Below are 451,307 nucleotides of genomic sequence, written 5' to 3'. Positions count from 1 at the left end.
ATCTTCGCCCATTGGGCGTCAGTCAAAACGAATCGGTCCATCCCAAGCTTGAATCACAACCAAGCCCCGATGAGAATCCTGAATCCCAACAGACCCTAGGTGTCGCGGCGCCTCGCGTCGCGAAGCTAGGCATCTGTTCCGGCGCTTCCGCCGCTGAAAGTACAACGGCCTCTGCGAAATTGGTTCGCAGAGGCCGTTGTCGTTTTCGTGGCAGTACCCTGCCGATCAGTTTCCGGCCGGATACGCCGCTGGGGCGACATGCGCCCTGTTCAGGAGGATGCCGAGCTCGTCGAGTTCCTGCACCGGCACGTCGATGGTCTCCCCTGCCGGGATGTCGAGACGGTATCCGACGTAGCGCCTGGCCACGATCGCATCGAAGCCGAGGCGGTCGCGAAGTTTCTTGCGCAGCTTGCTGACGTGGCTCTCGATCACGCTCTCGTCGAAGGTCGCCTCGAAGATGCCGTAGACCGCGTTGAAGATCTGCGTCTTGGTGACCCACTTGCCGTGGTTGCTGACCATATATTCGAGGATGCGCAGTTCGCGTCGGGGCAGGGTGAGGGCGTGGCCCGCGATCTCGGGGTCACGTCCGTTGAAAAAGACCTGGATCCTGGTCTCGCAGGGCCTCGGCAGTTCCCCGACCCGGCGGCGCGCGATCGCGGCCGTTCGAGCGAGGATCTCGCGGAGATGAATCGGCACGTGCACGACGTCATCGACGCCCGATTCGAACAGCTCCAGCGTGTTCTTGAGCATCTTCTGTCCGCTCATGGCGATGATGGGAGCCGAGGAGCGCCTGCGCATCGCCCGCGGCAGGCTTCCGCGAGCGTCGCAATCCCCGAGGAGGAAGGCGTCCACCGCAGCCAGATCCGATTCACTCGCAGATTGCAGCCAGTCCCAGAATTCTCCGGAGGAGAAGCCGATCGACGATACACCTTCGCGAACGAGCCCTCCGACATAGCTGTTCGTGACGCTCTCGCGATCATCAACGATAATATACATCAGTCTTTCGCCCCTGTTTCGCACTTGCTGCGGCCGGTTCGTTGTTGTGATGCCCGGCTCGGCAGCGGTGCTGTTTGACGACATTCCTTCCCGCGAACCGTTATTATGGTTTCATATTCGCGGGCAGCCCTACGCATTCAGTGCCTGCGTCTCGCAGGCCTGCTACTTCGACTCGATACTGAACGCTTACCGCGTGAGGCCCGGCGGGTGTCTTACGGATCACCTCGCGGAGCGGATTGAGAAAGCGACCTAGAACAGTTGCGCCAAGTGCTTATCGCGTCCGAACGCTACTGTACTGTGTCGTTCTCCTCGCTAACTGGCGAGAATCACTTGAGTAGGACCGTAACAATTGCCGATTCCCGATCAAGCGTGCGCAACAAAGCGGTTGCTACGCGTGCTTGATACTGTTGCTTTGTTTCGAGTTGTTTCTTTGTATGTACAATCGCATCAGTTGATTTGGAATTAAAACTAGTTTTGCACTTTGGCAGTTCTAAAGTTCCGCATCCCCGTATGAATACAGCCTTTTCGGGCGGTGCCGCGGTTCATGCAAATGGGGAGGTTTTCAACCCGGGATTGACTCTCGTCGCCCTGTTTCCACATGCGACAATTCGACTCATGTATGGCAAGGCGACTCCAGCTTGGCGAAATCTTGACGGAGGTGTGTCTTTCGAGTCGCACTCTCGCCACGTGTATGACGCGTTTGACTCAGTTGCGTCGCTTCGCGCGCGATGAAAAGATTTCGATGCGCACGTTTCAGGCAAGCTTCGGCACATAACGTCACCGTTCGATAGGTCGAACCGAACGGAGCATTCTCACATGTTGTCCGATGGACAAGCTCGCCCCAACGCGACCGCCAATGTTTCCGCAGCGGCGAAGCCGGCTGCGGAGGCGCGCGATGCCGGGGACAATGCGACGGGAGCCGCCAAGCCTGCTGCGACCACCAGGCGTGTGTCGGCAGCGGCGAGTGATGAAACTCTGGCGAAAGAGGCGCTCGAGGGTCTGAAGCGTATTCGCGCCAAGGCGCGGCTCGACAAAATGGCGATACACAAGCCTGCGCCGATCGTGATCAAGCCGGCCGTGATCGTGGCCAAGCCGCCGCCGCCGCGTCCGACATGGGTCGCGCCGCTCGCGACATTGGCAGTCGCTGCGATGGTGGTGGTCTGCGCCTGCACTGGCGCGATCGTCTATCTCACCACGCAGCCCGCCCAGAGCAACGTCGCGGCCAGTACGGAGATCAGGAATCTGCGTGAGACGGTGGCGCAATTGCGCAAGCAGATGTCGGGCGTGTCCGACAATCTCGACGGCCTGCGCACGGCGGTCGATCAATCGAGCAAGGCGACCAATGACCGTTTCGGCCGTTTTGGCGAGAACCTGGATCGCATCGAGCGGGTGAGCTCGTCCTCGACGGTGAAGCTCGATAAGCTTGCCCAGGCGCAGGCCCAGGCTCCGACGCCCGTTGCCTCACAAACACAGCCAATGCCGATGATGGCTTCGGTCCCGGCGCCCGAGGTCACGGGATCGGTGTCTCCGTCCGAGCGCATGTCGGCGCCGCGCAAGACCATCAAGGGCTGGTCGGTCCGCCAGGCCTATGAAGGGATTGCGATCCTGCAAGGCCCGAACGGCGTCGTCGAGGCCGTGCTGGGACAGCAGGTGCCGGGCCTTGGCCGTATCGAGGAGATCAAAAACGAGAACGGACGTCTGGTGGTGGAGTCCAGCGGGGGCGTCATCTATTCGTCACGCAAGGCAACGCCCTGATCGAGGGCCGCCTTCTATTGGCGGTGGTGCTCGAAGCTGGTGCATAGCAGGTCGACCTCCGCCTCCGCGATCGGCGCGCGAAACAGGCGGCAGCTGAACTCGGCCGCCGTCTTGCTGTCCGTGGTGCGATCTTCGCGCAGGAAGATGCAGCGCTTGCAGACGTCGGTATGGTGCCGCTGTTCGGCCGCATCGGCCTGATCGAGCACATGCCGGAGCGTGTCGCGAAAGCGAGTCTTGGCATCGTCGTCGAGAATGGCAATCGGCTCGAGCAGAACGCTGATGGGGTCGCGCACGAGAAATTTCTTGCCCTGCTGCGTCACGCTCAGCAACACAGAGCGCTTGTCCGTGGCGGAGCGCTTGCGCTCGATGTAGCCCAGCCGCTCGAGCTCGCCGATGACGAAAGAGGCGGTGCCGCGCGTGGTGCCAACGTAACTCGCGAGCGCCGAGGGCGTCCGGGAAAACCGGTTGGCGCGGGAGAGGAAACGCAGCGCCATCCATTCGCGGTCGCGCAGGCCATGCTTGGCGCCTTCGAACCACAGGATACGGGCCATCTGTCCCAATAATTCGATCGCTTCGCGAGCCAAATGCATTTCAATTCCAGGTCGGATAAATCTTTATTCAATTGAGCTTCTGGTAGCGCAATCCGGGTGGCTGATAATGAAGCTCCCGAGAGAGACGGAACTTCCGGCGGTGGAACTAGAGCGTCACGAAGAAAGTTCGAGTAAATCGCCCGGCTCAACTGTTCTGAAAATTTCAGTCAAATAACTGCGATTCGCCTGCAGAATCCCGATAGCGTACGACGGGGAGCAACATGATTTGCCCTTGCGACCACAGCAGAGCCCATTTGTTGCGGCGACGCGGTTCGAATTGCGCGAGCAGGCAGTTGCGCTGCAACTCGTGGCGGCGAAAGTGGAGGCGAGAGAACCACCGTTTTCGGTTAATGGATGTTGCGTCGCAATGCAGGCAGGCGGTTAAGTCCCAAATACGATCGAGCCCGGGAATGCCAGAGTATCGTCTGTGATCGAGCAAGCGAAGCCGTTCAACGTCAAGCGCGCAGCATTGGCCGCCACCGTCGGCAACATGCTCGAATTCTACGACTTCATCACCTACAGCTTCTTCGCCATCCAGATCGGGAAGCGAGTACGGCAGCCTGATGTTGTCGCTGGCGACCTTCGGCGCCGGCTTCGTGACGCGGCCGATCGGCGGAATCGTGCTCGGGATCTATTCCGACCGCATCGGCCGGCGCCCCGCCATGCTGCTGAGCTTCGCGCTCATGGGGCTATCCATCCTGACCATCGCGCTCACGCCGTCCTATCAAGCGATCGGTCTTGCCGCGCCCATCATCGTGATCGCGGCGCGTATGACGCAAGGCTTTGCCCTCGGCGGCGAGGTTGGGCCGACCACCGCCTATCTGATCGAGATTGCCCCGCCCGAGCATCGGGCGCTGGTGGTGGCATGGCAGCCGGCGAGCCAGGAGATCGCCGCGACCGCGGGCGCGCTCGTCGGCGTCATCCTGAGCCGGACGATGGCGCCGGAAATGCTCGACGCCTATGGCTGGCGGGTGGCGTTTCTGATCGGGGCGGTCTGCATACCGTTCGGGTTCTGGATGCGCCGAACGCTGCCCGAGACGATCCCGCAGGCCAAAGCCGGTGCCCGCACCGTCGAACACGTCAGTCATCTTTCGCAGGCGAGGCGCCACCTTGGCATCATCGGACTTGCGCTGATGATCCTGGCAAGCGGCACCATCTCGACCTACGTCACCCAGTACATGACGACCTATGCGCAGAACACGTTGCATGTGTCGTCCACACTGGCTTTCGCCGTGTCGCTGGTCAGCAACGGCATTCAGTTTGTCGGCGCACTGGTCGGGGGCTGGCTGGCAGATCGTCTTGGTCGCAAGCCGGTGATGATCTGGCCGCAGCTCGCAACGCTGCTGCTGACTTACCCGACCTTCCTGTGGATCGTCCATGCGCCGGGCGCGTTGTCGCTCCTGGCCGGTTTCGGTGTCTTGTCCGTCATCGGGTCGCTGCCATTCACTGCGTTCTACGCGACCTTCGTCGAGGCGCTGCCCCAGAACATTCGCGGTGGCGTGTTCGCGACCGTCTATGCGGTCGCGATCGCCAGCTTCGGCGGCACGGCGCAGCTCGTGGTCACCTGGCTCCTCCACCTCACCGGCAATCCGCTGGCGCCGGCCTGGTACCTGCTGCTTGCGGCAATCGTTGGACTTGTTGCGATGAGTCTGATGCCCGAGACTGCCCCGGGGAAGCAGCGTCGGGGCAAGGCCTGAAAGCGGCGTGCTCGCAGGCTGGTGATTTGCGTTTCGCCGGCAATTATCGGCGAATGCATCGCCTTGGGGATCAGGGCCAGGCATCAGGAAGGGATGAACCGATGAGCATTGAAACCACCATGACATCCGACGTCGTCGGGCTGACCAAGGCCGCCCCGGTCTCGCGGCGCGGATTCATGAGCGCCACCGCGGCGGTTGCCGCCGGCTACACGCTTGCGGCCGGGCCCGTGCGCGCCGAGGCGATCACGACAGACACCAGCGGTCTCCAGGCCGGCGACGCCAAGATCAAGGTCGGCTCCGAAGAGATGCCTGCCTATTTCGCCCGCCCGGCCGGCAACACCAAGGCGCCGGTGATCATCGTGGCCATGGAGATCTTCGGCCTGCACGAATACATCAAGGACGTGACGCGGCGCCTCGCCAAGCTCGGCGCGTTCGCAGTCGCGCCTGACTATTACTTCCGCAAGGGTACCGATCTGACCAAGATCGCCGAGATCAAGGACCTGCTGCCGATCGTCAATGCCAAGCCGGACGCGGAACTGCTGTCCGATCTCGATGCGACGGTGGCGTGGGCGGGATCGCAAGGCGGCGACACCGCGAAGCTCGGTATCATCGGCTTTTGCCGCGGTGGACGCACCGTCTGGGAATATGCCGCCCACAACGGCACGCTCAAGGCTGGCGTCGCCTTCTACGGTCCGCCGGTCGATGCTCCCAATCCGCTGTGGCCGAAAAGCCCGATGCAGCTGGCGCCCGAGATGAAGGCGCCGGTGCTCGGCCTGTATGGTGGCGCCGATACCGGCATTCCCGTCACCCAGGTCGAGCAGATGAAGGCTGCGCTCGAGCAGAACAAGAAGACGGCCGAATTCAAGATCTATCCGGAAGCGCCGCACGGCTTCCATGCCGACTACCGCGGCAGCTACCGCAAGGACGCCGCGGAAGATGCCTGGAAGCGGGCGCAGGCCTGGTTCAAGAAATACGGCGTTCTGAGCTGACGTCGCAGCATGATCCGGAAAAGCGTGTAGCGGTTTTCCGGCAAGATCATGCTCAAACAATTCAAGAGGGCGATCCAATCGTCCGCCCTCTTTCCAATGCGGCGTGCCGATCTCATTTCACCATGGCGCCATAGACGATGTCCTGGACCTGCTCGCGATAAAATTTCCGCAGCTCGCCCGGCGCCGCCGTTCCGACAACCACGACGAGACGCTCCTTGGGGTCGCAGAAGAACTGTGTCCCGTACGCGCCATTCCACGTGAACTCGCCGGGATTGCCGGGGACCGACGACAATCCTTCGCCGGTGCGGACAGCGACCGCGAGGCCAAATCCGAAGCCGGCGCGGTGCGGCTCGATGTTCGCCACGTTGTTCTTGATCTCGGGGCCGAGATGATTGGTCGTCATGTGATGCACGGTCTTGGGACCGAGGACGCGCTGGCCGTCGAGCTCGCCGCCGTTGAGCAGCATCTGCCCGAAGCGGATGTAGTCGCCGACGGTTGCGAACGAGCAGGCGCCGCCGCAGTCGAATTTTGTCGGCGTGTCCAAAAGCTTGATGGCTTGCGGCTTGCCGGTCAGCGGATCGTTGGCGAACGGGCGGGCGAGGCGAGGGCGCTGTGCGTCGGTCGGATGGAAGGTCGCGTCCTTCATGCCGAGCGGTTGCCAGACATTGGCGGCGAGATAGTCGCCGAGCTTCTGCTCGCTCACCTTCTCGACCACAGCACCAAGTACGTCGATCGAAAAACCGTATTCGAACTCGGTCGAGGGTTGATGCGCCAGCGGCAGCTTTGTGATGCGATCGATGAACGCCTGGGTGTCGCCTTCGATCGCCGGCGCGGTGCCTTCAGGATATTGTCGCGCAAGCGTGCTTGAGCTGTCCGGGCGGCCGCCATACATCAGGCCGGACGTGTGCCGGTAGAGATCGTGAATGAAGATCGGCGATGCCTGCGGTTCGAGCTTCAATGAACCGTCGGCCTGCTGAACGCCGACCTTCATGTCGGCAAAGCCGGGATAATAGTCGGACAGCTTGGCCTGGAGCGGCAGCTTGCCCTGCTCCATCAATGTCAGGCCCGCGACTGCCGCCATCGGCTTGGTCATCGATGCCAGCGCGAAGATCGCGTCAATAGGCATCGGCGTGCCTTTGTCCGGATCCAGCATGCCATAGGCCTTGTAGTGCACAAGCTTGCCGTCACGGGCGATCGCGACGACCGCGCCGGGGACGCGCTTGGCGGCGATCTCACGCGCGAAGAAATTGTCGAGCCGCGCAAGGCCTTGTTTCGAGAAGCCGGCGTCGTCGGGACTGGCTTCGGGCAGCGGCGCGGCGCGCGCTGCACCAAGCGTGATGACGGCAGCCGCCGCGACCATGGCGATCGTCTTCATTGTATCCTCCCAAGCGCGGGCTCGTTATGCAGTGGCCCGCTGAGTGGTTAGATCACGACCGCACCGGCGCGAAGTCAAGCGCGGGCAGGGCATGTCTGGGACGCCGGGAATGCCGGAACCCTATCGTCCCTCTCCCGCGCGCCATAACGCATCCAGAGCGTGGCGGTAGGTCGGATAAGCAAGTGTGACGCCGAGCTCGCGCTTCAATTTCGCGTTGGAGACACGGGCGCTGCTGGCATAGAAGCTGCGCGCTATCGGCGACATCCCGGCGGTCTCGAAGGCCTCTTCGGGCGGCGGCGCAACGTTCATCAGCTTCGCCGCATGGGCGATCACGTCCTGCGGCGGCGCCGGCTCGTCGTCGCAGACGTTCCAGGTGCCGCCGCTCGGGTGATGAACCGCGGCCGTGATCGTGCTTGCGATGTCGTCGACATGGATGCGGTTGAACAATTGTCCCGGCTTGATGATGCGCCGGGCCGTTCCAGCGCGCAGCGTCACCAGCGCGTTACGGCCGGGGCCGTAGATGCCCGCAAGCCGCAGGATCGCGGCGTTGCCGCGCGTTATGTCCGTCCAGGCCCGCTCGGCAGCGACCCGCATACGGGTGCGGTCGAGGATGGCCTGCGGCGGTGTGCTCTCGTCGACCCATCCGCCGCCGTGATCGCCATACACGCCGATGGTCGAGAGATAGATGACTTTGCGCCGGCCCGCCGCCAGCACGTCGCCGAACGCGGCGATGGCGGGATCGCCGGCGCTGCCGGGCGGGATCGAGACGAGAAGGACGTCGGCGTCGCCGATACGTTCGACCGTCTCGCGCGCGGGGCTGCCGCCGGAAAAGGCATGCATCTCGATGCCGGCGGGGTCATCTCGCTTCGCGGGATCGCGCACGGTGGCGGCGATATGTGAGAAGGTGCCGCCAAACCTGCGGACGAAATGCCCAGCGCTGTAGCCAAGGCCAAGGATGAAGAGCCGCATGTGTCCGCCGTGCTGGTTCGTTCGCGCCGTTGCGCGTGTCTCCGCTCATAAGGGATTTTTGGGTCCGGCAAAAGATATTGCAATTTTACTCGCACGCTGCCTCGGGCGACGCTCACTTGTCACAGCGGCAGGAGGGACGGATCGATCATGCAGGCAGAAGCGCCCGCCATAGCGCCATGTGACGCCGCTGAGCTGATCCGGCGCGCCGCAGCGCTGATCTTCGATATCGACGGCACCTTGGCCGAAACCGAGGAACTGCATCGGCAGGCCTTCAATTATGCCTTCGTTCGCCACGGTCTCGACTGGCAGTGGGACCGGGCCGTCTACAAGGACCTGCTGCGGGTCACCGGTGGCAAGGAGCGCATTCGCGTCTTCCATGGACGGCTGAAGATTGCTGCGCCATTGTCGGACGCGAACATCGCGGAACTCCACCGCATCAAGACCGCGCATTACGCCGAACTGGTCGAGACCGGCTGCTGCCCCTTACGGCCCGGCGTGACCGGTCTCCTCATTGCTGCCAAGGCGCGCGGCCAGCGGCTCGCGATCGCGACCACGACGTCCCACGGCAACATCGATGCGCTGCTGTCGCGGGCGCTGGGGACGCGCTGGTCCGCGGATTTTGAGGCGATCGTGGCCGGGGATGATGTGGAGCACAAGAAACCTGCGCCGGACGTCTATTTCGAAATCCTGGCGCGGCTGAAGCTCAAGGCGTCCGACTGCGTCGCGATCGAGGATTCCGCCAACGGCCTGATCGCGGCCTCGCGGGCGAAGATTCCCGTGCTCATCACCCGCAGCATGTTCTTCCGGGACGACGATTTCAGCGCGGCGCGGGTCGTGCTGGATGATTTGTCGGAGCTCGGATGAGGCCGCAGAACAAAAAAACTGAAAAACAACCCCATGCACAGTAGAAAGTGCCTGCGGGCCGGCCGCGTTCAGTGGACGCGGTGGCTCGTTCTATCATCCTCAGCCTGCTCGACAATCTGCGCGATGGGGCTCGACTGATGATGCACCAGCCGCCATCCGTCGCCGACGCGCCGAAAATGGTTGGCAGCAGCCAAAGCGGTGCCGTCAACGATCTCGATACAGAGCACGCGCGCGCTGTCGCCGTCGACGATGGCCTGCGGTTCGGCGCAAACGATCTGCGGCCGCTGCGGATTTTGCAGGATATCGCGCCAGCTTCCGATCACCGTGGCACGCCCGATAATCGCCGGCCAGCCGGGATGGATGCAGGAAATGGCGTCGTCATCTGCCCACATCTGTTCCATACCGTCGAAGTCGCCGGTTGAAAAGGCGGCGTAAAAGGCCGCGTTGGCGGCGATGATCTTGCTGTCCTTTGCCATGCCTCTCGGGTGGGGCAATGACAGGCAAAAATCAAGCGCGACTTCCGTCGGCTTTCTGTTCGATCTGGACCGCAGTGCAGCATGCCTGCTTTGTGGTCACGCGGAGAGGTGCGTCTCCACCGCCCGCCGCGCGCCATCCTCAAAGAGACGGCCGAGCGCCGCGGTCACGGCCTCGCGCAGGCGCGGCTCGGCACCCAGCGGCCCGAACACTTTTCCGACGCCGAGCAGTGCGGGCGCCAATCGCTCGGCGACGGGACCTGCCTCGCGCGCCAAGCCAGCGAACTCGGCGGCGAGCGGATCGCGCACGTCGATGGCGCGGCCCTGCTCGTCGAGGCCGGTGACGTAGCGCATCCAGCCGGCCACCGCGAGCGCATGCGTCGCGACCGGTAAATTCTTAAGCAGGCGATCCTGCATCGCGCCAAGCAGCCGCTGCGGCAGCTTTTGCGAGCCATCCATCGCGATCTGCCAGGTACGATGATGCAGCGCCGGATTTGCGAAGCGCTTGAGCAGCGAGGCGCGATAGGCGGCCAGATCGGCACCGGCAGGCATTGTCAGCGTCACCGCGGCCTCCTCCATCACCTGCGCGGCAAGACGCGCGAAATGCGGATCCAGCATGGTGTCGGCGATGGTCTCGTAGCCGGCGAGATAGCCGAGATAGGCGAGCGCGGAATGGCTGGCGTTGAGCAGCCGCAGCTTCATCAACTCGAACGGCTTGACATCAGTGACGAACTCGACGCCCGCGGCGGCAAGGTCAGGCCGGCCCGCCGTGAAGCGATCTTCGACCACCCATTGCGTGAACGGCTCGGTCATGACGGGCCGGGCGTCGCGCAAGCCGAGCGCGGATGAAACCGTATCGCGGTCGCTATCCGTCGTCTCCGGCACGATGCGGTCGACCATGGTCGAGGGGAAGGCCGCTGTATCCGTAATCCACTTGCCGAGGTCCTTCGAGCGCAGCGCTGCGAACTGCGTCACGATCCGCTGCACGGTGTGGCCATTGGCGGCGAGGTTGTCGCAGCTCAGCACGGTGAAGGGCGGGGCACCCAGTGCTCGCCGCCGCGCCAGTGCCGCAACGATGAAGCCGGGCGCCGAACGCGGCGCGTCGAAACTGTTGAGATCGTGCACGACATCAGGATGCCGCTCGTCGAGATCGCCGGTCTGCGGCGTGTGGCAATAGCCCTTTTCGGTGACGGTGAGGGAGACGATACGAATGGCGGGATCGGCCATCCGCTCGATCAGCCGCGCCGGGCTCTCGCGCGCGACCACGCTGTCGAGCAGCGCGCCGATCACCCGGTGCTGGGTGCCTTCGGCCGCACGGACCGCAACCGCATAGAGATGGTCCTGCGGGGCGAGGGCGTCGCGCGTGTCAGGGCTGCGCAGGCTCGCGCCGACGATGCCCCACGACGCGGCGCCGGCGGCAAGGCAATCGTCGATGAATACGGCCTGATGGGCACGATGAAAGGCGCCGAGGCCGAGATGCACGATGCCGGGCGTGACCCGCGAACGGTCATAGGCCGGGCGGCGGATGCCAGGTGGCAGCCGGTCGAGATTGGCGCGGCCAAGGCGCGTTGAACCAAGGCGCATGGACGTGTCTCCCCTTGCTTTGCCGCTGCTTGACATGGCGTCTGTCCTCGGTCAATGCTGCGGTCAATTGGTAAGACCAATTTTCCAAAATTGGCGGGCTGACGGGATCAACCCGGTTCGGCCCTTTCAGGGAGGGCCAGCGTGCCGCTGGAAGCTGTGGAGGCGAGACGGCTTTATCGCCAGGTCGCCGATCAATTGCGAAGCCTGATCGACAGCGGTGAATACGCGGTCGGCAGCCGCTTGCCGACCGAGCGCGAGCTCGCCGAGCAGCTCAAGATCTCGCGGCCGACCGTGCGCGAAGCCCTGATCGCGCTCGAGGTCGAAGGCCGCCTCCGCATCCGTGTCGGCTCCGGCATCTACGTGATCGAGCCCGCCGCCGTTGCGGCGCCCGCGCCTGCTTCCGTCATCGAGGGCCCGTTCGAGCTGCTGCGCGCCCGCGAATTCCTGGAGAGCGCCATCGCCGAAGAAGCCGCGCGCGTGGCGACGAAGGGCGACATTGCCCGCATCGATGCGTCCCTTGTCGCGATGGAAAATGTAGAGCACCCCGGCGAAGCCTCGATGGTCCACGACCGCGCCTTCCACGTCGCGATCGCCGGAAGCCTCGGCAATGCCGTCCTCGTGCGCGTGGTCGGCGAGCTGTTCGACCAACGCCTCAATCCCTATTTCGCGCAGCTTGCGCATTATTTCGAGAGCCCCGGCACCTGGCGCACTGCGCTCGACGAGCATCACGCGGTGCGCGATGCGATCGCGGCGCATGATCCCGGGGCCGCGCGCGATGCGATGCGCGATCATCTTGCGCGATCCCAGGAGCGCTTTGCGCAGAACTTTGGCGCCGAGAACGCGGCAGGAGCGTCGTCCGGGCGCGCGGCGCAATCGACGGCAAAGCCGTCAAAACCGGAACATGCGCCGAAGAAGAAACGGGCTGCGAGCAGCAGCGCGCGGCGGCGATGAGATTGAGCGGTCCGCATCCAGGTCGGGGCGGGCGGACAAGAAGCAGACTTAGAAGATGGAGGAAAAATCAGTGTTGAAAAAGATGACAACGGTGCTGGCGGTCTCGGCCGCGGCCATGTTTGCTACGACCAATGCCGGCATGGCGCAGACCAAGCTCAAATGGGCGCATGTCTATGAGACGTCGGAGCCGTTCCATACCGCCTCGGTCTGGGCTGCGCAGGAGATCGGAAAGCGCACCAACGGGCGTTATGCGATCGACGTCTATCCGGCGTCGCAGCTCGGCAAGGAAGCCGACATCAACCAGGGCCTCTCGCTCGGCTCGGTCGACATCATCATTTCCGGATCGAGCTTCGCGGCCAAGAGCTTTCCGCCGATTGGCGTGACCTACTATCCTTACACCTTCCGCGACGCCGACCATCTGCTCGCCTACACCAAGAGCGACATCTTCAAGGAGCTCACCAAGGGCTATGAGGACAAGAGCGGCCACCACATCATCGCGGTGACCTATTACGGAGTGCGCCAGACTTCGTCGAACAAGCCGATCAAGACCTGTGCCGACCTCAAGGGCCTGAAGATGCGCGTGCCCGACGTTCCGGCCTATCTGGCGATGCCGCGCGCCTGTGGCGCCAACACTGCGCCGATCGCGTTCGCGGAAGTCTATCTCGCGCTCCAGAACGGCACGGTCGAGGCCCAGGAGAACCCGCTGACCACAATCGAGGCCAAGAAGTTCTACGAGGTGCAGAAGCACATCGTGCTGACCGGCCACATCGTCGATCACCTCAACACGGTAGTGGCCGGCGCGCTCTGGAAGAAGCTCAGCGACGAGGACAGGAAGATCTTCACGGACGTGGCGCAGGAAGCCGCCGCCAAGGCGACCGAGGAGATCAAGCAGAACGAAGCCAAGCTGGTCGCCTTCTTCAAGGAGAAGGGCCTGACCGTGACCGACGTCGACAAGAAAGAGTTCCGCGACACCGTGCTGAAGAACGTCGCGTTCGAGACCTTCGGCTATCGCAAGGCCGACTGGGAGCGGATCCAGGACGTGAAATAACAATAGGTCGTCATTCCGGGCGCGCGCTTCGCGAGGCCCGGAATGACGCTCGGTACTTTTGAGGAGTAACCCCATGTCCACAGTCGAAACGCACCGGCAGATCACCGGGGACGAGATCGCCCACACCTTCGAGGAGGAGGCGGCACCCAAGGTCGATCTCGGCGTCTACGCTTTCGAGGACTGGGTCGCGCTGGCGATCTTCTGGGTGATGGCGCTCGCGGTCTTCCTCCAGTTCTTCACCCGCTACGTGCTCAACGACAGCTACGCCTGGACCGAGGAGATTGCGACCTACTGCCTGATCGGCGTGGTCTTCATCGGCTCCTCGATGTGCGTGCGGCTGTCGCGGCACATCCAGGTCGATCTCGTCTACCGCTATTTGCCGCACCTCGTGGCGCGCGCGCTGTCGACGGTGATCGACCTGATTCGGATCGCTTTCTTCGGCTACGCCATCAAGCTGGTCTGGGTCTACATCCAGATCATCGGCGACGAGTCCATGACCACGATCAATTTTCCCAAGGACTACGTCTACTACGCGGTGCTGCTCGGCTTCGTGCTGATGTTCGTGCGGTCGTTGCAGGTCGCAGTGCAGCATCTGCGACAGGGCTATTCGATCCTCGAACGTCCCGGCGCCTACGACGGTTTTGAAGGGTAGTTCCATGTTGCTGTTGCTTGGAGGCTTTCTCATCCTGATGCTGCTCGGCGTTCCCGTGGCGATCGCCATGGCCGCGTCGTCGCTGCTCTACATCCTGGTCAGCGGCGTGACGCCCGACGTCACGCTGGCGCAGCGCATGATCGCCGGCGTCGAGAGCTTTCCGCTGCTGGCCGTGCCGTTCTTTATCCTGGCCGGCAATCTCATGAACATCGCCGGCGTCACCGGGCGCATCTACAAGTTCGCCGTCGCGCTGGTCGGCTGGATGCGCGGCGGTCTCGGCCACGTCAACATCATCGGCTCGGTGATCTTCTCCGGCATGTCCGGCACCGCGATCGCGGATGCCGCCGGCCTCGGCACCATCGAGATCAAGGCGATGAAGGACCACGGCTATTCCACGGAATTCTCCGTCGGCGTCACCGCGGCCTCGGCGACGCTCGGGCCCATCATCCCGCCGTCGCTGCCGTTCGTGATCTACGGCATGATGGCGAATGTCTCGATCGGCGCGCTGTTTCTGGGAGGCGTCATTCCAGGCGTCGTCCTGACGCTGCTGATGATGGCCACCGTCACCTATTTCGCGCACAAGAACAAATGGGGCAGCGATACGCCGTTCTCCTGGCCGCAATTGGGATCGGCGGGGCTCGAGATCGTCGTCGTACTGAGCTTTCCGATGGCTGTCTGGCTGCTGACAGTCGCCGGTCTCTCCACCAATTGGGCGGTTGGGCTTGGCCTGGTCGTGCTGCTCGCGATCGACTGGTACTTCGACTTCTCGGCGGTGATGGCGCTGATGGCGCCGGTGATCCTGATCGGTGGCATGACGCTCGGCTGGTTCACGCCGACGGAAGCCGCGGTCGCCGCCGTGATCTGGTCGCTGTTTCTCGGCCTGGTGCGCTACCGCACCATGACGATGAAGACGGTCGCGAAAGCGACCTTCGACACCATCGAGACCACGGCGTCGGTGCTGTTCATCGTCACGGCAGCCTCGATCTTCGCCTGGTTACTCACGGTGTCGCAGGCGGCCCAGATGCTGTCGGACTGGATGCTCAGCATTACCCACAACAAATGGGTGTTCCTGGCACTCGCCAACGTCCTGATCCTGTTCGTCGGTTGCTTCATCGACACCACGGCAGCGATCACCATTTTGGTGCCGATCCTGCTGCCGATCGTGCTCAAGCTCGGCATCGACCCGATCCATTTCGGTCTGATCATGACGTTGAACCTGATGATCGGCCTGCTGCATCCGCCGCTCGGCATGGTCCTCTTCGTGCTCGCCCGCGTGGCAAAGCTCTCGGTCGAGCGCACGACGATTGCGATCCTGCCATGGCTGGTGCCGCTGATGGTTGCGCTGATCGCAATCACCTACATTCCTGAATTGACCCTCTGGCTGCCGAAATACATGGGACTTTCCAAATGACATCCACTTCTCTCGCCGCAACCCTGTTCGGTCCCGAAGATCTGCGCATGATCGAGCATCCGCTCGACAAGCTCGCTGATGGCATGGTGCGCATCCGCTTCGGCGCCGGCGGCATCTGTGGCTCGGACATGCATTATTTCCGTCATGCCCGGACCGGCGATTTCGTGGTGAAGTCGCCGCTGGTGCTCGGCCACGAGATCTCCGGCGAGGTCGTGGAGATCTCGGGCGCCGCGGCGAACCTGAAGGCCGGCGACCGCGTCGCCATCAACCCGTCGCGCTGGTGCGGCCATTGCGTCGCTTGCCGCGAAGGCCGGCAGAACCTTTGCGAAAATATCTACTTCATGGGCTCGGCCTCGAAGACGCCGCACATGCAGGGCGGTTTTGCCGATTACTTCGATGCGATCCCGGCGCAATGCGTGAAGATCCCCGATCACGTGTCCTATCAGGCCGCGGCGCTGGCCGAGCCGCTCGCGGTCTGCCTGCACGCGGTCGCGCGTGCCGGCAACATCGAAGGCAAGCGCGGCATCATCTTCGGTGCCGGCCCGATCGGGCTTCTGACCATGCTCGCCGCGCGCCGCGCCGGCATGACCGATATCACGGTTGCCGACATCGCGCCGGCGCCGCTCGCCTTTGCAAGCCGCCTCGGCGCCTCTCACGTCGAAAACGTCGCGGGCGGTGAGGAAGGCCTGAAGGCACAAGCCGCGTCGCGTCTCTACGATGTCGCCTTCGAGGTCTCGGGCACGGCTGCTGGCCTCGCCAGCGCGATCGGCATCGTCAGGCGCGGCGGCATTGTCGTGCAGATCGGCAACCTTCCGGGCGGCCAGATTCCAGCGCCGGCCAATGCGGTGATGGCGAAGGAGATCGACCTGCGCGGCTCGTTCCGCTTCGGGCTCGAGTTCATGACCGCGGTGGAACTGATTTCTGCCGGCAGCGTCGACGTGCTGTCACTGGTCACCGCCGAGCGGCCGCTATCTACCGCGCCGGAGGCGCTGCGGCTGGCGCTCGACCGCTCGCAGAGCGTCAAGGTCGTACTGACCGCGAATTGATCGGAGAAAAGGGCATGATGCTAGAGGGATGGCGCTGGTACGGGCCCGATGATCCCGTCTCGCTGGATGACGTCAGGCAGGCCGGCGCGACCGATATCGTCTCGGCGCTGCATCAGGTGCCGATCGGCGAGGCCTGGACACTCAAGGCGGTCGAGGAGCGCAAGAACTTCATCGAGCGCGGCCAGCCGAGCCGCTCGCAACTGAGCTGGTCGGTGGTGGAATCGATTCCAATCCCCGACGACGTCAAGCGTCTTGGCGCCAAGGCGACGCACTCGATCGAGACGTGGATCGCGAGCCTGGAGGCGGTAGCCGCCGCCGGTATCAAGATCATCTGCTACAATTTCATGCCGGTGGTCGACTGGTGCCGCACCGATCTCGAATGGGAGCTGCCGAACGGCGCCCAGGCCATGCGCTTTGACCAGGACCGCTTTGCCGCGTTCGAGCTGCACATCCTCAAGCGTCCCGCGGCGTTTCAGGAATACTCACCCGAGCAGCAGGCCCGCGCGAAAAAGCTGTTCGACCAGATGAGCCAGGCCGACATCGACTATCTCGTCATGGTGATCGCCAGCGCGTTGCCGGGGTCGACCACCGAGCCGATGACGATCCCGCAATTCCGCGATCGACTCGAAACATATCGCGACATCACGCCGAAAATCCTGCGGCAACATCTTGCCGAATTTTTGGGCCGCGTCACGCCCGTCGCCGAGCAGCTCGGGGTCTCGTTGACACTGCATCCCGACGATCCGCCGCGCCCGCTGTTCGGCCTGCCGCGCATTGCCTCGTCCGCCGATGACTATCAGGCGCTGTTCGATGCCGTTCCGTCCAAGGCCAACGGCATCTGCCTGTGCACGGGTTCGCTCGGCGTGCGCGCCGAGAACAACCTCCCCGCAATGGCCGAGCGCTTCGGCCCGCGCGTCGCATTTGCACATCTGCGCGCGACCAAGCGCGAGGCCGATGGCCTGTCGTTCTACGAGTCCGATCACCTCGACGGCGATGTCGACATGATCGCGGTGCTGAAGGCGCTCCTGAAGGAGAACGCGCGGCGTTCGCCCGACAAGAGAATCGTGTTCCGGCCTGACCACGGCCACCGCATGCTCGACGATCTCGCGGCCACCAAGCGCACCAATCCCGGCTACACCGCGATCGGCCGCCTCCGCGGCCTCGCCGAGCTCCGCGGCGCGATCCGCGCGATCGAGCATCAATAGCAGGCAGCTGCGCCGAGCTTCGGATCGAGCCGGCCGATCATTGGCGCGGCGCTCGATCATGGCCGCCGCGTCCTCGCGAATGGGCGGATGTGCAAAGACCAGGGGCGGGCATGACGCCTGCGCAGGGTGCGAAAAGCCATTCGATCTTGCGCGCCCTGCCGGCCTGTCCTACGCCAGCTCTGAACAAGATTTTCGCGAAGCCATGAAGCGCATCGCCAAAGCCTCGAGGGAGCCGTCATGACCATTCGCAACACCCGCACCGGGGGCCAGATCCTGATCGATCAGCTGGTCGCGCAAGGCGTCGAGCGCGTCACCTGCGTGCCGGGCGAGAGCTACCTCGCGGCGCTCGATGCGCTGCATGACAGCCCGATCGACGTCATGATCTGCCGCGCCGAGGGCGGCGCCGCGATGATGGCGGAGGCCTACGGCAAGCTCACGGGCCGCCCCGGAATCTGCTTCGTCACCCGCGGCCCCGGCGCCACCAACGCCAGCCACGGCGTCCATATCGCGATGCAGGATTCGACGCCGATGATCCTGTTCGTCGGCCAGGTCGACACCGGCATGCGCGAGCGCGAGGCGTTCCAGGAGCTCGACTACAAGGCTGTGTTCGGCACCATGGCAAAATGGGCGGTCGAGATCGATCGTCCCGACCGCATTCCGGAGCTGGTCGCGCGCGCCTTCCGCGTCGCCATGCAGGGCCGTCCCGGTCCCGTCGTTATCTCGCTGCCCGAGAACATGCTGACCGAGACCGCGGCCGTTGCGGACGCGATGCGTATCGAGCCGGCGGTGAGCTGGCCCGCGCCTTCTGATATCGAGCGCGTTGGCGCCATGCTTGCCAGCGCCAAGGCGCCGCTCGTCATTCTCGGCGGTTCGCGCTGGACAGACGAGGCGACCAAGAGCATCGCGCGGTTTGCCGAGCGGTTCGACTTGCCGGTCGCGACCTCGTTCCGCCGAGCGTCGCTGATCGACGCGGACCATTCGCACTATGCCGGCGACCTTGGCATTGGGCCGAGCCCGGGGCTGAAGGCGCGCATCGACGGCGCCGATGTCATTCTGCTCATCGGCGGCCGCATGTCGGAAATGCCGTCCTCGTCCTACACACTGTTCGATATTCCGACCCCGCAACAGAAGCTGATCCACGTGCATCCGGGCTCGGAAGAGCTCGGCCGCGTCTATCAGCCGGAGCTGGCGATCCAGGCGACGCCCGCCGCGTTCGCCGAAGCGGTCGAGACGCTAAAGCCCGCCGGGGCGCTCGCATGGAAGGGTGAAGCGGCCAAGGCGCATGCCGATTATCTGGCCTGGACCGACAAAGCGCGCGAGCTGCCCGGCACGTTCCAGTACGGCCAGGTCATGACCTGGCTACGCGACCGACTGCCGAAGGACGCGATCGTCTGCAACGGCGCCGGCAACTATGCTGGCTGGATCCACCGCCATCACCGCTTCCACAGCTTTGCGGCCCAGCTTGCGCCGACCTCAGGCTCGATGGGCTATGGGGTGCCGGCGGCGGTGCTCGCCAAGCGGCAATATCCAGATCGCACCGTGATCGCCTTCGCGGGCGACGGCTGCTTCCTGATGAACGGCCAGGAGTTCGCGACCGCCGTGCAATACGACGCGCCGCTCGTCGTCATCGTCGTCGACAATTCGCAATACGGCACCATCCGCATGCACCAGGAGCGCGACTATCCCGGCCGCATAGTCGGCACCCAGCTGAAGAACCCGGATTTTGCGATGTACGCAAAAGCGTTCGGCGGCCATGGCGAGCGCGTCGAGCGTACCGAAGAGTTCGCGCCGGCCTTCGAGCGTGCGCTCGCCTCGGGCAAGCCGTCGATCCTCCACTGCATCATCGATCCGCGCGCGATGTCGGTCGGCAAGGACTTTGCCCCTGCGGTGAAGGCTTAAGCCATGTCCAAGGGCCGCCACGTCGCCATCATCGGTGCCGGCGCGGTCGGCGTGATCAGCGCCATCGAAGCGCTGCGCGAGGGACATCGCGTCACGCTGATCGACGCAGGCGCGCCCGGTGGCGAACAGGCGGCGAGCTATGGCAACGCCGGCTGGCTCTCCTCGCATTCGGTGATCCCGCCGGCCGAGCCCGGCGTCTGGAAGAAGGTGCCGTTCTATCTGATGGACCCGCTCGGGCCGCTCGCGATCCGCTGGTCTTACTTGCCGAAGGCGTTGCCTTGGCTGATTAGATATCTGCTCTCGGGCTGGACCGAGGCACGCGTCGAGAAGACGGCCTTTGCGCTACGCGACCTCCTGAAGGACGCGCCGCTGTTGCACAGGAAGCTCGCGGAGGAGGCGGGCGTTCCTGAGCTGGTCGAACGCAACGGCGTGATGCATGTGTTTCCGTCACGCGGGAACTTCGACAACGATCTCGGCTGGCGCCTGCGCGGAAAAGTCGGCGTCGAATGGATGGAGCTTAACGCCGACGAGATTCGTCAGCGCGAGCCGGATCTGCATCCGCGCTACACCTTCGGCGTGGTGGTGGAAGAGGCCGGGCGCTGCCGCGATCCCGGTGCCTATGTCGCAGCCCTCGCGCAACATGCGCTGGCAAGTGGCGCGCAGCTTGTGCGGGCCAAGGCGACGGGGCTCAAGCTTTCCGGCAACAAGCTCGTTGCAGTGATCACCGAGACCGGCGAGATTCCCTGCGATGCCGCGGTGATTGCCGCCGGCGCGCATTCGAAGCGGCTCACCGCATCCATTGGTGATCCGCTGCCGCTGGAGACCGAGCGCGGCTATCACGTCATGATCGAGAATCCGGAATCGGGCCCGCGCAGCTCGATGATGGCATCGGATGCGAAGATGGTAGTGAACTGGACCGACAAGGGTTTGCGCGCCGCCGGCACGGTCGAGATCGCCGGCCTCGAGGCCGAACCGAACTGGAAGCGCGCCGAGATCCTGCGCGACAACCTCCTCGGCATGTTCCCGAAACTGCCGACGGACATTCCGTCTTCCCGTATCAAGACCTGGTTTGGCCATCGGCCGAGCATGCCGGACGGACGTCCCTGCATCGGCTACGCGCGCGCCTCGCGCGACATCGTCTATGCCTTCGGCCACGGCCATATCGGCCTGGTCGGTTCGGCCCGCACCGGCCGTCTCGTCGCCCAGCTTCTGAGCGGCAAGCCGCCGGAGATTCCGCTCGCACCGTTCGCACCTGATCGTTTTCTCTGAGATCGCACCATGACCACTTCAGCCAACTCGTCCTCCCGTATCACCCGTGGCGGCAAGGCCATCTACGGCGCGCCGCTCGGCATCTTGATGCTGGAGGCACGCTTTCCTCGCATTCCCGGCGACATGGGCAACGGCACCACCTGGCCTTTCCCCGTGCTCTATCGCGTGGTGAGCGGCGCTTCGCCGGAGAAGGTGGTGCTGAAAGGCGCCGCCGGTTTGCTGCCTGATTTCATCGATGCGGCGAAGGATCTGGTGCGGCTCGGGGCCGAAGCCATCACCACCAATTGCGGCTTCCTCTCGCTGTTCCAGAAGGAGATCGCAGCCGCGGCCGGCGTTCCCGTCGCGACCTCGTCACTGATGCAGGTGCCGTGGGTGCAGGCGACCTTGCCGCCGGGCAAGCGCGTCGGTCTCGTCACGGTCTCCGGCTCGACCTTGACGCCGGCCCATCTCGAAGGCGCCGGCGTGCCGCTCGACACGCCGCTGGTGGGGACCGAGCACGGCAAGGAATTCTTCCGCGTTCTGATCAAGGCCGAGAAGGACGACATGGACATCGCGCAGGCGGAGCGCGACGTGGTCGAGGCCGGTAGGGAGCTGGTCGCCAAGAATCCGGATGTCGGCGCCATCGTGCTCGAATGCACCAACATGCCGCCCTACGCGGCCGCGCTTCAGGCCGAGGTCGGACTGCCCGTCTATGATATCTATTCCATGATTACGTGGTTTCATGCCGGACTGCGGCCGCGCCGGTTTGGCTAGAGGTCGAGAAGCTGCCTATCGACCGTATCACCTCCGCGATCAAGGAAGGCTAAGCGCAGATCATCCCGCTTTTGCTGCAGCTATACAATCCCTCGATATCTGGTTGTGCCAGACGGTCTGAGCCTCCCTATCAGAACATCGCTAGCATGCTTCCGAAATTCAAGGAGACACGCGGTGCACAGCCCTCAGACCAATCTCGAAACGCGCGCCGGCGATGACTGGCCGTCCGAGCTCTACCGCATCCTGAAAGCCGCCGACGTGCGGCAGATGTCCTATGTGCCCGATGCCGGCCACAGCCAGCTCATCCGCCTGTTCTCAGCCGACTGCGACGTCACCACCAACGTGCTGACGACGGAGGAAGAGGGCATCGCCATTGCCGCGGGCGCCTGGCTCGGCGGGCAGCGCAGCGTGCTGCTGATGCAGTCGAGCGGGGTCGGCAATTGCATCAACATGCTGTCGTTGTCGGCGATCGGACGCTTTCCACTGCTGATGCTGGTGACGATGCGCGGCGAATGGGCCGAGTTCAATCCCTGGCAGGTGCCAATGAGCCGGGCGACGCAGCCCTCGCTGGAGGCGATCGGCCTGAAGGTGATGCGTTCGGAGACGCCGGAGGATCTGGTCGAGACGGTCGAATCGGCCGCAGCGCTCGCCTACCAATCCGATCAGCAGGTCGCAGTCCTGATCGGGCAACGTCTGATCGGCAAGAAGAAGTGGTGATGCCAATGCAAGCTCAACTCGACCGCCGTGCCGCCGTGGCCGCACTCCTGAAGAATCGCAAGGACACGCTGGTCGTCTCCGGCCTGGGCTCGCCGACCTACGACCTTCATTCGGTCGGCGACCACAACGGCAATTTTTATCTCTGGGGCGCCATGGGCGGCGCCGCGCTGATCGGGCTTGGCCTCGCTCAGGCCCAGCCGGCAATGCGCGTGCTGGCCCTCACTGGCGATGGCGAGCAGCTCATGGGCCTCGGCGGTCTCGCCACCATCGGCGTCGCGCGCCCGCGCAATCTCGACATCGTCGTGATCGACAACCAGCATTTTGGCGAGACCGGAATGCAGGCGAGCCACACCGGGCGCGGGGTCGATCTCACCGCCATCGCTACGGCCTGCGGCTTTGTTGCGACCGGGACGGTGCGGACGCTCGAGGAAGTGGAGCGTCTCACGCGGCAGATCGCCGAGCCGGCTGATGGTCCGCGGCTTTTTGTCATCAAGGTTCTGGCCGAAAATCCGCCACGATCGCTGCCCTCGCGCGATGCCGTCTTTATCAAGAACCGGTTCCGTGCTCATCTGGGTTTCGCGGCTGCGTAAGCCGGGTCTCACCCGGCAACAGCTTGCCTCAAGCAGCTATTCTGGAGTGAGACCATGAAACTAACCGGCAAGGTCGCCGCCATCACCGGCGCGGCGCGCGGCATCGGCAAGGCTTGCGCGAAACGATTCCTGGACGACGGCGTCAAAATCGTCATCTCGGATGTCGATGCCGATGGCCTTGCCGCGACGGCTGCCGAACTGGGGCGGCCGGACGCCTTGCGCACCATCGTCGGCAACGTTGCCAGGCGCGCTGACGTCGACAAGCTCGTGGCCACCGCCGTGAAGGAGTTCGGCCGGCTGGACGTCATGGTCAACAACGCCGGCGTTGCCCGCAACCAGGACATTCTGGAGATATCCGAACAGGATTTCGACGACGTCATCGCCATCAACTTGAAGGGGGCGTTCTTCGGGGTCCAGGCGGCGGCCAAGCAGATGATCGCGCAAGGCGGCGGCGGGGTGATCATCAACATGTCTTCGGTCAACGCACTGCTGGCGATCCCGACGCTCGCGACCTACGCCATCTCCAAGGGCGGCATGAAGCAGCTAACGAGTGTCGCCGCCGTCGCGCTTGCCCCGCACAACATCCGCGTCGTCGCGGTCGGACCGGGTACGATTCTGACCGACATGGTGGCGTCCGCCATCTACACATCCGAAGATGCCCGCAAGACCGTGCTGTCGCGCACGCCGGCGGGCCGCGGCGGCGAGCCGGGCGAGGTGGCTTCCGTCGTGGCGTTCCTGGCGAGCGACGATGCGTCCTACATCACTGGGCAGACCATCTACCCAGACGGCGGCCGGCTGATCCTGAACTATACGGTGCCGGTGAAGTAGATCACTCCGCCGCAACCGTCATCCCGTGGCCCAGCCGTTTCGAAATGCTGCCGGCACAGTCGCGCAAGGCATGGGCGGTCGGGCTGTCCCAGCGCGCATCAAAAGTGCCTTCCGGTCCCATTGCAGTGATGACCAGGGCGACGTGGCCGGAATGATCGAATACGGGCGCGGAGAATGCGTTGACGCCGGGCAGGGGATCGCCGAGCGCGCGGGCGAGGCCGTGCTTGCGGACCTCTGTGAGCATCTCAGTGACCTTCGCGCCTTTCACCGCGCGCTTCGGATTATATCCGACGCCGTGGCGATCGAGGCCGCTTTCGAGTGCGGCGTTGATTGTCTTCTCCGGCAGGAAGGCCGCAAAGGCCCGCCCTGTAGCGGTCTCCAGCAGCGCCATCACCGAGCCGGCCCGCATCACGATGTGCACGGGCTGGCCAGGCTCTTCGAGCTGCACCACGGTCGGGCCGTGCGTGCCCCAGACCGCCAGCGAGACCGCGTGCCCAATATGACTTGCGAGCGCCGCGATCTTCGGCCTCGCGATGCGTACGCCGGACAGGCGGCGCAGGCTGATCAGGCCGAGCTCCAGCGCCAGTGCGCCGATCTCGTAGCGGCCAGTGGTCTCGTCCTGCTCGATCAGCCCGATGCGGGAGAAGCTGGCCAGATAAGGATGCGCCTTGGCCGGCGTCATACCGGCCTCGCGCGCGAGATCGCGCAGCATCATCGGCTCACCGCATCTCGCCAGCGCGCGGAGCAATTCTCCGCCGACCTCGATCGACTGGATGCCGCGGCTTTCTCTCTTCATGCGCCTCCTGGCGTGTGGCTTACGCCGCGTCGCGCTTGGTGGCGCGGTCGGCGAGATGACGGCCGGCAATGTAGCCGAAGGTCAGCGCCGGCCCAAGCGTAATGCCGGCACCGGGATAATTGCCGCCCATGATGCTCGCCATGTCGTTGCCAGCGGCATAGAGCCCGGGAATCACCCGTCCCTCCGCATCGAGCGCTCGCGCGTTCTCGTCAGTGACGATGCCGGCATAGGTGCCGAGATCGCCGACCACCATCTTGATCGCGTAGAACGGGCCGTTCTCGATCGGCGCGACGCAGGGGTTCGGGCCGTGCAGCGCATCGCCCTGGTAGCGGTTATAGGCCTTTGATCCCTTGCCGAAGGCCGCGTCATGACCTAGTGGTGCGGTCGCATTGAACTGCTTGACGGTCTCGGTGAACGCGGTGGCATCAATACCCGCTTTTGCCGCAAGCGCCTCCAGCGTCTCGCCGCGCAAGAGATAACCCGTGTTGAGGTGATGTCCTGTTGGCATCGGGAACGGCGGCACGCAGCCGAGGCCGTATTTGCGCAGGGTCGGGTGATCGCAGACGAGGTACGCCGCGATCTCCTCGCCGGGCTTCGCCGCCTTGACCATGGCCTGGACGAAGTCGTGATAGGAATTGCCCTCGTTGGCAAAGCGCTTGCCGTCGCGCATCACCGCGATCACGCCGGGTTTTGCGCGGTCGATGAAATGCGGCATCACGCCGTTTGAACCGTCCTTGCGCTTGGTGACCGAGACCGGGACCCAGGCTGCCGCGTTCGGCAGGCGGTCCTCGACATGCCCGCCGGCGCTTTCCGCAAGGCGCAGGCCGTCGCCGGTGTTGCCGGTCGGTCCCGGCGAAAAATGCTCGTTGCCGGTCGGCGCGTGCGGAAACATCTTCTTGCGCCGTTCCACATCGTGCGGGAAACCGCCGCAGGCGAGCACGACGCCTTGTCTGGCACGAATGCGGACGTCGCGTCCCTCGCGGGCGACAATGGCGCCGGTGACAGTGCCGTTCTCGACCGTCAGCTCACGCACTGGCGAGGACAGCCACATCGGAATCTTTAGGTCTTGCGCGGATTTTGCCAGGCGCCCGGCGAGCGCATTGCCGTTGGTCAGGGTCATGCCGCGGCCGTAGCGCAGCACGTCCATCAAATGGCGCGACAGGCGCTTTGCGACATAGACGGCCGAGGTCAGCGACTTCGTCGCGCGCATGAAATGGACGATGTCCTTGCCGGATCCGAGCATCATGCCGAATACGGTCAGCTCCGGCAGGGGCATGCCGAGGGTCTTGATCTGGTCGCCGAGCTCGCGGCCGTCGAACGGGCGCGCCACCATCGAACGGCCACCCTGGGTGCCTCCGGGCGCCTCGGCGTGGTAGTCCGGGAATACCAGCGGCATGTCGAAGCGGAGTGCGGTCTTGCTGGTGAAGAAACCGACCGCCTCGGGCCCGGCGCTCAGGAATGCATCGACGCGCGCGGCGTCATAATTGTTGCCGGCTTCGTGCCGCAGATAGGTGCGGGCCTGCTCCGGCGTCTCCTCGATGCCGTAAGCCTTCGCCAGCGACGTGCCGGGAATCCACAACCAACCGCCGGAGCGGGCGGTGGTGCCGCCGAAGCGTGGCTCCTTCTCGACGATCAGGACGTCGAGGCCGCGACAGCGCGCGGTGATCGCGGCCGACATCCCGGATGCGCCAGATCCGGCCACGAGCACATCGCACTCGTAAGTCTCAATTGCGTTGCGCTCGTTGCCGGTCATGCGGGCCTCACTTCTTGAGCAGCGGACATTTGGATTCGGAGACCGGGCGGAAGGCGTCCTCGCCCTTCACCGTCTTGATGATCTCCAGGTAATCCCACGGTTCCTTGGACTGCTCGGGTGTTTTCACCTTGGCGAGATACATGTCGCGAATGACGCGGCCGTCCTCGCGCAAGCGTCCGCCATGAACGAATGTATCCTCGATTGGCAGTTCGCGCATCTTGGCCATCGCCTTTGCGGGGTCATCGGTGCCGGCAGCCTTGATGGCCTTGAGATAATGCAACACCGAGCCGTAGACGCCGGTCTGGATCATGGTCGGCATCACCTTGGTGCGCTCGTAGAATTTCCGCGACCATGCGCGGGTCGCCTCGTCCATGTTCCAATACGACGCCGTGGTCATGTAGGTGCCCTGCGCGGATTTGAGGCCGATCGCATGCACGTCGGTGTCGAACATCAAGAGGCCGACCAGCTTCTGGCCGCCCTGGACCAGGCCGAACTCGCCGGACTGCTTGATGGCGTTGTCGGTGTCCTGGCCGGCATTGGCGAAGGCCACCACATCGGCCTTCGAGCTTTGCGCCTGCAGCGCGAAGGAGGAGAAGTCCGCCGTGTTGGTCGGGTGCTTCACGCCGCCCAAAACCTTGCCGCCCATCTCGTTGATGAAGCGCGTGGCGTCCTTCTCGAGCTGTTGGCCAAAGGCGTAGTCCGCGGTGATGAAGTACCAGGATTTTCCGCCTTCCTTGATCACCGCGGAGGCCGTCACCTTGGACAGCGCATAGGTGTCATAGGTGAAGTGCACGGTGTTCGGGCTGCACAGCTCGTCGGTCAGCGAGCTCGCGCCGGGGCCGGAGAGCAGCGCGATCTTGTTGCGCTCGCGCACCATGTTGTGCACGGCGATCGCGATGCCGGAATTGGGGATGTCGACGACGGCATCGACCTTGCCGTTGTCGAACCAGCCGCGCACGATCTGCACGCCGACGTCGGTCTTCATCTGATGGTCGGCGCTGATGATCTCGATCGGCTTGCCGAGCACGGTGGGCCCGAATTCCTCCACCGCCATCTTCGCGGCTTCGACCGAGCCAGGCCCGCTGTTGTCGCGGCCCCAGCTCGATAGATCCGTGAGCACGCCGATCCGCACCGCGTCGTCGGAGACTTGCGCGGTCGCGACGGTGGTCATGGCAGCCGAAGACATGGCCGCGAGCATGGCGCAGGCCAAAAACCCTCTCATCGTCATTCCCTCTCTTTTATGGGCCGCTTGGCGCGGCTGGTTGTTCTGGAGTTAATTAGATAATGACGAACCAATTTGTCAATGACGAATAGCGGTCCTGGGGTGGGTTCCGCTGTCCCGCGGACGGCGCCGCCAAAGTGAGCGCGCAACTGCTCCCACACCCGTCATTGCGAGCGGAGCGAAGCAATCCAGAATCCTTCCGCGGGGGCACTCTGCATTGCTTCGTCGCAAGGGCTCCTCGCAATGACGGGTGTTGAAGCAGCGACGCGCAAAATTTCGCACCGTAATCCCCGGGCAAGCCAACACGCCCGCAGGTTGCAACCGCCATTATGATTGGCCATGATGCCGCCCGGGAATTTTGGGGCGCATGGCATGACGGCAGCATCGGGGGTCTCCGCGGCGGCGGAGAAATCGACGACGGCGCATGTGGTGTGGGCGAGCGCGCTCGGCACCGCGATCGAGTGGTACGACTTCCTGATCTACGGCACGGCCGCCGCCCTCGTGTTCAACAAGTTGTTCTTCCCGAGCTTCGATCCCTTCGTCGGCACGCTGGCGGCGTTCTCGACCTATGCGGTCGGCTTTGTGGCGCGGCCGATCGGCGGCGCGATCATCGGGCATTATGGCGACCGGCTCGGCCGCAAGAAGATGTTGGTCGCGACCATGATCGCGATGGGGCTCGGCACGTTCCTGATCGGCTGCCTGCCGACCTACAGCCAGATCGGCGTCTGGGCGCCGATCTTCCTCGTCATCTTGCGCTTCATCCAGGGCATCGGGCTCGGTGGCGAGTGGAGCGGCGCGGTGGTCATGGTGGCCGAGCACGCCGGCAATCGCCGCGGTTTCTATGGCAGTCTGGTGCAGATCGGTTTTCCCGTCGGCGTCGCCGCCTCCACCGGCATTTTTGGTCTGATGACGAAACTGCCCGAAGCCGATTTCCTCAGTTGGGGCTGGCGCGTGCCGTTCCTGATCAGCATCCTGCTCGTCGGGGTCGGCTTCATCGTGCGGCTGAAACTCGCGGAGACGCCGCACTTCAAGGAGGTGGTCGAGCGCAAGGAGGTGCTGGCACAGCCGGTGATGGAAGTCCTGCGCCGCGACTGGCGTAGTTTCCTGCTCGCGATCGGCATCACCGTCTCTGAAGTCGGGCTCGCTTATCTCCTCACCGTCTTCACCGTGGTCTATGCCACGACGCAGCTCGGCCTGCCGCGGCAGGTGATCCTGGATGCGGTGGTCTATGCCGCGCTGGTCGAGCTCGCGACGCTGCCGCTCGCCGGCTGGTTGTCCGACATCTTCGGCCGCAAGGCACTGTATCTCGCCGGCGGCGCGTTCACGGTGGCGCTGGCGTTTCCGTTGTTCTGGTTCCTCGACACCAGGGAGCCGGCGCTGATCACGCTCGCGCTCGTCGTCACGATGACCCTGACGCATGCGCTGCTGTTCGGGCCGAAGGCCGCCTTCATGCCGGAGCTGTTCCGCACCCAGGTGCGCTACAGCGGTGCGTCGCTGGGGGCCAACGTCGCGGCCGCGCTCAGTGGCGGCTTCTCGCCGCTGATTGCGACGGCACTGCTCGCATGGGCCGGCTCGTACTGGGCGGTGTCAGTCTACATCATCGGGCTCTCGATCATCACGATCATCGCAACGCTGATGGCGCCGGAGACCGCGCGGAGCTCGCTGAGATCCTGAGGGCGGCTAACGGCAGGCAGGATTCGCGACTGCTGGAAATACCAGGAAGGTGATGGTCGCTGGCGCAAGCCGGATCGTGCCCGCCGATGCTGCGCGCGGCTCAAGCCGGGGTAGCTCGTCATCGGCATTCAGCGCGAGCGACTTGCCGTTCAGCTGCACGGTCGCGTCTTGCAGCCGCTTCGCATGCAACGTGTAACGCTCGGCGGGATGTGACAGCGTCAGGGTGGATGATGCATGCCGCGACGCGTTGATCGCGAGCACGGACACCGCGCCCCGCATGGCCGGGTGGCAATGCGCATAGAGATGGAGATCTGGCGCGGCGACGGAGCTCGTGTCGAGTACGACCGTTCCCATCAGCCGGTGCCAGAGCAGCGCAGCCCAGTAGTTCGGCCGCGGACGGAACGTCCCTTCGTCGAGCAGGCCGTAGTCGCTGGCGGCCAGCGTGTTGTGCATCACGACCTGGACGCCAGCTCTTGCCAGCCGTCCGAGCTGGTCGAGATAGCGGAATGCGTCGCGAAAAGTCTTGTCCCAGCGATTGCCTCCGCAGGCTGCATCCGCGGTCTCCGTCAGCCAGATCGGTTTGCCCGGCTCGAATATGTCGCGCAGCGCGCTGTAGATCGCGAGACTCGCGTCGGTGCGCGCCAGCCATTGCTCCGAAAGCGCCTGCGCCGGATCGTCACTGCCGCCGCAGCGCGGCGAGAGCGTGTTGTAGTGATGATAGGAGAAGCGATCGAGACCGGGGCCAGATGCGGCGAGCAGGTCGCGCGTGGCGATTCCGGACCCGGATGGCGACGGCGCATCGCCGATTGAACCCGGACCGACGATCAGCGTCTCAGGCGCCGCCCGTTGCATCCATTCGCGAAAAATCCTGAAGTCGCGGCCATAAGCCTTCGCATCATATCGAGGCGGCGCGCCGTTCGTCGCGGCGAGGTTTGGTTCGTTCATGAATTCCACCGCCGCGATGTGGCCGCCCAGCGAACGCGTCGTGTCGATCAGGTGCTCCGCCTGATCGGTCTTCCACGCGCCATCCGCATCGCGGCTGCCCGGACTGATCGCAAAGGAGGTGACAATCTGCGCATCAACCGCGCGGGCGAAGTCGATAACGCCACGCCATGGCGCGCGGCTGAGCACGGTGTTGAAGCCGGCAGGCGGTGCCGCCGGCGCGTCGTCGCCGTCCGCGAAATAGGTTGCATTCGCCCAGGTGCCGCTCACGCGCAGATAGGCCGGCGCCAAGGCGGCGGCGAGCTTGCGGAGACGCCGGTTGGCAAGATCGATTGGCGGCCTGTCGCTGTAGCCATCACGCTGCATCTGATGTTGCGCATAAGGTCTCCAAAAGCGACCGCCGGTCACCTCGACCATCTCGACATTGTAGGATTGAAAGCGCGCGTCGATGATGTCGATCACCGTCATGCGCGACGGTGCGATCACAGGCTCGCTTGCACTTGCCGCGCGACTTATCGCAGCGACGAGCAATGCGGCGCCGATCACGCGCGCGATGCGCAGGCGGCTGTGTCGCTCCATTGCCGGCCTTGTATACACGTCCTGACGCCTTCTTATGCTAGGCGAGCCATTAACCGCTTTTATGCGGCGAATTTTTACTTCCAATTTTACTTCGCAACATCCCGCCCATAGCCTCGCCCGCAATTGATCAGATCCGCAGCCGGTCAATGGCGATCGGTGCGCAGCAGTCATTGTAGCCAACGAGGGTTGCCATGCTTGACGGGACGAAGTGACATCCGCTGCCAATCCGGCGGGGGCGAACGACAAATCGACAAAAAAGCTGAGCCGGCGCACGCTGTTGAAGGGGGCGGGCGCAGCCGCAGGAGCGGACGCGATCCGCGGCTTCCCGACCGATGCGCCAGCGCAGGTTTGCACGCTCCAGCGTATCAATGGCGTAATCGCGATAGAGGCGCTCCTAGTGGGCGGCGGATTGCTCGCCGGTCATCCAGACCAACTGCTCGCGCCGCACCACCTGGCCGCCGGTGTGGACGGCTGGGTGAGGCCCCGCCGCCGCACGCGACCTGTTCTCATCAATTAGAGGACGTGCCAGTCCAGTGTTGCTGGCATACTGAATATTGATTATCAGGTGGGCCGGCGCGCATGATGCGCCCAACGAACATAAAAAGGGAGCACAAAACATGAAAGAGATCTCAGCAACGCGACGAGAGCTGCTCGCAATTGCCGCGGTGGCAAGTGCTGCTTCAATCGCGGAAGTTGCGCCGGCTGCGGCGCAGGCCGGGCAAAGGCCGATCTTTCCGGTGCCGATGGTCACCATCCCGATCGTCGGCGAGACCAGCGTGTTCCAGGTCCGCCGCATCTACTGCATCGGGCGTAACTATGCGGCGCACGCGATCGAGCGGGGTTCGGATCCGAGCCGCGAGCCGCCGTTCTTCTTCCAGAAACCGACCGACGCGATCCAGAACGTCGCGATCGGCGAGGTCGCGGATCATCCCTATCCGTCGCTGACCAAGAACTATCATCACGAGGTCGAGCTGGTCGCTGCGCTGAAATCCGGCGGCAGCAACATTCCGGCCGAGAAGGCGCTCGATCATGTCTATGGCTACGCGCTCGGCCTCGACATGACCCGGCGCGATCTCCAGAACGGCATGGCCGCGGAGAAGAAGCCCTGGGAGATCGGCAAGAGCTTTGACCACGCTGCGGTGATCGGCCCGATCCATCCGGCCAGCAAGACCGGCCATTTCGAGAAGGGCGCCATTTCACTGGCGATCAACGGGACGGTGAAGCAGAGCTCGGATCTCAGCAAGATGATCTGGAGTGTCGCCGAGCAGATCGCAAAGCTATCGGAAGCGTTCGAGCTCAAGGCCGGCGACATCATCTATTCCGGCACGCCGGAGAATGTCGGCCCCGTGGTGAAGGGCGACGTGCTGCTGTGCAAGCTCGACGGCTTGCCGGACATGTCGATCAAGATCGCCTGACTGATCCAGCCCGGGTCGGGAGTGCAATATGTTGGGTTATGCCGTAGTCGTCATGTTGGGGTTGGCCTTCGCTGTCACCGGCGCTGTAACGGGGAATGCTGAAGGCGCGAGCGACATCGCGCCGACGGGAGCGTTGCGCGTGGCGGTGGCCGTCGGCCCCGCCGCGTCGGCGTTCTGGACGACGCGTGATCCCGCAGACGGAAAGCCGCGCGGCGTCACCGTAGAACTCGCCAAGGCTGCCGCCGACAAGTTGCACGTTCCTCTGCATCTGGTCGAATACCAGAGCTCCGACGAGATCGCCGCCGCCAGCAGCAAGGACGTCTGGGATCTCTCCTTCATGCCGGCCGACGTCAAGCGCGAGCAGTTCGTGGATCAGGGCCCAGCTTACGTCGCCCTATATGAGCGGCTATCTCATTCGCGCCGGTTCGGACATCCGCGCCGTTGCGGATGTTGATCGTGCGGGAATGCGGGTCGGTTGCATCGAGGGGACCTCGACGTCGCGGACGGTCGAGAAGTCGCTGAAGCAGGCGAAGCTGACGAAGTTCGTGAAGCCGGAACAGGCGGCCGAATTAATCGGCAAGGGGGAGCTGGATGCCCTCGCGATGGGTATGGGGGCGTTGGAAGACCTCTCGCGTAAGCTGCCGGGAACGAAGGTGCTGGACGAGGTGATCCAGTCGACCGGCGTGGTCGTGGTCGTGCCCAAGGGCAAGGCGGTGGCGAAGGCCTGGGCCGCGCATTTCCTGGATGAGGCCAAGTCGGATGGCACGGTGCGCCGCGCGCTCGACGGCAACGGATTTACCAGCGACAAGGTCGCGCCGTAGTTGCCGATCTGCCTCCGCTGGGACCACAATCTGAAGGCAGAGGCCTTTGAATTGCCGGAGTTCCATCGGCGATTGCCCTGTGTTGGGCAACGAACAAACCTCGTGCAGCCATATTTAAGTATGAGTCACTCCCGTGAGGGAGGCGCTCCGATGAACAAAGCTCTGATCACTGCCGTCGTGATGCTGGCTAGCGTGCCTGCAAGCGCCGCCGCGCAGGAGCGCGCTGGTGCTGCGGCGTTGGGAGCCGTGTCAGGCGCCGTCGTGCTGGGTCCGATCGGTGCCGTCGCGGGCGCGGTGGTCGGTTATACCGCCGGACCTGCAATCGCCCGGTCCTGGGGCGTGAGAGGTTCACGCTCGGCGAGACATCGGCAACCGCCGCGTCGCGAGGCGTACCGCGCGGCGGCGACCGGGGGTCCGCCGCGCACACGCGAGTCGATGGATGCCAATGGCCAGATGAGAGCTGCCAGCAATCCGCCGGTTCAAGCCGCGCCTGCGGTGCAGCCTGTTCAAGCTGCTCCTGTGGTGCCCGCGCAGACCACGACGCCGCCGGTTCAAGGATTCGACTGAGGTCAGCTTACGCCGCCGCCTTCGGCCGCAGCCGATCGACGGTCCGTGCGATCAGCGCCGCGACTTCCCCGACCTTCGGCCCGATCCGGAACTCAGGGCCGGCGACGACGACCGAGAGTCTGCGATCGCTGATCGGCAGCGGGATCGCGGCGCCCGCGAGGTCGCGGCTATAGTCGGCGAAGCTCTGGCAGTAACCGCGCGCGATCGAATTGCGCAGCTCGGTCTCGACCGCGTCTATGCTGATCGGCGTTGACGGACCGTACTGCTTGAATTCGATCTTGCGATAGACGGAGTCGCGCTCCTCCGGCGAATATTGCAGAAGCAGGGCGCGGCCGCTGGCGGTGGCGTGAATCGGCACGCGGTGGCCGATGGTCGCGAAATAGCGGATCGCGGCCTGGGACTCGACGACGTCAATGAACACGGCCATCACGCCGGCCGGCGCCACGATGGAGGCGGTCTCGCCGGTCTCGGCCGAGAGGTCGGCGATCAGCGTATGTGTCCACGGCGGCAGCGGCTCGACCTCGGAGATCATCCGCGCCATCGCCAGCCAGCGCGGCGTCGGGTAGAAGCCGGCCCGCGGCCGCGGTTCGTAGAGATAGCCTTTCCCCGACAGCGTCGCGAGCAGGTTGAAAGTCGACGAGCGCGGCCAGCCGAAATGATCGGCGATCTCGGCAAGCGTCGCCGGCTTCCTCGTTTGCGCGAAGAACTCCATGATCTCCAGGACGTTTGCGGCTTGGCGAACGATCATGGTGAGGCTTGCATCCTGATCTAGGGCTGGCCGAGGATTTTCTTCGCGGCGCGAAGATGCGGCTTGTCGATCATCTGGCCGTCGAGACGCAGAGTACCGGAGTTCGGATTGTTCGCGAATGCCGCGATCACCTTCTCTGCCCAATTACGCTCGGCCTCGGTCGGCTCGAACGCCGCGTTGACGACGTCGACATGCTTTGGATGGATCAGCGCCTTCGCCGAAAAACCGTCGCGCCGCGCGGCGCGCGTTTCCTGCTCGAGTCCTGCCAGATTGTCGATGTCGGTATAGACGGTGTCGATCGGCGCGACTTCGGCCGCCGCCGCCGCCATCAGACAGAGATCGCGTGCCAGACGATAAGGGCTGTGGAACACGCCACCTGACGCCTTTTCAGTAGCGCCGAGCGAAGCGGAGAGATCTTCCGCGCCCCACATCAAGCCGGCAAGGCGCGCGGAGCAGCCCTTGTAGCTGCCCAGCCCGAAGATCGAGCCGGCGGTTTCGGTCGCGACGCAGACGATGCGCGTCGTGCCGACCGCGATGCCGGCCGCAGCCTCCAAGGCTTCGAGCCAGGTTGCGACCTGGCGCACGTCGTCGCCGCCTTGCGATTTCGGCAGCACGATGCCGTCGGGCTTGCCTGGCATCACCGCGGCGAGGTCGGCGAGCGTCATGCCGGTGTCGAGCGCGTTGACGCGGACATAGAGTTGATGCGGCTTGCTGCGGCCCTTCAGCATTGCCAGCGTCAACCCGCGCGCTTCCGGCTTCTTGTCGGTGACGACAGAGTCCTCGAGATCGATGATCAACGCGTCGGCGCTGCCTTCGCTGGCCTTCTCGAATTTTCGCAGGGAGTCGCCCGGCACGAACAGCATCGAACGCATCAGACCGGCCTCTTGTGCATCATCGCCATGCGGCGGCATTTACCGACGATCTCGTCGTTCTGGTTCAAGGCGTGGTGCTCGAACTCGACGATGCCCGCCTTGGGGCGCGATTTGGATTCCCGCAACGAAAGCACCTTTGTCGTCGCCCGCAAAGTGTCGCCATGGAAGACCGGCTTTGGAAAAGTGACGTCGGTCATGCCGAGATTGGCGACGGTGGTGCCCATGGTCGTATCATAGACCGTCATGCCGATCATGATGCCGAGGGTGTAAAGGCTGTTGAAAATGCGCTGGCCGAACTCGGTCTGGGCCGAAAAATGCGCGTCGATGTGCAGCGGCTGCGGGTTGAGCGTCAGCAGGCTGAACATGGTGTTGTCCATCTCCGTGACGGTCCGGCTCAGGGGATGCCTGAACTCCTGGCCCACGGAAAAATCCTCGAAATAGAGTCCGGCCATCGTGGTTTCCTCCCTGTGTCTCGATTTTTGCCGGCGCCCGCTGCTTATGGCGGCGCCGCCAGGTGAACGGCTTTCTGCTCTGCAAGCTGCTCGATCTCGTCCGCCGTGAAGCCGGCTTCGGCCAGGATGTCGCGGCCGTGCTGGCCGAGTGTCGGCGCGGGGCCGGCGGGCTCGGGCTGGGTCACGCTCCAGGTCGAGGGCACGCGCATCTGGCGGATGCGGCCTTCCACGGGGTGATCTACAGTCTGGAAGAAGTCGATCGCATTGAGATGCGGATCGTCCAAAATCGTCTCCAGCGTGTGCATCGGCATCACCGGAATGTCGGCGCGCTCCAGCAGCTCGCGCCATTCCGCGGTGGTGCGCGTGACGAAGATGTGGCCGATCTCCTCGTAGATATCGTCAATATGATTCGTGCGCGCAGCGTGGTTGGCAAAACGCGGCTGATCGAGGAAATGCGGTTGCCCGATCGCCTCGAAGAAGTTGCGCCAGTGCTTGTCGTTGTAGATGAGGACGCAGAGATAGCCGTCGCTGGTCTTGTAGGGTTTTCGATAGCGCGAGAGCAGGCGGGCGTAGCCGCCGTGGTCGAGCGGCGGATCGTAGGTCAGTCCGCCCAGATGATCGACCAGCACGAACTCCGTCATGGACTCGAACATCGGCACGTCGATGCGTTGGCCGATGCCGGTGCGCTGCTGGTGCATCAGTCCGCCCATGATGGCATTGACCATCATCAGTCCGACGATGCGGTCGGCGATGGTGACGGGAACGTAACGCGGCGTGCCGTCGCCGGCGGCCGCGAGAAGTGTCGGAATGGTGGCCGCGCCCTGAATGAGATCGTCATAGGCGGGCTTGGCGGCATAGGGGCCGGACTGGCCGTAGCCGAACGCGCCGACATAGACGAGGGAAGGGTTGATCTCGCGAAGCGTCTCGTAGTCGAGGCCGAGCCGCGTCATCGCCTGCGGGCGCACACTATAGACCAGCGCGTTGGCACGCTTCGCCAGTCGCAGCAGTGTGGCGCGCCCTTCCTTCTTCTTGAGGTCGAGGACGATGCTGCGCTTGCCGCGGTTGGCGTTGAGAAACATCCCGCCCATGCCGGGTGTGCGGCCGGGACCGATCTGGCGAACGATGTCGCCCTCGGGGCTCTCGACCTTGATGATTTCAGCGCCCATGTCCGCCAGCACTTGGGTGCCATAGGGGCCCATCAGCACGGAAGTCAGGTCGAGAATAGTGAAGCCGGCGAGCGGTCCCATAGGGCCTCGTTCATTGCATTCATATACGTGGAGTTAGAATTCATAAATCTCCGGTGTCAATTCGAAGAACTCTCGGCTCGGCGCATAGCCCCATGCACTATTCATATGCTTGACATATAAATTCACCTATATGTATTTTTATCTCAAGCAAGAACTGGAGCGGGGCCAAGTGGTCGGCAGCGAGATGCTGCCGCCGCCGGCATGGGGATGCGTCAAGGAGAACGAGATGAAGAAGATTTTGCCCTGGGCTGCCGCAGCGCTCGCGCTCTCGCTGCCGGTCTCGACGCGACAGGCGCAGGCGCTGGAGCTGAAGGTCGCCGACTCCTTCCCCGCGGGGCACTATCTCGTCCGCCTGATGCTCAAGCCGTGGATGGACGACGTCACCAAGCGCACCAATGGCGCGGTGACCTTCACCTATTATCCGAACCAGCAGATCGGCAAGGCCGCGGACATGCTGCGGCTCACCCAGTCGGGCGTGGTCGACATCGGCTACATCGGGCCGTCTTATGTCTCCGACAAGATGCCGCTATCGGAAGTTGCGCAATTGCCAGGCGCGTTCGAAACCGCCTGCCAGGGTACGCTCGCCTACTGGAAGACCGCGCGCGAAGGCGTGTTGGCCAAGCAGGAATATGCGCCCAACAAGATCAAGCTGCTGTTCGAGGTGGTGCTGCCGCCCTACCAGGTGTGGACCGCCAAGCAAAAGGTCGAGACGACCAAGGACATGGGTGGCCTGAAGCTGCGTACCACCGGCGGTGCGCAAGACCTGACCTTGCGCGCGCTCGGCGCGGTGCCGGTGCGCATGGCTGCACCCGATGCCTATGAATCGCTGTCGCGCGGCACAATGGACGGCCTGCTGTTCCCGATGGAGAGCGTCGTTGCCTATGGGCTCGACAAGCTGGTCAAGCACGCAACGGAAGGCGTCAGCTTCGGCAGCTTCATCGTCGCCTATTCGATCAATCAGTCGGTTTGGGACAAGCTTCCGGACGACGTGAAGAAGGCGATGAACGACGCGTCGGAGGCGATCGAGCCTGTGGCCTGCGCCCACGTCGACAAGGAAACGGAGACGACCAAGAAGCACCTTCAGGGCCAGGGCGTCACTTTCGAGCCGCTGCCGGAGGCGACGCGCACCGAGATGAAGGACAAGCTGAAGGGCGTCGGCCAGGAATGGGCGGCTGGGCTCGACAGCCGTGGCAAGCAGGCGTCCGCCGCGCTGAAGGAGTTCGAAGGCCTGCTCGCCGCCGGCGGCGCCAAATAAGGCGCGAAGTAAGGCGCGAAGTCATCCGACAGGGAAGAAGGAGACGCGAGAGGTGATCAAGCGGGCGGGATATGTGCTCGGCGTGCTGGAACGCGCGCTGACGGTGATCGCGGTGGTGTTCCTATTCGTGATCATGCTGCTTGTCGTAACCGACGTGTTCATGCGCTACGCGCTGAACCGTCCGTTCTCCTTCACCTACGATCTGATCGGGCTTTATCTGCTCGCCGGCGTGTTCTTCTTCACGGTCTCGGACGCTCTGCGCGAGCACGCCCATGTCGGCGTCGATATCCTGCTGTCGCGCTTCTCGCCGGCGGGACGGCGGCTCTCGGAGATCATCACCGCGCTTGTGGGCCTGTTCGTCTTCGTCCTGATCTGCAAGGTCGGTCTCGAGCGTGCGATGGAAAATTACGAGCAGCATGACGTGCTGGCTGGCGCGATTGCCTGGCCGACCTGGATCTCGGCGGCGCTGGTGCCGCTCGGCTGCGGCGTGCTGGTGCTGCGATTGCTGCTCCAGCTCGTCGGCAATCTGCTGAGCCTCGTCAACGGCCGTGACCTCTATCCGCTGCCGCCGGTGACCGGCGTTGGCGAAGCACGATCCTTTGAGTAACGGCAGGCATTCATGACACCCTTCATCGTTCTCGCCCTGCTGTTCGGCCTGCTCGCACTCGGCACGCCCGTCGGCTTCGCGATGGCCTTTTCCGGTTCGGTCGGCCTCGTGATGGTCGGCGGCTGGAGCACACTGTTCGGCATCTTGCAAACCGCGCCGCTCTCGACCGTCTCCTCCTACGAGCTGATCACCATCCCGATGTTCCTGCTGATGGCGGACCTCGTGCTGCTGTCGGGTGTCGCGGACGATTTATTCAAAACGGCCTCGGCCTGGGTCGGCCGCATCCCCGGCGGGCTCGGCATGGCCACCGCGCTGGCCGGCGCCGGTTTTGGCGCGATCTGCGGCACATCGACGGCCTCGGCCGCAACCTTGTCCTCGACCAGCCTGCCGGCGATGATCCGCCAGGGCTATGAGCCGAAGATGGCCGCAGGCGTGGTCGCGATATCAGGCACGCTGTCGATGCTGCTGCCGACCAGCGTCGCACTCGTCATCTTCGGTCTCCTTGCCGAGGTAAATATCGGCAAGCTGCTCGTCAGCGGCATCATCCCCGCGATCCTCGTCACCATCACCATCATGGCCACGATCTACTTCCTGGTCTGGCAGGATCCATCGCGGGCGCCGCCCGCCAAGTCGGTGCCGTGGCGCGAAAAATTCGCGCTGCTGTGGCAGGTCTCGCCAATGGTGGTGCTGTTCTCGATTGTCACAGGCACGATCTATCTCGGCGTCGCCACGCCGACGGAGGCCTCCGCGTTCGGTGCGTTCGGCGCCTTCCTGCTCGCGATCGTCAAGGGCAAGATCACACCGTCGTCGCTTTACGCGACGCTGCTGCGTGCCTGCCATGGCACCTGCATGATCATCATGATCCTGGTCGGTGCGTCGATCTTCGGCTACTTTTTCACTCTCACCCACGTGACCCAGGACCTCGTCGCCTGGGTCGGCTCGCTGCCGGCCTCGCGCTGGGTCATCATCACGCTGATCCTGTGCGGCTACATCGTGCTCGGATCCTTCATGGACCAGATCGCGATCCTGGTGCTGACCGTGCCGATCGTGCTGCCGCTGATCAAGACGCTCGGCTTCGATCCGATCTGGTTCGGCGTCATCAAGATCGTCACCGCCGAGGTCGGCATGATCACGCCCCCGGTCGGGCTCAACTGTTTCATCGTCGCCCGCTATGCCAAGCGGCCGGTCGCGGAGGTGTTCCACGGTACCTTCCCGCATTTCATTGCGCACCTGATTGTCATTGCGATCCTGGTGGCGTTTCCGTCTATCATCCTCTGGCTGCCCTCGCAGATGGGGCGCTAGAACTAACGAGCCTCCACAAGGAGACCAACATGGATTTCGCGCTCACCGATCAGCAAGAGGCCATCCGCGGCGCCATCGCAAAGATCTGCGAAGGCTTTCCCGATGCGTACTGGCTGAAGAAAGACCATGACGGCGGCTTTCCGCACGACTTCCACAAGGCGCTGGCCGACGCCGGCTGGCTCGGCATCTGCGTGCCGGAAGCCTATGGCGGCTCCGGGCTCGGCATCACCGAAGCCGCGATCATGATGCGCGCGATCGCGGAATCCGGCGCAGGGATGTCCGGCGCATCTGCGGTGCACATCAACGTCTTCGGCCTCAATCCCGTGGTCGTGTTCGGCACCGAGGAGCAGCGCAAGCGCATGCTGCCGCCGATGGTCGAAGGCCGCGAGAAGGCGTGCTTCGCCGTCACCGAGCCCAACACCGGCCTCAACACCACGCAGCTCAAGACCCGCGCCGTCGCCAAGAACGACCGTTACATCGTCAATGGCCAGAAGGTGTGGATCTCGACCGCGCAGGTCGCGCACAAGATCCTGCTGCTGGCGCGCACCACTCCGCTGGAGGAAGTGCGCTCGCCGACGCATGGCCTCAGCCTGTTCTATACGGACTTCGATCGCAACAAGATCAAGGTCCACGAGATCGAGAAGATGGGCCGCAAGATCGTCGATTCCAACGAGCTGTTCTTCGAGGATTTCGAGATTCCGATGGAGGATCGCATTGGCGAAGAAGGCAAAGGCTTCCAGTACATCCTCGAAGGCATGAACCCCGAGCGCATCCTGATCGCGGCGGAAGCGGTCGGCCTCGGCAAGGTCGCGCTGTCGCGCGCCACCGAATACGCCAAGACCCGCGTTGTGTTCAACCGGCCTATCGGCAAGAACCAGGGCATCCAGCATCCGCTGGCCATAAACTGGGTCGAGCTCGAGGCGGCGTGGCTGATGGTGATGTCGGCGGCGTGGCAATACGACAAGGGCATGCCCTGCGGCGGCGCCGCCAATGCCGCGAAATACATTGCGGGTGAGGCCGGATACCATGCCTGCGAGCAGGCGGTGATGACCCATGGCGGCTTCGGCTATGCCAAGGAGTTCCACGTCGAGCGGTACTTGCGCGAAGTTCTGATCCCGCGCATCGCGCCGGTCAGCCCGCAGCTCGCGCTCAGTTTTATCGCGGAAAAGGTGCTTGGACTGGCCAAGTCATACTAGGCTTTCCCGCGGACTTTTCGGCAGGGCCGCCAATGAACCTCGCTCACCATCTCCTGCGTGCCGCCAAAGCCGATGCGTCCGCGCCGGCGCTGCTCAAAGGGTTGACGCCGGTTGCCGATTACGGCCGGCTCGCCGCGACGGTGGCGTCGCTGGCGGCATCGCTGCAGCAGCGCTTTGGTTTGGCCAAGGGCGATCGCGTTGCGCTGCTGATGAAGAACGTGCCCGATTACGTCGCCTGTCTCTATGCCTGCTGGCATGCCGGGCTGGTTGCCGTTCCCATCAACGCAAAGCTGCATCCGCGCGAGGTCGCGTTCATTCTCGACAACTCGGGTGCGGCGGTCGTCTTCGTGACCGAGGACATGGCGAGCGTTGCCTCCGAAGCGTCGGCGCTTGTTGCGGCCAAGCCGCGCATCGTCGAGATCGGCTCGGCCGAGCATCGTGGTCTCGAAAAGACTGACGGCATTGCCATCGCCGATGTCGTGAGCACAGATCCCGCCTGGATCTTCTACACCAGCGGCACCACCGGGCGTCCGAAGGGCGCGGTGTTGAGCCACCGCAATCTGCTTGCGATGGCGCTGAACTATCGCGCCGAGATCAATCCGGTCGTGCCGGGCGAAGCACTGCTGCACGCCGCGCCGATGTCGCACGGTTCAGGCCTCTACATGGTGCCGCACGTGCTCGGCATGGGGGCGCAGATCATTCCCGAGAGCGGTCGCTTCGAGCCGGACGAGATCCTTGAGCTGACGGCAAAGCGCGACGGCATCTCCTTCTTTGCCGCGCCGACCATGGTGCGGCGCCTGACCGTCGCGGCGGAAGCAGCTGGCGCGACCGCGCGGGGGCTGAAGACGATCATCTATGGCGGCGGCCCGATGTATGTCGCCGATTGCAAGGCCGCGCTCAACGTGTTCGGACCAAAGCTTGCGCAGATCTACGGTCAGGGCGAAACGCCGATGACCATCACGTACCTGCCGAAGTCGATGCATGTCGATGCTGGGCATCCGCGTCATGCCGAGCGCCTGGCGTCGGCTGGCATCGCGCAGGGCGTCGTACAGGTGCGCACCGTGAATGAGGCGGGCGGCGACGTTGCACCGGGCGAGGTCGGCGAGATCATCGTGCGCGGCGATACTGTCATGTCGGGCTACTGGCAAAATTCCGAGGCGACCGCGAACACACTGCGCGACGGTTGGCTCTATACCGGCGACATGGGGGCCTTCGACACCGACGGCTTCCTCACGCTGAAGGACCGCTCCAAGGACGTCATCATCTCCGGCGGCACCAACATCTATCCGCGCGAGGTCGAGGAGGTCCTGTTGCGGCATGAGGCCGTCGCCGAAGTCTCTGTGATCGGCCGTCCCCATCCGGAATGGGGCGAGGAGGTGGTGGCCGTCGTCGTTCCCGTCGCGGATAGGGCGGTCACGCGGGACGAGCTCGACCAGATGTGCAATGCCTGGATCGCGCGCTTCAAGCGGCCGAAGCACTATTATCTCACCGGCGAGCTACCGAAGAACAGCTACGGCAAGATCGTGAAGACGGAATTGCGCACGCTGCTCGGCGAGTCCTCCGCGCGCCTCAAACCGATGGATTGAGGTGGCGATGCTCGAGCCCGCGTCGCCGATCGACTTTTCCGGCCTGGTCCGTGAGGGTGATCTCGTCGTGTGCGGGCAGGCGACTGCGGAGCCGGTCACGCTGACAGAAGTGCTGATGGCACAGGCGGAACATCTTCCACCGTTTCGCATGATGGTCGGACCGGTGTTCTCGGAGACGTTTCCCGCAGGCCCCGCGCCCAACGTGTCGTTCCTGAGCTATGGCGTGATCGGCAATGCCCGGCGGCTCGCTAAGGCCGGACGGCTCGATCTGATTCCGAGCAACTACAGCGCGTTCTGCGCCGACTTCGCCGCGCGCCGCCACAAGGCCGATGTCGTTCTGGTGCAGCTTGCGGAGTCCAAGGGGCGGCTCAGCGCCAGTCTCTCCAACGACTATGTCATCGATGCCGCGCGCGGTGCGCGCCTGGTCATCGCCGAGATCAACCCGGATGCGCCTTTTACGTTCGGAGCGGAGTGGCCTGAGGACGTGACGATCCATGTGCGCGTCCCGGCCCGCTGTGCGCCAGTCGAGCTGGCGTCGCCGCCGCTGGACGATGTTTCGCGGCGCATTGCGGCGCATGCGGCGGGGCTGATCGACGATGGCAGCACGCTGCAGTTCGGCGTCGGTCGAATTCCGGACGCAATTCTCTCCTCGCTCTCGCATGTACGCAATCTCGGAATCCATTCCGGCCTGATCAACGACGCCGTCGTCGATCTGATCGAACGCGGTGCGGTGACGAATGCGGAGAAGGGTATCGATGCCGGGATCACGGTTACCAACCAGGTGATCGGGACGCAGCGGCTCTATCGCTTCGTGCACGAGAACAACGCTGTTTCGGTGCGGCCGACGTCATACACACACGGCCAGGACGTGCTGGCCCGCATCAACCGGCTGGTCGCGATCAACTCGGCGCTCCAGGTCGGGCTCGATGGCAGCGTCAATTCCGAGACGCTGAATGGCGTTGCGATCGGTGCGATCGGCGGGCAGCTCGATTTCGTGCGCGGCGCCAATGCCTCACCTCGGGGAAGGGCGATCATCGCGCTGCCGGCGACGGCTTCGGATGGCACGAGCCGGATCGTCGCCCATGTCGAGACAGTGACGACCCCCCGCGCCGATGTCGATGCCATCATCACCGAATGGGGCGTTGCCGAGCTGCGCGGCTGCGGCCTTGCCGAGCGTGCGCGCCGCATGATCGCGATCGCGGCGCCCGGGCACCGCGACGCGCTATCGGCGCAGCTTCGTCGATGAAGCGAAGCCCGTAGACGCTATTCGGCAGCGATCCGATCCATCGCCATGGCCCGAAGCCGGGCGCGCTGGATCTTGATGCCGTTCGCGCTGTCGGTGACGGGGAAGGCCTCCACGATATAGATCCGCGCCGGGACCTTGTAGCCGGCGAGCCGCTCGCGCAGGCGCGTGATCAACGCTTCCTGCCGCGGCGGCTCGTGGTGGGGTTCTTGGGCTGGGATCACGAAGGCAACGCAGCGCGCCTGTCCCTTCAGATCGACCGCGACGACCTGGGCGTCGGCAACGCCGGGGCACGATTTGAGCTCGTCCTCGATCTCGCCGGGCGCGACAAGGAAGCCGCCGAGCCGCATGGCGTCGCCCGCGCGGGTTTCGTAGACGAAGGAGCCGTCGGCGCGCAGCCGGCCGATATCGCCGGTGCGGAAGAAGCCGTCCGCGGTGATGGCGTCGCGTGTCGCCTCGGGATTGTTGTAGTAACCGAGGAAGCGCGACGGCGCGCTGATCTCGATCTCGCCGGAGACACCTTGAGCCGCGGGCTCGCCGGTCTCGGTGTCGCGCACGCGCACCCTCGTGTCGGGTGATATCGGCCAGCCGCCGCCCTCGATGCGATCAGCAAAGCCATCACTGGAGTGTGCGATTGAGAACAGCGCCTGCAGCTCGCTCGAGCCGTAGAGGCCGAACAGGGGCATGCCGCGGGCCTCGGCGTCCGCGGCGAGCTCGCGCCAGCCGGGCTGGAACGCGGCGAAGCCGCAGACCTCGAGATGCGGAAACGGACGCGGTGCATCGGTGAGGGCGAGGATGCGGCGGAACATCTCGTCCGAGCCGAATGCGTGCGTGATACCGCATTCGCCGAGAATCCTCAGCGCCGGCGCCGCCTCGAAGGCGTCGAGCACATGGACGGTCGCGCCCGCTGCGACGATGCCGAGCAGGCTTGTCATGCCAAAGGTGCCGCAGAGCGGCAGCATGGCCAGCAACGAATGGCGCTGCGGCGAGAGCTTTAGCGCCGTGGCAATGGAGACGGCGTGGCTCGCCAGCGTCCGCTGCGAATGCGCGACGAGTTTTGGTCCTTTGGTCGTGCCTGACGTCGTGTAGAGCAGAACCGGCAGATCGAAATCATCCTGAGCCGGCGGGGCAGACGGATAGGATCTGTCGAAGGCATCGAAGCGCACGCACGGCCAGTGTGCGGGAATCGCATCCGCGCCGACCACCGCGATCTCTCGTAGCGCAGGCACTTCGTCCCTGGCGACGTCGGCGAGGATGGCGGCAAAGTCGATCGCGCGGAATTCGGCTTCGACTACCATCAGCCTGGCGCCGGACAGCTTCAGGAGATGGGCGACCTCGGCGCTGCGGTAGCGCGTATTGACGGCGGCGATGATGGCACCGAGGCGGGCGACGGCGAACAGCAGCGCGATCCATTCGATCCGGTTGACCAGCCAGACCGCGACGACGTCGCCCTTGCCGATACCGTGCGCGGCAAGCCAGGCGGCGGTCTGCTCGATCTTTTCTGAGAACTCCGCGCGCAGGAGCGGCGTGCCGTCGAACACGAAGGCCGGATCGGCGGCGGCCTCGGTTCCGATCAGGGATTGCAGCGAAAAATCATTGGCGTTCATGGCAACCGGACTAACCCGATCGCGCAAAGCTGTCTACTTGGTGCCGAACATCCGGTCGCCGGCGTCGCCCAGGCCCGGCACAATGTAGCCGTGGTCGTTGAGCCGCTCGTCGATCGCGGCGGTCCAGACCGGCACGTCGGGATGCTCGCTCTGGAACTGCGCGATGCCTTCGGGCGCGGCCAGAAGGCAGACGAAGCGGATGTCGCGGGCGCCACGCGCCTTGAGCAGGGAGGCGCCGGCGCAGGCCGAGTTGCCGGTCGCCAGCATCGGATCCATCAGGATCACGGTGCGGTCCGACAGATCCTGCGGCGCCTTGAAGTAATATTCCACGGCCTGCAACGTCTCGGGGTCGCGGTAGAGCCCGATATGGGCGATGCGCGCCGAGGGCATCAGCGCCAGCATGCCGTCGAGGAAGCCGACGCCCGCGCGCAGGATCGGAGCCAGCGTGAGCTTCTTGCCGGCGATCTTGGGCGCCTGCATCGGCGCGATCGGCGTCTCGATCGCGACCAGCTCCAGCGGCAGGTCGCGCGTCACCTCGTAGCCGAGCAGCATCCCAATCTCGTTCAGGATCTCGCGAAAGCTCTTGGTCGAGCGGTCCTTCTCCCGCATCAGGGAGAGCTTGTGCTGGACCAGGGGATGGGCGACGACATTGACGTTGCTGATGCTCATGAAATCGCTCTACACGGTTCCGTGAAATTGCGCCAGATCGGACGAGCGTTTTTGGCGGGATACGCAGCCTCAAGCAAGGATCGCCACCGCCGTTCGCGCCCGGTTGCTTGCCTCGCAGGCAACCATAGTCAATTCCCGCTCGATTGCCGTACGCGTGGCGACGAGAGGCTAGATCCCAAGCCCCCGCGCCACGAGCGTGATCACGATCGTCAGGATCGCGCCCCAGACCAGGCTCAGCGTCATGGTCAGGATCGTCGTGGCGACCACCTGCTCGAGATTTCCCTTGAGGAGCTGCATGCTAGCCGTCCGAAGTCGGGGCTGCGGTGAGACGCATGCCGAGGAGCAGCAGTCCTATCAGGGCGATCAGCATGATGATCTTGAGCTCGATCATGTCTGTCGCCTTGCGGCGACGAGCGCCGCGAGCCGCTTGGCCCCTCCAGCAATCGTGCGGCCAGCACGATCAGCGGATTGCCGCGGTTCTCGATGTCGAGCTCAAAAATCCCGGTGGGAAACACCAGCGCGCACCTTGCCGGTTTGCTCTGCCGGTTGGCGAAATCGACCGCCGAACTCTTTAACAGGAACAGGCCGCCGATGCGCCCGTTCGCTTCCCGGACAACCCAGAGGCCGGCCGCGTTGCGCCCGATGAAGAACGCGGGAATGGAGGCGCTGACGACATCGGGATCGAGCGACTTGAGCAACACTGGCGTCTGCCGGGCCTCGGGCGCGCGAGGGGCAGCTTGAAGCGCGATTGCCGCCATCGCGGCCTCCTCACACATCTGCAAGGTCATGATGGTCTGCCATTCTGGTCAGGCGTGCAGGTGCCAGACATGGATCGCTGTCTTCAACGCGATGAGCGCGGTGAGCACGCTGCCCATCGAGAGCACGCCCAGCGCGCGTAATGCCAGGCGCTTGAGCTGGGCCTTGCGTGCCATCGAGATCCGTACCGGGCGTTCGACCTTCCCAAAGTGCCGGTCAAAGCCATGTGTCAGCATCGACATGTTGGAAGTCCTTATGCGTGGTGCGGCGATACGGCCGCTCCGACCCTGGCTCGTATGATGGATGTCGAAGCATAGGAATGCGAGACGACTGTCCGTGCAGCGATATAGGAACGTCATAAGTGCCGTGCCTACGCTCCGACGCTATCGTTCAGCTCCTCGTCGGCGATCGCGGCGATTGCTCGGGCGACCTCCGCTCGCGCAACGTCGTTCAGCGGCATGATCGGCAGCCTAGTATCCGGCCGCATCAGATCGAGGATGCTCAAGGCGCATTTCAGCGCCGCCGGGCTCTCCCGAGAGAGACAGGCGATAAGCGGGATGAGGCGCTTGTGCAGGTAGCGCGCCGATTGCAGGCGGCCCTGCCTCGCCTGTGAGAAGATCGTCCGGCAGAGATCCGGGGCGACATTGGCAATCTCCGAGATCGCGCCATCGCCGCCGCTCGCGATGAAGCTGAAGACGGTGGTATCGTCGCCGGACAGCAGGCGAAAGCTGGCCGGCAGGAGCCGACCCAAGCGCATCGGGCGACTGATATCGCCGCTGCCGTCGCGTAAGCCGGCGAATTGCCGGGATTCCGCGAGACGCACGATGGTCTCGTCCGCCAGCGGACGCAGCGTGCGCGAGGGAACATCGTGCAGGATCATCGGCAAACCGGTCGAACCGGCAATGGCGCGAAAATGCGCGAGCATCCCCTCCTGCATCGGCTTGTTATAGGCGGGCACGGCCGACATGATGGCATCGGCACCCGCAGCCTCCGCGCGCCGCGCGAGTTCGATGGCGTGGCCGGTCGCATTCGACATCGCGCCGGCGATAATTCGCGCGCGACCGCGGACGACGTCGACAGCAGTGCGAATGACGAGCTCCTGCTCGGCGGGCGAGAGCGTTGGCGCCTCGCCGACCGTCTCGCAGATCACCAGAGCGGGGACGCCAGCCGCAACCTGGCGCTCGCAGAGCGCGGCGAACGCCTCGAGATCGATGGCGTCAGCCGCGTCGAACGGGGTCGGTACGTCCGGAATGATGCCGGTGAACCAAGCTGAGGGAGGGATGAACATGGCTTTTCGCTCGAAGGCGCCGGCTCAGGCGGCGTGCCGCGAGATACTGCTGTTGCCGCTCTTGCCCATGTCGAGTTCGATCTCGCGTGGCAGCTCGACGATGGTCTCGGGATGCTGTCCGTTTTCGAATAGCGCATATTTGATGGCCTGCGCGCGGCTGACGAACAGGCCGCCATAGAGGCCGTTCTGCTCCTGCGCGATCCAATGGCCGCGACTGTTCCTGCCAATGAAGACGATGGTGGAAGGCGCTGCACGAGGGAGGTTCGATGAGTTTCACTTCGATATTCCTTCTGATCGCTACAGGTGGCGGCAGCATCGACCGCGCCTGCAGACTCAATATCTTTCCTTGCGAATATGATTTCGAGGGAGGCCACGCGACGATCTCATAGGAAGGTCGGAAAGGCGTGAGCCCGCCGAACCCGTCAGGCCGCTCTAGCCGAAATTGTCACAGACGACAGGTTCGTAAAGCGAATCCAGCGGCGCACGAACAGAAGGAACGCTGGGCCGTGACATCTCCGCGGCCAATGCCTGGGCCTCGATGAAGGCCGACAGCAGGGCCAACGAAAGATCCGCGTGGCGCGCTTCGACCGCGGCATCCAGCCAGTCCGGCAGCTCGCGCTCGCGCGAGAGCGCGCAGTGCCACTCGCCCTCGTCGTAGGCGATGCGGCGGACCTGCCACGTCGGCAGCTCGAGCTCCATCAGTGCCAGTGCGGCATCGGCCCAGGCTTCTGCGTCGAGCAGTCGCATGACGCGCGCGGTGCGGCCGTTTTGTCCAAGCGAGGGGAAGTGCCGACAGGCGTGGTCGATGATCTCGAGCATCAACGGTCGCGTCATTGCGCGCGCATCGCGCAGGCGTTCGCTGAACGAAGGTGGATCGTAATGTCGGAGTGCGGCGGTCATGTTCAGGCCTCCTGGAATTGGTGTCGGTCAGTCGGCCGGCATGCCCAAGATGGCTGGAAGCACGTTTGAAAACGAGATGAGGAGCGGGCGAGAGATATAAGCATTTCATAAGTGTGCGTATGCCTCCGGGTAAGAGGCAAAAGACAGCGCTCATTCTCGACTGTCATCTCCACCGAAGGTGAAGGCTTATAGAAACCGGCATTTTGAAAAGACCTTCCCCACAGTCTGCCTTAAGGATCGGTAGCGATGGTGACGGTGGATCGCGTCGCTGCGCCACCTGCCCGGAAAGACCGCCTGGAATGCGTTGTCAGTGTCGCATGGCCGCTGGCGAAGACGTGCCGGCCTTTATGAGATTCCTATAACTTCGCCATAGGCTTCATCTCGAAAATCTATGTACGCGGTGGCACTTCAGCACGGTGAAAGTCCCGGCCGGGCGCAGACACCCGTTGCATTCGCGCGGAGCAAGCAGCCTGCCGGCATCCAGAGATTGATTACGCCGGATATCGTCTAGCAATAAGGAGTATCGCCATGATGGACATTCTGATGCTGGGGCTGGGCTTCGCCTTCTTCGCCCTCGCGATCGGTTACACCTACGCCTGCGAACAGCTGTGAGGGAGCGGACCATGATTTTCGATTATGCGCTCGCCGGCACCGTCTCGTTTGGCCTCCTGATCTACCTCACTTACGCGCTGCTTCGGCCTGAACGGTTCTGACCGTACTGCTTCTCCTCGAATTGCTGCTGGCGGACGCCGTGCTCGTCGCCTGCCTGCTCTCGGTGCTCCTGCCGCTTATGCGCCGGGCACCAAGCCTGAAGGGTTGATTTCCATGACTATGATCGGTTGGCTCCAGATCATTCTCTTCTGCGTCATTATCGTCGCGCTCGCAAAGCCGCTCGGCTGGTACATGACGCGCGTGTTCAATGGCGAGCGGACGTTCCTGTCGCCGGTGCTGCGCCCCATCGAGGCCGGCATCTACTGGTTCTCCGGCGTGGACGAGAAGCGCGAGCAGCATTGGCTGACTTACACGGTCGCCATATTGCTGTTCCACGTCGGCGGATTCCTCATCATCTACGGCGTGATGCGGCTTCAGGCCGTGCTGCCGTTCAATCCGGCTGGTCAGGGGGCGGTGGCCGAGGATCTGTCCTTCAACACCGCAATCTCGTTCATCACCAACACCAACTGGCAGAATTACGGCGGCGAAAGCACGCTGTCCTATCTCGTGCAGATGCTCGGCCTGACGCACCAGAACTTCCTGTCGGCGGCAACCGGCATCGCGCTGGCGGTGGCTTTGATCCGCGGCTTCTCGCGCGCCTCGGCGCGCACTGTCGGCAATTTCTGGGTCGACGTTACCCGCACGGCACTCTACGTGCTGCTGCCGATCTGCATCGTCTACACGCTGTTCCTCGTCTCGCAGGGCATGCCGCAGACGCTCGGTGACTATGTCGAGGCGACCACGCTCGAAGGTGCCAAGCAGACCATCGCGGTGGGCCCGGTCGCCTCCCAGGTCGCGATCAAGATGCTGGGCACCAATGGCGGTGGCTTCTTCAATGCCAATGCCGCGCATCCCTTCGAGAATCCGACCGCGCTGTCGAACTTCGTGCAGATGCTCTCGATCTTCGCGCTTGGCGCCGCGCTCACCAACGTGTTCGGCCGCATGGTCGGCAACCAGCGCCAGGGCTGGGCGATTCTCGCCGTGATGGGCGTGCTGTTCGTCGGCGGCGTCGCCGTCACCTATTGGGCGGAAGCCAGCGGCACCTCGGCCTTTCATGCGCTCGGTCTCACCGGCGGCAATATGGAAGGCAAGGAGGTCCGCTTCGGCATCGTCGCGTCCTCGCTTTTCGCCGTGATCACGACGGCGGCGTCCTGCGGGGCGGTCAACGCGATGCATGACAGCTTCACCGCGCTCGGCGGCATGATTCCGCTGATCAACATGCAGCTCGGCGAGATCATCGTCGGCGGCGTCGGCGCTGGCCTTTACGGCATGCTGCTGTTTGTCGTGCTCGCGATCTTCGTGGCGGGCCTGATGGTCGGCCGCACGCCGGAATATGTCGGCAAGAAGGTCGAGGCGCGTGAGGTCAAGATGGCGATGCTCGCGATCCTGGTGCTGCCGCTGATGTATCTCGGCTGGACCGCGGTCGGCGTGGTCTATCCGGCGGCGGTCGCCTCGATGGCGAATGCCGGACCGCACGGCTTCACCGAAGTGCTCTACGCCTTCACCTCGGCGACCGGCAACAACGGCTCGGCCTTCGCGGGCCTCACCGGCAACACGTTATTCTACAACCTTACGCTAGCAAGCGCGATGTTCGTCGGCCGCTTCTTCATGATCGTCCCTGCGATGGCGATTGCGGGCTCACTGGCCGCCAAGAAATCGATCGCGCCGTCGGCGGGCACATTCCCGACCACGGGCGGCCTGTTTGTCGGGCTTGTCGTCGGCGTGATCCTGATCATTGGCGGCCTGACCTTCTTCCCGGCCCTCGCGCTCGGCCCGATCGTCGAGCATCTGGCGATGAACGCCGGTAACCTGTTCTGATTGTTGGAGCGACCTCCATGGATACGATGAAACTGCATAAGCGCGCGTCAATGTCGGCGATGCTCGACCCGAACATCGTGGTGCCCGCGATTGGCGCCTCTTTCACCAAGCTCGATCCGCGGCTGATGGTGAAGAACCCGGTGATGTTCGTGGTCGAGGTCGTGGCCGCGCTCACCACGGCGATCTTTCTGCGCGATGTCCTTACGGGAGGTGCGGGCCTGGGCTTTACCTTCCAGATCATCCTTTGGCTCTGGTTCACGGTGCTGTTCGCCAATTTCGCCGAAGCGGTTGCCGAAGGCCGCGGCAAGGCACAGGCCGAATCGCTGCGCAAGACACGCACCGAGAGCCAGGCCAAGCTCCTGGGTGGTGCCGGCCGGGCCTTCAATCTCGTGCCGGGCACGAGATTGAAGGTCGATGACATCGTGCTGGTCGAGGCCGGCGATACCATTCCCTCCGATGGCGAGGTGATCGAGGGCGTCGCCTCCGTCAACGAGGCCGCGATCACCGGCGAATCCGCGCCTGTCATCCGCGAATCCGGCGGCGACCGGTCGGCGGTGACCGGCGGCACGCAGGTGCTGTCCGACTGGATCCGCGTGCGGATCACGGCAGCGCAGGGGTCGACCTTCATCGACCGCATGATCAAGCTGGTCGAGGGTGCCGAGCGGCAGAAGACGCCAAACGAGATCGCGCTCAACATCCTGCTGGCCGGCCTCACCATCATCTTCGTGTTCGCCACCGTCACCATTCCGAGCTATGCGGCCTATGCCGGCGGCTCGATCTCGGTGATTGTGCTGGTCGCGCTGTTCGTGACCCTGATCCCGACCACGATCGGTGCGCTGTTGTCGGCAATCGGCATCGCCGGGATGGATCGCCTGGTCCGCTTCAACGTGCTGGCGATGTCCGGCCGCGCGGTCGAGGCGGCCGGCGATGTCGACACGCTGTTGCTGGACAAGACCGGCACCATCACGCTCGGCAACCGCCAGGCGACCTCCTTCCGCCCGGTGCGCGGCGTGACCGAGCAGGAGCTCGCGGACGCGGCCCAGCTCGCATCGCTCGCCGACGAGACCCCGGAAGGCCGTTCGATCGTCGTGCTGGCCAAGGAGAAACACGGCATCCGCGGCCGCGACATGGCCGAGCTGGGCGCCACCTTCATCCCGTTCACGGCGCAGACCCGCATGAGCGGCGTGGATGCCGGCGGCTCATCGGTGCGCAAGGGCGCGGTCGATGCCATGCTCAACTATGTCGGTGGCGGCGCGCCGCTGGCGGTTGCTTCAGGCAACACGGCCCGTGCTATCCAGCCTGCGGTGCTTTCCGATATCGGCCGAGAGGTGCAGACGATTGCGGACGAGATCTCCAAGGCCGGTGGTACGCCGCTGGCGGTTGCCAGGGACGGCAAGCTGCTCGGCGTCATCCAGCTCAAGGACATCGTCAAGGGTGGCATCCGCGAGCGCTTTGCCGAGCTGCGCCGCATGGGCATTCGCACCGTCATGATCACCGGCGACAATCCGATGACGGCCGCGGCAATCGCGGCGGAAGCCGGCGTCGATGATTTCCTGGCGCAGGCAACCCCCGAGGACAAGCTCAAGCTGATCCGCGACGAGCAGGCCAAGGGCAAGCTGGTGGCCATGTGCGGCGATGGCACCAACGACGCGCCGGCCCTCGCGCAGGCCGACGTCGGTGTCGCCATGAACACCGGCACCCAGGCCGCGCGAGAGGCCGGCAACATGGTCGACCTCGATTCCAACCCAACCAAGCTGATCGAGGTGGTCGAGATTGGCAAGCAGTTGCTGATGACACGAGGCGCGCTGACGACATTCTCGATCGCCAACGACGTCGCCAAGTATTTCGCGATCATCCCGGCGATGTTTTTGGCGTTCTACCCGCAGCTTAACGTGCTCAACGTCATGAACCTGTCGAGTCCACAGAGCGCCATCCTGTCGGCAATCATCTTCAACGCGTTGATCATCGTTGCGCTGATCCCGTTGGCGTTGAAGGGCGTTGCCTACCGTGCGGTCGGTGCCGGCGCGCTGCTACGGCGCAACCTGTTGATCTACGGGCTCGGCGGCATCGTCATTCCGTTCATCGGCATCAAGGCGATCGACCTCGTCGTCACCGCCTTGCATTTGGCATAACCCCGTCATTGCGAGGAGCGAAGCGACGAAGCAATCCAGACTGCCTCTGCGGAAAGACTCTGGATTGCTTCGCTTCGCTCGCAATGACGGAAGAAATAGGAGAAACACATGCTCAGAGAAATGCGCCCCGCCATCGTCCTCCTGCTGGTGCTCACCGTCATCACGGGCCTGGCCTATCCGCTCGCAATGACGGCTATTGCCGGCGCGCTCTTCCCCGCACGGGCGCAGGGCAGCCTGATCGAGAAGGACGGCAAGGTCGTTGGCTCCGCCCTGATCGGGCAGGAGTTCAAGGACGGCAAGTACTTCCACGGCCGTCCCTCGGCGACGTTGGCGCCAGACCCGAATGATTCGACCAAGACGGTGCCGGCGCCCTACAACGCGGCCAATTCGGGCGGATCCAATCTCGGTCCGACCAGCAAGGCGTTGGCGGACCGGCTGAAGGAAGACGTGGACAAGCTCAGGGGCGAGAATTCCAACGCCGCGGTACCGGTGGACCTGGTGACCACTTCGGCCAGCGGTCTCGACCCGGACATCTCGCCGGAGGCGGCACAATTCCAGGTACCGCGCGTCGCCAAGGCCCGAAATATGCCGGAGGACACGTTGAAGCAGCTGGTGGCCTCCGCCACCCAAGGTCGTTTGCTCGGCCTGCTTGGCGAACCCCGCGTTAACGTATTGGCGTTGAACCTCGCGCTCGATCGCGTGGCCGCGAAGTAGCGGTCTAGGCTCGTGGCATCAGGGTGATTATACTGGCACCATGGTCCGAGAGCGCCGCGATCCCGAACAACGTCCGTCGCCCGAGGCGCTGCTGGAAGCAGCGCGCAGGGAGGAGAGTGCGAGCGGCAAGCTGAAGATCTTCGTCGGCGCCGCTCCCGGCGTCGGAAAGACCTATGAGATGCTGCAAAGCGCACATGCCAGGCGCAAGGCTGGCATCGATGTCGTGGTCGGCTTCGTCGAGACCCATGGCCGCGTCGAGACCGAGGCGCTGGTGCGTGGACTGGAGGTGATCCCGCGCAAGAAGCTCGACTATCGCGGCCAGATGGTCGAGGAGATGGACCTCGATGCCGTGATCGCGCGCCGGCCGAAAATCGCGCTGGTCGACGAACTCGCCCACACCAACGGTCCCCTTTGCCGCCATCCCAAGCGCTATCTCGACGTCGAGGAGTTGCTGTCACACGGCATCGACGTCTATACCGCCGTCAACATCCAGCACATCGAGAGCCTGAACGACGTCGTTGCCCAGATCACCCATGTGCGGGTGCGCGAGACAGTGCCGGATTCCATATTCGACCGCGCCGACGCGATCGAGCTGATCGATCTCACGCCCGACGATTTGATCCAGCGCCTGAAGGAAGGCAAAGTCTATGTTCCCAAGCAGGCGGAGCGGGCGCTGGAGCATTATTTCTCGCCGGGCAACCTCACCGCGCTGCGCGAGCTCGCTTTGCGGCGCACGGCCGAACGGGTCGACGAGCAACTTCTCAGTCACATGCAGGCGAATGCGATCTCGGGCCCCTGGGCCGCCAGCGAGCGCATCCTCGTCTGCGTCAGCGAAGATCCGCGCGCGGCTGGCCTCGTGCGTTACACCAAACGGCTCGCCGACCGGCTGCACGCGCCGTTCACCGCGGTTTCGATCGAGACGCGGCGGTCCCTGCAATTGTCGGATGAGCAGCGCGATCGGCTGGCCGACACGCTCCGGCTCGCGGAATCGCTCGGTGGCGAGGCGCTGACGATTCCAGGCGTCGGCCGCCGCCTCGCGGACGACGTCGTCAACTTCGCGCAGGGCAACAACGTCACCCAGATCGTGATCGGCAAGTCGACGCGCTCGCGCTGGTTCGAGATGACGCGCGGCTCCGTCGTGCATGATCTGGTGCGCCGGTCCGGCAATATCAGCGTTCACGTTATTCCCGGCGACGAGCTCGCGAGCGAGCCGGCGCCGAAGACGGCGGTGCAGACGGCAGCGCGATCAGACCCGTTCGATGCCCGGCCCTATCTGAAGGCACTCGGGATCACCGCGCTTGGTCTTGCTGCCGCCGTCGCCATCAAGCCGTATGTCGGTATCGAAAACGTTGACCTGATGTTCCTCAGCGCCGTGGTGACCGTTGCCGTGCGCCACGGATTGTGGCCGTCGTTGCTTGCGAGTGTCGCGGCGTCGCTTTCCTACAATTTCTTCTTTCTGCCGCCGGTCTATACCTTCACGATCACCGATCCGACCAATGTCGCGGCGTTCTTCTTCTTCATGCTGATTGCGTTCGTGGTGTCGAATGTCGCCGGGCGGGTCCGCACCCAGGCTGACACCGCGATCGGCCGCATCAGGACCACCGAGCAGCTCTACGCTTTCAGCCGCAAGCTCGCCGGCACCGGCACGCTCGACGACGTGCTGTGGACGACCGCCTACCAAATCGCGCTGATGCTGAAAGTCCGCGTGGTGCTGCTGCTGCCGGAGGAAGGCCTGCTCACAGTGAAATCAGGCTATCCGCCCGAGGATGATCTCGATCAGGCTGACCTGGCCGCCGCCAACTGGGCCTGCAGCAACGACCGCCCCGCAGGCCGCGGCTCGGACACGTTGCCGGGCGCAAAACGGCTGTTCCTGCCGATGCGCACCGGGCGCGGCCCGATCGGCGTCATCGGCATCGACAACGACCGCACCGGCCCGTTGCTGACCCCGGACCAGCGCCGCCTGCTCGATGCGCTGGTCGACCAGGGTGCGCTGGCGATCGAGCGCGTGCTGCTGGTTGAGGACGTCGATCGCGTCAAGCGCACCGTCGAATCCGAGCGGTTGCGTTCTGCATTGTTGACCTCGATCTCGCATGATTTGAAGACGCCGCTCGCATCCGTGCTAGGTGCGGCCTCGACCATGCGCGATCTCGCCAGCGCGCTCTCCGACACCGAGAAGCGCGACCTGCTTGCCACGGTGATCGACGAATCCGAACGGCTCAACCGCTTCATTGCCAATCTGCTCGACATGACCAAGCTTGAATCCGGCGCCATCGTGCCCAACACCGCGTTGCACGATCTCGGCGAGATCGTCGGCAGCGCGCTGCGGCGTGCAGCCAAGATCCTCACCGCCCACAAGGTCGAACTGGTGTTGGCCGCAGATCTTCCTATGCTCCAGCTCGATGCGGTGCTGTTCGAGCAGGTGCTGTTCAACCTGCTCGACAACGCCGCCAAATATTCACCGCCCGACACGACGGTCTCGATCCGCAGCCGACGCGACAGCGATCACGTGGTGCTCCAGATTGCCGACGAGGGCGACGGCATTCCGCCCGAGGAGCTCGAGAGCGTCTTCGACAAGTTCTATCGCGCACAGAAGGGGGATCGTGTCCGTCCCGGCACCGGGCTCGGGCTCGCCATCTCCCGCGGCTTCGTCGAAGCGATGCGGGGCACGATCTCGGCCGCGAATCGCAACGACCGGAACGGCGCGGTTCTGACCATCCGTCTGCCCATTCCGGCCCAGACCCAGGCATTGGACACCGCCGCATGAGCGCTGCCCCGATCAAGGTGCTGGTCATCGACGACGAGCCGCCGATCCGCAAGTTGCTGCGGATGGGACTCTCGACGCAAGGCTATGAAATCCTGGAGGCGTCGAACGGCAAGATGGCGTTGGAAAAGCTTGTCGAAGAACCCGCGCTGATCATTCTTGATCTTGGCCTGCCCGACATCCAGGGCCATGAGCTGCTGCGCACCATCCGGGCCCGCAATGAAGCTGTGCCGATCGTGGTGCTGTCGAGCCGCGGCGACGAGGCCGGCAAGGTACAGGCGCTCGATCTCGGCGCCGACGATTACCTGACCAAACCGTTCGGTATGGACGAACTCCTGGCACGTCTGCGCGCCGCGCTGCGGCACCAGCTTCAGGTCCAGGGCGAGCGCCCGGTGTTCCGCACTGCTGACCTCTCCGTCGATCTGGTGCGCCGCATCGTCAAGGTCGGCGAGCGGGACGTCAAACTGTCGCCGAAAGAATACGATCTCCTGCGCGTGCTGGTGCAGCATGCCGGCAAGGTGCTGACCCATCGCTTCCTGCTTAGGGAGCTCTGGGACGAACTGACGGATGCGCAATACCTGCGCGTCTATGTCCGCCAGCTCCGCCAGAAGATCGAGGCCGATCCTGAACGGCCGCAATATGTGCTGACGGAGACCGGGATCGGGTATCGGCTAAGGGCGGGGGATTAGCTGCTTGCGGCAGCCACGACGGAGATTGTGGCGCGAGCCTCCATCAGCATCGTCATTGCGAGCGCAGCGAAGCAATCCAGACTGTCTCTCGGGAAAGGTTCTGGATTGCTTCGCTACGCTCGCAATGACGGAGTAAATCAACCCGCCTTGCGACGCCCCGCCGCGGCCCTTTGCGTCTTCTTCGCGCCACGTTGCCGTCCCCTCGTGCGGCGGGCATGAGACTTTCCCGACGTCTTCTTCCCGCCGCGTCCCTTCAAGCTCTGCTTCAGCGCATCCATCAGGTTGACGACGTTGCTCGGCTTCTCCTCAGGCTCCGGCAGTTCGATTGTCTTGCCGCTGGCCTTGCGCCTCACCAGTGCCTTTAGCGCGTTCTCGTATTCGTCCTTGAACTTGCTGGGGTCGAAATGGGCCGTCTTGGTCTGGAGGATATGGCCGGCGAGCTCCACCATGTCCTTGGTGATCTTCGGGCTCTTGATGTCGTCGAAGAACTGGCCCTCGTCGCGCAGCTCGTACGGGAAGCGCAGGGTGGTGCCGAGCAGGCCCTTGCCAAGCGGCTCGATCGCGATGATATGCTCGCGATTGGTGAGCACGATCTTGGCGAGCGCCACGCGGTCCTGGTCCTTCATGGCATCGCGGATCACGGCAAAGGCGTCGATCGCAGCCTTTCCGTCGGGCGCGACATAATAGGGATGGTTGAGATAGCGCTGGTCGATCTCGTCGCTCGGCACGAAGCTTTCGATGTCGATGGTGTGGTTGCTCCCGATCTGGACCGCTTCGAGCTCCTCCGGCTCGATCTCGACATATTTGCCCTTGCGTAGCTCGTAGCCGCGTCCTTTCTGATCGCTCTCGACGACGTCGCCGGTCTCGGCGTCGATCATCTGCTGCTTCAATCGGTTGCCGGTCTCGCGGTTGATCATGTGAAACCGCGTCTTCTCGGCCGCGGTGGTCGCCGGATAAAGCACAACGGGGCAACTGACCAGCGAGAGCTTCAACGTTCCCTTCCAATAGGCGCGCGGGGCCATTCCGTTCTCCAGCGTCTTCGAGTCATTTTGGAACCCCAACCGTCCCGTGGGGTTTTGGTTCCGGGTGGGTTGTGGGCCGTGATAGGCTTTCACGCCAAAAGAGAATCCGGGATCAGTCGTGCTGCAAAAGCTCTCTAAGTATCGACAGAAACGTGATTTCGAGAAGACACCGGAGCCGTCGGGCAAAACGGCAGCGGTGCCCTCGAAGCAGCGACGCTTCGTGATCCAGAAGCACGATGCGACGCGACTGCACTACGATCTACGGCTCGAGTTCGACGGCGTCTTCAAGTCCTGGGCGGTGACGAAAGGGCCCTCGCTCGACCCGCACGACAAGAGGCTGGCCGTCGAGGTCGAGGACCACCCGCTCGACTATGGTGACTTCGAGGGCACGATCCCGGAGGGCCAGTATGGCGGCGGCACGGTCATGCTGTGGGACCGCGGTACCTGGGAATCCGAGGATCCCGAACGCGGGTTCAAGAAGGGCGACCTCAAGTTCACGTTGCATGGCGAGAAGCTGCACGGCAGCTGGGTGCTGGTGCGCATGCGCAACGACCGCACCGGCGGGAAGCGCACCAATTGGCTCCTGATCAAGCACCGCGACGAACATGTCCGTGAGGGCGCAGACAACGACATTCTCGAGGAGGACAAGTCGGTCGCCTCCGGCCGCGCGATGGATCAGATCGCCGGAGGCAAGGGACGCGCGCCAAGACCGTTCATGCTGGCGAAGGGCGCCAATGCCAAGGCCGACGCGGTCTGGCAGTCCAATCGGGTCGAAGAAGCGAAAGGGCGCACGGTCAAGCCGGCGCCGCGCGCGGCGTTGAAGACCGGCACGGCAAAGAAGAAAGCCGCGACCGCGAAGAAGGCGGCGGAGATACCGGATTTCGTGGCGCCGCAGCTCTGCACGTCGGTCGAGCGCCCGCCGGGTGGCGATGGCTGGTGTCACGAGATCAAGTTCGACGGCTACCGCGTGCAGCTTCGGGTCGAAGGCGGCGAGGCGACGTTGAAGACGCGCAAGGGCCTCGACTGGACCGGAAAATTCGCAAGTATTGCGAAGGAAGCAAGCGCGCTGCCGGACGTGATGATCGACGGCGAGATCGTCGCGCTCGACCATAATGGTGCGCCGAACTTCTCCTCGCTCCAGGCAGCACTATCGGACGGCAAGACCGAAGATCTCATCTTCTTCGCCTTCGATCTCCTGTTCACCGAGGGACTCGATTATCGCCGCCTGCCGCTCGGTGAACGGAAAGACCTCCTCAAGGAACTGCTGGAAGCACGCAAGAAGAAATCAAGCCAGATTCGTTATGTCGAGCATTTCGAAAGCGGCGGCGATGCGGTGCTGCAATCGGCCTGCAAGCTCGAGCTCGAAGGCGTGGTGTCGAAGAAGCTCGATGCGCCTTACCGTTCGGGGCGGACAGAAAGCTGGACCAAGGCCAAATGCCGCGCCGGCCATGAGGTCGTGATCGGCGGCTGGAAGACCACCAACGGCAAATTCCGCTCGCTGATGGCCGGCGTGCACCGAGGTGATCATCTCGCCTTCGTCGGCATGGTCGGCACCGGCTTCGGCGCCGACAAGGTCAAGCGCATCATGCCGTCGTTGAAGGCCATGGAGGCCAAGCAAAGCCCCTTCGGCGGCAAGAATGCGCCGAAAAAGACGGGCGAGGTGCACTGGCTGAAGCCGGAGCTCGTGGCCGAAATCGAGTTCGCCGGCTTCACCGCCGACGGCAATATCCGCCAGGCCGCCTTCAAGGGTCTGCGGCAGGACAAGCCGGCGGAGGAGGTCGAAGCCGAAACGCCCGCCGATACCGAGCTTGCCGAGCCTTCCACCAGGTCACGGGGCAGACCCAGGCCTGCCGCCCGGCGGAAGGCAAGCGGCGGTGCCGAAGTGATGGGCGTCGTGCTCTCCAAGCCGGACAAGGAGTTGTGGCCGGACGGCGGCGACGGCAAGGGCGTGACGAAACTCGATCTCGCGCGCTATTTCGAGGCGATCGGTTCCTGGATGATCGAGCATATCAAGGGCCGTCCCTGCTCAATCGTGCGTGCGCCTGATGGCATTGGCGGTGAGAAGTTCTTCCAGCGCCACGCCATGCAGGGCACCTCGAACCTGATCGAACTCGCCAAGGTTTCAGGCGATCGCAAGCCCTATCTGCAGATCGATCGTGTCGAGGGGCTCGCGGCCGTGGCGCAGATCGGTGGCGTCGAGCTGCATCCCTGGAATTGTGCGCCAGGTTCTTATGACACGCCGGGCCGGCTGGTGTTCGATCTCGATCCGGCGCCGGATGTTGATTTTCCCGAGGTCGTCGATGCGGCCAAGGAGATGCGGCAGCGCCTCACCGATGTCGGCATGGAGAGTTTTTGCAAAACCACCGGCGGCAAAGGCCTGCATGTGGTCGTGCCGCTGCTCCACGGCGCACGGGACAAGGTGAGCTGGAAGGAGGCAAAGGCGTTCGCGCAAGGGGTCTGCCAATGGATGGCGGGTGACGAGCCCGAGCGCTATCTGCTCAACATGTCGAAGAAGCTGCGCGACGGGAAGATTTTTCTGGACTATCTGCGCAACGATCGGATGTCGACGGCGGTGGCGCCGCTCTCCCCCCGCGCACGAGATGGTGCAACCGTGTCGATGCCCGTCACGTGGGCGCAGGTAAAGAGCGATCTCGATCCGAAGCGCTACACGGTGCGGACGGTACCCGGATTGCTGACGCGATCAAAGGCGTGGGATGGCTACGATGCTGCAGCCGCGTCGATCAAGGCGGCGATCAAGAAGCTCGCGGGGAAAGTGAAGTAGGGTGGGGTAGCCGAAGGCGTAGCCCACCCTACTTCGTTCAGCATTCACGGAAGCAATGGTGGGTTACGCCTTCGGCTAACCCACCCCGCAAGAGCGGCTAAATCCGTCCCAGCAATAGCAAGATCAGCAGGATGACGATGACAAGTCCGAGGCCGCCGCCGCCATAATAGCCGGTGCCGTAAAACGGACCGCCGCCGATGCCGCTGAAGCCGCCGAGCAGGGCGATAACCAAAATGATCAGAATGATCGTACCGATAGACATGCGAATCTCCTCCAGCCCTTCTTGAAAGGGTCGTTTGCAACCTGTCCCGTTGTGCGAGGGCAACTTGCCGCAGGTTTTAAAGTTCCCCCGATGAAACAGTGGTTGCACGGCCAGCTTGCATGGAACCTTTGACCCACCGGCCGGCATGACTATGTGAGGATCAGTCACTTACAGGGCAGGGCCATGTCAGCACCGCTTGTCGTCTCCATTCCGCACCGTCTCGGCCGCGAGGAGGCGGTGCGCCGGCTCAAGACCGGGCTCGGCCGCGCCGCGGCCAGCATTCCGGTGATGCAGGTCGAGGAGGAGCGCTGGAGCGGCGACAGCATGAATTTTCGCATCCGAGCGCTGGGGCAGATCGCGAGCGGCCAGGTCGATGTCGCCGACGATCACGTCAAGGTGCAGGTGGTGCTGCCCTGGCTGTTGCAGCGCTTTGCCGAGATGGCGCAGGCCACGATCCGCAAGCGCGGCCAGCTGCTGCTGGGCAAAGACGAAAAAAGCTAGCGTTCACGCGCGGGCGCGCGGTCGCATCGGCCTCGCCGCACCCGCGGCGCGGGCCGAGATGACAGAAGCGGGAAAATTGCCAAGCGCCTGCGCGAGCAGCAGATCGTTGCCCGCGAGACCCGGCACGTGGTAGCCCGTGACGTCGATGGCAGCGTCGAACCCATCGAGCATCGGCCATTCGCGTCCTGCTTGCGTGAAGGGTGCGAACTGGCGCCCGACCACGACGATCGCCGCGGCGCGGCCGTGGCGGCGGGCAAAGGCCACGACATGGTCGGCGTGCGCGCCCCGAACCTGAAGCGGCTGGTAATCGCCTCGCGCGAAGACGTCAGGGAGTTCGTTGCGCAGCTTGAGGAGGTGCCGCGTCCAGGCCAGCTTGAGCTGGCCATCCGGCCAGCTCTTGATCAGATGATTCCAGTCCGGATTGTCCAGCATGCCAAGCGCCGCGTGCCGCGCGGAAAAATCCACCGGACGTCGGTTGTCGGGATCGACCAGCGACAGGTCCCAAAATTCGGTACCCTGGTAGAAGTCCGGGACGCCGGGCAAGGTCGCCTTGAGCGTGAGCTGGCTCAGCGCGTTCAGCGCGCCGAGCAGCGCGACGCGGCGCGCCAGGGTTTGCAGCGCCTCCAGGAATTCGCCAGACAGCGCCGGATCGAGGATCTTCGCGATGAAGCTCTTGACGCCGTTCTCATACGCCTCATGCGGGTTGAGCCAGCTCGTCTCCTCCTTGCCCTCGCGCGCGGCCTTGAGCGCATAGGCCTGGATACGCTCGACGAAACCGGCGTCGGCCGGCTCCCGGAGTGACCAGGCGCCGAGCAGGGTCTGGTAGAGCATGTATTCGAACGTCGCCGACGGGGCCCGCAGATTGCCGTCGAGCGCAATGTGCGGTGCGTTCAGGACTTTCCAGCGTGCCACGGCGCTGGTCCATTCGCCGGGAATCTCACTCAGGGCCGCGATCCGCGCTCGGGCGTCCTCGCCACGTTTGGTGTCATGCGTGGCGGTCGCCGTCATCCCTTGCGGCCATTCTCTGGCGCGAGCCTGCATGGTCTCGTGGAAAGCGGGAATGGTGAGACCCTTGCTCGCGGGATCGCCGCCGACCTCGTTCAGGGCGAGCAGCCGGTGGAATTGATAGAACGCGGTGTCCTCCAGCGACTTTGCCATCATCGGCCCGGTGAACTGCTGCACCTTCAGCGCAAAGCGGCGCACCCGCGGGGCGCTGTGCGGGGGACGGCCAGGCTTGAGCAGGTCCATGGTGAGCGCGTCGCGCAGGAAGTCGAAGATGCCGTCGTCCGCAGCGAACCATTCCCGGCGAGCGTGCTCAATGGTGTCGTCGATCAGCTTGCGATCGTTCGCCGTCGGCGCACTTGTCATCAGGTAGGTGCGGTACACCGGGAAATGCAGCACATAGAGCTCGAGCGCCTGCCGCAGGCTGTCGGCGGAAAAGTCGCGGGTCGAGTAGTGCCCATTGGCGATGCGCGCAAGCAGGCGCGTCAGAACCGTGAATTCGCTGGTCAGCAGCGTCTCCAGCACGCGCCTTTTGGCGTCCTTGACGTAAGGCGCGAGCCGCGGCGGCCGGTTGCTGATCTGGCGCCAGGTTTCGTCCAGGGCCTCAAGCCCCCTGGCGTCGACCAAAACGTGAGTGATGGCGTTCATCCACTCATAGCCGGTGGTGCCCTGGATGCCGGCGAGATGCGGCAGACGCTCGTGCTCGCACAGGATCTTCTCGATCACCATATAGAACGGCTTCGTGGTGCCCTGCGCGTCGCGCACCAGCCGGCGCAGCCGCTGACAGTATTGCGCGGGGTCGCGCAGGCCGTCGATGTGATCGAGGCGGATGCCCTGCAGTCTGCCCTCGGCAATGAGTTGCTTCACCAGTCGGTGCGTGGCGGCGAACGTGCCGGGGTCCTCGACGCGCAGGCCGGCGAGCCCGTTAACGTCGAAGAAGCGGCGATAGTTGATGTCGCTGGAGGCAAGCCGCCAGTGCCCGAGCTTGTAGTGCTGACGTTCCAGCAGGTGATGCAGCGCCAGCGTCTGCGCGGGGCGGTCCTTGGCGGCACGATAGGCGCCGAGACCGCGCGCGACGAGGTCGGCGCTGCCTGCGATCTCCTTGAGCTCCGCCTTGAAACCGGGCGCTTCCTTGCGGTTGGGGCGGCGCAGTCCCGTGTAGCGTGCCGCCAGCGACAGCAGGCGCTTGCCGGCCTCGGCCTCGGCGGCGTCCGCCTCCTTCACGATCATCCGCAGCATTTCGCCATAGCGCTCCGGCGCGATCGGCAGGCGGTGCTCGAAATACCAGGCCGAGAAGCTGCCTTCTTCGGAATCGTAGCGCAGCTCGATCTCGCCGCGCTCCAGTGCCTCGCCATAGGAGGCGCCGAGGATCGGCAGCAGCACGCCGTCGCGGGCGCGGTAGGGCAGCAGATCCCAGTCGATGTCGAAGGAAACTGCGTGCGGCGAAGTCTGGCCCCATTCCAGCACGTCCAGCCACCAGGGATTGTCGGCAAAGTGGACGCCGACATGGTTCGGCACGAAATCGATGATGAGGCCTAGGTCGTTCTGCGTCAGCGCCTCGCTCAGTCGCGCGAATCCGGCCTCGCCGCCGAGCTCCGGATTAAGCTGGCTGTGATCGACGGTGTCATAGCCGTGCGTCGAGCCCTTGCGGGCTTTCATCACCGGCGAGGTGTAGAGATGCGTAATTCCCAGCGCCTTTAGATAGGGTACCACCGCGGCGGCCTTGTCGAAGTCGAAATCCGCGGTGAGCTGAAGCCGGTAGGTTGCGAGAGGAATGGCTGGAGGCATCTCAACCTCCGAGACGCCAGACCACCGACCAAGGCGGAAGCTTGTCGCCGGCCGCGCCGCCCCAGATCGGGGTGCCCGCACTGCCGTTGGAGTATGCGATGTGTTTGTCGGACAGATTGGCGACCAGACGCAACGTCGCGCCATCTCCCATGCGCCAATGTGCGGTGAGCAGGCCGCTATCGGCTACGGCGGCATCACCGAAGCGCGCATCTTTCAGTCGTGGCGCGATCTCTTTGTGACGAAGCGCGAGCAGCTCCCGCACCAGCGCGAGACGTGCGTCCTGTTCCGGCGTGTGGCCGGTCCAGTCAAGCACGGCCGCTTGCAGCGTTGCCGGATCGAGCGGGTCGGGCACCTCGTCGCCGTATTTTTCGTAAGCCCAGGCGTACTCCTGCTTGCGCCCCGCGCGCACGGCATCGGCAAGGCTGCCCTGGAAATCGCAGAAGAACGGGAAGGGCGCGGTGCAGCCCCACTCCTCGCCCTGAAACAGCATCGGCACCATCGGCGCGAGCAAGGTCACGGCGAGTGCGGCTTCGATCTGCCTGGGCGATGCCAGGCTCTCGAGTCGCTCGCCCAGCGGCCTGTTGCCGATCTGGTCATGGTTTTGCAGGAAGTTGACGAAGGTCGCCGGCGGCAGCTCGCCGCTTTTTTCGCCGCGCGGCTTCTTGCCCCAGAATTCCGAGATTTCGCCCTGATAGACGAAGCCGGATGCAAGCGCGCGTGCGAGATCGAGGCGCGGCGTTTGATAGTCCGCGTAATAGCCGGCGAGCTCACCAGTCAGCATCACGTGCCAGACGTGGTGGTAGTCGTCGTTCCACTGTCCGCGATATTTGCCGTTCGGGGGCTCCTGCGCGGCGTCGAGCAGGCTCGCGCGGTTATCGCCGTTCTCCAGCACGACATGGATGTGCCGTCCCGTTGCCTTGGCAAGCTCGCCTGCGGCGATGCTGAGGTCTTGCAGCATCGATTGCTCGCCGGGGGGGGCCATGATGTGATTGGCGGCATCGAGCCTCAGGCCGTCGAAGCGGTAGTCGGTGAGCCATGACAGTGCGTTCTCGACGGCGAAAGCGCGAACCTGCGGCACGCGATAATCGATCGCACTGCCCCATGGCGTGTGCGCATCGGTGAAGAAGGCCGGCGCATAGCGGCCGAGGTAATTCCCCTCGGGACCGAAATGATTGTAGACGACGTCGAGTAATACCATCAGCCCGCGCAGATGTGCTTGGTCGATCAGCGTCTTCAAATCATCGGGGCGGCCATAGGCGCTGTCGGGTGCGTACCACAGCACGCCGTCATAACCCCAGCCGCGGCGGCCGGCGAAATCGGCCAGCGGCATCAGCTCGACCGCGGTGATCCCGGTTGCGACGAGATGATCGAGCTTGTCGATCATGGCACGATAGGTGCCTTCAGCAGTGAAGGTGCCGACATGCGTCTCGATCAGCACAGTCTCCTCCCAGGGGCGGCCGCGCCAATCGCGCGCGCGCCAGGCGAAGGCATCGTGATCGATCACTTCGCTCGGGCCGAACACGTCTTCGGGCTGGAATGCAGACGCCGGATCGGGCACGTCGATCTCGTCGTCGATCCTGAATTTGTAGGTGCTGCCAACGGCCAGGCCGACAATGTCGGCGACATACCAGCCATCCTGCCGGCGCTGCATCGCGTGTCGTCCGTCGAGCAGGAGATCGACACGGCGCGCGGCGGGCGCCCACAGCCGGAACGACACGCTGTCCTTGGTCAGCCTCGCCCCGAAGGATGGCCTCATAGCGCCCCCGCGAAAGCGAGCACGGAGCGCGGCGGCGCCTTGCTGGCGCTCCCGGGCTGGAAGTCGATCGTGTTCAGCTTGGCCTCGGTCGTGTTCAGGATCTGCTGCCAGCTCTTGTATTCGGTCATTTTTGGCAATTTGAATGCGATCTCTTCGGGGGCGGCGTTCAGTACGATAAAGATCGCGGCGCTGCGCGGTTCCATCGGCCCCATCACATAGGAAAGAAACCGCCCTTCCGGGAATTTCCAGTCGCTTTCCGTCATTTCGTCGCCGGCGGGCGTCAGCCACAGCGCGCCGTAGGAGATGCCGTCTTTAGGGCGGCCGTCGAGCCAGCGATGGCTACGAAGCTGCGAGAACCGGCGGCGGATATCGGCGAGTTCGGCGACGAAATCGACCATGCCGTCGCCGTCCTTGCCGAGATTGTCCCAGCCGACCCAGCCGACCTCGTTGTCCTGGCAATAGGCGTTGTTGTTGCCCGATTGCGAATTGCCGACCTCGTCGCCGGCGAGGATCAGCGGAATGCCCTGCGCCAGCATCAGGCAGGCCAGCACGTTCTTGCGAAGCTGCCGGCGCAAGCTGAGGATTTGGGGATCGTCGGTCGGGCCCTCGACACCGCAATTGTTGCTATGGTTGTCGTTGGAGCCGTCGCGGTTGTCCTCGCCATTGGCCTCGTTGTGCTTCTCATTGTAGCTGAAGAGATCGGCAAGCGTGAAACCGTCATGGACGGTGATGTGGTTGATGCTGGCGCGCGGCCGCCGTCCGTCGTGGTTGAACAAGTCGGAGGACGCCGTCATGCGGCTGGAGATGTCGCCGATCAGGCTGCCTTCGCCGCTCCAGTAGCGGCGCATGGCGCTGCGGTAACGGTCGTTCCACTCCGACCATTGCGAGGGAAATGCACCGACCTGGTAGCCGCCGAGGCCGAGATCCCAGGGTTCGGCGACGAGCTTGACGCTCGCCAGCACCGGATCCTGCCGGATCGCGGTGAGGAACGAGCTGCCGCGATCATAACCGTTCGGCCCGCGCGCCAGCGTGGTGGCGAGGTCGAAACGGAAGCCGTCGACGTGGCAGACCTCGACCCAGTAGCGCAGCGAATCCATCACCATCTGCAGCACGCGCGGGTGGGTGAGGTTGACCGACGAGCCGCAGCCGGTGAAATCGTCGTAATAGCGCGGGTTTTCGCGGTTCAGCCAGTAATAGGAGGCGTTGTCGATGCCGCGATAGCACAGCGTCGGGCCGAGGTGATTGCCCTCGGCAGTGTGGTTGTAGACGACGTCGAGCATCACCTCGATGCCGGCATCGTGCAGGCGTGCAATCGTGGTGCGAAATGAGTCGAGCGCGTTGTCCTGAGCATAGCGCGCCTCGGGCGCGAAAAAGGACAGCGTGTTGTAGCCCCAGTAATTGGCTAGCTTCTTCTCCACCAGGATGCGGTCGTCGATGAACGCGTGGATCGGCAGGAGCTCGACCGTGGTGACGCCGAGCTTCTTCAGATGCTCGATCATCGCCGGCGACGACAGCCCGCCATAGGTGCCGCGCAAATTCGGCGGCACGTCGTTGCGCTTCTGCGTCAGGCCCTTGATGTGAGCCTCGTAGATGATGGTATCTTCCCAGGGGATGTTGGGCCGGATCTCGCGGCGGCCCCAGTTGAAGGTCTCGTCGACCACGACGCCCTTCGGCATGCCGCGCGCGTTGTCGCGCCGGTCGAAGGAGAGATCTTCACGCGGGCTTCCGGTGCGATAGGCGAAATGCGCGTCACTCCAGACCAGCCGCCCGGAAAGCCGCTTGGCATAGGGGTCGAGCAGCAGCTTGTTGGCGTTGAAGCGATGCCCCTGCTCGGGCTCGTAGGGGCCATGCACGCGGTAGCCGTAGAGCTGGCCGGGCGAAACGTCGTTGAGATAGCCGTGCCAGACGTCCTCGGTGCGCTCCGGCAGCTCGATGCGCTCGAGTTCGCGGCGGCCTTGCGTGTCGAACAGGCACAGCTCGACCTTCTGCGCGTTGGCGGAGAACAGCGCGAAATTGGTGCCGCGTCCGTCCCAGCTTGCGCCGAGGCGTGCGGGCGATCCAGCAGTCAGGCGCATCGTTCAGCTTTCCGGAACGAGGAAGATCCCGGCGAGCGGCGGAATGGTGAGGCGGAGCTCGCCATCGACAGCATGGACTTCGCCGATGTTGCCGACATTACTGCCGCCGTAGTGGGCGGAGTCCGAGTTGAACACTTCCTTCCACTTGCCGCCGAAGGGCGCGCGAACGCGGTAGTTGCGATAGACGTTGGGTGAGAAGTTGACGATCACCATGCACCGGGCGTGCTCGTCAAATCCCTTGCGCAGCCAAGCGAACACGTTGCGGTTGGCGTCGTCGGTGATCAGCCATTCGAAACCGGCCGGCTCGCAGTCCATCTGGTGCAGAGCGGGCACCGCGCGATAGAGCCGGTTGAGGTCGCGGATCAGCGCCTGGATGCCGGAATGAGTCTTGTGCTCGAGCAAGTGCCAGTCGAGCGATTGGTCGTGATTCCATTCGCGGCTTTGCGCGATCTCGGCACCCATGAACAGCAGCTTCTTGCCGGGATGGCCGAACATGAAGCTGTAATAGGCGCGCAGATTCGCAAAGCGCTGCCATTCGTCGCCGGGCATGCGGCCCAGGATCGAGCGCTTGCCGTGCACGACCTCGTCATGCGACAGCGGCAGGACGAAGTTTTCCGAGAAGGCATAGTGCAGGCCGAACAGAATGTCGCCGTGATGATGCTTGCGGTGGATCGGATCCTTGCTGATGTAGTTCAGCGTGTCGTGCATCCAACCCATGTTCCACTTGTAGCCGAAGCCGAGCCCGCCGAATTCGACCGGGCGCGAGACCTGCGGCCATGCGGTGGACTCTTCGGCGGCCGTGGTCGCCTGCGGGAAACGCGCGAACAGCTCGGTGTTGAAGCGGCGCAGGAACGCGATCGCCTCGATGTTCTCCCGGCCGCCATGCTGATTCGGAATCCACGCGCCGGGCGGGCGGCTGTAGTCGAGGTAGAGCATGGATGCGACCGCATCAACGCGCAAGCCATCGATAGCGTAACGCTCGAGCCAGAACAGCGCGTTCGACACCAGGAAGTTCGTCACTTCGGTGCGGCCGTAATTGTAGATCAGCGTGCCCCAATCGAGGTGACGGCCCTGGAGCGGATTGGCGTGCTCGTACAGCGCTGTGCCGTCAAAACTGCCGAGCCCGTGCGGATCGTCCGGGAAGTGCCCAGGCACCCAGTCGAGCAGCACGCCGACGCCCTCGCGGTGGCAGGCATCGACCAGTGCGGCAAAATCCTCCGGCGTGCCGAAGCGGCTGGTCGGCGCATACAGGCCGGTCGGCTGGTAGCCCCATGAGCCGTCGAAAGGATGCTCGCTGACGGGGAGAAATTCGAGATGAGTGAAGCCCATGTCACGGGCGTAGGCCGGCAGCTGCTCGGCCAGCTCCCGATAGGTCAGCCATTCATCTCCGTTCTTGCGCCGCCACGAGCCGAGATGGACCTCGTAGATCGACATCGGCGCCGACAATGCGTTGATGCCGTCGGGTGCTGGTCGCGGCCGCGGCAGATGCGCCTCGTCGAACACGATGGAAGCCGTCTTCGGCCGCACCTCGCTTGCAAACGCCATCGGATCGGACTTCAGCGGGAGTAGATGGCCATGGGGTCCGATAATTTCGAACTTGTAGTGGTCGCCGGCCTTGGCGTGCGGGATGAATAACTCCCAATAACCTGCGCCGCGCACCCGCATCGGATGGCGCCGCCCGTCCCAGAAATTGAAATCGCCGACCACGGAGACGCGCCGTGCATTCGGCGCCAGCACTACGAAGCCGATGCCATCGATATCTTCGAGCCGCATCGGATGCGCGCCGAGCTTGTCGTAAAGGCGCTGGTGGGTGCCTTCGCCGAGCAGATAGAGATCGAAATCGGACAGGATCGGCGGAAAGCGGTAGGCGTCCTCGAATTCGACGACGCTGTCGCCGAATTTGACGCGGAGCTGGTAGTGCTTCGAGCCATTCGGCAGGCTGCCGATGAACAGGCCGGCATCGTGGACGCGGTCGAGCCGGGCCACCTCGCCATGCTCGCTGACCGCCTCGACATTGGAGGCTTCGGGGAGAAACGCGCGCACGACACTCTTGCCGCCCTCGGGATGCAGCCCGAGATAGTGGAAGGGGTCGGAGTGGCGGCCCTCGATGATCGCATAGGCCTCGGCAGGGAGTTTAGGCATGGGCTTCGCTCTCGGTGCTGGACAGAATGCGAAGCAGTCCGGACAGCGGCGCATGGAGCCCCTCAGGCCGGTGGGACAGCTCGTACTCTACTTCGTCGAACGCTTGATCAAGCAGGAAAAAACTTAACAGGCCTGCCGCGGATTGCCGATCCACTGGCCACAGCCGCCGATCCGTCGTGGCCTCGCGGTAGGCGTTGAGGAACGTCGCAGTGGCGCGCTCGCGCCATTCGCCGAGCGCGGCCGTAAGCCGGCCCTGCTCGTCGGAGGCGCCCGTGAGCGCGCGGTTGAGCGCCGCGTTAACCGAAAGATCAATCGAGCGGATCAGGCCGGCGACGTCGCGCGCGGCAGGCAGCTTGCGCCGCTTGTCGGCCAGCGGCAAACGCGGATCTCCGTCGAAGTCGATGATGAAGATATCGTCCTTTACGATCAGCGTTTGCCCGAGGCGGAAGTCGCCATGATGACGGATGTTCAACCCGCCGATCTCGGAAGGCAATAGCGCATTCAGCCGGCCGGACAGGGACGCACGCATCGCCACGAGCTGATCGATCAGCGGCCGGTCCGCCTCTCGCAGGCCGCCGCGAGTGTCGGCCAGCCGCTCGAGAACGCGCTCGGCCCGTCTCGTCAGGTCGGATGTCCAGCGCTCGACGTGTGCGGAGCGGATCAGCTCCGGCGCGAGATCGTCGGGCTTTGCGGCCGCCAGAGCCACATGCAGCTCGGCGAGCCGCCGGCCGATCTGCGCTATGAAGTGCAGATATGGCGCTTGCTCCTGGGTCTCGCGGAGCATCTCGCCCGGTGGCAGCACCCTTTGCTCGTCGATATAGCGGTCGAGATAGCCCGCGGTGACGGCCCAGCCATCGCCCTGGTTCTCGACATAGGCGTGCAGCACGCCTACCGCGCTGCGACTATCGCCTTCGACCAGTTCGACGTTGCCGAGCAGTGCCGGCGTATTGGCAAAGCGGGCGATTTCGGTGAGGTAGGAGCCGATCTCGATCTCGGGATTGATGCCGCTTTCAAGCCGGCGATAGATCTTGGCGACATACTGGTTGTCGACCAGCGCGGTGCTGTTCGACTGCTCGACCGTGCGGATGCGTTCGGGCTCCTTGATGGTGTAGTCGGCAAACCTGCTGGTCGCCTTGAACTCCAGCCGCAGATTGTTCTCTTCCACCACCAGGTTCTGCGACAGATTGCGCAGGAACAGACCGATGAAGATCTGCTCTGTCGCGACGTCGAGCAGCGTGCCTTCGCGGGCACCCTGGCGCACGGCGGCGAGCGCCTTCGGGTTGAAGCGTTCGCGATCGAAGCGCACCCACTCAATCTGCATCGGTATGACGTAGCGGGTGGTCACATCGTGTCGGGTCGCTTCGAAGAACGCGATCCAGGGCCTGTTGTCGCCGATGTCGCAGAACGGCACCGCCGATGTCAGCGTGGGCTTAATGTGCTTGGGATTGTTTTCTGGATACCACCGCGTCCGTGACAGGAAGCCCGGCAGCACATCGCGCTCGAACATTCCGCGTTCGCGTGCCAGAGAGACCCAGGTCGAATTGACAGGTACCACCAGCGTTTCGAATTCCGGCACCGCGCGCGGCGTCACCGGCTCGGACTTGTCGCGCTCGGTGAGCTGGAACCAGTAGAAGCCATAGGGCCCCAGCGTGACCATGTAGGGCAGTTCGCCGATCGCCGGAAAACGCGTGCGGCCGAGCATCTCCTGCGGGATGCGGTCCTTCCACGGCGACAGATCGAGCTCGGTTGCCTGCGCGGCGCGCGAGAGGTTCGCGACGCAGAGGATCACCTCGTCGCGGTACTGCCGGACATAGGCCAGCACAGCGCGGTTGGTCGGGCGGATGAAGGTCATGGTCCCGCGGCCGAAGGCGAGCGTGGACTTGCGCACCGAGATCAACCGTTTGGTGGCGTTGAGCTGCGACGAAAGGCTGCGCGACTGCGCTTCCACGTTCACGGACTCATAGCCATAGACGGGATCCATGATCGGCGGCGCGTAAAGGCGGGCCGGATCAGCGCGTGAGAAGCCGCCATTGCGGTCCGGGCTCCACTGCATCGGCGTGCGCACGCCGTTGCGGTCGCCGAGATAGATGTTGTCGCCCATCCCGATCTCGTCGCCGTAATAGATGATCGGCGTACCAGGGAAGGACAACAGCAGCGAGTTCATCAGCTCGATCTTGCGCCGGTCGTTGTCCATCAGCGGCGCAAGGCGCCGGCGGATGCCGACATTGATGCGGGCGCGCGGATCATTGGCGTAGGTCGACCACAGATAATCGCGTTCGACGTCGGTGACCATTTCCAGCGTCAGCTCGTCATGGTTTCGCAGGAACAGCGCCCACTGGCAGCTTGAGGGAATGTCCGGCGTCTGTCGCAGTATGTCTGTGATCGGAAAGCGGTCTTCTTGCGCGATCGCCATGTAGATGCGCGGCATCAGCGGGAAGTGGTAGGCCATGTGGCATTCGTCGCCACGTCCGAAATATTCCTGCACGTCCTCCGGCCATTGATTGGCCTCGGCCAGCAGCAACTTGCCCTTGGAATAGGCGTCCAATTCCTTGCGCAGGCGCTTGATGATTGAATGCGTCTCGGGAAGGTTCTCGTTCGAGGTGCCCTCGCGCTCGCAGAGATAAGGGATGGCATCGAGCCGGAAGCCATCGACGCCGGCATCGAGCCAGCGCTTCATCACCTGGATGAGCGCGCTGACGACGCGCGGATTGTCGAAATTGAGATCCGGCTGGTGCGAGAAGAAGCGGTGCCAGTAGAACGCGCCGGCCTCGGGATCCCAGGTCCAGTTGGATTTCTCGGTATCGGTGAAAATGATCCGCGTACCCTGGTATTTCTGATCGGTGTCGCTCCAGACATACCAATTGCGGGCGCTCGAGCCTGCCGGGCTGCGGCGCGCACGCTTGAACCAATTGTGCTGGTCCGAGGTGTGGTTGACGACGAGTTCGGTAATGACGCGCAAGCCGCGCTTCTGCGCCTCCTGGATGAAGCGCTTGAAATCTTTCATCGTCCCGAAATCGGGATTGATCGAGCCGTAGTCGCCAATGTCGTAGCCGTCGTCGCGGCCGGGCGAGGGATAGAACGGCAGCAGCCAGAGCGCGGTGACGCCGAGCTCCTGGAGATAGGGCAGCTTCTCGGTCAGCCCGGCGAAGTCGCCGATGCCGTCATTGTTGCTGTCGGCAAACGCCTTGACGTGAAGCTGGTAGATAACGGCGTCCTTGTACCAGAGCTCATCCACGATCCCGGCAGCCTCGGCTTTCTTGGTGTCGACGGAAGACAATACGTTCATGGCGTGCGCCTTTACGCCAGGCAGCGGAACAGCAGCGCCGGATCGCGGTCGGGATCGATACGCAACTTGATCCCGCCCCATTCGATGCGGGACTGTTCGCCGGTGAGGAGATTTTCGAGTCCGGTGACATGGCGGCGCTCGCCGCCGACATCGATGGCGAGGTCGCCGAGCGGCAACCAGAACTCGCGTGCATTGCGCGAGAGCGCGATCGCGGCAATGACGGTATTGGCGGGATCGGTGGCCTCCTTGGCAAAAGCAATCGTGTCGCCGTCCTCAATGCCGAGGAAGCGCAGGTTCGCCGTCTGCTGAAGGGCTACGTTTTCGTTGCGGATACGATTTAGCTCCGTGATGTACGGTTTAATGTTGCCGGGCTTGTCCCAGTCGCGCTGCCTGATCTGGTATTTCTCGGAGTCGAGATATTCCTCGCGGCCGGGGATCGCGTCGTGCTCCAGCAATTCGAACCCGCTGTAGACGCCGTAACTGCCGGACAATGTCGCGGCCAGCGCGACGCGCGATTTGAACGCCCAGGTCTCGCCGCCCTGGAGATGATATGGCAGCAGGTCGGGCGTGCTCACGAACAGGTTCGGCCGATAGAAGTCACGTTCGGGATAGCGCGTCAGCTCGCCGAGATATTGCTCCAGCTCCCAATTCGCCGTGCGCCACGGGAAATAGCTGAAGGACTGCGCAAAGCCGAGCTTGGCGAGGCCCTTCATCAGCTTCGGTCGCGCGAACGTCTTGGAGAACAGGATCACCTCGGGGTGCCGGCGGCGGATATCGCGGATCAGCCACTCCCAGAAAGCAAGCGGCGCGGTGTCGTGATTGTCGATGGCAAAGATGGTGACACCGTGGTCGATCCAGAACAGCATGGCGTCGCGAAACGCGTTCCACAGTCCGGCCCGATCGACGGACGTGAAATCGGGGATGACGATATCGGAATAGGGCCCCTCAGCCGTCCGCACCGAGCGGTCCGGCCGCCATTTGAACCATTCCGGATGTTGCGTCAGCCAGGGATGGTCCGGCGAGCATTGCACGGCGAAGTCGAGCGCGAGCTCGAGGCCGTATTCCAGGCAGGTCGCGACCAGCGCGCGGAAATCCTCGATCGTGCCGAGCTCCGGATGCAGCGCATCGTGCCCCCCCTCGATGGTGCCGATCGCATAAGGTGAGCCGGGATCGCCTTCGGTCGCTACCGGCGCGTTGTTGCGGCCCTTGCGGCGGGTGCGGCCAATGGGGTGGATCGGAGTGAAATAGAGCACGTCGAAGCCCATCGCCGCGATGTCGGGCACCCGCGCGATGCAGTCGCGGAGCGTGCCGTGCCGGCCTGGAATTTGGCTCTGGCTGCGCGGCATCATCTGATACCAGGCGCCAAAGCGCGCCTTGTCGCGGTCGATGATGAGCGGGAAGGGCGCCGAGCGGGTGAGGTCGGGCCGCGATTGGCTCTCGGCCATGGCTTCGCCGAGTTCAGTTGCCAGCAGCGGGGCAACGTCGCCGGTCTGAAGATAGTCCTCGCATTGCCTGACGATGACAGCCGCGGCGTCCTGCCGCGCGCCATGCGCCTTGGTCAGAAGGCCGGCGCCCTCGATCGCATCGAGGCTGACATCGGCACCAGAGCGCTGCTTGCGCGCAACCCCGTGCGACCACGTCGCGAACTCGTCGGTCCAGGCTTCGATCGCATAGACATATTTGCCAGGCTCAACCGGTGTGAACGCGCCGGACCAGCGGTCATTGCCGTGAGGGATCATCGGCTCGCTCCGCCATTCGCGGTCCTGCTCTTGCCGCCAGATCAGCGCTGCGCCGATCACGGCGTCGCCGTCGCGGTAGATGTCGGCCCAGACCTCGACCGGTTCGCGCGCGATCCGCTTCACGGGGAAGCGGCCGCCATCGATCAAGGGATAGACGTCTTCGATGAGGAAAGCGCTGCCGGCTGCGGCACTCTCGACAGTTTGAATTGTCTTGTTCACGGTGATGCCATTGACAAGAAAGCAGGAGCCCGTTTCCCTTGTCGGGAACCTACGCTTGATACCTATATAGAAAGCCGGTTGGGTGTCATTAGTTCCCTCGGGAACGGCTAGCGCGGTTTGTGAGTTAAGCCTGACTAACGTCTTCCACTGCCTCGTTAAAATCAATACCCCCGGCCAAAATCTGGCCTGCCAACTGCGTGCCGAATGGATCTTTTAGCTCAAGCCCAGATCAAGGGCGTTCAGTCCGAATTCGTCGATGCCCTCGGAAAGCTGCGGATCACCGATCCCGTGGCCCTCAAATCCATCCTCGACGCCCTGCCGGAGAAGCGGGTCTATCGCTTCGTTAGCGGACCCGTGGTGGTGCGCGCCTTGGGCCATCCGCGCACCGAATTGGTGACGATCGGTGCACCGCCGCTCAAATGGACGATGACCGGCAATGGCAATTTGATCGCGCAAGGCGAGGCGCGCGAGCCCGTGATTGCATGGCCCGCCGGTCTGCCGCTCGGCTATCACCGTCTGACGCTGACCGATGCCGAAGGCGTGAGCGAAGAGGTGCCGATGATCGTGGCGCCCGAGCGGGCCTTTGGTGGCGATTTCGACCGCGGCTGGCTGCTTGCTGTGCAACTCTACAGCGTCCGCTCCGACCGCAATTGGGGCATCGGTGATTTCACTGATCTTGCCGATCTCGTCCGGCTCGCCAAGCAGTTGGGGGCCGACGGGGTCGGGCTTAATCCTCTGCATGTGTTGTTCGACGACCATCCGGCCGATTGCAGCCCCTATTCGCCGAACAGCCGGCTGTTTCTCAATCCGCTCTATATCGATGTCGAGGCCATCCCGGAATTTTCCGGCGATCTCGTCCCCGACGCGGCCGCGACCGCCGCGCGGCTCCGTGAAGGCGATCGTGTGCCCTATGCGGCCATGGCGGCCTTGAAGTGGTTGGCCTTGCGCGCGGCCTTCGACAGCTTTCTGAAAAGCGCCAGCGGTGTCCGCCGCAACCAGTTCGACGCCTTCCGCGCGGCGCGCGCGCCGCTGTTGTCCCGTTTTGCCTGCTTCGAGGTGCTACGCCATCGCTTCACGGCGCCGTGGTGGGAATGGCCGGTGGAATGGCAGCAGCCGGACGAGGCGAAATGCGCCCGACTGCGCAACGGCCCCGACAAGCACGACGTCGAGTTCGTTGAATTCGTCCAATGGACCGCCGATAGCCAGTTGCATGCCGCCAAGGAACTAGCCGGCCAACTTGGCATGCGCGTGGGCCTCTATCTCGACGTCGCCGTCGGCGTGCAGTCCAACGGCTTCGATGCCTGGAACGAGCAGATGGCGATCTCGCGCCATCTCGCGGTCGGTGCGCCGCCTGACGTGCTCAACACCGTCGGCCAGGACTGGGGCCTTGCCGGCTTCAATGCCGGTGGCCTGGAGGCTCAGTCCTTCGTGCCGTTCGCCGACATGCTGGCCGCTTCGATGCGGCATGCCGGGGCCATCCGCCTCGATCACGTGCTGGGGCTGAAGCGGCTTTATCTGGTGCCGCGCGGTTTCAAGCCGGATAATGGCGCCTATGTGCAGATGCCGTTCGAGGCGCTGCTTGGCGCCGTGGTGCGTGAAAGCGCGGCGAACAAATGCATCGTGATCGGCGAGGACCTCGGCACCGTGCCGGAAGGATTCCGCGAGACCATGCAGGATTTCGGCATCTGGTCCTATCTCGTCATGATGTTCGAGCGCGACGATGCCGGCCATTTCCGCAACACCGATCACTACCGGCCCAACGCGCTGGTCACGCTGAACACGCATGATCTGTGCACCTATGCCGGCTGGCGCTCCTTCAGCGATCTCAGGATGAAGCTCTCGCTCGGGCTCGAACCCGGCGAGGACGAGAAGGCGCGCTGGGATGCGCTCGGCAAGCTCGACGACATCCTGCGCCAGAACGGCATCAACGCCAACGACCTTTATTCGGTGCTCGCCTTCCTGTCGCGCACGCCGTCGCGGCTGCTCGCAGTGTCGCTGGAGGACCTGCTCGGCGTGATCGATCAGCCCAACATTCCCGGCACGATCGACGAGCATCCGAACTGGCGCCAGCGCCTGCCGGTTGCGCTCGACAAGATCGCCTCGAAGGTCGATCTCGCAGCTTTGAAGGCCGCGACACGGGAACGCTCGTTGCCCGGCGGGCGTTGATTGCTGAGGATTTCCGAAACGCCGTTTTCGAGGCTCGCACGACATTGTCTCAGAGGATCGAGGACTATGCGCTGATCGGCGACTGCGAGACCGCGGCGCTGGTCGGGCGCAACGGTTCGATCGACTGGCTGTGCTGGCCGGCCTTCGATTCCGACGCCTGCTTCGCTGCGATCCTCGGCACGCACAAGAACGGCCGCTGGTTGATCGCACCGGACGAGGACGTCACCGCGACGTCGCGCCGCTATCTCGGCGACACCCTCATCCTCGAGACGCGCTTCGAGACGAAGAGCGGCACCGTTGCGCTGATCGACTTCATGCCGCTGCGCGGCAAGGCCTCCGACATCGTGCGGCTGGTCCGCGGCGTCAGCGGCACGGTGAAGATGCGGATGGAGCTCGTGATCCGCTTCGGCTTCGGTGTCGACATTCCCTGGGTGCGGCGGATTGACCATTCGCTGCTTGCGGTCGCCGGCCAGGACATGACGGTGCTCCGTACGCCGGCAAAGACCCGCGGCGAGGATATGACAACCGTGTCCGACTTCGAGGTAAAAGCCGGCGAGACCGTGCCGTTCGTGCTGACCTACGGTCCCTCGCATCTCGAACCGCCCGCGCCGATCGATCCGGAGGTCGCGCTCCAGGAGACCGAAAAATTCTGGCAGGACTGGTGCAGCAAATGCATCCGCGACGGCGACTATCACGATCTCATTATGCGCTCGCTGATCACGCTGAAGGCGCTGACCTTTGGCCCGACCGGCGGCATCGTCGCCGCGCCCACCACCTCGTTGCCGGAGAAGCTCGGCGGCAGCAGGAACTGGGATTACCGTTTCTGCTGGCTGCGCGATGCCACCTTCACCCTGCTGGCGCTGATGAACTCCGGCTATACCGAGGAAGCGTTGGCCTGGCACAATTGGCTGTTGCGCGCGGCGGCAGGCTCGCCGGCGAACATGCAGATCATGTACGGCATCTGGGGCCAGCGGCGGCTGCTGGAATGGGAGGCGGGCTGGCTGGACGGCTATGAGGGCGCGCGGCCGGTGCGGGTCGGCAATGCCGCCCATGCGCAGCTTCAGCTCGACGTCTATGGCGAGCTGATCGACGCCTTTCATCAGTCACGCATGGCCAAGCTCAAGCTCGACGACGAAACGACCTGGGCGCTGGAATGCAACGTGCTCAATCATCTCGCCGAGGTCTGGGACCAGCCCGACCACGGCATCTGGGAGCGGCGCGGCGAGCCCAGGCACTACGTCTTCTCGAAGGTGATGACCTGGGTCGCCTTCGATCGCGGCATCAAGAGTGCCGAGACTTTTGGCTTCAAGGCGCCGCTTCTGCATTGGCGCGCGTTGCGCGATGCCATCCATCGCGACGTCTGCAACAAGGGATTTGACGCGGAGGAAAACGCCTTCGTCGAATCCTACGGTTCGAAACTGCTCGATGCCAGCGTGCTGCTGTTGCCGGCCGTCGGCTTCCTGCCGCCATCGGACCCGCGCATCCGTGGCACCATGGGGGCTGTCGAGAACCACATGATGCGCGACGGTTTCGTGCTGCGGCACGACCCGCGCGAAGTGCCTGCGGGACAGCCGCCGCTCGAAGGCGCGTTCCTCGCCTGTAGCCTGTGGCTCGCCGACGCCCATGTGCTGGCGGGCGATCTCGACAAGGCGCAGATCTTGTTCGACCGCGTGGTCGGTATCGCGAACGACGTCGGGCTATTGGCCGAGGAATATGATTCAGGCGCCCGGCGCCAGACCGGCAACTTCCCGCAGGCACTGACCCATATCGCGCTGATCAACACCGCGCACAATCTGTCCGCGGCGAGGCAAGGGAGCGAGAAGCCGGCGGTGCAGCGGTCGAAGCAGTGACTTAAGCGACCCCGTTCCGCTTCAGGATCATCTCCATCGCCTCCGCAAAACCGTCCTGCTCGTTGGACGCGGTGACGTGGGTGGCATGGTCCTTGACGCTGTCGGTCGCGTTGCCCATGGCGATCGAGACACCGCTGACGCGAAACATCGCGAGATCGTTCTGCATGTCGCCTATGGTGGCGACGGCGTCCGTTGAAATGCCGAGGCGCTCGGCCATGGCTTGCACGAATGTGCCCTTGTCGAAGCCGGGCGGGGTGATGTCGAGATAATATGTTTGCGAGCGCACTGCGGTCGCCTCGCTGCCGAGCGCCTTCTGCATCGCCTTCTCGCAAGCTTCTAGGCCGGCTGCATCGGCGCTGGCTCCGACGATCTTGCAGGCGCTCGCAAGGTAGGGCGAGAAGTCCGTCACGATGGTCGGGTCAGAGCGGATGGTGTGCTGCTCATGCGCGACGTATTTACCGCTGGGGTTGTCGATCAGCCATTTGTCGGTGGTGAACAACCAGATGTCGGCGCCGAAGTCGCGGAGGATTTTTAAGCTTCGCTCGGCCGCGCCGGCCGGGATGAGATGCTGCTCGACCGGCTTCATCTCGGGATCGACGATCGATGAGCCGTTGAACGGGCCGACCGGCAGCCAGAGCGCCAGCGGCTCGATCAGGAAGCGCATGCCGATCGCGGGGCGGCTCGACGTTATCGTGAAACCGATGCCGGCCTGGTGCAGCCGCTGCACCACGGACCTCGCGCGCTCCGTCAGCGTCTTGTCCTTGGTCAGCAGCGTGCCGTCGACGTCGGAGACCACGAGTGAGATTTTCGTCATGGCAGGACCTTGGGGGTTTTGGCCTCAGCGCTTCGCGACGCCCAGTTTCAGCTGCCGTACAACCCCGTCCACGATCGCTTCGACGGATTCGTCGATCGAGACGGTGATGACGTGCTCGCCCGCCTCCGGCGGTTCCAGCGTGCTGAACTGGCTCGTCAGCAGCCCGGGCGGCATGAAGTGCCCCTTGCGTTGCGCGAGACGAGCGGCGATCAGCTCCTTCGTGCCCCTGAGGAAGACAAAGCGCACGTCGTCGCGTCCACGCAGGAGCACGTCACGATAGGTGTGCTTCAGCGCCGAGCAGGCGATGATGATTTGCTCGCCTTTGTCGCAGACCCGCGCGATCTCGTCGGCGATGGCGTTGAGCCAGGGCCAGCGGTCCTCGTCGGTGAGAGGATGGCCAGCCCGCATCTTCTCGACATTGCTGGCGGGGTGAAAGCTGTCGCCGTCCTCGAAGCGCCAGCCGAGGCGCTCGCCGAGCGCGTTTGCAACCGTGCTCTTGCCCGAGCCCGACACGCCCATCACGATCAATGCACAAGGTGCTTCAACGCCCGCCACGAATTCCCTCCGGTAGCGCGGCCTGGTCGACCAGCCAGACGGTCTCACCATTCGAGCGCGCGCGTACAGCCGGCAGAGTCTCGCCATTGAGGAGGCGCGTCAAGATCGGCTGCTTGTCGTGCCCCGCAATCTCGAACAGCATTTCGCGGCAGGATGCCAGCGCGGGCAGGGTGAGGGATACCCGCGGCACGAAAGGCGCGACATTGGCCTTAGGGACCCCGACGACCCAGCGCATGGTCTCCTCGATCGCGGGGTAGCCCGGAAAGAGCGAAGCCGTATGGCCGTCCGGGCCCGCACCCATCAAAACCATGTCGAACAGCGGCCGTGCCGGATCGAGGCTTTCCGCGCCGTAGAAAGACTGCAGCTCGCGCGCATAAGCCGCGGCGCTCTGATCAGGGTTGTCAGCCGCCGTCGGGATCGGGTGAATATGGCCGGGGGGCGCATTGCGATCGAGAAAGGTCGCGCGCGCGATCGCCATGTTGTTGAGGGGATCGCTTTCGGGCACGAAGCGCTCGTCACCGATGAACCAGTGCACGCGCTCCCATGGGATCTTGCCGCGCCAGGCATCGCTGCCAAGCAGCTGATAGAGCTTCGTTGGGCTGGAGCCGCCGGTGAGACAGATCGCGATCCGCCCGGGATTGGCATCGATCCGCGCCATCACCCGCTCGGCCGCGGTCTGCGCCAGCGCCTCGGCGTCCGCCTCGACGATCAGCTTCGGCTGTCCGGCCGCTGCCATCACGAAAACTTCCGCCAGGTTCGGCCGTCGCGACGGAGCAACTCGTCAGCGCAGGCGGGGCCGTCGCTGCCGGCTTGATAGGTCTCGATGCCGTTCGTGCCTGCGTTCTTCCAGGCGTCCAGGAACGGCTGCACCGCTTGCCACCCAGCCTCGATTCCGTCGGCGCGCTGGAACAGGATGTTGTCGCCGATCATGCAGTCGTAGATCAACGTCTCGTAGCCGGTACTGGGATCGGCCCGGAAATAGTCGCCATAGCGAAACTTCATCTCGACGCCGTCGATGGTGATGCTAGGGCCCGGGATCTTGGCGTTGAACTGGAGCTCGATGGTTTCGGTCGGCGCGATGCCGATGGTGAGGAAGTTTTGCGAGAGCCGGTCGACCGCCGTGCCTGAGAACATGGACAGCGGCGCCTGCTTGAACTTGATCGCGACCTCGGTGCGCTTGTGGCCCAGCGCCTTGCCGGTGCGCAAGTAGAACGGCACGCCGGCCCAGCGCCAATTGTCGATCATCAGCTTCAGCGCGACAAAAGTCTCGGTGGTGCTGCCGCGCTTGACGTCCTCGGTCTTGCGATAGTCCGGGATCTCATCGTCGCCGATGCGCCCCGAGAGATATTGCGCGCGCACCGAGCTCTTCAGCGCTTCCTCCTCGCTCGGCTGCTGGATCGAGGTCAAAACCTCGGCCTTTTCCGAGCGCACGGAATGCGCGTCGAAACGGGCCGGCGGCTCCATCGCCACCAGCGACATCAGCTGAAACAGGTGGTTCGGCACCATGTCGCGGAGCGCACCGGTGGCGTCATAAAAGCCGCCGCGATGGCCGACGCCGAGCTTCTCCTCCACCGTGATCTGGATGTGGTCGATATGGTTGCGATTCCAGATCGGTTCGAACATGCCGTTGGCAAAGCGCAGTACCAGGATGTTCTGCACCGTCTCCTTGCCGAGATAGTGATCGATCCGGTAGATCTGGTGCTCCTGCATGATCTTCAGCAACTCGGCGTTCAGCGCGCGCGCGGAGGCGAGGTCGGTGCCGAACGGCTTTTCGACCACCAGTCGCCGCCAGGTGCCGTTCTCCTTCATCATGCCGGTGCGGCCGAGCTCGCGCGCGGTCGGCGCGAACGCGGCGGGCGGGGTCGCCAGGTAGAACAAGCGGTTGCCGCCGGTGTCTTGCGCGCATTCGAGCGCATCGAGATGTTCGCGCAAGCGATCGAAGGATGGCGGGTCTTTTGGATCCGCTTCGACGAAGCTGACGCGCTCCAGGAGTTTCTTGGCGACGACGTCGTCCACGGAGCGGGTCGCAAACTCACGCAGGCCTTTCATCAGGCTGTCGCGGAGCTCGTCGTCCGACATGGCGTTGCGGCCGACGCCGACGACGCAGAACTTCTCCGGCAACATATGTTCGGCAGCAAGATTGTAAAGTGACGGCATCACGAGGCGGTGAGTGAGATCACCGGTGACGCCAAAAATGACGAAGGCGCAATTCTCCGGCTTGCGCTTTGGCTGCTGGTCTTTTGTCACGAATTACTAGCCTTCGCTTTGTGGACTTCTTCTGACTTGGACTTCTTATTTGGACTTCGGCTCCTTGTGGCCGCCAAAGCCCGCGCGCATCGCGGAGAGAATCTTCTCGGCGAAAGTGTGTTGCTGCCGCGAACGGAAACGTGTGTAGAGCGCGGCCGTCAAAACTTCGGCCGGCACGGCCTCGTCGATCGCCGCGTTCACGGTCCAGCGTCCTTCGCCGGAATCTTCGACGAAGCCGGAATATTCCGTCAGCGCCGGGCTGTCGGCGAGTGCCGTCGAGGTGAGGTCGAGCAGCCAGGACGGAATCACGGAGCCGCGCCGCCACACTTCGGCGATATCGGCGAGATCGAAATCGTAACGATGATCCGCCGGCAACGCCTCGATGCTGGCGTTCTTGAGGATGTCAAAACCTTCGGCATAGGCCTGCATCAGTCCGTATTCGATGCCGTTGTGGATCATCTTGACGAAATGCCCGGCGCCGACCGGGCCGGCATGGATGTAGCCCTGCTCGATGCGGGAATCGCGCCCCTCGCGTCCCTCCGTGCGCGGAATGTCGCCGGCGCCGGGCGCGAGCGCGGCGAAGATCGGATCGAGCCGGTCGACCACCTGTTTCTCACCGCCGATCATCATGCAATAGCCGCGGTCGAGGCCCCAGACGCCGCCGGAGGTGCCGACGTCGACATAGTGGATGCCGCGCGTCTTCAGCGCCTTGCCGCGGCGGACGTCGTCCTGCCAGAAGGTGTTGCCGCCGTCGATGATGACGTCGCCTTCCTGCATCACGCCCGCGATCGTGCCGATCGTGGTCTCGGTGATGTGGCCGGCTGGCAGCATCACCCAGGCCGTACGCGGCCGCTCGAGTTTCGAGATGAACTCCTCCAGCGTCGCGGAGCCAATCGCGCCGTCTGCGGCGAGGCCGGCGACGGCCTTGGCGTCCTTGTCGTAAACCACGGTCGAATGGCCGTGGCGCATCAGCCGGCGAACGATGTTGCCGCCCATCCGGCCGAGACCGATCATGCCGAGTTGCATCTGAGAGATTCCTTTAATTGAGTGCGTCGTTAAGCGCCGCGTTGAGCGCAGCGAGGCCTCTCTTGAGCCCGCCCTTCAGGTGGACCCGCAGCGCGCGCCGGCCGCGCTCGGTGAGCACGTCGAAGTCGCCGCGCGCCTGTGCTGCCTTGATGATTCCGAAGCTTGCCTTCTGGCCCGGCACGGGCAAGTCCTTGGCGTCGTCGGCAGTGATCTGGAGGAATACGCCGCTATCGGGCCCGCCCTTGTAGGCTTGCCCGGTCGAGTGCAGGAAGCGCGGTCCAAACTCGGCGCAGGTTGCGACGTGCCGCTTCTCGCGCACTTCGAGCCGCATGGTTTGCAGTGCCTCGATCGTCGCCTTGTCGCGCGCGATGTAGCCGAGCAGGGCGACATAATCGCCATGATTGGAGCGCGACAGATGCGCCTTCAGCCATGAGGTCAGGTCGCCGTTGGCGCCGGCAGCGCGCAACGCCGTGGCGTTGGTCTCGTCGGTGTAAAGATCGGCTTCATCCGTGCTGACCACCGGCTGCTCCGCCGGCAGCGCCCCGGTTTTCTCGAACGACGCGGTGAGCTCGCGGGTCTTGATCTTGGCCGCTTCCACGTCCGGCTGATCGAACGGATTGATGCCGAGGATGCTGCCCGCCACCGCCGTTGCCATCTCGAAGCGGAAGAACTCCTGGCCGAGATGGTCGATCGACTTCATCACGATGCGCACCACGGGATGGCCGGCCGCTTCGACCGCGGCAAGCTTCGAGTCATGGGCGGCGTCCGCCTCGCCCTCGATACGGATATCGATGAAGAGCCGGTCATTGCCATAGACTGCGGGTTCGCCCAGCGGCTCGCCGTCGATCGGGATCAGGCCCTTGCCGTCCTTGCCGGTCGATTCCGCGATCAGCTGTTCGGCCCAGGCGCCGAAATCGGCGATCTTCTTGGACGACAGGATCGTCACCTTGTCGCGGCCTTCGAGCGCTGCGAGGCCCATGGCAAGGCCGAGTTGCACGCCGGGGTTCTCAGCTGGCGGCACGTCCGGTCCGCAGGAGCGGGCCATCGCAAGCGCGTGCTTGACGAAGGTCTTGATATCGACGCCCGCAGTTGCCGCCGGCACCAGGCCGAACGGCGAGAGCACCGAATAACGTCCGCCGATGGAGGGCTCGCCGTGGAAGATGCGGGCATAGTTCAGCTTCTTCGCCGCCGTCTCCAGCGACGAGCCGGGATCGGTCACCGCGATGAAGCGGAAGCCGGTCTTGGCCTTCGGGCCGAGGGCCTGCGCGACGCGCTCATGGAAATAATCCTTCATCGCGTTAGGCTCGGTGGTGCCGCCGGATTTGCTGGAGACGATGAACACGGTGTTGGCGATGTCGATCCTGGCCTCCATCGCCCGCACCTGCGCCGGATCGGTGGAATCCAGCACGTGCAGCTTCGGGAAGCCGGACTTCCGCGCGAACGTCTCGGCCAGTACCTCGGGGCCAAGGCTCGAACCGCCCATGCCGAGCACGACAGCGTCCGAGAACTTCTGGCCCTTCACGCGGTTTGCGTAGTCCTCATAATTGGCGACGTCGGCTTTGGCGGCGCTGTCGAGCCAGCCGAGCCACTTGTCCTCGTCGCTTCCGGTCCAGACCGATTTGTCGCGCTGCCACAGCCTGCGGATCTTGGCAGAGGCCCGCCATTCCTCGGTGCTCTTGGCCACGGCCTTGCCGAGACCGTCGCCGAGCGAGAGAAGCTGGCGGTCGATCGCGGGCCCGAGCACGGTGGCGCGCTTGTGGGCGACCGCGCCATAGAGCTTGTCGGCGGCATCGGCAAACTGCTTGACGCCGTCCTTGACGAGCTCTTCGGTGACGGCATCGAGCGAGACGCCGGAGCGCTCCAGCTCTTCCAGCACGCGGCGGGCGTCGTCGACATTCTCTTCAAGGCTGTCGCGCGGCGTGCCGTGGTCGCGGAACGCATCCAGTGTTGCCGGCGGCATGGTGTTGATGGTGTTGGGGCCGATCAGCTCCTCGACATAGAGGATATCGCTGTAGTCCTTGTTCTTGGTGCCGGTCGAGGCCCAGAGCATGCGCTGCGGCTTGGCGCCCTTGGCGGCGAGCTTGTCCCAGCGGGGACCCGAGAACAGGCGCTTGTAATCCTGGTAGGCGACCTTGGCATTGGCGATCGCGACCTTGCCCTTCAGCGCGGCGAGCCGTTCTTTTTCGCTGGGGTCGTTGGCGCGGGCGATCTTTTCGTCGAGCTGCTTGTCGACCACCGAATCGATGCGGCTGACGAAGAAGCTCGCCACGCTCGCCACGTGCGAGGGGTCGCTGCCACCTGCGACGTATTTCTCCAGGCCGGCGAGATAGGCCTCGGCGACTTGCAGATAGACGTCCCTGGAGAACAGCAGCGTGATGTTGATGCTGATGCCGTCGCCGATGAGCGTTTCGATCGCGGGCAGGCCCTCCGGCGTCGCCGGCACCTTCACCATCAGGTTCTTGCGGTTGACGTCCTTCCAGAGCCGCCGCGCCTCGGCGACCGTGCTGCCTGTGTCCATCGCAAGATAGGGCGAGACCTCCAGGCTGACATATCCGTCGTCTCCCCTGAGGCGGTCATAGACCGGGCGCAGCACATCGGCGGCGTTCTGGATGTCCTCGACCGCGACAGCCTCGAACAGGTCGGTGACCGATCGATCGCCGCGCTTCAACGCCCTGCCGATCTGCGCGTCGTACTCGTCCGAGCTGCCGATCGCCTTCTCGAAGATCGATGGATTGGAGGTGACGCCCTTGACGCCGTCGGTGTCGATCAGCCGCTTCAGGTCGCCCTTGGCGATGAAGCCACGGGCCAGGAAGTCCAGCCAGACGGCTTGTCCGTGCTTTTCCAGTTCTTTGACGGGATTCATGCTGCTTATTTATCTCCAAGCCTGCGGGCGAGGGGTTTCCGCGCCGGTCCTGACGCGCTATCCTCTAGCTTACATGCTTCCTTGAGGGAACCATTCAAGGGTATGGACGTCATACCCTCCAGTGTAACTCCGTCGCCATCATGGCGATCCGGGTGAAGGAGCCGAGTTACGTAAAAAGTCGTTGGCCGCGAGGAATCGGCCGGGGGCTCGTTGCGTAGCGTTAGCTGCCTAACCTCGTCGCTAGTGGCTGCGCGGAGTACGATCGGCGGATTCCGGTCCGCCTGATGCATTGTGGCTCGGTCGCGAATGGCCATGCTGGGGGAAAGCATGCACGCAGATCATGCAGATCATGATGGCCTGGCGCCCGCTGTCGCTGACAGCCCGCAATCCGTCACGCGGGCCGGATGCATCGACGCCTCCAACGATCTCGAAATCAGTCTATGCAAGACCCAACTACGGCTGCTGGTCGCGGCGGGTTTCGCCGTGACACTGCTCAGCGCCGGCCTGGCCTTAGCTTGGTGGGGCGGCATGAGCGACTACGATACCGCGATGGGCTATGCGGGCGTCGCGCTGTTCGGTCCGATCACCTGCTGGCTGATCTGGGTGCTCCCCGCCGAACGGGGGCCGGTGGTGATCGTCACCCCCTACGGCATCCGCGATCTCCGCATCGGCAATGAATTTCTGCTGTGGGACTCGATCGCGGAGATTTCGGCTGAAGAACGCCGTGGGCGCAAGATGATCGTGCTGACGCCGACGCCGGCCTTGCAGCGGCAGCTCTGCACCATCCGCGGCTTGGCCCGTTGTGCTCAGAACGGTCGGATTGTCATTCGGTCGGAGGGTTTGGCGACCGATTTTGATACACTGCTGAGGGCTTGCCGCGACTGTCACGCTGCCAGTAGTCCGCGCACTGCATTGCAGCAGGAAGATGAACGCGGCACCCAAGGCTTCGCCGTACAAGCGTCATAAGATCGCCGCTCGCGGATCGCTATGGTGCCGGGCAGGATAGGCTCATCCCCGGTAACGCCCGGATGTTGCGACCGAGTGACATTTTCTGGAAATAGGCCAATATAGATAGAGATTCGCACAAATTACGGGCAGGTGCCTGTTCGTAACCCAACGAGTGCCTACGTTGTGCGTTGCGTCGAGTCGACACCAGGGTGTCCAATGATCGTCATGTGCTCACGCTGATTCGATCCGGCCTGAGGAACGGTCCGGTAACTGCTTTCGTTTCAGCTTGTAGCGGAACTCACGCGGAGAGGGATCATGTACAACGATTCTCTATTCAACGCTTTCGCTAAGTCGTTCGAGGCGAGAAGCCAGCACGACATGTCGATGGCGGAATATCTGGAATCGTGTCGAAGCGATCCCATGAAATACGCGAACGCGGCCGAACGATTACTCGCGGCGATCGGCGAGCCCCAGACGATTGACACGGCCAAGGACCCACGCCTCGGCCGTATTTTTTTGAACCGCACGATCCGCACCTATCCGGCCTTCGCCGGTTTTTATGGCATGGAAGAAACCATCGAGCGCATCGTCGGTTTCTTCCGTCACGCAGCGCAGGGCCTCGAAGAGCGCAAGCAGATCCTCTATCTGCTCGGTCCGGTCGGCGGCGGCAAATCCTCGCTTGCCGAGCGGCTGAAGTCGCTAATGGAAGTGCATCCGATCTACGTGCTCAAGGCCGGCGACGAGTTGAGCCCGGTGTTCGAAAGCCCGCTCAGCCTGTTCGATCCGGATCAGCTCGGCCCGATGCTGGAAGAGAAATACGGCATTCCGCGCCGCCGTCTCACCGGCCTGATGAGCCCGTGGTGCTACAAGCGGCTCGAAGCCTTCGGCGGTGACATTTCCCAGTTTCGGGTCGCCAAGATCCAGCCGTCGCGGCTGCGCCAGATCGCGGTCGCCAAGACCGAGCCCGGTGACGAGAACAACCAGGACATCTCCTCGCTGGTCGGCAAGGTCGATATCCGCAAGCTCGAGACTTACGCGCAGAACGATCCCGATGCCTACAGCTATTCGGGCGGCCTCAACCGCGCCAACCAGGGCATCCTCGAATTCGTCGAAATGTTCAAGGCGCCGATCAAGATGCTGCACCCGCTGCTGACGGCAACGCAGGAAGGCAACTATATCGGCACGGAGAATATCGGCGCGATTCCGTTCACCGGCGTCATCCTCGCCCACTCCAACGAAGCCGAGTGGTCGAGCTTCAAGGCCAACAAGAACAACGAGGCCTTCATCGACCGCATCTGCGTGATCAAGGTGCCTTATTGCCTGCGGATCACCGAAGAGCAGAAGATCTACGAGAAGCTGATCCAGGGCTCCGAGCTCGCGGCCGCGCCGTGCGCCCCTTCGACGCTGGAGACGATGGCCCGGTTCTCGGTGATGTCGCGTCTGCGCAAGCACGAAAATTCCACGGTGTTCGCCAAGATGCGGGTTTACGACGGCGAGAGCCTGAAGGAATCCGATCCGAAGGCGCGCAGCGTCCAGGAATATCGCGATGCCGCCGGCGTCGACGAGGGTATGGACGGTGTCTCCACGCGCTTCGCTTTCAAGATCCTGGCTGCCACCTTCAACCATGATCCGCAGGAAGTCGCCGCCGACGCCGTGCATCTGATGTACGCGCTGGAGCAGTCGATCAAACGCGAGCAGCTGCCCGAGGAAGTCGAGAAGCGCTACCTCGAATTCATCAAGGCGGATCTCGCACCGCGCTATGCCGAGTTCATCGGCAACGAGATCCAGAAGGCCTATCTCGAATCCTACTCGGATTACGGCCAGAACCTGTTCGACCGTTACGTCGACTACGCCGATGCCTGGATCGAGGACCAGGATTTCAAGGATGCCGACACCGGCCAGCTGCTTGATCGCGAACTGTTGAACCAGGAATTGACCAAAATCGAGAAGCCGGCGGGCATCGCCAATCCGAAGGATTTCCGCAACGAGGTGGTCAAATTCTCGTTACGGTCGCGCGCCCAGAACGGTGGCAAGAATCCGACCTGGATCTCCTATGAGAAGATTCGCGATGTGATCGAAAAGCGGATATTCTCTCAGGTCGAGGACCTGCTTCCGGTCATCTCTTTCGGGTCGAAGAAGGACGGCGAGACGGAAAAGAAGCACGGCGAGTTCGTCGCACGCATGGTGGAGCGCGGCTACACCGAGCGTCAGGTTCGCCGGCTCGTCGAATGGTACATGCGCGTGAAGCAGGCCGGTTGAGGCGGATGGAAAAGTGCCCATTCACATTATTGACAGGCGTCTGAATCCAGGCGGCAAGAGTCTTGAGAACCGGCAGCGGTTCTTGCGTCGGGCCAAATCCCTGGTGCAGGGCGCCGTCAAGAAGACCTCGCAGGAACGCGACATCAAGGATGTCCTGGAGGGTGGTGAAGTCACGATACCGCTCGACGGCATGCACGAGCCGCGCTTCCGCCGCGAAGGCGGAATACGCGACATGGTGCTGCCCGGAAACAAGAAGTTCATCGAGGGTGACTATCTCCAGCGGTCCGGCCAGGGCAGCGCCAAGGATTCCGGTCCCGGCGAGGGCGACGGCGAAGACGCCTTCCGCTTCGTCCTGAGCCGCGACGAGTTCGTCGATCTCTTCCTCGACGACCTCGAACTGCCGGATCTCGCCAAGCGCAAGGTCGCGCAGACCGAGAGCGAGGGCATCCAGCGCGCCGGCTACACCACGTCGGGCTCGCCCGCCAACATCTCGGTGAGCCGGACTGTGCGGCGCGCACTGGCGCGCCGTATCGCGCTCAAGCGTCCCAGCAAGGAGGAGATCGAACAGCTGGAAGCCGCGATCGCGGCATGCACCGACGACGATGAGCGTTTGGTGTTGCTCGCCCAGCTCGAAAAGCTGAAGGCGAAAACGAAGCGCATTCCCTTCATCGATCCGCTCGACATCCGTTATCGCCGCTTCGAGACGGTGCCCAAGCCGGTGGCGCAAGCCGTGATGTTCTGCCTGATGGACGTCTCGGGCTCGATGTCCGAGCACATGAAGGATCTCGCCAAGCGGTTCTACATGCTGCTCTACGTGTTCCTGAAGCGCCGCTACAAGCATGTCGAGATCGTCTTCATTCGCCACACCGACCGCGCCGAGGAAGTGGACGAGCAGACCTTCTTCTACGGTCCGGCCTCCGGCGGCACGCTGGTTTCCAGCGCGCTCCAGGCGATGCACGAGATCGTGCGCGAGCGCTTCAATCCGTCGGACTGGAATATCTACGCCGCACAAGCCTCCGACGGCGACAATTCCTATTCCGACGGCGAGCTCACGGGCATGTTGTTGACCGACAAGATCCTGCCGATCTGCCAGTTCTTCGCCTATCTCGAGGTCGGGGAATCAGGCGGCAGCGCCTTCGATCTCTCCGACTCCTCGCTCTGGACCCTCTACGAGCGCCTGCGCAACAGCGGCGAACCGCTCTCGATGCGCAAGGTCAGCGAGCGCAGCGAGATTTTTCCGGTGTTCCACGATTTGTTCCAGCGCCGCGAAACTGCCCAGGAGAAGACCGCTCCATGACGGAACGCTTGTTCGAAGGCGCCGATTGGGATTTTCACATCTTGCAGCGCATCACCGATGCCTGCGAAGAGGTGGCGACCAAGGATCTCGGGCTCGACGTCTATCCGAACCAGATCGAGGTGATCACCGCCGAGCAGATGCTGGATGCCTACTCGTCGGTCGGCATGCCCCTGTTCTACAAGCATTGGTCGTTCGGCAAGCAGTTCGCGTATCACGAGGCGTCCTATCGCAAGGGACTGATGGGGCTCGCCTATGAAATCGTGATCAACTCCTCGCCCTGCATCTCCTATCTGATGGAGGAGAACACGGCGACGATGCAGACGCTGGTGATTGCCCACGCCGCCTTCGGCCACAACCACTTCTTCAAGAACAATTATCTGTTCAAGCAGTGGACCGACGCCGACGGTATTCTGGACTACCTCGACTTCGCCAAGAAGTATGTGATGAGCTGCGAGGAGCGCTACGGTCGCGTCGAGGTCGAGCGCACTTTGGATGCCGCGCATGCGCTGATGTCGCACGGCATCGACCGCTATCCCGGCAAGAAGAAGCTGGATTTGCGCGAGGAAGAGAAGCGTGCCGGCCGTCGCCGCCAGCACGAAGAGGAGGTCTTCAACGATCTCTGGCGCACGGTGCCCAAGGGGGCGTCGAAGACCCGGTCAGCCATCTCCCTCGAACGGCGCCGCAAGCTGCTCGGCCTGCCGCAGGAAAACCTGCTGTATTTCCTGGAGAAAAGCGCGCCGCGCCTGGCGCCATGGCAGCGCGAGCTGTTGCGCATCGTCCGCCACATCGCGCAATATTTCTATCCGCAGAGCCAGACCAAGGTGATGAACGAGGGGACGGCGACCTACGTCCACTATCGCATCATGACCAAGCTGCATCAGCAGGGCCGCATCAGCGACGGCAATTTCCTCGAATTCCTGCAGTCACACACCAACGTCGTGTTCCAGCCTGAATTCGACGACCAGCGCTTCTCCGGCTTTAACCCCTACGCGCTCGGCTTCGCAATGATGCAGGACATCGAGCGCATCGTCACAAATCCCGCGGACGAGGATCGTGAGTGGTTCCCCGACATCGCCGGCAAGAACGACGTGATGGGCGTGCTGCGCGACGTCTGGGCGAACTACCGCGATGAAAGCTTCATCGCCCAATTCCTGAGCCCGAAGCTGATGCGGCACCTCCGCATGTTCCATCTGCACGATGACCCCGAGGAGCGAGCGGGCATCCGGGTCGATGCCATCCACGACGATCGCGGCTTCCGCCGTGTTCGGCGCGAATTGGCGCGGCAGCATGATGTCGGCTACATCGACGCCAATATCGAAGTGGTCGACGTCGATCTCTCCGGCGATCGCCGCCTGATCCTGCATCACCACGTCATCAAGGGCTCGCAGCTCAACGAGACCGATGCCAAGCGGGTGCTCCAGCACCTCGCCGATCTCTGGACCTATGACGTCGCGCTGATCGAGGTCGACGGCAACGACAAGGTCTTGCGCGAATATGTCGTGAGCCCGCGCCCGATTCCGGTGGCGGCCTGACGTCGCCGTCTACGGAGAACGCTTCTTGGCCGGCTTCTTCTTGGCATTGCTCGTGTTCAGGGCCGCCGCCGCGCGGATCAGCGCCTTCAACGCCTTCTCGTTGATTTTCGCGCCTTCGTGGAAATCGATCGCGCGCCGCACATTGCCCTCGAGGCTGGAATTGAACAGCCCGGCCGGGTCGTCCAGTGCCGCGCCCTTGGCAAACGTCATCTTCAAGACGGCCTTGTAGGTCTCCCCCGTGCAGATGATGCCGTCGTGCTCCCAGACGGGCACGCCGCGCCATTTCCACTCCTCGACAATGTCAGGATCGGCCTCCTTGATCAGGCCGCGGATGCGCTTGAGCATCTCGCCGCGCCAGTCGCCGAGCTCCTTGATCCTGCTGTCGATCAGCTTGGAAGGCGAAGGCCCATTTGCTTCCTTCGCGCTGCCTGTCGTAGCGGTCACGGCCTTTTTCATGATCTCGCCTCGCGTCGCGCGTCGTCGCGCTTGCCGAGATAGGGCAGCGCGAACAAATATAACCCGGTGATAAGCATCGGAATCAGCGGGACGAGCGCCATGAAGCCGATCCAGGCGGCCTCGACCCGCTGGATCATGGCGACGATGTTCGCGACGACGGCGAGCGTGAAAGCGATCGACAGCCAGCGATGGATTTGCCGAATCCACATGCTTGAGCTCATTGGGATCTCCTTTGGGAATGATCTGAAGAGACGCCGGCTGGCTAGTCAGCCCGCGCCAGCACCTCGTCCAGCTTGGCGAAAAACTGCTTCCAGCCGGCATGCGCGCCGCCAAAAGCCTGCTTCTGCGTCGGGCTGAAGCCGGCTTGCTCGACGCGCAGTTGCGTGCCGGCGCCCGTCGGTGTCAGCGTGAAGGTCACGACGCTCTTGAGATCGAACGCCGCGTCGTCATGCGAGAAATTCCAGGTGTAGGCGAGCGTCTTCTGCGGCTCGATGGTGAGGACCTCGCAGTCCAGCACGCCGCCCCACTCGCCGCGAAGGTTGAAGCGGTGGCCGACGGTCGGCTTGAAGTCGTTCTTCATCAGCCACTCCTCGATCAGATGCGGCTGCGTCAGCGCACGCCAGATCCGCTCTGCCGGAAAGGCAAATTCGCGCTCGATGACGACAGAACGCATCTCGGTAGCGGCTTCGGTCATTGGTCCATCCTCTTCAGGAGATCGTCGAGTGCGTCCAGCCGGTTTTGCCAGAACCCGGCCATCTGGCCGGTCCAGTCGATCAGCGGATTGAGTGCGCCGGGCAGCGCGCTGTAATGCGTTTGCCGTCCTTGATGCCGGTCGCGCACCAGCCCGGCCTGCTTCAGCGCGCCAAGATGTTTTGAGACCGCCGGCTGGGAAACGCCTGATACCGCCGTCAGTGCCCCGACTGTCTGTTCCCCTTCGCGGCACAGCCGCTCGAAGATCGCCCGCCGGGTCGGATCGGCAAGCGTCCTGAACAGAAGGTCGTGAGCGACGGACATGAGATTCATAACCTGTAAGTTATGGATTAGTTCATAACCATGGGGTTATGATATGTCAAGCGCGATGAAGGGGCGGTCGGATTTCAGTACTTGCCGCGGGCACCGGTGCACCTCTCCCGCTTGCGGGAGAGGTCGGCGCGCAGCGCCGGGTGAGGGTTTTCTCCTCTTGGGGGTTCTCTTGGGAAGTCTCGATTGCGAGACATCCTCACCCCGCCTCTCACGCGCAAGCGGGGGAGGGAGCTCACCTTTTCGCGGTAACCTGCTTACGGCCGCAGATAGAGATAACCCTGCGACTGAAGCTCGGCCAGGCGGACCACGCCGCCTTTTTCCGCGCTGACGAAGCCCGGCAAGAGATCCGTAAGCGTGACGTTCTGCGCCTTCATCGTGTTGCCGCACGCGGCGAGCTCGACGCCGTCCTTGGAGAAATCGCTGACGCGCTTGCTGATGTCAGGGTTGGCCTGCGCCCCGTGAAACGCCTTCAGCGCCGGTCCATGGATCACCAGCGCGATCGTGACCTGATCAGGACCGCCGACGCCGTCGATGTGGTTCTGGATGTTGCCGAGCACGAAATTGACCTTCTCCGCGTCGCTGAGGTGATAGACCACCTTCAGCTTGCTGCCCGTGCTCGCTTCGGTGGCGGCTTGTGCACGCGAGGCGCCAAGCGCCGCGCCCACCGCCGAGACGGCGCTCCATAGGATGTTCCGGCGGTTCATGACGATCTCCCTCGATTGCGCCTGAGATATATCATTTGTGGCGGAGCGCGGCGACTTCCTTGCGATCGGTCACGAGCGAGGCGCACTCTCGGGCGTCAGTGCGGTTGAGGCGGAAGATCCCGTCGTCGGCACCGGCGACCAGCGATTGCTCGGCGTCGTCATCCGGCTTGTTGTTCTGCCAGACCCTGACCCGCACCAGCCGCACGACGGCCGATTTATCGTCCTTCGACAGCGCAACCCCGATGCTGCCGCCCTCGCAGTCGACGCCGCAGCCGAGGCGGACATCGTTCCCGTCCTTCACAAACGCAACATGGCTACAGGAGCCGCCGGAATTGAAATCGCCGCTACGATGGCGATATTTGAAGCCGAGCCGGAAGGAATTGTGCAGCTGCTTGTCCTCGCTGTCGAATTCCGCGGAGACCAGCAGCTTCATCAAGGCGACTTTCTGCTTGGGATGCCGCGCCAGGTGTTCGGCATCGTAGCGGCGGACGAAGCAGGCATAAGCCTTGTTGCCGGGGCGTGCCTGCGTACATCCGCGCGTTGAAGGTCTCGGCCTCGGTCTTGCCCGCCTCGCGGATGTCTTCGGCCTCCTCGGCCCGGGCGGCGCCGATGAACGTGGCAAAAATGACGGCAGCAAAAAGGGAAAACTTCATGATGGCCTCGAACGCCGCAGCTGAGCTGTAAGCTGTAGACGCGGCCCGGGTGCGACGCGTTCAACGTCGCGTGTCCCTGACATGATCATCGCTGGGGCGGAGCGAGCTGATAGTTCCATGCAGGGCGTTAGTCGTCGCGGGGATCGTGAAGGTTCAATCGAGGTGACGCTGTCGCCTTTCGGAACTCGATGCCTGCGATTCCTTCGACGTTGCCCCGCTTCATCGATGTGATAGCCTTCACAGACAGACGCGTTTGGAAGTCGTAAGCTGGGACTGCCTTTGTAGTTGGTGGAGTCCCCCCGCGATGGGCGAAATTCGCAACTTCAGATCCGGGAATGACGAGCCGCCTTCACACGGCCCCATGCCTCGTCGTCTCGCCGCGATCATCGTCGGTGATATCGCTTCCTACAGTCGCCTGATGCAGGCCGACGAGGAAGGCACGCACGTCCGCGTCAAACGGATCGAACGGGATCTCATCCAGCCCAGCATCGTCGAGCACCACGGATCACTGGTGAAGACGACGGGCGACGGCTTCATCGCGATTTTCGACAGTCCCGTCGAGGCTGTTCGATGCAGCATCGTCATTCAGCAGAACCTCATCGGCCGCAATGCATCGCTCGCGAAAGATACCCGGATCGAATACCGGATTGGCGTCAATCTGGGTGATGTCATTGTGGAGCCGGACGATGTCTACGGCGATGGCGTCAACATCGCGACACGCATCGAAGGCATTGCGGAGCCTGGTCAGGTCTACATCTCGGGCGCGATCTACGAGCAGATCAAGCACAAGGTGGTGTGCGGCTATGAGTCGCTCGGGGACCGTAAGGTCAAGAACATCACGGATCCCGTGCGCATCTATCGCGTGCTGCCGGACGCAAATGCGGTCGGCACGACGCGAGGCCGGCGCGAGAATACCCTCATCTTTCTCTTGAGCATCACGCTGCTGGTCATTGCCGCCGGCGTGCTCTGGTATCTGCTGACGCAGCCGACCAGGACGAACGAGCAGGCGGTCACGCCGGCCGTCTCTCCCACCGTGTCCCCGATCCCGCAGCCTCCGCCGCGCGAAGCGGCGAGCCCGACACCGCAACCGTCGCCCTCGTTGGCGTCATCACCTTCGCCGTCCGCCCCGGCGCCCGATCAGTCGGCAACGCCGGTGCGAGAACCCGAATTGATCGCCATTCGCGGCGGCAGCTTCGCGATGGGAAGCAATGATGATCCGACCGAACGACCTGTGCATCAAGTCACGATCAAACCCTTCTCGATCGGAAAATATCCGGTGACCGTGCAGGAATGGAACGAATGCGCGGCTGCGAAGGCATGCGGCTTCACCGCCATCGGCAAGGATGATGCGCCGGTCACCAATGTGAGCTGGTCAGACGCACAACAATATGCGGCCTACCTCGTGCGGTCGACGAAGAAGCCCTATCGGCTTCCGACCGAAGCCGAATGGGAATATGCCGCGCGCGGCGGAACGCAGACAAAATATTGGTGGGGCGACAAGCTTCAGCAAGGGCTGGCCGGTTGCAAGGATTGTGGTGACCTCGCGGCCGAGCAGCCCGCGAAGGTCGGTAGCTTCAAGCCGAATCCGTTCGGACTGCACGACATGGGCGGCGGCGTCGATCAATGGGTCGAGGACTGCTGGCACAAAACCTATCAGGGGGCGCCCGGTGACGGCTCGGCATGGAGGAGCGGGGACTGCGGCGCTCATGTCCTGCGCTCTGGCTCCTGGAAGAACGATTCGAGATATGTGCGGCCATCTAACCGCGATGGCTACGACACCAATGTCCGTTATCCGACGCACGGATTCCGCGTCGCGCTCAGTCCTTAAGTGCTGGAGTAGGTTTGATGCAAATCCTTCGCTGCGTCGCGCTCTCGGCGGCGCTTGCATTGCTTCCGGGTGTCGCTTGTCCGCAAGGCAAGACCGCCCCCAAGGACGCAAAACTCTATTTCATCACCCCGCATGACGGACAGAAGGTGCGCGGCGGATTTCTGGTTCGGTTCGGCTTGCGGAACATGGGCGTGACGCATGCCGGCGACGACTACCAGAACGCCGGCCATCATCATTTGCTGATAGACGTCAACGACCCCGTCGATCCCAAGGAGCCGATCTTGCAGGACAAGTCGCATCTGCATTTCGGGGCAGGGCAGACCGAAACTCTTCTCGACCTCCCGCCCGGAACGCACACACTTCAACTCGTGCTCGGCGATGCCAAGCACTATCCGTTCGAGCCGCCCGTCGTGTCGGACAAGATCACGGTGCGCGTCAGGCCGTTGCCTCAGCGCGGCAAATGATCACCGGAGGCTGGCGTTGAACTTGTCCAGCATCGCCGAGCCCGGGCACAGCGTGTCCGCTTCCAGCGTGTTGAGCGGCGTCTCCACCGTGTTGAGATGCTCGTGCAGATCTTCCGCGTCGGGATCGACGTAGAGCAGGCCGGTGACGATCTGGCCCTTGGCGGCGTGCTTCTGGAGGAAGGTCTGGGCACCGAGCCGGTCATGCGGATCGTAGTCGGCGTCGATCTTGCGCAATGCGATCTTGCTGCCATCATGCTGTTCGACCATTTGCACCGTGCCTGGTGCGTAATCCACCGCGATGGGGTCGCGGCCGACCAGCACATCGAGCCGGTTCACCGCGTCATTGTGCTCGCGGACATAGTCGAAGCTCTTGGTCGAGCCGGCGTGGTTGTTGAAGGCGATGCAGGGGCTGATGACGTCGATGAACGACGCGCCCTTGTGGCCGATCGCCGCCGCGATCAGCGGCACGAGCTGGGACTTGTCGCCGGAGAACGAGCGCGCGACGAAGGTCGCGCCCAGTTGTAGCGCGATCGCGACGAGGTCGATGGCGTTGTCGGTGTTGGTGGCGCCCTTCTTGGATTTCGAGCCGCGGTCGGCGGTCGCGGAGAATTGGCCCTTGGTCAGGCCATAGACGCCGTTGTTCTCGACGATATAGGTCATGTTGACGCCACGCCGGATCGAATGCGCGAACTGGCCGAAGCCGATCGACGCAGAGTCGCCGTCGCCGGAGACGCCGAGATAGATCAAATCGCGGTTGGCGAGGTTGGCGCCGGTCAAGACCGACGGCATGCGGCCATGCACGGTGTTGAAGCCGTGTGAATTGCCGAGGAAGTAGTCCGGCGTCTTCGAGGAGCAGCCGATACCCGAGATTTTTGCCACCCGGTGCGGCTCGATCGAAAGCTCGTAGCAGGCCTCGATGATCGACGCCGTGATCGAGTCATGGCCGCAGCCGGCGCACAGGGTCGAGATCTTGCCTTCGTAGTCGCGATGGGTGTAGCCGAGCTCGTTCTTCTTGAGGCCCGGATGATGGAATTTCGGCTTTGCAATGTAGGTCATGACACGGCCTTGCGGAGCGGGGTCACCTTGAGGTGATCCTGGTGGTCGCCAATGGCTTTTGCGATGAAGCGGGCGGTGATCGGCGAACCGTCGTAATGCACGATCGGCACGAGCCGCACCGGGTCGATGCCGTTCTCGTTGACGATGAGCTGGCGCAGCTGGCTGTCGCGGTTCTGCTCGACCACGTAGACGAAATCGTGTTCGGCGAGGAAGCTCGCCACGCTCGAGTGGAACGGGAAGGCGCGGATGCGCAGGCGGTCGAGCTGATGCCCGCGCGTTTCCAGCAATCCGATCGCCTCGTCCATCGCCGGCGTGGTCGAGCCGAAATAGATCACGCCGTATTTGGTCGGCCGTTCCGCATTGGCCTGCAGCGGCCGCGGCACCAGATCCTGCGCGGTCTCGAACTTGCGCATGAGACGCTGCATGTTGTCGGCGTAGACCGAGCCTTCCTCGGAGTACCGCGCATAGCGATCACGCGAAGTGCCGCGGGTAAAGTAGGAGCCCTTGGTCGGATGCGTGCCGGGATAGGTGCGGTAGGGGATGCCGTCGCCGTCGACGTCGAGATAGCGGCCGAAGTCACGGCCTTCGTCCAGCATCTCCGCGGTCATGACCTTGCCGCGGTCATATTGCTTGGCGTCGTCCCACTTCAGGGGACGGCAGAGCCGGTGGTTCATGCCGATATCGAGGTCGAGCATCAGGAAGATGGTGGTCTGGAGCCGCTCGGCGAGATCGAAAGCGGCGGCTGCAAATTCGAACGCTTCAGCCGGATCTTCCGGGAACAGCAGCACATGCTTGGTGTCGCCATGCGAAGCATAGGCGCAGGCGATGATGTCGCATTGCTGGGTGCGGGTCGGCATGCCGGTCGAGGGACCGGCGCGCTGGATGTTCATGATCACGGCCGGGATTTCGGCGAAGTATGAAAGGCCGATGAACTCCGTCATCAGCGAGATGCCGGGGCCGGAGGTCGCGGTGAATGCGCGCGCGCCGTTCCAGGAGGCGCCGATCACGATACCGATCGAAGCCAGCTCGTCCTCGCCCTGCACGATCGCGTATTTCGCCTTGCCCGTATCAGGATCGTGCCGGTACTTCTTGCAGTGAGCGGTAAAAGCCTCCGCCACGGACGAGGACGGCGTGATCGGATACCAGGCGCACACGGTGGCGCCGCCATAGACGGCGCCGAGCGCGGCGGCGCTGTTGCCCTCGATGAAGATGCGGTCGCCGACCTTGTCGGACTTCTTCACCCGCAGCCCGGTCGGGCATTTCAGGTTCTGCAGCGCCCAGTCGCGGCCGAGATGCAGCGCGTGGACGTTGGAGGAGAGCAGTTTCTCCTTGCCCTTGTACTGCTCGCCGATCAGCTGCTCGATCAGTTTCGGATCCATGTCGAGTAGCGCCGAGAGCGCGCCGAGATAGATGATGTTCTTGAACAGCTGGCGTTGGCGTGGATCGGTGTAAGTCGAGTTGGTGATGGCGGTCAGCGGGACGCCGATCACGGTGATGTCGTCGCGGAATTTCGTCGACGGCATCGGCTTGGTGGAATCGTAGAACAGATAGCCGCCGGGCTCGATGCCCGCGACGTCCTTGTCCCAGGTCTGCGGGTTCATCGCCACCATCATGTCGACACCGCCGCGGGCCCCGAGATGGCCGTGTTCGGTCACCCGCACCTCGTACCAGGTCGGCAGGCCCTGGATGTTGGAGGGGAAGATGTTGCGTGGGCTCACCGGAACGCCGTGACGCAGGATTGCGCGCGCGAACATTTCGTTGGCGCTGGCCGAGCCCGATCCGTTGACGTTGGCGAAGCGGACGACGAAGTCGTTTACGCTGCTGATCGGCTTTTTGTCGGACATGCTGAACCTGCGTGAGTCATTTCGATCAAATATTTCTGCATGTCCCAGGCTCCGGTGGGACAACGCTCGGCGCACAGCCCGCAATGCAGGCAGACGTCCTCGTCCTTGACCATCACGCGCCCGGTCTTGAGGTCACTGGACACATAGAGGTCCTGGTCCGGATGCGGCGAGGGTGCTTTCAGGCGCTGACGGAGATCGCCTTCCTCGCCGTTGTCGGTGAAGGTGATGCAGTCCATCGGGCAGATGTCGACGCAGGCATCGCACTCGATGCAGAGCGAGGTCGAGAACACGGTCTGCACGTCGCAGTTCAGGCAGCGCTCGGCTTCGCCCAGCGCGAGCTTGACGTCGTAGCCGAGCTCGACCTCGGTGCGAATGTCCTTCAGCGCGATAACCTTGTCGCGATGCGGCACCTTGAAGCGTTTGTCGTTGGAGATGTCGTTGTCATAGCTCCATTCGTGGATGCCCATCTTCTGCGAGGAGATGTGCACATCCGGTAGCGGTCGCTCGGTGATGTCTTCGCCCGAGAGCATCTTGTGGATCGACAGCGCGGCGTCGTGGCCCTGCGCCACGGCCCAGATGATGTTCTTCGGCCCGAACGCGGCGTCGCCGCCGAAGAATACTTTTGGGTTGGTGGATACGAACGTCTTCGGATCGACCTTGGGCATGTGCCATTTATCGAACTCGATGCCGCAGTCCTGCTCGATCCAGGGGAAGGCGTTCTCCTGACCGACCGCGACCAGCACGTCGTCGCATTCGATGGTCTGGTCCGGCTCGCCGGAGGGCACGAGGTTACGGCGGCCCTTGGCGTCGTATTCGGCCTTCACTTTCTGGAAGGTGATGCCGGTGAGCTTGCCGTTGTCGTGGACGAAGGCGATGGGGACGAGGAAGTTGAGGATCGGGATGTCCTCGTGGAGCGCGTCTTCCTTCTCCCAGGGCGAGGCCTTCATCTCCTCGAAGCCGGAGCGCACGACGACCTTCACCTCTTCGCCGCCGAGGCGGCGCGCGGTCCGGCAGCAATCCATCGCGGTGTTGCCGCCGCCGAGCACGATGACGCGCTTGCCGATCTTGTCGGTATGACCGAACGAGACCGAGGACAGCCAATCGATGCCGATATGGACGTTGGCGGCTGCTTCCTTGCGTCCGGGGATGTCGAGCTCGCGTCCGCGCGGTGCGCCGGAGCCGACGAAGATCGCGTCATATTTCTCCGCGAGCAGCGCCTTCATGCTCTCGATGCGATGGCCGCCTTTGAAGTCGACGCCGAGATTGAGGATGTAGCCGGTCTCCTCGTCGATGACCGAATTGGGCAGGCGGAACTTCGGGATCTGCGAGCGCATCATCCCGCCCGCCTGGGGGTCACCGTCGAACACGGTGCAGTGATAGCCGAGCGGCGCCAGGTCACGCGCGACCGTCAGCGAGGCGGGGCCACCGCCGACGAATGCAACACGCTTGCCGTTTTTCGCCGAAGGCCGCGGCAGGCGCTGCGTGATATCGTCCTTGAAGTCGGCGGCGACCCGCTTGAGGCGGCAGATCGCGACCGGCGTTTCCTCGACGCGTCCGCGGCGGCACGCCGGCTCGCATGGACGGTCGCAGGTGCGTCCCAGAATTCCGGGGAACACGTTCGATTTCCAATTGATCATGTAGGCGTCGCTGTAGCGGCCTTGGGCGATCAGTCGGATGTATTCGGGGACGGGGGTGTGTGCAGGACAGGCCCATTGGCAATCGACCACTTTGTGAAAGTAGTCGGGGGCCGCGATATCGGTCGGTTTCATTCCTACCCTGTCCGCGCAGGCTCAAAGACCCCCGCGGCCTTTTCTTGAGCTTGGCGAACGCTAACTCGCTTCGATCTGGTTTCTGAATGACGTCATTGGGTTAGCTTATTAGAACCCTTCCGAAGTACAACGGCAAATTTTCGCGCTTCCCCTCTTTCATGGGAGCTCCGCGCGCAAAGCATTAACGGCCGCGCGGGTATGCGGCGGTGCAGCATGTTGCGATGCGTCCGATTGCTTAATTGTGAGCGATGTCGCTCTTCGCGAGATCCCACATGAGGCTGTAGGTGCCGACCGACACAGGAGGCGGGAATGGCGCCGCGGCCGGGCCGGTGAAGCGCTCGGCGATCAAGGCCGAGACCGCGCTGACATGCGTGCCGTCGACCAGCACGAACCAGTCGCGCGCGCCTTCGTTGCGTACCGCCGGAATGTCCGCGGTCGCGCCCGACAATTCGGGTTCGCTCTCGAGCAGATGCATGGAGATGACGCCCTCGCGCTGTTGCGGCGCCAGCTTTTCTTGCAGCGCGTCACGCCATGCCCCGGCATTCTCAGGCGTCGGCCGCAGCCGCACCACGCCGAGCGCAGCCCCGCGCCCGGTACCGTTGCTGATGGTGATACGCGCGACAACGCGGAGCATGTCCTTGAAATGCGCCATGTTCCGCCGCGACCATTCGGTCTGATTGGCGAGCCGCGCCCGGTAGGCGGGGCTGTCGAGCACGTCGAGCGTTTCGGTCGAATACAAAGAGAGATATTTGGGATTGGCGGCGTGAGCGACATAGCGCCGCGCCTCGATGAATCCCTCGATCGCGACGCGCTCTTCCAGATGCTCGCGATCGTACCAGCGGTTGAAATCGGCTTCGTGTGCCGCGTCGATGTTCATCGACGTCAGCAGCATGCCTGTTCCGGCGAGCGGCATTTTCTTGTTGTCCTTCCCATCCACACCCTCATGGTGAGGAGCCACGAAGTGGCGTCTCGAACCATGAAGGCCCGGCTTTCGCATCTCGGGGCCTGCATCCTTCGAGACGCGCTCCTTCGAAGCGCTCCTCAGGATGAGGAGATAGATCTATCGCGCGGCCTTCGAGGCGAGATCCGCGATCGACTTCATGACCGCGTCCCGCACGCCGGCATCATAGAGCGAATGTCCGGCTTCTTCCACGATGCGAATCTCGGAACCCGGCCACACTTTCGCGAGCGCCTGAGATGTCTCAGGAGGGCACAGCAGATCGTAGCGTCCCTGGACGATGATGCCCGGAATGCCATCGAGCTGACCGGCGTTCCGCAACAACTGGTTCTCGGACATGAAGCTGTCCTGGACGAAATAATGCGCCTCCATGAATGGCGTCGCAGGCAATGTGCGCCACACATTTAGCGAGGCCAGGTCGATCCGCGTCTTTGCCGCCTTGTGCTCGGACAACGCGCGCTCGGTATCATGCCACGCGCGCGATGCTGGGCCGTGCACAGCGGGATCGGCATCGAGGATGCGGCGCCAATAGGCGTCGACCGGCCGGTCGCGCTCCCCGACCGGCAGGACGCTCAGGAAGTCCGCGTAGAGCGCGGGATAGAACTGGGACAGGCGCGAGGTGAAGGCCGTCTCCACTTCCGCTCGCGTACCCAAAAACGTCGCGCGCAGCGCGATGCCGGAGACGCGCTCGGGATGCGCCTGCGCATACGCCAGCGCCAGCGTCGCACCCCAGGAGCCGCCGACCACCATCCAGCGGTCGCAGCCGAAATTTTCGCGGATTTTTTCCATGTCCGCGATCAGGTGCGCCGTGGTGTTGTGCTCGCGCGATCCCTTCGGCCGGCTGCGGCCGCAGCCGCGTTGGTCGAACAGCACGGCATGAAAACGGTCGGGATCGAACAGCCGGCGATGGTCGGGCTGGCAGCCGCTGCCGGGGCCGCCATGCAGATAGACCGCAGGGATTCCGTCAGTGCGGCCGGTGCTCTCGACATAGAGCTCGTGGCCGTCGCCGACGTCGAGCATTTCGGAGGACAGCGGCGCAAAGGGATCGGTACGTTTAGCGGATGCGGCCGCGTCGGCGTCAGGCACCATTCTCGGATTCCAGAGTGCCGCCGGCGAAATTGCGATAGAGGAAGCGGTTGGTTTCGCCCTCAGCTTCGCGCTCGGCCTGCTTGAAGATGGTCTCGTGCAGCGGCGACAGCGCGCAGGCCGGATCGGTGTTCGCGGCGTCGCCGGTCAGCGCAAAAGCCTGGCAGCGGCAGCCGCCGAAATCGATCTCGCGGAATTCGCACGACTTGCACGGCTCCTTCATCCAGCCGGTGCCGCGATAGCGGTTGAAGGCATCCGAGTTCTGCCAGATCCAGGCGATCGAATGGTTGGAGCGCACCGATTCGAAGTCGAGCCCGGTGATGCTCTCGGCGGCGTGGCAGGGCAGCACCTTGCCGGCCGGGGAGATGTTGAAGAATTGCCGGCCCCAGCCGCCCATGCACTTCTTCGGCCGCAGCGCGTAATAGTCGGGCACGACGTAGTCGATCGTCAGCCGGCCCTTGAGCCGCTCGCGCGCTTCCTCGACGATACGGGTGCACTCGTCGAGCTGCGCCACCGTCGGCATCAGCGCGGCGCGGTTCTTCAGCGCCCAGCCGTAATATTGCACGTTGGCGACCTCGAGCCGGTCGGCGTCGAGATCGATCGACATCTGGATGATATCAGGAAGCTGATGCAGGTTCTGCCGATGCATCACCGCATTTACGGTGAGCGGCAGGTCGAGCTCGCGCGTCCATTTTGCCACTTCGAGCTTCTTGTGGTGCCCGCCTCTGTAGCCGCCGACGCGATCGGCGAGGGCTTCTTCAACGCCCTGGAAGCTGATCTGTACATGGCAGAGCCCGGCATCGGCCAGCTCGCTTAGCCGCTCGCGTGTCAGCAGCACGGCGGAGGTGATGAGGTTGGTGTAGAGGCCGACGTCGCTGGCATGCTTGACCAGCTCGACGAGGTCTTTGCGCGCGGTCGGCTCGCCGCCGGAGAAATGCACCTGAAGCACGCCGATCTCGGCGAGCTCGCTCAGGACTTTCTTCCATTCCTCGGTAGTCAGCTCCTTGCCCGAGCGGTCGAGCTCGACCGGGTTGGAGCAATAGGGGCATTGCAGCGGGCAGCGATGCGTGATCTCGAGCAGCACAGCGAGCGGAATGCCGAATGTTTCCGCCGTCGAGCGCTGCTTTTCGAGCACCGCGAGGCTGTCGCTGGCGTCAGCCGGGATGGTGGGATTACCGAGCACATCGCTCATGACGTCTTCTCCCGGGCCTCCGTGAGAAAGCCCTTGTCGGCGAGATCCTGCAGCATGGCGATCACGTCGGTGAGGATCGCGTCGCGCGGCGCGGCGTATTTCGCGGCCAGCTGGTCGGAGATGTCGCCGACATTGCGCTCGCCGTTGCAGAGCTGCAAGACCTCGACCGCGATCTCGTCGGGCGCCAGCACGCGCTCGGGCGCCAGGATCACCCAGACTTTTCGCGTTTCGTCATACTTCAGCTTGGCGTGCCGCGGCAGAATCGGCCGGCTCGTCTCGCTGACGCTGATGTTACGCGGCCCGGCCATCGGTTGTTCCCTCAGCTCGCCTTTTGGTGTTCGTGGGGCACGAACGCGCCCGGCGGAATGTGGCCCTCGACATAGGCGTGTTGGAGCGCGTCGAGCTGCACCCATAGCACGTTGGTCTTGAAGATCAGCGCGTTGCAGACCAAGGCACGCTCTTCCGGCGTCCTCGCATGGGCCTTGACATAGTCGAGCGCGAAGCCGGCGTCCCGCGGTGCCTGCGCCAACCGCCGCTTGAAATAGCTCATGGTGTCAGGATTGACGAAGTCGTAGTGCTCCAGCATGCCGGAGATGCGCTCCTCGTGCAGGTTCGGCGCAAACAATTCGGTGAGCGAGGAGGCGATCGCCTCCAGCGGGCTCTTTTCGCGGCAGTAGTGGACATAGGCTTCGACCGCAAAACGCGTCGCCGGCAGGATGCCTTCGGTCGACTCCACATAGGTCGTGTCGAGCCCGAGGCCGTCGGTCAGCTTGAGCCAGCGCTCGATGCCGCCCTCAGAGCCGATATCGCCGTCATGGTCCTCGATGCGGTGGCGCCATTCCAGCCGGGTGGCGCGGTCGCGGAAGCGCGAGATCACCACCGCGTCCTTGATCGGGATCGTGCTCTGGTAATAGTACCGGTTGAGCGCCCAGGCCTGCACCTGGCCCTTGTTCAGCTTGCCGCCGTGCAGCAGCTTATGGAACGGATGCAGGCTGTGATAGCGCGTCGCCCCGATATGGCGCAACGTCGCCTCCAGCTCCTCGGCGGAGTTGAGCTTGATGTCCTTGCCGATCGAGAGCGAGGTCATTCCAATCAGTGACGCGGCATTCACAGCACGATCTCCGTTCCGTCAGCGGGTATCTGCCAGCCCGCCGCTTCAGCGGCCTTGCGCTCGGGTGATGCGGGCAGCAGCGCCGGATTCGAGTTATTGATATGCAGAAATATCTTCCTGTCGAGTGTGAGATCGGCGAGCCGCGCAATGGCGCCGTCGTCGCCGGACATCGCGACATGGCCCATGCTCTTGCCGGTCTTATGGCCAAGCCCGGCCCTGATCATCTCGTCGTCCTGCCACACCGTGCCGTCGAAGAACACCAAAGCGGCGCCGTCGATCTCGGCCTTGAGCGCGTCGGTGACCTCGGCGCAGGCGGCGATGAAGTAGAAGCACTTGCCGGTCGATTTGTCGGTGATCTTCAATCCCAGCGTATCGCCGTCGCCGCTCTCGCCGCCCGGATGCGCCTTGCCTTCCAGATACCAGGCCGATTTGCCAGATACCGCGAAGGGCAGCAGCTCTAGTCCTGAGCGCGTCCCGTCCGGCAGCCGCGGCTCGAACGGCTCATCGATGTCGATCGGCTGGCGCCGCACGTTCTTTTCGTTCAGCACGTTGAAGATGCTGTTGGCCTTCAGGATCGCCAGCACCCTCTCATGCGCATAGATCGTGAAAGGCGAGCCCTCGCGCATCGACAGCAGGCCTGCCACCGCGTCCACTTCGCTGTTGGTCAGGATCACGCCTGCGATCGGGGTGTGGCGCAGCGCGCCTGCCTTCGGATGCAGCTGCGGCGTGGCATTCAATTGCTGGCGGAGGTCGGGGGAGGCGTTGATCAGGAACCAGTGCTCGCCGTCGCCGCTGAAGGCGACCGAGGCCTGGGTTCTCTGGAGCTCCTGGCCGTTTTCACGGGCCGCCCGGCAGCCCTCGCAGCCGCAATTCCACTGCGGCACTCCGCCGCCGGCTGCGGCGCCCAGGACGACGACGCGAAGCATGATCCGTCTCCTGGAAGGAACGCTGCGAGGTGGATCTCAGGCCAACACAGTTTCCGTCGTTCGGAAACCTGCCGTGACCGAGAGACCCACCTGCGCTGAACGCAGATCGCCAGCCGCTTACTTGCGGGTGGCGCTCACATACATGTTGATTTCCATGCCACAGGGCACTTCGACGATCTTCGGTGCTTTCCAGGCCATTTCGGCTCTCCATTTCGCGAATTCGGACGTATCCGCCCAGCCCTTAAGTTAGTGCGGGCGGAAAAGTTCGCTAGTGAAATCTTCCCGATAAAGCCATGTTGCGGCGCGAAATATCGGGGTTGGAACACCGCTTTTGATGAGGCAGTCTTGCGCCAAGGGGCATTCGGCCGCGAGCGCTGTCCTGATAAAGCAGTTGTGAGTGCAGTGCAGCTTTCAATCCGGTACAGGCGACCCAATTGGATCTCGGTGATGCCCAAATATTTCTTCAACACCCGCATCGGCAACGAACTGATCGTGGATCCCGAAGGGGAGGTCCTGCGCAATCCCGATCGCGCCTGGGAGGTCGCCCGCCAAATGATCCTTGAGGTCCTGAAATCGGAAGGCACCCAGCCGGCCCTGATGGAAGCTGTCATCGAGGTCACTGACGTCGAAGGCGAGATCGTGCTCGAATTCCCCTTCACCGAGGCGCTCCTCGACATGCCCGACCAGTCCGCCACGCGGCATTGAGCCCCCAGCTCTCTCCCCGTCACAGCAATGACGGAGGCATCCCTGCGAAATCTGCATGACTTTGCCGCGTTCCCGGGGCTAAAAGGGCCCGGTTATACGGAGCAAGCCATGCAAGATCTCTGGCGCCTGTCCGCCGCCGACCTCGTCACCCTCGTCAAAGCCAAAAAGGTTTCCGCCAGGGAAGCCGCCAAGGCCGGCCTCGCCCGGCTCGATGCCGTCAACCCCATCCTCAATGCCGTGATCGATCATCGGCCGGAGGACGTGCTCAGGCAGGCTGATGCCGTCGATGCCGCCATTGCCAGGGGGGAAGACCCCGGCGTGCTGGCCGGCGTGCCCGTCACCATCAAGGCCAATGTCGACCAGGAGGGCTTTGCCACCACCAACGGCCTGAAACTCCAGCGCGACCTGATCGCGCGCGAGGACAACCCGGTGGTCGCCAATTTCCGCAAAGCGGGCGCCATTCTCCTTGGGCGGACCAATTGCCCGGCCTTCTCCTATCGCTGGTTCACCACCAATCTGGTCCATGGCGACACCAAGAACCCGCGCGACGCCTCGCTGACGCCGGGCGGCTCGTCCGGCGGCGCCGGTTCGGCGGTCGCGGCCGGCATCGGCCATATCGCCCACGGCACCGACATTGCCGGCTCGATCCGCTATCCCGCCTATGCCTGCGGCGTGCACGGCCTGCGCCCGACCCTGGGCCGCATTCCCGCCTTCAACCCGGCGCTGCCCGAGCGTCCGATCGGGCCGCAGATCATGGCTGTGTCGGGACCACTGGCGCGCACCGTCAACGATCTCAGAATTTCGCTCGCCGCGATGTCGGCCCGCGACATCCGCGACCCCTGGTTTGTGCCAGCGCCGCTGGAAGGTCCCGCGCGGCCGAAGCGCGCCGCGCTCTGCCTCAACCCTGACGGGCTTGCGACCGCTCCCGAGGTGAAGGCGGCCGTCATCGATTCCGGCAAGCGGCTGGAACGCGCCGGCTGGACCGTCGAAATGATCGAGAACACCCCGCCGATGCGCGAAGCGGTGGAGTGGCAGACAAAACTCTGGCTCGGCGACGGCTACGAGGCGCAGCTCGAGATGGCCGAGCGTGAGGGCGACCCCGGCGCGCTGGCGTGCCTCCGCGGCAACCGCGCCAAGGTCACGCCGATGGACCAGGCGAACTACGCCAAGGCGTTGACCCGCCGCGCCGCGCTGACCCGCGAGTGGATGCTGTTCTTCGAGACATATGCCGTGCTGCTGACCCCGGTGTCGGGCGAGCTGCCGTTCCCGGATCATCTCGACCGCAAGGACGACGAGTCCTTCAATCGCGTCTGGGAAGCGCAACTGCCGCAGATCGCGATTCCCTTCATGGGATTGCCGGGCCTCGCGGTCTCCACCGGTCTCGTCGGCAAGGCGCCGGTCGGCGTGCACATCGTGTCCGGCCGTTATCGCGAGGATCTTTGTCTGCTTGCAGGCGAGGCGATCGAGGCGGGCGGCGTGCCGCCGTCGCCGATCGACCCCGTGGGTTAGCGATGTCTGCGATCTACGACTTCAAGGCCAATTCGCTTGCGGGCGATGAAGTCGCCCTGAAACGTTTCGAAGGGCAGGTGCTCCTGATCGTCAACACTGCGAGCAAATGCGGCTTCACGCCGCAATATCGCGGGCTGGAGGATATTCATCGCGAGCTCTCGCCGCGCGGTTTTTCGGTGCTCGGCTTTCCCTGCAACCAGTTCGGCGCGCAGGAGCCGGGGCCGGCGAGTGAGATCCAGGCGTTCTGCTCGTCTCATTACGGCGTCACCTTCCCGCTGTTCGAGAAGATCGACGTCAACGGTGCCCATGCGCATCCCTTGTATGAGTACCTGAAACGCCAGCAATCCGGACTGTTGGGCGCCTCCATCAAATGGAATTTCACAAAATTCCTGGTTGATCGCGCCGGCAAGGTGGTTTCGCGCTATGCGCCGACCGCGCGGCCCGAAGGATTGCGGCAGCAAATCGAGACCCTGTTATGAGCGAGACAATCATGAGCGACGAATTTCCGGACCGCCTCTCGGTCAATCCGAACAGCCCCCATTACAACGCGGACATCCTGGCGCGCGACGTCGGCATCCGCTTCAAGGGCGTCGAGAAGACCAATGTCGAGGAATACTGCATCAGCGAAGGCTGGGTCCGCGTCACCGCAGGGAACGCCAAGGACCGCCACGGCAACCCGCTGACCATCAAGGTGCACGGCCCGGTCGAGCCGTATTTCAGGGATAAGAAATAGAACTCGCCGTGCTCTCTCCACTCGTCATTGCGAGCGAAGCGAAGCAATCCAGAATCTTTCCGCAGTGACAACCTGGATTGCTTCGTCGCTTCGCTCCTCGCAATGACGAAAGTAAAAGGTCCCCCATGTCCGTCCGCATCGTCGACGTTCGCGAGATCACAAAACCAATCTCTTCGCCGATCCGCAACGCCTATATCGATTTCACCAAGATGACGACGAGCCTGGTTGCCGTCGTCACCGACGTGGTGCGCGACGGCAAGCGCGTCGTCGGCTACGGCTTCAATTCCAACGGCCGCTACGGGCAGGGCGGCCTGATCCGCGAGCGTTTTGCCTCGCGCATCCTGGAGGCCGATCAGAAGTCGCTGCTGAATGCGGCCGGCGACAATCTCGACCCCGACAAGGTCTGGGCCGCGATGATGACCAACGAGAAGCCGGGTGGCCATGGCGAACGCTCGGTCGCGGTCGGCACTATCGACATGGCTGTGTGGGATGCGGTGGCGAAGATCGCGGGCCAACCGTTGTTCCGCCTGCTGGCCGAACGTCATGGCGTCATAGCCAATCCGCGCGTGTTCGTCTACGCCGCCGGCGGCTACTACTATCCCGGCAAGGACCTCTCGATGCTGCGCGGTGAGATGCGCGGCTATCTCGATCGCGGCTACAACGTCGTGAAGATGAAGATCGGCGGCGCGGGAATCGAGGACGATCGCACGCGTATCGAGGCGGTATTGAAGGAAATCGGCAAGGACGCGCAGCTTGCGGTGGACGCCAACGGCCGCTTCGATCTAGAGACCGGGATCGCCTACGCCAAGATGCTGCGCGATTATCCGCTGTTCTGGTACGAGGAGGTCGGCGATCCCCTCGACTACGCACTGCAGGCTGCGCTCGCCGAATTCTATCCGGGGCCGATGGCAACGGGCGAAAACCTGTTCAGCCACCAGGACGCCCGCAATCTGATCCGCTACGGCGGCATGCGGCCCGATCGCGACTGGCTGCAATTCGACTGCGCGCTGTCCTACGGCCTGTGCGAATACCAGCGCACGCTGGAAGTCCTGAAGACCCACGGCTGGTCGCCAAGCCGCTGCATCCCCCATGGCGGCCACCAGATGTCGCTCAACATCGCAGCCGGCTTAGGCCTCGGCGGCAACGAGAGCTATCCCGACCTGTTCCAGCCCTATGGCGGCTTCCCCGACGGCGTCCGCGTCGAGAACGGCCACATCACCATGCCCGACCTGCCGGGCATCGGCTTCGAAGGCAAGTCGGACCTCTACAAGGAAATGAAGGCGCTGGCGGAATAGGCCGCGCTGGGGCCGCACACTCCGTCATTGCGAGATGTAGCCTCTGCTCCGTCATTGCGAGCGTAGCGAAGCAATCCAGAATCTTTCCGCGGCTGGCAGTCTGGATTGCTTCGTCGCAAGAGCTCCTTGCAATCACGGTGGAGGGGGCTCTACGATTCATCCTCTTCATCGCAAGCGTCGCTCGCGATCATCTATAGGTTGTGTTATCGTGAATGCTCTCGTAACAGAGCACGATCATGAAGCAGCCCTGCGTGTACATGTTCGCCAATCGCCGTAATGGAACGATATACATCGGCGTCACATCCAATCCGCCGCGCCGCGCGTTCGAACATCGCGAGGGCTCGGTGAAGGGGGTCTCCTCGAGATACGGCTGCAAGCTCCTCGTCTGGTACGAGTTGCACGGAACAATGATCGACGCGATTGCACGCGAGAAGCAAATCAAGGGCGGCAGCCGGGCAAAGAAGCTCGCGCTGATCGAGAGCGTCAATCCAGAGTGGATGGACTTGTACGACACGTTGATCTGACCGCCGAGTGAGCAGCGGTTGTCAGTCGCATGCCGTCGCGCCACACTCCGTCATTGCGAGCGCAGCGAAGCAATCCAGAGTCTTTCCGCGGAAAGACTCTGGATTGCTTCGTCGCAAGGGCTTCTCGCAATGACGGTGGAGGGAGCTGGCTCGTTCGGGGGCGCCTAGGCTCGCAGCGGGCGAAGGGCTCGAGTTGGGCAAGGTGTCGCCACATTCTCCGTCATTGCGAGCGTAGCGAAGCAATCCAGAATCTTTCCGCGGCTGGCAGCCTGGGTTGCTTCGTCGCAAGAGCTCCTCGCGATGATGGCGCTGCGCTGGCCATGACGATATGGCGCGAGCCGTCGCTGCCTACGACAGCCGCATATCCAGCAGCCTTCGTCCTTCGCCCCTCAGCAGCTTCTTCACCGCGCTCGAAGCCACGACCACGCCGTCATTGGCGTAGGCTTCGTGGTTCTTCTCGATGTCGTCGAGGCGGTAGAGGTAGTTGACCATCACGCCGGCCGACTCCCGCACGCCCTTCGGCGAGAGATCGCCGAGCCAGTTGATGCGCTCGAGGCGGGCGCCGTTGCCGAGATGGAAGCGCGCGACAGAGTCGATCAGCTTGCTCTTCGGCGTGCGCGCCTTGAGGAAGTAATACGCCGCGAGCGGTTCGATCACGCCACGCAGCAGCGTTGTCGTCTCGGGGTTCTCGAACCATTTGGAATCGTCGAGACGCTTCAGCACTTCGCGGTCCTCGTCCGACAGCGGCAAATCCTTGTCCTGCTTCACCCATGGCATGAAGCCCGGCACCGGCGACAGCGTCACGAAATTGTCGAGCTTCGGCGTTTCCCGGCGCAGCTCCTCCACCACCTGCTTGATCAGGAAGCTGCCGAAGGAGATGCCGCCGAGACCGCGCTGGGTGTTGGAAATCGAGTAGAACACGGCGGTGCGCGCGCGCTCGATCGGGACGGATGGGCGATCGACCGCGAGCAGCGGCGCGATCGCGCCGGGGATGGTCTCGGTCAGCGCGACCTCGACGAAGATCAGCGGCTCGTCGACCATTGCGGGATGGAAGAAGGCGTAGCAGCGGCGGTCGACCGGATCGATGCGGCGGCGCAGATCGTCCCAGTCGCTGATCTCGTGTACGGCTTCGTAACGAATGATCTTTTCGAGGATGTTGGCCGGGGTCGACCAGTCGATCCTGCGCAGCACGAGAAACCCCCTGTTGAACCACGAAGAGAGAAGATGCGAGACGTCGCGATCGAGCGCGGCGAGATCGGTGTGCCCGTTCATCATGCCGAGCAGATCGGCGCGCATGTTGACGAGATCGCCGGTGCCGCCGGGCGCGCGGTTGAGGCGGCGGATCAGCTCCTGCCGGCGCGGCTCGGAGGCGAAGTGAAGGGCGCTGGCATCCTCGTCGGCCGGCTTGGCACGCCATGTCTCGATCGCCTTGGACAGGCGTTCCCGATCCGGGCCGAAATCACGCACCAGTGCTTCGAAGAAGGTGCGGCGTCCCGTCTCATCCAACTCCTGGTAGGTGTCGAGCACCTCACGCGCCATGGCAGTGCCCGAAGCTTCGCCCCGGCCCGACAGCAGCGCACCGCAGAGCTCGATCAGCCCGTCGGCATCCTGCGTGGTGTCAGCAGAATCCCCGCGACGAAGCAGCGTGCGGCCACGCTCGGAGATGGTGGTGAGCAGGTCGGAGAAGAAGGCGTTGGCCATCTGAGCTTTCGTGTCAGGTTTGTGCGGTGCGGGAAGCTTACACCGGATTTAGGTGGAAGCCGATCACAATCAAGCGGAAGGAATGAGGCATGCTTGTCATGCCTTTCCCGCAAATTCCGTCGGCGTTCGCCCCGTCACCTGGCGGAACGCCGCCGAAAACGCCGGCACGCTGGCATAGCCGAGCTGGGTCGCGAGCTGCTTCACCGACATTCCGGCATCCGTCGACAGAAGCTGGATCGCTGCCGCAATTCTTGCGCGCTGGCACCAGCTCTTGAAGCTCAATTGCGTCTCTGTCGAAAACAACCGCGACAGCGTACGCGCGGAGGTTCCGACCTCGCGCGCGAGCGTGTCGATGTCGTGCAGGCCGGTCGGATCGTCGAGCACGATCATGGCCGCGCGCCGGCAGCGCGGCTCGTGCGGAAGCGGCACGAAGGTCGCGGAATCCTCGGCCTGGACCAATTCCAGCATCACCAGGCGAACCAGCAGATCGGTCCGCTCCTCGGTATTGCGGACGTCGAACAGCGCGAGGATCGCCTGATTCAGCAGCGGCGACACCCGCACCACGAATTCCTTGGTCAGTCCCTCATGGCGCCGCTCGCGCTTCAGCCAGGACAGGTCGAAATACAGCGTGCGCATCTCGATGTCGGCGAGTAGGTCGATGGCGTGCTCGAGCCTCGCGGGGACCCAGACCGCGCGGTCCGGCGGCACCAGCCAGCGCCCCCCGGGCGTCGTCACCTGCATGGTGCCCTTGGCCGCATAGATCAGCTGCGCCTCGCGGTGCATATGCGGATCGATCCGCATGCCCTTGGGATAGTCGCGCGCAACCAGGTGCACCCCGGCGGTCGAGCGGTGGTTGCCCCGGACCTCCCGGAGGATTGGCGTTTCGACGACAGTCATTGGCAGCATCCCGTAATGCGCCTGACATATAACTCATTTCGGAGCAGGAGAGGATTCCCATGAACAGCCCCAGCCGGGTGATCAGTTTCGTCAACGCCGGCCATTTCATCGACCATTATGCGATGCTGATCTTCGCCGCCGCCGTGATCATCATGGGACCGGCGCTCGGCATGGCGTATTCGGAACTCCTGCCCTACGCGACGCCGGGCTTCGTCGCCTTCGGTGCGGGCTCGCTGCTCACCGGCTGGCTCGGCGACCGCTGGAGCCGCCGCCACATGATGCTGATCTTCTTCGTCGGCATCGGTCTTTCCATGATCTCGGTCGGCTTCGTGCAGACCCCGGCGCAGCTCGGCGCGGCGCTGTTCACCATCGGCATTTTCGCCTCGATCTATCATCCTGTCGGTACCGCGATGATCGTGTCTTACGCGGACAAGCTCGGCCGCGAAATGGGATTGAATGGCGTCTGGGGCAATCTCGGCGTTGCCTCGTCGGCGCTGGTCACCGGCGTGATCGGCCAATATTTCGGCTGGCGTTTGGCCTTCATCGTCCCGGGCGTCGTGACGATCATGATCGGCATCGCGTTTGCGATGATGGTCGTGCACGAGGACCGCAAGGGCTCGAAGCAGGCCGCGGCGCAGGCGCGCGTCGCCAAGCAGGACATGTGGCGCGTGATCCTGTCGCTGCTGATCGTGGTGATCGCAATCTCCACCACGTTCAATGCCGTCACCGTCGCGCTGCCAAAACTGTTTGCGGAGCGGCTTGCCGATCTCACCAAAAGCCCGGCGTTGCTTGGCGTCATCGCCGCCTGCGTCTACGTGTTCGGCGCGATGACGCAGTACACGATCGGCCGGCTGCTCGACCGCTATTCGCTGAAGACGGTGGCGCTGCCGCTGTCCTTCATGCTGGCGCCGTTCCTGTATCTGGCCGCGAGCCTGTCCAATCTGCCGCTGATCCTGGTCTCGATCGGCATCGTCATGGGCGCGTTCGGGCAGGTCACGGTCAATGACGCCATGGTCGGCAAGTACACCAGCGAGGAATGGCGTTCGCGCGCCTATGCCGTGCGCTATTTCATCGGCTTCACCGCAGCCGGCGCCTCCGTCGGTCTGGTTGCGTGGCTCTACGAGCAGGGCGGCTTCGTCACCATGCTGCACGCCTTCGCCGCGCTCTGCCTGCTCGCGATCGCAGCGGCGATCATCCTGCCGCGCGAAATCAGGACGCCGCAGGCGGTGTGAGGGGGAACGCTCTCGTGTCCCGGACAAGCTGCAACGCGCGAGCGTTGCGGCGCAGAGCCGGGACCCAGAGGCTGCGAATTCCCATGTGGCATGGGCCCCGGCTCTGCGGCGCACCGCCGGAGTGGCGCTGCGCCGCGTCCGGGGCACGAGTGCGGCGTAAGGCCGGGACTCTCTCGTCATTGCGAGGAGCCCTTGCGACGAAGCAATCCAGAATCCTTCCGCGGAGGGACCCTGGATTGCTTCGCTTCGCCGCTTCGCTCGCAATGAAGGGGATGAGGAGGCAGCCCGCGCATGCCACCCGATGATGCCATTGTGCCGGTGTTTTGCCCGACGGAGCAAGTGGTTTCGGCAAAGACGAAATTTCTTCAGCCTTTTCAGCCCCATCTCTACTGTGCATGGGGTTGTTTTCGCGTTTTTTGTTGTTGCCCCCCAACTCGCCGCAAGCGACGGGAACCCGCTCCGCCTCCCGCGGGTTCTATCCCCGTCCGGCACCTTGCCGGGGCAAATGAAGGGGGAAGACACCTGCATGCATTGGAGCCTGCTCCGACCGGTCGGCCTTGTCCCCGCGGCTCTTGTCCTCACCACCATTGCGGCCGCTGCCGAGGGCGGCAAATCGGCCGGTCCGTCCGAATTCCTGCTGGTTACGCAGATCGTGCTCTTGATCGCGGTCGGCCGCGGTCTCGGCGAGACCATGCAGCGCATCGGCCAGCCCTCGGTGATCGGCGAATTGCTCGCCGGCATCCTGCTCGGCCCGTCGCTGTTCGGCTGGATCTGGCCTGACGCGCAGCACGCGATCTTCCCCAAAACGCCCGAGCAGAAAGCAATGATCGACGGCATCGCTCAGTTCGGGATCCTCCTGCTGCTACTGCTGACCGGCATGGAGACCGACCTCAAGCTGGTCAGGAAGGTCGGCAAGGCCGCGATCGCGATCTCGATCGCCGGCATCCTCGTGCCCTTCGCCTGCGGTTTTGCGCTCGGCGAGTTCCTGCCCGATGCATTGCTGCCGAACCCGCAAGCCCGCCTGGTTGCGTCGCTGTTCATGGGCACGGCGCTATCGATCTCCTCGGTGAAAATCGTCGCCGTGGTCGTGCGCGAAATGAATTTCATGCGCCGCAATGTCGGCCAGATCATCGTCGCGACCGCCGTCATCGACGACACCATCGGCTGGATCATCATCGCAGTGATCTTCAGCCTCGCCTCGCACGGCACGCTGGATATCGCCTCGGTGGCGAAAGCCGTGCTGGGCACGCTGGCCTTCCTCGCCATCAGCTTCACCATCGGCCGCCGCCTCGTGTTCCAGCTGATCCGCTGGGCCAACGACAATCTCGTCAGCACCGCGCCTGTCGTCACGGTGATCCTGCTGCTGATGAGCGTGATGGCGCTGATCACGCATCTGATCGGCGTCCACACGGTGCTCGGCGCCTTCGTCGCCGGCATTCTGGTCGGAGAGTCCCCGATCCTGACGAGGCAGATCGACGAGCGCCTGCGCGGATTGATATCGAGCTTCTTCATGCCGGTATTCTTCGGCCTGGCCGGCTTGAGCGCCGACCTCACGGTGCTGCGCGATCCCAATCTCCTGATGCTGACCGGGCTGCTGGTCGTGATCGCCAGTGTCGGCAAGTTCGGCGGCGCCTTCGTCGGCGGCACCTTGGGCGGGCTGAACACAAGGGAGTCGCTGGCGCTCGCGAGCGGGATGAACGCGCGCGGCTCGACCGAGGTGATCATCGCCACCATCGGTCTTTCGATCGGCGTGCTCAGCCAGAACCTGTTCACGATGATCGTCACGATGGCGATCGTGACCACGATGGCGATGCCGCCGATGCTGCGCGCGGCGCTGGCAAAGCTGCCGATGAACAAGGAGGAGCAAGAGCGCCTGGAGCGGGAAGAGTTCGAGAAGCGCGGCTTCGTCGCCAATCTCGAACGTCCGTTGCTGGCAGTGGACGAAAGCGTCAATGCCACCTTCGCCGCCCACATTGCCGGCCTGATCGCCGGGATGCGTGGCCTGCCGATCACCGTGCTGCACATCGGCAAGCGCGCCAAGGAGCGGGAGAAGGGGAGCGGCGAGGAAGAAAGCCCCGAAGTGGTGGTGAAGAAGGCCGCCGAGACCGTGTCGGCGCATGGCGATGGCGATGCCGGCAACGTCGACGTTACGACGCGTGTCCGCAAGTCGGGGCTCGGCGAGGCAATCGGAGATGAGGCAAAGAAGGGCTTCGATCTTCTGGTCATCGGCGTCGACAAGGTCACTGCCGCCAAGAATCGCTTCGATCGCGAAGTTGAGGACATCGCAGCGAAGTTCGAAGGACCGCTCGCAATCCTGGCGGCGAAGGGAAAGCACCTGAAGCAGCCGATGCCCGACGCGCTCAATATCCTCGTTCCGGTCTCCGGCAGCGGCGTCTCCAAGCGCGGTGCCGAGGTCGCGGTGGCGTTGACCCAGGCGGCGGGATCAGGCTCGCTCCGCGTGATCTATGTCGCGACGACGCGCGACAAGGGCGCGCAGCGCGGCGCCTCTCGTGGTCTGAGTCAGGAGGCCGGCATCCTGAAGGACGCCAGCGATCTCGCTGCCCGTTATGAGGTCGACATCACCACGACCTTGCGCGTGAACCGAGCGCCGGAGGCGGCGATCCTGCGCGAGATCGAGACCACCGATGTCGATCTCGTGGTGATGGGCGTCGACCGCATCCAAGGCGACCATCTCTCCTTCGGCGGCGTCGCCGACGCCGTGCTCAGGCAGGCGAAGGTCTCGGTGCTGCTGGTGTCAAGCGGCGAGGCGCGGCAGACCTCCACCGAGAAAGCCTAGGACCTCACCTCGGTCGCCGCCGCAGCCTTCGGCGCCTTCTTCGACGCGCGCCAGTTCTCGAAGCGTTGCACCACCACGAAGAAGGCCGGCACGAACAGCACCGCAAGGCATGTCGAGGCCAGCATGCCCGAGAACACCGTGATGCCGATCGACTTGCGCGCGCTGGCGCCGGCGCCGGTCGCGATCACCAGCGGCACGACGCCGAGGATGAAGGCGAACGACGTCATCAGGATCGGTCGAAAGCGGGCGCGCGCAGCTTCGATGGCGGATTCCAGCACCGGCTTGCCGTCGCGGCCGTGCAGCTCCAGCCCGACCTCGACGATCAGGATGGCGTTCTTGGCCGACAGCGCGATCAGGAGGATCAGGCCGATCTGGCAGTAGAGGTTGTTGTCGATCTTCAGGCCATTGAGGATCAGCATGGGCCCGATCAGCGACAGAGGCACCGCGAGGATCACCGAGATCGGCGCGTACCAGCTCTCGTATTGGCCGGCGAGGACGAGATAGACCAGCAGCATGGCGAGCCCGAACACCCAGTAGATCTGGTTGGAGACAGCCTTCTCCTGATAGGACATCGCGGTCCATTCGTAACCGGTGCCCGGCGGCAGCGTCTTGTCCGCGATCTCCTCCATCAGCTTCAGCGACTGGCCCGAGGAGTAGCCCTGCGCCGGCAGGCCGATGACGGTCGAGGAGGGATAGAGATTGTAGAGGCTGATCAGCGAGGGGCCGGTGGCCGGCGTGATCGTGGCGACGGTGCCGATCGGGATCATGTCGCCGTTCGAGTTGCGCACCTGCAGGTTGGCGATGTCGCGCTCGGTGACGCGGAACGCGGGATCGGCCTGCGTATAGACCTGGAACACGCGGCCGAACTTGTTGAACTGGTTGACATAGGACGAGCCGAGATAGGTCGACAGCGCCGCGAACACCTGGTCCGTCGTGACGTGCAGCGTCTGGGTCTTGATGCGGTCGATCTCGACGTTGAATTGCGGCACCGAGGAGCGGAACGACGACTGGACGCGCTGCAGCGCGCTCTGGCTCTGGCCGTTACTGACCATCGCGCTCGTGATGGCCTGGAGCTTGCCGAAATCGCTGTTGCCGTCGCGCAGCTCGACTTGCATCGAGAAGCCGGCCGCGTTGCCGATGCCCTGGATCGGCGGCGGCGGCAGCACCAGCGTGCGCGCCTCCATGATGACCGCGAGCTTGTCGTTCAGTCCGTAGACCAGCGAGCGCAGATCCTCGCCCGGTCCTTTGCGCGCGTCCCAGTCCTTCAGGATGATGTAGGCGACGCCGGCGTTGGCAAGGCTGGCGCTGTTGTCGAGCGCGGAGATGCCGGCGATGGTGATGACCTGCTGGACTCCAGGCGTGTCCTTGATCAGCTCGGCCGCTCTGTCGAGCACCTTCTGGGTTCGCTCCAGCGCAGCGCCGTCGGGCAGTTGCACGGCGGCGATCAGATAGCCCTGGTCCTCGATCGGCAGGAAGCCGGTCGGCACCCGGGACAGGCCGTAGCCGCCGATTCCGATCAGCACCAGCGCGAATGCGACCGAGACCGTGGCGTGCCCGCACAGGAAGCTGATCAGCCTTGTGTAGCCCCGCTCGACGCGGTCATAGACATTGTTGAAGCCGCGATAGAAGAAGTTGCGCTTCTCCGGCGGCACCGTCGGCCGCAGCCAGAGCGCACACTGCGTCGGCTTCAGCGTCGCCGCGTTGATGGCGGACAAAAGCGCCGTTGCCGCGATCACCAGTGCGAATTGCGAATAGATGCGGCCCGTGAGGCCCGCGAGGAACGAGGCCGGCAAGAACACCGAGATCAGCACCAGGGTGATGCCGACGATCGGCGCGAACAGCTGGTCCATCGCCTTGATCGCGGCGTCGTGGCCGTTCATGCCCTGCTCGATGTTGTGCGCCGCGCCTTCCACCACGACGATGGCGTCGTCGACGACGATACCGATCGCAAGCACGATCGCGAACAAGGTCGACATGTTGATGGTGAAGCCGAGCGCCGCCATCGCGGCGAACGCGCCGATGATGGTGACAGGCACCGTGGTCGCCGGCACCAGCATCGCGCGCCAGTCCTGCAGGAACACCAGGATCACGACCAGCACCAGGAGGCCGGCCTCGATCAGCGTCATGTAGACCTCGTGCACCGAGGCCTGCACGAATTTGGTGGTGTCGAACGGCGTGTCGTACTTCATGCCCTGCGGGAAAGCCTTGGCGAGCTCCGCCATCTTCTTTTCGACCGCCTGCTCGACCTGGAGCGCGTTGGCGCCGGGCGACTGGAACACGCCGATGCCGGTGGCCGGCTGCTTGTTCAGCGAGAAGATCTGGCTGTAGGTCTGCGCGCCCAATTCGACCGAGCCGACGTCGCGCACCCGGGTGACGTCGCCGCTGCTGCCTGATTTGACGATGATGTTCTCGAACTCGGTGGTGTCGTCGAGCCTGCCGTTGACGTTGAGCGTGTACTGGAACGCCTGTCCCGGTGGCGTCGGCGGCGCGCCGACCTGGCCGGCCGAGACCTGCTGGCTCTGCTGCTGGATCGCCTGGATGACGTCCTGCGGCACCAGGCCACGGACTTGCAGCTTGTTCGGATCGAGCCACACCCGCATCGAATACTGGCCGGCGCCGAACACGGTGACGTTGCCGACACCGGGCAGGCGCGAGAGCTCGTCGCGGAGATTGATGGTGGCGTAGTTGCTCAGATAGAGGCTGTCGAAGGTCTTGTCCGGCGAGGTCAGCGTCACGAACAGCAGGATCGACGTCGATCGCTTCTGCACGGTGACGCCCTGGTTCTGCACCGACTGGGGCAGTTGCGACAGCGCGCTGGAGACCCGGTTCTGCACCAGCACTTGCGCGAAGTTGAGGTCGGTGCCGATCTTGAACGTCACCGTCAGCGTATAGGTGCCATCGGAGCCGCTGTAGGACTGCATGTAGAGCATGTCCTCGACGCCGTTGACCTGCTGCTCGATCGGCAGCGCCACGGTGTCGATCACGGTCTTGGCGCTGGCGCCTGGATAGCGCGTGGTGACCTGCACCGTCGGGGGCACCACATCGGGATATTGCGCGATCGCGAGATTGAACAGCGCGACGCCGCCGATCAGGATCATCAGCAGCGCGATGACGTTCGAGAGGACTGGCCGCTCGATGAAGAATTTTGAGATCATGGCTGGCGGCCCCTCACTTGGCGGATCTTACTTGGCGGACGCCTGCGGCTGCTCGATCTTCGTCATTTGCGGGTCGATCTTCTGGCCCGGGATCACGCGCAATAGCCCCGCGATCACCACGCGGTCATCAGGCTTCAAGCCGCTTTCGATCACGCGCAGGCCGTTATCGACGGGACCGATCTGCACCTTGCGTTGCTCGACGATGTTGTCGCCGCTGACGACGAGGAGATAGCGGCCGCCCTGGTCGCTGCCGAGCGCGGTATCGGGAACGAGCAGGGCGTCCTTCTCCTGGGTGAAGGGCACGCGAACGCGCACGAAATAGCCGGGCAGCAGCACCCGCTTGTCGTTGGGCACGAGACCGCGCACCGCGAGCGTGCCGGTCGACTGGTTGATGGTCGGCGCGACGTAGTCGAGCTTGCCCTCGTGCGGATAGCCGGCCTCGGTTTGCAAGCCGACGTGAATTGGAAATTGCTTCATGTCGGCGGCGGTCAGCCCCCGGCGGGCGGCCTCGGCACGGATGCGCAACACGTCCTGCTCGTTGACGGTGAAGTTCACATAGATCGGGTCCATCGCCACGATGGAGGCGAGTTGGGTCGGGGAGGAAACCCCGACGAGCTCGCCGATCGAGACCATATGCGCGCTGACGACGCCGTCGAACGGTGCGCTCACCTTCGTGTAGCCGTAGTTGACTTCGGCGAGGCGGGTGTTGGCCTGGGCCTGCTGGAGGTTGGCCTGCGCGTTGTCGCGGTTCGAGGTCGAGTTGTCCAACGTCGCTTGCGAGACCGCTTGCCGCTGCACCAGATCGCTCTGTCGCTTGTAGTCGGCTTCCGCCTGCCGGAGCGACGCCTGCGCGCCGGCCTCGGCCGCCTGCGCCTGATCGAGCTTGACCTTGTAGGTCTCGGGCTCGATCGTGAACAACTGGGTGCCCTGTTTGACGAAGGTGCCGTCCTGGTAGTCTATCGATTGCAGGAATCCCTGCACCCGCGCGACGAGATCGACATTCTTGATCGGCGCGGTGTTGCCGGTGGCCTCGACATAGCGCGTGACCGCGCGCTGCACGGGCGCGGCGACGTCCACCTTGGGCGGCGGCGGCGCGACGAACGTATTCTTGTCCTCGCAGCCGGTGAGCGCGGCCATGGCCATCGCCGCGGCCAGGGCCCGCCCGGCATATCTCCACGCTCCGTTGCGCCGTGAGGGATTCGCGCAGGTCATTCGGTGGCCCCCGGTTACTGTCTGTCGGGGCGAGAGGCTACCAACAAATGCCCGGCCGTGAAACACCATAGCCATGGCAGTCATCAGGTGGCAGTCATCAGGTGGCAGTCATGGGCCTTGCACCGCAAACCGCGCTGTGACCTTCGGCAGTTTTGCCATGACAAACCGCTTTTCATCGCCCGCACGATCGACCAGAATTATGTCAATGGCCGAACGGTGGCGCGCGAGGCGGTCGGGAACAACAAGAGAAGAAGAAAAGGCCAGGAGATCATGACATGCCCACGTCTCTTCAGTCGGCCCTTGCCGGCCTCGTTCTGGCAGCGGCGGTTGCCATGCCCGCGCTAGCCGATGGTCTGAAGGACGACATCGCACCGAGCGGCAAGCTCCGCGTCGCAATCGCGATCAGCCCGGCGGGCGGCGCGTTCTGGTCCACCAAGACCGAAGCCGGCTATGCAGGCGTGCCGGTCGATCTCGGCAAGGAGATGGCCGCCCAGCTCGGCGTGCCCGTCGAATATGTCGTGCACCAGAATTCCGGCCAGATCACCGATGCGGCGTCGAAAGGCACTCTTGAAAAAGGTGCTTGGGACGTCACCTGGTTACCCAAAGACCCCGAGCGTGAGACCAGGATGATGTTCGGTCCGATCTACGAGGTCGCCGACGCCACCTACATCGTCAAGGCAGGGTCAAGCGTCACCAATTTCGCCACGCTCGACCAGGTGGGCATCAAGGTTGCGGCCGTCAACGCCACGACCACCATGCGTGGCACGGTCGCGCATCTGAAGAACGCGAAAGTCACGGGCTACCAGACCTATGACGAGATCTTCCGCCTCCTCAGCAGCGGCGAGATCGACGCCTTCGCGTTGTCGCGCGACCAGCTCAACAAGATGGCGCAGAAGATTCCGGGTACGCGAGTGCTGGACGAGACCTTCAAGAAAACGGTCACGGCCGTCGCCGTGCCGCTCGGTCACAGCCAGGCTCTGGCGTTCGTGACCAGGTTCATGACGGAAGCGACGACGAACGGCACACTTCGCAAGGCCTATGACAATAACGGCCTGAGGGACTCGCCGATCCGCACCGAGTAGGGCGTGCGGAGCAGGCCAGCGCGGTCGGACATGAACAGCTACGAGGACCGCCGAACGTGCTCGGCCTGCATGGCTCGAGACGCCCGCTTCGGTGGGCTCCTCATCATGAGGGTCTAGTATCGCGCGGTAAAGCGCGATCTCATCCTGAGGGCCTGCCGTAGGCGGGCGTCTCGAAGGATGGACCGCAGGCGAGCTATCCGCCACGCTCGTTTTATATGTATTCGCCCTGCTAACGCGGCTTGATCTCCGCGTATTTCGCCATCGCCTTCTCGAATTTCCGCTTGAACAGCCACATCGCGCCAAGGATTTCCCGGAAGCTTGCCGAGGTTCGCGCCCGGTCGGCCTGTCCAAAAGCAAAAATACTGTTGTTGCGCAGGTGCTTCATGATCGTCGGACTGGACACCCTGTAGTTCAGGAGATCGCCGGACTTGAGCGCCGACCGAGTCGGCGTGGGAACGATCTGGATCAGCTCGAACAGCTTCATCTGGTCAATCGGGTCGGGCAGGGTCTTCACGATTCCCGGGATATCCCGAAAAACATCCGCATGTGCGTTCATCAGGCCGTCGCGCACGTTGGTCCAGTGATTGAAGCGATGATCGGTGCCGCGGGCGCGCGCCTCTTCCTTGTCGTCGCGCGCGCTCAGCTCGGGATCGCTTGCGGCGATCTCTGCCTTGATGGCTTGCCATTTCCTGCGGCCGTTGCGGTCCTCGGACGGGCCGGTCTGGAAGCTGCCCATATAGGTGTTGGAGCGCCCGTTGCGGACGTTCTGCTTGCCGTTGGTCTCGGCAAAGAACAGCCCGAGGCTGATCCGGCCCGCTACTTCGGCGTGAATCGGCGCCAGCCCCTTGGCCCGCGCGATCGCGGCGGCGAGATCGACCACGTCCTTGAACGGCGTGGCCGAGTTCTGCGCGCCGGCCGGCGGCGCTTCCATGATGTCGAACAGCTTTGAATATTCGTCGATCAGCGGTTCGATATCGGCGTCGAAATAGGCCGGCGGTATTTCGAACTTGTTGGGCCGACCGATCCGCGACGGCAAGGCGTCGGTGAGATCCTTGTAAGCACTGATGACGGCGACCCGCGCAAGATAGATGGCTTGGCCGGGCAGGTTCGGCAGCGGTTCCTTTGCGTCGATCTGGCGGCGGCGCTCGGCCAGAATCGCCTTGAAATCGCCGAGCGCACGCTCGTAGGTCGCAGCCGCCTCCGATTGTCTTGCCGTGAGCGTTTGCGCCTGGCTCGGGACGAACGTCGTAAGGGCCAGCCCAAGCGCCGCGATGATTGCGAGGAGTTGACGTCGTGCAGGCATGGCCGGTTCCCCAACGATTCGTCTGTCGGGGGATCGTAGCCTAGTCATTGGCTTCGGGCGGCAGGAAGTCGACCTCGTGCAGCGCCGAGATGCGCACGACCTCGGCCGGGTCGGTCAGGTCATGGAGCTGGTTGAACAGCGCCTCCAGCTTCTGCATCGGCGAGACCCAGAACAACGCGCGGGCCGGTTTGTCGGATTTGTTGAAATAGCCGTGCGGGATGCCGCGCGGCAGGCGCACGAGGTCGCCGGCATGGGCCTTCACCCATTTGCCGTCGAGCTTGAGGTCGAGCGTGCCTTCCTGCACCAGGATGAATTCGTCCTGGGTCGGGTGGATGTGCACCGGCACGAATTGGCCCGGCTCGCTGTTGGTCTCGAACGCGAAGGTGGACTCGGTGACGGCCTTCGGGAAATAGACCTGGCCCAGAATGTTCCAGGTCTTGCCGCCATAGCCCGTGCCGTTCGCGGTGATGCCTTTTTCGAGTGACGTCATGGCTCGTCTCCAATGGATATGTCTGGGATGAGTTTTGCGCAGCTATCGCGCGCTGTCCATCCATTCCGCTGCACTAGCGCCCGTCGCGTTCAGCCGCCTGCTTGCGCAGAAAGCCTTCGACATCGGCCTGCACCGAATAGGGCGTCGGGATCGGATCGCCAGCCGTGTCGACGGCGGTGTCGAGGGAGCGGCGCAGCATGCGCGCGAGCTCGGCCTTGCGGTAGGGCTTTGTCAGAAGCGGCGCGCCCATGGTGGCGCGTCCCTGCGCATGCAGCGAGTCGTAGGCATAGCCCGACGTGAACAGCACCCGCAGCGAGGGGCGCGCTGCCACCATCTCGTCGGCGAGCTCTCGTCCATTCAAGCTGCCGGCCATCACGATGTCGGTGAAGAGCAGATCGAATGGCGTGCCTTCGGCTGCGATGGCGAGCGCCTCGGCCGCATTGGCGGCGGGGATGACCTTGTAGCCGAGGCTTTCGAGCTGGACCGTGACATATTGGCGGACGTCGCGGTCGTCCTCGACGCAAAGGATGGTCTCAGTCCCGCCCACGACCTTGCGCTCGTCATAGCCGGCCGGGCGAAGCGTGCTCGCCTCCGCCTTCGGCAGGTAGATCGTGAAAATCGTGCCGCGTCCTTGTTCGGACGAGACCTTGATGCCGCCGCCGGATTGCTTGACGAAACCGAACACCATGCTGAGCCCGAGCCCCGTGCCCTTGCCGACATCCTTGGTCGAGAAGAAGGGATCGAAGATCCGCTCCAGAATGGCCTGCGGAATGCCGGTGCCGGTGTCGGCGATCTCGATCTCGACATAGTCGCCGGCATAGCCGGCCCCGACCGCCACGGCCTCACGGACGCCGAACACGACGTTGCGCGTCGTCAGCGTCAGTCGGCCGCCATCCAGCATCGCGTCGCGGGCGTTGATCGCGAGATTGAGCAGCGCCGAGCTCAATTGGCCGCGATCGACCAGGGCGAGCCAGATCTTGCCGTCAAGCCGGGTTATGATCTCGATCTTTCTGTCGAAGGTTGCCAGCAGCAGCCTTGCGAGCTCTTCAAGCAATTCGTTGACGTCGATCTCGGCCGGCTTGAGCGCCTGCTTGCGGGCAAAAGACAACAGGCTCGACGTCAGCGCGGCACCGCGGTCGGCGGCGTCGCTGATCAGCTTGGTGATGGTCGCGAGCGGCGGATTGTCCTTCACGGCGTCGGCGAGGATCTCGATCGTGCCCGTGATCACGGTGAGCATGTTGTTGAACTCGTGCGCGATGCCGCCGGTGAGCTGGCCGACCGCCTCCATCTTCTGGGCCTGGATCAGCTGCTCCTCGGCGGCACGCTTCTGGGTGACGTCCTTGACGAAATTGTTGATGAGGGTGCGTCCCCCGAGCTGGAGCGCCGTGCTGGACGCCTCGATCAGGATCTCGTCGCCGTTCCGGTGCAGCAGGGTCGCTTCGAACCGGATGCCGATCGGCGCATCCGACAGTTCCGGCAGGAGCCGCATCATGCGTTGCCTGAAGCCGTCGCGCAGCGGCTCGGCGACGAGGAGGTTGACGACGTCCGTGCCGAGCGCCTCCTTGCGCGTCCAACCGGTCAAGGCTTCGGCCTGAATGCTCCACTCCAGGACGATACCGTTCGCATCGGTTTGAACGAAGGCATCGAGCGCGGTCTTGATGACGGCCTGGGTAATTTGCGCGCTGGCCTGCGCCTGCTCGGCCAGTCGTGCGGCAATGCGCTTGTCCTGCAACGTCACGATCATGCGCGTGCAGAGCCGCGCGTTCAGCGCCGCAACGAGACCGCTTGCGAGCAGGGCGATGAGCTGGACCGTGCCGAACCCGGTTCCGGTCACGGCATAGGAGGCGAGGAGGGCCGCCGCAGTCACGACGACCTGCGCGACCATCGCGAGCGTCAGAAGCCCCCTGAATTTCATGGTCTCACACCAACGCGTCGGTCGCGGACCCTCGCGTCCACCCTGTCAATGAGTCCGGCTCCACGTGAGCTACAGATTCCGCGCGGCGGCGTCGAGGAGCAATTTGCGGTGGTGCCGGGCGGCGGCGCTTCAACCTGCCGGAGAATCGGTCTGGCGCAGCGTCGTCACCCAGATCACGCGCGCGGTCTGCTGGGTCGGGTTGTCGAACATGTGCGGCACGATGCTCGGAAAGCGAAAGCTGTCACCGGCTTCGAGCAGATGGGCCTGGTTGTCGAGCCACAGCCGCAGGCTGCCCGAGAGGATATAGCCCGCCTTCTCGCCGGTATGCTGCAGGAAGTCGGTGCCGGACGAGGCGCCGGGATTGAGCGTGAGCTCATAGAGTTCGAGCTGGCCTTTGTCTGCCGGCGTCAGCGCTTCCTTGACGACGCCGCTAGCGGTGAGCCGCAGCAGGCGCCGGCTGTTCTTGCGCACGATGTAGCGTTGCACGTCGGCGGGATCGGTGGTTTCGAAGAAATAGGAGATCGGGACGTCGAGCGCGATGCTGAGCAGGCGCAGCGTGCGTATCGACGGCATGGCGCGCGCGCGCTCGAGCTGGCTGATCATGCCGTTGGAGAGGCCGGTCTTGTTGGCAACGTCCTGGATCGACAGCCCGGCGCGCTGACGCAGCAGCCGCACGGTCTCGCCGAGGCGCTGGTCGATCGCATCGTCGGCCTCGAGCGCCGGGGCGTCCTTCGGACCGTTCGTGTCCCCGCGACCATCCATGTCGCTCTCCCATGCATTGCCTCGCCGCCCAAAATGGTCCGGCGCTGTGAAAAGGTCGCGCATCCTAGCAATGTGATTGACAGCTGTATTTAGTCGTGATGAACTTTTGATAGAAAAATTTAGAAGCACTAAAGCCCACTCCTGTCCCTTTGCCGGGGTCTTGGGGGCGCGGGGAACGGTGCCGCGTGCGAAAAACGGAGAGTGGTCATGGCGGACGACACCGGGAAGTTCGGCGTTGGAGCACTGCATCTCGGCATTCCGAATCGCCGTCAGCTCTTTCAGCTCGGCGCGGGCGCCGCGGCGGGATGGACGCTTTCAGGCCATGCATTTGCGCAGACCGAACGCCCGACCAATCCGCCGGACAAGCCGCGCGGACAGGTGATCGCGGCGCTGTCGCAGGAGCCAACGGTCTTTCATCCCCTGATGCCGGGCATCGAGGTCGATCAGGGCATCTGGTGGCAGGTGTTCTCGCCGCTCTGGTTCATCGATCCCGACGGCAAGTTCGTTCCCGACCTCGCCCGCGAAGTCCCGACCATCGAGAATGGCGGCCTGTCGGCCGACGGCCTGACCTGGAAGATCAAGCTGCGCAGCGACGTGAAGTGGCATGACGGCACGCCGTTCACGGCCGAGGACGTAAAATTCTCGATCGAGCTGATCAACAATCCCGACTTCCGCGCCCGCAGCCGCGTCGGCCATAACCTCGTGAAGGACATCAAGGTCGTCGCGCCCGACGAGATCCACTGGCGGATGGACACGGCCTATTCGCCTTATATGTCGATCCTGGGGGCGCTGACCTTCATCGTGCCCAAGCACATCCTGGAGAAGCTGACGGATCCGAACGCCTCGCCGTTCCACAATGCGCCCGTCGGCACCGGGCCGTTCCGCTGGGGCGAGCGCGTGCCGGGCGACCACATCCTCTTGAATGCCCATGCCGGCTACCACGGCAAGGGACCCTACGTTGAGCGCGTGGTGTTCAAGTACATTCCGGACCTTACCGTCCTCTACACCCAGTTCCGCACCGGCCAGGTCGATTACACCGGCCTGCAAGGCATTTTGCCGAACTTCGTGCAGGAGGCGAAGACGCTGAAGGGACGCAAGATCTTCGTCTCCTCGACGTCCTCGGTCGAGCACATCGCGCCCAATCTGGATTTCGGTCCCTTCACCGACCGCACTGTACGCGAGGCGCTATATCTCGCGATCAACAAGCAGGCGATCATCGATGCGCTGAATTACGGCCTGCCGACGCAGACCGAGAGTTTCGTGCCGCAGCAGGCCTGGTCGTTCCAGCAGGGGCTGCCGCAGCACAAATATGATCCCGCCAAAGCCAACGCGCTGCTCGATGCTGCGGGTTGGGTTCGCGGCTCCGGCGGCGTGCGCGAGAAGGGCGGCGTCAAGCTCGAATTCACCAATTCGACGACGTCAGGCAATGCCGTGCGCGAGCAGACCCAGCAGCTCCTGATCCAGGACTGGCGTGCGATCGGCGCCGCGATGCGCGTCAACAACATGCCGGCTGCGGTGATCTGGGGCGACTTCTGGCAGCAGTCGAAGTTCAACTCGGTGATCGTGGGGGTGAACTTCATGCTGGGCAGCGACCCCGATGTGACGCCGCGCTTCGGCTCCGGCGCCATTCCCGCCAAAGGCGGCCGCGGCTACAACACCTATCAGTACCAGAGTCCGGAAGCGGATCGGCTTCTCGCCGAAGGCGCCAGGCAGTTCGATCTGGCGCAACGCAAGACGACCTATGGCGAGCTGCAAAAGCTCATCCGCAACGATCTCGCCATCCTGCCGCTGTTCCAGGGTTTCATCGCGGAAGGCGTGAAGGAAGGGCTCCAGGGTTTCCGCCCCAACATCAACATGTCGATCAACTGCTGGAACATCCGCGAGTGGTATTGGGCCTGATGCATCCGATCCGCGGGATCGCCTGAGATGGCCCGTTACGTCGCCAATCGCCTGGCGCAGGCGATCATGCTGCTGGTGATTGTCTCAGCGATCGGCTTCGCCATCCTGCATCTGGCGCCCGGCGGCCCGCTCTCGCAATTTGCGGCCTCTGCGCAGATGACGCAGGAGGATCTCGATCGCGTCACCAGCCAGCTCGGGCTCGATCGTCCGCTTCCGATCCAGTATCTCGACTGGTTCGGTCGTATGCTGAAAGGCGACTGGGGTCGCTCCTACCGCGACGGCGAGGCCGTGCTGTCGGTGATCTCCTCGCATCTCGGTGCCACCATGGAGCTGATGGCGACGGCGACGATCATCGCGGTCTTGCTTGGCTGCTGGATCGGCGTGCTTGGCGCGCTCCGCCGCTACTCGCTGTTTGATACGCTCGCAACCGTCGGCGCCATGATTGCGCTGTCGATCCCGACCTTCTGGTTCGGCCTCGTCACCATCTACGTGTTCTCGGTGAAGCTCGGCTGGCTGCCGTCCGGCAATCGCGAGACCGTCGGCGACGGCTCCTTCCTCGACCTGCTGCATCATCTGATTGCGCCGGCGCTGGTACTGGCGCTGGTCGAGACCGCGATGTGGGGCCGCTTCATGCGCTCCTCGATGTTAGAGGTGATCAACCAGGACTACATCCGCACCGCGCGTGCGAAAGGCATGCCGGAATGGCGTATCCTCACCGTTCACGCCCTGCGCAACGCGCTGCTGCCGATGATCACGGTGGCCGGCCTCCAGTTTCCGACGCTGCTCGGTGGCGCGCTGGTCGCCGAGACCGTATTCACCTGGCCGGGCATGGGTCGGCTGTTCCTCGATTCCATCGGCTATCGCGACTATCCCGTGGTAATGGGCATCCTGATGTTCTCGGCGACGATGGTGCTGATCGGCTCGCTGCTCGCCGACATCTTTTATGCCGTCGTCGATCCGCGCATCCGGGTGGGCTAGACGATGGCGACTGCAGCCCTCTCCACCGTCCAGCTCGCACCCGGCCAGGCCGCGTGGCGGCGATTCCGCCGGCATCGCCTCGCGCTCGCGGGCGCGGTGATCATTCTGATTCTCATCCTCGGCTCGGCATTCGGCCCGTATCTGCTACCGTTCGACGACACCTATATCGACATCATGAAGCGGTTCGCGCCGCCGTTTTCGGGCGCGCACATCCTCGGCACGGACGAGCTCGGCCGTGACGTGCTGGCGCGGCTGATGATGGGCGGGCGCGTGTCGCTTTCGATCGGCATCGTCGCGATGGTGATTGCGATGGCGGTCGGCATCGTGGTCGGCGCCTTTGCCGGCTTCTATGGCGGCGTGGTCGGCGCGGTACTGATGCGGCTCGTCGACGCGGTATTATGCTTTCCGACGATCTTCCTGCTGCTTGCGCTTGCGGCGCTCACCGAGCCGGGCCTTGTCACCACCACCGTGCTGATTGCGGCGACCGCCTGGATGGCCGTCGCCCGCGTCGTGGAGGCCCAGGTGCGTTCGCTGCGCGAGCGTGAGTTTGCGGTCGCGGCTCTCGCCTTCGGCTCGTCGAACATGCGCATCATGTTCCGCGAGCTTGTGCCGAATGCGATGGCGCCGATCATGGTGGCGGCGACGTTGAACGTCGCCAAGGCGATCCTGCTCGAATCCTATGTCAGCTATCTCGGTTACGGCATCCAGCCGCCGGCCGCGAGCTGGGGCAACATGCTCAACAACGCGCAGATCTATCTCACCAGCGCGCCCTGGCTCGCGATCGCGCCGGGCCTCGCGATCACGCTGGCCGTGACGAGCTTCAACTTCCTCGGCGACGGCCTGCGCGACGCGCTCGATCCGCGAATGAACATCCCATGACGAGCAAGATCTCGATCGAATTGAAGTCCAGGCTGATATTAAGGAGTGTCTCATGTCCCCGCCGCTCACCCGCATAAACAGCGACGAGCGCCTGCCGGCGCAGGCGGACGTCGTCGTCATCGGCGGCGGCGTCATCGGCGTCTCCGCGGCCTATCATCTAGCGAAGAAGGGCCTCTCAGTCGCCTTAGTCGAGAAGGGACATGTCGGCGGTGAGCAGTCGAGCCGCAATTGGGGCTGGTGCCGCCAGCAGGGTCGCGCGCGTGAAGAAATTCCTCTTGCCCGCGAGGCGCTGCGCCTGTGGGAAGACATGCAGAACGATGCCGGCGTCGATGCCGGCTTCCGCCGCACCGGCGTGCTGTTCCTGACCAAGAGCAAGGATGAGCTCGCCAGCTGGGAGCGATGGGCCGCAACGGCGCGCGAGATGCAGGTGCACTCGACGGTCCTGACGCCGGCCGAGGTCGCCGAGCGCCTGCCCGGTAATTCCGAGAAATGGGTCGGCGGCCTGCACACGCCGAGCGACGGGCGCGCCGAGCCGTCGATGGCTGTGCCCGCGCTCGCGACCGCCGCGCGAAAACACGGCGTCACCCTCCATCAGGGCTGCGCCGCGCGCGGACTGGAAACGCAGGGTGGACGGGTGAGCGCCGTCGTCACCGAGAAGGGCACCGTTCGTACGCAATCGGTACTGCTGTCCGGAGGGGCGTGGTCATCGCTGTTCTGCCGGCGCCACGGCATCGAGCTGCCGATCGGCCTCGTCAACGCCACCGCATGCCGGACTACGCCGGGACCGGAGATCACCTCCGGTGCGCTCGGCACCGATCTCTACTGCATCCGCCGCCGCCTTGACGGCGGTTTCACCTTGGCGCTGCGCAACCGCGGCACGGTTGAACTGTCGCCCGACCTGTTCCGCTATGCGCTGACCTTCTGGCCGACCTACCTGCACCGCAAGAACGGGTTGAAACTGTCGCTCGGCAAGTCGTTCTTCGATCAACTCATGCGCGGCACGGACTGGAGCCTGGACAAGCCGTCGCCGTTCGAGACCGAGCGTGTCCGTGATCCCGCGCCCGACATGTCGCTGGTCAATGCGGCGCTGGCTTCGCTGATCAAGTCGAATCCGGAATTGAAGGACATCGAGATCGCGGAAGCCTGGGGCGGCACGATCGACTGTACGCCGGATACCATCCCGGTGATTTCGCCGGTCGACGCCTTGCCGGGCTTCTTCCTTGCCACCGGTTTCTCCGGCCATGGCTTCGGCATCGGCCCCGCGGCGGGCAAGCTGGCCGCCGACATCGTGACGGGCGCGACGCCGCTGGTCGATCCTGCGGCGTACAGCCACAAGCGCCTGATCGACGGCCGGCGGCTCGCGCCGGTCAGCCCGTTTTGAGAGTTTTGGCCGCATGACGGTTCTCTACAAGGCCAACATGGTTCGCGGCGAGGAGTGGGCGCGCTTCTTCGCCCAGCGCGCGCCTGATGTGCCGTTCCGGCTCTGGCCCGACATCGGCGATCCCGCTGACGTCCGCTATCTCGTGGCGTGGGTGCCGCCGGATGACATCGCGACGACTTTCCCTAATGTCGAGCTCGTCTTCTCGGTCGGTGCGGGCGTGGACCAGTTCGACGCGTCAAAAATTCCGCCGCACATTCCGTTGGTGCGCATGCTGGAGCCCGGCATCGCCGAAACCATGGTCGAATATGTCACCATGGCTGTGCTCGCCCTGCATCGCAATCTCCTGGACTTCATCGCCCAGCAGAAGGAGCAGGTCTGGCGCGAGATCCGGATCACACCGGCCAGGCGTCGTCGTGTCGGCGTGATGGGCCTCGGCCAGCTTGGCCAGGCGGTGCTCGAGCGCCTCAAGACGTTCGACTTTCCGCTTCTCGGCTGGAACCGCTCACCGCGCGAGATCGAGGGCGTGACCTGCTATGCGGGCGGGGATGCGCTGCCGGATTTCCTTGCGCAGGCCGACATTCTCGTCTGCCTGCTGCCTTTGACCGACGAGACCCGCGGCATCCTGAACGCAGATATGTTCGCGCGCCTGCCGCGCGGCGCGTCCCTCGTCAATGTCGGGCGTGGCCCGCATCTGGTCGAAACCGATTTTCTCGCAGCGCTCGACAGCGGCGCGTTGTCCGGCGCCGTCCTTGATGTCGCCGAGCCGGAGCCGCTGCCTGTGGGTCATCCGTTCTGGAGCCACCCGCGCATTCTGCTGACGCCGCACAATGCCAGCATGACGACGCCTGATACGGCCGTCGATTTCGTGCTCGACGTGATCGCACGTCACCGCCGCGGCGAGGATTTGCCGGGGCGTGTCGACCGTAGTCGTGGCTATTAGGACATCGGCATGAGCATGGGCGCAAGCATACCCGACCACGTCGCTGCCGCCGCGCATGCGCCGGTGCTGTCGGTCTCAGGCCTCACCACGTCCTTCCTGCGCGAGCGGCAATGGAGTCCGGTCGTCCGCAATGTGTCGTTCGATGTCTCTCCCAAGGAGACCGTGGCTATCGTCGGTGAGTCCGGTTCCGGCAAGAGCGTCACCGCGCTCTCGATCATGCGGCTCATTCCGAAGGAGAGCGGCTGCGTCGAAGGCAGCGTCCGGCTTGCCGGTCGCGATCTGCTGACGCTGCCCGAAGCGAGTATGAAGGACGTGCGTGGCAACGAAATCGCCATGATCTTCCAGGAGCCGATGACGAGCCTCAATCCGGTGCTCACCATCGGCTTCCAGATTGCGGAAGCACTGATCCAGCACCGCGGCCTGTCGCGCGCGGCGGCGGAGGCCGAGACCATCCGCTTGCTCGACCGTGTTCGCATCCCCGCGGCAAAATCGCGCTTCCACGAGCATCCGCATCGCTTCTCCGGTGGTATGCGCCAGCGCGTGATGATCGCGATGGCGCTGGCCTGCAAGCCGAAACTCCTGATCGCCGACGAGCCGACCACTGCGCTCGACGTCACCATTCAGGCGCAGATCCTGGAGCTGTTGAAGGAGCTCCAGAACGAGGAGGGGATGTCGATCCTCTTCATCACCCACGACATGGGCGTGGTCGCCGAGATCGCGGACCGCACCGTGGTGATGTATGGCGGCCAGGCGGTGGAGACCGACGCGACCTCGCGCATCTTCGCAGCCCCCTCGCACCCCTATACAAGGGCACTGCTCGCCGCTGTGCCGCGCCTCGGCTCGATGGATGGACGCGTGCGGCCGATGCGGTTTCCGATCGTCGACAAGGTGACAGGGACCTCGGATGATCCGGCGGAGACACCCGATACGGTCTCGACCGCCGAGCGCCCGCTGCTCGAAGTCGCCAACCTCACCACGCGCTTTCCGATCCGTTCGGGCCTGTTCGGCAAAGTCTCGGGCCGCGTCCATGCGGTCGAGAACATTTCCTTCACCTTGCGCGCCGGCGAGACGCTGGCACTGGTCGGCGAATCCGGCTGCGGGAAGTCGACGACGGGCCGTTCCATCCTCAAGCTGACGGAGCCGGACAGCGGCACCGTTCTGATCGACGGGCAGGATGTGCTGGCCATGAATGCCCGCACCTTGCGCGACTTCCGCAAGCAGATGCAGATCGTGTTTCAGGATCCGTTCGCGAGCCTCAATCCGCGCATGTCGGTGGGAACGGCGATCGCGGCTCCCTTGCTCGCCAACGGGCTCGCCACGGCGTCGCAGGCGCGCGAGAAGGTCGCCGATTTGCTCGTGCGCGTCGGCCTCACCGCCGACATGGCCGCACGTTTTCCGCACGAATTCTCCGGCGGCCAGCGCCAGCGCATCTGCATCGCACGCGCGCTTGCGCTCGGACCGAAGCTGATCGTCGCGGACGAGGCGGTCTCGGCGCTCGACGTTTCGGTCAAGGCGCAGGTCGTCAATCTGATGCTCGACCTTCAGGCCAGCATGGGGCTTGCTTATCTCTTCATTTCCCACGACATCGCGGTGGTCGAGCGCATGAGTCACCGCGTCGCGGTGATGTATCTCGGCGAGATCGTCGAGACTGGCCCGCGCGCGGCATTGTTCGGCAATCCGCAGCACCCCTATACGAAGAAGCTGATGGCGGCCGTGCCGGTGCCCGATCCAGCGCGCCGCGGCACCCGGCGCGAGGCCTCGAACGACGAGATCAGAAGCCCCGTGCGCGCGCCCGACTACCAGCCGCCGGTTCGGCAATATCGCGAAGTGTCTCCGGGTCACGTCGTGCAGGTCTGGGGCGAGGAGTGGTCCGCCTGAGGCGCGCAGGCGCGCTGCGTTTCCGGTGACGCGGCCTAACCTCATGAGTTGACGTGCACGAAACAGCAAGGGCGGATAGATTTGACGTCGGCGAAATGCGGGGACAGCTTGCGAGTTGACCGCGCCGTTCAGCTCCTGCTTGCGCGCTCCCGGGTGTCGCGACGATGCAGAGGCGTCCTCCGGAAATTGTGACCGGATGGAGCGACAGGAAACCACGGTATGTGAACCGTCTCACATTCCATCACTCTCTTTTTGAGGTATCACTCCCACAAGAAATTGCCGCACCCGGAGCTAAATGACAGACACGGGTGAGATGCAATGCCTGCGAAGCGGCGAGCTCGCAGCTTTGGATTGGCTCTCGTCTTGCTCATGAGCAAGCCAGCCCCATCACTCAGCACAGATCTTTCAGAAATTGGAATCCACGGAATCGCAAAGCACGTCCACGAGGCCGCCTCTATTCGAGGTCGGCCGGTAGGCCGCTACTTACCTGAGAGGGAGACTCCAATGAAGATTAGCAATGCAGTTTCCAGCGCATTATCCGTAACGAAGCAAACCGGCAATCTCCGGATCGCTCGTTCCAGTCTGATCAAATCGGCCCATCTTATTGAAAGAATTGGGCTCGCAGCCGTTGGGGCCTCTTGCGGCCTCTACGTGGGTGCGACCCTGTTGCGTCAGAAAGACGGACTGTTTGAAAGCGGCTGGATCGTGCTGCTAACGATGCTGTACGGAGCTCTTAGCTATTATGTCGGAATTGATTTGTTTCGCAGTGCCGCTCGGAGGTCGATTTCGAGCATCTCGGACGAATGGAACGGTTTCGAGGCGGCTGAGGTCATGAGTGCGGCCGGAACGTTCGGCGCCGCGATTGCAGCAACTCTGTCCGTCAGCATCCTTGTCCTTGATCAAACCTTGCCCAATGGCCTGATAGGCTTTGTTGCCGGCTGTTGGGTGGTTGGTTCTTCGCTTCAAGTTGCGGCGGGGACGATGGCTCGCAACTACGAAGCGTCCATGGACAAGGAATGAACAATACTGTGCTCACGGAAAAACGTCTGCTTGGCGTCGTGACGTGGGCACAGGCCGCAGTGTTGGTTTCGGCTTCAGGTCCGAAAGTGAGTAGCTGACGGCTGACAACTCATCGCAACCTCTATCGCCCAACGCTGCGTGCTGACGATTTTTGGTAGCGCAGCCGCTCGCATTGGGCAATGTCTCTGCTTGGAAGCGGTACCGGTACTGAGCAACCTAAATGATCGCGCAACAAACAAGACGTGCCATCATGATGGTGTTGGGATATTGTCCCCGCGCCGTGGTCCAAAATTCTGCTAACCGCCTACTACACGATCGGTGGAGCCAATGCAGATTGCGGAGTGGCTCGAGAAGCTGGGGCTTGGGCAATACGCAGAGCGTCTTGTCCAAAATGGGATTGACATCGACGTCCTTCCCGAACTGATGGACGAGGACTTCGATAAGCTCGGAGTCCTGCTCGGCCATCGCCGCAAAATGCTGCGTGCTATTGCCGACCTCGATCCAGCCGCGTTGATCGCATCGCCGGCTCGTCCTCATGACGCCGAGCGGCGCCATCTCACCGTCATGTTTTGCGATCTGGTCGGCTCGACTGCGCTCTCGGCGCGTCTCGATCCCGAGGATATGTGGGAGGTGATCCGGGCCTACCGCGCGGCCTGCGCGAGAGTCATTGCCGCTTATGACGGCAGGATAGCCAGGTTCGTTGGCGACGGAATACTCGTCTATTTCGGCTATCCTCGCGCCCACGAGGATGACGCGGAGCGCGCAGTGCGAGCCGGGCTCGACACTATAGCCGCGATTCGGCAGCTCAAAACAGGCGCTGACGAACGGGTTGAAATGCGGATCGCAATTGCGACCGGGCTTGTGGTGGTCGGCGACCTCATCAGTGGAGATGCGTCAGAGGAGCACGCAACCGTCGGCGATACACCAAACCTCGCTGCTCGGCTCCAGAGCCTGGCGGAGCCGGGGGCGGTCGTCGTTGCTTCGTCGACGCGCCGGCTGCTTGGTGATCTCTTCGCTTTTCGCAATCTCGGCCGCCGTGAAGTCAAGGGAATCGCCGAACCCATCGCAGTCTGGGCGGTGGAGGGAGCGACCGCATCCGAGAGTCGCTTCGAGGCGGTCCGCGCGGCGCGCTCGATCGGCTTTGTTGGCCGCAAGGACGAGATCGAATTCATTCTCTCGCGCCAGCGCCGGGCATGGCAGGGGCAGGGCCAGATGGTATTGATTTCTGGCGAAGCGGGCATCGGCAAGTCGCGCATTGTCGCAACGCTGTCCGAAAGCCCCTCGTTGGGTGCGCACCGCCGGGTGCGATATCAGTGTTCGCCTTACCACACCAACAGTGCGCTTCATCCCTTTGTCGCGCAGCTCGAGCGCGCCGCCGGCATCCGCTCGCACGATACGTGCGGGCAAAAGCTCGACAAGCTCGAAGCAATGCTGGCGCTTGGAACACAGCAGGTCGCCCGAGCGACACCGCTCATTGCGGCTCTCCTTTCGATTCCAACCGGAGACCATTGTTCGCCGCTCGGTTTGAGCCCGGCGCAGCAGCGGCGACAGACATTTGCCGCCCTTCTCGATCAGCTCGAGGGGTTGGCGCGAGAGCAACCCCTGCTGATTATCTGCGAGGATATGCATTGGGCCGATGCCACGACACTTGAACTGTTCGATCTCGCGGTCGATCGGATCAGGGGACTGCCGATACTCGTGCTCATGACATCCCGGCCGGAGTTCGAGCCCTCATGGTCGGGCCTTGCCAACGTCAGTCTATTGCGGCTCGACCGGCTCGACCGGCAGGACTCGCGCGCGCTGGTCGAACAGGTGGCCGTGGGTCGCCAGCTGCCACGCGAGATGATGAAGCAGATCATCGACAAGACGGATGGCATCCCGCTATTCGTCGAGGAATTGACCAAGATGGTGCTCGAGTCCGGGCTGCTCGTCGAAGATGCCGGGCGCTATCGCCTCAATAGTCCGCTCCCGCCGCTCGCTATTCCCGCGACGCTGCAAGATTCGCTGATGGCGCGGCTCGACCGGCTCGCTCCAGTCAAGGAGGTGGCGCAGATAGGCGCCGCCATCGGCCGCGACTTCTCATACGCGCTGCTGAAATATGTGGCGGGACGCGATGATCTGACGCTGAGTGCTGCGCTAGGGCAACTCGAAGAGGCCGAACTGCTGGTGCGTCGCGGGGTTCCGCCCGAAGCAAACTATAGTTTCAAGCACGCTCTCGTTCAGGAAACGGCCTACGAGAGCCTGCTCAAGAGCAAACGGCACGTGCTGCACACCCGCATCGGCGACGTACTGCGCGAAAAGTTTCCGGTCGTCGCTGAGACCGAGCCGGAAGTTCTGGCACACCACTTCACTGAGGCGGGGTTGAGCGAGGTCGCCCACGAGTGGTGGCGCAAGGCGGGACAGCAGGCGCTGAAGCGTTCGGCCTATTCCGAGGCGATCGCACATCTCGGCAAGGCGATTGCCACCGCCGGTGAGTTGCCTGATGAGCCTCGCGGGATGATGAGCAGGCTCCATCTTCAAATCGCCTATGGTCGCGCACTACGGGGCAGCCTCGGGCACAGCGCTCCCGAAACGGTAGCCGCATGGACGTGCGCTCGGCAGTTCGTAGCCGACATCAATGATCCAGTTGAACTTGCGCCAGTCCATTCGGGACTCTTCAATGCCTGCCTGACACACGGCGAACTCGCTCCGATGCGGGAGCTGGCGGATGCCATCGGGAGCGCCGCTGACCGACGACCGGACTCCCCGGTGGCCGCCGTCGTAGCCCACTGGACGGGCGGGGTTACCTGCTGGTTCGGGGGTGACTACTTGAACGCGAGAGTGCATCTTGAGCAGGCGCTGGATATCTATGGTGCCGAGCCGGATCCCGCGACGTTCAGGGCTTCGGCGCTGGATCTTCCGTTCGTGATTATGAGATTTCTTGCCCTGGTGCTCTGGCCGCTTGGCGGGATCGCTCGCGCGCGCCGGCTCGCCGCCGAAGCGGTGAGTGCTTCAGGAGAAAAACGGGCTCTTTCCCAGGCCAATGCGCTTGTTCATCGCGCTGTGTTTGACGGACTATGCGGGGGCATGTTGCAGCAAACAGAGACGATCCTGGCGCTCGGTCTCGCTCGGGACCACACGATGCCGCTGTATGTGGCCGCCGGCACCTACCTGAATGGCCTGGCCAAGTGGCGCGCCGACGACCGAACGACCGGATTGACGGAAATGCGCCGCGGCTGGACCTTGCTGCACGAGAATGACTGCTATCTCTGTGAACCGTTTTGGGGGATGCATGTCGCCATGGCGGCCGCAGAGTCGGGTCAACTCGAAAACGGGCTGGAAATCTTGAGCGAATTGATCGCATGGGCGGGCCAATCCGGTCAGCATTGGCTTGATGCCGAGCTGCATCGCGTCTACGGCGAACTGTTGTCGCGCCATGACCCTGACGAATGCAGTGCCGAAAATGCCCTCAAGCGAGCGCTGGAAATCGCACGACACCAACAGGCGAAGACTTTCGAGTTGCGCAGCGCCCTTGGTCTCGCACGCCTGCTCAAGAGAAGGGGCCGAGCGGGCGCGGTATCCGAGGTGCTCGCTCCCGTCCTTGCTGAATTCGATGCGGAGCGAAATCTTCCCGAAGTCGAAGAAGCGAAAGAGCTGCTCAAGCAAGAGCGTTAGCCACGTGCTCTCTAGCCGGTCGTTTGGGGGCAGAGGCGTCTCGATATGCCGCCAGCATCTTCGAACCTCAATGCGCAATTGCACATTGAGATTTGCAACGTGACGTGCAGGCCAGGGAACGGCGCTTCACGAGTTGACGTGCACGAAATCCCGCAGCAGCGGAGAGATCTCGTTGTTCCAGCGCTTGCCCGAGAACACGCCGTAATGTCCGACACCGTGGTGGACGCGGCGATAGGCGCGCACGCCGGTGCAAAGGTCTTGTGCCGCGAGCGTCTGGCCGCCGGTTCGGCAATATCGCGAAGTGTCGCCGGGTCACGTCGTCCAGGTCTGGGGCGAGGAGTGGTCCGCCTGAGGCGCGCAGGCGCGCTGCGAATGCTTTCGAGAACGCACGACGAAATCGTGCGGTGAGTCGCAGAACAGATTAACTGTGTTGTCCTTCGCGATGCCGGGCCTGTGACATCACGCTGAAATCACAATGAAATCATCGCGGCGCGATCCGGCGCGACAGCCTGCGGCAAAAGCTTCGTGTTATGCGCTGCGGCTGGACCGTTGGCCGGCGATCTCCGATAATGCGCAAATATCGGGAAGGCCGACGAAGAAGTGCCTTTACGGATAGGTTTATTGAAATGACACAAGCGGGCGTCTACGGACGGAGGCTCGGACAGGGCCTTCACTCGAAGCAAGCACCAGTGCTGATCACGCGTTCGCTGCATAGCGCCGCGCTCGCGGTCACTGAAGTCCGCAACGACGATCCGACACCGGGTATTTCCGGCTCCCTGGCGGCGGAAGATGCCTATCTTGTCAGCCTGAAATTCCGCGACTATCCGGGTTGCGAATGCTGGGAGCAGGGCCGCTGTGTCACCAAGGCGGATGTTCGCGCAGGCGCGACCTATCTGTACGACCTCAAGCGCGACCCGCGCTATGTGATCGACAAGCCGTTTCACTCGCTCTTCTTCTATTTGCCGCGCTCGGCGCTCAACGGCGTTGCCAGGCAGTCGGGCGGGCCGCGCGTTGGCGAGCTCAGCTACGAGCCAGGTGTCGGTCATGACGACGAGGTCATTCGACATGTCGGCGCCTCGTTGCAGCACGGACTGCGTCGACCCGACGAGACCAACCAGCTTTTCGTAGATCACATGATGCTCGCGCTCACCGCTCACGTCGCTCAGACCTATGGTGGGCTGAAGCCAGCCGCAGAACCGAGCCGCGGCGGTCTCGCGCCATGGCAGATGAAGCGTGCGTGTGACCGGCTCGACTCCGATCTCTCAGGCAAGATCGCGCTGCAGCAGATCGCGACCGATCTCGGCCTTTCAGTCAGCCACTTCTCACGCGCATTCCGGATCTCCACCGGCCTGCCGCCGCATCAATGGCTGCTCCAGCAGCGCGTGAAGGCGGCCAAGCAACTGATGACGGTCCGCGACCTGCCGTTATCCGAGATTGCCATCTCGGCCGGATTTGCCAATCAGAGCCATTTCACGCGGGTGTTCTCGTCGATGGTCGGCGTCAGTCCGGGCGCGTGGCGTCGCGAAACGGATGGCGGACGAGAAAAGATCTAATCAGCGCCGCTTCGCCAGCGAATTGTTGTAGGCCGCGCGGCGCGCCGCGAAAATCTCGTCCGGCGGATGGCCGATGCCGTCGGCGAGATTGGCCGGATCGAAGATGGACCGGTCGCAGGCATCGTTGGCTTCCAGACCGGTGATGACGATCGTCCCCAGCCGCACCTCCTCCCGGTTGTCCTCGTCCGGCCATCGCAGGGTGACGTCCATGACGGGATCGCCGGGACGGTCCAGCAGGGCCATCACGTTGAGACGAACGTCGCCGGCTGCGATCCTCCGCGCGAGATCCTCGTGCAGGAAGTCGGCGGATTTCGCTCCGGCTTCGTCCTCGCTCAGCGTGATATCGCGGCCGACAGGCGCGAGCTTGAACTTGATGAAGCGGGTCTCACCTTTCGCGCTGGTCGCGGGAAAGGCGTGCACGCCCCAATAGGTCGTGCCGGCAAAGCTGCCGGGCAGCCGGCGCGCGGCGATGTAATTGGCCTGATTCAGCGTCTCAGGATTGGCCGCGGAGTAGGCCTTGACCTTCGCCATGTCGGGCTTGCCGTCCGCGCCCGGAATGCGCGCCTTGAGGAAGGTGAGCATCTGGTCCAGCGTCCGTGCAAAATGCACAGGCGCGCTTTCCACCAAAATGTCCGAGCGATGGGCGTCGTCGCCAAGCCTGAAGCTGAAGCCGCGCAGCACGAAATTGCTGGTGTCGGCTACGTCAGGATTGCCGCCGCCGACGGAGAAGCGCGCCAGCACGCGCGAGGGCTTTGTGAAGCTCAGCGATCGCGTGATCTCTGCCGCGCGCTCGGACGGGGTATAGGTGCCGCGCACGCATCGACCCTTGGCGAAGCTCGCGCGCACCTTCGGCGGATTGCCTGCGACCGCCTTCAGCGCGTCGACGATCGCGGCCGGCGTGGCGGCTGGGGTTGGCAATTCGGACATGGCAAGGCCTCCGGCTGAAGCGGCATGTCCGTGTTTTAGGGCTGGTGCAGCGCCGGCGTCTTTCCCAATGCCGCGCTGCTTTGTCCGATCCTGCTGAAGGAATTTGGTGCGCCTTCAGGAATTCACGTGCACGAAATCCCGCAGCAGCGGATAGATCTCGTTGTTCCAGCGCTTGCCCGAGAACACGCCGTAATGGCCGACGCCGGCCTGCATGTGGTGGACGCGGCGATAGGCGCGCACGCCGGTGCAGAGGTCTTGCGCCGCGAGTGTCTGGCCGATCGAGCAGATATCGTCCTTCTCGCCCTCGACCGTCATCAGCCCCATCCGGCTGACGGCCTTGGTGTTCACCGGACGTCCCCGATGCATCAGCTTGCCCTGCGGCAGCAGATGTTCCTGGAATACGTCGCGCACGGTCTCGATGTAGAACTCGGCGGGCAGGTCCATCACGGCGAAATATTCGTCGTAGAAGGTCTTGATGCTGGCCGCCTTGTCCTTCTCGCCCTTGGCGATGTGGTTGGCCAGGTCCATGTGCTGCTTGATGTGGCGCTCGAGATTCATCGAGACGAAGGCGGTGAGCTGCACGAAGCCGGGATAGACTTTCCGAAGCGCGCCGCGGCACTGCATCGGCACGTAGTTGATCAGGTTCTGCTCGAACCATTCGATCGGCTTGCTCTTGGCGAACTCGTTGACCCTGGTCGGCTGGATGCGTGTGTCGATCGGCCCCGCCATCAGTGTCAGCGTCGCCGGCCGCGAGGGATGGTTGCCCTCGCACATGATCGCGGCGGCCGCGAGCGCCGAGACCGAGGGCTGGCAGATCGCCACCATATGCGGGCGCGGGCCGAGCTGGCCGAGGAAATCGATGAGGTGGTCGGTGTAGTCGTCGAGCCCGAAGCGACCCTCGCTGCGTGAAATGTCGCGTGGATTGTGCCAATCGGTGATGTAGACGTCGTGGTCCTGAAGCAGCGTCTTCACGGTACCGCGCAGCAGCGTCGCGAAATGGCCGGACATCGGCGCCACCAGCAGCATGCGCGGCTGCTCGGGCGCGCCATCCTTCTTGAAGTGGAGCAGCGAGCCGAACGGCGTCGCGTAGGCGACCTCCTCGGTGATGCCGACCTCGCGGTTGCCCACCATGACGCTGTCGATGCCGTAAGCGGGGCGGTGATAGGTGAGGGTGGAGCGCGAGATCAGCTCCAGCGCGGCCGACAGTCGGCCGACGACCTGATCCGACAAGCCCTGCGGCACCAGATTGAGGAATTGGAGTGCGGACGAAGCGCCCGACCGCCACGGCGCCGTCAGGTCCATATGGTTCTGAAAGGCCTGATAATACATCGACATCATACTGAAACGCCCACCTGTCCCGTGCTGCTATGCAATATCGAAGCCAAACCGGAGATGGGCCGACCTCCAGATTGGCACGTCGCTTGCTGCTTTATTCGCGGGAAGCGAGCATTCCCCGCAGGCCGGGCGGATGCAGGTCAAAGGCGTGAGGGAAGGCCATATGGCGAAGGCGAAACTGACCATCAGCAGCAAGAACTACTCGTCCTGGTCGCTGCGTGGCTGGCTGCTGACGAAATTTTCCGGGCTCGATTTCGAGGAGATCGCCACCGCGCCCGACGACGCGTCGGCACGCGCGGAGATCCTGCTGCTGTCGTCATCGATCCTGGTGCCGTGCCTGCGGCACGACGGCGCCGTGGTCTGGGACACGCTGGCGATCGCCGAATATCTCAACGAGGCGATGCCGGATGCCGGCCTGCTGCCGGCTGACAGCGTCCAGCGCGCACATTGCCGCTCGATCTGCGGCGAAATCCACTCCGGCTTCACCACGCTGCGCGCCTCGCTGCCGGTTAATCTGAAGGGACATTTCCCTGGCTTCAAGATCTGGTCGCGGGCGCAGGCCGACATCGATCGCGTCTGGGCGATCTGGCGCGACTGCCTGGAGAGATCGGGCGGCCCCTTCCTGTTCGGCGAGAAGCGCACCATGGCGGATGCGATGTACGCCCCGGTGGTGACGCGCTTCGTCACCTATGACGTCAAGCTCGAACCGCTTCTGAACGCCTATGCCGATACCATCATGGCCATGCCCGAGATGAGGGAATGGATGGCAGCGGCAAGGGACGAGCCGGCCGAGATCGAGGAGCTCGAGGTCGAATATTAGCCAGGCCTGGTGCCGCCCTGCCTGTTTTGGGGGCGCGGCCTGAACCGCCGCACGCGGCAGTCATGGCATTGAAGTCATTGAAGCCGTTAACTTTTGGCGTCCGTGGCCGGCTCGGGCCTGCTCACGCGCTGCACAGATATTGTATACGCGTGCGAACTGGTTGCGACATCTAGCCGTGAACAGGCGCGTACAGCGCCCCACGGCTGATTCGGACGTGATTCGTTCGGGCCGCGTTCCGAAGGTTAAGCCGGGACGCGGCCCCGTTGCATTTTGAGACAGAATTCGATGCTCAGGCCACGCCCGAGTGCTTCAAGCGCGGCACGCGCCAGCCGATGACGGTTGCTTCGACCGCGACGCCGGCGGTGTGGTTCTGCCAGCGTCCCTCCACATAGCGGCAAGCGAACGGCAGTTGATACGTCCCGCTATGGTCCTCGCACAGCACTTCGACTGCAAGGCCAGGCGGCGGTTCTCCGGAGCCGTCGAATTCTGCAAGTCGTCTGTCGCGCGTTGCCATTCCAAAAATCTCCCCTAAACAAAGCCGCGGAAGAAGTGCCCATTTCCCCCCGCGTGCAGATCATCGCTCCCCGTCCGAGGGAACAGCTACAAGCTCAACGCGAGAATGCGGTGCGAGTGTGGTAGCCTTATGCGGCGGCGCGCAAAAAGCGCACATTGCCGTGATTGATTTGACGAGGAACCAGCATGCATCTTCGGAGTGCCGGCGTCTGTTTCGCGATGTTACTGCTCGCCGCGCTGGCGAATGCGTCGGTTCGCGCGCAGGACGTGCCCGGCATCGAGATCTGCACCGTCGAGAAGACCATGGAGCGCCGCACCAGCTGCCTCCAGAGCAACGTCGACTTTCTCCAGAAGACGATCACCAGGCTAAACCTCGATCACCAGCAGAAGCTGGACGCCGCCGCTCGCCAGATCGATGCGTTGAAGACGACGGTTGCCGGCTTGCAGAAGACGTTCGGCGATCTCCAGGCCGCGCAGGCGAAGATCGCGGAGGATGTGAAGAAGAAGCAGGACGCGCCGCCTGCGAAGGATGCGAAGTGATCCGTCCGTGTCCCGGACGCGTCGCGGCGTGTAGCGCTGCGACGCAGAGCCGGGACCATGAAGCAGTAGCGCGCAACGCTGGCATACCATCCGGCTTGCTTGGCAAGCCGCGGTGACTTTGTCATAACCGCAGGCAAATCTTGCGTGTGGGGCCCGTGCCGGACATCCCGTGCAAGTCATAACAAGCAATCGGGAGGGTCCCCACATGTCCAACGTCCGCGTTCTCGCCACCGACCTCGAATTTCCCGAAGGGCCGGTCGTGATGCCGGACGGCTCGGTGGTGCTGGTGGAGATCCGCGGTCAGCGCCTGACCCGCGTTTATCCCGACGGCCGCAAGGAGATCGTCGCGAAGATTCCGGGCGGCCCGAACGGCGCGGCGCTCGGCCCCGACGGCAAGGTCTACATCTGCAACAATGGCGGCTTCTCCTGGATCCCGACCCGCAACATGATCATGCCCGGCCCGCAGCCGGACGATTATCTCGGCGGCTCGATCCAGCGCGTCGATCTCCAATCGGGCAAGATCGAAACCGTCGTCACCAAGTGCGGCGAGCACGATCTGCGCGGTCCGAACGATCTGGTGTTCGACAAGCACGGCGGCCTCTGGTTCTCCGATCTCGGCAAGCGCCGCGCGCGCGAGATGGACGTCGGCGGCATGTATTATCTCAAGCCCGGCATGAAGGAGATCGTCGAAATCGTTCATGGCGTATTGCCGGCCAACGGCATCGGCCTGTCGCCGGACGAGAACACCGTCTACATCGCGGAGACGCCGACGGGCCGGCTCTGGGCCTACGAGCTCTCCGCGCCCGGCGCGCTGAAGCCGCGCGACGTGATCTATCGCGGCGAGCGCGGAAAACCGATCTGCGGCCTCGGCGGCTACCAGATGTTCGACTCGCTGGCGGTCGAAGCGAACGGCAATGTCTGCGTCGCCACCCTCGTCTCCGGCTGCATCTCGGTGATCGCGCCCGATGGCACCTTGGTCGAGCAGGTGCCGACCGGCGACCGCGTCACCACCAACATCGCCTTCGGCGGCCCCGAGCTGAAGACCGCGTACATCACACTCTCGGGCAAGGGCGAGCTGATCGCCATGGACTGGCCGCGCGGCGGTTTGCCGTTGAATTTCTTGAACAAGTGAGCCAAGCCGTTATTGCGAGCGAAGCGAAGCAATCAAGTAGACCCTCACCCTGAGGAGCGCGCCCTTAGCGCGCGTCTCGAAGGGCGAGGTCACCAGCGGGGCCTTCATCCTTCGAGACGCGCGAAGACGCGCTCCTCAGGACGAGGAGCAGGCACTCTGGATTGCTTCGCTTCGCTCGCAACGACAACAGAGAGAGACCTGCAATGCCCTGGCCTGATCCCATCACCCTGCGCGGACAGCATGCCCGACTCGAGCCGCTGTCGCATCAGCACCGCGAGGGGCTGATCGAGGCCGTGAAGGATGGCGAGCTCTCCACCATCTGGTACACCGCGATTCCGACGCCGGACAACATGGGCAAGGAAATCGACCGCCGGCTCGGTCTTCAGGCCACGGGCTCGATGCTCCCCTTCACCGTGTTCGATGGCAGCGGCAAGATCGTGGGCATGACGACCTACATGAACATCGATGCCGCCAACCGCCGCGTCGAGATCGGCTCGACCTGGTATGGCAAGAGCGCACAGCGCGGCCCGCTCAACACGCAGTGCAAGCTGCTGCTGCTCACCCACGCCTTCGAAACCCTGGACTGCATCGCGGTGGAATTCCGCACGCATTTCTTCAATCACCAGAGCCGCGGCGCCATCGAACGTCTGGGCGCTAAGCAGGACGGCATCCTGCGCAGCCACCAGGTCGCGCCCAACGGCACGCTGCGCGACACCGTCGTCTACAGCATCACAGCGGCCGAATGGCCGACGGTGCGGACGCATTTGAATTATCAACTCAACGACAAGCCGCGCTGAGCGGCGGCCGAGGCACCATGGATAGATTTGACTACGTGATCATCGGCGCGGGCTCGGCGGGTTGCGTGCTCACCAGCCGGCTGAGCGAAGATCCGAACGTGAGCGTCTGCGTGCTGGAGGCCGGACCCAGCGACTGGCATCCCTACATCCATCTGCCGGCGGGCTTCATCAAGACCTTCCACATGAAGAGCATAAACTGGGCCTACCAGCAGGAGGTCGGGCCCTGGACCGGCGGTCGCAGCATCTATGCGCCGCGCGGCAAGACGCTCGGCGGTTCGTCCTCGATCAACGGCCACATCTACAACCGCGGCCAGCGCATGGATTTCGACACCTGGGCGCAGATGGGCAATCGCGGCTGGGGCTATGCCGATGTGCTGCCTTACTTCCGGCGGCTGGAGAAGCGGGTCGGCGAGGGCGAGGACATTTACCGCGGCCGCGACGGCAATCTCACCGTCACCACGATGAACTGGCGCGATCCGCTCTGCGAAGCCTTCATGGAAGGCGCGGTCTCGCTCGGCATCCCCCGCAACCCCGATTACAACGGCAAGACCCAGGAAGGCGTCTCCTATTGTCAGCGCACCATCGACAAGGGCTTGCGCGTCTCCGGCTCGACCGCGTTTCTCAAGCCCGCGATGAAGCGGCCGAACGTGCATGTCCACACCCACGCGCACGCGACCGAGATCATCTTCGAGGGCAAGCGCGCCGTCGGCGTGCGCTACATGAAGGGCGGCTCAGGCGGCACGCCGGTGGAGGTGCGCGCCAACAAGGAAGTGATCCTCTCCGGCGGCACCTATAATTCGCCGCAGCTCTTGCAGCTCTCCGGCATCGGCTCGCCCGACCTGTTGCAGACCCACGGCATCCAGGTGCGTCACGCGCTGCCGGTCGGTGAGGGCCTGCAGGATCATTATGCGCCGCGCACCGTGGCGCGTGTCAAAGACATCAGGACCATCAACGAGCTTCGCCGCGGCTTCTCGCTGTGGATCGAGGCACTGAAATGGGCGACCGCGCGCAAAGGCCTGCTCTCGCTGTCGCCGACCATGGTCTATTGCTTCTGGCATTCCGGCGAGAGCGCCGACTCGTCCGACCTTCAGCTCACCTTCACGCCGGCGAGCTACAAGGAAGGCGTGCAGGGTCAGCTCGAGGACGAGCCCGGCATGACGGTGGCCTCCTGGCAGCAGCGCCCCGAGAGCCGCGGCTATGTCCGCATCCGCTCCAGCGATCCCTTTGCGCCGCCGATCATCCAGACCAACTATCTCGACGCCGAGCTCGATCGCCGCGTCATCGTCGGCGGCATGAAGCTCGCGCGCAACCTACTGAAGTCCGCGCCGCTGTCGCCTTATTACGCCTACGAGGATTTCCCCGGTCCTGACATCAACACCGACGACGAGTTCCTGGCCGCCGCCACCGAACGCGGCACTACCACCTTCCATCCCGGCTGCACCTGCCGCATGGGCCCGGCCGATTCGACCTGGGCCGTGGTCGACGACCAGCTCCGCGTCCACGGGCTGGAGGGCCTGCGCGTGATCGACGCCTCCGTCATGCCGCGCATGATCTCGGCAAACCTCAACGCCTCCACGATGATGATCGCCGATCGCGCCTCGGACCTGATCCGCGGCAAGCAGCCGATGGAAGCCGCGCGCGTGCCGGATGCGGCGGTGGCGTGAGGGTGCGTCTTCGTAGGATCGGTCGCTTAGCTCTATCGATCCTACGGCTTCTTATTTGTTCAGGATCTTTCCAATCTTCTCGATCTTCGGCAAATTGTCCAAAATCCAGCTTAATTCGGCTGCGTTCTTGATAACCGGCATGAAGTTCGAGATTACACTGAGCGCAATCATTATGATTGCGCCGGCTCCAAGACGAACAAGCGCTGGACGCGCTTTGCTAGCCGAGTCTTGGGTCAGGCGTTTGGCCTGTTCATAAGCATAAGCGATAGCGGCAATGCACACGTTTTCCACGCCTCTAACGCCAGCGTAAATTGCCTGCTTTCTGTCCTCAGGCGAGGCCGACAAAATATCTCGGACCATCTGGAAGGACTGCGGAATTCTTTTGTCCACGTTTTCGGGATTTTCGAATAGGATTTTTTCCACTTGTGCAAGCGCGTCGTCGATCTTTGCGTCGATCGATTCCCGCGACGGATACGACTGCGCGTTCTGAAGAAATTCGACCCAGTCTTTATATTGAGCCGCAAAGTAAGCTGAATGCGTTAGCGTCGATGATATTTGGACGCTCAGAACGTCTGAAAGCTCGCTTTCAATCTTGCCCGTGATGTTTGAAATCAGTTTGACGTGGAGGCCGAATGAAATTGCTCCGGAATCATCCTTGAAATCAATTAGTGTCTGCAGGCGCGAAAATGCCTCAACATATTTCCTATCGACATTCGAGCCTCGGAGGGTTGATTCCAGCTCCGACAGTTCTTTGCGAAGGTATGCACGGGTTTGGGCAATCGCCTCCTTTTGCAAGAAGGGATGAAGCGCATGGCCAGAATCCAGAACTATCCGTTCGTTTTCAACCTTCGTGTATATGGGAGAGGACTTCTGCTCAGGGAGACTAAGTGGTTCAAGCTCTATGTCTTGAACCGTAGAAGCTGCCTCTAACAGCTTCTGAAGAGTCAGGGTGTCCTTGTAAAGCTCCGTCAATGCTCGCCCATATTCGCGCCTGAGTACGGTTAAGATGCCCCTCTTATGATTTGGGAAGAGCGATCGAATGTATGCAACGAATTCGGTAAGTGCATTCGCGAGCTCCCGACGGTCAACTTCAGAAGCCGGGTTGTTACTCGCCATGTCAATCGCCGAGACAAGATACATCTTTGTTGCTTGCTTAAATCGTTCATCTCGAAAGAGAGGCTTTGCACCGACTCGCTGGTCCTGCGACACCATCATCCCCAAGATTGGGTATACAGCTCCTACCAACGATTTAATTTGTCGTTCTAGGCCAGTGCCGCCTTCGTTCATTAGTTGGCCTCGTCGATTCAAATGTGATCTTATTCAGGAGTGCATCGATGTTCGCGAAACCCGGGCGACATCGATGGGCTTGCGCTAAGAAGACTAAATAATTGAAACTGCGCGCTGTTCAGAGCTTTCGACGCTCACGGGAAAATTCGCTGTCACGACCTAGTTGCTCGGCGTAGCAACGAAAGTACGACTATCGCGGGTCCTATTTTATATTGCAACCCCGGCGAAGACCTTGGAGGTCGATCGCTTTGGGAGGTAAAATGTGGTCCGTCGGGCAAAACACCCCGCCACCCGTCAACCCCTCTCCTCGAAAATATTCCACTTTACCGAAATTCGGAATTGCGGCATAAGTCGAAACAGCCCGGCCCGACGAAGAGGGGCGGTTCGCGAGTCGTTCGAAACGCGGGCCGGGTTGCGGTGGACGCGGCAGCGTCGTGTACGAGAGGTCAAGGGCAGGGCGGATTGCTCTCCGTGAGCCCGAGGCTTCGTGCGGACGAGCGACGCTGTGTGCGTACGGCAAAACCGTGTGGTCCTGGCCGTCGTTGCTACGGTCAAGCCTTTGCGGATGCGGCATTCGCGTCAACCGGCGCGGTGTCCGCGACTTTCGTGAAGACGAGGGAGGCCAACAGGAACTCGGCTCCCGGGAGAGCACGGCATAAGCCGTAAAGCCACTGCGCAGGGAAGGCCGTGTGTTGGGCTTCACCTGTATGCCGCTGTGCAATTCCTTTTGCGCTACCCGCGCACAGCGGACCGTGGGTGCCAGCCGGCACCCGGTCTTCCCTGCGCCCTTTTTGATGAGGGCGATGGAGAGAGCATAGCTCGGGCGAAATGCGCCGCGAGGATGCGGGCGTGTGTCTGCGCGCGTGAGACGAGGTGCGGAGAGCGTAGGATGGGTAGAGCGCAGCGAAACCCATCGCCTCCGTCACTACGGGAAAAGCTTGATGGGTTTCGCTGCTCTACCCACCCTACAGTTTGTCTTTGTTCTACACTTCCCGTCGGCTTAGGAACGCCAGCCGCTCGAACAGATGCACGTCCTGCTCGTTCTTGAGCAGCGCGCCGTGCAGCGGTGGGATCAGCTTGCGCGGGTCGCGCTCGCGTAACTGCTCGACGCTCATGTCTTCGTTCAGCAGCAGCTTGAGCCAGTCGAGCAGCTCCGAGGTCGACGGCTTCTTCTTCAGGCCGGGCACTTCGCGGACCTCGAAGAAGATGCGCAGGGCTTCCTCGACCAGGCGCTTCTTGATGCCGGGGAAGTGGACGTCGACGATCCGGGTCATGGTGTCGGCGTCGGGGAACTTGATGTAGTGGAAGAAGCAGCGGCGCAGGAAGGCGTCCGGCAGCTCCTTCTCGTTGTTGGAGGTGATCATCATGATCGGGCGCTGCTTGGCCTTGATCGTCTCGCCGGTCTCGTAGACATGGAATTCCATGCGGTCGAGCTCGAGCAGGAGGTCGTTCGGGAATTCGATGTCGGCCTTGTCGATCTCGTCGATCAGGAGCACGGGGCGCTGCTCGGCGGTGAAGGCGTCCCACAGCTTGCCACGCTTAATGTAGTTCTTGATGTCGGACACCTTGCTATCACCGAGCTGGCTGTCGCGCAGGCGCGACACCGCGTCGTACTCGTAGAGGCCCTGCTGCGCCTTGGTGGTGGACTTGATGTGCCAGGTCAGAAGCGGGGCGTTCAGCGCCTTCGCCACTTCCTCGGCCAAAACGGTTTTCCCGGTGCCGGGCTCGCCCTTGATGAGCAGCGGGCGCTCCAGCACGATCGAGGCATTGACCGCGACCTTGAGATCGTCGGTCGCAACATAGTCCTTGGTGCCGGTAAATTTCATCGCGCGTCCTTGTTGATCGTCGTCCCAGGCGTTGCCCTGGTCGCGACATGGGAACGGCCGCGCGTGGCGGCCGTTCCTGGTTCGGTCAGGCTTTCAGACCCGTTTTATCAGCGAAAGGATGACGAGCACAATCACCGCGCCGATCGTGGCATCGACGATGGCGCCGACCGTGCCCGTTGCGAGCTGGATGTGCAGCTGAGGCAGAATCCAGCTGGCCACGAGCGCGCCGATGATGCCGACGACGATGTTGCCGATCAACCCAAATCCCGCCCCATGGACAATCTTGCCGGCAAGCCAGCCGGCGATCGCGCCAATGATGAGCGCTGCGAGAATTCCCATTGCAAACGTCCCAAAAACAACCCCGTGAGGCCGCCAATTCTAGAGCAAAAAGCCTCCCGGTCCAGCGCAGAGCAGTGGCCTCCGCCCCTTGACGTTCGCCCCCCGACGGGCAATCTGTCACCCATGTTCCTGCAATTCTTCACTTCTCTGCGCGATGCGCAGGTCCCCGTGACGCTGCGCGAATACCTCACGCTGGTGGAGGCGCTCGACGCTGACCTCGCGGATTACTCGGTCGAGAATTTCTACTATCTGTCGCGCACCTCGCTGGTGAAGGACGAGCGCAATCTCGACAAGTTCGACCGCGTCTTCGGCACGGTGTTCAAGGGGCTGGAAAGCCTGCTCGATGCCATGGAAGGCGCCGAGATCCCCGAGGAGTGGCTGAAGAAGCTCGCCGAGAAATACCTGACGGACGAAGAGAAGAAGCAGATCGAGGCCATGGGCTGGGACAAGCTCATGGAGACCCTGAAGAAGCGCCTCGAGGAGCAGAAGGGCCGTCATCAGGGCGGCTCGAAGTGGATCGGCACCGCCGGCACCTCGCCGTTCGGCGCCCATGGCTACAATCCCGAAGGCGTTCGCATCGGCCAGGAAAAGAACCGCAACAACCGCGCCGTGAAGGTGTGGGACAAACGCGAGTTCAGGGATCTCGATGGCAACGTCGAGCTCGGCATTCGCAACATCAAGGTGGCGCTGCGCCGTCTGCGCAAGTTCGCGCGCACTGGCGCGCCCGACGAACTCGATCTCGACACCACCATCCGCGAGACCGCCAATCACGGCTATCTCGACGTCCACATGCGGCCCGAGCGGCGCAACGCGGTGAAGCTGCTGGTGTTCTTCGACATCGGCGGCTCGATGGACGCGCATATCGAGCAGGTCGAGGAGCTGTTCTCGGCGGCGAAGAGCGAGTTCAAGCACATGGAGTATTTCTACTTCCACAACTGCCTCTATGAAGGCGTGTGGAAGCAGAACAAGCGCCGCTTCACCGACCGCACGCCGACCTGGGACGTGCTGCACAAATATCCGCACGACTACAAGATCGTGTTCGTCGGCGACGCCTCGATGTCGCCTTACGAGATCATGGTGCCAGGCGGCTCGGTCGAGCACGTCAACGAGGAGCCCGGCTCGGTCTGGCTCGACCGCATCATCCATACCTATCCGCATTCGGTATGGCTGAACCCGGTACAGCAGAAGCACTGGGACTATTCGGAATCCACCACCATCATCAAACGCATCTTCGCCAATCGCATGTACCCGATCACGATCGAGGGGCTCGAGGGTGCGATGAAGGAATTGACGCATTAGCTCGCGCTCCACGGAATGACAACAAGAGGGAGAACCACATGCCCCAGACCATCACCCGCGGCATCAAGGCGCTGATCGACGAGGCCAATGCGGAGATCGAGACGCTCAACGCCAAGGATGCCATCGAGATCTCCAAAAACGGCGACGTCGTCATCGTCGACATCCGCGATCCCCGCGAGATCGAGCGTGACGGCCGCATCCCCGGCGCGTTCGCCTGCACCCGCGGCATGCTCGAATTCTGGATCGATCCGCAGAGCCCGTACGCCAAGCCGGTGTTCCAGGAGGACAAGAAGTTTGTGTTCCACTGCGCCGGCGGCTTGCGCTCCGCGCTCGCGGCAAAGACCGCGCAAGACATGGGCCTGAAGCCCGTCGCCCACATCGCCGGCGGCTACGCCGCCTGGCGCGACGCCGGCGGCCCGGTGGAGCAGTGGGAGCCGAAGAAGAAGGGGTGAGGAGTGAGGGGTGTTGCGCTGTTGCTCCAATCTCCGGCGTCATTCCCCGCGAAAGCGGGGAATCCAGTACGCCGCGGCCTCTCCGCTCAATCACAACCGCCTCTGGAATACTGGATCGCCCGGTCGAGCCGGGCGATGACAGTGGAGTTTGACGCGCACTGCTTCAACTTCGCCAGTGCTGCGCACGCTCCGGAATGACAAGGAAGAAATCGCATGACCACCCCCACCGATCCTCTCGTCTCCACCGAATGGCTCGCCACCCACATCAACGATGCCGGCGTCAAGGTGATCGACGCCAGCTTCAAGCTGCCGGGCGTGCTGCCATTGCCGAAGGACGATTATCTCGCAGCCCATCTGCCGGGCGCGGTGTTCTTCGACGTCGATGCGGTATCGGACCATTCCAACCCGCTGCCGCACATGTATCCGAGCGCCGAGCAGTTCGGCCGCGACGTCGGCAATCTCGGCATCTCCAATGCCGACACCATCGTGATCTACGATGCCGGCGGCTGGGTCGCCGCGCCGCGCGCGTGGTGGATGTTCCTGGCTTTCGGCCACAACGATGTGCGTATCCTCAATGGCGGCCTGAAGAAGTGGCGCGCCGAGGGACGTGCGACCGAGACCGGCGAAGTGAAGCCGAAGCCTGCGACGTTCAAGGCGAGCTATGATTCAAAACGCGTGCGCAGCATGCAGCAACTGGTCGCCAACATCGAAAGCCGTGCCGAGCAGGTGATCGACGCGCGCGCCGCCGACCGTTTCGAGGGCCGGGCGCCCGAGCCGCGCGCGGGCATCCGCTCCGGTCACATCCCCGGCGCACGCAACGTGCCTTACAATCAGCTGTTCGACGCCGCGACCGGCACGATGAAGCCGCTCGACGATCTCCGCGCCGCCTTCGCGAACGCCGGCGTCAAGCTCGATGCGCCGATCGTGACGAGCTGCGGCTCCGGCGTCTCTGCCGGCGTGCTGACGCTGGCGCTCTATCGCCTCGGCATCACCGACACCGCGCTCTACGACGGCTCATGGTCGGAATGGGGCCAGGAAAAAGGCCCGCCGATCGCGACCGGGCCGGCGTAACCCTACTGACGTGCGCGCGCGGTCGTCGTCGCGGCGAGTGTGGGTTGCGGCTGCCCAAACGGATCGAGTTGCTGAACCGGCGGCGGCGGACGCCGGACAATGCGGCGGCGCTTCTTCACGCGATGCGCCCGCGGCTTGGTCGCCTTGCTCTCCGGCGAACCGCTGTCGGCCTTAGAGTCGGCCTTGGTCTTCGCCGGCGGATCCTTCCAGGCCGTGGTCGCCGGGTCGTTCAATGCGGCGAACTTCGCGCTCGCCATGTCGAACGTGGACGAAGCCGGGGCTCCGCTGGGGGCGGCAGGTGCTGGTTTGCTCGTGAGAGCGATCGAAACGGCCTTGGTCTCGGCGATGGATGCGCTGGCGTCGGCCGGAGTCAGCGTGTTGCTTGAGGCCGGCGCCGCGGCGTCCATCGTCCTCTCGGCCCTGGTCTCGGCCTCGACTTTGGCCGGCTCGGCCGGGACGTCGGCCGGAGGTGCAGCGACCTGCGGCTGACCGTCGGTCTCGGTTGTCACCACGACGACCGGCTCGGGCTCGCTCATCGGCAGCGCGATGGTCGGGACTTGATCGCGCAGCGACGCTGTCGGATCGGTGGCTGCTTCCGGCTCGGCGCGCAGTACCGCGAGCACCGGCTGGGCCGGCTCGGGAGCTTGCGCAAACACCTTCTCCTGCGGGCCGTTCCGCCAGGAGGGGTTGCTGACATACTGCTCGTGGGTCGCCCGCAGCAGCGCGGCGGCGCCTAGGCCGAACACCAGGATGGAGGCTGACAGCAGGATCGCGGCAAACAGGAAGCGAAAGCCGGGAAGCATCGAGGGATTGCGAATTTCCGCCCCGGCGGCGAATTGGCCAGGGCCCATGAGCCATCTGAACGCGGTGACGGTACTGCTTGCCGCGTTCGCCACGCGGGGATCGAAGCTCAAAGCGGAGGCGAATCAGGCTGATTCGAACATACCGCAACGATTCCGGGTCGTTCCGTAAAAAACGGAGCCGGCGACTCCGGTGATCTCAAGCGTGAGTTGATTTTCGTCCCATGATGCAATGGGGCAACGGTAGTCTTGCGGATCACAAATCAGCAAATCAGGCACGAATCAACCTGTAATGTCTTGAATGTGCCGCTATCTTCCGTCATCTGGCCGTTAACGGTCCGGACGGGGCCCGGGGACTATACAAGAGCGATGATGATCAAACATATTCTGACGATATGCGCTGCCGCGACAGTCGCTGCGGCGGGAACCTCGCTCGCACAGGCTCAGAGCTATCCGGTCCAGCAGGCGCCGAGCTATGGCGCGCCGGCCGAATATCGGCCGGGCGACCGCGCACCGAATTTCGACGCGCTGGACGATGAAGACGACGCGATGCCGCAGGCGGCGCTGCCGCCGCCCGGCCCGGACCCGCGCTACGGCAGTCCGACCGGCGCTCCCCCGGTTTATTCGGCGGCCCCGCCGCAGGGTCCGGTGATGTCGCCGGATGATCCCCGTTATGGTCGTCCCGCGGGCGCGCCCGTCTACTCGGCCGCGCCGCCGCAGGGTCCCGTGACGTCGCCCGACGACCCCCGCTACGGCCGCCCCGCCGGGCCGCCCGCGGTGATCTATGCGGATCGTCCTGCTCAGGCGCCCGGCAGTGACGGCTTGCGTCCGCCCGAGGCGATCGGTGGTCCCGCCGCGACCGGAACGGTCCAGGCCGGGCAGCCGCCTGTTGGCGCCGATGGCCGGCCGATGGCGATCGCCTCGCTACCGCCCGAGGAGCAGCCCGACGCCGCTCCGGCGCAGTTGCCGCCGAACCTGCGTCGCCAGGAGGTTTCGCTGGCGACCAAGGAGCCGGCTGGAACGCTCATCGTCGATACCCCGAATACCTACCTCTACTATGTGCTCGGCAACGGCCGTGCGGTCCGTTACGGCGTCCGCGTCGGCCGCGACGGCTTCACATGGACCGGCGTGCAGAAGATCACCCGCAAGGCCGAATGGCCGGATTGGCATCCGCCGACGGAAATGATCGAGCGCCAGCCCTATCTGCCGCGCTTCATGGCTGGCGGCCCCGGCAATCCGCTCGGTGCCCGCGCGATGTATCTCGGTTCGACCGTCTACCGCATCCACGGCACCAACCAGCCCTCGACGATCGGCAAGTTCGTGTCCTCCGGCTGCATCGGCATGCTGAACGAGGACGTCTCCGACCTGTTCGATCGCGTCAAGGTCGGCACCCGTGTGGTCGTGATGCCGGGTGGTCCGCCGCCGGGAACTGCGACCGCATCCGCCGCGCCCGTGCCCGGTGCTGCCGGGCCCGCTCCGATGGCCGCGCAGGCCGGTCCGGTCCCGGGCACCCAGCCGACCGTGGTGCCGCCGCTGCCCGCACCAGTCACCGTGCGCTGAACCGGCCTCGCAAGAATTGATCTGATTACGGCGCGTGAATTTCGGTCACGCGCCGTAATCATTTGACGCATGCGCGCATCTCTCGCTTGCGCATGCCTTACTTACGCATGCCTTGCTTGCGCATGCCTTGCTTGAACGGCTCAGCACCTCGATTACGTCCGGGAGGATTGCAACGAATTGAGGAGCACAGGATGCGCATCTTTGTTGCGGGGGCGACCGGCGCGGTCGGTCGGTATCTTGTTCCATTGCTGGTCGCAGCAGGTCATTCCGTGATTGGCACGACACGGAATGCGGCAAAAGCAGATTTTGTGCGTCGATTGGGTACGGAGCCGGTCGTCGCCGACGGCCTCGATGCCGACAGCATGCGCGCCGCGGTGATCGCGGCGAAGCCCGACGCCGTCATCCACCAGATGACAGATCTCGCGGCCGCCACGGACCTCCGGCACTTCGATCGGGCTTTCGCGCGAACCAACGAGCTCCGCACCCGCGGAACCGACATTCTTCTCAACGCCGCACGCGAGGCCGGCGCCAAGCGCTTCATCGCGCAAAGCTTCTGCGGCTGGACCTTCAGTCGCGCCGGGGGAACGGTGAAGACCGAGATCGATGAACTCGACCCGCATCCCCCGCAAGAGCTGCGACGCACCCTTGAGGCAATCCGGTATCTGGAGCGAAGCGTCACCGCTTCAACGAAGCCGGGGGGCATCGTGCTGCGCTATGGATTCTTCTATGGACCTGGCACCGGCACGCTCTCGCCAGCGATGATCGACCAGCTGCGCCACCGGCGTGTGCCGGTGATCGGCGATGGCGGCGGCACGTGGTCGTTCATTCACACCGAAGATGCCGCCTCTGCCACGCTTGCCGCGATTGAAGGCGGACGCGTTGGCGGCATCTACAACATCGTCGACGATCATCCGGCGCAGGTGAGGGATTGGTTGCCCGCGCTGGCCGAGCTGCTTGGTGCCAAGCCGCCGCGTCACATTCCCGCCTGGCTCGGGCGCCTGCTTGCGGGCGAGCATATGGTTGCGATGATGACAGAGGTGCGCGGAGCATCCAACGGCAGGGCAAAGCGCGAGCTCGGCTGGCTGCCGGCGCATGCCTCCTGGCGCGACGGCTTTGCCGATGCGGCAAGGCAGCCCACCAGCCACCGCGCGGCAGCCTGAGGCTTCAGGCCAGCTTCCGCGGCAGCTCGCTGCCCTTGGTGAAGGCGTCGATCGCCTCGACCATCTGGCCGTAGTGGATGCGCAAGCCGTCCTCGGTGGCGTAGCCGAGATGCGGCGTCAGCACGAGATTGTCGAGCTTGCGGAACGGATGGTCCGTCGGCAGCGGCTCGACCGAAAACACGTCGATGCCGGCGCCTGCAATCCGCTTCTGCTGCAACGCCTCGAGCAGCGCCTGCTCGTCCACGATCGGCCCGCGCGCGGTGTTGACGAGGAAGGCCGTGGGCTTCATCCGCGCAAGATCGGCAGCTCCGACCAGCCCGCGCGAACGCTCGCTCAGCACCACATGGATGGTGATGATATCGGCCTTGGCGAACAGCTCTTCCTTGGTGGCGTAGCCGACGCCGGCGTCCTTGCACTTCTCCGGCGTGAGGTTCGAGCTCCAGGCGATCACGTTCATGCCGAACGCTTTCGCGATGCCCGCCATCTTGCTGCCGAGCTTGCCGAGCCCGATGACGCCGAGCGTCAGCCCCTCGATCTCGACGCCGGCAAAGGTCTGCCAGGGCTCGCCCGCATGCATGCGCGCGTTCTCGCGGCCGATGCCGCGGGTCAGTTCCAGGATCAGGCCCATGGTCAAGGGTGCGGTCGGATCGCGCGAATATTGCGTGCCGCCGATCGTAACGCCACCCGCCTTCGCGGCCTCCATGTCGATCGAGGCGTTGCGCATGCCTGATGTCAGCAGCAGCTTCAGCTTCGGCAAGCTCTCGAACAAGCTCTTCGGAAACGCCGTGCGCTCGCGCATGGCGCAGACGATCTCGAAATCGGCGAGCGCGCTGGCCGCAGCCTGTTCGGAAGCGAAGGGATGGCTGAAAACGGTGACGTCGACGCGGTCGGACAGCCTTTGCCAGTCGGCGACATCGAGGGAGAGGTTGAAATAGTCGTCGAGAATTGCACAGCGCAACCGCGTCATCAGCGTTCATCCATGGGTGAGGTGGAACCGGACCATGGTTGCGCGCAATCACGACCGTGCGCAAGCCGTTCGCGTCTTCAAAAATCCGATAGGTGATTAAGGCTCAGAGCTCGCGGGGCTTGAGCCGGAACGGCGCATTCATGCCGTGTTTGGCCCGCCAGGCGGGGCCGGGGCCGCGCATGTAATGCAGTTCGGGCCTGTAGGGGTTGAAAGCGGTGGCGAAGAAACGTTTCCAGAAGCCCTTGATCTCCGAGACGAACACGGACGCGTTCCCGGAGTCTACCGGAACGGGAAGAGAATTGGTCTCGATCACGGCCATGACGCTGTCTCGCTGTGCTCCCGTTCATTTCTGAGCGGGTGGCGCTGTTTCCGCGCGAAACCGAGCTTTGGCCTGATTTATTAAAAGATGGTTTCAATTGTCCGGATCCAGGTCCGGATGGTGTCCGACCCGTATTGATCCGTGGTGAACGGAGGGAAAACATTGCCCTTTGAGGGCGGGATCGCTACATCGGCGGCAAGCAAATTTCCTCAAATCGAAGGTTTTCGGGACCGATGGCGCGCCAGTTCATCTACTTTATGCAGGGCCTGACCAAGAGCTACCCGACCCGCAAGGTGCTCGATAACATCCATTTGTCGTTCTACCCGGACGCCAAGATCGGCGTCCTCGGTGTCAACGGCTCGGGCAAGTCGACGCTGCTCAAGATCATGGCCGGCCTCGACAAGGAGTACAACGGCGAGGCCTGGGTCGCCCAGGGCGCCCGCGTCGGCTATCTCGAACAGGAGCCGCATCTCGATCCGACACTCAGCGTGCGCGAGAACGTCATGCTGGGCGTCGCCAAGCAGAAGGCCATCCTCGATCGCTACAATGAGCTGGCGATGAATTATTCCGAGGAGACCGCGGACGAGATGACCAAGCTGCAGGACGAGATCGAGGCCCAGGGCCTCTGGGATCTCGACAGCAAGGTCGACCAGGCCATGGACGCGCTGCGCTGCCCGCCCGACGATGCCGAGGTCTCGAAACTCTCCGGCGGCGAGCGCCGCCGCGTCGCGCTGTGCAAGCTGCTGCTCGACCAGCCCGAACTCCTGCTGCTCGACGAACCGACCAACCATCTCGACGCAGAATCCGTGTCGTGGCTGGAAGGGCATTTGCGCAACTATCCCGGCGCGATCCTGATCGTCACCCATGACCGCTACTTCCTCGACAACGTCACGAGTTGGATCCTCGAGCTCGATCGCGGCAAGGGCATCCCCTACGAGGGCAATTACTCGTCCTGGCTGCAGCAGAAGCAGAAGCGGCTCGAGCAGGAGGGCCGCGAGGACGCTGCGCATCAGAAGACGCTGGCCCGCGAGCAGGAATGGATCGCGTCCTCGCCGAAAGCCCGCCAGGCCAAATCCAAGGCGCGCTATCAGCGCTATGACGAACTGCTGAAACAGGCGAGCGAAAAGCAGACCCAGACCGCGCAGATCACGATTCCTGTGGCCGAGCGACTCGGTCAGAACGTGGTCGACTTCGAAGGGCTCAGCAAAGGTTTCGGCGATCGCATGCTGATCGACGATCTCACTTTCAAGCTGCCGCCCGGCGGTATCGTCGGCGTGATCGGCGCCAACGGCGCCGGCAAGACTACGCTGTTCAGGATGATCACCAAGCAGGAGGAGCCGGACAAGGGCACCATCACGGTCGGCGAGAGCGTTCATCTCGGTTACGTCGACCAGTCCCGCGACGCGCTCGATGGCAGCAAGAACGTGTGGGAGGAGATCTCCGGCGGCAATGAACTGATCCTGCTCGGCAAGAGGGAAGTCAATTCACGCGGCTATTGCTCTTCGTTTAACTTCAAGGGCGCCGATCAGCAGAAGAAGGTCGGCGCGCTCTCAGGCGGTGAACGCAACCGCGTGCATCTTGCGAAAATGCTGAAGTCCGGCTCGAACGTGCTGCTGCTCGACGAACCGACCAACGATCTCGACGTCGACACGCTGCGCGCGCTCGAAGAAGCCCTGGAGGATTTCGCCGGCTGCGCCGTCATCATCAGCCATGATCGCTGGTTCCTCGACCGCATCGCGACCCACATCCTGGCCTTCGAAGGCGACAGTCACGTCGAATGGTTCGAGGGCAACTTCCAGGATTACGAAAAGGACAAGATGCGCCGGCTCGGCCAGGACAGCATCATCCCGCATCGCGTGAAGTACAAGAAGCTGACGCGGTGATTTCGGTATGATGCGGCGGGCGCTCATAGCTGCGGTGATCACCATCACCTGTAGCCTGCCGGCCGCCCGCGCCGCCGACGCCGCCTTCACGCAGTTCATCGCCTCGCTCTGGCCGGAAGCGCAGGCCGCCGGCGTGTCGCGCGCGACGTTCGAGCGAGAGACGCGCGGGCTCGAACCTGACTACAAGCTGCCCGATCTGATCCTGCCGGGACGGCCCGCAACGGGGGCGCCGTCGCAGGCCGAGTTCGTGCAGGTGCCGGCCGACTACGTCAGGGAAGCCTCGATCGCGCGGCTCGCGGGCGAGGGGCAGCTTCTGCTGCAAAAATATCGGCCGGCGCTGACCGAGATCGAGAAAAACTCCGGCGTGCCCGCCACCGTTATGCTGGCAATCTGGGGCCGCGAGACCGACTATGGCCGCTACACGCTGCCTTACGATCTCGTGCGCGTGCTGGCGACGCAGGCCTATGTCGGCCGCCGCAAGGACACCTATCGCAACGAGTTCATGCTCTCGCTGAAAATCCTCGGCGACGGCGTTGTGACACGCAAGGACATGCGCTCGTCCTGGGCCGGCGCCACGGGCCTCACGCAATTCCTGCCGTCCGAATATTACAAGCACGGCGTCGATTTCGACCGTGACGGCCGCATCGACATCTGGCACTCGGTGCCGGATGCGCTCGCATCCGCCGCGCAGCAGCTTGTCAACAAGGGTTGGCAGAGCGGCGTGCGCTGGGCTTACGAAGTGCAGGCGCCTGCCAAGGTCGATTGCACCAGCGGCGTGCCCGAGGTGACGAAGCCGATCGGCCAGTGGCTGCGCGAAGGCTTTGTGCCGGTGCGGGGACAAAAGCTCAGTGCCGCCGAGCAGACACAGCCGGCCTCGCTGCTGCAACCGGAAGGCATCTACGGCCCGTCCTTCCTGACCACGAAGAACTACTTCGTCATCAAGGAATACAATTTCTCCGATCTCTACGTGCTGTTCGTCGGCCATCTCAGCGACCGCATGACGAGCCCGCAGCCGTTCGCGACGCCGTGGTCGGCCTCGAAGCAATTGCGTACCAAGGACGTCGAGACCATGCAGCGCGGGCTGACGCGCGTCGGGCTCTACAAGGACAAGATCGACGGCAAGGCCGGCATGCAGACGCGCGCCGCGCTTGGTGCCTATCAAAAGTCCGCCGGCCTCAAGGTCGATTGCTGGCCGAGCGAAGAGGTGCTGCGCTCGATCCAGGCGGCGCGATAGCGGGTCTCGGTCCTCTGGCTCAAAGAAAAAGCCCGGCCGAGATGCTCGGCCGGGCTTTGATCGCGGCGCTTATGAGCGCCATGCGATCAGATCAGTAGCAAACGCGAACCGGGCGGACGGCCCAGCCGTAGCCGTCCCAATAACGCTGACGCTGCCAGTAGCAGGGCGGGGGCGGCGGGCCGGGCTCGGCCACGTATACCGGACCGCCATAGGCCGGACGGCTCGACGCGATGGCACCGCCGACGATGGCGCCGCCGATCAGGCCAGCTGCGATGCCGACGCCGACGCCGTCACGGGCCTGAGCCGACGGAGTGGCAGTCACCAGCGAACCGGCGATCGTCGCAACCGCGAGGGCGGCAACTAAAGTCTTCTTCATGCTCTTGGCTCTCCTGAGAGATGGACGCACCTTGTTAGGAGCGTCCGGGGTTCAAAGGTTCACGCAGACTCTGATGGAATTGGCCTTGCAGCTAGGAAGCGCGCAAATGGTCAATCCGCGGTAAACGCACACGGAGCTGTGACGAGAAAAAGCGGTCTTTTTCAGGCCCCGAGATGAACGGCGCATCCGGAATGAACGGCTTGGCGCGACTCAGCCACAGACTCTGACGCGGCGGGCGCGCCACGCATAACCGTCCCAGAAGCGCTGCTTCTGCCAGACGCAGCCGTTGCCGTAATAGTCGTCGGCGACATAGCCGGGACCCGGCGCGTAATAGCGGGGCGGGTAGTAACCGGGGCCGTAGCCCGGACCATATCCGTAACCCGGACCAGGTCCGTAATTATACGGGGAGGCCAATGCGCCGCCAACAATGGCGCCGCCGATGATTCCGGCTGCCACGCCCGCAGCAACGCCGCGCTGCGCATGGGCGGGTGTACCGGCCGTCAGGGCCAGGGTGGCGACGGCAGCAATTGCCAGGAGCGACTTCTTCATTGGCTTGGACCTTTCGAACAAACACGCGGGAACTCTTTGGGGCAAGGTTCCATACTTCGTTTGAATGATCAATGAACGGCACCCTCGCCGGGGCCGACGGGATTGCGGAGACGGAGGCGGCGGCGATGGTGGTGGAGGGGCGAGGGCGACTAGGTCTGCCGCGAAATTGATCCAGCGCAACGCCCTATTTTAGAGCCGTTCTAGGCTGTTCCGGGCCAGTTTGGAATAGCTTCAAATACCGCTTTTTCCTTTTGCATCCGGACGGCCTCTTAAATATCGATGATGGCGCATCACCGAAGGGCCTGCTGCTTCCATGATCGTTTGTTCCTGTAACGTGCTAAGCGATGACGACATCCGCGCCGCCGTCGCCGAGTCCGACGACGCCATGCGCCATGCCAAGCAGGTTTATGGGTGTCTCGGCTGTAGCGCCGAATGCGGCCGCTGCGCGCGGACGATCAAGACCATCATCGACGAAGCGCTCGGCCCGTGTGCCAAGTCCTGCTGCTCCGGCTGCCCCCACAACCACACCGTGGCCGCCAACGACGAGACGGCCGGGCCCGCCCAGTTTGCCCTCGCGGCCTGCTGAAAACTTCCGCAACCTCGGCTGAGCTTTATCCCGGCTGCGTCCCCGTAGCCGGTTGCCCCCGTCCTTAAACTCATTTAGAAGCATTCTAAATTCGGTGCAGAGCCGATTTGGACGCAAGATCTGGAGTGCATCATGCAGGGCGACGCAAAAGTTATCGACTATCTCAACAAGGCACTGCGTCACGAGCTGACTGCGATCAACCAGTACTGGCTCCACTATCGCTTCCTCGACAATTGGGGGCTGCGGGACATGGCCAAGGTCTGGCGCAAGGAGTCCATCGAGGAGATGGAGCACGCCGACAAGCTCACCGAGCGCATCCTGTTCTTCGACGGCTTTCCGAACATGCAGGTGCTCGATCCCTTGCGCATCGGCCAGAACGTCAAGGAGATCATCGATTGCGATCTCGCCGCCGAGATGAGCGCGCGCGCGCTCTATCAGGAAGCGGCAACCTATTGCCACAGCGTCAAGGACTACGTCACGCGTGACCTGTTCGAGAAGCTGATGAGCGACGAGGAGCACCACATCGACTTCCTCGAGACCCAGCTAGATTTGATCGGCCGCATCGGCCTCGAACTCTACACCCAGAAGCACGTCGGCGGGCTCGAGGGCGAGGGGCATTAGTCTGGGGCGTTAGCGCTGCCACAAAATTTCATGTCGGCCTGGTTCGCAATTGCGCGCCAGGCCGGGGCGACAGTTTAGGACGCCAACTACAACTGCGTCTTGTAGAGCTCTTCCACGATCTCCTGACTCTGCGGCTCACCAAGGCCGGTCTGCTCATGGACCACCTCGACGATGCTCGGCATCACCGAGCGCGGCACCTTCTCGGATGACCACAGCTTCGAGCGCATCAGTGCCTTGCCGCAGTGGAAATAGACTTCGCCGACGGCGACGTTCAGCACCGCGCGCGGCGGCTTGCCGAATTCCACCATCGAGGCGAGCAGGTCCGGATCGGCGGACAGTGTGCCGCGGCCGCCGACGCGCAGCGTCTCGTCGATGCCGGGGACGAAGAACAACAGATGCACGAAGCCCGAGCCCTCGACGACGTTCCGAAAACTGTCGATGCGGTTGTTGCCGGAGCGATCAGGCATCAGCAGCTGGTTGGGGCCGGCGACGTGGACGAAGCCAACGCCGCCGCCGCGTGGTGAGGCATCGACGCTGCCGTCCACGCCCGATGTCGCGAGCACGCAGAACGGCGACATCTCGATGAATTTCTTCGCGTGCGTATCGATCGCGGGGCGCGCTTTCGCGATCACGCGCGGGCTCGGCTGGGCATAGATGGTGGCGAGGTCTTCGGCGCAAAGATCAGTCAACGGCGTGCCTCCGCTTCAGCTTCGCGTCAAACTATCTGATTGGACCATTTCCAGCCAATGAAATTCGGGTCTGCCGTCTGCTACACCGCATCCGCCGGCACGAAGCAGCTGATGATGATGGCGCGCTCGGGCACCTGCATCCATTGTCCCTCGATCGGCACCCAATAGGCGCCGCTGCGCACGTCGTAGTCGGTACGATGGCCGTCGGAGACGTCGCAGCAGGGCACGCCGTTCGGTGCAATCACGCTCTTGAACCAGGCGCGGATGTCGGGCGGGACGCGCGATTGTCCCGCGCGCCAATTCGTATCGTTGACCCGATTAAGCCCGAGCTGTCAGCGCATTGCATGCTCAAATAATGCGCGGCGTCAATGGTTGTTGATGCGATGCAAAATCAGCGGCGCACCGATTCAGTCGTTTGCTGCGGCACAGCTTGCAGCAATTGCTGGATTTGCTCGCTGTAGAATTTTGCGTTGCCCGTGGTGCCGTGGCCGCGCGTCTCGGTGCTCCCTGGAATCAGGTAGAGACGCCCATTCTTGACCCGCTTCATCGCAGCGTCCGTGATGCCGGTCTCGGGCGGGTTGCGCTCGTCGTCGGCAGAATTGATCAGCAGCAGCGAGGCCTCGATCTGTTCCAGCTTCTCGCCGGCATTGTAGTCATGCGAGGACTCCCACTGGTAGAGGAAGTCGTTGGCATCTGCCGCGATCGGCATGGCCAGCCGATCGTCGACGATCTTGTCGGCCTTGGCTGCCGTCGGCGCTTGCGATTGATAGGCCAGCGTGCCGCCAATGCTCGCGATGCCGTAGGCGGCGATCGCGTATTTCATCATGCGCGGCTGGCCGGTATAGTTGCCGCCATTGTAGTCGGGATCGCTGCGGATGGTGTCGAGCATGATCCGCCGCATCATCCAGTTGCGCGACGCCATCTCGGTCGGCTGCGAGGCCATCGGCACCAACGCGTCCATCACCTTCGGATATTTCTCGCCCCACATCCAGGTCTGCATGCCGCCCATCGAATTACCGATGACGAGCCGCAGGTGCTTGACCCCGAGCCCTTCCGTCACCAGCCGATACTGCGCCTCGACCATGTCGTCGTAATCGTATTTCGGAAAGCTCGTCTTCATCTCGTCGGACGGTTTTGACGATTTGCCATGGCCGATATTGTCGGGGATGATGATGTAATATTTGGAGGCATCGAGTGGCTGCCCCGCGCCGAACAGCTCACCGGCGAAGGCGGGCGACAGCATGCTCGCGCCCGAGCCGCCGGTGCCGTGCAGCACCAGCACCGGCTGGCCCGAGGGCTCGCCGACGGTGGTGTAGTGCAGCTTCAGCTCCGGCATGGTCTCGCCGGTGTGGAATTTGAAATCCCTGGCGATCCAGTTGCCCTGCTTCGGCGCCGGATAATCGGCCGCCAATGCGGATGTCGAGATGGCCGACAACGAGACGAACAACAGGATGGCTGACAGCGCCGTGCAAGAAGCTTTCATGTCGATTTCCCCATGCGGCTCATGGTCGGCGACCGCGTTGCGGCGGAACTTAGCAGAACTGTCCGGAAGGATGTAGGATTTCGCTTTCGTCGATCGTCTTCAAGGGAAGCATCAGGAGAGACTGCATGTGCCGCAACATCAAGACGCTGTTCAATTTCGAGCCGCCGGCGACGGAGGATGAGATCCACGCCAGTGCGATCCAGTTCGTGCGAAAACTGTCCGGCTTCAATAAGCCGTCGCAGGCCAATGAGGCGGCCTTCGACCGCGCCGTGGCGGAGGTATCGGAGGTCGCGCGAAAACTCCTGACGTCGCTGCACACTCATGCGCCGGCGCGCGATCGGGAAGTCGAGGCGGAAAAGGCGAAGGAACGCTCGCGGCTGCGTTTCGGTTAGGCGGCCTCGAACGTCATTCCGTGATCTGCCTCACGGTGAAAGCGGATTCAACGCGCGATGATATTCGCCGGGCTTTTGACACCTCGGAGCACGACCATGAGCCGCCCCCTTCTTCCGCTGAAAGCAGGTGCCATCGTTTTCACGCTGCTGTGGACCGCGTGGATGACTTGGTGGAGCGGCTCGTCCTCGAGCGCGAGCATCGTAGTCCTCGCCTTCTGCGGCGCAGCAGTCGGCTATCTCTGGTACCGCGCGATGCGCTGGCAGTTCAAGCGCATGGGCATGCTGCCGCGACGCGAGAACGGGACGAAATAGATTCGTCTGTCAGTCCTTGTGGCCGTGCTTCTTCTTTTTCTTCTTCTTCCTGTGATCATCGCCTTCGCTGCCGTCGTCCCCGTCATCGAGGGGCACGTCGTCGACCTCCTGCACGGCGGCCTCCAGCGCCTCGCGCTCGGCAGCTTCATGCTCGCGCTGGCGGCGGCGTTCGTCCCAGGCGTCGAAAAGCTGATCGAGCCACGGCAACACTTGTTCGATCGACGGCAATTGGCCCGGAGGCCCGGCTTCACCACGCGGGCCCTGCGGGCCGGCAGGACCTTGTGGGCCAGCTGATCGCTGCGCTCCGGCTGCCCCGCGCGCGCCGGCTTCGCCCTGCTTGCCTTGCGGGCCGGGCTTGCCCAGCGGTCCGGCCTTTCCGATCGGGCCCGGCTTGCCCTCTGGCCCGGGCTTGCCGCGCGTGCCGTCCCGTCCCCGCTTGCCTGGATGACCCTGTGGTCCCGGCCGTCCCGGCTCGCCCTGACGTCCGCGCGGTCCCTGCCGTTTTTGTTCGTCTGCCACGCCACTGCTCCCTCTGCGGAAGCCAGCTACTTAGCGGCCTTTGACGGCAGCGGCAATTCCGCCCGGCATTGCGCAGGGTTTGATCAACATCAATCGGCTGCACGTCACGCGCTAGTCGTGATAGGCAGGGACCTCGATGCCGGAGGCGGCATAGATCCTGATCTTGTTGCGCAACGTGCGCACCGACAGGCCAAGCACGCGCGACGCGCGCGTCCGGTTGCCGTCGCAGCGCGCGAGTGTCTGGAGCACGAGCTCACGCTCGACCTCGTCGACGGTCGCGCCGATCAGCAGCGGAACGATCTGGTTCGGGGCAAGGAATTGCGCGCCCGGTTCGGACGTAGCGACATGAACAGTGGCCATCAAAACACCTCCCGATCGACGCCCGCTTCCATCTTTGGAAGCGGATCGAGAACCAACGACCCCCAAGCCGTAGATCTACGGTGGGCGGGTTTGGTTAATGAAAGGTTAACCGCGGGCGATCGCACCAATTGACCTCAGGATTGCCGCGAAGGCGCCGCGATTGGCGCGAGATGCATCGTGATGCGGGCCTATCTCGCCCCGCTCACACCTTCCGGTATCCGCCGTCCACCATCACGATCGTTCCCGTCACGTAGGCCGACATATCCGACGCGAGGAAGATCGCGGGGCCTACGATGTCCTCGGGCTTGCCGGTGCGCGCCAGCGGGGTGTGATCGACGAAGGCCTGCACCAGCGCCGGATTCGTCGCGCGCACATTGGCGTTGATGTTGGTCTCGATGAAGCCCGGCCCGATCGCATTGACGCTCACGCCCTCCTTGCCGAGCTCGACCGCGAGCGCCTTGGTGAAGCCGAGCACGCCGTGCTTCGAGGTGGTGTAGGCCGCCGAACTCGGCGTGCGCAGATGCACGAAGGACTGGATCGAGCCGATATTGACGATGCGACCCTTAGCTGCGCGCAACGGGCTGAGGAACGCCTGCGTCATGTTGAAGACGCCGTTGAGGTTGAGCGAGATGATGTCGTTCCAGTCCTTCGCCACTGTCTCCGGCTCCGCGGTGAAGGCGTTGCGGCGGGTGATGCCGGCATTGTTGACGAGGATCGAGACCTGCCCAACCTTGTCGGCGACCTGCTTGGCGAGCGCAAAACAGTCGTCGCGTTTGGTCACGTCGAGCGCAAAGCTCTCGGACTTGCCGCCGGCCTTGCGGATTCCCTCGGCGGCTGCCGCGACCGTGTCGGCGTTGACGTCGAGCAGCACGATCCGCGCGCCTTCGCGTGCGTAGCCTTCCGCGATTGCCCGGCCAATGCCGGAACCGGCGCCCGTGACGACGGCGATATGGTTAGCGAGCAATGCCATGACAATTTCCTCCCGATTTCGCTTCTAAGTTTCATGAAAGGCTAACCCGAAATTAAGGGGTCGGAAACGGCGGCCTTGGCATACTGATCTTCATTGCTAAACGTTGCGCGCATGATGGAACGGCTTGAATCCTGGAAACTGGCACTCGAACGCCTGCGGTCGTCGCAAGGCGCCGATTGGGCCGAGGCGGGCCGGCTCGTCGCCGAGATCGTGCGGATGAGCACCGATACCATGCTGCGGCTGGCGGCCGAGCAGGCGCTTCCGGTGCTGCGCCAGGCCGTAGACAATGACGATCACAGCGTCACGCTGGCGGCCCAGCGCCGCATCGGCGTGGTCCTCGAGGTCGTTCATGATCTCACCGCGCCGCGCTTCGGCCGCCGCAACGCCATGCCGAAAAAACTGTCCAGCGAGGATCGCGCCCGCAAGGTGCTCGGCCTGCCGCTCGCCGTGCAGCTCACCTGCGAGGACATCAACCAGGCCTATCGCCGCGCGGCCAAGGGCATGCACCCCGACCAGGGCGGCAGCGCCGAAGCCTTCATCGACCTCGCCGCCGCGCGCGATGTCCTGATCCATCCCCGCGCGTACAAGGACGTGTGAGAGCTCAGCTCTTGTTCACGCAACTCCGATAGGGCGCGGCTTCGCCCGCTACGATCGGGCAGAGCTCGATCGGGCTGAGTGGCGCAAACGCGCCTGCCAGCGGTCGTCGTTCACCGGCGGCTCGTCGCTTTCGGGGCCGCGCTCGGCCCACTGGATGGTGTAATAGTCGGTCGTGCCCTTGAGCGTGACCAGGAGTGCGGTTTCGCTGTGCCGGGTCGGGCCGCTGTCGACGCGGCCGCAGCCGATCACGGCGACGAAACCTTCGAAGCGGCCGAACGTGGTGGTGCCGAGCGGCCTTGCCGCAAAGCTGTCGGGGCAGGCGGATTTGAAACTGCTTGCGATCGACCCCGCGAATTTCTCCGGCGATGAACCTGGAGTGAGCGTCATACCCTTCTCGCCTGTCACGGTGATCATCTCGGTCCAGCGTTCCGGCGTCTCGCCCTTCAGCACCGCCTCGCGGATGTAGTGGCCGCCCGCGGTGTTCTCGAACACCGCGGAAAAATTCGACGGCATCGCGAAGCTGACCAGCTGGCCGAAGATTGGCGAGATCACGCGAAAGGATTGCGGGGCCTGCGCGTACGCCGTTGCAGCGAGCAGGAACGATGCGGCGAGAATCGTTGCTGTCGCCGGTGCGCGCATCGATTGGCTCCAAAGCCACGAGGTGAAAAAACGAGCGGGCAAGGATGCTAGCATCGCATCCTTGCAGGGGAGGGGTGGTGCGAGACACGCTTTTTGGGGCGCGTCCCGGACAAGATGTGAGTAGTTCCGCCAGGAGGCCAGGTTCAAAGCGCGTGCGCGGAAAATGCGTGACCTCGGCCGAAAACCAGCGGCGCGTCCAAAAGGAAAAGGGCGGACCGCTTGCGCAATCCGCCCTCAAAATATGATCTGTCGCGTAAGGCCTAGAGCGTGCAGCGGCGCTCGGCGCGCAGCTTGATCTGCAGGTCCGAGGCGGCCGTGAAGGTCGGGAGCGGCTTGCTGACGACCTTGTAGGTCGAGACACCCCACTGGAACGGCTTGTACTTGAGGTCCTCGTTCCAGACCTGGCAGATGCCGGTGTTGTCCCAGCGGATCACGTAATAGCCGACCGCGGCAGAGGCCGGCACGGCGAACACGGAGGTGGCGATGCCGGCAACGGCACAGAGGGCGAGAACGCGACGCATGAAATATCTCCTGATGGGAACGTGAGAAGGAAACTGGTGCGGCAAATCTGCGCGGCTGGCAAGCGGGGCGGCGACCGTTCACGGATATGTCAGCCGTTCGTCGGCTGTTCGGTCGACCCTTATTCCTTGACTGTCGCTTGATTACCCCTTGGCCAGCGACGCCACCGCCTCGATCTCGATCAGCATCTTCGGATCGGGCAGCGCCTGGACCACGCAGGTGGTGCGGGCGGGGTAGGGTGGTGGGCCGAAGGCGCCGGCGTAGAGCGCGTTCATGGCGGCGACGTCGGAGGCGCGGGTCAGGAGCACGTTGACCTTGACGAGATCGCGGACGCCGGCGCCGGCCTCCTCCAGCACGCGCTTGATGTTGACGACGACGTTGGCGAACTGCGCCTCGAAGGCGTCGGGCAGCGCGCCGCCGGCGTCGAAGCCGGGAATGCCGGAGACGAACAGGAGATCACCGGCGCGCGTGGCAAAGGACAGCGGCGGCGCCTTGACGTGCGGCGGGGGTGCGAAATGCTGGATCGGCATGGATCACCTCGGATGGACGGCTGGAGGCGGTAAGCGTAGCGGCAGGTCGGGCCCGCTCCAACAAAAAACGCGAAAACAACCCCATGCACAGTAGGCATCAAGCAGAAATCGTTGATCTTTTTTGTTTTCGGGAAAAGCAAAATATTCATTTGCTCCGTCGGGCAAAACAGGGGCAGAATGGCATCATGGCAGTGGTGCCTGGTCGCGCCAAACTCCGCCGTCATGCCCCGGCTCGACCGGGGCATCCAGTACGCCGCGGCGTCTCGGTATCCCACCGCGATCTCTGGAATACTGGATCGTCCGGTCAAGCCGGACGATGACAGTTGAGCGTGTGCTACAGACCGCGATTCACGCCCACCCCATCATGTTGCCGCCGCGATGCATCGGATACATTCGCCGCGTCTGATTCGATTCCCTCTTTGAAAAATAGCCCCCGGAGACACCCATGAAGATCGCATCCGCCTTCCGCGCCGCGCTGCTCGGCATTGCCGCGCTTGCCGGCCTCTCGACCTCGGCGCTGGCCGACGGCGGCACCGTGGTGCTGACGATCTACAAGGCGGGCTGGATCATCGGCGGGTCCGGCGGCTCGGGCGTGCTGAGCTTCCGCGGCCGCTCCTATTCGCTCTCGACCGGCGGGCTCGATTACGGCCTGGTCTTCGGCGGCTCCAAAACCGTGCTGCGCGGCCGCGTCTCCAACATCAACCGGCCCTCCGACATCGCCGGCGTCTACGGCGCCGCCGGTGCCGGCATCGCAGTGGGCCGCGGCGCGCGTGCGATCGTGCTGTCCAACCAGAAGGGCGCCGTGCTCGAGCTGTCCGGCACACAGGTAGGCCTGATGGCGAATGCGGATCTGAGCGGGCTCGCGATCACGATGCGGTAGGGCATGTAGAGGGGGCAAAGGCGCGCAAGCACCGTGCCCCTCATTGCGGTGTTAGACCCTCATGGTGAGGAGGCGCGTAGCGCCGTCTCGAACCATGCGGGCCCGTCTCGCCCGCGGCCATCCTTCGAGACGATCGCTTCGCGATCTCCTCAGGATGAGGTCTGTGGTTGCGGCGTTACCGCCGCATGAATCCGCCCGCAATGCGCGACGAGGTTTTCATGCGCATCGACGAACGCCTTCAGCGGTGTCGCGATCGGGAAGTAATAGATGTTGGCGATGAAGCCGTAGATGCCGGCATCGACGCTGGTCGGCGCCTGGCCGTGCACGAAGCCGGTCGCCGGCACGATCTCGGCCAGCACCTGCAGATCGGCGAGCCCCCGCGCGTAAGCCTGCTCGGGCGTATAGCGGCCGATGCCCTGGAAATGATAGCGCTGCGAATTATACGCCTTCGCCTTCTCGAATCCTGTCGCGTCGATCTGCTTGTGCTGCGCGATGAAGGCGTCGCGAAACGCCGGATAATAGCGCTCGTCCTTCCAGCGCGAATACGACATCACCCAGTAGAGATCGTCGAGCATGCGCGTGACGAGATGATTGGTCCGCCTCTGCTCCGCAGTTAGCGCTGCATCGATGGTGAGGCGGTACTTCGCGATCGCGTGCGCGATGATGGTCTCGCTGTCGCCGATCGTCTCGCCGTCATCCACGATATAGGGCAGCTGCCCGCGCGGCGCGGCGGAGGCGTCGAACACGTGCTCATGCACGAACGGCACGCCCGCGAGCCTCAGGAAGGCATAGACCTTGAGGCCGTAGCCGTTATTGTCGGCGACGCCGAACAGGTCTGGATAGGAATAGAGGGTCAGCATGGGATGCTCCTCGAGCTGAAGTCGTATCGCCGCAGTGACGGGCTTGCAACAGTCCCGCGCTTTGTGCGCCGCCTCCTTCGGCGGACGATGGCATCGTCGCCGGTTTGTCCCCGACAACGCCGCCACGGATCGCTATACTCCGGATCCTGCTGGCCTCGGCAAGATGGGGATCCCTATGGCGAGAGACTTGGAAGGCAAGGTTGCGGCCGTGACCGGCGCTGCGTCGGGCATCGGATTGGCCAGCACCGAGGCGATGTTGGCCGCGGGCGCGCGCGTGGTGATGGTCGACCGCGACGAGGCCGCGCTGAAGGCGCTCGGCGACAAGCATGGCGACGCAGTGATCCCGCTGCTGGTCGACCTGCTGGACCCAAAGGATTGCGCAACGCTGCTGCCGCGCGTTCTGGAGAAGGCCGGCCAGCTCGACATCCTGCATGCGAATGCCGGCACCTATGTCGGCGGCGATCTGGTCGATGCCGACACCATGGCGATCGACCGGATGCTGAACCTGAATGTCAACGTCGTGATGAAGAACGTGCACGACGTGCTGCCGCACATGATCGCGCGCCGGACCGGCGACATCATCGTCACGAGTTCGCTGGCGGCGCATTTTCCGACGCCATGGGAGCCGGTCTATGCGTGCGTCGTCCAAATGGGCGATCAACTGCTTTGTCCAGACGGTGCGGCGCCAGGTCTTCAAGCACGGCATCCGCGTCGGCTCGATCTCGCCCGGTCCGGTCGTCAGCGCCCTGCTCGCGGACTGGCCGCCGGAGAAGCTGAAGGAAGCCAGGGAATCGGGAAGCCTGCTGAAAGCCAGCGAAGTGGCTGACGTCGTGATGTTCATGTTGACGCGGCCGCGCGGCATGACAATTCGTGACGTGGTGATGCTGCCGACCAATTTCGATCTCTAGGGTGCTAACCGCCCCTACGAACCCTTCGATGCGGCGATGAAAACCGCCAACTGGGCGTCGAAAGCGCGCCTGAAGGCCGGCCGCGTTTCGCCGCGGGCGACATAGGCGGCGATATCTGGATATTCGTCCAGCAGGCCCGATGCGTTCAACCGGCGCAGCACGGTCACCATCATGAGATCTCCGGCGCTGAACGCGCCGTCGAGCCAATCGGCATCGCCGAGGCGACGGGACAATTCGCCGAGCCTGATACGAACGCGATCCTGCAGCATAGGCAGGCGCTCCTCGTACCAGCTCTTGTCGCGCTCGAACAGCATGGCCATCCCGAGATCGACGATCGGCGGCTCCAGCGTGCTCAGCGCGGCAAACATCCACGCGATCGCGCGCGCCCGGGCGTTGGCGTCGTCAGGCAGCAGCCCGGCATGGCGCTCGGCGACATGGAGCACGATCGCGCCGGACTCGAAGAGCGTGAGATCGCCGTCCTCATAGGTCGGGATCTGTCCGAACGGATGCAGCGCGCGATGCGCCGGCGCCTTCATGTCCCTGAACGAAACCAGACGGACGTCGTAAGGCTGGCCGACCTCCTCGAGCGCCCAGCGCACGCGCATGTCGCGCGCCTGTCCCCTGCCGCGATCGGGCGAGCTTTCGAAGGCGGTGATGATGGGGGGCATTTGGCGGGCTCCGGGGTGGTGTCGCGTTGTGTCCAGAGGACGATTGGCGGGGACGGTTTCCGACAGACTATCTGGATTTCCTGGGGCGTATGCGAAGCCAGATCCTCATGGTGAGGAGGCGCGCAGCGCCGTCTCCGGACGATGCTTCGCATCGCTCGGAGAACCATGCAGGGTCGCATCTCGCCCGCGGCGATCCTTCGAGACGCCTGCTTCGCAGGCTCCTCAGGATGAGGTCGGCGGGTGTGAGTGATGCGGTAGCAGCCGACCCGGCCGCGGCGGTCGTACACCTTTCGTCATTGCGAGCGGAGCGAAGCAATCCAGAGCCTGTTCGCGGCGGCAGTCTGGATTGCTTCGCTTCGTTCGCAATGACGGTTGCGGTCATACTGCGATCATTTGAACGAGCCAGCACGTGCCGGGGGGCATTGCGGATTCCGGATTGCCCAATAGGATACGCGAAACTGCTCACGAGGATTGCGAGATGGCAATCAACAAGGACAAGATCGACGACGCCGCGCTGGCCCTGCTCTATCTGACCCTGCACGGTCAGTATCGGGCATGGAAGGGATTCGATTGGGATGTGCTCGACCGTCTTCATGAAAAGGGCATGATTGACGATCCCGTCGGCAAGGTGAAGTCGGTGGTGTTCACGCCTGAGGGACTTGAACGCGCGAAGACACTGTTCAAGGAGTTATTCGAGGAGTAATGCCGTGTCGCCGCGCATGCTGGACAATTTCGAATGGCCCAAGCCCGATGGAGCGCCGGACGAGGCCATTTTTCGCAACGTCCGCAATCATGGCTGCCATATCGTCGGCATTCCGGACGCCAATCCGCCGTTTGCATTTTCAATCGGCCTCTTTCTGAACTACGGCCACCCCGAGCTGATCATCTTCGGCCAGCGCTCGGAGAACGCGCAGGCGATCATCAATCTTGTTCGCGATCGCGTGGCGGAGGGGCACACATTCGTCGACGGCGATATCTGCGGTGATCTTCTGGAGAACGATTACAAGCTCGGCTTCTGGCAAGTGCCGTTCAAGGCTTACCCCGAATATCTCGGCACGGCGGTCTGGTTCTACTCCAACTCCCGGCTCGCATTCCCCTGCCTCCAGATCATCTGGCAGGACGTCAATCGACACTTCCCCTGGGAGGCGGAATGCAGAGCAGATGTCAAAGAGGATCAGCCGTTGTTGAAGAAGACGGTTTCTTGACGTCTCGCGCTACGCTCCTGAGGCGCAAGCGGCACCCCTCATGGTGAGGAGGCGCGCAGCGCCGTCTCGAACCATGCAGGCCCGCATCTCGCCCGCGGCGATCCTTCGAGACGCCTGCTTCGCAGGCTCCTCAGGATGAGGTCGGTGGGTGTTGAGCGTCCGGCAAACCGAGCCACGCCGCAAGCTCGCGCCACGGCTCCAGCGTCCAGTGACCGGACGCTGCACCCGACGGTGAGGCGAGCACGAATATCTCCGGCAAGCTCCCGTCGGCTTGCTGCCGTCCAAGTGAGATTACGCTCGACGACCTGCCATAAAACAAGCTCGCAGCCTTCTTGCTCGTGAACGCAATCGTCCTCGGCCGATACTTTTCGATCTTGGCCCTGAATCCCGGCACGTCGATCGACGCGGCCTCGATCTGGTGATCCATCCCGGCGCCAGACTTGGAGAGATCGGTGAAGCCGATCCCGAGGTCAAGCAGCGCCGCGAACTCGCCCGGCTGATAGCGCCGCGGCGTGATCCCGGCCTCATGAATCGCGCGCCAGAAGCGGTTGCCAGGATGGGCGTAGTAGTGCCCGAGGCCGGCCGACCGCGTGCTGGCGGCGGTGCCGACGAAGACGAGGCGGAGGTTTTCGCGAAGTTGGTCGGGGAGGCGGTACAGGGTGTGCTCGGGCACGTCAGACATCCAGGCAGTAGCCCGAATGAGCGCTCCGGGCTCTTTCAGTCTATCGATCCATTCGCCGCTTTGGCCATGGAAAGCACCTTTCTGCTCTCAAGGTTATGAGGCGTCCGTTGTGGTTTCAAGTATCGTGCCGGTCCCACCCAAATTCTCAAGCTGCACACCTAGATGGATGCCATCAGAAATGAAGCCGAGCTCTCGCCCGGCTTCGTTTCCGATGGATGCCCGAGCAAGCCCGGGCATGACGAGCGCAGAGCTCACAACACCCGATTGCTCTCCTTCACCTTCTCCGCATCCAGATACAAGTTCTCGCCCATCTCCTTGAACTTCGCGCTCATCTTGGCCATGCCGTCCTCGGCGGTCCCGCTCATCGACATCCCCACACCGTTCGGATCGTTCAGCGTCGCCGCATAATCCCGCACGTCCTGGGTGATCTTCATCGAGCAGAATTTTGGGCCGCACATCGAGCAGAAATGCGCGACCTTGTGGGCTTCCTTCGGCAGGGTCTCGTCGTGGAAGTTTTTCGCGGTCTCGGGGTCGAGGCCGAGGTTGAACTGGTCGCTCCAGCGGAAGTCGAAACGGGCGCGGGAGAGGGCGTCGTCGCGCAGCTGTGCGGCCGGGTGGCCCTTGGCGAGATCGGACGCGTGGGCGGCGATCTTGTAGGTGATGACGCCGACCTTGACGTCGTTACGGTCGGGCAGGCCGAGATGCTCCTTCGGCGTGACGTAGCAGAGCATGGCGCAGCCGAACCAGCCGATCATGGCCGCACCGATGCCCGAGGTGATGTGGTCGTAGCCCGGCGCGATGTCGGTGGTCAGGGGCCCGAGGGTGTAGAACGGCGCTTCGCCGCACTCCTTGAGCTGCTTGTCCATGTTGATCTTGATCTTGTGCATCGGCACGTGGCCGGGGCCTTCAATCATGACCTGGCAACCCTTGTCCCACGCGATCTTGGTCAGCTCGCCGAGCGTCTCCAGTTCGGCGAACTGCGCGCGGTCGTTGGCATCGGCGATCGAGCCGGGACGCAGGCCGTCGCCGAGCGAGAACGAGACGTCATACTTGCGCATGAGGTCGCAGATCTCGTCGAAATGGGTGTAGAGGAAGCTTTCCTTGTGATGCGCCAGGCACCACTTCGCCATGATCGAGCCGCCGCGCGACACGATGCCGGTGACGCGGTTGGCGGTGAGGTGGATGTACTGCAGGCGCACGCCGGCGTGGATGGTGAAATAGTCGACGCCCTGCTCGCACTGCTCGATCAGCGTGTCCTTGTAGAGCTCCCAGGTTAGCTTGACCGGATCGCCGTCGCACTTCTCCAGCGCCTGATAAATCGGAACGGTGCCGATCGGCACCGGGGCGTTGCGCAAGATCCATTCGCGGGTGGTGTGGATGTTGCGGCCCGTGGAGAGGTCCATCACGGTGTCGGCGCCCCAGCGGATCGCCCACACCATCTTCTCGACCTCTTCCTCGACCGACGAAGTCACTGCCGAGTTGCCGATATTGGCGTTGATCTTGGTCAGGAAGTTGCGGCCGATGATCATCGGCTCGAGCTCGCTGTGGTTGATGTTGCAGGGAATGATGGCGCGGCCGCGCGCGATCTCGCTGCGGACGAACTCCGGCGTGATGAAGGCGGGGACCTCTGCGCCGAAGCTCTCGCCGTCGGCAAGCGCTGCCTCGGCGCGCCCGAGCTGCTCCTTGCGGCCGAGATTTTCACGCGCCGCGACGTAGATCATCTCCTTGGTGATGATGCCGGCGCGGGCGAATTCGAGCTGCGTGATCATGTTGCCGTCGAGGCCGCGCAGCGGCTGGTGATAGGCGGAGAAGGCACGCGCGGCCTTGTCGGTGGAGACGCTGCCATTGTCCTCCGGCTTGATCTGCCGGCCCTGATATTCCTCGACGCCGCCGCGCTCCAGCACCCAGGCCTTGCGGCCGCGCGCGAGACCGGCGTTGACGTCGATGGTCACGCTTGGGTCGGTGTAGGGGCCCGAGGTGTCGTAGACCGGCAGGTTCGGCTCGCCGGCGCCCTCAGAGAGGATGATCTCGCGCAAGGGCACGCGGATATCAGGCGCGGCATCGGGCGAGGCGAAGATTTTTCGCGACGAGGGCAGCGGGCCGGTGGTGACGGCGGGGATGGTTTTTTCAGGGTTGGAGCGGATGTTCATGGGATCCTCCTTTGAATATGATTTTGCGTCGTCGCGTGCTGTTCGTCATCCTGAGGTGCGAGCACCTGCGAGCCTCGAAGGATGGAGCCGGGCCGTCGCCCTTCGAGGGCCGCTGAAGAAGCGGCCACCTCCAGCGACAACGGCTCCGCCGTTGCGCAGGGGTGACGGGGAAAAGTCTGAGCGAGGCTCATCACGCCGCCTCCGCGGACAGGCCGAGCCATTGCCGCACCCGCGCATCGGGGTCGGCATTTTGCGTCACGTCGCTGACGACGGCGATGGAATCCGCGCCTGTCGCAAAGATCTCTGCGGCATGCTCGAACTTGATGCCGCCGATCGCGACCAGCGGGATGGGGCCGATGCGCTTCTTCCACTCCGTGATCTTTGGAATGCCCTGCGGTTCGAAGCGCATCGACTTCAGCGTGGTGAAGAAGATCGGGCCCAGCGCGACATAATCGGGTTTGGCGGCGAGCGCGATCTCAAGCTCCGCCTCGTCATGGGTGGAGACGCCGAGCGACAGGCCGGCCTCGCGGACGGATTTGAGGTCGGCGTCCGCAAGATCCTCCTGGCCGAGATGCAGGTATTTTGCACCAGCGACGATCGCCGCGCGCCAGTAATCGTTCACGACCAGCTTGGCTTGCGTGCCGTTCGTGATCGCCAGCGCGTCGGTGACGATTTGCAGCGACTGCGAATCGTCGAGATCTTTCGCGCGCAGCTGGATGGTGCCGACGCCGAGCTTGGTCAGGCGCTCGACCCAGGCGAGGCTGTCGACGACGGGATAGAACGGATCAGGATACGGCATGCCAGAACGGGGTCCCAACGACAGGGGTGGAGGGGGAGGCGAAATCGCGGGCGTTCATCAGCCCGGCTTCGTATGCAGTGCGGCCGGCCTCGACGCCGAGGCGGAAGGCGTTGGCCATGGCGACGGGATCGGCGGCTTTTGCGATGGCGGTGTTGAGCAGCACGGCGTCGTAGCCGAGCTCGAGCGCCTCGGCCGCGTGCGACGGCGCGCCGATGCCGGCGTCGACCACCAGCGTGATATCGGGCAGCCGCTCGCGCATCAGTTTTAGCGCATCGCGGTTGGTGATGCCTTTTGCGCTGCCGATCGGCGCGGCCCACGGCATCACCACCTTGCAGCCGGCATCGACCAGCCGGTTCGCGACCGAAAGATCCTCGGTGCAATAGGGGAACACCTCAAAGCCGTCCTTGATCAGGATGGTGGCGGCCTCGACCAGGCCGACGACGTCGGGCTGCAGCGTATCGTTGTCGGCGATCACTTCGAGCTTGATCCAGGACGTCGCAAACAATTCGCGCGCGAGCCTTGCCGTCGTCACCGCTTCGCGCACGCTGCGGCAGCCGGCGGTGTTCGGCAGCACTGTCACGTCGAGCTCGCGGATCAGCTTCCAGAACGCATCGCCGCTCTTGCCGCCGGCGGATTCGCGCCGCAGCGACACCGTGACGATGTCCGAGCCGGAGGCGCGGATCGCCGACTGCATGATCGCAGGCGAAGGATAGAGCGCGCTGCCGATCAGCAGGCGGGAGGCGAAAATTTTGCCGTAGAAGGTCACCATGTGGGAGGTGTCTCCTCGATTGACCCTGTCATCCCCGCGAAGGCGGGGATCCAGTACGCCGCGGCCGCGCGGCTGGAACCGAGACGTCGCGGCGTACTGGATCGCCCGATCAAGCCGGGCGATGACAGCGGAGTGTTTAGCGAGCGCATCCCCATTATCCTCCCTGCCGGGGCGTGATGATCTCGATCTCGTCGCCGGCTTTAAGATGGGTCTCGGCCCAGCGGCTTTTCGGCACGACGTCGTAGTTCAGCGCGATCGCGAAATGGGTGCCCTCGTAGTCGAGCTCGCTCAGCAGCGCGTCGACGCTGGCCGAGTTTATCTCGCGATGTTCGCCGTTAACGATCACAAGCATTGGACGATCACGCACATTGCATCACCTCATTGTCGATCTGGCCGCGCTCGATATAGGCGAGCGTCAGTTCGGCCAGAACAGGTGCGATCAGGAAGCCGTGGCGGTAGAGCCCGTTCACACTGATCTTGCCGCCGCGAATGCCGATCCGCGGCAGATTGTCGGGGAAAGCCGGACGAAGGCCGGAACCGAATTCGACGATGCGGGCCTCGCCGAAGGCGGGATGCACGGCATAGGCCGCGCCGAGCAACTCCAGCGCCGAGCGCACGCTGACGCCGGTGTCCTCGGCCTCGATCGAGGTCGCGCCCAGCATGAACAGATTGTCCTCGCGCGGGATCACGTAGAGCGGCCAGCGCGGATGGATCAGCCGCACCGGGCGCGCAAGCTGCACCTCGTCCGTCTCGATCAGGATCATCTCGCCCTTGACGCCGCGCAAGTCAGGCTGATCGTCGCGTGCAGAAAGGCCGCGGCAGTCGATCACGATGCCGTCGAGATCCCCGGCGGAAACGTCGCTGTCGAACTTGATGGTGCCGCCGGCGGCGCGGATGCGCTCGTGCAGCTTCGGCAGCACGCGGCGCGGCTCGACATGGCCTTCGGTCGGAAAGAACAGCGCGCCGCGGAAGCGGCCTTCGAGCGACGGCTCGAGCTGGGCAAGACTGGCGGCATCGAGCCGGCGATGGCCCTCGGTCATCCGGGCAAAGCGCTCAAAATCGTTGCGCTCGCGCGGATGGGCGACGACCAGCGAGCCGTTGAAGGGGGTGTCAGGCAGCTCGCGCCGCCAGATGGCGAGCGAGCGCAGGCCGAGCCTGGAGATGATCGGCTCGGAAACTTCCGCCTCGCAATAAGGCGCGAGCATGCCGCCGGCCCAATGGCTGGTGGCATCGGTCATTTCGGCGTCACCGCGCTCGTGCAAGGTGACCGCGTGGCCGGCCTGCGCGAACAACAAGGCCTGCCAGGCGCCCGCAATGCCTGCGCCGATGATGGATATCGAAGAATCCGGTCGTTTGGTCGTCTGCAACATCCCTGTCCCTTCGCCGGCATGACCCGGATCAGGTTCAAAGGGTCACCGCGGTCCTGGGCCGGTTGGCCCATTTAGCGGTATCTCAGCTCCTCCTCGGAGCACCCCTCGGAACGGCTCTAATGTATGCCAGTGACGGGCTGTGTCAACGCGTTTGGCGGGAACTCCTCGTGCTCCGAACGCGGCGCAGCACGCAGTGATGCGCTGCTGAGCCGGGGCCCATTGCTGTGGGAGTAGGCTGGGTCCCGGCTCTGCGCAGCAGCGTTGCACGCTGCAGCGCGTCCGGGAGACGGAGAGCTACCTGGGCGCCTGCGCCCGGGCGTTGCCGACGCGCTGGGCGAGCTTTCGGTGCGGCACGGTGCCGAACATCGGCTGCGGATTGCCGTTCGGCTCGAGCCAAGGGTCGCCCGTATTGGCGACCTGGCCGACCTCCTGCCGCTGCCGCTTTGCGACATAGTAATAGCCGCCCGCGAAATAACGCACGGCTCGGGCGTGATCGCCATTGGCGGCGTGATAGGCGCCGGCGAGGTATTTGACGGCATAGGTGAGGTTGGTGTTGGGATCGCGCAGGCCTGCGGCATCGCCGGTGTAGCCGACACCGCGGGCGGTCGCGAGCTTGATCTGCATCAGCCCGATGGTGCCGCCATGACCGACCAGGCCGGGCTGATAGCGGCTCTCGCGCATGATCACGCGGTGCACCAGCGCTTCCGGCACGCCGTTGGCGCGCGCATGGGCCGCGACCATCTCGGCGTACTCCGCTTCGCCCGCGAATGCGGCCTGCGGCAACGTCAGTCCGGCCGCGAGAAGCGCGGCAATACGTAAAATTTTCATCAGATGTCCCCCGAGGTCCTTGGGTAACCTGCACTGGAACCGTTAGGACTCTTGAACGCGGCGATGATGTGGCGAAACGCCGCCGATTACGATTTTGCAGCGCAGAGCCGTCATTCCGACGCAAGACCGGCATAGGGGTTGTCAGGCAGACGAAGCCGCCATTCGCGACAGCGGGCCTGTCTATTCGCGTGCGGGCGCGAAAGCGAGTATGAGAGCGGCGCAAATCGGGAGAGGTGCCATGACAAAAGCAAACATGGTGAAGGCACACATCGGAGACATCCCCAGACATAATCCCTGTGCCCAATGCGGCACGCCGATCCCGCAACCGGACTGGATCGAGGCGGGCGAGGGGCGCATCTCATATCTCTGGAATTGCAGCGCCTGCGGCTATCGTTTCGAGGCGATGGCAATCTTTGACGAGATGGAAGTCGAGCACCCGCCGCTCGCGGCGTAAGGTTACGCGGCCAGCCGCGGCTGTTGCCACACCGGCAATTGCATCCGCACGATCAGCCCGTGCGGTTCGCGGTCATGCAGCGACAGCTCGCCGCCATGGGCGACCGCGATCGCCCGGGCGATCGACAGGCCGAGCCCGAAGCCGGTGGAATCGTCCATGGTGCGCGCATCGTCGCCGCGCACGAACGGCTCCAGCATCTCCTGCTTGCGCGCGTCCGAAATGCCGGGACCGTCGTCCTCGACGTCGATGACGAGTATGGTGCCCGATATGTCGAGGCGGATCGTCACTTCGGCGCCGAAGCGCACGGCGTTCTCGACGAGATTGGTGACGCCGCGATGCAGATCATCGGGCCGCGCCGCGGCGGTCGCAGATAGCGGGCCGTCATAGTGCACGACATGGCCCATGTCGCCGAACTGGTCGGCGATGAGCTGCAGCGTGCTCGCGATGTCGACCAGCGTCACCGCCTCGACCTTGCGGTCGTTGCGCAGGAGCGACAGCACGGATTCCAGCATCGAGCGCATCTGGTCGAGATCGATCAGCATGCGCTTGCGGTTGCCTTCGTCCTCGATGAACTCGGCGCGCAGGCGCAGCCGCGTGATCGGTGTGCGCAAATCGTGGCTGATCGCCGCGAGCATCTTGGTGCGGTCCGACATCAGCCGCGCGATCCGCTCGTGCATGCGGTTCAGCGCGCGCGCGACCGAGCGGATCTCCTCCGGGCCGCGCTCGGGCAGGGGGGCGGCCGCGCCGTCGAGGCTGAAGCTTTCGGCCGCCTTTGCAAACGATGACAGCGGCGCGGCGAGCGCATGGGCGGCCCATACGCCAAGCAGCGTCACGCTGATCACGGCAGATAGCAGCGTCGAAATCCAGGGATTGCCCCAGAACCAGCCCGGCCGTCCCCGCTCAATATGGCCGGCGATGGTTGTGCCGTCAGGCAGCTGGATGCCGATCCGGGACGAGCCGCCGTTCGGAGCCAGCGTGACGATCTTGTAGCCCTCACCGAGATGGCGGCGCATGCCGTGCAAATGCGGGCCTTCGCTGTCGCCGCTGGGCGTCACGGAGCCGGGCGCGATCGCTTCGACCCGCAGATCCGGAAAGGCGCGCGCGATGTCGGCGAGAAGGCGCGGCCGCTCGCTCGCGTCGGCCGCGGACAGCAGCAGCGCGGCATTCGCCAGTTCATGCTCGCTGTCCGGCGGCGCCACCGCGCGGTCCGGCCGCGTAATCAGAAAACCCGCCGTGATGATGAGATGAAGCGCGACGATCGACACCACGACGAGCGCGGCGATCTGGCCGCTGATGCTCCTGAGATGGAAAAATCCCAAAAGCCGCATGTCAGATGCTCAAGGCTGCCGCGACCGCTTCTGTTCTTGCCGTTTCAGTGTTTACCGCTTCAGGTCTTACCGCTTCAGTTCTTGGCGTGAACAGATAGCCGCCGGAGCGCACCGTCTTGATGATGGTCGGATCGGCCGGGTTGGGCTCGATCTTGCGGCGAATGCGGCTGACCAGCACGTCGATCGAGCGTTCGAACGAGCCGGCGTTGCGCCCCTGCGTGAGGTCGAGCAGACTGTCGCGCGACAGCACGCGACCGGGCCGCTCGCAGAACGTCCGCAGCAGATCGAACTCGGCGCTGGTCACCGCGACGCGCGCGCCTTCGGGATTGCGCAGCTCGCGCAAGCGCAGATCGATCCGCCAGCCCTCGAAGGCGAGCGTGCTGGCGCCTTCGATCGAGCTTGCGGCTTGTGCGGACGCCTGGCGGCGCAGCACCGCGTTGATGCGGGCGAGCAGCTCACGCGGGTTGAACGGCTTCGCCAGATAGTCGTCCGCGCCCATCTCGAGGCCGACGATGCGGTCGATGTCCTCGCCGCGTGCGGTCAGCATGATGATCGGCGTCTGCGCCTCCGCGCGCACCTTGCGGCACAGGCTGAGGCCGTCCTCGCCGGGCAGCATGACGTCGAGGATGATGAGGTCGACGCGGTGATCGGCCATGGCGCGCGACATCTCGCGGCCGTCGCTCACGGCGGTGACGTTGCAGGCGTTGTTGCGCAGGTATTTCGCAATCAACGTCCGGGTTTCGCGGTCGTCTTCGACGACCAGGATGTTGGGATTGGGAATGGCCATGCGCTTTGTTTGTCCAAGATTCGGGCCAAAAGGCGAAGATTTTTGTTTCAGTTTGTTTCCACGGCCTTTGCCGCAACACCACGACATCACCCGGCAGTGGAGCGGCAAGGTCTCGTTAAGACCGTTAACCATACCGTGGCGGAGTCACTCAAGAAACCCCGCAAAAAGCCCGGAGCCATCATGACCTCGATTTCGGCGGCCTCCGCCGGTACCCACCAGTCTGCCCTGCAAAAGCTGCAGCAAGAACTGCAATCTGAAGTTTCCGCCGGCGCGGTCTCGTCGTCGGATCAGCCGGCGCTCTCGACGGCGCTGACCGACATCGACACAGCGCTCCAGCAGAGCCGATCGAGCGACCAGTCGAGCGGCACGCGTCCCTCCAAGGACGAGATGAAGTCGAAGATCGACGACCTCATCTCGAACGAGGTGTCGAACGGGACGCTGACCTCGGACCAGGCCGACGAGCTGAAGAACGTGTTTCAGTCCGCCTTCGCCAATGGCCCCGGCGGTGCCGGCGGTCCCGGTGGTGCGGGAGGGCCGCCGCCCGGTCCGCCGCCGGATGACAGCTCTTCGGAGTCGTCGTCGGCGGACTCGACCAGCAGCACGTCGACCACCTCCACCGCGGCCGATATCCTCAAGCAGTTCCTCGAGGCGCTGCAGCAGTCGCAATCGTCGTCGAGTTCGTCTTACGGCACCAATGGCAGCACGACGAGTTCGCCGAGCAGTTCGGATTTTTCTGCGCTGCTGATCGACTACAAGAGCTGACCTGAGCGACGCAGGTCGGCGCGTTCTTCGCCGCGATTGTGCTACATCCCAGGGCGCAAGATCGTCGGTGGGAACCGCGCAACGTTCCTGTGCGACGCAGGAATTTTCGTCGCAACGCAGCGCAATTGCGCAACGAAATTGCCGTAGCTCAGGAACTGCTGGTGATCATATTTGTTCTCTCCGCACAAGTTTCTGCTGAAGGAGAGGACACCATGTTGATGAAATCGATCGCCGCCGGCCTTGCCGGCACGGCACTGTTTGCGACCGTTGCATTTGCGCAAAACCCGACTACCACCGACAAGTCGCCAACCGCGGCAAGCACCGCGACGACGACAAGTACGACGGCGTCGGGTGAGTGGCGCGCATCGAAGATGGCGGGTCTGAAGATCTACAACGACGCCAACGAGAACATCGGGTCGATCAATGACCTGCTGATGGACAAAGGCGGAGCGATCAAGACCGCCGTGATCGGCGTCGGCGGCTTTCTCGGCGTGGGCGAGCATCTCGTCGCCGTTCCGTACGAGAAGCTGAAATTCGTCAATGAGGCGGTGGCCTATTCCGGCGCCGGTACGGCTCCGGGCGGACCCGGCACGATGAGCAAGTCGACCACCACCACGGGCGCTGCGACCGGCACCGACAAGACTGCGACGGCGTCGTCAGGCTCGAAGTGGTATCCGGACCACGCAGTGTTCAATGCGAGCAAGGACGATCTGAAGAAGATGCCCGAGTTCAAGTACTCGGAGTAATGGGCTTCTGAACGCCTAAACGAAGCGCGCCCGGTTTTCACCGGGCGCGCTGTCGTGTCTTTTTGCGCCATTGCGAGCTGTTGACCCTCATCCTGAGGAGCGCGCTTTTTGCGCGCGTCTCGAAGGGCGAGGCCACCGGCCGGGCCTTCATCCTCCGAGACGCACGAAGACGCGCTCCTTCAGGATGAGGAATTGACGCCGGCCGGTTAGCTGTCCCTAGTTCCCCTTCACCAGCGGACAGCCGCCCTTGTCGAGCGGGCGGAAGGCTTCGTCGCCGGGCACGGTGGCGATCAGCTTGTAGAGGTCCCACTCGCCCTTGGACTCCTCGGGCTTCTTGACCTCGAACAGATACATATCGTGGACCATGCGGCCGTCGATGCGGATCTTGCCGTTCTTGGCGAAGAAGTCATTGACCGGCGTGGCACGCATCTGTTCCATCACCTTCGGCGCCTCGTCGGTCTTGATGGCCTCGATCGCCTTCAGATAATGCATGGTCGCCGAATAGAGGCCGGCCTGGATCATGGTCGGCATGTGACCGACCTTCTCGTTGAAGCGCTTCGAGAAGGCGCGCGTCTCCTCGTTTGTGTCCCAGTAGAACGCGTCGGTGATGATCAGGCCTTGCGTCGACTTGATGCCGAGCGAATGAACGTCGGTGATCTCCATGAGCAAGGCGATCATCTTCTGGCCGCCCTGCGTCAGGCCGAACTCGGCCGCCTGTTTCAACGCATTGGTGGTGTCGCCGCCGGCATTGGCCAGCGCGACCACCTTGGCCTTGGAGGCCTGGGCCTGGAGCAGGAAGGAGGAGAAGTCCGACGAGTTGAGCGGGTGGCGGACCTCGCCGAGCACCTTGCCGCCGCTCTCCTTGACCACGTTGGCGGCGTCGCGTTGCAGCGCCATGCCGAAAGCGTAGTCGGCGGTGACGAAGAACCAGGTGTCCTCGCCGCGCTTCACCATCGCCTTGCCGGCGACGTTCGACAGCGCATAGGTGTCGTAGGTCCAGTGCACGGTGTTGGGCGAGCAGGCGACGCCCGTGATATCGGACGAGCCGCCGCCGGAATTGATGTGGATCTTGTTCTTCTCGCGCGTCAGCGCCGAGATCGGCAGCGCCACCGAGGACGTCGGCACATCGAAGATCGCGTCGACCTTGTCGTTGTCGTACCAGTTGCGGGCGATGTTGACGCCGACATCAGGCTTGTTCTGGTGATCGGCGGCGACCACCTGCACGGGCTTGCCGGCGACCTTGGCGCCATAATCGGCGACCGCCATCTCGACGGCGGCAAGCGAGCCCTTGCCGGTCGCGTCCGCATAGAGGCTCGACATGTCCGTGAGCACGCCGATCTTGACGACATCGTCGGAAATCTGCGCTTGCGCCGCGCCGCAGGTCGCGGCGATGGCGAAGCCGGCCGCGACGGCGGCGATGAGTTTCTGCATGTAGTTTTCTCCCTCAGTCTTGTTGTTTGGGCTTTGTTGCGGGGATTGTTCTACCGACAAACCGTCGCGGGGGCAAAGCCAGGGATGTGTGAGGAGGGTTGAGAAAAAGTAGGGGGCTGCGGTGTTTACCTTCTCCCACAAGGGGGCAGGAAGAAGAACGCCGCCGGTCAGGCGCTGCTGCCCTTGAGCCGCTCGTTGCGTCGGCGCAAGCCTTCCAGTGTGGCGAGGAGGATGACCGATACCGTCGTCAGAATCACCGCCGCTGCCGTGATGGTCGGGCTGATGTTCTCGCGGATGCCGCTGAACATCTCGCGCGGCAGGGTGCGCTGCTCGGGACCGGCCATGAACAGCACGATCACCACCTCATCGAAGCTGGTCGCGAATGCGAACAACGCCCCCGACGCCAGGCCGGGCAGGATCAGCGGCAGGATCACGCGGCGGAACGCGTAAAGCGGCGAGGCGCCAAGCGAGGCGGCGGCGCGCGCCAAATTGGTGTCGAAGCTTTGCAGCGTCGCGCCGACCGTGATCACCACGAAGGGCGTCGCCAGCGCGGTGTGGGCCAGGATCAGGCCGAGATAAGTACCGGTCAGTCCGATCGGTGCGAAGAAGAAATACAGGCCGACCGCGGTGATGACACCGGGCACGACGACCGGCGACAACACGAACGCCAGCACGAGCGGTTTGAACCGGCTGTTCCACTGCGCCAGGCCCAGCGCGGCCAGCGTGCCAAGCGCCATGGACAGCAGGGTCGAGGCGACACCGATGATCATGCTGTTCTTCAGCGAATTCATCCAACGCGGCGAATTGATGAAGTCGTCATACCAGCGCAAGGAGAGGCCCGGCAGCGGATAGGTCAGGTAGGAACCCGAGCTGAAGGACAGCGGCATGATCGCCAGGATCGGCGCGATCAGGAAGATGAACACCAGCGTGGAGATCACGATGGTCGTGGTCCACGCGATGCGCTGGCCGGGCGTGCGGAGGGAGGGACTATTGCTCAATTCTTCATCCCTCCCGTGACCTGCTGGCCCTGCACCAGCTTTCCGTAGACGAGAGCGAGCAGAACAGTGGCGAGCAGCAGAACCGCACCCAACGCCGAAGCAAGGCCCCAATTGGCGGTCTCGGTCGTGTAGAGCGCGATGAAGTAGCTGATCATTTGATCGGCGGCGCCCCCGACGAGTGCCGGCGTGATGTAGTAGCCGAGCGCCAGGATGAAGACGAGCAGGCTTCCCGCGCCGATGCCGGGCAGGGTTTGAGGCAGATAGATCCGCAGGAAGGCTGTGGCCGGTGGCGCACCGAGCGAGGCGGCGGCACGCATGTAAGCAGGCGAGATCGCCTTCATGCTGCTGTACAGCGGCAGGATCATGAACGGCAAGAGAACGTGGGTCATTGCCACGCAGACACCGAAGCGGTTGTAGATCAGGCGCAACGGCGCGTCGATGATGCCAAGCCAGAGCAGGCCGTCGTTCACGACGCCTTTGCTCTGCAACAAGACGATCCAGGCACAGGTGCGAACCAGAAGCGACGTCCAGAACGGCAGCAGGACGAAGATCATCAGCAGATTGGACCGGCCCGGCGGCAGCGTCGCCAACAGGTAGGCGACCGGGAAGCCAAGGATCAGGCAAAGCGCCGTGACGCTAAGGCTGATGATGAAGGTGCGGGCGAAAACGTTGCGGTAGATGGCCTGATCCGGTGGGGCGGCGACGATCGCGCCGTCCACGTTCCGCGTCAGGTCGAGGGCCGACAGAAGGTAGAAGCCGGTCGTCGGGCCACTGGCGTCCTTGATCGTCGTCCAGGTGGTGCGTTCGCGCCAGGCCGGGTTGATCTTGCCCAGCGCCTCCCTGGCCGTTCCGGGCTCCGGCTCCGCCTTCAGATTGCGTGCTGTGCTGGTCAGGATCGTGCGGAAGCCGTTCAGTGCGTAGTTGAGCCGCTTGGCCGCAATGGCGATGGTGCCGGAGGCGCGCGCCGCCAGGATGTCGTTCGCCAATGCCGCGTAGGCCTTTTCGTCCGGCAGGTCCTTGCCGTCCCAGTTGGCGAGAGCAGCGACCGTTTGAGGCAGAACCCGGCGCACCTCCCTGTCATCGACCGAGCGCCACAGCATGCCGGCGATCGGGCCCGCGAAGGTGAAGAGCAGAAACAGCAGAAGCGGCAGAATCAGTGCCAACGCCCTGATCTGGCGCGCGCGCTCCGCCCGCTTCAGGCGGCGCTTGAGCGGCACCGTGGCCAACGCATCGGCGCCGGTTGAGGAGGCTGACGTCACCGGGAGCCCCACTGTGACCGGACATCTCTCGCCATTTTGGCTGTGGCAATGGCGTGTGGCCTTTCGGAGCAACCTGAGCAAGCGCCTCGTCCTTCGAGACGACCGCTTCGCGGTCTCCTCGGGATGAGGCTCTCTGAAGTCGCTGCCGCGCACTCCGTCCTCATCCTGAGGAGCCCGCCTAAGGCGGGCGTCTCGAAGGATGGCCGCGACGAAACTGCTTTCAATGCGCGCCGCACGCCGGTGCTGTCGCGGCCTATTTCGCTGCCCATTTGTTGAAGCGCTCGGTCAGGCGGTCGATGTTCTCGAGCCAGAAGGCAACGTTGATCTCGACCGCGTTCTTGATGTTGTCCGGCGCCGTCGGCAGGTCCTTCAGAACGGCGGGCGCGAGCAGAGCGGCGGCGTCCTTGTTCGAGGTGCCGTAAGCAATGTTCTCCGACAGTTTTGACTGGTTCTCCGCCTTGCCGGCGAAGTCCAGGAACTTGTAGGCCGCGTCCTTGTTCGGGCTGCCCTTCAGGATGACCCAACTGTCGAGGGTGAAAAGCGCTCCGTCCCACACCATGCCGAAATTCTTCTTGTCGTTCTTGTTCGCGGTGTCGATGCGGCCATTGTAGACTGAGGTCATCGCCACCTCGCCGGAGGCGAGCAATTGCGGCGGCTGGGCCCCGGCCTTCCACCAGACGATGTCGTTCTTGATGGTATCCAGTTTCTTGAACGCACGCTCGACGCCATCGTCGGTCGCCAGCACCTTGTAGACGTCCTTCGGTGCGACGCCGTCGGCGATGAGCGCGATCTCCAGCGTGGTCTTCGGACCCTGACGCAAGCCGCGCTTGCCTGGAATCTTCTTGGTGTCGAAGAAGTCGGCCCAGCCTTTGGGGGCCTCCTTCAGCTTGTCCCTGTCGTAGCCGAGAACGAAATCGTAGAGGATGGCGCCGACACCGCAGGGATTGACCGACGGCGGGATATAGGCGGCCTCGCCGCCGATTCTGGAATAGTCCATCTTCTCGAACAGGCCTTCCTCGCAGCCGACCGCGAGTTCGTCGCTCTCGACCTGGACGAGGTCCCAGGTCGCGGCGCCACCCTGTACCTTGGCGCGCAACACGCCGACGCCGCCGTCCCAGGACTCGTCGTTCATCGGAACACCCGCTGCCTTCTTGAACGGCTCGAAATAGACCTTCTTCTGGGCATCCTGATACGCGCCGCCCCACGAAACGACGGTGAGGTCACGCGCCTGCGCGGCCGTTGCCAGCGCAGCGCTGGCGCTGAGCGCCGCGGCGAAACCCAGAGCAATCTTGCGCTTCAGCATGGTCTTGTTCCTTCTTCATGAGAGTTGCGTTGAGGTTGATCGATGCCGGTCCACTTGGAGCTGCAGGGTTGTCAGACGGGATCGAGGGCCAGGCAGTCCTCGGGGCGGAAGGTGACGAACACGCTTTCGCCAGGTCTTAAGTTGTCACGCGCCCCCGGTTGAAGCTTGACCATGAACTCGCGGTTGCCGGCGACATCGAGCACGGCCAGCGCGTGGTCGCCGAGATATATCGTGTTCTGCACCTTGGCGGGCAGCCGGTTCGGCCCCTCGCTGGAGGTGCCATCCGAGACAATGGCGATTCGCTCCGGCCGCACCGACAGGGAGGTCGATGCGCCAGCGCCTGATACATTGATCGCCCGTGCGGTCACGACGCCGCCACCAGCAAGCGCGACGCGGCAATATTCCTTTTCGATTGTCTCGACAGTGCCGGCCAGCACATTGTTCTCGCCGATGAAATGGGCGACGAAGCTGTTCACCGGATGCTCATACAGCGCGTCGGGCCTGTCGATCTGCTGCACAATGCCGTCGTTGAACACGGCGATGCGGTCCGACATTGTGAGCGCTTCGCTCTGATCGTGGGTGACGTAGACGACGGTGATGCCCATGGTCTCGTGCAGTTGCTTGATCTCCAGTTGCATCTGCTCCCGCAGGCGCTTGTCCAGGGCGCCCAGCGGCTCGTCCATCAGCACGAGTTGCGGATTGAAAACCAGCGCCCGGGCGAGCGCCACACGCTGCTGCTGACCGCCGGACAGCTGCCCGGGCCGGCGCTGCGCCAGGGTTTCCATCTTGATCATGCGCAACGCCGCCTTTACGCGCTCCTGCGCTTCCGCCTTGTTCGTGTTGCGGACAGATAGCGGAAAGGCGATATTCTCCGCGATCGTCAGGTGCGGAAACAAGGCATAGTTCTGGAACACCATGCCGATGTCGCGCTTATGTGGCGGCACGTTCTTGATCGGCCGGTCCGCGAGGTAGATCTCGCCATGGGTCGGAACCTCGAAGCCAGCCAGCATCATCAGCGTGGTCGTCTTGCCCGAGCCCGACGGGCCGAGCAGGGTGATGAACTCGCCCTTTCTGATGTCGAGATCGAGGTTCTTCACCACGAGGAACTCGCCATCATAGGTCTTCTGAATGCCGGAAAAGCGCACCAGCGCCGGCGCGGGCGTGACCATGCCGGCTTCCATGTGTCCTCGCGGTGTCCTCTACAGTGCCGTCGGCACCTCGTTCGAGGTTGCGAAGAACAGCTTAGCATTCTCCGACGAGAATGCCAGCGGCGCAAGCGACCAAGTCGCGGGCGACACCCGTGAGTGAAGGTTCACTACATCCCCGACAGTTTCGTTACGGACACATTCAGCGTGCCGCCGGCTTCCGCGATGATGCGCAGCGTCTTGGAATCGAAGGCGATGTCGGCGAGGGTCAGGCTGTCGATCTTCGCGTCGACCTTGACGCCGTCCTCGCTCTTCTGGAAGTCCGCAATCACGGCCGCGACCTTCTCGCGCGCATTGGCGGCGATCGGCTTCAGATCAATCGTCGCCTTCTGCACCAGCGCCTGTTGCATCTGCGGCACCACCGCGCGCGCCGCGGCCCCCAGCAGACCGAAGGCCGCCTCGGACTCCACCGCGAGCTGGATGTCGGCGAGCCGCAGCGTCTGCTGTGCCTGGTCGAGCATCGGCCGGCCCCAAATGTGCACGGTCGCTTCGGCGCCGAGACCGAGCCAGCTCTTCTTCTCCTTGGCGCGTACCAGCAGCGAGATCAGCAGGCGCTCGCCCGACGGGATCACGTTGACGCTCTTGACGGTGACGTCCACCGGGCCGGAGCCGTCCTCGGGATAAGTGTGGCCGACCATCTGCGCCGCGACCAGCTTGTTGATCTCGGTGAAGGGCACGTCGATGGGAACACCGATGTTCACGCCGGTGCCGGTCGGCGGCACGATCGAGATCTTGTCGGGGAACGGGCAGTCGGGCTTGGTCGGGGTAGCGGTGACGCGCGTCTCAAGCTCGAGGCCCATCAGCAGGGTCACGGCCTGCGCGTCGACGCGCGGCTGCGCCGCGATGGCGCGGATCGGCTTCATCTCCAGCCAGAGCGACGGCAGCGCGGCCGAGGAGCCCGAGCCTTGCAGCGCGATCGAGCGGCAGGCCTTGGCCCATTGCACTTTCGCGTTCTCCCGCAGCGAAGGATCGTTGCGGATGTGCTCGGAGACGATGTTGATCTGCTCGCCGACATTCTTGTCGATCAGCGGCTTCACCTGCGCCGGTACGTTGACCTTGGCGCCCGCGACGTTGAGGTTGGTGTCGCCGAGATTGACCTGGGCACCGAGATTGGGCTCGAGGTGCCAGTTGGCCGCGAGCTTCGGTCGCGAGGTGACGACCACGTTGCCCTTGATTTCGGCGCTGGCGTTCAGATTCTTGATGTTGACCGCGCCGATCCGTTTCGCTGCGTCACCGCCGAGCACGCTGCCGAGTGCTTCGCCGAGCGCGCCGGTCGCCTTCGACGACAGCGAGCCCGTCACGTTCAGTTTGCCGTTGAGCGGCGTCGAGATTGTCAGCACGTCCTTGTCGCCGGCAGCCGACATCGGTCCGCGCACGGCGGACCAGCCGATGTCGGCGTCCTGCAGGATCTGTGAGATCGGGTTCTCGGCCTTGCCGGCGAAATTGCGCGGCGCGGCCTTCTCGGCCTGCTCGCGGATCGCCGACAGCGCGATGGCGACCGGCGCCACCACGATTGAGCTCTTCGCGACCGGCGGCAGCGGCGGCAATTGCGCGACCGGTGGCGCGGAATTTGTCGCCCGCGGCGACAGCCAGTCCATCGCCTTCAGGCTGACGAAAAACGACGCCGCGAGCACCACGACGGCGATCAGGACAGTCTTCAAGTTCAGCGTTAGTCGCATCAATCCCCCAGGCCGCCCGGGGCAGAAGTCTACAGGGCAGGCGAGGAGGGCGCTAGAGCGCACCGATGGGGTGGAATTGGGGCGAACAGGTTAACGGCCGCGATGCGTCGTTGCCGAGCATTCGTTAGTGCGCACCTAGCTGCGCTTGGGACGGCGAACCGCTCTCACATTGCCGCGACTGCCGCCGCCGCAGAAGAAGCGGTCGCCGCCGTCGGACTCCAGTCCTGACACCATGGTCCCGGCGGGCAGGTCGAGCTGCTCCAGCACCTTGCCGGTCTCGAGGTCGATCCGTCTAATGTCGCTGTCCTCGCCTTCCCAGGTGCCGTGCCAGAATTCGCCGTCCACCCAGGTCACCCCGGTGACGAAGCGCTTGCTTTCGATGGTGCGGAGAACCTTTCCAGTCTGGGGATCCACCTGATGGATCTTGCGTTCCCGATATTGCCCGACCCAGAGCGAGCCCTCGGCCCAGGCCAATCCGGAATCGCCACCGCCGCCAGGTGCCGGGATGGTGGCGAGCACCTTGCCGGTCGCAGCGTCAATCTTCTGGATGCGGTCCTCGGCGATCTGGAACAGGTGCCGGCCGTCGAACGCCGTTCCCGCATGCGCGGCGACATCGATGGAGCGGGCGATCTTGCCATTGGCCGGATCGACCGCGTTCAACCTGTCGCCGGACGCGAACCACACATGGGCGCCGTCATAGGTGACGCCGTGCACGGCATCGACGCCCGCAAAGGGCCCGTATTCCCTGACGATCTCGGCGGCTGAACGCTTCATGTTGCTCGGTCCCTGTGGTGTGACCCCACCTTACGTCTTCAGGAGCGGTCCGGGGAGTAACAAGCCTGTCGGGAAACCCGGGACGGGCGGCGTCATCCAGCGCCGCGCGCGGCCGTGTCCGAAAGACTGCACCTTGTTCGACCGCGCCAGCTCTTCGAGGGCACGCTGCACGGTGCGCGCGCTCGTTCCCAGCGCCAGCGCGAGGGCCGAACTCGCCCAGGGCTCGCCGTCGGAGAGGAAGGCGAGCACAGTGGCGTGCTTTTCTTCGACCGGCCGTGCCAACACCAGAACTTGCCGCGTCTTGCGCGGTGTCAGCGCAAAACCGTGCCTGGTCGCGCTGACATCGGCGAGCGGCTTGAGCTTGGTGCGGAGCCGCCCGATTTCGACGCGAAGCCGGGCGCGATGCGATTCGTCGACGTGCCTCGCCTGAAAAGCTGCTGTGATCAAAGCCTCCCGCGAGACATCCGCGGGCCAGGCCTGCGCCAGGACGCGGGCGAGCGCGAACAGCACCGGCCGCCTTCCGAGCGGCACGACGATGCCGCGCCTGCGAACCGCGTGATGGAACATATCCACCACGAGCGCCTCTGATGTCGCGAGGTCCTCGACCTCCTCGGGCAGCAATGGCCGTTCGTGCCCGCGCGTGATCAGGCGCGCTGCGGGCGTGTCGAGCACGAAGGTCGTGATCTCGACCTCGGCCGCAAGCGCGGGAATGCCGGCCTGCCGTGCTGCGCGCACCGCGCGACCGAGCGCCACGCGCGCGTCTTTCGTTCTGAGCCGCCTGAGGGCGATGCCGGCGATCACAAGCTCGCGGACGACCTGCGAAGCCGGGGGGAGCGGCGTGGTCTTGATCTCCGCCAGCGTGCGTTCGGCCTCCTCGAGGCGCCCGACGAGAAGAAGACGGCGCGCCTCGATGTGGCCCGCATGGGCGGCGTTGGCGAGGTCACCGTGGCTTGCGAGCGTCGCCCGCGCGGCCGCGAGCGTCTTCGCCGGCCAGTTCAGGTCGCGCGAGACGAGCGCGATCTCGGCTTCCGCGACCACGCATCTTGCGCGCGCGACCGCCTCTTTCGGCCCGAAGGCGCGTGCGGCACTCCGCAGCAGCGTCTTCGCCTTCGCGAGATCGCCGAGCTGCGCCATCGCGATGCCGCGCAGCGCCAGCGAAGGTGCATCGTTGCGCAGCGCAACGCGGTTCAAGGCGCCGAGCGGATCGCCGGCTTCGAGCGCGCGCGCCGCGGCCGTGATCAGCGACTCCATTCGAATCCCGCCACACTTGTTACTCCCACTCCGCAACTGTCCGGTGCGAGAAATCGTTGACGGCCGACAATGTGCGGAAACAGGAGAGCCATGATGACATCATCAGAAAACGCAGGAACTAACAGACAGGCTGCCATGCAAACACCGCCGGTGGTGTCGCCGCAGGACTGGGAGGCCGCCCGTCAGCAACTGCTCGTGAAGGAAAAGGCGCATACCCGTGCCCGCGACGCCTTGGCCGCCGAACGCCGGCGCATGCCGTGGATGGAAGTCACCAATACCTATGCGTTCGAGGGGCCCGGCGGCAAGGTCAGTCTGCCCGACCTTTTCCAGGGCCGGCGGCAGCTGATCGTCTACCGCGCCTTCTTCGAACCTGGCGTGTTCGGCTGGCCCGATCATGCCTGCCGCGGCTGCTCCATGGTGGCCGACCAGGTCGCCCATGTCGCGCATCTGAACGCCCGCGACACCACGCTGGTGTTCGCCTCGCGCGCGCCGCAGGCCGATATCGCACGGCTGAAGAAGCGGATGGGCTGGACCATGCCATGGGTCACCATCACCGACAGTTTCGATGCCGATTTCGGCGTGGACGAATGGCACGGCACGAACGTGTTCTACCGCGACGGCGACCGCATCTTCCGCACCTACTTCGTCAAGAGCCGTGGCGACGAGCAGATGGGCGGCACCTGGAACTATCTCGACATCACGCCGCTGGGACGGCAGGAGGTCTGGGAGGATTCGCCGAAGGGCTATCCCCAGACGCCGACCTACAAATGGTGGAACTGGCACGACAGCTACACCGAAGGTGCGGCGCCCGACAAGAAATGGGTCGAGATCTCGGCCGCCGGCGAGAAGGCTTTTCGCGAGGAGGCCGCAGGCGAAAGGAAATGACCCATCCCGTCAGCGCGGTCCCCAGTGCAAGCCGCGACGGCATCGCGGCCGCGCGTCACCTTGCGAGATGGCTGGGGCTGGCGGCCACGCCCACCTTCGCGATCATGGCCGTGCTGACGGCCGTGCTCGGCGGCGGCCCGGCGGACATGCTGTGCGCCGCCGGACACGAATCTTTGCTGGGCGGGATGGTGCCGATGTATCTGCTGATGAGCGCGTTTCATTCGGCGGCATGGCTGAGGCTGATCTCGGGTGGGCCGATAGGCGCTGTCTCACATCGTGCCCGCCTCGTCCTTCGAGACGCCGCTGGCGCGGCTCCTCAGGATGAGGCTCAACTACTATCCTGCGGGCCGCACGCTCCGATCCTCATCCTGAGGAGCCCGCCGCAGGCGGGCGTCTCGAAGGATGATGAGATCCGCGCTTCGCTAGCTCATGCAGCTCGGAAAAATCGCCGCGCATGAAGGCTTCCTTCTTGGTGCGGCTCCATTTCTTGAGTTTGCGCTCGCACTCGATCGCGTCGGTGATCCTGTCGAACCATCGGGAGGAGGCCAGCGTCACCGGTCTGCGTGACTTCGTATAGCCGCCGAATGTGCCGGCGTTGTGCTGCGCGATTCTGATCTCAAGCTCAGTGCGCGTCGTTCCGATGTAGTAGCTGCCATCGGCACATGCGAGAATGTAGAGGTACGCGCCATCGGTCATCGTGCCCGCCTCGTCCTTCGAGACGCGCGCAAGAGCGCGCTCCTCAGGATGAGGCTAACTGGCATCCGTGACATGGTGCAAGGGACAAGTGGTGGTTGACCCGGCTGAGCCGCAAGTACAGTCCTCATCCTGAGGGCACGCCGCAGGCGGGCGTCTCGAAGGATGGCCGCGATCACCGACGCCCAACGAAAACGGCCTGGCATTGTTGGCGTTGTTATTGCGACCCCGCCGCCTGCAAATAACCAACCACCTTCGCCGCTTCCTCCGCCGAGACGCCGCCATAAGGCTGCATCTTGTTGCCGGACACGACCTCGTCCGGCTTGACCATGAAGCGGGTGAGTTTGTCCTGGTCCCAGACGAAGCCGGCTTCTTTCATCGACGGAGAATAGTTGTAGTTCGGCAGCGAGCCGGCCTTGCGTCCGACGATTTTATTGAGGTTGGGACCCAGACGATTGTCGCCCTCTTTCACCGAGTGGCAGGTGCGGCAGGAATTGTTGAAGGCCTGCCGGGCTACGTCGTCGCTGGCCGGCTGCTGTGCCAGCGAGGCGGGCGCGGTCAGCAGCAGCGTCAATGCGCCGGCGCCGCTCATCGTGCGCAGCCATGTGCCCGGCGTCGTTTGCGGGCGTGATTGCATTTGCGCCTCCATCGGGGAATCGCGCCGCAGCACGCGCGCGCATCGGGATGCCGAGGGCAAACGAAAGCGGCCCCGGTGGGTTCCGGGGCCGTTTGCGTCACAATGTCCTGCCGCTTACCGTGTCGCGGCTCCGAGGTCCGCGCGGCGTTCCGTCATCGGCAGCACGATCACCTTGGTGCCGACATTGACGCGGGAGTAAAGATCCGCGACGTCGTCATTGGTCAGGCGGATGCAGCCGGAGGAGACGTGCTTGCCGATGGTCTCGGGCGCGTTGGTGCCGTGGATGCGGTAGATGGTGCCGCCGAGATACATGGCGCGGGCGCCGAGCGGATTGCCGGGGCCGCCGGCCATGTGGCGCGGTAGATAGGGCTGGCGGGCGATCATCTCCGGCGGCGGGGTCCAATCCGGCCACTCGGCCTTCTTGGTCACCGACTGGGTGCCGGACCAGGTGAAGCCGTCACGGCCGACGCCGATGCCGTAGCGCATCGCCTGCCCGTTGCCGAGCACGAGATAGAGATAGGTGTTGGGCGTATCGATGATGATGGTGCCCGGCGCCTCACGCGTCGCATAGGAGACCGTCTGGCGACGGAACCGCGCCGGCGTTTCGACAGCGTCCTGATCTTCGGACGGCGCGGCCCGATAGGGCGTGGCTTGATAAGGCTGGTATGGCTGCGGCGCTACGATCGTCGGCAGCGGCTGGAAGAAGGGGAAGAGCTGCACGGGCGCGGCCTTGGCCGGGCCGGCGAACGCGATCGCGGTCACAGCCACCGCGCCAAAAGCAGCGGCGCGCGAATAAGTCTTCAACATGTCCAGATTGATCATTGGTCGCCCCTGTTTGCGCGGTGTTCTTGGTCACCCCGGCACCGTTTCGGTGCTCTGTTGCCTAGATCACTAACGGCAAGAAGTTTCGGGACGTTTGCGCGGAAAACCGAAAACGGTTTCATGGTGGAAAGGATTGTTTCATGACGGTTTCGTGGCTGCGCGGACCCGTTAACGAACAAAACAACGGGCCGACATTTCTATGACGTCACACGCCTGAAATATCCGTGGTTGATGGTCCTAAGCCGAGAATCATCAAACTCTCGGGATTTCCCCATGCGGGTATTAATCGCGACTGACGCCTGGCATCCGCAGGTTAACGGTGTGGTCCGGACGCTGACCTCGCTGGCTGGTGCCGCCAAGGCGCTGGGTGTCGAGATCGACTTCCTCACGCCGGACGGCTTTCGATCGTGGCCGTTGCCGACCTATCCGGGGCTGCGCATTGCCCTGCCGAGCGGCAAGGAGATCGCGCGGCGGATCGAGCAGGCGGCGCCGGAAGCCCTGCACATCGCGACCGAAGGGCCGATCGGCTGGGCGGCGCGAGCCTATTGCCGCCGCAACCGGCTCGCCTTCACCACCTCCTACACCACGCGTTTTCCGGAATATGTCTCGGTGCGGACCGGCATCCCCGCCGCCGTCGGCTATGCCGTGCTGCGCCACTTCCACGATGCCGCCGCCATGACCATGGTGGCGACGCCCTCGCTGCGGCAGGAGCTCTCCGAGCGCGGCTTCAAGCGGCTCGGCTTCTGGACACGCGGCGTCAACACCGAGCTGTTTCATCCTGACTCGCCGGCAAAGCTCGATTTGCCCGGACCGATCTTCATGACGATGGGCCGCGTGGCGGTGGAGAAGAATCTCGAGGTTTTCCTCTCGCTCGACCTGCCCGGCACCAAGGTCGTCGTCGGCGACGGCCCGCAGAAGGCCGCACTTGAAAAGAAGTACCCCGATGTCGTCTTCCTCGGCGAGAAGAAGGGCGCCGATCTCAGCGCGCATCTTGCCGCCGCCGACGTGTTCGTGTTTCCGAGCCTGACCGATACGTTCGGCGTGGTGCAGCTCGAAGCGCTCGCCTGCGGCACGCCGGTTGCGGCGTTTCCGGTGACGGGTCCGAAGGATGTCATCGCCGATCATCCGATCGGCGCGATCGATCACGATCTGCGTACCGCGTGCCTGCGCGCGCTCACCATGTCGCGCGAGACCTGTCGTCATTTCGCGCTGGAGCGTTCCTGGGAAAACAGCGCGCGCCAGTTCGTCGGCAACCTCACTTCACTTCGGCCCAGCCGTGCCTTGCGGGCCTCGCCGGTCATGGCGCGGCGGCCGGTGCGCGGCTGATCTCAACCGTTCGACCACAGCGAGAACCCATCGATGGCTAAGATCATGAACCTTGACGGCACCCAGCAGCTCGACCTCACCCGTGGCACGGTCGAGCAGGCGTATGACCGCTGGGCGCCGGTCTACGACCTCGTGTTCGGAGGCGTGTTCGCCAAGGGTCGGCAGGCCGCGATCGCGGCCACCAACAAGATCGGCGGCCGCGTGCTCGAGGTCGGCGTCGGCACCGGAATCTCGCTGCCGCTCTACGCGCCGCATCTGCGCATCTTCGGCACCGACATTTCGGAAGCGATGCTCGACAAGGCGCGCCAGCGCGTCACCGAGGGCAAGCTGGGGAACGTCGAGGGCCTCGCGGTGATGGATGCCGAGAAGCTCGAATTCCCCGACAATTCCTTCGACGTCGTGATGGCCCAGTATGTCGTCACGGCCGTGCCGAATCCGGAAGTCGCGCTGGACGAATTCGCGCGCGTGCTGCGTCCGGGCGGCGAGCTGATCATCCTCACCCGCGTCAGCGCCGATACCGGCATGCGCCGCTTCATCGAGCAGAAGCTCCAGCCGGTGGTGCGTCCGCTCGGCTTCCGCACCGCCGAATTCGCCTGGTCGCGCTACGCCAAGTGGCTGGCCGGTGCCGACGGCATCGAGCTTGCCGAGCGCCGCCTGATTCCGCCGCTCGGTCATTTCTCGCTGGTGCGCTTCCGCAAGAGCGACGTCGCCAAGGCGGCTTGACTGCCGCTCCTTATGGTGAGGAGGCGCGCAAGCGCCGTCTCGAACCATGAAGGCCCACGCTGCTGCACTCGGGCCTTCATCCTTCGAGACGCGCGTTCCGCGCTCCTCAGGATGAGGGGAGAAAGTAACCGTGCGTCATCGCGCCGCTGCACATCGTCACATGACAAAATGATGATGTCACACGGCCTACACCGAATCCCTGTAAATCCTGAACCCGAAAGCATTTTGGGGGAGAGCATGATCAAGAATTATCTCGAGCAGCTGCGGATCCAGCGCTGGGACGACCATCGCTACTATCACCACAGCCGCATCAATCAGAGCCTGCACTTCGTCAGCGCGCTGAGCTTTCTGTTCGCCTATGTCTGGCTGTTCGTCGACCCCATGATCTCCGCGCTGGTCGGCTGGCTGGTGTCGATGACCTCGCGCCAGGCCGGTCACTTCTTCTTCGAGCCGCATGGCTACGACCAGCTCAACCAGGCGACGCACGAGCACAAGGAAGAGATCAAGGTCGGCTACAACCTTCGGCGCAAGGTGGTGCTGATGTCGATCTGGGCGCTGTCGCCGGCGGTGTTGTTGGTCGATCCCACGCTGTTCGGCCTGTTCACGCCCTGGGCGGGCGCGACCGACTTCATGCGGCAGGTGGCCAAGATCTGGCTCGTGGTCGGCGGCGGCGGTCTCATGTTCCGCACGGTGCACCTGTTCTTCATCCGCGACGTCGAGACCGGCCTCGTCTGGATGACCAAGATCCTGACCGACCCCTTCCACGATTTGATGCTCTACCGCAACGCGCCACTGGCGCTGCTGCGCGGCGAGTTGATGGACCCCGGCCTGCATCTCAACCCCGAGCACACGCTGGGCCTGATCGGCGAGTCCACGCTCGAAGAGCACCACGCCTGAGCACGCCGCGCAGATCCAGCATTCCGATGTCTGATGGTTGCGTCATGCCCGGGCTTGTCCCGGGCATCCACGTCTGGGGGGAGGCGACAGCGGTGTTTGCGTCGGCCTCAGCGCCCGAGGCGCTTGGCCAGCATCTCTTTCAGGATCTGTCGCTTGATGCTTTTGTTGGTGAGCACACCATCGTGCCACCAGAAGCCATCGGCTTTCATCTTTTCGGCGGCGCGGACGAAGCGCTCGGCGACTTCGGTGAAGTCGGCGTCGGTGTAGTTCAGGCTGAAGATCAGCCGTCCGGTGCCGACCCAGCTCAAGGACAGGCCTTCCGCGCGCAGGTAGTATTGCAGCATCCAATTGTAGCGGGACGGCGTGGTGTACTTCACCGTCCAGATCGACGAGAAGTTTGCGAACCGCACCGGAAGGTCAGCATCGGTCATCGTCCGGTTGAGCTTTTGCGCGCGGCCGTTCCAGGTCTCTTCCAATCCGTCATAGACGGCGCGGAAGTTCGGGCTGGCGAGCCGGCTCAGAAACTCGTCCATCGCCGTCATGACGTAGGGGTGCGAGTTGAAGGTGCCGCGGGCGAAGCAGACGTCGGCGGGACGATCGTCACGGAAGCGGCGCATCAATTCCTTCCTGCCGCAGACCACGCCGATCGGCAGGCCGCCGGCAAGGCTCTTGCCGTAGGTCACCATGTCGGCACGCACGCCGAAATACTCCTGGGCGCCGCCTGCGGCGAGACGGAAACCGACGAAGACCTCGTCGAGGATCAGAACGATGCCGCGTTCGGTGCAGACCTCGCGCAGCTTCTTCAGCCATTCGGTGTAGGCGGCGCGATCGAAACTGCCGCCGCGGGACGAGTCCACCAGCGCGGAATCGCCGGGCGCGCTGGCATTCGGATGCAGCCCCTGCAGCGGGTTGACCAGCACGCAAGCGATATCTTTTCGCGTACGCAGCACGTGCAGCGTCTTCTCCGACATCTCGGCGAGAGTGTAGGTCTCTTGCGCGGTGATCGGATTGCCGACGCCGGGCTGCACATCGCCCCACCAGCCGTGATAGGCGCCGGCGAAACGGACCAGATGCGTGCGCCTGGTGTGGTAGCGCGCAAGCCGCACCGCCTGCATCACGGCTTCGGTGCCGGACATGTGGAAGGAGACTTCGTCGAGGCCCGAGATCCGGCACAGCCGCGCCACGTTCTCGAGGATGACGGGATGGTAGGGGCCGAGCACCGGTCCGAGCGCCTGCGCGCGCTTCTCGGAGCCCTCGATGCACTCCTTGTAGAAGTCGTTGCCGAAGATGTTGACGCCGTAGGACCCGGTGAGGTCGTAGGAGGTGTTGCCGTCGACATCCGTGACGGTGACGCCGCGCGAGGACTCGGCGAAGGTCGAGGTGCCCAAATGCTCGCGGACGAGGCGCGAGAACTGGAACGGCACGCGGTAGGTCTCGGTGAAGTGCAGGTCGGAGATTTTCCCTGCCGCTTCCTTCGTCATCGCGCGGCCCTTGGGGTAGCGCTCCGCGTAGAGGGCGGCGAGACGGAAGAAGGCGTCCTTGCGCTGCGTTGCGACGTTCGCCGGCGCGCCATCGCAGGCGAAGTACGCATCGCCTTCGAACTCGTAGAACGGGACCAGCTTCGCCACCCGGCGCGACATCTTGGAATGCCCGGAGAGCGAGCGATGCTTGGCGCGGGACAGCTCCAGGCGCGCTTTAAGCTTCGGGAAGGCGGCGGCAGCGGACGCTGCGGCGGCCACGGACAAAGAGAGAATCGGGAGTGTCGTTTCCATGACAACAAGCGCTAATACTGCGAGCTGACAGATTCATGACAGTCAAAGCCCTCATCGCTTCATTCACCCAGCAGGAAGACCTCAACTTCCTGTTGACCAACCGCATCCCCCGCGCGGCCCTGACCCGCTTCATGGGCTGGTTCTCCAAGATCGAGAATCCGCTCATTCGGGACGGCTCGATCGCGCTGTGGAAGCTGTTTTCAGACCTCGATCTGTCGGAGGCGCGAAAAACCCATTTCAGGAGTCTGCACGATTGCTTCACCCGGGAGCTGAAGCCAGGTCTGCGGCCGTTCGATCCGGACCCGGCGGTGGTCGCCAGCCCGTCGGACGGCATCGTCGGTGCTCATGGCCGGATCGCCGACACCGAGCTGTTTCAGGTCAAGGGCGCGCCTTACTCGCTGCTCGATTTGCTCGGCGATTCCGCGCTGGTCGACCAGCACCGCAACGGCTCCTTCGTCACGCTGCGGCTGACCTCGAGCATGTATCACCGCTTCCACGCGCCTTGTGACGCATATATCGAGCGCGTCACGCTGATCCATGGCGACGTCTGGAACGTCAACCCGATCGCGCTCAAGCGCGTCGAGCGCCTGTTCTGCAAGAACGAGCGCGCGGTGATCCGCACGCATTTGCCAACCGGCGAAGCCGTGACGCTGGTGCCGGTCGCCGCGATCCTGGTCGCAAGCATCCGTTTGCACTTCCTCGACATGGTGCTGAATGCGCAGACCAGGGGGCTGGTCAATTTTCCCTGCGACGTCAATGTGAGCAAGGGCGAGGAGCTCGGCTGGTTCGAACACGGTTCGACCATCATCATGCTCGCGCCCGGCGATTTCACGTTCTGCGACGGCATCGCCGAAGGCACGCGCATCCGGGCGGGTCAAGCGCTGCTGAGAAAAAACTAGCCTTCAATCCGCCGCGTCGGCCGCCTATATCGCTCGTGGGGACGTTTCTACGACTACGGATTTGGTGATGGCACGGGCGCCGGTCATGGCGGCGGGGGGTATTGTGCTGCGGCGTGGTGCGACGCCGCTGATTGCCGTCGTGCGCCAGCGCAAGCGCAACGAATGGGTTCTGCCCAAGGGCAAGCTCGACGACGGCGAGACGCCGAAGCAAGCCGCGCACCGCGAAGTGCTGGAAGAGACCGGCCACGACGTCGCTATCCGCGAGTTTTTGGGCACGCTCGTCTACCAGTCCGGTGGTCGCTCCAAGGTCGTGCATTTCTGGCGCATGGAGGTCGAGGGCGGTCCCGTCCGCAAGCTGATGAGCGACATCAAGGCGGTCGACTGGCTGACGCTGGAAGACGCGCTTGCGCGCCTGTCGCGCGAATATGAGCGCGCGTTCCTGGTACAAGTCGGCCCGATCGCACTTGCATCGGCCGGGCTTGCGCCGGCCGATGCGGAGCCGACGCCGCCGCTTGCAAACGGCGATGTCGACGCCGCGATGCAGACCCGGACACCGGTAGAAGCCGCCTCCAGCGACGAACTGCGCCATGGCCTGTTGCAGAAGATACGAGCGTGGTTGCGCGGTGAGGCGTGAGTTATCTTCGTGCCGCGCTTGCGGGCGCGTAAGCATCCGCGGGCTGATACGGTTGGGGAGAGCGCACCAGCTCTCTCCAAATCGTCATTGCGAGCGCAGCGAAGCAATCCAGAATCTTTCCGCGGAGGCACTCTGGATTGCTTCGCTGCGCTCGCAATGACGGAGAGGAGGGAGGCTGATTGCGCTCGACGTCAATCCTCATGGTGAGGAGCGCGCATCGCGCGCGTCTCGAACCACGAGGCCCAACTGTGGCCTCGCCCTTCGAGACGCTTGCTTCGCAAGCACCTCAGGGTGAGGGGCGGCACAATCACCGCCGCTCCTTCTCCTTCGGAGCGGGCGCCGGTTTGCGTGGCGCTCCGGGTCGTTGTGCGCCCGGCAGGCGTTGCTGGAATCCGCCCGGGCGCTGCAGGCCTGGCTGTTGACCGCCGGGCGGCTGCCCCGGCTGCATGCCGGTGCGTGGCAGTTGCAGCTGCTGGCCGGGCTGCTGCTGTGTCCCGCCCGGCGGCGGCGCGACTCCTCCGGGCTGAGCTTGAATTTGTCCACCGCGCTGCGGCTGGGTTTGCGGCGCGCCGTTAGGCTGCGTGCCTTGCCCGCTGCGTGGCGCACCTACCGGACGTCCCGCGCCTTGCTTCTGGCCTTGCTGTTGCTGACCCTGACCCGCGCGCGGCGTGCCCGGCTGCACGGCGCCGCCTTGGCCTTGCCCTTGGCCCTGCCGCTGCGGCGGCTGGGCGCCTTGACGGTTCGGTGCGCCCGGCTGCTGCTGGCCTGGACGGTTGTTCTGACCGGGCTGGCCGTTCGGCCGCTGCGGCTGTTGTCCGGGCGCTGTGTTCGGTCGCAATTGCTGCTGTTGCGGCGGCTGGAACGGACGCGGGATGCGCGGGCTCGCGGTCGGATTGGCGCGGCGGAAGTCGCGCTGCTCGATGACGATCTGCCGGCCCGTGGTCTGCGCCAGATGCACCTGGCTGACGAAGCCGCGGTCGCGCGCGATCTGCTGTGGCGCGATCGTGATCGGCACCGCGGCAAAGCGCATGACGCCAGCAGCGGCGGCACCCGGCCGGATCGCAAAACCGCTCGATCCTTGCGTCAGTGCGCCGAGCCGCGTCCCGCTCGTGCGGTCGTCGACATCGATGTGTCCGACCCGGCCGTCGGCGTCGGGATAGAGCTTGATGTTGACATTGTTGGCGTTGTTCGCGGCCGCGCCTTCCGGCACGTCGATGACGCCGGTGGTGCCGCGGATGCCGAGCGTCGCCGTCGGCGTCGTGATCTTCATGTCGCCGGTCTTTGCCACCGCCGCAGCGACGAACGCCACCGTGCCCTTGGCGATGTCGAAGAGGCCTGCGTTCTGCTTGCCGCCGTCCTCATAGACGTAAGTGTCGATGGTGATCTTGGCGCTGGCCGACAGATTGAATGTGGTCGCGTCGTTGAAGGTGATGCCGAGCGAGGAGCTGGACGAAGTCTGCACGACGTCGTTGAGATAGATGTCGTCTCGCACCCGCAGCGGGTAGGAATTCCTGTCGCGGATCACGGTCGCGATGCCTGTCACCGTCGCGACGTTGCCGATCGGCTCGACGGCGGCGGACTGCGCATCCGTCGCGGGAGCGGGTGAAGCTGAGGGCGTCGGAGAGGGGGCGGGCGTCGGTTGTGCTTGCGGCTGCGCCTGCGCAAGCTCGATCGCATCGGATGCGAACGCAACACTCGCACCGGCCGGTGGCGACGCCAGCAGCACGAGCGCGAACACGAGGCGGCGCCAAGCCACGATAAAAGTCACGAAGAGGTCCCGGTGAGAAACGCGAGGCGAGATCGACCGATATCAGCCAGATACAGCTGAACGGCGGATGAATGTCTATCGCACGGGAGCGGTGAACGTTCAAATGCAACTCTTTCCCCTCATGGTGAGGAGCGCGCTCGTCTCGAACCATGCCGGCCCGGCTCTCGATCCCGGGCCTCGCCCTTCGAGACGCCTGCTTCGCAGGCTCCTCAGGGTGAGGGGATAAAGTGAAGCTGTCGCGCGAGATCCCGGGTCGATGCTTTGCATCGCCCGGGACGACGATAGTATGGGACGACGGTGGTGCGTCAGCTCACGCGCTTCCAGGTCTGGCCGCCGCAGAACATGCCGCCGAAGGCGCAACCCTGCACGCGCATTGCATTCGGGCCCTTCATCGCGATGGTCGAATCGTAGTTCTTGCCGGAGTCGGGGTCGTGGATGCGGCCGCTCCACTTCGCGCCCTCGGGCTTCATGTTGATCAGGATGCGCTCGTTGGTCTTCGCGGCGTAGCCGCAGAGATTGGCGCCGCACTGTTCGACGCGGACATTGCCCTTGTTCTCTTCGGTGGCCCAGACGCCGATCGGCGTGTTGGCGGCCAGCGCAGGCGCGCCGGCAACCGGAGCCGGCGCAACCGCGACCGGCGCGGGGGCGGCAGCGGGAGCAGGAGTCGCAACGGGCGCAGTCTGCGTCGTGGTGTCGTAGCCCGCGGCCGGGCCAGCGGCAACCGTCGTGGCCGGAGCCGCGATAGCGGGCGCTGCCGGCGCGGTCGACTGCACCGGGGCCTGTTGCTGCACTGGAGCCGGCGCGGGCTGCGCGGTCGTGGCCGGAGCCGGCGTGGTGTCGATGTCATCGTCCTTGGAGCCAAAGTCTTTGGAGCCAAGGCCCTTGAGATTGATGTTGCTCAGCTTGATCGGCTTCTCCGACAGGCCCGGTGCGACGATGGTCACGCAGTTGAGCGAGGCGCAGTTGCGCGGCGTCTCGATGCGGATGTGCTGGCCTTCGATCTGGAACGAGAGCGAATTGCCGGCATGCGCGGCGGCGGTCGAAGCGAGGAAGAGGGCAGTGGCGGCGATGGTGAGCTTGTTCATGACAACCTCCGAAAAATGTGTGGTCCCGATAGGACTGAAGTCACCCGTGGATGAAGCGTGGTTCGACCCTACGCCGGGCCGATCGAGCGTTCTGTGATAGACGTCACAACGGCTCGCCGCCGCTGGGTGAGGCAGCGCACATTCAGCCGCGATTCCATCTGCGTAACGTCTCGAGACACAGAGGCAGGCGCCGATGATGCGGCTTGTGACTTCGCTTGGCACATTGATCGCGCTGATGGCGCTCACTGAAGCGTCGACCAGGGGCGAGAGCGTGCTCGTCAACATGAAACCGAAAACGCACGACGTCTGGACCGGCAACATCTACAGCCGCTCCAGCGGCAGCACCTATTATGCGGCGATGACGCTGAAGAGCTCCGGCAAGCTCCACGTCGAAGCCTGCGCGCTCGGCCACTTCTGGTGTTCCGGAAACGACCGGAGGCGAGCCGAAGAGCAGCCGGAGAAATTGATCACAATGTCGCGGCAGTGGAGCGCGCGGTCGTAAGGGAAGCGTTCGATACCGCCGATTGAAGCCGCTAGATCATGCCGAGCACGATGGCGCCGACGAAGGCGATGGCGAGGTAGGCGGTGATAACGCTCAGTCTCCCGGCGAACGTCATGAGGTCGCTCCCGCTGTCGCGCCGCCCTGCGCGAGAGCGTCATGGTTAACAGAGAGTCTCTTTCCGAAAAAGCCAGCCTTGCTGTCGCTCGTCACCGGCAGGCGCGCCTGCGAGCGCGGGCCGGCATGGTTAAAGAAGACTGAAATCAACACGTTGAAGAGTCTTTAAGTAAATTCACCGAACGTGCGTGCATGACGCGCGGAGTTCGTTTGTATCTCGTCGGCTCCATCGTCCTTGTTTCGCTAGCGGGTTGCGGACGCGGCTTCTTCCAGGCCGAACGTGAACCGTGGCGGGCCGAGGCCGAAGCCGCATGCCTGAAATCAGGCGCGGTGAAAGAGGGGCCGGATCTCGTCCGCATCGACCCGATCTCCGGGCCGGGGATGTGCGGCGCGGAGTTTCCGCTCAAGGTCGCCGCCCTCGGCGAAGGCTCGAGCAGCTACGGCTTTGCCGATGAGGAACTGCGTCCGCCCGGGAGCGTCGGCAACCAGCCGCGCTGGCCGGTGACGCAGCCGCGATCGAATTACCCGCAAGGCCAGAACTATCCGCAACGCTCAAACTATCCCGAGAGCGCGGTGCGGCAGCCTTCCGGCTATGGCGCCTCGCCTGGTCCAATGCCTCTGAATGCACCCGGCGTGGCGCAGCAGGAGGACGAGATCGACCTGCCGCCCGAGGGCACCGATGCATCGGGCGCCGCGCGCTACATGAATGCACCAAGCTATCCGGCGCGGCCGGCGCCGTATTCGCAGGCGCCCGCGCAGCAGCCGCTGCCGCGTCTTGGTCCGGCGCAGGGCAATCCCGTCACCGCCGTGGGCCCCGTCGCCGTGAAGCCGACCGCGACGCTGGCCTGTCCGATCGTCTCCGAGCTCGACCGTTGGCTTGCAGATACCGTGCAGCCCTCGGCAATGCGCTGGTTTGGCGCTCGCGTCGCCGAGATCAAGCAGATCTCCGCCTATTCCTGCCGCGGCATGAACGGCAATTCGCACGCCCACATTTCCGAGCACGCGTTCGGCAATGCGCTCGACATCGCAGCGTTCGTGCTCGCCGACGGCCGCCGCGTCACCGTGAAGGATGGTTGGCGCGGCATACCGGAAGAGCAGGGATTTTTGCGTGACGTGCAGTCCGGCGCGTGCGCGCATTTCACCACGGTGTTGGCGCCGGGATCGAACGTCTATCACTACGATCACATCCATGTCGATCTGATGCGCCGTGCCAGCCGTCGCCTGATCTGCCAGCCCGCCGCCGTCTCCGGCGAAGAGGTTGCCGCGCAAGCGGGCCGGCGCAATCCTTATGCGAATGCGCGCGATCCCTCCGTGACCGGCTCGCTCGGTGCGCGCAAGAGCGCCGCGCACAAGCGCGAAGAAGACGAGTATGCGGACGACTAGAAATGTCCGCTGATATCGTCCGCTATCTCACCCACCCGCAAGTGCAAATCGATCCCGACGTGCCGGTCCCGCAATGGGGCCTCAGCCCGGTCGGCCGAACACGCACCGAATCGCTGGCGCAGGCGAGCTGGCTCGCCAGCACCACGCAGATCGTCTCCAGCGGCGAGCGCAAGGCGATCGAGACCGCCGAGATCATTGCAGGCCCGCTCCGCCGGCGGCGGTCATTGTTTCGCGTTCGCGCGCAACGGGCGCCGAGTCCTGCACGCGTGGCGCCGCATGGAATATCTGGACCGGCCGGCCTCGCGCTGAGCCCTGCCTGTTCAGCCGACGCCGTGTCTTCGGCAGAGCGCATCTCGGGCGCAAAAATTTGCGCACTCGCAATTCTTGTCTAAATCGTTGAAATCAAAACGACAATTGTGTCGTGGCGGGCTTTGCCGGAAGTTGGCACAATCGCTGCAATGGGGAGGCTGCCACGAAACGGCGCTGCCGGCGCCGTGAGCCAGCGGACCCCGTCATGCAGATGCCTGTCGCCCCTCCTTACTCGGATATCGAACGGCGCGTGCTGTCGCACATCACGGAGGAGCGCTGGCTTGAACTCGCATCCGAACTGATCCGCACCGGCCAGCCCCGTTCCGGCAATCCGCTGGATCCCGATTTGCCGCCTGCCGAGGAAGAGGCGATCTCGATGCTGGTCGCGGGCAAGCTCGAAGCGCTCGGCATGGAGGTCACCAAGCACAGCGCGCAGCCGCACCGGCCGAACGTGCTCGGCGTGCTCAAGGGACGGGCCGGCGCGCCCTCGCTCATTCTCAACGATCACCTCGACACCTATCCGGTCGTCGAGCCCGAGAAATGGCACATGACGGATTTCGATCCGTTCAAAGCGACGCGCCACGGCGATCTGCTTTATGCACGCGGCACGTCCGACACGCGCGGGAACCTCGCAGCATCGCTGCTCGCAGTGCAGGCCCTGATCGAAGCGGGTGTGAAGTTCGATGGCACCTTGATGTGCTGCTACACCGTCGATGAGGAGCGGAACGGCACCGAGGGCTCCATCTACATGCTGAACAAGGTCGGCCTTGCCGCCGACTACGAGATCACCGCCGAGCCGACAGCGTGGGGTGACGTCAACAAGGACTGGGGCATGAACCTGTCGGTGGCCAATTCCGGCCACTGCCTGATCGAGCTCACCGTTCACGGGATCAAGTCGCACATCTGGCGGCCGGACATCAGCGTCAACGCCATCATGGAAGCGGCAAGGCTGTTGCCGAAGTTGAAGGACATGGCGTTCACGCATGTGCCGAGCAAGTTCATGGGCCATACGCCGCCCTGCTGCGCCGTGGTGCGCATTCGGGCCGGCCTGCCTGGCGAGATGCAGTTCTCGCCGGATGCCTGCACCATTACGCTCGCCGTGGTCGGCATCGTGCCCGGCGTGACGCTGTCGAGCGTGATCTCGGACATCGAGCGTCTCGGACGGGACACTTTTGCGGGCGTGAACGACGTCAAGGTGGGGGTGCGCCAGGTGCCTGGATCGCTGTTCGTCAACGCGACCGAACCGGTGCCGGTCGAGGAGGAGCCCTGCCGCTCCTTGCGCACGGTTTACCGGCGTCTGATGGGCCGCGAGCTCGGGGTCAACCGCAAGAATGCCTTCAACGACACGATCCGCTTCCGCGAAGCCGGCATCAATGCGGTGACGTTCGGTCCCGGAGAAGACGGCTGGGCCGTCGACAACGAGAGCATCTCGATCACCAAGTCGGTGATGGCGACGCGGATCTACGCGCTGACCATCATGCAGATCCTGGGAGTGCGGACATGAGCGTCGAGGCGAGCCCCATGGCCATTCCGATCTCGGCGGATCGCACGCGACGCGGCAGCCTGCGGCTGCGGCTTCCGAAGGTCTCTCGATCGGTGCTGCTCTCGACGCTTACCGTCGCAGTGCTGCTGGCTGGCTGGGCCATCGTCACGGAGAGGGGCTGGGCCAACGAGCTGTTCCTGCCGAAGCCGCAGGCGGTTTGGGCCGCGTTCGTCAAGTCGATGACGAAGGGATATCAGGGCGCGACACTGCTTCAGCATCTCGGCGCAAGCCTCTATCGTATCCTCACGGCCTTCACGCTGGCCTGCCTGATCGGCATTCCGCTCGGCGTCATCATGGGCGTGTCGCGCAACGCACGCGCGCTGCTCAATCCGTTGATCGAGTTCTACCGGCCACTGCCGCCGCTCGGCCTGTATACGCTGCTGGTGATGTGGCTCGGCATCGGTGAGAGCTCGAAGCTGTCGCTGCTGTTTCTTGCCGGCTTGCCGGGCATCGTCATCTCGACGATCCAGGCCGTGACCAGCGTGGACCCCGTCTATGTGCGCGCCGCACAGTCGCTCGGTGCGACCCGGCGCCACCTGCTCTTTCACGTCTGCCTGCCGGCGGCGGGACCGCTGATTCTCGCCGGCATGCGCATCTCGCTCGGATTTACCTACACCGTTCTCGTCGCCGCCGAAATCGTCGCGGCATCCGCCGGCATCGGCTGGATGATCTGGGACGCCGCAAAATTCCTGCTCTCCGACATCGTGATCATGGGGCTGATCGTGCTCGGTCTCACCGGCGTCGTGCTCGACCTCATTATGCGCGGCATCGCGAAACTGCTGATGCCGTGGGCCTGAATCCAACCTGATCGAAGGGGAGATCGACATGATCAAGAGACTGATTGCGACGCTCGCAGTTGCCACGTTGGCGCTCACGGCCGCGGTACGCGCCGAGGACAAGCCGGCGAAGGTGACCGTCGGCTATTTGAACCTCGTGAACGCGCAGCTGGTCACCAAGCATCTTGGCCTGCTCGCCAAGGAGATGCCGGGCGTCGACATCAAGTACGTCAAGATCGGCGGCGGCGGCGACATGCTGCGCGCGATCGCCGGCAACGACGTCGACTTCGGCGGTCTCGGCAACCCGCCAACCGCGATCGGCGCGACGCGCGCCCTGCCGATCAAGGGCATCCTGGTGATCAACATGCTCGACTACGTCGAGTCGATGGTGGTTCGCACCGACAAGAACATCACCTCGCTCAAGGACCTCAAGGGCAAGACGGTGGCGGCGCCGTTCGGCTCCACGACACACTACCTCCTGCTCCAGGCGCTCAAGGACGAGGGTGTCGATCCCGCCTCGATGAAGATCTTGGACCTCGCGCCGTCGGACATCGCGGCGGCCTGGCTTCGCGGCGACATCGACGCTGCCTGGTTCTGGGAGCCGAATCTCGGCAAGGCCGTGAAGAATGGCGGCAAGATCCTCGTCACCTCGGGCGACATGGCCAAGCGCGGTTACCCGACCTGGGACATCGGCGTCGTCATGAACGCGTTCGCGGAGAAGTACCCGTCCTACGTCGATAAGTTCATCAGGGCCGAATGCGAAGGCATCGAATTCTGGCTGAAGAACCCGGAAAAGACCGCGGAGATCATCGCGGAAGAGCTTTCGCTGCCCATCGAGGACGCGCAGCGAATGATGGAGGGCACCGGGATGGTTCCCTGCAACAGGCAGCTCACGGAGGAGTATCTCGGCACATCCGCGAAAAAGGGCAAGTTCGTCGACACGCTGGCCTCGACCGCCGACTTCCTGGTGAAGCAGGAGCGCCTGCCGAAGCTGCTGCCGCGCGCCGACTTCGAAGCCTTCATCCAGCCCGCATATCTGGAGAAGGTGATCGGCCGCTAAGGTCGGTGCCGGCGGGCTTGTCTCGCCGGCGCATTGCCAATTCCTGCAAGCACGTGACCGACATGAATCTCGCACCTCGCCACCTCCGTGCCGCCTATCGCAGCGGTGAGCTCAAGCCGTCCGATGTCGCCGCGCATGTGCTTTCGCGCCTCGACGACGCCGACCAGAGCGGCGTCTGGATCTCGACGGCAAATCCCGAAAGCGTCATGGCAAAGGCGCGCGCGCTCGATGCTCGCATAGGCGAGATCGGCCAACTGCCGCTCTACGGCCTCGTGTTCTCGGTCAAGGATTGTATCGATGTGGCCGGCGAGCAGACCACCTCGGCCTGCCCGGAATTCGCCTACACCGCGAAAGACACGAGCCCGGTTGTCGCCGACGCCATCGCCGCCGGCGCGATCTATCTCGGCAAAACCAACATGGATCAGTTCGCGACCGGCCTGGTCGGCGTGCGCTCGCCCTATGGCATCGCCCGCAACCCGCATCACCCCGACTACATCCCGGGCGGCTCCAGCTCGGGCGCCGCGGTATCGGTCGCGACAGGCACCTCGTCCTTTGCCTTCGGCACCGATACCGGCGGATCGGGCAGGGTCCCGGCGTCCTATTGTGGCGTTACCGGCTTCAAGCCGGCGCCCGGCGCCTTCAGTCAGCGCGGCATGGTCTATGCGTGCCGAAGTTTTGATACTATTTCGCTCTACACGCGCGATCCCCGCGATGGCCACGACGTCTATCGCGTGTTGGCGCGGCGCGATGCCGAGGACTGCTTTTCACCGGTAGATTTCGCCGGATGGACGGAGCAGGCATCCCCAGCGCGGCCGCTCAACATCGCAACGCCGCGTCCGGATCAGCTCAGGTTCTTCGGCAATTCGGAGACGGAGGCGCTGTTCGGCGATGGGCTCCGCAAGCTGCGGCGGCTCGATCTGTCGGTCGCGTCGATCGATTTCTCGCCGTTCATTTCGGTCAACGACCTGATGTTTTTCGGACCTTTCCTCGCCGAGCGGGACGTCTCGGTCGGCGATTCCTCGACGCCAACCCGGACGCGGGCGTGAAGATCGTGCGCGACCTCGTCATCGGCAGCCGGAAGTTTACGGCGGCCGACGCCTATCGTGCGCTCTACAAGGTCAAGGAGGTCCAGCGATCGCTGCGCGATTTCTGGCAAGATCACGACGCGCTGGTCGTGCCCACGGTCGGCACCGTGCTGAGCATCGACGACGTCGCGCGCGATCCGCTGATGGCCAACTTCAACAACGGCTATTATACAAATTACGCCAACCCGCTGGGCCTCACCGCCATCGCCGTTCCGAACGCCGTCACCGCAGCAGGCGTGCCCTATGGCGTCACGTTTCTGGCGCCGGCCGGCCGGGAGCGCCTGCTCACCGATCTGGCTTGCGCGTTCATGGAGGCGGCAGCCGAACCTCAACATCTGCGCCGCGTTGCAATCGGAGCGGAGACCTCCTAGCCTTCGAGCCGTCACTCGAAGGGAGACCGATCGTGGAGCGCAGCGATGCGCATGAGGTGGCCGATCCAGGTGAGCCGCGCGCTGAGCTGCCACGGCCCGGGACCGGACGTTATGTGCTGAAGGCGTTGGACAAGCCCGATCTGGACCTGGTGATGCGAACCGGCAGGCTCGCGACCTACCAGAACCGCGAATATCTGCTGCGGGAGGGCGAGCCCGCGAATGGCATCCACATCATCCTGAACGGGATCGTCGAAAGCACCCATGCCGGCACGCAAGGGCGCGAACTGATGCTGTCGACCTGGGAGGCAGGTGACTTCGTCGGCGCGCCCTATATCCTCGGCGATCATCGCCACAGCTGGTCAGCCCGCGCGCTTGGGCGGGTCGAAGCACTGCATCTCGACCAGGATGCGGTCCGCCGGTTGATCGCGCAGTCGCCGTCATTCGCAGTCGCGCTGATCGAGTGCCTCGGCTTCAAGGGCGAGACCTATTCGATGCTGGCGCAGACGCTGGCGGGACAGAAGGCGGCGGAACGGTTGGTCCTGCTCCTGGTCAAGCTGTGCGAGAACGCGGCCCAGGATGAGAGCGGCTCGATCTCGCTCGGCCGCATCACGCAGGCCAATCTGGCGCGCATGATCGGCGCAACGCGCCAGTCGATCAGCCTGATCCTCAGCCGCCTCCAGGACGACGGCATCATCTCGACCGGCGCGACCAAGATGGTCGTCAACGATCTGGCCGCGCTGAGGAGGCAGGTTACCGACTAGGCGTGTACTCATAAAGGTCAGCTTACCGACGCAAACGGAAGTCTCCCGCCTTGAGCATGATGGGCGGTGTGTGACCCGAACCGCACGTCCATTCAACATCACCGCAACAACTTGTAAGGGCCGTGAACCTAGTCAGCAACCCTGACCAACGCAAAGCCACAAAACTCTGGTAGGTTCAAGCATCCGGGCGTTTGGCCCCTGCGGGGAGGCAATGGTGACAGACTCAGAAGTCTCCAGTGACCGACCGAATAAACCGGCATCCGATAGTGACCCACTGAACAAAACGCCATCTGATGACGAGCCTCCGGACCAACCGGTATCGACTCGCAACTTTAAGGGTCGCTTCCGAGTGCGAATGCAATTGATCGGCGGGGCGCTCGCTTCGATCGCGGCTATCGGTGCGATCGCGGGTGGCCTCGTCGGCTATTGGACTGTGTGGAAGACGCTTCGTACCGACGTGTTTCCGGACAAGCAACAGACGCAGAGGGAGGCTATGGCCCGGCCCGACATTGCTCCCCGCTTGTCACTTGTCATTCTGCCGTTCGCAAACGTTAGCAACGATCTGGAGCAGGACTATTTCGCCGACGGCATCACAACCGACCTAACGACCGACCTCGCGCAAATGCCCGGCGCGTTCGTTATCGGACGCGGAACGGCGTTTACATACAAGAACAAGCAGATCGACTTCAGAACGCTCGGCAAGGACCTTGGCATCCGCTGGGCGGTCCAGGGCGCGGTGCGGCGCAACGGGGATCAGGTTCGGGTCAACGTATCACTTACGGATATCGCGAGCGGTCGGGACGTCTGGTCCGATCGTTTCGACGGCGATCGTACGAACCTCGCCGCCTTGCAGGACCAGATCACAGCGCGGCTCGCTCGCTCGCTTAACATTGAACTGATCCAGGCGGAAAGCCGTCGCAGCGAAGTAGACCGATCGAGAAATCCAGACGCTACGGACTTCACGATGCGCGGCTGGGCAAAGCTCTATGGGCCGCAGTCGAAGATCCAAAATGGTCAGGCAAAGGACCTATTCGATGACGCGCTGCGCCTCGATCCGGACAACGTCGAAGCCATGATTGGCAAAGCGCGGTGTCTAGCGGCTGGTGTGAACAACCGATGGTCTACATCCGTTGTCGAAGACAAAAAGCAAGCGATCGGCCTGATCGACAGAGTTCTGTCCAAAAGCTCGGCAAGCGCGAGTGCTCATACGACCAAGGGAACCATTCTTCTATTTGGACGTCCTGAGGAGGCATTGGCTGAATACGATACGGCGCTCGAAATTGATCCAAATAATCCAGCTGCCTACGCTGCTAAAGCAATTGCACTCGTCGCCTCCGGGCGCGCGCGCGAAGCCTTCTCGCCGGTCCAGTTGGCTCTCCGTCTCAGTCCCAGAGATCCTTTTGCTTTCCAATGGCGCTTCTGGCTCTGTCATGCACACTTGCACCTGCACCAATATGGAGAAGCGATCGAGGAATGCGGGCGCTCGGTCAATCTGAACAACTCGCACATGTACGCTTATGTAGATCTGACTTCGGCTTATGGAGCCACGGGGCAATTGGAACAGGCACAGCGGAGCTTGACTGAATTGAACAAGCTGCGACCAGACTTCACGATCCATTGGTACCGTGATCTTGTGTACTCAATGTCAACCAACCCGCAGTTTCGCCGCGAGATCGACGACATTCTCGATGGGCTGAGGAAGGGAGGGGTCCGTGAGTAATAAGAAGCAAGGCTATTCGCTTGCTGACGTCGACGGCCTCTTACATCTCGAATGTCACCTATTGGCCCCATCTGCGACCTCGGAGGCCATCCGCTCTTCGGCCGGTGTTGGCGTTAAACCGGACATCAGGCGGCCGGCCGCTCAATGAGTGCACGCCTACCGCCCGGTGCCGTAGAAAATCATTTTCAGGCCGACTTCGACCGTGCTGGGACCAAGCCCATGCAGTGCTGCACCTCGGCCGGGACATTGTAGGTCCGCATGATGTGGCGGCTGTCGCGCAAGCCGGATGCCTCACGCTGCACCACGAACATCCAGAGCGCGTGGCCGGCTTCCATCACCAGCTTGCGCCTGGCCGGTTGCATCGAGGCCGGCACCTCGGGGAGGGCATGGGCGGCGTCGAACTCGCGCAAGCGCGCTAGCGCCTGTTCGAGCGTGTGGCCCATCCGTCCAAGCGCGGAGGCCTGTTCCTGAACGATCTCGTAATGGAGGATATCGACCGGCGGCCGAAGATCACGGGACATGGGACCCAATATAGGACCGCCGGAACGGCCTGCAACGCATGCCCAGCTTGGCGCTACTTCGCCCGATAAGCCGCCAGGAACATCCGCGTCGCGCTGTCGACGACTTCGGTCATGCGCTCTTCCGACGGTGCGGGTGCGGCCTGGAAGACGAAGGGCAGGAAGAGCGAGGCCTTGCACAGCTCCATGAACTGCGACGCCGCAAGGTCGCAATCGTCGATATCGAGATCGCCAGTGACGACATGGGCTTTGAGATAGTCGGAGAGGCGATTGATGGTCTTGTCCAGCACCCGCGCATAATAGCGGCGGCCGACATCGGGCATGCGTTCGGCGATCGCCATCACGGTGCGGATTGCGGACCCGCCGCCGGGCCGGCACAGCAGATGGATGTAGGCCTGGCCGAAATCCTTCAGCGTGGTCTCGGCGTCGCGGGCGGGATCGAAATTGAACACGACCTGGCCGTGCTGCAGCGCCTCCTGCTCGAGGATGGCTTCGAACAGCGCGGATTTGTCGGCGAAGTAGACGTAAAGCGTGCCCTTGGAGACCTGCGCCGCGCGGGCGATCTCGCCCATGCTGGCACCGTCGAAACCGAGATCCATGAACACCTTACGCGCCCCGTCCAGGATCTGGCGCCGCTTGGAGCTGTCCTCTTCTTGGACGACGTGTAGTTGTTCGCGGCCGGTTACAACCATTGGTTTAGGGTCTCGGAAGGTTTTTGGATCGGTCCAGGGCCATGAAACCGAAATAAAGGATTCGGGCCAGTAGCGTCTGCCCGGGAATATTATCTATATTGACCGAACCGTTCGGTCAATGGTATTTGAGATGGGCGAGAGGGAACCGGCCGCACGGCGGCCGTCCCTCATCGCGCTTTTGGGGAAGCCTTTATGGCCGTATTGAGAGACCAGTCTGCGCGCGTTCTTCGCCAGGACACGGTGGAGACGCCGGCGCCCGCGGGCGGTGACGCCGCCACCGAGACGTCCGCAGTTCTCGCCGAGCAGTTGCGCTCTCATGTGACCGAGGAAACCAAGCGCCGCACCAGCGATGCGCCGGAGAAACCCGTGACCGACAAGCCGGCCGCAGCCCCAGAGGCGACCGCTGCCGCCGCCGCTCCGAAGTCGGGCAAGCGCAAATTCGTGATGATGGGAGTAGGCCTGGTGCTGGCGCTCGCGGCCGCGAGCTATGCCGGCTATTACACGCTGGTCGGGCGCTTCTACGTTGCCACTGACGACGCCTATGTCCGCGCCAACAACACCATGCTGGGCGCGCGCGTTGCCGGTCACATCTCCTCGATCCTTGCTGGCGACAACGCCACGGTGCGTGCCGGCGACATCGTCTTCCGCATCGACGACGGCGACTACAAGATCGCAGTCGACGCCGCCGCGACCAGGATCGCGACCCAGCAGGCCACCATCGATCGCATCGGCCGCCAGGTTGCGGCGCTCGACAGCCAAGTCGCGCAGGCCAAGGCGCAGTTCGTGTCCGCCGAAGCCGGCCTCAAGCGCGCCGACCTTGATTACGAGCGCCAGCAGGCTCTGAACAGCAAGGGCTTTGCCTCACGCGCCACCTTCGAAACTTCGGAAGCCGGACGTGACCAGGGCGCCGCCGCGGTCAAGGCCGCGCAGGCCGCCTATGACGTCGCGGTCAGCAATGTCGACGTCGCCAAGGCGCAGCAAGCCGAAGCGCAGGCGCAACTCGCCGAGCTCAAGACCACGCTCGCCAAGGCCGAGCGTGATCTCAGCTTCACTGCGGTGCGCGCGCCGGTCGACGGCACGTTCTCGAATCGCCTCGTCAGTGCCGGCGACTTCGTCGCGGTCGGCCAGCGGCTCGGCAACGTCGTGCCGCTCGACAACGTCTATATCGACGCCAATTTCAAGGAAACCCAGCTCAAGCGCATCCGTCCCGGCCAGCCGGTGACGATCAAGGTCGATGCCTACGGCATGCGCAAGTTCTCCGGCGTCGTCGACAGCATCGCGGCGGGTTCGGGCTCGGTGTTCACGCTGCTCCCGCCTGACAACGCCACCGGCAACTTCACCAAGATCGTGCAGCGCGTGCCGGTCCGAATCCGCGTGCCGAAATCGGTGGCGAGGCAAAACCTGCTCCGCGCCGGCATGTCGGTCTATGCGACCGTCGACACCAACAAGGGCGCGGTCGACGCCGACAGCGAAATCGATCTCGACGATCCCACCACGGTCCATCCGCAGTAGCGCGCCGGCGCTTCGAGGTCAGGCCATGGCGAACGCCACCACCGCTTCACCTGCCATGATGGCGGACCCCGCTTCGGAGCGCATCGCGCCGAAGCGGCTGTTCGCTTTCATCATCATGGTGTTCGGGATGTTCATGTCGATCCTGGACATCCAGATCGTCTCGGCGTCCCTGAGCGAGATCCAGGCCGGCCTGTCGGCAAGCTCCAGTGAGGTCTCCTGGGTCCAGACCGCCTATCTGATCGCCGAAGTGATCGCGATCCCGCTGTCGGGATTTTTGTCGCGCGCCTTCGGCACGCGGCTGTTGTTCGCGATTTCTGCCGCCGGCTTCACCGCTTCGAGTCTGCTCTGCGGCTTCGCCACCACCATCGAGGAGATGATCCTCTGGCGCGCGCTCCAGGGCTTTCTGGGCGCCGGCATGATCCCGACCGTGTTCGCCTCGGCTTACACTGTCTTCCCGCGCTCCAAATTCCACATCGTCGGTCCCATCATCGGCTTGGTCGCGACGTTGGCCCCGACCATTGGGCCGACCGTCGGCGGCTACATCACCGACCTGATGTCGTGGAACTGGCTGTTCTTCATCAACATCGTGCCCGGCATCGGCATCACCCTGGGCGTGCTGGCGCTGGTCGATTTCGACGAGCCGCATTTCGAATTGCTCGACCGCTTCGACTGGTGGGGCCTGCTGTTCATGGCCGGCTTCCTCGGCACGCTGGAATACGTGCTGGAGGAAGGCCCGCAATACGAATGGCTGCAGGACCCCTCGGTCGCGATCTGCGCCTGGATCTGCGGTATCTCGGCGATCGCCTTCTTCTGGCGCGTGTTCACGGCGGCCGAGCCGATCGTCAATCTGCGTACGTTCTCGAACCGCAATTTCGCAATCGGCTGCGTACTTCAGTTCTGCATCGGCATCGGCCTCTACGGCCTGACCTATATCTATCCGCGCTATCTTGCCGAGGTGCGCGGCTACAGCGCGCTGATGATCGGCGAGACCATGTTCGTCTCGGGCATCACCATGTTCCTGGTCGCGCCGCTGGTCGGCCGTCTCATGGCGAAGTACGACATGCGGTACATGATCGCGTTCGGCCTCGTCGTGTTCGCGATCGGCTCCTACCAGATGACCTGGATCACGCGCGACTACGATTTCTACGAGCTTCTCGTGCCGCAGATCCTGCGCGGCATCGGCATGATGTTCGCGATGGTGCCGACCAACAACATCGCGCTCGGCACGCTGGCGCCGGACCGGGTGAAGAATGCCTCGGGCCTGTTCAACCTGATGCGCAACCTCGGCGGCGCGGTCGGGCTTGCGGTCATCAATACCGTGCTCAACGACCGCACGGACCTGCACATCACCCGCCTGCAGGAGCGCGTGACCTGGGGCAATGCCACCGCGACCGAAACCCTGACCATGTTCATGCAGAAGTTTCAGGGGCTCGGCGACTCCACGCTGATGGCGATGAAGCAGCTCAGCCAGATCGTGCATCGCCAGGCCGTGGTGATGAGCTTCGGCGATGCTTTCTTCATCCTGACGCTGTTCTATCTCGGCCTCACCCTCACGGTCACGCTGCTGAAGAGGCCTGCCTCGCCGTTCGGCGCTAGCGGCGACGCGCACTAATTTGCAACACTCGTGCGTGATCTCGCGCGAGCCCCGTTGCAAATCACCAATGGCACATCTATAAAGCGCACCTCATTCAATCGAACCGGGAGGATTTGCATGATTTCGTCGCATTCGCAGATCGTACGCCCGCGCTCGATGATGTTCTGGCTCGGTATGTGCTCGGCCTTCTAGAGGCCTCTTCCGCCAGCTTCGATTGGGCTTCCAGTTCCGATCGCTCCGCTCCCCAAGTCAAAGCCAAGTTCAAGTGACGCCGTCTCGGCCCTCGCGGCCGGCCTGCGTCCATCAATGGAGCCGGCCTGCGCCAAAAGCGGCCGGATGATGCCATGGCCGCTCTGTCAAAAAAGCCCGCAGCGATACGCGTCGTGCTGCCCTTCGTGTTCCGGCACTGGCTGAAGCAGCCGGGGCGTACGCTTGTCGTCGTTGGCAGCCTGCTGGGCGCGACCGCCGCCGACTTGTTCATGCCGGTATTCTCGGGGCACCTGATCGATGCCCTGACGCGCGGTCCGTCGGATTCCGATGCGCGTCACGCGGCGCTGGTCGCGTTCGGCGCCATCGTGGCGCTCGGCGCGGCCTCGATGGTGCTGCGGCTCGCAGGACTGCAGGTGATCGTGCCGTTCACGCTGAAGATCATGTCCGAGGTCGCGCAGGACGCGTTCATGCGCGTGCAGCGCTTCTCGACCGACTGGCACGCCAACTCGTTCGCGGGCTCGACCGTGCGCAAGATCACGCGCGGCATGTGGGCGCTCGACCTGTTGAACGACACCGTCCTGCTGGCGCTGCTGCCCTCGCTGGTCGTGCTGATCGGGTCGATGGTCCTGCTCGGCGTGCACTGGGCCTCGCTCGGCGGGGTGATCGCGCTCGGCGCGCTGGTCTATGTCACGATGACGGTGCTGTTCTCGACGCGCTACATCGCGCCGGCCGCGCGCGTCTCCAACGCCTGGGACACCAAGGTCGGCGGCACGCTGGCGGATGCGCTGACCTGCAACGCCGTGGTGAAATCCTTCGGCGCGGAAGCGCGCGAGGATGCGCGGCTCGCCCGCGTCATCAACCGCTGGCGCGTACGCGTGCGGCGGACCTGGCTTCGCTACAACACCACCGCCGTGGCGCAGCTCTCGCTGCTGCTGGTCTTGCGCGCCTCCGTGATCGGCGGCGCGGTGCTGCTGTGGATGTCCGGGCATGCCTCGCCCGGCGACGTCACCTATGTGCTGACGAGCTACTACGTCATCCACGCCTATTTGCGCGACGTCGGAATGCACATCAACAACCTCCAGCGCTCGGTCAACGACATGGAGGAGCTGGTGGCGATCCACGACGAGCCGATCGGGATTGCGGATGCGACGGACGCGCGGCCGATTGCGATCGAGAGCGGCGAGATCGTGTTCGACGGCGTCACGTTCCACTATGGCGGCCATCGCGCGCCGCTGTACGACGGACTGTCGGTCACGATCCGCGCCGGCGAACGCGTCGGTCTCGTCGGCCGCTCCGGCTCCGGCAAGACCACCTTCGTCAAGCTGGTGCAGCGGCTCTACGACATCACCGGTGGTCGCGTGCTGATCGACGGGCAGGACATCGCGCTGGCCATGCAGCAAGCGCTGCGCAGCCAGATCGCGATCGTGCAGCAGGACCCGATCCTGTTTCACCGCTCGCTCGCCGAGAACATCGCCTATGGCCGGCCCGGGGCCAGCGTGGAGGCGATCGAGCAGGCGGCGAGGCTGGCGAATGCGCACGACTTCATCCTGCGCCTGCCGAAGGGCTACGGCACGCTTGTCGGCGAGCGCGGCGTCAAACTCTCGGGCGGCGAGCGGCAGCGCGTGGCGCTGGCGCGCGCCTTCCTGGCGGACGCGCCGGTGCTGATCCTGGACGAGGCGACATCGAGCCTCGATTCAGAATCGGAGGCGCTGATCCAGCAAGCGATGGAGCGGCTGATGAGGGGCCGGACTTCGATCGTGATCGCGCACCGGCTGTCGACGGTGCGGAGCATGGATCGGATCCTGGTGTTCGACCGCGGCGAGATCGTCGAGCAAGGCACGCATGCCAAGCTCGCGGCCAAGCCAGACGGCATTTATCGCGGACTGTTGAGCGCCAGGTGGTGGAGCTCGGACATCTCGCAGCAGCGGAATGAATGACGCGCGGCCGGCGGACGAAGATCCGGAGGCCGCGTCGTCAAAGGTGGGATGACATGAAAGACCTGACCAACGGCTCCGTCGCGAAGCACATCCTGGCCATGGCACCGCCGATCATGGTGGGCATGATCACGATCATGCTCTGCCAGCTGGTCGATCTGTACTTCGTCTCGGGCTTGGGCGATGCCGCGGTTGCGGGCGTGGCGGCGGCCGGCAATGCCGGCTTTCTCGTCAACGCGCTGATGCAGGTGCTCGGCGTCGGCTCGGTGGCGCTGATCGCGCATGCGGTGGGTCGCAAGGATCGGCCCGATGCCAATTTGATCTTCAACCAGGCGATCGTGCTGTCGGTGCTGTTCGGCTTGTTGACCCTGGTCGCGGGCGCCGCGCTGTCGCGCGCCTACATGCGTTCGGTTGCCGCGGATCAAGCCACGATCGAGGCGGGGACCACGTACCTGTTGTGGTTCATGCCGGCGCTCGCGCTGCAGTTCGCGACCCAGGTGATGGGATCCGCGCTGCGGGCCACCGGCATCGTACGTCCCGCCATGTTGGTGCAGGCGCTTGCGGTGGTCATCAATATCGCGCTGGCGCCGGTCCTTATTTTGGGCTGGGGCACGGGCCATGCGCTCGGCGTTGCCGGGGCGGGGCTGGCGAGTTCGATCGCGGTGTTGATCGGCGTCGTGATGCTGCTTGCGTATTTCCGCAAGGTCGAGCGCTATGTCGCCTTCAATCCGGCGCAGTGGCGTCCGCAGGCGCACCATCTGAAGCGCATTCTCAACGTCGGTCTGCCCGCCGGTGGCGAGTTCGCGATGATGTTCATCCTCATGGCGGTGGTCTATTTCGTGCTGCGCGATTTCGGCGCGGCAGCGCAGGCGGGTTTCGGGATCGGACAACGTGTGCTGGGCCTGATCCAGATGCCGGCGCTTGCGATCGCGCTCGCCGCCGGGCCGATCGCCGGCCAGAACATGGGCGCCGGAAAAGGCGAGCGCGTGCGCGAAACCTTTGTCAAGGCGGCGCTGATCACCAGTGCCGTGATGATCGGCTTCATGTGCCTTGCTCAGTCGAAGCCGCAGCTCCTGCTCGCCGGCTTCTCGAACGATCGCGAAACCATGGAGGTCGCTTTCCTGTTCCTGCGGATCATCTCGCTCAACATGGTGGCGCAGGGCCTGATCTTCACCTGCTCGAGCATGTTCCAGGGCCTCGGCAATACCAAGCCTGTGTTGTGGAGCTCGGCAACGCGCGTGTTCACCTATTCGCTGCCTGCGATCTGGCTGTCGACGCGGCCGGGCTTTCGGATGGAGTACGTCTGGTACCTGTCGATCGCGGCAACCACGTTGCAGGCGGCCCTGAGCTTGTGGCTGCTACGCCGCGAATTCGGGAAGCGCCTGGTGGTGCACGAGGCGGCTCCAGAGCAGGCTGCACCCGAATCCGTGCCGTCTCCTGCACGTGCGCCCGCGTAGCGATCGCTTGTCCCCGCCCCACGGCTCCGGCTAATTTGCCGCGCCGTGGGGATACGGCTGCAAGGAGCCAAATGACCGACTCGCATCTGTTCGATTTCGCAGAGGGCTGGATCTACGTGCTCGGCGTCGGCATTGCCGGCGGCATGGCGCTGGCCGCGAAGAAAATGCGAATTTAGTGCGTGCCAAAACTGTTCCAGACGAGGCCGAGGCCCGACAGGAACAACAGACCGAGCACGACATCGCCAAAATGCTTGTCGCTCAATGCGTGATAGACGCGCGCGCCGGCCCATGCGCCGATCAGCGTGCCCGGAAATGCGACCACCGCGAGCCAGACGACCTTGAACTCAACAAGGCCCGAGGCCGTCTGCAACACCAAAGCGGTGGCGAGCACCGTGAAATTGAACAGCTGGAAGATGCCGCGCCGCTCGTGCTTGTTCCAGCCGCGGATGTTGGCCCACAGGATTGGCAGCGGGCCCGACAATCCGGCCAGACCGCCAAGAATGCCGCCGGCAAAGCCGATCGCGCCGTCGGCGATCCGACCGCCGAAGGCAATGGCGAGCGGCTTCTTGTTGAGGTACAGCGCGCTCGAGAAGATCAGCAGCAGCACGCCGACGCTCAGCTTGAACACTTTTGGATCGGCGGAGGCGACCAGCATGGTGCCCAGCGGCACGCCGATCAGTCCTCCGATCAGGAACGGCCAGACCAGCGAGAGATCAAAACTCTTCCACATCGACGGCAGTGTCGAGCTCTGCGCGATCACCGAACAGATCAGCACCAGGGGCACCGCGAGCGACGGCGGCAGCACGTAGAGCCAGATGCCGAGCGCCATCAGCGCCGTGCCGAATCCGGCAAGGCCCGAGACGAAGCCTCCGGCTAGTGCGCCGAACAGCAGCAGCGCGTAGGTGAGCGTGTCCAACAGATTATCCCTGTTATCTGAGCGATCCCGAACTGTTGATCGCCATCGCTCGCATAGCACAGCTGCGGCTATGCCGGTCAATTTCAAAACTGCACGCAAGCGTGATCCCCGACGGCGGACGTTCGCGAAAGACAGGCCTACATGATGCTCGTACCGCAACCTGGGGGCCCGCCCGACGCCATCATGCGGTTCGATTGGCCGGTCACCCGAACGAGAATATGGAGAAGGACGATGACCCGCACGAAGATTGCCGTTGCAGCCGCGCTATTGTCGGCGGCGGCTTTGATGCCGACAATGGCGCAGGCGCAGTTTTCCGAGCCTGCGGCCTATCAGGCTGCCCATCCGGACCGCGATGTTCTGAATGGCGGCCAGCTCACGCCCGCCGCGCGCGGGGCCCGCGAGACCGTTGCGCCAAGCGAGGCCTATGCGGCCTATCCGTCTCCCGTCGCGCCGGCTGTTCGCTCCCACCATCGCCGCCAGCATCGATAAGTATTGCTAGACGATCTGTCTGGTGTCGGCGGGCCTGTGCAGCGCGCCGACCAGGATGCGCAGCGCTTCGGTCAATTCGGCTCTGTTGCGCGCTGCGCCAAGCGAGACGCGTGCCGCGTGTGGCGCGGTCCCGTCGACGGTGAAGGCCTCGCCGGCGACGATGGCGAGACCATTTCGCAACAGATGCGCCGCGACGTCGGGGCGGCCCTCCGGCAGCCGCAGCCATAGATGATGAGCTGCAGGCTTGGCCAGAAATTGAAAACCCTTCAGTGTCCGTTGCGCAAGCTGCTGGCGTCCGATCGCCTCGCTGCGAATGGCGGTGATGATGCGATCGGCGATGCCGGTCTCGATCCAATGCGTCACCAGGGCGACCATAAGTGGCGCCGGCATCTGCACGGTCGCCTGCAAATGGTTGCGCATCTCCTGCTGGGAGCTCTCGTCGGGCGTCACCAGATAGGCCACCCGTAGCGCCGGCGCGATGCACTTTGACAGCGTGGTCGCCAGATATGTCCGCTCAGGAATGAGATTGGCGATCGGCAATGCGGAGCGGTCGAGCAGCCCGTAGGCGTCATCCTCGATCAGCATCGTATCGGCATCGCTGATGATCCTTGCGATGGCGCTGCGGCGCTCGGGGAGAAGCGTCGCGGTGGTTGGGTTGTGCAGCGTCGGGATGAGATAGACCGCTTTCGGCTTATGCGTGCGACACGCTTTCGCGAGCGCGTCAGGCAGGACGCCGCCGTCATCCATGGCGACGCCGACGAGCTTGACGCCGAGCCGCGCCGCGGCGGCCTTGATGCCGGGGAAGGTGAGGGCCTCCGTCAGCACCACGTCGCCGGGCCTGGCGAGATGGGCGAGCAGGTTGAACAGGATCGTCTGCGTACCGGGAAAGATCACAAGCTTGTCGGCATGCGCGTGCGGAACGCGTGCGCGCATCCAGCGCGTTGCGACCGCGCGCTCATGGGCGCTGCCGCCGGGCGGCTGGTAGTTGAGATGCGCGGTCAGGCCCGATTGCGCGCGGATGGCCTCGAGCCCTGCGATGATTCGCTCGTCCAGCTGCGCTTCGAGCGGATGCGGCGGCACGTTCATCGAGAGGTCGATCGCGACGGGATGCGGCAGATCGACCGCGCGGCGCGCGCTGGTCTCGGACACGAACGAACCCTGGCCGACCCGGGCTTCCATGATGCCGCGGCGGCGTGCCTCGGTATAGGCGCGCGTCACCGTGGTGAGGTCAATGCCGAGCGCTTTTGCGAGGGCGCGCTGCGTCGGGAGTTGCTGCCCGCGTACGAGGCGGCCCGCGGCGATGTCGGCCTCCATGGTATCGACGATGCGTTGATAACGCGGGCCATTCAGCTCCGAGATTGTAGGAGTCCAATCCATGCAATTTGAGCCCATATCCTTTGAATGTATGGATACAAGATAGTATTGTATGGATCAGCGAAAAGGAAGAGGTGCTGTCATGGCAACCGGCTCAATCTCTCTCACGAAAGCGATGTGGCGCGGTTTCGTGGGCAAATGCCCGAATTGCGGCGAAGGGCATGCGTTCGGCCATTTCCTGAAAGTGGCTGACGCCTGCGACCATTGCGGCGAGGACCTGTTTCACCAGCGCGCCGATGATTTTCCGGCCTATCTCGTGATGGTCGTCGTCGGCCATCTCGTGGTCCCGGCGATCCTCGCGGTCGAGACCGCCTATGCGCCGGCAGTCTGGTTGCAACTGGCGGTGTGGCTGCCGGTGACGCTGTTCGCTTCGCTCGCGCTGCTGCAACCGACCAAGGGCGCCATCGTCGGGCTGCAGTGGCAGATCGGCATGCACGGTTTTGAGCCAGGCAAGCTGCGGCGCGAGGCCGGTCAGCTTGCACCCGTCTTCGTGAAAGCCGATCCGCGCGCGGCCTGGGGGCCGTAGCGTTTACATCGCGCGACTGGCCGCTACACCGAACGTCATGGCGCCAGAGGCGCTGATGGCGGTGTTGCAAGAGATCGTCGGATAACGAGCCCCAAAATGGTGAGGGGCCCGATGCGGTCAGCATCGAACCCCTCGTCACTTCTTGGTAGACACGTTTTCTTCTGCTCGAAAACGCTTTAGAATATCAGCCGGCCTGTAAGCCGGGTTCTGTAAGGCATCGTCCGCTTGCGCGAACGATACGTGACGGCCATTCCTCTGGGACCATGTTTGCACATGGCCTCGAGCAACCTACCCGGACGGCGGGCCTGACATCGCCCCGCGGGTTATCGCTTTCGCGAACAGTCCGCTACGCCGTCCCTATTCGGTTTTGCTCCCGGTGGGGTTTACCATGCCGGCGCCGTTGCCGGAGCCGCGGTGCGCTCTTACCGCACCTTTTCACCCTTACCCGCCTATGCAGCTTGCGCTGCTTCGGCGTGGCGAGCCTTGCGGGCTTGTCACGCCATAGCCCTGTTAGGGGAGAAGGCGGGCGGTTCGTTCTCTGTGGCACTTTCCCTGGGGTCGCCCCCGCCGGACGTTATCCGGCACCGTATGTCAAGGGAGCCCGGACTTTCCTCTCCGGCGGCCTTTCGGCACTTGCCGGAGCGGCCGTCCGGCCGACTGACGGCTTACGCATGGAGCATTTGCGACGGTTCCGTCAAGCCGATATCGCCGCGCACGCGACCTTCAGATAATTTATCCTGAACATGTCGTTTGGTGCGTGCCCCGTTCGACTGGATGTCGGTGATCCCCCGAACACACAGGAGTGAAGCGATGCAGTATCTGCTGATGATCTACCAGAACGAGGTCGAATACGCGAAGAACGACGCTGCCACGGCCCAGAAGATGATGAGCGAATACCAGGCCTTCACGCAAGGCATCATCCAGAGCGGCAATTTCAAGGCCGGCGACCGGTTGCAGCCGACCACGACCGCGACGACGGTCCGCGTGCGCGACGGCAAGACGCTGACGACCGACGGCCCGTTTGCCGAAACGCGCGAGCAACTCGGCGGCTATTATCTCGTGGAGGCCAAGGATCTCGATACTGCGATCGAGATCGCGTCCCGGATTCCGTCGGCGCGCATCGGTTCGATCGAGGTGCGGCCGATCTGGGTCTACGACAAGTGATGGCGCAGCCGCGCATCGGCGCATGACACTGTCCGAGATCGACAAAATCTTCCGCGACGAGGCGGGGCGGGCGCTGGCCACGCTGATCCGCCTCGTCGGCGATTTCGATCTCGCCGAGGATGCGCTCCAGGACGCTTTCGCGGTTGCGCTGGAGCACTGGCCGGCGGGCGAGCTTCCCGACAACCCGCGCGCCTGGCTGGTCAACGTCGCCAAGCACAAGGTGATCGACCGGATTCGCCGGCAGGCCGTCTTCCGCGGCAAGCAGCAGGCACTTGTGCACGAGCTCGAGCTGAACGCGCAGGCGACCGACGAGCCGTCGGCGATGCTCGACGACGACATGCTGCGGCTGATCTTCACCTGCTGCCATCCCGCGTTCGCGCCCGAGGTCCAGGTAGCGCTGACGCTGCGCACCGTCTGCGGGCTCTCCACCGCGCAGGTGGCGCGCGCCTTCCTTGTCGGTGAGGAGGCGATGGCGCAGCGTCTCGTCCGCGCCAAGCAGAAGATCAGGCTCGCCGGCATTCCCTATGAGGTGCCCGAGCGCGACACGCTGGTGCCGCGGCTCGACGGTGTACTCGCCGTGATCTATCTCGTGTTCACCGAAGGCTATGTGGCGACGTCGGGTGCGGATTTGATGCGGCCCGATCTCGCGGCCGAGGCTATCAGGCTCGGCCGTTTGCTCGACCGTCTGCTACCCGATCGGACCGGCATCAAGGGCCTGCTGGCGCTGATGCTGCTGCACGATGCGCGCCGCGCCGGACGTGAGACCGCCGCCGGCGATATCGTGCTGCTGGAAGAGCAGGACCGCTCGCGGTGGAACCGTGCACAGATCGAGGAGGGCCTGCGTATGGTGGACGACGCGCTAGGCGTGCCCGGCCGGCCGCAGCCCTATGCAGTACAAGCCGCGATCGCCGCACTGCATGCGCGTGCGCCAAGCTATGAGCAGACCGACTGGCCTCAGATTGCCGGGCTCTACGAGGTCCTGCTGCGTATCAACCCGTCGCCGGTGGTTGAACTGAATCACGCGGCGGCGGTGTCGATGGTCGACGGGCCGGCACGCGCGCTCGATCTGGTGGATGCGATCGCCGCCCGCGGCGGGCTCGATGGCTACGAACTGTTGCCGGCGGTGCGGGCGGATCTGTTGCGGCGGCTCGGCCGGAAGGAGGAGGCGATGGAGGCGTATGCTACGGCGACGGAGGCGACGCAGCTCGAGCCGCTGCGACGGCTCTACGCGCGAAGAGTGAGGGAGATGGAGTAGTTGTTGCCTCATACTCCGTCATTGCGAGGAGCACTTGCGACGAAGCAATCCAGACTGCTTCCGCGGAGGCAGTCTGGATTGCTTCGCTTCGCTCGCAATGACGGGGTGTGTGGCAGTCGCCCTCACTTCGTCGCGATGGTCGTTGCCTCCTGAGGGAGACTCCCCAACAGCGCCTGCAAGGTCGACAGGGTGGAGTGATCCGTGACTCCATCCAGCCGCGCCGGCCGGAAGTGCCGCTGAAACGCGGTGACGACTTCCATCGTCCCGGCGTCGTATTTGCCGGTCAGGGGAACGCCGTAGCCGTATCTGGCGAGCGCCTGCTGCAGGCTCAACACCTCGTCGCTGATGGTGCCGAGCATGAGGCTCTCGCCGCGCACGACCGGCGCGGGCGTGACCCAGTGGCCGACGCCTGAATTGGCCAGCGAATGCCACGGAAATTTTTCGCCGGGATCCTTCTTGCGCGCGGGCGCGACGTCGGAATGGCCGAGCACCCGGTGCGCGGGCACCTTGCGGCGGAGCATGATGCCGCGGCACAGCGCGATCACGGCGGCGATCTGGCGCAGCGGGTATTCCGGATAGCCCCAATCGTGGCCGCGATTGACGATCTCGATCCCGATCGAGCAGGAGTTGATGTCATCCTGGCCGCCCCAGGACGAAACGCCGGCATGCCAGGCGCGCCTGGCCTCCGGCACACATTGCACGATACGGCCGTCTTCCAGCACGACGTAGTGCGCCGACACCTCGGTGCCCGCGGAGCAGAGCCGCGCCAATGCACCTTCGACGTCGGGCATGCCGGTGTAGTGCAGCACGATCATATCGGGCTGCCGGCCCTTGTTGCGGCCGCCATGGTTCGGTGAGGGGATGATGTCGGAGACGATCGAGGAATCCGGCTCGAACGTCCGCATGTTCGCCGCGGCCTTGGGAACCGGGAGAACGCGTTGACGCTTCGAATCAGATCCAGACGGCGTGGACGAACCGGACGACATAAACAGCTCGAGACAGACAGAGAGTGGGCCAAGCCCTTCTCTTTACTATTTCTTTACCCTCCACCGTGCGCAATCGGGAGACGGGGTTAACGGGTGCATTTTGGCGCATGTGTGTGGATGCAGCATCACCGTCGCGTCAGCTTTTCGACTTGTCACGAGCCGATCAACGCTTTCTTAACGCTAAGGGCCGTTACTGAGAGATGAAGAGCCGACCCGGGTCCGGAGGCGGCCAAAGCGTATTTTGGCTTGAAATCCCATGGCTGCCCGACAAATTCCGCTGGGAACACTGGGTTGGCGGCTCAGGGTCACCGGGCTCGGTAACCATGCTGGACGGGGGTCGGGTCGTGGAACCGCCGCGACGCGGAATCATACGAGGCGTTATGAGCTTGTTCGTCCCCGATCTCGCATGGACGTCCGGCGGGGCGCTCGGCAGGCTTGGCGCATGAACTCGGCTCCGCACATCCCCGTTCTTGGCCGCGAGGCTGTCGACCACCTCGCCCCGCGCGAAGGCGGCCTTTATGTCGACGCGACCTTCGGTGCCGGCGGCTACAGCCGCGCGATTCTCGACGTGCCGGGAAGCCGCCTGATCGCGATCGACCGCGACCGCACCGCAATCGCAGGCGGCGCCGAGCTGGTCGAACGCTCCGCGGGCCGGCTGACGCTCGTTGAAGATCGCTTCTCCAACCTCGCCGAGGTCTGCGCGGCTCAAGGCGTCGATGGCGTCGACGGCGTCGTGATGGACGTCGGGGTATCCTCGATGCAGCTCGACCAGGCCGGCCGCGGCTTCTCCTTCCGTCTCGACGGTCCGCTCGACATGCGGATGGGGCAGGCGGGACCGACCGCAGCCGACGTCGTGGCGCGTGCCTCCGAAGGCGATCTCGCCGACATCATTTACCTCCTCGGCGAAGAGCGGCATTCGCGCCGCGTTGCCCGCGCCATCGTCGCGGACCGGCAGGAGACGCCGTTCACGACCACGCGCGCGCTCGCCGATCTCGTCGGCAGGGTGGTTCGTTCCAAGCCCGGCGATATTCACCCGGCGACGCGGACGTTCCAGGCCCTGCGCATCTTCGTCAACGAAGAGCTCGAAGAGCTTCAGACCGCGCTTGCCGCGGCGGAGCGTGTGCTCAAGCCCGGCGGCCGCCTCGTGGTCGTCTCGTTCCATTCGCTGGAAGACCGCATCGTCAAGAATTTTCTCGCCGAGCGTAGCAAGACCGGTGGCGGCTCACGGCATCTGCCGGAAGTGTCGCAGGCTGTGCCCAGCTTCCAGCTCTTGACACGGCGGCCGGTGATCGCAGGCGAAGACGAGGTCGCGCAGAACCCGCGCGCGCGGTCTGCAAAACTGCGCGCCGCCGAGCGCACCTCGGCGCCTGCGCATGACGATGGCGAGCAATCGCCCTGGCCAAAACTCTCCGACGTCATGAGGGGCGGCTAGCGCATGCGCTTCATCCACCTCCTCGTCATCGGCGCGCTGGTCTTTGCGGCGGCCTATGTCTACCGGATCAAGATGGACTCCACGGCGCGCACCGAAAAGGTGCTGCGGCTGCATGCCGAAATTCGCGAGCAGCGCGACGCCATCGCGGCGCTCCGCTCCGAATGGGCCAAGCTCGACGCGCCCCTGCGCCTGCAAGGCCTGTCGGACCGGCATCTGCAGCTCAAGCCGGTCAACGGCACGCAGTACGATTCACTGAAGAACCTGCCCGAGCGTCCGCCGCGGATGTTCAGGCCGGGCGAGCCGGATCCGATCGGCGCCATGCTCAACACCATCGAAGCCGCGAGCGATCCCGACACGGTGACGGGTTCCGTGCCTCAGCCCGAGGACAAGCAATGAGTGCTGTGACCCCGGCCAAACCTGCAGCAAAGCCGACTGAGCCCTGGCGGCAGCGGCTGATCCGCAGCCTGCTTTATGGGCGCAACGTCGATCGCGCCGCGAAGGCACGCGCGCGCGTCGGCCTGGCGATGCTCGCCTTCGTCGCGGTCTACGCCCTCATCGGCGGCCGGCTCGTGATGTTCGCGATCGGCGCCGACGCTCACGGCGCGCGCCGCGCCGCGGCGCAGGAGGTGGTCGCGACCGCGCGGCCCGACATCATCGATCGCAACGGCGCGATCCTCGCGACCGACGTCAAAGCGTCGAGCCTGTTCGGCGAGCCGCGCCGCATCATCGACAAGGATGAGGCGATCGAGCTCCTGACCGCCACCGTGCCCGATCTCGACGAGGTCGAGGTTCGCGAGCGCCTGTCGTCGCGCAAGGGCTTCGTCTGGCTCAAGCGCGAGATCACGGCGAAGCAGCAGCAGGACATCCACAAGCTCGGCATTCCCGGCATCGGTTTCCTGCGCGAGAACAAGCGCGTCTATCCGACCGGCAACGAGGTCGCCCACCTCATCGGTCTCGTCAACATCGACAACCAGGGCATCGCCGGCATGGAGAAGTGGCTCGACAATCAAGGGCTGGCCGATCTCCACCGCGCAGGTTTTGCCACCGACCGGCTGCAAAAGCCGATCGAGCTCTCGGTCGATCTGCGCGTCGAGCACGCCCTGCGCGACGAGCTCCTGAAGGCCAAGGAGAAGTACCACACCAAGGCCGCCTCCGGCATCGTCTCCAACGTCAAGACCGGCGAGATCGTGGCGATGGTCTCCCTTCCGGACTTCGATCCCAACAATCCGAAGGAAGCGCACGACCCCGACCGCATCAATCGCCTGACCACCGGCGTCTACGAGATGGGCTCGACCTTCAAGGCGTTCACGCTGGCGATGGCGCTCGATTCCGGCAAGATCAATTTGAACTCGATGTGGGATGCACGGGGAAACCTGCACTACGGCAAGTTCACCATCCATGACAGCCATTCGCTCGGACGTTTCATCAACACCAAGGAAGTGTTCACGTTCTCGTCCAACATCGGTGCCGCGCGGATCGCGCTCGGCCAGGGCGTCGAGGCGCACAAGGCGTTCCTCGCCAAGATGGGCCAGTTGACCCGGCTGCGCACCGAGCTGCCGGAGAGCGCGGCTCCGCTGATACCGCGCCGCTGGGGCGAGCTGAACACGGTCACCATCGCGTTCGGCCAGGGCATGTCGGTGGCGCCACTGCAGGCGGTGATGGGCATCAACGCGCTGGTGAACGGCGGCTATTTGATTCCGCCGACCTTCATGAAGCGCACGGAGTCCGAAGCGGCGGCGATGGCGAAACGCGTGATCAAGCAGGACACCAGCGACAAGATGCGGTTCCTGATGCGGCTCAATGCCGAAATCGGCACCGCCAAGACCGCCGACGTCAAGGGTTACTATGTCGGCGGCAAGACCGGCACGTCCGAAAAGGTCATCAACGGCCGCTATGCCAAGAAGCGCGTGCTCAACTCCTTCACCGCGATCATGCCCTGCGACGATCCGAAATATCAGATCCTGATCATGCTCGACGAGCCGCAGGCGATTCCTGAAACGAAGGGTTTCATCACCTCCGGTTGGAACGCGGTGCCGACCGGCGGCAAGGTGATCGAGCGGATCGCGCCGCTTCTGGGCATCGAGCCGCGGTTCGACCTGCCGCCGTCCGAGCGCCTTATTCTTGCAGCATCCAGGACAACCCAGTAATCAACCGGGTGGGCCGTTGCCGCCGCTGAGTCGGGATTTCTCTGAAGATTCGGCGCTCCGGTGCGGCATGTCGACTGGAAGACCATGAAGCTGCGCGACCTCCTAGGTCAGGATGTTCTGGGCAATGATGCCGCACTCGAGCCCGCTGTCGCGGCGCTCGATGTGAACGGCGTTGCCCTCGACAGCCGCGTGGTCAAGCCGGGCGATCTCTTCTTCGCACTTGCGGGCAGCAAGACCGACGGTGCGCGCTTCATCGATGCCGCGATTGCCGCAGGTGCGGTGGCGGTCGTCGGCGACCATGCGCCGGCGGCCAGCAAGGTGCCGTTCGTCGCGGTCGCCAATCCGCGCCGCGCGCTGGCGCTGGCCGCGGCAAGATTCTTCCCCGCGCAGCCCGCGACCATCGCCGCGGTGACCGGCACCAGCGGCAAGACCTCGGTCGCGGCGTTCACGCGCCAGATCTGGGAACGGCTCGGGCACGCCTCCGCCAGCATCGGCACCATCGGCCTCGTTTCACCCAAGCGCACCGTCTACGGCTCGCTGACGACGCCCGATCCCATCGCGCTGCACCGGCAGCTCGACGAGATCGCGCGCGAGGCGGTCACGCATCTCGCCTTCGAGGCGTCCTCGCACGGGCTCGATCAGTATCGCCTCGACGGCGTGCGCGTTTCCGCCGGCGGCTTCACCAATCTCTCGCGCGACCACATGGATTATCATCCGACTGTCGCGCATTACCTCGCGGCCAAGCTGCGCCTGTTCCGCGAGCTGGTTCAGCCTGGAGGCGCGGCTGTGATTTCGGCCGATCATGATTGCTCGGCGGAGGCGATCGACGCGGCAAAGTCGCGCGGCTTGCGCGTGATGGCGGTCGGTCGCAACGGCGACGGGGCAGGCGAGGGCATTCGTCTCGCCGGTGCCGAAGTCGAAGGGTTTTCGCAAATGCTCGCGCTCGAGCATCGCGGCAGTCGCTATGCGATCCGGCTGCCGCTGGTCGGCGAATTCCAGATCGAGAACGCGCTGGTGTCGGCCGGCCTTGCCATCGGCACCGGCAGCGACGCCGCAAATGTGTTTGCAAGCCTGGAGCATCTCGAAGGCGCCAAGGGTCGGTTGGAGCGCGTCGGCGAACGCAATGGCGCGCCGATCTTTGTCGATTACGCGCACAAGCCCGATGCGCTGGCGAAGGCGCTGCAGGCGTTGCGTCCCTACGCCAGGCGCAGGCTGATCGTCGTGTTCGGCGCCGGCGGCGACCGCGATGCCGGCAAGCGTCCGATCATGGGCGAGATCGCGGCTGACAACGCGGACGGAATCATCGTCACCGACGACAATCCGCGCAGCGAGAAGCCGGAGGCCATCCGCGCCGAGATCCTCGCGGCCGCCAAGGGCGCGCGCGAAATCGGCGACCGCGCCGCGGCGATCCGCATTGCGATCGAGGAATTGGAAGAGGGCGATGCGCTGCTCATCGCCGGCAAGGGACACGAGACCGGGCAGATCGTCGGCGGAGAGATTTTGCCCTTCAGTGATCACGAGGCGGTCGCCGCCGCATTAGCGTCGAGGATTCCATGAGCGCGCCAATATGGACGGTGGCTGAAGTGGCACATGCGCTGGGCGCTGCCGGATCATTCCCGGACACGCCGATCGATGTCGTCACCCAGGACAGCCGGCTGGTGAAACCGGGCAGCCTGTTCGTCGCGCTGAGTGGCACGCCGAGTGGCGGCTTCATCTCGGCCTTCGCCAGCGCGCGTGATGGTTGGGAGTTCGCGGACAAGGCGGAAGCTTCCGGCGCGGTCGCGATGATCGTGCCGTACCAGATCGCCGGCATCCGCATTCCCCAGATCGTCGTCAAGGACACGCTGATCGACGGTCTCTGGGGTCTTGCGCGTGCCGCACGCGCACGCTTCAAAGGGCCGGTGATCGGGCTCACCGGCAGCGCCGGCAAGACCAGCACCAAGGAGTTTCTGGCCGCCTATCCCGGCGCCTATGCCAGCCCGGCGAGCTTCAACAATTTCTGGGGCGTGCCGCTGACGCTGTGCAATGCGCGGCCCGATGCCAGTCTCTGGGTCGTCGAGATGGGCATGAACCAGACCGGCGAGATCGCGCGGCTCAGCGAACTGACGCGGCCGACGGTTGCGCTCGTCGTCAACGTCCAGCCGGTGCATCTCGAGAAGCTCGGCTCGCTCGAAGCCATCCGCCGCGAGAAGGTGTCGATCGCCCTCGGTCTGTCCTCGGACGGCGTGCTGGTGCTGCCCGCCGGGATCAAGGCGCCGGACTGGAAGGGCAAGGTCGCACGCTTCGGCGAGAAAGCCGAAGTGCACGAGGTCGCGCACGCGCCGCATGGCGACAGCTGGCAGGTCGTGGCCGCGCTCGGCAAGAAGGAGATCGCCTTCAGCCTGACGCCGGGCGCGCCGCACCGCGTGCAAAATGCGCTGGCCGCGCTTGCTTCGATTCGTGCGGCGAACCTCGATGCGGCGACGCTTGCGACCAAGCTCGACCGCGTCGGCATCATGACCGGCCGCGGCGTCGAGCAGGCGGTCGGCGGCGTCACCGTGATCGACGACAGTTTCAACGGCAACCCGGCCAGCGTTGCTGCTGCGCTGCAAAGCCTCCAGGCGCGCAACATGACAAGCGGCCGCCGCATTGCGGTGCTCGGCGACATGCTGGAACTGGGCGACGGCGCGCCGGGCTATCACACCGACCTCGCCAAGCATCTCGACGGCATCGACGGCGTCTATTGCGTCGGGCCCTTGATGCGTCACCTCTTCGAGGTGCTCCCCGCCGGCAAGGGTCTCGGCTGGCACGACGATCCCGTCACGCTGAAGCCGGGCGAGGTCGCAAATCTGCTGAGGGCAGGCGATGTCGTGGTTGTCAAGGGGAGCAAGAAGATGTTCTGGGTCAACAAGTTTGTGCCGGGCCTAGTGGCCGCCTTGCAGGCAAAGGCGTAAACTGCTTGGAAGGCGCTGCTCCCGAATCCCACCCTTTGCGGCGCGAAACCGTCCGTTTTCTTGAGAGGTCGCCCGACCCCATGATGAAGACCAGCGAATGCGCGTGAGGCACGTCGAGTCCAATACCAAGAACACGGCCATAACCACGGCCAAAAACGCGTGCGAAAAGCGCCATAGGACCGTCTGAATGTTTTACTGGCTGATCGAGCTCTCCAACACATTTCCGGGCTTCGGTGCCGTTCGCACCTTCCTGAACGTCTTCCGCTACATCACCTTCCGCACCGGCGGCGCGGTCGTCACCGGCGCGCTGTTCGTGTTCCTGTTCGGGCCCTGGATCATCGACCATCTGCGCCTCCGCCAGGGCAAGGGCCAGCCGATCCGGGCCGATGGCCCGCAATCGCATCTCGCCAAGAAAGGCACGCCCACCATGGGCGGGCTGATGATCCTGTCCGGCCTCACGGTCGGCACCGTGTTGTGGGCCAATCCGCTCAACCCCTACGTCTGGATCGTGCTGGCAGTGACGCTCGGCTTCGGCTTCGTCGGATTCTATGACGATTATCTCAAGGTGACCAAGCAGACCACGACGGGCTTCGGCAGCAAGCTTCGCCTGCTGATCGAGGCGGCCATCGCGCTGGTCGCCTGCTATGCGCTGGTGCGGCTGAACCGCGATCCCGCGTCGACCGCGCTGACGATTCCTTTCCTGAAGGACACCGTGCTGCATTTCGGCTGGTTCTTCATCGTGTTCGGTGCCTTCGTCATCGTCGGCGCCGGTAACGCGGTGAACCTCACCGACGGTCTCGACGGCCTTGCCATCGTGCCTGTGATGATCGCGACCGCGAGCTTTGCGATGATCGCCTATCTCGCCGGCAACGCGGTGTTCGCCGATTATCTCCAGATCAAATATGTCGCCGGTACCGGCGAACTCGCGGTGCTCTGCGGCGCGCTGCTGGGCGCCGGCCTCGGCTTCCTCTGGTTCAACGCGCCGCCGGCCTCGATCTTCATGGGCGACACCGGCTCGCTTGCGCTCGGCGGCATGCTGGGTGCGATCGCGGTGGCGGTGAAGCACGAGATCGTGCTCGCGGTGATCGGCGGCCTGTTCGTGCTGGAGGCGGTCTCCGTCATCGTGCAGGTGGTGTCGTTCAAGATGACCGGAAAACGCATCTTCCGGATGGCGCCGATCCATCACCATTTCGAGCAGCTCGGCTGGACCGAGCCGCAGATCGTGATCCGCTTCTGGATCATCTCGGTGATGCTGGCGCTGGCGGGCTTGTCGACCTTGAAGCTGCGGTGACCGGTCGATGATCCCCGTGACGTCCTTTGCCGGCAAGACGGTCGCAGTGTTCGGCCTCGGCGGCTCGGGGCTCGCGTCCTGTCACGCGTTGAAAGCGGGCGGCGCCGAGGTGATCGCCGCCGACGACAGTGCCGAGAACGTCGCCAAGGCCGCGCAGGCGGGCTTCATCACGGCTGATTTGCGAAACGTCTCCTGGGCGAATTTCGCGGCGCTGGTGCTCGCGCCCGGCGTGCCGCTGACACATCCGGTGCCGCATTGGAGCGTGCTGAAGGCGCGCGAGGTGGGCGTCGAGGTGATCGGCGACATCGAGCTGTTCTGCCGCGAGCGGCGGCGGCACGCGCCGGACGCGCCGTTCGTCGCCATCACCGGCACCAACGGCAAGTCGACCACCACGGCGCTGATCGCGCACCTGACGAAAGTTGCCGGCTACGACACCCAGATGGGCGGCAATATCGGCACGGCGATCCTGTCGCTTGAGCCGCCGCGCATGGGCCGCGTCCACGTCATCGAGATGTCGTCCTACCAGATCGACCTCACGCCCTCGCTCGATTCCTCCATCGGCATTTTGCTCAATGTCAGCGAGGACCATATCGACCGTCACGGCACCATCGCGCATTACGCCGCGGTGAAGGAACGCCTCGTTGCTGGTGTGCAGGGCGGCGGCACCGCGATCGTCGGTGTCGACGACGGGTTTTGCCGCGACATCGCCGACCGGCTCGATCGCGCAGGCAAGAAGGTGGAGCGCATTTCCGTCAAGAACCCGTTGGCGAGCGGCATCCATGTCGAGCACGGCACCATCGTGCGCAATTCGGGCGGCGCCCGCAGCGAGGTTGCCAGACTTGGTGGCATCGGCTCGCTGCGCGGCCTGCACAATGCGCAGAACGCGGCGTGTGCTGCCGCAGCCGCGCTCGCGATGGGCATCAGCCTCGATGTGCTTCAGAACGGCCTGCGCAGCTTTCCCGGCTTGGCACATCGCATGGAGCAGGTCGGCCGCCGCGGCAACGTGCTGTTCGTCAACGACTCCAAGGGCACCAACGCGGACGCCACCGCACATGCGCTGTCGTCCTTCGGCGATATCTTCTGGATCGCCGGCGGCAAGCCGAAGGCGGGCGGCATCACTGGGCTCACCGGCTACTTCCCGCGCATCCGCAAGGCCTATCTGATCGGCGAGGCCGCACCGGAGTTTTCCGGCACGCTCGGCACGCAAGTGGCGCACGAGATCAGCCAGACTCTCGACGTCGCAGTCGAGCATGCCGCGCGCGATGCGGAGATGTCGGGCATCACTGACGCGGTCGTCCTGCTGTCACCCGCCTGCGCGTCCTTCGATCAGTACCGCAACTTCGAAATCCGCGGCACCAGGTTCCGCGAATTGGTGCAGGCGCTGCCGGGTGTGAAGCCGGTGGTGTAGGAGCTCCCGTGTCCCGGACGCGGTGCGACACGAAGTGACGCTCCGCAGAGCCGGGGCCGAGAAGCCGCAATAGACCCCGGCTCTGCAGCGCACCGCCATAGCGTGTCGAAGACGCGCGTAAACGCGCTTATGGCGCTGCGTAGCGTCCGGGGCACGTGACTCTCCACAAGTTCATCGATCTCATTAACCCCCCGTAAACCAACCTCGGCGACCAATGGACCGACCTCTGTCCGAAAGCGGCCGCCATGCTCTCCCGTGAAGAACGCACCCCCTTTTCCGAGTGGTGGTGGACCGTCGACAAGCCGCTGATGGGCGCCATCCTGGCGCTGATGCTGACCGGCGTGATCCTGTCGCTGGCGGCGAGCCCGCCGGTTGCGACCCGCATCGGGCTCGATCCCTTCCACTTCTTCAGCCGTCACGTGCTGTTCCTGGTGCCGTCCTGCATCGTGCTGCTCGGGGTCTCCTTCCTGTCGCCGCGCGCGATCCGCCGCAGCGCGCTGATCATCTTCACCGTCAGCATCATCCTGATCGTGCTGACGCTCGCGATCGGCCCTGAGGTCAAGGGCTCGCGGCGCTGGATCACGCTGCTCGGCGTCAATATCCAGGCCTCTGAAGTTGCCAAGCCATCCTTCGTCGTCATCGCGGCCTGGCTGTTCGCGGAATCGACCAAGCGCCCGGAAATGCCGGCGACCTCGATGGCGCTGGTGCTGCTCTTGATGCTGGTGTCGCTCCTGGTGATGGAGCCGGACTTCGGCCAGACCATGCTGATCCTGATGGTGTGGGGCTCGCTGTTCTTCATCGCGGGCATGCGGATGATCTGGGTGTTCGGCCTTGCCGGGCTCGGAGCGGCCGGACTGTTCAGTGCCTACCTGTTCGTCCCCCACGTCGCCGGCCGCATCAAGCGCTTCATGAATCCGGCCTCCGGCGACACCTTCCAGGTCGATACCGCGATGGAAGCCTTCTACAACGGCGGCTGGTTCGGGCTCGGACCGGGCGAGGGCATCGCCAAGCGCAGCCTGCCGGACAGCCACACAGACTTCGTGTTCGCGGTCGCCGCCGAAGAGTTCGGCATCATCCTGTGCCTCGCCATGCTGGCGCTGTTCGCCTTCGTCGTCATCCGCACGTTGTCGCGCGCCTATGCCAACGAGGACATGTTCTCGCGCTTTGCGGCCTCGGGTCTTGCGATCCTGTTCGGCGTGCAGGCGGCGATTAACATGTCGGTCAACCTCCAGCTCATCCCCGCCAAGGGCATGACGCTGCCGTTCATCTCCTATGGCGGCTCCTCGATCGTGTCGCTGGCCTATGGCGTCGGCATGATGCTGGCGCTGACGCGGCTGCGCTCGCGCACGGAGGTCGAGGCAAGCGGCCACGCCGAGGCGATGCGCAGCTACGCGTGACCCTCACCCTGAGGAGCCGCGCTACGCGCGGCGTCTCGAAGGGCGAGGCCACCGGCCGGGCCTGCATCCTTCGAGACGCGCGAAGATGCGCTCCTCAGGATGAGGATCAGGCAGTCTGGCCGGCTCGCTCGCAATAACGAGGGAGACACTGTAAAACTCCCCCACCATGGACAAATCCCCCCTGATTCTTCTCGCCGCGGGCGGCACCGGCGGCCATCTGTTTCCGGCCGAGGCGCTCGGCGTCGAATTGATCCGGCGCGGCTTCCGTGTCCGCCTCGTTACCGACGAGCGCGCGCTGCGCTACAGCGGGCTGTTCACCAAGGACATGATCGACGTCGTATCGAGCGAGACCGCGCGCGGCCGCAATCCGCTGCAGCTCGCCTATGCCGGCCTGACGCTCGCCGCCGGCACGCTGTCCGCCTACGGCCTGATCAAGCGATTGAAGCCGGTCGCCGTCGTCGGCTTCGGCGGCTATCCGACGCTCCCACCGCTGGTCGCGGCAAAATTCGCCGGCGTGCCCGGCATCATCCATGACGCCAATGCGGTGCTCGGCCGCGCCAACCGGTTCCTGTCGAGCCGCGTCCGCGCCATCGCGACGTCGTTGCCCGGCGTACTCGACCGCGATCGGGCGCTATCCGGCAAGACCACGACCGTCGGAACGCCGATGCGACCGGCAATCCTCGCCGCAGCCGACGTGCCATATGCTGCGCCTGAAGTGAACGGCCCGCTGCGCCTGCTCGTCGTCGGCGGCAGCCAGGGTGCACGCATCATGGCCGACATCGTGCCTGGCGCGATCGAGCGCCTCGAGCCTGCGTTGTGGAGCCGGCTCGTTCTCACCCAGCAGGTGCGCGACGAGGACATGGCGCGCGTGCGCGCGGTCTACGACAAGCTCAAGATCAATACCGAGCTTGCGCCGTTCTTCACAGATCTGCCGGCAAGGCTCGCCTCCAACCATCTGGTGGTGTCGCGCTCCGGTGCCGGCACCGTGGCCGAACTCGCCGCGATCGGGCGGCCCTCGATCCTCGTGCCGCTGCCCGGCGCAATCGACCAGGACCAGTTCGCCAATGCCGGCGTGCTGGCCAAGGTCGATGGCGCGATCCGCATCCTGCAGACCGAGTTTTCCTCCGATCGCCTCGCCGCCGAGATCTCCGCCTTTGCCGCCGAGCCCGCGCGTCTTGCCGCCATGGCCGAGGCCGCCCGCAGCGCCGGCCGGCTCGACGCGGCCGAGCGGCTGGCGGATCTTGTGGTCAAAGTTGCGGGAATCTGACGCGAAAAAGCCCTTGTCTTCGCCTTCTAAAGCGGGGCATCCAGTAGGAAAGGCCCGCGGCTGATTTGGCCGTGACCATCGCCAGAGCCGCTCTTGCAGGGCGGCAAGGTCAGGGAACAACGCATGAGACTGCCGCGCGAGATCGGACCCATCCACTTCGTCGGGATCGGCGGGATCGGCATGAGCGGCATCGCCGAAGTGCTGCTCAATCTCGGCTATTTCGTGCAGGGCTCGGACGCGTCCGACAATTACAATCTCGACCGTCTGCGCAAGAACGGCGCGAAGGTCTCGGTCGGCCACAAGACGGAGAACGTCGACGGCGCCGAGGTCGTCGTGGTCTCCACCGCGATCAAGCGCGACAATCCGGAACTGATGGCGGCGCGCGAACGGCGCATCCCCGTGGTGCGCCGCGCCGAGATGCTGGCCGAGCTGATGCGGCTGAAGAGCTGTGTCGCCATCGCCGGCACCCACGGCAAGACCACGACGACCACGATGGTCGCGACGCTGCTCGACGCCGGAGGCCTCGATCCCACCGTGATCAACGGCGGCATCATCAACGCCTACGGCTCCAACGCGCGTCTCGGTGCGGGCGACTGGATGGTGGTCGAAGCCGACGAGAGCGACGGCACATTCCTGAAGCTGCCGACCGAGGTCGCGATCGTCACCAATGTCGATCCCGAGCATCTCGATCACTTCAAGACCTTCGAGGCCGTGCAGGACGCGTTCCGAAACTTCGTCGAGAACCTGCCGTTCTACGGCTTTGCCGTGATGTGCATCGACCATCCCGTGGTGCAAACCCTGGTCGGCAAGATCGAGGACCGCCGCATCATCACCTATGGCGAGAATCCGCAGGCCGACGTGCGTTTCCTCGATCTGACCCCGATGGGCGGCGGATCGAAGTTCAAGGTCGCGTTCCGCGATCGCAAGACCGGCCGCGTGCACGAGATCGCCGATCTCATGCTGCCGATGCCGGGACGCCACAACGCCTCCAACGCGACGGCCGCGATTGCGGTCGCGCGCGAGCTCGGCGTGTCGGACGAGGCGATCCGCAAGGCGATCGCCGGCTTCGGCGGCGTCAAGCGCCGCTTCACCAAGACCGGCGAGTGGAACGGCGTCACCGTGATCGACGATTACGGCCATCATCCGGTCGAGATCGCCGCGGTGCTGAAGGCCGCGCGGGAGTCCACCAACGGCAAGGTCGTCGCCGTGGTGCAGCCGCATCGCTACACCCGCCTGGAGTCGCTGTTCGAGGAATTCTGCACCTGCTTCAATGATGCGGATGCGGTGATCGTCGCCGAGGTCTATGCCGCAGGCGAGACGCCGATCGAAGGCATCGACCGCGACCATTTCGTCTCAGGCCTTCGTGCGCACGGCCACCGCGAGGTGATTCCGCTGCCGGCGGCGCCGGAGCTTGCGGGCATCATCAAGGCAATCGCAAAGCCGGGCGATCTCGTCGTGTGCCTGGGCGCCGGCAACATCACGCAATGGGCGTATGCGCTTCCCGGCGAATTGAAGGCGCTGGGGTAGGGCAGTGAGCTTTCCCGACATCACCCCCACTCTCAAAGCCGCGATGCCGAAACTTCGCGGCCGGCTGCTCGCGAACCAGTCGCTCGCCGAGCTCACCTGGTTTCGCGTCGGCGGTCCCGCGCAGGTGCTGTTCACGCCGGCGGACGAGGACGATCTCGCTTATTTCCTCGCTCATCTCGCAAGCGACATTCCCGTCTACGTCGTCGGCGTCGGCTCCAACCTGATCGTGCGCGACGGCGGCATAGCGGGCGTGGTGATCCGGCTGACGCCGCGCGCCTTTGGCGAGGCGAGCGCGAGTGGCGATGTCGTCACAGCTGGAGCCGCCGCGCTCGACAAGCGCGTGGCGGAAGTCGCCGCTTCCGCCAATATCGGCGGGCTCGAATTCTACTTCGGCATTCCCGGCACGATCGGCGGGGCGCTGCGCATGAATGCGGGCGCCAATGGCGGTGAGACCAAGGACGTGTTGATCGAGGCGCGAGGCGTCGGGCGCGACGGCACGAAGCACGTCTTCTCCAATGCCGACATGAAGTTCGTCTACCGCAACAGCGGCGTCGATCCCTCCATCATCTTCACCTCCGGGGGTTTCCGCGGCGAGATCAGGGATGCCGAGGCGATCCGCGCGCGCATGGCGGAGGTGCAGTCCCATCGCGAGACCGCGCAACCGATCCGCGAAAAGACCGGCGGTTCGACCTTCAAGAATCCGCAAGGCCATTCCGCCTGGAAGCTGGTCGATGCCGCCGGCTGCCGCGGTTTGCGCGTCGGCGGGGCTAAGGTCTCCGAGATGCACTGCAATTTCCTGATCAACACGGGTGACGCCACCGCGCACGACATCGAGACGCTGGGCGAGACCGTGCGTGAACGGGTGAAGGCAAATTCCGGAATTGAGCTACACTGGGAAATCAAGCGGATCGGAATTCCCGGCTAATTTGGACAAGCGACGAGAGAACATGCGCATCACCATCCTCTTCGGCGGCTCCAACCGCGAACGTCTGGTTTCGGTCGCGTCAGCCCAGGCGCTGCATCAGGCGCTGCCCGAGGCCGATCTCTGGTGGTGGGACGTCGAGGACAAGGTGCATGTCGTGCAGTCCAAGCAGCTGCTCGTACATGCCCGCCCGTTCGAGGACGAGTTCAAGCCGGGTACATCAGGCATTCCGCTGGCGCAGGCGCTCGACCAGGCCAAGGCCGAAGGTCGCGTGCTGGTGCTCGGCCTGCATGGCGGGCGTGCCGAGAACGGCGAATTGCAGGTGATGTGCGAGGCGCGCGGCGTGGCCTTCACCGGCTCGGGCTCGGCCTCCTCGCATCTTGCCTTCGACAAGATCGCGGCCAAGCATTTCGCCGCGCTCGGCGGCGTGACGCCGCCGGCTAACGTTGCGCTGGACGAGATCGACGAGGCGTTCGCCGAATACGGCCGGCTGATCGCAAAGCCCGCGAAGGATGGCTCGAGCTACGGCCTGATCTTCGTCAACGCCAAGCAGGATCTCGTCGCCGTCCGCAACGCGGCGAAGCACGAAGAATACGTGATCGAACCCTACATCGCCGGCGTCGAGGCGACCTGCGGCGTGCTGGAGCGGCCGGACGGGTCGATCATCGCGCTGCCGCCGATCGAGATCATTCCGGGCGAGGGTAGCTTCGACTACGCCGCGAAATATCTCTTGAAGTCGACCCAGGAGATCTGCCCCGGCCGCTTCACGGCGGAGATCACCGCCGCATTGAAGCAGCAGTCGATGCTGGCGCACCGGGCGATGTCCTGTACCGGCTATTCCCGTTCGGACTTCATCGTCTCGGACAAGGGCCTGGTCTATCTCGAAACCAATACGCTGCCGGGCCTGACCAAGTCATCGCTCTATCCCAAGGCGCTGAAGGCCGAGGGCATCGAATTCGTCGACTTCCTGCGCGGTCTGGTCGAACTCGCCGTGCCCGGTGTGCGAAAATAATTAGGATTGGTTAACGGCCGAAGTGGCGAAACGGTCGGTTTTGGAACCCAAAACCGGTAAAATGCCGGACATTGCGGCATAAATGCCTCACCGGCCTGGGCAAAAAGCTCTCGTCGTTAACGAACTTTACCTTTTGTTTACCAGGACGTCCGAAGGTTAACGCTGGCGGCGCATATGACGCTTTGGCTGCCGGCGCGTGGACCGTTGCGGGTGTTGTCACCTCCAGCGAACGCTCTGAAGGGGAGAGGTTTTCTTCTGCTGAAGACCAGCACCCGGCCCGGCAAGTCCGAGACGTCATATTCGCCAGGACCCGCGCGATGTCGCGGGCAAACTGTTGACGAGCTCGTGCAATGGATGGAGCAGGAAGCCTCACTCGGTCGCTTTTCAGATCGCTGAGGCCCCAAGCTGACCTGAAGGCGGCCGCTATCGGAGCGGTCGTGCTTCTGCGCGAGTGGGTGCAGGACAAGCGCGAGGAAAGACTTCACGGCGCCCGCGCGGCCGCCAGGGACAAGACCAAGGCCAAAGCCGTCGTCGAGCGCGAGCCGCCGCCGCGCGTGGTCGCGCTGGTCGAGCGCTTTATGCCGCGCCGGGTCGGGATCAGCATGACGGTGCTGCTCCTGATCGGAAGCTGCGGCTTCGGTATCGTCAAGGGCGGCCATCTCCAGGATTTCATCACCGCGGTCAACGACACCCGCAACGCGCTGGCCAATTCCGCGGGCTTCCGCATCACCTCCGTCGTGATCAACGGCCGCAAGCAGCTCAGCCAGGATGAGATTCTGGCGATCGGCGGCGTCAGCGGCCGCTCATCGCTGCTGTTCCTCGACGCCGACGCCGTGCGCGACAAGCTCAAGGGCAATCCCTGGATCGCGGATGCGACCGTGCTGAAGCTCTATCCGGGCCAGCTCATGATCGAGCTCACCGAGCGCAAGGCGTTCGCGCTGTGGCAGGAGGCCGGCCGGCTTTCCGTCATCGCCGATGACGGCGCCGTGCTCGAGGCCTATGTCTCGCGCCGGTTCCTGTCGCTGCCGCTCGTGGTCGGCAAGGGCGCCGATACGCAGGCCCGCGATTTCCTCGCGCTGCTGGCGCGCTATCCGCAAGTCAATTCGATCACCAAGGCCGCGATCTTCGTCGGCGAGCGGCGCTGGAACCTGAGGCTCAAGGATGGCCTCGATATCCGGCTGCCCGAGCAGGACGTCGGCAACGCGCTTGCGATGCTGTCCAGGCTCGACAAGGAGGACAGGCTGTTCTCCCGCGACATCGTCGCCGTCGACCTGCGCCTGTCCGATCGGCTCGTGGTGCAGCTGTCCGAGGACGCCGCCAAAGCGCGCGAAGATTTGTTCAAGGACAAGAAGAAGAAAAAGACCGGGGACGCCGCATGACCGGTCTTGATCGCACCCAGACGCCGAAGACACGCCCGATGTCGCACAAGCGCAGCGGCCTCGTCGCCTGCCTCGACATCGGCACCAGCAAGATCGCCTGCATGATCGCGCGGCTGAGGCCGTCGGCGCCGAGCGAAGCCCTGCGCGATCGGACCCATGCGGTGGAACTGATCGGTTACAGCCAGATCCAGTCGCGCGGCATGAAGGCCGGCGCGGTGGTCGATCTAGGCGAATGCGAGCAGGCGGTGCGCCAGGCCGTCGGGCTTGCGGAGAAAATGGCCAAGGTGCGGGTCGAGTCCGTGTTGCTGTCGGTCTCCGGCGGCCGGCTCTCCGGCCAACTGGTCGAAGCTGCGGCCGACATCCGCGGTGGCGCCGTGACGCCGGCCGATGTCAGCCGTGTCACCTCCACCGGCATGCGCCACGCCACCGGCGAAGGCCGCACGGTGCTGCATGCGCTGCCGGTCGGCTACACGCTCGACGGCGTCAAAGGCATCCGCGATCCCCGCGGCATGGTCGCGCATCAGTTCGGCGTCGACATGAACGTCGTCACCTGCGACGCCACCGTGGCGCGCAACCTGATGCTGGCGGTCGAACGCTGCCACATCAATGTCGAAGCCATGGCGGCGAGCCCCTATGTGGCCGGCCTGTCGGTGCTGACCGACGACGAGGCCGATCTGGGCGCGGCCGTCGTCGAGATGGGCGCAGGCACGACAACGATCGCGGTCTATTCCGGCGGCCGGTTCGTGCATGCCGCGGGTTTTGCGGTCGGTGGGCAACATATCACGATGGATCTGGCGCGCGGACTCTCCGCGACCATTGCCGATGCCGAGCGAATCAAGACGTTATACGGGACCGTCATCACCGGCGGATCGGATTCGCGTGAGCTGATGTCTGTACCGACAGCCGGTGACGAACAGGATCTGCCGCAGATCGTCTCCCGCGCTACCATCGCCAATATCGTCAAGCACCGTGCCGAGGAAGTCTTCGAAATGGTTCGGGACAAGCTGAAGGATTCGCCCTTCGCCTCCGAGCCCAACGGCCGCGTCGTGCTCTCCGGCGGGGCCTCGCAGCTCACTGGCCTCGTCGAACTGGGAACGCAGATTCTCGGCCGGCCCGTGCGGGTCGGACGTCCGCTCGGTTTCGGCCGGCTGCCCAACGAGGCGAAGAACGCCGCGTTCGCGGTGCCCGCCGGACTTCTCGTCTACCCGCAATATGTTCACCAGGAACATGTCGAACCGCGGCATACGCGGCAGCAGGTCAAGACAGGGACGGGCGGCTATTTTGGAAAGGTCGGACGATGGCTACGCGAGGGCTTCTGATGAACCGGTTCCGCAATCTTCGAATTTCACCAACTCCCGCGGCCGTCGGCCGGGGCGAACCCACGCGCGCGTGATCGAGAGGCAAACATGACCATCAGCATCAATGCTCCTGATATTCACGAACTGAAGCCCCGCATCACCGTGTTCGGCGTCGGCGGCGCCGGTGGTAACGCCGTCAACAACATGATCACGGCGGGCCTTCAGGGCGTCGACTTCGTCGTCGCCAACACCGACGCGCAGGCGCTGACGATGTCGAAGGCGCAGCGCATCGTGCAGATGGGCACGGCGGCGACGCAAGGATTGGGCGCAGGCTCGCAGCCGGTCGTCGGCGCGGCCGCGGCCGAAGAGGTGATGGACGAACTCCGCGACCATCTCTCGGGCGCCAACATGGTGTTCGTCACCGCCGGCATGGGCGGCGGCACCGGCACCGGTGCGGCTCCCGTGATCGCCAAGATCGCCCGCGAGATGGGCATCCTTACCGTCGGCGTCGTGACCAAGCCCTTCCACTTCGAGGGCGGCCGCCGCATGCGCACTGCGGAAGCGGGCATCAACGAGCTGCACAAGGTCGTCGATACGCTCCTGATCATCCCGAACCAGAACCTGTTCCGGGTCGCCAACGAGAAGACCACCTTCGCCGACGCCTTCGCGATGGCCGACCAGGTGCTCTATTCCGGCGTTGCCTGCATCACCGATCTGATGGTCAAGGAAGGCCTGATCAACCTCGACTTCGCCGACGTGAGAGCGGTGATGAAGGAAATGGGCAAGGCGATGATGGGCACGGGCGAAGCCTCCGGCGACAAGCGCGCGCTGACCGCCGCTGAAGCCGCGATCGCCAACCCGCTGATCGACGATAGCTCGATGAAGGGCGCCAAGGGCCTCCTCATCTCCATCACTGGCGGCAAGGATCTCACCCTGTTCGAGGTCGACGAAGCTGCGACCCGCATCCGCGAGGAAGTCGACCAGGACGCCAACATCATCGTCGGCGCAACCTTCGACGAAGCGCTCGACGGCCTGATCCGCGTCTCGGTCGTCGCCACCGGCATCGAACAGGCCGCGATCGCCCGCAACAGCCAGGCCACCAGCGCTCCCGTCGCGAACGCGGCGCCGCAGGCACAGCAGGCTCCCGCTGCTCCGGCCGCGGTTGCCGAGAGCCGCCTCGCCGATCTGACCGCGCGGCTGCGCGCCGACAATCAGCGCATGGCCGAGCGCGCCCAGAAGCTGGAAACGCAGATCCCGGCCGCCGCACCGGGCCAGTTTGCCGCCGCTCCCATGGCTCCGCGTGCGAACGTCGAGCGCGCTGCGCTCGCCGCCATCGCTGCCGCCGTTGCGGACGTGCCGCAGGCTCCCGCCCCGATGCAGACCTATGGCGACGTCACCGTGCGCCCGATCGCGCAGAAGCCCACGCTGTTCCCGGAGCCTGAGCAGGCGCCGATGGCCATGCATGAGCAGATGACGCCGGAAACCTTCATCCCGCCGCAGGCGGAGCGTGCGCCGGTCCGCACACCGCGGATGCCGCGAATCGAAGAACTGCCGATGCCGGCCCAGGCCGAGCTTCGCCAGGCCCGCGGCGAGCTTGAAGAAGAGACCCCGCAGAAGACCCGCCTGTCGCTGCTCCAGCGCCTCGCCAATGTCGGCCTAGGCCGTCGCGACGAGGAGAGCGAAGCACCGATCGCGGCTCGTACCGCCGGTCCCGCGATGCCGCCGCTGCCCGATCGCCGGACCCAGAAGACCGTGGCGCAGCAAATCGCGTCCAGCGAGCCGGTGTCCGAGTATGCCCGCCGTCCCGCGCCGCAGGGCCTGGACATGCATGGCCGTCCCGCGCCTGTTGCCCCGGCGCCACAGGGAGACGACCATCTTGATATCCCGGCCTTCCTGCGGCGGCAGGCGACCTGAGGATTGTTACAATAAGGCAGACGAAAAAAGGTCCCGGCGGGAAGCTTGCCGGGACCTTTCCTTTTGTCCGGCATATATCCGGATTGCGTCGCCAAGCAGCTGATTTTAAATCATTAATTACGTATTCGATGGTTCAGTAAAACTGCCGATAACGGTCCCGAACTTCGCTCTAATTTGGTTAAGCCTTGGCGCGAATACGGCAGGTTTGGGGTAACAATCGGTAAAAAAGCGTGAGTTGGCGCTGTTTGAGGCAGTGACTATGGTTTGCCGTGACTTGGGGATACGGATTCGGAGCGGGCGGCCTTGGCCGGTCAGTCGGGTTCAGTATAAGTCGCGATGGTCGTAGTGGGGCGGTTCCTGATGAAATTTAGCCGGCAAACAACGCTTCGTGCGCAAGCCTCCGTGGCAGGCGTCGGCGTTCATTCCGGTCTTCCCGTCACTCTCACGCTTGGGCCCGCTTCTGTCGACGCGGGTTTTATTTTTGTCCGCACAGGGCTCGAGGGAAGTGACCGCGAAGTTCAGGCGACCGCCGAGCAGGTGATCGCGACCGATTTCGCCACCGTCCTCGGCGATCGCAGCGGCCCGCTGGTTTCCACCGCCGAGCATGTACTTGCTGCGCTGCGGGGCATGGGCGTCGACAACGCCATTATCGAGATCGACGGGCCGGAAGTGCCGATCATGGACGGCAGCGCCGCGGCCTTCATTGCAGCGATCGATCAGGCCGGCATCGTGACCCAATCGGCACAGCGCCGCTTCATTCAGGTTTTGAAGCCGATCTCGGTCAAGGTCGGCGATTCCTTCGGCGAGATCAGGCCCTACGCCAACGGGTTCCGCGCCGAGGTCGAGATCGACTTCACCAATCCTGTCATCGGCCAGCAGAGCTACGCCTTCGACCTCAACCCGGAACGTTTCCGCCGCGAAGTCGGCCGGGCCCGGACTTTCGGTCTGATGTGCGACGTCGCGCGGCTCTGGAGCGCCGGCTATGCGCTCGGCGCCTCCTTCGACAACACCGTCGTGTTCGACGAGGAGCGGCTGCTCAACACCGAGGGCCTCCGCTACGCCGACGAATGCGCCCGCCACAAGGTGTTGGACGTGATCGGCGACCTTGCGCTGGCCGGTCTGCCGCTGCTTGGCGCCTATCGCTCGGTCCGTGGCGGCCACAAGCTCAACCACGCCGTCCTGACCGCGCTGCTCGCCGACCGGACCGCCTGGCGGGTGGTCGAGGGCGAGGCGGCCCGCCGCACCACCGCGCGTCCCGTGGGCGAAGTCGGTCGTGGCATCGTCGGCGGCCGGATCGCCGCGGCCTACGGGCCGGACGTTTCCTGAAGAGAGACGTGTCCTGACGGACCTCTCGTCGCGGCCACTTGTACCCGCCGACCCCGGGAAACTCCTGGTAACGATGATCGGCTAGGATCGCGGCGCGTTCGCCTTAATCCGGGCGAAATGCCTGCCTATCCGGTTGGTTCAAGATCGTTTTTCGGTTACACCGGCGTAGTCGCATGGCAGGCACTACGGCTACTTTTCGCGCCCATGACGCGGTTCATGGGCTGGCGGACACCGCACCATAGGGCGTCAGGGCAATACTCATGTCGGCACAGCGTATGACGCGCGGATATCTCCAGGTCTCGTCTCGAGTCCGTGGATCGCTCAAGGCTGCCACCTTCTTCGTACTCGCGCTGCCGCTGGGCGGCTGCGGCACCGGCGCGCTTTGGGACAAGTTCACCGCCAAGGACGACACCTTCGTCGAGGAGCCCGCCGACAAGATCTACAATGAGGGCCTGTACCTCATGAACGAGAAGAAGGACATGAAGGCGGCGAACAAGAAGTTCGAAGAGGTCGACCGCCAGCATCCTTATTCCGACTGGGCCCGCAAATCGCTGCTGATGTCCGCCTATTCGTCCTATCAGGCCGGCGACTATGACAGCTGCATCGGCGCGGCCACCCGCTACGTCACGCTGCATCCCGGCAGCCCGGATGCGGCCTATGCGCAATACCTGATCGCCGCCTCGCATTACGACCAGATCCCGGACATCAGCCGCGACCAGACCCGCACCGAGAAGGCGATCGCCTCGCTGGAAGAGGTGGTGCGCAAATATCCGACATCCGAATATGCGACCTCGGCCAAGGCCAAGATCGAGGGTGCGCGCGACCAGCTCGCCGGCAAGGAAATGAATGTCGGCCGCTACTACGCGCAGAAGCGCGATTACACAGCGGCGATCAACCGCTACAAGGCCGTGGTGACGCAGTACCAGACCACCCGCCATGTGGAGGAGGCGCTGTACCGCCTGACCGAGGCCTATATGGCGATCGGCATCGTCGGCGAGGCCCAGACGGCCGCCGCCGTGCTCGGGCACAATTTTCCTGACAGCCGCTGGTACAAGGACGCCTATAATCTTGTAAAATCCGGTGGTCTCGAACCGAGCGAGAATCAGGGGTCCTGGATTAGCAAGACCTTCAAGAAAATGGGCCTCGGCTAGGAAATAGAATTCCATGCTCGCGCGTCTGTCGATCCGTGACATCGTCCTGATCGAACGGCTCGATATCGAATTCGCAACGGGCCTCGCGGTTTTGACCGGCGAGACCGGTGCGGGCAAATCCATCCTGCTCGATGCCTTTGCGTTGGCGCTCGGCGGCCGCGGCGACGCCGGCCTCGTGCGCCACGGCGCGGAGCAGGGGCAGGTCACTGCCGTGTTCGATATCCCCAAAAATCACCCCGCCGCGAAGATCCTCGCGGAGAACGGGCTGGAGGATACCGGCGAGATGATTCTCCGCCGGGTCCAGTTCGCCGACGGCCGCACCCGCGCCTTCATCAACGACCAGTCGATCAGCGTGCAGACGCTGAAGGCGGTCGGCGCCGCCCTGGTCGAGATCCACGGCCAGCACGACGAGCGCGCCCTGGTCGACGCCGCCACCCACCGCCGCCTGCTCGACGCCTTCGCCGGTCTCGAAAAAGATGTCTCGGCGGTCGAAGCGCTCTGGGATGCACGTCGCACCGCCAACACCGCGCTGGAGGAACATCGCGCCGGCATGGAGCGCGCCGCGCGCGAAGCGGACTACCTCCGCCACGCCTCGGACGAATTGAAGCAGCTCGCGCCCAGGGACGGCGAGGAGACCTCGCTGGCTTCCCGCCGCACGACCATGATGCAGGGCGAGAAGATCGCCTCCGACCTGCGCGAAGCGCAGGAAGCGGTCGGCGGCCACCATTCGCCGGTCGCGACCCTGTCGGCCGCGGTGCGCCGGTTGGAGCGCCGCGGCGCCAGTTCGCCAGCACTGGTCGAGCCGGCGGTGAAGGCGATCGACATCGCGATCAACGCGCTGGAAGAGGCCGACCAGCATCTCCAGGCAGCCTTGGCCGCGACGGACTTCGATCCTTCGGAACTCGAACGCATCGAGGAGCGACTCTTCGCCTTGCGTGCAGCGTCTCGCAAGCATTCGACGCCGGTCGACGGGCTTGCCGCGCTCGCCGCCAGATATGCCGCGGAAATCGTGCTGATCGATGCCGGCGCCTCGCGGCTGAAAAAGCTGGAGCAGGCCGCGATCGAAGCCGACGCCCGCTATGCTGCCGCCGCCAAGAAACTGTCGATGGCGCGGCAGAAATCGTCCGAAAAGCTCAACAAGGCCGTCAATGCCGAACTCGCGCCCCTCAAGCTCGAACGCGCAAAGTTCATGACCCAGGTCCAGACCGACGAGGCCACGCCGGGTCCGCAAGGGTTCGACCGCGTCGAGTTCTGGGTGCAGACCAACCCGGGCACCAAGCCAGGGCCGATGATGAAGGTCGCCTCCGGCGGCGAGCTGTCGCGCTTCCTGCTGGCGCTCAAGGTCGTTCTGTCCGACCGCGGCTCGGCGCCGACCCTGGTATTCGATGAGATCGACACCGGCGTCGGAGGCGCGGTCGCGGACGCCATCGGCGGGCGCCTGGCGCGGCTCGCCGGCAAGGTCCAGGTGATGGCCGTCACCCACGCCCCGCAGGTCGCCGCCCGTGCCGACCAGCATTTGCTGATCTCCAAGGATGCGCTGGACAAGGGCAAGCGCGTCGCCACCCGCGTCAATGCGTTGGCCGCCGATCACCGCCGCGAGGAAATCGCCCGCATGCTCGCCGGCGCCGAGATCACGGCCGAGGCGAGGGCGGCCGCCGACCGGCTGCTCAAGGCGGCGACGGCGTAGGCCCCGTGTCCCGGACGCGCGCAAGCGCGAGCCGGGACCAGAGCGTTATGTCCGGGGTACGAAACTGTAACCGCCTTTACCCTCCCGCCCGCTCCGTCGTATCCAAGCACCATGGCCAGAGCAGCAAAATCCAAACCGCTTCCCGACGTCGCCGACCTCACCAAGGCGCAGGCCAAGGTCGAGCACATGCGGCTCGCGCTCGAGATCGAGGGGCATAACGAACGCTACTACCAGGACGACGCGCCCACCGTCACCGATGCCGAGTATGACGCACTACGCCAGCGCTTCAACGCGATCGAGAAGCGCTTTCCGGAATTCGTCAGCGCGGACTCGCCGTCGCAGAAAGTCGGTGCTGCACCGTCAGGCCGCTTCAAGAAGGTGCGGCATGCCGTCCCCATGCTGTCGCTCGACAACGCCTTTGCAGAAGAGGATCTGCGCGACTTCGTCGGCCGGATCGTGCGCTTCCTGAAGCTCGACGACGACAAGATCGATTTCTCCGCCGAGCCGAAGATCGACGGCCTCTCGATGTCGCTGCGCTATGAGGGCGGTGAACTCGTCACCGCGGCGACTCGCGGCGACGGCGCGGTAGGCGAGGACGTCACCGCCAACATCCGCACGCTCGAAGACGTGCCCGAGAGGCTGAAGGGCCGCAACGTCCCCGAAATCTGCGAGGTGCGCGGCGAGGTCTACATGACCAAGAAGGCCTTCCTCGCGCTCAACGAGCGGCAGAAGGCTGAAGGCAGCACCATCTTCGCCAATCCGCGCAACTCGGCCGCGGGCTCGCTCCGGCAGAAGGATCCGACCATCACCGCCTCGCGCCCCCTCGGCTTCTTCGCCTATGCCTGGGGCGAGATGAGCGCGATGCCGGAGGGCACGCAGAGCGGCATGATCCACTGGTTCGAGCGCTGCGGCTTCAAGACCAACCCGCTGACCAGGCTCTGTCACTCCGTCGAGGAGCTGCTCGCTTTCCATCATTCGATCGAGGAGCAGCGCGCGAAACTCGACTACGACATCGACGGCGTCGTCTACAAGGTCGATCGCATCGACTGGCAGGAACGGCTCGGCTTCGTCTCGCGCACGCCGCGCTGGGGCATCGCGCACAAATTCCCGGCCGAGCAGGCCATGACGGTGCTGCGCGACATCGAGATCCAGGTTGGCCGCACCGGCTCGTTCACGCCGGTGGGCAAGCTCGAACCGGTCGGCGTCGGCGGCGTGATCGTGCAGAACGTCACGCTGCATAACGAGGACTACATCAAGGGCATCGGCAACAAGGGCGAGGTGCTGCGCGAGGGCCGCGACATCAGGATCGGCGATACCGTCGTGATCCAGCGCGCCGGCGACGTCATCCCGCAGGTGGTCGACGTCGTTCTCGATAAGCGGCCGAAGGCTGCCAAGGAATTCCAGTTTCCGAAGAAGTGCCCGTGCCCGTTGCACACCGATGTCACGCGCGAGGAGACCGCGGCGGGAGAGGAGGGCTCACGCGCTCGCTGCACCGGCGAGTTCGCCTGCCCCTATCAGAAGATCGAGCATCTGAAGCTGTTCGTGTCGCGCCGCGCCTTCGACATCGACGGTCTTGGCGAGAAGCAGCTTCAGTACTTCTTCGACGAGGGTTTTGTGAAGGAGCCGGCCGACATCTTCACGCTGGAGAAACGCAACGCAAAACTCAAGCTGGAGGACATCGAGGGTTACGGCGAAACCTCGGTGCGAAATCTGTTTGGCGCGATCGAGAGCCGTCGGAAGATTGCACTGGAGCGCTTTATCTACGCGCTCGGCATGCGCCATATCGGCGAGACCACAGGGCTGGCGCTGGCGCGCGGCTACGGCTCCTGGGACGCCTTCCACGATGCCAGCCTCAAGGTCGCCAAGGGCGACGAGGAGGCGATGGCCGAGATGGATGCGCTCGACCAGATCGGCGAGACCGTGATCAAGAGCATCGCCGATTATTTCGGCGAGAGCCACAATCGCGGCATCGTCGAGCGGCTCACCAAGGAGGTCGAGATCATCGACGCCGAGAAGCCGAAGAGCAACTCCGCCGTCGCCGGCAAGACCGTGGTGTTCACGGGCTCGCTGGAGAAGATGACACGCGACGAGGCCAAAGCCACCGCTGAGCGGTTAGGTGCAAAGGTGTCCGGATCAGTGTCCAAGAAAACCGATCTCGTCGTCGCCGGCCCCGGAGCGGGTTCGAAGCTCGCGGAAGCTAACAAGCATGGCGTCAAGGTGCTGACCGAGGACGAGTGGTTGACGCTGATCGGGGAGTGAGGTTTTCTTTCGTCATTGCGAGCGAAGCGAAGCAATCCAGACTGTCAACGCGGAAAGATTCTGGATTGCTTCGCTTCGCTCGCAATGACGGGGAGAGGGCATACCGCCCCTCACATCATCCCGCTCTCTTCCTCCTCCGCCTGCTCGATCAAGGTCTCGCTCACCACGACCTCGCGGCGGGGGACGAGGAAGATCATCGTGCAGGCGCAGAGCAGGGAGATTGCCAGCACGGCGGAAGTGAGCGGCAGCGTGGTCGCGGAATGGCCGCCGAGATAGGCGCCGAACTGCGACATCAGCGCGCCGATGCCTTGCTGGAGGAAGCCCATCGCGCCTGATGCGGTACCCGCGGCCTCCGGGCGGATGCTGATCGCGCCCGCGGCCGAGTTCGCCATCACGAAGGCATTGCCGGCCATCACGATCATCTGCGTGCCGAACAGCCATGCCGGCGCCTCGTTCCAGCCTGTGAAGCTCCAGAGCAGGTTCAAAAGGCTGCCGCAAAGCTGGAGCGCGAGGCCGAACCAGATCAACTTCTCCAGCGAATGCCTGGGCGCGAAGCGCACGCAGAGCAGATTGCCGACGAGATACGCAAAGCCCGTCGTTGCAAACCATGCGCCGTATTCGGCGCTGGTCCTGCCCATCTGCGTCACCACGATGTAGGGACCGCCGCCGGCGAAGGTGAAGATGATCTGCGAGGCCAGCACCTGGCACATCACGTAGCCGACGAAGGCGCGGTTGCGAATGAGAATGCCGACGTCGCCGCGAAAACCGCCGCCGGCGGCGCGGGTGCGGCGCGTCTCCGGGAGCGCGACCGCGATGCCGACGGCGACCATGATCGCGGCGATGGTGATGACGTAGAAGATCGCGCGCCAGCCGAATGCGGTCTCGATCAGGCCGCCTGTGAGCGGGGAGACCATCTGCCCGATCATCAGCGCCGCGATCACGAGACTGATCATCGAGGCGACGCGATCACGCGCGTAGATGTCGCGGATGATGGCGCGGCTCACCACCATGCCGGCGGCGCCGCCCAGCGCCTGGAAGAAGCGCGCGGCGATCAGCTGCGGCAGGGTTTCCGCGAAGATGCAGGCGATGCTGGCGACTACCATCAGCGCCAGTCCTCCGAGCAGCACCGGGCGTCGCCCGAACCGGTCCGACAGCGGGCCCATGATGAGTTGCGACAGCGCGATGCCGACCATGTAGAGCGACACCGTCATCTGCGCGACCGAGATGTCACTGCCAAATGTTGTCGCCAGCACCGGCAGCGCCGGAACCAGCATATAGAGCGAGATCGGCGCGATCCCGGTCATGACGACGAGCAGCAGCAACACCAGGCGCGAGGTCGCGATGTTCTTCGCCGTTTCCGGCGGCTTGCTGATCATGCCGTGCATGCGTGTCCGTCTCGTGGAAATTCGAATCGGACTGTAGCGTGCTCGCGCAAGACGGATATCGGCGTTTCGGAATGCGGCTATACGGATTCCGGGACGGTTATGATAACAGCGCGATGGCGACGAATTGGGCGCGGTTCGCGCCAGAATGAGAGTCCGTTGCGAAAGCAGCCTTGCGCAAATCGCTTAGTGTCATGCGGGCTTCGGGACGGCGCGCTTACGCCTTTAGTTCCGCCGTCGCTTGATCGAGCCAGGCCTTCGTCGCCTCGTCCAGTGCCGGCCGGACCTCGGCCCTCACACGCGCGTGGTAGGTATTGAGCCAGTCGAGCTCGTCCTTGCCCAGCATGCCGACATCGATCAGCCGGCGGTCGATCGGCGCCAGGGTCAGCGTCTCGAACGCGTTCATCGATTTCTCCGCGCCCTTGATGTCGGTTTCGACCACCAGTTCGAGGTTCTCGATGCGGATGCCGAAACCGTCGGTCTTGTAGTAGCCGGGCTCGTTGGACAGGATCATGCCGCGCTTCAGCGGTGTGGTGCCGAGCTTCGAAATCCTCGCCGGTCCTTCGTGCACCGAGAGATAGCTGCCGACGCCGTGGCCGGTGCCATGCTCGAAATCGACGCCGGCGGCCCAGAGATATTGCCGCGCGAGTGTGTCGAGCTGCGCGCCGGTGGCGCCGTCGGGAAAGATCGCGCGTGCGATCGCGATGTGTCCGCGCAGCACGCGCGTGAAGCGGTCGCGCATCTCGCCGGTGGGCTCGCCGACCGCCATGGTGCGGGTGACGTCGGTGGTGCCGTCTTCATATTGCGCACCGGAATCGATCAGCAGGAGATCGCCGGGGACGATCCGCCGGTTGCTTTTGCGGGTGACGCGGTAGTGCACGATGGCACCGTTCGGGCCCGTGCCTGATATGGTCGGGAATGACACGTCCTTCAGCGCGCCGGTGTCGCGGCGGAATGTTTCCAGCGCCTCGACCGCGTCGATCTCGGTGAGCTTGCCGCTTGCCGCCTCGCGGTCGATGAAGGCGAGGAAGCGCGCCAGCGCCACGGCGTCGCGCCGGTGCGCCGTCTGCGTGCCCTTGATCTCTGTCGCGTTCTTGACCGCCTTGAGCAGCGCAACCGGATCGCTGCCGCGCACCGGCTTGCCGCCGGCGCCCGTGATCAGCCGGCTGAGGGCGTCGGCCGCAGTCGCATTGTCGAGTGCGATCGATGCACCGCTCTTGGCGAGCGCCATCAGCGTCGGCGCCATCGCGTCGGGCTCGCGCACGTCGGCGGACTGCTCGAGATGGTCGCGGGTCAGATTGGAGAGCTTGCGGTGGTCGATGAAGATGGTTGGCCGTCCTTCCTTCGGCACCAGGGCATAGGACAGCGGCAGCGGCGTATGCGCGACGTCGGCGCCGCGGATGTTGAAGGTCCAGGCCACGGCATGGCTGTCGGACAGCACCAGCGCCTCGGTGCCGAGCTTGCCGATCTCGCTCCTGATCTGTGTCAGCTTCTCGGCTTCAGTGACGCCGGCATGTTGCATCCCGTGTACCGCGACCGGCGCAATCGGCGGCTGCGGCCGGTCCTGCCAGATCGCATCGACCGGATTGCTGTCGACGGCGACCAACTCGGCGCCGGCCTTGGCGCAGGCGGCGGACAAACGCTCGGCTGCCGCAAAAGTGTGCAGCCACGGATCAAATCCGAGGCGGTCACCTGCCTTCAGGTGTGCCGATACCCAGCTTTCCGGCGGCGGATCGATCAGGGATTCCACGGCCCAGGCCCTTGGATCGACCTGCTTGGCCGCCTGGATCGTGTAGCGGCCATCGACGAACAATGCGGCCTCGTGCGTCAGCGCCACCGCCAAGCCCGCTGAGCCCGTAAAACCGGTCAGCCAGGCCAGACGCTCTTCCGAGGGCGGCACATACTCATTTTGCTGCTGATCGGCGCGCGGGATCACGAAGCCGGTCAGCTTGCGGCGGGCGAGCTCTTCACGGAGCATGGCCAGCCGGGCCGCCAATGCGACGCCGGCCTCAGGCTCCTCGAATGTCTGGAAATGCGCTTCGAACATGGTGGATCACTTTAGGATCATGACGATCAGTCCGCAATGTAGACGCATTCGAGGCCGCATCTGGCATGGACTGTGCTTGAACAAGTTCCATTCGAATTGAGTGGAGTACAGGATGCGGCAGTTGCGCTTCGTCCGGATAACAGGGAAATTCGAGCAAGTGGTTCGTCTCAACGGCGAGGGGACACACGATGCCAGCGTTCACGTTTGAGAAGATTCCGCCGCCGGTGCGCCGCGCCCCGGTTGCGGCGACACCGAAGAAGCCGCGCGGCCTCCTCAGCCAGATGATCGACCGTTTCGCCGAACGCCGCGCAAAGCGGGCGTTGCGCGCATCGACGCGCCGTGACGAGAAGCCTGCGAAGTAGCGCGGCGCCGAACGCAGCGCCAATCCACCCTACGAAAGCTTCCGCAGCAACAGGCTGCTCCACCCTTCGATCCGCAAATGCTTTAGCGGCACGAGGCCGCGCGCGCGGTAGGCGGCGATCACGGCGGGGGCCTGGTGTGTCAACAGGCCGGAGAGGATGACGCGTCCGCCGGGCGCGAGGTGGGCCGTCATCGGGCCCGCCAATTGCCGTAACGGATTGGCAAGGATGTTGGCCAGCACCAGGTCGAAGGGGCCGCATCTGCCAAAATCAGGCGCGGCGAAGCCGGTGGCGCAGATCAGCCGCACGTGGTGACCAACCTCATTCAGGGAGGCGTTCTCGGCTGCTACCCGTACCGAGGCCGGGTCGATGTCGGAGGCCAGCACGGCGCGATGCAGCGCCTTCGCCGCCGCTATTCCCAGCACGCCGGTCCCGGTGCCGAGGTCGAGCAGGTTCCTTGGCCGGGAGCTCTTCAGGACATGGTCAAGCAGCAGTAAACAGCCGCGCGTGGTGCCGTGATGCCCGGTGCCGAAGGCGAGGGCCGCCTCGATCTCGATGGCGAGCTTGTTTGGCGCCACGCGGTCGCGGTCGTGGCTGCCATGAACGACGAAGCGCCCGGCCGGCACCGGGACGAGATCTTCCAGGCTCGCCTTGACCCAGTCCTTGGCCTCGATCGTGTCGAAGGCGAGCGTGTCCACGAACTCGATTCCTGCTGAAGTTGCAATGAGTTCGCGCAGCCATGCCTGGTCCGGCGCGTCCGCGAAATGCAGCGCGACGTCCCATTGTCCGTTCGGCTGCTCGAAGGCGGCGACCGCCGCATCCCCCTCGAAAAACACCTCGTTGAGCACGTCCACAACCCGCTTGGCGGCGATCTCGCTGCCGATCGAAAAGCTGGCGCGATGGGTGGGGGAAGGCTGCATCCTAGGATTCTGTCCGGTTCAATTTTTGGAACTTTTGTTCGCAATTTTTCGCACAACTTGCAATCTTGGGGTTAACCCGACCGCAGGTTGTGCTCCGTATATTTCCGGACGTTGAGGTCCACCAACACAGCTTGAAATGGAAATGGAGGCGAAACTTGAAGCGCATGATTTTGAAGTTCTGGTCCGACGATTCGGGTGCAACCGCAATCGAATACGGCCTGATCGCAGCCGGTATCGCGCTGGCGATCATCACAGTGGTGAACAGCCTGGGTACCACGATGAACGAGAAGTTCACTTCGATTAGCACCTCCTTGAAGTAATTTCCGCCTCCCTTTTTCAGCGGCGTTACTTTCTTCATAAGACTGATTTCGATCAGCGCCCGTCGGGGGATTGCCCCTGGCGGGCGAAGTCGTTCTGGAGACTGGTTTTCGAAGGAGATGCCCACAGGCTATCCGCTCGTTCTCCGGACATTGTCCACGGCCTTATCCCGTACTCATCGCCAGATTTTCCACCGACTTGTGCCCGGCTTGGCCCGGCGGGCCGAGACGGGCAACCCACCGCTCTTTCACCGCGCTACCAACAGCCTGTCCACAGCTCGTCCACAGGCCTATCCACGGCTTCCGAACAACGAGCGGTGATCCCTCAGGATCGCCTGCGCGGCGTTGTGGCCGGGGGCGCCGGTGACGCCGCCGCCGGGGTGGGCGCCGGAGCCGCAGTGATAAAGGCCCTTCAGCGGCCCGCGATAATCGGCGTGGCCCAGCATCGGCCGCGCCGAGAACAGCTGGTTCAGCGTCAGCGCGCCGTGGAATATGTCGCCTCCCAACAGGCCGAACTGCCGTTCAAGGTCGAGCGGTGACAGGATCTGGCGGCCGAGCACGCTTGTCGCAAAACCCGGCGCGTATTTGTCCACCGTCGCGATCATGAGGTCGGCCACCTCGTCGCGATGGTCGTCCCACGACTTTCCATCGGGAAGCTCCGGCGCGACATGCTGGCAGAACAGGCTCGCGACATGTTGCCCTGCGGGTGCGAGGGTCTCGTCGAGCGTCGAGGGGATCAGCATTTCCACGACAGGCTCTCGGCTCCAGCCGTGCGCGCGGGCATCGAGAAAGGCGCGGTCCATGTAGCCGAGGCTCGGAGCCAGGATGATGCCCGAGGTGAGATGATCGCCGTCGCCTGGCAGCGCCGTGAAGGAGGGCAGACGGTCCAGCGCGACGTTCATGCGGAAGGTGCCGGACCCGTTCTTCCAGTGCCGGATGCGGTCGAGGAACTTTTGGGGCAGGGCATCGGCGGCGATCAGCCGCGTATAGAGCAACTTCGGATTGACGCTGGCCGCGACATATTTCGCGCGGATGGTCGTCCCGTTCTCCAGCGCCACGCCGACCGCGCGGTCGCGCTCGACGATGACCTCGCGCACGCCCGCATCGGTGTCGATCACAACGCCGCGGTCGCGCGCGGCGCGCGCCATGGCTTGCGTGATCGCGCCCATGCCGCCGATGGCGTGGCCCCAGACACCCTTCTTGCCGTTCACCTCGCCGAAGGCGTGATGCAGCATCACATAGGCCGAGCCCGCGGCGTAGGGGCTGGCGTAGTTGCCGACGATGGCGTCGAAGCCGAACAGCGCCTTGACCAGATCGTGCTCGAAACGTTCGTCCAGCATCTCGCCGGCCGATCGGGTGAAGAGATCAAGCAGGTTGCGGCTCTGCTCCAGCGTCAGCCCGCGCAGGATGTTGGCGCTCTGGAATGCATTCACGGCCTCGCGGATCGCAGGCGCGCCAAAACCGTCGAGCATATTGGGCGGCGCGCGCAGCACGAATTGCCTGAGCACGTCGGCGATATCTTCCAGCTCGCGCGAAAATCCGTCGAGCGCGTTTGCGTCATGGGCGCTCAGCCGTGCGACGGACGCCTTCGTCCGTCCTTCACCGGTGAGGAGATAACTGCCGTCGGGCGCGGGCAGGAAATTCTGCGCGCGCCGCTCGACGACCTGCAGGCCCTGCTCGGCCAGCTTGAGGTCACGGATCACCTGCGGATTGAGCAGGCTCACGGTGTAGGCCGCGACCGAATTGCGGAAGCCGGGATGAAACTCCTCCGTGACCGCGGCCCCGCCGACCACCTTGCGGCGCTCGACCACGCGCACGCGCAAGCCGGCCATCGCGAGATAGGCCGCGCAGGTCAGGCCGTTATGGCCAGCGCCAATGATGATGACGTCGGTTTCGATCATGAAGGCGCCAAGCTGTTCCACGTTCATTCCGGGACGGTCTGAACGACCAGGCTCGGAATGACATCTGTATATCAAGCATTTCCCGCTGCAACATCACGAGACCCTTTATTGCCCGTTCAGGCGCCTTGTGCTCCATTGCGCGCGTCCGGTGCCCGCCGGAGGAGTAATCCGACGCGTTTTCGCGCACGAAGCGGTGCCCATTTCGCTGGAAAACGTTCTTGCTGGAGCTTCCATGGATTCGATCGTGCAACCCGCCGCCACGGAGCAGCCGTCCTCGTCACGCAACCGGTTGCTGCTGACGGTCTACACCGCCGCGATCTTCGTCAGCGCCCTACTGCTGTTCTCGGTGCAGCCGCTGTTCACGAAAATGGTGCTGCCGCGGCTCGGCGGCTCGCCGGCGGTGTGGTCGGTGGCGATGGTGTTCTTCCAGTCGCTGCTGCTGGCGGGCTACGCCTATGCGCATTTGTTGATGCAGGTGAGGAACCGCATCGTTCCGGTGCTGGTGCATCTCCTGCTACTGATTGCGGCGTTCGTCACGTTGCCGCTCGGCATCGCCTCCGCCTATGGCGATCCGCCCGCTTCGGGCTACGCGATCTGGCTGCTCGGCCTGTTCGTGATCTCGATCGGGCTGCCGTTCTTCGCGCTCGCCGCCAACAATCCGTTGTTGCAGGCCTGGTTCGCCCGCACCGGGCATCCTGCCGGACACGATCCATATTTCCTCTATGCGTCCTCCAACATCGGCAGCTTCCTCGCCCTGCTATCCTATCCGTTCCTGCTGGAGCCAATGTTCACGCTGCACACGCAGAACCGGCTCTGGACCGGCGGTTATGGCATTCTGATCCTCCTGATCGCCGCATGCGGTGTGCTGTTATTGCGCTCGCCGAAGCTCGCAATGGTCGATGCGCGAACCGAGGATCTGAATGCCCCGGCGCCGGGTTTCCTGACCCGGCTGCGCTGGATCTTTCTCGCTGGAGTGCCGTCCGGTCTGCTCATCGCCGTCACCGCGCACATCTCGACCGACGTTGCGGCGGCGCCATTGCTGTGGGTGCTGCCGCTGTCGCTGTACCTCCTGACCTGGGTGGTGGTGTTCCAGTCGCGGCCGCTGCTGCCGCACAAATGGATGCTGATGCTCCAGCCGGTCGCGATCGCGGGCGTTGTCTTCCTGCTGGCGTTCGGCGGCGAACAGAACCTTCTGCTGACGCTTGGCGGCCATCAATTGTGCTTCTTCGTCATCGCCATGGCCTGCCACGGCGAACTGGCGCGGACCCGGCCGGCCGCCAGATATCTCACCGGATTCTATGTCGCGCTGTCGTTCGGCGGCATGGTCGGCGGCCTGTTTGCAGGGCTCGTTGCGCCCTTTACCTTCTCCTGGATCGCCGAATATCCGATCCTGGTTGCGCTTGCCGCGCTGTGCCGGCCGCCCGCGAGCGAGCGGCTGGCGGGCATCGTCAAATGGTACTGGCTGGCGCTGGCCGCGCTCGCCGTCGTGCTCGTTGCGCCGTCCATTACGGCGGGGGGGCTGTCGGCCTGGTTCGAGGATCACCGCGTCTGGGTGGCCGGTAGCGTCGGCGTGCTCGCCGCGTTGCTGGTCCTGGCGGTCAACGCCGGCCGCTGGAAGATCTTCGCCACCGTCGCGCTGGCGCTGGCGCTGATCCGCATTTATCCGGCGGACGAAGGCCGTGTCACCACGGTGCGCAGCTTCTTCGGCGTGCACAAGATCGTGGTGACGCCCGGCGGCTATTTCCACGTCTTGATGCACGGTACCACGATCCACGGCGCCGAGCGCTTCCTCAACAATGACGGCACGCCGGTCACCGGGCGGCCCGAACCGATCACCTATTATCACAAGGACGGCGGCATCGGTCAGGCCGTCAGCGCGATCCGGGAACGCAAGGGCGTGCCGCTGAAGGTCGCCGCGATCGGCGTCGGATCGGGCACGCTCGCCTGCGCCGCCGAGCCCGGCGAGAGCTGGACATTCTTCGAGATCGATCAGTCCATGGTCGATGCCGCCCGTGATCCGAAGAATTTCCACTATATCTCGAGTTGCCTGCCGGATTTGAAGCCGGTGATCGGCGATGCCCGCCTCACCTTCGCGAAGGAGCCCGACGGTGCCTACGATCTCATTATCGTCGATGCCTATTCGTCGGATGCCATCCCGATCCATCTTGCGACCGAAGAGGCGATGAAGATCTACAAGGACAAGCTCGCTCCGCACGGCGCCGTGGTGATGCACGTCTCCAACCGGCACCTCGATCTCGAGACCGTCGTGGTCGGCATCGCCGACGCCAACGATCTCAAGAGCTGGGTCTACAACGAGGATTCCGGCCGCGATGGTGACTACATCTTCTCGACCGACGTCGTCATCTCCGCCCGCGAGGAGGAAGATGTCGGCAGGCTCGCATCGTCGAAAGTTTGGGAGCAGACCGAAGCTGACGACAGGGTGCGGGTCTGGACCGACGATTACTCCAATATTCTGGGCGCGCTGTACCGGCGTTTGCGGGACGGGGAGTAGGGGCCGCTTCTACGGCTCCACCGGTGTCCCCGCGGGCAACGCAATTCCCTTCTCGCCCGCGACCTGTCGCAGCAGGTCAGGCTTGTCGGAGATGATGCCGTCGACGCCGATCTCGATCATGCGCGCCATGTCTTCCGGCTTGTTGACGGTCCAGACCACGACGCGCAGCCCGAGCCCGTGCGCCTCCGAGACGAGCGCTGTGGTCACATCGCCGAAATAGGGCGACCAGATCGCGCCGCCCGCAGCCTTGATCGTTCGCGGCAGCGAGCCGCCGTGGTCGGCCGGGCTGAATCCCGCCGTCCAGTTGGTCGCCTTGTCCAGCGCCACCGTCTGGCCCGAGCCGCGCTGGAGCGTCAGGTACACCGTCGGCATCTTCGGTGCCCGCTGCTGGACGAGCTGCAGGGTTCGCCAGTCGAACGACTGGATCATGACGCGGTAGGAGAATTTTTCGGCTTCGATCAGCCCAAGCAGCTTGGTGACGAAAGCTTGCGGATCGAGCGTCTCGTCCGGATGGTTCGGATCGATCTTGGTCTCGATGTTGAAGCGCACGCGCGTGTTGCCGGATTTGCGCACCAGCGTGAACAACTCGCTCAAGGTCGGAATGCGTGTCCCGGGCACGGCGCGCTGGTTGGGGAATTGCTTGGCGTAAGGGCTGTCTGGCCGGATCTGGCCGACGTCGTAGGTTCTGACCTCGGCGAAACGCAATCTTGCGAAAGGCGTGCCGGGCGGGGCGACATAGGTGCCGCTCGCATCCCGCGCCAGATCGGGATTCAGCCCGCGCTCATGCGAGACGACGACCTCGCCGTCGGCGGTAATGCCGACGTCGAGCTCCAGCGTGCCCACGCCCATCGACAGCGCATTGGCGAAGGCCCGAAGAGTGTTTTCCGGCAACAGTGCCCGGCCGCCGCGATGGGCCTCGAGGTCGAATCCCGAATCAAATCCCGAATCAGATCCCATGGCCTTTCCCGCAACGAGAAGTAACAGCACGGTCAAGATTGTCGCAGCACGTGATGGCATGGTGGCTCGCAGGGCAAGCGGAAAAGGGCCGAATCTGAACGCATTTCGGCGCGGCGGATCCATTCTATAGGCTTTCGCGCCTGTTGAAACCTTGGGGGGTGGCTTGGGTTGCGCTCGCCCAGCGGGTATGTACTCATGGAAGCTGCCCTGGAATCCCGACGTGCAACAGAAACGCGATCACCGCATTATCCGCAGCCGGCATTTTCATCGGATGCAGCGGCGGCATTTCATCCTTTTCGACGTTTTGCCCTTGGCCGGCACGCTGGTGGCGCTGGCCCTTCTGTTCTACCGCCCGATCGGCGCGATGGAGCTCGGCCTGTTCGTCGGCTTTTGGCTGGTCACCGGCCTCGGCCTCACCGTCGGCTATCACCGCCTCTTCACCCACCGCGCCTTCGCGACCTCTACGGCAATGAGCGCGATCCTGACCGTGATGGGATCGATGGCGGGCCGCGGTCCCATGCTGTCCTGGGCGGCAATGCACCGCCGGCATCATGAATTGTCTGATCACGATGGCGATCTGCATTCGCCGCGGCTGCATGGCGACGGCCCGTTCGGCCGCCTGCGCGGCTTCCTGCACGCGCACCTGACCTGGATGATCGCGCACGATTATCCCAACGTCGCGCACTATGTCCCGGATCTGATGGCGGATCGCAGGCTGGTTGCCGTCAACAGCTACTATTACACGTGGGTCGGTCTCGGCTTGGTGCTGCCGGCCGCGATCGGCGGCCTTGCCACCATGAGCCTGTGGGGCGCGCTGACCGGCTTGCTCTGGGGCGGCGTGGTGCGCATGTTCGCGGTCGAGCAGACCATGTCCGCCATCAACTCCGTCATGCACAGCTTTGGCGCGCAGCCCTTCGTCACCCGTGACGACAGCAGCAGGAATCTCGGCGTGATGGCCTGGCTCGCCTGGGGCGAGGGCTGGCACAACAATCACCATGCCTTTCCGTATTCCGCGGCCTTCGGCCTGCGCTGGTTCGAGTTCGATCCCGGCTTTATCTTCATCCGCGCACTGGAAGCGCTCGGACTAGCCTGGGACGTCAAGGTGCCCAGCGAGGAGAAGATCGCCCGGCGCATGTCGCGGCAGCCGGGCGAGGCGACGCCCGACCTGGAAACGGGCTGAGCATCATCGGCCGGCGCAACGCCGGCGATGGCTCAGCTTTGAACCGATGCTGTTCAACGACTATCCCTTTCTCTTGGTCTTCCTGCCGGCGGCGCTGCTGACCTACCGCCTGGCCGATCCCTATCCGCATTTGCGCATCGGCGTGCAGGTCGCGCTGTCGCTCGCCTTCTATGCCTGGGGCAGCCCGTCCTTCATCCTGCTCCTGATCGGCTCGATCGCGATCAATTGGCTTGCCTCGGTCGCCTATGGGCGCGTGAAGTGGCCGACGCTGCTGACGCTCGTGATCGTGCTCGATCTCGCGGTGCTGGCGCTGTTCAAATACGCCAACTTCCTTCTCGCCAATCTCGGCCTCGTGCTCGGTACGACGCTGCCGGCGCTCAACATCGGGCTGCCGCTCGGCATCTCCTTCTTCACCTTCCACCACATCATGTATCTGGTCGATCTGAAGCGCGGCAGGGCGCCGCTCTATGCGCTCGACCGCTACGCGCTCTACATCGCCTTCTTCCCGCAGGCGATCGCCGGCCCCCTGGCGCGCTGGTCGGAGGTGATGCATCAGTTCGGCAGGCAGGTCTACGTGCCGGGCTGGCAGCGTCAGTTCTGCGTCGCGACCTGCTTCATTGCGATCGGCCTGTTCGAGAAAGTCGTGATCGCCGACGGCATCGCGCATCTGCTCGATCCCATCTACACCCAGGCAGCGAACGGGCCGCTCCCGAGCGGCGATGCCTGGCTCACCTTCTGCTTCTCCTTCCAGATACTGTTCGATTTCTCCGGCTATTCCGACATCGCGATCGGCCTTGGCCTGCTGTTCGGCGTGCAGCTGCCGTACAATTTCAATGCGCCGCTGCGCTCGACCAACATCCAGGATTTCTGGCAGCGCTGGCACATCACCCTGATGCTGTTCCTGCGCGATTACGTGTTCTATCCGCTGGTCAATCTGCGCCTGCTGCCGCGGCGCTGGCTTCCCGTCCAGTTTTTCGCCGCGATGATGATCACGATGGCGCTGTGCGGCCTCTGGCACGGCGCGAGTTGGACCTTCGTGCTGTGGGGCGTGCTGCACGGGCTTGCGCTGGTCGCCTGCACGCTGTGGCGCCGCTATGGCCCGGATTTGCCGTCATCGCTCGGCTGGGCGCTTACCGTGCTGTTCGTGCTCGCGACCGGCGTGATCTTCCGTGCGGGATCGGTGGAAGCGGCCTGGCATGTCTTTGCCGGACTGGTTTCGCCGCTGCCGCTCGAGCGCGGAAAGCATTTGTGGCCGCTGATTGCAGCGCCGCTCTTCGCCTTCCTGCTGCCGGCGAGCCAGGACATCGTGGCGGTGCTCACGCGCCGTCCCAATCCGTGGCTCGCGGGTCTGCTCGGTCTTGGGCTATTCGCATTGCTGCTCCACATGGGTGGTCGGGATCTCCATGACTTCGTCTACTTCAAGTTCTGAGACCGACCCCGGCTGGGGCCGGAGCCTGCTCGCGTGCCTGGGCACGCTGATCGGCGCTGCGCTGCTGGTGCTCGCACTGATGGTGGCGGTCGATCCCTATGACAGCGGCAAGCTCGGCCTGCTCGGCATCGACGGCGTCGACAATCGGCTCACCCAAATCACGGCCGCGAGCCGCGCCAGGAATCCGGATTTCAATGCTGCCATCCTGGGCAATTCGACAGCGCAGATGATCGAGCCGACGGAATTGTCGCGTGCGACCGGCCTGCGATTCGTGCAGCTCTACATGACCGGCGCGTTTCCCCGCCAGGAGCTTGCGGTGCTGGACTTCTTCCTCCGCAATCACCGGGAGGTCGGCGCACTGGTGATCGTGGCCGACCCCGGCTGGTGCGAGCATGCGCGGGCGAAGGAGGTCGGCGGCGTCCCGTTTCCCGACTGGCTCTATGACAGAAGCGTCGTCACTTACGCTGCACGTCTGATCTCCTGGCAGGCGATCGAGCAGGCTTTTCAGCGGATCAGTATCGGGCTGGGCCGGCGACCACGGATGAACCCCGACGGCTTTGTCAGCTACGAGGACATCTGGCCGCCGGGCCAATTCAAGGAAGTCGGCTGGCCCAGGGATCCGGCGCCGTCCTTGTCCGCCGGGATGCGGGCGACATTTCCCGAGATCGCTGTGCTGGCAGATACCGTCAGGACATTGCCGGCCGATGTGCCCGTCGTGATCATCGTGCCGCCGACCCTCGCAACCACGGTGCCGAAGCCCGGTACGGAAATCGCCCTGGAGCGCAGCGCCTGCGACGCCGCGCTGAAACAGGTGGTCGCGGGCCGGCCGCGCAGCAATTTCATCAGCTATCGCGTCGATAACGATCTCACGCGCGACCGCTCCAATTTTGCCGACTTCATCCACTACCGCGCGATCCTCGCGCGCAAGCTCGAGCAGGGAATCGCAGCGAGCCTGCGCGACGGGGAGGGTGCGAAGATCGATTTCTGAGCCGGCTCAGCCGATCCCCTCGAAGCCACCGTCGAACCAGAGCCTGCGCGCCAGCTTGCGTTGGATCTTGCCGCTGGTGGTCTTCGGCAGCGCGCCGGGACGGATCAGCGCGATGTGGCGCGCGGAGAGCTCGTGGTGGTCGGCGACAGCCTCGCGGATCAGGCCCTTGATCGCGTCGGTGTCGATCGAGTGGCGCGCGGTGCGCTCGATCTCCTGGACGATGACGAGCGTCTCTTCGCCGCTCTCGTCCTGCACCGAGAACGCCGCGCCGCAGTTTTCGCGCAAAGCTCCGTCGAGCGATTGCACGGTGCGCTCGACGTCCTGCGGATAATGGTTGATGCCGCGGATGATGATGAGGTCCTTGATCCGACCCGTGACGAACAGTTCGCCTGTGACGTCGACGAAGCCGAGGTCGCCTGTGCGCAGCCACGGCCCGCCTTCGCCGGCAATCTGCGCATTGAGCCCCTCGCGCGTCGCCTCGTCGTTGCGCCAATAGGCGCGGGCAATATTGGCGCCATTCACCCATATCTCACCGACGCGGTCGGCGGGCAGGCGGGTGCGGTCGTCCGCGTTCACGATGGCGATCCGCTCTCCGGTGAGTGCGCGCCCGCAGCCGACGGCGACTTGCGTGTCCTCCGCATCGGAAGGCGTCTCCGCCGCGTGCGCCTGAAGCGCCGTGCGGCTCACGCTGCGTGTGACATGACCGTCGCCGCGGTGTCCGCCGGAAATCAGGAGCGTCGCTTCCGCCATGCCGTAGGCGGGATACATCGCGCGCGGATCGAAGCCGTGCGGCGCGAATGTCTGGATGAACCGTTCGATGGTTCCCGCATGCACCGGCTCTGCGCCGTTCAGCGCGATCCTGAGCGAGGACAGGTCGATGCCCTCCATCTGATCGGCGCGGAAGCGGTTGACGCAGAGGTCGAAGCCGAAGTTCGGGCTGCACGCGACTTCCGCGCGATAGTGCGAGATCGCGCGCAGCCAGCCGAGAGGCCGCTGCATGAACGCGTTCGGCGCCATCAGCACGCAGGTCGCGCCGACATAGAGTGCTTGCAGCGCGTTCAGGATCAGCCCCATGTCGTGATAGAGCGGCACCCAATTGACGTAAGTCGATTGCCGGGTGTTGCCGAGCGCGATCCGGATCATCTCGAGATTGGCGAGCAGATTGGCGTGGCTCACCATCACGCCTTTGGGCTCGGAAGTAGAGCCGGAGGTATATTGCAGGAAGGCGGTGTCGTCAGGCGCGGGAAGTTCGAATGGCTCACCGTCGGCCACCGCGAGATCGACCTCGATCCAGCGAATGTTCTCCTGCGCGAAGCGTGCTCTCAGTTCACCACGGAGCGCGACGGCCGAATTGGTCAGGGCCAGCGCCGGCGTGCAATTGGCGAGGATGGCGGCGCTGGCATCGCGCGCGCTGTTTCGCCGCGGCATCATCATCGGCACGGCGATGATGCCGGCCATCAGGCAGCCGAAGAACGCCACCATGAATTCGATGCCCGGCGGAAACACCAGGATGGCGCGGTCGCCGGGCCGTGCGGCCGCGGTCAGGCGCGACGCAAGCGTGGATGCGGAGTCATGCAGCTGGCGGAAGGTGAGCACAGCTTCCTCCGTCCCGCGATCGGAGACGAAGACATAGGCACGGTCGTCGGCCTGCTCCGCCGCACGCCGGGCCAGCAGTGCCACCAGCGAGCGGAAGGTTTCCATGTGGATTGCGCCGGCTTCAGCGCCCTCAGGCGGCGGGGCGGATTGCACGCTTGTCAGCGAGAAATCGCGACAAGGCCTCAACGGTCGGATGGTCGTAAAAGTCGTCCGTCGACAGTTCGAGGTCGAGCTTCTCCTCGAGTTCCATCATCAGGTAGACCAACATCGCCGAATCGAGGCCGAGACGATTGAATTTCGTGCCGATGTCAACTCGGTCCCTCGAAATTCGCAGGATATTCGCCAGGGCGGTAACGCAGAAATCCGAAATCTGCTCGCGTGTCATGTCATGTCCCAGAAACAATCAGAACGACAATACGGGCGACCTACTGGTTGTCAATTTGGCCGGAACGCCGCAGCGTTGAAGGTTGGGGACTGTTGCTTTCCTGCGTCGTCCGAGTGCTCAATCCGTGCACAGGCTGGCGCGCTTTCCGCGCTTGGGCCCGATTGCGAGGCGCTTCTGTCCCCGCGGTTCCTGTCGGATCCTGCCTGCGTCCATCCAGCGCCGCAGTGATTTGATTCGTCGAGGGCGGTTGATGACGGCCGCGGAGGGCCGAAACTGGCCTCCAAGAAAAAATGATCGGCACCGGGAGCAACCCACATGCGGCATATGTTCATCGCGATCATGGCGGTTCTTATGGCCGGGCAGGCGGCAGCCAAGGATGTGCATTCGGGTGCGAGCCTCTATGAAGACGTGACGCGTTACGCGTCCTTCGGTCTGCACCGGTTCGGTTCGCCCGGCGATCGCGCCACCGGCGAGTGGATCGCCGCCGAGCTCAAGGCCGCCGGATTCGAGGTCAGATCCCAGCCCGTCGTGCTTGGCTGCGTGTGCGAACGTGGCCCCGGCATTTCCAACTTCCTTGCGCTGGCGCGCACGGTCGCTGCCGAAAAATGGCCGGCGCATGTCGTCTTCATCGCGACCGCCGGCCATGAGATCGGCCATGGCGGCATGGAGCTGTTCCTGAAGAACGGAGCGCCGGCGCCGAAGGAAACACTGGCGTGGATTCACTTCGGCTCATCGAACGCCTGCTACCCCTTCGCGGAGGGCGCCCGCTCCGATCGGCCTGAGGAGGAGCGTTATCTCGTGCTGAGCAAATCCGCCGTCGCGCTGACTGATGAAGCCTTCGCCAAGGTCGACGCGAAACGGCTGGTGACGGAGAAGCAGGCGGTCGGCGAACTGCGCGATGTGCATGCGGCGGGGTACGCCAATTTCCTCGGCGTGGCCGGCCGCCATCGGACTTTCCACACGCCGTCGGACGATCTCGCCGCGACCGGGCCCGAGCTCCTCGAGCCGGTCGCCCGTGCCTTCGTCCAAGCTGCGCGAAAAATCGTCGAGCGCGGCAACGCCGCGTTCAGATAGCGTCAGTTCTGGTAGTAATAGCCGCGCGGCTGATAAACCTGCCGGGGCTGCGGCTGGTAGTAGTTGCCCTGCTGGCCGTTGCCCTGATTGTAGTATTGCTGCGGCTGTTGCTGATAGACCTGCGCGTCGTAGAGCGGGCGGCTCGTCGCGCGCGGCGCGGGATAGCGCGCGCCGTTGTCGCTGCCGTCGGCGGGATAGATGTAATTGTCGTCCTGCGGCATGTAGCGGCGGGCGGGTGCGGCCGGCGGCGTCAGGTTCACGGGATCGCCTGATGTGGCGTACTGCTCTTCGGCCGGTTGCGGCGCGCGGGCCACCGCTGTGGGGTTGCGGCCGCGCGGATTGCGCGCAAGCGCCACCTGCGCCGATCCTGTCAGCGTCACCGTTGTGTTGAGCACGCCCTGCTGCTGCACCAGCGCGTAGAGCGTCGTGGCATTCTGGCGCGACAGCCGTACGCAGCCGTGGGAGGCGGGCGAGCCGAGCCGGCCGACCGAGTCCGTGCCGTGGATGGCATGCCCGACCTTGGTGAAGAAGATCGCGTGCGGCATCGGCGCGTCGTCGAATTCCTTGGAGTAGTGATCCTCTTCCATGCGGAAGGTGCGGAACGCGCCGTTTGGCGTCTCGCGCGAGGGGATGCCTGTCGACACCGGCCAGTGGTAGCGGGCGACGCCGTCGACGGCGACGGTCATCTGCTGATTGTCCTTGTCGATGGTGATCTCGACCTTGGCTTGCGCGGTGCCCGCGGTCAAAAGCATCAGCGAGGTGAATACAATAAAGAACGAACGCATCTGACTTCTGGCCTCCGGCCTGTTCACGCTAGGCGCCGCGGCTCTCCGTCCCCGGCGTGCACTATGCCTGCAATCCGGCTTTCGTTCCAGCGGCCTGCCTCGCCCATCGTTAACGGGACGCCCGGCGTAAGCAAGGCCGCTTTGTGCCGCAAAGCCAGCGGCGGTGCTGACATTTTCGCGAGCGGGGATGCGTTCACAACGCCGACAATTCGTCACAATGGCGCAACCATTTGGCCGCTCGGTGCGTTGACTGTGGCCACGCTCGACTGGCGGCGCCCGCCGCCGTTACCCTTTATATTTTCCTTGGGATCGAAGATGAACAAAGCCCGCATCGCCGCCGCGTCATTCCCGGCGGGTCTGCCCCTCCGCCTGCTGCTCGCAGCCGCCGCCATCCTCCTCGCGCTATTGTCGCTGCCGCAAGCTGGCCACGCCCAGGGTATCGTGCGCGGCGCCCAGGAAGGCTCCTATGAAGGCAATCGTATTGCCGGCCCGGTGGGCGGTGCAGTCGGAGGCGTCGTCGGCGCCGGTGTCGGCGGTGCCGTTGGCGCGGTCGAGGGTGTGTTCGGCATTCCCCATCGCGGCCATCGACGCTGCCGCGGCTATTACGACGGGTACCACCGCTTCCACTGCTATCGGTAGCCGCTGGCGATTCCGGGGCGCGCGCGCCCCGGAATGACGGCCAGGGTCAATTCTTCAACCGATACCCCGTCCGGAAAATCCACCAGATCAGGACCAGGCAGATCATCAGGAACGCCGTCGTCATGCCGACGCTGACGGACACGCTGACATCGGCGATCTCGTAAAAGCTCCAGCGGAAGCCGGAGATCAGATAGACGACCGGATTGAGCAGCGCCACCGTGTGCCAGGCGGGCGGCAGCATGTCGATGGAATAGAAGCTGCCGCCGAGGAACGTCAGCGGCGTCACCACCAGCATCGGGATCATCTGCAGCTTTTCGAAGCCGTCGGCCCAGATTCCGATGATGAAACCGAACAGGCTGAACGTCACCGCCGTCAGCACCAGGAATGCCAGCATCCAGACCGGATGATGGATGTGCAGCGGCACGAACAGGCCGGCCGTGGCGAGGATGATCAGGCCGAGGATGATCGACTTGGTCGCGGCCGCGCCGACATAGCCGAGCACGATCTCGAAATAGGAGATCGGCGCCGACAGGATCTCGTAGATCGTGCCGGTGAATTTCGGGAAGTAGATGCCGAACGAGGCGTTGGCGATGCTCTGCGTCAGCACCGAGAGCATGATCAGGCCCGGCACGATGAAGGTGCCGTAGCTGACGCCCTCGACCTGGCTGATGCGCGAGCCGATCGCGGCGCCGAACACCACGAAATATAGCGAGGTCGAGACCACCGGCGAGACGATGCTTTGCAGCAGCGTGCGCCAGGTACGCGCCATTTCGAACAGATAGATGGCGCGGACAGCCCGGTAGTTCATGACGCCCTCACGAGGTCGACGAAGATGTCCTCGAGCGACGATTGGGTCGTGTCGAGATCGTTGAAGCGGATGCCGGCGATGCGGAGGTCGCCGAGCAGGCTGGTGATGCCGGTACGCTCGCCCTTGGTGTCGTAGTCGTAGACCAGCGTCGCGCCGCCGTCGCAGAGGTCGAGCTCGTACTGGCCAAGGCTCTCCGGCAGAGCATCGAGCTTGCCTTGCAGATGCAGCGTCAACCGCTTCTTGCCGAGCTTCTGCATCAAGGTGGCCTTGTCCTCGACCAGCACGATCTCTCCCTTGTTGATGACGCCGATGCGGTCGGCCATCTCCTCGGCTTCCTCGATGTAATGCGTGGTCAGGATGATGGTGACGCCGGATTGCTGAAGCGTGCGCACCACTTCCCACATGCCCTTGCGCAGCTCGACGTCGACGCCGGCGGTGGGCTCGTCCAGGAACAGGATCTGCGGCTCGTGCGACAGCGCTTTCGCGATCATCACGCGGCGCTTCATGCCGCCGGAGAGCGTGATGATCTTGCTGTCCTTCTTGTCCCACAGCGAGAGGTCCTTCAGCACCTTCTCGATATGCGCAGGATTCTTCGGCTTGCCGAACAGGCCGCGGGAGAAGCTCACGGTCGCCCACACGCTCTCGAAGGCATCGGTATGCAATTCCTGCGGTACCAGCCCGATCAGCGAGCGCGCCTTGCGATAGGAGGTCTGGATGTTCTCGCCGCCGACCAGAACCTTGCCTTCGCTCGGATTGGCGATGCCGCAGATGATCGAGATCAGCGTGGTCTTGCCGGCGCCGTTGGGACCGAGCAATGCGAAGATTTCGCCGGGCTTGATGTCGAGATTGACGTTGTTGAGCGCCTTGAAGCCGGACCCATAGGTCTTCGACAAATTGGCGACGGAAATGATGGAGGACATGATGGCCGCAAGTCTGAGGGGCTGAATGCTGGGGAGGGAAGGCTGGAACCAGCCGGGAAGGGCGGGTCAGCGGAGCCCTCAGATAGGAATGCCCTTGACCGGCTGCAATTGCCGAGAGAAAAATGGTCTCAAAGCAGGCCCTTCCGTGGCAGGTTTCGGGCAAGTGTTGCGCGATGGTCACGGCTTGCTGCTAAGATCGTTGTTCACGCGGCTCTTTGTTGCGTCTGCGAGCAGGCCATGGCTACGATTCCGGCCAATCGCGAAGCGTATTCCCCGGGGAAAAGATCGATGAGACCGAACGGCCGTCACACCGCCGGCACCAGCCAGTTGTCCGCTCTCCGTGTATGGGCGATGAGCCTGCTCCTGCTGTCAGCTGTTGCCATGAGCCCGACCACCGCCCACGCGGCTCCGAGCCAGTCCGCGGCCGCGACCACGCATGTCTACCTGCTCCGCGGCGTGCTCAACATCTTCTCGCTCGGGCTCGATACGATCGGCGCCCGGCTCCAGGCGCAGGGCATCCCGGTGACCGTCTCGAACTTCGTGTCCTGGTCCTCGCTCGCGGATGAAGCCGCCATCGCCTACAAGGCCGGCCGGCTCAAGACCATCGTGCTGGTCGGGCACTCCTCCGGCGCGACCGCGCTGCCGGACATGATCGCCAAGCTCAACCGTCTTGGCGTTCCCGTGAAGCTCGCGATCGGGCTCGACTCCGTGTTCAAGACCAAGCTCTCGACCGGCGCGGAGCGCTACATCAACATCTATATCGGCGACGGCCCCGGCGAACCGGTGAAGCGCGCGGACGGTTTCCGCGGCAAGCTCGACAATGTCGACGTCCGCGGGTCCGGCGTCGGCCACATCTCGATCGACAAGAACGAGGCGATCCAGCGCCGCGTGATTGCCGAGATCGACGCCGCAATCATGCACTCGCGCGCACCTGCTCCGGTTGCCGAGCCCGGCAGGCCCAGGCCGGCACGGTCGGCGGCGGCAATGGCTCCGGCCAGGAACTAGCTGGATCGCCGTTTTGGATAGCGGAGCGAACGTCACACAATCGCCTTCGCTGAAAGGCCACCGGCCCGACGAAAACGAGATGACCGCAAACGACGCGCTTCCTTCGTACCTGCCGTGATGCTCGTCGCGTGCGGGTGTGGGTGAGTTGACTGCGCATGCGTCCGCGGTCGATTTGCACGATGTTTCTCTGAGAGCCGCGGACCGCGTTCTCGAGCTGTTCGAAGCTTTCGAGGCTCCGAACTTGTATCGGTGTGAACTGTGCCCCATCGGTTCTGTCCGATCTCAGAACCTTGCCTTGAGGGCTTTCCCCGTGGAGGCGGATGAAACCGAGGTGTCGATGGCGAGCGGCAACGACACCGTGAAGAAAGCCCGCCGTTCCCTCCAGATGGTTGACGACGTCGAACTCGCGATAGACCTTGAGCCGCGTCGAGACCGGCAGCTTGCCGATTTCAAACGTGTAGCCAATGGCGCCGCTGAGCGCGACCACACGTCCCTTGAACGAGCCGAGGACCGCGGCCCGCTGAGATATTTGTACTGCCCACTCCGGCGCCGTTCGAGCGCGATCCCATAGGTAGGCGCCGATGCCGCCTTCGGCCGCGTTGGCCGGTGCATCGTTCAGGCAAAGCAGCGCGCCGACCGCAAGTGCGGCGGTAACACGATGTCGCATTTGCCTACCTCGATTCCCCAAGGCGCAATGCATGATCGCAAATCGGAGTCCGGTTATTTCTATGCGACATTCCGACGCGACAACGATATCTCAATTTTAGAGCGAGTGCTAAAAAATGGCACAAATCGTACATCACATGCGCGCGGACTTCTGTTACGCTGAAAACCCATGGCAATCCAAAAGAAGTCGGGAAAGGATACTGGCCAATACGCGCGGTGGTTCAACTTAAGACTGAAATATGGAAGGGCGTCTGAAATGCGATCGGTCGTAAGAAGTCTTGTAAAAATAACGGTAATCCGCCGTTCGAGCGTAGCAATCGCTCTTGGCCTGACGGTCCTTGCGGTCACCGGGCCGACGGCCTCCGCCATCAATGCCGGCCCAGCCGGTGTGCTGGGATACCAGATCAAGCAGGAGAGTTCTCTCATCGACGTCGTTGTGCGTCGCGGTGGCGGCGCGGTGCGCCGGACCACCGTCGTAGGGCCGCGCGGCGGCGTGGCAAGCCGCACCGTGGTGCGCCGGGGCGCCGTAGTGCGTCCGGGCTATGCCGGTGGCGGCGTACACTGGGCACGGCCCGGTCGGTACTATTGGCCCAGGGGCGGAGCCATCGCTGCCGGCGCTGCGATCGGCTTTGTAACCGCCGCTACGGCCGCTGCTTGGGCGGGCGCTGCTCCCGCTCCAGGCATGTGCTGGTACTACACGGACCCATCGCGCACGCAGGGCTTCTGGGACTACTGCCGGTAGCGGGCCATCGTCTGGAGCCGGCGCCATGACGTTGCTGCGTACCGAGATCGGGCTGAACGAACGACCGTTGCAGGATAGCCGGACCAATGAGATGGTTCGGATTCCCGGCGGCACGTTCCGTATGGGATCGAACCATCATTATCCCGAAGAGGCGCCGGTCCACCGCGTGACGGTGGATGGCTTCTGGATCGACCGCACACCGGTGACGAACCTCCAGTTCAAGGAATTCATCAGGGCGACTGGCCACCGGACGTTTGCCGAGATTCCGCCCGACCCGAAGGATTATCCCGGCGCGCTGCCGCACATGCTCTACGCCGGCTCGCTGGTGTTCTCGCCGCCGCCACGGGTGGCTAATTTGCGCGACTGGAGCCAGTGGTGGGATTTCATGAAAGGCGCCGACTGGCGCCACCCGTATGGGCCGAAGAGCAACATCAATGTGCTCGATCACCATCCGGTCGTGCATGTGTCGTTCTCCGACGCGCTCGCCTACGCGCAATGGGCGGGCAAGGATCTGCCGACCGAGGCCGAATGGGAATTTTGCGCACGCGGCGGCATCGACGGCGCCGAGTTTGCCTGGGGTGACGAATTTCTGCCCGGCGGCGCACATATGGCCAACACCTGGCAGGGTGAATTTCCCGGACAGAACCTCAACGCCGACGGCTACGAGCGCACCTCGCCGGTGACGGCTTTTCCGTCGAACGGTTACGGTGTCCACGACATGATCGGCAACGTCTGGGAATGGACGGCCGATTGGTATTCTCCGAAGCACGAGGCCGACGCGCCGAAGTCGTGTTGCATTCCGGAAAACCCGCGCGGCGGTCGCGAAGAGGCGAGCTTCGACCATAGCCAACCGAATATCAAAATTCCGCGCAAGGTGATCAAGGGCGGTTCGCATCTGTGCGCGCCAAACTATTGCCGCCGTTATCGCCCGGCGGCGCGGCATGCCGAGGCGATCGATACCTCCACCAGCCACCTTGGGTTCAGGTGCGTCGTCAGGAGCTCACCTACCTGTTGATTTTTGCGGTCGTGCAACCAGCGGAGAGTTGAAATGTCCAGCGAAGATAAGAATAAAAACCATAGCGAAGGCGTCACGGACGATACCAGCAGCTGTGCCGTCAATCGTCGCAATATCCTGCTGGGAACATCCACCCTGGTGGCAGCGGCGGCGCTGACTTCCAGTGCCTTGGCGCAAGCCCAGAAAGCCGCGCCGGCCGCGACCGCTCCGGCACCGGCGCCTGCTGCGCCGGCGTCCGGCCGCAAACCCAATATTCTGGTGATCTGGGGCGACGATGTCGGTGTCGCGAACATCAGCGCCTATTCGAATGGCCTGATGGGCTACGAGACGCCGAGCATCGATCGTATCGGCCGTGAGGGGATCAAGTTTCTCCATTACTATGGCGAGCAGTCATGCACGGCGGGTCGCGCCGCCTTTCTGACCGGCCAGCATGGCATCCGCAGCGGACTGACCAAGGTCGGCTTTCCCGGTGCCCCGATGGGCATGAGCCAGTTCGATCCCTCGATCGGCGGGCTCTTGAAGAACCTCGGCTATGTAACCGGGCAGTTCGGCAAGAACCACGTCGGCGATCGCAACGAGTCGCTGCCGACCGTGAACGGCTTCGACGAGTTTTTCGGCAATCTCTACCATCTCAACGCCGAGGAAGAGCCGGAACTGCCGGACTATCCGAAGGAACCGTCCTACCTCGCCAAGTTTGGCCCGCGGGGCGTTCTAAAATGCAAGGCGACCGACCGCGACGATCCCACCGTCGATCCGCGCTTCGGCAAGATCGGCAAGCAGACCATCGAAGATACCGGAGCGCTCACCAAGAAGCGCATGGAAACGATCGACGACGAAACCTCGGCCGCGGCGATCGATTTCATCAATCGGCAGAAATCGGCAGGCAAGCCGTTTTTCTGCTGGTTCAATGCAACGCGCATGCATCTTCGCACGCATGTGCGCACCGATCATCGAGGCCGCTACACCCACGGCGACAGCGAGTACATCGACGGCATGCTGGAGCACGACGACACCGTGGGTAGCTTGCTCAAGGCGCTGGACGACATGGGGCTCGCGAACGACACCATCGTCGTCTATTCGAGCGACAACGGCCCCCACATGAACTCGTGGCCGGACGGTGCCATGACCTGGTTCCGTTCGGAGAAGAACACCAATTGGGAGGGTGCCTTCCGGGTGCCATGTCTGGTCCGCTGGCCCGGCGTGATCAAGCCCGCCACGGTTACCAACGAGTTGATGAGCCACAACGACTGGATTCCCACGTTTTGCGCGGCCGCGGGCGAGCCCGATATCGTCAACAAACTCAAGGCCGGTTACACCGCCAACGGCGTCAATTACAAAGTGCATCTCGACGGGTTCGACCAGACGGCTTTCCTGCGCGGTGTCAGCGGTACCGCCGGAAACAACAACGGGACCAAGAGCGCGCGCGACAAGTTCTTCTATGCGGACGACGACGGCCTGCTGGTGGCGCTGCGCAAGGGCGACTACAAGTACGTCTACGCCGAACAGCGATCTCCCGGCACGATGCAGGTGTGGGCGGAACCGTTCACCAAACTGCGCCTGCAGAAGATTTTCAATCTGTTGCAGGATCCATTCGAACGCGCCGATATCACGTCCAACACCTTCTGGGACTGGCAGTTGAACCACGTCGGGCAGGTCTATGGTGCCATGGACGACGTCGGGGCCTTTGTAATGACGTTCAAGGAGTTTCCGCCACGTTCGTTCCCGCCGAGTTTCGTGCCGGCAACGATCCTCGAGAAGCAACTCGACGACATCAAGGACAACAGGGCGAAGGCCGGTCAACGGGCGCAGAGCATCGACAAGATCCGCTCGGGCGTGAATCAGATGATCGAGCAGCAGCTTCAGCAGCGCGGGATCAAGTAAGCGACGCTGCATCGAATCCGGCTCGCCCACGGGCGGGCCGGATGACTTCGTTTTGCGCGGCCTCGAACTCGACAGGGCGATTCGATGTTGCATTTCTCCGTGTTGGCGTCCGGCAAGCCCTCGTTCGTGGCGTGGCTGGTCGTCGTCGCGGCCCCTCTCGCGCTCGCCCAGTCTGATCCGCTGCCGTCCTGGAACGACGGCGCGGTCAAAAAGGTCCATTACCGATTTCGTCACGCGCGTCATGACGCAAGGCGGCGGCGACTTGTCCCGTCGAGCAGCGCATCGCGACTTTCGACAATGACGGCACGCTCTGGACCGCTCGACGAAGCGACTGCGCGGCACTGCCGGCCGGCAGCACCGGCGATGCGGCGATTTATACCGAACACGTTAAGCTGGCGCATATCATCCGCAAGGTGCTGCTGCGCCAGATTGCGATCACCAATTACGTCAATCCGTTCTAGGCGGCCGTCACCCGCACGGGCATACTCTCAAGCCCACGCAGGGAATTATTAAGTCTGCGCCTCGGCTCTGCCGTGAGCTCGATGGTCTTCACGCGCCTTGCGAGCTCGCTGAAGATCAATTCGCCCTCCAGACGTGCGATCATCTGGCCGACGCAGGCGTGGATGCCGGCGCCGAAACCGACATGCCCGGTCGCGAGCCGTTCGACGTCGAAGCGGTCTGGTCTGTCCCAGCGCGCGGGGTCGCGATTGACGGAGGCCATCAACAGCAGCACCTTGCGGTGTGCAGGGATCATGCCGCCGCCGATTTCGACATCACGCGAGGTGGTGCGAAAGAATGTCTGCACCGGCGAACATAACGCAGCCCTTCCTCGAACGCGTTGCGGGCCAACTCCGGCTTGTGGTGCAGCTTGCTTCTGCCGCTTTAAGCTCGCGGACGGCCCCCGGCAAAAGCGAGGCGCGTGGTCGAGTTTCCGCAGGAGCCGGTTCCGTGCCCCAAAATCCACCCAATCGGTGGTCACTAAGCCCCCGGGGGAGGTTGCTGCCTCCCGTGGTGGGACTGCTGGACTGATGATGGATTTGAGGCGACCAGTCGTACTGGCAGCGGTTGCGCTGCTCGCCCTAAGCCCCGGCATGGCCGTTGCCTCACCCGCCAAATCGAAGCCCATTCCGGCCGCACCCGCCGCGCCACCGCCCCCACCGTTCGAGCCATTGGCGCCGCCGAAAATCTACCTCTTTCGTGGCGCCATGGGGCCGTTCTTCTCCACCGGCATGGACCGGCTCGAAGAGAAGCTGACGCAGGCCGGCTTTTCGGCCAACGTCTATGAATTCACCATCTGCCGATGGATCGGTGACCGCGCTATCTCCAGCTACAAGGAGGCACCGGCTCCGATCGTGCTGATCGGGCATTCGATGGGGGGGCTGTGCTCGATCGTCATCTCCGAGATGGCGGCCAAGGAGAACATCCCGATCAGCCTCGTCATCACCATCGATCCCGCGCATGCGACCGGCGACGTGCCGCTCAATGTCGAGCGCTTCATCAACATCTTTCTCTCCGACAGCGTGCTCGGCGGAGGCAACGTGGTGGCCGTGCCGGGCTATCGCGGTCATTATGCGAGCTACGACCTGAAGGAGAATTCGCGGGTCTCGCACATCAACATCGAGAAGTCCGACGACATCCATCGTCAGATCATCGAGATGGTCACGCAGTTGCCGCGGATCCCGCCCCAGACTCAAATCGATGCCGTGCCGCTGCGTTATCTCGTGCCTGCGAATACGCTGGTCGAATTGTGGGATAGCGGCGTGCGTCTACCGGTGCGCCGGGGCGACACCATGGAGAGCATCGCCGCAGCTAATCGCGTGCCGCTGTGGTCGCTCGCGCAGAGCAATTCGCTGGCGGAGAACGCACAGCTCACCCCCGGCCAGTCCATCATCGTCCCGCGCCATCTGGCGCCGCCCGCGCCGGCTGCGGCGATGGCAACTCCGCCTGCTGGGCGGAGGTAGAAGCCTGGTCTCATCGCGACCACGGCGGCGGTGCGCTCCCTCTCCCGTGCGGGAGCGGCGTGGGGAGAGGGTGCCTCCGCGATCGAGAACCCCGAGAGGAGAGGGCCCTCACCCGCCGCGCTTCGCGCGTCGACCTCCCCCGCAAGCGGGAGAAGTGCAGCGAATCTGCCGCAAGACTAACCTCAATTAGAGGCTGCGATCTTAAGCGTTCGATCCGTGGATCGCGTCGATCACGGCGTCGGTCACTTCCCGTGTCGTCGCCTTGCCGCCGACATCGGGCGTCAGGACGCCGGCCGCGCAGACGCGTTCGACGGCCGCCATCAATCGAATTGCAGCGTCCTTCTCGCCGAGATGCTCCAGCATCTGCGCGCCGGTCCAGAACGTCGCGACCGGGTTGGCGATGCCCTTGCCGGTGATGTCGAAGGCCGAACCGTGGATCGGCTCGAACATCGAGGGGAAGCGGCGCTCCGGATCGATGTTGCCGGTCGGCGCCACCCCGAGGCTGCCGGCCAGCGCGCCGGCGAGGTCGGAGAGGATGTCGGCGTGCAGGTTGGTCGCCACGATGGTGTCGAGGCTCTTGGGATGCAGCGTCATGCGCACGGTCATGGCGTCGACCAGCATCTTGTCCCAGGTGACATCAGGGAATTCGGCCGCGACCTCGGCGGCGATCTCGTCCCACATCACCATGCCGTGCCGCTGAGCGTTCGACTTGGTCACGACCGTCAGGAATTTGCGCGGCCGCGACTGCGCGAGCTTGAACGCGTAGCGCATGATCCGCGTCACGCCGACTCGGGTGAACACCGCGACCTCGGTGCCGACCTCCTCGGGGAGACCCCTGTGGGCGCGGCCGCCCATGCCGGCATACTCGCCCTCCGAATTCTCGCGCACGATCACCCAGTCGAGATCGCCGACGCCGACATTGCGCAGCGGCGAGGCGACGCCCGGCAAGATCTTGGTCGGCCGCACATTGGCGTATTGGTCAAAGCCCTGGCAGATCGGCAGCCGCAGGCCCCACAGCGTGATGTGATCGGGCACGTCGGGCGCGCCGACCGCGCCGAAATAGATCGCGTCGAATTTCTTGAGCTCGGCAAGGCCGTCAGCCGGCATCATCAGGCCGTGCTTCTTGTAATAGTCCGAGCCCCAGTCGAAGGTTTTGATGTTGAAGGCGAGATCGCCGCTGCGTTTGGCCAGCGCCTCCAGCACGCGAACGCCGGCGGAGATGACTTCGGGGCCGATGCCGTCGGCGGGGATCGCTGCAATCGAATGGGTGCGCATGGGGTGCTCCGTTTCAGATATCAATGGGATTGTGTGACGAGTTCGACCGGCGCGGTCTTCACGCGCGACAATAGCAGGGTCAGGACCGCGGAGAGAACGAGCAGGCCGGCGACGAAGTAGAGCCCGCCGACGAAGCTGCCGGTTTGCTCCTTGATCCACCCGATCATGGCGGGACCGACGAAGCCGCCGAGATTGCCGATCGAATTGATCGTGGCGATGCCGGCTGCGGCCGCAGGGCCCGACAGGAACAGCGTCGGCATGCTCCAGAGCGGCGGTTTTGCCGAGGAGATGCCGATATTGACGAGTGTCAGCGCGACCAGCACGGTCACGACGCCGGTCGCAAGTCCGGCAAAGGCAAGCCCCGCGGCCGCGAGCAGGCAGGCCAGCACGACGTGCCAGGTGCGTTCGCCCGTGCGGTCCGAATGCCGCGCCCACAGCACCATGGCGACGACGGCGGCGCTCGCCGGCAGCGCATTGAGGAACCCGACCTGGAGCGTGGACAGGCCGAACTGCTTGATGATCTGCGGCGCCCAGACGCCGAGCGTGTAGAGGCCGGCCGAAGTGCCGAAATAGATCAGCGCCAGCGCCAGCACGCGCGGATCGGCGAGCCCGCGCCAGATGCTATGCTTCGAGGTCGCAGCCTTGCGGGTGCTCTCTACGTTCATGGTCTCGACCAGCCAGCGCCGCTCGTCATCCGCGAGCCATTTGGCTTTCTCCGGGCGGTCGGTGAGGAATGCCAGCACGACGAAGCCGAGCAGCACGGCCGGAAACGCTTCCAGCACGAACAGCCATTGCCAGCCCTTGAAGCCGAGCATTCCGTCCATCTCCAGGAGCGCGCCGGAGACTGGCGAGCCCAGCACGGTCGAGAGCGGCGCCGCCGCCATGAACAGCGCGGTCACCGCGGCACGCTGGCGCGCTGGGAACCAGTAGGAGAGATAGAGGATGATGCCGGGAAAGAACCCGGCCTCGGCGACGCCGAGCAGGAAGCGAAGCACATAGAAGCTGGTCGGGCCCTGCACGAAGGCCATCGCGGCCGAGACGATGCCCCAGGTGATCATCACCCGCGCGATCCAGATCCGCGCACCGACCTTGTGCAGGATGATGTTGGAGGGCACCTCGAACAGGAAGTAGCCCCAGAAGAAGATGCCGGCGCCAAAACCGTAGACGGTCGGCGACAGGCCGATGTCCTTGTTCATCGTCAGCGAAGCGAAGCCGATATTGACGCGGTCGATGAAGGCCACGAAGTAGAGCAGCATGATGAACGGAACGATGCGCCATGTGATCTTGCGCAGCACGCGCGTCTGAATCTCGCTCGCCATCCCAGCCTCCCTGTCCCGTTTTTCTCGTTATCGGCAGACCCGGTGGTCCATGCCGACAAGGAGCCTAGGCGGAGGAAGGCCCGGGACTCAATTGGCGCTGGTTTATACAAAAAAATGATATAATCGTCTCGGGGGAGCGGGACGAGAGGATAGGGAATGGAATTGCATCAGCTTCGATGCTTCGTGGCGGCGGCCGAGCAGTTGCATTTCGGCCGCGCGGCGCAGCATCTCCAGATGCTGCCTTCCGCGCTCGGCCGCCAGATCAGGCTGCTTGAGGAGGATCTGGGCACGCGGCTGTTCGCGCGGACGACGCGTGCGGTGTCGCTGACGGAAGATGGCGCGACTCTGCTGCGCGATGCCCGTGCCATCCTCGCCCGCGTCGAGGCGGTCGAGAGCAATCTGCGCAATCGCTCGCGCGCGGGGGCTGCTCGAAAACTCCGGGTCGGTGCCATCGACAGTGCCGCAGCAGGACTTTTGCCGACGTTACTCCGCGATTTTCGCGCAAAGCATCCGGAGGTCGCGGTGCAGCTTCTCGAGGACAAGACGGTGCGGCTGCTGCCAAAGATTTTGACGGGCGCGCTCGATCTCGCCTTCGTGCGTCCGCCCCATCAGCGGGACAAGCGGCTCGAATTCCGCGATCTCCTGCAGGAGACAGCCATTGTGGCGTTCCCGCAGCGCCACGCGCTCGCCGAACGCAAGGCGATCACGCTGTCCCAGATCGCCGACGAGGCGATGCTGGTGCCGGACCGCCGCTCGCGGCCGCACAGCCACGACCTCACGATAAAACTGTTCGAGCAGGCCGGATTGACGCCACGCATCGTGCAGGTCGCCGACGAGAAGCAGACCATCATCAATCTCGTCGCAACGAAGCTCGGGGTTGCGATCGTGCCGCGCTGGACCACGCGGATGGCGGTATCAGGCGTGCGCTTCGTGCCGCTGCGGCCCAAGCAGATCGGCCCCGTCGGCCGGTTGCCGCTCGCTGCCGCATGGCTGCGCGGCTCGCGCGACCCGGCCCGCGACGCGATGCTGTCGGTGCTCGAGACGCGCCTGCGCAGCTATGCGCGCGGCGCCTGAGCGGGTATGACATCGGCTGGCGAGAGGGTGGATGCGATGACTGAACGGCGAGCTTCGGACGAATTGCGGGTTGCCATCGCAGGGCTCGGCTCGATCGGCACCAAGATCGCAACCGCGCTCGATCAGGGCATCGAGGGCCTGACTCTCTCTGCCGTGGCGGTGCGCGATCCCGCAAAGCATCAGACATTCCTCTCCGGCCTGCGTCATTCGCCGCAAATCATGCCGATCGATCAGCTCGGGGACGCCGCCGACATCGTTGTCGAATGCGCGCCGAGCAGCCAGTTGCGCGCGATCGTCGAGCCCGCGGTGAAGCGCGGCAAGGCCGCGGTCGTCGTCAGCGTCGGTGGGCTGCTCGATAATTTTGATCTCGTCGACCTCGCCCGCGCCAATGGCGGCCGCATCCTCGTGCCGACCGGCGCACTGATCGGCCTCGACGCCGTCAACGCTGCCGCCATCGGCACCATTCATTCGGTGAAGATGGTGACGCGCAAGCCGATCGACGGGCTGAAGGGCGCACCGTTCATAGTCGAGAACAATATCGATATCGACAATCTGCGCGAGCCGCTCAAGCTGTTCGAAGGCTCCGCGCGCGAGGCTGCAAAGGGTTTTCCGGCCAATCTCAACGTCGCGGTCGCGCTGTCGCTCGCGGGTGTCGGGCCGGATCGCACCTCAGTGCAGATCTGGGCCGACCCGACCGTGACACGCAACGTTCACCGCCTCGAGGTCGAGGCGGATTCGGCGCGCTTCTCGATGTCGATCGAGAACATCCCGTCCGAGAATCCCAAGACCGGCCTGATCACGGCGCTGTCCGTGATCGCGCTGCTCCGCAAGCAGCGCGCCACGCTCAGCGTTGGAACGTAACCGTTAAGCGCCCGTCACGCGCCAGATCACGTTGCCGACATCGTCGGCCATCAGCAGCGACTTCTTATCGGGGCCAATCACGACGCCAACCGGGCGGCCGTAGGATTCCTTCTCGTCCGGGGCCAGGAAGCCCGACAGGATGTCGCGACCGGGACCGGAGGGCTTTCCGTTCTCGAACGGGATGAACACCAGTTTGTAGCCGGACAGCTTGCTGCGATTCCACGAGCCGTGCTGGCCGATCGCCATGCCGTCCGGGAAGCCGGGCAGTGTACCCGCCGGCATCCAGCACAGGCCGAGCGAAGCGGTGTGTCCGCCGAGCGCATAGTCCGGCGTGAGCGCGTTGGCGACCAGCGTCGGATCCTGCGGCACGCGATCGTCCACCGTCTTGCCCCAGTAGCAATAGGGCCAGCCGTAGAAGCCGCCGTCGCGCACCGAGGTCAGATAGTCCGGCGGCGTCTCGTCGCCGAGGCCGTCGCGCTCGTTGACGACGGTCCAGAGCACATTCGTGGTTGGCTCCCACGCCAATCCGACCGGATTGCGCAGTCCGGCGCCGAAGATGCGGTGCGTCCCGGCGACGAGATCGAGCTCGTAGACAGCGGCGCGCCCTTGCTCGACCTCCATGCCCATCTCGGCGATGTTGCTGAGCGAGCCGACGCCGGCATAAAGCTTCTTGCCGTCGGGGCTTGCCAGCAGGCTGCGCGTCCAGTGGCCGTTCGGCTTGAATGTGGTGAGGCGCTTGCCCGGCGCGATGATGCGGTCGGCGTTCGCCACGTACGGGAAGGCCATCACGCCATCGGTGTTGCCGACATAGAAGGTGTCGCCGACCAGCGCCATGCCGAACGGCTGGCTGAGATTCTCCATGAAGGCTCCGCGGACTTCGGCGACGCCGTCACCGTCCTTGTCGCGGAGCAGCGTGATGCGGTTGGCGCTGACGCCGAGCGCGGCGGCGCGCCGCATCGTCGCCTGCATCGCGTAATGAAACACCGACCTCGGCGCGCCCGCGATCTGCGTCGCTTCCGCAATCAGCACGTCGCCATTGGGCAGCACTTCGATCCAGCGCGGATGGTCGAGGCCGGTCGCGAACGCATTGACCTTGAGCCCGGGAGCGACCGTCGGCTTCTGTCCCTCGCTCCAGCCGCGCGCCGTCGGCATCTTCAATGTCGGGATGGCGCCTTGCGGCTTTGCTTGGGGAATGGCGGGCGACTGGCCCCAGGCCGGCGCGGGCACGGTGCCCGACAGCTTCCGCCATTGCAGCGCGATGCCACCGAGGAGCGCAACGAACTGCGCAAAGATGCTGGAAAAAGTCATGAGAAGCCCCTGTTTGCGCGCGCATCCAACTGGCTGACGGGGCAGACGTCAACCTGTGTGGCACGCCGTTGGGCTCTATTCCCGTGGAATGGCAGCCGTTCGAATTTGCATGGGACGACCGCCGACGGGCTGTGCCCGGAGATCAGCGGCCGATCTGCCGCTCCAGCCCGCGCGCAGCGCGAAAATCATCCAGATGATGGATGTTCGGCGCGAGCGCAGCCTCTTTGGACAGGAGCTGATAGACTCGCGCCACCGTGCGCTGCTTCTGCTTCGACTGCCCGGGCGGCAGTGCCCGCGCCTTGCGGACGGCAGCGATCGCGTGCTCGCGAAAATAATCGTCGGCGTCGGACATGCTCGATGCTCTGCGGTCAGTGCAGGTGTCGAGGGCTAACGGACGAGTGGAGAGGCGGTTCCTTAGCGCGTCGGGCTGTGCGCTCGTGCCCCGGACGCAACGCAGCGCGCCTTCCGCGGTGCGCTGCTGAGCCAGGGCCCATCTTACGACAGTGCATGCCTCGCCATCTGGGTCCCGGCTCTGCGTCGCAACGCAAGAGCATTGCAACGCGTCCGGGACACGAGACTGAATTTCACCGCGGCGCCAGGAACGGGATGATCATCGGCACACGGCGGCAATAGGCGCCGTAGGCGTCTTCGCCGAGCTCCTTGGACAGGAACACCTCTTCCATCCGGCCCTTCTGCCACATGCCGAGCGAGATCAGGATCGCGCCGAGCATCGCAGTCACCGTGCCGACCGCGATGCCGGTCACCAGCATGCCGAGGATCAGGCCGGTGTAGATCGGATGGCGCACGATGCCGTACGGGCCGGTGTCGATGACGCGGTGGTCTTGCTTGTGAGTGATGGTGTTGGACCAGAATTGTCCGAGATGCAGCCGTCCCCACCAGGTGAAGGAGATGCCGGCCAGCACGATCAGGGCCGTGATATAGACAGCGGTATTGCTGAACACCCAGAGCGGCTTCTCACCGAGCACTTCTGCGGTCCACGGTGTGAACAGGATGCCGCCGACCAGGATCGGGATGCGATAGCGCCCGGACTCCAGCGTCATCACCTGCTTCTGGGTGCGGCCTTGCCAGAACGAGGCGCCGACCCAGCTTGCGAGCCAGGCGAGCCAGATCAGGGCGAGCAGTTGCGTCGGCCAGGTCGTGGTCCAACCACCCCAGGCGACAGAGAGAAGCTTGCTGAAATCGAAGGACATGCGGAAAGGTTCTTTGGGTTGGCGGCAGCTCAGCTGGCGCGCGAGGAGAGCGCGTGATGCTCGATGGCGCTGGAGGCAAGCGCGCCGCCGCGGGCGAGAAGATGGGTGATGGTTTCGCGCAGGACCGGCTCGACCGGGCGCGGCGAGTAGCCGAGCTCGGTGCGCGCCTTGTCGATCGAGAGGTCGCTCGCGGCGAGCGCGATGCGCACGCCCTCGGCGGTGCCGTTGGGCGGCCGGCGCGTGACGTGATCGGATAAATATTCGAGCATGATCGCAGAGAGCTCGGCAATCTTGCCGGGAACGACGACCGGGAACTGCCGGCGGCCCCTCATCGTGGACATCATTCGCAGGATCTGGCCGAGCGGAACGCAATCGCCGCCGAGGATGTAGCGCTGGCCGATGCGGCCGCGTTCCATGGTCAGCACGAGGCCCATGGCCACGTCGCGGACGTCGACGAGATTGACCAGGAAGTTGAGGTGCGGTTGCACCTTCTTCTGGAGGAAGTACCACAGCATCGCGGTCGGCGGCGTCAGATTGTGGTCGGCAGCACCGATCGGCATGGTCGGCGTGCCGATCACCAGCGGAAAACCTTCAGCGGCCGCCTTCGCGGCGCAATGCTCGGCCAGCGATTTCGACCGCGTGTAGGCGCCCGGCATGGCATCAGCTGGCTGCAGCGCTTCTTCGGCGGGAACACCGCCCAGGTCAGAATACGGGAACAGGATCGATTCCGTCGAGCAGTGCAGGAAGCGGGAGACGCCGCGCTTCATCGCCGCCGCGAGCACGATCTCTGTGCCGCGGCAATTGACGTCGTGAAAGGCCTGCTTGTCGGCGACCCACATGCCGGGCAGGCCGGCGAGGTGATAGACCTGATCGACGCCCGCCATCGCGGCATCGACCGCGGCGCCGTCCAGCACCGAGCCATGGGCATATTCAACGTCGGCATTCGCCGTCGCCGGCGCACGCACATCGAGAACACGCACCCGCTGCCCACGGGCGCGGAGCACTTCTACGAGATGATGTCCGATGAAGCCGCTGCCACCGGTAACCAGTACGAGAGCCATGCAGAGGTTTGCTTGTTTCGCGTCTAGAACTATCGGGTTGAAAGGGAATTGGTCGGAAGAGGCGCCAGAATCGCGGCAAGGTCGCGACGGAAGCCCAATGCAATGAATAATTTCGCCATGACAAACATCGGTCCGAGCAAGAAATGGGCGGGGTGGTCAACCATCGACGGCTGCCGCTCCTCAAAAACCTTGTGACCGACGATCTGCGATGCGACGCCAGACCCGATCAGCACCGCAAAAATCGACCACATCATGACGATCGAGACCTGATTGCCGATCGCGGTTGCGACAGAAAGCAGCACGATCATCGAGGCGAGGATGCCGAGCCCGATCCCGGCGTCCAGCATCAGCCAGTAGACCAGCACGGGCAGGGCAAAAATCACGGCCAGGCTCACCTCGATCCCGAACAGCGGGACGTGCACCAGGGTCAGCGGCAGTACGGCGCCGGTGAAGAGCAGGAGGATGCCGACCACGTGCATCGCGCAATTCCAGGGATCGCGATGATATTCGACGTAGTCGGCCAGTTGGCGTTGAAAATAACTGGCCATCTCGGTCTCGTGCAGCATGGGGTCGGGGAAGGGCGAAAAAAGCCTATAGCACCTGATAGCGCGGTGCACAAACCGGCGTTACTGTCGCGCAAAGCCGGTCTGTCGCGCTGTGAGACAGGTCACAAAAGGGCAAGACCTTCAAAGGGTTCCGTCAGGCGCCGGGGCGCATGCGCTCAGTGCTTCCTGGCCGGCTTTTTCGTTGCAGGCGCAGGCGCGGCAGCCGGGCGCGCAGGCCCGTCCTCCGGCAGTTTGGCAAAGGTCTGGATCTGCAACTGGCCGTTGGCGGCCGAGGTCGGCCTGGCCCGGTCGAGAAACTGCTCCTCGCCGAGGCCGATCGGATGCAGCCGCTTGGTCGAAATCTTGAACGTGTTCACCAGCACGTCGCGGATCGCGTCCGCGCGGCGCTGGCTCAGGATCGCGTTAGCCTCGCGCGTCTTCACGTTGGATTCGACATGGCCGACGATCAGGAAGGTGTAGGGCAGCAGCGAGGCATGGACCAGCGCGTCGGCAATGCGGCCGACGGCCTGGTAGGACGCCGGCTGGATGATCGGCGTGTCGGCGTCGAACTGGATCTGCGCGGTGAAGGTCGGCAAATTGGCCAGATCCGGCGCGATCAGCGGCCGGTTCACCGGACCCGGATCGTTCTTGATCCTGGCCTTGGCCCGCTCCATCACCTGCAGCTTCAGCGCGGGGATATCGATCTCAGCGGGTTGTTCGAAATGGTTGAGCTTGGCGACGATGTCGTCGCGGGTCGGCGGCGCCGTCTGCGCTTCTGCCGCGCCCGCGAGCAGGGCAAGACCGAGCGCGATGCCAATTGCGGCGGTGGAAAGCCTGTTCGCGCGCATCACCGATATCCCGCGTCGTCGACGGCCTTCAGGCAGTTGTTGCTGATGCCCTTGGGCGTCGAGATCAGGCAGGGGATCGCCTTGCTGGTCTCCTTGGTCGAGCCGCCGCAGACCTTGACGATCTCGCGCTGGCAGACGTTCGCCACGGTGACGCGGGCGGCAACGCGCTTCTGGATGGCATCGAAGGCGCCGAGATAGTCGCTCTGGCACTGCTGCGAGAGCACGTCGCGATTGCGGGAAAGGCACTCCTTCAGGCGGGTCGAGTCCGGGTTGACGCCGCGGCAATTGGCAACGATTTCCGCACCGCAACTCTTGGCCAGGAGCCCGAGTGAATCGCCAAAGCTCATGGTCTCCGCCGCCGCAAGCGACGGCATACCCAATGCCAGCAAGATCAGTGTGATGGAGCCCCGGACCATGGCTGCATCTGATACGGGGAAGTTCGCGGTGGTCAAGGGGCGTGAAGGGAAGAAACGGCGGCGTAACGCCGCCGCAACAGGGCAGGGCCTCACGCGCGCTGCACAAAGCTGTCCACGACCTTCTTCTCGCCTGCCTTGTCGAAATGGATGGTGAGCTTGTTGCCGTCGATCTTGGTGACGTGGCCGTAGCCGAATTTCTGGTGGAAGACGCGGTCGGAGAGGGAGAATTCCGAGGTCGTGCCGGTGGATTTGGCGACCAGCTCGCCCTCGATCGTCATCGGGCCGCGGCGGCGCGAGGAGAAGCTGCCGAAATCTGGCGAGGACGATTGGGACGAAAACGACGAGGCCTGTTCCTCGAAGCTGCCGCGGCCGCCATTGCCGCCCCCGCCGCCGCCGCGATTGCGATTGGCTTGGGCGCGCTGCCAGCCCGGGGTCGAATAGGTGGAGCCGAACGCCTCCATGTCGTCGAAGCGGGAGGCGCCGTAGCCGCCGGTGCCGCCCCAGGCCGAGCCGCCCTTGGATTCCGTGATCTCGACATTGGCCGCCGGCAATTCGTCAAGAAAGCGCGAGGGGATGGTGGTCGTCCAGGTGCCATGAATCTGGCGGTTGGTCGCGAAATAGATTTTTGCGCGCCGCCGTGCGCGAGTCAGGCCAACGTGGCCGAGCCGGCGCTCTTCCTCGAGGCCGGCGCGACCCTGCTCGTCCAGCGTGCGCTGGCTCGGGAACAGGCCTTCCTCCCAGCCGGGCAGGAACACGTTGTCGAATTCGAGACCCTTGGCCGAATGCAGAGTCATGAGTGACACTGCATCCTCTTCCGCAGCGCTGTCGCGGTCCATCACCAGCGAGATGTGCTCCAAAAACCCTTGCAGGTTCTCGAACTCCTCCATCGACCGCACCAACTCCTTGAGGTTCTCGAGCCGGCCGGCGGCATCCGCGGAGCGATCCTTCTGCCACATTTCGGTATAGCCGCTCTCGTCCAGCACGATCTCGGCTAGTTCGGTATGCTTGGTAACCTCGCGCTGGGCGCGCCAGCGATCGAACTGGGCGATGACGTCGCGCAAGCTGCCGCGCGCCTTCGGCTTCAGCTCGTCGGTCTCGACCACGGCGCGCGCCGCCTCGAACAGCGGGATGCGGCGCTTGCGGGCGTGGTCGTGCAGCATCTGCACGGTAGCGTCGCCAAGCCCGCGCTTGGGCACGTTGACGATGCGCTCGAAGGCGAGGTCGTCGGCGGGCGAATTGATCACGCGCAAATACGCGAGCGCATCGCGGATCTCGGCGCGCTCGTAGAAGCGCGCGCCGCCGATGACGCGATAGGGCAGGCCGAGCGTGATGAAGCGCTCCTCGAATTCACGCATCTGGTAGGACGCGCGCATGAGAATTGCGATCTCGTTGAGCTTCTCGCCCTGGCGCTGGATCTGCTCGATGTCTTCGCCGATGCCGCGGGCTTCCTCTTTCGAATCCCAGGAGCCGGTGATCGTGACTTTTTCGCCGTCCTGGTCCTCGGTGCGCAGCGTCTTGCCGAGTCGGCCCTCGTTGTGCGCGATCAGGTGCGAGGCGGCGGCGAGGATGTGGCCGGTCGAGCGGTAGTTGCGCTCGAGGCGGATGACCTTGGCGCCGGGAAAATCATGGTCGAAGCGCAGGATGTTGTCGACCTCCGCGCCGCGCCAGCCATAGATCGACTGGTCGTCGTCGCCGACGCAGCAGATGTTTTTGACGGGAGGCGGAGTCGTCATTCCGGGCGCCAAAGGCGCAGACCCGGTATCTCGATTGTCGGACTCATCTCTGGATTCCCCGACGTGCAATTGCACGTCGGAGTTCGGCTCTACGAGCCGCTCCGGAATGACAGCGGGTGTGGTTGGCTTGGACGGCGCCTGCGACAACAACCGCAGCCACAGATACTGCGCGACGTTGGTGTCCTGATATTCATCGACCAGGATGAATTTGAAGCGCTGCTGGTACTGCCGCAGGATATCGGGGTGCTCGCGGAAGATGCGGATGTCCTCGAGCAGCAGATCGCCGAAATCGGCGGCGTTCAGGATCTTCAGCCGCTCCTGGTAGCTCGCATAGAGCTTGCCGCCCTTACCGTTGGCGAAGACGGCGGCTTCGCCTGACGGCACCTGCGACGGTGTCAGGCCGCGGTTCTTCCAGCCGTCGATCAGACCGGCCAGCATGCGCGCCGGCCAGCGCTTGTCGTCGATATTGTCGGCTTGCAGGAGCTGCTTGAGCAGCCGGACCTGATCGTCGACGTCGAGCACGGTGAAGTTCGACTTGAGCTGCGCCAGCTCGGCATGGGTGCGCAGGATGCGCCCGCCGATGGAGTGGAAGGTGCCGAGCCACGGCATGCCTTCGACGGCATGGCCGAGCATCTGGCCGAGCCGGTGCTTCATCTCGCGGGCGGCCTTGTTGGTGAAGGTCACCGACAGGATCTCGGCGGGGCGCGCGCGGCCCTGGCTCAGGATATGGGCGATGCGCGTGGTCAGCACGCGGGTCTTGCCGGTGCCGGCGCCGGCCAGCACCAGAACCGGGCCGTCCAGCGTCTCCACCGCCTCGCGCTGCTCCGGATTGAGCCCGGACAGATATTTCGGGCCCACCGAGGCGCGCGCGCGCGCGGCAATGCCGCCGGCTGCGGGCTGGTGGTCGGGGACACTCTGGGACGGGATCTTGCTCGGCTCGGTCATGCGAATCATTTGGCCCCACGTTGGCACCGCGGGGTGGTGAAAGGGGAGCCTTCTTAACAGGGATCGATCCCTATATGGGGCGGCGGGGAAGGGTTTTCCACGTGCGTGGAAAGCCAATTTGTTCCTGTCGGTCAGGCGAATTTCCGGCTTCAGCGGCCCGGAACCATTGTTCCGAGTTGGCGATTGGTCCTGCAAGTGAGGCGCGTCAGCCGCGCCGATCGCAGACAGACATCGAAACAGAGGTTCGGATCATGCTTAGCTGGGTTGTGACGTTTCTGGTTATCGCCCTGATCGCCGGTATTCTGGGCTTTGGCGGCCTCGCCGGCGCGTCGATCGAAATCGCCAAGATCATCTTCTTCATCGCAGTCGTGCTGTTCCTGGTCTCGGCCGTTGTTGGATTGGCTCGCGGCCGCACCAGGGTCTAGCGCGGTCTGATCTGGTGCATGATCTTGCCGGAAAACCGCTTCGCACTTTTCCGGATCATGCACTACCGCTTCGAGGGCATCGCCACGCTTCGGCCGATGCCCTCGGGCCGCGGCACGGTACTGTGGGCCTTGACCACCGCCGCAATGCGCTCGCGGATGTCTGGTGGAAAGGCCGCCACCTTTCGTGAGCCCATGTCGATGTGCAGCGACATGTTTTCGGAGATCGCCGACAACCAGCCTTCGGTCGCGTGTCGCAACTCCTGGAACGTGTGCAGTCGCTTGTCGTCGGCTTCCAGCAGCCAGACCGACACCTGCACGGGATCGCCGAGGTGGATTTCGCGCAAGTAGCGCACATGGCATTCGGCGGTGAAGGTCGAGCCGCCGCGTTCTTTCATGTAGCCCGGCCCGATCCCGAGCGTCAGCCACATCTGGTCGACCGCGCGGTCGAACATCACGTTGTAATAGGCCATGTTGAGGTGGCCGTTGTAGTCGATCCATTGCGGCTCGATCTGCATGATCGAGGCGCGGAATGGCACTGTGGCGGCAGTCTCCGGCATGTTTCCTTCCCCAGCTATGCGCCCGGCCGCTTGACTTGGCCGGTGAGATGTCCTTTGCCACGGTTCGTCTCGTCGGGAGGAACGTCCGTGGGTACGACCATCACCAATAATCCGCCGCGGCCGGCGCCGAAAGCCCTTGCAAGTGCGCTGGAGCAGCTTGCCGCACGGTTCGGCAACCGCCTCATCACCTCGCAGGCCGTCCGCGAGCAGCACGGCCATACCACCACATGGATTGTGAACCAGCCGCCGGACGGCGTGGTGATGGCGCAGGAGACTGCCGACATTCAGGATGTGGTGCGGATCTGCGCGAAAAACGGCGTGCCCGTCATCGCCTTCGGCACCGGCACCTCGCTCGAGGGCCAGGTCAACGCACCCGCCGGCGGCATCTCCATCGACCTGCGCGACATGAACAAGGTGCTGGCGGTCCATGCCGAGGATCTCGACTGCGTGATCCAGCCCGGCGTCACCCGCAAGGCGCTCAACGAGCATCTGCGCGACCAGGGCTTGTTCTTCCCGATCGATCCCGGCGCGGATGCATCGCTCGGCGGGATGGCCTCGACGCGCGCCTCCGGCACCAACGCGGTGCGTTACGGCACCATGCGCGACAGCGTGCTGGCGCTGAAGGTGGTGCGCGGCGACGGTGAGATCATCACGACCGGCACGCGCGCGAAGAAATCATCCGCCGGCTACGACCTGACGCATCTGTTCGTCGGCGCCGAGGGCACGCTCGGCATCATCTCGGAACTGACCATCCGTCTGCGCGGCATCCCTGACACGATCGCGGCCGGCGCGGTGTCGTTCGAGACCGTGCACGGGGCGTGCCAGGCCGTGATCCTGGCGATCCAGACCGGGATTCCCGTGGCGCGGATCGAGTTGCTCAACGCCGCGCAGGTGCGGGCCTGCAACGCCTATTCGAAGCTGACGCTGCCGGAGACGCCGCTGCTGCTGATGGAATTCCATGGCAGCGAGATCGAGGTCGCCGAGCAGTCCAAGGCCTTCGCCGAGATCGCCGGGGAGTACGGCGGCGGCGATTTCTCCTGGACCACCAAGCCGGAGGATCGCACAAAACTGTGGCAGGCGCGGCACGACGCCTATTGGTCCGTCAAGGCGCTGCGGCCCGGCGACAGCATCGGCGTGGTCGCGACCGACGTCTGCGTGCCGATCTCGCGCCTGGCCGATTGCGTCAACGAGACCGAGGAAGATCTCAAGCGCCTCAACCTGTTGTCGCCGATCGTCGGCCATGTCGGTGATGGCAATTTCCACTGCTCGCTGGTCTGCGACACCAACGATTCCGATGAGATGGCGCGCGGCGAGGAGTTCATGCATCGCCTGGTCGAGCGCGCGCAGGCGATGGACGGCACCTGCACCGGCGAGCACGGCATCGGCCAGGGCAAGCAGAAATATCTTAATGCGGAACTCGGCCCCGAGGCGATCGACGCGATGCGGGCGCTGAAAAAGGCGCTCGATCCACAGAACATCTTCAATCCCGGCAAGATTGTGCCGGAGGTCTAGCGCGCCTGCCGCGTCGCGGTCGCGGAACTTTCCGCAGCCGCGCCGGTTCCAATTCCCGTAGACTTCCGATGCCTCAATGGCGCGGCTCTGCGAGAGGATGCGATGTTGCGACCGGTCATTGGAATTGCCGTGATGGCGCTGGCCTGCATGCTGGCGGGCACGGCTCTGGGCAAGGGCGGTGGTGGCCATGGCGGTGGGCACGGAGGTGGTCACGGAGGTGGTCATGGCGGCGGTCATGGAGGTGGTCATCATGGAGGTGGTCATCATGGTGGTGGCCATTTCGGTGGTCACGGTTTCGGGCACGCGCATGGTGGCGGCGGGCATCGCGGGATGCGGTTCGCAACCGGAGCCCGACATGGTGGCCCGAACTTCGGTCAGATGCGGAATGCGGCCGTGCGTCCCGCGAATTTCCGCAATGCGCTCAACGCGCACTCCAGCGCCTTCCGCAACGGCCGTCTGATCAGCAATCCGGCGGCGCGGGCCCAGATCGCAGCCGCTGCCGCACTCGCCGGCTGGCATGGCGCAAGCAGCGGATGGTGGCAACATGCAGGGGGCGGCTATGGCTGGGTCGGACCGCTGTTCTGGCCGTTCGCCTATAACGACCTCTACGACTACACGATCTGGGGGGACGGTCTCGGCTTCTGGGGCTACGGCTATCCGGACGTCTATGCCGGCATCTTCGGGCCCTATGGCTATGACGGTCTCTCGGCCTATCTGCCGCAACGTCCGCAGGGACGACGGCAAGCGCGAGGCGTTGCGCTCGATCCGCTTTGCGGCAGCGACCGCCGCGAAATCGTCGGTCTGCCGATCGACCAGATCGCAGCTGCGGTGCAGCCGACCGATGCGCAAGGGGCAAGCCTCGACGATCTCGGCAATGCCTCGATCCAGGCGGCGGAGATGATCCGCGCGTCCTGTCCGGCGCAGGTCGCGGCGACCGCGCCCCGTCGGCTGACGGCGATGCAGCAGCGCATCGAGGCGATGGAGAAAGCCGTCGATCTCGTTCAGCCCGCACTGGATAAATTCTATGGCTCGCTCAGCGACGAGCAGAAGGCGCGCTTCAATGCGCTGGCCGACGATCAGCGTCGCGCGACAGCTTCCAACACTACCAGTGGATCGCTGGTCCAGAATTGCGGAGCGTCTGCGGCACTCGATTGGCCCGGCGCCGACATCGAGGCGAGGCTTCATCCCGACGGCACCCAGCGCGCTGCGCTGCAGGTGCTCCAGGATACCAGCGCCAAGGTCAGCGCATCGCTCAAGGCGGCTTGCCAGCCCAACGACGTGATGACGCCGCCGGCGCGAATGGCCGCGATCCGCAAGCGGCTTGACCTGATGCTGGATGGCATCAAATCGGTGCGCGCTGCGCTCGAAGATTTCTATGCCACGTTGAACGACGAGCAGAAGGCGCAGTTCGAGGCGATCGGGCCGCGTCGGACGTCCTGAACGTGTCGCGAGCCGCGGAGTGTGGCGGAAAAAACCGCCTCGCCGATCTCACCACGGTTCTCTATGCTGGGCGCGGTTCGAAGCGCGACGATGCGGCGGCTGGAAGACCACGGGTGGCGGGGCGATGAAGTGGTTCGCGCGCAAGACGCGACAGGACATCTGGGACGAAGCGATCGAACGGCCGCTCGGCGACATCGAGGCCGCCGAGCGCATCCGTACGATCTGTGACGCCGCTGCGGCGAGTGCGGCAGGCTCTGCGCGCAACGACAAGCACGAGAGCGAGCGCTACGAGCGGGCGGCGAAAGTCGCAATGGAAATCGCGATGAAGATCTCGGATGGATTGATGCGCGACGACGCAGTCCGTCGCATCGTCGATCTCTGCATGAAGGCGAACGACCTCAAGACCGCGCAGATATTGTTTCGCGCGATCCATGCCAGCTGGATCCGCGAAACAATACAGCGCGATCACCCGACGCTGGTGCAGTGATGGCAGCTTTCGCGATCTCCACTGCATCCAGACCCTCATGGTGAGGAGCGCGTCTTGGCGCGTCTCGAACCATGAAGGCCCGGATCTCGCCCGTGGCCATCCTTCGAGACGCCCGCTTTTCGCGGGCTCCTCAGGATGAGGATCGGAGGGCGTAAGCAGGATTATTCCGCCAGCTTGCGCACGGCCTCGTCCACGCTGTGGAAGACGTGGTCCCGCGGCAGCGCCTCGAACAGCCTGAACCGCTCGAACGCGTCCTGCGCGCGCACCGATTCCAGCCGGGCCAGCGCCACCGTGACGCCCTGTTCGCTGCACGCCCTGAACACGTCGAGCAGGATCTGCGCGGCGGTGAAGTCGATCTCGACCATGCCGCTCGCCTCCAGCACCAGCAACTGCGGCGGCGTCGCGCCGAGCACCTTGGTCACGTCGCTGCGAAAGCCGGGCGCGTTGAGAAAGGACAGCGGCGCCTGCAGCCCGATCACGGCGACGCCGGCGATGCGTTCGCCGGTGATGTGCGGATGCGCCGGCCACCAGATCGTGGTGCCCGGCACGCGCTCGAACTCGACCAGCCGCGCGCGGGTCGTGCTCCAGATGCCGTGCAGCAGCGACAGCACGATGCCGAGGAACGCGCCCTGCTGGATCGGCAGCAGGATGATCAGCGCGGCGGTGGCGACGATCAGCAGGAATTCGCTCGGGGTTTGGCGATAGATCGTGACGATCTGCTTCACGCGGATGATGCGCAGCGCGACGAACAGCAAGATGCCGCCGAGCGCGGCGTCCGGAACGTGCTGCAGCAACCCCGTTCCGAATGCGAGCAGCGCCAGCACGATTGTCCCGGCGGCAAGCCCCGCAAGCTGTGATTGTCCGCCGGTCTCGGCGACAATGCCCGTTCGCGGCGGGCTGGCATTGACCGGAAACGCGCCGAACAGTCCCGACAGCACGCTGCCGGCGCCCGCGCCGAGGAAATCGCGATCGACATCGGCGGGCTTGTCCGGATCGGACGGAAACGACCGCGTCGTCGCCGCGGTCTGCACCATCACCACGACCGTGATCACGAAGGCCAGCGGCACGAGGCGCACCCATTGCTCCGGTGCAAGGTCGGGGAAGGTCGGCCGCGGCAGCGTGCCGGGCACGAGGCCCACGACGTTAACGCCTTTGCTCTCGAGGCCGAGGGCGATTGTGGCCAAGGTCGCGGCGACGAGCCCGATCAGCGCGCCCGGAATTTTTGCGCTGACTTTCTCGGCGGCGAAGACCACGGCCAGCACACCGAAGCCGATGCATAGCGTGAAGGGATTGCTGCGGCCGAGCTCGCTTGCGAGCACGCCGATGCGATCGAGCGTCGGTCCACTCGGCGATTCCAGACCCAGCACGCCCGGCAATTGCGACACGATGATGTGGACCGAGATGCCGGCGAGGAAGCCGACCATGACCGGCACCGATAGCAGATTGGCGATGCCGCCGAGGCGGAAGGCGCCGCCGGCGAGCATCATCGCGCCGACCATCAGCGCCAGTGCGATTGCGAGGCCCTGATAGTCCGGCGAGCCGGCGGCGGCCAGCGCCGCAAGCCCGCCGGCGAAGATCGGCGTGATCGTGGAATCCGCGCCGCAGGACAGGAAGCGGTTGCCGCCGAGCATCGCAAAGCCCAGCGATCCCGCCATGAAGGCGAAGAAGCCGATCTGCGGCGCGAAGCCGCCGAGCCGCGCCGTGGCCATCTGCTCGGGGATCGCGATGGCCGCCAGCGTCAGCCCCGCCATGAGATCGCCAGGCAGCGAATAGGACGCGAGCGACCGGAATAGCGGCCAAGACCTCTTCGCGTGAGTGTCGTGCGGCATTGATGTGGAATCCCCAAGGCCTGCGTCGGACGATCAGACTACAGCAATTCCGGCTCGGAGGACGGCAGATGGCGAATATCCGCAACTCTCGCGTGTCCCGGACGCGCTGCAGCGCGTAACATTGCTGCGCAGTGCCGGGACCCAGGATGCTGCACAGTTCGCTGCTGGATGGGCCCCGGCTCTGCAGCGCACCGCCGAAGAGCGCTGCGCTGCGTCCGGGGCACGAGAGCCGCATCAACAGAAATGTCCGCAAACCATGGGCTCGCGAACATCTCTCTCGACGTGGGCGGAAGCCTCAGTACCGGCCGCGGTCATTGTGATAATCGCCGCCGCGGCCGCCGCCCATTCCCATGCCGATTCCGACACCGATGCCGATGCCTTGCATGACGGCGCCGGGAGGCGGACCGGGGGGCGGCGCGCGTTCGTAGATCACTTCATCAGGCGGCGGCCGCCGCTGCCTGGGCGGCGTGTCGACGACCTTGCGCTTCGGTGGGGTGCCGTCGACGCGCTTCTTGATCACAGGCGCGATTGTCGGATTGACGGGTGTTGCCGGTATCGAGGGCGTGGAGCACGGGCAGGTCGGCGCCATCGCGATTGCGACCGGGACAGGAGCGGCCGCGACCACAGCAGGCAAGACGTAGTTGCGGTTCTGCACGCGGAGCAGCAGCCTGCGTGCGGTCGCAGCCAGATCGCTGTTGTCCCAGTTCGCCAGATAGGCCTCGAACGAGGCGCGGGTGTTGATCGCGGTGGCGCGCTCCCAGGCCAGCATCTGGCGCCGGCGCTCCAGCACCGTGCGCAGGCGCGGCGTACGGGTGTCCTGAGCGAACAACTCGATATAGGCCTGATACGCCGGCACGGTGTCGTCGGTGATCACGATCTCATAGGCGACCATGGCCGGCTTGCCCTGCAAATCCTTGCGCCAGTCCTCGAGGCTGCGCGTGCCGCTCGCAAGTGCCATGGAGGATGCGCCGGGAAGCGCAGTCTGATCGCCGCTGCTGTCGCCGCCGAAGAACTTGAAGTCGGTCGTCAGCGACGAGCTTTCCCAGGGGATCTGCCGTCCGTCGGTCGATTGCGCCACGGCGACGCGGATGCGCTTGAAGACTTCCTCGATCGGCAGATTGGGCTGCTTGGCGACGGTCAGCGCTGCCGTGGTGTAAGGGCTGTCGATGCCGCTGCCGTCCTCGGCTTCCGCGCCGGGTGAGGTCGAATAGGAGATGAAGGAGCCGGGCGCGCCGGCCTTGGTGTCGACCATCGCAAGCCCGTGGCCGGCGCCGCTGAGCGCCGGGAACGGATTGTTGCGGCAGGCATCGAGCATGAAGATGCGCGCCCGCGTCGGCAGCGCGCCGAGCGTGTTGAGCAAATCGTTGAGCCGCACGCCTTGAAGCGGAATGTCGGCCTCGCGCTTGGGGTCGAGATCGACCGGCACCAGATAGTTCTCGCCGTCGATCTGGAGACCGTGGCCGGCATAGAACACCAGCGCGACCGTGTCGGCGCCGCTGGCGCTGACCTTGCCGGCGAAATCCGAGATCGCCGCGCGCATGTCGTTCTGCCCGAGATTGGCCGCCGTGGTGACGGTGAAGCCGGCATTGCCGAGCAGCTCCGTCATGCCCTTGGCGTCGTTGGCGGCGTTGGGCAGTTCCGGCACGGTGCGATAGGCCGATTGACCGATCACGAGCGCGAGCCGCGCTTCGGCCGCGGCCTCTGTCGGCGTCGTCAATTGCGCGAGCGCAAGAAGACTGGAGGCAAGGAATAAATTGCGAAGGACTGGATGGGGCAAGGTGTCTCCTCCGTCGGCAATGCGCGCGAGGATGTCACCTTTTCTAGGTCGCCGCCACGCGCCTGTCTGTGCACTGGATCACGTTGCGAGCTGCGGCAAAAAGGGGCAGCAGGTCTGCCAGAGCCGGTGCAGCATCGTTCTGGCGCTATCCATGTGAATAGCGCATTGATCCATGCGCCAATTGGATTGATCTCGGGTGCTGCGCGAAAGCATGCTTTCGTGCCTCGGGCCCCATGCCGATCTGATCGGGAATCCCGCACAAAACATCGTCGTTTCGCCGCGCGCTGATGCCGTTGCTTTTTGCCGCACGCCGCCTTGCGACGGCCGGCCGCAAGCCTTGCCTGCGCCATCGCTTTGGCCATACAGTCCGCGCAACGGGTTGCGGCAACGACCGCGGCGCGAAAAAATAATAATTGGGGAGAGACCGCATTATGTCCATCGTACCCGTGAACCGTCGCGCGTTCATCAAGTCGTCGACGGGACTTGCCGCCGGCCTCGTGTTCTCCCCCGCACTGATTGGCCGCGCCGAAGCCGCGACGTTGAAGCTGAAATGCTCCTCCTCGCTGCCGAACGATCCCAAATTCGCCAACGGCCGCGTCTATTACGACAATCTCGTGAAGAACCTGAAGACGAACGGCCTCGGTGAGCAGGTCGAGGTCGCTTTCTTTCCCGACAACCAGTTGGGGCAGGAAATCGACGTCATCAACTCGGTGAAGCTCGGCGTCATCGACCTCATGGTGTCGGGCTCGTCGATCTCGGCCAATCTGGTGCCGCTGGTCGGCACCTATGACCTCGGCTTTCTGTTCTCGAGTTTCCCGCAGCAGACCAAGGCGTTCGACGCTGGCGCCGCCAAGCCGATCGAGGACGCGCTGCTCAAGGGCAGCAACGTCCGCATCATCGCCTGGGCCTATAATTTCGGCTCACGCAGCGTCCTTGCGAAGAAGCCGGTGAAGACGCCGGAAGATCTCGCCGGGCTCAAGATCCGCACCCTGCCAAATCCCGTTATCACGGAATGCCTGCGCCTGATGGGCGCCGCCGCGACGCCGCTGGCGTTCGGCGAAATCTACACGGCATTGCAGGCCGGCGTACTGGACGGGCTGGAGCACGATCCGCCGACCATCCTGGCGAGCAAGTTCTTCGAAACTGCGAAATTCTATGCGCTGACGCAGCACAATTTCTCGCCGCTCGCGATCTATTTCAGCGACGTGACCTACAATCGCATGGATCCGAAGCTGCGCGAGGGCTTTCTCGACGCCGCGAAGAAGGCCGCATCCGACACGCGTACCCATGGGCTCGCGGTCGAGAAGGAGGCGCTGTCGGCCTTGACCGAGAAGGGCGTGACAGTGGCCGAATGCGACCGCGAGGCTTTCAAAAAGCGCGTGGCGCCGCAGATCGAGAACTTCATCAAGGCGCGGCCGGAATCCAAACCCGTCATCGACATCATCCGCGCCACGCAAGCTTGAAATGGCCAAATCTGAGCTGGCGATGACGGGCGCCGCCTCCCTCTCGGGCGGCCGCCACGGGAGCATCGCACTGCTGCTTCGCGTCAGCGACGCGATCGCAGCCATCCTGCTCGCCGCAGATCTCGTCGTTGTCTGCGGTTCCGTACTGCTGCGCTTCTGCTTCAACGCGCCGGTCGAATGGTCCGACGACGTCGCGCGCGGCCTGATGGTCGGCTCGGCCTTCTTCGGCGCGGCGAGCGCACTCGCGCGCGGCGAGAATGTCGGCGTCTCCTTCTTTCGCGATCTGGCTCCGGTGCGGCTACGCGCGCTGGTCGACGCCGCGAGTTCGCTGCTGGTGGTGCTGATCTCGGGCTACGTCGCCTACAACGCCATCAAGCTCGGCTCGTTGACGGCGGGCCAGACCACCGGATCTGGCTTGCCGCTGGAGCTGACCTTCTATCCGATGGGCATCGGCGCGCTGTTCATGACGGTGTTCGCGATCGACCATCTTTGCGCAAGGCCGCTCCCTGATATCGTCAGAGGTCTCGTTGCAATTGCCGTTGTGACCGGCCTCTATCTCGCGTGGGATTATTTGTCGCCCGCCACGGTGCCGTCGGCGGGAACGCTGATGCTGATCGGTTTCTTCGCGACGTTGGTCGGCGGCTTGCCGATCGGCTTTGCGCTGGCGCTGGCCGCGCTGGTCTTCATCTGGGTCGAGGGCGCGCTGCCCGGCGTGATCTTCGCCCAGCAGATGGCGCGCGGTATCGACAATTTCGTGCTGCTCGCGATCCCGTTCTTCATCCTCGTCGGCTACCTTATGGAAGCCAACGGCATGTCGGTGCGGCTGATCGAGCTGTTGCAGCGTGGGGTCGGGCGCATGCGCGGCGGCCTCAACGTCGTGATGGTGGCCTCGATGGTGCTGTTCTCCGGCATCTCCGGCTCGAAGATGGCTGATGTCGCCGCGGTCGGCTCCGTGTTGATCCCGGCTGCGCGCCGCTCCAAGCAGAATCCGGGCGGCGCGGTGGCGCTGCTCGCGGCATCCGCGGTGATGGCGGAGACCATTCCGCCCTGCATCAACCTGATCATCCTTGGCTTCGTCGCGAACCTGTCGATCGGCGGCCTGTTCGTCGCAGGGCTGTTGCCGGCGGCGCTGATGGCGCTGGCCCTGATCGCCGTCTCCATCATCTTCGGCAAGACTCCCGCTGCTACCGAGGACGTCGAGCCGCAGATGCCGGTGTCGGGGCTGTGGAGCGGCGCGATCGCCTCGTTCGGCCTGATCTTCATGATCTTCTTCGGCTTCAAGAGCGGCTTTGCCACCGCCACGGAAATCTCGGCCTTTGCCGTCGCCTATGCACTCGTCGTCGGCAGTGTCGTGTTCCGCGAGCTCAGCTTCACATCGGCCGCGCATAGTTTTGTGCAGGGAGCGACGCGCGCGGGGCTCGTGCTGTTCATCGTTGCCGCAGCGCAATCGCTGGCGTTCACGCTGACCTTGCAGCAGGTGCCGCATGCGGTCGGCGATTTCATGCTGGGATTGTCAAAGACCAGCGGCACCTGGTTGTTCATCCTGCTCGCGATCGGCGTGCTGATCGTGATGGGCTCGGTGCTGGAAGGCGCGGCCGCGCTGATCATCTTCGGTCCACTGCTGCTGCCGGTGGCCGTGCAACTCGGTATCGATCCCCTGCATTTCGGCGTCGTGCTCGTGATCGCGATGGGCATCGGCCTGTTCGCGCCGCCGCTCGGGCTCGGGCTCTACGGCGCTTGCCTGATCGGCAACGTGCCGATCGAGCAGACGGTGAAGCCGATCATGGGCTATCTTGGCCTGTTGTTCCTTTGCCTGCTGGTGATCGCGTTCGTGCCATGGCTCAGCACGGCATTGCCGCGCGCGTTCGGCTACTGAAGGAGTCTTGCCGTGAAAGTCCTGCTGGCCCACACGCCGGAGATGCGCCGCAATTACTACGGTGATCGCAGCCTGAGCGGCCTGCGCGCGACCGCCGAGGTGGTCCTGCACGAGAGCGATGATACGCTGGACGCCGCCGGCCTCGTCCGCGCCGCGAAAGATATCGACATCATCGTGGCCGATCGCATGACCGAGGGCCGCGGCGAGATCTTTGCGCAACTGCCGCGCTTGCGCGCCTTCGTCCGTTGCGCCGTCGACATCCGCAACGTCGATGTCGAGGCGGCCTCGAACGCCGGCGTGCTCGTGACCCGCGCCGGGCCTGGCTTCGTGCAAGCCGTTGCCGAGCTCGCGCTCGGCTTCATGGTCGATCTCTCCCGCGGCGTATCGCGGGCGACGGCCGATTATCAGGCCGGCCGCCAGCCGGAAGCGCGGATGGGCCGTCAGCTCGCCGGCAGCAAGATCGGCATCATTGGCTATGGCAGCATCGGGCGTTACCTCGCCGAGGTGGCAAAAGTGCTGCGCATGGAGGTGCTGGTCTCCGATCCGTTTGCGACAGTCAGTGATGCTGCGATCCGCCAGGTCGGTCTCGACGATCTCCTTGCCGGGTCGGACTATGTCGTCTGCCTTGCGGTTGCGAACGAAGAGACCGAGTGCCTGATCGGGCAGGCGGCGCTGGCGCGCATGCAGAGGCACGCCGTCTTCGTCAATCTCTCGCGCGGCAACCTCGTCGACGAGGCGGCGCTTGCGAAGGCGCTGTTGGAAGGCCGCATCGCAGGCGCTGCGATGGATGTCGGTCGCGCGCCAGACCAGATGCCGGCGCCGGAACTCGCGAAGCTTCCCAACGTCATCGCGACGCCGCATGTCGGTGGGCTGACGCCGCAGGCGATCGAATATCAGTCGCTGGAAACCGTGCGCCAGGTCGAAGCGATCGTCAAAGGCGAGATTCCGCAGGGCGCGGTCAACGCCGAGCGCTGGACGCGGCGGCCCTGATCGACTGCGAGCGTGATCTGTTGAGGTCGAATTGAGCTTGGCACACGACTAAACGCACGCTTCTCCGTTCGCTCTCCCCTTGTAGGCAGGGCTATCGCATATGACGTCTCAGCGGCGCCTGAGCGAGCGCCTCGTCCTTCGAGACGACCGCTTCGCGGCCTCCTCAGGATGAGGCTCAGCTGCATCCATCTGCGTTGAAAATGCTGCCGCATGCTCATCCCTCATCCTGAGGGCCCGCCGCAGGCGGGCGTCTCGAAGGATGGCCGCAGTCGAGCTTCCAGCCATATGTTTCTTCCTATGCGATTGGCCCTGACCCACAACGGGAGGGAACGCATCTCTTTCGAAGCGGTAGGCGAGTCTCGTCAAATCCGGCTCTACAGCCGGTCCACCGCTCTGAACGTCCCGTCCTTCTGGGTCACCGTCAAAAACACCTTCGGTTCGATCATGCGCATGCCGACGGTGACGGTGACGGTGACGGTGACGGTGCTGCCGCTGACGTCGAAGCGGCCGATATCGTTGATGGCGCGCAGCAGGCTCGCGCGCGCGATACATCGGGAAAAGTCTTGCCGGGTGCGGGGAAGAGCTTCGGGAAAGCTATCTCCGCAGGATGAATCGGCGATGTATCGACGGCTCCGTACTACTCCGGGGAACCGGCAACTTACTTCGACAAAGTTCGCATCATCCCGCACTGCATTAACTAAGCCGGGTCATGCGGAACGCCCGGGTTCCGAAATTGAGCAGTTCTTAACCGCGGTCCTGTTCCGATAGTGGCTCCGGCGGCTCAACCAGAGGTTCGGTTGACCGGGAGAGGGGACGGCAGTTTCTGGAATGGGCGGTCGCGATCAGAACGATCAGGATCGGGGATGTATGACCGGATGGTGGCGTGCCGCGCCGCTGCTCGGGCTGTATCGTCCTGCGCTCGTCGCGGTCGGAATTGGTCTTCTGTTCTCGATTGCGGGTGCGGCCGCAGTGGCGCGATGGGAAGACCGCGTCAACAAGATCGAGTTCGAGAACGCGGCCGAAACCGAAGCGATCGTCATGCAGAACGGCATGGGCGAGTACATCTCCAGGCTCGTCGCGCTGCGCACGCTGTTCGAATCGACCAACCAGAAGATCACCCGCAGCGAATTCGAGACCTTCAGCGCCCGCCTGTTCGAACGCCATCCCGGCATGCTGCGCATCGCGTGGGTGCCGCGCGTGAACCGCAAGGAGCGTGCCGAATACGAGGCCGCGGCGATCGCGGACGGTGTGTCCGGCTATCGCATCAAGTCGCTCCAGGGCGATGCGTTCGCGAGCGCGCCGCAGAGCGACGAGTATTTTCCGGTGTTCTACTCGACCCAGCCGAAGACGTCTTCGGTCTACGGCATGGACTACGCGACCGTTCCGGAGCGCCGCGCGGTTCTCGAGCGCGCGCGCGACGCCGATCGGGTCGCGGCCATTCGCACCCGCCTCTACGAGCCGAAGGAGGGCGGCCGGCTGCCCGACGTCCTCGTCGCCATTCCCGTCTACGCCAAGGCAACGTCGCGCGACACGGTCGTGGACCGGCGCCGCAATCTCGCCGGCTTCGTCGTCGGCGTGTTCGACCTGCCGCTGCTGATCCAGTCCATTCGCGTGACCACCGGCGCAAGCCCCGCGGTCAGCGTGAACGTCTATCCGCCGTTCACGGGGCAGATCGTCAGCCTGGAGGAAATGCTGCCGGATTATTCGTCGGCTGCCACGGCGCCGCAGTCGATGCGAGATGTCGCGCGGGCCCTGCACTGGTCGGGCAATCTCAAGATCGGCGACACCGATTGGCAAGTGCGCGCGATACCGGCTGCCGGCGGCTCGCTGGAGACGACGTACGATCGCGCGGGCGCGGTGTTGATCGTCGGCATGCTGCTGACGCTGTCGCTTTCGATCTATCTCAGGCTCGCAAGCCGCAATTCGCAGCGGCTGTCGCTGGCGAACCGGCGTGTGCTCGAACTCGCCCAGACCGACATCCTGACCGGACTGCCGAACCGCGCCTTCTTCCTCGCCCGGCTCGACGAGCTCAACGGCCGCTTGAAGGACGGCGGTCCGACCTTCTCGATCCTGATGCTCGACCTCGACCGCTTCAAGAACGTCAACGACTCGCTCGGTCACGGTGCCGGCGATGCACTGCTGCGTCAGGTCGCACAGCGGCTGAAATCCGCGCTGCGCACCGGCGACGTGCTGGCCCGGCTCGGCGGCGACGAATTCGCCATCATCCAGGAGGCTTGCGAGGATCAGCGCGTCTGCTCGACCGAACTCGCCGGGCGAATCGCAAAGCTCGTGGCCGAGCCGTTCCTGCTTCCCGGACACCGCGTCGAGATCGGCACCAGCATCGGCATTGCGATCGCGCCCGATCATGGCAGCGACCAGGAGCAGCTCCTGAAGAAGGCCGACCTTGCGCTTTACCGCTCGAAATCGGCGGGCCGCAACTGCTTCACCATCTATGACAAGGCGATGTCGGCCGAGCTCGAGGCCCGCAACACGCTGGAAGGCGATTTGCGCGACGCCATCGCACAGTGCCAGCTCGAGGTGCACTACCAGCCGTTCGTCGACGCCCTCAGCGGCGCGCGGCGCGGTTTCGAGGCGCTGGTGCGCTGGCGGCATCCGAGCCGCGGATTGATTCCGCCGGACCAGTTCATTCCGCTCGCGGAGGAAACCGGACTGATCGTGCCGCTCGGCGAATTCGTGTTGCGGCGCGCCTGCGCGGACGCGGCCGGCTGGCCCTCCCACCTCGCACTCGCCGTCAACCTGTCGCCGATCCAGTTCAAGGAGGCCGAGCTGTTCGAGATGATCAGCGCGGCGCTCGCGGATTCCGGGCTGCCGCCGCAGCGGCTGGAGATCGAGATCACGGAATCCGTACTGCTTGAACGCGGGGTCGAGAACCACGCCTTCATGGAGCGGTTGAAGAGTATCGGCATCGAGCTCGCGCTCGACGATTTCGGCACGGGCTATTCGTCGCTCAGCTATCTGACCGCGTTCCCGTTCGACAAGATCAAGATCGACAAATCGTTCATCCGCAACCTCACGCATCTGCCGCGCAGCTCCGCCATCATCTCCTCGATCGTGACGCTGGCGCGCGGGCTGGACATGTCGGTTACCGCCGAGGGCGTCGAGACCCGCGAGGAGTACGAGCGGCTGAAGGCGCTCGGCGTCAATTTCGCGCAAGGCTATCTGTTTGGCCGCCCGCAGCCGATCGAGCGGATTCTGTTCGACGTGCCCGTCGAACCGTCCCAGCTCAACGCCGCCTGAGCGCGCGCCTCGTCCTTCGAGACGACCGCTTCGCGGTCTCCTCAGGATGAGGCTAAGCGGCATCGGCGCCTGTTGAACTGCTGCCGTACACTCCGTCCTCATCCTGAGGAGCCCGCCCCAAGCGGGCGTCTCGAAAGATGGCCGCAGGGTAGTTGTTCGCCGAGTTGCCCTTCAAATGCGATCGCCTTGCTCAGCGGGCATGCGCGAAAAGCGCTTGACCCGGTCATTCCCGGATGGTCCGAAGGACCGTCCAGGGATGAAACACACAATGCGGCTTCCGTTCTTCTACGGCTGGGTCGTGGTCGCGGTGACCTTCGTCACCATGGCCATCGGCGTCAACGCGCGCACAGCCTTTTCGTTGTTCTTTCCTCCCATCATCTCCGAATTTGGCTGGGAGCGCGGCGTCACCGCAGGCGCCTTCTCCTTCGGCTTCGTGGTGTCGGGCATGGTCAGCCCGCTGATCGGCCGGCTGATGGATCGCGCCGGCCCGCGTGCGGTGATGGAACTCGGCGTGGTTCTGATGGGCGGCGGGCTGCTGCTTGCGCCACTCACGAGCCAACCCTGGCATCTCTACGTGACCATCGGCGTCATGGTCGGCGCCGGCTCGGTGTGTCTCGGCTATTCCGGACAATCGCTGTTCCTGCCGAACTGGTTCATCCGCAAGCGCGGCTTCGCGATCGGTATCGCCTTCGCCGGCGTCGGCATCGGCTCGGTGACGCTGCTGCCATGGGTGCAGCACATGATCGAGCAGACCGGCTGGCGCACCGCCTGTACCGCGATGGGTCTGATGATCCTGATCGTGCTGGCACCGATCAATCTGTTCCTGCACAGGCGCCCCGAGGATATCGGCCTCCAGCCGGACGGCGATGCCGCCCCGGCCGCGGGTGCCGCAAAGCCCGTCTCCAACATCGTCGATCCCGCCTGGGTTGGTACCGAGTGGACGCTTCGGCGCGCCGTCGCTACTGCGCGGTTCTGGTGGATCGCGCTCGGCTATTTCTGCGGCCTTTACATCTGGTATGCGGTGCAGGTGCACCAGACCAAATTCCTGCTCGACATCGGCTTCAGTGCGAATGTCGCGGTGTGGGCACTCGGCATCGTCAGCCTGCTTGGCATTCCCGGCCAGATCCTGCTCGGCCATGTCTCCGACCGGATCGGGCGGGAATGGGTGTGGGCGATCAGCTGCGCGGGCTTTGCGATCTCTTTCGCGGCGCTGATGGCACTGAAATTCCAGCCTTCATTGTGGCTGGTCTATCTCATGGTGTTCACGCAAGGCGCGCTCGGCTACGGCCTCACCTCGATCATGGGCGCGGTGGTGTTCGAGATTTTTCAAGGCAAGCACCAGGGCAGCATCTTCGGCACGATCATGCTGGCGGCATTGGCCGGCGGCGCGGCGGGACCCTGGGTCACCGGCTTGCTCTATGATCGGGCCGGCGACTACACGCTTGCCTTCGGCATCGCCATCATCGTGAGCGGATTGTCGGCGCTCTCGATCTGGCAGGCCGCGCCGCGCAAGGTACGCGCGGTGGCCGGCAAGCTTCAGGCGGGAACCGGCGCTGAATAGGTTCCGCACGTGGCGCGTTCATGCAGGACAGGCGTCGCCGCGCTCGAGACGATGAACGCGATCCGGGAGCTCGGCGCCGGGCTTTCGGTGGACGATTTCGGCACCGGCTATTCCAGCCTCAGCCGGCTCGCGCATCTGCCGATCCGCGAGCTGAAGATCGATCGCAGTTTTATGCGCGACATCGAGCGCGACGCGGGCGCCCTCGCAATCGCCACCGCCGTGGTGCGCGTCGGCTAGGGCCTCGGCATGACCGTCGTCGCCGAAGGCGTCGAGACCGAGGCGCAGCGCAAGGTGCTGGCCGAACTCGGCTGCGACGTCGTGCAAGGCTTCCTCTACGCACCCGCGCTCGCGCCTGTAGCCTTCGAGCGCTGGCTGATCGAGCACTGCGCCGAGCAGGCGCGGGCGATGCTGGGCAGGCTTGATGTCAAGCCGGTTGACGCGGCTGCGGTGAAGCGGTCGGCGTAGGGCGTGTACTCTCGGCGCCAATTATCCCGAAGGCTTGCATCCCGAAGGCTTGCATCCCGAAGGCGTGCCATGTCCGCGGACACGGGCAGCTCGCCCTGAAACGCGTTACTTCGATCGTACCTGGTTTGATTTTGGACGGCATTGACGTGGCAATGCATAGTGAACGGTCAGCAAGCTTGCGTTCCTGTCATCGAAAATCAAATGATCGGTCAAGGCCATTTCGGCGCGCATGGCATTGCAGCAGAAGATCATCAATCGATTCAAAAGGGGCAGCTTGCTCACGGACCGGTAAAGCTCGCCACATTCGATAGTCAGGTTCTGCCGGCCTTGCGCGCTCGCCAATTCGAGCCGGGATCGAATCTCTTGCCGGAAATGATCCGTTGAAACCATGCAGCATCCGATAGCCGAAAACCCTTCCGAAAAGGGGGATCAGCCGGCCAGGATTGGAATCGAGCAATTGCCCCCGTCAACTCAGACGTCAGGTCGTGTGACCATAGAGCAATGCCAACACAAAGATACAGCTAATAAAGCCGATCTGATTGATGCTCTCGTCTCGCTATTGGGCGACGACGTTCCTATATGCTTGAGATCACCGCCCGCCCCAGGTAGTTATCGGTGACTGAGAGCATTGCGCTCCCGCCTCAACCACGAAGGCGGTCGGATGTCTGATACCCCTAAATACAAATCTCCTGAAGTGGCTGGTACCTGCGGTGCCATTGCCCGGTTTCCTTGTTTTGCCGGTCGCTGTGTCGGCCTCATGCATCGGGAATCTATTTTTGATTGATCTGCGGCAGCGATCTCGCGCGCAGATCGGTCAGGAGGTTCCTTGGCAAATACAGCAGCTGTTCGAGACTTTAACGGGCTTCCAGCCACATTCACTGGATCGAAGACCGGGCAGGACGACGCCCCGTTTGTCTTCGTCAAGGTCGGCGATGAAGAACGCCGCATGCGAAGGGCTGAATGGGATGCGCTCCCGCCCTGGACCGGCCCGCGCCCGGCACGCACGGTCACCGACTGATGCCACAGCCTTTGGGAGGCCCGCTTGACGATCGAACATGCTATCGTGCGAGCCAGGCCGAAGCCCTGGGGCAGCCTCGATCTGCGTCCCTGGAGCCAGACGTCGACCGGCGACGGCCCGATCGGGGAATTGTGGTTTGAGCGCCCGGGTCTTGCTGCGCCGAAGACGGCGTTGCTGCTCAAAATGCTCTTCACCACCGAGCCGCTATCGATTCAAGTTCATCCGGATGATGCGTTCGCGCACTCGATCGGGCTTGCCAACGGCAAGACCGAAGCCTGGTACATCGTCTCCGCGGTCCCCGGTGCGCAGGTCGCGGTGGGACTGGACTATCCGCGCTCTGCCGCCGAGTTGCGAACCGCGGTCACTGACGGCTCGATCGCCGATATCGTGCATTGGCAGCCGGTTCATCCAGGCGACGTCATTTTCATTCCTGCTGGAACCATTCATGCGATCGGCGCTGGCATCGTGCTCGTTGAAATCCAGCAGCACAGCGACGCCACGTTCCGGCTGTTCGACTATGGACGAGGGCGCCAACTGCACATCGACAATGCCGTCGCGGTGGCCACGGCAGGCCCTCGCAAAATCCAATTGCCTTCCGAACGTCTGAGCGGCGCGCGAACCGTCCTCACCGTCAATTCTTATTTTGCGCTGGAGCAAACTGACCTTGCTCCGGGCTCCGTTTGGATGCTCGACGCACCGAAAGAGACTTGGCTGCTGGCGATCGAAGGTCACGCCCAACTCGGCCCGACGAGGCTCGCGCCGGGGGACGCGTTTTTCCTGGAAGCCGACCATGCGGAAATCGAGGTAGGTGCGAACGGGTTGAAAGCGCTACTGGCCTATCCCGGCCCGAAGGCAAACCCTGCCGCGTTAATAGAGCGCAGCGCCGCGAGCGCCAGTCGCGTACCGCACGCTTTTCCCAGCGCCCTGGTCCCGACCCCCTTCGAGACCGCCGCGCTCAAACAATCGGAGACGCCAAATTGGCTGCCGTAAATCGTATCGCATTCATCGGGAATTCGCTTCCCCGCCGCTGCGGCATTGCGACCTTCACCACCGACTTGCAGAGCGCCATTGCGGCGTCCCGGGGCGATCTGGAAACCGTCATCGTCGCGATGACCGATCACGGCCAGGTCTACGATTATCCTCCCACCGTGGGCCTGGAGATCAACGACGACCGGCAAGATGATTATGTCCGTGCAGCCGCTTATCTGAACAGCGGCGGCTTCGAGGCCGTTTCGTTGCAACATGAATTCGGCATTTTCGGCGGCGAAGCCGGAGGTGAGATCATGGCGCTCTTGTCGCGCCTGACCATACCGATCGTGACAACCCTGCATACGGTCTTGTCCGAGCCGACAGAGGCTCAGCGCGATGTCATCGCACGCATCGTCGAGTCTTCGTCCAAGGTCGTCGTGATGGCTGAAAAAGGTCGGGAATTGTTGCGCTCCGTCTATCACGTGGCTGACGAGAAGATCGAAATCATCCCGCACGGCATCCCGGAGTTCGCGTTTGTCGAACCCGACGCGGCCAAGGCCGCGCTCGGATTCAGGAACAAGTCGGTCATCCTGACCTTCGGATTGCTGTCGCCGAACAAGGGTATCGAAGTCATGATCGATGCGATGCCTTCTATTCTGAAGACCCGACCCGACGCCGTTTACGTCGTGCTCGGTGCGACGCATCCCAACCTCGTGCGAGATCGGGGCGAAGCCTATCGTGAGGCCCTGATGGCGCACGCGCGCCGGGCTGGAGTCGAGGATCACGTGGTGTTCCTCGATCAGTTCGTCGACAAGAAAACGCTGCTCGATTTCATCTCGATGTCCGACGTCTACGTAACGCCGTACCTCAGTGAAGCCCAGATGACGTCGGGCACGCTCGCCTATAGTTTTGGCCTCGGTAAAGCCGTGGTTTCAACCCCGTATTGGCATGCCCGCGAACTATTAGCCGATGGCCGCGGCATCCTGGTTCCGTTTGGCGATGCGGCAGCGCTTGGCATCGAAATCGCCAAGCTGCTCACCAACGACGTGCTTCGGCAGGCGATGCGCAAGCGCGCCTATTCGAGCAGCCGCGCGATGACGTGGGAAAGAACCGCCGAACGCTATATGTCGGTATTCGAGAACGCGGGCCGCCGGCATCGGCTCAAGACCATTGCGCGCACGGATACTGGTACGCTGCTGCGCGACAGCCGCGCCCCGCCGGAAATGCAGCTCGGCCATTTCCTGTCGATGTGCGACGACACCGGACTGTTTCAGCATGCCGTTCATAGCGTGCCGGATCGTGCCCACGGCTATTGCGTCGACGACAACGCCCGGGCACTGCTCGTGGCCTGTGCGCTCAACAATCCGGGCGAAGAGCGGCTGCCGGAAGCCCTGACGGCGCGGTTTGCCGCCTTCGTCCAGCACGCCTGGAATCCGCATACACGGCGATTTCGCAATTTCATGGGCTTCAACCGCTGCTGGTTGGAGGACAGGGGGTCGGAGGATAGCCACGGACGCACGCTCTGGGCCTTGGGCGTCTGCGCGCTTACCGATGCCAGCCCGTCGCGGCGCTCATGGGCCGCGGCGCTGTTTTCCGAAGCGATGGTGACAGTGGAAGGTTTTCGTTCGCCCCGTGCGTGGGCGTTCGTATTGCTGGGCCTCGATGCTTACTGCTCGGCTGTTCCGGACGATTCCCAGGCGACCCGTCTGCGTGCCGTGCTTGCCGATCGGTTGATTTTGATCTTCGATACCGTGGCAACCGGCGATTGGGTCTGGTTCGAGGATGGGTTGGCCTACGATAACGCCCGCTTGTCCCAGGCGCTGATCATTACCGGCTTGGCCAGCAAGACATCGCGCTATGTCAATATCGGGCTGGAGTCGCTGCGCTGGCTTGTGAAGCGGCAAACCTCAGCGAAGGGCCAATTCCGCCCGATCGGCACGGCGGGATTCGGTGATCGACGCCGACCGCCGCAAGCCTTCGACCAGCAGCCGCTGGAAGCCGCGGCGACCATCGCGGCGTGCCTCGCCGCGTGGCGGGCCGATCACGATGTCGAGTGGAAAGCCGAAGCCGCACGGGTATTCGCGTGGTTTCTGGGCAGTAACGATTTGTCGGCCTCGCTGGTCGATTTGGAAACCGGAAGCTGTCGGGATGGCCTGCACCCCGATCGCCCTAATGAGAATCGGGGCGGGGAATCCGTGGTGTCGTATCTGCTTGGCCTTTCCGAGATTCGGCAGATTGCCCGCCTCAGCGAAAGCCGGGCCAAGCCTGCTCCTCTGGTCGCTTGACGGCGCCGATTACGATTTACTCCTTCAACCAATCGAGGCCGTTTTGTCGCAATCTCCCTTCCTCAAACGCCAAGCCCTTCAGCTGCGGCCGGACCCGACCCGTGTCATCGTTCGGCCATTCAAGCCGGCGACAGAGCCGCGCGACCTCAATCCGACGGACAAGACCCGCGCCAACCATATCGTCGAACGGGTTCTCGCGCTCGATCCCGAGACGGCCGACCGGCAATTGGCCGACGTTCTGGAGAATTTTCTCGGCCGTCACCGCAACCTGTTGCAGATCTTCGAGGCACGCGCCGCGGAAATGGAACAGGCGCTGGCCGACCATGCTGTATTCACGAAGGTCCAGCGCCAACTCGCGGGCGCCTATTTTCTCAACGAATATTCGTTCGAGGCCTCGGCATTGTTCAATCCGAGTATCGTGCCACATCCCGATCAGTCCGGAACACCGGACGGCAGCCTCCGCTTCATCCTAAGTCTTCGTGCCGTCGGCGAGGGTCATGTGTCTTCCCTGACATTTCGTTCGGGGCTTATTGCGGCAGACGGGGCCGTGACCATCGACCCGACGGGGCGTCTTGCATCCAGCCCCGATCTCGTCAGGCTGACATCGGGCGCCGGCGGCGACGAGATTGACGTTACGTTCGCGGCTGGGGAAGATCTGAGCGAGCGGGTGATTTTTCCGGTCACCGAAGCGCAGTCGAACGGGATCGAGGATGCCCGCTTTGTGCAATTCAGCAACGCCGGACAGAAGATCTACTACGCGACCTACACCGCCTATAGCGGACGCGCGATCCGGTCGGAGCTGATCGAGACGTCCGATTTTGTATCGTTCCGGCTATCGACCTTGAAGGGCAATGCCGCGCGCAACAAGGGCATGGCGTTATTCCCGCGCAAGATCGAGGGCAGATATGCGATGATCGCGCGCCAGGACAACGAAAACCTCTATTTGATCTTTTCCGACGATCTCCATACGTGGGATGGCGGCCAGCCGATTCTGAAGCCTCGATACCCCTGGGAATTCGTGCAGATCGGCAATTGCGGATCACCGATCGAGCTCGACGTAGGGTGGTTGCTGCTCACGCACGGCGTCGGCCCTTTGCGAAAATATTCGATCGGGGCCGCGTTGCTGGACAAAAGGGACCCGTCGAAGGTGCTCGGCCGCCTGCGCGAGCCCCTGTTGCGCCCAGACCCTTCCGAACGCGAAGGATATGTTCCAAACGTTGTCTATACCTGCGGCGCGATGCGCCATCGCGACAAGATCATCTTCCCCTATGCGGTCTCCGACAGCTTCTGCAATTTCGCGACAATCGAGATCGCATCCTTGATCGCGGCCATGGACACTAGCGCAATAGAACTGCGCTGACCGTTCTCGACATCCATCCGGCCGGTGAGATTGAAAAGACGGCGAAGCGGTCGGCGGAGGGCGCGACCTTCGGCTGGATCGCCTGGACACCCGAATCATCACGACCGGAGATATCTTCGACGTGCTCACCGCAGACCGGCCGTATCGCGCTGCGATGCCGGTCACGAAAGATCTTGCGATCATGGCGGAGATGATCGGCACCCAAATCTACCCGGACTGCTTTGCAGCTCTTCGTCGAGCGCTCGGACGCGTCGACGAGACGCTGGCGGCTTAACGAGCGTTCCGACGCTGTCATTGGGCTTCCGCCGAGAAGCGGCAGTGGGATGCGATCGTGACCCGTGTCAGCCGCACGCCTGAGCGGCGGTTGATCCGTTTCACAAGGCCGATCGCGCGTGAAAGCTCGACAGAGTTCTGAAGCTCGTCCTAATCCGAGGCCAATCCCGTCCTGCGCCGCAAATCCGTGATCGCGCGCAAAAAGCTGTCGGCCGGCGTGGTCTCCGGATCGATCAGGCGGTGCAGGCGAAAGCCGTCTTCCAGGGCCAGCACGACGGAGGCCATCCATGGCGGGTTCAGCGTGTCGCCCTTCGCGCTGCTCTTCAATGTGGCCTCGACGATGTCGGCGACCAGCTTGCGCCGCGCCCGCAGGCGCTTGGCAAGTTCAGGCCGGCGCTTCTCGGCGCGCGCGACGAACAGGATCATCTCCATGTGCAGCAGCGGCGAACGGCCGAGCGGATCCTGCCTTGTACGATCCATTGTCTTCAGCGCCGCGATGAAATCATCGAGATTGTCGTGCTGCGCGAGGATGTCCATGTTGCGCCGGATCGACTGCTCGACATGATCCTCGAGCATGGCGATGATCAGCTCGTCCTTGCTCTTGAAGTTGGAATAGAACGCGCCGCGGGTGAAGCCGGCCGCTGCCGCGATCGCCTCGATGCTGGCGCCGCCGATGCCGTCTTCCTCGAACATTCGCGCGGCCGCTTCGAACAGCTTGTCGCGCGTGTCGTCCCTGGTCGGCCTGGTTCTCACCCTTGACATCGCAGCAGTTTAGGGCAGAATGCAACTCGATACAACAATGTATCGAGTTTATAATTCGGGGATGGTTACGCTGCGCAAGAGGGGTTGCCCGGCGTATTCGATTCATGCGGCAACCGATATGAGGTCACCATGAACGAGCACGTGCAAGGCGCCGGCGGTCCGCTGTTCAATCCGCTGTCACCGGACTTCATCCGCGATCCCTATCCGCATTATGACCGGCTCCGCGCGATCTTTCCGATCCACGTGACGCCGTTCGGCCAGTTCGTCGCCAGCCGCCACGCCGATGTCAGCCTCGTGATGCGCGACAAGCGCTTCGGCAAGGATTTCGTCGAGCGTTCCAAGCGCCGCTATAGTGAGAAGATCATGGAGGAGCCGGTCTTCCGCAGCATGAGCCACTGGATGCTGCAGGCCGATCCGCCCGACCACACCCGCCTGCGCGGTCTCGTCGTGAAGGCCTTCACCGCCCGCCGCGTCGAGGACATGCGGCCGCGCATCCAGGAGATCGTCGACCAGACCATCGACGCCGTGATCGACCGCGGCCACATGGACCTGATCGAGGACTTCGCCTTCCGCCTGCCTGTCACCATCATCTGCGACATGCTCGGCATCCCCGAGGATCATCGCGAGACTTTCTATAACAGCTCGCGCGACGGCGGACGGCTGCTCGACCCCGTGCCGCTCTCGCCGGAGGAGATCGCGAAAGGTAACGCCGGCAACATGATGGCGCAGATGTATTTCCAGCAGCTGTTCGAGCTGCGCCGCCGCAACCCGGGCGACGATCTCATCACCCAGCTGGTGCAGGCCGAGGAAGACGGCAACAAGCTCACCAACGAGGAACTGACCGCCAACATCATCCTCTTGTTCGGCGCCGGCCACGAGACCACGGTCAATCTGATCGGCAACGGCCTGCTTGCGCTGCATCGCAATCCGGATCAGCTCGCGCTCCTGAAGGCACGGCCGGAACTGATGGTGGGCGCGATCGAGGAATTTTTGCGCTACGATTCCTCGGTGCAGATGACCGGGCGGGTTGCGCTGGAGGATATCGATGATCTCGGCGACGCGAAAATCCCCAAGGGCGAGACCGTGCTCTGCCTGCTGGGCTCGGCCAACCGCGACCCGGCGGTCTATCCTGATCACCCCGACCGGCTCGACGTCACCCGCCAGAATGTGAGGCCGCTGTCGTTCGGCGGCGGCATCCATTTCTGTCTGGGAGCCCAATTGGCGCGCCTCGAGGCCGAGATCGCCATCGCCACGCTGTTGCGTCGGCTGCCCGACCTGCGCATCGACGACGTCGAAAACCCGGAATGGCGGCCCACCTTCGTGCTGCGCGGCCTGAAGTGGCTGCCCGCGAGCTGGTGATAGCTGCCGGCTTTAACCTCCGCGCGCAACAGTCGCTGTGACTTCGCCACACTTCCCCCTATATAAGGGGCTGTTCCGGTACGTCTGAGGCCCTAAGGCTCAGGCAAGGCCCGCATCCGGTTTGGCCGAGGGGAGACCCGTGCAGACGACGCTGCTCGGATTGGCGATTGCCTTTATTCTAGCGCTGCTGGCCGCTCTGATCGGGCCTTACTTCGTCGACTGGAACCAGTTCAGGCCCCAGTTCGAGGCGGAGGCTGGCAGGATCATCGGCGTTCCGGTGCGGGTGGCGGGCGAGCTCGACGCGCGGCTCCTGCCGGCGCCGACGCTGCGGTTGCGCGCGGTCACCTTCGGCGGCAACAACGATCTCGGCCGCCTGCGCGCCGACAAGCTCGACGTCGAGTTCAGCCTGAGCTCCCTGATGCGCGGTGAATGGCGCGCCACCGAGCTTACGGTCAACGGTATGGCGGTCGATCTCGGCCTCGACGCGCGCGGGCGGGTCGATTTGCCGTCGGTCGCGAGCGGCAGCTTCAATCTGGCCTCGCTGGCGATCGAGCGGCTGAACCTCACCGGCCGCATCGCGCTGCATGATGCCGCCAGCCGTTCGACGCTGGAGCTGAGCGACATCACCTTCTCCGGCGACGTGCGCTCGCTGGCCGGCTCGGTCCGCGGCGACGGCAGTTTCACCGCCACCGGGGTGCGCTATCCGTTCCGCGTCTCCTCCGGCCCGAGCGCCGACGGCAACGCCACCCGCCTTCACCTCAACATCGATCCCGGCGAGCGCGCCATCCTGGCCGATCTCGAAGGCGTGCTCGCCTTCGACAATCGCCTTCCGAAATTCGACGGTGCGCTGACGCTCGCCGTACCCGCGGCGAAGAAGCCGGGCGAAGCGGGGCGGATGCCCTGGAAGCTCACGACAAAACTCAAGGCCGATCCGGCCGGCGCCAAGTTCGAGCAGGTCGATGCCAGCTTCGGCCCCGAAGACACCGCGTTGAAGCTCGGCGGCGTCGGCGATATCAAGTTCGGCGCTTCGCCGCTGCTGCGTGCGGTGCTGTCGGCGCGCCAGGTCGATGCCGACAAGCTCACGGCGAAGGACGCTAACGAGCCGCAGCGCATCCTCCCGGCGCTCCGCGCAGGGCTAGCCGCAATCCCGCAGGCGCCGATCCCGGCGCAGGTCGAGTTCAACTCCGACCAGATCATGCTCGGCGGCCGTCCGCTTCAGAACATCACGGCCGAGCTTCAGACCGACGGAAGGTCCTGGACCTTCCAGCGGCTTGAGCTGCGCGCGCCGGGCATGACGCAGCTCTCGCTCAACGGCGCGACGCCCGGCGCCGACAGTTTCAGCGGCCGTCTCAGCGTCGATTCCTCCGATCCCGATACGCTGGTGGCCTGGCTCCAGGGCCGCAGCGAGGTCAACCGCCGCAGCACGCGGCCGCTGCGCCTTGCTGGCGACGTGACCATCGCCGCCAACCATTTCGCCATCGACAGGCTGAAGGCCGAGATCGAGGGCGGTGCGGTCGAAGGCCGTATCGCCTTCGCCCAGACCGGCGCGAGCAAGGGCTCGCGGATTGACGCGGAGCTGAGGGCCGACCGCCTCGACCTCGATTCCGCCGCAAGCTTTGTCCGCGCGCTCGCGGGCCCGCAAGGAGGCCCGCAAGGAGAATGGCCGGAGGAAGCGAAGCTTTCGCTCGATATCGGCCGCGCGATCTCTGCGGGCCAGGAGTTGCGGCCGTTTGCGGCGAAGCTCGGCTACGGTCCGGCGGCGCTGTCGTTGGAGCAGTTGCGGTTCGGCCAGGCCAGCGGTGTGACCACGGAAGCGAGCGGCAGCTTCGACCGCGCCAAGGCCACGGGCAAGTTCGCGCTGAAATCCTCCGGCAATTCGCTGCGCGAGCTCACGGAGCTGCTCGAGCCGTTTGCGCCTTCGGTGCGCGCGCGCTTCGACGCCATTCCGTCATTGCCCGGCGCCACGCGCCTCAAGCTCGACCTCAGCCTCGACAAGAACGCCGAGCATGCCGATCGCAACGACGCGCGCGTCGTACTCGACCTCGACGCGCCGCAGCTCAAGGCCACCGCGACGCTGGCCGCGCAGATGCCCGTAGCGGCCGTCAACGGCATCGATGTCGACCGCTTGCGCAACAGCGACTTCACGCTGGACACGAGAGTCTCGACACCGCAGGCCGGTGCATTGCTGGGCTTGCTCGGGCTCGACCGCGTGGTGGCCGCAGGCGAGGGCGCTTCCCGGTTCGAAGGCCGCTTGAGCGGCGCGTGGCGCCATCAGCTGCAATTGAACGCAAAGCTCAGCGGCGGCGGGCTGGACGCGGACGCACAAGGCAGCGTCGAATTGTCGGAGCCGAAAGGCAGCGTGAATTTGCGCGTGCGCAATGCCAATCTGGCGCCGCTGTTCGGGACCAGCCCGGCCGATAAATCGGTGCAGACCGTCAATCTGTCCTCGCGCGTCGGCTTCTCCGGCAACCGCCTGACCTTCGACGACCTCGACAGCAGCGCGGTCGGCTCGCATCTGCGCGGTCATCTGGCGGTGACGCTCGATCAGGAGAAGAGCGTCGATGGCGAAGTCGGCCTGGACACGCTCGACCTCGTGCCGGCGCTCGCGGTGGCGATCGGCGCGGCCGGACACGACGGCGGCGATCCCTTGAGTGCGGGGCTCCTCGGTGGCTGGCGCGGCCGCATCGCTTTTCAGGCCTTGCGCGGCACATTGCCCGGCGGCATCGAGCTGCGCCCCTTTGGCGGTACGATCCGAAGCGACGGTCAGTCGCTCGCGCTCGATGCACTCATGGGCGGCGTCGGCGGCGGCGAGATATCGGCGAACCTGGATGCGCGCAATGGCGCCAATGGTCTGACGTTGAACGCGCGTATCGAGCTCGGCAATGTCGATGCGGCGGTGCTGCGCTATCGCGACCTCGCGCTGCCGAAGGGACGCGCCTCGGCGCAGATGGCGCTGACCAGCCAGGGCCGCAGTGTCGCGGCCTTGACCGGCGCGCTCGCCGGCAATGGCACGGTGACGCTCGAGTCCGCCGAGATCGCCGGCCTCAATCCCCGCGCCTTCGAGATTGCGATCCGGGCCAGCGATGGCGGGCAGGTTGCCGACGACAATCGATTGCGGCAGCTGGTCGAACCCGCGCTGTCGGCAGGTCCGATCGCAGTGGCCTCGGCGCAGTTCCCGTTCACGATCCGCGACGGACGCCTGCGCGTCGGTGCCACGTCGTTAGAGGCGAAGAACGCGCGTGCCATCGTCTCCGGCGGCTACGACATTCCCGCCGACCAGGCCGACATCCGCGCCAGCCTGACGCCGATCATGACCGGGCTGTCCGGCGCGCCGCCGGAGATTCAGCTGTTCGCTGCAGGTCCCCCGGACAGGCTCAGCCGCACCGTCGATCTCGGGCCGCTGTCCTCGTGGCTGGCGGTGCGCATGATCGACCGCGAAACGCGGCGGCTGGACGCGATCGAGCGCGGCGAGCCGCCGCCGGCAACCGCCGCGCTGCCGACGCTGGTCTCGCCAGACCCAGCGCCGGAGCCGTCGCTGCTGGATGTACCGATGCCCGGCCGCGATCCGCGCCGCGCGCCGCCGCCGAAGCCCAAGGTCGATATCAGGGTCACGCCGACGCCGAAGGCGCCGCAGGCAGCTCCCGCAGCGCCGAGCCCGCCGCTTGCAAGCCAGCAGATCGCACCGTTGCCTCCGCCGATCGACGTGAGGCCGGCCCCGGGCCCGCCGCCCGCAAAGCCCAGGCCAAAGCCGCCGCTGGTTCTGACGCCGTCGAATCCGTAACGAGCGGGCAGACCCGAGCGACGCGCGATGTTACGCGGGCCTAAATGAATTCCCTCGCATTTTAATGAATTTTGCTCGGCAAAACTGCTCTGCCGATTTTACCGGATTTGCGCGTTTGTTCCCTAGTCTGGCTCCCAGAGGAATTCGGCGTCGCGCCAGCACAGGCGGGACGGTTCGCCAAGAACTGGGGATATCGAGATGAACGGGGCGACAACACTTCTGCAGGATCTGGACGACGCGATCGCGCGCGGCTCCGACGAAAGCCGGACGAAGGCGTTGTGGCATGCGACCGACATTCTGATCACCGGCCGCTACAGCGACGACGAGATCAGCACGTTCGGCGAGGTGATCGGCCGGCTCGCCGACGAGATCGAGGTCGCCGCGCGCGCGCAGCTCTCGGAGTTGATGTCGGCGTGCGATCACGCCCCGCTCAACGTCATCGAGAAGCTCGCCCTCGACGACGAGATCGCCGTCGCCGGTCCCGTGCTGCGCGACTCCACGCGCATCGACGAGAAGATGCTGGTCGAGAGCGCCATGACCAAGGGCCAGTCGCACCTGCTCGCGATCGCCCAGCGCAAATCGATCGGCGAGGCCGTCACCGACGTGCTGGTCAAGCGCGGCGACCAGGCGGTCGTGACGTCGGTTGCCAGGAACGAGGGCGCGCGCTTCTCCGGTTCGGGCCTGCTCCACATGGTCCGCCGCGCCGAGGGCGACTCGATTCTTGCCGAGCAGCTTGGCCTACGCAAGGACGTGCCGCGCCACATCTTCCAGCAGCTGATCTCGAAGGCGTCGGAAGACGTCCGCCACCGGCTCGAGACCGAGCGACCCGAGATGATGGCGCAGATCCAGAGCTCGGTGACAGGGGTCACCGGCGACCTGCAGTCCAAGTTCGGTCCGTCCTCGCGCAGCTATTTCGTCGCCAAGCGCGTGGTGACGACGCAGTACCGGCAGGGCAACCTCAACCAGGATTCGATCTCGAACTACGCGCGCCAGCACCGGTTCGACGAGGTGCAGATCGGCCTGTCACTGTTGTCGTCGCTGCCGGTCGACGTGATCGAGCGTGCGATGATGGACCGCAATCGCGAGATGATCCTGGTGCTGTGCAAGGCGCTCGACTTCTCCTGGGACACGACCATGTCGCTGCTGTTCCTCGGCGCCAAGGATCATCTGATCACGGCGCGTGAGCTCCACGATAGCGAACGCGATTTCGGCAAGCTCAAGATCGAGACATCACGCAGCGTTTTGAAGTGCTATCAGTCGCGCAAGAACAGCGCCGGCACCGAAGCGGGCCGTCAGCCCGAGCTCCAGGTGCACTGAGCGAGAGGGAGTATCTGCAATGTTACCTCAATTCGGCACCGCCGTTCGCAAGAAGAACCTCAACGCCGATGCCGGCGGAGCATCGGACCAGGCCTCGGTCGACGCCGCCTGGCTCGTGCTGGAAGCCGCCAACGACCTCGGCGACCACGCCGCGATCGATGCCTGCCGCCGCGTCATCGACGCCGAGCTGAACGGCACGGTCGCCGGCCGCGCGGATGTCGATCTCGTGCTGGGGTATTTCAGGTAAGACGCCGCAGGTACCCAATGGCACATCAATGCGCCGACGGCGGCGTTAGCCGTAGGCCGCGCGGACACGCACATCGCACGCAGCTGTGATCTGCGGAACCCGCCGATGCGGGTAACGACCGAAGCTCCCCTTCGTACAGCTTCAGCGAACGTATTTTGCAGAGCTGATGGATGTGCAATCCGGGGAGACTTGGTCGGATGAAGGAATTCAACGTCGCTGAAAATGGGGGCGGTTCCTATCGTCCTCTCGCCATTCTCCGTTGGGTCATGGTGATCATATTCGTATCGTTTGGAATGCAGAAGTTCACGCCGCAATCCGCACAGGGCATCGCTCAGTTCATCAGCAACAGCCCGTTCATCTCCTGGCTGTCGGTGTTCGGCTTGAGGGGAGAGGCATATTTCCTCGGTGTCGCCGAATTCGTGATCGCGGGGCTGCTCGCGGCAGGCAGCTTCAGCCCGGTCCTGTCCGCTCTCGGCTCGTTCATGGGCATGGTGACCTTCGCGATCACGTGGTCGTTCTTCTTCACGACGCCTGATGTCGTCAAATGGAGCCTTTCGTTCGATCCGATGGCGTGGAATCTGACCGGCGAGTTTCTGTTCAAGGACATCGTCCTGCTGTGCGTCTGCGCGGTGTTGTTTCTCGCCTCTCTGCCGCAATCGGTTGTCCGTCTGCGCACCGGCTGAGCGTCAGGCGGCCTCTCTTCGGTCGATCATGACGTCTTCGCCGTGACGGATCGCGCTTCGCCCGGCTCCGCCATTCTCAGAGCGCCGGGCCGCATGCCGTATCTGCGCATGATGGCTTTGCTCAGCGCGCCTTCGGATGCATAGCCGACCTCGCCCGCGATTTTCGCAATCGGATCAGAGGTGCCGGCCAACCGTTGGCGCGCGATCGTCAATCTCAAATCGGCGAGGAACGTCATTGGAGCAATGCCTGCGCGCTTTCGAAAGGCGCGCACCAAACTTGCGCGCGAGGAGATCGCGACCGCCGCCATCTCGTCGAGCGTCCAGTCCCGGGCGAGATCGTCGAGGATCGCCGACACGACACGAGCCGTTATGCGGTCCCGCAAGAGCGACACCGTACTATTCCCGGAAGCATCGTCGGCGAGATGGTCGCGGAGGATCATGACGAATAGCGCCCTCGCGAGGTCGGCCGCGACCACCTCCGAGCCAACCCTTCCTGCATCCAGCTCGTCACGAATGTCGATGAACAGGTGCCGAAACCTTTCCAGGAGCGGTTCGCCCGCCGTGCGGACAATGATTTCGTCGGGAAGAGCTGCGATCAGGGGGTTCCTGTCCGACGTTTCAAACAGGAACCGGCCACACAGGAGTTCGGTATCGGCGTCAGCGTCGATCGTCGCTCGCTGGCGGACACCGTTTTTGACCTCGGTCGATATCTGCCCGACAGCGCCTCCGATCTGGCTCCGGACCGCGTGACTGTCGCCATGCGGCAGGAGGAGGATGTCACCCGCTTCGAGCCGCTGCGAGCGCAAGCCCGGCCTCTCGACCGTGCAGGAGCCGCGCGTGACCATGTGGAATTGCGCCCATCCCTTGCCGTTCGGTGCGTGTAACGACTCCCAGCTGCCACCAAATCTACAGGAATCCTCGAACACAGGGCGGATTCTGAATAGCGGCACCATCGCTTTCAACAAGTCCGCTGCGTCCGCCTCCGACATCCGTCACCCCTTGATCCGCCCGGACATGACTCCGAGCCGCCCGGCCATTCCACGGAGCGGCAAAGCGCATCTAGCCTACGCGCGTCAAGTCATTCGCGGGAAGTAACATGGCCTTGCTCGATCGGAATAATGACCGCCACCAGGTCCTCGCCGCGTCGGCAAGATCGGAAAGCTGGCAATCTTCGAGCGAATGAGCTGGTGCTCATGGTTTCTAACACAACCTAACGAGCAATCTTCGCGGCGTTCGGCAAATATCACGACGTGAGAGCGGCCCGGATTTACAAAAAGCACGTCTATCAAGGGGAGATCGCATGACGTCCAGGACGCCAATCGACTTGTTGCCGCGCGCCACGAACGTTTCGCGTCGCGGCTTCGTGACAGGCCTGTCCGCCGGTATCGTGGGTGCGGTTGCGACCGAAGCCGCTGGCGCCGAAACGTTGGCCGATGTGCCCGATCGCGGGCCCGGCGCCGATCTGAGCGCTCACAGCGAGCGCTCACGTTTTGCCAAGATCGATCGCATCCCCGAATCCACGCCGGGCAAGCGCAACATCGACCCGGGCGATGCCATCAACTCCAAGACGCCGCATCAGAAGCTGGTCGGAAACATCACGCCAACCGATTTGCATTACGAGCGCAGCCATTCCGGCGTCCCCGATATCGATCCTGCGCAGCACCGGCTTCTCATCCACGGCATGATTCGGAAGCCGCTGGTTTTCAGCGTCGACGATCTCAAGCGGATGCCGTCGGTCACGCGGATCGTTTTCATCGAATGCACCGGCAACGGATGGGAAAACTGGAAAAAGGCTGATCCCGATGTGACGGTGCAGAACACGCATGGCCTCGTCAGCACCAATGAATGGACCGGCGTGCCGCTCAAATTCCTGATTGATCTCGTCGCCAAGGACAAGAGCTCGAGCTGGATGCTCGCGGAGGGCGGCGACGGCGCGGGCGTCGACCGCAGCATTCCGCTCACCGAAGAGATCGTGAACGAGGCCTTCGTCGCCTACGGGCAGAACGGGGAGCCGTTGCGGCCCGCGCATGGCTTTCCGATGCGGCTGGTGATGCCGGGCTTCGAGGGCAACCTCAACATCAAATGGCTGCGCCGGCTCAAGTTCGGCAACGAACCGTGGATGACGCGTTGGGAGACGGCGCGTTACACACAGCTGCTCGCGAACGGTAAGGCGAGGCAGTTTCAGCTGAGGATGGAGACCAACTCCGTCATCACGCACCCCTCGGGGATGATGCAGATCCAGCCGGGTTACAATCGCATCTCGGGTCTTGCATGGAGCGGCCATGGCAAGATCGCCGAGGTCGAAATCTCGACCGATGGCGCGAAGACGTGGACGCCCGCGCAATTGAGCCAACCGGTGTTGTCCAAGGCCCAGGTCCGATTCCAGATGGATTGGGCGTGGGACGGCAAACCGACCAAGATCGTGAGCCGTTCGACTGACGACCAGGGCAATGTTCAACCGGACCGGCAGTCCTTCATCGCCGCGATGGGGACTAACGCGCTGTTTCATTACAACGCCCAGCAGACCTGGAGCATCGACGAGGCCGGGAGGGTCCGCAATGTCCTCGCATAGCAAGCTGTTTCTCGTAGTCGCGCTCACCCTGGGTTTGCTCGCGGCACCCGCGCTCGGGTTCGATTTCGGCCGTCCAGCGACGCCGGAGGAGATCAAGCTGTGGGACATCGATGTCGGACCTGACGGCAAGGGGCTTCCGGACGGCAGCGGCGCGGTGGCGCAAGGCAAGCAGATATTCGCCGACAATTGTGCGGCCTGTCATGGCGACAATGGCCAGGGCGGCATCAAGGATCGCCTCGCTGGCGGACAGGGCACGCTCACCTCCAACATGCCGGTCAAGACGGTCGGCAGCTTCTGGCCCTATGCGACGACCTTGTTCGACTACATCCATCGCGCCATGCCGTATCCGACGCCGGGCTCGCTCAGCACCGACGAGACCTATGCCGTCACCGCTTACATCCTGAGCCTCAACGGCATCATTCCAGCGGACGGCAAGGTCGACAAGGAAAGCCTGCCGAAGATCAAAATGCCCAATCGGGATGGCTTCATTCCGGAGCCGGAATTCGACCCGGCGAAACTATTCCGCAAGAAGTGAGCGGTTGATCATGAGGCTTTTGGCGTTGATCAAAATCCTCACGTTGATCGCAGCGTCATGTCTATCGGAGACACAAGCAATGGCCGCAGACGGACTCATCACCATCAAGAGCAGTTTTGGACCGGAAGACACCATGAAGCGTCTCGAGACAGAGGTGAAAGCCAGAGGCCTCGCGGTGTTTGCCCATGTCGATCACGCCGCGGGCGCTGCCGCTGTCGGGCTGACATTGCGCCCGACCGATCTGCTGATCTTCGGCAACGCCAAGGGCGGCACGCCGTTGATGCAGCAGGCGCAGACCGCTGGCATCGACCTTCCGCTGAAGGCACTGGTCTGGCAGGACGAGCAAGGTGCGACCTGGCTGTCCTACAACGATCCGGCCTATCTCGCTGGGCGTCACGGCGCCGGCGAGCCGGCCAAGGCTGCGGTTGCCGCGATGACGGCGGCCCTGCATGCGATTGCGACCAAGGCCACTGTGCCGTAACATAATGCGGCCACGCTTGAGGAGAGCTCCATGAACAGCACCAATGAGCAACCGGCAACCGAGACGTCCAGCCCGCGAGAGGGCAAGCTCGCGAGATGGGTGGTCATTGCGGTGCTGTGCGCGTTGCTCGTCGCCGCGTGCGTTCTCGGCTATCTCGGCTGGACCAGCACCGATAACGGCGTGCCGGCGTCGGGCTATGTTGCGCTGGTGCTCGGCGTCGTGTTCTCGCTGGTCGTCGGCATCGGCCTGATGGCGCTGGTGTTTTACAGCAGCCGCAAAGGCTATGACGAACCCGCGGTGCTGATCCGCGAGCCGGAGAGCGATCCGGAGGATGGACACGGCGGCCCGCGCTAACGGGCCGAGCGCAGGACAAGGGATCGCGTGCCTGCAACATTGGAATAGCCGGCTGACAAACCGTACCAATCATCATTCGAATTGATCTCGAAGACGTTGGCTTCGCCATTCAAGCAGGCCGGTGTCATGCCGACGGAGATCAGCGCTCCGCCGAGGTGACGGCAATCCCGGCCGCACCGGATTTCGTTTCCGGCTCGCCTGGTTGAGATGTCGGGGTCTTGCGGACAAGGCATTGTGCCTCTTGCCCGAGAGAGTTGCACAAAAACTCCCAAAGGATGTGAATTAGTTCACACACACGCCGACGCGCCAGATTTACGGTTTGTTCAAATTCCGCGTAGAGCGGCCCGTTCGAACTATCTCGCTCAAGAGGGAGTTCTGGCAATGGCTAGCATCGTGTTGGGAATTGTCATCTCCATATTGGTATCGACACAAGCCTCCGCCGATGAGTTCGGCGACACCGCGTCCGAACTCCTTCCTTCGTTGGTGCGCTGGTCCATCACCTTGTTGGGTTTGGTCGTGGCGGCCCGATTGGCTTGGCAAGCCTTTGGCCGCGCCGTGACCATTGCCGAAGTACCGACTTTCCCGAGATACATGACGACCCGACAGCAGTATCGATTGGGCGGTTTCATCTTTGTCATATTCTCGTGCTGCTTTTTCCTTCTTCTCATCCATGAGAATCGGGACGTCATTGCCTTGGCGCCATTGGTCCCTGCGATTCCGGACGCCGTCATACAGGCTGCGAAAGGTCAGTCTGCGCCCTACCTGACCGTGATCGCCGCAATGGGGGCCGTGTATTTGTTCCTCCTTACAAAGGAGGCTCAGTGGAACGTCCTGCTGATGGTCCGCGACGTGATCCAGAGCTGGATCAGCGTGCCTCAACTCGCGAAGCAGATCATGGCGCAAATCCGCTTTTCGCTGCGCGTGCCAGAGAATGCGGTCTCGGAAATCGTTGCGAACTCGCCGGAGATCGTGGATCAGGACTTCCGCAAGGATCCCAATAGCCCGGATCGAATGTGGGCGGAAATTTGCTACATGAAATGGTGGCTGACGCAGGGGCACGAAGCTGGCGATGACGCCACCTTCTTTACCGAGGACAGCTTTGGTTTCGACAAGCTCATGGCAGACTTTCAGCTGACGTCGCCGACAATGAGCCAGTGGAAGGCCGGCGTGCTAACGGGCCTCGCTGCGCCCCAGGCCACGCAATTGATCAAAGAGCTCTACAATCGATTTGCCCGTCTTGTTGCGTGCTACCTGATCTACCGCAACGGCTCTCGAATTGACCTGCGCAATGAGGCCAACAAATTCGGCATCGAAATTGATGCTCCTGTTCACGACAATCCTTTACGGTACTGGATTGTCTATATTATTGCACTGATCTGTTCCGTCTATCTGGGGGTGGCCATTTCGGCCGTCGTTTATGACGTGCTGCAAGGCAAGGGTATTGTTTTGGCGCAAGACCCTAATCGCTCGATGGCATGGGTCATGTATTCACTTTGCAATTATGGATTGGCGATCGTCGTCGTTCTTTTGCTTCGATTTGCGATTTCTTCGCTGGGAAGCCATTCAGATCCGTCGCACCTCACCACCTATTGCTGGAGTTTTCTGGTCGCGCTGGTCGTAGGGCCCGCCGGTCTGACGGTGGCCGTCCATTACTTTGGAGAGGGGAATCTGCGGGAAATGTCTGTTGTCAGTCTTTACTATGCGATGTTGCGGTGGGGGCTCGGGCCCGCGCTCGTGACCGTTTATATTTCGTACTATCTCGACAGGCAGAGCTGCTCCGATTTGCCGGACATCGATAATTCCCTACGAACGGTAGCGTGGCGACTGTTCAATTGCTTCGGCTTTGCGGCAACCAATGTGTTTTTGCTTCTTCCGCCCTTGCTGTCGCTGGTGGCACAGGAGGGTGCGATCTGGGAAACCAATAAGCTGCGCTTCATTGCGGCCGGTACGACGTTTTGTTTGGCATTCGGCCTCGCGTTGGCGGCACAGTTTGCGCTTAAAAAGGAGCGGATCGGAACGGTGCTGGCTCATAAGCCAGCTTGATCCTGCGCGTTTCTCGCGTCTCTGCCTCAATCGGTTGTCCGACTGCGCACCGAGTGATCTCCAGGCCGGGTCTCACCGCCGGATGCGGTAGATCACGACGTCTTCGCCGTGCCGGATCGTGCTTCGCTCGAGGAGATAGTTGGACTTCTCCAGCACGCGGCGCGATGCGCCATTGCCGACATAGACCAGGCCGATGAGGGACGGCAGCTTGTGATGTAACAGTCCGATATCCGTCAGCGCGATCGCGGTCTCGCTTGCAAGTCCACGGCCCCAGAATTCGCGCTTGAATGCGTAGGCAATCTCGATCTCGTCGATATCATCCACTAGAATGTGCCGGATGCCCGCCCGTCCGGCGAATGCCCCGTCTTTGGTTCGCAGCACCCAGAGCCCAAAACCATGCTGGTCCCAATGTTCCATGTTGGCGCCGAGATAGATCCTGGTCGTCTCCGCCGGGCGCACGCCGCCGAGATATCGGGATACCTCGGTATCGCGATGCAATGCGACGAGGTCGGCCAGGTGATCTTCACGAAGCCTCTCGGCGGTCAGTCTCCCCGTGCTGAAATGTTCCATAGGAACAGATAGCCGCTTCCACGGTGGGGCGTCGAGCAACATTGACGTGGAATAACCTGGCTGGCAGTGCTTTCAATGTTGCAAGGACGCGCTTTGGTTGGGGTGACGGTCGCCCCGGGGCGAATGTTCCGACGCGGAGCGGCAATGGATTTCGAGCGCGACATAGCCAAGGTCAGCGGAATCGCGGCGGTCTCGACCATCCTGGACGTGGTCAGCCGGACCACCGGCATGGGATTTACGGCCGTTGCCCGCGTCACGGAGGACAGGTGGATCACCTGTGCCTCGCGTGACGAACTTGCGTTCGGGCTGAAACCCGGTGACGAGCTCAAGGTCGAGACCACGATCTGCCATGAGATCCGGCAGAGCCGTGAGGCGGTCGTCATCGAGAATGTCAGCGAGGATGCCGGGTACTTCAAGCATCACACGCCCGCGCAATATGGCTTCCAAAGCTACATCTCCGTGCCGATCATCCTTCCCGACGGTTCATTCTTCGGGACTCTTTGCGCGATCGATCCGAAGCCGCGCAAGCTTCGGACCCCCGAAGTCATCGGGATGTTCAAGCTTTTTGCCGAGCTGATCGCGTCTCACCTCGACGCGGGCGACCGCGTCGAATTGATCGAGAACAGGCTGGCGCTGGAACGACAGAATGCCGAACTGCGCGAGCAGTTTATCGCCGTGCTCGGTCACGACCTCAGAAACCCTCTTGCCGCGATCCAGGGCGGCCTGCGGCTTCTGAACAAGAAGGTCGATGAAGAGGGGCAGAACTGGATCAACCTTCTGCAAGGAAGCGTCGCCCGGATGGCGGCTCTGATCGACAATGTCATGGACCTCGCCCGCACGCGGCTCGGTGCCGGGATGCAGCTCGAGCTGAGAGAACAGGCACTCGGGCCTGTCATCAAGCAGATTGTCGCAGAGTTCGAGAACGTGCATCCGGATCGCGTTATCGAAACGGTCATCAACATTCCAGGGACTGTGAGGATCGACGCCGGCCGCATAGGTCAGATGCTGTCCAATCTTCTCGGCAACGCGATTTCCTATGGAGCGGCCAACGAGCCGATCAGGGTGCTGGCGCAAACGACCGGAGCTGGCTTCGACATCAGCATTGTCAACAAAGGTGCGCCAATTCCGGCGGAGGCGATGCCGCGCCTTTTCACTGCGTTCGATCGTGGCGACGTTCTGCCGAACCAGAAAGGGCTTGGGCTCGGACTGTACATTGCCCAGGAGATCGCGCGCGCCCATGGCGGGTTGATCGTCGCGTCGTCGTTGCGGGATGAAACGGTGTTCACCGCGTCGTTCCCGGCGACACAGGCGAGCGGCTGAGAAGGCCTGCCACGCCGGCGTGTCCTGCCGTCACGGAGCGTCTCGCCAATTCTCCGACGATGCCATCATGCTCCTGTTTTGCCCGACGGAGCAACCGGCGCACAGCTGGTAAGTCCGGATTGTGCGGGCTCTATCCCGGCTGCCGCCGGACGATTTTCACGCACGCGTAACCCATTGATCTCACAGCGTCGGTCTACTGTGCATGGGGTTGTTTTCGCAGTTTTAGTTTCGAGTGGGGCTACCCTGCCCCGAACGCGACCGCGACATTGTAGGTCAGAAGGCTCGCCGCATAGGCCAGCACCAGCATGTAGGCGAAGGTGACGGCCATCCAGGTCCAGCTTCCGGTCTCGCGCCGGATCACGGCCAGCGTGGATGCGCATTGCGGGGCGAAGATGTACCAGGCCAGCATCGACAGCGCGGTCGCGAGCGACCATTTCGTCGCCAGCACCTGGCCGATCTGCTCGGCCGCTTCCTTGCCGCCTTCGATCGCATAGACGGTCCCGAGCGCGGCGACCGCGACCTCGCGTGCCGCCATGCCCGGGATCAGCGCGACCGCGATCTGCCAGTTGAAGCCGACCGGCGCGAGCAGCGGCGCAAGCGCCTTGCCGATGATCGCGGCCAGGCTGAAGTCGATCGCCGGTTCGGTTGCGCCAGCGGGCGGCTGCGGGAACGAGGCCAGGAACCAGATCAGCACCATCATCGAGAAGATCGTGGTGCCGGCACGGTGCAGGAACATCTTGGCCCGCGTATAGACGCCGATCGCGATCGATTTCAGCCGCGGCATTTTGTAGTCGGGCAGCTCCAGCATGAACGGCGCCGGCGCATAGTCGCGCAGCATGAAGAATTTGATGAGGAACGAGACGGCAAGCGCGCTGATGATGCCGGCGGCGTAGAGCCCGAACATCACGAGGCCCTGGAGGTTGATGAAGCCCCAGACGTCCTTTGCCGGAATGAAGGCGGAGATGATCAGCGTGTAGACCGGAATACGCGCGGAGCAGGTCATCAGCGGCGCGATCAGGATCGTGGTCAGCCGATCGCGCTTGTTGTCGATGACGCGCGTCGCCATGATGCCGGGGATGGCGCAGGCGAAGCTCGACAGCAGCGGAATGAAGGCGCGGCCGTGCAGGCCGGCGCCGCCCATGATGCGGTCCATCAGGAACGCGGCGCGCGCCATGTAGCCGAAATCTTCCAGCAGCAGGATGAACAGGAAGATGATGATGATCTGCGGCAGAAACACAATCACGCTGCCGACGCCCGAGATTACGCCGTTCTGAAGGAAGCTCTGCAGCAGGCCGGCGGGCAGGGTGGCGTGCACGAACTCGCCGAGCGAGTCGAAGCCCGAGTTGAGCAGCTCCATCAGCGGCTGGGCCCAGGCGAACACCGCCTGGAACATCACGAACAGGATAGCCGCGAGCACGATCAGCCCGCCGACGGGGTGCAGCACGATCGCGTCGATCCGCGCCGTCCAGGTGTCGGGCCGGCTCGGCAGGCTGACGCAATCGGCGATGATGCGGTCGGCCTCGCGCTGGGAGGCGCGCAGTTCGGCCACGCTCAGCACGCGCCAATTGTTCTCCCCCGGCTCGGCGGCGAGCTTTGCCGAAATCTCGTCCGTCAGCGCCAGCAGGTCGGCCGTGCCGCCCTTGCGCACCGCGATCGAGGTGACCACGGGCACGCCAAGCTCGTTGGCGAGCCGCTCGACGTCGACAGTGATGCCGCGGCGGCTGGCGATATCGAACATGTTGAGCACGAGCACCATCGGCCGGCCGGTGCGCTTGAGCTCCAGCAGCAGGCGGATGGTCAGCCGCAGATTGGTGGAATCGGCCACGCACAGGATGAGGTCGGGCGCGGTCTCGCCGGAGGCCTTGCCGAGCACGAAGTCGCGGGTGATCTCCTCGTCCGGGCTGCGGCCGCGCAGCGAATAGGTGCCGGGCAGGTCGACCACCGAGACCTGGCGCCCCAGAGGGGTGACAAAAAAGCCTTCCTTGCGCTCGACGGTGACGCCGGGATAGTTCGCGACCTTCTGCCGGCTGCCGGTCAGCGCATTGAACAGCGAGGTCTTGCCGCTGTTTGGCGTGCCGACCAGGGCGAGATGAAGTTGGGGCAATTCCATGGAATTGGGGTCCGGTCGCTTCAGGCGACGATAATGGCCATGGCTTCGCGACGGCGCACCGCGATCGTGATGCTGTCGACCCGTACGGCGATCGGGTCGCGCCCGACCAGCCCCTCGTGCAAGACCTCGACCCGGGCGCCTTCGACGAAGCCGAGCTCGATCAGCCGGCTCTCGAGTTCGATGTCCGAGAGCGCCGAGCCGGCGTCCTTGGCGGAAAGGTGCTGGATGACGCCGGTATAGCCGCGCTGGGCCAGACCCAGCGGCATGTGCGGACGCGTATCATGGATGTCGGTCATGCCCTGTATTTTCAACGCAGGGCATCGAGGTCAAGCGCGCTGGCTCGCGGAAGCTGCATCTTAGAGTGATTTTAAAGTAGCAGCTTCGTGACGGAGGGGGATCGGCGCCAGGGCGGCTACTGGGCCGGGACCTTTTCCGACTGGATGGCGGCCATGGCGCGGCTCTTGAAGTAGTCGAGCACGAACAGGCGGATCGCCGAGGACAGATTGCCCTGCTGGCGGTTGCCGTCGATCTCGCCGACCAGCTCGGACAGCGTCATGTTGCGCAGGCCCGAGATCTCCTTCATGCCGTTCCAGAACGCCTCTTCCAGGCTGACGCTGGTCTTGTGGCCGGCGACGACGATCGACCTTTTCACGACGGGCGACTTCATGGCTGCTCCTCGCGATCGATCTGGTGCTGGTCCAGGTGTGCCTTCGCCTGGTCCGCGCGCGTCTGCTCCGCCGACCGTTCCGCCTTCGTGCGGCCGAACTTCGTTCGGTTGGCGTCCGCCTGCTTCGCCGTGGCTTCCCGCTCGGCGCGCTTCCTGAAACGTTTCAGGTTGATGACGTTCCCCATGCCGCGTCTCCATCATCCGATCCTCCGTGGGCTGGATGAAACATTCAGAAACAGGGTGCCGCGTTGCGCCCCACAAGACTTGATCGCCATTCGCTCGTCCTCGTCAATCGGCCCCTTGGGCCATCAAACGATGAATTTCGCTCCGTGAAGGGCAGAGGGGCTGCGTAACACACCGCCCCGCCGCGACATTGACGGTAATCAAATCCGGCCCTCAAAGCCTCATATTTCTGCAGCGCGCGCGTCCGTATCACTACGGATGGCTATCGGAATTCGGAATTTTATCCCGGGCTGGTCATCTTCTCGGGGCGCACCAGGCGGTCGAACTCGTCCGCCGAGACGAAGCCGAGCCGCAGTGCCTCCTCCTTCAGCGTGGTGCCGTTGGCATGCGCCGTCTTGGCCACCTTGGCCGCGTTGTCGTAGCCGATCTTGGGAGCGAGCGCCGTCACCAGCATCAGCGAGCGCTGCATCAGCTCCTTGATGCGCTTCTCGTCGGCGCGGATGCCGCTGACGCAATGCTCGGTGAAGGAGCGCGCGGCGTCCGCCATCAGCCGGATCGAGTGCAGCATGTTGTAGGCCAGCACGGGCTTGTAGACGTTGAGCTCGAAATGGCCCTGGCTGCCGGCGACCGTGATCGCGGTGTGATTGCCGAACACCTGGCAGCACACCATGGTCATCGCCTCGCACTGCGTCGGATTGACCTTGCCTGGCATGATCGAGGAGCCCGGCTCGTTCTCCGGCAGCATCAATTCGCCGAGGCCCGAGCGCGGGCCGGATCCGAGCAGGCGGATGTCGTTGGCGATCTTGAACAGGCCGGTCGCGACCGAATTGATGGCGCCGTGCGCCGACACATAGGCGTCGTTCGAGGCCAGTGCCTCGAATTTGTTGGCGGCGCTGGTGAAGGGCAGCTTCGTGATGCTGGCCGCGTGCTTTGCGAACAGCTTTGCAAAGCGCGGCTTCGAATTGAGGCCGGTGCCGACGGCGGTGCCGCCCTGCGCCAGCGGATAGAGCTCCTTCACCGCGACCTTGAGCCGGGCGATGCCGCTCTCGACCTGCGCGGCGTAGCCGGAAAATTCCTGGCCCAGCGTCAGCGGCGTCGCATCCTGGGTGTGGGTGCGGCCGATCTTGACGATCTTGGCGAACTCCATCTCCTTCTTGCGTAGTGCACGGAGCAGCTCACCGAGGGCCGGGACGAGATCGGCATTGATACGGCTTGCCGCCGCGATGTGCATCGCGGTCGGGAACGAGTCGTTCGACGACTGGCTCATGTTGACGTGATCGTTGGGATGGACCGGCTTCTTGGCGCCGAGCTCGCCGCCGAGCATTTCATTGGCGCGGTTGGCGATGACCTCGTTGAGGTTCATGTTGCTCTGCGTGCCCGAGCCGGTCTGCCACACCACCAGCGGAAAATGATCGTCCAGCTTGCCTTCGATCACCTCGCGCGCGGCGCGGATGATGGCGTTGGCGCGGCGCTGGTCGAGCAGGCCGAGTTCCTGGTTGGATTGCGCCGCGGCGAGCTTGACGATGCCGAGCGCATGCACGAGCGAGATCGGCATGCGATCGATGCCGATGCGAAAATTCTGGCGCGAGCGTTCGGTCTGCGCCCCCCAATAGCGATCGGCGAGGACCTCGATGGGGCCGAAGCTGTCGGTCTCGGTGCGGGTCGCGGAGCGCGAGGAGCGGTCGGTTTTCGAGCGGGCGATCTTGGCCATGGGCACATCCATTCCCCGCGCGAAACGCCGCGCAGCCTCTTCATGTGCCTCTATATAGGGAGTTTGTCGGCGTGCGACGGGCTCCGGCCCAATCTAGATCATTTCTTGCGGAAACGATCCAATCGCACGACTTCGGCGCCGCCCTGGTTCGGGCCGGCCGGCTCTTCAGAGCTTTCCGTCGTCTCGGCCGCAGACGCCGGCACCGCGACCGCGGACGGGGCGGGAGCGGCCGGCAATGTCTCGGGCGAGACCTCGGCAACATCGGAGGTGTCGAACTGGAGGCCGAATTTCACGGACGGATCGAGGAAGCTCTTGATGGCGCTGAACGGCACGATCAGCCGCTCCGGAATGCCGCCGAAGGACAGGCCGACCTCGAAGCGGTCCTCGAGCACGGTCAGATCCCAGAACTGGTGCTGCAGGATGACCGTCATTTCTTCCGGGTACTGCGCCAGCAGTCGCGATGAGATCTTCACGCCGTCGGCCTTCGAGACGAAGGTGATGAAGAAATGATGCTCGCCCGGCAGTCCTTGGGACGCGGCATCGGTCAGCACCTTGCGCAGCACGCCGCGCAGCGCGTCGCGGGCCAGCACATCGTATCGGATATGATCGGTCGCCATGGTGGTCCTGTTGCATTCCAGGAGTTGGGCCCCGCCGGCCCGACTCGCCAAGCCGCGATAATACCGCGCCTGACGGGTCAGCAGGAGTCCCCGCCGGGTAGGAAATGGAGGTAAGTGGAGGCTTCTGTTGCCAGGTGCCTCCGAACCCCGCCTAACGGAGCTTAACCCGTTAGGACTTCAGAATGGTCTTTCAAACTGCGTTACGCAGCCTGAGCAACCGGAGCAAAGTTGTCGTTGGCAACTATTGCATAGCCCGATAACGGCGGAACAATACCGAGAAAAAGAACGCCCTTTACGCCCTCGTCGATCCTATTTCGCCCCCGCCAAAGCCCGCTCTAGGGCTTGCCCGCTGGTGGGCTTTGGTGGAGGCGCCGGGTACCGCCCCCGGGTCCGAATGGTTTATTGCGACGACCGTTTATTTCCATAGCCGGCGAACCGGCACCCCCAATATAGGGGGCAAAGGTTTCAAATGACAGGTGTTTCGAGCGGTTTTCCGGAGGTTCCCTTTGGATAGGTTCCCGACTGGCTTGGCCGCGCGACGGCCGGCGTTCTAAGCTCCTGACATGTCCAAGGATTCCGCACCGGCCGCCCAACACCCAGATCAATCGCCGGACCGTCCAGCCACCAACCCCGTTCCGCCCGGCCTCGTCGCGCTGTTCCTGGCCTTCGCCAGGATGTCGCTGGCCGGTTTCGGCGGGGTGTTGGTATTTGCCCGGCAGGCCATCGTCGAGCAGCACCGCTGGATGACCGCGGACGAGTTCAACGAGACTTTTGCGCTCTGCCATTTTCTGCCCGGGCCCAACATCGTCAATCTGTCGATGGTGTTCGGCGCGCGGCTGCGCGGGATCGCGGGTGGTATTGCCGCCTTCGCCGGGTTGTTGCTGCCGCCGACGTTGATCATGACGGTGCTTGCGATCATCTACGCCCGGTTCGGCGATGTGGAGGTGCTGCGCCGCATCCTCGCGGGCATCTCCTGCGCGGCGGTCGGGCTCTTGATCGCGGTGGTCTTCCGGATGATGACGCCGCTGCTCAAGCGGCTGGACGTCGTCGCGCTCATCCTGATGCTGGCCGTGTTTCTTGCCATCGGCGTCGTTCGCCTGCCGCTCCAGGCCGTGCTTTTGGTTGCGATCCCCGTGAGTGTCGGCGCCACCTTCCTGATGCGGCGGAAGGTAGCAGCATGAACGCCGAGAACCCGATCTGGGCGCTGATCTCCACCTTTGGCCTGATGTCGCTGTTCGCGGTCGGCGGCGCCGCGGCGGCGGTGCCAGAGATGCACCGCATCGCGGTCGATGTGCATCACTGGATGACCGACAAGCAGTTCGCCGACGCCTATGCGATTGCGCAGCTCTCACCAGGTCCGAACGTGCTTATCGTCACGTTAATCGGCTACGCCGTTGCCGGCATCCCCGGCGCGCTGGCGGCGACCTTGGCCATGTGCCTGCCGACGGCGCTGCTTGCCTATTATGTCAGCCGGCTCCTCAACCGCCCCAGCCAATCGCGCTGGCCCGTGCTGATTCAGGCTGCATTGGTTCCGCTGTCGATCGGACTGATGGCGGCGAGCGCCTTGATCCTGGCACAGTCGACCGATCGTACCATTGCTGCACTGCTCCTGACCGCGACGGTTGCAGTGATCGCCTCGGTCTCGCGCATCAGTCCGCTATGGCTTTTGCTCGCCGGAGGCCTGTTGGGTTTTGCTGGCATTGTGTAATGAAAATCGCTAGGCAGTGATCCGGGCGGGGGGATCGTTTTCCAGCCGATTAGAACAACATTGCTCGTGGCTTACGGGTCGCGGAGGAGACAGGCATGGCCGATACGATGGGCCACTCGGCGACAGCCAATCGAAACACGTCGGTGGCGCTCAGCTTTTGTCTGCTGGCCATAGCGCCGCAGATCTTCGAATTCATCTGGTCGTTCGGGACGATCTTCGGCTGGGGCACCGGACGCGGTCCGGCCACCGTCGTGATCAGTCACGTGACGGCGCTGCTCGCGGGCGCCCCCGGCGCGCTGATCGGAGCGATCGGCGGTGACACCAAGAAGGCGTCATCCGATGTGCTGCTGGCGCTGATCTATTCCTATCCGCTGTTTGCGGTGGCGATTCTCACGATCTTCATGACGATCAGGTCGGCGCAGGACTATGTCGGCGGGATCGTTCTGATGGCGCTGGCCTTGTTCGCGCTGTGGGCCTCCAGCGATTTGCAGGGTATGCGGGGCTTCTCCTTCGGCGCCGGCACGGCGCCGCGAATGTTTGGCGGGCTCCTCGTCGCGCTTGGTGCCGGCATCGCGTTGACGGGATTGTTGTCTGATGGACCGGCGATGGCACATTATGCCTGGCGCGGACCGCTGTTCGTATTGATCTCGATCGTCTTCTTCGCGCTGGCGATTCGTCCGCTTGGGGTCGTGGTTACGGCGTTCGTGAGCTTCCTGGTCGCGGCGATGGGCACGCATGAGACGCGCTGGATCGAAGCCATCATCGTAGGCGCCTGCCTGACGCTCGGCTGCGCGCTGCTCTTCCCTTACGTGCTCGGGCTGCCAATGCCGATGTTCCCGCGTTTCCTGGTTCAGTGAGGGTGTGATGGCCGATCTTTTTCACAATCTGGGCCTCGGTTTCGGTGTGGTGTTTCAGATCTCCTGGTGGTCACCGTCGTGGCTGTTCGGACTGTCGCTCCCGATTTCGATCAATATTCTCATGTGCCTGATTGGCGCACTGGTCGGCACGCTTGTCGGCGTGCTGCCGGGCATCGGCACGGTCGCAACCGTGGCGATGCTCCTGCCGATCACGTTCGGATTGCCGCCGGTCGGCGCGCTGATCATGCTCGCCGGCATCTATTACGGCGCCCAATATGGCGGTTCGACCACCTCGATCCTGGTCAACATTCCCGGTGAGGCGACATCGGTCGTCACCGCCATCGACGGTCACCAGATGGCGAAGCAAGGCCGGGCCGGTCCGGCGCTGGCGATTGCGGCGATCGGCTCGTTTTTCGCCGGCTGCGTCGCGACCATCCTGATCGCCATTCTCGGTGCGCCGCTGACCAAACTCGCGCTGGCATTCGGTCCGGCCGAATACTTCTCGCTGATGGTGCTCGGCCTGATCTTCGCGGTGGTGCTGGCCAAGGGCTCTGTGCTGAAAGCGATCGCGATGATCGTGTTCGGCCTGTTGCTGTCGATGGTCGGCTCTGACATCGAGACCGGCGCCTCGCGCATGGCGTTCAACATTCCGGAACTCGCCGACGGACTCGGCTTCGCAACGGTCGCGATGGGCGTGTTTGGATTCGCCGAGATCATCCGGAACCTCGATGCCGGCGCCGAGATGAACCGCGACCTCGTGCAGCAGAAGATCACCGGCCTGATGCCGACCAGGAAAGACCTGATCGACTCGACGCCTGCGATCCTGCGCGGCACCGTGCTCGGCTCGATCCTCGGCATCCTGCCGGGCGGCGGCGCCGTGATCGCCTCCTTCGCGGCCTATACGCTCGAGAAGAAGATCGCCAAGAACCCGTCGCGGTTCGGCCGCGGTGCGATCGAGGGCGTTGCGGCGCCGGAAAGCGCCAACAACGCCGCGGCGCAGACCTCCTTCATCCCGTTGCTGACGCTCGGCATCCCGCCCAATGCGGTGATGGCGCTGATGGTGGGCGCGATGACCATCCACGGCATCGTGCCAGGCCCGCAGGTGATGCAGAAGCAGCCGGAGCTGGTCTGGGGCATGATCGCTTCGATGTGGGTCGGCAATCTGATGCTGATCATCATCAACCTGCCGCTGGTCGGAATCTGGGTGCGGCTGTTACGCGTGCCCTACCGGCTGATGTTCCCCTCGATCGTGATTTTCTGCGCGATCGGAATCTACTCGGTGAACAACGCACCGGTCGATGTCATCCTCGCTGGCGTGTTTGGTCTGGTCGGCTACTGGCTGATCAAGCACGATTTCGAACCGGCGCCGCTATTGCTCGGCATGGTGCTCGGACCGCTGATGGAAGAGAACCTGCGCCGTGCGTTGCTGATCTCGCGCGGCGACTGGAGCGTGTTCCTGACGCGTCCGCTGTCGGCCGTGCTGCTTGCGATTGCGGCCTTCCTGCTGGTGCTCACGGTGCTGCCCACGTTGCGTGCCAAGCGCGACGAGGTGTTCACCGAATCCGAGAACTGAAGGCTACGCTTCTTGCGTCGTCTTCGCGCCTGCGTCGGCGCGCCGCATTCGGAAGTCCAATCGACTTGTATGACGGCTTCGTGAAATGAAAATGCCGGCCCTTGTGGCCGGCATTTTGCTTGTGGGCTCAAGAGACCGACAAACGGATCGACGAGGGGATCGAGATGACTTCCATTCGCGCGCTTGCAGGCGCATGTGCCGCGGTGCTGGCGTCGTTGTGCGGCTTTGTCGCACCGGCTGCGGCGCAGACCTATCCGACGCGCGGCATCACCATGATCGTGCCGTTCGCGGCCGGCGGTCCGACCGACGTGATCTCGCGCATCGTCACCGGACACATGGCGCAGACGCTGGGACAGAGCATCATCATCGAGAACGTGGTCGGCGCCGGCGGCACCACCGCGACCACGCGCGCCGCGCGTGCGGCCAATGACGGCTATACGCTCATCACCGGGCACATGGGCACGCATGCTGCCTCCGTGCCGCTCTATCCGAAGCTCGCCTATCATCCGGAAAAGGATTTTGAGCCGGTCGCGTTGCTGGCGGGCACGCCGATCCTGATCCTGGCGCGCAAGGACTTTCCGCCGAAGGACCTCAAGGAATTCGTGACTTACGTGAAGGCCAATGCCGAGAAGGTCAACGCTGCCCACGCCGGCGTCGGCTCTGTCTCGCACGTCTCCTGCGAGCTGCTGCATTCCATCCTCGACATCAAGCCCGTCGGCGTGCCCTTCAACGGCACGGGCCCCGCGATGAATGCGCTGGTGGGGGGCCAGGTCGATTACATCTGCGACCAGATCGTCAACGCCGTGCCGCAGATCAATGCCGGCACCATCAAGGCCTATGCGATCGCAACGGCCGAGCGCAATCCGTCGCTGCCGAACGTGCCGACGACGGCGGAAGCCGGCCTGCCTGCATTCCAGGCCCAGGCCTGGAATGCGATGTTCGCGCCGAAGGGAACTTCGCCCGCGATCATAGCGAGCCTGAACGCCGCGGCCGTCAAGGCGCTCGACGACGCGACCGTGCGCAAGCGCCTGCTCGAGCTCGGCAGCGTCATTCCGGCGCCCGCGGACCGGACGCCGGAGGCGCTGGCGACCCTCGTCAAGAGCGAGATCGCGAAGTGGACCCCGGTGCTCAAGCCGGCAAGTTAGCCAGCAGGATCAAGTCGATAGGCGAGGGGCGGCACGCAAGTTCCGCCCCTTGTCGTTTGCGCCGGGAACGCTCATTTTTCCGGGTATAATGCGTAGGGATGGCGAATCGACGCTGTCGCGGCGCGGGGGTGGCCGCTAAGTTTGCCGCCTCCCCAAAGGCTCACGCACATGCACCAGTATCAGGACCTGCTCGAGCGGATTCTTTCAGACGGCGCGGAAAAGACCGACCGGACCGGCACCGGCACGCTGTCGGTGTTCGGCCATCAGATGCGCTTCAACCTGTCCGCCGGCTTTCCGATGCTGACCACCAAGCGCCTGCCGCTGAAGGCGATCGTGCATGAGCTGTTGTGGTTCCTGAAGGGCGACACCAACGTCAAATATCTGCGCGACAACGGCGTCACCATCTGGGACGAGTGGGCGGATGCCAACGGCGATCTCGGACCCGTCTACGGCCATCAATGGCGCTCCTGGCCCGCGCCGGACGGACGCAGCATCGACCAGATCGCCAACGTGATCGACATGATCAAGCGCAATCCGGATTCGCGCCGCCTGATCGTCTCGGCATGGAATCCGGCCGAAGTGGACAAGATGGCGCTGCCGCCGTGCCACTGCCTGTTCCAGTTCTACGTCGCCAACGGCAAGCTGTCGTGCCAGCTCTATCAGCGCTCGGCCGACGTGTTCCTCGGCGTGCCCTTCAACATCGCCTCCTACGCGCTGCTCACCATGATGGTGGCGCAGGTCACGGGCCTGAAGGCCGGCGACTTCGTGCATTCGTTCGGTGACACCCACCTCTATTCCAACCATCTGGAGCAAGCGAAGCTCCAGCTCACGCGTGCGCCGCGCGCGCTGCCGGTGATGCGGATCAATCCTGACGTGAAGGATATCTTCTCCTTCCGTTACGAGGATTTTGAGCTGGTCGGCTACGATCCGCATCCGCACATCAAGGCAGCAGTCGCGGTCTGAAGCCGATGTCGCTCAACATCCGCCGTGTGCGTCCAGACGAAGCCGGGCTCGTTCTCGCTTTCATCCGCGAGCTCGCCGAGTACGAAAAGCTTTCGCACGAGGTCGAAGCGACCGAGGCGATGATCACCGACGCGCTGTTCGGTGAGAGACCGCAACTCCATTGCGCAATCGCCGAGTGGAATGGCGAGCCGGTCGGCTTCGCGGTGTGGTTTGTGAATTTCTCTACGTTCAGCGGCCGCCACGGCATCTATCTCGAAGATTTGTATGTGCGGCCGTCGCATCGGGGCAGGGGCCTCGGCAAGGCGCTGCTCGTGCGCCTTGCCGTGGAATGCGTCGAAAACGGCTGGTCGCGGCTGCAATGGGCGGTGCTCGACTGGAACGCACCGTCGATCGCGTTCTACAAGTCGCTCGGTGCCGCCATGCTGGACGACTGGACGCTGTGCCGCGTCACCGGTCCGGCGCTGACGCGGCTTGCCGGGAGCGCGACCTGATGGAGATCGTCTTCGTCGTCGCGATCGCGGAGAACGGCGTCATCGGCGCCGGCAACGCGATTCCGTGGCGATTGAAATCCGACATGACACGCTTCAAGGCGCTCACGATCGGCAAGCCCGTGATCATGGGCCGCAGGACCTTCGAATCCCTGCCCCGGCCGCTTCGGGACCGCACCAACATCGTCATCACGCGCGATGCGGATTATCGCGCCACTGGCGCCATCGTCACGACATCGGCTGCCGAGGCAGGCGCCGTCGCGCGCGGCGATGCCCTGCGGCGTTCGGTCGCCGAGATCGCCGTGATCGGCGGCGCCGAAATCTATCGGCAATGGCTCGATCGCGCCGATTGCCTCGAAATCACCGAAGTGCATGCGCGCCCCGAAGGCGACACGTATTTCGACATCGACAAGGCAGACTGGGATGAGGTGGCGCGTGTACGTCATCCTGCCGGACCCGACGACAGCGCCGACTACTCCTATGTGACATATCGTCGGCGGCCGCGCCATTAACCGCTTTCGCCAATGTTTACATTGACTTTTTCGTGCCCGAGCATAGCTCGGAAGACAGCGAGGGCCGCGTTGTAAGGGACCTGCCTGTCCCCTATAAAGCCGGACCGGACAAAGCGGGCTGGGGCAATTTCACCCTGCCGAGGAGAGCATCGAATGCCGTGGAAGAATCAGGGCGGTGGCCCATGGGGCTCGGGTCCGAAGGGACCATGGGGCAACGGCCCGCAGCCGGTCGGACCGAGGCCGCCGGATCTGGAAGACCTTCTGCGCCGCGGCCAGGACCGCCTCCAGCAGATCATGCCGGGCGGCTATTTCTCCGGCATCGGCATCACGCTGATCGTGCTGCTCATCGTAGCGTTCTGGCTGTTGTCGGGCTTCTTCCGGGTGCAGTCCGAAGAGCTCGGCGTCGTGCTGCGCTTCGGCAAGCATGTTCGCACCGTGGAGCCCGGCCTGAACTATCACCTGCCCTATCCGATCGAGACCGTGCTGCTACCGAAGGCACTGCGCGTTTCCACCATCTCCATCGGCATGACGCTGATCGACGATCCGGCGCGGCGCGGCCGCTCCATTCGTGACGTGCCGGAAGAGAGCCTGATGCTGACCGGTGACGAGAACATCGTCGACGTCGATTTCACCGTGCTCTGGCGCATCAAGCCCAATGGCGTTGGCGATTTCCTCTTCAACATCCAGAATCCCGAGGGCACCGTGAAGGCGGTCGCCGAGAGCTCGATGCGCGAGGTGATCGGCCGCTCGCAGATCCAGCCGATCCTGACCGGCGCGCGCAACGTCACCGAACAGGGCGTGCAGGAGCTGATCCAGAAGACCCTGGACACCTACGGCGCCGGCATTCAGATCAGCCAGGTGCAGATGCAGAAGGTCGATCCGCCGGCCCAGGTGATCGACGCCTTCCGCGACGTCCAGGCGGCGCGCGCCAATCTCGAGCAGTTGCAAAACGAGGCGCAGACCTACGCCAACCAGGTCGTGCCGCAGGCACGCGGACGTTCGGCGCAGATCATGCAGGCCGCCGAAGGCTACAGGGAGCAGACGGTCGCCGAGGCCAAGGGCCAGAGCTCGCGCTTCCTGAAGGTTTACGATGAATACAAGAAGGCGCCCGACGTGACGCGTGAACGGATTTATCTTGAGACGATGGAGCGCGTGCTCGGCGGCTCGGAGAAGCTCATCTATGACGGCGGCCAGTCGGGCCAGGGCGTCGTGCCCTATCTGCCGCTCAGCGAATTGACGGCCAAGCGGCCGCCTGCAACCGGCCAGCAAACGACCGGAGGCAACCGATGAGGTCTCCAGTTACAGGTATCGTCGCGCTGCTCGGGCTCCTGCTTGTCGTGATCGTGGGCTACATGTCGCTGTTCACGGTAGCGCAGACTGAGCAGACCATCGTGTTGCAGTTCGGCCGGCCCGTCGACGTCGTTACCGCTCCCGGCCTGCATTTCAAGGCGCCGTGGAATTCGGTGATCAACATCGACAAGCGGATCCTCGATCTCGAGAACCCGTCACAGGAAGCGATCGCGTCCGACCAGAAGCGGCTCGTGGTCGATGCTTTCGCGCGCTACCGCATCAAGGACGCGTTGCGGTTCTATCAGAGCATCGGCTCGATCCAGGCCGCCAACATCCAGCTCACCACCCTGCTGAACGCGGCACTGCGCCGCGTGCTCGGCGAGGTCACGTTCATCAACGTGGTGCGCGACGACCGCGAGAAGCTGATGCAGCGCATCCGCGATCAGCTCGATCACGAGGCCGACGGCTACGGCATCCAGGTCGTTGACGTCCGGATCCGCCGCGCCGATTTGCCGGAGCAGAACAGCCAGGCGGTCTATCAGCGCATGAAGACGGAGCGCGAGCGGGAAGCCGCCGAGTTCCGCGCGCAGGGCGGCCAGAAGGCACAGGAGATCCGCTCCAAGGCAGACCGCGAGGCAACCGTAATCGAGGCAGAAGCAAGGTCACAGGCCGAGCAAACGCGCGGCGTCGGCGATGCCGAGCGCAACCGTCTGTTCGCCGAAGCCTACGGCCAGGATGCGGATTTCTTCGCCTTCTACCGCTCGATGTCGGCCTATGAGAATGGGTTGCGGTCGAACGATACCCGCTTCCTCCTGCGCCCGGACTCGGATTTCTTCCGGTTCTTTGGTAACCCGTCCGGCAAGACGGCGACCACGACGCCAGCGAAGCCGTAAGCCAGACGAGGGCGGCCGGTCTGGCCGCCCTTCGTCCGGACAAGAACAGCACAACGGGAGGTTCCAATCCGATGAGGTCCATTGCGTTCGCCGACTTCCTCATCGGCTTGGGCATCCTGTTCGTGCTGGAAGGCTTGATGTTCGCGGCAAGTCCGGCCTGGATGCGCAAGGCCATGAAAAGCGCCATGGCCACTCCGGACAATGTCCTGCGGGCGGTGGGGATTGGTTCGGCCGTGGCCGGCCTGATCCTGATCTGGGTTATGCGACGTCCAATTTAGCCGTCGCGCCAACGCCAAAGTGAAGGCGAGGGACCGGTTTTCGCCGTATTGTCCGGGTCTTGAGGCCCGTTAAGGTCTGCGCTTGCGCCGTCCCCCCGTTCAAGCGCAGTCTTGACGCCGAATCCGCATTCCCTGGAGATCACAATGACCGCTGCCATCATTGCCCCGACCCGTTTGCGCTTAGGGCTGGCCGCGCTCGCCGTTGGCGCTTTCAGCGCATTCGGCACACCGGCCTCTGCGCGCGGACCGGACGGCATCGCCGACGTTGCCGAGAAGGTGATCGACGCGGTCGTCAACATCTCGACCTCGCAGACCGTCGACGCCAAAGGTGGCGGCGGCAGCAACGCCATGCCGCAACTGCCGCCCGGCTCGCCCTTCGAGGAGTTCTTCGACGACTTCTTCAAGAATCGCAAGGGTCCCGGCGGCGGCAGCAAGGGCGGCGAGAACAGCCCGGCGCCGCGCAAGACCAACTCGCTCGGCAGCGGCTTCATCATCGACACATCAGGCGTCGTCGTCACCAACAACCACGTCATCGCGGACGCCGACGAGATCAGCGTCATCCTCAACGACGGTACCAAGATCAAGGCCGAGCTGGTCGGCGTCGACAAGAAGACCGACCTTGCCGTGCTGAAGTTCAAGCCGCCGAAGCCGCTGGTGTCGGTGAAGTTCGGCGATTCCGACAAGCTGCGCCTCGGCGACTGGGTCGTCGCGATCGGCAATCCTTTCAGCCTCGGCGGCACCGTGACGGCCGGTATCGTCTCGGCGAAGAACCGCGACATCTCCTCAGGTCCCTACGACAGCTACATTCAGACCGACGCCTCCATCAACCGCGGCAATTCCGGCGGTCCACTGTTCAACCTCGATGGCGACGTCATCGGCGTCAACACGCTGATCATCTCGCCGTCCGGCGGCTCGATCGGCATCGGCTTCGCCGTACCGTCGAAGACGGTCGCGGGTGTCGTCGACCAGCTCCGTCAGTTCGGCGAATTGCGCCGCGGCTGGCTGGGCGTCCGCATCCAGAGCGTCACCGACGAGATCGCCGAGAGCCTCAACATCAAGCCGCCGCGCGGAGCGCTGGTTGCCGGCATTGACGACAAGGGCCCGGCCAAACCGGCCGGCATCGAGCCCGGCGACGTCGTCATCAAGTTCGACGGCAAGGACGTCAAGGACCCCAAGGATCTCTCCCGCGTGGTCGCCGACACGGCGGTCGGCAAGGAGGTCGACGTCATCATCATTCGCAAGGGCCAGGAAGAGACCAAGAAGGTCACGCTCGGCCGGTTGCAGGATCCCGACAAGGTACAGGCCGTGGTGAAGACCGATGAGCCCGCGCCTGAAAAGACTGTGACGCAGAAGGCGCTCGGCCTCGATCTCGCGGCGCTGAGCAAGGATCTGCGTACGCGCTACAAGATCAAGGACACCGTCAAGGGCGTGGTCGTCACCAATGTCGACGCCAATTCGGACGCCGCGGAAAAGCGGCTCTCCGCCGGCGATGTCATCGTCGAGGTGGCGCAGGAGGCGGTGTCAAACGGAGCCGACATCCAGAAGCGGGTCGACCAGCTCAAGAAGGACGGCAAGAAGTCGGTGCTGCTGTTGGTGTCGAATGCCGACGGCGAGCTGCGGTTTGTCGCGCTGAGCGTGCAGTAGGAACAACGGCGCCTACCACAAACTCACTGTCATGCCCCGGCTTGTCCGGGGCATCCAGTACGCCGCGGCTTCTCGGTTCTATCCTCGCGGTCTCTGGAACTCTGGATCACCCAGCCCAGTGCGCAATTGCGCACAAGGCGGGCGACAACGGCGGAGAGGACGCTACGCCCCCACGAACTCTTCGCGCCGATACCCCTGCGCATACAGCAGCGCGGTGAGATCGCCGTGATCGATCCGCGCGGCGGCCGCGGCCGCAACCGACGGCTTGGCATGATACGCCACGCCCAGCCCCGCCGCCTGGATCATCGCGAGATCATTGGCGCCGTCGCCCACCGCCAGCGAGTCGATGTCGTCGAGATCGAACGACTCCATCAGATCCACCAGCGTCGCAAGCTTTGCCGCGCGGCCCAAGATCGGCTCCTTGACCTCGCCGGTGAACTTGCCGTCGCGGACGACGAGCTCGTTGGCGCGGTTCTCCTGGAAGCCGATCTTGGCAGCGACCGCACTGCTGAACAGCGTGAAGCCACCGGAGACGAGGCAGGCATAGGCGCCGTGGACGCGCATGGTCGCGACCAGTTCGCGGCCGCCCGGCGTCAGCGTGATGCGCTTGGCCAGCACCTCGTCGACGGCACTGGCGGGGAGGTCCTTGAGCAGCGCAACGCGCTCGCGCAGCGCCGGCTCGAACTCGATCTCGCCGCGCATCGCGCGCTCGGTAATGGCGGCCACGTGGGTCTTCATCCCGACAAGATCGGCGAGTTCGTCGATGCACTCCTGCCCGATCATGGTGGAATCCATGTCGGCGAGAAAAAGCTTCTTGCGCCGGAAGCCGACTGGCTGCACGACGATGTCGATGGGAAGGTCGCCGCGAAGCTCGCGCAACCGCTGTTCGATGGCGTGACGGTCGCCTTCGAGGTTACTGTCGGCGCCGAACGGGATGTCGACTGCAACCCCGTCGAACAGCCATTGCGCGGGAGCCGCCTGTGGCAGCACGGCGCGGGCGCCGTCGACGATGGTAGAGTCGAGCGCGGGATTATTCGGGTTGCAGATCAGCGTGGCGACGAGGGACATTTGAGGTTTTCGTGAGCGAGGGGCAAGTCGGCAGAAGGCATGTTGGCAAGGCCGTGCTTATCGCAGGCCCGACCGCCAGCGGCAAGTCGGCGCTGGCGCTCGAGCTTGCGCTCGCTACGGGCGGCGTCGTCATCAATGCCGATTCCATGCAGGTCTACCGCGACCTCCGTATCATCACCGCGCGCCCGACACAGGGCGACGAGGCGCGGGTGCCTCACCGCCTGTACGGCCATGTCGATGCGGCCGTCAATTTTTCGGCCGGTGCCTGGGTGAGCGACGCGGCGAAGGCGCTCGAAGAGGCGAAAGCCGAAGGCCGCCAGCCGATCTTCATCGGCGGCACCGGGTTGTATTTCAAGGCGCTGACGGCGGGCCTTTCCGTGGTACCGCCGATCCCTGCCGAGCTACGCGAGGACGTTCGGGCGCGGCTGGAGCGGAACGGCGTCGAGGCGCTGCACGCGGAACTCGCGCGTCGCGATCCGCGGGCGGCCGAGCGATTGAACCTGCGCGACCGCACGCGCATTGCGCGCGCGCTCGAAGTGGTCGAAGCCACCGGCCGTTCGCTACTGGACTGGCACCATGAGGGCCAGCCGCCGCTCTTGCCCAGGGACAGTTTTCGCGCGGTGTTCCTCGCGCCCGAGCGCGACGAGCTCTACGCCCGCATCGACGCCCGCTTCGACACCATGTTAGGGGCCGGCGCACTGAAGGAGGTTGAGCGTCTCGCCGCCCGAAACCTCGATCCGCTGCTGCCGGCGATGAAGGCTCACGGCGTGCCGGCCCTGATCCGGCAGCTGCGCGGTGAGCTCAGCCTGGAGCAAGCGGCCACGATCGGCCGCGCCGACACGCGCCATTACGCCAAGCGGCAGTTCACCTGGTTCCGGCACCAATTGCCGGAGTTCGAATGGGTCAAGCCGGAGGAGGCGAGGGGCTGGCTCGCGGCGATCGTGAACGCGGCACGGGACTCGGGCTGACGTGCTTTTGTGCCTCGGCTCCCATATTTACCGCTCGCCGAACTCCGGGAACGCCGCTACACTGCCTAAATCGCGCGGGAACGGCCACATTGCCTTGACATCGGGGCGTTGGTCGCTATGTTTCGCGCAACCTTTGGGAAGCTGGGCACCTGCCATGCGTAACATTATTACCAAACTTCTTATCGCCGTCGTACCCAGGCACACCGCCGGGGGTGGCTAGCTGCCATCCACATGACAGGCGGTGTGCATGGGGCCCTCTTCGGGGCCTTTTTTATTTCCCGAACCCGACACGAACGAAGCCGCTGACAACAGCGCATCCGGAGCAAGCCAATGAGCGACAAGAGCCACGATCCGAACCAGATGACCGGCGCCGCGATGATCGTCCGCGCGCTCATCGATCATGGCGTGACCGACATTTTCGGCTATCCGGGCGGCGCCGTGCTTCCGATCTACGACGAGATCTTCCAGCAGAGCGAGGTCCAGCACATCCTGGTCCGCCACGAGCAGGGCGCGGGCCACGCCGCCGAAGGCTATGCGCGTTCGACCGGCAAGCCGGGCGTCGCGCTGGTGACCTCCGGCCCCGGCGCCACCAACATGGTGACGCCGCTGACGGATGCGCTGATGGACTCGATCCCGCTGGTCTGCATCTCCGGCCAGGTGCCGACGCATCTGATCGGCAATGACGCATTCCAGGAATGCGACACCGTCGGCATCACGCGCCCCTGCACCAAACACAACTGGCTGGTGCGCGATGTCAACGATCTCGCCAAGGTGCTGCACGAGGCGTTCTACGTTGCGACTACGGGGCGACCGGGCCCGGTGCTCGTCGACGTCCCCAAGGACGTGCAGTTCGCGACCGGCACCTATCATCCGCCGCGCAAGTCCGACGTGCATCGCTCCTACGCGCCGCGCGTGAAGGGCGATGCGACGCAGATTCGCAAGGCCGTGGCGCTGCTCGCCAATGCCAAGCGCCCCGTGATCTACAGCGGCGGCGGCGTCATCAATTCCGGCCCCGAGGCGACCAGGCTGCTGCGCGAGCTGGTCGAGGTCACCGGCTTTCCGATCACCTCCACGCTGATGGGTCTCGGCGCGTATCCCGCGTCGGGCAAGAGCTGGCTCGGCATGCTCGGCATGCACGGCACCTACGAAGCCAACATGACCATGCATGATTGCGACGTCATGCTGTGCGTCGGTGCGCGCTTCGACGACCGCATCACCGGCCGCGTCGATGCGTTCTCGCCGGGGTCGAAGAAGATCCACATCGACATCGACCCGTCCTCGATCAACAAGAACATCCGCGTCGACGTGCCGATCATCGGCGACTGCGGCAACATCCTCGGCGACATCCTCCAGGTGTTCAAGGCGGAGGCGAAGAAGCCCGACGTCAAGGCGTGGTGGCAGCAGATCGCGCAGTGGCGCGCCCGCAACTCGCTCTATTTTAGAAAGAGCAACGACGTCATCCTGCCGCAGCACGCGATCCAGAGCCTGTTCGAGGCGACGCGCGGCAAGGATACCTACATCACCACGGAGGTCGGCCAGCACCAGATGTGGGCGGCGCAGTTCTTCGGTTTCGAGGAGCCGCATCGCTGGATGACCTCAGGCGGTCTCGGCACCATGGGCTACGGCCTGCCGGCCGCGGTCGGCGTGCAGGTGGCCCATCCCGACAGCCTCGTCATCGACATCGCGGGCGATGCCTCGGTGCAGATGACGATGCAGGAGATGTCGACGGCGGTGCAGTACGAGCTGCCGATCAAGATCTTCATCCTGAACAACCAGTACATGGGCATGGTGCGGCAGTGGCAGCAGCTGCTCCACGGCAACCGGCTGTCGCATTCCTACTCGGAGGCGCTGCCGGATTTCGTCAAGCTCGCGGAGGCCTATGGCGGCGTCGGCTTCCAGGTGCACAAGCCTGCCGACCTCGATGGCGCCATCCAGGAGATGATCTCGGTCAAGCGCCCGGTGCTGTTCGACTGCCGCGTCGCGGCGCTGGAAAATTGTTTCCCGATGATTCCCTCCGGCAAGGCGCACAACGAGATGCTGTTGCCGGAGCAGGCCAACGACGAAGCCACCGCAAAGGCGTTCGCCGGCGGCAAGGCGCTGGTGTAAGCGCGATGTTCGACCTGAAGGAGCTCGAACGCGCACATGCGATCGTGGGGCAGGCGGTGCCGGCGACGCCGGCGTACGCCTGGCCGCTGCTCGCCGAGCGGCTCGGCACACAGGTCGTGGTCAAGCATGAGAACCACACGCCGATCGGCGCCTTCAAGGTGCGCGGCGGGCTGGTCTATCTCGAACGTCTGAAGCGCGAGCGGCCCAACATTCCGGGCATCATCTCGGCGACGCGCGGCAACCACGGCCAGAGCCTCGCTTTTGCAGCGAGTCGCTTCGGCGTGCCAGCGGTGATTTACGTGCCGCGCGGCAATTCGGTCGAGAAGAACCGCGCGATGCAGATGTTTGGCGCCGAGCTCGTCGAGCATGGCGAGGACTTTCAAGCTGCGCGTGAGGAGGCCGGCCGCCGTGCGCAGTTCGCCGGGTTACACATGGTGCCGTCGTTCCATACGGATCTTGTTCTGGGTGTGGCGACCTATGCGCTCGAACTGTTCAGGACTGCACCGGATCTTGACATCCTCTATGTGCCGATCGGGCAGGGCTCGGGCATCTGCGGCTGCATCATGGCGCGAGATCTGCTGGGCCTGAAGACCGAGATCGTTGGCGTGCAATCGACGGAGGCGCCGTCCTACGCGTTGTCGTTTGCGGCAGGCCACGTCGTGACGACCGAGACCAGCAACACGCTCGCGGACGGCATGGCGACGCGGATTCCCGATCCGGAAGCGCTCGCCATCATCCGCAAGGGCGCTTCGCACATCGTAGAGGTCACCGACGACGAGGTCGCCGCCGCGATCCGCGCCTACTGGACCGACACGCACAATCTCGCCGAAGGCGCCGGCGCCGCCGCGCTCGCCGCGGCGCTTCAGGAAAAGACGAAACTGTCGGGTAAGCGCGTCGGACTCGTGCTGTCCGGCGGCAATATCGATTTCGATCTGTTCCGCGATTGGGTCGGGGCGGATGCGCCGGTCGCCCTTCGGGCGACGGCGTAACGACGAGAATAGAGGGGACGACAATGAACCAACCCGCATCCGCCTATTTCATCGAGGAGCGCCACGATCCGAACGAGACGCACACGCTCTCGGTGCTCGTGCAGAACGAGCCCGGCGTGCTCGCGCGCGTCATCGGCCTGTTCTCGGGGCGCGGCTACAACATCGAGAGCCTCACCGTCTCGGAGACCGAGAGCCAGAAGCATCTCTCGCGCATCACCATCGTCACCACCGGCACGCCGATGGTGATCGAGCAGATCAAGCATCAGCTCGATCGCATGATCCCCGTCTATCGCGTCGTCGACATGACGCTGACGAAACGCTCGATCGAGCGCGAGCTGGCGATGGTGAAGGTGCGCGGGCAGGGCGAGCATCGCGTCGAGGCGCTGCGGCTGGCGGATGCGTTCCGCGCCCGCGTGATCGACGCCACCACCGAGAGCTTTGTGTTCGAGATCACAGGCAATACCGACAAGATCAACCAGTTTATCGACCTGATGCGTCCGCTTGGCCTCGTCGAAGTGTCGCGCACCGGCGTTGCCGCGATCGGCCGCGGGCCCGAAGGGATGTGAACCATGCTGGCGCGCGACTGGTACTATAACGAGCGGAACCGGATGGGCATCGGGCCCGCCGTGGCGTCGATCTACGACAGCCACGACGACGCCGATCTGCGGGCGCGCGCCGCGCTGAAAATGCTCGGGGTCCAACGCGGCTGGCGCATCGCCGACATCGGATGCGGCAACGGCGTGCTCGCGACCGAGGCGGCGCTGATGGGTGCCGAGGTCGACGCCATCGACATCTCGCCCGCGATGCTGGCGCTCGCCGAGATCTATGCGCGCGATCGCAAGGCGCCTGTGCGCACGCAGTCTGCCGGCCTGCTCAGTTTTGCCTACCGGCCGGAATCCTATGACCTGATCGTCAGCGAGTTCACGCTGCACCATCTGCCGGATTTCTGGAAGGCGGTGGCGATGTCGCGGATCTATCGCGCGCTCAAGCCCGGTGCGACCTTCTATTTGCGCGACATCGTTTACGCCTCGATGCCCGATGCCGTCGAGCGCGACGTCGAGCAATGGGCCGACTTTGAGATCAAGAACCACGATGTCTCGCGTGACAGCGTCGTCACCCACATGCGCGACGAATATTCCACTTTTGGCTGGGTCATGGAGCGGATGCTGACCGATGTCGGCTTCACAGTGGTCTCGGCCGATTACCACGCCCCTATGCACGGCACTTATCTGCTGCGGAAATCCAATTCTTCCACGTAAAGGCCGGCGAGCAAGACTAGACGACAACAACAGGGCTGCACGACAAGGCAGAACCAGGAACAACAATGAAGCCGGCCGACATCCTCATCGCCATCCTGGTGGCGATCATCTGGGGGCTTGCCTTCGTGGCGAGCCGGATTGCGCTCGACGAATTTTCGCCGGAGCTTATGACGGCGATGCGCTTCACGATTGCCGCGGTGCCGTGCCTGTTCATTCGCAAGCCGAAGATTGCCTGGTCGCTCCTGATCGCCATCAGCTTCACGCTCTTTCTCGGCCAGTTTCTGAGCCAGGCCTACGGCATCGCCCATGGCGTGCCGGTGGGGTTGACCAGCGTCGTCGTGCAGAGCCAGGCACTGTTCACGATCGGCCTTGCCGCGATCGCATTCGGCGAGCGGCCGACGCCGGCGCAGACGCTGGGCATCGTCATCGCAGCCGTCGGTCTCCTGATGATCTGCGGCACCGTTGGTTATGATTTCAGCGTCGGTGCCTTCGCCGTGCTGATGATCGCGCCGGTCAGTTTTGCGATCGGCAATATCCTGTTACGCGGTGCTCGCGGCGTGCCGATGTTCGATCTGTTCGCCTGGTTGTGTCTCGCCACCGCGATGCCGCTGTTCGCGCTCACGCTGGTGGTCAACGGACCGGCGCCGACCTGGCAGTCGCTGATCCACATGTCGCTCACCGGCCTCATTTGCCTGCTGGTGATCGGCGCCATCTCCACCAGCATCGCCTATTGGCTGTGGGGCCGGTTGCTGCGTGACTATCCCGCGGCGCAAGTGGTGCCGTTCGCGCTTCTGGTGCCGTTCGTCGGCTCGGCCGCGTCGAGCATCGTGTTCGGCGAGAAGTTCGGCCCGTTGCGGCTTGCCGGCATGCTGACCGTGGTCGGTGGCATCGCGGTGATGGTGCTGGCGCGGCGCCCGCGGGCGCTGGCCAAGGTCGCGTGAGGTGAACATGTCTCAGTCGCTGCTCTACGCCTTCATCATCTTCGCCCTCGTGATGTTCTTCACGCCGGGGCCGAACAACATCATGCTGCTGTCGTCGGGACTGACCTACGGCTTCCGTCGCACCATCCCGCACATCGCCGGCATCACCATCGGCTTTGCCTTCATGGTCGGTGCAGTCGGCCTCGGTCTCGGCACGGTATTCCTGGCCTATCCCATTCTTCAGACCATCCTGAAATATGCCGGCGCCGCTTATCTGATTTACCTGGCCGCGGTCATCGCCTTCTCCGGCGCGGTCAAGCCGGGCGAAGGGAGCGCCCGCGGTCCGATGACCTTCTGGGGCGCCGCCATGTTCCAGTGGATCAATGCCAAGGGCTGGGTGATCGTGATCGGCACCATCACCGCCTATGCGGCCATCGCCCAATTCCCGCTCAACATCGCGATCCAGACCCTGATCAGTCTGCTCGTGGGCACGGTCTCGACCGTGGTCTGGGCCTTTTTCGGCACGGCATTGCGGCCGGTCCTGACCTCCGAGCGGCTGGTCCGCGCCTTCAATATCCTGATGGCGATCCTGCTGCTGACGTCTCTCTACCCCGTTTTCATGGATGCATGATGTCGCGGATTTCCATGCAGAATCGGGTTTCCCAGTGGGCTGAAAATGCTCTAGACAGCCTCCGAAATCCGCAAATTTCAGCGTCCAAGACCTGAATGACAAGACCTGACTGACGAGATCTGACCAACGGCCGATTCCGGCCCCTGAATGAGGAAACGACCATGCGTGTTTATTACGATCGCGACGCCGACCTGAACCTGATCAAGGGCAAGAAGGTCGTCATCGTCGGCTACGGCAGCCAGGGCCACGCCCATGCGCTCAACCTGAAGGACTCCGGCGTCAAGGAAGTGACGATTGCGCTCCGTAAGGATTCGGCCTCGGCCAAGAAGGCGGAAGCCGCCGGCTTCAAGGTGATGGAAGTCGCCGAGGCCGCCAAATGGGCCGACCTCGTCATGATGCTGACCCCGGACGAGCTCCAGGGCGACATCTATCGCGAGCACCTGCACGACAACATGAAGAAGGGCGCCGCCCTCGTGTTTGCGCACGGTCTCAACGTCCACTTCAATCTGCTCGACCCGCGCGCCGATCTCGACGTGCTGATGATCGCGCCCAAGGGCCCCGGCCACACCGTGCGCTCGGAGTATCAGCGCGGCGGCGGCGTGCCCTGCCTGATCGCGATCGCCAAGGACGTCTCGGGTAACGCCCACGACCTCGGCCTGTCCTACGCCTCCGCCGTCGGCGGCGGGCGCGCCGGCATCATCGAGACCACCTTCAAGGAAGAGTGCGAGACCGACCTGTTCGGCGAGCAGGTCGTGCTCTGCGGCGGCCTGGTCGAGCTGATCAAGGGCGGCTACGAGACGCTGGTCGAGGCTGGCTACGCGCCGGAGATGGCCTATTTCGAGTGCCTGCACGAGGTGAAGCTGATCGTCGACCTGATCTATGAAGGCGGCATCGCCAACATGAACTACTCGATCTCCAACACCGCGGAGTATGGCGAGTACGTCACCGGCCCGCGCATCGTCACCGCCGAGACCAAGGCCGAGATGAAGCGTGTCCTCGCCGACATCCAGGGCGGCAAGTTCGCCCGCGACTGGATGCTCGAGAACAAGGTCAACCAGACCTCGTTCAAGGCGACCCGCGCCAAGCTCGCCGAGCACCCGATCGAGGAAGTCGGCGCCAAGCTGCGCGACATGATGCCCTGGATCAAGAAGGGCGCGCTGGTCGACAAGTCGAAGAACTAAGTCGCCGTCGTCCGGACGCGGCGTATCGTTTACGCCGCGTCGGGATACGGGAGCGAAACACAAGCTTCGCTCGCCAAACCAATTCTTAAACCTTCGCGACTATATCTGAGCGGGATCGCAAACAGCGGTCTCGCTCTTTTCGTCTCGCGCGAAGCATTGCTGCTTCATTCAAATTCTTCGCGAACTGAAGTACTCCCTGAGAACGAAGAACTGACGCTTAAACCACATTCTTGGTCTCGCGTGGTTTTTCAAAATCTTTCAGAAGCGCGTGAACGCCGAAAGCCTAGCATCTTCAGGGGTAAGGATTCGGCTCTTCACCCGCATTGTGAAGGCGCGATCCATCCCGCGCCGCGACGTTCGCGCCGCTTCATCTTAAGAACTGACATCTGCGGCGCCCCCTTGAGTGTCGGGCGGCATTGCGCACTGACGTCTTTGTCCTACATGATCGCGGGAACTGTTGGGGGGAAAGACCATGCGATCCGTCGTCGTCACCGGCGCGTCCACCGGCATTGGCTGGGCCACTGCAAAATTTCTGATCGGGCGCGGCTATCGCGTCTTCGGCAGCGTCCGCAAGCAGGCGGACGCCGACCGGCTCAACGGTGAGTTTGGCGCGAACTTCACCCCGCTGCTGTTCGATGTCACCGACGAGGCTGCCGTGCTGGCCGCCGCACGAGAAGTACGCGGGGTGCTGGGCGGCGAGACGCTGGCCGGTCTGGTCAACAATGCCGGTGTCGCGGTCGCCGGTCCCGTGCTCGAACTGTCGGTCGACAATTTCCGGCGCCAGATGGACATCAACGTGATCGGCCCTGTGATCGCGACGCAGGCTTTCGGGCCGCTGCTCGGTGCCGACCTGTCGCTGAAGGGGCCGAAGGGACGGATCGTGATGATCAGCTCGGTCGCGGGCAAGAACGGCAATCCGCTGTCGGCGCCCTACTGTACCTCCAAGCACGCCATCGAGGGGCTATCGGAAAGCCTGCGCCGCGAACTGATGCTGTTCGGCATCGACGTCATCATCGTCGCCCCCGGCGCGGTCAAGACGCCGATCTGGAGCAAGGCCGAGCAGATCGATCTCTCCGTCTACCAGAACTCGCCTTATCTGCCGGCGCTGAACAAGGTCAAGGCGTTCATGATGAAGCTCGGCGAGACCGGGCTGCCGGCCGAGCGGATCGCTGAGGTCGTTTTCGAGGCGCTCACGACTGAGAGACCCAAGGTTCGCTACCAGATCACGCCGGACCGGATGCGACATTTGATGACGGCCACGCTGCCCAAGCGCGTGGTCGACCGCATCATCGCCAAGCGTCTCGGATTGCTGCCGCAGAGCTGACCGACGTTCAGCTCGCCTCGGCCGTCTGTCCGCGCGGCCGAGCGGCCATCGCGACCAGGCGCAGCGTCATCACGGCGATCAGCGGAATGAGAAACGCGGCATAGAGCGGCATCGCAGGCACGCGCTTGCCGAACGACACCACGAACTGGAACCAGAGATAGTATCCGCCCGTAAGGTGCAGCGCGCGCCAGGCGTGCGGCCCGAGCAGCGCGGCGGTGCGGTCGAACGAAGTCGCGCTCATGGCGATGATGGCGGCATAGCCGATGCCGCCGAAGATGTAGGAGGCCGCCGAGGTGGCCTCGGCAAAGCTTGCCGGATCCATCCTGGCGAACGCGACGATCGCAACCGCGTGGATGGCGTGGGAGGTGGCGAAGCTCAGGCCCAGATAGCGCCGGTTGCGCCACTGCCAGCGCGTCCAGGCGCTGGGCCACAGCCGTGCCAGTGCCGCGGCACTGAAGGCAAGGCAGAACAGCAGAAGCGAACTTCTTGCCGTGAAACGGATCACCATCCGCGCGCCCTCGACCTCGAACTGCCGCATCGAGGCAATCCACAGGCTGAGTGCGATCAGGCTCAATGCGAGGACGGCAAGCAGCCGCCAGCCTTCAAACCAGTTTTGGGGTTGTGACATGCGATTTGCTCCATTATGTAATCACCGATTACATATGGCTTGGCTGCGCGGTCAATGGTGTAATCGCTGCTTACATTCACGTTCGGGTGATGCTAGGAAGCTCCATGCCTGCCCGACAGCCGGCCAAGCCGCGTGCTCGCCGCAACACCTCTGAAGTCCGGCCCTATCACCACGGCGATCTCCGCCGCGTGTTGATCGACGCTGCGCTGCAATTGGCGGCGGAGGGGGCCGAAATCTCGGTGCGCGAGGCCGCACGCCGGGCCGCGGTTTCGCCGGGCGCGCCGTTCCGGCACTTCCCCAACCGCGACGCGCTCATGTCAGCGGTGGCTGAGGAGGCGCAGCGGCGCTTCCGTGCCGAGATCGAGGTGGCGCTGGACCAGGCACCGGCCGCCGACCCGTTCGGCCGCTTCCGCGCCTTCGGCCTCGCCTACGTGCGCTGGGCGAGGCGCAATCCCGCGCATTTCGAGATCATCTCCACCGGGCGCTACTTCGCCCATGGCAACTCGCCGGGCCTGACGCGCGACAATGCCGAATTGATCGCGCTGACCGAGGGAATACTGATTGAGGCGGCAAAGCAGGGCCTGCTGCGGTCGGCCGACCTCAAGCGCATCCAGATCGCCGGCCGCGCCCTGGTCTATGGTTTTGCCAGGATGAATCTCGACGGCCACCTTCCGCGCTGGGGCGTGGAGGAGGGCGAGATCGAGCGGATGGCGGAAGGGGTCATCGACCTGTTCATCGCCGGGATTGCCAAACCCCAGCGCGCCTGCCGGCCCTCAGAGTGAGGAGATAGAGTTGGCCGTGCGGCGCTTCGCCGCTCACTGACAATAAGCAAAGCTCGGATCGCCGCGCGCGTTGCTTGTCCTTGACCGTTCCGTTACAGTTTTGTGACACGGTGCAGGCTTCCGGCTGCGTCGGACGCCTTCGCGATTTTTCAAACGCGAGACGCTTGGCATCACCCGCCGGACTAAAGTTTAGCGTGTCGTCGATGCCGCCCGCGCCCAATCCAGGTCCTTCTGCCGCGACCGCCGTGCTGGCGAGTGTCGCCGCGCTCGGCATCTGGCGGCTGCTCGCGGTTGCGGCGCCCCATCTTGCCGCGCTCGCACTGATGTACGAGACCGAGACGGATTTCGGCGCGCGGCTCTCCTTCGTGCTGGCCTGGAGCATCCTCAACTTCTTCTGGATCGCGCTGCTGCGGCGGCCGGCGCTGTCGGGTGCGTTGTCGCTGACCATGGTCGTGGTGCTGGTGCTGCTGTCACGGCTGAAGCACGATGTCGTACAGATGACGGTCAACTTCATCGACCTGATGATGATCGACCGCGACACGGTGGCGTTCCTGTTCACGATCTTCCCGAATTTGCGCTGGTCGGTGGTCCTGGCGGGTCTCGTCACGCTGCCGCTGATGTATGCGCTGTGGTGGCTCGATCCGTTCCGCATTCGCAGGCTGCCGGCGCTCGCCTCCATGCTCGGCTGCCTCGCCGCGCTGGTCGGCTATTCGCTCTATCATCCGGACGAGGCCTGGCGCGGCTATTACGACGACGGCTATCTCTCGAAATTCTTCCGCTCCGGCGTCAGCGCGGTCTCCGATTTCGCGCAATACGGCTTCATGGAGTCGGCTGCTTCGACCAACGAACGGCTCAACATGCCACTGGTCGATGCGTGCCATCCCGCGGGCCGCCGGCCGAACATCATCATGGTCCATGATGAATCGAGCTTCGACATCCGCGCCGCGCAGGGCATCAAGGTGCCGCAAGGCTATGGCCGTCACTTCAAATCCTGGGACGGCAAGGAGCGCACATTTCTGGCCGAGAGCAATGGCGGGCCGAGCTGGTTCACCGAATACAACGTGCTTGCGGGCCTTTCCTCGCGCTCGTTCGGCCGCTTCGCCTATTTCGTGACGCGCATCGCGACAGGCCGTGTCGAGCGCGGCCTGCCGCTGGCGCTGCGCCGCTGCGGCTACGACACGATGTCGCTCTATCCTGCCTATGGCGGCTTCATGGCCGCGCGCAGCTTTCAGTTGACGACCGGCGTCGAACGATTCTTCGACTCCAAGGATCTCGGCGCCAAGGATGTCGAGCCGGATAGCTTCTTCTACGACAAGGCGCTCCGGCTGATGGGTGAGCGGACGCCGAACAAGCCGCTGTTCACCTTCATCTACCTCGGTGCCAATCATTTCCCCTGGGAGACGCGCTTCCGCCCCGATCTGCTGCCGAACTGGCGCGCGCCGGGCAATATGCCGTCGATCGACGAATATCTGCGCCGGCAGGCGATGAGCGCCGAGCAGTACAAGGCTTTCCTCGCGGGCCTGAAGAAAAATTACCCCGGCGAGCCCTTCCTGATCGTGCGCTACGGCGATCACCAGCCGGAATTCGCGCCTGGTATCCTCGAGCCCGGGCTCGACGAAGGTGCTCTCGGCAAGAAGCTCGACGCCTACGACCCACGTCTCTACGCGACCTATTACGCGATCGACGCCGTCAATTTCGAGCCGGTGAAGAGCGAGGCCGTGATGGACACGGTCGACGGCCCGTATCTGCCGCTGGTCATCCAGGAAGCCGCCGGCATCCCGCTCGATCCGTCTTTCGCCGAGCAGAAGGAGATCATGCTCCGCTGCAAGGGGATCTTCTACGGCTGCAAGGACGGCGCCGAAGCGCGCCGGCTGAACCGGCTGCTGATCGATGCGGGGATGATCCGGGGACTGTAGTCTTCGTCACCGTCATCCTGAGAGCTTGTGAAGCTTTCGGGATGACGGGACATACGGCAAAACCTACTTCCCCACCTTCTCCCACAGCCACTTCGCCACCGCATCCGGCGACGAATTCGCGTCATTGCCGGCGGCGCGCAAATTGGCTTCCCGCATGGTCGCGATGTCGATCTTGCCGAGCAGCGGCTTCAGCGCGGCCTGCAGCCGCTCGTCGCCGGCGCGCTTCGGGGCCAGCAGCAGGATCGCATCGTAGGGCGGGATCGCGTGCCGGGGATCGTCGAGCGCAACGAGATCGTATTTTGCGATCAGCCCGTCGCTCGTGTAACCCGCGATGACATCGACCTCGCCGCTGGCGACGGCCGCATACATGAAGTCCGGCTGCATCTGGCGCTGGGCGCGGAACGAGAGGCCATAGGTCTTTTGCAGCGCCGCCCATTCGGGCCGCGAGAAAAATTCATAATCGCCGGCGATCGACAGGGACGACGCATGCGCGGCGAGATCGGCGATGGTGCGGATGCCAAGTGCCTCGGCGCGCTTCTTCGGGATCACCAGCGCATAGGCATTCTCGAAACCGAGCTCGCCGAGCAGCGTGATGTTGTCCTTCGCGAGCGTTGTTTTCAGCTCCGCCAACAGTTCCGCACGCGGCTTGATGTCCGTGCGATGAAGCTGATTGGCCCAGAGCGTGCCGGAATAATCGACATAGAGATCAATATCGCCGGCTTTCAACGCCTCGAATATCACGCTTGAGCCGAGGCCGGATCGTGAGACGGCGGAAAGACCGGCCGCCTGAAGCCGGTCCCTCATCAACGCCGATAGCACGTATTGCTCGGCGAACGTCTTGGCACCGACGACATAGCTCTGCGACGAGCGCCCCATCGTCGGTACCAATGTTGCGACGACCAGTGCCGCGATCCCGGCCGCGCCAAGCGCTGTACGCGCGCGGCTGCGCCGGCGCAGGCCGCTCTCGATCAGACCGAGCAGTTGATCGACTGCGAGCGCCAGCAGCGCCGAAGCAAAGCAGCCGAACAGAACGAACACCCAGTTCTGGGTCTGGAGCCCGGCAAAAATGTAATTGCCGAGGCTGGTCTGCCCGATCGGGGTCGACAGCGTCGCGGTGCCGATCACCCAAACTGCGGCGGTACGGATGCCCGCCATCATCACCGGAAGGGCCAGCGGCAGTTCGACCATCACCAGCGACTGCCGTGCGGTCATGCCGACGCCCTTCGCGGCCTCGATCAGCGCGGGATCGATGCCGTTGAGGCCGGTGATGCCATTGCGCAGTACCGGCAGCATCGAATAGAGCGCGAGCGCCAGCATCGCCGGCAGGAAGCCAAACGCCGAGAATGAGACGCCGAACCAGGCCAGCGTCACGGAGGCCGTAAGCAGCAGTAGCGGATAGAACAGCGCGAGCAGTGCCAGCCCCGGCACCGTCTGCACGATGCTGGCGAGCGCGAGCAGGACAGCGCGCGGGGTGGGGCGGTTGCGCGTCAGGATCGCCAGCGGCAGGCTGACGATCAGGCCGAGCGCGAGCGCGGCCAAACTCACCCGCACATGGTTGCCGAGATAGTCGGGCAAATGCGCCAGCGCCTCGCCCCAGCGCGGATCAGACAACAGGCTCATGCCGCACCGCTCTGTGGCAGCAGCGCGTTCAGCCGTTCGACCTGGCGTCGCGGCGTCCGTAGCAGCTCCAGCACGTAGGCGTCACTGGTTTTCGAGAGCTCCACTGGCGTGCCCTGCGCGAGCAGCTTTCCGCTGCGCATCACCGCGATGCGGTCGGCGAGCAAAATCGCTTCCGTCATATCGTGGGTGATCATCACGGTGGTCAGGCCGAGCCTGCGGTGCAGCTCACGAAAATCGTCGCCGAGCGCATCGCGGGTGAGAGGATCGAGCGCGCCGAAGGGCTCGTCCATCAGTACGATGCGGGGCCGTGCTGCAAGCGCCCGCGCCACGCCGACCCGCTGACGCTGGCCGCCCGAAAGCGCGTCCGGCAGCCGGTCGCGATGCGCGGCCCGATCGAGCTGCACGAGTTCGAGCAACTCATCAACTCGCGTTGCGATATCTCCCGCCGGCACGCCGAGCAGCTTCGGCGTGATCCCGATATTGTCGGCGACGCTCAGATGCGGGAACAGCCCGCCGCTCTGGAAGACGTAGCCGATGCGGCGCCGCAGCGCGACCGGATCGGCGGATTGCACGTCGTCGCCCTCGACCGTGATCGTGCCCCCATCCGCCTCGATCAGGCGGTTGGCGAGCCGCAGCAGCGTCGTCTTGCCCGAACCCGAGCCGCCGACGACGGCCACAAACTCGCCTTCGGCGATGTCGAGTGACACATCGTCCACGGCCTTGAGCGCGCCGAAGCTCTTGGTGACATGGGCATAGCGAATCATCGGCATGGACGGCATCGGGCGGGGGCTCACTGCGCTGACCCACCCGGGAGGGAGGGGATGACGAGGTCTATGCGTACCACGCTTGGCGGCTTGATTGAACTTGGCCGCGCGAGCGGCTAAGGCATCGGACCAAGTTCGGAGGGAATACATGACAACGCCCACGGCAGTGGCGCTGGAAGATGCCAAGGTCGCGTTCCGGCTGGGGGACGGGCGGGTCTATACGGCGGTGGAGAAGGCGCATCTGACGGTCGCGCAGGGCGAGTTCGTCGCCATCGTCGGCCCGACCGGTTGCGGGAAATCGACGCTGCTCAACGTCGCGGCCGGGCTGCTGAAGCCGGCTGCCGGGAGCGTCAAGATATTCAACCAGCCGCTCGCCGGGCTGAACCGGGATGCCGGCTATCTGTTCCAGGCCGATGCGCTGTTCCCATGGAAGACCGCGCTCGACAACGTCGCGATCGGGCTCGAAGTCAGCGGCACGCCGCGCAGCGAGGCGCTGCCGCGGGCGCAGAAATGGCTGACCTCGGTTGGCTTGGGCGCCTTCGCCGGCCGCTATCCGCATATGCTCTCGGGCGGCCAGCGCAAGCGCGTGGCGCTCGCGCAGGTGCTGATCCGCAATCCAAAGATCCTGCTGATGGACGAGCCATTCGGACCGCTGGATGCGCAGACCCGACAGGTGATGGGCAACCTCCTGCTCGACCTCTGGAACGCCGACCGCAAGGCCGTGCTGTTCGTGACCCATGATCTGGAAGAGGCGATCGCGCTCGCCGACCGCGTCGTGATCATGTCGGCAGGGCCGTCCTCCCGCATCATCGGCGACTGGCGCGTGAGCCTGCCGCGCCCGCGCGACATTTTTGAAGTCCGGCTGGACAAGGAGTTCCATGCGCTTCATCGCGAGATATGGAGCGTGCTCAAGGACGAGGTCATGAAGGGCTATGCGCAGTCCACGCAAGCGGCGGAGGCGGTCTGATGTCGCGCGTCACGCTGCTTGCGCTGCAAATCCTGGTCGCCATCGTCTGCCTCGTGCTGTGGCAATTGCTGACGACCGTGCCCGTGTTCGGCAAGATCCTGCTGCCGCCGTTCTTCTTCTCCAACCCGGTCGATGTCTTCGCCCAGATCGTCAAGTGGTTCTCGTCCGGTGTGATCTGGAGGCATCTCGGCATCACGCTGACGGAATCGATCCTGGCCTTCGTGATCGGATCGGCCGGCGGCGTGCTGGTCGGCTTTTGGTTCGCGCGCCAGCCGCTGGTCGCCGCCGTGTTCGATCCGTACGTGAAGATGGTCAATGCGCTGCCGCGCGTCGTGCTGGCGCCGATCTTCGCGCTGTGGCTTGGGCTGGGTATCTGGTCCAAGGTCGCGCTCGGCGTGACGCTGGTGTTCTTCATCGTGTTCTTCAACGTCTATCAGGGCGTGAAGGAGGTCAGCCGCACCGTGCTCGACAACGGTCGCATGCTCGGCATGAGCGAGCGGCAGTTGATGCAGCACGTCTATTGGCCGTCGGCGCTGTCGTGGATGTTCTCGTCGCTGCACACTTCGGTGGGCTTCGCCGTGGTCGGCGCGGTCGTCGGCGAATATCTGGGATCGGCGGCGGGGCTAGGCTATCTGATCCAGCAGGCTGAAGGCATCTTCGACGTCGCCGGCGTGTTCGCCGGCATGTTCGTGCTGTCGGCCTTCGTCATCCTGATCGACTTTGGCGTCACGCTGGTCGAGCGCCGTCTGCTGGTCTGGCGGCCGACCGTGGATGAGCGCGGCTAATCTACCTCGATTGCCTGCTGACTTTTATGTGATGGGCTGGCCGGAATAGAACGCGCGCCCGCGCGTCATACCCCCATGCAACCACCCGCATGGGAGTTCAGGATGCCCCGGTCACAGTTTCTCCTCGTCGTTGCTGCGCTCGCAGGCAGATGCCGGAGGCCAAAGCCCGGTTTCGGTACGGCGCTCATTTGCGCGCGCATTCTCGTCACATTCGCGCTTCCTTCGCTGGTGCTCGCGCATGAATCTCATCCAGCCGTCCCACCGGCTGCGCTGAGTACGGAAGAGCGTGCGTTCCTGGAAGAGAACGAAGCCGCGATGACCAAGATGATGAACGATATGGCGGCCAAGCCGACCGGCGATGTCGATCGCGACTTCGCCGCGATGATGATTCCGCATCATCAGGGCGCGATCGACATGGCGATCATCGAATTGCGTTACGGCAAGAACGAGCAGCTGCGACGCATCGCGCAGGAAATCATCGTCGACCAGATGCAGGAGATCGCGGCGATGAAGCTGGCGATCGGCGAGCCGGCGACGGAGACGACGCCGGCTCCGACGCAGCCGTCGGCTGGCCCCGCTGCAAACGTTCATCAACATCCGGGCATGCAGATGGATATGTCCGCCGGAATGAAGAAGTAGGAGCCGCAGATGACGACGTCGCAAAGCAACATCATGAAGAGCATTTTTCTGGCAGCCACCATGCTTGCCACCGGTTCCGTCGCATGGGCTGGGCAGGCGCCGGGCGCACTGTCCGCGCCCGATATTCCGATCAGCCACCACGACCGCATCTACGCGGCGGAGCAGTTCTCGAATACGGTCTCGGTCACTGATCCCGTCGACAACAAGCTGCTTGGTGTGATCCGGCTGGGCGACCCGCAGCCCGGCAATTTCAGCCCACTGTACAAGGGCCAAGTCCTCGTGCACGGCATGGGCTTCTCGCCCGATCACAAGACGCTTGCCGTGGTGTCGATCGGCTCCAATTCGGTGACGTTCATCGACACCGCGACCAACGCGGTCAAGCACACGACCTATATCGGGCGGTCGCCGCACGAGGCGTTCTTTACGCCTGATGGCAAGGAGGTCTGGGTCACCATTCGCGGCGAAAACTATGTCTCCGTGATCGATGCGAAGAGTTTTGCGGAGAAAGCCCGCATCGCCACCCCGAACGGGCCGGGCATGCAGATATTCTCCCCCGACGGCAAATACGGCTACATCTGCTCGTCCTTCAACCCCGAGACCGATGTCGTCGCGGTCGCCGAGCACAAGATCATCGCCAGCGTGAAGCAGGAGAGCCCCTTCTGCCCGAACATCGCGGTGACGCCGGACGGAAATCAGGTGTGGTTCACGCTGAAGGACATCGGCCGGACCCAGGTGTTCAATGCCAAGCCGCCGTTCAACCCGATCAAGACGATCGACACCGGTCCGATTACAAATCACGTCAACTTCGCGCACACCGCCAAGGGGACCTTTGCTTACGTGACCATTGGCGGACTGAACGAGGTGAAAGTGTTCCGCACCGACGATTTCTCGCAGGTCGCAACGATCCCGGTCGGCAATCTGCCGCATGGCATCTGGCCCTCCGGCGACGGCACGCGCATCTATGTTGGGCTTGAGAATGCCGACGCCCTCGCGGCTATCGACACCGCGACCAACAGTGTGGTGGCGAATATCCCGATCGGCCAGGCGCCGCAGGCGATCGCTTATGTTCCGGGAGCGGCGCCCGACCCGGATGATCGTCAGAACTTGCAGGCCCTCGGCATTGCCGGCCAGGTCGCCCATCTGTCCCTCGCCTCCAGGGACAGTTCGAAGGACGGCAAGGCGCCGACCAGCGTCTCGCTGTTCGACCAGGGCCTGATTCAGATTTTGCAGGCCTCGGTGACGGGCCTTCAGCCCAAGCAGAAATATGTGCTTGCACTGGCGGAACGCAGCGACGGGAGCGGGCCGCTGCAACCGCTGGCGGCTTTCATGACCAATCCGGCCGGATCGGCCATCGTCAACGCGGCCGGCCCGATCCGGCAGATCGTCGACCCGTCCGCCGTGGCAGGAAAGCGATATCTGGTGATTGCTTCCGGAGACGCGGCCGGGCCCGGCGAAGCGGTCCAGATCGAGACGCAATGACCCGCCGTAGGGCGGCAACGAAGATCGGGCGGAGCGCCTCATGAAGGATATGCTGGTTCAGGTCGAGCCGCTGATCCCCGCGCTCCGTCGTTATGCGCGGGCGCTCGTACGCGATCGCGCGGCTGCCGACGATCTGGTTCAGGATTGCCTGGAGCGCGCCGTCAGCCGCTGGCATCAGCGGCGCGACGGCAGCGTGCGCGCGTGGCTGTTCACCATCCTCCACAATCTGGCGGTCACGCAGTTCCGTCAAGCAACAGCGCGGGGCAGGCATATGCTGATCGACGATGCAGGCGAGAGTGAGCTCGTCAGCGCTGCCGCGCAGGAGCACAGGGTGATCTATCAGGATGTCCTGAACAGGCTGGCGAAACTTCCGGAAGAGCAGCGGGCTGTATTGCTGCTTGTTGCCGTCGAGGATCTCTCCTACGCCGATGCTGCGGCGGTGCTGAATATCCCGGTCGGGACCGTGATGTCGCGCCTGTCGCGTGCGCGAGAAAGGCTACTTCAGGAGATGGACGGCATTGCACCGGGGAATGTCGTGGCATTGCGGAGCATGAAATGAGCCAGCGGCCGATCACGGAGGATGATCTCCACGCCCATGTGGACCAGGCGCTCGAGCCCGAGCGTCGCGCAGAGATCGCATCCTATCTGGACGATCACCCTGACATCGCGGGGCGCGTCGCCGCTTTCGCCGCCCAGCGCGAGCAGTTGCGCGGCGCGCTGGCGTCGATCGCCGATGAACCATTGCCGTCCGCGCTGAACCTGTCGCGCATCATTGAGCGCCGGAAGCGGCGTCCCTTGCGGGCGTGGGCGGCGATAGCGGCGCTGTTGCTCTTGAGCATTGGCGGTCTCGGCGGCTGGACCATGCGCAGCCTGTTGCAGGATGGTTCGAGCGGACTGTCTGCGTTGGCGCAGGAGGCGGCTTACTCCTACGGAGTCTACGCTCCGGATCGCGTACGGCCGGTCGAGATACGAGGGTCAGACAGTGCCGAGCTGACGCAATGGGTCTCCAATCGGCTGAGACAGCCGGTCAAGGTGCCGGACCTTGCTGTCTCCGGCTATCGGCTGATGGGAGGACGCCTCGTTGCGACCTCGCATGGTCCGGCCGCGATGTTTATGTACGACGACGATCACGGCGACCGTCTTGTCGTGCTGACACGTCCGATGAGCAATCCCAGGCAGGATACGCCGATGCTGCCGCAATCGACCGGCAATATTACGGGCTTCGCCTGGGCGGACAGGGGTATGGGCTATACGCTCGTCGCCCAGCTTCCAGCGGACACGCTCAAGCCGATCGCGAACGAGATCCGGAAGCAGGCGCGCCCGATCTAGCCCGGATTTCAAGAACGGGCCCGCGCATTGGCGCGAGCCCGGAAGCGCGATGGGTCAGTCCAGCAGCTTGGTGTCGTCGGGCGCCTGCGGCGGTGTCTTGATCGCGATCGCCTTGACCTGTCCGCTGATCGGCTTGGTGCCGCCATGCGGCGTCCCCTTCGGGATGATGACAAGGTCGCCCGGCTTCACCGTGACTTCCTTGTCGCCGAACCAGATCGTGCCGGTGCCCTCTAAAATGTACTGGATCTCGTTGGTGTTGGGATGCATGTGCTTGGGCACATTGCCGACCTGGATCGAGATGGTGGCGCCATCGGCGCTTGCGAACGTCTTGGAACGGTAGCCGACAGCGTTGGCATTCCCGAGTGCGTCGCCCTCCATCTCGGCGGTGTGAATGATCTGCAGGGCGATGTTCTCGGCGGCGAGCGCCGGCCGCATCAGGTGGGTTGCGCCGCACCCGGCGGCAAAGGCGGCGACGAGCGATAGCGTGATGGCCAGGCGATTCATGGGTAGTCCTCCCCGTGCTGATTATTATTCGAGCGATGGTATGCCGCCGGTACTTGCTTGACCAGCGGTCGGAAAGTCGCCGTCTCAAGGGCCGCATGCTGCTTTGCGGTGATCGGCCGATATGGTCGGCGTTCCCAGCGTTGCGCGTTTGCCACAGGGATTTGAAATAGGCGGCCATATTCGCGGGGCTGATCGACTTTAGTCGCCTGATTTGAATAACATGCCGCCAACGCTTGGATCGCCTCGGCGTTATTTTTGATGAGCGTTTGAGGAATATTTTGCGAATTTTCAGGTCTTGTCTGGGAATGCCTTTCGGTGGCTGCCGAATGTCGGGGGCTGTGTTCTTGGCGGCGATGTTGCCGCTGATGCTTTGGCCGATGGACGCTGCGAATGCGCAGTGCGTCGGTTTCCCGGTCCAGACCAATCAGACTTGCACCAATGGCGGGACGCTCGCTGATACCAGTATTCGGGGCATTGGCAATGTCGGCTTGCAGGATCTGGGGACGCTAAGTCTGACCAACACCGCGGCCGGCGTGATCTCCAGCAGCGGCTTCAGCAGTCTGGGCATCTTCGCCAATCAGGATTTGAACCTGACGAATTCAGGAAGTGTCGCTGCCGCGGGTGCTGCCAACAGCGCCGTTGCGGTGGGACGGGATGCCACCATTAGCAATTCCGGGATCATCCAGGCTGACGATGGTATGAGTAACGCTATTGTGGCTACGCGCGACGCCAACGTAATTAACTCCGGCACGATTTCGGCCAACGGTGCCCAAGGCACCGGTATTATCGCTAGTCGAAATGCCTATGTGATCAATTCCGGAAGCATCCTGACCGACGGCCCCGATGGCTTCGGTATTTTCGTCGATCTGCACACTGCCACCGTTATCAATTTCGGGGCCATCTCGGCCAATGGAAGCGGCGGCATCGGCATTGTCTCCGGCGAGACCGTCCTTGCGACCAATTCCGGCACCATCTCGGTGAACGGCGTCAGCGGCATCGGTATCAAGAGTTATCAAGACGCCAGTTTGACCAACTCCGGAATCATCTCGGCCGGGGACGGCGGTCGCGGTGTCCTTTCGATTCGAGATGCCACCGTAGCCAATACCGGCACGATCACTGCTTCCAGCACTGGCGTCGCCATTCACGCGCTGCGGAATGCCGCCGTGACCAATTCGGGGCTCATCAGAGCCAACGATACCGGCGGCACCGCCATTGCCGCCACCCAGATCGCCGACGTCAACAACTCAGGGCTCGTCCTGGGAAATCTGTTCGCCATCTCTGCAACGACCGCAAACGTGGTCAATTCCGGCACCATTTCGGTCGGCGGCTTCACCGCGCGCGCGATCCGCGCTTTTCAGGATGCCAACGTCATCAATTCCGGAGTCATTTCGGGCACGATCGCGGGCACGGTTGGAATTTCTGCGGGCCGAGACGCCAACGTGGTCAATTCCGGCACCATCTCGTCGTCGGGCGTCGGTACCGGCGTCGGTGCCGGTCGAGATGCAAATGTATTCAATTCCGGGTCCATTCTGGCTGACGGTCTGTCCGCTACAGCTATCATCGCCGTGCGAGATGCAAATGTGACGAATTCGGGCGTGATCGCTGCCAATGGACCCTCCGGCGTCGCGATCATCGGTCTTCAGAACGGCCATATCGTCAATTCCGGAATCATTTCGGCGAATGGTACGGGCGGCATTGCCATTTTAGTCGATCAGCACAATGCCACCGTGATCAATTCCGGCACCGTCTCGGCCGGCGGCTTCGGCATTCAGGCATTTGGCTCCAGCAATTTGACCAATTCCGGGATCCTCAGCGGGCGGCTCGCCGCGCTCCAGTTCGTGGGATTGTCCGACACGCTCACCGTGCAGCAGGGATCGCGCATCATCGGCGCCGTCAATCTTGGCGGCGGCGGCGACACCGTCAACATGCGGGCGGTCAACCAGAACCTCACCTTCGATACGCTGGCCGGCGCAACGGTGAACGGCACGGTGCCTTACGTGGTGTCGGGCAACCGGATCGCCTCGGTCGATCCGTCCTCGTTTGCAACGGCCGGCAGCGTGCTTGCCGACTTCTCGCGCAGCGTCTCTGCGATCGTGCCGGCATTCGACAGCGTGATGGCATCCGGTGGCGGCGTGTCCGCATTCGCTGCGCCCGATAGCGGCATGTCGGGCATCGCCGATGCCTTTGCCGGCATTCCCGGCCTTTCGGCCTATGCCTCGGACGAGGTTGCCTACAAGAGTCCGACCGCGGTTTATGCCGACGGCACCGCCGTGTGGGGCAGAGGGTTTGGCGGACGGCATGTGCAGGCTGCCGATGGCCTGCTGTCGCGCAACGTCACGACCTGGTATGGCGGTGCGATCGGCATCGACAAATCGCTGCGGCCGGATTTGCGGCTCGGCCTGTTCGTCGGCGCGGGCAGCACCCATAACCGCCTCGATCTGAACGGCGACGCCACTGACAGCAATCTCGCATTTGGCGGAGCCTACGCGCGCTACACGTCGGGCGCATCGTTCCTCAATGCGGCGCTGCAGGGCGGGGCCCTGCACAGTTCGACGTCTCGTCTGGTCAACAACAATCTCGTGGCTAATGGGTTGGAGACGGCGACCGCGGGTTACACCGGCTGGTACGTCAGTCCCGAACTGACATGGGGCCATCGCTTCGCGCTCGGAACGCTGCTCGATTCGCACTACGCGCTGACGCCGAACGTGCAGGTCCGTTACCTCTATGCCGGTTTCGACGGCTATACCGAGACCGGTACCACCGCGCCGCTGACGGCCGGCGGCCGCAATACGCAAAATATCGAGGAGCGGGCCGAGCTGAAGTTCATCCGAACCACGCAGATATCCCCGGCATCGCTGCTAACCATCCACCTGTCCGGCGGGGCGCTCGGTTTGCAGCGGGTCGGTGGCGATACCGTTAACGCCACCTTGCTCACGCAGCCGCTCGCCTTCACCGCACCGGGCGCGGGCAATGTCTGGGGTGGTTTCGGTGGCCTTGGCGTGGAATGGCAGTCGCGCAACGTGTCTCTTTTCGCTGCGGCCGAATATCTCGCGTGGAACAATTCGGGCTCGATCGTCAGCGGCCGGGGCGGCCTCCGGATCGGCTTTTAGTCTATCGTAGGCACGGCATCTTCTCAGGCGGCGCACGCTGCTCTATCGTGCGCCTCGAATTGAGACCGGGAGGAAACCATGAAGAAACTGTTTGGCCGGCTCGCCGGCGCGTTGCTCGCGCTGACGCTCACCACCGGTCTTGCCGCGGCGCAAAGCAAGATCACGATCGCCATCGGCGGCGGCTCCTGCCTGTGCTATCTGCCGACGGTGCTGGCCAAGCAGCTCGGCGAATACGACAAGGCGGGTCTCAGTGTCGAATTGGTGGACCTCAAGGGCGGCTCGGACGCGCTCAAGGCCGTGCTCGGCGGCAGCGCCGACGTGGTCTCCGGCTATTTCGACCATTGCGTCAACCTCGCCGCCAAGAAGCAGGAGCTCCAGGCTTTCGTGGTCTATGACCGCTATCCCGGCCTCGTGCTGGTGGTTTCGCCCTCGCACACCAACGAGATCAAGTCGATCAAGGATCTCGCCGGCAAGAAGGTCGGCGTCAGCGCGCCCGGCTCCTCCACGGACTTCTTCCTCAAATACATGCTCAAGAAGAATGGGGTCGATCCCGCCAGCGCTGCCGTGATCGGCGTCGGCCTCGGCGCCACCGCGGTCGCCGCGATGGAGCAGGGCCAGATCGACGCCGCCGTGATGCTCGATCCCTCCGTCACCGTGCTCCAGGGCAGTCACAAGGATCTTCGCATCCTCAGCGACACCCGCACCCAGAAGGACACGCTCGAGACGTTCGGTGGCGAATATCCGGGCGGTGCGCTGTACTCGACCGCGGCCTGGGTTGCCGGCCACGAAAAGGAGACGCAGGCGCTGACCAACGCGATCATGGGCACGCTCGCCTGGATCCACTCGCACTCGCCCGAGGAGATCATGGCGAAGATGCCGGAGGAGACGGTCGGAAAGAACAAGGACCTCTATCTCGCGGCGCTCAAGAACACGATTCCTATGTTCTCCGAGACCGGCAAGATGGATCCGAAGGGCGCTGACGCCGTGCTCGCGGTGTTCAGCGTTGGCTCGCCCGAGGTCGCTAACGCCAAGATCGACGTCAGCAAGACCTTCACCAACAAGTACGTCGAGCAGGCCAAGAAGACCACGGGGAGCGCCAAATAACTGACGCGAAGGTGTGGTCATCAGGCGTCATGACGTCACCAATCATTCATCGCGTCACCACCCTTGATCTCGCCGTGCGGCCGATCGTCTGGCCGTTCGCCGAGGTGCGGCGCGCCGAGATCGCCGCGCATTTCGCCGAGAAGCAGCGTGAGCGGCCGAAGATCTGGAACGGCCGTGTCCTGCTCGGGCGTGATCCCGTGTTTACGGATGGCCATTTCACCGCGACCTATTTCGAGACCGATTTCGCGAGCTTCCTCGCCTGGCGCGACTGGGGCATTCCCGACAAAGCCGTGTTCAACGGTTTCGGCATGGGCGCGCTGCGCACCTCCGACGGCGCCTTCGTGATGGGCGAGATGGCACAGCACACCGCCAACGGCGGGCGCATCTATTTCCCCTCGGGCACGCCCGACCTTGATGACGTCAGGGGCGACACGCTCGACATTTCCGGCAGCGTTGTCCGCGAACTCGAGGAAGAGACCGGCCTGACCGCGGCCGACTACCGTGCCGAGCCGGACTGGCATTGTGTCGTCTCCGGGCCCACGATTGCAATGATGCAAATTATCAACCTGGACATGCCGGGTGACGTGGCGCGTGCGCGGATCGAAGCCAATCTGGCGCGCGAGGCTGAGCCGGAGCTCTCGGCTATCCATCTCGTGCACGGGATGAGTGATCTCACGCCGTCCATGCCGCGATTTGTCACGGCCTTCGTCGAGCAGCAGTTCGCGTCGCGCTGAAGCGCGAGGCTTGACATCGCTGCGCTCAGCCCATGTGATGGGCAAAAAAGCAAAAGCAAAGAGAATGCAATGCACAATCGTTCAGGGAGGTTTTGATGCGCGTGCGCATGGCTGCCCGCTTGGTGCGTGGGCTGTTGGTCGCGATATCAGCGACGGGCTTGGCGGTCTCCGCCCAGGCTCAAGAGAAGAAGATCAAGATCGGCGTCGTTTTCGATTTGACCGGACCTCTCGCCGGCGGCGGCTCTGAGCTCGGCTATATCGGCGCAAAGATCATCCTCGACCACTTCGCCAGGACCGGCGTCGAGGGCTACAAGATCGAGGCGGTCTATGCCGACGCGCAGAGCAAGCCCGACATCGCCATCAACGAATCCGTCCGCCTGCTCGAGCAGGAGAAGGTCGACATGGTGCTCGGCTTCTTCTCGTCGGCGCAATGTGTGCCGGTGGCCGCGCGAGTCGAGCAGCTCAAGAAGTTCATGTGGATGACGACCTGCATCTCGTCGGCCGTGTTCAACGAGAAGGGCTACAAATACGTCTTCCGGCCGCAGGCGAGCGGCGACCAGTTTGGCATGATGACGATGGATTTCATCGCGCAGAACGCCAAGGCGAAGTTCGACAAGGAGCCGAAGGATCTGCGCGTCGCCATCATCCACGAGGACGGCGCCTATGGTGTCGACGTGTCCAAGGGCAACGAGGCCGGCGCGAAGAAGGCTGGCTTCAACGTCGTGATGAAGGAGGGCTATTCGGCCACCGCGCCTGACCTCTCCGCGCTGGTGACCAAGTTGAAGCGCGCCAAGCCCGACGTCATTTTCCACACCGGCTACAATCCGGACATTACGCTGCTGTTGCGCCAGGCCCGCGAGCAGGGCCTGAAGTTCGGTGCGCTGATGGGGCACGGTGCGGGTTACGGCGTCTATGAGAAGCTGAAGGAAGGCATGGGCGCCGATGCCACCTACATCTTCAACACCGACCCGATCTCGATCTGGCTTGCCAACCAGAAGACCATGGATCCGAAGCTCCCTGCGGTGATCAAGATGGTCGGCGAGGAGTTCGACAAGATCCGGCCCGGCGTCGCCATCCGCTCGGCCCATGTCGGCATCGGCGCGTCCAACACCTATGTGTTCATGAATGACGTCCTGCCGCGCGCGATCAAGAAATACGGTGGTGTCGATCCCGATGCGCTGCGCAAAGCGGCGCTCGACACCGACATCCCCGAGGGCGGCACCATGCTCGGCTTCGGCGTCAAGTTCTACGGCGAGGGCACGCCGATGGCCGGGCAGAACGAGCGCTCATTCCCGGTCGTGATCCAGTACATCGACGATAAATCCTCGGTGGTGTGGCCCAAGAGCCAGGCGCAGCGCGAGGCCGTGCTGCCGCTTCCGAAGGGCACCACCTACAGCAACCAGTAGCGCAAATACGCGTAGCAAGGAGGGCGGAGCGGTGCTGGAAGTCAGCGGGCTGGTGAAGCGGTTTGGTGGCTTCACCGCCGTCAACAACGTGTCGTTCAAAGTCGATCAGGGCGAGATCCTCGGCCTGATCGGCCCCAACGGCTCGGGCAAGAGCACGATCTTCAACATGCTCTCAGGCACGCTGGCGCCGACATCCGGTTCGATCCTGTTCGGCGGCTCCGAGATCGCGGGCCTCGCACCGCACCGGATCATCAACAGTGGTATCGGCCGCACCTTCCAGATCCCGCGGCCGTTCCGCCGCTTGACGATGTTCGAGAACGTCGCGCTCGCCGGATTCTACGGCCAGGGCCGCCACAGCCGTGCCAGGGCCGAGGAGGCGGCCGAGCGATCGCTGGCCATGGTCGGCCTGCCGACCGATCGCCACGCCAGCGTCGATGGCCTCGGCGCAGCCGGCCTGAAAAAGCTCGAACTGGCGAAAGCACTCGCGACTGGGCCAAAACTGCTGCTCGCCGACGAGAGCCTCGGCGGGCTCGACGAAGCCGAGATGGGCCAGGCCGCCGACATGCTGCGCAACATCCGCGACGAGCTCGGCATCACCATCATCTGGGTCGAGCACATCATGGGCGTTCTGATGCGCGTCGTCGATCGCGTGATGGTGCTCGACCACGGCGAAAAGATCTCGGAAGGTTTGCCGAGCGCGGTTGCCGGCGATCCGCGCGTCATCGAGGTCTATCTCGGCACCGATGCCGAGACCACGCAGGCCGCGGCCGCCGAAGCGCGCCGCCGCGCGGGAGGATAGTCGATGCTGGAGCTCCGCGCCGTCAATGCCGGTTACGGCACCTTCCAGGCGCTGTTCGACGTCAATCTCGACGTGAAGGCCGGCGAGGCGGTCGGCGTCATCGGGCCGAACGGCGCCGGCAAGACCACCTTGATGCGCGTCATTTCCGGCCTGATCCGTCCCGCGCGTGGGTCGATCGCGATGGAGGGCATCGACGTCGTGGCGACGCCGTCGCACAAGATCGTCAGTCTCGGGATCGCGCATGTGCCGGAGAACCGGCGGCTGTTTCCGCAGCTCTCGGTCGACGACAATCTCAAGATGGGCGCCTTCATGAAGGAGGCGCGCGGCCATTATGCCGAGCGGCTGGACGTCGTGTTCGATCTGTTTCCGCGCCTGAAGGAGCGCCGCCACCAGATGGCCGGCACCATGTCCGGCGGCGAGCAGCAAATGTGCGCGATCGGACGCGCGTTGATGTCGAATCCAAAGCTGCTGCTGCTCGACGAGCCGTCGGCGGGGCTGGCGCCAGTGGTGGTGCAGCAGGTGTTCGAGCTGGTGAAGCGGATCCGAGCAAGCGGGCTGACCGTGCTGATCGTCGAGCAGAATGTGCAGCAGGTGCTGAAAGTGGTCGATCGTGCCTATCTGATCGAGGCGGGCACGATCAGGTCCTCAGGCACCTCGGCCGAGATGCTGGCGAGCGACACGGTCAAGGAAGCGTATCTCGGGGTGTGAGGTTCATGCGGGCATGCAAGCATTTTTGGACATTTTCGACATCTACCTGCTGGAGGCCGTGATCAACGGTATCCTGCTCGGCGGCGTGCTGGCGCTGCTCGCGCTCGGGCTCAACCTGATCTTCGGCGTCATCGACGTGACCTGGATCTGCTACGCCGAACTGGTGATGATCGGCATGTACGCCATGTATTTCATGGTGCAGCATTACGGCATCAGCTATTTCGTCGCCGCGCCGCTTACCATCCTGCTGGTCGCGGTGCTCGGCGCGGCGCTGCATTACCTCGTGATCGCGCCGCTGCTCACAGCGCCTCCGATCAATCAATTGCTCGCGACCGGCGGGGTGCTGTTCGTGCTCCAGAGCTTTGCGACCGTCGCCTTCGGCATCGACTTTCGCAACCTCGGCATCCGCCTGCCGGTGCTCGCCTTCGGCGAAATGCATTTTAGCTATGCGCGGCTGCTGTCCTTTCTGGCGGCGCTGGTCGGCATGGTCGTGGTCTATCTGTTCATGACGCGGACCTTCACCGGCACCGCGATCCGGGCGATCTCGCAGGACCGGCAGATCATGGCGCTGATGGGCGTCGACACCAAGCGGATCTATCTCATTACCTCGGCACTCGGCGGCGCTCTGGCCGGGCTCGCCGCCTGCCTGCTGGTTCTGCAATATGACGTGCATCCCTTCGTCGGTCTGTCGTTCGGACCGATCACCTTCCTGATCTGCGTGCTCGGCGGCCTCGGCAATTTCATCGGCGGCTTCATCGCCGCCTTCGTGTTCGCCGAGATCATCTCGCTTGGCGGCCTGTTCTCCGATCTCGAATGGGGCTATGTGCTCGCCTTCGCCTTCTTCATCGTCATGATGTTCATCCGCCCCGCGGGCCTGCTGGCGAGGCGCCGATGATGGGGCGGGGGCGGCTTGCAGCCTGGGCGATAGGATTAGCGGCGCTGGTCGCGCTGCCCTTCGTCTATCGCGATCCCTATCATCTGCACATCCTGGTGCTGATCCTGATCTGGTCGTTCGCCTATACGTCCTGGTCGATGATGGGGCGGTTCGGCCTCGTCTCGCTCGGCCATGGCGGTTTCATGGGTATCGGCGCCTATGTCACCGCACTGCTCTGGAATCATCTGGGATGGTCACCCTGGATCGGCATCCCCATCGGCATGGTCGCGGCCGGCGTGCTGGCGCTGATCGTCGGCTATCCCTGTTTCCGCTTCCGCATCACCGGGCACTATTTCGTGCTGGTGACGCTCGCGCTCTCCGGGATCGTGCTCCAGGTCATCACGGCGACGCGCGACTATACCGGCGGCTCGCTCGGCTACACGCCGAACCGGGCCCCGGGCAACAAGCTCCTGGCGCTGCAATTCGACGACAAGATCACCTGGTACCTGATCGCGCTCGGGGTCTGGCTGTTCGGCATCGTGGTCTGGCACTGGGTTGACCGCAGCATGGCCCGCTATGCGCTTGAGGCGATCTCGGAAGACGAGGACGCTGCGGCCGCCGCTGGCGTCGACGTCACGGCGGAGAAGCTGAAGATCACGCTGCTCAGCGCGGTGATGACGGCGCTCGCCGGCGCGATCTATTGCCAGTACCAGATGTTCATCACGCCCGACACCGTCAGCGGCATCGCGGTGTCGCTCCAGATGGTGTTCGCCGCCATCGTCGGCGGCCTGTTCGTCTCGCTCGGCCCGACCTTCGGCGCCGTCATCACGATCCTGCTGGCCGAGACCTTGCGCATTGGTTTCGGCACCAAGGCGGTCGGCTGGGACAATCTCGTCTACGGCGTGTTGCTCGTGCTTTTCATCATATTCCTTCCCAAGGGTATCCTTGGTAGCTTGCTCGATCGATTGAAGCCGCAACGCAAGGTGCCCCGCGCTCATGAGCAAGAAGCCGTCCAAATCGCTCGCCCAGGAACTTGACCGCTACATCACGCCGTTCCGCTACGATGGATCGGGCAAGTTTCATCTCAAGGACCACAAGACCGACGCGAAGGGCGACCTCGACAAGGAGAAGGCGCAGGAGCTTCTCGACGCCAACAAGAAGCGGCTGATCGCGTTTCAGGAGAAGCTCTACGCCCAGGACCGCTGGTCGGTGCTAATCGTGTTCCAGGCGATGGACGCCGGCGGCAAGGATTCTGCGATCAAGGCGATCTTCGAGGGCATCAATCCGCAGGGCTGCGAAGTCAGTGCGTTCAAGGCGCCGAGCAGCAAGGAGCTCGACCACGACTTCCTCTGGCGTCACGTGATCGCGCTGCCGGAACGCGGCCATATCGGCATCTTCAACCGCTCTCATTACGAGGAATGTCTGGTGACGCGCGTGCATCCGGAGATCCTTGCCAAAGAGAAGCTGCCGCAAAAGCTCGTCACCAAGAACATCTGGAAAGAGCGGTTTGAGGACATCTCCGCCTTCGAGCGCTATCTCTCGCGTAACGGCACCGTGGTGCTGAAATTCTTCCTCAACCTGTCCAAGGACGAGCAGCGCGAGCGCTTCCTCGACCGGCTGGAGGATCCGTCCAAGCAGTGGAAGTTCTCCATGGACGACATCAAGGAACGTGCGCTGTGGCCGCGCTACCAGGCGGTCTATCAGGACATCGTGCGCCACACGGCAACGCCGCATGCGCCGTGGTATGTCGTGCCGGCCGATCACAAATGGTTCGCCCGCGTCGTGATCGGGTCGGCCATCGTCGCAGCGCTCGAAAAGCTCGATTTGCGCTTTCCGCGCGCCGACAAGGCGTCGCGGGAGGAATTCGGCGAGGTGCGCAACGCGCTGGAGAAAGAGGGCAAGGGAAGCAAGGGGCGAGCGAAGTGACAGTCGATTGGCGCGAAGCCCGCCCACTCGTGGTCACGGACAAAAAACGCGAAAACAACCCCATGCACAGTAGCCGAGGATAGCGAAATCAATGGCTTGACGGACACTATAAACGGCTGCGGATTTTACGAAGCCGTTTGACTCGTCGGGCAAAACAGGAGCAGGATGTCACCATCGGCCCCGTCGTCCCCTCAATACCCGCGGCCCCACCAGTAGCAGAGGCGCTCGACATTGGTGGGAAGGACGGCCTCGTAATTTGCCCACTGCCGAAGGGAATTTATTCCGCGGTCCGCTGCGGCTTATCTGTCGCAGTGAGATGGAACGCGTCCTGAAATGTGATACCTCAGGCGGTCGATCCCGCTTGACAGTTTTGTGTCACGGGTGGAGCATCGCAATGGTCGCAAACAAGCGACGCGCAATGTCCACATCAAGAGCAAGGGGAGGTCTATGACACCACCTCCGCAGACCCAGCCGCGTTAATTGCGATGGAGCTCGTTCGGACTATCGCATAGCGGCAGAATCCGCGAACGGCACGCCGGGTCAAGGTTTAGTGGGCTGCATCAGTAAGGCAAAGCCCCTACCTGCCCGGCGCTGTATTGCGCATCACATCGATCATGTCGGATGGCCCTGACGGGGCCGCCGCGACAGGCGTTTTTGACATCCTGCCTCTCTCCTCCTCATCGCCGTCATTCCGGGCCGACTCCCGGAATGACGGGAGAGGTTGCGCGTACTGCGTCTAATACGCGCCCGGTGTCTCCGAGACCGCGGTTCCCGTTTCCTGCGTTGCGGCAAATGCCAAGAGAATGTCGCCGCATCGGCAAATTTCCGACACAGGACCGGGGCGAATAACGCCTTCCGACATGACGCATGCGCTTCGGTGATGACGATTCCGATTCCGCCGGCGCTTTTGTTTTTTTCCAGGGAATCCTCGTGTCGCAAAAGCTTGCCCCGGCGCTCTTCGCCGTTCTCTTCCTCGCGATCTCGTCTTTCACCAGCGCTCGCGCAGAGCCGCCGGCCGCCAACAGTGCTGCTGCAGTGTCGCCGGAGGAGGCCAAGCGCGCGCTGGAGACGCTGCAGGACGACAAGAAGCGCGCGCAGATGATCGATACGTTGCGCGCGATCGCGAATGCGCCCGGTCAGCAGCAACCCGCGCCCGAGCAGAAATCGCCGATCCCGCTCGCGGCCGACGGCCTCGGTGCGCAGCTCATGCTCACCGTGTCTCAGGAGATCGGCGAAATTTCGCGAGACGTCGCCGATATGGCCAGGACGCTCACGCACTTCCCGGCGTTCTACTACTGGATCGTGCGGACCGCGAACGATCCTGCGGCCTATAATCTCCTGATCGAGATCGGTTGGAAGCTAGCGCTGGTGTTCGGCTGCGCCTATTGCGCCGAATGGGTGATGTTCCGTCTGATCCGGCGCCCCGTCGCGTTCCTGGAAGTGCGCATGCCGCAAGCGGCGCGTCTGCCGGTGCAGGTGTTGCCGATTGCCGATCCGCCGTCATCCGTGGCCGATGTCACCCCCGCGCCCGAATTGCACAGGCGCCGCCACAGCCTGGCGCGGGCCTGGCAGGTCATGCTGCGGCTGCCCCTCGTGCTGGGACGCTTCCTGCTCGAGCTGCTTCCGGTGTTGGTCTTTGTCGGCGCCGCCACGGCGCTGCTCGGCACAGAGATCGGCGAGCCCACCACCGTCCGCCTCGTGATCCTCGCGGTCGTCAATGCTTATGCGTTCTCGCGCGCGCTCATCTGTGCGGTCCGTGCGCTGGCGGGACCGTTCGGCTTGTTTCCGGTCAGGGCCGAAACCGCGGCCTATATCGAGATCTGGGCGCGTCGTATCGTCGGTGTCGGCGTCTCCGGCATCGCCTTTGCCAACGTGGCGCTGCTGCTCGGCCTGCATCGTGCCGGCTATGCCGCGCTCCTGCGCATGGTGATGCTGGTCGTGCATCTCTTCGTCGTCGTCATCATCCTGCAAAGCCGCCGCCAGGTCGCCGAAGCCATCCGCGCGCCGGCCGACCGGCAGGGGATCGCGGCGCGACTGCGCAACCGCATTGCGGGCGGCTGGCACTATCTTGCCATCGCACTCGATCTTGCGCTGTGGGCTGTGTGGGCGCTGAACATCCGCAACGGCTATTCGCTGCTGCTGCAATACTTCGTCGGCACCATCGCGGTGGTGCTGATCACGCGTGTTGCCATCATGCTGACGCTGGGCTTGATCGACCGCGGCTTCCGCATCAAGCCGGAGATCCTCCAGCGCTTTCCGGGTCTCGAGATCCGCGCCAACCGCTATCTGCCGCTGCTGCGCAAGATCGTATCCAGCGTGATCGCCTTCATCGGCCTGGTGGCCGTGCTCGAAGTCTGGGGCGTCGATGCCATCGTCTGGTTCTATGGTGGCCAGATCGGCAGCCGGCTGATCTCGGCGGTGATGACGATCGGCGTTGCCGTACTCATCGCGGCGGCGATCTGGGAAGCCAGCAACGCGCTGCTGGACCGCCAGATCAATACGCTGTCGCGCGACGGGCACTATGCCCGCGCCGCGCGGCTGCGGACCTTTCAGCCGATGCTGCGGACAGCCTTGCTCTGCGTGATCGCCTCCGTCGTCGGCCTCACGGCGCTCAGCGAGATCGGCGTCAACGTCGCGCCGCTGCTGGCGGGCGCCGGCATCGTCGGCATCGCCATCGGTTTCGGTTCGCAAAAGCTGGTGCAGGATCTGATCACCGGTCTATTCCTGCTGCTGGAGAACACCGTCCAGGTCGGCGACAGCGTCAGCGTGTCGGGACTATCAGGCGTGGTCGAGAACGTCTCGATCCGGACTATCAGGCTCCGTGCCGGCGACGGTGCCGTGCACATCGTGCCGTTCAGCGCGGTGACGACCATCACCAATGCCAGCCGCGGCGCCGGCAATGCGTCCGTCAGCGTCAACGTCGCCTACAAGGAAGACACCGACCGCGCCGGTCAGATCCTCAAGGATATCGTCGACGAGATGCGCCGCGAGGTGGAATTCCGCGCGTTGATCCGCGGCGATCTCGATCTCTGGGGCGTCGACAAGGTCGACGGCGCCATGGTGTCGATCGTCGGCCAGATCCGCTGCACAGAGGCCGGACGCTGGCCGGTGCAGCGCGAATTCAACCGCCGCATGAAACAGCGTTTCCAACAGAACGGCATCGAGGTCGCATCCCCCACCCAGACCATCTTGATGCACGTCGCGCCTCCGGCTGATAGCGCCGCCAATTTGACGCCAAGGCGGGCGGCCGTATAGTCGCTCCGCTAAATTTCCGACTTGCCTCGGCCCGTCCGGCAGCGTTCACTCCGGCCCCAGCCCGTTGACAACATGCGGGCGGCAAAAAGGGTGGGAGAGACTGATGCGGGGGCTGTGGGTCGGATTGCGCGGCCATGCGATGGTTGTGGGCGCGCTGATTGGATGTACGACGGGGATCGCACCTGCGAGCGCGCAGCCGTTTCCGTCGCGTCCCATCACCCTCGTGGTGCCGTTCGCTGCGGGCGGTCCGACCGACACGCTGGCGCGCATCCTGTCCGAACGCATCGCCGCCGAACTGCACACGACGGTCGTGGTCGAAAACGTGGCCGGCGCCTCCGGCAGCATCGCCGGCGCCCGCGTTGCGCGCGCAACGCCTGACGGCACCACGATCACGATCGGTCATTGGGGCACGCATGTGCTCAACGGCGCGATCTTCAAGCTGCCCTACGACGTGATCGCCGATTTCGAACCGGTCGCAACGATTGCGATGGGCACGCAGCTGATCGTCGGCCGGAAGTCGCTCGAGGCCAACAATCTGAAAGAGATGATCGCCTGGCTGAAGGCCAACCCCGGCAAGGCGACTGCCGGCACAGCCGGCGCCGGCACGGGCGCCCATGTCGCCGGTGTCTTCTTCAAGGGAAGGACCGGCACCGATTTTCAGTTCGTGCCTTATCGCGGCGCAGGGCCTGCCATGATCGACCTCGTGGCCGGGCAGATCGACATCATGTTCGATCAGGCCTCTAATTCTCTGCCGCAATACAAGAACAATGCGATCAAGGCGTTCGCGGTGACGTCGCCGACACGGCTCGCGTCTGCGCCCGACATTCCGACCGTCGACGAGGCGGGCCTACCCGGCCTCTACATTTCCTACTGGCACGGCATCTGGGCGCCGAAGAGCACGCCGAAGGAGATCGTCACAAAGCTCAACGCGGCCATCGTGACCGTGCTTGCCGATCCCTCCGTCAAGCAGCGTTTTGGCGAACTGGGGCAGGAGATTCCGCCAGCGGATCAGCAAACGCCCGCGGCGCTCGGAGCCTTCCAGAAGGCCGAGACCGAGAAATGGTGGCCGATCGTGAAGGCCGCCGATATCAAGGCGGAATAATACCAATTCCTCATCCTGAGGAGCCCGCGGAGCGGGCGTCTCGAAGGATGCGCCGCGGGAGAGAGCAGGGCCTGCATGGTTCGAGACGCGCGAAGACGCGCTCCTCACCATGAGGAGCGGGAGTCTTGCGGCGTTAATCTTTTCTCGCGCGCAACTGCCGGTCTTCACGAAAATCTCGCTGCGGTGCGAGATCACAATCAATGCCTGAGTTTCTACGTCCTTGATATCAGGTGAGGGGTGGCCGACAATGATTGCGGCTCAACAAGAAACTCCCTGGGGGAATTCGTGAATAGACCTGCTCGGGTCAGCACCCATTCGACGTCATCCGACACCGCGCACGGCATGACGCTGCTGCGCGATCCCTTGCTCAACAAGGGCACCGCCTTCACGGCGCAGGACCGCGACGCGCTCGGCTTGCGTGGCCTGCTGCCGCCTTGCGTGCTGACGATGGAGACCCAGGTCGAGCGCGTGCTCACCAATCTGCGCACGCTGCCGACCGATCTCGAGAAATACGTCGCGCTGAATGCGCTGCACGACCGCAACGAGGCGCTTTTCTTCCGCGTCGTCGTCGACAATATCGACGAGATCCAGCCTATCATCTACACGCCGACGGTCGGGCTCGCCTGCCAGAAATACGGCCTGATCTTCCAGCGGCCACGGGGCATGTTCATATCCTCGCGCGATCGGGGCCAGATCGGCGAAATCCTGAAGAACTGGCCTTACCCAGCCAAGCTGATCGTCGTCACCGACGGCGAGCGCATCCTGGGCCTCGGCGATCTCGGCGCCAACGGCATGGGCATTCCGGTCGGAAAACTCTCGCTCTATTCGGCCTGCGCCGGCGTGCATCCCGAACTGTGCCTGCCGATCGTGCTCGATGTCGGCACCAACAACGAAGAGCTCCTGAACGATCCCTATTATCTCGGCCTGCGCGAGCGGCGGCTCACCGGCGAGGCTTATGACAGCTTCGTCGACGAATTCATGGTCGCCGCGCGAAAGACCTTCCCCGGTGTGCTGATCCAGTTCGAGGATTTCGCCAATCATTCGGCGTTCAAGCTGCTGCACAAATATCGGGATGACGCCTGCGTCTTCAACGACGACATCCAGGGCACCGCAGCGGTGGCGCTCGCCGGCCTTTTCTCGGCCTTGCGCATCAACGGCGGCAAGCTCAGGGATCAGCGTATCCTGTTCCTTGGCGCAGGCGAGGCTGCGACCGGCATCGCCGACCTCGTGGTCTCCGCCATGATGGCCGAGGGCGCCTCGGAGGCGGAAGCGCTCCGCCGCAACTGGCTGGTGGATTCGCGCGGTCTTGTCGTTAGCAGCCGCGAAGGCCTCTCCGGTCACAAGCTCCGTTATGCCCATGCCGATCAGGCGCCGATCGCCGACTTCCTTACCGCGATCAAGACGCTGAAGCCGACGGCTATCATCGGCGTTGCCGCGGTCGGCGGCGCCTTCACACCCGACGTGCTCAAGGCAATGGCCGAGCTCAACGAGCAGCCGATCGTGTTCGCGCTCTCCAACCCGACCTCGAAAGCCGAATGTTCTGCGGAAGATGCCTACCGCTACACCGCGGGCCGCGCGCTGTTTGCCTGCGGCAGCCCGTATGACCCGGTCAAGCTCGACGGCCGCACCTTCGTGCCGCGCCAGGGCAACAACTCCTACATCTTCCCGGGCGTCGGCCTCGGCGTCATCGCCAGCCGTTCACGGCTGGTGACGGACGAGATGTTCATGGCCGCCGCCCATACGCTCGCCAATTGCGTCGGCAAGGACGATCTTGCGCAGGGCAGCCTCTACCCGGCGCTGCCGCGCATCCGCGAGGTCTCGGTTCGCATCGCCGCCGCCGTCGCCGACGTCGCTTTTCAGCGCGGGCTCGCGGACGGACCCGCGCCGAACGACGTGAAAGGCCTGGTCCAGTCGCAGATGTACGAGCCGAAATACTAAGCGTGATGACTTTTGATTGACTCGATCTGGCGGCTGGCCCGGTCACCTCTCCCGCTTGCGGGAGAGGTCGGCGCGCTTGCGCCGGGTGAGGGCTCTATCCTCTTGGGAAGTCCCACTGCGGAGACACCCTCACCCCAACCCTCTCCCGCAAGCGGGAGAGGGAGCGCACCGCCCCCGCGCGTCGCAACGCGCCTAGTTAGGTCAGCACGCGACACGATTTCAGGTGGAAACGCCGTTGCGCGGCGCGGCCGTATATGCGACGTTCTGTAGCGCTACAAGAAAATTCGAAGCAAGGTAAGCCGCCATGGACGATCGTTTGCCCGATCTGGGCGACCTCGAGCACGAGGTCATGCAACTGGTTTGGGCCCATGGTCCTGTTACGGCCGAAATCGTGCGCGAGCGGCTGTCGCGGCGTCTGAAGGAATCCACGGTCCGCACGGTGCTGCGCCGGCTGGAAGAAAAAGGCTATGCTCGGCACACCGTGGACGGACGGACCTATGTCTACCACGCGGCTGAAGAACGCTCGCGGGTTGCAGCCAAGGCGGTGCAGCGCATCGTCGATTGGTTCTGCAACGGCTCGATCGAAGAGGTTCTCGTCGGCATGGTCGACAATGCGATGCTCGACCAGCAGCAATTGCGCACGCTGGCCGATCAGGTAGCCAAGGCGAAGAAGGCGAGGGGAGTGAAGAAAGAATGATCGCAACTCTGGCGGAGGCGGCGCTGCGCTCCCTTATGCTGGGAGGCGTCGTCTGGTTCGGCCTCAATCTTTTTCGGGTGCGCAATCCGCACGTCCACATGACGGCATGGGTCGTCGTGCTGCTGGCGTCGCTTGCGATGCCCTTCGTGATGCATTGGCCGACGCTCACGATTACCCGGCTGCCCTTGCCGGTATCCATGCCGGATGATTTTCTGCCGGCCGACATGTCGACGCTGGAGATGCCGCAGCCGACACCTCCGGTCGCGCCCGGTCCGGCGATTGTTCCACCGGCCAAGAGCGGGTTCTCGATCGATTGGTGGCTGGTCGCCACTATTGTCTATGCCGGCGTCGCCGGCCTGTTGCTGCTGCGGCTCGCTATCGGCCTTTGCCTGACCTGGCGTCTGGCGCGCGTCGCGAAGCCGATGAAGGGCCCGCTGATGATCGACGCTGATGTGCGCGTCAGCTGCGACGTTGGTGGTCCCGTTACCTTCGGCTCGACCATTCTGGTGCCGCCGCAATTTTCCGGCTGGGACGCGAAGAAGCGGCTCGCGGTGCTCGCGCACGAGGGCGCGCACGTCGCCAACCGCGATTTCTACGTTCTCTTGCTCGCGTCCCTCAACCGCGCGGTGTTCTGGTTCAGCCCGTTCTCGTGGTGGCAGCTCGCGCACCTCGCCGAGCTCGCCGAGATCATCAGCGACGCTGAGGCGATCGAGGTGATCGACGACCGGCTGTCCTATGCGGAAATCCTGCTTGAGTTTGCAAGCACCGTAAGACCGCGACCGGTCGAGCTTGCGATGGCGCGGGCCTCGACCGTGCGCGCCCGCGTCGAGCGCATTATCGCGGCCGCCGCCATGCCCGTCGCAGTCGGCTGGCGCAAGCGGCTTTGGATTGCGGCCGCGATCGTACCGGCCGTGATCGTATCCGCCGGCATGATCGCCTATCGCACGCCGGACCCGGCGCCCCTCGCCGCGGATACCGGCGAGGTGCCGGCCCAGCATTACCGTCCCTTCGTCAATTTCTATGCCATGGGCCCGGCTTCGGTGTTCGCGATCTTCCGGGACGGTGACGAGCTTTACGGCCAGCTCACCGGGCAGCGCAAATTGCGCCTGACTGTCGGGAGCGACGGTACCGCGTCCTACGCGGCCTCCTCCGGCGAGATCACGTTCCCGCTCGATGCCGAGCGTCGTTCGGCCGAACTGATGCTGCGCATGAACGGCCGCGACATACGCGCGGTTCGCGTCGCCGAGATGCCGACGGCGGCGGCCGATTCCGCATCGCTCGATCAATATGTCGGCTGGTACAGGGTCGCGCCGAACCGCGTGCTCACCGTGCGCCGCGACGGCGACCGGCTCCAGGTTCATGAAACCGTGCAGGGCCGGGCGGCGCTCCTCGCCGAAGGTGCCGACGTCTTCTCGATCCATGGCGACAATCTCCTGATTTTCCTGCGCGACGACCAAGCCAAGGTCTCGCGCGTGCTGGTCCAGAACGCAGTCTTCGGCGCCCGTCTCGCGCCGCGGATTGATGCGGCGCTGGCGCAGGCGATCGAGGCCGACTTCGCGCGTCGTGTCGCGGAAGTCCCGGATCGTTTCCGCGAGCAGGTTCCGGTCGCGGGCGGCAAGGAAATGATCCTGCGCGGGATCGAGGATCTGCGCCTTGGGACGCCGAACTACGACCGCATGAGCGCACCACTCGCCGCCAAGGTCCACCGCCAGGTCGACGAACTACATGCGACGTTGGTCGGCCTCGGCCCGGTGGAGTCGCTGTTCTTCCGCGGCGTCGGGCCCGGCGGCTACGACATCTATGGCGCCAAGTTCGAGAACGGCACCGCGGAATTCCGCCTGCTGCTCGAGCCCGACGGCAAGGCCGGCGACGTCATCTTCCGGGCCGATGGCAATGACGAGCTCGGCGGCATCGTCTCCTGCGCGGAGGAGGCGAATGTGCGCGGCCGTGCCGGCACCTCGCCGGTCCGGATCATGGTCTACAACGAGATGGGCGACGACATCCGCGTCTTCAATCTCGATACCGACGGCAATCGCAAGACGCAAAGCGTGGTCAGGCCCAACATGAGCTGGGCTGCCACGACCACCGTGAACAATCCCTGGGTGATCGCTGACAAGTCGGGGCGGTGCCTCGAGGTCCTGATGCCGGGCCGGCAGACGCGGTTCCACAATGTCGAGGCTTCGAACATCGGCGCAAAGCCCGGACGCGCCGCGCGCCGTGCCGTTCCGATCGCCAATGGCGAGGAGATGCTGCGCCGCTACATCGAGGGCGTCGGCAAGGGACAGCCGGACTACGAGCACATGACATCGGAAGTCGCCGACATCACGCGCCAGCAGCTTCCGTTCGACCAGGCGATCCTGGCGAAGCTTGGCGCGCTGCGTGCGGTCTCGTTCCGCGGCGTCACCGCGCTCGACAGCGACATCTACATCGCCCAGTTCGCCAACGGCTCGGCGGAATGGCGGATCGGTGTCAGGAACGGCACGATCACGAAGATCGCGCTTGGGCCCAATTTCTAGAACCGCTGCCGGTCTGCCGGACCGAGGCCTCCGACGTCTTGAGGGCGAGGTCTCAATCTCCGCTTGCGAGTCTATTCTGCGAATGCTACGATTTGTAGCATTACAGTTCGTAGCTTCGTGCGGCGCATTGTCGGGCAGGCTCGAAGAAGTGGGCATTCGCCATGAGCAATTCTGCAAAGGCCGAAGCTGTGCTGGCGCTTCATCGCTTCGGGATGGGGCCGCGGCCCGGATCAATCGCCGCTCTCGGCAGCGACCCGCGCGGCGCGCTGATCGCCGAACTCGATCGCCCGCTCGCGCTTGCCGCAGCCGCCAGCCTGCCCTCCAGTGCGAAAGCCTATCGCACGGTGGCCGACGCCAATGCGCGGCGAACGGCCCGCGCCAAGCAGGCCCAGCAGCAGGCGAAGAAGCAGCAGACGGCGTCCGCGCCGGTCATGTCGGAAGAGCAAACGCAGACGCAAGGGCCAGCGCAGGGTCAGGAGAAGGACGGGGCTGAGATGGCAGCCAAGCAGGCGGCCGAAGCCGTTCCCGATCCCGGACGTCCCATGTATTTGCAGGAAGCCAAGCTGCGGACCGAAGCCGCGCTCGGCGCCGACATCGGCTTCGCCGAGCGGCTGGTGTGGTTCTGGTCCAACCATTTCTGCATCTCGGCCTACAAGATCCAGAGCATGTCGGGTGCTTACGAGCGCGAGGCCGTTCGCGCCAATGCGCTCGGTCACTTCGTCGATCTGCTTCAGGCCGTCGAGGGCCATCCGGCGATGCTGTTCTATCTCGACAATCTCGGCTCGATGGGCGCGAACTCGATTGCCGGCATCAACCGCAGCCGCGGCCTGAACGAGAACATTGCGCGCGAAATCATGGAGCTGCATACGCTCGGCGTGCGTACCGGCTACAGCCAGGACGACGTCATCGGCTTTGCCAATGTGCTGACGGGATGGACGCTTGTTCCGCCCGGAGACAATCCCGAGCACGGTGGCGAGTTCATCTTCAATCCGCGGCTGCACGAGCCCGGCGGACAGACCGTGCTCGGCAAGCGCTACGAGCAGGACGATGCCGAGCAGGGCCGCGCCGTGCTGCGCGACCTCGCCGCGCATCCGGCAACCGCGACCCATGTCGCGACAAAACTCGCGCGCCATTTCGTGGCAGACGAACCGCCGCCGGCGCTCGTCGCGCAGATGGCAAAAGCCTTTTGCGACACCGAGGGCGATCTCAAGCAGGTCGCGATCGCGCTGGTCTCGTCAGACGAAGCGTGGCGCGGGCCGCCGTCAAAACTCAAGCGTCCCGGCGAATGGGTCGTCGGCATGGTGCGCGCAACCGGCATCAGGGAAGTCGATCCCACGCGCTTCACCGGCGGCCAGGACCTGCTCGGCGAGGGACTGTGGCGCCCGTCGGCGCCCAAGGGATATCCGGATGACGAGGCAAGCTGGATCGACGGCGTTGGCCGAAGGCTCGACATTGCCAATAATTTTGCCGAGCGCGTGGCGGCCACGGCGGATCCGCAAGCCATCATCGAGGATGTCTTCGCGTCCGAGATCGCGCCCGAGGTGAAGCAGGCGGTCGGGCGTGCCGAGAGCCGGCAGCAGGCTCTGGCGCTGCTGTTCATGTCGGCGGATTTTCTGAGGAGGTGAGTATGGGCTTCGTCAATCATTTGCCCACGCGGCGCGAGCTTCTCGTCGGTTCCGGAGCGCTGTTCGCATGGAGCCAAATGCCGCGGATTGCGCGCGCCGAAGGGCGCGATCCGCGCCTGCTGGTCATCGTGCTGCGCGGTGCGCTCGATGGTCTCGGTGCGGTCGCGCCGGTCGGCGATCCCGACTGGATCTCCTTGCGCGGCGATCGCGCGCTGGTGCTGGACGGCAAGACGCCGGCGCTGCCGCTCGATGCCTTCTTCGCGCTCAATCCGGCGATGCCGAACCTGCATCGGCTCTACAAGACCGGCAAGGCTGCGATCGTCCACGCCACCGCGACGCCCTATCGCGAGCGCTCGCATTTCGACGGCCAGGACGTGCTGGAGAGCGGGTTCGTCAAGCCCGGCATGACCAACTCGGGATGGCTCAACCGCGCGCTGCTCGCGCTGGAATCGGGCGGGCGTGTCGACCCGCGCGGCAGCCGCGCACTCGGCATTGGCTCGGTGACGCCGCTGGTGGTGCGCGGCTCGGCGCCTGTCATGACATGGGTGCCGCAGAAATTGCTGCCGGCGAGCGAGGACACGCAGAACCGCCTGCTCGATCTCTACCAGCACACCGATCCGAAGCTTGCGACCGTGCTCCAGGCCCGCATGAAGCTCGCCTCGCTCGGCGGCGCACCGGGCACGGGCGATCCGATGTCCGACGATCCGACGCTGGCGCCGCCCGGCATCGCGCGCGTGCGCGCCTATTTTGCCGAAGCCGCTGGCACCGCCGCGCGCTATCTCGCAAAGCCCGATGGTCCGCGTGTCGGCGCCATGGGCTTCGTCGGCTGGGACACGCACATCGCCGAAGGCGCGGCCGCGGGCCAGCTCTACAATCTGCTCGGCGCGCTCGACGGCGCATTCGCCGCAATCGAGAGCAACATGGGCGAGGCCTGGCGAGAGACGGTGGTCGCCGTCGTCACCGAGTTCGGGCGCACCGTGCGCATCAACGGGACGCAGGGTACGGATCACGGCACCGGCACGGTCGCTTTCCTGATCGGCGGCGCGCTCGCCGGCGGCCGCGTGATCGCGGACTGGCCTGGCCTGAAGCCGGCGCATCTCTTCGAGGATCGCGATCTCAAGCCGACCACGGATTTGCGCGCGGTGTTGAAGGGCCTGCTGAGGGATCATCTGCGCGTCGAGGAAAAGGTGCTGGCCGATGCGGTCTTCCCCGGCAGCGCCGATGTCAGACCGATGGGTGGCCTCGTCGGCTGATAGCGCGGCTTTGCAACCGGATCGGGTTCGAGATGTGCACACTGACACAGCGGGAGCTCGACTTTCTCGCCAGCCTCAAGACAGGCTGGCAGTGGCTCTATCGGCGCGAACTCGCGCGGCTCCTGAAGGGTGACACCAAGCCTTCCGAGGTTCAGCCGGGGCCGCGCATCGTCTGGCACGTTGTATCGGACTTATCTCACGAGCCTGTCTCGATTCAGGGCAAGCCAGTGTGGTGGAATCGTCACAGCTAAACACGAAACGGCTGCGGCCTCCGACCCGCTTTTGTTCCGACAAGGTTCTGCCCTCATTGCCGGCCGAAACTCGGGCCGTTCGGAGGGCGCATCATGTCTCGCTTTGCACGTGCCGAAAATACCCGGATTTCGCTGGCAACCTCGTGCCGGTTGCTGCTCGCCATCGCCGGTGCGGCGTCGCTTGCGGCGTGTGCGCAATCGCCGGTCGGCCGCCAGAAGGCCGATCTGGTGGGCACCAGCCGGCAGGCCACGGTCGAGCGCCCGCACAGGGTGGCGGCACTGCATCCACGGCCGATCAGCCGGGTGCGCGTCCCCGACGGAGACGCAAAGCAAACAGCCTCGCATGGCGTTGCCAGCTTCTATTCGGATACGGAGACCGCGAGCGGCGAGAGGTTCGACAAGAACGAATTGACCGCGGCCCATCCCTCCCTGCCGTTCGGCACGAAGCTGCGCGTCACCGATGTCTCCTCTGGTCGCTTCGTGACCGTCAGGATCAACGATCGCGGGCCTTATGTTCGCGGACGCGTGGTCGACATCTCTCCCTCTGCGGCTGAGGCGCTCGGCATGGTCGACAAGGGCGTCACCAATGTCCGGCTCGACGTCGTGCAATAAAGCGCGATTCTCATCGATTTCCGACGCTGTGCTTAACCGGCTGTTAGCCGCCTCCGACGCACGATCGACATCCAAACAATTCCGGACTCCAAATCGGGGCTCTTGGGGGGCGGCGTTTGAACACGATCCAGTATCTCGAAGATCAGGCCACACGCGCCGAGCGGCTCGCCAAACGGATCACGGATACCGTGACGATCGAAAAGCTCCTGAGCTTCGCGGGCGAACGCCGCCGCGAGATCGAGGTCATCGCCGGCAAGCACCGGCGCGCCTGATTCTCATCATCCATGCGCTGAGCGCATACGCCTCGCTTCCTCGTCTGAGCAATCGAAGTAGCGCGCGCTCAGCTATAGCTTTCGACGAAGTCGCTGAGATAATCGGGCAGCCTCACGCCATCGATGTCGCAGCGCGCCCGAATCTCACCGGCGACGTCGGTCGAGATGTCTTTCATCCAGTGCTCGAGCGTGTTGAACGAGATGACCTGGATGGGATCGTTGAAGCAGCCGGCGACGAGCTCGCCGATGGTGGCGTCGAGATCGCTTCGCTCGATGCGGATTTCAGTCGCCTTGTCGAGGCGATCGATCACCACGAACAAGGTCTGATCTGCGCCATAGGGCACGACCTGGGCTGGCACGCCGGCTTCAAGCATGTGAAGCACTCACACCTTCGCTTCCGATCACCACTAACGGGTAAAACCGGAAGAAGGTTCCTGCTTTGTGAGAAGCTTGTCGTGTGCATGCAGCTTCGGCGTCTGCAGGCAATCAGAGATATTCCCTGAGCCGCGATAGCTCGGTGACGTGCTCGGGCGAGAGGATATCCGTGACCAGCGACGGCTGCGCCGCCGTGTGAATCTCATAGAGATGCCTGGTCGTCGCCGGCTTCTCCATGAAAGCCGAGATGCATTCGTCCAGAGTGCCTTGGCTCACCTGATAGGAATCTCGGTCCGGCCGGCGCTGGTTCGCAAGCGAAGGCCATTTATACAGGGCCGCAGCCGCGCCGAAATCAACCTTTGAATCCGCAACCACGTCGCCCATCGCCCCACCTCACGCAACACGCACTCCATTACACGGGTGCCGCCCCACAAAACGCAGCGGCCGGGAAAAAGTTCCCGGCCGCTTTGTCTTTGTCAGCTCGCGGCCGCCGCAATTCTGGGCTCCGGGCTGGCGTGACCGTGGCTGATCTCGTCGCCGCGACCGACCTTTGGCGGAAGCCCGGCGAAGCGCCGCAACGCCTCGGCCATCTGCACCCGGCCGGAGACCCCGGTGATCACCACGTCCACCATGGCGAAGGACGAGTGGAAATGACCGCGCGCCCTAAGTTGCTCGACCGGGACGCCGGCGGCCGCCATTGCCTCGGCGTAGGCGATGCCCTCGTCGCGCAGGGGATCGAATTCGCAGGTGACGACGAAGGCCGGCGGCAGGCCCGCAACCTTGCCGCGGAGCGGCGAGACGCGCGGATCGGTGCGGTCGGCTGGCGAACAGTAGAGATCCCAGAACCAGTACATCAGCGAGCGGGTCAGGAAATAGCCGGTCGCATTGTCGTTATAGGAGGGACGATCGAATGTGCAGTCGGTGACCGGGCAGATCAGGAGCTGGCCGGCAATCTCCGGGCCGCCGCGATCGCGTGCGAGCTGACAAGTGACGGCGGCGATGTTGCCGCCGGCGCTCCAGCCTGCGACCAGCACCGGGCCCGGCTTGCCGCCGAGCTCGGCGGCGTGCTCGGCGATCCAGCGCGTCGCTGCATAGCCGTCTTCGGCTGCGGCCGGGAAACGATGCTCGGGCGCATGACGATAGCCGACGCTGACGAGCATCATGCCGGTCCGCCGCACCATGTCGCGGCAGAACGGATCGTCCGACTGCTCGTCGCCGAGCACCCAGCCGCCGCCGTGGAAATAGACCACGACCGGATGCGGCCCCGGCGTCGCCGGCCGGTACACGCGGTACGACAGCGGGCCGTCGGTGCCGGGCAGGGTGCCGTCGACGATGTCGCCGATCGGCCGTCCCGCAGGCCGGCCCTTGTTGAACTCGTCGACGAAGGCGCGGGCACCGATCGCGCCCATCGACTCGATCTGCGGCAGATTCAGCGACGCCAACAGGTTCAGCACCAGCCGCACATCCGGCTGCAGGCGCACCACTTCGCCGTCATTGCATTGCGCGGCAACGTTGGGGCCGGTCAGCTTGAAGCCGAGCATGCCGCGGCTCGTGACCTCGTCGCAGATGCTGCGATAAGGGCCGACGCCGCCGGTATAGGGCATCAGGCCCTGCACCTTGCCGGGCACGTTGGCGCCCGTGTACCAGGTGTTGGCGAGCCGGTGCAGCGTCACCATCGAGCAGTCGGCCATGTGCCGGCCCCAGCCGGCCTGCGCCGTCTCGGTCGGCTCGATCGTGGTGAAGCCGGCGTCGCGCAATGCCTTGAGCCGGTCGACGACCCAGTCCACATGCTGCTCGATCGACACCGCCATGTTCGACAGCACCGACGGGCTGCCGGGGCCGGTGATCATGAAGAAGTTCGGAAAGCCCTCGACAGTGAGCCCGAGATAGGACTGCGGTCCCTGTGCCCAGACATCGCTGAGCGATTTGCCGCCACGTCCGGTGATCGGATGCACGGCGCGGATCGCGCCGGTCATGGCGTCGAAGCCGGTCGCGAACACGATGACATCGACGTCGACGCTGCGCTTGGCCGTCGTGATGCCGCTTGCGGTGATCGCCTTGATCGGCTCCTGGCGCAGATTGACCAGCGTGACGTTCGGCCGGTTGTAGGTCGCGTAGTAGTTGGTGTCGAGGCAGGGGCGTTTTGCGCCGAAGGGATGATCGTGGGGCATCAGTGCCGCCGCCGTCTCCGGATCCTTCACGGCAGTGCCGATCTTCTCGCGGATCAGCTCGCCGATCAGCGCATTGCCATCGACATCCACGCCCTGGTCGGCCCAGAGCTGGGTCAGGATGTGGACGAGGTCGCCGGCGGCCCAGGCGCGTTCGAAGCGCTCGCGACGCTCGGCATCGCTCAACTGCCAACTCACCACCGTCTGCTGCGGATACGGCACGCCCGTCATCGACAAGCGTGCTTGATCGCGATATGCGGCGCGGTCGCTTTCGAAGAAGGTCTTGCGATCCTCCGGCGCCGGACCGTTACCCGCCGGCAGCGCGAAATTCGGCGTGCGCTGGAATACGGTCAGATGCGCGGCCTGCTCGGCGATCAGCGGGATCGACTGGATGGCCGATGAGCCCGTGCCGATCACGGCGACGCGCTTGCCGGCGAGATTGACGCCGTCATGAGGCCAGCGTCCGGTGAAATAGACCTCCCCGCCAAAATCCTTGACGCCGTCGATCTCGGGCGGCTTTGGCGCGGAAAGGCACCCGGTGGCCATGATGTAATGGCGGCAGGAGACCGGTGCGCCATTGTCGGTGGTGAGCTGCCAGCGTTCGGTCGCTTCGTCCCATTTGGCTTCGGTCACCTTGGTCTTGAAGCGGATGTCGCGCCTGAGATCGTAGCGGTCGGCGACGAAGCCGAGATAGCGCAGGATCTCGGGCTGGGCGGCGTATTTTTCCGACCAGGTCCAGGCCTTGTCGAGTTCCGGATCGAACGTATAGCTGTAATCGATGGTCTGGATATCGCAGCGCGCGCCGGGATAACGGTTCCAGTACCAGGTGCCGCCGACATCGCCGGCTTCTTCGAGGGCGACCGCCGTGAGGCCGGCCTTGCGCAGCCGATGGAGAAGATAGAGGCCGGCAAACCCGGCCCCCACCACGGCAACATCGACCTGCTGACTGGCTCCGCGACCCGCGTCAGAGGCACGTGCAGCAACCATTGCGTCAGGCATGGTATTTCCTCCCCTATGTTTTGTTTTGCCGGCAGGCTATCGCCGCAGGCTCGGCTTGTCATCAGAGCAAGTGCAATCTTCGGTAGCTGTTTGCGGCGTCATCATGGCCGCGCGAACCTTGCTTCAATGCACGCATCGCGATGCACAATGGCCGTGATTACCCGGGCTAATCATGGATGATCCGTCTGTGTATGCTTGCGGCTACAAGCCACGCATATCCAGGGCGTCATGACAGAGTTGAGTGAGCGAACCAGAGCGAACATGGACGTCGTCCTGGAGGAGACGTGCCGTCAACTGCCGCATGGCGGCGATCACGACAGCCGCAGGTTCATCGCCCAGCGCCTGATCGAGGCGGCGCAGTCAGGCCACTCCACGCTCGGTGAACTCGGCATCATCGCACGGCACGCACTGGCTGAGCTTATCGCCAAGGGCAGCTAGGCGCCGCCGCGGCGCTTGCCTCGCTATGGACGACGGACATAACCTGACCGAACCCTTCCGCGCATCGAGATGCTCCGAAGATGCAGTCCGTGTTCGCGCTTTTTGCGGCGTCTGTCATCCTCTGTTGCAACGGCTCGGCCGTGGCCCAGCCGGTCGGCCAATTTCCGTTCGCGCTGACGCGTGAAGGACAGATGCTTGGCGCCGTCGAAGGCGAGGTGGCGTCGTTCAAGGGGCTGGCCTATGCGGCCGCGCCGATCGGGCCGCTGCGCTGGCGTCCGCCGCAGGCAACGGCCGAGAGTTCGGAGATGCGCACGGCCTACAAGTACGGCGCGCCGTGCCTTCAGCCGTCGCTGCCGGGCGCGAGCGAGGATTGCCTCACGCTGAACGTGTTTCGTCCGTTCGGGGTCGATGGCCCGCTGCCGGTGATGCTATTCATCCACGGCGGCGCTTTCGTCCGCGGCACCGCGAACGATCCGCTGTTCGACGGCGGCAGGCTGGCGCAGGCCGGCCTCATCGTGGTGACCGTGAATTTTCGCCTGGGCGCGCTCGGCTGGCTTACCGAGCCCGCGCTGTCGGAAGGCGGCTCCGGCAATTACGGCCTGATGGACCAGATCGCCGCATTGCATTGGGTGCACGACAACATCGCGGCCTTCGGTGGCGATCCAAACAACGTCACCTTGTTTGGCAGCGGCGCAGGCGCGACCTCGATCGCGCTTTTGATGCTGTGTGCGCAATCGCCCGCGCTCTTTCAGAAAGCCATTCTGCAATCGGTCCCTGGCCGTGCGCGGCTGCGCTCGGCGCAAGAGGCCGAGATTGTGGGCCGGCAATTCGTCGCGGCGCTTGGTCAACAGGCTGATTTGCGCGTAGCCGAACCGCGAGGCCTGCTTGCCGCCGAAAAACATCTGCTTGAAAAATCGCCGCGCAGTTTTGCGCCGACGATCGATGGACGTCTGGTGAGCGAGGAGGTCGCCGCAGGCTTCGCGGCCGGACGTGAGAGCCGCATTCCGATGATCATCGGTTCGAACGATGACGAGACGGGTTTCGACAGCGAGCTCGATATCCGGGAGGAGCTGGCATCGTCAGGTATCACCAGCGACGAACTGCGCAAGCTCTATCCCGATCTCGCCAAACCTTCGGACCGCGCGGCAAGGTTCTACACCGACAAGGTTTTCTCGGAGCCCGTGCGACTGCTGGCGCGGCTGCATGCCGCAAGCGGCGCGCCGACCTTCCGCTATCGCTTCGCCTATGTGCCGGAGGCACGGCGCGCCAACCCCGAAGGCGGTCACGGGCGGGAATTGCAGTTCATCTTCGGCGCAGAAGGCATGCCGGGTGCGGGCATCTTGTCACGCGGTGATCGCGCGGTCGCAAGCCGCATGCGCGCCTACTGGATCAACTTCGCCAAGAGCGGCGATCCGAACGGTGCGGACCTGCCGCGATGGGACGCTGCGGCAGGCGGCGATCGCCTGCTGCTGATCACGAATGATCGCCTCGCGACCGGAGACGACCCCTGGTCGGAGCGCCTGGACCGGCTCGAGCGTTAGATGAGTTGGACTTAAGCCGCGAGCTCGACGCGCGGCGCCGGGCTCAGCCGGTCTTCCTCCAGATAATCCATCGCGCCATCCCTCTCGACGGCGTAGAATTGCTGGCCTTCCCTGGACCTGTAGGCGGCGCGAACCACACCGCGGCGGCCCTTGTCACTGTTGACGACGTCCCCCAGCGCAAACTTCTTCATCTCACGTCCTTGGTCTTCTGGCCGACTCCTTCGGCCACGCCCGGATTTTGGGCGGCAAATCGTTAACGCCTTGCTAACCATACGGGTTTGCCTATGCTCGCCGCCGATCGCGCGGCTGTTACACGCGCATGCTGTCAACGAGACGAGCCCGCATCCATGACGCGATTTCCGACCCTCTTCCTGTCGCATGGCGGCGGTCCCTGGCCGTTCATGGAGGACAGGCGGGTGCAATATGCGAAGACTGCCGAGGCGTTCGGCCGGCTACCGCAGCTATTGCCAGCAAGCCCGAAGGCCGTGCTCGTCATCACCGGCCATTGGGAGGCCGAGACCTTCACGGTGACCACCTCGGCGCATCCGCCGATGGTGTACGACTATCACGGCTTTCCCGAGCACACCTATCACCTCAAATATCCGGCACCGGGCAAGCCCGAACTCGCAGCGGAAGTGAAGGCGCTGCTTGCGCGCGCCGGCCTCGATTGCCGCGAGGATCCCAATCAGGGTTTCGATCACGGCACCTTCGTGCCGCTTGGCCTGATGTATCCGAATGCCGACATGCCGATCGTGCTGCTGTCGCTGAGATCGAGCTATGACGCGGCCGAGCACATCAGGGTGGGGCAGGCGATCACCTCGCTCCGGGATGAAGGCATTCTGATCGTCGGCAGCGGGCTCACCTATCACAACATGCGCGGGTTTGGCCGGGCGGAGTCGAAGCCGGTCTCGTATGATTTCGAGGCCTATCTGAACGAGGCGATCGGCAGTCCGGACTCGGCGCGCCGCAACGCGATGCTGGTTGACTGGGAGAACGCGCCGAGTGCGCGTCTCGCGCATCCGCGTGAAGATCATCTGCTGCCGCTGATGGTGGCCGCCGGCGCCGCCGGCAGCGACGCGGGCAAGCGCGTCTTCGTCGACGAGGTCGCTAACGTTGCGATGGCGTCGTATGTGTTCGGGTGAACTCGTAGGGCGGATTGCGCTTCGCTAATCCACCCCAAGGCATCGCGCTAGCCTCACCCGTATTTCAGCTTCATGAACAAGATGCCGCCGGCGAGCAGCATGGTGATGGCGTTGGCAGCGACCAGCGGCGCGTCGCCGGAGAGCAGGCCGTAGACGAGCCAGAGCGCGAGGCCCAGCACCATGATGAGAAACATGCCGAGCGAAATGTCGCGCGCCGAGCGGGTCTTCCAGACCTTGATGACCTGCGGCGCGTAGGCGACGGTGGTGCAGGTGGCGGCGGCAAAGCCGATCAGCTTGATCGTAAGGGGTTCCATGCCGGCTCTATAGCATGGATTCGAGGACGATCAGGCCTCAGGCGCGGCGGGACGCCATCAGCCCGCGATAAAGCGCGGCATAGTCGCCGGCACGGTTGCGCCAGGACACGTCGGTCGCGAGGCCGCCCAGTTGCACACGGCGCCAGGTCAGCTTGTCGTGGAAGGCGATGTTGGCCTTGCGCAGCGTGCCGGCGAGGGCATCCGCGGTCACGGGGCCGAACTTGAAGCCCGTGGCATCATGGCCCGATTTATCGGCCTCGCCGATGTCGACGATGGTATCCTCGAGGCCGCCGACGCGCGAGACGATCGGCACGGCGCCATAGCGTAGCGCACAGAGCTGGGTCAGGCCGCACGGCTCGAAGCGTGACGGAACGATGAGCGCGTCCGAGCCGGCCTGGATCAGATGCGCCATGATCTCGTCGTAGCCGATCACGACCCCGATCCGGCCCGGGTTCGCGCGTGCGACGGCCTGATAGCGTTCCTGGAGATCGCGGTCACCGCTTCCGAGCAGCGCGAGCTGCATGCCTTCGCTCAGGATGGTCGGAATGGCCTCGAGCAGGAGATCGAGCCCCTTCTGCCACGACAGGCGGCTGATGACGCCGAGCAATGGCGTCTCGTCCGAGGAATCGAGATTGAATTGCTGCTGAAGCACCGCCTTGTTCGCGGCCCGGAAGGTGAGATCCTCTGCGCCGAAGCGGTAGGCGATGTGCGGATCGGTCTGCGGATTCCACACATCGATGTCGATGCCGTTGAGAATGCCGCTCAGAACGTTGGCACGGGAGCGAAGCAAGCCGCCGAACCCCATGCCGCCCTCGTCGCTCTGGATCTCCCGCGCATAGGTCGGCGAGACCGTGGTGACGCGATCGGCGAATTGCAGGCCTGCCTTCAAAAAACTGATGCCGCCGAAATATTCGAGGTCGTCGATGCCGAGGGCGTGCCAGGGCAGGCCAATCGAACCGATCAGCTCGGGAGCGAACTTGCCCTGATAGGCCATGTTGTGGATGGTCATCACGGTGCCGGGCCGCGGTCGGCCGTCATAGTGCAGATAGGCCGGCGCGAGCCCGGCCTGCCAATCATGGGCGTGCACGACGTCGGGCACGAAGGCGGGAACGAGACCGTGGCCGATATCGGCGGCGATGCGCGACAGCGCCGCGAAGCGCACGCCATTGTCCGGCCAGTCGACGCCCTCGGCGGTGACGTAGGGATTGCCCGGCCGCGCGTAGAGATGCGGCACGTCGAGCACGAACAGATCGAGCCCGTCATGCGAGCCCGCGAGCAGGCGTCCGGGGCCGCCGAAATAATCCGGCCAGCGCCGGATCTCGTCGGCTCCTCCGAGCATCCGCATCACGTCGGGATAGCCCGGCATCAGCGTGCGCATCTCGACGCCGTGAGCTTTCAGCGCGAGCGGCAGCGCGCCCGCGACATCCGCGAGGCCGCCGGTCTTGACGATGGGATAGACTTCAGAGGCGACCGCGAGGACGCGAACAGGCGTCATGTATTGAGCCTGTCCAGCATCGACTGGGTGATGAGCGAAATGCCCTGTTCGGTGGTGCGGAAGCGCCTCGCGTCCAGCTCGGGATCCTCGCCGACGACGAGGCCTTCCGGGATCTCCACGCCGCGGTCGATCACGACGTTCTTCAAGCGCGCGCCGCGGCCGACATTGACGTAGGGCATGATCACGGCGTTCTCGACATTGGCGTAGGAGTTGACGCGCACGCCGGTGAACAGCAGTGAGCGCCGCAGCGAGGCGCCGGAAATGATGCAACCGCCCGAGACCAGCGAACTCACGGCCTGGCCGCGTCGGCTCTCCTCGTCGTGGACGAACTTTGCCGGTGGCGTGATCTCCGAATAGGACCAGATCGGCCAGGCGCTGTCGAACAAATCGAGCTCGGGTACCACGTCGGTGAGGTCGATATTGGCGGCCCAATAGGCGTCGACCGTGCCGACATCGCGCCAATAGGCGCGGGGGTCGCTGCCGGAGCGGACGCAGGAGGTCGAGTACTGGTGCGCCATGGCGCGGCCGTTCTTGACGAGGTAGGGGATGATGTCCTTGCCGAAATCGTGGTTGGAGTTCGGATCCTCGGCGTCGCGCTTGAGCTCCTCGAACAGGAGTTTCGCGTCGAACACGTAGATGCCCATGCTGGCGAGCGAGACGTCCGGCTTTCCCGGCATCGGCGGCGGATCTTTCGGCTTTTCCAGGAACGACTTGATCCAGCCATTCTCGTCGATATGCATGATGCCGAAGCCGGAGGATTCCGCCCGCGGCATTTCGAGGCAGCCGACGGTGACGTCGGCGCCGCTCTCGACATGCTGGCGCAGCATCACCTCGTAATCCATTTTATAGACATGGTCGCCGGCGAGAACCACGATGAAGCGGCAGGCGTGGGATTCGATGATGTCGATGTTCTGGTAGACCGCATCCGCCGTGCCGACATACCACATGTTCTCGGAGACGCGCTGGCTGGCCGGGAGAATGTCGAAGCTCTCGTTGCGCTCGGGACGGAAGAAGTTCCAACCCATCTGAAGGTGCCGGATCAGGCTGTGCGCCTTGTACTGGGTGGCGACTGCGATGCGGCGGATGCCCGAGTTCACGGCGTTCGACAGCGCGAAATCGATGATGCGGGATTTTCCGCCGAAATAGACCGCAGGCTTGGCGCGCCGGTCGGTCAGCTCCAGGAGCCGGCTGCCGCGTCCGCCGGCCAGGACGAACGCCAGGGCCTGACGGGCAAGCGGCTCGGGTCTCGCGGCACTCATGTCATCCTCCCACAACTCTGGCGCTCGCCAGAAGCCTCCCGGCCGCGCACTTCGGAACCGATAGTAACGGCACGAACAGTCAATCGGGAAGGTGGTTGTTGGTTGCGAATGCGCGGGAAGCTTAATGCTTTGCCGGGTCTGCGGCCTCCGGTCTGATGACAATTGAGGCATCCCATCTTGTGCGGTGCACGCAATTGGAGGCGCGACTTTTGAGGCTTTGACTTGGCGCAAGGATGCCCGATCATGCGACCGCGATCCTCTTCCGAGCGAAACGTCAAACAGGGAGTGAGGCGATGAGTATCTGGAAAATGACAATTGCCTGTTCGCTGGCGGGTGCGGTGATGGCCGGCCAGGTCGAGCAGGCGGCAGCAGCCCCGCTGCCGACCAATGTCGCGACCATGAAGGCCGCGGTCGGCGATGATGTTACGCAGGTGTACTGGCGCGGCCGAGGTTTTGGATGGGGTATTGGCGGTCTCGCGGCCGGCGCGATCATCGGCAGCGCCATCGCCAGCAGCGCGCCTTATGGCTATGGATATGGCGGCGGCCCATACTATGGGGGCGGCTATGGATATCCGGGCCCGGGCTACAGTTATGCGCCCGTCTATTATGGCGGCGGCTACGGATCCGGTTATGCTTATGGTCCGGGTTACGGTTATGGCGGCTACTACGCGCGTCCACGCTACTACGGCTATCGCGCCTATCGTCCATATTACGGTCCGCGCTACGGCTACTACCGGCCGTACCGGGCCTATCATCGCGGATATTGGTGATCGATCAAACGGGCGGAGCGCCTCGCCGCAGCGCGACGATGCTGAAGAGGTTTGAGGGCCGCTGCACGCAAGCGGCCCGATCGGCTTGCGCGCGTTGAACCCGGTGATGCGGCACGACGAGCCGGCCATGCCCGCCCGCGACAATCCCGATGCAGATCGCGACGATGATCGCGATCTCGATGCACCATTCGAGCGGTCCCGGGGTCATGGCAGCGCGATGGTGTTGGTGAGATCGGGCTCGGACAGGCCCGGACCGCCGCACGCAAGGTAGATGGCGACGAGAAAGATGCGGCTGAGGACGGTGACGCTCAATATGACCTTGACGTCGTAATGGCGAATGGCAAAAGCGAGAGGCGAGATCGCCAGGTGTTTTAAAATGCTCATGGCCAACTCCTTGCCGGAATTCAGGCATCGACTGCCTGTCGACTGAAATGACAGTGTGATGAAAAGGCCGTCCGACGCCTTGCCGGCGTCTCTGAAGTGGACAGGCCAATGCTAGTGCCGGCGCAGGGCGCAGGTCTTTAGCGCGCCCTTACATTTGGCTGAGCTTTCCCTTAAGATCGGGGAGCATCCGGGGGTTGGAGCCGTGCGTAGAGACGCGCTTGCCTTTGGTGAATTCCGCCTCGACCGGGCCAACGCGCTATTGTGGCGAGGCGGGGAGCGGATCGCGCTGGCGCCGAAGCCGTTCGAGGTTCTTTGCTATCTTGTCGGTCGGCCCGGTGAGCTCGTCACCAAGGAAGAGTTGCTCGACGCGGTCTGGTCCGATCTGCACGTCAGCGAGTCGAGCCTCGCCGTTGCCGTGAACACGCTGCGCTCGGTGCTCGGCGATGACAGGCAGTCCCCCAACTACATCGAGACGGTGACGCGGCGCGGCTATCGCTTCATTGCGCCGGTCGCGACCGCCGAATTGCCTGCGATCGAGCGGCCAGCCGAAGAGGAGGCGGCTTCCGCCACGGAGCAGGTCGTCGATCGACGCCGGCACTGGAGGGTAGGCCGCACTGGGGCACTCGAGACGCTGGACAAGGCGTTGCAACTCGCTCGTACCGGACAGCGTCAGATCGTCTTCATCACCGGCGAGGCCGGGATCGGAAAAACCACCCTCCTGCAAATGACGCTCGACAGGATGAACCAGCAGGGACTGGGCGTGCTGCACTGTAGCTGCAACGAGTTGTTCGGCACTCACGAGGCCTTTCTTCCGCTGATCGGAGCGCTAAACGAGTGCTGCCGTCGAACCGATGGAGCATCGCTGCTGACTTCCATACGCGAGCACGCGCCGACCTGGCTCGCGCAAATGCCCGGATTCCTCGGCGAAGCAGACCGGGCCGCATTCCAGCATGAAGTCTTTGGCGCAACCCGGGAGCGCATGCTGCGCGAATTTGCCGATCTCATGGAACATCTCGCCGTCAGGCGACCATGGGTGATCATCCTGGAAGATCTGCATTGGAGCGACGTTGCCACCGTGGATGTGCTCTCCCGGCTTGCGCGCCGGGATCGGAGGGCGGCTATCCTCGTGCTGGCCACCTATCGGCCGATGGAAGTCGCCGTCGGCGGACATCCTATCCGTGCCGTTCACCAGGACTTGCGGATTCACGGACACGCCACCGAGCTCGCGCTCGATCGACTAACCGGCATCGACGTCGAACGTTATCTTTCCCTGCGCTTCAACTCGGCCGATTTTGCCAGAGAGCTGGTCGAGCGCATCTTCGCGAGAACCGGCGGGCATCCTCTGTTCGTGTCGTCTCTCCTCGATCATCTCGTGGCACAAGGCGCGCTTGTCGAGCACGAATTGGGCTGGCGGCTGGTCAGCGAAGACGCGGCCTCGCATGACAGCATGCCGCGCGATCTGGAAGGAATGATCAAGCAGCAGATTGATCACCTCACCGTGGACGAGCGCAGCCTGCTCGAGGTTGCCAGTGCGGCGGGAGCGGAGTTTTCTGCGCTCCATATCGCCGGTGCGCTGGACCGTCCCGTGCTGGATGTCGAGGAGATGTGCGAGGACCTGGCGCGGACTGATCGCATTATCGTCGTTGCCGGCATGACTGAGTGGCCGAGCGGAGGTGTCTCCGGTCGCTATGCGTTCCAGCACGCGCTCTACCAGGAGATCCTCTACCAGCGGCTCGCGCCGGCGCGCCGCACGAAAACCCATGCGCTACTTGGGGCGGTGCTCGAGCAGGGCTACGGGCCGCAGGCTGCGGAGATCGCCGCCGTTCTCGCGCGCCACTTCGAACTGGGCCGCGATTTTCCGAAAGCGATGCATTATCTGGGCGCGGCCGCCGAGGGCTCGGCGCGAAGGTTCAGCACACGCGAGGCCGCCAATTACCTGTCCCGTGCTTTGGAACTGGTGCCGCATTTGCCGCCGGAGTTTCGGGTGACAGCACGTCTGAAGTTGCTGCTTCAGCGCGCCTGGGCCTGGCGGGCCAGTGGAGATTTCCTGAATTCCCTGCAGGATCTCAGCGCAGTCGTCGCCCACGCGGCGGAGAACGGACACGTGCGCGAAGAGGTGAACGCACTGGTCGACCTCAGCAGATTCTGTCTTTACGTCGATCGACGCCAGAGCCTGCCTGTTGCGGAACAGGCTCTTGTAAAGAGCCGGGCGATCGACGACGCCGCGTTCAGCGCTCTGGTCCAGGGGAACGTTGCCAATTTGAAGCTGATGCTCCGCGGCTGGGATCGCGAGAATGCGGACCTTGCCGAGCATGCGTCAGCACTGATCACCGGAGAACAGGATCTGAGCATGCGGCTGCGACGCTGCTCGATGGAGATGGTGCTGGAGTTCTTGCGCGCGAATTATCCGGCCTGCTGCGATGCGACGACCAGGGGCAAGGAGCTCGCCCGCCTGGTCGGTGACGTCTATCTGTTCGTACTCTATGAAACGGTCGAGGCGTTTGCCCAGATTTATCACGGTGAATGGGGGCAGGCGCAACGAAACGTCGTCTCCGCGTTGGCCATCTCGGAGCGAAATGCAAATCCGCAGGCCGTCGCGCTGTGTCATCTCGCGATCGGATGGCTGTATTCCGAGGCGGAGGAATATGGGAGCGCGTCACGGCGTGCGGAGGATGCGCTCGGCCCGATGATCGAGGCCAATCCGTTCACCTTCTTCGTTGGCAGGAACCTGCTGGCGCGAGCTTATGTCAGGATGGGCGACCTGACTCGGGCGCGGCAGCATCTCGATGCGATGGAGCGGCGAATGGAGGTCGATCGCGTGCCGATGGAGTCGCTGGTCATCCCCCACTATCTGCTGACTTGCTGCGACTATTGGATCGCGATCGGCGATCTGGATCGCGCCCAGAGTTCGGCCAGCCAGTTTCATGAGGTGACGAGCGCGGCACCCGACCGCCCGTTTCTCGCGCTGTGCCACGAGGTCATGGCAAGAATTGCGATCCTGAAGCAGGATGTGCAACTCGCTGGCGAACATTTGTCGACGGCAATTTCGATCGTCCGCCATGCCAGGTTGCCGCATGCCACCTGGCGGGTTTATCGCACGACCGCAGCGCTTTATGCGAGCCTCGGACAAACGCAAAGGGCTGCCAAGTGGCGGGACCGCTCCGGCCAGGTGATCGGATCGCTGGCAGAGACGCTTGATCCCGGCGATCCGCTGCGATCGGCGTCCTTTTTCGACGCAGGCCGGGACACCCGGTTCGATAGTGCGGAACGGTGATCGGGCTCAATCCGGCAGGTCCGCGATCTGTCGCGGTTCTCCGGGCTGTTGCTTGACCGTGTGTTGATTTTGCTGCTGCCGCAGCGTGCGGGAGGCACGGTAGGCATCCCTGCGCAATCGCATGATCGAGCCGAGCGGCTGATGCGCCGCGAGACATCGCCATGGATCGAACGAAAGCACCTCGTCGGAATAGACGCGACGCGCGGGGCTGTCGGCGGTCTGGCGCGGAAGCGTGATCTTGCCGAGTGCTTGCGGCGGCGCGACGTCTTCGGGCCAGTCGATCGAGGCATCTTCGATCGGCGTTTGCTCCAGGTCGGTGCAGAGCTGGGCAAATAGTTCGTACTCGGCCGCATTGTCCTTGAAGAAGGCAACGACAGTGTTCAGCACGGCATTATCGGCATCGTGGCAGGGCTGGCCGGTGAGCCGGCGGACCGAGGCCGAGAGCGGCACCAGGCGAAGCCTTGCGATATAATCGCCAAACCGCAGTGCTCCCTCTGTGTGAAAGGTTTCTCCAAGAATGTTGCTGCCGGCATCACCAAGCGCTTTCAAGACTATCGGGATCGGAATGCCTGTTCTGTCCGATGCGGCGACCAGGATGCGCGCGACAAAGCCTATGGGTCCATACGCCAGATCCGGCAGGATCAGGCTGCGCTCGACCTTGTGCTGTGCGCGCATATAGGCCATCGCATCCGCGAAATAGCTAGGGTGATTGACGAGCAGGAGATCCTGGTTCGTCGAGTCGTCGTCGCCGAGCGCCTTAAGCCCAGTCGCGCCCAAGACCTTGATGGCAAACCCCCGCGGCGAACGTACGCGATCGCTCCTGTTGAATGCGGTGGAGAGGCGGACGATGATCGGGAAGTGGCCAGCCTGTTTGAACAGGCCCTGGCGCAGATGATCCGGCAAATCGTCGTAGACGATCAGCTCGCCGCGGAGATAGCCGGCGCCCTTGGCGTGCTGCTGCCGGGTCCCATGCTTGTCGTTGTGAAAAGTGCGAGCGCTCGTTCGCGAGATCGAGGCAACGATCGCCTCGACGGCCTCCGCTTCCTCCGGCCGGATTTGTTCGACGGACGGATCGTAACGAAGATACTGACCGGCTGACATGGCGCTGATCTCCCAGCCCGAAGGTCGCCTTCCCATTGCAAGCGTCGACGGCCGCAGGGCGAGTTCCACTGTAAGCCCGTCCAGTCGGGATCGGCAATCGGAGAACGAGCTGCGGTTGCCTGGACAAGCCGTGGGATGAGGCATCCTGTTACCGACGAGATCACAGGGTCGATGCTAGGCCAGTGGCGTTTCGTAAGTCCTTATGGGCTCCTTATGTTGTCCTGATCTTTTCCTTAAGGCCCGGCCAGCGGGCGGCGACGTTGGCCGACGTCTAAAGTGACAGCCACACGATCAGGCCCATGCAAGCGAAATGCGCGAGCACGATCGCGGCGAGATGCAGTGGGCCAGCCTTGAGGCGAAGCCTTCGCATCCCGCTGCCTCCTAGTTCGATCCTGCGGCCGCAGCGGTGAAGCTGCGGTCGACGGCTTTGCTGACGTCGAGCTTCTTCGGCAGGATGCCGTAGCGCGTCGAGCGGTCGGAGGCTTCCTGCACCTCCTTCACGACGTTCTCGTCGATCACGATCGGGCTGGTGCGCTGCGCGGTGTAGGCCGAGAGCAGCACGTCCTCCGGCAGCTTGGTTAGTTCGGCCGTGCTCTTGGCATATTCGCCGAGATGATCCAGCGACCACAGCCGCGCCTTGTTCAGCCGCTGCACGAGGTCCTGCACCGCCGCGCGCTTGCTAGTGATGGCGCTGTCAGAGGCGACGATAAAGGTGATGGTCGGCGTGAGGCCCTCACCATCGGCGATCACGCGGGCCTTGTCCTTGAGCGTCGCGAACGAGACGTAGGGCTCCCACACTGCCCAGGCATCGATCGAGCCCGCGACCAACGCGATCTTGGAGTCGACCGGGCCGAGCGGCGCGAAAGTCGCGTCCTCCAGCTTGATCTGCGCCTTCTCCAGCGTGGCGTCGATCAGGAACTGGCCCCAGCCGCCGCGCGTGCCGGCAAGGCGTTTTCCCTTGAGGTCGGCGGCCGATTTGATCGGCGAATCCTGGCGTACGAGAATGGCTTGTGTCTTCGCATCCGACCTTGTGCCGCCGATCGCCTTGATCGGCGCGCCGGCCGCGTAGACGGAAAGGAACGAGAGGTCGCCGGTGTAGCCGACGTCGAGTGCGCCGGCGTTGAGCGCCTCCAGGATCGGCGCAGCCGCGGGGAATTCCGACCATGCGATCTTGTAAGGCAGATCCTTCGCGTAGCCAGAGATCTCGAGCAGCGAGCGATTGCCGCCCTTCTGGTCGCCGACGCGCAGCACGATTGCGTCGGCTGCGAATGACGTCGCGGCCGTCGACAGGGTGATGGCGGCAGCAAGCAGCGATGCGGCGAGCCGGCGGGTGACGGAATGGTGGAGGGAGTTGATGCTCATGTTGCCTGTCTTGGTGCTTTGCTCACGACGCGTGAGCGAACGATCCAGCGAGACGATCAAGTCTATGGTCGCGCGATGCGCAGTCAATGAAATGGCTAACCGTATTGCGCGCGCGATGGGCAAGGACGTTTTAGCGAGGCGCTGCTTTCGAGAACGTGCGGTGTGCGCCACTGATGCTGCGCAAGAATGAAGCAAGAGAGGGAGTAGGCCAGCACGCTGCCAACCGATGCATCGGAAGAAATCCTTTCATCGTCCCGGACGCGCCGATGGAGAGAATGACTTCGCTTCGCGCAACATTCGAAAATCCATTTCATTGACGATGCGGCGAGCACGCCGCATGATTTGCGCATCGCATCAACGAGGCGCAGCAGGCGCCGGCGAAAAGATTTTCTCTCAACGCAGCTCCGCACGGAACAGGCGCAACGCAAACTGTTGTGCAGACGGCGGAGCCGTGCCAGCGCAGGAGTGGGGACGGATGAACGACGACATCAAGCACGGCGGATCGAGGCTCGACCGGCGTCACCTGCTCCAGGCGGGGCTCGCGGCGGCATTCGCCGCGCCGCTCGGCGCCCTCGGTGCGGCACAGGCTTTTGTGCCGCGCGGGATTACGTCTGGCGTCGACTTCTCGGAATTTCCGCTGTGCCGGACGGCGTCAGATGCGCCCGCGCTCGCCGGTGCGCCGCGCAAATTGAAGCTGTCGTGGAATGCCGGCGCGGTCTGCCTTGCACCGCTGCCGGTCGCCATCGAGCACGGTTTCTTCCAGAAGCAGAATCTCGACGTCGAGCTCGTCAACTATTCCGGATCGACCGACCAGCTGCTAGAGGCGATCGCAACGGGAAAGAGCGATGCCGGTCTCGGCATGGCACTGCGCTGGCTGAAGCCGCTGGAGCAGGGCTTTGACGTCAAGATCGCCGCCGGCACCCATGGCGGCTGCATGCGCGTGCTGACGCGCGCCGACTCCAGCGTGAGCAAGCTGGCCGACCTCAAGGGCAAGATCGTCGCGGTCGGCGATCTCGGCGGCCCCGACAAGAACTTCTTTTCGATCCAGCTGGCAAAGCTCGGCATCGATCCCAACAAGGACGTCGACTGGCGCGCCTATCCCGGCAACCTCCTCAACGTCGCCGTCGAGAAAGGCGAGGTGCAGGCGTTCCTGTCGTCCGACCCACTCGGCTATCTCTGGCTCAAGGACAGCCAGTACAAGGAAGTCGCCTCCAATCTCGACGGCGAATACCGCGACAAGAGCTGCTGCATCGTCGGCTTGCGCGGCAGTCTGGTGCGCGAGGAGCCGCAGGTCGCGCGCGCCATCACGCAGGCGCTGCTCGACGCCGCCATGTTCACCTCGCAGAACCCGACAGTGGCGGCAAAATCGTTCCAGCCCTACGCGCCCAAGACGGCGTCGCTCGCCGATATCGAAGGCATGGTGCGCTACCACACTCACCACCATCACCCCGTCGGCGAAGTACTGAAGCGCGAGCTCAAGGCCTATGCCGACGATCTCAAGAGCGTGCAGGTCTTCAAACAGAGTACCGATACGGCCAAATTCGCGGAGCGCATCTATGTCGACGTATTCGCTGTCTGACGGCCTTGCTTCCGGCGCGCCGCGTCTCTCTCGCGCGCCGCTGCTTGCGAGCTGGGTCCGTGAATCCGGCGTTGGCATTCTCGCCAGCGTGGCGTGGATCGCCTTCGGCCTGTCCTGCCTGTGGTGGGAGGACGTCGGCGATTGGTCGCGAACCCATTCGCTCGGTATTGCCGCCTTTGTCATTGCGGCCGTCGCGCTGTTCGGGACCGTCGCCGCCGACTATCTTGGCTCGGCCGGCCGGGCCTTGCGCCAGCGTGCGCCGTGGCTCGTCGTGCTCGGCGTTTTCATGACCCTGTGGGAAGTCGCGACCGCGAAATTCGCCTGGCTGCCATTGCCGTTCTTCCCGCCGCCACAGTCGATCATCGAGGTCTATACAGACGATCTGCCAAAACTGCTCGACAGCGTGTTCGCCTCGGTCAAGCTCCAGCTCGGCGGCTATCTGATCGGCGCAACAGTCGGCTTCCTGACCGGCGTCTCGATCGGTTGGTCGCGCGCCGTCGGCTATTGGGTGCATCCGGTGCTGCGCTTCATCGGCCCGCTGCCGGCGACCGCCTGGCTGCCGATCGCCTTCTTCACCTTCCCGTCGAGCTGGAGCGCCTCGACCTTTCTGATTGCGCTGGCAACCGGCTTCCCGGTCACCGTGCTGACTTGGTCGGGCGTCGCGAGTGTGAGCAACGCTTATTACGACGTCGCGCGGACGCTCGGCGCAAAGCCGTCCTTCCTGGTGTTGAAGGTCGCCATCCCCGCGGCATTGCCGCATGTCTTCGTCGGCCTGTTCATGGGGCTCGGCTCGTCCTTCGCCGTATTGGTCGTCGCCGAGATGATCGGCGTCAAGGCCGGGCTCGGCTGGTACCTGCAATGGGCGCAGGGCTGGGCGGCTTACGCCAACATGTATGCGGCTCTGATCGTGATGTCGCTGCTCTGCTCCGGCGCGATCACGCTGTTGTTCGCGATCCGCGATCGCCTGCTGGTCTGGCAGAAGGGAACCGTAAAATGGTAGCCGCAACTGCGCTCGCCGAAGTCGACGCTCACCCGGCCGCCGGTGCCGCGCTCGACATCGAGCAGGTCAGCCACGCCTTCGACATCGACGGTGCCGAGCTGCCGGTGCTCAGCGACGTCAGCATCTCCGTGGAGCCGGGCGAGTTCGTCGCGCTGCTCGGCCCCTCCGGCTGCGGCAAGTCGACCTTGCTGCGCCTCGTCGCAGGCCTCGACAAACCCAGGTCCGGAACGCTGCGCGAGGACGACAGCCGCATCCGAAGCCCGCATCCCTCGCGCGTCGTCGTGTTCCAGGATCCGACACTGTTTCCCTGGCGCACGGTCTGGGACAATGTCGCGCTGGGACCGGAGGCGCAGGGAATTTTGAAGAGCCAGCGTCATCGCGTCGATGCCGCGCTCGATCTCGTGGGGCTATCTTCCTTCCGCAATGCCTATCCGCATCAGCTCTCAGGCGGCATGGCGCAGCGCGTCGCGCTGGCCCGCGCGCTGGTCAACGATCCCAAAATCCTCATCCTCGACGAACCGCTCGGCAAGCTCGATTCGCTGACCCGCATCACCATGCAGGCCGAACTGGTCTCGTTGTGGCAGCGCAAGGGTTTTACCACGCTGCTGGTGACGCATGACGCCGAGGAGGCGCTGGTGCTCGCCAACCGCGTCATCGTGTTCAGCGACCGCCCGGCGCGGGTCAAGGCCGACATCCGTGTCGACCGGCCCTATCCGCGCCATCGCGGCGATCCGTATCTGGCCGATCTGCGCCGCCAGATTCTTGGCCTGCTGGGACTGGACGCCACATGGTGAGTTCGATAGCCAAGGGGCGCGTGGGCCATAGCGAGCCCGACTACATCGCACGTGCCGAGGCGCTGGCCGGGGCCTTCGCCGCGCGCGCGGCCGAACACGACCGCACCGCCAGCTTCCCGTTCGAGAATTTTCGCGAGCTGTCCGAGGCAGGCCTGCTGTCGCTGACGGTGCCGGCCGCCCATGACGGGGCCGGAGCGGGCGCACAATACGCCGCACGCGTCCTCGGCATCATCGGCAAGGCCGATCCGTCGACCGCGCTGGTGCTGTCGATGCACTACATCAATCATCTGGTGATGGCACGGAGCCCGACCTGGCCGGCGCGACTGTCGCGCAAGCTTGCGCGCGAGAGCGTCGAAGGCCTTGCGCTCGTCAACGCACTTCGCGTCGAGCCCGAACTGGGCTCGCCAGCGCGCGGCGGACTGCCAGCGACCATTGCACGTCGCACCGAAACCGGCTGGCGGCTCTCCGGTCACAAGATCTATTCGACGGGATCGCCGATCCTGAAATGGTATCTGGTGTGGGCGCGGACGGACGAGGCCGAGCCGCGCGTCGGACAATTTTTGGTGCCGGCGGGCCTGCCGGGCACCCGCATCGTCGAGACCTGGGATCATCACGGCCTGCGCGCCAGCGGCAGCCACGACGTCATCTTCGACGACGTCGTGATCCCCCTCGATGCGGAAGTCGATGTGCGCAAGCCGGCGGACTGGCGCGCACCTGATGTCGCGCAGGCGACCGTCCACACGATCTTCGTCGCCGCGATCTATGACGGCGTGGCGCTGGCTGCGCGCGACTGGCTGGTCGCGTTCCTGAAGCAGCGGGTGCCGGCCAGCCTCGGCGCGCCGCTTGCGACCTTGCCGCGCGTGCAGGAGATCCTCGGCGCGATCGAGGCACGGCTCGCGGTCAATGCGCGGCTGATCGCATCCTTCGCCGGTGATTTCGATGACGGCATCGCGCTCTCTGCGGCCGAGTCCAACGTCATCAAGCTGACCGTGACCAACAACGCCGTCGCCGCGGTCGAGGACGCCTTGTCGCTGACCGGAAATCACGGCCTCTCCCGCGCCAATCCGCTGGAGCGGCACTATCGCGACGTCCTGTGCGGTCGCGTGCACACGCCGCAGGACGATTCCACGCGCACCGGCCTCGGCCGTGCCGCATTGGGACTCTAGCTTTCAGAAAACAAACAGGGAGACGATCATGTCGATCGAGTTCATCGGCTTCATCAGCAACAACAATTCGTCCGAGACCGTCGTCCGCGAAGGTCCGATCCTCAACCCGACCCACATCGAGACGGTGGCGAAGGCGCACGAGAATGCCGGCTTCGACCGCGCGCTGCTGGCGTTTCATTCAACGGCGCCCGATGCGCTTCAAGTCGCCCAGCACGTCCTCGGTGCGACCAGCCGCCTCAACGTGCTGATCGCGCAGCGCCCGGGCTTCACCGCCCCGACCCTGCTGGCGCGGCAATTTGCGGCGCTCGACCAGTTCTCCCGCGGACGCGTCGCGCTCCACGTCATCACCGGCGGCAACGCCACCGAGCTGCGGCAGGACGGCAATACGCTGGACGATAAGGACGAGCGCTACGCGCGCACCTCGGAATTTCTTGATGTCCTCAAGCTGGAATGGACCAGCGACAAGCCCTTCACCTACAAGGGCAAGCACTATCAGGTCGAGAACGCTTTTTCGCAGGTCAAGCCGTATCGCCCAGAGGGCATCCGGGTCTATTTCGGCGGCGCCTCGGATGCGGCGATCGACGTCGCCGGCAAGCACGCCGACACGTTCGCGCTGTGGGGTGAATCCTATGCGCAGGTGCGCGACGTCACCTCACGCGTCCATAACGCGGCCGTCAGGCAGGGCCGTCCGACGCCACGCTTCAGCCTCTCGGTGCGGCCGATCATTGCCTCGACCGAGAAGCAGGCCTGGGAAAAGGCGGAAGAGCTTCTTGCGCGCGCCACCGCGCTCCAGGACAAGACCGGCTACCGCAAACCCGCCGACGGTCACGCCACGGCCGGCGCGCGGCGACTGCTCTCGCTTGCCGACCAGGGCAGCCGCATCGACAAGCGGCTCTGGACCGAGATCGCAAAGCTCACCGGCGCCAACAGCAACACGACGGCGCTGGTCGGTACGCCGGAGCAGGTCGCGGAAGTCTTCGGCGACTATTACGACCTCGGCATCAGCCATTTCCTGATCCGCGGCTTCGATCCCCTGATCGACGCCATCGAGTATGGGCGCGAGCTGATTCCACTGACGCGCGAGCTGGTCGCCAAGCGTCAGGCCGTTCGCGGCGAGGCGGCGGAATGATCCGCCTCATGCTAGCCGGCGCGCTGCTGTTCGGCTCGTTCGAGCTGGCGGCGGCGCAGACCACCTTGCGCGTCGGCGACCAGAAGGGCAATTCGCAGGCGGTCATGGAAGCCGCTGGCGTGCTCAAGGACGTTCCGTACAAGATCGAATGGAAGGAGTTTCCGGCGGCTGCGCCACTGCTGGAAGCGCTGAGCGCCGGCGCAATCGAGACCGGTCTCGTTGGCGATGCACCCTTCACCTTCGCCGCCGCCTCCGGCGCGCCGGTGAAAGCGATTGCCGCGATCCGGCAGACGCGCGAGGGTCTCGCCATTCTCGTGCCCGAGGCCTCGCCAATCAAGAGCTTCGCCGATCTCCGCGGCAAGAAGATCGCAACGGGCCGCGGCTCGATCGGCCATCAACTGATCCTGGCCGCGCTCGAGAAGAACGGCTGGAGTGCGGCCGACGTGCAGATCGCGTTCCTGGCGCCGTCCGATGCCAAGATCGCCTACACGCAAGGCTCGGTCGACGCGTGGTCGACCTGGGAGCCTTATGTCAGCCAGGAGGAGGTGCTGTTCAAATCGCGCCGCGTCATCACCTCGGAGGGCCTGACACCGGGGCTGAGCTTTCAAGTGGCGCGGCCTGATGCCATCCGCGACAAGCGCGCGGAGCTGACCGACTTCATCCGGCGCCTCACCGCGGCGCGGGCGTGGTCGCTGAACAATGTCGAGAGCTATGCCGCGACCTGGGGCAGGCTGATGAACATCCCGGCCGCCGTGCCGCAGAAGTGGCTGTCACGCGCAAAGATCAGGATCGCGCCGATCGACGACGGCGTGGTCGCGGACGAGCAGAGCACGATTGATCTCTATTTTCGCTGGGGCCTGATCAAGCAGAAGCTGGATGCGACCGAGATCGTGGATCGCTCGTTCTCGGATGCGATCGCGAAGGCGGGCTTGTAGGAACAGCTCTCGTGTCCCGGACGCGGCGCAGCGTGCAACGCTGCTCCGCAGAGCCGGGACCCATGCCACGCAAGATCGATCTCGGTTAGATGGGCCCCGGCTCTGCGGCGCACCACTGCGTGATGCGCCGCGTCCGGGGCACGAGACCTTGCGCGCACCTCAAGCGTCCGTGAAATGAGAACGACGCATTTCACGCGATAGCTCTTCGCGAAACGTTCCTTCTGCATTCCTCGCTCTCGACAACACCCCCATTGCTATTTGCACCGTCTCCCTTGCGCCACGCGCGGTCCCCTCAAAAATCATCCAGACGACCACATCGGGAGACCGGCCATGGGCCTGCAAGAAACAAAGATCGAATCGCTTCCCTTCGTCACCGCCGAACTCAACTATCTCGCGCCGGTTTCGGGCAAACCGCGCACCTACGCCTTCGATCCGCCGCCGGGCGAGCCCAAAAGCACGTCGTTGCCGGAGCCGCATCAGGTGCCGATCTTCGATGCGCGCCTGATCGCGCAAAATATCTCGCTCGATCGCGAAGGCTTTGCGCTGGTGCGGCATCCGACCCTGGTGAAGGATTTCAACAACGACGAAGAGGTGAGGGTGGTCTACTATCCCGCCGTCGAGGCCTTCCTGCGCGCAACGCTGAAAGCCGACCGCGTCTTTATCTTCGACCATACCGTGCGCAGGCGGGTCGAGGGCGCCGCGGACATTCGCGACGGCGGTCCGCGTCAGCCGGCAACGCGCGTCCATGTCGACCAGACCGCAATCTCCGGCGCCAATCGCGTGCGCGAACATCTGCCCGACGAAGCCGAAGAGCTGCTGAAGGGACGCGTGCAAGTGATCAACCTCTGGCGGGCGATCCGCGGCCCCTTGCGCGATTCACCCTTGGCGATGGCCGACGGCATGACGGTTGCGCCCGACGATCTCGTCGCCTCCGATCTGATCTATCCCAACCGTCGCGGCGAGACTTATTCGGTGAAATACAATCCGAACCATCGCTGGTTCTATTTCCCCGAGATGACGGCCGAGGAAGCGCTGCTGCTCAAGTGCTACGATTCCGCAACCGATGGCCGCACGCGCTTCGGGCCTCACACGGCCTTCGTCGATCCGACCACGCCGGCGGATGCGGCGCCGCGCGAGAGCATCGAGGTCCGGACGCTCGTGTTCCACAAACGGTAACAATGTGTGATGGCGCTGCCGGGCGTCGCCCGGCAGCGGCTCAGGAACCCACGGGAACCAACAAACGTTTGCTGCGCGGGCCAGGGCCAACCGGGAGCGGTGCCGTGCGAGCGCAGACCACGCTATTTTCTTGCCTTGCCACTTTTTCGCTTTCTGCTGTTTCCTTTGCCCACGCCGAGAGCGGGCTTGCCTCCTATTACGGATACGGAAAAGCCGGGAAAGGCGAGCTGACCTGCGCGCACCGGACGCGGCCCTTCGGAAGCGTGCTGACGGTGTCTTACGGGAGCCGCTCGATTCAGTGCCGCGTCAACGATCGCGGCCCGTTCATCCGCGGCCGTATCGTTGACCTCTCCGTTCCCGCCGCTCGTGCGCTGGGCATGATGAGCGCCGGCGTGGTGCGGGTCTCGGTGGAATAGGCCTGCCGGCGCGCTATAGTGCGGCCCAAAGCATGGGTAAGGGGACGCTATGGCAAAGATCAGGGTGGGACTCGTCGGCTGCGGCTTCGTGTCGGAGCTGCATATGTATGCGTTCCGGCGCGTCTACGGCGTGGATGTCGAGGTCGCGGCGGTCGCTGCGCGCGGCGACCGCGTCGCCGAATTCGCCGGCCGCCACCAGATCCCGCGGGTCTATCGCAGCTTCACCGAGCTGATCGCAGACCGCGAACTCGACGTCATCGACATCTGCACGCCGCCCAATCTGCATGCCGAAATGATCGTGGCCGCCATGCAAGCCGGCAAGCACGTGATCTGTGAAAAACCCTTCGCCGGCTATTTTGGCCGCGCGGGCGACGAGCAGCCGATCGGGAAGCATGTGCCGAAGGCGCTGATGTACGAGCGCGTGCTGGAGGAGATGGACGCGACACGGGCCGCGATCGAACGTACCGGAAAGCTCTTCATGTATGCCGAGGACTGGATCTACGCACCCGCGGTGACCAAGACCGCGGAGATCATCAGGGCGACGAAAGACAAAATCCTGTTCATGAAGGGCGAGGAGAGTCATTCCGGCTCGCATGCGGCCCATGCCGCGCAATGGGCGATGACCGGCGGCGGCTCGTTGATCCGGATGGGCTGCCATCCGCTCTCCGCCGTGCTGTATCTCAAGCAGGTCGAAGCCAAGGCGCGCGGCGAGACTATCCGCGTCGCCAGCGTCACCGGCGATGTCGGCAATGTCACGGCCAACCTCAAGCCGGAGGAGCGCACTTACATCAAGGCCAATCCCGTCGACGTCGAGGATTGGGGCACACTCACCGCCACCTTCTCGGACGGTACCAAGGCCACGGTGTTCTCCGGCGACATGATCATGGGCGGCGTGCGCAATCTGATCGAGACCTATACGTCAGGCGGCTCGCTGTTCGCCAACATCACGCCGAACACGCATCTGATGAGCTACCAGACCTCCGAAGAGAAGCTCGCCTCGGTCTACATCACCGAAAAAGTCGACCGCAAGACCGGCTGGCAATATGTCTGCCTCGAGGAGGAATGGACGCGCGGCTATCTCCAGGAAATCCAGGACTTCATGGAATGCGCCGCGAGCGGAAGGCCGCCGCTGTCGGACCTGGCGCTGGCGTATGAGACGATCAAGGTGAACTACGCCGGGTATTGGGCGGCGGAGGAGGGGCGAAGGGTGGTGTTGTAGGGCGAGCGGCGAGCCACCCTCTCCCACAAGGGAAGAGGGACGCACCGTCTGCGCGGCTTCAATCCTACGTCCCGTAAGTCGATCCCTTCGGCAGTGGAAACACCGGGTCTTGCGTCCTGATGTTCGTTGGCCACACCACCGAGATGTGCTCGCCGGCGTTCTGCATCACGACCGGGGTCGAGCGTTCGTTCTGGCCGGAAAGCGGCGTGCCGGGCGGGAAGAATTTCACGCCGTAGCCCTGGATGGTGCCGCCGGCGGGGATGTCGACGTCGAGCGCGGCTTTGCGAATGGCCTCGGGCTCGAAGCTGCCGTACTTCTCCTTGGCGACCGGCAGCACGTTGTTGATCAGCACCCAGGTCTGGTTGAAACCCATCGAGCAGTGCGGCGGCACGTCGGTCGCGCCGGTCTTGGCCTGGTAGCGCGAGACCATGGTCTTGATCAGATCGCCGATTCCAGGCGCAAGCTTGGCCGGATCGAGCAGCTGCGCCGGCACCGGATCGATGTTGCAGAAATTGTCGATGTCTGCGCCGAAAGTCGCGCGCAGCTTGTCGAGCTGGCTATAGCCGGCGCCCGCGCCGAACAGCATCTTGAAGCGCAGGCCGCTCTCGCGGGCCTGGCGCAGGAACAGGGTGATGTCGGGGTTGTAGCCGGCATGCGAAATCACGTCGGCCTTGGCGCGTTTGATTTTTGTGACCAGCACCGACAAATCCGGGGCCGAAGCCGAATAACCCTCTTTCAGCACGATCTGAAGTCCGGCTTCTTTCGCATAGGCCTCGTCTGCGGCGGCGACGCCAACACCGTAAGGGCCGTCCTCGTGGATCAACGCGATCTTGACGTCCTTTGGCTCCATGCCGAGCTTGGCTTTGGCGTGCTCGCTCATAAAGCCGGCAAAGGCCTGTCCATATTGGTCGGAATGGATCTGCGCGCGAAAGACATATTGCAGGTTCTTGTCCTTGAACACGGCGGTCGAGACCGCGGTCGTGATCCAGAGGATCTTCTTCTGCTGCTCGACCTTCGCCGCCATCGGCACCGCATGCGCGCTGGAATAGACGCCGTTGATGATGTCGATCTTTTCCTGGCTGATCAGCCGCTCGGCCTCGTTGATCGCGACATCGGCCTTGCTCTGCGAGTCCGCCGCGACCGGCACGATCTTGGTCTTGCCGCCGATGCCGCCTTTTTCGTTGACGAGGTCGATGGCGATCTGTGCGCCGACCGAGGAGGCGACCGAGCCGCCGGCGGCGAACGGGCCGGTGAGGTCGTAGATCAGGCCGATGCGCAAATTCTCGGCTTGCGCCTGGGCCCTTGTCCAATCGAGGCTGAGTGCGGCGGCAGCAGCCGCCGAGCTCTTCAGCAGCTGCCTGCGTGAAGTCGGCATCCTATCCTCCCTCAAAAACCGTCCGATGACTGGTCTTGCTTATCTTTTTGCGAAGTATGGGGAGCGGGACGGCGGAAAGTCAACATGGCGAAAGTCGGGGTCCCTCCTCCGCGGCGCAGAACGCAATTGCGAAATGAGTGGCGATGAGATCGTGCGCTACTGTTTCAAGCGACCGGCAAGGTAATTTGCGGTCTTCCCGCCGGCTTCGGCGATCCGATGCGGTGTCCCCGATGCCACGATACGGCCGCCCTCGTCACCGGCGCCGGGGCCGAGATCGATGATCCAGTCGCTGTGAGAGACGACATCCATGTCATGCTCGACCACGATCACGCTGTTGCCGGCCTCCACGATCCGCTCGAGCTGAGCGATCAGCCGCTCGACATCCTGCGGATGAAGACCGGTGGTCGGCTCGTCGAGGACGTAGAGCGTGTGACCGCGTTGCGGCCGCATGAGCTCGGTCGCGAGCTTGATGCGCTGGGCTTCGCCGCCCGACAATTCGGTGGCGGACTGGCCAAGGCGGATATAGCCGAGGCCAACCTCGCGGACGACCGATAGCGAGCGGTTCAGTGTTGGATCTGCGCGGAAGAATTCGTAGGCCGCGTCGACGCGCATCGCCAGCACGTCCGCGATGGATTTTCCGCGGATCTTCACCTCGAGCGTCTTGTCGTTGTAGCGCGCGCCCTTGCAGGTCGGGCAGGGCGCATAGACGCTGGGCAGGAACAGAAGCTCGACGCAGACAAATCCTTCGCCCTCGCAGGTGCTGCATCGGCCTTTCGCGACATTGAAGGAGAAGCGTCCGGCATCGTAGCGGCGGGATTTTGCGTGCGGCGTCGCGGCGAACAGCTTCCGGACATGGTCGAACAGGCCGGTATAGGTCGCTAGGTTGGATCGCGGCGTGCGGCCGATCGGCTTCTGATCCACCACGACGAGGCGATTGATCTGGTCGAGGCCGCCAACAATCTTGCCGCCCAATGTCTCGACCGTAGGTGCCAGGCTGTCGTCGTCCGCTTCCGCGCCACGTGTATGGCCGAGATGCTCCGCCAAGGCATCGACGAGGAATTGGCTGATCAGGCTCGATTTGCCGGAGCCCGACACGCCGGTCACGCTGGTGAGAACACCCAGTGGGATATCGACGCTGAGGCTGTGAAGATTATTCCGGGTCACCCCCCGGACTTTCAGATGCCCCTTCGGCGCGCGACGGACCGTCGGCAGCGGCTTTCGTGGATGCGTGAGATAACGAGCGGTTCGCGATTGTTCGATTTGGCCAAGCCCACCGGCTGGCCCACTGTAGAGGATGCTCCCGCCGCCTTCGCCGGCGTCAGGGCCGACATCCACCAGCCAATCGGCATGCCGGATCACCTCGATCTCGTGCTCGACCACGAAGATTGAATTGCCCACGTGCTTCAGCCGGTCCAGCGCCCGCAGCAGCGCTTCGGTGTCGGCGGGATGCAAGCCTGCGGAGGGCTCGTCGAGCACGTAGACGACGCCGAACAGGTTGGAGCGGACCTGCGTCGCAAGTCGCAGCCGCTGCAACTCGCCCGGCGACAGCGTCGGCGTGCTGCGCTCGCAAGCGAGATAGCCGAGGCCGAGGTCGAGCAGGACGGCTAGTCGCGCCGACAGATCCTCGCTGATGCGCCTGGCGACGATGGTCTTCTCCGATGCCCCTTCCGTCGATGCCCTTGCGAACGGCTTTATCACCTCCTGCAGCTGCTTGAGCGGCAGATGCGACATCTCGGCGATATTGAGGCCGGCGAATTTGACCTTCAGCGCCTCGGGCTTCAATCGCGTGCCGTGGCAGGTCGGGCAGTCCTGGGTGATCATGAATTGCGCGACGCGGCGCTTCATCATCGCACTCTCCGACTTGGCATAGGTCTGCATCACGTAGCGCTTTGCGCCGGTGAAAGTGCCCTGATAGCTCGGCTCCTCCTTGCGGCGAAGGGCTCGTTTGACCTCGGCCGCAGTGTAACCGGCATAGACCGGAACGGTCGGCTGCTCCTCCGTGAACAGGATCCAGTCGCGGTTCTTTTTGGGCAGCTCACGCCAGGGCTTGTCCACGTCGTAACCGAGCGTCGTCAGGATGTCCCGGAGGTTCTGCCCCTGCCAGGCACTCGGCCAGGCCGCGACGGCGCGCTCGCGGATGGTCCTGGTGTCGTCGGGCACCATGGATTTTTCGGTGACGTCGAGCATCCTGCCGATACCGTGACAGGTCGGGCAGGCTCCTTCCGGCGTGTTCGGCGAGAACGATTCCGCATAGAGCATCGGTTGTCCGCGCGGGTAATCGCCGGCACGGGAGTAGAGCATCCTGAGCAGGTTCGAGATGGTGGTCACGCTGCCGACAGACGACCTCGTCGTCGGCGCGCCGCGCTGCTGCTGGAGCGCTACGGCGGGCGGCAGGCCTTCGATGTCGTCAACCTCTGGGATTTGCATCTGGTGGAACAGCCGCCGCGCGTAAGGCGACACCGATTCCAGATATCGACGCTGCGCCTCGGCATAGATCGTTCCAAAGGCGAGCGAGGATTTCCCTGATCCCGACACGCCCGTGAACACGACGAGGGCGTTGCGGGGAATGCGAACGTCGACGTTCCTGAGGTTGTGCTCACGCGCGCCTCGCACACGAACGAAGCCGTCGTCCTGCATCAGTCTATCGGGTTGTCTTGGTCGGTCGTCCATCTGGCTGTTCCAGCCGCGCATAGGAGGTTAACGGCAAGATCGCAGGATGGGTCCTCCGATGCCAGCGCACCAGCTGCGTTCTGCACAAAGCGAAGGCCCGTCGCAGTTGAAGCGACGGGCCTTGCAAGGGTGATGGGGCGCTCGGTACCGAGCCCGGCGCCCAGCCCGAAGTGCTACTGCGACAGCTTCACGAAGCTCGGAAACTTCAGCTTGCCCTCCGCGATCTTCTCGGGCCAGACCACGATCTGCTTGCTGTCCTGCCACTGGAAGACCAGACCGGATACGGTCGTGGGACCGGACTTGATGCCGTGGGTGAACTCGTCGTCCTTGCCGTAGAACTGGATGCGGCCGATCGTGCCCTCGTAGTCGGTCTTTTCGAGCTCGGTGACCATCTTGTCGGGATCGGTCGAGCCCGCGCGCTTGATCGCCTCCGTGATGAAGTAGACCTCGTCATAGGCGGTGTAGCCGGTATAGGCCGGCGGCGAGCCGAACTTGGCCTGGAACGCCGCCGCGAACGGCTTTGTCTTGGAGGTCACGGCGACGTCGGGCGTGGCGACCGCCAGCGACGGCACTCCGTCGGCGGCACCATTGGTGTCCTTCCAGAAAGTCGGGCTCAGCGCCTGCGCGCTGATGCCGAACATCGGGATCGGCACTTGCTGGTTCTTCCACTGCACCGTCGGCTGCACGCCGACATGAGAGATGCCGGTGACGATCACGTCCGGCTTCTTGCCCTCGATGTTGTTGAAGATCGGAGTGAAGTCGGTGGTGTCGGGCGAGAACCGCACATGCTCGACGACCTTCAGGCCTGCTTTCGGAAGGCAGGCCTCGTAGCCAACGTCGAGCGGCTTGGTCCAGGCCGCGTCCTCGCTCATGATCGCGGCCGTCTTGAACTTGAGCTTGTCCACGAGCAAGTCCTTGGCAGCGTCGCAGACGAGCTGGGCTTGCGCCGCCGAGGTCAGATAGCCGTGGAAGGTGTACTTGTTCTTCTCGTAGTCGTTGTGGATCGCCTTGGTGATCTCGTTCGAGGCCGCGCCGGGCGTGATCAGCGGCATCTTCAGCCGCGCCGCCCAGGGCTCGAGCGCCAGCACGACTTCGCTGATATAGCTCGCGATCACGGCCGACACCTTGTCCTCGCTCACGGCACGCTGGAAGGCGCGCACCGAGTCCGCCGAGGAGCTCTTGTTGTCGTAGGTCACGATCTCGATCTTGCGGCCGAGGATGCCGCCTTTGGCGTTGATCTCGTCGGCGGCGATCTGCGCGCCGCCGGGCGTCGCGGCGCCCGCGATCGACTGCACTTCGGCGATGACGCCGATCTTGATCGGATCATTCGACTGCGCGTAGGCGGGGGCGGCGAGGCACAGCGCCAGCGCAGAGGTGAGGAGGCTGCTGCCGAGAATCGTAGATAGTCGCATGGTCGTTTCCCTTCTTGTTTTGTTGTTGGTGCCGTGAATTACAGGAAATCGGCGCCAGCCTCCGCGGCGAAGCGGCCGGGATCGCCCTCCCAGACGATCCTTGCATGTTCGAGCACATAGACGCGGTCGGCATGCGGAAGCGCGAAGGTCACGTTCTGCTCGCCGAGCAGCACCGTGATCGACGTCGTCTGCCGCAGTTTCGTTAACGCCTTGGACAGGAGTTCGAGGATGACAGGGGCGAGGCCCAGCGTTGGCTCGTCCAGGATCAGGATCTGCGGCTGCATCATCAGCGCGCGGCCGATCGCGAGCATCTGCTGCTCGCCGCCGGAGAGCGTCTGAGCCATTTGGCCCTGGCGTTCCTTCAGGATCGGGAACAGCTCGAACAGCCAGGCGAGCTGCGTCGCGCGCTTGTCGTCGGTCAGATGTTGACCGCCGAGATCGAGGTTTTCCCGAACACTCATCTCGCCGAACAATTCTCGCGATTCCGGGCACTGCACAAGACCGCTGCGCGCGATCTTGGCCGGCGTCGTGCCGCGCAGCTTCTCGCCTCCGCGCACGATCTCGCCGCTATAAGGCAGGAAGCCGGAGATGGTGTTGAACAGCGTGGTCTTGCCGGCGCCGTTGAGACCGACGATCGAGACGAATTCGCCCTCGTGGACGTGGATCGAGACGTTCTCCAGCGCCTGCGCCTTGCCATAGAACACGCTGACATTCTCGACCTGGAGCAGCGGCACCTTGTCCTTGAAGCTGGTCTCGGGCCGCGCGTGGGTCTCGATAGCGCCGCCGAGATAGACCCGGCGCACGGTCTCGTTCTTCATGACGTCCTCGGCCTTGCCGGTGACGATCTCCTCGCCGAGATACATCGCGAGCACGCGGTCGACCAGGGCCGCGACGCTCTTGACGTTGTGGTCGACCAGCATCACCGCGCGGCCTTCGTCGCGAAAACTGCGGATCAGGTCGGAGAAGACGTCGACCTCGCCGCGCGTCAGGCCAGCGAAGGGTTCGTCAACCAGCACCACCTTCGGATCACGCGCGATCGCTTTCGCAAGCTCGAGCCGGCGCAGGTCGGCAAAGGGCAGCGTCGGCGGGCGGCGATTCATGACGGCGCCCAAACCGACGCGGTCGGCAATCCATTTGGCGCGCTCGACCAGCGCCTTGTCCGGGAACAGCATGAACAGGCTGTCCGGCAGCAGCGCCACCATGATGTTCTCCAGCACCGTCTGCCGGTTCAGCGGCCGCGAGTGCTGGAACACCATGCCAAAGCCCTTGCGCGCGATCTTGTGCGCGGGAAGGCCGGCGACGTTCTCGCCTTCGAAGATCACTTCGCCGGCGGTCGGGCGCTCGATGCCCATCACGCTCTTCATCGCGGTCGACTTGCCCGAGCCGTTCGGCCCGATGAGGCCAAAAATCTCGCCGCTATTGACCTCGAAGCCGAGGTTCTTCACCGCCGTCAATCCGCCGAAGCGCTTGGTCAGGCCGCGGACTTCCAGCACGACCCGGTTTGAAGTCTTCATATCCATCACGAGCGCGCCTCACGCGAGAGAGCCGCTCCGAGGAAGCCGCCGGGGAAGAACAGCACGACGAGAAGCGCGACCGCCGAGACGATGAAGGTCGCGAGCTCGCCGGTCGGCCTGAGGAATTCGCCGGCGACGATCAGGAAGATCGCGCCCAGCGCCGCGCCAAGTACCGTGCGTCGGCCGCCCAGCACGGCCGAGACGATGACGTTGACGCCGACCGCGACGTCGACCACGGTGCCGACCGAGGCGGTGCCGAAGTAGAACACCAGCAGCGCGCCTGACAACCCTGAGAAGAACGCGCTGACGATGAAGGCGGCAAGCTTGTGCTTGACGATGTTGAAGCCGAGCGCGCCGGCCTGCACCGGGTCCTGGCCGCTCGCCTGCAGCACCAGCCCGACCGGCGATTGCGACAGGCCGTAGAGGATCGCGGCCGAAATCGTCATGAAGCCAAGCGCGATCCAGTAGTTGGCGCCGGCGTTGATGGTGATGACATCCGGGATGGTCAGGCCGATCTCGCCGCCGGTGAGATCGGCAAACACCACGATGAAATTCTGCAGCATCAGCACCGCGACCAGCGTGGTCAGGCCGAAATACGGTCCGCGCACCCGAAGTGCCGGTAGCGCCAGCACGAGGCCGGCGATCACGGAGGCGAGCGCGCCGAGCACGATGCAGAGATAAACCGACCAGCCGAACTGGGCGTTCAGGATGCCGGCGGTGTAGGCGCCGACGCCGATCAGGAAGGTCGGCCCGAAATTGACCTCGCCGGCGAAGCCGAACAGCAGGTCCCAGGCCATCGCGAACACGCCGAAATAGAACGCGACGGTGAGCAGCCCGAGCACGTAGCCGGAGACGTAGAGCGGCAGCGTTGCCGCGATGATGACGAGGGCGAGCGAGATGAAGAACAGGCGTGTCGTAAAGAAGCTGGCCATCTCAGCGCCTCCCCAGAAGGCCCTGGGGCCGGATGTACATCACGAACACGAGCAGCAGCAGCGCCGGAATGGTGCGATAGGCCGGCGAGATCAGATAGGCCGTGAGGGTTTCGAGATAGCCGACCACGAAGGCCGCGATCAGCGAGCCGGAGACGCTGCCGAGACCGCCGAGCACGACGATCGAGAATGCGCTCGCCGTCAGCGGTCCGACGCTGTAGGAACTGACGCCGAGGAACATTCCGAGCAGCACGCCGGCGATGCCGGCGAGGATGCCGTAGATCGCCCACACCACGACATAGATGTTGGTGAGCTCGAGCCCGAGCAGGGTGACGCCGCGCGGGTTCATCGATGCCGCCAGCACCGCCTTTCCGGTGCGGGTGCGGTTCACCAGGAGCCACAACAGCGCGATGACGAAGCAGCACACGATCGCGGTAAAGATCTCGTTCTTGGGCGTGCGGACGCCGAGGATCTCGACGACGCCATCGACGATCGGCAGCACGGTCTTGGCGTTGTTGGTGAAGAAATAAGCGATCACCTCCTGGATCATGATCCCCCACAGCAGCGTGCCGGTGAGGACGAAGATCTCCTTCTCTTCATTCGGTATGCGCCGGGAGTCCTGGATCGGCTTCACCACTGCGAAATAGGTGGCAAAGGCTGTAAGGAGGGCAACTCCGACGCCGATCAGTGCGCCAGCATAGGTGCCGACATTGAGGATGCTGGCGGCGGCCCAGGCCGCCACCGCTGCCGCCACCATGATGGCACCGTGGGAGAGGTTGAGCACACCAGAGACACCGAAGATCAGTGTGAAGCCGGTGGCACCGAGAGCGTAGAGAGCGCTGATGGCAAAGCCATCAATCAGAATCTGGAAAGCTCGCATCTATGATTGGCCAGACGATCTTGCTGGAGGAATGTGCTGCGGAAAGCCGCGTGTGGAAGCTCCCGGGAAGTGGTCCCGGGAGCTGTTCCGGCTAGTTCGAGAGCTTGATGAAACTCGGGAACTTGACGTCGACCTTGGCGACATCCTTGGGCCAGACTGCGCTCTGCTTGCCGTCCTGCCATTGCAGCATCAGTCCGGTGATCAGGCCCTTGCCGTATTTGATCGAGTGGGTGAACGGATCGTCCTTGCCGTAGAACTGGACGCGGCCGATCGTGCCTTCCCAGTCGGTCTTCTCGAGCGCATCGACGAGCTTGTCGGCGTCGGTCGAGCCGGCGCGCTTCACGGCATCGGCGATGTAGTACACCTCGTCGTAAGAGGTGTAGCCGGCATAGGAGGGATAGTTGCCGAACTTCTTCTTGAAGGCTTCTGCGAACGGCACCGACTTCGGCGTCACCGCGACGCCGGGCCCGGAAACGCCCTGGTAGAGCACGCCTTCAGCGGCCTGGTTGGTATCCTTGCCAAAAGTCTCGTTGGTGGCCTGCGACGAGATGCCGAACATCGGGATCGGCACCTGCTGGTTCTTCCACTGCACCGTCGGCTGCACGCCGACATGGGAGATACCGGTGATGATCACGTCGGGCTTTGAGCCCTCGATCTTGTTGAAGATCGGCGTGAAGTCGGTGGTATCAGGCGAGAAGCGGATGTGATCGAGCACCTTGAGCCCGATCTTGGGCAGGCATTCCTCGTAGCCGACGTCGAGCGGCTTGGTCCAGGCGGCGTCCTCGCTCATGATGACCGCGGTCTTCATGTGCATCTTGTCGACGAGGAGGTCCTTGGCGCCGTCGCAAACCGAGAGCGCCAGTGCCGCTGACGTCAGATAGCCGTGGAACGTATACTTGTTCTTCTCGTAATCGGCGTGGACGCTTTTGCTGATCTCGTTGGAAGCAGCACCGGGCGTCACGAACGGCGTTTTCAGCCGCGAAGCCCAGGGCTCGAGCGCCAGCACGACCTCGCTGATGTAGCTGGCGATGACGACCTGCACCTTGTCCTCGTTCACCGCGCGTTGGAACGCGCGCACTGAATCTGCCGAGGAGGAGTGATTGTCGTATCCGATGATCTCGATCTTGCGGCCGTCGACGCCGCCAGTGGCGTTGATCTCGTCGGCGGCAAGCTGTGCCGCCTGAGGGATGGAGGCGCCGGCAATCGCCTGCGCTTCCGCGATCACGCCGATCTTGATGGGATCGGCGGCAAGTGCCGCGCCTGACGCCGTCATCAACGCACCGGCCGCGGCCGCACCGAGCGATATTCGCAATGCCACAGAGAGTCGTTTCTTCATGTTATTCTCTCCCTTTGAAAAGGCCTCTTGTGAGCCATTATGTCGGCAACTATACCGGCGGAGGCATTCTCGGCAAGTGAAACCGCGTTCAGGATTGCGACAGACGAACTAAAGTCTAGCGCTGCGCAATTAGCGGGCGAGAGAGCTGCCGGACCCGTTTCACGCGCAGGCATGCAGATTTCGTCGGTAGGCATGCGCAGCTATCGCGCCCAGCAACCGGATCGTTGAACTGCGATGCCGTCGCGTTGGCTCAGCGCGCTCGCAGCAGCGACGGATCGAGCGGCTCGAGCCGGGCGGGATCGAAGGGCGAGATGTCGACGTTGCGCGTCGCACCCTCGGCGATCAGTTGCGCCATTGCCTCGCCCGTGGCGGGTGCATTCAGGATGCCCCACACATTGTGCCCGGTCGCAACATAGAGGCCGTCGCTCTGCGGTACCCGGCCGATCAGCGGCAGGCCGTCCTGTGTCAGCGGCCGGAAGCAAGCCTGCCGCGCAATGATCCTCTCGGAGCGGAACAGCGGCGACAGCCGCTCGGACATGGTTTGCAGGCGCGCGATTGCGTCGTGGTCCGGCGTCACGGCGGCCGCATCGAGCGGAAGCGGCGCGAAGTCGGAGAGAGCGGTGATATGCGTGCTGCCGTCAGCGCGAGGAAAGACCTCGACCGACACGGCGCTGCCATTCTCTTCAGACTCCAGAAACAGCGCATCGGCCGGAGCATCCGTGCCGGTGTCGTACACGATGCTCGGGCTGCGCTGGCCGAAGACGGCGGGCAGGCTCATCCATTGCGCGGCGAGCAGCGACCATGGTCCCATCGCGATCACGACGGCGTCCGCCTCCACGGTGCGGCCGTCGACCTCGACGCCCGTCGCGGTCGTGCCGTCCGCATCGCGCATGATACCGGCCACGTTGCCGGGGCGAAGCTCGGCGCCTTGCGCGAGCGCCGCGTTCATCACGGCTGAGGTGAATTTTTCGGGGTGAACGATCGCGGTGGTCTCCGTCGTGCCGATGCGCTGTGCGATGATGACGCCGTTGCTGAGCCAGCCGAGCGCGGAGGGTGCATCCCGGCGCGGATGGCCATCGGCAGCAACGAAGCCGCCATAAGCGGTCATCGGGCGATAGCCCCAATCGCCTGCGATCTCTTCCGGCAGTTGCGCATGAATCGCAAAGCTCCGTCGCGCCAGCGCATCGAGCGGCGAGCCCTCGCACCAGTTGCGCGCGAGGAAGCCGCCCGCCTTGCCTGATGCTGCGGCCGCGACGTCTGTCCGCTCCACGACGATGACGTCGATGCCGCGGCGGCGGAGAAACCAGGCGGTGCAGGCCCCGATTACGCCGCCGCCGCAAATCACAACGCGCATGAATTCCCTCTACACAATGAAATCCTTCGCATGGAGATCCGCGGTATGGACCCCCTCCAGCCGCCATGCGCATGATCGCTGATGGAACTACCGGAGTCTCCGCTGAACGCGGCGGACGATCTGTTTTTCATCGATGCAATGACGACGTCATTGTCGGCAGGCCCGGGTCTCCAAACTCAGTCACGAATTGCTGGGTCCCAACGCTGACGATGATGGTGTCGTTTGGCATACGGCGCATCGCGCAACTCCCGGTTCAAGCCGGGCGCGGGAACGAAGAGCAGCATGCCTTCGCGCCGCACTGCGGCCTTGGCGTGCCATTCAATCTTCGTTGGATTGATGGCGGAGATTTGCCCGAGGCGTAACTTGATTGCGACCGGGGAACCGCAACTCTGCGCACGCGTTCGAACTGCTGTCACAACGCGCAAGTTCGCCGCGGTGCTCGTGACCGTTATTTGTGCAGATCGCACCCGCGGAAAGCGATCGGGCGCCGGCGGTCCACGCCGACGCCCGTGCTTGCGGTCTCTCGCGCGGGCTCAGCCGGGCCCTGCGCCTTGCGTGGCCGTATACACCGCGTAGACCGACTGGCTCGCGGCCATGAACAGACGGTTGCGCTTGGGGCCGCCGAAGCAGATGTTGCCGCACACTTCGGGCAGCCGGATGCGGCCGAGCAGCTTGCCGTCCGGCGACCACACCGTCACGCCGCTGTAGCCGACGGCGCGGCCGGCATTGCTGGCAGCCCAGACATTGCCGTTGACGTCGCAGCGCACGCCGTCCGGCCCGCACTTCACGCCGTCGATCACGCACTCGCTGAACCGCTTTTGGTTGGTGAGCTTGTTGTCGCCGCCAACGTCGAACACGAATATCTCGCCCTTGCCGCCGGGCCCGGTGTCGCCGGGTCCCTTGCCGGTCGACACGACGTAAAGCTTCTTGAAGTCCGGCGAAAAGCACAGGCCGTTCGGATCTGGCACCTGCTCCTCGGTGACGACGAGATCGACACGGCCCGAGGGATCGATGCGATAGCAATTGGTCGGCAGTTCGCGCTTGCCCGGCACGAAGCCGGCCGGCTGCCCAATCCGCGGATTGAGCTTGCCGCCGGAGTTGGTTGGACCGCCTGCGGCATCGGGCTCGCCTTCGTAGAGCTGGCCGCCATAGGGCGGATCGGTAAACCAGTAACTGCCGTCGGGATGCGCGACGACATCGTTAGGCGAGTTCAGCTTCTTGCCGTTGTAATTGTCGCAAAGCACGGTCGCGGTGCCGTCGTGGTCGTAGCGCGTCACCCGCCGGGTCAAATGTTCGCAGGAGAGCTGGCGGCCCTGAAAGTCGAACGAGTTGCCGTTGGAATTGTTGGACGGCGAACGAAACACGCTGACGCGGCCGTCGTCCTCGCTCCAGCGCATCTGCCGGTTGTTGGGAATGTCGCTCCACAGCAGATAGCGGCCTTGTGCACTCCACGCCGGGCCTTCAGCCCACAGCACGCCCGTATAGAGACGCTTGATCGCCGTGTTGGGCTGGGCGAGATCGTTGAAGGACGGATCGACCGCAATGATGTCGGGATCCCAGAAATAGGTGGTCGGGGCACCGTTGGGACCGAAATCGCGTGGCGGGGTGGTGATCGTCGTCGGCGGTGCGGCGGGTCCGGTCTGGGCCAGCGCGGAGCTGGCGCCGGCCATTGTGGCGGCAGCACCCAGCGCGAGCCCCTGAACGAGTGTTCGTCGTGAAAGCGCAGCATCCTGGTCACGCTGCTCGTGGTCACGAGCTTCCTGGCGTGTCATCGCGTCCTCCCGGTCATGTTCGGCTAGCCGGTTGATCCGGCCGAGCAGGGCAAGTTAGTCCGGTCCGATGACGGTTGCGAGGGGGAGGTACGCATCCTCCGCGTGATATCGGGCCGGCAAAAGCGTGGGAACGTCGAACATGGAAACGACAAATTCGTCCCCGCGTGACGGCTTCCCCGGAACGCCTTCGGAGCGTTGCCAAACTGTGGAGCATGTCAAGCCTTGACCTCCTGCGCGACGCTGGCAGAACGTCACTCGGGGTGTAAAGTCGGAGTTGACCGTGGTCGCTGTCGTCGTACTCGTTTTGCTGCTCGGGATTGCATTTGCGGCCGGCTATTTCACTCGCGACCATGTCTCCCGCAAAAGGCGAGCTGAGGCGCGCCGCTGGCGCGAGTACTCCGAGCCGGAGTGGCTCGGTGCCAACGCGCCGGCCAACACCAACGAGGTCGCGAACGCCGATAAAGCCGCGCCGGTCGCGACCGGCGAGCTGGGTCAGATGCTGGACCGCTGGGAGACCAGGGCTCGCGCTCGCCGCACGGGATAGCTACCGGCGGAAGGCACAAGCACTTGCAGCACATCTGGTGATATCGCCCGCGCTGCAATCACGTCAGCCTTTCTGTCCATCTTTTGGCGTTGCAGTTGCTCCTATTTTTCGTCTAGAAACGGCCGATCGAGCCCCCCGGCAACCAACCGTCAACGGTTTTGACCGAGGATTTGAGGGCTCAACAGGGTCTGGCAATGCTGATTCGCGGCCAAATCGATGGGATTTCGGGGGAGGTGGCTCTGGCCGCCGCCACGATCCCGGCCGCGCTGCTGCCCTCCCTCCTTATTGGCGGGCTTCTTCTTACTTGCCCCTGAGGGCCGGCTGGGCGCCATGCGCCTGGGCGCTCAGGGGTTGGTCGAGATCACCGGACACCTCAAGCGCCCAGAAAACTGATGGCGCAGAAGCTCAAAAGGAAATTTGAAATGGCTACCGTGAACAAGTCCGAGAAGGACCGCGTCATCATTTTCGATACCACCCTGCGCGATGGCGAGCAGTGCCCCGGCGCCACCATGACCTTCGAGGAAAAGATCGAGGTGGCCGAGATGCTGGACGATATGGGCGTCGACGTCATCGAAGCCGGCTTCCCGATCACCTCTGAAGGCGACTTCCAGGCGGTGAGAGAGATCGCCCGCCGCTCTAAGAACGCCGTGATTGCCGGCCTGTCGCGCGCGCATCCCGCCGACATCGACCGTTGCGCCGAGGCGGTGAAATTCGCCAAGCGCGGCCGCGTCCACACCGTGATCGCGACCTCGCCGCTGCATATGCGGGTGAAGTTGAACAAGACCCCGGAGCAGGTGCTCGAGACCTCGGTCGCCATGGTCGCGCGCGCCCGCAACCAGATCGATGACGTCGAATGGTCGGCCGAAGACGCCACCCGCAGCGAGATGGACTATCTGTGCCGCATTGTGGAGGCCGTCATCAAGGCCGGCGCCACCACGGTGAACATTCCGGATACCGTCGGCTACACCACGCCCGAGGAATACACCCACTTCATGCGCACGCTGATCGAGCGCGTGCCGAATTCGGACAAGGCGGTATTCTCGGTGCACTGCCATAACGATCTCGGCATGGCTGTCGCGAATTCGCTGGCCGGCATCGCCGGCGGTGCGCGCCAGATCGAATGCACTGTCAACGGCATCGGCGAGCGGGCGGGCAATGCCGCGCTGGAAGAAGTCGTGATGGCGATCAATGTCCGCAACGACAAGTTTCCGTGGTGGAACAAGATCGACACCACGCAGCTCACCCGCGCCTCGAAGGTGGTGTCGGCGGCGACCTCGTTCCCGGTGCAGTACAACAAGGCCATCGTCGGCCGGAATGCGTTCGCGCATGAAAGCGGCATCCACCAGGACGGCGTGCTGAAGGACGCCTCGACCTACGAGATCATGCGGCCGGAGATGGTCGGCCTGAAGCAGTCCTCGCTGGTGCTCGGCAAGCATTCCGGCCGCCACGCCTTCGTGCACAAGCTGGAGGAGATGGGCTACAAGCTCGGTCCGAACCAGCTGGAAGATGCGTTCACGCGCATGAAGGCGCTGGCCGACCGCAAGAAGGACATCTACGACGAGGACATCGAGGCGCTGGTCGACGAGGAGATGGCGGCTTCGCATGACCGCATCAAGCTGACCTCGCTGACCGTGATCGCCGGCACCCACGGCCCGCAGCGCGCGACCATGAAGCTCGACGTCGACGGCCAGATCAAGATCGAGGAGGCCGAGGGCAACGGTCCGGTCGACGCGGTGTTCAACTGCATCAAGCGCCTGGTGCCGCACGATGCCAAACTCGAGCTGTACCAGGTCCATGCGGTGACCGAAGGCACCGACGCGCAGGCCGAGGTCTCGGTGCGGTTGTCGCATGAGGGACGTGCAATGACGGCGCGCGCGGCGGATCCGGATACGCTGGTTGCCTCGGCAAAGGCCTATCTCGGCGCGCTGAACAAGATCGTCATGAAGCGCCAGCGCGACACGGTGACGACGGCAGCGGCGAGCTGACGCTCATTCTCCCGGCCAATCTGCAAAAGCGCGGCGCCCTCGGTGCCGCGTTTTTCGTTCATCGTCCAGTGCGGGCGCTTCTTTCCGGGTACCGCATTTTTGCAAGGAGGCCCCTGCTAAGGGGCAATGGCGCCTTGGCGTGCTTCCCTATAAATCTGCCCCCAAGAGTTCAAGTCCCGGGGGCCGGCGGTCCGTACCCCATAGGGACATGGGGGAGGAAGCATGCGGAAACTCATTTTGGCTGCGGCATCGATTGCGGCTTTGGCGCTGACCGGGCCGGCATCGGCGCAATCGCCGATCATCATCAAGTTCAGCCACGTCGTGGCCACCGACACGCCGAAGGGCAAGGCGTCGGAGAAATTCAAGGAGCTTGCCGAGAAGTACACCGGCGGCAAGGTCAAGGTCGAGATCTATCCGAACTCTACGCTCTACAAGGACAAGGAAGAGCTCGAGGCGCTTCAGCTCGGCAGCGTGCAGATGCTGGCGCCGTCCAACTCCAAGTTCGGCCCGCTCGGCATCCGCGAATTCGAGGTGTTCGATCTGCCCTACATCCTTCCCGACCTGAAGACGCTGCGGAAGGTGACGGAAGGCCCGCTCGGCCTTCGGCTGCTCAAGCTGCTGGACTCCAAGGGCATCACCGGGCTGGCCTATTGGGACAACGGCTTCAAGCAGATGAGCGCCAACAAGAAGCTGGTGACGCCGGCGGACTATCAGGGCGTCAAGTTCCGCATCCAGTCCTCGCGCGTGCTCCAGGCCCAGTTCAAGTCGCTCGGCTCGCTGCCGCAGGTGATGGCGTTCTCGGAAGTCTACCAGGCGCTCCAGACCGGCGTCGTCGACGGGCAGGAGAACACCTGGTCGAACATCTATACCCAGAAGATGCACGAGGTGCAGAAGTACATCACCGAGACCAACCACGGCTACATCGGCTACGTCGTGATCGTGAACAAGAAGTTCTGGGACGATCTGCCGGCCGACATTCGCGACCAGCTCTCGAAGGCGATGAAGGAAGCGACCGACTTCAACAATACGCAGTCGCAGAAAGAGAACGACGCCGCGCTGGCGGAGATCAAGAAGAGCGGAAAGAGCGAGATCATCAAGCTCACGCCGGAGCAGGACGAGGCGATGCGCAAGGCCATGGAGGCGGTCTACAAGGACGCCGCAGGCCGCATCGGCCAGCCGCTGATCGACGAGTTCCAGAAGGAAGCGAAGAGCACGACGAACTGATCCGGATCGGCCGTGAATGAAGGGGCTTCCGTGCAGACCCCGCGGAGGCCCCTTTTGTTGCAAATCGTTTCAGTGTGCATCTGAATGGACATTCAGGGGAGTAAGAAGGCTCTCTCTGTCCAACTTGTAAGTTGCGCGTCAGCCTTGCGACCCTCATCTTCAGGGCGTCCTTCCAAGGAGGTTCGTATGAGGAAGTTTACCATCGCCGCCATCGCCGTGCTCAGCATCGCCGGCTCGGGCGCGGTCTATGCCCAATATCATCGCCCGTGGATGCACGAGCACATGCGCCACATGCGCATGAATCCGGAAGACCGCGCCGCTTTCGTCGACGCGCGGATCGCGGCCGTCCATGCCGGACTGAAGCTTAGCGCGGACCAGGAGAAGCTGTGGCCGCCGGTCGAGAGTGCGGTGCGCGACTTCGCCAAGCTGCGCATCGACCGCGCCAATGCGCGGATGAATGCCGGCCCCGGCGATGCCGGCAAGGACGCTAACAAGGATGCCGACAAGCCCGAGGATCCAATCGCCCGACTGCGCCAGCGCGCCGAGGACATGGGCACGAGCTCGGCGGCCCTGAAGAAGATCGCCGATGCAGCCGATCCGCTCTACAAGACCCTGGACGAGGGCCAGAAGCGGCGCCTCGCCATACTGACTCGTCACCGCGGCCCGTTCGGCAGCGGCGAAGACGGCCCGCGCCGCCACTTCATGGAACGGGGCATGGACCGCATGATGGAGCGCGGCATGGACCACTTCCACCGTGACCGTTTCGACCGCGACAGCGGCCCGGACCGGGACCGCGAGGGGCGGCTCTAAGCCTTCAAGTATGGTCCGGGATCAACCTTGGCGAAGCCGCTGGAATCCAGCGGCTTTTCGCTTTCTGAGGACTGTGGAAAAACCTTCGCTGCATCGCTTGCCAGACCGGGATCGCTTTGCTAAACGACCGACCTCGCAAGGCATTGACCGCCTTTCGGGCGCATAGCTCAGTTGGTAGAGCAGCTGACTCTTAATCAGCGGGTCCCAGGTTCGAGCCCTGGTGCGCCCACCAAAGGAAAATCTTTGGTTTCCAATAGCTTCGCCAGATGTCTATTGGGGATAAAAGCGAGTTTCGTGCGACTTTTTTGGTGTCGGACGTCGCACGGCTGGATAACCGCGCGACCTTCCTCTTTGTTTCTGCATCTTCTCCTTGCTATGTACCTTCACGCCATTCGATACAGAGCGCAGGTCCGATGGTACAGGGCATTATTTGGTCGTCGTAGAATAGGATATTGCGGCGAGCAAAACGGAAATTCTGTTATGCCCGTTGCCGCAGGGTACCGCGTGTTACAGAACCAGAACCGGATCGTTGTGTCGGGGGGCGAGTCGCTCCCCCGCTGCCACGTATGCCCGACTACTATGGCAACCGGCCGGCCCCCCAACCAGGTGCACGTCGCCAACGGCATGGATTGTATCGCAGCTCGCATCCCTGCGCTCATCGAGAAGCCGCTGGCGGATGACATCGTCGCTGCGCAGGCCTGGTCGAAGCCTCCGAGCAGGCGCGCGTGCCGCTGCTGACCGGCCATCATCACCGTCACAACCCGAGAATCCAGCGCGCCAAGGCGGAGATCGACAGCGGCCGGCTCCGCCAGATCGTTTCGGTGCAGGGTATGTTCTGGCTCATCAAGCCGGACGACTATTTCGATGTGGCCTGGCGCCGCGAGAAAGGGCGGGCCCTGTTTTTCTGAATCTCATCCACGACGTCGACCTGTTGCGGTACCTGTGGGGGGATATCGTGGCGTTATTAGCTGCCCAATCCAATCGAGTGCGTGGAAACGCGGTTGAAGAGACATCGGTGATCATACTGCACTTCACTTCCGGCGCGCTGGGAACGGTCAATCTGTCCGATACCATCCAGTCGCCGTGGAGCTGGGAATTCACTGCTGGTGAGAATCCAGCGTACAGTCATACGCAGGAGACCTGTTACCAGATCGACGGCACGAGGGCATCGCTGGCTATTCCGCAACTCGATCTATGGCATCACCAAGCAAAGCCAGCTGGTGGTTGCTGATCTCAGAGCGGTTCGAGGTCTGACAGAACTTTTCCGTGCCTTGTCAAAAGCCATATTCCGCCAATGGAATGGTCGCTGTTGCATTCCTGGCCGCCATGGCTGCAGGCTTCGGCGACGGGGCGATGACATCCGCCTTGGGCCGTACCAATCCGTCTGTGACGCGAAACACCCGGCGGGTTTGCCTATCCGCGAACCGGCAATCGATGACGGGATTCTGGCCGCCGGCCCATCCGAACTCGCGCAATCCTCGGCGAAATGCCTCCAGGGGGCGCCAGTCAACGGTGCCCCAGGCGTCCGGCTGGGCGCGCACGCCCACAGGCAGTGCAGCGGTCGGCTGC

At 64.0% G+C, this 451,307-nt stretch carries 396 protein-coding genes, 1 tRNA gene, 2 other RNA genes, 14 pseudogenes and 1 riboswitch; of the genes and pseudogenes, 240 read left to right on the top strand and 173 right to left on the bottom strand.

From position 1 onward, the window contains the following. Positions 1-225 precede the first annotated feature (225 nt). Positions 226-996 (bottom strand): response regulator transcription factor, encoded by a 771-nt coding sequence (locus tag IVB27_RS08605; RefSeq protein ID WP_247442904.1) that lies wholly within the window; start codon positions 994-996, stop codon positions 226-228. Between the two features lie 816 nt (positions 997-1,812). Here IVB27_RS08605 and IVB27_RS08600 point away from each other — a divergent pair. Continuing rightward, entirely contained in the window at positions 1,813-2,751 is a 939-nt protein-coding gene (locus IVB27_RS08600; RefSeq protein WP_247442903.1) for a hypothetical protein, read from the top strand. Between the two features lie 14 nt (positions 2,752-2,765). Here the strand turns inward: IVB27_RS08600 and IVB27_RS08595 are convergent, their stop codons facing one another. Further along, positions 2,766-3,341, bottom strand: coding sequence for a MarR family winged helix-turn-helix transcriptional regulator (locus IVB27_RS08595; RefSeq protein WP_247344605.1), 576 nt, complete (start codon positions 3,339-3,341; stop codon positions 2,766-2,768). A gap of 427 nt (positions 3,342-3,768) precedes the next feature. Here IVB27_RS08595 and IVB27_RS08590 point away from each other — a divergent pair. Then, positions 3,769-5,038, top strand: a pseudogene (locus IVB27_RS08590) (MFS transporter). Positions 5,039-5,139: 101 nt separating this feature from the next. Further along, on the top strand, positions 5,140-6,027 hold the full coding sequence (locus tag IVB27_RS08585) for a dienelactone hydrolase family protein (protein ID WP_247350758.1): 888 nt from the start codon (positions 5,140-5,142) through the stop codon (positions 6,025-6,027). Between the two features lie 112 nt (positions 6,028-6,139). Here the strand turns inward: IVB27_RS08585 and IVB27_RS08580 are convergent, their stop codons facing one another. Both IVB27_RS08580 and IVB27_RS08575 read right to left on the bottom strand, forming a co-directional pair. After that, a complete protein-coding gene (locus IVB27_RS08580; protein WP_247442901.1) occupies positions 6,140-7,402 on the bottom strand; it encodes a serine hydrolase domain-containing protein in 1,263 nt (420 codons plus the stop codon). Positions 7,403-7,522: 120 nt separating this feature from the next. Then, positions 7,523-8,371 carry an SDR family oxidoreductase gene (locus IVB27_RS08575; RefSeq protein WP_247442899.1) on the bottom strand — a complete coding sequence of 283 codons (849 nt, stop codon included), beginning with the start codon at positions 8,369-8,371 and terminating at the stop codon, positions 7,523-7,525. Between the two features lie 147 nt (positions 8,372-8,518). On the opposite strand from IVB27_RS08575, the gene IVB27_RS08570 reads away from it, so the two are divergent. Further along, positions 8,519-9,235, top strand: coding sequence for an HAD family hydrolase (locus IVB27_RS08570; protein WP_247442898.1), 717 nt, complete (start codon positions 8,519-8,521; stop codon positions 9,233-9,235). A gap of 68 nt (positions 9,236-9,303) precedes the next feature. On the opposite strand, the gene IVB27_RS08565 is transcribed toward IVB27_RS08570, so the two are convergent. Both IVB27_RS08565 and IVB27_RS08560 read right to left on the bottom strand, forming a co-directional pair. Next, entirely contained in the window at positions 9,304-9,711 is a 408-nt protein-coding gene (locus IVB27_RS08565) for a nuclear transport factor 2 family protein (RefSeq protein WP_247350762.1), read from the bottom strand. A 96-nt stretch (positions 9,712-9,807) separates the two neighbouring features. Further along, positions 9,808-11,292 (bottom strand): mannitol dehydrogenase family protein, encoded by a 1,485-nt coding sequence (locus tag IVB27_RS08560; protein WP_247442897.1) that lies wholly within the window; start codon positions 11,290-11,292, stop codon positions 9,808-9,810. 141 nt (positions 11,293-11,433) lie between these two features. Here IVB27_RS08560 and IVB27_RS08555 point away from each other — a divergent pair, with 141 nt between their 5' ends. From IVB27_RS08555 to IVB27_RS08500, 12 genes are all read left to right on the top strand, one after another. Then, positions 11,434-12,243, top strand: coding sequence for a FadR/GntR family transcriptional regulator (locus tag IVB27_RS08555; protein WP_247442896.1), 810 nt, complete (start codon positions 11,434-11,436; stop codon positions 12,241-12,243). A gap of 55 nt (positions 12,244-12,298) precedes the next feature. Then, positions 12,299-13,291: a sialic acid TRAP transporter substrate-binding protein SiaP gene (locus IVB27_RS08550; protein ID WP_247442894.1), complete on the top strand. Its 993-nt coding sequence runs from the start codon at positions 12,299-12,301 to the stop codon at positions 13,289-13,291. A gap of 73 nt (positions 13,292-13,364) precedes the next feature. Beyond that, positions 13,365-13,943: a TRAP transporter small permease gene (locus IVB27_RS08545; RefSeq protein WP_247350768.1), complete on the top strand. Its 579-nt coding sequence runs from the start codon at positions 13,365-13,367 to the stop codon at positions 13,941-13,943. A 4-nt stretch (positions 13,944-13,947) separates the two neighbouring features. Further along, on the top strand, positions 13,948-15,354 hold the full coding sequence (locus IVB27_RS08540) for a TRAP transporter large permease (RefSeq protein ID WP_247442893.1): 1,407 nt from the start codon (positions 13,948-13,950) through the stop codon (positions 15,352-15,354). After that, a complete protein-coding gene (locus IVB27_RS08535) occupies positions 15,351-16,400 on the top strand; it encodes an L-idonate 5-dehydrogenase (RefSeq protein WP_247442892.1) in 1,050 nt (349 codons plus the stop codon). Before IVB27_RS08540 ends, IVB27_RS08535 begins: the two co-directional genes overlap by 4 nt. Positions 16,401-16,414: 14 nt before the next feature. Then, positions 16,415-17,605 carry a mannonate dehydratase gene (gene uxuA / locus IVB27_RS08530; protein WP_247442891.1) on the top strand — a complete coding sequence of 397 codons (1,191 nt, stop codon included), beginning with the start codon at positions 16,415-16,417 and terminating at the stop codon, positions 17,603-17,605. Between the two features lie 237 nt (positions 17,606-17,842). Then, positions 17,843-19,504 carry a thiamine pyrophosphate-binding protein gene (locus IVB27_RS08525; protein WP_247442886.1) on the top strand — a complete coding sequence of 554 codons (1,662 nt, stop codon included), beginning with the start codon at positions 17,843-17,845 and terminating at the stop codon, positions 19,502-19,504. A gap of 3 nt (positions 19,505-19,507) precedes the next feature. After that, positions 19,508-20,773, top strand: coding sequence for an NAD(P)/FAD-dependent oxidoreductase (locus tag IVB27_RS08520; RefSeq protein ID WP_247442885.1), 1,266 nt, complete (start codon positions 19,508-19,510; stop codon positions 20,771-20,773). Between the two features lie 9 nt (positions 20,774-20,782). Next, complete coding sequence (locus IVB27_RS08515) at positions 20,783-21,526, top strand: aspartate/glutamate racemase family protein (protein WP_247442884.1); 744 nt, start codon at positions 20,783-20,785, stop codon at positions 21,524-21,526. Positions 21,527-21,700: 174 nt separating this feature from the next. Further along, a complete protein-coding gene (locus IVB27_RS08510; RefSeq protein WP_247442883.1) occupies positions 21,701-22,243 on the top strand; it encodes a thiamine pyrophosphate-binding protein in 543 nt (180 codons plus the stop codon). After that, positions 22,243-22,833 carry a thiamine pyrophosphate-dependent enzyme gene (locus IVB27_RS08505; RefSeq protein ID WP_247442882.1) on the top strand — a complete coding sequence of 197 codons (591 nt, stop codon included), beginning with the start codon at positions 22,243-22,245 and terminating at the stop codon, positions 22,831-22,833. The genes IVB27_RS08510 and IVB27_RS08505 overlap by 1 nt, the downstream gene beginning before the upstream one ends. A gap of 54 nt (positions 22,834-22,887) precedes the next feature. Continuing rightward, positions 22,888-23,661 (top strand): SDR family NAD(P)-dependent oxidoreductase, encoded by a 774-nt coding sequence (locus IVB27_RS08500; RefSeq protein ID WP_247442880.1) that lies wholly within the window; start codon positions 22,888-22,890, stop codon positions 23,659-23,661. 1 nt (position 23,662) lies between these two features. On the opposite strand, the gene IVB27_RS08495 is transcribed toward IVB27_RS08500, so the two are convergent. Genes IVB27_RS08495 through IVB27_RS08485 form a run of 3 tightly spaced genes read right to left on the bottom strand, consistent with a single transcriptional unit; the run spans position 23,663 to position 27,432 of the window. Continuing rightward, positions 23,663-24,457 (bottom strand): IclR family transcriptional regulator, encoded by a 795-nt coding sequence (locus IVB27_RS08495; protein WP_247442875.1) that lies wholly within the window; start codon positions 24,455-24,457, stop codon positions 23,663-23,665. A 19-nt stretch (positions 24,458-24,476) separates the two neighbouring features. Continuing rightward, on the bottom strand, positions 24,477-26,210 hold the full coding sequence (locus IVB27_RS08490; RefSeq protein WP_247442873.1) for an FAD-dependent oxidoreductase: 1,734 nt from the start codon (positions 26,208-26,210) through the stop codon (positions 24,477-24,479). A 7-nt stretch (positions 26,211-26,217) separates the two neighbouring features. Then, positions 26,218-27,432, bottom strand: a complete 1,215-nt coding sequence (locus tag IVB27_RS08485) for an ABC transporter substrate-binding protein (protein WP_247442872.1) — start codon at positions 27,430-27,432, stop codon at positions 26,218-26,220. A 372-nt stretch (positions 27,433-27,804) separates the two neighbouring features. Between IVB27_RS08485 and IVB27_RS08480 the strand changes: the two genes are divergently transcribed. Beyond that, a complete protein-coding gene (locus IVB27_RS08480) occupies positions 27,805-29,106 on the top strand; it encodes an MFS transporter (protein ID WP_247442871.1) in 1,302 nt (433 codons plus the stop codon). 6 nt (positions 29,107-29,112) lie between these two features. On the opposite strand, the gene IVB27_RS08475 is transcribed toward IVB27_RS08480, so the two are convergent. Further along, on the bottom strand, positions 29,113-30,627 hold the full coding sequence (locus IVB27_RS08475) for a glycosyl hydrolase family 79 N-terminal domain-containing protein (protein WP_247442867.1): 1,515 nt from the start codon (positions 30,625-30,627) through the stop codon (positions 29,113-29,115). Between the two features lie 208 nt (positions 30,628-30,835). On the opposite strand from IVB27_RS08475, the gene IVB27_RS08470 reads away from it, so the two are divergent. From IVB27_RS08470 to IVB27_RS08455, 5 genes are all read left to right on the top strand, one after another. Beyond that, positions 30,836-31,144: a hypothetical protein gene (locus tag IVB27_RS08470; protein WP_247442866.1), complete on the top strand. Its 309-nt coding sequence runs from the start codon at positions 30,836-30,838 to the stop codon at positions 31,142-31,144. Positions 31,145-31,244: 100 nt separating this feature from the next. Then, the gene (locus IVB27_RS08465) at positions 31,245-32,042 is read left to right on the top strand and encodes a fumarylacetoacetate hydrolase family protein (protein WP_247442865.1); all 798 of its coding nucleotides are present in this window, start codon (positions 31,245-31,247) and stop codon (positions 32,040-32,042) included. Between the two features lie 28 nt (positions 32,043-32,070). Beyond that, a complete protein-coding gene (locus tag IVB27_RS42860; protein WP_253075536.1) occupies positions 32,071-32,496 on the top strand; it encodes a type 2 periplasmic-binding domain-containing protein in 426 nt (141 codons plus the stop codon). Further along, on the top strand, positions 32,441-32,863 hold the full coding sequence (locus IVB27_RS42855) for a type 2 periplasmic-binding domain-containing protein (RefSeq protein WP_253075535.1): 423 nt from the start codon (positions 32,441-32,443) through the stop codon (positions 32,861-32,863). The genes IVB27_RS42860 and IVB27_RS42855 overlap by 56 nt, the downstream gene beginning before the upstream one ends. Positions 32,864-33,013: 150 nt before the next feature. Next, entirely contained in the window at positions 33,014-33,430 is a 417-nt protein-coding gene (locus tag IVB27_RS08455; RefSeq protein ID WP_247350800.1) for a hypothetical protein, read from the top strand. Between the two features lie 7 nt (positions 33,431-33,437). Here IVB27_RS08455 and IVB27_RS08450 read toward each other — a convergent pair whose 3' ends face one another. The 4 genes from IVB27_RS08450 to IVB27_RS08435 are packed head-to-tail and all read right to left on the bottom strand — an operon-like array spanning position 33,438 to position 36,749. Next, entirely contained in the window at positions 33,438-34,178 is a 741-nt protein-coding gene (locus IVB27_RS08450) for an IclR family transcriptional regulator (protein WP_247442864.1), read from the bottom strand. A gap of 20 nt (positions 34,179-34,198) precedes the next feature. Beyond that, positions 34,199-35,050 (bottom strand): HpcH/HpaI aldolase/citrate lyase family protein, encoded by an 852-nt coding sequence (locus IVB27_RS08445; protein ID WP_247442863.1) that lies wholly within the window; start codon positions 35,048-35,050, stop codon positions 34,199-34,201. Beyond that, positions 35,050-35,550, bottom strand: coding sequence for a MaoC family dehydratase (locus tag IVB27_RS08440; RefSeq protein ID WP_345946846.1), 501 nt, complete (start codon positions 35,548-35,550; stop codon positions 35,050-35,052). The genes IVB27_RS08445 and IVB27_RS08440 overlap by 1 nt, the downstream gene beginning before the upstream one ends. After that, entirely contained in the window at positions 35,547-36,749 is a 1,203-nt protein-coding gene (locus IVB27_RS08435; RefSeq protein ID WP_247442859.1) for a CaiB/BaiF CoA transferase family protein, read from the bottom strand. The genes IVB27_RS08440 and IVB27_RS08435 overlap by 4 nt, the downstream gene beginning before the upstream one ends. A gap of 226 nt (positions 36,750-36,975) precedes the next feature. Here IVB27_RS08435 and IVB27_RS08430 point away from each other — a divergent pair, with 226 nt between their 5' ends. Genes IVB27_RS08430 through IVB27_RS08405 form a run of 6 tightly spaced genes read left to right on the top strand, consistent with a single transcriptional unit; the run spans position 36,976 to position 43,941 of the window. Further along, the gene (locus IVB27_RS08430) at positions 36,976-38,004 is read left to right on the top strand and encodes a TRAP transporter substrate-binding protein (RefSeq protein WP_247442855.1); all 1,029 of its coding nucleotides are present in this window, start codon (positions 36,976-36,978) and stop codon (positions 38,002-38,004) included. A gap of 52 nt (positions 38,005-38,056) precedes the next feature. Next, positions 38,057-38,611 (top strand): TRAP transporter small permease, encoded by a 555-nt coding sequence (locus IVB27_RS08425; protein ID WP_247442854.1) that lies wholly within the window; start codon positions 38,057-38,059, stop codon positions 38,609-38,611. Between the two features lie 12 nt (positions 38,612-38,623). Then, a complete protein-coding gene (locus IVB27_RS08420) occupies positions 38,624-39,913 on the top strand; it encodes a TRAP transporter large permease (protein ID WP_247350811.1) in 1,290 nt (429 codons plus the stop codon). Between the two features lie 29 nt (positions 39,914-39,942). Next, positions 39,943-41,109 carry an acyl-CoA dehydrogenase family protein gene (locus IVB27_RS08415; RefSeq protein ID WP_247442853.1) on the top strand — a complete coding sequence of 389 codons (1,167 nt, stop codon included), beginning with the start codon at positions 39,943-39,945 and terminating at the stop codon, positions 41,107-41,109. Between the two features lie 32 nt (positions 41,110-41,141). Then, complete coding sequence (locus IVB27_RS08410) at positions 41,142-42,695, top strand: class I adenylate-forming enzyme family protein (RefSeq protein ID WP_247442849.1); 1,554 nt, start codon at positions 41,142-41,144, stop codon at positions 42,693-42,695. A gap of 7 nt (positions 42,696-42,702) precedes the next feature. Further along, positions 42,703-43,941: an acetyl-CoA hydrolase/transferase family protein gene (locus IVB27_RS08405; protein WP_247442848.1), complete on the top strand. Its 1,239-nt coding sequence runs from the start codon at positions 42,703-42,705 to the stop codon at positions 43,939-43,941. A 17-nt stretch (positions 43,942-43,958) separates the two neighbouring features. Here the strand turns inward: IVB27_RS08405 and IVB27_RS08400 are convergent, their stop codons facing one another. The 7 genes and pseudogenes from IVB27_RS08400 to IVB27_RS08375 all read right to left on the bottom strand — a co-directional run bounded on the left by IVB27_RS08400 (position 43,959) and on the right by IVB27_RS08375 (position 49,158). Continuing rightward, entirely contained in the window at positions 43,959-45,545 is a 1,587-nt protein-coding gene (locus IVB27_RS08400) for an AMP-binding protein (protein WP_247442846.1), read from the bottom strand. 33 nt (positions 45,546-45,578) lie between these two features. After that, a complete protein-coding gene (gene upp / locus IVB27_RS08395; protein WP_247442844.1) occupies positions 45,579-46,214 on the bottom strand; it encodes a uracil phosphoribosyltransferase in 636 nt (211 codons plus the stop codon). A 168-nt stretch (positions 46,215-46,382) separates the two neighbouring features. Further along, positions 46,383-46,511, bottom strand: coding sequence for a hypothetical protein (locus IVB27_RS42955; protein WP_256467627.1), 129 nt, complete (start codon positions 46,509-46,511; stop codon positions 46,383-46,385). 509 nt (positions 46,512-47,020) lie between these two features. Further along, positions 47,021-47,212 carry a hypothetical protein gene (locus IVB27_RS08390; RefSeq protein WP_247350829.1) on the bottom strand — a complete coding sequence of 64 codons (192 nt, stop codon included), beginning with the start codon at positions 47,210-47,212 and terminating at the stop codon, positions 47,021-47,023. Positions 47,213-47,340: 128 nt separating this feature from the next. Next, a complete protein-coding gene (gene dapA, locus IVB27_RS08385) occupies positions 47,341-48,258 on the bottom strand; it encodes a 4-hydroxy-tetrahydrodipicolinate synthase (RefSeq protein ID WP_247442842.1) in 918 nt (305 codons plus the stop codon). A gap of 24 nt (positions 48,259-48,282) precedes the next feature. Further along, positions 48,283-48,535 (bottom strand): annotated as a pseudogene (locus IVB27_RS08380) (hypothetical protein). Positions 48,536-48,690: 155 nt separating this feature from the next. Beyond that, complete coding sequence (locus IVB27_RS08375; RefSeq protein ID WP_247442840.1) at positions 48,691-49,158, bottom strand: hypothetical protein; 468 nt, start codon at positions 49,156-49,158, stop codon at positions 48,691-48,693. Between the two features lie 623 nt (positions 49,159-49,781). Between IVB27_RS08375 and IVB27_RS08370 the strand changes: the two genes are divergently transcribed. The 6 genes from IVB27_RS08370 to IVB27_RS08345 all read left to right on the top strand — a co-directional run bounded on the left by IVB27_RS08370 (position 49,782) and on the right by IVB27_RS08345 (position 57,983). After that, positions 49,782-49,871, top strand: a complete 90-nt coding sequence (locus tag IVB27_RS08370; RefSeq protein WP_008133410.1) for a K(+)-transporting ATPase subunit F — start codon at positions 49,782-49,784, stop codon at positions 49,869-49,871. Between the two features lie 112 nt (positions 49,872-49,983). After that, positions 49,984-51,687: a potassium-transporting ATPase subunit KdpA gene (gene kdpA / locus IVB27_RS08365; protein ID WP_247442838.1), complete on the top strand. Its 1,704-nt coding sequence runs from the start codon at positions 49,984-49,986 to the stop codon at positions 51,685-51,687. Positions 51,688-51,704: 17 nt separating this feature from the next. Beyond that, complete coding sequence (kdpB, locus tag IVB27_RS08360; RefSeq protein ID WP_247442836.1) at positions 51,705-53,819, top strand: potassium-transporting ATPase subunit KdpB; 2,115 nt, start codon at positions 51,705-51,707, stop codon at positions 53,817-53,819. Positions 53,820-53,927: 108 nt separating this feature from the next. After that, the gene (locus tag IVB27_RS08355; protein WP_247442833.1) at positions 53,928-54,533 is read left to right on the top strand and encodes a K(+)-transporting ATPase subunit C; all 606 of its coding nucleotides are present in this window, start codon (positions 53,928-53,930) and stop codon (positions 54,531-54,533) included. A gap of 40 nt (positions 54,534-54,573) precedes the next feature. Next, positions 54,574-57,297 (top strand): DUF4118 domain-containing protein, encoded by a 2,724-nt coding sequence (locus tag IVB27_RS08350; RefSeq protein ID WP_247442831.1) that lies wholly within the window; start codon positions 54,574-54,576, stop codon positions 57,295-57,297. After that, positions 57,294-57,983 carry a response regulator gene (locus IVB27_RS08345; RefSeq protein WP_247442830.1) on the top strand — a complete coding sequence of 230 codons (690 nt, stop codon included), beginning with the start codon at positions 57,294-57,296 and terminating at the stop codon, positions 57,981-57,983. The genes IVB27_RS08350 and IVB27_RS08345 overlap by 4 nt, the downstream gene beginning before the upstream one ends. Positions 57,984-58,120: 137 nt before the next feature. Here the strand turns inward: IVB27_RS08345 and ku are convergent, their stop codons facing one another. Then, positions 58,121-59,005, bottom strand: coding sequence for a non-homologous end joining protein Ku (ku, locus tag IVB27_RS08340; protein WP_247442828.1), 885 nt, complete (start codon positions 59,003-59,005; stop codon positions 58,121-58,123). A 118-nt stretch (positions 59,006-59,123) separates the two neighbouring features. On the opposite strand from ku, the gene ligD reads away from it, so the two are divergent. Continuing rightward, positions 59,124-61,787, top strand: coding sequence for a DNA ligase D (gene ligD, locus IVB27_RS08335; RefSeq protein WP_247442826.1), 2,664 nt, complete (start codon positions 59,124-59,126; stop codon positions 61,785-61,787). A 97-nt stretch (positions 61,788-61,884) separates the two neighbouring features. On the opposite strand, the gene IVB27_RS08330 is transcribed toward ligD, so the two are convergent. After that, the gene (locus IVB27_RS08330) at positions 61,885-62,049 is read right to left on the bottom strand and encodes a DUF3309 family protein (protein WP_007595743.1); all 165 of its coding nucleotides are present in this window, start codon (positions 62,047-62,049) and stop codon (positions 61,885-61,887) included. A gap of 183 nt (positions 62,050-62,232) precedes the next feature. Here IVB27_RS08330 and IVB27_RS08325 point away from each other — a divergent pair, with 183 nt between their 5' ends. Beyond that, complete coding sequence (locus tag IVB27_RS08325; protein ID WP_247442824.1) at positions 62,233-62,550, top strand: polyhydroxyalkanoic acid system family protein; 318 nt, start codon at positions 62,233-62,235, stop codon at positions 62,548-62,550. A 3-nt stretch (positions 62,551-62,553) separates the two neighbouring features. Here the strand turns inward: IVB27_RS08325 and treY are convergent, their stop codons facing one another. From treY to IVB27_RS08295, 6 genes are read right to left on the bottom strand one after another with little or no spacing between them, the layout of a single operon-like run. Then, complete coding sequence (treY, locus tag IVB27_RS08320) at positions 62,554-65,340, bottom strand: malto-oligosyltrehalose synthase (RefSeq protein ID WP_247442821.1); 2,787 nt, start codon at positions 65,338-65,340, stop codon at positions 62,554-62,556. A 1-nt stretch (position 65,341) separates the two neighbouring features. Next, positions 65,342-67,096 carry a malto-oligosyltrehalose trehalohydrolase gene (gene treZ, locus IVB27_RS08315; RefSeq protein WP_247442819.1) on the bottom strand — a complete coding sequence of 585 codons (1,755 nt, stop codon included), beginning with the start codon at positions 67,094-67,096 and terminating at the stop codon, positions 65,342-65,344. Continuing rightward, positions 67,093-69,171, bottom strand: coding sequence for a glycogen debranching protein GlgX (gene glgX / locus IVB27_RS08310; protein ID WP_247442818.1), 2,079 nt, complete (start codon positions 69,169-69,171; stop codon positions 67,093-67,095). Before glgX ends, treZ begins: the two co-directional genes overlap by 4 nt. A gap of 3 nt (positions 69,172-69,174) precedes the next feature. Next, positions 69,175-71,313: a 1,4-alpha-glucan branching protein GlgB gene (gene glgB / locus IVB27_RS08305; RefSeq protein WP_247442816.1), complete on the bottom strand. Its 2,139-nt coding sequence runs from the start codon at positions 71,311-71,313 to the stop codon at positions 69,175-69,177. Continuing rightward, positions 71,306-74,599 (bottom strand): maltose alpha-D-glucosyltransferase, encoded by a 3,294-nt coding sequence (gene treS, locus IVB27_RS08300; RefSeq protein WP_247442807.1) that lies wholly within the window; start codon positions 74,597-74,599, stop codon positions 71,306-71,308. The genes glgB and treS overlap by 8 nt, the downstream gene beginning before the upstream one ends. Positions 74,600-74,610: 11 nt before the next feature. After that, positions 74,611-76,557: a maltotransferase domain-containing protein gene (locus IVB27_RS08295; protein WP_247442806.1), complete on the bottom strand. Its 1,947-nt coding sequence runs from the start codon at positions 76,555-76,557 to the stop codon at positions 74,611-74,613. Positions 76,558-76,761: 204 nt separating this feature from the next. Between IVB27_RS08295 and malQ the strand changes: the two genes are divergently transcribed. Together malQ and IVB27_RS08285 are read left to right on the top strand one after the other, a co-directional pair. Beyond that, complete coding sequence (gene malQ / locus IVB27_RS08290) at positions 76,762-78,723, top strand: 4-alpha-glucanotransferase (RefSeq protein ID WP_247442802.1); 1,962 nt, start codon at positions 76,762-76,764, stop codon at positions 78,721-78,723. Between the two features lie 44 nt (positions 78,724-78,767). Beyond that, the gene (locus IVB27_RS08285; protein WP_247442800.1) at positions 78,768-80,573 is read left to right on the top strand and encodes a glycoside hydrolase family 15 protein; all 1,806 of its coding nucleotides are present in this window, start codon (positions 78,768-78,770) and stop codon (positions 80,571-80,573) included. Between the two features lies 1 nt (position 80,574). On the opposite strand, the gene IVB27_RS08280 is transcribed toward IVB27_RS08285, so the two are convergent. Genes IVB27_RS08280 through IVB27_RS08255 form a run of 6 tightly spaced genes read right to left on the bottom strand, consistent with a single transcriptional unit; the run spans position 80,575 to position 88,078 of the window. Then, the gene (locus IVB27_RS08280; RefSeq protein WP_247442799.1) at positions 80,575-81,387 is read right to left on the bottom strand and encodes an HAD family hydrolase; all 813 of its coding nucleotides are present in this window, start codon (positions 81,385-81,387) and stop codon (positions 80,575-80,577) included. A gap of 24 nt (positions 81,388-81,411) precedes the next feature. After that, positions 81,412-81,942: a gluconokinase gene (locus tag IVB27_RS08275; RefSeq protein ID WP_247442798.1), complete on the bottom strand. Its 531-nt coding sequence runs from the start codon at positions 81,940-81,942 to the stop codon at positions 81,412-81,414. Then, complete coding sequence (gene pgl, locus IVB27_RS08270; protein WP_247442797.1) at positions 81,929-82,678, bottom strand: 6-phosphogluconolactonase; 750 nt, start codon at positions 82,676-82,678, stop codon at positions 81,929-81,931. Before pgl ends, IVB27_RS08275 begins: the two co-directional genes overlap by 14 nt. Continuing rightward, positions 82,678-84,189 carry a glucose-6-phosphate dehydrogenase gene (zwf, locus tag IVB27_RS08265; protein ID WP_247442795.1) on the bottom strand — a complete coding sequence of 504 codons (1,512 nt, stop codon included), beginning with the start codon at positions 84,187-84,189 and terminating at the stop codon, positions 82,678-82,680. Before zwf ends, pgl begins: the two co-directional genes overlap by 1 nt. A 45-nt stretch (positions 84,190-84,234) precedes the next feature. Further along, a complete protein-coding gene (gnd, locus tag IVB27_RS08260) occupies positions 84,235-85,215 on the bottom strand; it encodes a phosphogluconate dehydrogenase (NAD(+)-dependent, decarboxylating) (RefSeq protein ID WP_247442792.1) in 981 nt (326 codons plus the stop codon). A 13-nt stretch (positions 85,216-85,228) separates the two neighbouring features. Then, positions 85,229-88,078 carry a bifunctional transaldolase/phosoglucose isomerase gene (locus IVB27_RS08255; protein WP_247442790.1) on the bottom strand — a complete coding sequence of 950 codons (2,850 nt, stop codon included), beginning with the start codon at positions 88,076-88,078 and terminating at the stop codon, positions 85,229-85,231. 306 nt (positions 88,079-88,384) lie between these two features. Between IVB27_RS08255 and IVB27_RS08250 the strand changes: the two genes are divergently transcribed. From IVB27_RS08250 to IVB27_RS08235, 4 genes are all read left to right on the top strand, one after another. After that, entirely contained in the window at positions 88,385-89,044 is a 660-nt protein-coding gene (locus tag IVB27_RS08250; protein WP_247442787.1) for an STM3941 family protein, read from the top strand. A 297-nt stretch (positions 89,045-89,341) separates the two neighbouring features. Beyond that, on the top strand, positions 89,342-91,285 hold the full coding sequence (locus IVB27_RS08245; RefSeq protein ID WP_247350872.1) for a PrkA family serine protein kinase: 1,944 nt from the start codon (positions 89,342-89,344) through the stop codon (positions 91,283-91,285). A 19-nt stretch (positions 91,286-91,304) separates the two neighbouring features. Then, entirely contained in the window at positions 91,305-92,582 is a 1,278-nt protein-coding gene (locus IVB27_RS08240; RefSeq protein ID WP_247442918.1) for a YeaH/YhbH family protein, read from the top strand. Next, positions 92,579-94,114: a SpoVR family protein gene (locus tag IVB27_RS08235; protein WP_247350874.1), complete on the top strand. Its 1,536-nt coding sequence runs from the start codon at positions 92,579-92,581 to the stop codon at positions 94,112-94,114. The genes IVB27_RS08240 and IVB27_RS08235 overlap by 4 nt, the downstream gene beginning before the upstream one ends. 9 nt (positions 94,115-94,123) lie before the next feature. On the opposite strand, the gene IVB27_RS08230 is transcribed toward IVB27_RS08235, so the two are convergent. The 6 genes and pseudogenes from IVB27_RS08230 to IVB27_RS08205 all read right to left on the bottom strand — a co-directional run bounded on the left by IVB27_RS08230 (position 94,124) and on the right by IVB27_RS08205 (position 96,950). After that, complete coding sequence (locus IVB27_RS08230) at positions 94,124-94,570, bottom strand: DUF1801 domain-containing protein (protein WP_247350877.1); 447 nt, start codon at positions 94,568-94,570, stop codon at positions 94,124-94,126. Further along, positions 94,567-94,791 carry a hypothetical protein gene (locus IVB27_RS08225; RefSeq protein ID WP_247442782.1) on the bottom strand — a complete coding sequence of 75 codons (225 nt, stop codon included), beginning with the start codon at positions 94,789-94,791 and terminating at the stop codon, positions 94,567-94,569. The genes IVB27_RS08230 and IVB27_RS08225 overlap by 4 nt, the downstream gene beginning before the upstream one ends. Positions 94,792-94,832: 41 nt before the next feature. After that, the gene (locus IVB27_RS08220) at positions 94,833-95,264 is read right to left on the bottom strand and encodes an SRPBCC family protein (RefSeq protein ID WP_247350880.1); all 432 of its coding nucleotides are present in this window, start codon (positions 95,262-95,264) and stop codon (positions 94,833-94,835) included. After that, a complete protein-coding gene (locus tag IVB27_RS08215; protein ID WP_247350883.1) occupies positions 95,261-95,584 on the bottom strand; it encodes an ArsR/SmtB family transcription factor in 324 nt (107 codons plus the stop codon). Before IVB27_RS08215 ends, IVB27_RS08220 begins: the two co-directional genes overlap by 4 nt. A 263-nt stretch (positions 95,585-95,847) precedes the next feature. Beyond that, positions 95,848-96,297: a DsrE family protein gene (locus IVB27_RS08210; protein WP_247339280.1), complete on the bottom strand. Its 450-nt coding sequence runs from the start codon at positions 96,295-96,297 to the stop codon at positions 95,848-95,850. 31 nt (positions 96,298-96,328) lie between these two features. Continuing rightward, positions 96,329-96,950 (bottom strand): annotated as a pseudogene (locus IVB27_RS08205) (hypothetical protein). 304 nt (positions 96,951-97,254) lie between these two features. Here IVB27_RS08205 and IVB27_RS08200 point away from each other — a divergent pair. Together IVB27_RS08200 and IVB27_RS08195 are read left to right on the top strand one after the other, a co-directional pair. Then, positions 97,255-98,778: an SUMF1/EgtB/PvdO family nonheme iron enzyme gene (locus IVB27_RS08200; RefSeq protein WP_247442781.1), complete on the top strand. Its 1,524-nt coding sequence runs from the start codon at positions 97,255-97,257 to the stop codon at positions 98,776-98,778. A 17-nt stretch (positions 98,779-98,795) separates the two neighbouring features. Beyond that, entirely contained in the window at positions 98,796-99,242 is a 447-nt protein-coding gene (locus IVB27_RS08195) for a DUF4399 domain-containing protein (protein ID WP_247442778.1), read from the top strand. On the opposite strand, the gene IVB27_RS08190 is transcribed toward IVB27_RS08195, so the two are convergent. From IVB27_RS08190 to pqqA, 10 genes are all read right to left on the bottom strand, one after another. Then, positions 99,243-100,298 (bottom strand): 2-oxoacid:ferredoxin oxidoreductase subunit beta, encoded by a 1,056-nt coding sequence (locus IVB27_RS08190; RefSeq protein ID WP_247339269.1) that lies wholly within the window; start codon positions 100,296-100,298, stop codon positions 99,243-99,245. Beyond that, on the bottom strand, positions 100,295-102,142 hold the full coding sequence (locus IVB27_RS08185) for a 2-oxoacid:acceptor oxidoreductase subunit alpha (RefSeq protein WP_247339267.1): 1,848 nt from the start codon (positions 102,140-102,142) through the stop codon (positions 100,295-100,297). Before IVB27_RS08185 ends, IVB27_RS08190 begins: the two co-directional genes overlap by 4 nt. Then, positions 102,112-103,911: an FAD-dependent oxidoreductase gene (locus tag IVB27_RS08180; protein ID WP_247442777.1), complete on the bottom strand. Its 1,800-nt coding sequence runs from the start codon at positions 103,909-103,911 to the stop codon at positions 102,112-102,114. The genes IVB27_RS08185 and IVB27_RS08180 overlap by 31 nt, the downstream gene beginning before the upstream one ends. 235 nt (positions 103,912-104,146) lie before the next feature. Then, positions 104,147-104,824, bottom strand: coding sequence for a DUF4286 family protein (locus IVB27_RS08175; RefSeq protein WP_247442775.1), 678 nt, complete (start codon positions 104,822-104,824; stop codon positions 104,147-104,149). A 147-nt stretch (positions 104,825-104,971) separates the two neighbouring features. Beyond that, positions 104,972-105,958, bottom strand: a complete 987-nt coding sequence (gene pip / locus IVB27_RS08170; protein ID WP_247442773.1) for a prolyl aminopeptidase — start codon at positions 105,956-105,958, stop codon at positions 104,972-104,974. Next, the gene (pqqE, locus tag IVB27_RS08165) at positions 105,948-107,147 is read right to left on the bottom strand and encodes a pyrroloquinoline quinone biosynthesis protein PqqE (RefSeq protein ID WP_247442770.1); all 1,200 of its coding nucleotides are present in this window, start codon (positions 107,145-107,147) and stop codon (positions 105,948-105,950) included. The genes pip and pqqE overlap by 11 nt, the downstream gene beginning before the upstream one ends. Further along, positions 107,144-107,455, bottom strand: coding sequence for a pyrroloquinoline quinone biosynthesis peptide chaperone PqqD (pqqD, locus tag IVB27_RS08160; RefSeq protein WP_247442767.1), 312 nt, complete (start codon positions 107,453-107,455; stop codon positions 107,144-107,146). Before pqqD ends, pqqE begins: the two co-directional genes overlap by 4 nt. Before the next feature lie 11 nt (positions 107,456-107,466). Then, positions 107,467-108,234, bottom strand: a complete 768-nt coding sequence (gene pqqC / locus IVB27_RS08155) for a pyrroloquinoline-quinone synthase PqqC (protein ID WP_249811284.1) — start codon at positions 108,232-108,234, stop codon at positions 107,467-107,469. Between the two features lie 20 nt (positions 108,235-108,254). Then, a complete protein-coding gene (gene pqqB / locus IVB27_RS08150; protein ID WP_247442761.1) occupies positions 108,255-109,184 on the bottom strand; it encodes a pyrroloquinoline quinone biosynthesis protein PqqB in 930 nt (309 codons plus the stop codon). 117 nt (positions 109,185-109,301) lie between these two features. Continuing rightward, complete coding sequence (gene pqqA / locus IVB27_RS08145) at positions 109,302-109,382, bottom strand: pyrroloquinoline quinone precursor peptide PqqA (RefSeq protein WP_007595659.1); 81 nt, start codon at positions 109,380-109,382, stop codon at positions 109,302-109,304. Between the two features lie 249 nt (positions 109,383-109,631). On the opposite strand from pqqA, the gene IVB27_RS08140 reads away from it, so the two are divergent. The 6 genes from IVB27_RS08140 (at position 109,632) to IVB27_RS08115 (ending at position 113,950) form a co-directional block, all read left to right on the top strand. Beyond that, a complete protein-coding gene (locus IVB27_RS08140; RefSeq protein ID WP_247339247.1) occupies positions 109,632-109,889 on the top strand; it encodes a DUF6894 family protein in 258 nt (85 codons plus the stop codon). Between the two features lie 108 nt (positions 109,890-109,997). After that, on the top strand, positions 109,998-111,398 hold the full coding sequence (locus IVB27_RS08135) for an amidase family protein (RefSeq protein ID WP_247442760.1): 1,401 nt from the start codon (positions 109,998-110,000) through the stop codon (positions 111,396-111,398). Between the two features lie 2 nt (positions 111,399-111,400). Next, on the top strand, positions 111,401-111,877 hold the full coding sequence (locus IVB27_RS08130; RefSeq protein WP_247442759.1) for a glutathione peroxidase: 477 nt from the start codon (positions 111,401-111,403) through the stop codon (positions 111,875-111,877). Beyond that, positions 111,874-112,131, top strand: coding sequence for a DUF3297 family protein (locus IVB27_RS08125; RefSeq protein WP_247442757.1), 258 nt, complete (start codon positions 111,874-111,876; stop codon positions 112,129-112,131). The genes IVB27_RS08130 and IVB27_RS08125 overlap by 4 nt, the downstream gene beginning before the upstream one ends. 125 nt (positions 112,132-112,256) lie before the next feature. Further along, positions 112,257-113,426 carry a mandelate racemase/muconate lactonizing enzyme family protein gene (gene tarD / locus IVB27_RS08120; RefSeq protein ID WP_247442754.1) on the top strand — a complete coding sequence of 390 codons (1,170 nt, stop codon included), beginning with the start codon at positions 112,257-112,259 and terminating at the stop codon, positions 113,424-113,426. 236 nt (positions 113,427-113,662) lie between these two features. After that, a complete protein-coding gene (locus IVB27_RS08115) occupies positions 113,663-113,950 on the top strand; it encodes a GIY-YIG nuclease family protein (protein WP_247442753.1) in 288 nt (95 codons plus the stop codon). Between the two features lie 348 nt (positions 113,951-114,298). On the opposite strand, the gene IVB27_RS08110 is transcribed toward IVB27_RS08115, so the two are convergent. After that, entirely contained in the window at positions 114,299-115,651 is a 1,353-nt protein-coding gene (locus IVB27_RS08110; protein ID WP_247442752.1) for a malonyl-CoA decarboxylase, read from the bottom strand. A 96-nt stretch (positions 115,652-115,747) separates the two neighbouring features. Continuing rightward, positions 115,748-116,548: an AraC family transcriptional regulator gene (locus tag IVB27_RS08105; RefSeq protein WP_247442751.1), complete on the bottom strand. Its 801-nt coding sequence runs from the start codon at positions 116,546-116,548 to the stop codon at positions 115,748-115,750. 59 nt (positions 116,549-116,607) lie between these two features. On the opposite strand from IVB27_RS08105, the gene IVB27_RS08100 reads away from it, so the two are divergent. Both IVB27_RS08100 and IVB27_RS08095 read left to right on the top strand, forming a co-directional pair. Further along, entirely contained in the window at positions 116,608-117,780 is a 1,173-nt protein-coding gene (locus IVB27_RS08100; protein WP_247442750.1) for an MFS transporter, read from the top strand. A 526-nt stretch (positions 117,781-118,306) separates the two neighbouring features. Beyond that, on the top strand, positions 118,307-120,577 hold the full coding sequence (locus tag IVB27_RS08095; RefSeq protein ID WP_247442745.1) for a cation:proton antiporter domain-containing protein: 2,271 nt from the start codon (positions 118,307-118,309) through the stop codon (positions 120,575-120,577). Here IVB27_RS08095 and IVB27_RS08090 read toward each other — a convergent pair. Together IVB27_RS08090 and IVB27_RS08085 are read right to left on the bottom strand one after the other, a co-directional pair. After that, positions 120,574-123,732 (bottom strand): efflux RND transporter permease subunit, encoded by a 3,159-nt coding sequence (locus IVB27_RS08090; RefSeq protein ID WP_247442735.1) that lies wholly within the window; start codon positions 123,730-123,732, stop codon positions 120,574-120,576. The two genes, IVB27_RS08095 and IVB27_RS08090, sit on opposite strands and share 4 nt — an antisense overlap. 27 nt (positions 123,733-123,759) lie before the next feature. Further along, a complete protein-coding gene (locus IVB27_RS08085) occupies positions 123,760-124,944 on the bottom strand; it encodes an efflux RND transporter periplasmic adaptor subunit (protein WP_247442733.1) in 1,185 nt (394 codons plus the stop codon). Positions 124,945-125,219: 275 nt separating this feature from the next. Here IVB27_RS08085 and IVB27_RS08080 point away from each other — a divergent pair, with 275 nt between their 5' ends. Further along, positions 125,220-126,026, top strand: a complete 807-nt coding sequence (locus IVB27_RS08080; RefSeq protein ID WP_247442732.1) for an ABC transporter substrate-binding protein — start codon at positions 125,220-125,222, stop codon at positions 126,024-126,026. Between the two features lie 229 nt (positions 126,027-126,255). Here the strand turns inward: IVB27_RS08080 and IVB27_RS08075 are convergent, their stop codons facing one another. The 4 genes from IVB27_RS08075 to IVB27_RS08060 all read right to left on the bottom strand — a co-directional run bounded on the left by IVB27_RS08075 (position 126,256) and on the right by IVB27_RS08060 (position 130,496). After that, the gene (locus tag IVB27_RS08075; RefSeq protein WP_247442730.1) at positions 126,256-127,329 is read right to left on the bottom strand and encodes a hypothetical protein; all 1,074 of its coding nucleotides are present in this window, start codon (positions 127,327-127,329) and stop codon (positions 126,256-126,258) included. Between the two features lie 40 nt (positions 127,330-127,369). Then, positions 127,370-127,819: a cupin domain-containing protein gene (locus tag IVB27_RS08070; protein ID WP_247347856.1), complete on the bottom strand. Its 450-nt coding sequence runs from the start codon at positions 127,817-127,819 to the stop codon at positions 127,370-127,372. Between the two features lie 73 nt (positions 127,820-127,892). Beyond that, entirely contained in the window at positions 127,893-129,734 is a 1,842-nt protein-coding gene (locus IVB27_RS08065) for an ATP-binding protein (RefSeq protein WP_247442728.1), read from the bottom strand. 129 nt (positions 129,735-129,863) lie between these two features. Continuing rightward, positions 129,864-130,496: a helix-turn-helix domain-containing protein gene (locus tag IVB27_RS08060; RefSeq protein WP_247347854.1), complete on the bottom strand. Its 633-nt coding sequence runs from the start codon at positions 130,494-130,496 to the stop codon at positions 129,864-129,866. Between the two features lie 207 nt (positions 130,497-130,703). Between IVB27_RS08060 and IVB27_RS08055 the strand changes: the two genes are divergently transcribed. The 8 genes from IVB27_RS08055 (at position 130,704) to IVB27_RS08020 (ending at position 143,125) form a co-directional block, all read left to right on the top strand. Continuing rightward, positions 130,704-132,395, top strand: a complete 1,692-nt coding sequence (locus IVB27_RS08055) for a peptide ABC transporter substrate-binding protein (protein WP_247442726.1) — start codon at positions 130,704-130,706, stop codon at positions 132,393-132,395. Positions 132,396-132,422: 27 nt separating this feature from the next. Then, a complete protein-coding gene (locus tag IVB27_RS08050; protein ID WP_247347852.1) occupies positions 132,423-133,373 on the top strand; it encodes an ABC transporter permease in 951 nt (316 codons plus the stop codon). Between the two features lie 3 nt (positions 133,374-133,376). Beyond that, positions 133,377-134,252 carry an ABC transporter permease gene (locus tag IVB27_RS08045; protein ID WP_247442724.1) on the top strand — a complete coding sequence of 292 codons (876 nt, stop codon included), beginning with the start codon at positions 133,377-133,379 and terminating at the stop codon, positions 134,250-134,252. A gap of 52 nt (positions 134,253-134,304) precedes the next feature. Next, positions 134,305-135,633, top strand: coding sequence for an NAD(P)/FAD-dependent oxidoreductase (locus IVB27_RS08040; RefSeq protein ID WP_247442723.1), 1,329 nt, complete (start codon positions 134,305-134,307; stop codon positions 135,631-135,633). 13 nt (positions 135,634-135,646) lie between these two features. After that, on the top strand, positions 135,647-136,573 hold the full coding sequence (locus IVB27_RS08035) for a 2-hydroxyacid dehydrogenase (RefSeq protein WP_247442722.1): 927 nt from the start codon (positions 135,647-135,649) through the stop codon (positions 136,571-136,573). 9 nt (positions 136,574-136,582) lie between these two features. Continuing rightward, positions 136,583-138,451 carry an ABC transporter ATP-binding protein gene (locus tag IVB27_RS08030; protein WP_247442721.1) on the top strand — a complete coding sequence of 623 codons (1,869 nt, stop codon included), beginning with the start codon at positions 136,583-136,585 and terminating at the stop codon, positions 138,449-138,451. A 504-nt stretch (positions 138,452-138,955) separates the two neighbouring features. After that, a complete protein-coding gene (locus IVB27_RS08025) occupies positions 138,956-139,471 on the top strand; it encodes a hypothetical protein (protein ID WP_247442719.1) in 516 nt (171 codons plus the stop codon). 327 nt (positions 139,472-139,798) lie between these two features. After that, the gene (locus IVB27_RS08020) at positions 139,799-143,125 is read left to right on the top strand and encodes an adenylate/guanylate cyclase domain-containing protein (protein WP_247442718.1); all 3,327 of its coding nucleotides are present in this window, start codon (positions 139,799-139,801) and stop codon (positions 143,123-143,125) included. Positions 143,126-143,251: 126 nt separating this feature from the next. On the opposite strand, the pseudogene IVB27_RS08015 reads toward IVB27_RS08020, so the two are convergent. After that, positions 143,252-143,404: pseudogene (locus IVB27_RS08015) on the bottom strand (polyhydroxyalkanoate depolymerase); the annotation flags it as partial. A 347-nt stretch (positions 143,405-143,751) separates the two neighbouring features. On the opposite strand from IVB27_RS08015, the gene IVB27_RS08010 reads away from it, so the two are divergent. Beyond that, positions 143,752-144,678 (top strand): helix-turn-helix domain-containing protein, encoded by a 927-nt coding sequence (locus IVB27_RS08010; protein ID WP_247442717.1) that lies wholly within the window; start codon positions 143,752-143,754, stop codon positions 144,676-144,678. Here IVB27_RS08010 and IVB27_RS08005 read toward each other — a convergent pair whose 3' ends face one another. Together IVB27_RS08005 and IVB27_RS08000 are read right to left on the bottom strand one after the other, a co-directional pair. Continuing rightward, positions 144,679-145,605 (bottom strand): catalase family peroxidase, encoded by a 927-nt coding sequence (locus tag IVB27_RS08005; RefSeq protein ID WP_247442716.1) that lies wholly within the window; start codon positions 145,603-145,605, stop codon positions 144,679-144,681. Positions 145,606-145,719: 114 nt separating this feature from the next. After that, positions 145,720-146,943: a polyhydroxyalkanoate depolymerase gene (locus tag IVB27_RS08000; RefSeq protein ID WP_247442715.1), complete on the bottom strand. Its 1,224-nt coding sequence runs from the start codon at positions 146,941-146,943 to the stop codon at positions 145,720-145,722. Between the two features lie 160 nt (positions 146,944-147,103). On the opposite strand from IVB27_RS08000, the gene IVB27_RS07995 reads away from it, so the two are divergent. Beyond that, on the top strand, positions 147,104-147,760 hold the full coding sequence (locus tag IVB27_RS07995; protein ID WP_247442714.1) for a glutathione S-transferase family protein: 657 nt from the start codon (positions 147,104-147,106) through the stop codon (positions 147,758-147,760). Positions 147,761-148,049: 289 nt separating this feature from the next. Here the strand turns inward: IVB27_RS07995 and IVB27_RS07990 are convergent, their stop codons facing one another. Then, complete coding sequence (locus tag IVB27_RS07990; RefSeq protein WP_247347841.1) at positions 148,050-148,274, bottom strand: hypothetical protein; 225 nt, start codon at positions 148,272-148,274, stop codon at positions 148,050-148,052. Positions 148,275-148,459: 185 nt separating this feature from the next. Here IVB27_RS07990 and IVB27_RS07985 point away from each other — a divergent pair, with 185 nt between their 5' ends. The 4 genes from IVB27_RS07985 (at position 148,460) to IVB27_RS07970 (ending at position 152,406) form a co-directional block, all read left to right on the top strand. Further along, a complete protein-coding gene (locus IVB27_RS07985; RefSeq protein ID WP_247442713.1) occupies positions 148,460-148,813 on the top strand; it encodes a hypothetical protein in 354 nt (117 codons plus the stop codon). Positions 148,814-149,018: 205 nt separating this feature from the next. After that, complete coding sequence (locus tag IVB27_RS07980) at positions 149,019-149,945, top strand: SMP-30/gluconolactonase/LRE family protein (protein ID WP_247442712.1); 927 nt, start codon at positions 149,019-149,021, stop codon at positions 149,943-149,945. Positions 149,946-150,148: 203 nt separating this feature from the next. Further along, entirely contained in the window at positions 150,149-150,742 is a 594-nt protein-coding gene (locus tag IVB27_RS07975) for a GNAT family N-acetyltransferase (RefSeq protein ID WP_247347838.1), read from the top strand. 17 nt (positions 150,743-150,759) lie between these two features. After that, complete coding sequence (locus IVB27_RS07970; protein WP_247442711.1) at positions 150,760-152,406, top strand: GMC family oxidoreductase; 1,647 nt, start codon at positions 150,760-150,762, stop codon at positions 152,404-152,406. A gap of 51 nt (positions 152,407-152,457) precedes the next feature. On the opposite strand, the gene IVB27_RS07965 is transcribed toward IVB27_RS07970, so the two are convergent. From IVB27_RS07965 to IVB27_RS07955, 3 genes are all read right to left on the bottom strand, one after another. Further along, the gene (locus IVB27_RS07965; RefSeq protein ID WP_247442709.1) at positions 152,458-153,693 is read right to left on the bottom strand and encodes a hypothetical protein; all 1,236 of its coding nucleotides are present in this window, start codon (positions 153,691-153,693) and stop codon (positions 152,458-152,460) included. A 983-nt stretch (positions 153,694-154,676) separates the two neighbouring features. Then, positions 154,677-155,519 (bottom strand): AAA family ATPase, encoded by an 843-nt coding sequence (locus IVB27_RS07960; RefSeq protein WP_247442707.1) that lies wholly within the window; start codon positions 155,517-155,519, stop codon positions 154,677-154,679. A gap of 93 nt (positions 155,520-155,612) precedes the next feature. Next, positions 155,613-155,858 (bottom strand): GlsB/YeaQ/YmgE family stress response membrane protein, encoded by a 246-nt coding sequence (locus IVB27_RS07955; protein ID WP_007613712.1) that lies wholly within the window; start codon positions 155,856-155,858, stop codon positions 155,613-155,615. Between the two features lie 123 nt (positions 155,859-155,981). Between IVB27_RS07955 and IVB27_RS07950 the strand changes: the two genes are divergently transcribed. The 3 genes from IVB27_RS07950 to sseA all read left to right on the top strand — a co-directional run bounded on the left by IVB27_RS07950 (position 155,982) and on the right by sseA (position 158,680). Beyond that, positions 155,982-157,157, top strand: a complete 1,176-nt coding sequence (locus IVB27_RS07950; RefSeq protein WP_247347834.1) for a vWA domain-containing protein — start codon at positions 155,982-155,984, stop codon at positions 157,155-157,157. 38 nt (positions 157,158-157,195) lie between these two features. Next, positions 157,196-157,609 carry a rhodanese-like domain-containing protein gene (locus IVB27_RS07945; RefSeq protein ID WP_247347833.1) on the top strand — a complete coding sequence of 138 codons (414 nt, stop codon included), beginning with the start codon at positions 157,196-157,198 and terminating at the stop codon, positions 157,607-157,609. Positions 157,610-157,822: 213 nt separating this feature from the next. Further along, on the top strand, positions 157,823-158,680 hold the full coding sequence (gene sseA / locus IVB27_RS07940) for a 3-mercaptopyruvate sulfurtransferase (protein ID WP_247442706.1): 858 nt from the start codon (positions 157,823-157,825) through the stop codon (positions 158,678-158,680). A gap of 2 nt (positions 158,681-158,682) precedes the next feature. Here the strand turns inward: sseA and IVB27_RS07935 are convergent, their stop codons facing one another. Next, complete coding sequence (locus tag IVB27_RS07935) at positions 158,683-159,531, bottom strand: hypothetical protein (RefSeq protein WP_247442705.1); 849 nt, start codon at positions 159,529-159,531, stop codon at positions 158,683-158,685. A 321-nt stretch (positions 159,532-159,852) separates the two neighbouring features. Here IVB27_RS07935 and IVB27_RS07930 point away from each other — a divergent pair, with 321 nt between their 5' ends. Together IVB27_RS07930 and IVB27_RS07925 are read left to right on the top strand one after the other, a co-directional pair. Next, positions 159,853-161,040, top strand: a complete 1,188-nt coding sequence (locus IVB27_RS07930; protein ID WP_247442704.1) for a L,D-transpeptidase family protein — start codon at positions 159,853-159,855, stop codon at positions 161,038-161,040. Between the two features lie 191 nt (positions 161,041-161,231). Beyond that, positions 161,232-162,200, top strand: a complete 969-nt coding sequence (locus IVB27_RS07925) for an NAD-dependent epimerase/dehydratase family protein (RefSeq protein ID WP_247442703.1) — start codon at positions 161,232-161,234, stop codon at positions 162,198-162,200. 4 nt (positions 162,201-162,204) lie between these two features. Here IVB27_RS07925 and IVB27_RS07920 read toward each other — a convergent pair whose 3' ends face one another. Together IVB27_RS07920 and IVB27_RS07915 are read right to left on the bottom strand one after the other, a co-directional pair. After that, positions 162,205-163,167, bottom strand: a complete 963-nt coding sequence (locus tag IVB27_RS07920; protein WP_247442702.1) for a D-2-hydroxyacid dehydrogenase family protein — start codon at positions 163,165-163,167, stop codon at positions 162,205-162,207. Between the two features lie 103 nt (positions 163,168-163,270). Continuing rightward, positions 163,271-163,486, bottom strand: a complete 216-nt coding sequence (locus tag IVB27_RS07915) for a hypothetical protein (protein ID WP_247442701.1) — start codon at positions 163,484-163,486, stop codon at positions 163,271-163,273. 233 nt (positions 163,487-163,719) lie between these two features. Here IVB27_RS07915 and ettA point away from each other — a divergent pair, with 233 nt between their 5' ends. Further along, positions 163,720-165,369, top strand: a complete 1,650-nt coding sequence (gene ettA / locus IVB27_RS07910) for an energy-dependent translational throttle protein EttA (protein WP_247347826.1) — start codon at positions 163,720-163,722, stop codon at positions 165,367-165,369. A gap of 7 nt (positions 165,370-165,376) precedes the next feature. Further along, positions 165,377-166,603 (top strand): lytic murein transglycosylase, encoded by a 1,227-nt coding sequence (locus IVB27_RS07905; RefSeq protein WP_247442700.1) that lies wholly within the window; start codon positions 165,377-165,379, stop codon positions 166,601-166,603. A gap of 91 nt (positions 166,604-166,694) precedes the next feature. Here IVB27_RS07905 and IVB27_RS07900 read toward each other — a convergent pair whose 3' ends face one another. Together IVB27_RS07900 and IVB27_RS07895 are read right to left on the bottom strand one after the other, a co-directional pair. Beyond that, positions 166,695-166,979, bottom strand: coding sequence for a hypothetical protein (locus tag IVB27_RS07900; protein WP_247442699.1), 285 nt, complete (start codon positions 166,977-166,979; stop codon positions 166,695-166,697). 210 nt (positions 166,980-167,189) lie between these two features. Further along, complete coding sequence (locus IVB27_RS07895; protein ID WP_247442698.1) at positions 167,190-167,528, bottom strand: hypothetical protein; 339 nt, start codon at positions 167,526-167,528, stop codon at positions 167,190-167,192. A gap of 313 nt (positions 167,529-167,841) precedes the next feature. On the opposite strand from IVB27_RS07895, the gene IVB27_RS07890 reads away from it, so the two are divergent. Together IVB27_RS07890 and bfr are read left to right on the top strand one after the other, a co-directional pair. Next, on the top strand, positions 167,842-168,114 hold the full coding sequence (locus tag IVB27_RS07890) for a (2Fe-2S)-binding protein (RefSeq protein ID WP_247347821.1): 273 nt from the start codon (positions 167,842-167,844) through the stop codon (positions 168,112-168,114). A gap of 132 nt (positions 168,115-168,246) precedes the next feature. Beyond that, complete coding sequence (gene bfr / locus IVB27_RS07885) at positions 168,247-168,735, top strand: bacterioferritin (RefSeq protein WP_247347820.1); 489 nt, start codon at positions 168,247-168,249, stop codon at positions 168,733-168,735. An 86-nt stretch (positions 168,736-168,821) separates the two neighbouring features. Here bfr and IVB27_RS07880 read toward each other — a convergent pair whose 3' ends face one another. From IVB27_RS07880 to IVB27_RS07870, 3 genes and pseudogenes are all read right to left on the bottom strand, one after another. Further along, positions 168,822-169,424: an MSMEG_1061 family FMN-dependent PPOX-type flavoprotein gene (locus IVB27_RS07880; RefSeq protein WP_247442697.1), complete on the bottom strand. Its 603-nt coding sequence runs from the start codon at positions 169,422-169,424 to the stop codon at positions 168,822-168,824. An 80-nt stretch (positions 169,425-169,504) separates the two neighbouring features. Then, positions 169,505-169,702, bottom strand: a pseudogene (locus tag IVB27_RS07875) (hypothetical protein); the annotation flags it as partial. 113 nt (positions 169,703-169,815) lie between these two features. After that, positions 169,816-170,907 carry an alpha/beta fold hydrolase gene (locus IVB27_RS07870; RefSeq protein ID WP_247442694.1) on the bottom strand — a complete coding sequence of 364 codons (1,092 nt, stop codon included), beginning with the start codon at positions 170,905-170,907 and terminating at the stop codon, positions 169,816-169,818. Between the two features lie 125 nt (positions 170,908-171,032). Between IVB27_RS07870 and IVB27_RS07865 the strand changes: the two genes are divergently transcribed. After that, positions 171,033-171,299, top strand: coding sequence for a DUF2277 domain-containing protein (locus IVB27_RS07865; RefSeq protein WP_092021683.1), 267 nt, complete (start codon positions 171,033-171,035; stop codon positions 171,297-171,299). A gap of 96 nt (positions 171,300-171,395) precedes the next feature. Continuing rightward, a complete protein-coding gene (locus IVB27_RS07860) occupies positions 171,396-171,611 on the top strand; it encodes a hypothetical protein (protein ID WP_247442692.1) in 216 nt (71 codons plus the stop codon). A gap of 9 nt (positions 171,612-171,620) precedes the next feature. On the opposite strand, the gene IVB27_RS07855 is transcribed toward IVB27_RS07860, so the two are convergent. The 3 genes from IVB27_RS07855 to IVB27_RS07845 all read right to left on the bottom strand — a co-directional run bounded on the left by IVB27_RS07855 (position 171,621) and on the right by IVB27_RS07845 (position 173,460). Continuing rightward, the gene (locus IVB27_RS07855; protein WP_247442690.1) at positions 171,621-172,130 is read right to left on the bottom strand and encodes a collagen-like domain-containing protein; all 510 of its coding nucleotides are present in this window, start codon (positions 172,128-172,130) and stop codon (positions 171,621-171,623) included. A gap of 111 nt (positions 172,131-172,241) precedes the next feature. Then, a complete protein-coding gene (locus IVB27_RS07850) occupies positions 172,242-172,490 on the bottom strand; it encodes a helix-turn-helix domain-containing protein (protein ID WP_247442688.1) in 249 nt (82 codons plus the stop codon). 202 nt (positions 172,491-172,692) lie between these two features. Further along, on the bottom strand, positions 172,693-173,460 hold the full coding sequence (locus IVB27_RS07845) for an SDR family NAD(P)-dependent oxidoreductase (RefSeq protein ID WP_247442687.1): 768 nt from the start codon (positions 173,458-173,460) through the stop codon (positions 172,693-172,695). A 111-nt stretch (positions 173,461-173,571) separates the two neighbouring features. Between IVB27_RS07845 and IVB27_RS07840 the strand changes: the two genes are divergently transcribed. Continuing rightward, entirely contained in the window at positions 173,572-174,057 is a 486-nt protein-coding gene (locus IVB27_RS07840; protein WP_247442685.1) for a J domain-containing protein, read from the top strand. A gap of 48 nt (positions 174,058-174,105) precedes the next feature. Here IVB27_RS07840 and IVB27_RS07835 read toward each other — a convergent pair whose 3' ends face one another. The 3 genes from IVB27_RS07835 to IVB27_RS07825 all read right to left on the bottom strand — a co-directional run bounded on the left by IVB27_RS07835 (position 174,106) and on the right by IVB27_RS07825 (position 175,745). Next, positions 174,106-174,696, bottom strand: a complete 591-nt coding sequence (locus IVB27_RS07835) for a hypothetical protein (RefSeq protein ID WP_247442683.1) — start codon at positions 174,694-174,696, stop codon at positions 174,106-174,108. Positions 174,697-174,956: 260 nt separating this feature from the next. Beyond that, positions 174,957-175,217: a hypothetical protein gene (locus tag IVB27_RS07830; RefSeq protein ID WP_247347810.1), complete on the bottom strand. Its 261-nt coding sequence runs from the start codon at positions 175,215-175,217 to the stop codon at positions 174,957-174,959. A 141-nt stretch (positions 175,218-175,358) separates the two neighbouring features. Further along, the gene (locus IVB27_RS07825) at positions 175,359-175,745 is read right to left on the bottom strand and encodes a RidA family protein (RefSeq protein ID WP_247442682.1); all 387 of its coding nucleotides are present in this window, start codon (positions 175,743-175,745) and stop codon (positions 175,359-175,361) included. Between the two features lie 445 nt (positions 175,746-176,190). On the opposite strand from IVB27_RS07825, the gene IVB27_RS07820 reads away from it, so the two are divergent. Then, positions 176,191-176,625 carry a hypothetical protein gene (locus IVB27_RS07820; RefSeq protein WP_247442680.1) on the top strand — a complete coding sequence of 145 codons (435 nt, stop codon included), beginning with the start codon at positions 176,191-176,193 and terminating at the stop codon, positions 176,623-176,625. A gap of 149 nt (positions 176,626-176,774) precedes the next feature. Here the strand turns inward: IVB27_RS07820 and IVB27_RS07815 are convergent, their stop codons facing one another. Continuing rightward, the gene (locus IVB27_RS07815; RefSeq protein ID WP_247442678.1) at positions 176,775-177,485 is read right to left on the bottom strand and encodes a glutathione S-transferase family protein; all 711 of its coding nucleotides are present in this window, start codon (positions 177,483-177,485) and stop codon (positions 176,775-176,777) included. Positions 177,486-177,660: 175 nt separating this feature from the next. Here IVB27_RS07815 and IVB27_RS07810 point away from each other — a divergent pair. Further along, positions 177,661-178,393, top strand: a pseudogene (locus IVB27_RS07810) (SDR family oxidoreductase). A gap of 14 nt (positions 178,394-178,407) precedes the next feature. On the opposite strand, the gene IVB27_RS07805 reads toward IVB27_RS07810, so the two are convergent. Then, a complete protein-coding gene (locus tag IVB27_RS07805; protein ID WP_247442677.1) occupies positions 178,408-179,061 on the bottom strand; it encodes a glutathione S-transferase family protein in 654 nt (217 codons plus the stop codon). A 478-nt stretch (positions 179,062-179,539) separates the two neighbouring features. Here IVB27_RS07805 and IVB27_RS07800 point away from each other — a divergent pair, with 478 nt between their 5' ends. Both IVB27_RS07800 and IVB27_RS07795 read left to right on the top strand, forming a co-directional pair. Further along, the gene (locus IVB27_RS07800) at positions 179,540-179,764 is read left to right on the top strand and encodes a DUF6429 family protein (RefSeq protein WP_247442672.1); all 225 of its coding nucleotides are present in this window, start codon (positions 179,540-179,542) and stop codon (positions 179,762-179,764) included. A 4-nt stretch (positions 179,765-179,768) separates the two neighbouring features. After that, positions 179,769-180,266, top strand: a complete 498-nt coding sequence (locus IVB27_RS07795) for a DUF4262 domain-containing protein (protein ID WP_247442669.1) — start codon at positions 179,769-179,771, stop codon at positions 180,264-180,266. 130 nt (positions 180,267-180,396) lie between these two features. Here the strand turns inward: IVB27_RS07795 and IVB27_RS07790 are convergent, their stop codons facing one another. The 7 genes from IVB27_RS07790 to IVB27_RS07760 all read right to left on the bottom strand — a co-directional run bounded on the left by IVB27_RS07790 (position 180,397) and on the right by IVB27_RS07760 (position 186,864). After that, the gene (locus IVB27_RS07790; protein WP_249811262.1) at positions 180,397-180,948 is read right to left on the bottom strand and encodes a mismatch-specific DNA-glycosylase; all 552 of its coding nucleotides are present in this window, start codon (positions 180,946-180,948) and stop codon (positions 180,397-180,399) included. 251 nt (positions 180,949-181,199) lie between these two features. Further along, positions 181,200-183,098 carry a phosphomethylpyrimidine synthase ThiC gene (gene thiC / locus IVB27_RS07785; protein ID WP_247442665.1) on the bottom strand — a complete coding sequence of 633 codons (1,899 nt, stop codon included), beginning with the start codon at positions 183,096-183,098 and terminating at the stop codon, positions 181,200-181,202. 190 nt (positions 183,099-183,288) lie between these two features. After that, positions 183,289-183,897, bottom strand: coding sequence for a thiamine phosphate synthase (locus IVB27_RS07780; protein WP_247442663.1), 609 nt, complete (start codon positions 183,895-183,897; stop codon positions 183,289-183,291). Beyond that, a complete protein-coding gene (locus IVB27_RS07775) occupies positions 183,884-184,666 on the bottom strand; it encodes a thiazole synthase (protein WP_247442662.1) in 783 nt (260 codons plus the stop codon). Before IVB27_RS07775 ends, IVB27_RS07780 begins: the two co-directional genes overlap by 14 nt. A gap of 154 nt (positions 184,667-184,820) precedes the next feature. Beyond that, positions 184,821-185,018: a sulfur carrier protein ThiS gene (thiS, locus tag IVB27_RS07770; protein WP_247442660.1), complete on the bottom strand. Its 198-nt coding sequence runs from the start codon at positions 185,016-185,018 to the stop codon at positions 184,821-184,823. Between the two features lie 7 nt (positions 185,019-185,025). Next, the gene (locus IVB27_RS07765) at positions 185,026-186,036 is read right to left on the bottom strand and encodes an FAD-dependent oxidoreductase (protein ID WP_247442659.1); all 1,011 of its coding nucleotides are present in this window, start codon (positions 186,034-186,036) and stop codon (positions 185,026-185,028) included. Next, a riboswitch (TPP riboswitch) is annotated at positions 186,024-186,152 on the bottom strand. It overlaps the preceding gene by 13 nt. Before the next feature lie 178 nt (positions 186,153-186,330). After that, on the bottom strand, positions 186,331-186,864 hold the full coding sequence (locus IVB27_RS07760) for a lytic transglycosylase domain-containing protein (RefSeq protein WP_247442656.1): 534 nt from the start codon (positions 186,862-186,864) through the stop codon (positions 186,331-186,333). Positions 186,865-187,102: 238 nt separating this feature from the next. Between IVB27_RS07760 and IVB27_RS07755 the strand changes: the two genes are divergently transcribed. Beyond that, a complete protein-coding gene (locus tag IVB27_RS07755; protein ID WP_247442655.1) occupies positions 187,103-187,318 on the top strand; it encodes a hypothetical protein in 216 nt (71 codons plus the stop codon). Between the two features lie 2 nt (positions 187,319-187,320). Here the strand turns inward: IVB27_RS07755 and IVB27_RS07750 are convergent, their stop codons facing one another. Continuing rightward, a complete protein-coding gene (locus tag IVB27_RS07750; protein WP_247442654.1) occupies positions 187,321-188,646 on the bottom strand; it encodes an ATP-binding protein in 1,326 nt (441 codons plus the stop codon). Position 188,647: 1 nt separating this feature from the next. Continuing rightward, positions 188,648-189,433: a response regulator gene (locus tag IVB27_RS07745; RefSeq protein ID WP_247442653.1), complete on the bottom strand. Its 786-nt coding sequence runs from the start codon at positions 189,431-189,433 to the stop codon at positions 188,648-188,650. 180 nt (positions 189,434-189,613) lie between these two features. Between IVB27_RS07745 and IVB27_RS07740 the strand changes: the two genes are divergently transcribed. Further along, complete coding sequence (locus IVB27_RS07740; RefSeq protein WP_247442652.1) at positions 189,614-190,195, top strand: hypothetical protein; 582 nt, start codon at positions 189,614-189,616, stop codon at positions 190,193-190,195. A gap of 212 nt (positions 190,196-190,407) precedes the next feature. Next, complete coding sequence (locus IVB27_RS07735; RefSeq protein ID WP_247442651.1) at positions 190,408-190,941, top strand: PRC-barrel domain-containing protein; 534 nt, start codon at positions 190,408-190,410, stop codon at positions 190,939-190,941. A gap of 216 nt (positions 190,942-191,157) precedes the next feature. Here IVB27_RS07735 and IVB27_RS07730 read toward each other — a convergent pair whose 3' ends face one another. The 8 genes from IVB27_RS07730 to IVB27_RS07695 all read right to left on the bottom strand — a co-directional run bounded on the left by IVB27_RS07730 (position 191,158) and on the right by IVB27_RS07695 (position 200,841). Continuing rightward, positions 191,158-192,372 (bottom strand): ABC transporter substrate-binding protein, encoded by a 1,215-nt coding sequence (locus tag IVB27_RS07730; RefSeq protein WP_247442650.1) that lies wholly within the window; start codon positions 192,370-192,372, stop codon positions 191,158-191,160. A gap of 167 nt (positions 192,373-192,539) precedes the next feature. Next, the gene (locus tag IVB27_RS07725) at positions 192,540-193,370 is read right to left on the bottom strand and encodes an ABC transporter permease (RefSeq protein WP_247442649.1); all 831 of its coding nucleotides are present in this window, start codon (positions 193,368-193,370) and stop codon (positions 192,540-192,542) included. Further along, the gene (locus IVB27_RS07720; protein ID WP_247442647.1) at positions 193,367-194,629 is read right to left on the bottom strand and encodes an ABC transporter permease; all 1,263 of its coding nucleotides are present in this window, start codon (positions 194,627-194,629) and stop codon (positions 193,367-193,369) included. Before IVB27_RS07720 ends, IVB27_RS07725 begins: the two co-directional genes overlap by 4 nt. 253 nt (positions 194,630-194,882) lie before the next feature. Next, positions 194,883-195,932: an ABC transporter substrate-binding protein gene (locus tag IVB27_RS07715; RefSeq protein ID WP_247347788.1), complete on the bottom strand. Its 1,050-nt coding sequence runs from the start codon at positions 195,930-195,932 to the stop codon at positions 194,883-194,885. Positions 195,933-196,003: 71 nt separating this feature from the next. Next, positions 196,004-197,113, bottom strand: coding sequence for an ABC transporter ATP-binding protein (locus tag IVB27_RS07710; protein WP_247442645.1), 1,110 nt, complete (start codon positions 197,111-197,113; stop codon positions 196,004-196,006). Positions 197,114-197,247: 134 nt separating this feature from the next. Then, complete coding sequence (locus IVB27_RS07705) at positions 197,248-198,816, bottom strand: DUF4403 family protein (protein WP_247442644.1); 1,569 nt, start codon at positions 198,814-198,816, stop codon at positions 197,248-197,250. Between the two features lie 135 nt (positions 198,817-198,951). Beyond that, positions 198,952-199,590: a Vgb family protein gene (locus IVB27_RS07700; RefSeq protein ID WP_247442642.1), complete on the bottom strand. Its 639-nt coding sequence runs from the start codon at positions 199,588-199,590 to the stop codon at positions 198,952-198,954. 30 nt (positions 199,591-199,620) lie between these two features. Continuing rightward, entirely contained in the window at positions 199,621-200,841 is a 1,221-nt protein-coding gene (locus tag IVB27_RS07695) for a winged helix-turn-helix domain-containing protein (RefSeq protein ID WP_247442640.1), read from the bottom strand. A 90-nt stretch (positions 200,842-200,931) separates the two neighbouring features. Here IVB27_RS07695 and IVB27_RS07690 point away from each other — a divergent pair, with 90 nt between their 5' ends. Together IVB27_RS07690 and IVB27_RS07685 are read left to right on the top strand one after the other, a co-directional pair. Further along, positions 200,932-201,726, top strand: a complete 795-nt coding sequence (locus IVB27_RS07690) for a DUF899 domain-containing protein (protein ID WP_247442638.1) — start codon at positions 200,932-200,934, stop codon at positions 201,724-201,726. Next, positions 201,723-201,974: pseudogene (locus IVB27_RS07685) on the top strand (hypothetical protein); the annotation flags it as partial. The gene IVB27_RS07690 and the pseudogene IVB27_RS07685, both read left to right, overlap by 4 nt. Positions 201,975-202,089: 115 nt before the next feature. On the opposite strand, the gene IVB27_RS07680 reads toward IVB27_RS07685, so the two are convergent. The 3 genes from IVB27_RS07680 to IVB27_RS07670 all read right to left on the bottom strand — a co-directional run bounded on the left by IVB27_RS07680 (position 202,090) and on the right by IVB27_RS07670 (position 203,878). After that, positions 202,090-202,422 carry a GIY-YIG nuclease family protein gene (locus IVB27_RS07680; RefSeq protein ID WP_247442637.1) on the bottom strand — a complete coding sequence of 111 codons (333 nt, stop codon included), beginning with the start codon at positions 202,420-202,422 and terminating at the stop codon, positions 202,090-202,092. A 214-nt stretch (positions 202,423-202,636) separates the two neighbouring features. After that, complete coding sequence (locus tag IVB27_RS07675) at positions 202,637-203,068, bottom strand: c-type cytochrome (RefSeq protein ID WP_247442636.1); 432 nt, start codon at positions 203,066-203,068, stop codon at positions 202,637-202,639. 102 nt (positions 203,069-203,170) lie between these two features. Next, positions 203,171-203,878, bottom strand: coding sequence for a L,D-transpeptidase (locus tag IVB27_RS07670; protein ID WP_247442635.1), 708 nt, complete (start codon positions 203,876-203,878; stop codon positions 203,171-203,173). Between the two features lie 273 nt (positions 203,879-204,151). Here IVB27_RS07670 and IVB27_RS07665 point away from each other — a divergent pair, with 273 nt between their 5' ends. The 3 genes from IVB27_RS07665 to IVB27_RS07655 all read left to right on the top strand — a co-directional run bounded on the left by IVB27_RS07665 (position 204,152) and on the right by IVB27_RS07655 (position 206,824). Beyond that, on the top strand, positions 204,152-205,204 hold the full coding sequence (locus IVB27_RS07665; RefSeq protein ID WP_247442633.1) for a glycosyltransferase family 4 protein: 1,053 nt from the start codon (positions 204,152-204,154) through the stop codon (positions 205,202-205,204). A gap of 33 nt (positions 205,205-205,237) precedes the next feature. Next, positions 205,238-205,927 (top strand): class I SAM-dependent methyltransferase, encoded by a 690-nt coding sequence (locus IVB27_RS07660; protein WP_247442631.1) that lies wholly within the window; start codon positions 205,238-205,240, stop codon positions 205,925-205,927. A 237-nt stretch (positions 205,928-206,164) separates the two neighbouring features. Then, the gene (locus IVB27_RS07655; protein WP_247442630.1) at positions 206,165-206,824 is read left to right on the top strand and encodes a hypothetical protein; all 660 of its coding nucleotides are present in this window, start codon (positions 206,165-206,167) and stop codon (positions 206,822-206,824) included. 107 nt (positions 206,825-206,931) lie between these two features. On the opposite strand, the gene IVB27_RS07650 is transcribed toward IVB27_RS07655, so the two are convergent. Then, positions 206,932-208,596: an aminotransferase class III-fold pyridoxal phosphate-dependent enzyme gene (locus IVB27_RS07650; protein ID WP_247442629.1), complete on the bottom strand. Its 1,665-nt coding sequence runs from the start codon at positions 208,594-208,596 to the stop codon at positions 206,932-206,934. A gap of 35 nt (positions 208,597-208,631) precedes the next feature. Here IVB27_RS07650 and asd point away from each other — a divergent pair, with 35 nt between their 5' ends. Then, on the top strand, positions 208,632-209,495 hold the full coding sequence (asd, locus tag IVB27_RS07645; protein ID WP_247442621.1) for an archaetidylserine decarboxylase: 864 nt from the start codon (positions 208,632-208,634) through the stop codon (positions 209,493-209,495). Positions 209,496-209,562: 67 nt separating this feature from the next. Further along, on the top strand, positions 209,563-210,129 hold the full coding sequence (locus IVB27_RS07640; RefSeq protein ID WP_247442620.1) for an NUDIX hydrolase: 567 nt from the start codon (positions 209,563-209,565) through the stop codon (positions 210,127-210,129). Positions 210,130-210,436: 307 nt separating this feature from the next. Here the strand turns inward: IVB27_RS07640 and IVB27_RS07635 are convergent, their stop codons facing one another. Further along, positions 210,437-211,888, bottom strand: coding sequence for a FecR domain-containing protein (locus IVB27_RS07635; protein ID WP_247442917.1), 1,452 nt, complete (start codon positions 211,886-211,888; stop codon positions 210,437-210,439). 314 nt (positions 211,889-212,202) lie between these two features. Continuing rightward, positions 212,203-212,982, bottom strand: a complete 780-nt coding sequence (locus IVB27_RS07630; RefSeq protein WP_247442618.1) for a DUF2147 domain-containing protein — start codon at positions 212,980-212,982, stop codon at positions 212,203-212,205. 235 nt (positions 212,983-213,217) lie between these two features. Here IVB27_RS07630 and IVB27_RS07625 point away from each other — a divergent pair. From IVB27_RS07625 to IVB27_RS07580, 10 genes and pseudogenes are all read left to right on the top strand, one after another. Continuing rightward, positions 213,218-213,484: pseudogene (locus IVB27_RS07625) on the top strand (DUF2147 domain-containing protein); the annotation flags it as partial. A 306-nt stretch (positions 213,485-213,790) separates the two neighbouring features. Next, the gene (locus IVB27_RS07620; RefSeq protein WP_247442613.1) at positions 213,791-214,981 is read left to right on the top strand and encodes an extensin-like domain-containing protein; all 1,191 of its coding nucleotides are present in this window, start codon (positions 213,791-213,793) and stop codon (positions 214,979-214,981) included. A 2-nt stretch (positions 214,982-214,983) separates the two neighbouring features. Beyond that, positions 214,984-215,373, top strand: a complete 390-nt coding sequence (locus tag IVB27_RS43215) for a hypothetical protein (protein ID WP_345946841.1) — start codon at positions 214,984-214,986, stop codon at positions 215,371-215,373. Positions 215,374-215,495: 122 nt separating this feature from the next. Then, the gene (locus IVB27_RS07610; protein ID WP_247442611.1) at positions 215,496-216,794 is read left to right on the top strand and encodes a M20 family metallopeptidase; all 1,299 of its coding nucleotides are present in this window, start codon (positions 215,496-215,498) and stop codon (positions 216,792-216,794) included. Beyond that, positions 216,791-217,630, top strand: coding sequence for an ABC transporter permease (locus IVB27_RS07605; RefSeq protein WP_247442609.1), 840 nt, complete (start codon positions 216,791-216,793; stop codon positions 217,628-217,630). The genes IVB27_RS07610 and IVB27_RS07605 overlap by 4 nt, the downstream gene beginning before the upstream one ends. 28 nt (positions 217,631-217,658) lie before the next feature. Beyond that, positions 217,659-218,669 carry a taurine ABC transporter substrate-binding protein gene (locus IVB27_RS07600; protein WP_247442606.1) on the top strand — a complete coding sequence of 337 codons (1,011 nt, stop codon included), beginning with the start codon at positions 217,659-217,661 and terminating at the stop codon, positions 218,667-218,669. Positions 218,670-218,731: 62 nt separating this feature from the next. Continuing rightward, entirely contained in the window at positions 218,732-219,715 is a 984-nt protein-coding gene (locus IVB27_RS07595; RefSeq protein WP_247442604.1) for an amidase family protein, read from the top strand. Further along, the gene (locus IVB27_RS07590; protein WP_247442602.1) at positions 219,712-220,125 is read left to right on the top strand and encodes an amidase family protein; all 414 of its coding nucleotides are present in this window, start codon (positions 219,712-219,714) and stop codon (positions 220,123-220,125) included. The genes IVB27_RS07595 and IVB27_RS07590 overlap by 4 nt, the downstream gene beginning before the upstream one ends. Positions 220,126-220,157: 32 nt before the next feature. Continuing rightward, complete coding sequence (locus IVB27_RS07585; protein ID WP_247442599.1) at positions 220,158-220,886, top strand: Crp/Fnr family transcriptional regulator; 729 nt, start codon at positions 220,158-220,160, stop codon at positions 220,884-220,886. 355 nt (positions 220,887-221,241) lie between these two features. Beyond that, positions 221,242-222,606, top strand: a complete 1,365-nt coding sequence (locus IVB27_RS07580; protein WP_247442596.1) for a tetratricopeptide repeat protein — start codon at positions 221,242-221,244, stop codon at positions 222,604-222,606. A 185-nt stretch (positions 222,607-222,791) separates the two neighbouring features. Here the strand turns inward: IVB27_RS07580 and IVB27_RS07575 are convergent, their stop codons facing one another. Further along, entirely contained in the window at positions 222,792-223,127 is a 336-nt protein-coding gene (locus tag IVB27_RS07575; RefSeq protein WP_247442593.1) for a DUF6665 family protein, read from the bottom strand. Positions 223,128-223,180: 53 nt separating this feature from the next. Then, the gene (locus IVB27_RS07570) at positions 223,181-223,816 is read right to left on the bottom strand and encodes a TetR/AcrR family transcriptional regulator (protein ID WP_247442591.1); all 636 of its coding nucleotides are present in this window, start codon (positions 223,814-223,816) and stop codon (positions 223,181-223,183) included. Between the two features lie 192 nt (positions 223,817-224,008). Here IVB27_RS07570 and IVB27_RS07565 point away from each other — a divergent pair, with 192 nt between their 5' ends. The 4 genes and pseudogenes from IVB27_RS07565 to IVB27_RS07550 all read left to right on the top strand — a co-directional run bounded on the left by IVB27_RS07565 (position 224,009) and on the right by IVB27_RS07550 (position 230,523). Beyond that, a complete protein-coding gene (locus IVB27_RS07565; RefSeq protein ID WP_247442589.1) occupies positions 224,009-225,328 on the top strand; it encodes an HlyD family secretion protein in 1,320 nt (439 codons plus the stop codon). A 25-nt stretch (positions 225,329-225,353) separates the two neighbouring features. Then, positions 225,354-226,940 carry a DHA2 family efflux MFS transporter permease subunit gene (locus tag IVB27_RS07560; protein ID WP_247442588.1) on the top strand — a complete coding sequence of 529 codons (1,587 nt, stop codon included), beginning with the start codon at positions 225,354-225,356 and terminating at the stop codon, positions 226,938-226,940. 326 nt (positions 226,941-227,266) lie between these two features. Further along, positions 227,267-229,065, top strand: a pseudogene (locus tag IVB27_RS07555) (ABC transporter ATP-binding protein). A 57-nt stretch (positions 229,066-229,122) separates the two neighbouring features. Then, complete coding sequence (locus tag IVB27_RS07550) at positions 229,123-230,523, top strand: MATE family efflux transporter (RefSeq protein WP_247442583.1); 1,401 nt, start codon at positions 229,123-229,125, stop codon at positions 230,521-230,523. A 172-nt stretch (positions 230,524-230,695) separates the two neighbouring features. On the opposite strand, the gene IVB27_RS07545 is transcribed toward IVB27_RS07550, so the two are convergent. Then, a complete protein-coding gene (locus IVB27_RS07545; protein WP_247442581.1) occupies positions 230,696-231,439 on the bottom strand; it encodes a sulfite exporter TauE/SafE family protein in 744 nt (247 codons plus the stop codon). A gap of 231 nt (positions 231,440-231,670) precedes the next feature. Between IVB27_RS07545 and IVB27_RS07540 the strand changes: the two genes are divergently transcribed. Continuing rightward, positions 231,671-231,928, top strand: coding sequence for a hypothetical protein (locus IVB27_RS07540; RefSeq protein WP_247442580.1), 258 nt, complete (start codon positions 231,671-231,673; stop codon positions 231,926-231,928). 6 nt (positions 231,929-231,934) lie between these two features. Here IVB27_RS07540 and IVB27_RS07535 read toward each other — a convergent pair whose 3' ends face one another. Beyond that, positions 231,935-233,305: an aminotransferase-like domain-containing protein gene (locus IVB27_RS07535; RefSeq protein WP_247442578.1), complete on the bottom strand. Its 1,371-nt coding sequence runs from the start codon at positions 233,303-233,305 to the stop codon at positions 231,935-231,937. 79 nt (positions 233,306-233,384) lie between these two features. Between IVB27_RS07535 and IVB27_RS07530 the strand changes: the two genes are divergently transcribed. Further along, entirely contained in the window at positions 233,385-233,828 is a 444-nt protein-coding gene (locus IVB27_RS07530; protein WP_247442577.1) for a DUF983 domain-containing protein, read from the top strand. A gap of 180 nt (positions 233,829-234,008) precedes the next feature. Here IVB27_RS07530 and rnpB read toward each other — a convergent pair. After that, positions 234,009-234,489: RNase P RNA component class A (gene rnpB, locus IVB27_RS07525), an RNA gene on the bottom strand. A gap of 149 nt (positions 234,490-234,638) precedes the next feature. Between rnpB and IVB27_RS07520 the strand changes: the two genes are divergently transcribed. Both IVB27_RS07520 and IVB27_RS07515 read left to right on the top strand, forming a co-directional pair. Next, positions 234,639-234,992, top strand: a complete 354-nt coding sequence (locus IVB27_RS07520) for a YciI family protein (protein ID WP_247347753.1) — start codon at positions 234,639-234,641, stop codon at positions 234,990-234,992. 22 nt (positions 234,993-235,014) lie between these two features. Continuing rightward, positions 235,015-236,247 carry an RNA polymerase sigma factor gene (locus IVB27_RS07515; RefSeq protein WP_247442576.1) on the top strand — a complete coding sequence of 411 codons (1,233 nt, stop codon included), beginning with the start codon at positions 235,015-235,017 and terminating at the stop codon, positions 236,245-236,247. 122 nt (positions 236,248-236,369) lie between these two features. On the opposite strand, the gene IVB27_RS07510 is transcribed toward IVB27_RS07515, so the two are convergent. Continuing rightward, complete coding sequence (locus tag IVB27_RS07510) at positions 236,370-237,152, bottom strand: N-acetylmuramoyl-L-alanine amidase (protein WP_247442571.1); 783 nt, start codon at positions 237,150-237,152, stop codon at positions 236,370-236,372. 523 nt (positions 237,153-237,675) lie between these two features. On the opposite strand from IVB27_RS07510, the gene rsmH reads away from it, so the two are divergent. The 19 genes from rsmH to ligA all read left to right on the top strand — a co-directional run bounded on the left by rsmH (position 237,676) and on the right by ligA (position 263,583). Beyond that, positions 237,676-238,665: a 16S rRNA (cytosine(1402)-N(4))-methyltransferase RsmH gene (gene rsmH / locus IVB27_RS07505; protein WP_247442570.1), complete on the top strand. Its 990-nt coding sequence runs from the start codon at positions 237,676-237,678 to the stop codon at positions 238,663-238,665. A 3-nt stretch (positions 238,666-238,668) separates the two neighbouring features. Next, positions 238,669-239,061, top strand: a complete 393-nt coding sequence (gene ftsL, locus IVB27_RS07500; protein ID WP_247347749.1) for a cell division protein FtsL — start codon at positions 238,669-238,671, stop codon at positions 239,059-239,061. Further along, positions 239,058-240,812, top strand: a complete 1,755-nt coding sequence (locus IVB27_RS07495) for a peptidoglycan D,D-transpeptidase FtsI family protein (protein WP_247347748.1) — start codon at positions 239,058-239,060, stop codon at positions 240,810-240,812. The genes ftsL and IVB27_RS07495 overlap by 4 nt, the downstream gene beginning before the upstream one ends. A gap of 84 nt (positions 240,813-240,896) precedes the next feature. Next, positions 240,897-242,369 carry a UDP-N-acetylmuramoyl-L-alanyl-D-glutamate--2,6-diaminopimelate ligase gene (locus IVB27_RS07490; RefSeq protein WP_247442914.1) on the top strand — a complete coding sequence of 491 codons (1,473 nt, stop codon included), beginning with the start codon at positions 240,897-240,899 and terminating at the stop codon, positions 242,367-242,369. Next, positions 242,366-243,745 (top strand): UDP-N-acetylmuramoyl-tripeptide--D-alanyl-D-alanine ligase, encoded by a 1,380-nt coding sequence (locus IVB27_RS07485; protein WP_247442567.1) that lies wholly within the window; start codon positions 242,366-242,368, stop codon positions 243,743-243,745. The genes IVB27_RS07490 and IVB27_RS07485 overlap by 4 nt, the downstream gene beginning before the upstream one ends. 187 nt (positions 243,746-243,932) lie before the next feature. Beyond that, positions 243,933-245,036: a phospho-N-acetylmuramoyl-pentapeptide-transferase gene (gene mraY, locus IVB27_RS07480; RefSeq protein WP_247347744.1), complete on the top strand. Its 1,104-nt coding sequence runs from the start codon at positions 243,933-243,935 to the stop codon at positions 245,034-245,036. A gap of 7 nt (positions 245,037-245,043) precedes the next feature. Further along, complete coding sequence (murD, locus tag IVB27_RS07475; RefSeq protein WP_247442565.1) at positions 245,044-246,444, top strand: UDP-N-acetylmuramoyl-L-alanine--D-glutamate ligase; 1,401 nt, start codon at positions 245,044-245,046, stop codon at positions 246,442-246,444. Positions 246,445-246,689: 245 nt separating this feature from the next. Then, positions 246,690-247,841, top strand: coding sequence for a putative lipid II flippase FtsW (ftsW, locus tag IVB27_RS07470; RefSeq protein WP_247442556.1), 1,152 nt, complete (start codon positions 246,690-246,692; stop codon positions 247,839-247,841). Between the two features lie 166 nt (positions 247,842-248,007). Further along, complete coding sequence (gene murG, locus IVB27_RS07465) at positions 248,008-249,108, top strand: undecaprenyldiphospho-muramoylpentapeptide beta-N-acetylglucosaminyltransferase (RefSeq protein ID WP_247442549.1); 1,101 nt, start codon at positions 248,008-248,010, stop codon at positions 249,106-249,108. 123 nt (positions 249,109-249,231) lie between these two features. Then, positions 249,232-250,635, top strand: coding sequence for a UDP-N-acetylmuramate--L-alanine ligase (murC, locus tag IVB27_RS07460; protein WP_247442548.1), 1,404 nt, complete (start codon positions 249,232-249,234; stop codon positions 250,633-250,635). Positions 250,636-250,639: 4 nt separating this feature from the next. Next, positions 250,640-251,560 carry a UDP-N-acetylmuramate dehydrogenase gene (gene murB, locus IVB27_RS07455; RefSeq protein ID WP_247442547.1) on the top strand — a complete coding sequence of 307 codons (921 nt, stop codon included), beginning with the start codon at positions 250,640-250,642 and terminating at the stop codon, positions 251,558-251,560. A gap of 22 nt (positions 251,561-251,582) precedes the next feature. Continuing rightward, positions 251,583-252,569, top strand: coding sequence for a D-alanine--D-alanine ligase family protein (locus tag IVB27_RS07450; protein ID WP_247442546.1), 987 nt, complete (start codon positions 251,583-251,585; stop codon positions 252,567-252,569). 350 nt (positions 252,570-252,919) lie between these two features. Beyond that, complete coding sequence (locus tag IVB27_RS07445) at positions 252,920-253,948, top strand: cell division protein FtsQ/DivIB (protein WP_247347729.1); 1,029 nt, start codon at positions 252,920-252,922, stop codon at positions 253,946-253,948. Further along, positions 253,945-255,267 carry a cell division protein FtsA gene (gene ftsA / locus IVB27_RS07440; protein ID WP_247347727.1) on the top strand — a complete coding sequence of 441 codons (1,323 nt, stop codon included), beginning with the start codon at positions 253,945-253,947 and terminating at the stop codon, positions 255,265-255,267. Before IVB27_RS07445 ends, ftsA begins: the two co-directional genes overlap by 4 nt. 87 nt (positions 255,268-255,354) lie before the next feature. Continuing rightward, a complete protein-coding gene (ftsZ, locus tag IVB27_RS07435; protein ID WP_247442545.1) occupies positions 255,355-257,160 on the top strand; it encodes a cell division protein FtsZ in 1,806 nt (601 codons plus the stop codon). A gap of 360 nt (positions 257,161-257,520) precedes the next feature. Further along, positions 257,521-258,486 (top strand): UDP-3-O-acyl-N-acetylglucosamine deacetylase, encoded by a 966-nt coding sequence (lpxC, locus tag IVB27_RS07430; RefSeq protein ID WP_247347722.1) that lies wholly within the window; start codon positions 257,521-257,523, stop codon positions 258,484-258,486. A 260-nt stretch (positions 258,487-258,746) separates the two neighbouring features. Next, entirely contained in the window at positions 258,747-259,637 is an 891-nt protein-coding gene (gene bamD / locus IVB27_RS07425; protein WP_247347720.1) for an outer membrane protein assembly factor BamD, read from the top strand. Positions 259,638-259,650: 13 nt separating this feature from the next. After that, a complete protein-coding gene (gene recN / locus IVB27_RS07420) occupies positions 259,651-261,324 on the top strand; it encodes a DNA repair protein RecN (protein WP_247442538.1) in 1,674 nt (557 codons plus the stop codon). A gap of 111 nt (positions 261,325-261,435) precedes the next feature. Beyond that, the gene (ligA, locus tag IVB27_RS07415; RefSeq protein WP_247442530.1) at positions 261,436-263,583 is read left to right on the top strand and encodes an NAD-dependent DNA ligase LigA; all 2,148 of its coding nucleotides are present in this window, start codon (positions 261,436-261,438) and stop codon (positions 263,581-263,583) included. Positions 263,584-263,693: 110 nt separating this feature from the next. On the opposite strand, the gene IVB27_RS07410 is transcribed toward ligA, so the two are convergent. Then, positions 263,694-264,968 carry a multidrug effflux MFS transporter gene (locus IVB27_RS07410; RefSeq protein ID WP_247442528.1) on the bottom strand — a complete coding sequence of 425 codons (1,275 nt, stop codon included), beginning with the start codon at positions 264,966-264,968 and terminating at the stop codon, positions 263,694-263,696. 214 nt (positions 264,969-265,182) lie between these two features. After that, complete coding sequence (locus IVB27_RS07405; protein ID WP_247442526.1) at positions 265,183-267,012, bottom strand: aminopeptidase P family protein; 1,830 nt, start codon at positions 267,010-267,012, stop codon at positions 265,183-265,185. A gap of 188 nt (positions 267,013-267,200) precedes the next feature. On the opposite strand from IVB27_RS07405, the gene IVB27_RS07400 reads away from it, so the two are divergent. Continuing rightward, positions 267,201-267,374 (top strand): hypothetical protein, encoded by a 174-nt coding sequence (locus IVB27_RS07400; protein ID WP_247347708.1) that lies wholly within the window; start codon positions 267,201-267,203, stop codon positions 267,372-267,374. A gap of 29 nt (positions 267,375-267,403) precedes the next feature. On the opposite strand, the gene IVB27_RS07395 is transcribed toward IVB27_RS07400, so the two are convergent. After that, entirely contained in the window at positions 267,404-268,291 is an 888-nt protein-coding gene (locus IVB27_RS07395; RefSeq protein WP_247442525.1) for a 50S ribosomal protein L11 methyltransferase, read from the bottom strand. A 164-nt stretch (positions 268,292-268,455) separates the two neighbouring features. On the opposite strand from IVB27_RS07395, the gene IVB27_RS07390 reads away from it, so the two are divergent. Beyond that, on the top strand, positions 268,456-268,611 hold the full coding sequence (locus IVB27_RS07390; RefSeq protein ID WP_456649783.1) for a Flp family type IVb pilin: 156 nt from the start codon (positions 268,456-268,458) through the stop codon (positions 268,609-268,611). 287 nt (positions 268,612-268,898) lie between these two features. Here IVB27_RS07390 and IVB27_RS07385 read toward each other — a convergent pair whose 3' ends face one another. Then, positions 268,899-270,509, bottom strand: coding sequence for a phytoene desaturase family protein (locus IVB27_RS07385; RefSeq protein ID WP_247442913.1), 1,611 nt, complete (start codon positions 270,507-270,509; stop codon positions 268,899-268,901). Between the two features lie 232 nt (positions 270,510-270,741). On the opposite strand from IVB27_RS07385, the gene IVB27_RS07380 reads away from it, so the two are divergent. Beyond that, complete coding sequence (locus tag IVB27_RS07380) at positions 270,742-273,021, top strand: spermidine synthase (RefSeq protein ID WP_247442516.1); 2,280 nt, start codon at positions 270,742-270,744, stop codon at positions 273,019-273,021. Positions 273,022-273,030: 9 nt separating this feature from the next. On the opposite strand, the gene IVB27_RS07375 is transcribed toward IVB27_RS07380, so the two are convergent. Next, positions 273,031-274,038: a glycerophosphodiester phosphodiesterase gene (locus tag IVB27_RS07375; protein ID WP_524536466.1), complete on the bottom strand. Its 1,008-nt coding sequence runs from the start codon at positions 274,036-274,038 to the stop codon at positions 273,031-273,033. A 160-nt stretch (positions 274,039-274,198) separates the two neighbouring features. On the opposite strand from IVB27_RS07375, the gene IVB27_RS07370 reads away from it, so the two are divergent. From IVB27_RS07370 to IVB27_RS07360, 3 genes are read left to right on the top strand one after another with little or no spacing between them, the layout of a single operon-like run. Then, the gene (locus tag IVB27_RS07370; RefSeq protein ID WP_247442507.1) at positions 274,199-275,158 is read left to right on the top strand and encodes an acyl-CoA desaturase; all 960 of its coding nucleotides are present in this window, start codon (positions 274,199-274,201) and stop codon (positions 275,156-275,158) included. Positions 275,159-275,204: 46 nt separating this feature from the next. Beyond that, the gene (locus IVB27_RS07365) at positions 275,205-276,587 is read left to right on the top strand and encodes an MBOAT family O-acyltransferase (protein WP_247442505.1); all 1,383 of its coding nucleotides are present in this window, start codon (positions 275,205-275,207) and stop codon (positions 276,585-276,587) included. Then, the gene (locus IVB27_RS07360) at positions 276,562-277,575 is read left to right on the top strand and encodes a hypothetical protein (RefSeq protein ID WP_247442503.1); all 1,014 of its coding nucleotides are present in this window, start codon (positions 276,562-276,564) and stop codon (positions 277,573-277,575) included. The genes IVB27_RS07365 and IVB27_RS07360 overlap by 26 nt, the downstream gene beginning before the upstream one ends. Before the next feature lie 6 nt (positions 277,576-277,581). Here the strand turns inward: IVB27_RS07360 and IVB27_RS07355 are convergent, their stop codons facing one another. Next, entirely contained in the window at positions 277,582-279,276 is a 1,695-nt protein-coding gene (locus IVB27_RS07355; protein ID WP_247442501.1) for a fatty acyl-AMP ligase, read from the bottom strand. Between the two features lie 25 nt (positions 279,277-279,301). Continuing rightward, on the bottom strand, positions 279,302-279,556 hold the full coding sequence (locus tag IVB27_RS07350; protein WP_247347689.1) for an acyl carrier protein: 255 nt from the start codon (positions 279,554-279,556) through the stop codon (positions 279,302-279,304). 315 nt (positions 279,557-279,871) lie between these two features. Between IVB27_RS07350 and IVB27_RS07345 the strand changes: the two genes are divergently transcribed. Next, positions 279,872-280,630: a hypothetical protein gene (locus IVB27_RS07345; RefSeq protein WP_247442500.1), complete on the top strand. Its 759-nt coding sequence runs from the start codon at positions 279,872-279,874 to the stop codon at positions 280,628-280,630. A gap of 2 nt (positions 280,631-280,632) precedes the next feature. On the opposite strand, the gene IVB27_RS07340 is transcribed toward IVB27_RS07345, so the two are convergent. Beyond that, positions 280,633-281,415 carry a L,D-transpeptidase gene (locus IVB27_RS07340; RefSeq protein WP_247347684.1) on the bottom strand — a complete coding sequence of 261 codons (783 nt, stop codon included), beginning with the start codon at positions 281,413-281,415 and terminating at the stop codon, positions 280,633-280,635. A gap of 315 nt (positions 281,416-281,730) precedes the next feature. On the opposite strand from IVB27_RS07340, the gene IVB27_RS07335 reads away from it, so the two are divergent. Then, positions 281,731-282,054 carry a hypothetical protein gene (locus IVB27_RS07335; protein WP_247442498.1) on the top strand — a complete coding sequence of 108 codons (324 nt, stop codon included), beginning with the start codon at positions 281,731-281,733 and terminating at the stop codon, positions 282,052-282,054. 46 nt (positions 282,055-282,100) lie between these two features. On the opposite strand, the gene IVB27_RS07330 is transcribed toward IVB27_RS07335, so the two are convergent. Both IVB27_RS07330 and IVB27_RS07325 read right to left on the bottom strand, forming a co-directional pair. Next, a complete protein-coding gene (locus IVB27_RS07330) occupies positions 282,101-282,862 on the bottom strand; it encodes an ABC transporter permease (protein ID WP_247442496.1) in 762 nt (253 codons plus the stop codon). Beyond that, positions 282,859-283,782 carry an ABC transporter ATP-binding protein gene (locus IVB27_RS07325; protein ID WP_247442494.1) on the bottom strand — a complete coding sequence of 308 codons (924 nt, stop codon included), beginning with the start codon at positions 283,780-283,782 and terminating at the stop codon, positions 282,859-282,861. Before IVB27_RS07325 ends, IVB27_RS07330 begins: the two co-directional genes overlap by 4 nt. 288 nt (positions 283,783-284,070) lie before the next feature. Between IVB27_RS07325 and IVB27_RS07320 the strand changes: the two genes are divergently transcribed. From IVB27_RS07320 to IVB27_RS07295, 6 genes and pseudogenes are all read left to right on the top strand, one after another. Beyond that, positions 284,071-284,787: a hypothetical protein gene (locus tag IVB27_RS07320; RefSeq protein WP_247347676.1), complete on the top strand. Its 717-nt coding sequence runs from the start codon at positions 284,071-284,073 to the stop codon at positions 284,785-284,787. Between the two features lie 310 nt (positions 284,788-285,097). Then, positions 285,098-285,358: a hypothetical protein gene (locus tag IVB27_RS07315; protein WP_247442485.1), complete on the top strand. Its 261-nt coding sequence runs from the start codon at positions 285,098-285,100 to the stop codon at positions 285,356-285,358. Positions 285,359-285,709: 351 nt separating this feature from the next. Next, positions 285,710-286,195: a hypothetical protein gene (locus tag IVB27_RS07310; protein ID WP_247442483.1), complete on the top strand. Its 486-nt coding sequence runs from the start codon at positions 285,710-285,712 to the stop codon at positions 286,193-286,195. Positions 286,196-286,220: 25 nt separating this feature from the next. Continuing rightward, positions 286,221-287,210 carry a formylglycine-generating enzyme family protein gene (locus tag IVB27_RS07305; protein ID WP_524536465.1) on the top strand — a complete coding sequence of 330 codons (990 nt, stop codon included), beginning with the start codon at positions 286,221-286,223 and terminating at the stop codon, positions 287,208-287,210. A gap of 33 nt (positions 287,211-287,243) precedes the next feature. Further along, the gene (locus IVB27_RS07300) at positions 287,244-289,091 is read left to right on the top strand and encodes an arylsulfatase (protein ID WP_247442480.1); all 1,848 of its coding nucleotides are present in this window, start codon (positions 287,244-287,246) and stop codon (positions 289,089-289,091) included. A 335-nt stretch (positions 289,092-289,426) separates the two neighbouring features. Beyond that, a pseudogene (locus tag IVB27_RS07295) lies at positions 289,427-289,552 on the top strand (efflux transporter periplasmic adaptor subunit); the annotation flags it as partial. Here the strand turns inward: IVB27_RS07295 and IVB27_RS07290 are convergent. Continuing rightward, positions 289,549-289,961 (bottom strand): annotated as a pseudogene (locus IVB27_RS07290) (cytochrome P450); the annotation flags it as partial. The pseudogenes IVB27_RS07295 and IVB27_RS07290 sit on opposite strands and share 4 nt — an antisense overlap. 158 nt (positions 289,962-290,119) lie before the next feature. Here IVB27_RS07290 and IVB27_RS07285 point away from each other — a divergent pair. Then, a complete protein-coding gene (locus IVB27_RS07285) occupies positions 290,120-291,052 on the top strand; it encodes a LysM peptidoglycan-binding domain-containing protein (RefSeq protein WP_247442472.1) in 933 nt (310 codons plus the stop codon). Between the two features lie 201 nt (positions 291,053-291,253). Here IVB27_RS07285 and IVB27_RS07280 read toward each other — a convergent pair whose 3' ends face one another. Together IVB27_RS07280 and IVB27_RS07275 are read right to left on the bottom strand one after the other, a co-directional pair. Beyond that, positions 291,254-292,327 carry a tartrate dehydrogenase gene (locus IVB27_RS07280; RefSeq protein WP_247442470.1) on the bottom strand — a complete coding sequence of 358 codons (1,074 nt, stop codon included), beginning with the start codon at positions 292,325-292,327 and terminating at the stop codon, positions 291,254-291,256. Positions 292,328-292,347: 20 nt separating this feature from the next. Then, positions 292,348-293,646, bottom strand: a complete 1,299-nt coding sequence (locus IVB27_RS07275) for an MFS transporter (protein ID WP_247442468.1) — start codon at positions 293,644-293,646, stop codon at positions 292,348-292,350. A gap of 156 nt (positions 293,647-293,802) precedes the next feature. Between IVB27_RS07275 and IVB27_RS07270 the strand changes: the two genes are divergently transcribed. Both IVB27_RS07270 and IVB27_RS07265 read left to right on the top strand, forming a co-directional pair. After that, positions 293,803-294,720 (top strand): LysR substrate-binding domain-containing protein, encoded by a 918-nt coding sequence (locus IVB27_RS07270; protein ID WP_247442467.1) that lies wholly within the window; start codon positions 293,803-293,805, stop codon positions 294,718-294,720. A gap of 36 nt (positions 294,721-294,756) precedes the next feature. After that, positions 294,757-295,581, top strand: coding sequence for an aspartate dehydrogenase (locus tag IVB27_RS07265; RefSeq protein WP_247442465.1), 825 nt, complete (start codon positions 294,757-294,759; stop codon positions 295,579-295,581). A gap of 3 nt (positions 295,582-295,584) precedes the next feature. On the opposite strand, the gene IVB27_RS07260 is transcribed toward IVB27_RS07265, so the two are convergent. The 8 genes from IVB27_RS07260 to IVB27_RS07225 all read right to left on the bottom strand — a co-directional run bounded on the left by IVB27_RS07260 (position 295,585) and on the right by IVB27_RS07225 (position 303,657). Continuing rightward, entirely contained in the window at positions 295,585-296,889 is a 1,305-nt protein-coding gene (locus IVB27_RS07260; RefSeq protein ID WP_247442463.1) for a PQQ-dependent sugar dehydrogenase, read from the bottom strand. A gap of 142 nt (positions 296,890-297,031) precedes the next feature. Next, the gene (locus IVB27_RS07255; protein ID WP_247442453.1) at positions 297,032-297,241 is read right to left on the bottom strand and encodes a hypothetical protein; all 210 of its coding nucleotides are present in this window, start codon (positions 297,239-297,241) and stop codon (positions 297,032-297,034) included. A gap of 232 nt (positions 297,242-297,473) precedes the next feature. Then, a complete protein-coding gene (locus IVB27_RS07250; RefSeq protein ID WP_247347659.1) occupies positions 297,474-298,100 on the bottom strand; it encodes a methyltransferase family protein in 627 nt (208 codons plus the stop codon). Positions 298,101-298,129: 29 nt separating this feature from the next. Further along, entirely contained in the window at positions 298,130-299,161 is a 1,032-nt protein-coding gene (locus IVB27_RS07245) for an NAD-dependent epimerase/dehydratase family protein (RefSeq protein ID WP_247442451.1), read from the bottom strand. Between the two features lie 29 nt (positions 299,162-299,190). Next, the gene (locus tag IVB27_RS07240; RefSeq protein ID WP_247347655.1) at positions 299,191-299,727 is read right to left on the bottom strand and encodes an Mpo1 family 2-hydroxy fatty acid dioxygenase; all 537 of its coding nucleotides are present in this window, start codon (positions 299,725-299,727) and stop codon (positions 299,191-299,193) included. A gap of 155 nt (positions 299,728-299,882) precedes the next feature. Next, positions 299,883-300,554, bottom strand: a complete 672-nt coding sequence (locus tag IVB27_RS07235) for an OmpA family protein (RefSeq protein WP_247442447.1) — start codon at positions 300,552-300,554, stop codon at positions 299,883-299,885. Next, positions 300,554-300,970: a hypothetical protein gene (locus IVB27_RS07230; RefSeq protein ID WP_247347651.1), complete on the bottom strand. Its 417-nt coding sequence runs from the start codon at positions 300,968-300,970 to the stop codon at positions 300,554-300,556. Before IVB27_RS07230 ends, IVB27_RS07235 begins: the two co-directional genes overlap by 1 nt. A gap of 89 nt (positions 300,971-301,059) precedes the next feature. Further along, positions 301,060-303,657 (bottom strand): ATP-dependent helicase, encoded by a 2,598-nt coding sequence (locus IVB27_RS07225; protein ID WP_247442446.1) that lies wholly within the window; start codon positions 303,655-303,657, stop codon positions 301,060-301,062. Between the two features lie 242 nt (positions 303,658-303,899). Between IVB27_RS07225 and IVB27_RS07220 the strand changes: the two genes are divergently transcribed. Then, entirely contained in the window at positions 303,900-304,073 is a 174-nt protein-coding gene (locus IVB27_RS07220) for a DUF1328 domain-containing protein (protein WP_007613448.1), read from the top strand. Positions 304,074-304,135: 62 nt separating this feature from the next. Here the strand turns inward: IVB27_RS07220 and IVB27_RS07215 are convergent, their stop codons facing one another. Then, entirely contained in the window at positions 304,136-304,630 is a 495-nt protein-coding gene (locus tag IVB27_RS07215) for a thioesterase family protein (protein ID WP_247442444.1), read from the bottom strand. A gap of 87 nt (positions 304,631-304,717) precedes the next feature. Here IVB27_RS07215 and IVB27_RS07210 point away from each other — a divergent pair, with 87 nt between their 5' ends. The 3 genes from IVB27_RS07210 (at position 304,718) to IVB27_RS07200 (ending at position 308,069) form a co-directional block, all read left to right on the top strand. Further along, positions 304,718-306,142 carry an FAD-binding oxidoreductase gene (locus tag IVB27_RS07210; RefSeq protein WP_247442442.1) on the top strand — a complete coding sequence of 475 codons (1,425 nt, stop codon included), beginning with the start codon at positions 304,718-304,720 and terminating at the stop codon, positions 306,140-306,142. Between the two features lie 102 nt (positions 306,143-306,244). Beyond that, on the top strand, positions 306,245-307,582 hold the full coding sequence (locus IVB27_RS07205) for a Spy/CpxP family protein refolding chaperone (protein WP_247442435.1): 1,338 nt from the start codon (positions 306,245-306,247) through the stop codon (positions 307,580-307,582). A gap of 124 nt (positions 307,583-307,706) precedes the next feature. Continuing rightward, positions 307,707-308,069, top strand: a complete 363-nt coding sequence (locus tag IVB27_RS07200) for a hypothetical protein (protein WP_247442427.1) — start codon at positions 307,707-307,709, stop codon at positions 308,067-308,069. Between the two features lie 161 nt (positions 308,070-308,230). Here the strand turns inward: IVB27_RS07200 and IVB27_RS07195 are convergent, their stop codons facing one another. Both IVB27_RS07195 and IVB27_RS07190 read right to left on the bottom strand, forming a co-directional pair. Then, positions 308,231-309,898: a SulP family inorganic anion transporter gene (locus IVB27_RS07195; protein ID WP_247442425.1), complete on the bottom strand. Its 1,668-nt coding sequence runs from the start codon at positions 309,896-309,898 to the stop codon at positions 308,231-308,233. A 295-nt stretch (positions 309,899-310,193) separates the two neighbouring features. Beyond that, complete coding sequence (locus IVB27_RS07190) at positions 310,194-311,675, bottom strand: caspase family protein (RefSeq protein WP_247442423.1); 1,482 nt, start codon at positions 311,673-311,675, stop codon at positions 310,194-310,196. A 431-nt stretch (positions 311,676-312,106) separates the two neighbouring features. Between IVB27_RS07190 and IVB27_RS07185 the strand changes: the two genes are divergently transcribed. Genes IVB27_RS07185 through IVB27_RS07175 form a run of 3 tightly spaced genes read left to right on the top strand, consistent with a single transcriptional unit; the run spans position 312,107 to position 316,004 of the window. Beyond that, a complete protein-coding gene (locus IVB27_RS07185; RefSeq protein WP_247347633.1) occupies positions 312,107-313,138 on the top strand; it encodes a TRAP transporter substrate-binding protein in 1,032 nt (343 codons plus the stop codon). Positions 313,139-313,160: 22 nt separating this feature from the next. Continuing rightward, entirely contained in the window at positions 313,161-315,014 is a 1,854-nt protein-coding gene (locus IVB27_RS07180) for a TRAP transporter large permease (RefSeq protein WP_247347868.1), read from the top strand. A gap of 12 nt (positions 315,015-315,026) precedes the next feature. Continuing rightward, the gene (locus IVB27_RS07175) at positions 315,027-316,004 is read left to right on the top strand and encodes a hydroxyacid dehydrogenase (RefSeq protein ID WP_247442421.1); all 978 of its coding nucleotides are present in this window, start codon (positions 315,027-315,029) and stop codon (positions 316,002-316,004) included. 374 nt (positions 316,005-316,378) lie between these two features. On the opposite strand, the gene IVB27_RS07170 is transcribed toward IVB27_RS07175, so the two are convergent. Next, entirely contained in the window at positions 316,379-316,693 is a 315-nt protein-coding gene (locus tag IVB27_RS07170) for a hypothetical protein (RefSeq protein ID WP_247442419.1), read from the bottom strand. A 178-nt stretch (positions 316,694-316,871) separates the two neighbouring features. On the opposite strand from IVB27_RS07170, the gene IVB27_RS07165 reads away from it, so the two are divergent. From IVB27_RS07165 to IVB27_RS07135, 7 genes and pseudogenes are all read left to right on the top strand, one after another. Next, positions 316,872-319,262: a bifunctional diguanylate cyclase/phosphodiesterase gene (locus IVB27_RS07165; protein WP_247442416.1), complete on the top strand. Its 2,391-nt coding sequence runs from the start codon at positions 316,872-316,874 to the stop codon at positions 319,260-319,262. A gap of 268 nt (positions 319,263-319,530) precedes the next feature. Next, positions 319,531-320,823 carry an MFS transporter gene (locus IVB27_RS07160; RefSeq protein WP_247442909.1) on the top strand — a complete coding sequence of 431 codons (1,293 nt, stop codon included), beginning with the start codon at positions 319,531-319,533 and terminating at the stop codon, positions 320,821-320,823. 11 nt (positions 320,824-320,834) lie between these two features. Then, positions 320,835-321,288 (top strand): annotated as a pseudogene (locus IVB27_RS07155) (EAL domain-containing protein); the annotation flags it as partial. A gap of 159 nt (positions 321,289-321,447) precedes the next feature. Beyond that, positions 321,448-321,672: a hypothetical protein gene (locus IVB27_RS07150; protein ID WP_247347624.1), complete on the top strand. Its 225-nt coding sequence runs from the start codon at positions 321,448-321,450 to the stop codon at positions 321,670-321,672. Positions 321,673-322,330: 658 nt separating this feature from the next. Continuing rightward, entirely contained in the window at positions 322,331-323,296 is a 966-nt protein-coding gene (locus tag IVB27_RS07145) for a class I mannose-6-phosphate isomerase (RefSeq protein WP_247442414.1), read from the top strand. Beyond that, on the top strand, positions 323,284-325,560 hold the full coding sequence (locus IVB27_RS07140) for a glycosyltransferase family 4 protein (protein ID WP_247442411.1): 2,277 nt from the start codon (positions 323,284-323,286) through the stop codon (positions 325,558-325,560). The genes IVB27_RS07145 and IVB27_RS07140 overlap by 13 nt, the downstream gene beginning before the upstream one ends. 43 nt (positions 325,561-325,603) lie before the next feature. Beyond that, on the top strand, positions 325,604-326,920 hold the full coding sequence (locus tag IVB27_RS07135; protein WP_247347619.1) for a glycoside hydrolase family 130 protein: 1,317 nt from the start codon (positions 325,604-325,606) through the stop codon (positions 326,918-326,920). Here the strand turns inward: IVB27_RS07135 and IVB27_RS43210 are convergent. Both IVB27_RS43210 and IVB27_RS07125 read right to left on the bottom strand, forming a co-directional pair. Further along, the gene (locus IVB27_RS43210; protein WP_345946840.1) at positions 326,898-327,215 is read right to left on the bottom strand and encodes a hypothetical protein; all 318 of its coding nucleotides are present in this window, start codon (positions 327,213-327,215) and stop codon (positions 326,898-326,900) included. The two genes, IVB27_RS07135 and IVB27_RS43210, sit on opposite strands and share 23 nt — an antisense overlap. Before the next feature lie 128 nt (positions 327,216-327,343). After that, positions 327,344-327,955 carry a TetR/AcrR family transcriptional regulator gene (locus tag IVB27_RS07125; protein WP_247442409.1) on the bottom strand — a complete coding sequence of 204 codons (612 nt, stop codon included), beginning with the start codon at positions 327,953-327,955 and terminating at the stop codon, positions 327,344-327,346. A 129-nt stretch (positions 327,956-328,084) separates the two neighbouring features. Here IVB27_RS07125 and IVB27_RS07120 point away from each other — a divergent pair, with 129 nt between their 5' ends. From IVB27_RS07120 to IVB27_RS07100, 5 genes are all read left to right on the top strand, one after another. After that, positions 328,085-329,314, top strand: a complete 1,230-nt coding sequence (locus IVB27_RS07120; RefSeq protein WP_247442407.1) for a cytochrome P450 — start codon at positions 328,085-328,087, stop codon at positions 329,312-329,314. A gap of 139 nt (positions 329,315-329,453) precedes the next feature. Next, positions 329,454-333,095 carry an AsmA family protein gene (locus IVB27_RS07115; RefSeq protein WP_247442405.1) on the top strand — a complete coding sequence of 1,214 codons (3,642 nt, stop codon included), beginning with the start codon at positions 329,454-329,456 and terminating at the stop codon, positions 333,093-333,095. A gap of 198 nt (positions 333,096-333,293) precedes the next feature. Beyond that, a complete protein-coding gene (locus tag IVB27_RS07110; protein WP_247442403.1) occupies positions 333,294-334,412 on the top strand; it encodes a DUF2336 domain-containing protein in 1,119 nt (372 codons plus the stop codon). A 19-nt stretch (positions 334,413-334,431) separates the two neighbouring features. Further along, complete coding sequence (locus tag IVB27_RS07105; protein WP_247442401.1) at positions 334,432-334,659, top strand: hypothetical protein; 228 nt, start codon at positions 334,432-334,434, stop codon at positions 334,657-334,659. 197 nt (positions 334,660-334,856) lie between these two features. After that, positions 334,857-335,342: a YkgB family protein gene (locus IVB27_RS07100; protein WP_247442399.1), complete on the top strand. Its 486-nt coding sequence runs from the start codon at positions 334,857-334,859 to the stop codon at positions 335,340-335,342. 26 nt (positions 335,343-335,368) lie between these two features. On the opposite strand, the gene IVB27_RS07095 is transcribed toward IVB27_RS07100, so the two are convergent. After that, positions 335,369-336,331: an AraC family transcriptional regulator gene (locus IVB27_RS07095; protein WP_247442397.1), complete on the bottom strand. Its 963-nt coding sequence runs from the start codon at positions 336,329-336,331 to the stop codon at positions 335,369-335,371. Between the two features lie 311 nt (positions 336,332-336,642). On the opposite strand from IVB27_RS07095, the gene soxC reads away from it, so the two are divergent. The 5 genes from soxC to IVB27_RS07070 all read left to right on the top strand — a co-directional run bounded on the left by soxC (position 336,643) and on the right by IVB27_RS07070 (position 341,327). Then, positions 336,643-337,914: a sulfite dehydrogenase gene (gene soxC, locus IVB27_RS07090; protein WP_247442395.1), complete on the top strand. Its 1,272-nt coding sequence runs from the start codon at positions 336,643-336,645 to the stop codon at positions 337,912-337,914. Beyond that, positions 337,901-338,449, top strand: coding sequence for a c-type cytochrome (locus IVB27_RS07085; protein WP_247442393.1), 549 nt, complete (start codon positions 337,901-337,903; stop codon positions 338,447-338,449). The genes soxC and IVB27_RS07085 overlap by 14 nt, the downstream gene beginning before the upstream one ends. Before the next feature lie 10 nt (positions 338,450-338,459). After that, on the top strand, positions 338,460-338,930 hold the full coding sequence (locus IVB27_RS07080; RefSeq protein ID WP_247442392.1) for a DUF302 domain-containing protein: 471 nt from the start codon (positions 338,460-338,462) through the stop codon (positions 338,928-338,930). 30 nt (positions 338,931-338,960) lie between these two features. Continuing rightward, positions 338,961-339,284: a hypothetical protein gene (locus tag IVB27_RS07075; RefSeq protein ID WP_247347597.1), complete on the top strand. Its 324-nt coding sequence runs from the start codon at positions 338,961-338,963 to the stop codon at positions 339,282-339,284. 381 nt (positions 339,285-339,665) lie between these two features. Next, positions 339,666-341,327 (top strand): hypothetical protein, encoded by a 1,662-nt coding sequence (locus IVB27_RS07070; protein ID WP_247442390.1) that lies wholly within the window; start codon positions 339,666-339,668, stop codon positions 341,325-341,327. A 72-nt stretch (positions 341,328-341,399) separates the two neighbouring features. Here IVB27_RS07070 and IVB27_RS07065 read toward each other — a convergent pair whose 3' ends face one another. Continuing rightward, on the bottom strand, positions 341,400-341,897 hold the full coding sequence (locus tag IVB27_RS07065) for a GNAT family N-acetyltransferase (RefSeq protein WP_247442388.1): 498 nt from the start codon (positions 341,895-341,897) through the stop codon (positions 341,400-341,402). A gap of 144 nt (positions 341,898-342,041) precedes the next feature. Here IVB27_RS07065 and IVB27_RS07060 point away from each other — a divergent pair, with 144 nt between their 5' ends. Next, positions 342,042-343,217 (top strand): GAF domain-containing sensor histidine kinase, encoded by a 1,176-nt coding sequence (locus tag IVB27_RS07060; protein WP_247442386.1) that lies wholly within the window; start codon positions 342,042-342,044, stop codon positions 343,215-343,217. A 238-nt stretch (positions 343,218-343,455) separates the two neighbouring features. Here the strand turns inward: IVB27_RS07060 and feoB are convergent, their stop codons facing one another. The 7 genes from feoB to ssrA form a co-directional block, all read right to left on the bottom strand. Then, entirely contained in the window at positions 343,456-345,327 is a 1,872-nt protein-coding gene (gene feoB / locus IVB27_RS07055) for a ferrous iron transporter B (RefSeq protein WP_247442384.1), read from the bottom strand. Positions 345,328-345,347: 20 nt separating this feature from the next. Then, a complete protein-coding gene (locus IVB27_RS07050; protein ID WP_247347587.1) occupies positions 345,348-345,623 on the bottom strand; it encodes a FeoA family protein in 276 nt (91 codons plus the stop codon). 116 nt (positions 345,624-345,739) lie between these two features. After that, positions 345,740-345,994 (bottom strand): ribbon-helix-helix domain-containing protein, encoded by a 255-nt coding sequence (locus IVB27_RS07045; RefSeq protein ID WP_247442382.1) that lies wholly within the window; start codon positions 345,992-345,994, stop codon positions 345,740-345,742. Then, positions 345,991-346,179 (bottom strand): DUF4169 family protein, encoded by a 189-nt coding sequence (locus IVB27_RS07040; RefSeq protein ID WP_247347585.1) that lies wholly within the window; start codon positions 346,177-346,179, stop codon positions 345,991-345,993. Before IVB27_RS07040 ends, IVB27_RS07045 begins: the two co-directional genes overlap by 4 nt. Before the next feature lie 278 nt (positions 346,180-346,457). Next, a complete protein-coding gene (gene fumC / locus IVB27_RS07035; protein ID WP_524536464.1) occupies positions 346,458-347,888 on the bottom strand; it encodes a class II fumarate hydratase in 1,431 nt (476 codons plus the stop codon). 98 nt (positions 347,889-347,986) lie between these two features. After that, entirely contained in the window at positions 347,987-348,505 is a 519-nt protein-coding gene (locus IVB27_RS07030) for an SspB family protein (RefSeq protein ID WP_247442378.1), read from the bottom strand. Positions 348,506-348,618: 113 nt separating this feature from the next. After that, positions 348,619-348,984: a transfer-messenger RNA gene (gene ssrA / locus IVB27_RS07025) on the bottom strand. Between the two features lie 84 nt (positions 348,985-349,068). Here ssrA and IVB27_RS07020 point away from each other — a divergent pair. The 12 genes from IVB27_RS07020 to IVB27_RS06965 all read left to right on the top strand — a co-directional run bounded on the left by IVB27_RS07020 (position 349,069) and on the right by IVB27_RS06965 (position 359,856). Then, on the top strand, positions 349,069-349,686 hold the full coding sequence (locus IVB27_RS07020; protein WP_247442376.1) for a chromate transporter: 618 nt from the start codon (positions 349,069-349,071) through the stop codon (positions 349,684-349,686). Beyond that, positions 349,683-350,213 (top strand): chromate transporter, encoded by a 531-nt coding sequence (locus IVB27_RS07015; RefSeq protein ID WP_247442374.1) that lies wholly within the window; start codon positions 349,683-349,685, stop codon positions 350,211-350,213. Before IVB27_RS07020 ends, IVB27_RS07015 begins: the two co-directional genes overlap by 4 nt. Positions 350,214-350,308: 95 nt before the next feature. Next, positions 350,309-351,070: a tripartite tricarboxylate transporter TctB family protein gene (locus IVB27_RS07010; RefSeq protein WP_247347576.1), complete on the top strand. Its 762-nt coding sequence runs from the start codon at positions 350,309-350,311 to the stop codon at positions 351,068-351,070. A gap of 7 nt (positions 351,071-351,077) precedes the next feature. Beyond that, complete coding sequence (locus IVB27_RS07005) at positions 351,078-352,643, top strand: tripartite tricarboxylate transporter permease (protein ID WP_247347573.1); 1,566 nt, start codon at positions 351,078-351,080, stop codon at positions 352,641-352,643. Positions 352,644-352,807: 164 nt separating this feature from the next. Then, positions 352,808-353,788 carry a tripartite tricarboxylate transporter substrate binding protein BugD gene (locus IVB27_RS07000; RefSeq protein WP_247442372.1) on the top strand — a complete coding sequence of 327 codons (981 nt, stop codon included), beginning with the start codon at positions 352,808-352,810 and terminating at the stop codon, positions 353,786-353,788. A gap of 168 nt (positions 353,789-353,956) precedes the next feature. Further along, positions 353,957-354,751 carry a thymidylate synthase gene (locus IVB27_RS06995; RefSeq protein ID WP_247347571.1) on the top strand — a complete coding sequence of 265 codons (795 nt, stop codon included), beginning with the start codon at positions 353,957-353,959 and terminating at the stop codon, positions 354,749-354,751. Positions 354,752-354,756: 5 nt separating this feature from the next. Then, positions 354,757-355,242, top strand: coding sequence for a GNAT family N-acetyltransferase (locus tag IVB27_RS06990; RefSeq protein WP_247442370.1), 486 nt, complete (start codon positions 354,757-354,759; stop codon positions 355,240-355,242). Continuing rightward, on the top strand, positions 355,242-355,751 hold the full coding sequence (locus tag IVB27_RS06985) for a dihydrofolate reductase (RefSeq protein WP_247442369.1): 510 nt from the start codon (positions 355,242-355,244) through the stop codon (positions 355,749-355,751). The genes IVB27_RS06990 and IVB27_RS06985 overlap by 1 nt, the downstream gene beginning before the upstream one ends. A gap of 153 nt (positions 355,752-355,904) precedes the next feature. Beyond that, on the top strand, positions 355,905-357,041 hold the full coding sequence (gene hflK / locus IVB27_RS06980; RefSeq protein ID WP_247347558.1) for an FtsH protease activity modulator HflK: 1,137 nt from the start codon (positions 355,905-355,907) through the stop codon (positions 357,039-357,041). Continuing rightward, entirely contained in the window at positions 357,038-357,934 is an 897-nt protein-coding gene (gene hflC, locus IVB27_RS06975; protein WP_247347556.1) for a protease modulator HflC, read from the top strand. The genes hflK and hflC overlap by 4 nt, the downstream gene beginning before the upstream one ends. 71 nt (positions 357,935-358,005) lie before the next feature. Then, entirely contained in the window at positions 358,006-358,212 is a 207-nt protein-coding gene (locus IVB27_RS06970) for a DUF2065 domain-containing protein (RefSeq protein ID WP_211384594.1), read from the top strand. A 144-nt stretch (positions 358,213-358,356) separates the two neighbouring features. Beyond that, positions 358,357-359,856, top strand: coding sequence for a Do family serine endopeptidase (locus IVB27_RS06965; RefSeq protein WP_247442368.1), 1,500 nt, complete (start codon positions 358,357-358,359; stop codon positions 359,854-359,856). A 162-nt stretch (positions 359,857-360,018) separates the two neighbouring features. Here IVB27_RS06965 and serB read toward each other — a convergent pair whose 3' ends face one another. After that, positions 360,019-360,924 (bottom strand): phosphoserine phosphatase SerB, encoded by a 906-nt coding sequence (serB, locus tag IVB27_RS06960; RefSeq protein WP_247442367.1) that lies wholly within the window; start codon positions 360,922-360,924, stop codon positions 360,019-360,021. 11 nt (positions 360,925-360,935) lie between these two features. Between serB and miaA the strand changes: the two genes are divergently transcribed. From miaA to IVB27_RS06915, 9 genes are all read left to right on the top strand, one after another. Continuing rightward, complete coding sequence (gene miaA, locus IVB27_RS06955; RefSeq protein ID WP_247442365.1) at positions 360,936-361,892, top strand: tRNA (adenosine(37)-N6)-dimethylallyltransferase MiaA; 957 nt, start codon at positions 360,936-360,938, stop codon at positions 361,890-361,892. A 330-nt stretch (positions 361,893-362,222) separates the two neighbouring features. Next, complete coding sequence (locus IVB27_RS06950; protein WP_247442363.1) at positions 362,223-363,998, top strand: acetolactate synthase 3 large subunit; 1,776 nt, start codon at positions 362,223-362,225, stop codon at positions 363,996-363,998. 5 nt (positions 363,999-364,003) lie between these two features. Next, entirely contained in the window at positions 364,004-364,987 is a 984-nt protein-coding gene (locus IVB27_RS06945) for a threonine dehydratase (protein WP_247442361.1), read from the top strand. 23 nt (positions 364,988-365,010) lie between these two features. Further along, positions 365,011-365,553: an acetolactate synthase small subunit gene (gene ilvN / locus IVB27_RS06940; RefSeq protein WP_007613340.1), complete on the top strand. Its 543-nt coding sequence runs from the start codon at positions 365,011-365,013 to the stop codon at positions 365,551-365,553. A gap of 3 nt (positions 365,554-365,556) precedes the next feature. After that, a complete protein-coding gene (locus tag IVB27_RS06935; protein ID WP_247341345.1) occupies positions 365,557-366,246 on the top strand; it encodes a class I SAM-dependent methyltransferase in 690 nt (229 codons plus the stop codon). 65 nt (positions 366,247-366,311) lie between these two features. Then, a complete protein-coding gene (locus IVB27_RS06930; protein ID WP_247341347.1) occupies positions 366,312-367,187 on the top strand; it encodes an EamA family transporter in 876 nt (291 codons plus the stop codon). Between the two features lie 7 nt (positions 367,188-367,194). Further along, positions 367,195-367,797, top strand: coding sequence for a LysE family translocator (locus tag IVB27_RS06925; RefSeq protein WP_247341349.1), 603 nt, complete (start codon positions 367,195-367,197; stop codon positions 367,795-367,797). A 161-nt stretch (positions 367,798-367,958) separates the two neighbouring features. Then, complete coding sequence (ilvC, locus tag IVB27_RS06920; protein WP_247341352.1) at positions 367,959-368,978, top strand: ketol-acid reductoisomerase; 1,020 nt, start codon at positions 367,959-367,961, stop codon at positions 368,976-368,978. A 472-nt stretch (positions 368,979-369,450) separates the two neighbouring features. Then, positions 369,451-370,302 (top strand): SDR family oxidoreductase, encoded by an 852-nt coding sequence (locus IVB27_RS06915; RefSeq protein WP_247442358.1) that lies wholly within the window; start codon positions 369,451-369,453, stop codon positions 370,300-370,302. A 7-nt stretch (positions 370,303-370,309) separates the two neighbouring features. Here the strand turns inward: IVB27_RS06915 and IVB27_RS06910 are convergent, their stop codons facing one another. Next, entirely contained in the window at positions 370,310-370,930 is a 621-nt protein-coding gene (locus IVB27_RS06910; RefSeq protein ID WP_247442357.1) for a hypothetical protein, read from the bottom strand. Positions 370,931-371,118: 188 nt separating this feature from the next. Between IVB27_RS06910 and IVB27_RS06905 the strand changes: the two genes are divergently transcribed. Both IVB27_RS06905 and IVB27_RS06900 read left to right on the top strand, forming a co-directional pair. Beyond that, the gene (locus IVB27_RS06905) at positions 371,119-371,712 is read left to right on the top strand and encodes a TetR/AcrR family transcriptional regulator (protein WP_247442355.1); all 594 of its coding nucleotides are present in this window, start codon (positions 371,119-371,121) and stop codon (positions 371,710-371,712) included. Positions 371,713-371,915: 203 nt separating this feature from the next. Beyond that, positions 371,916-373,628 carry a sulfatase-like hydrolase/transferase gene (locus IVB27_RS06900; protein ID WP_247442353.1) on the top strand — a complete coding sequence of 571 codons (1,713 nt, stop codon included), beginning with the start codon at positions 371,916-371,918 and terminating at the stop codon, positions 373,626-373,628. Positions 373,629-373,691: 63 nt separating this feature from the next. On the opposite strand, the gene IVB27_RS06895 is transcribed toward IVB27_RS06900, so the two are convergent. After that, positions 373,692-375,248 carry a glycine betaine ABC transporter substrate-binding protein gene (locus IVB27_RS06895; RefSeq protein WP_247442352.1) on the bottom strand — a complete coding sequence of 519 codons (1,557 nt, stop codon included), beginning with the start codon at positions 375,246-375,248 and terminating at the stop codon, positions 373,692-373,694. Then, positions 375,245-376,027, bottom strand: a complete 783-nt coding sequence (locus tag IVB27_RS06890) for an ATP-binding cassette domain-containing protein (protein ID WP_247442349.1) — start codon at positions 376,025-376,027, stop codon at positions 375,245-375,247. Before IVB27_RS06890 ends, IVB27_RS06895 begins: the two co-directional genes overlap by 4 nt. 133 nt (positions 376,028-376,160) lie before the next feature. Here IVB27_RS06890 and IVB27_RS06885 point away from each other — a divergent pair, with 133 nt between their 5' ends. The 6 genes from IVB27_RS06885 to IVB27_RS06860 all read left to right on the top strand — a co-directional run bounded on the left by IVB27_RS06885 (position 376,161) and on the right by IVB27_RS06860 (position 381,211). After that, on the top strand, positions 376,161-376,979 hold the full coding sequence (locus IVB27_RS06885; RefSeq protein ID WP_247442347.1) for an ABC transporter ATP-binding protein: 819 nt from the start codon (positions 376,161-376,163) through the stop codon (positions 376,977-376,979). Further along, a complete protein-coding gene (locus tag IVB27_RS06880; protein WP_247442345.1) occupies positions 376,979-377,764 on the top strand; it encodes an ABC transporter permease in 786 nt (261 codons plus the stop codon). Before IVB27_RS06885 ends, IVB27_RS06880 begins: the two co-directional genes overlap by 1 nt. A 102-nt stretch (positions 377,765-377,866) precedes the next feature. Next, on the top strand, positions 377,867-378,403 hold the full coding sequence (locus IVB27_RS06875) for a DUF305 domain-containing protein (protein ID WP_247442343.1): 537 nt from the start codon (positions 377,867-377,869) through the stop codon (positions 378,401-378,403). Between the two features lie 9 nt (positions 378,404-378,412). Continuing rightward, a complete protein-coding gene (locus IVB27_RS06870) occupies positions 378,413-379,882 on the top strand; it encodes a YncE family protein (RefSeq protein WP_247442341.1) in 1,470 nt (489 codons plus the stop codon). Between the two features lie 40 nt (positions 379,883-379,922). After that, entirely contained in the window at positions 379,923-380,441 is a 519-nt protein-coding gene (locus IVB27_RS06865) for a sigma-70 family RNA polymerase sigma factor (RefSeq protein ID WP_247442339.1), read from the top strand. Beyond that, positions 380,438-381,211 (top strand): anti-sigma factor family protein, encoded by a 774-nt coding sequence (locus IVB27_RS06860; RefSeq protein ID WP_247442338.1) that lies wholly within the window; start codon positions 380,438-380,440, stop codon positions 381,209-381,211. The genes IVB27_RS06865 and IVB27_RS06860 overlap by 4 nt, the downstream gene beginning before the upstream one ends. A 54-nt stretch (positions 381,212-381,265) precedes the next feature. Here IVB27_RS06860 and IVB27_RS06855 read toward each other — a convergent pair whose 3' ends face one another. Then, positions 381,266-381,715, bottom strand: a complete 450-nt coding sequence (locus IVB27_RS06855; protein ID WP_247442336.1) for a cupin domain-containing protein — start codon at positions 381,713-381,715, stop codon at positions 381,266-381,268. Positions 381,716-382,041: 326 nt separating this feature from the next. Here IVB27_RS06855 and IVB27_RS06850 point away from each other — a divergent pair, with 326 nt between their 5' ends. The 19 genes from IVB27_RS06850 to IVB27_RS06760 all read left to right on the top strand — a co-directional run bounded on the left by IVB27_RS06850 (position 382,042) and on the right by IVB27_RS06760 (position 405,897). Next, complete coding sequence (locus IVB27_RS06850) at positions 382,042-384,825, top strand: autotransporter outer membrane beta-barrel domain-containing protein (RefSeq protein ID WP_247442334.1); 2,784 nt, start codon at positions 382,042-382,044, stop codon at positions 384,823-384,825. A 78-nt stretch (positions 384,826-384,903) separates the two neighbouring features. Beyond that, positions 384,904-385,929 (top strand): ABC transporter substrate-binding protein, encoded by a 1,026-nt coding sequence (locus IVB27_RS06845; RefSeq protein ID WP_247341385.1) that lies wholly within the window; start codon positions 384,904-384,906, stop codon positions 385,927-385,929. 29 nt (positions 385,930-385,958) lie between these two features. Beyond that, on the top strand, positions 385,959-386,663 hold the full coding sequence (locus tag IVB27_RS06840) for an NUDIX hydrolase (protein ID WP_247341387.1): 705 nt from the start codon (positions 385,959-385,961) through the stop codon (positions 386,661-386,663). A gap of 95 nt (positions 386,664-386,758) precedes the next feature. Next, positions 386,759-388,069: an ABC transporter substrate-binding protein gene (locus tag IVB27_RS06835; protein WP_247341389.1), complete on the top strand. Its 1,311-nt coding sequence runs from the start codon at positions 386,759-386,761 to the stop codon at positions 388,067-388,069. A gap of 31 nt (positions 388,070-388,100) precedes the next feature. Further along, complete coding sequence (locus tag IVB27_RS06830; RefSeq protein WP_247341392.1) at positions 388,101-388,868, top strand: ABC transporter ATP-binding protein; 768 nt, start codon at positions 388,101-388,103, stop codon at positions 388,866-388,868. Positions 388,869-388,871: 3 nt separating this feature from the next. Next, positions 388,872-389,576: an ABC transporter ATP-binding protein gene (locus IVB27_RS06825; RefSeq protein WP_247341394.1), complete on the top strand. Its 705-nt coding sequence runs from the start codon at positions 388,872-388,874 to the stop codon at positions 389,574-389,576. A gap of 13 nt (positions 389,577-389,589) precedes the next feature. After that, positions 389,590-390,471: a branched-chain amino acid ABC transporter permease gene (locus IVB27_RS06820; protein WP_247341396.1), complete on the top strand. Its 882-nt coding sequence runs from the start codon at positions 389,590-389,592 to the stop codon at positions 390,469-390,471. After that, a complete protein-coding gene (locus IVB27_RS06815) occupies positions 390,468-391,487 on the top strand; it encodes a branched-chain amino acid ABC transporter permease (RefSeq protein ID WP_247341398.1) in 1,020 nt (339 codons plus the stop codon). Before IVB27_RS06820 ends, IVB27_RS06815 begins: the two co-directional genes overlap by 4 nt. Continuing rightward, positions 391,447-392,376: a polyphosphate kinase 2 family protein gene (locus IVB27_RS06810; RefSeq protein WP_247341400.1), complete on the top strand. Its 930-nt coding sequence runs from the start codon at positions 391,447-391,449 to the stop codon at positions 392,374-392,376. The genes IVB27_RS06815 and IVB27_RS06810 overlap by 41 nt, the downstream gene beginning before the upstream one ends. A gap of 930 nt (positions 392,377-393,306) precedes the next feature. After that, on the top strand, positions 393,307-395,631 hold the full coding sequence (locus IVB27_RS06805; protein WP_247442907.1) for a mechanosensitive ion channel domain-containing protein: 2,325 nt from the start codon (positions 393,307-393,309) through the stop codon (positions 395,629-395,631). Between the two features lie 103 nt (positions 395,632-395,734). After that, the gene (locus IVB27_RS06800) at positions 395,735-396,733 is read left to right on the top strand and encodes a tripartite tricarboxylate transporter substrate-binding protein (RefSeq protein WP_247341403.1); all 999 of its coding nucleotides are present in this window, start codon (positions 395,735-395,737) and stop codon (positions 396,731-396,733) included. Positions 396,734-397,018: 285 nt separating this feature from the next. Next, positions 397,019-398,671 carry an NAD-dependent malic enzyme gene (locus IVB27_RS06795; protein WP_345946839.1) on the top strand — a complete coding sequence of 551 codons (1,653 nt, stop codon included), beginning with the start codon at positions 397,019-397,021 and terminating at the stop codon, positions 398,669-398,671. A gap of 304 nt (positions 398,672-398,975) precedes the next feature. Next, the gene (locus IVB27_RS06790) at positions 398,976-399,368 is read left to right on the top strand and encodes a BlaI/MecI/CopY family transcriptional regulator (RefSeq protein WP_247341405.1); all 393 of its coding nucleotides are present in this window, start codon (positions 398,976-398,978) and stop codon (positions 399,366-399,368) included. Then, positions 399,365-401,884, top strand: coding sequence for a M56 family metallopeptidase (locus IVB27_RS06785; protein ID WP_247442332.1), 2,520 nt, complete (start codon positions 399,365-399,367; stop codon positions 401,882-401,884). The genes IVB27_RS06790 and IVB27_RS06785 overlap by 4 nt, the downstream gene beginning before the upstream one ends. Positions 401,885-402,045: 161 nt before the next feature. Continuing rightward, positions 402,046-403,509, top strand: a complete 1,464-nt coding sequence (locus tag IVB27_RS06780; protein ID WP_247442330.1) for a DUF1800 domain-containing protein — start codon at positions 402,046-402,048, stop codon at positions 403,507-403,509. A gap of 2 nt (positions 403,510-403,511) precedes the next feature. Further along, positions 403,512-404,762: a DUF1501 domain-containing protein gene (locus IVB27_RS06775; RefSeq protein ID WP_247442327.1), complete on the top strand. Its 1,251-nt coding sequence runs from the start codon at positions 403,512-403,514 to the stop codon at positions 404,760-404,762. 32 nt (positions 404,763-404,794) lie between these two features. After that, the gene (locus IVB27_RS06770) at positions 404,795-405,013 is read left to right on the top strand and encodes a hypothetical protein (protein ID WP_247442325.1); all 219 of its coding nucleotides are present in this window, start codon (positions 404,795-404,797) and stop codon (positions 405,011-405,013) included. Positions 405,014-405,106: 93 nt separating this feature from the next. Then, positions 405,107-405,625 carry a septal ring lytic transglycosylase RlpA family protein gene (locus tag IVB27_RS06765; RefSeq protein ID WP_247442323.1) on the top strand — a complete coding sequence of 173 codons (519 nt, stop codon included), beginning with the start codon at positions 405,107-405,109 and terminating at the stop codon, positions 405,623-405,625. A gap of 116 nt (positions 405,626-405,741) precedes the next feature. Then, positions 405,742-405,897: a hypothetical protein gene (locus tag IVB27_RS06760; RefSeq protein ID WP_247442322.1), complete on the top strand. Its 156-nt coding sequence runs from the start codon at positions 405,742-405,744 to the stop codon at positions 405,895-405,897. A 68-nt stretch (positions 405,898-405,965) separates the two neighbouring features. On the opposite strand, the gene IVB27_RS06755 is transcribed toward IVB27_RS06760, so the two are convergent. From IVB27_RS06755 to IVB27_RS06745, 3 genes are all read right to left on the bottom strand, one after another. Further along, on the bottom strand, positions 405,966-406,271 hold the full coding sequence (locus tag IVB27_RS06755) for a hypothetical protein (protein ID WP_247341423.1): 306 nt from the start codon (positions 406,269-406,271) through the stop codon (positions 405,966-405,968). 112 nt (positions 406,272-406,383) lie between these two features. Next, a complete protein-coding gene (locus IVB27_RS06750) occupies positions 406,384-406,656 on the bottom strand; it encodes a hypothetical protein (protein ID WP_247442320.1) in 273 nt (90 codons plus the stop codon). 92 nt (positions 406,657-406,748) lie between these two features. After that, a complete protein-coding gene (locus tag IVB27_RS06745; RefSeq protein WP_247442318.1) occupies positions 406,749-409,439 on the bottom strand; it encodes a flavin-containing monooxygenase in 2,691 nt (896 codons plus the stop codon). A 261-nt stretch (positions 409,440-409,700) separates the two neighbouring features. On the opposite strand from IVB27_RS06745, the gene IVB27_RS06740 reads away from it, so the two are divergent. Next, on the top strand, positions 409,701-409,877 hold the full coding sequence (locus IVB27_RS06740; RefSeq protein ID WP_247341430.1) for a hypothetical protein: 177 nt from the start codon (positions 409,701-409,703) through the stop codon (positions 409,875-409,877). An 80-nt stretch (positions 409,878-409,957) separates the two neighbouring features. After that, on the top strand, positions 409,958-411,418 hold the full coding sequence (locus IVB27_RS06735) for a carboxylesterase/lipase family protein (RefSeq protein WP_247442316.1): 1,461 nt from the start codon (positions 409,958-409,960) through the stop codon (positions 411,416-411,418). A gap of 11 nt (positions 411,419-411,429) precedes the next feature. Here the strand turns inward: IVB27_RS06735 and IVB27_RS06730 are convergent, their stop codons facing one another. Further along, on the bottom strand, positions 411,430-411,609 hold the full coding sequence (locus IVB27_RS06730) for a hypothetical protein (RefSeq protein ID WP_247329577.1): 180 nt from the start codon (positions 411,607-411,609) through the stop codon (positions 411,430-411,432). Positions 411,610-411,765: 156 nt separating this feature from the next. On the opposite strand from IVB27_RS06730, the gene IVB27_RS06725 reads away from it, so the two are divergent. Next, positions 411,766-412,560 carry a DODA-type extradiol aromatic ring-opening family dioxygenase gene (locus tag IVB27_RS06725; protein ID WP_247341435.1) on the top strand — a complete coding sequence of 265 codons (795 nt, stop codon included), beginning with the start codon at positions 411,766-411,768 and terminating at the stop codon, positions 412,558-412,560. Between the two features lie 53 nt (positions 412,561-412,613). Here IVB27_RS06725 and IVB27_RS06720 read toward each other — a convergent pair whose 3' ends face one another. From IVB27_RS06720 to glgC, 3 genes are read right to left on the bottom strand one after another with little or no spacing between them, the layout of a single operon-like run. Then, positions 412,614-412,874 (bottom strand): SWEET family sugar transporter, encoded by a 261-nt coding sequence (locus IVB27_RS06720; protein ID WP_247341438.1) that lies wholly within the window; start codon positions 412,872-412,874, stop codon positions 412,614-412,616. Positions 412,875-412,911: 37 nt separating this feature from the next. After that, on the bottom strand, positions 412,912-414,369 hold the full coding sequence (glgA, locus tag IVB27_RS06715) for a glycogen synthase GlgA (protein ID WP_247442315.1): 1,458 nt from the start codon (positions 414,367-414,369) through the stop codon (positions 412,912-412,914). After that, positions 414,366-415,628, bottom strand: coding sequence for a glucose-1-phosphate adenylyltransferase (glgC, locus tag IVB27_RS06710; protein ID WP_247442313.1), 1,263 nt, complete (start codon positions 415,626-415,628; stop codon positions 414,366-414,368). The genes glgA and glgC overlap by 4 nt, the downstream gene beginning before the upstream one ends. 293 nt (positions 415,629-415,921) lie before the next feature. Between glgC and IVB27_RS06705 the strand changes: the two genes are divergently transcribed. Further along, entirely contained in the window at positions 415,922-416,398 is a 477-nt protein-coding gene (locus IVB27_RS06705; protein WP_247442311.1) for a hypothetical protein, read from the top strand. Positions 416,399-416,402: 4 nt separating this feature from the next. Here the strand turns inward: IVB27_RS06705 and IVB27_RS06700 are convergent, their stop codons facing one another. Next, positions 416,403-416,606: a hypothetical protein gene (locus IVB27_RS06700; protein WP_247442309.1), complete on the bottom strand. Its 204-nt coding sequence runs from the start codon at positions 416,604-416,606 to the stop codon at positions 416,403-416,405. Then, a complete protein-coding gene (locus tag IVB27_RS06695; protein WP_247442308.1) occupies positions 416,603-416,782 on the bottom strand; it encodes a hypothetical protein in 180 nt (59 codons plus the stop codon). The genes IVB27_RS06700 and IVB27_RS06695 overlap by 4 nt, the downstream gene beginning before the upstream one ends. Positions 416,783-416,984: 202 nt before the next feature. Here IVB27_RS06695 and IVB27_RS06690 point away from each other — a divergent pair, with 202 nt between their 5' ends. After that, positions 416,985-420,056: an ATP-binding protein gene (locus IVB27_RS06690; RefSeq protein WP_247442307.1), complete on the top strand. Its 3,072-nt coding sequence runs from the start codon at positions 416,985-416,987 to the stop codon at positions 420,054-420,056. A 6-nt stretch (positions 420,057-420,062) separates the two neighbouring features. Here IVB27_RS06690 and IVB27_RS06685 read toward each other — a convergent pair whose 3' ends face one another. Next, positions 420,063-421,157 carry a catalase family protein gene (locus IVB27_RS06685; RefSeq protein ID WP_247442306.1) on the bottom strand — a complete coding sequence of 365 codons (1,095 nt, stop codon included), beginning with the start codon at positions 421,155-421,157 and terminating at the stop codon, positions 420,063-420,065. A 381-nt stretch (positions 421,158-421,538) separates the two neighbouring features. Further along, positions 421,539-422,519: an ABC transporter substrate-binding protein gene (locus IVB27_RS06680; RefSeq protein ID WP_247442304.1), complete on the bottom strand. Its 981-nt coding sequence runs from the start codon at positions 422,517-422,519 to the stop codon at positions 421,539-421,541. Positions 422,520-422,994: 475 nt separating this feature from the next. Here IVB27_RS06680 and IVB27_RS06675 point away from each other — a divergent pair, with 475 nt between their 5' ends. From IVB27_RS06675 to IVB27_RS06635, 9 genes are all read left to right on the top strand, one after another. Beyond that, the gene (locus tag IVB27_RS06675; RefSeq protein WP_247442302.1) at positions 422,995-424,098 is read left to right on the top strand and encodes an ABC transporter substrate-binding protein; all 1,104 of its coding nucleotides are present in this window, start codon (positions 422,995-422,997) and stop codon (positions 424,096-424,098) included. After that, complete coding sequence (locus tag IVB27_RS06670) at positions 424,076-425,098, top strand: ABC transporter permease (protein WP_247442300.1); 1,023 nt, start codon at positions 424,076-424,078, stop codon at positions 425,096-425,098. Before IVB27_RS06675 ends, IVB27_RS06670 begins: the two co-directional genes overlap by 23 nt. Continuing rightward, entirely contained in the window at positions 425,092-425,892 is an 801-nt protein-coding gene (locus IVB27_RS06665) for an ABC transporter ATP-binding protein (protein ID WP_247442298.1), read from the top strand. Before IVB27_RS06670 ends, IVB27_RS06665 begins: the two co-directional genes overlap by 7 nt. Further along, entirely contained in the window at positions 425,886-427,058 is a 1,173-nt protein-coding gene (locus IVB27_RS06660; protein ID WP_247442295.1) for an acyl-CoA dehydrogenase family protein, read from the top strand. Before IVB27_RS06665 ends, IVB27_RS06660 begins: the two co-directional genes overlap by 7 nt. A 28-nt stretch (positions 427,059-427,086) precedes the next feature. Continuing rightward, positions 427,087-428,187: an LLM class flavin-dependent oxidoreductase gene (locus IVB27_RS06655; RefSeq protein ID WP_247442293.1), complete on the top strand. Its 1,101-nt coding sequence runs from the start codon at positions 427,087-427,089 to the stop codon at positions 428,185-428,187. Next, positions 428,184-429,122 carry an ABC transporter substrate-binding protein gene (locus IVB27_RS06650; RefSeq protein WP_247442291.1) on the top strand — a complete coding sequence of 313 codons (939 nt, stop codon included), beginning with the start codon at positions 428,184-428,186 and terminating at the stop codon, positions 429,120-429,122. The genes IVB27_RS06655 and IVB27_RS06650 overlap by 4 nt, the downstream gene beginning before the upstream one ends. A 330-nt stretch (positions 429,123-429,452) precedes the next feature. Next, positions 429,453-430,298, top strand: coding sequence for a CmcJ/NvfI family oxidoreductase (locus tag IVB27_RS06645; protein WP_247442289.1), 846 nt, complete (start codon positions 429,453-429,455; stop codon positions 430,296-430,298). Positions 430,299-430,402: 104 nt separating this feature from the next. After that, on the top strand, positions 430,403-430,714 hold the full coding sequence (locus IVB27_RS06640) for a septal ring lytic transglycosylase RlpA family protein (protein ID WP_247442288.1): 312 nt from the start codon (positions 430,403-430,405) through the stop codon (positions 430,712-430,714). 49 nt (positions 430,715-430,763) lie between these two features. Then, a complete protein-coding gene (locus IVB27_RS06635; RefSeq protein WP_247442285.1) occupies positions 430,764-431,933 on the top strand; it encodes a Gfo/Idh/MocA family protein in 1,170 nt (389 codons plus the stop codon). A 64-nt stretch (positions 431,934-431,997) separates the two neighbouring features. Here the strand turns inward: IVB27_RS06635 and IVB27_RS06630 are convergent, their stop codons facing one another. The 9 genes from IVB27_RS06630 to IVB27_RS06590 all read right to left on the bottom strand — a co-directional run bounded on the left by IVB27_RS06630 (position 431,998) and on the right by IVB27_RS06590 (position 445,175). Further along, positions 431,998-433,308, bottom strand: coding sequence for an ABC transporter substrate-binding protein (locus IVB27_RS06630; RefSeq protein ID WP_247442283.1), 1,311 nt, complete (start codon positions 433,306-433,308; stop codon positions 431,998-432,000). 156 nt (positions 433,309-433,464) lie between these two features. Continuing rightward, positions 433,465-435,978, bottom strand: coding sequence for an excinuclease ABC subunit UvrA (gene uvrA, locus IVB27_RS06625; RefSeq protein ID WP_247442281.1), 2,514 nt, complete (start codon positions 435,976-435,978; stop codon positions 433,465-433,467). A 173-nt stretch (positions 435,979-436,151) separates the two neighbouring features. After that, complete coding sequence (locus IVB27_RS06620) at positions 436,152-437,390, bottom strand: ABC transporter substrate-binding protein (RefSeq protein WP_247341481.1); 1,239 nt, start codon at positions 437,388-437,390, stop codon at positions 436,152-436,154. 38 nt (positions 437,391-437,428) lie between these two features. Continuing rightward, complete coding sequence (locus IVB27_RS06615; RefSeq protein ID WP_247442279.1) at positions 437,429-438,910, bottom strand: ATP-binding cassette domain-containing protein; 1,482 nt, start codon at positions 438,908-438,910, stop codon at positions 437,429-437,431. Next, positions 438,910-439,836, bottom strand: a complete 927-nt coding sequence (locus IVB27_RS06610; RefSeq protein ID WP_247341485.1) for a branched-chain amino acid ABC transporter permease — start codon at positions 439,834-439,836, stop codon at positions 438,910-438,912. The genes IVB27_RS06615 and IVB27_RS06610 overlap by 1 nt, the downstream gene beginning before the upstream one ends. 1 nt (position 439,837) lies before the next feature. After that, positions 439,838-440,713, bottom strand: a complete 876-nt coding sequence (locus IVB27_RS06605; RefSeq protein WP_247341487.1) for a branched-chain amino acid ABC transporter permease — start codon at positions 440,711-440,713, stop codon at positions 439,838-439,840. A 91-nt stretch (positions 440,714-440,804) separates the two neighbouring features. After that, a complete protein-coding gene (locus IVB27_RS06600; RefSeq protein ID WP_247442277.1) occupies positions 440,805-442,049 on the bottom strand; it encodes an ABC transporter substrate-binding protein in 1,245 nt (414 codons plus the stop codon). Between the two features lie 250 nt (positions 442,050-442,299). Next, entirely contained in the window at positions 442,300-443,403 is a 1,104-nt protein-coding gene (locus tag IVB27_RS06595) for an NAD(P)/FAD-dependent oxidoreductase (RefSeq protein WP_247442275.1), read from the bottom strand. Positions 443,404-443,936: 533 nt separating this feature from the next. Then, a complete protein-coding gene (locus IVB27_RS06590) occupies positions 443,937-445,175 on the bottom strand; it encodes an SMP-30/gluconolactonase/LRE family protein (protein ID WP_247442273.1) in 1,239 nt (412 codons plus the stop codon). A 280-nt stretch (positions 445,176-445,455) separates the two neighbouring features. Here IVB27_RS06590 and IVB27_RS06585 point away from each other — a divergent pair, with 280 nt between their 5' ends. The 6 genes and pseudogenes from IVB27_RS06585 to IVB27_RS43545 form a co-directional block, all read left to right on the top strand. Further along, positions 445,456-445,719, top strand: a complete 264-nt coding sequence (locus tag IVB27_RS06585; protein WP_247341496.1) for a hypothetical protein — start codon at positions 445,456-445,458, stop codon at positions 445,717-445,719. A 422-nt stretch (positions 445,720-446,141) separates the two neighbouring features. Further along, entirely contained in the window at positions 446,142-447,704 is a 1,563-nt protein-coding gene (locus tag IVB27_RS06580) for a 2-isopropylmalate synthase (RefSeq protein ID WP_247442271.1), read from the top strand. A 222-nt stretch (positions 447,705-447,926) separates the two neighbouring features. Further along, entirely contained in the window at positions 447,927-448,928 is a 1,002-nt protein-coding gene (locus IVB27_RS06575) for a TRAP transporter substrate-binding protein (protein WP_247442268.1), read from the top strand. Between the two features lie 186 nt (positions 448,929-449,114). Next, the gene (locus IVB27_RS06570) at positions 449,115-449,738 is read left to right on the top strand and encodes a Spy/CpxP family protein refolding chaperone (RefSeq protein WP_247442266.1); all 624 of its coding nucleotides are present in this window, start codon (positions 449,115-449,117) and stop codon (positions 449,736-449,738) included. A 156-nt stretch (positions 449,739-449,894) separates the two neighbouring features. Then, a tRNA-Lys gene (locus IVB27_RS06565) sits at positions 449,895-449,970 on the top strand. A 365-nt stretch (positions 449,971-450,335) separates the two neighbouring features. Further along, a pseudogene (locus IVB27_RS43545) lies at positions 450,336-450,962 on the top strand (Gfo/Idh/MocA family protein); the annotation flags it as partial. Between the two features lie 50 nt (positions 450,963-451,012). On the opposite strand, the pseudogene IVB27_RS06555 reads toward IVB27_RS43545, so the two are convergent. Then, positions 451,013-451,307 (bottom strand): annotated as a pseudogene (locus IVB27_RS06555) (OpgC domain-containing protein); the annotation flags it as partial.

This window comes from Bradyrhizobium sp. 197, from assembly GCF_023073375.1.
Lineage (GTDB): Bacteria > Pseudomonadota > Alphaproteobacteria > Rhizobiales > Xanthobacteraceae > Bradyrhizobium.
This window is presented reverse-complemented; position numbering and strand designations above follow the sequence as displayed.

Bases quoted from the DNA above. Each gene is read 5' to 3' on its own strand.
- IVB27_RS08605 (WP_247442904.1), bottom strand. From the start codon at position 996: ATGTATATTATCGTTGATGATCGCGAGAGCGTCACGAACAGCTATGTC.
- IVB27_RS08600 (WP_247442903.1), top strand. From the start codon at position 1,813: ATGTTGTCCGATGGACAAGCTCGCCCCAACGCGACCGCCAATGTTTCC.
- IVB27_RS08595 (WP_247344605.1), bottom strand. From the start codon at position 3,341: ATGCATTTGGCTCGCGAAGCGATCGAATTATTGGGACAGATGGCCCGT.
- IVB27_RS08585 (WP_247350758.1), top strand. From the start codon at position 5,140: ATGAGCATTGAAACCACCATGACATCCGACGTCGTCGGGCTGACCAAG.
- IVB27_RS08580 (WP_247442901.1), bottom strand. From the start codon at position 7,402: ATGAAGACGATCGCCATGGTCGCGGCGGCTGCCGTCATCACGCTTGGT.
- IVB27_RS08575 (WP_247442899.1), bottom strand. From the start codon at position 8,371: ATGCGGCTCTTCATCCTTGGCCTTGGCTACAGCGCTGGGCATTTCGTC.
- IVB27_RS08570 (WP_247442898.1), top strand. From the start codon at position 8,519: ATGCAGGCAGAAGCGCCCGCCATAGCGCCATGTGACGCCGCTGAGCTG.
- IVB27_RS08565 (WP_247350762.1), bottom strand. From the start codon at position 9,711: ATGGCAAAGGACAGCAAGATCATCGCCGCCAACGCGGCCTTTTACGCC.
- IVB27_RS08560 (WP_247442897.1), bottom strand. From the start codon at position 11,292: ATGCGCCTTGGTTCAACGCGCCTTGGCCGCGCCAATCTCGACCGGCTG.
- IVB27_RS08550 (WP_247442894.1), top strand. From the start codon at position 12,299: ATGGAGGAAAAATCAGTGTTGAAAAAGATGACAACGGTGCTGGCGGTC.
- IVB27_RS08545 (WP_247350768.1), top strand. From the start codon at position 13,365: ATGTCCACAGTCGAAACGCACCGGCAGATCACCGGGGACGAGATCGCC.
- IVB27_RS08540 (WP_247442893.1), top strand. From the start codon at position 13,948: ATGTTGCTGTTGCTTGGAGGCTTTCTCATCCTGATGCTGCTCGGCGTT.
- IVB27_RS08535 (WP_247442892.1), top strand. From the start codon at position 15,351: ATGACATCCACTTCTCTCGCCGCAACCCTGTTCGGTCCCGAAGATCTG.
- uxuA (WP_247442891.1), top strand. From the start codon at position 16,415: ATGATGCTAGAGGGATGGCGCTGGTACGGGCCCGATGATCCCGTCTCG.
- IVB27_RS08525 (WP_247442886.1), top strand. From the start codon at position 17,843: ATGACCATTCGCAACACCCGCACCGGGGGCCAGATCCTGATCGATCAG.
- IVB27_RS08520 (WP_247442885.1), top strand. From the start codon at position 19,508: ATGTCCAAGGGCCGCCACGTCGCCATCATCGGTGCCGGCGCGGTCGGC.
- IVB27_RS08515 (WP_247442884.1), top strand. From the start codon at position 20,783: ATGACCACTTCAGCCAACTCGTCCTCCCGTATCACCCGTGGCGGCAAG.
- IVB27_RS08505 (WP_247442882.1), top strand. From the start codon at position 22,243: ATGCCAATGCAAGCTCAACTCGACCGCCGTGCCGCCGTGGCCGCACTC.
- IVB27_RS08500 (WP_247442880.1), top strand. From the start codon at position 22,888: ATGAAACTAACCGGCAAGGTCGCCGCCATCACCGGCGCGGCGCGCGGC.
- IVB27_RS08495 (WP_247442875.1), bottom strand. From the start codon at position 24,457: ATGAAGAGAGAAAGCCGCGGCATCCAGTCGATCGAGGTCGGCGGAGAA.
- IVB27_RS08490 (WP_247442873.1), bottom strand. From the start codon at position 26,210: ATGACCGGCAACGAGCGCAACGCAATTGAGACTTACGAGTGCGATGTG.
- IVB27_RS08485 (WP_247442872.1), bottom strand. From the start codon at position 27,432: ATGAGAGGGTTTTTGGCCTGCGCCATGCTCGCGGCCATGTCTTCGGCT.
- IVB27_RS08480 (WP_247442871.1), top strand. From the start codon at position 27,805: ATGACGGCAGCATCGGGGGTCTCCGCGGCGGCGGAGAAATCGACGACG.
- IVB27_RS08475 (WP_247442867.1), bottom strand. From the start codon at position 30,627: ATGGAGCGACACAGCCGCCTGCGCATCGCGCGCGTGATCGGCGCCGCA.
- IVB27_RS08465 (WP_247442865.1), top strand. From the start codon at position 31,245: ATGAAAGAGATCTCAGCAACGCGACGAGAGCTGCTCGCAATTGCCGCG.
- IVB27_RS42860 (WP_253075536.1), top strand. From the start codon at position 32,071: ATGTTGGGTTATGCCGTAGTCGTCATGTTGGGGTTGGCCTTCGCTGTC.
- IVB27_RS42855 (WP_253075535.1), top strand. From the start codon at position 32,441: ATGAGCGGCTATCTCATTCGCGCCGGTTCGGACATCCGCGCCGTTGCG.
- IVB27_RS08455 (WP_247350800.1), top strand. From the start codon at position 33,014: ATGAACAAAGCTCTGATCACTGCCGTCGTGATGCTGGCTAGCGTGCCT.
- IVB27_RS08450 (WP_247442864.1), bottom strand. From the start codon at position 34,178: ATGATCGTTCGCCAAGCCGCAAACGTCCTGGAGATCATGGAGTTCTTC.
- IVB27_RS08445 (WP_247442863.1), bottom strand. From the start codon at position 35,050: ATGCGTTCGATGCTGTTCGTGCCGGGCGACTCCCTGCGAAAATTCGAG.
- IVB27_RS08435 (WP_247442859.1), bottom strand. From the start codon at position 36,749: ATGGGACCGCTCGCCGGCTTCACTATTCTCGACCTGACTTCCGTGCTG.
- IVB27_RS08430 (WP_247442855.1), top strand. From the start codon at position 36,976: ATGAAGAAGATTTTGCCCTGGGCTGCCGCAGCGCTCGCGCTCTCGCTG.
- IVB27_RS08420 (WP_247350811.1), top strand. From the start codon at position 38,624: ATGACACCCTTCATCGTTCTCGCCCTGCTGTTCGGCCTGCTCGCACTC.
- IVB27_RS08415 (WP_247442853.1), top strand. From the start codon at position 39,943: ATGGATTTCGCGCTCACCGATCAGCAAGAGGCCATCCGCGGCGCCATC.
- IVB27_RS08410 (WP_247442849.1), top strand. From the start codon at position 41,142: ATGAACCTCGCTCACCATCTCCTGCGTGCCGCCAAAGCCGATGCGTCC.
- IVB27_RS08405 (WP_247442848.1), top strand. From the start codon at position 42,703: ATGCTCGAGCCCGCGTCGCCGATCGACTTTTCCGGCCTGGTCCGTGAG.
- IVB27_RS08400 (WP_247442846.1), bottom strand. From the start codon at position 45,545: ATGAACGCCAATGATTTTTCGCTGCAATCCCTGATCGGAACCGAGGCC.
- upp (WP_247442844.1), bottom strand. From the start codon at position 46,214: ATGAGCATCAGCAACGTCAATGTCGTCGCCCATCCCCTGGTCCAGCAC.
- IVB27_RS42955 (WP_256467627.1), bottom strand. From the start codon at position 46,511: ATGCAGCTCCTCAAGGGAAATCTCGAGCAGGTGGTCGCCACGACGATC.
- IVB27_RS08390 (WP_247350829.1), bottom strand. From the start codon at position 47,212: ATGTCGATGCTGACACATGGCTTTGACCGGCACTTTGGGAAGGTCGAA.
- dapA (WP_247442842.1), bottom strand. From the start codon at position 48,258: ATGTTCATCCCTCCCTCAGCTTGGTTCACCGGCATCATTCCGGACGTA.
- IVB27_RS08375 (WP_247442840.1), bottom strand. From the start codon at position 49,158: ATGACCGCCGCACTCCGACATTACGATCCACCTTCGTTCAGCGAACGC.
- IVB27_RS08370 (WP_008133410.1), top strand. From the start codon at position 49,782: ATGATTTTCGATTATGCGCTCGCCGGCACCGTCTCGTTTGGCCTCCTG.
- kdpA (WP_247442838.1), top strand. From the start codon at position 49,984: ATGACTATGATCGGTTGGCTCCAGATCATTCTCTTCTGCGTCATTATC.
- kdpB (WP_247442836.1), top strand. From the start codon at position 51,705: ATGGATACGATGAAACTGCATAAGCGCGCGTCAATGTCGGCGATGCTC.
- IVB27_RS08355 (WP_247442833.1), top strand. From the start codon at position 53,928: ATGCTCAGAGAAATGCGCCCCGCCATCGTCCTCCTGCTGGTGCTCACC.
- IVB27_RS08350 (WP_247442831.1), top strand. From the start codon at position 54,574: ATGGTCCGAGAGCGCCGCGATCCCGAACAACGTCCGTCGCCCGAGGCG.
- IVB27_RS08345 (WP_247442830.1), top strand. From the start codon at position 57,294: ATGAGCGCTGCCCCGATCAAGGTGCTGGTCATCGACGACGAGCCGCCG.
- ku (WP_247442828.1), bottom strand. From the start codon at position 59,005: ATGGCCCCGCGCGCCTATTGGAAGGGAACGTTGAAGCTCTCGCTGGTC.
- IVB27_RS08330 (WP_007595743.1), bottom strand. From the start codon at position 62,049: ATGTCTATCGGTACGATCATTCTGATCATTTTGGTTATCGCCCTGCTC.
- IVB27_RS08325 (WP_247442824.1), top strand. From the start codon at position 62,233: ATGTCAGCACCGCTTGTCGTCTCCATTCCGCACCGTCTCGGCCGCGAG.
- treY (WP_247442821.1), bottom strand. From the start codon at position 65,340: ATGCCTCCAGCCATTCCTCTCGCAACCTACCGGCTTCAGCTCACCGCG.
- treZ (WP_247442819.1), bottom strand. From the start codon at position 67,096: ATGAGGCCATCCTTCGGGGCGAGGCTGACCAAGGACAGCGTGTCGTTC.
- glgX (WP_247442818.1), bottom strand. From the start codon at position 69,171: ATGCGCCTGACTGCTGGATCGCCCGCACGCCTCGGCGCAAGCTGGGAC.
- glgB (WP_247442816.1), bottom strand. From the start codon at position 71,313: ATGCCTAAACTCCCTGCCGAGGCCTATGCGATCATCGAGGGCCGCCAC.
- treS (WP_247442807.1), bottom strand. From the start codon at position 74,599: ATGAACGTATTGTCTTCCGTCGACACCAAGAAAGCCGAGGCTGCCGGG.
- malQ (WP_247442802.1), top strand. From the start codon at position 76,762: ATGGATCTTTTAGCTCAAGCCCAGATCAAGGGCGTTCAGTCCGAATTC.
- IVB27_RS08280 (WP_247442799.1), bottom strand. From the start codon at position 81,387: ATGACGAAAATCTCACTCGTGGTCTCCGACGTCGACGGCACGCTGCTG.
- pgl (WP_247442797.1), bottom strand. From the start codon at position 82,678: ATGGCAGCGGCCGGACAGCCGAAGCTGATCGTCGAGGCGGACGCCGAG.
- gnd (WP_247442792.1), bottom strand. From the start codon at position 85,215: ATGCAACTCGGCATGATCGGTCTCGGCCGGATGGGCGGCAACATCGTT.
- IVB27_RS08255 (WP_247442790.1), bottom strand. From the start codon at position 88,078: ATGAATCCCGTCAAAGAACTGGAAAAGCACGGACAAGCCGTCTGGCTG.
- IVB27_RS08250 (WP_247442787.1), top strand. From the start codon at position 88,385: ATGGCCATGCTGGGGGAAAGCATGCACGCAGATCATGCAGATCATGAT.
- IVB27_RS08245 (WP_247350872.1), top strand. From the start codon at position 89,342: ATGTACAACGATTCTCTATTCAACGCTTTCGCTAAGTCGTTCGAGGCG.
- IVB27_RS08235 (WP_247350874.1), top strand. From the start codon at position 92,579: ATGACGGAACGCTTGTTCGAAGGCGCCGATTGGGATTTTCACATCTTG.
- IVB27_RS08230 (WP_247350877.1), bottom strand. From the start codon at position 94,570: ATGAAAAAGGCCGTGACCGCTACGACAGGCAGCGCGAAGGAAGCAAAT.
- IVB27_RS08225 (WP_247442782.1), bottom strand. From the start codon at position 94,791: ATGAGCTCAAGCATGTGGATTCGGCAAATCCATCGCTGGCTGTCGATC.
- IVB27_RS08220 (WP_247350880.1), bottom strand. From the start codon at position 95,264: ATGACCGAAGCCGCTACCGAGATGCGTTCTGTCGTCATCGAGCGCGAA.
- IVB27_RS08215 (WP_247350883.1), bottom strand. From the start codon at position 95,584: ATGTCCGTCGCTCACGACCTTCTGTTCAGGACGCTTGCCGATCCGACC.
- IVB27_RS08210 (WP_247339280.1), bottom strand. From the start codon at position 96,297: ATGAACCGCCGGAACATCCTATGGAGCGCCGTCTCGGCGGTGGGCGCG.
- IVB27_RS08200 (WP_247442781.1), top strand. From the start codon at position 97,255: ATGGGCGAAATTCGCAACTTCAGATCCGGGAATGACGAGCCGCCTTCA.
- IVB27_RS08195 (WP_247442778.1), top strand. From the start codon at position 98,796: ATGCAAATCCTTCGCTGCGTCGCGCTCTCGGCGGCGCTTGCATTGCTT.
- IVB27_RS08190 (WP_247339269.1), bottom strand. From the start codon at position 100,298: ATGACCTACATTGCAAAGCCGAAATTCCATCATCCGGGCCTCAAGAAG.
- IVB27_RS08185 (WP_247339267.1), bottom strand. From the start codon at position 102,142: ATGTCCGACAAAAAGCCGATCAGCAGCGTAAACGACTTCGTCGTCCGC.
- IVB27_RS08180 (WP_247442777.1), bottom strand. From the start codon at position 103,911: ATGAAACCGACCGATATCGCGGCCCCCGACTACTTTCACAAAGTGGTC.
- IVB27_RS08175 (WP_247442775.1), bottom strand. From the start codon at position 104,824: ATGCCGCTCGCCGGAACAGGCATGCTGCTGACGTCGATGAACATCGAC.
- pip (WP_247442773.1), bottom strand. From the start codon at position 105,958: ATGGTGCCTGACGCCGACGCGGCCGCATCCGCTAAACGTACCGATCCC.
- pqqE (WP_247442770.1), bottom strand. From the start codon at position 107,147: ATGAGCGATGTGCTCGGTAATCCCACCATCCCGGCTGACGCCAGCGAC.
- pqqD (WP_247442767.1), bottom strand. From the start codon at position 107,455: ATGGCCGGGCCGCGTAACATCAGCGTCAGCGAGACGAGCCGGCCGATT.
- pqqC (WP_249811284.1), bottom strand. From the start codon at position 108,234: ATGACCTCGCTCTCGATCGGCAAGGACATCAAGCTCAACTCCGCCGAG.
- pqqB (WP_247442761.1), bottom strand. From the start codon at position 109,184: ATGCTTCGCGTCGTCGTCCTGGGCGCCGCAGCCGGCGGCGGAGTGCCG.
- pqqA (WP_007595659.1), bottom strand. From the start codon at position 109,382: ATGGCCTGGAAAGCACCGAAGATCGTCGAAGTGCCCTGTGGCATGGAA.
- IVB27_RS08140 (WP_247339247.1), top strand. From the start codon at position 109,632: ATGCCCAAATATTTCTTCAACACCCGCATCGGCAACGAACTGATCGTG.
- IVB27_RS08135 (WP_247442760.1), top strand. From the start codon at position 109,998: ATGCAAGATCTCTGGCGCCTGTCCGCCGCCGACCTCGTCACCCTCGTC.
- IVB27_RS08130 (WP_247442759.1), top strand. From the start codon at position 111,401: ATGTCTGCGATCTACGACTTCAAGGCCAATTCGCTTGCGGGCGATGAA.
- IVB27_RS08125 (WP_247442757.1), top strand. From the start codon at position 111,874: ATGAGCGAGACAATCATGAGCGACGAATTTCCGGACCGCCTCTCGGTC.
- tarD (WP_247442754.1), top strand. From the start codon at position 112,257: ATGTCCGTCCGCATCGTCGACGTTCGCGAGATCACAAAACCAATCTCT.
- IVB27_RS08115 (WP_247442753.1), top strand. From the start codon at position 113,663: ATGAAGCAGCCCTGCGTGTACATGTTCGCCAATCGCCGTAATGGAACG.
- IVB27_RS08110 (WP_247442752.1), bottom strand. From the start codon at position 115,651: ATGGCCAACGCCTTCTTCTCCGACCTGCTCACCACCATCTCCGAGCGT.
- IVB27_RS08105 (WP_247442751.1), bottom strand. From the start codon at position 116,548: ATGACTGTCGTCGAAACGCCAATCCTCCGGGAGGTCCGGGGCAACCAC.
- IVB27_RS08100 (WP_247442750.1), top strand. From the start codon at position 116,608: ATGAACAGCCCCAGCCGGGTGATCAGTTTCGTCAACGCCGGCCATTTC.
- IVB27_RS08095 (WP_247442745.1), top strand. From the start codon at position 118,307: ATGCATTGGAGCCTGCTCCGACCGGTCGGCCTTGTCCCCGCGGCTCTT.
- IVB27_RS08090 (WP_247442735.1), bottom strand. From the start codon at position 123,732: ATGATCTCAAAATTCTTCATCGAGCGGCCAGTCCTCTCGAACGTCATC.
- IVB27_RS08085 (WP_247442733.1), bottom strand. From the start codon at position 124,944: ATGACCTGCGCGAATCCCTCACGGCGCAACGGAGCGTGGAGATATGCC.
- IVB27_RS08080 (WP_247442732.1), top strand. From the start codon at position 125,220: ATGCCCACGTCTCTTCAGTCGGCCCTTGCCGGCCTCGTTCTGGCAGCG.
- IVB27_RS08075 (WP_247442730.1), bottom strand. From the start codon at position 127,329: ATGCCTGCACGACGTCAACTCCTCGCAATCATCGCGGCGCTTGGGCTG.
- IVB27_RS08070 (WP_247347856.1), bottom strand. From the start codon at position 127,819: ATGACGTCACTCGAAAAAGGCATCACCGCGAACGGCACGGGCTATGGC.
- IVB27_RS08065 (WP_247442728.1), bottom strand. From the start codon at position 129,734: ATGAAATTCAGGGGGCTTCTGACGCTCGCGATGGTCGCGCAGGTCGTC.
- IVB27_RS08060 (WP_247347854.1), bottom strand. From the start codon at position 130,496: ATGGATGGTCGCGGGGACACGAACGGTCCGAAGGACGCCCCGGCGCTC.
- IVB27_RS08055 (WP_247442726.1), top strand. From the start codon at position 130,704: ATGGCGGACGACACCGGGAAGTTCGGCGTTGGAGCACTGCATCTCGGC.
- IVB27_RS08050 (WP_247347852.1), top strand. From the start codon at position 132,423: ATGGCCCGTTACGTCGCCAATCGCCTGGCGCAGGCGATCATGCTGCTG.
- IVB27_RS08045 (WP_247442724.1), top strand. From the start codon at position 133,377: ATGGCGACTGCAGCCCTCTCCACCGTCCAGCTCGCACCCGGCCAGGCC.
- IVB27_RS08040 (WP_247442723.1), top strand. From the start codon at position 134,305: ATGTCCCCGCCGCTCACCCGCATAAACAGCGACGAGCGCCTGCCGGCG.
- IVB27_RS08035 (WP_247442722.1), top strand. From the start codon at position 135,647: ATGACGGTTCTCTACAAGGCCAACATGGTTCGCGGCGAGGAGTGGGCG.
- IVB27_RS08030 (WP_247442721.1), top strand. From the start codon at position 136,583: ATGAGCATGGGCGCAAGCATACCCGACCACGTCGCTGCCGCCGCGCAT.
- IVB27_RS08025 (WP_247442719.1), top strand. From the start codon at position 138,956: ATGAAGATTAGCAATGCAGTTTCCAGCGCATTATCCGTAACGAAGCAA.
- IVB27_RS08020 (WP_247442718.1), top strand. From the start codon at position 139,799: ATGCAGATTGCGGAGTGGCTCGAGAAGCTGGGGCTTGGGCAATACGCA.
- IVB27_RS08010 (WP_247442717.1), top strand. From the start codon at position 143,752: ATGACACAAGCGGGCGTCTACGGACGGAGGCTCGGACAGGGCCTTCAC.
- IVB27_RS08005 (WP_247442716.1), bottom strand. From the start codon at position 145,605: ATGTCCGAATTGCCAACCCCAGCCGCCACGCCGGCCGCGATCGTCGAC.
- IVB27_RS08000 (WP_247442715.1), bottom strand. From the start codon at position 146,943: ATGATGTCGATGTATTATCAGGCCTTTCAGAACCATATGGACCTGACG.
- IVB27_RS07995 (WP_247442714.1), top strand. From the start codon at position 147,104: ATGGCGAAGGCGAAACTGACCATCAGCAGCAAGAACTACTCGTCCTGG.
- IVB27_RS07990 (WP_247347841.1), bottom strand. From the start codon at position 148,274: ATGGCAACGCGCGACAGACGACTTGCAGAATTCGACGGCTCCGGAGAA.
- IVB27_RS07985 (WP_247442713.1), top strand. From the start codon at position 148,460: ATGCATCTTCGGAGTGCCGGCGTCTGTTTCGCGATGTTACTGCTCGCC.
- IVB27_RS07980 (WP_247442712.1), top strand. From the start codon at position 149,019: ATGTCCAACGTCCGCGTTCTCGCCACCGACCTCGAATTTCCCGAAGGG.
- IVB27_RS07975 (WP_247347838.1), top strand. From the start codon at position 150,149: ATGCCCTGGCCTGATCCCATCACCCTGCGCGGACAGCATGCCCGACTC.
- IVB27_RS07970 (WP_247442711.1), top strand. From the start codon at position 150,760: ATGGATAGATTTGACTACGTGATCATCGGCGCGGGCTCGGCGGGTTGC.
- IVB27_RS07965 (WP_247442709.1), bottom strand. From the start codon at position 153,693: ATGAACGAAGGCGGCACTGGCCTAGAACGACAAATTAAATCGTTGGTA.
- IVB27_RS07960 (WP_247442707.1), bottom strand. From the start codon at position 155,519: ATGAAATTTACCGGCACCAAGGACTATGTTGCGACCGACGATCTCAAG.
- IVB27_RS07955 (WP_007613712.1), bottom strand. From the start codon at position 155,858: ATGGGAATTCTCGCAGCGCTCATCATTGGCGCGATCGCCGGCTGGCTT.
- IVB27_RS07950 (WP_247347834.1), top strand. From the start codon at position 155,982: ATGTTCCTGCAATTCTTCACTTCTCTGCGCGATGCGCAGGTCCCCGTG.
- IVB27_RS07945 (WP_247347833.1), top strand. From the start codon at position 157,196: ATGCCCCAGACCATCACCCGCGGCATCAAGGCGCTGATCGACGAGGCC.
- sseA (WP_247442706.1), top strand. From the start codon at position 157,823: ATGACCACCCCCACCGATCCTCTCGTCTCCACCGAATGGCTCGCCACC.
- IVB27_RS07935 (WP_247442705.1), bottom strand. From the start codon at position 159,531: ATGGGCCCTGGCCAATTCGCCGCCGGGGCGGAAATTCGCAATCCCTCG.
- IVB27_RS07930 (WP_247442704.1), top strand. From the start codon at position 159,853: ATGATCAAACATATTCTGACGATATGCGCTGCCGCGACAGTCGCTGCG.
- IVB27_RS07925 (WP_247442703.1), top strand. From the start codon at position 161,232: ATGCGCATCTTTGTTGCGGGGGCGACCGGCGCGGTCGGTCGGTATCTT.
- IVB27_RS07920 (WP_247442702.1), bottom strand. From the start codon at position 163,167: ATGACGCGGTTGCGCTGTGCAATTCTCGACGACTATTTCAACCTCTCC.
- IVB27_RS07915 (WP_247442701.1), bottom strand. From the start codon at position 163,486: ATGGCCGTGATCGAGACCAATTCTCTTCCCGTTCCGGTAGACTCCGGG.
- ettA (WP_247347826.1), top strand. From the start codon at position 163,720: ATGGCGCGCCAGTTCATCTACTTTATGCAGGGCCTGACCAAGAGCTAC.
- IVB27_RS07905 (WP_247442700.1), top strand. From the start codon at position 165,377: ATGATGCGGCGGGCGCTCATAGCTGCGGTGATCACCATCACCTGTAGC.
- IVB27_RS07900 (WP_247442699.1), bottom strand. From the start codon at position 166,979: ATGAAGAAGACTTTAGTTGCCGCCCTCGCGGTTGCGACGATCGCCGGT.
- IVB27_RS07895 (WP_247442698.1), bottom strand. From the start codon at position 167,528: ATGAAGAAGTCGCTCCTGGCAATTGCTGCCGTCGCCACCCTGGCCCTG.
- IVB27_RS07890 (WP_247347821.1), top strand. From the start codon at position 167,842: ATGATCGTTTGTTCCTGTAACGTGCTAAGCGATGACGACATCCGCGCC.
- bfr (WP_247347820.1), top strand. From the start codon at position 168,247: ATGCAGGGCGACGCAAAAGTTATCGACTATCTCAACAAGGCACTGCGT.
- IVB27_RS07870 (WP_247442694.1), bottom strand. From the start codon at position 170,907: ATGAAAGCTTCTTGCACGGCGCTGTCAGCCATCCTGTTGTTCGTCTCG.
- IVB27_RS07865 (WP_092021683.1), top strand. From the start codon at position 171,033: ATGTGCCGCAACATCAAGACGCTGTTCAATTTCGAGCCGCCGGCGACG.
- IVB27_RS07860 (WP_247442692.1), top strand. From the start codon at position 171,396: ATGAGCCGCCCCCTTCTTCCGCTGAAAGCAGGTGCCATCGTTTTCACG.
- IVB27_RS07850 (WP_247442688.1), bottom strand. From the start codon at position 172,490: ATGGCCACTGTTCATGTCGCTACGTCCGAACCGGGCGCGCAATTCCTT.
- IVB27_RS07845 (WP_247442687.1), bottom strand. From the start codon at position 173,460: ATGGCATTGCTCGCTAACCATATCGCCGTCGTCACGGGCGCCGGTTCC.
- IVB27_RS07840 (WP_247442685.1), top strand. From the start codon at position 173,572: ATGATGGAACGGCTTGAATCCTGGAAACTGGCACTCGAACGCCTGCGG.
- IVB27_RS07835 (WP_247442683.1), bottom strand. From the start codon at position 174,696: ATGCGCGCACCGGCGACAGCAACGATTCTCGCCGCATCGTTCCTGCTC.
- IVB27_RS07830 (WP_247347810.1), bottom strand. From the start codon at position 175,217: ATGCGTCGCGTTCTCGCCCTCTGTGCCGTTGCCGGCATCGCCACCTCC.
- IVB27_RS07825 (WP_247442682.1), bottom strand. From the start codon at position 175,745: ATGCCGATCCAGCATTTCGCACCCCCGCCGCACGTCAAGGCGCCGCCG.
- IVB27_RS07820 (WP_247442680.1), top strand. From the start codon at position 176,191: ATGAAGATCGCATCCGCCTTCCGCGCCGCGCTGCTCGGCATTGCCGCG.
- IVB27_RS07815 (WP_247442678.1), bottom strand. From the start codon at position 177,485: ATGCTGACCCTCTATTCCTATCCAGACCTGTTCGGCGTCGCCGACAAT.
- IVB27_RS07805 (WP_247442677.1), bottom strand. From the start codon at position 179,061: ATGCCCCCCATCATCACCGCCTTCGAAAGCTCGCCCGATCGCGGCAGG.
- IVB27_RS07800 (WP_247442672.1), top strand. From the start codon at position 179,540: ATGGCAATCAACAAGGACAAGATCGACGACGCCGCGCTGGCCCTGCTC.
- IVB27_RS07790 (WP_249811262.1), bottom strand. From the start codon at position 180,948: ATGTCTGACGTGCCCGAGCACACCCTGTACCGCCTCCCCGACCAACTT.
- thiC (WP_247442665.1), bottom strand. From the start codon at position 183,098: ATGAACATCCGCTCCAACCCTGAAAAAACCATCCCCGCCGTCACCACC.
- IVB27_RS07780 (WP_247442663.1), bottom strand. From the start codon at position 183,897: ATGCCGTATCCTGATCCGTTCTATCCCGTCGTCGACAGCCTCGCCTGG.
- IVB27_RS07775 (WP_247442662.1), bottom strand. From the start codon at position 184,666: ATGGTGACCTTCTACGGCAAAATTTTCGCCTCCCGCCTGCTGATCGGC.
- thiS (WP_247442660.1), bottom strand. From the start codon at position 185,018: ATGCTTGTGATCGTTAACGGCGAACATCGCGAGATAAACTCGGCCAGC.
- IVB27_RS07765 (WP_247442659.1), bottom strand. From the start codon at position 186,036: ATGTTGCAGACGACCAAACGACCGGATTCTTCGATATCCATCATCGGC.
- IVB27_RS07760 (WP_247442656.1), bottom strand. From the start codon at position 186,864: ATGAAAATTTTACGTATTGCCGCGCTTCTCGCGGCCGGACTGACGTTG.
- IVB27_RS07755 (WP_247442655.1), top strand. From the start codon at position 187,103: ATGACAAAAGCAAACATGGTGAAGGCACACATCGGAGACATCCCCAGA.
- IVB27_RS07750 (WP_247442654.1), bottom strand. From the start codon at position 188,646: ATGCGGCTTTTGGGATTTTTCCATCTCAGGAGCATCAGCGGCCAGATC.
- IVB27_RS07745 (WP_247442653.1), bottom strand. From the start codon at position 189,433: ATGGCCATTCCCAATCCCAACATCCTGGTCGTCGAAGACGACCGCGAA.
- IVB27_RS07740 (WP_247442652.1), top strand. From the start codon at position 189,614: ATGACCTCGATTTCGGCGGCCTCCGCCGGTACCCACCAGTCTGCCCTG.
- IVB27_RS07735 (WP_247442651.1), top strand. From the start codon at position 190,408: ATGTTGATGAAATCGATCGCCGCCGGCCTTGCCGGCACGGCACTGTTT.
- IVB27_RS07730 (WP_247442650.1), bottom strand. From the start codon at position 192,372: ATGCAGAAACTCATCGCCGCCGTCGCGGCCGGCTTCGCCATCGCCGCG.
- IVB27_RS07715 (WP_247347788.1), bottom strand. From the start codon at position 195,932: ATGCTGAAGCGCAAGATTGCTCTGGGTTTCGCCGCGGCGCTCAGCGCC.
- IVB27_RS07710 (WP_247442645.1), bottom strand. From the start codon at position 197,113: ATGGAAGCCGGCATGGTCACGCCCGCGCCGGCGCTGGTGCGCTTTTCC.
- IVB27_RS07705 (WP_247442644.1), bottom strand. From the start codon at position 198,816: ATGCGACTAACGCTGAACTTGAAGACTGTCCTGATCGCCGTCGTGGTG.
- IVB27_RS07700 (WP_247442642.1), bottom strand. From the start codon at position 199,590: ATGAAGCGTTCAGCCGCCGAGATCGTCAGGGAATACGGGCCCTTTGCG.
- IVB27_RS07695 (WP_247442640.1), bottom strand. From the start codon at position 200,841: ATGGAGTCGCTGATCACGGCCGCGGCGCGCGCGCTCGAAGCCGGCGAT.
- IVB27_RS07690 (WP_247442638.1), top strand. From the start codon at position 200,932: ATGATGACATCATCAGAAAACGCAGGAACTAACAGACAGGCTGCCATG.
- IVB27_RS07680 (WP_247442637.1), bottom strand. From the start codon at position 202,422: ATGACCGATGGCGCGTACCTCTACATTCTCGCATGTGCCGATGGCAGC.
- IVB27_RS07675 (WP_247442636.1), bottom strand. From the start codon at position 203,068: ATGGAGGCGCAAATGCAATCACGCCCGCAAACGACGCCGGGCACATGG.
- IVB27_RS07670 (WP_247442635.1), bottom strand. From the start codon at position 203,878: ATGATCAATCTGGACATGTTGAAGACTTATTCGCGCGCCGCTGCTTTT.
- IVB27_RS07665 (WP_247442633.1), top strand. From the start codon at position 204,152: ATGCGGGTATTAATCGCGACTGACGCCTGGCATCCGCAGGTTAACGGT.
- IVB27_RS07660 (WP_247442631.1), top strand. From the start codon at position 205,238: ATGGCTAAGATCATGAACCTTGACGGCACCCAGCAGCTCGACCTCACC.
- IVB27_RS07655 (WP_247442630.1), top strand. From the start codon at position 206,165: ATGATCAAGAATTATCTCGAGCAGCTGCGGATCCAGCGCTGGGACGAC.
- IVB27_RS07650 (WP_247442629.1), bottom strand. From the start codon at position 208,596: ATGGAAACGACACTCCCGATTCTCTCTTTGTCCGTGGCCGCCGCAGCG.
- asd (WP_247442621.1), top strand. From the start codon at position 208,632: ATGACAGTCAAAGCCCTCATCGCTTCATTCACCCAGCAGGAAGACCTC.
- IVB27_RS07640 (WP_247442620.1), top strand. From the start codon at position 209,563: ATGGCACGGGCGCCGGTCATGGCGGCGGGGGGTATTGTGCTGCGGCGT.
- IVB27_RS07630 (WP_247442618.1), bottom strand. From the start codon at position 212,982: ATGAACAAGCTCACCATCGCCGCCACTGCCCTCTTCCTCGCTTCGACC.
- IVB27_RS07620 (WP_247442613.1), top strand. From the start codon at position 213,791: ATGACGCGCGGAGTTCGTTTGTATCTCGTCGGCTCCATCGTCCTTGTT.
- IVB27_RS43215 (WP_345946841.1), top strand. From the start codon at position 214,984: ATGTCCGCTGATATCGTCCGCTATCTCACCCACCCGCAAGTGCAAATC.
- IVB27_RS07610 (WP_247442611.1), top strand. From the start codon at position 215,496: ATGCAGATGCCTGTCGCCCCTCCTTACTCGGATATCGAACGGCGCGTG.
- IVB27_RS07605 (WP_247442609.1), top strand. From the start codon at position 216,791: ATGAGCGTCGAGGCGAGCCCCATGGCCATTCCGATCTCGGCGGATCGC.
- IVB27_RS07600 (WP_247442606.1), top strand. From the start codon at position 217,659: ATGATCAAGAGACTGATTGCGACGCTCGCAGTTGCCACGTTGGCGCTC.
- IVB27_RS07595 (WP_247442604.1), top strand. From the start codon at position 218,732: ATGAATCTCGCACCTCGCCACCTCCGTGCCGCCTATCGCAGCGGTGAG.
- IVB27_RS07580 (WP_247442596.1), top strand. From the start codon at position 221,242: ATGCAATTGATCGGCGGGGCGCTCGCTTCGATCGCGGCTATCGGTGCG.
- IVB27_RS07575 (WP_247442593.1), bottom strand. From the start codon at position 223,127: ATGTCCCGTGATCTTCGGCCGCCGGTCGATATCCTCCATTACGAGATC.
- IVB27_RS07570 (WP_247442591.1), bottom strand. From the start codon at position 223,816: ATGGTTGTAACCGGCCGCGAACAACTACACGTCGTCCAAGAAGAGGAC.
- IVB27_RS07565 (WP_247442589.1), top strand. From the start codon at position 224,009: ATGGCCGTATTGAGAGACCAGTCTGCGCGCGTTCTTCGCCAGGACACG.
- IVB27_RS07560 (WP_247442588.1), top strand. From the start codon at position 225,354: ATGGCGAACGCCACCACCGCTTCACCTGCCATGATGGCGGACCCCGCT.
- IVB27_RS07550 (WP_247442583.1), top strand. From the start codon at position 229,123: ATGAAAGACCTGACCAACGGCTCCGTCGCGAAGCACATCCTGGCCATG.
- IVB27_RS07540 (WP_247442580.1), top strand. From the start codon at position 231,671: ATGACCCGCACGAAGATTGCCGTTGCAGCCGCGCTATTGTCGGCGGCG.
- IVB27_RS07535 (WP_247442578.1), bottom strand. From the start codon at position 233,305: ATGGATTGGACTCCTACAATCTCGGAGCTGAATGGCCCGCGTTATCAA.
- IVB27_RS07530 (WP_247442577.1), top strand. From the start codon at position 233,385: ATGGCAACCGGCTCAATCTCTCTCACGAAAGCGATGTGGCGCGGTTTC.
- IVB27_RS07520 (WP_247347753.1), top strand. From the start codon at position 234,639: ATGCAGTATCTGCTGATGATCTACCAGAACGAGGTCGAATACGCGAAG.
- IVB27_RS07515 (WP_247442576.1), top strand. From the start codon at position 235,015: ATGACACTGTCCGAGATCGACAAAATCTTCCGCGACGAGGCGGGGCGG.
- IVB27_RS07510 (WP_247442571.1), bottom strand. From the start codon at position 237,152: ATGCGGACGTTCGAGCCGGATTCCTCGATCGTCTCCGACATCATCCCC.
- rsmH (WP_247442570.1), top strand. From the start codon at position 237,676: ATGAACTCGGCTCCGCACATCCCCGTTCTTGGCCGCGAGGCTGTCGAC.
- ftsL (WP_247347749.1), top strand. From the start codon at position 238,669: ATGCGCTTCATCCACCTCCTCGTCATCGGCGCGCTGGTCTTTGCGGCG.
- IVB27_RS07495 (WP_247347748.1), top strand. From the start codon at position 239,058: ATGAGTGCTGTGACCCCGGCCAAACCTGCAGCAAAGCCGACTGAGCCC.
- IVB27_RS07490 (WP_247442914.1), top strand. From the start codon at position 240,897: ATGAAGCTGCGCGACCTCCTAGGTCAGGATGTTCTGGGCAATGATGCC.
- IVB27_RS07485 (WP_247442567.1), top strand. From the start codon at position 242,366: ATGAGCGCGCCAATATGGACGGTGGCTGAAGTGGCACATGCGCTGGGC.
- mraY (WP_247347744.1), top strand. From the start codon at position 243,933: ATGTTTTACTGGCTGATCGAGCTCTCCAACACATTTCCGGGCTTCGGT.
- murD (WP_247442565.1), top strand. From the start codon at position 245,044: ATGATCCCCGTGACGTCCTTTGCCGGCAAGACGGTCGCAGTGTTCGGC.
- ftsW (WP_247442556.1), top strand. From the start codon at position 246,690: ATGCTCTCCCGTGAAGAACGCACCCCCTTTTCCGAGTGGTGGTGGACC.
- murG (WP_247442549.1), top strand. From the start codon at position 248,008: ATGGACAAATCCCCCCTGATTCTTCTCGCCGCGGGCGGCACCGGCGGC.
- murC (WP_247442548.1), top strand. From the start codon at position 249,232: ATGAGACTGCCGCGCGAGATCGGACCCATCCACTTCGTCGGGATCGGC.
- IVB27_RS07450 (WP_247442546.1), top strand. From the start codon at position 251,583: ATGCGCATCACCATCCTCTTCGGCGGCTCCAACCGCGAACGTCTGGTT.
- IVB27_RS07445 (WP_247347729.1), top strand. From the start codon at position 252,920: ATGGATGGAGCAGGAAGCCTCACTCGGTCGCTTTTCAGATCGCTGAGG.
- ftsA (WP_247347727.1), top strand. From the start codon at position 253,945: ATGACCGGTCTTGATCGCACCCAGACGCCGAAGACACGCCCGATGTCG.
- ftsZ (WP_247442545.1), top strand. From the start codon at position 255,355: ATGACCATCAGCATCAATGCTCCTGATATTCACGAACTGAAGCCCCGC.
- lpxC (WP_247347722.1), top strand. From the start codon at position 257,521: ATGAAATTTAGCCGGCAAACAACGCTTCGTGCGCAAGCCTCCGTGGCA.
- bamD (WP_247347720.1), top strand. From the start codon at position 258,747: ATGTCGGCACAGCGTATGACGCGCGGATATCTCCAGGTCTCGTCTCGA.
- recN (WP_247442538.1), top strand. From the start codon at position 259,651: ATGCTCGCGCGTCTGTCGATCCGTGACATCGTCCTGATCGAACGGCTC.
- ligA (WP_247442530.1), top strand. From the start codon at position 261,436: ATGGCCAGAGCAGCAAAATCCAAACCGCTTCCCGACGTCGCCGACCTC.
- IVB27_RS07410 (WP_247442528.1), bottom strand. From the start codon at position 264,968: ATGCACGGCATGATCAGCAAGCCGCCGGAAACGGCGAAGAACATCGCG.
- IVB27_RS07405 (WP_247442526.1), bottom strand. From the start codon at position 267,012: ATGTTCGAAGCGCATTTCCAGACATTCGAGGAGCCTGAGGCCGGCGTC.
- IVB27_RS07400 (WP_247347708.1), top strand. From the start codon at position 267,201: ATGCCAGCGTTCACGTTTGAGAAGATTCCGCCGCCGGTGCGCCGCGCC.
- IVB27_RS07395 (WP_247442525.1), bottom strand. From the start codon at position 268,291: ATGCAGCCTTCCCCCACCCATCGCGCCAGCTTTTCGATCGGCAGCGAG.
- IVB27_RS07390 (WP_456649783.1), top strand. From the start codon at position 268,456: ATGATTTTGAAGTTCTGGTCCGACGATTCGGGTGCAACCGCAATCGAA.
- IVB27_RS07385 (WP_247442913.1), bottom strand. From the start codon at position 270,509: ATGATCGAAACCGACGTCATCATCATTGGCGCTGGCCATAACGGCCTG.
- IVB27_RS07380 (WP_247442516.1), top strand. From the start codon at position 270,742: ATGGATTCGATCGTGCAACCCGCCGCCACGGAGCAGCCGTCCTCGTCA.
- IVB27_RS07375 (WP_524536466.1), bottom strand. From the start codon at position 274,038: ATGCCATCACGTGCTGCGACAATCTTGACCGTGCTGTTACTTCTCGTT.
- IVB27_RS07365 (WP_247442505.1), top strand. From the start codon at position 275,205: ATGCTGTTCAACGACTATCCCTTTCTCTTGGTCTTCCTGCCGGCGGCG.
- IVB27_RS07360 (WP_247442503.1), top strand. From the start codon at position 276,562: ATGACTTCGTCTACTTCAAGTTCTGAGACCGACCCCGGCTGGGGCCGG.
- IVB27_RS07355 (WP_247442501.1), bottom strand. From the start codon at position 279,276: ATGGAAACCTTCCGCTCGCTGGTGGCACTGCTGGCCCGGCGTGCGGCG.
- IVB27_RS07350 (WP_247347689.1), bottom strand. From the start codon at position 279,556: ATGACACGCGAGCAGATTTCGGATTTCTGCGTTACCGCCCTGGCGAAT.
- IVB27_RS07345 (WP_247442500.1), top strand. From the start codon at position 279,872: ATGCGGCATATGTTCATCGCGATCATGGCGGTTCTTATGGCCGGGCAG.
- IVB27_RS07340 (WP_247347684.1), bottom strand. From the start codon at position 281,415: ATGCGTTCGTTCTTTATTGTATTCACCTCGCTGATGCTTTTGACCGCG.
- IVB27_RS07335 (WP_247442498.1), top strand. From the start codon at position 281,731: ATGAACAAAGCCCGCATCGCCGCCGCGTCATTCCCGGCGGGTCTGCCC.
- IVB27_RS07330 (WP_247442496.1), bottom strand. From the start codon at position 282,862: ATGAACTACCGGGCTGTCCGCGCCATCTATCTGTTCGAAATGGCGCGT.
- IVB27_RS07325 (WP_247442494.1), bottom strand. From the start codon at position 283,782: ATGTCCTCCATCATTTCCGTCGCCAATTTGTCGAAGACCTATGGGTCC.
- IVB27_RS07320 (WP_247347676.1), top strand. From the start codon at position 284,071: ATGAGACCGAACGGCCGTCACACCGCCGGCACCAGCCAGTTGTCCGCT.
- IVB27_RS07310 (WP_247442483.1), top strand. From the start codon at position 285,710: ATGCGATCGGTCGTAAGAAGTCTTGTAAAAATAACGGTAATCCGCCGT.
- IVB27_RS07305 (WP_524536465.1), top strand. From the start codon at position 286,221: ATGACGTTGCTGCGTACCGAGATCGGGCTGAACGAACGACCGTTGCAG.
- IVB27_RS07300 (WP_247442480.1), top strand. From the start codon at position 287,244: ATGTCCAGCGAAGATAAGAATAAAAACCATAGCGAAGGCGTCACGGAC.
- IVB27_RS07285 (WP_247442472.1), top strand. From the start codon at position 290,120: ATGATGGATTTGAGGCGACCAGTCGTACTGGCAGCGGTTGCGCTGCTC.
- IVB27_RS07280 (WP_247442470.1), bottom strand. From the start codon at position 292,327: ATGCGCACCCATTCGATTGCAGCGATCCCCGCCGACGGCATCGGCCCC.
- IVB27_RS07275 (WP_247442468.1), bottom strand. From the start codon at position 293,646: ATGGCGAGCGAGATTCAGACGCGCGTGCTGCGCAAGATCACATGGCGC.
- IVB27_RS07270 (WP_247442467.1), top strand. From the start codon at position 293,803: ATGGAATTGCATCAGCTTCGATGCTTCGTGGCGGCGGCCGAGCAGTTG.
- IVB27_RS07265 (WP_247442465.1), top strand. From the start codon at position 294,757: ATGACTGAACGGCGAGCTTCGGACGAATTGCGGGTTGCCATCGCAGGG.
- IVB27_RS07260 (WP_247442463.1), bottom strand. From the start codon at position 296,889: ATGACTTTTTCCAGCATCTTTGCGCAGTTCGTTGCGCTCCTCGGTGGC.
- IVB27_RS07255 (WP_247442453.1), bottom strand. From the start codon at position 297,241: ATGTCCGACGCCGACGATTATTTTCGCGAGCACGCGATCGCTGCCGTC.
- IVB27_RS07250 (WP_247347659.1), bottom strand. From the start codon at position 298,100: ATGTCCTTCGATTTCAGCAAGCTTCTCTCTGTCGCCTGGGGTGGTTGG.
- IVB27_RS07245 (WP_247442451.1), bottom strand. From the start codon at position 299,161: ATGGCTCTCGTACTGGTTACCGGTGGCAGCGGCTTCATCGGACATCAT.
- IVB27_RS07240 (WP_247347655.1), bottom strand. From the start codon at position 299,727: ATGCTGCACGAGACCGAGATGGCCAGTTATTTTCAACGCCAACTGGCC.
- IVB27_RS07235 (WP_247442447.1), bottom strand. From the start codon at position 300,554: ATGCGCGCGAACAGGCTTTCCACCGCCGCAATTGGCATCGCGCTCGGT.
- IVB27_RS07230 (WP_247347651.1), bottom strand. From the start codon at position 300,970: ATGGTCCGGGGCTCCATCACACTGATCTTGCTGGCATTGGGTATGCCG.
- IVB27_RS07225 (WP_247442446.1), bottom strand. From the start codon at position 303,657: ATGATTCGCATGACCGAGCCGAGCAAGATCCCGTCCCAGAGTGTCCCC.
- IVB27_RS07220 (WP_007613448.1), top strand. From the start codon at position 303,900: ATGCTTAGCTGGGTTGTGACGTTTCTGGTTATCGCCCTGATCGCCGGT.
- IVB27_RS07215 (WP_247442444.1), bottom strand. From the start codon at position 304,630: ATGCCGGAGACTGCCGCCACAGTGCCATTCCGCGCCTCGATCATGCAG.
- IVB27_RS07205 (WP_247442435.1), top strand. From the start codon at position 306,245: ATGTTGCGACCGGTCATTGGAATTGCCGTGATGGCGCTGGCCTGCATG.
- IVB27_RS07200 (WP_247442427.1), top strand. From the start codon at position 307,707: ATGAAGTGGTTCGCGCGCAAGACGCGACAGGACATCTGGGACGAAGCG.
- IVB27_RS07195 (WP_247442425.1), bottom strand. From the start codon at position 309,898: ATGCCGCACGACACTCACGCGAAGAGGTCTTGGCCGCTATTCCGGTCG.
- IVB27_RS07185 (WP_247347633.1), top strand. From the start codon at position 312,107: ATGTCCATCGTACCCGTGAACCGTCGCGCGTTCATCAAGTCGTCGACG.
- IVB27_RS07180 (WP_247347868.1), top strand. From the start codon at position 313,161: ATGACGGGCGCCGCCTCCCTCTCGGGCGGCCGCCACGGGAGCATCGCA.
- IVB27_RS07165 (WP_247442416.1), top strand. From the start codon at position 316,872: ATGACCGGATGGTGGCGTGCCGCGCCGCTGCTCGGGCTGTATCGTCCT.
- IVB27_RS07160 (WP_247442909.1), top strand. From the start codon at position 319,531: ATGCGGCTTCCGTTCTTCTACGGCTGGGTCGTGGTCGCGGTGACCTTC.
- IVB27_RS43210 (WP_345946840.1), bottom strand. From the start codon at position 327,215: ATGACAGCGTCGGAACGCTCGTTAAGCCGCCAGCGTCTCGTCGACGCG.
- IVB27_RS07125 (WP_247442409.1), bottom strand. From the start codon at position 327,955: ATGTCAAGGGTGAGAACCAGGCCGACCAGGGACGACACGCGCGACAAG.
- IVB27_RS07120 (WP_247442407.1), top strand. From the start codon at position 328,085: ATGAACGAGCACGTGCAAGGCGCCGGCGGTCCGCTGTTCAATCCGCTG.
- IVB27_RS07110 (WP_247442403.1), top strand. From the start codon at position 333,294: ATGAACGGGGCGACAACACTTCTGCAGGATCTGGACGACGCGATCGCG.
- IVB27_RS07105 (WP_247442401.1), top strand. From the start codon at position 334,432: ATGTTACCTCAATTCGGCACCGCCGTTCGCAAGAAGAACCTCAACGCC.
- IVB27_RS07100 (WP_247442399.1), top strand. From the start codon at position 334,857: ATGAAGGAATTCAACGTCGCTGAAAATGGGGGCGGTTCCTATCGTCCT.
- IVB27_RS07095 (WP_247442397.1), bottom strand. From the start codon at position 336,331: ATGTCGGAGGCGGACGCAGCGGACTTGTTGAAAGCGATGGTGCCGCTA.
- soxC (WP_247442395.1), top strand. From the start codon at position 336,643: ATGACGTCCAGGACGCCAATCGACTTGTTGCCGCGCGCCACGAACGTT.
- IVB27_RS07085 (WP_247442393.1), top strand. From the start codon at position 337,901: ATGTCCTCGCATAGCAAGCTGTTTCTCGTAGTCGCGCTCACCCTGGGT.
- IVB27_RS07080 (WP_247442392.1), top strand. From the start codon at position 338,460: ATGAGGCTTTTGGCGTTGATCAAAATCCTCACGTTGATCGCAGCGTCA.
- IVB27_RS07075 (WP_247347597.1), top strand. From the start codon at position 338,961: ATGAACAGCACCAATGAGCAACCGGCAACCGAGACGTCCAGCCCGCGA.
- IVB27_RS07070 (WP_247442390.1), top strand. From the start codon at position 339,666: ATGGCTAGCATCGTGTTGGGAATTGTCATCTCCATATTGGTATCGACA.
- IVB27_RS07065 (WP_247442388.1), bottom strand. From the start codon at position 341,897: ATGGAACATTTCAGCACGGGGAGACTGACCGCCGAGAGGCTTCGTGAA.
- IVB27_RS07060 (WP_247442386.1), top strand. From the start codon at position 342,042: ATGGATTTCGAGCGCGACATAGCCAAGGTCAGCGGAATCGCGGCGGTC.
- feoB (WP_247442384.1), bottom strand. From the start codon at position 345,327: ATGGAATTGCCCCAACTTCATCTCGCCCTGGTCGGCACGCCAAACAGC.
- IVB27_RS07050 (WP_247347587.1), bottom strand. From the start codon at position 345,623: ATGACCGACATCCATGATACGCGTCCGCACATGCCGCTGGGTCTGGCC.
- IVB27_RS07045 (WP_247442382.1), bottom strand. From the start codon at position 345,994: ATGAAGTCGCCCGTCGTGAAAAGGTCGATCGTCGTCGCCGGCCACAAG.
- IVB27_RS07040 (WP_247347585.1), bottom strand. From the start codon at position 346,179: ATGGGGAACGTCATCAACCTGAAACGTTTCAGGAAGCGCGCCGAGCGG.
- fumC (WP_524536464.1), bottom strand. From the start codon at position 347,888: ATGGCCAAGATCGCCCGCTCGAAAACCGACCGCTCCTCGCGCTCCGCG.
- IVB27_RS07030 (WP_247442378.1), bottom strand. From the start codon at position 348,505: ATGGCGACCGATCATATCCGATACGATGTGCTGGCCCGCGACGCGCTG.
- IVB27_RS07020 (WP_247442376.1), top strand. From the start codon at position 349,069: ATGTCCAAGGATTCCGCACCGGCCGCCCAACACCCAGATCAATCGCCG.
- IVB27_RS07015 (WP_247442374.1), top strand. From the start codon at position 349,683: ATGAACGCCGAGAACCCGATCTGGGCGCTGATCTCCACCTTTGGCCTG.
- IVB27_RS07010 (WP_247347576.1), top strand. From the start codon at position 350,309: ATGGCCGATACGATGGGCCACTCGGCGACAGCCAATCGAAACACGTCG.
- IVB27_RS07005 (WP_247347573.1), top strand. From the start codon at position 351,078: ATGGCCGATCTTTTTCACAATCTGGGCCTCGGTTTCGGTGTGGTGTTT.
- IVB27_RS07000 (WP_247442372.1), top strand. From the start codon at position 352,808: ATGACTTCCATTCGCGCGCTTGCAGGCGCATGTGCCGCGGTGCTGGCG.
- IVB27_RS06995 (WP_247347571.1), top strand. From the start codon at position 353,957: ATGCACCAGTATCAGGACCTGCTCGAGCGGATTCTTTCAGACGGCGCG.
- IVB27_RS06990 (WP_247442370.1), top strand. From the start codon at position 354,757: ATGTCGCTCAACATCCGCCGTGTGCGTCCAGACGAAGCCGGGCTCGTT.
- IVB27_RS06985 (WP_247442369.1), top strand. From the start codon at position 355,242: ATGGAGATCGTCTTCGTCGTCGCGATCGCGGAGAACGGCGTCATCGGC.
- hflK (WP_247347558.1), top strand. From the start codon at position 355,905: ATGCCGTGGAAGAATCAGGGCGGTGGCCCATGGGGCTCGGGTCCGAAG.
- hflC (WP_247347556.1), top strand. From the start codon at position 357,038: ATGAGGTCTCCAGTTACAGGTATCGTCGCGCTGCTCGGGCTCCTGCTT.
- IVB27_RS06970 (WP_211384594.1), top strand. From the start codon at position 358,006: ATGAGGTCCATTGCGTTCGCCGACTTCCTCATCGGCTTGGGCATCCTG.
- IVB27_RS06965 (WP_247442368.1), top strand. From the start codon at position 358,357: ATGACCGCTGCCATCATTGCCCCGACCCGTTTGCGCTTAGGGCTGGCC.
- serB (WP_247442367.1), bottom strand. From the start codon at position 360,924: ATGTCCCTCGTCGCCACGCTGATCTGCAACCCGAATAATCCCGCGCTC.
- IVB27_RS06950 (WP_247442363.1), top strand. From the start codon at position 362,223: ATGAGCGACAAGAGCCACGATCCGAACCAGATGACCGGCGCCGCGATG.
- IVB27_RS06945 (WP_247442361.1), top strand. From the start codon at position 364,004: ATGTTCGACCTGAAGGAGCTCGAACGCGCACATGCGATCGTGGGGCAG.
- ilvN (WP_007613340.1), top strand. From the start codon at position 365,011: ATGAACCAACCCGCATCCGCCTATTTCATCGAGGAGCGCCACGATCCG.
- IVB27_RS06935 (WP_247341345.1), top strand. From the start codon at position 365,557: ATGCTGGCGCGCGACTGGTACTATAACGAGCGGAACCGGATGGGCATC.
- IVB27_RS06930 (WP_247341347.1), top strand. From the start codon at position 366,312: ATGAAGCCGGCCGACATCCTCATCGCCATCCTGGTGGCGATCATCTGG.
- IVB27_RS06925 (WP_247341349.1), top strand. From the start codon at position 367,195: ATGTCTCAGTCGCTGCTCTACGCCTTCATCATCTTCGCCCTCGTGATG.
- ilvC (WP_247341352.1), top strand. From the start codon at position 367,959: ATGCGTGTTTATTACGATCGCGACGCCGACCTGAACCTGATCAAGGGC.
- IVB27_RS06915 (WP_247442358.1), top strand. From the start codon at position 369,451: ATGCGATCCGTCGTCGTCACCGGCGCGTCCACCGGCATTGGCTGGGCC.
- IVB27_RS06910 (WP_247442357.1), bottom strand. From the start codon at position 370,930: ATGTCACAACCCCAAAACTGGTTTGAAGGCTGGCGGCTGCTTGCCGTC.
- IVB27_RS06900 (WP_247442353.1), top strand. From the start codon at position 371,916: ATGCCGCCCGCGCCCAATCCAGGTCCTTCTGCCGCGACCGCCGTGCTG.
- IVB27_RS06895 (WP_247442352.1), bottom strand. From the start codon at position 375,248: ATGAGCCTGTTGTCTGATCCGCGCTGGGGCGAGGCGCTGGCGCATTTG.
- IVB27_RS06890 (WP_247442349.1), bottom strand. From the start codon at position 376,027: ATGCCGTCCATGCCGATGATTCGCTATGCCCATGTCACCAAGAGCTTC.
- IVB27_RS06885 (WP_247442347.1), top strand. From the start codon at position 376,161: ATGACAACGCCCACGGCAGTGGCGCTGGAAGATGCCAAGGTCGCGTTC.
- IVB27_RS06880 (WP_247442345.1), top strand. From the start codon at position 376,979: ATGTCGCGCGTCACGCTGCTTGCGCTGCAAATCCTGGTCGCCATCGTC.
- IVB27_RS06875 (WP_247442343.1), top strand. From the start codon at position 377,867: ATGCCCCGGTCACAGTTTCTCCTCGTCGTTGCTGCGCTCGCAGGCAGA.
- IVB27_RS06870 (WP_247442341.1), top strand. From the start codon at position 378,413: ATGACGACGTCGCAAAGCAACATCATGAAGAGCATTTTTCTGGCAGCC.
- IVB27_RS06865 (WP_247442339.1), top strand. From the start codon at position 379,923: ATGAAGGATATGCTGGTTCAGGTCGAGCCGCTGATCCCCGCGCTCCGT.
- IVB27_RS06860 (WP_247442338.1), top strand. From the start codon at position 380,438: ATGAGCCAGCGGCCGATCACGGAGGATGATCTCCACGCCCATGTGGAC.
- IVB27_RS06855 (WP_247442336.1), bottom strand. From the start codon at position 381,715: ATGAATCGCCTGGCCATCACGCTATCGCTCGTCGCCGCCTTTGCCGCC.
- IVB27_RS06850 (WP_247442334.1), top strand. From the start codon at position 382,042: ATGTCGGGGGCTGTGTTCTTGGCGGCGATGTTGCCGCTGATGCTTTGG.
- IVB27_RS06845 (WP_247341385.1), top strand. From the start codon at position 384,904: ATGAAGAAACTGTTTGGCCGGCTCGCCGGCGCGTTGCTCGCGCTGACG.
- IVB27_RS06840 (WP_247341387.1), top strand. From the start codon at position 385,959: ATGACGTCACCAATCATTCATCGCGTCACCACCCTTGATCTCGCCGTG.
- IVB27_RS06835 (WP_247341389.1), top strand. From the start codon at position 386,759: ATGCGCGTGCGCATGGCTGCCCGCTTGGTGCGTGGGCTGTTGGTCGCG.
- IVB27_RS06825 (WP_247341394.1), top strand. From the start codon at position 388,872: ATGCTGGAGCTCCGCGCCGTCAATGCCGGTTACGGCACCTTCCAGGCG.
- IVB27_RS06820 (WP_247341396.1), top strand. From the start codon at position 389,590: ATGCAAGCATTTTTGGACATTTTCGACATCTACCTGCTGGAGGCCGTG.
- IVB27_RS06815 (WP_247341398.1), top strand. From the start codon at position 390,468: ATGATGGGGCGGGGGCGGCTTGCAGCCTGGGCGATAGGATTAGCGGCG.
- IVB27_RS06810 (WP_247341400.1), top strand. From the start codon at position 391,447: ATGAGCAAGAAGCCGTCCAAATCGCTCGCCCAGGAACTTGACCGCTAC.
- IVB27_RS06800 (WP_247341403.1), top strand. From the start codon at position 395,735: ATGCGGGGGCTGTGGGTCGGATTGCGCGGCCATGCGATGGTTGTGGGC.
- IVB27_RS06790 (WP_247341405.1), top strand. From the start codon at position 398,976: ATGGACGATCGTTTGCCCGATCTGGGCGACCTCGAGCACGAGGTCATG.
- IVB27_RS06785 (WP_247442332.1), top strand. From the start codon at position 399,365: ATGATCGCAACTCTGGCGGAGGCGGCGCTGCGCTCCCTTATGCTGGGA.
- IVB27_RS06780 (WP_247442330.1), top strand. From the start codon at position 402,046: ATGAGCAATTCTGCAAAGGCCGAAGCTGTGCTGGCGCTTCATCGCTTC.
- IVB27_RS06775 (WP_247442327.1), top strand. From the start codon at position 403,512: ATGGGCTTCGTCAATCATTTGCCCACGCGGCGCGAGCTTCTCGTCGGT.
- IVB27_RS06770 (WP_247442325.1), top strand. From the start codon at position 404,795: ATGTGCACACTGACACAGCGGGAGCTCGACTTTCTCGCCAGCCTCAAG.
- IVB27_RS06765 (WP_247442323.1), top strand. From the start codon at position 405,107: ATGTCTCGCTTTGCACGTGCCGAAAATACCCGGATTTCGCTGGCAACC.
- IVB27_RS06755 (WP_247341423.1), bottom strand. From the start codon at position 406,271: ATGCTTGAAGCCGGCGTGCCAGCCCAGGTCGTGCCCTATGGCGCAGAT.
- IVB27_RS06750 (WP_247442320.1), bottom strand. From the start codon at position 406,656: ATGGGCGACGTGGTTGCGGATTCAAAGGTTGATTTCGGCGCGGCTGCG.
- IVB27_RS06745 (WP_247442318.1), bottom strand. From the start codon at position 409,439: ATGCCTGACGCAATGGTTGCTGCACGTGCCTCTGACGCGGGTCGCGGA.
- IVB27_RS06740 (WP_247341430.1), top strand. From the start codon at position 409,701: ATGGACGTCGTCCTGGAGGAGACGTGCCGTCAACTGCCGCATGGCGGC.
- IVB27_RS06735 (WP_247442316.1), top strand. From the start codon at position 409,958: ATGCAGTCCGTGTTCGCGCTTTTTGCGGCGTCTGTCATCCTCTGTTGC.
- IVB27_RS06730 (WP_247329577.1), bottom strand. From the start codon at position 411,609: ATGAAGAAGTTTGCGCTGGGGGACGTCGTCAACAGTGACAAGGGCCGC.
- IVB27_RS06725 (WP_247341435.1), top strand. From the start codon at position 411,766: ATGACGCGATTTCCGACCCTCTTCCTGTCGCATGGCGGCGGTCCCTGG.
- IVB27_RS06720 (WP_247341438.1), bottom strand. From the start codon at position 412,874: ATGGAACCCCTTACGATCAAGCTGATCGGCTTTGCCGCCGCCACCTGC.
- glgA (WP_247442315.1), bottom strand. From the start codon at position 414,369: ATGACGCCTGTTCGCGTCCTCGCGGTCGCCTCTGAAGTCTATCCCATC.
- glgC (WP_247442313.1), bottom strand. From the start codon at position 415,628: ATGAGTGCCGCGAGACCCGAGCCGCTTGCCCGTCAGGCCCTGGCGTTC.
- IVB27_RS06705 (WP_247442311.1), top strand. From the start codon at position 415,922: ATGAGTATCTGGAAAATGACAATTGCCTGTTCGCTGGCGGGTGCGGTG.
- IVB27_RS06700 (WP_247442309.1), bottom strand. From the start codon at position 416,606: ATGACCCCGGGACCGCTCGAATGGTGCATCGAGATCGCGATCATCGTC.
- IVB27_RS06695 (WP_247442308.1), bottom strand. From the start codon at position 416,782: ATGAGCATTTTAAAACACCTGGCGATCTCGCCTCTCGCTTTTGCCATT.
- IVB27_RS06685 (WP_247442306.1), bottom strand. From the start codon at position 421,157: ATGTCAGCCGGTCAGTATCTTCGTTACGATCCGTCCGTCGAACAAATC.
- IVB27_RS06680 (WP_247442304.1), bottom strand. From the start codon at position 422,519: ATGAGCATCAACTCCCTCCACCATTCCGTCACCCGCCGGCTCGCCGCA.
- IVB27_RS06675 (WP_247442302.1), top strand. From the start codon at position 422,995: ATGAACGACGACATCAAGCACGGCGGATCGAGGCTCGACCGGCGTCAC.
- IVB27_RS06670 (WP_247442300.1), top strand. From the start codon at position 424,076: ATGTCGACGTATTCGCTGTCTGACGGCCTTGCTTCCGGCGCGCCGCGT.
- IVB27_RS06665 (WP_247442298.1), top strand. From the start codon at position 425,092: ATGGTAGCCGCAACTGCGCTCGCCGAAGTCGACGCTCACCCGGCCGCC.
- IVB27_RS06660 (WP_247442295.1), top strand. From the start codon at position 425,886: ATGGTGAGTTCGATAGCCAAGGGGCGCGTGGGCCATAGCGAGCCCGAC.
- IVB27_RS06655 (WP_247442293.1), top strand. From the start codon at position 427,087: ATGTCGATCGAGTTCATCGGCTTCATCAGCAACAACAATTCGTCCGAG.
- IVB27_RS06650 (WP_247442291.1), top strand. From the start codon at position 428,184: ATGATCCGCCTCATGCTAGCCGGCGCGCTGCTGTTCGGCTCGTTCGAG.
- IVB27_RS06645 (WP_247442289.1), top strand. From the start codon at position 429,453: ATGGGCCTGCAAGAAACAAAGATCGAATCGCTTCCCTTCGTCACCGCC.
- IVB27_RS06635 (WP_247442285.1), top strand. From the start codon at position 430,764: ATGGCAAAGATCAGGGTGGGACTCGTCGGCTGCGGCTTCGTGTCGGAG.
- IVB27_RS06630 (WP_247442283.1), bottom strand. From the start codon at position 433,308: ATGCCGACTTCACGCAGGCAGCTGCTGAAGAGCTCGGCGGCTGCTGCC.
- uvrA (WP_247442281.1), bottom strand. From the start codon at position 435,978: ATGGACGACCGACCAAGACAACCCGATAGACTGATGCAGGACGACGGC.
- IVB27_RS06620 (WP_247341481.1), bottom strand. From the start codon at position 437,390: ATGCGACTATCTACGATTCTCGGCAGCAGCCTCCTCACCTCTGCGCTG.
- IVB27_RS06615 (WP_247442279.1), bottom strand. From the start codon at position 438,910: ATGGATATGAAGACTTCAAACCGGGTCGTGCTGGAAGTCCGCGGCCTG.
- IVB27_RS06610 (WP_247341485.1), bottom strand. From the start codon at position 439,836: ATGGCCAGCTTCTTTACGACACGCCTGTTCTTCATCTCGCTCGCCCTC.
- IVB27_RS06605 (WP_247341487.1), bottom strand. From the start codon at position 440,713: ATGCGAGCTTTCCAGATTCTGATTGATGGCTTTGCCATCAGCGCTCTC.
- IVB27_RS06600 (WP_247442277.1), bottom strand. From the start codon at position 442,049: ATGAAGAAACGACTCTCTGTGGCATTGCGAATATCGCTCGGTGCGGCC.
- IVB27_RS06595 (WP_247442275.1), bottom strand. From the start codon at position 443,403: ATGCGCGTTGTGATTTGCGGCGGCGGCGTAATCGGGGCCTGCACCGCC.
- IVB27_RS06590 (WP_247442273.1), bottom strand. From the start codon at position 445,175: ATGACACGCCAGGAAGCTCGTGACCACGAGCAGCGTGACCAGGATGCT.
- IVB27_RS06580 (WP_247442271.1), top strand. From the start codon at position 446,142: ATGGCTACCGTGAACAAGTCCGAGAAGGACCGCGTCATCATTTTCGAT.
- IVB27_RS06575 (WP_247442268.1), top strand. From the start codon at position 447,927: ATGCGGAAACTCATTTTGGCTGCGGCATCGATTGCGGCTTTGGCGCTG.
- IVB27_RS06570 (WP_247442266.1), top strand. From the start codon at position 449,115: ATGAGGAAGTTTACCATCGCCGCCATCGCCGTGCTCAGCATCGCCGGC.